This is a genomic window from Rhodococcus sp. IEGM 1406 (assembly GCF_030056745.1).
GTDB lineage: Bacteria > Actinomycetota > Actinomycetes > Mycobacteriales > Mycobacteriaceae > Rhodococcus_F > Rhodococcus_F erythropolis.
The window spans coordinates 1,008,244-1,339,429 of the sequence record NZ_JASHKO010000002.1 but is presented as its reverse complement, the minus strand read 5'-3'; the positions used below and the strand labels follow the sequence as shown (position 1 = coordinate 1,339,429).

Genomic DNA, 331,186 nt, shown 5'->3' with positions numbered 1-331,186 from the left:
CGGGTGGGGTTGGATGATGATTTCTTCGAGTTGGGTGGCAACTCCCTCATCGCGATGAAATTGACCGCCAACTTGAGCAGCACACTCGATTTCGATGTTCCTGTCCGCATGCTCTTCGGTGCATCGACACCCGAATTACTCGCTGCCAGGATCGAAGAGGCTCGGGAATCAGGTTCGGCGACACCGGACGATCATGCGATCGGCGTGCTCTTTCCCGTTCGCATCGAGGGACAGCGGCCACCGCTCTTCTATATCCATGCAATGAGTGGTCTGGCGTGGAAGGCCTCGGGCTTCGCTCCGTATCTAGAGGCAGATACACCGATCTACGGCCTGCAAACTCCCGTAATGACGGAGGCGTGGGCATTACCGACCTCTGTCGACGAGCTAGCACACCGTTACGTGCGTGAGATGATCGATGTGAATCCGACTGGGCCGTTTAACATAATCGGCCACTCAGTTGGAGGGTTCATCGGCCATGCATGTGCTGTTCTTCTACGCGAGCAAGGTTTCGAGGTCTCTCTGTTCATGGTGGATCCACGTCATCCGAGGGAGGTCGACGATGATGTAGCGCTCGAGAACACCCGTGACATGGCAGCTAGTTGGGGAGTGGAACTCGGTGAAGGTGCCGACGTCAATTCTCTTGATCGCAGCCAGATCATCGCCATCGGTAAAACGCTGGACTCGGTGTCGTTCATGACTGAGACACAGATTGGCGCACTTTACGACTTCGCTTCGGCGAGTGGTGAATTGATCTCCGGGTATGAGCCGCGCAAATATGATGGCGACGTGGTGATGTTCCGGGCAGCTGCGGGCATGGACATGGACTTCACAGTGACAGACGAATGGAGATCGGTGATCGGTGGACAGATCACTGACATCGATATCGACAGCAATCACACGTCGATGATGCATCCGGACAAGCTCGAGTTGATCGGGCCGATCGTCGCCGAGTACCTACGTACGCAGGAGAAGCGCTCGTCATGACTGATGAAACCCCGGCTCGGTCGGCCGAACCTCGCACTGTCGTGCATTTTGTACGTCACGGAGAGGTGTTCAATCCGTCGAAAGTAATTTACGGCCGGCTACCCGGATACTCGCTTTCCGAATTGGGCAATCGCCAAGCGAAGGCAGTCGCCGAGATTCTCGGTGATCGTCCAATCTCTTCGATCTTCTCCAGCCCGCTCGAACGCGCGATTGAAACTGCCACTCCGCTAGCCGATTTGTTGAATCTACCCATCGAGAAGAACGAAGATCTTGTGGAGTGGGAGGGAAGGTTCGACGGGATCGCAGCGGGAGACCCGAGACTGAAGCCGTCGGTCGGGTTGCTGCTCAAAACGTGGAATCCAGTGACGCCTTCGTGGGGGGAGAGCTACAAATCGATGGTCAGACGTATGTCTGCTGCCCTGGATTCGGCTCGGCGTCGGAGCGCGGGCAAGGAGGGCGTGTGCTTCAGCCACGAGCTGCCCATCTGTACCTTGCGGCGTTCGTTGAGGAGCGAATCATTGTGGCGTCGGCAGCATGAACGCGATGTGGCTCACACTTCGATCACTTCAGTCACTTTTTCTGGCGAAGCCCTCGTTGATGTCAGCTATTCCGCAAGCCATGTACCTACGGACTGAGGTATAGAGGAAAGCCAGCCTGTTCTTCTCGCATTTGATCGAGAAGAACAGGCTGGCTGGTTGAGAATGTTCCTGCGGTTGTCTCAGATTCCGAGCGAACCGGCGATGAACGGCCATGATTTGTGTAGCTGATCCTGCCAGTAGCCCCACGAGTGGGTCCCGACCGGCTGGAAGTCGACAACGGCCGGAATATTCAATTCATACAGGCGCTTGGCCATGTTCGAAGTGCAAAGGTTGGTCGCTGCTTCGATCGGGCCGCCGATGATGATCTGGTTCTCCGTATATGCGCGACCATCACTCAGACGTGGGTTGAGGAATGTGTCGTTCGGAATTCCAGGAAGCCCGTTTCCGGTGCTCATGTAGATGGGCGTCCCACGCAGCTTCTCTGCGTTGACGAGCGGATCGTGTTCGACCCATCCCGGTCCGTCCAATGGTCCCCACATATTCGTGATGTCGTCGACGCCGCCGATCCATTCCGTGGTCGTCCGGACGAATGCTTGTCCGAGGGGATCGCTGGTCTGTGCGCAGCCACTGTAAGCGGCAACAGAACTGTAGAAACCGGGGTACTCGATCGCCAAGTTCAGTACCGACGTACCGGACATCGAGATGGCCGAGATGGCTTGCTTACCGTTGCTCCCGAGCTCTTCGTTCAACAACGGGGGCAATTCTTTGCCCAGGAAGGTCGACCACTTGTTGCGTCCGGCCTTGGGGTCGTCCTTCTCCCAGTCGGTGTAGTAGGAGAGACGCCCACCGACAGGCGTGGCGACGTTCACGTTCTTGTCAGCGAAAAAATCGACTACATCAGTTTGTAGTTCCCATGTCGCGGCATCTTCTCCGCCGCCGGCACCGTTCAGCAGATAGACGATCGGGCGAGGTTCGGAGTTGTCGGCCGGGGTGATCACCTGAATCGGAACGTCCTTGTCCATCGACGCCGCATAGACGTTGACGACGAGCTGACGGTCATTGACCTTCTCGACGGATTTGATGTAGGAGCCCGTCGACGCTGTTTCGGATGAGTCGCCACCGACGCGCGCGGGGGTGGCCTGCGCGAGACCGGCTGTGAGCAGTGAGCCGGCAACGGCCAATGCACCGATCTGTACGGTGCGTCGCCAGGTCGTGGAATTTCGCGTCAAGACCTCATACCTTTCGGTTGATTCATTGTCGATTGCGACCTTGTCGCATTCAGAGAATTGAGTCGGTTATTGTTTGTGGACTGTTACCGTATTTAGATATTTAAATTCTGGTATAAGGCCACACTCGCTGGATGCGTCTGTCATGAAGTCTCCGCAGCCCGGCGGTAACCCCGAATCGCAGGATATAGAAAAACAGCGATCATTCCCGCTGACCAGGCAAGCATTTTCAGAACTGGCACCAGGACCGGGCCTCCGAGCGAAAGTCCGCGCATAGCGTCGACTGCGACGGACATCGGTTGTGCGGCAATTACGGGTTGAAGCCAGACCGGATATGCCATTGTCGGGACAAAACCACTGTTGAAGAACATCAACAGGGTGCACCCAATGGAAACCAATTCGACGAGCGGGACATTTTCCGACATCGTGGCGAGAGCCGTGACCATCACCGCGAACCCAATGCCGAATGCGATGGGTAGAAGTATCATTGCCACTGCCGCAAGCGGGCCCTGAGTGAACCGGAAGCCGACGGCATAACCAACGCCGATGATGACGATCGTTGTCAGTAGAACTCGAACGGCTTCAGCGATCATCCGGCCCACCAGGCCCGATGCTCGGTGTGCGGGCAGCGTCCAGAATCGACCGAGCAGACCGCTCTTCCGCTCGCCCCGCAAGCCAACTGCGCTGGCGATCGAACCGAACATCGCCCCCACGAGAATGATGAGCGGGACAGTCCCATAGATACTCGGCTGCCCGGTGGCAGCTGTGATGGAATTTCCCAGAACAACGCGAAACATGATCAAGGTCAACGCGGGATAAACGAGCGCCTGAACAGTCGTTGAAGGATCGCGCGCCCAGTTGATCAGAAGCCGCTTCGCCTGAATAAGGCTGTGGGTCCAGAGCGCGCTGGCCGAGTTCTCGGGTAGTGCCGCGTTGGGAAGAGGGAACGCGAGCGCCCTCCCACTGCGTATCTCCTCACGCTTCTCGAGAGAACTCATCACGCTCGCCTCGTACTTGCCCAGTATGCGAGTGGCCCGCATACCGCTATCAAACCGATCGACCAAGCCGCAACTGGCACCAACGTATTCGGGGTGAGGGTGCCGGCAGCCAGGTCCCGCATGGCGTAGGAGAACTGAGATACGGGCTGATTGCGTACGAACGGCCGGATCCATTCCGGGAATCCGCTCTCCGGAACAAATCCACACGAGAGCATTCCGAGGATCAATTGGGGAAGTGTCAATGCCTGACTGGTTGCTTGTGGGCTCTTCGACAGCGAGCCGATTGCATCACCGCCGAGCGACAAACACGTACTGAAAGTCAACGCGATCACGCAGAAGAGCATGGCCTGTGACAGACCACCGACGAAGCGAAATCCGATCGCGTATCCGTAGATCACTGCTGCCGTCAGTGAGACGACGGATCGGAGGAATCCACTACTCATCCGCGAAAACAGTGGAACCGGGCCGAAAACCGGCATGGTTTGCATCCGACTGCTGAAGCCAGTGATGCGTTCGGTCGCCGACATCTGCGCCGCTGAGATCGAAGTGAAGGCCATCGCCTGCAAGACGATGATCGGCATCAAAAACTGCGCGTAATTGATGCCCTGCAGCTGCATTACGAACTTGAGGGGCAGATAAAAGCCGACCGTGAAGATCAATGGCGCGACGATTGCGACTAGCAATTCGTGCCGGCGGATCATTGCGCGAACGGTACGGCCGGTGAGTGTCCACCACTGTGTTACAGCGGACGGTTGCGGACGACGATGGCGTCCGATCCGAGCTGCATTTGGCACCGTGATGGACCGTTGACCTACCTGTTTCAAGGCAAGATCTTGAGTTGCGTATTTCGTCGTCGTGGTCACGTCGCATCGCTTGTTTCGCTCGGACGCGACTGCCCCGTCAACGACAGGAACACGTCGTCAAGTGAAGGCCTGCGCAGGGCGATGTCCGCGAGTGGTATCCGTGCGTGATCGAGACGCCGCAGAGCTTCTGCAAGGGTCGCAGAACCACGGGGTGCGGGAATTGCAATTCGGCCGTTCTCGACTGCCAGATCGAAGCGGAAGTCCGGCGGAACCAAATTACCCAACGCGTTGGCTGCTGGCCCCAGCAAGCTTGCCTCGGCGGGAACGATTTCGCAGAAGCTGGCGCCGGTTCGTGCCTTCAATTCGTTGGCCGTCCCTTCCGCGATGACAGATCCTTTGTCGATGACAATGATGTTGTCGCTGAGGAGGTCAGCTTCCTCGAGGTACTGAGTGGTCAGCAGAACCGTGATGCCTTGCTCCTTCAAAGTCTGCACGAGGTTCCACACGCTCTGGCGGCTGCGGGGGTCCAGTCCAGTCGTCGGCTCGTCGAGAAATACGACTTCTGGCCTCACTACCAATCCACACGCAATGTCGATGCGTCGTCGCATGCCGCCGGAGTAGCCTGCAACGGCTCGCCCCCCAGCTTCCACGAGATCGAATTCCTCGAGAAGGTCCACGGCTCGTTGCCTGGCGGATGCGCGATCGAGGCCCATCAGGCGAGCGAACAGTTCGATGTTCTCGCGTCCGGTGAGTGCGTCGTCGAGTGCGGCGAACTGGCCAGTCATCATGATCGAACGGCGAACGTCGGCTGGGTTGCGAGCGACGTCGTATCCGGCAACCATTGCGACGCCGCGGTCAGGCCGAATCAACGTGGACAGAACCTTGACGGTGGTGGTCTTACCTGCGCCGTTGGGTCCAAGGATGCCGAGCACTGTGCCCTTGGGAGCTTGGAAGTTGATGCCACGCAATGCGTGCACATCCTTGAAGGACTTGTGAACGTCCTCCACGACTACCGCCGCGTCCGTCGATAAGGGCATCAATTCTCCGCTGTCTACATGGGTGTTCGGGCCGAGCTGTGCTTGGACACGGCTTCTCGGCCGTGTCCTTTCTCGAGCAAGTCGTAGCCCGAGCCGGAGTCACTGGTAAGGACCCCAGTGGTTGCGGGAACCTTGTACGTCTATCTCCGGATGCACAGTGGATGTTACCGGAGGGACAACCTCGTTCCGGCCTTCGCGCGGTGGGGATCGATGCAAATGTGCAGCTTGGAGATAAGCCGCGGTCAGGCCGACCGACTGGACTGTGCGATATCGCACAGTGTCCGATACCGGGCGTGATTTCGGGTCGCCGACAGGTGTGAACCGTGTTCGCGCGTGCTGAGTGCTCGTCGAGTACTACGAGTTCGTACTCGATCGACGGGCACCCCTGACTCGATCATCAAGTCGACTCCCTCTGGCGAGGTAACCTACTGCTCATGGATATCGGCACGTTGTCAGTGGTGGTTCCCGTGTACAACGAGGAGGACTACATCGCCGGGTGTTTGGAGTCCCTCGCTCGTCAAGGGGACGAAATCCTCGAGATAATTGTTGTCGACAACAATTCCACCGACCGCACCCCTGAAATCGCGCGTTCTTTCGAGCAGCGGGATTCTCGAATTCGATATCTTGTAGAACCGCGTCAAGGCGTTGTTCATGCACGTAATGCCGGGTTCGACATCGCAGTGGGTGAATTCATCGGCAGAGTCGATGCGGATTCGCGTGTCGCACCAGGGTGGGCGCGAGCGGTTCGAAGTTCCTTCGCTTCTCATGATCTTGATGCCGTTACCGGTTTCTCGTTGTTTTACGAGTCACCGTTTTCAGGTCTTCAGCGAGCAGCGGTGAAGAAAGCCGAGGCCCGTGGCGATTTCCACGGAATCAAACCGGCGCACGCACTGACTGGTTCGAATATGGCGATTCGGGCGACGTCGTGGCGCTCGATCCGCGACAAGGTCAGTGATCGCACCGACATTCACGAAGACGTGGATCTGTCGCTGTGCCTGGTGAAGGCAGGGATGCAGTTCGGCACTGACCTGGACATGCGGAGCGAAATCTCCGGTCGAAGGGGAGAGACTGGACCCATCGAGTTTCTGTCATACAACAAGGCTTCGGTGACAACGCTCGAGTATCACCAGGCTATGACTACACGACTTCGTTTGATGATTCTCAAGACGTCAATTCTGCATGCTCTGTTGTGGCCGGCGTACCGAATGTACGACCGGCAAACCGATCGGTTGTCATGGCGGAAACTGCTGTCAGGTTCCGGAGCCCGCACTATGCCCGTGGATTCGTGAGAGTCGGCTATATCCTGTCCAGATTCAAGGTCTTGTACAACCTCTCGATACCGCTGTAGTCCTGGACGAACAGGTTGTTGCGCCGTCCCGATTCGATGTCGTCGAGCATCTTCTGTCCGCCGGTTACGGCTTCGATCTCCATGATTGCTCGCCAAGCGCCGAAGTCGGTTCCGCTGAAAGCGCGCATGGCGCCCTCGAAGCCTTCCAATAGATAGCTGCGATCTCCACGATCCAGGGAATCCCAGACCGACACGGCCAGTTCCCCGGCAATCGAGGCATGGCAGTACTCGTCGCGAGCGTGCAACCGGATTGTCGCGCGGTTGATCGACTGCACGCCCGGATCGTCCGAGATCAGGTCGAGGTATGCGGTGATCGACACCTCGGCGACGGTCATGAACGCCAACTGTGTCAGGGCAATCTTGCGAGACCCCTCGGCTGCGTCGAGGGCTTGCGCCCGCGTGTGGACCGTCAGGACGTCTGGCAGTGCCTTGGCCGGAAGCGCCCAGCCCCTGCCTCGACGGGTCGCTGAACTGGCATTGAAGTGCATGAGCGTGTGATATTGCTCGTCGACCATCGCCTGATTGACGGCCACTGCAGCCCAATCTCCGAGTCCGACGCCGAGTCGGTCTTCGGCGAGAACGTCGAAGCCGGGATTGACGACGTACTTCTCGATGTCCATGACGTTCTTGTTGAACGCGATCCATGCCCAGGCTTGCAGGCGTTGCTTCTGCTCGGGACTCAATGCCAGGTAGGTCGGATGCTCCGCGAACGGGAGAAGTGCTTCGGGGTAGTCGGACAACGACGAATCGAAGAGATCGTCCAGTTCCGGCGCCGCCTTCTTCACGGTTGCCCGGCGCGCCCAATTGCTCGCAAGGCGGCTGACGATTGCACTCTCGACTGGATCCGAGGCGTCGTACTCCGGGAGGCTGGGCGGACTCACTCCAGGTCTCATCGTGCCCTACTCTCTGTGCCCTTCGGCAATGCGATCGAACAAGCTCTGGCACTCCGCGTTCAATTCGCCGGAGCGATCGTCGAGCGCTGCCTGGGCGGTTTTCATCAGCGCTGTGAAGTCGCCGAGGGCTTCGGCCGCCGTGTTCACCTGTGCGGTGGCATCGAACAGTGCTTTTCGTGTCGCACCTGCATGCGGATTGCCCGCTTGTACGTCCCAGTACACCTCCGGTTCGCCGCCGGCTATCCGCGCCAGGAGCGCGAGCAAGGTCCGATGCGGGGGAGGGGCGACCGCGAGGAGTTCGTCCGCAGAAACTCCGAGTTCGGCCAGGGCAACGCCGAAAGCCAGCACCGACGCGTGTGTCAGAACCTGGGTAGCCGCGGCCAACCGGTCGTGACGATCGGCGTCCATCACCGCGACCGACGCTCCCCACGAGCGCACGACGTCGAGGAATCCGGCGGACTGCGGACCGTCGACGTACGGCACTGCGATGACGGCCCGACCGCGCGGTCCGAGCGACGGACGGAACATGGGGTTGAGTCCGAGGAACTCCCCTTCTCGGCCGGCGTCGGCGATTGCTGCCTCCATCCGCGATTTGACCGACAGCGTGTCCACAACGAGAGCGCCGGATGCTCGAAGGCTCGGTAGTGCGGCTAGAGCGACCTGTTCGGGAACGGCGAGCACGATGACGCTCGAGGACTCCACGTGTGCGAGGACCCGGTCACTGGGTTTCGTGATGTCTCCGACGACTACATCTCCGTCAGGATCGCTGCCTGCTGGGTCGACGACGGTGACCGTCGACCCCCCGCCGCGAAGCAATTCGACGAACATGGATCCGACGGCACCCAGCCCGCCGACAACCGTCGCTGTGCCTGATGCCGCCGTCATGGCTGGATCTACCCGCCGTACTCGAGGACCCGCGAGGACACCGCATCGAGTGCACGGAGCAGAGTGGACGCCTTGACCGTGGTCTCGTCGAATTCTTCTTCCGGGTCGGACAACGCTGTAATGGCACCACCGATTCCGAAGGTCACGCCGCTCTCGGTGCAGACCAGCGACCGGATCACGATCGAGAGGTCTGCGGCGCCACCGAGGGCGAAGTACCCGATCGATCCCGAGTAGACCCCACGTGGGCCGGATTCGAGGCGGTCGATGATCTCCATCGTCCGTACCTTCGGAGCACCTGTCATCGATCCGCCGGGGAACGCGGCGCGGACACAGTCCACCGCCGACGACCCCGGGCTCAGATGTCCACGCACCGTCGACACCATTTGGTGAACGGACGAGTACGACTCGATCGCGAACAGCCTCGGAACGTGGACACTTCCCGGAACGCAGACCTTGGTGAGGTCGTTGCGAGTGAGGTCCACGATCATCAGGTTCTCGGCGCGGTCCTTCTCGCTGTCGAGCAGGTCCTGCCGTAGCGCAGCATCACGCGCTCGGGTGACGCCGCGCGGACGGGTCCCTTTGATCGGCTTGGACTCGACGTTGCCGTCCGAGTCGACACGAAGGAACCGCTCAGGCGAGGCCGAGACCACCGAGATGCCGGTGAAGTCGAGAAGTGCGCTGTACGGCGTCGGATTGATCGAGCGCAGATACTCGAACGCCTGCTGTGCATCGATCGTCTCGTCGACGCTCGCCATGTTGGTCAGACACACCTCGTAGGACTCACCCGCCCGGATCTCCGAGAGGGCCGTTCCGATCAACGACAGGTACTGATCGCGATCATGCCGAAGGCGAGCCTGCGTCCAGACGGTGTCGCTGATCAGCGGAACCGGGGTGCGTTCCGGAAGGTCCGCGCCGATCCGCGCCAAGGTGTCGACGGTCGATTCGAGCCAATCGTCATAGCCGGCGTCGCGGACTTTCTCGCGCAACCTCAAAACGTGAGTGCGGCCCGCGGTGTGATCGATGACGACGGCGCGGTCGGCAAACACCAGAGCAGCATCAGGAGTGGGTGCCGGATGGACTGCCCTTCCTCCGGTCTGTGCTTTCAGTTCGTAGCCGAGGTAGCCCACGTAGCCGAGGTTGAAGTCGAGTTCCGGATGGGAGGGCACGAAGCGCGTCGCGAGTTGTGCGTCCAAGTAATCGAAGAACGGAACTCGAATGTGCTCGTCGGACAAGCCTTTTCGGCTGACAGTCAGTACCTCGGCTTGCACGTCGTACGTGATGAACTCAGCCAGCGGCCCCGACGAATCGCCGAGAATTGAAAAGCGCGCACTCGGCTCTGCGGTTGCCGCGCGGTCCAGCCAGAACGCGTTCGTGCCGTCGGCGAACAGTGCTGCATAGGCCGCCGACGGGTCCACTGCAAAATCGAGAATCACGTCGTCGACGTCGTAGTTGATCGCCGGCCGCAGGTCGGGTGTTTGCGGAGCAGGTTCGGGTCGGATCACCGAATCCAGAGTGCGTCCGACGGACAGATCGCGGAAGTTCGCGAGCAAATCTATGCCGAACTCGGTACTGATGGACTCCGGATGGAACTGAACGCCCCACATCGGCTTGGTCCGGTGCCGGACACCCATGAGCAGTCCGTCGGACGTCCACGCGGTACGAACGAAGGCGTTCGGCAGATTCTCGACGGTCAACGAGTGGTAGCGAACAGCTCGGAACGGCGACGGAAGTCCGGCAAAGATGCCCGAGCCGTCGTGATCGATCAGCGAAATTCGGCCGTGCATCGGTACGGGCGCAACCACCACGCCCGCGCCGAACAACTCGCACAGGCCCTGGTGGCCGAGACAGACACCGAGAAGTGGGAGAGGCGCTTCTTCGATGAAACGGCGGCTGATTCCGAAATCACGGTCGCGATCCGGTCGGCCGGGACCTGGGGAGATGACCACGTTGTCGTATGACGCGAGATCGATGGAATCCCAATCCGCGTCGTTGCGGACCACGGTCGGCACAACCCCGTTGACCTCGGTCAACAGGGTGAACAGGTTGTAGGTGAACGAGTCGTAATTGTCCACCAGAAGGGTGCGGGAACTCATGTCGATGATCCTGATCTCGGTCCGACGGATTCCCGAACAGTGTCCTCCTCCTCAACAGGTGCGTTGATCACCAGGTCTTCGAGTCGACAGGTCTCGGCAATCATCAGCTCGTACAGGGCGTTGAAGAAGTCGGGGGAGAGGTCGTGTCTACGGGCGAATTCACGCGCCCGCTCCTGCACGAGGCGGACGCGGCCGGGTTGCATCATCGGAACCTCGCGGGAGCGCTTCCACTCGCCGATGCGTAGGCAGAGTTCCAGCCGCTGCCGCACCGTCTCGAGAAGTAGAGCGTCGATGGCGTCGAGGTCGCGCCGGAAGCTGTCCAATCCCTCGGCCTCGTCCGGATACGACGAGGTCTGCGTGCCTGCTTCGGAACTCGTTGTGGTCAAGAACTCTTCCACGAGGCCTCCCGGTGCTCGGCGTGACGCGAGGTCGACAATGTGGTGCCCGGAACGCAACCACCTCCGGACACCGGCACCCCGACCGACCATCGCCGTTCGGGGAGGTGTTCCACGATCGTCATTCGCCGAAACCTGCGGTGGTGCCTAATTCTGCGAAACCTGTTTGGCGGGCGAATCAGGTTGCGATGCAGGCGGGTTCGTGAGTGCCTACTTGGGGGAGACCCAGGTGGTGATTTCGGCGTGGACTACTTCCTTGCCGCCCCGGTCGAAGATCGAGATGGGAACGAGAAGTTCCGTGCCACTCTCGATCGCCGCGAAGTCCGGCAAAGTCTCGAGTCGGGCGACCGCCCGCAGGCCGGTCTCGGCCTTGGCGAGGTAGTCGACCTTCATGGACTTGGGGATCCAGCGGTGCGAGTTCGGAACCGTCGCTTCGCTCAGCATGCCCATTGCGACCTCCGCGAGATTGCATGCTGCGATCGCGTGAAAAGTGCCGAGATGGTTGTGGACGCCCCACCATTTGGGGGAGCGGACCTCGCACAGGCCCGGTTCCAACTTGGTCACCCGGGGGAGAACGGAGGCGAAGTAGGGCACGCGAATGGACATCGCCGCCGAGAAAACTGCATGTCCGAGGGCGTTGTCCGGCAATTTCTGCCATCCGCGATAGGTGGGGCTGGAAGTAGTCATCGGACTATCTTACTTCTGAGTAAGGTTGTTGTCGCGCAGCTCACTCGGAAAGGCTGGTTCGGGGGAGTTGAGGAATCGGGCCAGGTACGGCATACTGGTCGGGTTGCCTTGTCCGGGACGCGGTCGTTTGCGGCCGTGATCGGGTAAGGGTAAGACGTCACAGACGATCGATCGCAGATCCCGTCAGGGTAATCGGGTCAACGACTGTGACCATGCAAGACATGCAAGACGAGAAGTAATGCAGGACGGAAGCAGTACCTACTTTGTGTTCGACATCGAACACGTCCGGTACGCATCACGCGCCAGATGATCGAAAGATTGTCCGGCGCAGGATGAGTGAGAAGGCGACACGCCCGACCGCGTGTACCGGAGAACAATGACAAACGAACAGCGGCAGCAGATCCTGATCTGATCCGATGCTCGGTTTACCGCTAACACGGTCTTCCGAACTTTCGGACTTGGTCCCGATCGCTTCAGTGTTCGTCGTGTCATCGTCCAGGCAAGGACTGTGCAGACGAGGTAGCTCGAGCCTGACCAGGCGGGCTACGAAACGCGGCAAGAAAAGGACACTAAGCGTGGCGGGACAAAAGATCCGCATCAGGCTCAAGGCCTACGACCACGAGGCGATCGACGCGTCAGCGCGCAAGATCGTCGAGACGGTAACCCGTACGGGTGCCCGCGTCGTTGGACCTGTGCCGTTGCCGACCGAGAAGAACGTATATTGCGTCATCCGCTCGCCGCACAAGTACAAGGACTCGCGCGAGCACTTCGAGATGCGTACTCACAAGCGGCTGATCGACATTCTCGACCCGACGCCGAAGACGGTTGACGCGCTCATGCGCATCGACCTTCCGGCCAGTGTCGACGTGAACATTCAGTGACGGCGGAGACAAAAACAATGACTGATACCAAGATCAAGGGAATCCTGGGCACCAAGCTCGGCATGACCCAGGTCTTCGACGAGAACAACCGGGTTGTCCCGGTCACCGTCGTGAAGGCTGGGCCGAACGTCGTAACCCAGATCCGTACCGAAGAGCGTGACGGCTACAGCGCCGTTCAGCTCGCGTTCGGCGCCATCGACCCGCGCAAGGTGAACAAGCCGACTTCCGGCCAGTTCACCAAGGCCGGTGTGACCCCGCGTCGCCACGTAGTGGAGCTCCGCGTTGCGGACACCTCCGACTACGAGGTCGGCCAGGAGCTCACCGCCGAGGTCTTCGAGGACGGCGCATACGTCGACGTCACCGGAACCAGCAAGGGCAAGGGCTTCGCCGGAACCATGAAGCGTCACGGCTTCAAGGGACAGGGCGCGTCGCACGGTACCCAGGCTGTTCACCGCCGCCCGGGCTCCATCGGTGGCTGTGCAACTCCCGGCCGCGTGTTCAAGGGCATGCGCATGTCCGGACGCATGGGTAGCGACCGCATCACGACGCAGAACCTCTCGGTCCACAAGGTGGATGCCGAGAACGGCCTGCTGCTGATCAAGGGTGCGATCCCCGGCCGCAAGGGCGGCCTCGTGATCGTCAAGAGTGCAGTGAAGGGTGGTGCACGGGCATGACCAGCACCGAGACCAAGTTGACCCTGGACGTCAAGGTCGCCGGCGGCAAGACCAACGGCACCGTCGATCTCCCCGCTGAGATCTTCGACGCTCCGGCCAACATCGCGCTTCTCCATCAGGTTGTCGTCGCGCAGCTCGCAGCTGCTCGTCAGGGAACCCACTCCACCAAGACCCGCGGCGACGTCCGCGGCGGTGGCAAGAAGCCGTACCGCCAGAAGGGCACCGGCCGCGCACGCCAGGGCTCGACTCGCGCACCGCAGTTCGTCGGCGGCGGAACCGTTCACGGCCCGCAGCCGCGTGACTACAGCCAGCGCACCCCCAAGAAGATGAAGGCAGCCGCTCTTCGCGGAGCCCTCTCTGACCGCGCACGCAACGAGCGCATCCACGTCATCACCGAACTGGTTGCAGGGCAGACGCCTTCGACCAAGGGCGCAATCGCGTTCCTCGGCGAGATTTCGGATCGCAAGAAGCTGCTGCTCGTCGTGGGTCGCCAGGATGTAGCCGCTTGGAAGAGCGTGCAGAACCTGGAAGGCGTGCATCCCATTGCACCCGACCAGCTCAACACCTACGACGTGCTCAATGCAGACGATGTCGTGTTCAGCGTCGAGGCACTCAACGCGTTCATCCACGGGCCCGCAGAGAGCGCTCAGAACAAGGAGGACGCCAAGTGAGCACCATCGCTGACCCCCGCGACATCCTGCTCGCTCCGGTCATCTCCGAGAAGTCCTACGGACTGATCGAGGAAGGCACCTACACCTTCCTGGTGCACCCGGACTCGAACAAGACGCAGATCAAGATTGCCGTCGAGAAGGTCTTCGGCGTCAAGGTGACCAGCGTCAACACCGCCAACCGTCAGGGCAAGCGTAAGCGGACCCGATTCGGTTACGGCAAGCGCAAGGACACCAAGCGCGCGCTCGTGACCCTGTCCGCTGACAGCAAGCCCATCGAGATCTTCGGAGGACCGGTCGCGTAAGCGCCGGGACTTGACGAGACATAGAGGACGAGAAGACTCATGGCAATCCGTAAGTACAAGCCGACAACACCGGGCCGTCGTGGCTCGAGCGTCTCGGACTTCGCCGAGATCACTCGGTCAACCCCCGAGAAGTCGCTGGTTCGCCCGCTGCACGGTCGCGGTGGACGTAACGCACACGGTCGTATCACCACCCGTCACAAGGGTGGCGGACACAAGCGTGCATACCGACTGATCGATTTCCGTCGCAACGACAAGGACGGCATCCCGGCAAAGGTCGCTCACATCGAGTACGACCCCAACCGCACAGCAAACATCGCACTCCTGCATTACGCAGACGGTGAGAAGCGCTACATCATCGCCCCCAAGGGCCTGGTGCAGGGTTCACCGGTCGAGTCCGGTGCAGGCGCCGACATCAAGCCGGGCAACAACCTGCCGCTGCGCAACATCCCGACTGGTACCACCATCCACGGTGTGGAACTGCGTCCCGGCGGCGGAGCCAAGATGGCTCGTTCCGCAGGCGCCAGCATCCAGCTCCTCGGTAAGGAAGGCAGCTACGCCACGCTGCGTATGCCTTCCGGTGAAATCCGTCGCGTCGACGTGCGCTGCCGCGCATCCGTCGGCGAGGTCGGCAACGCCGAGCAGTCGAACATCAACTGGGGCAAGGCCGGCCGTATGCGTTGGAAGGGCAAGCGCCCGACCGTTCGTGGTGTCGTGATGAACCCGGTCGACCACCCGCACGGTGGCGGCGAGGGCAAGACCTCAGGTGGACGCCACCCGGTCAGCCCGTGGGGTAAGCCTGAAGGCCGTACCCGCAAGAACAAGGCAAGCGACAAGATGATCGTCCGTCGCCGCCGCACCGGCAAGAACAAGCGCTAGGAGGGAGTGAAGGATGCCACGCAGCCTTAAGAAGGGCCCGTTCGTCGATGACCACCTCCTCGCGAAGGTGGATGTACAGAACGAAAAGGGAACCAAGCAGGTCATCAAGACCTGGTCCCGTCGTTCGACAATCATCCCGGACTTCATCGGCCACACGTTTGCAGTTCACGACGGCCGCAAGCACGTCCCCGTGTTCGTTTCCGACTCCATGGTCGGACACAAGCTCGGAGAGTTTGCACCGACCCGCACGTTCAAGGGTCACATCAAGGATGATCGGAAGGCGAAGAGGCGATGAGCAACACCGAAACCGCCAACCCGACTGCCAAGGCTGTAGCGAAGCACGTTCGCGTTACGCCGATGAAGGCACGTCGAGTTGTGGACCTGGTCCGCGGGCGCTCGGTTGAAGACGCCCTGAACATCCTGAAGTTCGCGCCGCAGGCAGCGAGCGAGCCGGTCGCCAAGGTGATCGCCTCCGCAGCAGCCAACGCCGAGAACAACCTCGACCTCGACCCCAGCACGCTTGTCGTTGCTACGGCGTTCGTGGACGAGGGCGCGACCCTCAAGCGGTTCCAGCCGCGTGCACAGGGACGTGCGTTCCGTATTCGCAAGCGCACCAGTCACATCACCGTGATCGTGGAGAGCCTGCCGAAGACCGGAACATCGACCCGTAATCGCCGGAAGGGAAGTGCTCAGTAGTGGGCCAGAAAATCAACCCGCACGGCTTCCGTCTCGGCATCACCACCGACTGGAAGTCTCGCTGGTACGCAGACAAGCAGTACGCGGAGTACGTCAAGGAAGACGTCGCGATCCGTAAGCTCCTCGCCACCGGCATGGAGCGCGCAGGAATCGCGAAGGTCGAAATCGAGCGCACCCGTGACCGTGTTCGCGTGGACATCCACACTGCACGTCCGGGCATCGTCATCGGCCGCCGCGGCGCCGAAGCCGATCGCATCCGCTCCGAGCTCGAGAAGCTGACCGGCAAGCAGGTTCAGCTGAACATCCTCGAGGTCAAGAACGCAGAAGCTGAAGCACAGCTCGTCGCACAGGGTGTGGCCGAGCAGCTCTCGAACCGCGTTGCCTTCCGTCGTGCAATGCGCAAGGCCATCCAGTCGGCCATGCGTCAGCCCAACGTCAAGGGAATCCGCGTTCAGTGCTCCGGTCGTCTCGGCGGCGCCGAGATGTCCCGGTCGGAGTTCTACCGCGAAGGCCGTGTGCCGCTGCACACGCTTCGTGCGGACATCGACTACGGCCTCTACGAGGCCAAGACCACCTTCGGTCGCATCGGCGTCAAGGTCTGGATCTACAAGGGCGACATCGTCGGTGGCAAGCGTGAGCTCGCCGCCAACACGGCCGCACCGGCCGGGGATCGCCCGCGTCGTGAGCGTCCGAGCCGTCCGCGTCGTTCCGGTGCCACCGGTACCACTGCGACCAGCACCGAGGCCGGCCGCGCAGCGACCGCAACCGCCGATGCTCCCGCAACTGAACAGAATCAGGAGGGCTGACGCATGTTGATCCCACGGCGGGTCAAGCACCGCAAGCAGCACCACCCGAGCCGTTCGGGTGCCGCCAAGGGCGGTACCCAGGTGACCTTCGGTGACTACGGCATCCAGGCTCTCGAGCCTGCCTACATCACCAACCGGCAGATCGAGTCCGCTCGTATCGCCATGACTCGGCACATCAAGCGTGGCGGCAAGATCTGGATCAACATCTTCCCGGATCGCCCCCTCACGAAGAAGCCGGCCGAAACCCGAATGGGTTCCGGTAAGGGTTCGCCCGAGTGGTGGATTGCCAACGTCAAGCCCGGACGCGTTCTGTTCGAGATGACATACCCCAACGAGGAGATTGCTCGTGAGGCCCTGCGCCGCGCGATGCACAAGCTCCCGTGCAAGTGCCGGATCGTGACCAGAGAGGAGCAGTTCTGATGGCTACTGGAACCCCAGCAGCAGAGCTCCGCGAGCTCAGTGAAGACGAGCTGGTCACCCGGCTCCGTGAGTCGAAGGAAGAGCTTTTCAACCTTCGTTTCCAGATGGCTACCGGCCAGATGGACAACAACCGACGACTGCGCACCGTTCGTCACGAGATCGCGCGCATCTACACCGTCCTGCGTGAGCGTGAGCTCGGACTCGCTGTGGGTCCGGATGCAGGTGACGCGGCATGAGTGAGGAAAAAGCAGTGAGCACAGAAGAGCGCGCGAGCCGTAAGGTCCGTGTCGGATACGTCGTGTCCGACAAGATGGAAAAGACGATCGTGGTCGAGCTCGAAGACCGCGTCAAGCACAAGCTCTACGGCAAGATCATCCGCCGTACGACCAAGGTGAAGGCGCACGACGAGAACGGCGTTGCCGGCGTCGGCGACCGCGTTCAGCTGATGGAAACCCGTCCGCTGTCCGCGACGAAGCACTGGCGTCTGGTCGAGGTCCTCGAAAAGGCCAAGTAAGCCTGATCGAATCCTCGAGCTGATCGAGTATCACCGAATGGCCCGCTTCCCCTTGGGGGAGTGGGCCATTCGGCTTTCCGGGGGCTTTCCAGGGGCTTTCGGGGCTTTCCGGGCGAAGGGTTCGAGTTGCGTCGAGTACGGCTGATTTGGTATTTGGTGAACCCTTCCCTACAATAGAACGGTTGCCTGTGGCAGAGGTGTGTCTTCACGTGCGCAGCTCGAACGGTGCTTGCAGTGATCGTCTCCCGACGTCAGTCGGTGGGACTGCAGCTCAGACACGACGCAGGTGGCAACAATGACCGCGCGCACCGGGTCGGTAATCCGTTGCGCACGAAATTCCAGGTCTAGGGAGATCAAGTGATTCAGCAGGAGTCGCGAGTTCGCGTCGCTGATAACACGGGTGCCAAGGAAATCCTTTGCATCCGCGTTCTCGGCGGTTCGTCACGTCGCTACGCCGGGATCGGTGACGTCATCGTCGCCACCGTCAAGGACGCAATCCCCGGTGGAAACATCAAGAAGGGTGAGGTCGTCAAGGCCGTCATCGTTCGCACGACCAAGGAGCGCCGTCGTCCGGACGGTTCCTACATCAAGTTCGACGAGAACGCTGCAGTGCTCATCAAGGCTGACAGTGATCCCCGTGGAACCCGCATCTTCGGACCCGTCGGCCGTGAGCTGCGCGAGAAGAAGTTCATGAAGATCGTTTCGCTTGCCCCGGAGGTGCTGTGATGAAGGTGCACAAGGGTGACACCGTTCTGGTCATCGCCGGCAAGGACAAGGGCGCGAAGGGCAAGGTCATTCAGGCCTACCCCGCGACCGACAAGGTCCTCGTCGAAGGCGTGAACCGAATCAAGAAGCACACCGCGGTTTCCGCGAACGAGCGCGGAGCATCCTCCGGCGGCATCGTCACGCAGGAAGCCCCGATCCACGTTTCCAACGTTGCAGTCGTCGACTCGGACGGAAACCCCACCCGCGTGGGCTACCGCACCGACGAAGAGTCCGGCAAGCGCGTTCGGATTTCCCGGAAGAACGGGAAGGACATCTGACATGACCTCCACCGAAAACAAGGTCCAGCCGCGCCTCAAGGCACGCTACCGCGCTGAGATCAAGGACGCGCTCAACAGCGAGTTCGACTACTCGAACGTCATGCAGATCCCCGGCGTCGTCAAGGTTGTCGTCAACATGGGCGTCGGCGACGCTGCCCGTGACGCCAAGCTGATCAACGGCGCTGTCCATGACCTGTCGCTGATCACGGGCCAGAAGCCCGAGATCCGCAAGGCACGTAAGTCCATCGCGCAGTTCAAGCTCCGCGAAGGTATGCCCATCGGCGCACGCGTCACCCTCCGTGGTGACCGCATGTGGGAGTTCCTGGACCGCCTCGTGTCTGTCGCTCTGCCCCGTATCCGCGACTTCCGCGGTCTCTCGGGCAACCAGTTCGACGGCAACGGCAACTACACGTTCGGCCTCAACGAGCAGTCGATGTTCCACGAGATCGACGTGGACAAGATCGATCGCCCCCGCGGTATGGACATCACCGTCGTGACCACCGCAACCAACAACGAAGAAGGCCGTGCACTGCTCAAGCACCTCGGCTTCCCGTTCAAGGAGAACTGAGCGCATGGCTAAGAAGGCATTGGTCAACAAGGCCAACAAGAAGCCCAAGTTCGCGGTTCGCGCCTACACCCGCTGCCAGCGGTGCGGTCGCCCGCACTCGGTGTTCCGCAAGTTCGGCTTGTGCCGTATCTGCGTTCGCGAGATGGCTCACGCCGGCGAGCTTCCCGGAGTTCGCAAGAGCTCTTGGTGATCTGAGGCCCTCGGGCTTCGTCACACCACGCATGTGAATGGACGTGGGTTCCTTTGGAACCCACGTCCATTCGTGGTTTCCATCGAGTTGTGTACCGCGCCGATCCTGAAAAGAACTGTCCCGCTGCGACTCTGGTTGAAAGCAGTCATCGTTCGTCGATGTCGTTCTTCGGTCCCGAACGAACAGTTCAGATTTCGGGGTGCGTCGATACCTTCCCGATCAGCGACCTTCGGGTGGCGGTGGGGGAGCCGACGTGGCATCCCGGTGGACACTTGCGCCAAAGTTCCCTACACTAGAGCGGTTGCCGTGGCTGACGCATGCGTTCAGCTCGGTGCGGTAACTTACGCCGTCTGACACAAGTCGGACGGCCCAGCCGAATTGCTGGAGGCCCACGATCGGATTCGTCCGGTGTTGCATGGGAACCACAGCGAGAAAGGTGTCGAGGTCGACCTATGACCATGACTGACCCCATCGCAGACTTCTTGACGCGTCTGCGCAACGCCAACACGGCGTACCACGATGAGGTGAAGCTTCCCCACTCGAAGATCAAGGCGAACATCGCCGAGATCCTCAAGCGCGAGGGCTACATCTCCGATTTCCGTACCGAAGACGCAGAGGTCGGCAAGACCCTCATCGTCGATCTGAAGTACGGTCCCAGCCGCGAGCGTAGCCTCGCCGGCGTGCGTCGCGTTTCCAAGCCCGGTCTCCGGGTTTACGCGAAGTCCACCAACCTGCCCAAGGTCCTCGGAGGCCTCGGCGTGGCCATCATCTCCACGTCGTCCGGTCTGCTCACCGATCGCCAGGCGGCCAATCAAGGAGTAGGCGGGGAAGTCCTCGCCTACGTCTGGTAAGGGAGGCCACCACAATGTCGCGTATTGGAAAGATTCCGGTCACCGTCCCCGCGGGCGTTGACGTCACGATCAGCGGCCAGGATGTCACCGTCAAGGGTCCCAAGGGCACCCTCGCGCTGACCATCTCCGAGCCCATCGCAATCGAAAAGGCAGAGGACGGCTCGCTGAGCGTCACGCGCCCCGACGACGAGCGTCGTAGCCGCGCGCTGCACGGTCTGTCGCGGACCCTGGTTGCGAACATCATCACCGGTGTCACCGAGGGTTACACGAAGAAGATGGAGATCCACGGTGTTGGTTACCGTGTGGCACTGAAGGGCAAGGACCTCGAGTTCGCGCTCGGCTTCAGCCACCCGGTGCCGATCGAGGCTCCTGAAGGCATCACCTTCGTCGTCGAGTCGCCCACCCGGTTCTCGGTGTCCGGCATCGACAAGCAGAAGGTCGGGCAGATCTCGGCCAACATCCGTCGTCTCCGTCGTCCGGACCCGTACAAGGGTAAGGGCGTGCGTTACGAGGGTGAGCAGATCCGCCGCAAGGTCGGAAAGACGGGTAAGTGATATGAGCCAGACTGCAAACCAGAAAGCCAAGCGGATTCCGCTGGGCAAGGATGCGTCCACCAAGCGTCGTCTCTCGAAGACGCGTCGTCACTTCCGTCTCCGCAAGAAGGTCTCCGGCACGCCCGAGCGTCCCCGCTTGGTCGTCAACCGGTCCTCGCGCCACATCCACGTCCAGCTCGTGGACGACCTGGCCGGCCACACCCTGGCCTCCGCGTCGACCATCGAAGCAGACGTGCGCGTGGCAGAAGGCGACAAGAAGGCTGCGAGCGCGAAGGTCGGTCAGCTGATCGCCGAGCGCGCCAAGGCTGCCGGCGTGGAAGCAGTTGTCTTCGACCACGGCGGACACGGCTACCACGGTCGCATCGCGGCCCTGGCAGACGCGGCTCGCGAAGGCGGGTTGAAGTTCTGATGACCAACATTTTCAACGGAAGGACAGCCTGATGCCGGGACGTCAAAGGCGTGACGGCGGAAGCGGACCCGCCGGACAGAATGGCCCCAACAGCGGTGACAACAGCAACGCTCGTGGGGACAACCGTGGTGGCGGCCGTGACCGTCGCGACGGTGGCCGTGGCGGAAACGCTGCGGAGAAGTCACAGTTCATCGAGCGCGTTGTCACGATCAACCGCGTTTCCAAGGTCGTCAAGGGTGGTCGTCGCTTCAGCTTCACCGCTCTGGTGATCGTCGGAGACGGCAACGGACTGGTCGGCGTCGGCTACGGAAAGGCCAAGGAAGTTCCCGCGGCCATCCAGAAGGGTGTCGAGGAGGCTCGCAAGAGCTTCTTCCGCGTCCCGATGATCGCCAACACCATCACTCACCCCGTTCAGGGTGAGGCTGCTGCCGGCATCGTCATGCTTCGCCCGGCAAGCCCCGGTACCGGTGTTATCGCCGGTGGCGCTGTGCGCGCCGTGCTGGAGTGCGCTGGTATCGCGGACATCCTGTCGAAGTCGCTCGGTAGCGACAACGCCATCAACGTCGTGCATGCGACCGTTGCTGCGCTCAAGGGTCTGCAGCGTCCCGAGGAAGTTGCGGCTCGCCGCGGCCTCACCCTCGAAGAGGTTGCACCCGCCGGCATGCTTCGCGCTCGCGCACAGGCTGCTGGGAGTGTGAAGTAATGGCAGATCTCAAGGTCACTCAGATCAAGAGCATCATCGGGACCAAGCAGAACCAGAAGGATTCTCTGCGCACGCTCGGTCTCAAGGGCATCCGTCAGACCGTTGTTCGTGAGGACAACGCACAGAACCGCGGTCTGATCAACGTGGTGCGCCACCTCGTAACAGTTGAGGAGGTCTAACCATGACCATCAAACTGCACCACCTGCGCCCCGCTCCGGGATCCAAGTCCAACAAGATTCGTGTTGGACGCGGTGAGGGCGGCAAGCGTGGTAAGACCGCAGGTCGCGGTACCAAGGGCACCAAGGCACGTAACACCGTGCGCGTGGGCTTCGAGGGTGGACAGATGCCGCTTCACATGCGTCTGCCCAAGCTCAAGGGCTTCACGAACCCGTTCCGCACCGAGTACCAGGTCGTCAATGTCGGCGACATCGCCCGTCTGTTCCCCGAAGGTGGAGCAATCACGGTCGAGGATCTCGTTGCCAAGGGCGCAGTCCGCAAGAACCAGCTCGTCAAGGTTCTGGGCGACGGCGAACTGACAGTTGCCGTTCAGGTGACCGTCGACAAGTTCACCGGTTCCGCCAAGGAAAAGATTGCTGCTGCCGGTGGTTCCGCCACCGAGCTGTGAGTAATCAGGCGTAGCTAGTCCGATGGCCGCAGCGCAGCGTTTGCTGCGCTGCGGCCATCGGCGTCTACCAGGTCTTGTCACAGATTGGTCGTGCATGCCTCGGATGGGCCAGTATTCTGGTCACCGAGTGGCAAATGTATCTTCGGCTTACCCGGTTTTCGTGGTCTGCCCGCTTAGTTCCCAAATGCTCACTGTTAGAGTTCAAAAGTTCGACAGGTCAAACGATCTGTCTCCCTACCGTCGTGCCAGGAGGATCTTTGCTTTCCGCCTTCGTCTCGGCCCTCAGGACCCCAGACCTGAGGCGGAAGATCCTCTTCACCCTCGGCTTGGTGGCTCTGTATCGGGTCGGCGCTCTCATTCCGTCCCCAGGTGTCGACTACGGCCGCGTGCGTCAGTGCATCGATATCGCCAACTCCGGTGACTCAGCAGGTATCTACTCGCTGATCAACCTGTTCTCCGGTGGCGCTCTGCTGCAGATGTCGATCTTTGCGATCGGCATCATGCCGTACATCACGGCAAGCATCATCGTGCAGCTGCTGACCGTGGTGATCCCGAAGTTCGAGGAACTTCGAAAAGAAGGCCAGTCCGGTCAGGCCAAGATGACGCAGTACACGCGTTACCTGTCCATCGCTCTGGCAATCCTGCAGTCGACCGGCATCGTCGCTCTTGCGGCACGCGGACAGTTGCTCCAGGGCTGTGACGACATCATCGCCGACAAGTCGATCTTCGGTCTTGCCATCATCGTGCTGGTCATGACTGCCGGTGCTGCCATGGTCATGTGGTTCGGCGAGGTCATCACCGAACGTGGCGTGGGTAACGGTATGTCGCTCCTCATCTTCGCCGGTATCGCATCGCGTATCCCGAGCGAGGGCAAGTCGATTCTCGACAGCCGCGGTCCACTGGTCTTCGCCTTCGTCTGCCTCGCAGCGCTGTTGATCATCGCCGGTGTCGTCTTCGTCGAGCAGGGTCAGCGCCGGATCCCGGTTCAGTACGCAAAGCGGATGGTCGGACGCAAGATGTACGGCGGATCCTCGACGTACCTGCCTCTGAAGGTGAACCAGGCCGGCGTCATCCCGGTGATCTTCGCGTCTTCACTGCTGTACCTCCCGAACTTGATCGCACAGCTGACTTCGGCCAGTACAGCGGTCGACCCCAGTTGGTGGCAACGCCTCATCAACACCTACCTGGTGAACCCGGCCAACCCGGTGTACATCGCGATCTACTTCGGCCTGATCGTCTTCTTCACATACTTCTACGTCGCCATCACCTTCAATCCCGAAGAGCGCGCCGACGAGATGAAGAAGTTCGGCGGCTTCATCCCCGGTATCCGACCAGGTCAGCCGACCGCGGACTACCTCAACTACGTGCTGAGTCGCATCACCCTTCCGGGTGCGATTTACCTCGGCACCATTGCTGTTCTGCCCAACCTGTTCCTCGACATCGGGAATGGCGGCGGCGCGCAGAACCTGCCGTTCGGTGGCACCGCGGTGCTGATCATGGTCAGCGTCGGCCTGGACACCGTGAAGCAGATCGAGAGTCAGCTAATGCAGCGTAACTATGAAGGGTTCCTCAAGTGAGACTTGTCCTCCTTGGTCCTCCCGGTGCCGGCAAGGGCACCCAGGCCGCTATCTTGTCCGAGAAGTTCGGCGTTCCCCATATCTCCACGGGTGATCTCTTCCGCGCGAACATCGGTCAGGCCACCGCTCTCGGTGTGGAAGCAAAGAAGTACATCGACGCCGGCGAACTCGTACCGAGTTCGATCACCAACGACATGGTGAAGGCTCGCGTCGCAGAACCGGACGCAGCAAACGGTTTCCTTCTCGACGGATTTCCGCGCTCGGTCGAACAGGCTCAGGCACTCGAGGGAATCTTGAAGGATCTCGACACCAAGCTCGACGGTGTCCTCTCTTTTGTTGTCGACGAGGACATCGTGGTCGAGCGCATGCTCGCCCGCGGTCGTGCAGACGACACCGAGGACGTCATTCGCAACCGACTCCGGGTCTACCGCGACGAGACGTCACCGCTGTTCGATTACTACAAGGACAGCATCGTCTCCGTCGACGCGATCGGCGAGGTCGAAGAGGTCAACGCACGCGCACTGGCAGCGTTGGGTAAGTAATGGTCTTCGGGCGTAAACGCAAGGTTGTTCCGTTCCGCTCCGCGGGCGAACTCGACGCGATGGCTGCCGCCGGTGCGATCGTGGGTTCGGCCCTGGTGGCGGTGCGCGCTGCGGCAAAGCCCGGTGTCAGCACTTTGGAATTGAACGCGGTCGCAGAATCGGTCATTCGTGACGCCGGCGCCGTGCCCTCGTTCCTCGGGTACCACGGCTTCACCGGTTCGATCTGCTCTTCGGTCAACGATCGCGTCGTTCACGGGATCCCCTCAGCTCAGGACATCCTGGCTGAAGGCGACCTCGTTTCCATCGACTGTGGCGCGATCCTCGACGGTTGGCACGGTGACTCTGCCTGGACGTTCGGAGTCGGTGAGATCAGCGTCGCCGATCAGGAACTCAGCGAAGCTACTCGGCTTTCGATGGAAGCCGGGATCGCGGCGATGATCGCCGGTAACCGTCTGACGGATGTTTCGCACGCGATCGAGGTCGGTACTCATGCCGCCGAGAAGTTGCACCGTCGTTCCTACGGCATCGTCGACGGATACGGTGGACACGGAATCGGTCGGGAAATGCACATGGATCCGTTCCTCGCCAATGAAGGTGCCCCGGGTAAGGGTCCTGAACTGGTTGTCGGATCGTGCCTCGCGATCGAGCCGATGCTGACGCTCGGCACCACCGACACGGTGATTCTCGACGATGACTGGACCGTTGTGACGACCGACGGGTCCCGTGCGGCGCACTGGGAACACACTGTCGCTGTGACCGAGGACGGTCCGCGGATTCTGACACTCCGGCCGGAGTAGTTGACGCCGTTGCTGACAAGTGTTGGCAGCGAGCATGATTCACGTTCGAGAAGTCCCAGCCTCATGTCGAGGCTGGGACTTTTTCGATGGGGGAGCGGTGTGCGTCGTCACCCTGACCGGAGGCGCATTTGGCCTGGTCGTTTACATCGCGTAACATGGCTAGGCGGTGCGCTATGCGCGTCGATAGTTCGTGTGCCTACGCCCGGATCGCTCCGGGATCGGGCCCCCGAGGTGCCGACGATCTTTCCATTGCGTGCCAATGTAACGGAAGCCGATGCACGAAGCATGCCAAACCAAACGGATCGCGGAGGATATGGCTAAGAAAGACGGGGCCATCGAGGTCGAAGGACGAGTAGTCGAGCCGCTGCCCAATGCGATGTTCCGCATTGAGCTCGAGAATGGCCACAAGGTCCTCGCCCACATCAGCGGAAAGATGCGTCAGCACTACATTCGCATCCTCCCGGAAGATCGCGTTGTCGTGGAGCTATCGCCCTACGATTTGTCGCGCGGACGCATCGTTTACCGCTACAAGTAACGAACTTCCCGGACCTGACCTGGGTCAGGGAGAAGTATGTCTGCCGCGGTTCATCGCGGCGGGCTGCGACAAAACAGGAGATCAGAAGACGTGAAGGTTCAGCCGAGCGTCAAGAAGATCTGCGAGAAGTGCAAAGTGATTCGCCGTAACGGTCGAGTCATGGTGATCTGCGAGAACCTGCGTCACAAGCAGCGTCAGGGCTAGATCTAGCTTTTCGAAGATCTGCTTGGCAACAAGCAAAGAAGACCTCCCAGTACCAGCCATTGTTGACGAGACCCCACGCGATCGTTCACCGATCGCCAAGGTCGGACAATGGTTCACCCCCGGCACGGAGGCCGGGGCCCCACTGAGTTAGTTGATGAGATCATCTGCGCCTTCGGGCGTCGGTACTCGGCAAGAGGCACAGGGGAAGGGCTGGGAGCAGACCTCCGCACACCGATAAGGAAATGCCACCATGGCACGTCTCTCTGGTGTTGATCTTCCTCGCGAAAAGCGTATGGAGATCGCACTGACATACATCTACGGCATCGGCCGTACCCGCTCCAAGGAAATCCTTGACGCCACCGGCGTCAGCCCGGATCTCCGGAGCAAGGACCTCTCGGACGAGGACCTGGCAAAGCTCCGCGAGTACATCGAGGAGTCGCTCAAGGTCGAGGGTGACCTTCGCCGCGAGGTTCAGGCCGACATCCGTCGCAAGATCGAGATCGGCTGCTACCAGGGCCTGCGCCACCGTCGTGGTCTGCCCGTGCGTGGTCAGCGCACCAAGACCAACGCCCGTACCCGTAAGGGTCCGAAGCGCACCATTGCCGGCAAGAAGAAGGCGAAGTAATGCCCCCGAAGTCACGTAGCACCGGTCCGAAGAAGACCCAGAAGACGCGTCGCAGGGATAAGAAGAACATCCCGCACGGCGCCGCTCACATCAAGAGCACCTTCAACAACACCATCGTGTCCATCACGGACCCCGCCGGAAATGTCATTTCCTGGGCGTCTTCGGGACACGTCGGCTTCAAGGGTTCGCGTAAGTCGACTCCCTTCGCCGCTCAGCTTGCTGCTGAGAGCGCTGCCCGTAAGGCGCAGGAGCACGGTGTCAAGAAGGTTGACGTCTTCGTCAAGGGACCGGGATCCGGTCGCGAGACCGCAATCCGTTCCCTCCAGGCTGCTGGCCTCGAGGTCGGCACCATTTCCGATGTAACCCCCCAGCCGCACAACGGCTGCCGTCCGCCCAAGCGGCGTCGGGTATAGCGGGAAGGATAGGTAGAAGAAAATGGCACGTTATACCGGACCCATCACCCGCAAGTCGCGTCGTCTGCGCGTCGACCTCGTTGGAGGCGACCAGGCATTCGAGCGTCGCCCGTACCCGCCCGGACAGCACGGCCGCGCGCGTATCAAGGAGAGCGAGTACCTGCTCCAGCTGCAGGAGAAGCAGAAGGCTCGCTTCACCTACGGCGTCATGGAGAAGCAGTTCCGCCTGTACTACAAGGAGGCGAACAACCGCCCCGGCAAGACCGGCGAGAACCTGCTTCGCATCCTCGAGTCGCGTCTCGACAACGTCGTGTACCGCGCAGGCCTCGCTCGCACGCGCCGTCAGGCACGTCAGCTGGTCACGCACGGTCACCTTCTCGTGAACAACAAGAAGGTCGACATCCCGAGCTACCGCGTCTCGCAGTACGACATCATCGATGTCAAGGAGAAGTCGCTCTCCACGCTTCCGTTCCAGGTTGCGCGTGAGACCGTCGGCGATCGCCCGGTTCCCGGGTGGCTGCAGGTTGTCGGCTCGCGTCTGCGGATCCTGGTTCACCAGCTTCCCGAGCGCGCGCAGATCGACATCGCTCTGCAGGAACAGCTCATCGTCGAGTACTACTCGAAGTAAGGCGCTTCGCACCCCGTGAGTGGTTGAGGAGTCTCCGGACTCCTCAACCACTCACAGGGCCGCAGGCCCTTTCCCATCGTGGGCGTCAAATAGTGGACGTCCGTACAGGAGGAAATACCAATGCTCATTTCTCAGCGACCCACGCTGACCGAAGAGGTCATCGCTGATAACCGCTCGAAGTTCGTCATCGAGCCCCTGGAGCCAGGTTTCGGGTACACGCTCGGCAATTCGCTGCGCCGCACGCTGCTCTCGTCGATCCCCGGCGCTGCTGTCACCAGCATCCGTATCGACGGCGTTCTCCACGAGTTCACCACCGTCCCGGGAGTGAAGGAAGATGTCACCGACATCATCCTGAACCTCAAGGGCCTCGTCGTGAACTCCGAAGAGGACGAGCCGGTCACCATGTACGTCCGCAAGCAGGGCCCCGGCGCTGTTACTGCAGGCGACATCGTGCCCCCGGCAGGCGTCACCGTGAACAACCCTGACCTGCACATCGCCACCCTGAACGACAAGGGAAAGCTGGAGATCGAGCTCGTTGTCGAGCGCGGTCGTGGTTACGTCCCCGCCGTCCAGAACAAGGCGTCCGGCGCAGAGATCGGCCGTATCCCGGTCGACTCGATCTACTCGCCGGTGCTCAAGGTCACCTACAAGGTGGAGGCCACTCGCGTCGAACAGCGCACCGACTTCGATCGGCTCGTTCTCGACGTGGAAACGAAGAACTCCATCACCGCACGGGACGCGCTCGCTTCGGCGGGCAAGACCCTGGTTGAGCTCTTCGGCCTGGCCCGTGAGCTGAACGTCGAAGCAGAAGGAATCGAGATCGGACCCTCGCCCGCCGAGGCCGATCACATCGCTTCCTTCGGACTCCCCATCGAGGATCTGGACCTCACGGTCCGCTCCTACAACTGCCTCAAGCGCGAAGGTGTTCACACCGTCGGTGAGCTTGTCGGCCGTACCGAGTCCGATCTGCTCGACATCCGCAACTTCGGACAGAAGTCCATCGACGAGGTCAAGGTCAAGCTGCATTCGCTCGGCCTGTCCCTCAAGGACAGCCCCGCATCCTTCGATCCCACCACCGTTGCCGGCTACGACGCCGCCACCGGAACGTGGAGTGACACTGATGCCGGTTCCTTCGGCGATGCCGAAGGTACCGAGGACTACGCCGAGACCGAACAGCTGTAGCAGCTCAGGTCCTTTACTAGGAGATCATCATGCCCAAGCCCAAGAAGGGTGCCCGCTTCGGCGGGTCGGCTTCCCACCAGAAGGCGATTTTCGCCAATCTGGCTACCGCGCTCTTCGAGCACGGTCGCATCACCACCACCGAGTCCAAGGCCAAGGCACTGCGCCCCTACGCCGAGAAGCTCGTCACGCACGCAAAGGCCGGCACGCTGGCTCACCGTCGTGAGGTGCTGAAGGTCATCCGCAACAAGGATGTCGTTCACACCCTGTTCGCCGAGATCGGCCCGTTCTACGCGGACCGTAACGGTGGATACACCCGCATCATCAAGACGATCCCCCGCAAGGGCGACAACGCTCCGATGGCAATCATCGAGCTCGTCAAGGAAAAGACCGTCACCTCCGAGGCTGACCGCGCTCGTCGCGTCAAGTCCTCGCAGGAAGCTCCCGCCGCAGAGAACGTCGTCGAGGCTGTAGAGGCCGACGCGACCGAGGCTGAGGTCGAGAACGCTGACGCAGTCGTCGAGGCCATCGAGGACGAGACCGCAACTGCGGCCGACGCTCCCGAGGCCGAAGAGGCCAAGAAGGACTAGTCCCCCTTGGTTTCGGCACACGCTGAATCGAACGAGCCCGCCGCCCCCATCGGGGACGGCGGGCTCGTTCGATTGCGGCTGGACATCTCCTACGACGGCACCGACTTCTCGGGCTGGGCCCGTCAAACCGATCTGCGCACCGTGTGCGGTGAGATCGAAGACAAGTTGGGAACGGTACTACGGCAACCGGTTCAGCTGACTGTTGCCGGTCGCACGGACGCCGGCGTTCACGCCACGGGGCAGGTAGCGCACGTCGACGTCCAGGGCGAGTTGCTCCCCGACGATCCGTCGCGACTCGTGCGCAGACTTGCACGCTTCCTGCCCAAGGACGTTCGGGTCAAACAGATCTCGGTGGTTCCGGGTGACTTCGATGCGCGCTTCTCGGCGATGCGACGCTACTACGAGTACCGGGTGACCAACGCGGCATTCGGAGTGGAACCCCTACGCGCGCGCGATACGGTGTCGTACCCCAAACCACTCGATCTCACAGCGATGCAAGAAGCGTCGAATCGGCTTCTGGGCCTGCACAACTTCGCGGCATTCTGCAAGCGTCGAGAAGGCGCTACGACGGTGCGGGAGCTGCAACGCTTCGACTGGGCGCAGGAGGGCACGGTGTTCACGGCGTACGTGAATGCCGATGCGTTCTGCTGGTCGATGGTCCGGAGTCTTGTCGGGGCAGTCCTCTCGGTCGGTGAGGGACGCCGCACCGCCGACTGGTTGGCAGGTTTGCTCGACGAAACGTCGCGGTCGAGTTCGATCCTCGTTGCGCCGGCGCACGGACTTTCGTTGGTTCGCGTGGACTACCCCGACTACTCGGAACTGGCTGCCCGCAACGCGATTACCCGTGAAACTCGCGAGATTCCGTCTTCGGGCGGGTGCTGCGGCGACTGACCGCCTTGATAGAAAATGCCCTCCCACTCTGCGTGGGAGGGCATTTCACGTAGACGACTATCCCGCCAATTGGCGCGCGATGACCAGACGCTGAATCTGATTGGTGCCCTCGAAGATCTGCGTGATCTTGGCCTCGCGCATGTAGCGCTCGACGGGGAAGTCCTGGGTGTAGCCATACCCACCGAATACTTGAACGGCGTCGGTGGTGACCTTCATTGCTGCGTCGGTGGCAACGAGCTTGGCGACGCTGGCGTTGCGCGAATACGGAACTCCGGCGTCGCGGCGGCGGGCTGCATCGAGGTAAGTGGCTCGCGCGGAGTCAACTGCGGCCGCCATGTCCGCGAGGACGAATCCGAGGCCCTGGTGATCGATGATCCGCTTGCCGAATGCCTTGCGCTCCTTCGCGTAAGCGACCGCGTCGTCGAGTGCGCCCTGAGCGATTCCGACGGCAACAGCAGCGATTCCGAGCCGGCCGGAGTCGAGCGCGCTGAAGGCGATCGGCAATCCCTGGCCGCGCTGACCGATCAACCGCTCGTCAGGGACGAAGGCGTCGTCGTAATTCGCGGATGCAGTGGGGACCGCGCGCAGTCCCATCTTCTCCTCGGGCTTGCCGAAGCTGAGGCCTTCGGTGTCCTTGTCCACCAGGAGGCAGGAGATGCCGCGAGAGCCGTCGTCACTGGTGCGGGCGAAGAGGTTGTAGAAGTCTGCCTTGCCGCCGTTGGTGATCCAGGCCTTCGAGCCGTTGATGCGATAGCCACCGTCGGTGGCCGTCGCCTTGCACGACAATGCGGCGGCGTCGGATCCGGCCTGCGCTTCGGAAAGGCTGTATGCGCCGATGGTGTTGCCGCCCAGCATGTCCGGCAGCCAGCGGGCCTTCTGTTCGTCGGTGCCGAAGGTGAACAGTGGGAAGCATGAGAGGCTGTGCACGCTCACCGCCACTGCAACCGCTGCCCAGCGCGAGGCGATCTCTTCGAGGACTTGGAGGTACACCTCGTACGGCTGATCGCCGCCACCGAATTCCTCGGGATACGGAAGGCTCAGCAGGCCTGCCTGTCCGAGTGCGGGGAACACGCCTTCGGGATACTTCTCGGCCTTCTCGTATTCGTTGACCTTGGGCGCGAGTACCTTGTCCGCGACATCACGCGTCAGTTCGATGAGATCGCGAGCTTCTTGGCTGGGCATCAGGCGTTCGACGGGCACGGTCGGCTCCTAGCTAGGTAGTAGTACTGAGAACGATACTGCAGTACTGTCTTGCGTATGGCAAGGCTGGTTCACAAGACGACTGCGCGCAGGGCAGAGTTGTTCGATCAATTGGTCGAACTGTTCTTGAGCGAGGGTTTCGCCCACCTCACGCTCGACGAGATCTCAGCTCGTCTGCACTGCTCCAAGAGCACCTTGTACACCGTGGCGGCCGGCAAAGAGGATCTGGTGCGGGCTGTGACGGTGCACTTCTTCCGTGCGGCGACCGATGCGGTGGAGAGTGCCGTCGCTGCCGAAGCGGCACCGACTCGTCGAGTCGCGGTGTATCTCGAAGCAGTCGGTGATCAACTGACCGCGGCGTCCCGTCAATTCATGGAAGACCTGGCTGAATCGGTGTCGGCGAGTCAGGTTTACGAGAAGAACACGTCGATCGCCGCGGATCGTGTGCGAGCGCTCATCGTCGAGGGAGTGGATTCGGGCGCATTCCGGCGGGTACACGCGTCATTTGTCGCTGATGCGGCCGCAGCGACAATGGTTCGGATCCAGCAACGCGCGGTCTATCGGGCAACTGGTTTGGACGATGCCAGCGCGTATCGGGAACTGGCCGCACTCATCACGGACGGGATCACTGCGTGACGAGTCGCTAGCATCGACGTTCATGGCACCTTTGAAGGTCGAAGTCATCGTAGGTTCGGTCCGCGAGGGGCGAATAGGACGAGCAGTGGCGGATTGGTTTGTCGAGCGCGCAACCGCGAACCCGTCGTGGAACGTATCGGTGATCGACCTCAGAGAGCTGTCGTTGCCCCAGGATTTCTCGGATTCACCTGCCACGGAGGTTTTCCGCCAGCGAATCGGACGAGCCGACGCTGTTGTTGCCGTGACCTCCGAATACAACCACGGGTACCCGGCTGCCCTCAAGACCGCATTCGATTCCGTGAAACACGAGTGGCGTGCCAAGCCGATCGGATTCGTGTCCTACGGCGGGATTTCAGGTGGTGTTCGGGCCGTCGAACAACTGAGGCAAGTAGTGGCGGAGCTGCACATGGTCTCGGTGCGTCAAAGCGTGACCATTCACCGGGTACGCAAGCAGTTCGGACACGAGCCGTACAGCGTCGATTCGATCGCGATCGATGCCAGCGAGAAGATGATTCGTGAATTGCATTGGTGGGGGAGTGGATTGCGGATGCAGCGTGCGAGTGATCCCTATCCTGGCTGATCTTGGACATACGCGATCACGCCATCTGGTGAGCGTCGCCGGCTCGAGGACGGCCGATGAACGAGGTCTCGGAAGCAATGGTTACCAGAGTCAGTTCGACGCGCGTGCGGCCGGTTTCGACTGTGATCTTGTCACCGAGTGCGAATGGCTGGACTATCGAGATTTCAGGGTCGATCCGAGGCCATTGGCGTGGATGTCCGTACACGTAGATCGCGGTCACGCCGGCACGCGGCGGTAACCCCTCGACTCCGTCGAACACGACAGTGTTGAAAGCGCCCTCGAGCCCACCGCCCTGCCCGGACACGCGGAGTCGGTCAGGCACTCCCATGGAGTCGGTGAGCGCGGTCCATGCTTCCGGTCGATCGGTGTGGATGAGTACCAGTGCGCCGGTCGCGATGGCTCGAAAGATCAATTGCTGAGCCAGATAGAGTTCGCCGGCGACAAAAACGGTGTTGACGCCTGGCCCCGAAATTCTGGCCGCGACACCGTGCCCGTTTCGGTCCGAGCCGATGAGCTGGCCGCACCCGGCAAGAGGTAGAGCGAGTGAGTCGAGTGTGCCCCCGTCCATGCGAATGTGCGGCGTGATGCGGTCCAGCGCGGCCAATGCGGTTGGCAGGTTGGTCAGCAATCCGTCGCGCTGGCGCCCACGAAGCGAGACCAAACCGGCCAGCGGTGCGTTCTCAGGTGGATTGCGCGTGGTGAAGCGACATGTCGCACTGACCTTCGCCTCTCCGCGTTCGCCCGTGGGGCGCAACCGAATTGTCACGGACGTCCCGACCGTTGCCACTGCCCATACTTGGGTCAGGGTCGAGGTGGTGATGAAACGGGGTTCGATTCCGTATCCGACGTTGGACACACCAGGCAAGGGGGTACTTCGCCACGTTTCGGTGACCTCGTGGCTGGCGACTCCTCTTGCGACCTGGGCAGTGGACGACGCGATCTCCGGTGCGGTCAGGATCCGCGCCTTGCATCCCGCTGAATCGAGCACCCGGATGACACGATTGGCGGCAACAGCGATCGCGCGGCCCGCGCCCTGTTCGCCCCCGCCTCGGCGTTCGACTGCTGCACGACCCTCCAAAGCGTCGAAACGTAGTGCAAGCCAAACGCTTCTGGTGGCGGTGGCTGGTAGTGGCCCGATGAGACGTTCGTAGACTTCGGTGGCCGGCGTTCCTGATGCGGCGCGGTATCCATGACTGACAATGTCGATGCCGGTGAGTGAGATGTCGTGCTGATACAGACAATTGACCAGGGCTGCCGTGGGCAGAAGGTGGGAAGCGTCGAATGAATGGCGCCCGATCCTGGTCAGGTAGTCGCGTGGGGGAGCGATCTCGACGACAGCGACGAGTGAAGATCCGTCCACTCGGAGCCCGATCGACTGTTCGGAGGGAGTGTGAAAACTGACGATCGTGCTGCCGTCGGCGTCCTTGCGGCGCAAATAGCGAAAGTACTTGACAATCCAGGACATTACCGACCAACCGCCCACATGGAGGAGCATTGATCCGGCAACCACACAACCGATTGCCAGCGCCCAGAGCCAATCCAGCCCACTGGCCATCGCGATTCCGCCTGCACTGATTCCGAGAATCTGTGCCGACACGAATTCGTGCGTCGAAATCCTGTGTGACGACGGCCAATGCTTCAACCGCGATCGGTCCACGGTTCCTCCCCGATACCTGACCTGCGAACTACCCGAAAATTTCCGCCCCAGCCAAACTGTACTGTGTCTTCGCAAGGGGATGTAAGGCACGGGGGGAACGATGGCTGCAACACCTACCACGCGCTGGCAGGTCAATGGGTACCGATTCTTGGTCAGGCGGATGGAACATGCGCTGGTCAGACGAGACGTGCGGATGCTTCACGATCCGATGCGGTCACAGTCCCGCGCCTTCACCGTCGGAATAGTCCTCGCTGCACTGGGATTGGCGGGTTGCGCGGTACTTGCTCTGTTTCGGCCACAGGACAAGATCGGCGATGCAGAAATCGTTGTTGCAAAGGAATCTGGCGCAATGTTCGTCGCCATGGAGGGTACTTTTCGCCCTGTGCTGAACTTGGCCTCCGCCCGACTGATTCTGGGTTCGCCAGTAAAACCGGCAATAGTCAAGGCGTCTGAGGTCGAGGCGAAACCGAGGGGCGCGCTCGTCGGCATTCCCGGCGCACCGTCCGCGCTGCCGGAATCAGCCGACCCGAGCAACGCCTTGTGGACGGTATGCGATTCCGTCGGATCCGACGGGAGAAAATCGTTGACGACTTCGGTCCTGGTCGGCTCGTCCAATGTCGGTGAAAACACGACATATCTGACGAGGGACCGTGCATTCCTGGTGAAGTCGGGTTCCGATCACTTTCTCGTATACGACGGGAAGCGAGCGGAAATCGATGTGGACAATCCGGCGATCATGCGGGCTTTGGGGCTGGAAGGAGCACAGGCGCGACCGATCAGTGCCGGATTTCTCAATTCGATCCCCGAAGTTCCGCGCATCGAGGCTCCGCGAATCCGCGAACTGGGATCAGCGCCCCGGTTCCCGCTACAGAACAAGACTGTCGGCTCCGTCGTTCAGGTTTCGGTGGGCGCGGACCTGCAGTACTACGTGGTGCTCGAGAACGGTATCCAGAAGGTCGGTGCGGCGCTCGCCCAACTGATCTACTTCTCGGATTCGCAGGGCGCCACCGGGATCGCGAGCGTCACCCCTGATGCCATCAGTCGTATTCCCTCGGTGAGGGAACTGGCCGTCGACTCGTTGCCGCAGGTGGTTCCGGAGATCGTCGATGATCATGGCGCACCTGTCGGCTGTCTGGAATGGGCTCCCTCACCTGCAGTCGACGGCGGCGAAAGTAGTTCTGCAACATTGAAACTCGTCGCTGGATTGCAGGTTCCGATCCCGGAGGGTGGCAAGTTGGTGTCCTTGGCGCAGGCGGACGGATCGGGCGACAATCTCGACAGCGTCCACGTCGAACAGGGCTTCGGTGGGTTTGTTCAAGCGACCGGAATCGAGACGAACAGCACCAGGCACGACGGAGTGTTCTACGTAGCGGATACCGGTGTGAAATACGGAGTACCGGACGAAACCTCCGCTCGCGCGCTCGGATTGACGCGAACGCCTGATCGCGCGCCTTGGCAGATACTCGATCTACTTGCATCAGGTCCGGCGCTCGAGAAGAGCAATGCACTGATAGCTCACGACGGAGTCGCCCCCGATTCAACGCCGGCCGCTCCAGTGAACTGAACACCGTTGACGGTTCAGAGATCGACGTCCCGTCGTTCGGGAAGTCTCCGACGAATTACTCGACGAATGGGCATCGACGCCAACAGCGTCAGTAGGGCTAGGGTGCCGACCGTTCCGGCTCCGACGAGTGCCGCGTCGCGAGATCGGTTGTCGGGGGTCGGCGGCGTGGGTAGGGGATCGATCGTTACCGACTGATGATTGACCTTGAGGCGTTCCCCCGGTGCCAATTCGCCCGTTACCGCGGCGAGTGGATCGATGACGCCGTGACCGACGTAGGGATTCCAACCCTGCGCCGGAGCGTGGGCGGTGGCTTCGATACGTTGCATGACCTGAAGTGCAGTCAGTTCCGGGTGAACCGACCGGACCAGCGCGGCGGTTGCCGCGACATAGGGCGCAGCGAAACTGGTCCCGTTGAACGACTGTACGGCGCCGTCGGAGCCGTAGACTCCGTTGGTCAGACCAGGCGACGTCGGGTGAAGTGAGATGATTCCGGTGCCGGGCGCCGCAACGTCGACCCATGGACCGCCGAGGCTGAAGGAGCTGGCGGTGCCATTGGGGTCGACCGACCCGACGGTGAGGACATAGTCGTCGTACCAGGCAGGACTGGCAATCGTCGTAACCGAGTTCCATGGATCGGCTTGTGGATCGAGGGGATCCGGCGGTGGATTCTGGTTCTTGCAACCTCCGGATCCGACGTTCCCTGCAGCAGCGACGACTACGGCGTTCTTCGCGATCGTGGCGTATTCGATTGCAGCGCCCAGTCGTTGGTCGTTGATCCCGTCCCCGGCAGGCTTGCAAGCGACCTCGGAGATGTTGATAACGCTTGCACCCAAGTCAGCAGCGTGACGTACGGCCAGTGCCATGGTGTCGACGTTTCCGTAGCCAGACGAATTCTCGGCTACGGCAGGGTCTTCGCGTTGGCCGGCCACCGAGAAAGCGGCACTGGACTGCCTGATCGAGATGATCTGTGCGTCCGGCGCAGCTCCGGAAAATCCGGAACCGTCGACCTGCTCGGCGGCGATGAGACCGGCGACGACTGTTCCGTGTGAGTCACAATCGTCGGTGCCGTCGGAGGTCCTGACATAGTCACCGCCGCCTTCGAGGGCCGGTAGCCGCGGATGTCTGCTGACGCCGGTGTCGATGACAGCAATTCGCTGCCCCGCCCCTCGGGTGATCGACCACACCGAATCGAATCCGAGATCCTGTTGAGAACGTGGAATATCCGCGCCGTCACCACCCGCTACGGCGGGGACGCACAGGGTTCGTTGTTCGGTGGGTTGGGGAGGCGCGGGTGGACCGTCCTCCGGCAGCATTGCAGGATCGATGGGGGAAGGAACCGCACTCGATGCGCCACCCGCCCCGGCGAGGACTGTTAAGACAACGATCACGAGTGCGGCACAGATGTTCGTCGCGCGTCGAATCACCATCGAGATCCGATCGCTCAGAGACCGCGCATGAGCGCGAAGAGCCCACTGACCCAGCAGATCAGCGGAACGATTGCTGCAATCGCAGCGAGGTCCAACAGTTCGGCCGCGCGTCGCATCACGGGGCTGAATGTGTTCTGGGGGGCGAGGATTCCCAGAATCAGTGACAGGAGGAGAACAGTCATCGTGATGGCGAAGACGACCAATGCATGGTCGCGATGGGTCCATGCCATGCCGCCCAGGAGAGCGAGAACCACCGAGATGCCTGCCGAGATGAGTGGGACCGCCTGATGTGCGCCCGCGTAGGTGCGCCCGCGAAACATCAGCACGACGGCCGTCGCGAATGCGAGAGCAAGGTTCGGGCAGACGATTCCCTGACGGGGCCAGGACCACGCGAGCGCGACTGCGGCAGTGAGCGCGACCACTGACGTGGCCACGATCAGTCCGGTCAGGTAGCTACGAGCCCGCCCTGCCCTTTCAGTCAACTCGGTCAGCCCGGGCAGTTCGGGCTCGGGCAGTCCGTCGCGATCGTCGTCGAGGGGATTACTCGGCGTCGGAACCGGGGGAAGCGGTAATCGCGCGAACAGCATCGACAGTCGAGCGGTGAACGTGAGAACGATCAATGCTGCGGCAATCACCGCGCTGTTGACGGTTGCGGTGCGCGCCTCGGGAAGCGTCGTCGCGACGGCGAAGGTGCCCACCGCAGCAAGGAGGACGACGAGAAGTGCGGTGAAGACGGCTAATCCGGCACCGCACAAGCGGAGGCAGATCAGAGTCACCGCGGCTGCGAATGCCGAACCGAGAAGGAGATGAGCAGAAAGAACAGTGCCGGGTACGCAGAGGGCGCCGGAGACGAACGCCAGTGGCACCGCTGTGCATCCGAGCGTGATGGAGCTTGCAGTGTCTCCGTACACCCGCGCTGCCACGACGGCGGCGACGGTGAGCACCAAAGACGTCACTCCACCGCAGACAGCGCCGATCAGACCTGTATCGCCGAGGACCAGGGCGAGGGCCGCGACGAGCGCAGCGACGAGGGCAGCGGACGAGCCGACAATGCGCGCGGTGATCGGAGTCCAGCGTCGGTAGATGTCTGCATCCGTCGCCGCGACGGTGTACATGATGTCGTCGAAGAGTGGGGGCGGGGAAGCGGTGTCCGCGGCCGCGAGTACGAGCAATTCCCCATCGCGGATTCCATGCTCGTGCAGCGACAGCGTCGGTGCCAGCGGTACCCTGCCGACTTTCGACAGAGTCCAGTCGACGGGCTCGAATTGTTCGGCGCTGTGGTCGAACTCGTTGAAATTGCTGTGGTTGACAATTGTGTCCACAATGCCCGGAATGACCACCGCGAGTGGAACACGAAGCGGCACCGCAAGATCCACCTGTGAATGGGCTGAAAGTACCGTCAACCTGCACAGTTCGGCAGAATGGGTCGCGCGTCGTCCGTTTGCGGTGTGCGCAGCGCTGGTTTCAGTGGTGCTGGTCAAGATCTGTCCCCTCCCATGACGCGATTCCCCTGTCACGTCACCCCAGTTCACCCGAACAATACGACATGAACTGTGCGCCTGTGTCGGCGACAGCGCAGACAACAGGTGGCACCGACCCGAGTGTCGGTGTTGTGATCTACTCTCTTGCAATTGCGTGACTACGCCTTGGGGGGCGGGCCGGCGGTAGTCGGACGAGGCGCGTGGCGGCAACAGCTGCAGCACCGATGGGGGTGGGTGAATTGAGCACTGTCAGATTTGCGCGTCGAGCGCGCCGTGAATCGCCGCGTACACCGGGCGGCGAGGTGACGCTTCAGGCCCCACCGGAGATTCCTCGCGTCACGCCGGGAAACCTACTGACCAAACTACTTCCGGTGATCATGGTGGTTGCCATGATCGGCATGGTGGCGCTGATGTTCTCTTCCGGCATGGCGCGCAATCCGATGTCTCTGCTGTTTCCGGTCATGATGATGGTGTCGATGCTCGGGATGCTCGCCGGGGGCGGTCGTAGCGGTGGGGCACGAGCGTCGGAAGCGAACGAGGACCGCAAGGACTACCTGCGGTACCTGGATCAGATGCGCAGCGATGTTGCTGCAACGTCTGGTGCGCAGCGTGCTGCTCTCGAGTGGAGCAATCCCGAGCCGTCGCAGCTTTGGACACTGGCCGGGACTGTGCGGATGTGGGAACGTCAGATCACCGACTCGGACTACTGCCACGTTCGGGTCGGTCTGGGTACACAGCGATTGGCCACCAGGCTTGTATCTCCGGAGACGGGGCCGGTCGAGGATCTCGAACCCGTCGCTGCTGTCTCACTTCGGCGATTCGTCCGTGCGCATTCGGTTGTAAAAGACCTGCCGACCGCCGTCTCGCTTCGCGGATTTGCTGCGATGTCCATTGAGGGGCAGAGGGATTCCGCTCGAGCGCTCGTCCGCTCGATGTTGATGCAGCTGTGCACTTTTCACGGTCCGGACATCGTCCAAGTTGCAGTGGTGTGCGGTCCCGATACCGAAGCCGAGTGGGAGTGGGTCAAGTGGCTCCCACACGTACAACACCCGGAGTCTCAGGACGGCGCCGGCACTTCACGCATGGTGTTCGGTTCGTATCTCGAGTTCGAAAGTTCCCTCGGGGAAACGCTTTCGATGCGTGCTCGATTTGCTCGCAACACTCCAGCGAGTGCGGGCGTTCCGCATCTCGTGTTGGTCGTGGACGGTGGCTTGCTCGAAGGTGACACCGGCCTGTTGTCCGAATCCGGGCTCGACTCGGTGACCGTCCTCGACCTGTGCGGGTTCTGCCCGCGGCTGGCGGCGGCGCGTGGTTTGCGACTGGTCGTCGGTAGCGATCAGATCGGCGCGGTGAGCAGCGCAGGAGTCGAGAATTTTGCGACGCCTGACGCCGCGACGACGAGCCTGGCGCAGTCGTTCGGACGTCGCATCGCACCGTTCCGTGCGGCATCGCAGAACGCCGTGGACGCGACTGACGACGACCGATCCCTTCGGACCTGGAGCCAGATGTTGGGGATAGGAAATGTTGCGAGGTTCAATCCTGAGCATGGCTGGCTGCCACGTCAGGGGCGCGACCGACTCCGCGTGCCGATCGGTGTCGGACAAGATGGAAACCCTGTCGAACTGGATCTGAAGGAGTCGGCCGAGAACGGTATGGGTCCGCACGGGCTGTGTATCGGAGCCACCGGTTCTGGTAAGTCGGAGTTCCTGCGAACCTTGGTGCTCGGCCTGATCGCGACGCACTCACCCAACGCACTGAATCTCGTCCTGATCGACTTCAAAGGTGGTGCAACCTTTCTCGGCCTGGAGGAGGCGCCGCACGTTGCTGCGATCATCACCAACCTTGCCGAGGAATTGGCGATGGTCGATCGTATGAAGGACGCACTCGCCGGCGAAATGAATCGTCGACAGGAACTGCTGCGTGCGGCAGGAAACTTCGCAAACGTGTCTGACTACGAGAAGGCGAGGCTGGCCGGCGCTGCACTCGATCCGTTGCCTGCACTCTTCGTGGTTGTCGACGAGTTTTCCGAACTGCTCAGTCAACAGCCGGAATTTGCCGAATTGTTCGTGGCCATCGGGCGATTGGGCAGGTCACTTCATATTCACCTGCTGCTGGCCAGTCAGCGGCTCGACGAAGGAAAGCTTCGGGGTCTCGACAGCCATCTTTCGTATCGTGTCGGTTTGAAAACGTTCTCGGCGAACGAGTCTCGTTCCGTTCTCGGCGTTCCCGATGCTTATCACCTGCCGGGCACACCCGGTGCGGGATACCTGAAGTCCGATTCTGCTGAGATCGTTCGCTTCCAAGGTGCATACGTGTCAGGCCCGTACGAGGGTGAGCGGATAGTGCCCACTCGATTCTCGGTAGATTCCCCCGTCGAACTCGCGCCGCTGCCGTTTACCGCGACGCCCGTGGTCGGGCCAGAGGCTGTTGTCGTTCCCGTCGAGCCCGATGTCATCGACATGGGTGAAATCGGTGACGATGCACGTACTCTCATGGGAGTCCTCGTCGACCGAATGCGCTCTCACGGCCCACGCGCGCACGAGGTGTGGCTACCGCCGCTCGAGGCATCCCCGACGCTTGACCAGTTGTTGCCGCGGTGGGCGGCCGGTGATCAACCTCGCGGAAATCTGAGCGCACCCTTCGGCGTAGTCGACAGGCCGTTCGATCAGCGCCGCGATCTTCTCGTCGCCGATCTGAACGGATCAACGGGCAACCTCGCGATCGTCGGCGGCCCGCAGTCGGGAAAGTCGACGGCCTTGCGCACGTTGATCTTGTCTCTGAGCATGACGCACACGCCGGAACAGATTCAGTTCTACTGCCTCGACTTCGGCGGTGGAACGCTCCTCGGATTGAAAGATCTGCCGCACGTCGGATCGGTGGCAAACCGCTTGGATTCCGACCGCGTCCGCCGCACGGTTGCCGAGGTACTCGGTGTGGTCGCGAAACGAGAGCGACTGTTTCGTGACCTCGGCATCGACTCCATGGCTGATTTCCGAGGATTGCGAACAGCTGATCCTGCCGGGGAAGGTGTGGCGGCGGGACTCCGAGATGACCCGTACGGTGACGTCTTCCTCGTCGTCGATGGTTGGCCCAGCGTTCGTTCGGATTTCGAATCACTCGAGCCTCAGATCAACATGCTCGCCGGTCAAGGTTTGTCCTTCGGTGTGCACGTGATCGTCACGACGTCGAGGTGGGCCGAGATCCGGCCGGCACTCAAGGATCAACTGGGTACTCGCATCGAACTTCGATTGGGTGATCCGGGAGATTCGGATGCGGGTCGCCAGAAAGCCAGCCTGGTGCCGGAAGGTCGACCGGGTCGTGGCATCACGCGCGACGGGCTTCACCTTCTCACCGGACTACCTCGAATCGGCGGTTCGCCCGGTAGTGAGAATTCCGGTGGGTCTGTGGCGTCGACGGTCGAACATATTGCAGCCATGTCGAATTCGCGCCCGGCGCCCACCGTGCGGATGCTTCCGGATTCGTACTCGCGGGCAGAACTTCTCGAAGCTGTCGGAACCCGGTGGCCCTCACCGAGTGCGGCCGACGGTCGGTGCCTCACCGTGCCGATCGGGCTCGGTGAGACCGACCTCGCCCCGGTGTACATGGACTTCCGGGAACACCCACACTTCTTGATATTCGGCGACACCGCGTGTGGCAAGACATCTCTTTTGCGCGGAATAGCGGAAGGGATCATCGCGTCGAACACACCGGCGCAGGCCAAGCTGATTATCGGTGACTATCGGCATTCCCTGCTGGGAGTGGTCGAAGGGAATCACCTCGGCGGTTACTCGGCGTCGTCGACGACCTTCGGTGAGTTGATGGTCGACTTGGCTCGGATCGTCGCCGCCAGAATGCCGAACGCCGAAACAACACAGCAGCAATTGCGGGAAAGGTCGTGGTGGAGTGGGCCGGAGATTTATGTACTGATCGACGACTACGACCTTGTGGCCACACCGAGTGGTAATCCGGTGGCGCCGTTGCTCGAGTACATTCCGCATTCCAAGGACATCGGTTTGCACCTGGTGATTGCCCGCCGTTCCGGTGGCGCGGCCAGAGCACTCTACGAGCCGGTCATTGCGAGAATTCGCGACATGGCACCGGCCGGATTGATCATGAGCGGAAGTCGCGACGAGGGAAATCTCGTCGGCACCGTCCGCGCGTCGGCATTGCCGGAAGGTCGTGGGGTCTACGTTTCTCGGTCGCAAACCCAACTTGTCCAAGTTCCGTGGATGCCACCGCTGTGACCGTTCCGTCCTTGGTGTCGGTCTCGCTACATTGGGGTGCATCCAATATCTGGGTCGTCTCGGGTCAACGCGAATTCTGTTGCAGTGCAGACCTCAGACGCGAACCGGCGTCGGGTCCCGGTACGACCGGAGAAAATGCGATCGATTACGTCGACGACGATTATGTCGACGTAGATGGTCGGATTGTCCCCACCGTCCTGGAGCTGGCCAGGCTGATCTCCAGTGCGATGGACGGGTGCGGAATCGTCGATGCAGACATCCTCTATCTCAGTCATCCCTCGGACTGGGGTGCCCCACGCAGGCGGCGATTGCTCGATGCCGCACGGCGAGTGGCGCACGACGTCGTCCTCGTTCCGACGTCGGTCGCGGCGGCGAGGTCGGCTCGTACAGCCTGGCGATCACGGTGTGTCGTCCTCGAACTGCGTGGCGGAATGGTGGTCGCTTCTGTTGTCGTTGAGGTCGACGGTGAACTCCGAATCGACGGGGCACAAAGCTCGGCGATCGCAGACGTTGCGGGGTTGTTTTCCGGAATCGGGGACTTGTCGGTTCGGGACGCTGTGGTGTTGGTCGGGCCGCGCTCCCATGCCGTTGCGGCTTCGCTCGAACGTGGGTCGACGAATGTCCACGGCCATGCGAGCATTCGAATTCTGGACGAGAGTCGGGTGGCGTCGTCTCTGGTGGATCCTCGGACGCTCGTTCGCCAGACAACTGCGCGGGACAGTTCCGGTCGAATCGTCGACAATTCAGCTTTTGGCGCCGGGTGGGTAGGCGATCCGGATGGCGCGATGTCGATTCCTTCCGTGGACTCGACTGCCACCTCGCCCCGTCGAGTCGGCGGGTGGCACGGAGGCCGTCGACGGTTCGCGGCGGCGCTTGCGGTGCTCGCCGTCGTCGCTGCTGTCGCGGCAACGGTCGTGGTGTCGACTCGCGACCGAGGCGATTCTCGGTTGGCGGACTCGGTCGCAGCTGCGGCGGAAGACAAAGTCGAGATCGTGGAGGCGTCGAAAGAGCAGGAAAAGCCTGCGCCGAAGACTTCGATTCCGTCGATCGAGTCCGGTGTCACGCCGGAACTCACGCGTGTGGAGGTGGGGAGCGTTGCAGCAGAGCTGCCTTCCGATTGGAAGCTTCTGTCACGAGGGACCTCGAGCGGGCGCACCGATTTGATACCCAGTTCCGGCGCTGATCGCAAGATCGTGGTCATCGAGAAACGTCTTGCGGAAGGTGCTGGATTCGATTCCGTCGAAGCCGCTTTGCGTCAGCAGTTTTCGGCGTTCGAGGACCCATTGCGGTTCGGAGAGTTTTCTGTGATCGACGATGCCGCAGGAAAACAGGCAGTGGTGTACGTCGAGTTTCCGGACGATTTCTCCGAGGTGCGTTGGCGCGTGTACGTCGACAACGGTCGGCAAGTGAGTATCGGCTGCCAGTATCTGGTCGGTGAGTGGGACAGTCTCGAAGCGGACTGCCTGCGGATGTGGCAGTCACTCGAATTCACGCCCTGACCGGATCGGTCGGTTCTGCAAACATTCTTCGATCGGGCCGGAACCGTTGGCACGGAGGTCGCGTCAAAGTATGTGTAGCGCACATCAGGGAGTTCCGCTCGACCCCGGTGCACATCTGACGGACAAGCCGTCGTGGGTGGTCGCCGATACCGAACGGTACTCACCGAATCCAGGGGGACGACATGGGCTTTACCGCAACTACCGCTGAATTGATCGATTCGGCGGGGACCATCGACGGACATCTCGGTGACATCAGGGGACTGGTCAACGCTGTTCGGTCGGAGGCCGACGCTTCGCACAATTCGTGGAACGGTGCGGCGCAGGTCGAATACGCAGGAATCATGGAGCGATACAACAGCGCGGCCCTGAAGCTGGACACTGCTCTGACCGACATCTGCGAGCAGATCAAACAGGCTGCGGGAACCTTCGACTCGACCGAAGACGACAACGTCAGCTCGCTTCGCGGCGCGACGGTGAACATGTCCTGACCGTCAGCTCTTCGCCGTTCGATCAAGCAGTCCTCAGCCAGTAGTTCTCACAAAGTTCTCTCCAGTCACACCGAACCGGGAGCAGTTATGTCCGACAGGATCAAGTACGACTTCGGCGGCCTCGCAATGCTGTCCGATCAGATGAAACAGCAGGCCAAAGCGATCAACGACAAGCAGGGCGACATCAAGGTTGTCGTAGACAAGCTGCAAGCAGGCTGGGAAGGGGCAGGTTCCGAAGCCTGGAACGACGCACAGCGCCGCTGGGCCCAGGCGTCCGAAGAACTGAACATGGTTCTCGCGCAGATCGCCGGAGCGACGGCGAGCGGCTCGGAGAAGATGCAGGAAGCTGACCGGATCGCCGCAAACGGGTTCGGTCGCTGACAACATTCATGTCGTGACGACACCCCGACTGCCCCGGTACCGTCAGGTTGCCGGGGCAGTCGCATGTCGATCGCTTACCTGCTGGTTCCGGACGAGGGCATTGTCGGCGGAGATGGCTGCGCTTTGACCTGGCAGCGGGTAGACCGGTATCGTCTATCGGTGGCGTGCCGTAGGGCTCCGGCAGAAATGCGTGGAGACCGGCGGTTCTCGGGTCTCAACTGGCCGCCGAGGATCGTTTACGCGATACGCACATGGTCAGCAGTGGAATGAATTAAGACGAGGAAGATCTGTGTCTACGTACACCCCGAAGGCCGGAGATGTGACCCACTCGTGGCACGTCATCGACGCCACTGACGTGGTGCTCGGCCGTCTTGCCGTTCAGGCAGCGAACTTGCTGCGTGGCAAGCACAAGCCCACCTACGCGCCGCACATCGACGGTGGTGACTTCGTTGTCATCATCAACGCTGAGAAGGTTGCCATCAGCGGCAACAAGCTGCAGGGCAAGAACGTTTACCACCACTCCGGATTCCCGGGTGGCCTGAAGTCCCGCACTGTCGGTGAGGTCCTCGACAGGACTCCCGATCGTCTCGTCGAGAAGGCCATTGTCGGCATGCTCCCCAAGACGAAGCTCGGCCGCGCAATGAGCAGCAAGCTCAAGGTCTACGCGGGCCCGAATCACCCCCACACCGCGCAGCAGCCGGTGCCGTTCGAGATCAAGCAGGTCGCACAGTGACATCGCCGGAAGAGCAGAACGTGTCCGAAGAGAACATCGAAGCAGTGGAAGAGCTTGTCGCCGCTGACGCAGTCGAGGTCGTCGAAGAGGTTGCTGCAGCTACGCTCGCACCGATCGTCCTCGATCGCCCGGTCCAGACCGTCGGTCGCCGCAAGGAGGCTGTCGTTCGCGTCCGGATGACTCCCGGTACCGGTCAGTTCAAGCTCAACGGCCGTACGTTGGAGGATTACTTCCCCAACAAGGTTCACCAGCAGCTGATCAAGGCTCCGCTGGTGCTCGTCGAGCGTCCCGAGTCTTTCGACATCATTGCACTGCTGCACGGTGGCGGCCCGTCCGGTCAGGCAGGCGCACTGCGTCTGGCTATCGCGCGCGCACTCATCGAGGTAACCCCTGATGATCGTCCGGCCCTCAAGCGTGCAGGCTTCCTGACGCGTGACGCCCGCGCGGTCGAGCGTAAGAAGTACGGCCTGAAGAAGGCCCGTAAGGCATCGCAGTACTCCAAGCGCTGATGCTTTGCCGAGGTTGACCCGACGGGTCTGCTTCGGCACCTGTTCACCACAAGAGCGGGCGTCCATCGTTACCGGACGCTCGCTCTTGTGTTTCTCGGAGAAATTCCATTCTCGAGTTTCATTCTCGAGGTTCACAGGATTCAGGAGTCGTTCTATGGGTCGGTTGTTCGGTACTGACGGTGTTCGTGGACTTGCCAATTCGGATCTGACTGCAGATCTTGCATTGAGATTGGCAGTTGCCGCGGCGAGCGTACTGACAGCCGGCACTTCGGATGCCCGTCCGACCGCCGTGATCGGCCGCGATCCTCGCGCCAGCGGTGAGATGCTTCAAGCCGCGGTGACGGCCGGGTTGAGTTCCGCAGGCGTCGACGTGCTCGACGTGGGTATCCTTCCGACTCCGGCAGTTGCATACTTGACGGCAAAGCTCGAAGCCAGTCTCGGTGTCATGATTTCTGCATCGCATAATCCCATGCCGGACAACGGAATCAAGATTTTCGCGGCCGGTGGGCACAAGTTGGATGACGCTGTCGAGGTGGCGATCGAGGACGCACTCGACGGCACTGCGCCGCCGGTCCTTCCGACAGGTGCCGGGATAGGCCGAGTCCGTGCGGTCGACGACGCCGCGCAGCTGTACCTTGGACATCTGGCGAGCGCGGCGAGCGAGCCGCTCGCTGGGCTTACCGTTGTCGTCGACTGCGCCAACGGCGCTGCTTCCGCGCTCGCACCGGTTGCCTACGCAGCAGCGGGCGCTCGCGTCATCGCGATCAGCGCAGATCCCGACGGCCTCAACATCAACGACGGCTGCGGATCGACGCACCTGGAGAATCTTCAGAAAGCCGTAGTCGATCACGGGGCGGACCTAGGCCTCGCGCACGACGGCGACGCCGACCGTTGCTTGGCCGTCGACGAGACCGGCGCGGTGGTCGACGGTGACGCGATCATGGCTGTTCTGGCGATCGCGATGAACGAGGCCGGGGAGTTGGTCGAGAACACTCTCGTCGCGACTGTCATGAGCAATCTCGGTTTGCACATCGCGATGCGCGAGGCAGGCATCAACATCGTGACTGCTGCGGTAGGCGACCGCTACGTCTTGGAGGAATTGCGCGCGGGCGGGTACAGCCTCGGTGGCGAGCAGTCAGGCCATGTTGTGTTGCCGGCGTTCGGCACCACGGGCGACGGAATTCTCACCGGTCTCAGGCTGCTCGGACGCATGGCTCGTACGCGTAAGTCGGCATCCGTACTGGCTGCAACGATGACCACCCTCCCGCAAGTGCTGATCAACGTGAAGGTCGGGGACAAGGCGGCAGTCGCAGCGTCGCCGTCGGTACTTGCAGCAGTCGCGGACGCCGAGCGCGTTCTCGGTGACGGTGGTCGAGTGCTCCTGCGCCCGTCCGGGACAGAGCAACTGGTCCGCGTCATGGTCGAGGCCACTGAACTTCCGCTCGCGCAGAAGCTGGCTGACGAGTTGGCCGAGATCGTCGGTTCGGTGTAGCCCCCTCATTACGCGTTCGCGTTTAGAGGGAACGCAATTGCGCCCCGCTGCGTCCAAGGAGTCAAAGGCCGCTCGACGTGCGAGTGGTTCCGTTGAAACTTGGGGGCGCTCGTGGATGTCGACCGCGCTGGAACAGATGAATTGGCACGTCATGCGGTGTCGGTGGCCCAGGGTCTGCGCGATTCTGCCGAGCCGATCAAGCGTTTGCGATGGGGCGGTGCCGCTTCGGGCCGTGACTACGCCGAGCACGGAGCCGCGTTGGCGTCGGCATTGGCGGTCCTGAATTCTCGCTTGACTGGCCGTGCGGATCTTCTCGATACGTTGGCGCGCCGGCTTTCCTCTTCGGCTGAGGCAATCACTGAGGCGGATCGCGAGGGTGCGCGGCGGGTGCGGGACTCCGGCGGGTCGGCCTCGTGATACCGAACAGCCTTACAGCCCAGGCAGTACCGAACGGCCCGTGTTCTTTCGAAGATATTCTTGCACTGCGTGATTCACATGCTCATCCCGACGAAATTCTGGAAGCGGGCGCTAGCGGACTGCAGTTCTTCGGCCGATTTCACGACCTGGCCACTCGGTTGGGTTTCGAAGAACGGATGCTTACCTCCTATGAGGATGCATATCGCGCAGAGGCGGGCATCGATATCGCGGCACTGACGCGAGACATGTCGGACATGGCTGCGGCGGTGGACGGTTCGGTCGCGGAGATCGCGATGCTGACGGTCCTGGCCGAGAATCTTCCCGCAGTGTGGAATGTTTCCGGCGTGGATGCGGTCGTCGATCAGGTCTTCGCCGCGCGGCGCGAAGCTCGGTCCGATGCGGATTCGGCGCCACTGTTGATCACGCTAGCCGACGAACTTGCGCGGACTGTTCGAACGGCTTTGGCAGACAAAGCTTTCAAGGTGGCCAGCCTCGACCGGGCGACCATCGGCGGTCTGGGTGCGGGGGAGATCGATCAGCTGGCTCACGTCGCTTCCAGCGGTCGTGGCGCGGCGCCATGGCTGGACACCGTTTTTCGCTCGGCGTATCTGGATGCCCGCGACGAATTCGACAGGGCGTGCGCGCAGTGTGCGAGCGCGGTAGGCGATGCTTTTGATGCCGCGACTCAGTGGGTGACAGACGCCTTCCCGTCGACCTTGCCGGTCGCCGAGACGATCGAATCCGGTGCCGCGGCTGCGCCGATCTCTTTCTCGATCGGCGGCAACACATGGGGCTTCTCGATTGCGCCCGACGGTCGTGGGGTGAGTCTCGATGTCGCCGGTGCTGACGGGAACTCTGTGTCGGTCGCCGTGGAGTTGGACGAAAACGGTTGGCCGAGAATAGTTTTTGATGCCGGTCAGGAGGCGGTCATGCAGGAGACATACCCGCAAGAAGCGTCCCAGCCCGCGACACTTCAACCCGAAATTCCCCAACCCGAAATTCCCCAGCCCGATATTCCCCAGCCCGAGATACCGGTTGAAACCACCGCCGAAGTCTCGCCCGCGCCGGACCCGGAGCCGCCTGTCACAGTCCCGGACGAGTCGATCGCCGGCCCCGACGGAGAGACGGGCGCTGAGCTGGCCGGAGCTGGTCCGCTGTGAAGTCCGTTCACGCGCCCTTCGAAGAGATCCGTCGAACTCTCGATTCTCAACTCGACGACTTCCGTGAGCGCAGAGCGGCAGTGGCGAGCGAGGAATCGCGCCAGGAGCCGCCGTCCGAAACGACGTCTGCCGATAACGACACGGAAGGGTCGGTCAGATCCGGCCCGTATCTGCGATCCGCGTCAGAGCCGACGACGACGCCGACGAAGCCGTGCTCGCCGCCGGAGTCGGGGGCGGGCACGGACTCCTACTTACGCAACAGCTGGCTGGCCCGCGCGTCGGAGTGAGGTTCAACCGGGAGCAACGGCGCCGTGTGTGGAATCTCGACATCAGGATCAGCAAAGTCCTGGTACTTCTTGTCGCCGGTCAGATGGAACAACAGGAAGCCCGTGAGCAGGCACCGTGTGGCGGACTGTGTCTTGCGCTCGGATCCACCGAGGCCCAGGGCTCCGAGGAGTCGGCGGCCTTCGATCAGTCCGGCGTCTTGGCCGTCGTTCACGGTGCGTGCGACGACGGGACCGCCCCACTCCACGCTCAGCGGGCGCGCATTGCTGGTCAAGGAATCGACGTCGTCTTCGCCGGCAAGGATCAATCCGGGCGCTGTGATCTTCGACGCGTAGTTCTCCGCCTTGGGTGCTGTCGGGGCCGGGAACAGCGCGGCTACCGCAGCGACATCCCCGCGCTGCGCTGCGGCCAGTACCGCCGCGCCCGCGCCCATGCCGTGACCGGCAAAGGCGACTCGATCGGGGTGGACGCTGATCTGGCCGGGGCCGAGTCGTACGCCGACGCAGATGTCGAGCGTCGCTCGAAGATCTGCAGCCAAGCCGAGATGGGACGGGACCGGACCGCGTTCGCTGTCGGGCGCCGCTGCGACAATTCCCCAGGAAGCGAGGTGCTGGAGTGTCTGCTCGTACTTGTGGGACCCGACCATCCACCCGTGCGCGAAGGCGACGGCGGGGAGATTGAAACCGGTTTCCGGCGTGTACACGACACCCGGCTGTCCGGCCAGGGCGAGGTTGCCGCGGAGAACTCGGTGCGGGCCGCGCTTGGACAGCTCACGGGTCAGTGTCTTCAGTTTCGGTGCCACGGTTGAAGACGTTATCCGATGAGCCGTCTCGTGTATGCGGAGCCGACGCTGCAACCGGCTGGGGGATGTCTGTGGAACCGCAAAATGCGCCCACCGCCGATGTCCAAGTACCCTGAGTCACCATGTGCGGAATCGTGGGATACGTCGGCCACCGCCCAGCTCTGGGCGTTGTGGTGGAGGCTTTACGGCGAATGGAGTATCGCGGGTACGACTCGTCGGGAATCGCGATTCTCGACGGAACCGGTGGGGTCGAGATCGAGCGTAAGGCCGGTAAGTTGGCCAACCTCGAGGCGGAGCTCGGCGAGTACGGCGCGGATCACTTTGTCGGTACGTCGGGTATGGGTCATACCCGGTGGGCGACGCATGGGCGACCGACCGACCGTAATGCGCATCCGCATCGTGATGCGTCGGGCAAGCTGGCTGTCGTTCACAACGGAATCATCGAGAATTTCGCCCCGCTGCGTGCGGAGCTCGAGGCTGCAGGCGTCGAGCTTCAGAGCGACACGGATTCCGAGGTGGCAGTTCACCTGGTAGCCCGGGCGTACTCCCACGGGCCGACGGCAGGTGATTTCATCGAGAGTGCGCTGTCGGTGGTTCGTCGGTTGGAAGGTGCGTTCACGCTCGTCTTCACGCACGCCGACCACGCGGACACGATTGTCGCCGCCCGCCGCTCGACGCCGCTCGTCGTCGGTGTCGGTGAGGGCGAGATGTTCCTCGGCTCCGACGTCGCTGCGTTCATCGAGCACACACGCGATGCGGTTGAACTCGGACAGGATCAGGCAGTGGTGATCACTGCCGACAGCTATCGGATCTCCGACTTCGCGGGCAACGAGGCAGAGGGGCGCCCGTTCCGCATCGACTGGGACCTCGCGGCCGCCGAAAAGGGTGGTCACGACTACTTCATGCTCAAGGAGATCGAAGAGCAGCCGACCGCTGTCGCCGACACGCTCCTCGGCCACTTCGAGAACGGGAAGATCGTCCTCGACGAGCAGCGGTTGTCCGATCAGGAACTGCGCGACGTCGACAAGGTGTTTGTCGTCGCCTGCGGTAGTGCCTACCACTCCGGACTGTTGGCGAAGTACGCGATCGAGCATTGGACGCGTCTACCTGTCGAGGTCGAACTCGCCAGCGAATTCCGTTACCGCGACCCGGTTCTGGATCGCTCGACGCTTGTTGTCGCGATCTCGCAGTCGGGGGAGACGGCGGACACACTCGAAGCGGTCAAGCACGCCAAGGACCAGAAGGCACGCGTCCTGGCGATCTGCAACACCAACGGTGCACAGATCCCGCGCGAAGCCGACGCCGTTCTCTACACGCGGGCAGGACCGGAAATCGCGGTTGCGTCGACCAAGGCCTTCCTGGCGCAGGTGACCGCGAACTACCTCGTCGGTTTGGCTTTGGCGCAGGCTCGCGGCACCAAGTATCCGGACGAGGTTGCGCGCGAGTACGCCGACCTCGAAGCTATGCCCGCATTGGTCAGCAAGGTGCTCGAGACGGCAGAACCGGTGCGCGCGTTGGCACGCCAGTTCGCGCACGCGTCGACCGTGCTGTTCCTGGGGCGCCACGTCGGCTACCCGGTGGCGCTCGAGGGTGCGCTCAAGCTCAAGGAGCTTGCGTACATGCACGCCGAGGGCTTTGCCGCCGGTGAGCTCAAGCACGGCCCGATCGCGCTGATCGAGGAGGACCTTCCGGTCATCATCGTCATGCCGTCGCCGCAGGGTCGCGCTGTCCTGCACTCGAAGTTGGTGTCCAACATTCAGGAGATCAAGGCGCGCGGGGCAACGACTATCGTCATCGCGGAGGAAGGCGACACCGTCGCCGCGGCGCACGCGGATCACCTGATCGAGATTCCGGCGTCACCGACTCTGCTGCAGCCGTTGCTGTCCACGGTTCCGTTGCAGATCTTTGCGGCCGAGGTTGCCGCGGCGCGCGGATACGACGTCGACAAGCCGCGTAACCTGGCGAAATCGGTTACGGTCGAATAGTTTTCGTAGGGAAATTCGGGCCCCGCAGTCGAAAGACTGTGGGGCCCGAGTGCGTTACGGCGTCTCGACGACGACGGTTCCGCGCATCTCGGGATGCGGTGTACAGGTGTAGTCGTAGGTTCCGGGTTCGGTGAACGTGTAGGTGTAAGTTCCCGATTTCTTGAGTGGGCTGCGGAGTTTGCCCTTGGCGTCTCCGAGGCCGTTGACGTCGTGGGCCATTCCGTTGTCGTCGAATACCCACGTGACGGTGTCGCCGACGTTCACGGTGATGGAAGCGGGGGAGTACGCCATCCCGGAGATGGTCACCACGGGTCCGCTCGCCGTCGTTTCGGCCGCAGATGGTGTGGAGTCGGTGCCGGAACTGCACCCGACCAGGCCGAGAGCGAGGACGAGTCCCGCGATTGCCGGGCGAAGACGTGATTTCATGGTTTCGAGGGTAGCGACGGCAACTGAAGGGTTCCGACATGCGTGGGTACTACACAGCCGATCAGGTGCGAGCAGCGGAGGCGCCGCTGCTCGACAAGCTGCCCGACGGAGCGCTGATGCGTCGAGCGGCGTACGGTCTCGCGCGAGTCGTCGCGGACGAATTACGTTCCCGTACAGGATCGGTCGCGCATCGGTCGGTGACGCTTCTGGTCGGTACCGGCGACAACGGCGGTGATGCCCTGTGGGCGGGTGCGTTGCTCCGCAAACGAGGTGTGAGTGTTCGGGCCGTGTTGCTCGATCCGGCGCGCGCTCATCGGTCGGGCCTCGACGCTCTCCTGAAGGCCGGTGGCCGAGTCGCTGCCGAAGTCGGGTCGCCGGATCTGGTGATCGACGGCATCGTCGGGATTTCCGGGCACGGCGGTCTGAGGCCTGACGCAGCCGAGCTCGTCGGCCAGGTGGAGGCACCGATCGTGGCGGTCGATCTTCCGAGCGGCGTCGACGCGAACACCGGCGCATTGGACGGCCCGTCGGTGACCGCTGATGTGACGGTCACATTCGGTGCGCTCAAGCCGGTGCACGTACTCGCGGCTCCGCTGTGTGGTCGTGTCGAACTCGTGGATATCGGATTGAGCGTCGGCGAACCGGCGTTCGGTTCGCTCGATCCGGCCGAGGTCGGTGCGCTGTGGCCGGTGCCAGGCGCGGAGGACGACAAGTACTCGCAGGGTGTGGTGGGCATCGTTGCGGGAAGTGAGCAGTATCCCGGCGCGGGAGTGCTCTGCACCGGCGCCGCGGTGACCGCGACCTCCGGACTGGTTCGCTACGCCGGGCACGGCGCCGCCGAGGTGCTCGCCCGGTTCCCGGAGGTGATTGCGAGTGAGACGTTCCAAGCCGCCGGGCGGGTTCAGGCCTGGGTGGTCGGACCCGGTATGGGTACCGACGACGACGCCGCGCGGCTTCTGGCGTCGGTACTGGCTACCGATGTACCCGTTGTCGTCGATGCGGACGGACTTACCCTCCTCGCTCAACGTCCCGAACTTGTCGCAGCCCGGACCGCGCCGACTCTTCTGACGCCCCACGCCGGCGAGTTCGCACGATTCACACCACTCGGCGACGACAGAATCGCGGCCACGCGTGCTCTCGCCGAACGCCTCGGAGTCACGATTCTGCTGAAAGGCCATACGACGGTGATCTCGGATCCCGGCGGTGAGGTCCTGGTCAACGACGCCGGCGGCTCCTGGGCGTCGACCGCAGGCTCGGGTGACATCCTCTCCGGTGTGATCGGCGCGTTGCTGGCGGCGGGTCTGAGCCCTCTCGAAGCCGGGGCCGTCGGGGCGCGGGCTCACGCGTTGGCTGCGAACATCGCCGCTGCCGGCGGTCAGAGCGATGTCGCCGGAGCACCGATTTCGGCTTCGCCGCTGCTGGGAGGTCTGCGCGAGTCGGTGCGTGTGCTTCGCTCTTTTGCCCTTGATTGAGGGTGTTCAAACCCGAACACGTGTCCGATTCTGCGCGGGTGGCAGGATTGTCGCCATGACGCTTGCCCAGGGAAGAGCACCGAAGGAGCCTGCGGAGGGGAAGGCGAGCCGACTCGACGACGCAGTAGGGCCGCAGACGGAGGCAGTCGTCGATCTGGACGCGATCGCGCACAACGTGCGTGTCCTGCGTGAATTTGCCGGTGATGCAGCGTTGATGGCGGTCATCAAGGCGGACGGATACAACCACGGCGCAGTTGCGGTTGCGCGGACGGCACTGTCGGCCGGAGCCCGGGAACTCGGCGTCACCACCATCGCGGAGGCACTGGTCCTTCGCGAGGCAGGCATCACCGCTCCCGTCCTGGCCTGGCTGCACGGCCTCGACGCCGATTTCTCCTCGGCGATCCGATCCGACGTCGAGATCGGCGTGTCCTCCCCGCGACACCTGGCTGCTGTCGTCGACGCGGCACGGGTTCTGGGACAACAGGCGGCCGTGACGCTCAAGGTGGACACCGGTCTCAATCGCAACGGCGTCTCGAGAACCGAGTGGCCGCAGATGCTCGACGACCTCGCCACTGCCCGGGACGAGGGCACGATCAGGCTGCGCGGAGTGTTCTCCCATCTTGCGCACTCGGACGAACCGCATCATGACGTCATCGACATGCAGAAGCAGCGTTTGATCGAAGCGGTTGCCGACGTCCGCGCTCGCGGATTCGAACCCGAAGTTGTTCATCTTTCCAACTCCGCCGCTACAGTCACCCGTCCTGACCTGCAATTTGACATGGTTCGACCCGGAATCGCGATATATGGATTGTCTCCGGTGCCCGAACTCGGAGATTTCGGTTTACGACCGGCGATGACGCTGCGAGCGAAGGTGATTCTGGTGAAGAAGGTGGCCGCCGGAGAGGGCGTCTCCTACGGGCATCAGTGGGTCGCACCGCACGACACCACTCTTGCGCTGCTTCCCGTCGGCTACGCCGACGGTCTGACTCGTTCACTGAGCGGCAAGTTCGAAGTGCAGTTGGGCGGCAAGCGTCGCCAGGCCGTCGGGCGGATCTGCATGGACCAGGTGTTGGTGGACCTGGGGCCGGACGGCGACGGAGTTCGCGAAGGCGACACCGCGATCTTCTTCGGCAACGGCGATCACGGCGAACCCAACGCGCAGGCCTGGGCCGACGTACTCGACACCATTCACTACGAGGTCGTGACCGGAATACGTGGACGCACTGTGCGTACGTACATCGGGGGAGAGACGTCATGAAGACTGCAGGAAAGATGAGCATTCTCGGTGGCCTGCTCAGTGCTGTGGCGCTCGGCTCGATGGCCGGCGTGAATGCATTCAAGACCGCGACGCGTCCGGGCCGGGAAATCTACGCGGACGAGGACTTCGACCTCATGACGCGCGACCGCAAGAGCACGGTGCGCACCGAGGACGGCGTCGAGCTGGCAGTTCGCGAAGTGGGACCGGATGACGCTCCGCTGACAGTCGTTTTCGTGCACGGGTACTGCCTGAGTGCGCTGTCCTGGCATTTCCAGCGCCGCCAGCTCGAAGAGCGATGGGGCAACAAGGTTCGCATGGTGTTCTACGACCAGCGCGGACACGGAGATTCAGGTATGCCGCGTTCGAAGAGTTGCACGGTCTCGCAGCTGGGCCGCGACCTCGCGACTGTCGTCGAGGCCAAAGTGCCCAAGGGACCGATAGTTCTCGTCGGCCACTCGATGGGCGGCATGACGGTGCTCGCGCTTGCCGGTCAGCGACCCGAATGGTTCGATGGCCGAGTCATCGGCGTCGGGCTGGTCGCGACGACGGCGGCAGGGCTGGCCGAGACCGGTCTGACCCGCAATCTGCAGAATCCGATCATCGACGGGTTCCGGTTGGCAGTGCGCACCTCGCCAGGAGTGGTTCAGCACGCCCGGGGCGCTGCGCGAGTACTGATCACGCCGATCCTGCGTGCAGCGTCGTACGGCACCGATGTCAGCCCACGACTGCATGAGCTGTCGGACGGCATGCTCGACCGGACCTCGGTCGTGACCATCGTCAATTTCTTGCGGACGTTGGAACTGCACGACGAGTCCGCGTCCCTCGAGGTGCTCGCGCACACACCGGCAGTCGTGATCTGCGGCGATCAAGACATGATGATTCCGTTCATCAGCTCCAAGCGTCTCGCTGCCGATCTCCCCGAGTCGGAACTCGTGAGAGTTCACGGGGCCGGCCATCTGGTGCAGCTCGAGTTCCCGGCGATCGTGACGGACGCAATCGACAAGCTGGTGCAGCGTGCACAGGTAGAAGAGCGGTCCGATGTCGGCTGAGAACGCCACCGGAATCCCCGAATCCGGCCAGATCACGTTGGAAACGGCCGAGGACACCGAGGCTTTCGGCCGACGCTTGGCGGCGGGACTTGTTGCCGGCGACCTGGTGGTGCTGGACGGGCCACTCGGGGCGGGCAAGACCGCGTTGACGCGCGGAATCGGCGCCGGGCTCGGAGTGCAGGGCCGGGTGACGTCCCCGACGTTTGTCATCGCTCGTGAGCATCGTCCGGGCACCCGCCCCGGCGGCGGAGTTCCCGTCGGCATGATCCACGTCGACGCATACCGGCTGGGAGACAGCGGACCGCATGCGCTCGACGAACTCGATGCCCTCGACCTCGACACCGACCTCACCGATGCAGTGGTGGTGGTCGAATGGGGTGGTGACGTCGTGGAAAGGCTCGTCGAACGACACTTGCGCGTGCAGCTTCATCGGGAACCTGAATCGGATGTGCGGACTGCGAGTTGGTCCTGGACGTCGTGAAACGGCGTTTCGTGTCGCAGACGTCGTGAAACGGCGTTTTGTGTCGCAGACGTCGTGAAACGGCGTTTGGTGTTATGGACGTAGTCACCCTCCCAGGCCGGAAGTAGTTCTTCACGTGCGGGTACCCTGAGAAATCGTGCTTGTTCTCGCAATTGACACCTCCACTCCGGCAGTCACTGCCGGAGTCGTCTCCCTGTCTGCTCCGTCACCGGACGCAGAGTCACCGGGCACCGAGTCGCCGGGCACAGTGGAGACGCTTGCCGTGCGTGTCACGGTCAATCCTCGTGCGCACGCCGAGGTCTTGACCCCTCACGTCCTCGAATGCCTCGCCGAGGCCGGGCTCACGCCGGCAGAGTTGAACGCCGTCGTCGTGGGTGTCGGGCCGGGGCCGTACACCGGACTGCGTGTCGGCATGGCGACAGGCGCTGCCTTCGGTGATGCACTCGGTGTTCCCGTGTACGGCGTGTGCAGCCTCGACGCCATCGCGGCTGCGGTACCGACCACACAGAGCCTGCTCGTCGTGACTGACGCGAGGCGTCGCGAGATCTACTGGGCGCGCTACGACGGCGGAGTGCGCGTTGAAGGGCCGGCTGTGAATTCCGCCGGCGACGTCGATCCTTCGCCTTCGACGCTGATTGCCGGATCTGCTTCGCACGTGGACTTCTTCGATCTGCCCGTCGACCCGGCGGAGACACCTTCACCGGCCGGCTTGGTCACAGTCGCTGCTCGCGAGATTCTGGCCGGATCGGTTCCGGCCCCGCTCGAGCCGCTGTACCTCCGACGCCCGGATGCGAAGACCCTCGCAGAACGTGGCAAGTGAGACCGAGCAGATGAAGTACAGCATCGAGCCGATGAACGTCGATGACGCCGAACGGTGCGGGGAGTTGGAGCGCGCGTTGTTCGCGGGCGACGGACCCTGGAGCGCGCAAGCGTTTGTCTCGGAACTTGCGGGCGCACATAATCATTACTTCGTTGCCAGGGAACCCGACGGTCACATCCTCGGCTACGCCGGAGTCGCGTTGTTGGGCGCGTCGCCGAACATGGAGGCCGAGGTTCACACCATCGGTACCGATCCCTCGGCTCAGCGACTGGGAATCGGCGGCGCGTTGCTCGATGCGCTTCTGACCCTGGCGGATTCACGGCAGTGTCCGGTGTTCCTGGAAGTGCGCACCGACAACGACCCTGCCATCGCGCTGTACCGGCGCGAAGGATTCGAGATCGTCGGAACACGAAAGAAGTACTACCAGCCCAGTGGGGCAGATGCGTACACGATGAGACGGCCCGCCGTGCTCGGTGTCCGCGAAATTGAGGAGCAGCAAGCATGATCGTCATGGGTGTCGAAAGCTCTTGCGACGAAACAGGTGTCGGTATCGTTCGCTGGAACGGTGACGGAACCTGCGACCTGTTGGCCGACGAGGTGGCATCGAGCGTGGATCAGCACGCCAGGTACGGGGGAGTGGTTCCCGAAGTAGCCTCGCGGGCTCACCTCGAGGCGATAGTGCCGACGATGCGCCGTGCCCTTGCTGCCGCCGGTATCGAGAAGCCCGACGCACTTGCCGTCACCATCGGACCCGGCCTGGCCGGTGCGCTACTGGTCGGTGTCGCCGCCGCGAAAGCCTATGCCGCAGCCTGGAACATACCGTTCTATGCGGTCAATCATCTCGGCGGTCACGTCTCGGTTGACACTCTCGAGCACGGTCCGTTGCCCTCGTGCGTCGCATTGCTGGTCTCCGGTGGTCACACGCACCTGCTTCACGTCGAAGATCTGGGCAAGCCCATTGTCGAACTGGGCACGACTGTCGACGACGCCGCCGGTGAGGCCTTCGACAAGGTGGCCAGACTGCTCGGGCTCGGCTTTCCCGGCGGACCGGCACTCGATGCTGCTGCGCAAGAGGGAGATCGGAACGCAATCGCCTTCCCCCGCGGCATGACCGGCCCGCGCGATTCGCGGCACGACTTCTCGTTCTCGGGACTCAAGACGTCCGTCGCCCGCTATGTCGAATCGAAAGAGCGCGCAGGCGAGGCCTTTTCGATCCCGGACATCGCTGCCTCGTTCCAGGAAGCGGTTGCCGACGTCCTGACGATGAAGGCAGTGCGTGCAGCCAAGGACGTCGGGGTCGACACGTTGGTTCTCGGCGGCGGCGCCACGGCCAATTCACGTATCCGTTCACTCGCCGAGCAGCGCTGCGCCGAAGCCGGCATCACGTTGCGCATTCCGAAACCTCGACTGTGCACGGACAACGGCGTGATGATCGCTTCGTTGGCTGCCCACCTGATCGGAAACGGTGCGGGCCCTTCGGAATTGAGTGTTGCCACGGACCCGGGGCTGTCGGTCTCGGTCAGCCAGTTGATGCGCTGAGAATCAACCGACTGGGACCGGTTCCCGATCCGGTGTGGTCGCGGGGCCGGGTTCGGGCGTCGAGGTATTCGGTTCACCGGGTTTTGTCGTCGGATCACCACCGGGGGTGGTGAGTTCGGTTTCGGTGGAACCGGATCCAGGATTTTCCGGCGTCGTCGGGTTTTCGCCGCCGCTCTCACCCGGGCCGAGACCGCCGCCGGGGTTTGCCTCGGTCGGATCGACCGGGGGAGTCGCCTCGGTGTCCGGCAGCGTCGGCCACCACGCCGGTGGATCGGGCAGCGTGATTCCGGGGATGGTCGGCCAGTTCGGAGTGGTCGTTGTCGTCGTCGGCGGTGTGGTTGTCGTCGACGTGTCCGGTATCGGCGCCGGCGGAAGCGTGTACTGATGCGTTGTGTACGAGTGCGTGTCGAACGGCTGTGAGTCGAACGGCGTTGTGGGATAGCCGTACTGCGGGAAAGTGCTGCCCACTACCGAAGGCAGAGGATCGTGCGAGGGGATGATCGTCGATCCGGTGCTCGGCGTCGCTTCGGGGCTCACCGTCGTCGTGGTCGAACCGGTTCCGACAGGCGAGACCGCGGTGTCGTCGGTCGGCACCAATTCCTTTGCGCCGTAGCCGAGTACCAGTCCGCCGACCACGAGCGCACCGATCAAAGCTCCCGAGACCTTGGCGGTGGATCCCGAGCGCTGGTCACTTCCGGAGCCCAGCAAGGGGAAACGAATTGCGGTGATCGAATCTGCCAGGAGTGCAGCACCTTTGGTTGCCGCAGTCTCGGGCTCGACGATCTCGACCAAGGGGAGGTCGACGGCAGCGGCGACGGCGGACCGCACGGCCGGAATGTGTGCGCCACCGCCGATGAGCACAACGGCACCGACCGGCCGCGGTGAGCCGTTCACGACTTCACGGATGAAGGTGACGGCGCGCTCGATATCCGGGGCGATGATGGCTTCGAACTCGTCGCGCGTGATCGCCATTGCGTCGACGGGAAGGTCGATGGTCACCTTGGCGGCGGTGGACAGTTGCTCTTTCGCGACGTGGCACCGGGCAGCAAGAAGCTCCGCGTCGGTGTACCGGCGCAGGTGCCCTGGCGCCTTCTCCGTCACGAAGTCGACCAATGCCCGGTCGATTCCGGCCCCTGCGAGGGCGTCGATACGGTCGGAATGCAGAACCTCACCGGTGTGGTCGACGACGGACACCGTCAGACCCTGATCGCCGACGTCCACCTGAGCTGTCGTGTCGTACCGCTCGGTTTTCCCGGTCTCGGCGAGATACGCGTGTACTGCGGCAGGTTCGGGGATGGCACGGACCTGCTTCGGCGAGCGCGAGAGAGATGACCTGATGCTCGCGAGCTGGTCGTCCGTGCGATAGCTGACACCGATCGAGCGCGGCGCTTCAGATCCGTCCGTTACCTGCGTCGTCATCAGCTTGATGGACGCCCGGACGAGGTCACCGACGTTGGAATTGGCCTGATCCGCCGAGACGAAGCGAGTCTCGGCAGGTACCGCTCCTGGCGCGTTTGTGCTGGTATCGGTGTCGACGAGTGCTGAATAGACACCGGAAGATCCAGTGGAAATTCCCAGTGAACAACTCATCGCGCACCTCCTCACAGTCAATACCGGTCAATGTTCAATCGACCGCCGTTATATGAACGTTACAGAAGGTTCGTGAGGATTGCTCAGTGCTTTTTGTCTCCATGACACCCTTTTCGGACCGAAAGGGTGGTTTTACCTGCGAAATTGTCGATCATTGATTCATGCGGAAAAAAGGCGATTCTCCCCACATCGACCGGGATCGACGACGCGCGCTGATCCGGGGTGCGGTGCTTCGACCCACGCTGACGATGATCGCCTTCGGATGTGCGTACTTCTTCCTGCCGTGGATCGATGTCCACACAGTGGGTGCGATTTTCCTCTTGATCGGTGGAGGGGCAGCGGTGCTTGCCGTGACGACCTGGCAGGTGCGTCGAATTCTGCGTTCCGATGTGCCTTCTCTACAGGCGGTCGAAGCAGTGGCGGTCGTGATGCCGACCTACTTGCTGTTGGTGTCCATCACCTATTTTTCGGTCGAGCATGCGAGTGCCGGCAGTTTCACCGAACCGCTGTCGCGTATGGCGGCCCTGTACTTTTCGCTGTCGGTGTTCTCGACCGTCGGCTTCGGCGACATCGCTGCACAGACGGACCTTGCCAGGGGACTCGTGAGCCTTCAGATCGTCTGCAATCTGGTGTTGATCGGATTCGGCGTTCGATTCGTGGTTGCCGCAGTGTCGTGGGCGAAAGCGCACCGCTCGCCTTCGAGCGGACCTGAAATCACCTAGGACACTGCGGCAATCGGAGTCATCGTCCGGTGTGGACCAACAATTCGACGTTCTGGTCGACGCCGGTACCCGTCAACTTCGGGTCGCGGTGGATGTCGTTGAACGACAGTTCGCGGTACAGCGAGGCGAGCCCGGCTGCCGACTTGTCGCTGTACTCGACTGAATTGGGACTTTCCGCTTCGAAGAGCGTCGCAAGCAACGACACCGTTCCGTCGTGATTGTCCGCGATCTCGATGATGCGCCCGAGCTGTGGGTAGTCGATGTGAGAGGCGGTGTTGATCTCCCAGAAGCCCTGCTCGGGGGTCGCGCCGGGCCACGGGGTGATCTTGTTCTCGTGGGTGTGTCCGTTCACCCAGGCAAGTACGTTCGGGAAACGATGCAGCAAGTCCAGAAGCTGTGAACCGCGCAGGCGCGGCTCGAGGACGTTCTCGGGGTCGGGAATGAGATTGTCCATCGTGTCGCTCGTGTGGTGACTGAACAGCACGAAATAGGTGTCACTGCGCGACTCGGTGACGCGAGAGCCCGCGGCGTCGTAGTAGGTGCTGCTGCCGGCGCGCAGGGTGTTCTCGATCCACTGGAACTGAGCGGCGCCCAGCGAACCGTCGACAAGGCCTGCGCGGTTGGTGGAGTCCATGCTGATGCCGACGACGCCCGGTGCGATCTGGAACGAGTAGTAGCCGATACCGGTTTCGCCGGCGTCGGGGGCGAAACCGTGCCCGACAGGGCCGGGGCCGGTGTGCGCGGGATCAAGGTGTGCGGCGATGAACTGCCGGGGTGTGAACGGTGCGCGCGACGGGTCGGGGGTGACCTGGCGCGGCGGCGTAGTGAAGGCGGACAGGATTCCGGGAATCGCACTGGGATCGAACTTGGTGGCGATGTCGATCTGCTTGGCCTGCTCCGGTGAACCGGGCACCTCGAATTTGAGAGATCCCGTGTACATCGCTTCGAGCGGTGGGATGCCGCTGGGCACCGTGCCCGACACCGAATCGTCGTGGTTGCCGAACACGCAGTACCAAGGGGTGTTCAGGCCGGGGCTCGACACGGGAGTGAAAGCGGCACCGAAGAAGTCCGGAATCTCCGGGAAGCCGGCCTTCTTGTACATGTCGAGCATCGGCGATTCAGGGTTCCAGTACAGATCGGCACCCGAGTTCTGCACACCCTCGTAGCGGTCCTTGGCGCCGGTGTTGGCGACGACGGTTCCGCCGTTGAGTGAGGTGAGGAACCAGTCGAGTTCGGCGAATTCCTTGTTGTCCGTGTTGTCGCCGGTGGTGACCACGGCATCGAAGGGGCGCGAGGTGTGCGGGCCGCTCCCGATCGAATTGACGCGTCGGACAAGCGAAATCAACCCGTGCGCCGTCAAGGTCTCCTGGGGGCGGAACGCCGAGCCGGTGATCTGATGGACGTATTCGAAGCGCATGGGGGACTGGGCGTCGACGATGTGGACGTCGGTCAACTGCACGAGTGAGGCGAGCGCGGTGCGTCGGTCCTCGCGTCCTGACTTCGGCTCGGCCAACTCGCTGCGCACGATGTTCGCCCACCCGGGACCGGCAGTGAGCCTGGTGTAGCCGCTGCTGCTGACGGGCGTGGACACGGACTCGAGAGTGGTGCCGGGACCTGACGTCGGAATGGTCGACGCGCCTGCGTATTGCAGGCCCCACGGCTTGCCAAGGCTGACCGCGCCGACGGCGCCGAGTCCGGCGAAGGTCAGAAAACTACGGCGATTGATGTTCGTCACGAAGTGAACAATAGGTGAACGTGGTGGACGGCTGTCCTGTTTCGCTCTGGACGAAGAGAAAAATGCGCCCAGTCCTTGAGGGTTGGCACTCTCACGTATAGAGTGCCAATTGGCGCTGATCGAGTTCCGGCACCCGCGACGACGGGACTGCAGTGACGCGCCGTAAACGGCATACCCAAACAGCTGTCCGAGGATCGCCTCGGACGCACATACCCCAAAGTGGAGGGCTCATCGTGGCGAGCGTCAACATCAAGCCGCTCGAGGACAAGATCCTCGTCCAGGCCAACGAGGCTGAAACGACGACGGCTTCCGGCCTGGTCATTCCTGACACAGCCAAGGAAAAGCCCCAGGAGGGCACCGTCGTTGCAGTCGGCGAAGGCCGCGTCAACGAGCAGGGCAACCGCATCCCGGTCGACGTCAAGGAGGGTGACACGGTCATCTACTCCAAGTACGGCGGAACCGAGATCAAGTACGCCGGCCAGGAATACCTGATCCTGTCGGCACGCGACGTGCTGGCTGTCGTCTCCAAGTAAGACACACGTGATCCGCCCCGGAGTCCACACAGGATCCCGGGGCGGAATGCGTTCACGCCCCGAAGATTCAGGAGCTGACAGAACAGATGTCCAAGCAAATTGCGTTCAACGAGACCGCACGCCGCGCTCTCGAAGCCGGAGTCGACAAGCTTGCCGACGCCGTCAAGGTGACCTTGGGCCCGCGTGGACGCCACGTCGTGCTCGCCAAGGCATTCGGCGGCCCCACCGTCACCAACGACGGTGTGAGCATCGCCCGTGAGATCGAGCTCGAAGATCCCTTCGAGAACCTCGGCGCGCAGCTCGTCAAGAGCGTCGCCACCAAGACCAACGATGTTGCCGGCGACGGCACCACGACCGCGACCGTTCTGGCCCAGGCCATCGTCCGCGGCGGACTCAAGAACATCGCAGCGGGCGCGAACCCGATGGCGCTCGGCGTCGGCATCAACGCCGCAGCCGACAAGGTCGTCGAGGAACTGCTCGCCGCGGCCACCCCGGTCGAGGGCGAGAAGTCGATCGCCCAGGTCGCCACCGTCTCCTCGCGTGACGAAGAGATCGGCAAGCTCGTCGGCGAGGCACTCACCCGTGTCGGAACCGACGGCGTCGTGACGGTCGAGGAATCCTCCACCGTTGCAACCGAACTCGTTGTCACCGAAGGCGTTCAGTTCGACAAGGGCTACCTCTCGCCCTACTTCGTCACCGACATCGATGCGCAGAAGGCCGTCTACGAAGACGCGTTGATCCTGCTCTTCCGCGAGAAGATCAGCTCACTTCCCGACTTCCTGCCGCTGCTCGAGAAGGTTGCCGAATCCGGCAAGCCGCTCTTGATCATCGCCGAGGACGTCGAGGGTGAAGTTCTCTCCACCCTGGTGGTCAACTCCATCCGCAAGACCATCAAGGCCGTCGCCGTCAAGGCGCCGTTCTTCGGTGATCGTCGCAAGGCATTCCTCGACGACCTCGCAGTCGTCACGGCAGGCACCGTCATCAACACCGACGTCGGCCTCTCCCTGAAGGAAGCCGGCCTCGACCTGCTCGGCAGCGCTCGCCGCGTTGTCGTCACCAAGGACGAGACGGTCATCGTCGACGGTGCCGGCACCGCTGACGACATCGCGACCCGCGTCGCGCAGTTGCGTCGCGAGATCGAGAACACCGATTCGGATTGGGACCGCGAGAAGCTCGAAGAGCGTCTGGCGAAGCTGTCCGGCGGCGTGGCCGTCATCAAGGTCGGCGCAGCCACCGAAACCGATCTCAAGGAACGCAAGTTCCGCGTCGAGGATGCGGTCAACGCAGCCAAGGCAGCAGTTGCCGAGGGCATCGTCCCCGGTGGCGGATCGGCTCTCGTTCAGGCCGGTACGGCTCTGATCGGGAACCTCGGCCTGTCGGGTGACGAGGCCACCGGCGTTGCCGTGGTCCGTGAAGCCCTCAACGCTCCGTTGTTCTGGATCTCCAGCAACGCAGGCATCGACGGATCCGTCGTTGTCAGCAAGGTCGCCGAGATGACCAAGGGCGAAGGCTTCAACGCTGCCACCCTCACCTACGGCAACCTGCTTGCCGACGGCGTCGTCGACCCGGTCAAGGTCACTCGCTCGGCAGTGGTCAACGCCGCTTCCGTCGCGCGCATGATCCTCACGACCGAGAGCGCTGTCGTCGAGAAGCCGACCGAGGCAGTTGCCGACACCGGACACGGTCACAGCCACTAGCTCGCTGCTCGTAGTTTCGACAAAGAAGAGATCCCCCACCGGATTCCGGTGGGGGATCTCTTCTTTCGTCTGGCGATCAGATGAGCGGGATCGTTGCGAACGGCTCGCTGGTGGGCTGCTGCGATCCGCCGGGCGGTTCGACCGTGAACGCCAACTTCGTGTTCGGGCCGATGCCGTCGAGCACCACCTGGGTAGTGGGTTTGACGTCGCTCGGAGCCATCGTCCCCATCGGGATCATCGTGGTGTCGTCGGTGTCGCCCGGCACCAGCCACATCTGGTAGACGGTATCCGGACTCGGGGGAGTCACATCGTTCATCACGAGGACTGCGGCGTCTTCGGAGGGCGAGAACAGCGTCGTGGCACTACCGCCGCCCGGAATGTCACGCGTCGTGGCATGAACGTCGGGTGCTGCCATGATTTCGGATGCGGGGTTCTGCGGCGGCGTGTTGTCGGACAGCGTGCGTCCGATTCCGATGCCGCCGACCAGGATTGCGACTGCGGCGGCCGCCGCAAGTGCCATGGTCCACGGGCGTCGACGGTTACGACGCTCGGCCAGCGAAACCGGGGCGTTGGGAGCCGCGGTCTGTTCTGCGATCGAGGCGAGGACGCTGCTGCGCAGCGACGGCGGGGGCTCGACGGCGTCGACGACGGTCATCGCGGCCATGGTTTCGGAGGTGAGTCGGACCTGGGCGTCGAATTCGGCGCGGGTCGCGGAGTCCGAAGCGGCAAGTCGTCTGTCGACCTCACGGCGCTCGTCGAGGTCCAACGCATCGATCGCGTAGGCGTACGCGTAGTCGATCAGCTCTTCGTCCATCTCACATCACCCCCAAACATCCACGTAGGCGCAGTAGTCCGTCGCGAATTCGCGACTTGATCGTGGGAATCGCCACGCCGAGATCTTCGGCCACCTCGCGGTACGTTCGGCCGCCGTAATAGGCGAGAGTCACCGATTGGCGCTGAGTGTCCGTCAGCGTTTCGAGGCAGTCGGTGACAGCACGATGCTCGTCTCTTCGTGTCACTTCGTCGCTGACGACGTCGAACTCGGGAGTGGCATTGGTGGTGTCGTAGAGAGCCTGTCGATCCGAACTCGACTGTTCGGAGCGCACGCGATCCACCGCGCGGCGGTGGGCAAGCGTCAGAAGCCAGGAGAGTGCGGACCCCTTGGCAGGATCGAAGCTGTCGGCCGATTTCCAGGCTTGGAGGTAGACCTCTTGGACCGCTTCCTCGGAGAAGCCTGGATCACGGAGTACACGGAGAACCATGCCGTAGACACGGGAGCTGGTTCGGTCGTAGAACTCGGCAAAGGCGCTCTGGTCGCCACCGGCCACGTTCGCGAGGATCACTGCCAGCTCGCGTGATTCCACGATTCGCGCGGTGCGGGCCGCAGAATTGTCCGTCGGGCATGCGTCGGCCGCATCCGACGCATGGTCTGGCTCGCTCACGAAGAGTTGTCTCGCTTCATCGCGTACAACCGTAGCGTGCATGTCCGGTTCTTTTCTCTCGGCCCGCCGTTGGCCGCTGTGCGCCTTTATTAACCGCGGGGGGTTAATAAAGGCGCACAGCAGGTGGGGACTACTGCGGCATCAGCACCGAATCGATGAGGTAGACGGTGGCGTTTGCGGTCTTGACTCCACCGCAGACGACAGTTGCGTCGTTGACCTTGATGTTGTCACCGGATCCGGTGACGGTGACCGTTCCGCCCTCTGCGGTGGGGTGCGTTCCGTCGATCGCGTCAGGAGCGATCTGGCCGGGAACCACGTGGTAGGTGAGGATCTTGGTCAGCGTGGCGCTGTCCGTCTTGAGGCTGTCGATCGTCGCGGGGTCGATCTTGGCGAATGCCGAGTCGATCGGTGCGAAGACGGTGAACTCGCCGCCGTTGAGAGTGTCGACCAGGTTGACGTCCGGGTTGAGCTGTCCGGAGACTGCCGCGGTCAAGGTGGTGAGCAACGGATTGTTGGATGCCGCTGTGGCAACCGGATCCTGGGCCATTCCGCTGACCGATCCGGCGCCGCTCGGCACTGCGGCTGCATAGTCGGCACAACCGGCACCGACCAGATCAGAAGCAGGCTCCGCCATCGCGCTGCTGGGAGACATGCTCGATCCCATGGCAGAAGACGTCATGGCGGCGCTGGACGTGTCGGTCGACGAATCGTTGTCGTCGGAGGAGCAACCGACGACGCCGAAGACGGCGAAAGAGGCTGCTGCGGTGACTGCCAGAACTCGAGTAGAGGTGTTCATGGGTCTGCCTTCCTGAAGGGATGTGCTGAGGTGCACTGTCAGAAGGCATTCGGAGTCGGTTGTCGACAGGATGGGTCGGAGTCGGAAATTCTTTTCAGGAGCTGGCGTACACAAGCAAAAGCCCCCGAAAACTCTCGGGGGCCTTGTGCACTCGACCTACGTGTATCAGGAAGCTATGCGGGTGGTGCGACGGTGGCGCGCATGTAGTTCACGTTCGGTTTCCGACATTCCTCCCCAGATGCCGTACGGCTCGGCGACGGTCAGCGCGTGGCTGCGGCACTGCATCAGTACCGGGCACTGACGGCACATCTCTTTTGCGCGGGTTTCGCGCTGGGCACGTGCTCTACCGCGTTCGCCATCGGGATGGAAGAACATGGAGGAGTCGACTCCGCGGCACAGACCGTGCATCTGCCAGTCCCAGATGTCTGCGTTGGGGCCTGGAAGGTGATTCGGTGCAGGCATGTTGACTCCTTACTGCAAGCTCGCGTTGATCAACGAGCGGACCAAGTTGCCCGGAGGTTATCCGGGCCTTCTGAATCGTTCACGCTTGCTAACCGTAAGGGTGCTGAGTAAATCGCGTCAATAGGCTCGTTCAGTGGCGATCGGCATATATCGAAATGCGAGAGTTAACGAAGTATATATTTACATTTCGGGTCTCTCATGCGTTGTGCTGCGCCGATGTTGAAATCGGGTCGATCGAGGTGGTGGCAGGCAAGCCTGGCTGCTCGAGATGCGAAACCCACAGATCAAAGATATGTTTGCTGCTGATCGCCCGGCGAAAACACTCAGCCCGCCGGCTCGGTTTGCGCCATTTGTCCGATATTGCGCGGGCAGGGCCGTACTCCATTTCGGGACTTAGTGCCCAAGTTTCAACTAGGACATCTGTCCAATAAGTAATGCGCAGTTAACGTCACGGATATATGCCCGTTAAATATCATTACGAGTACATTCGGCAAATCTCAGTTGAATATCTGATTAACTCCGACAAACTTGCCTTTTCGTCTTCCCGTGCGGCAAACGGCATCGGTCAGGCGCTTGTCTGTTGGCGCTGCTGCGATGATCTACCTGTGTCGACACCTGAGCCCCCTGAATCGCCTTCGTTCACTGAGTCACCTGGCCGTCCCGGGACTCTCGAATCCGCCGCATTCGGTGCGGATCCGGACCTTGACCGTCTCCCGGCGCCTAGCTCTACCCGGGATTGGTGGACAACGGCAGTAATTCTGGGTGGTCAGGGGCACTACGCCAGGGCGCGGGCAGCATTGGATGTCCTCGATCGGCTCACGACGGGGTCCTCGACGCACTCGGATCGAATTCTTGCCTCTCTCTCTGCCAGCACGAGGGCGTCGTTTCTTCGCCAGAGTGGACGTCACGCACTCGCGTCGACGTGGGACGGGCGCGCACTGGCGATCGTCGGCGGTCTGCCAGTCGATCCAGAGGCTGCCTGTGACGCTCTGACCGGTCTGGCCGCGGACGCCCTCGGTTGTGGCCGGCTCCCGCTCGGCTGGCGCCTGCTGGGGGAGTGTCGGACCCGTCTGGGCGGCGAGGGCGGGCTGTGGCGGCAGGAAATTCGGATCGAATGGGTCTCGGCGGAACTGGCGCTGGCGGGAGGTGACTTCGCGCGCGCCCGCAGACACGCAGAACGCGCCGTCGAATTGTCGGGGAAATCGGAGTCCGTCCGGCACCGCGTGAAGTCGGATCTACTGCGCAGCGCCGCGCTGACCGGAACAGACCCAAGCGCTGCCGTGGAGTCGGCAGCGGAAGTGCTTGCGCGGTGTCAGCAATACGGCCTGCTGCCCCTGGCCTGGGCGTCGTCGCTGCTGATCGAGGGCGTGAGCGGCGGGAGGACCTCGCCGAGTGCCCGTGAGATCGGCGATCTGATTGCGATGCGCGGTGGATCACTCCTACCTTTGTCGTAATCGATCCACCCGAAGTCTCTCGCGAACGATTCCCACAGGGCCGTTTTGATATCGCGACTGCTGGGCGGGCATGCGGAGACCAGCCGGTCCGGATGGTTACTCTTAGAGGGTTCCGCTGAGAGCGGGAGCACACCCGCTCGGGAGGTGCCACTGTAACGCCAGGATTTTCGCTGACGATGACAAATACGAGCGATGAGTTGGACACCGCGGTCGCCGCTGCTGCGCAGGGCGACCGTACAGCTCTAGCTTTGGTTCTGGAGAACATCCGACCGATGGTGGTGCGCTACTGCCGCGGTCGAGTGGGTGCGGCCGAGCGGGGACACCTGTCCGCTGACGACGTCGCGCAGGAAGTGTGTCTGGCCGTGATGACCGCGCTGCCGCGTTATCAAGACCAGGGACGCCCGTTCATGGCCTTTGTGTACGGAATTGCCGCGCACAAGGTTGCGGACGCGCATAGAAGTTCCGCCCGTAACAAGTCGGAGCCCGTTTCCGAAGTACCGGATGTAATAGCACTGGATGATGGTCCCGAACAGCGAGCACTCGATTCGGAGTCCAGCAGACAGATGCATGAACTTCTCGGCACACTTCCGGAGAAGCATCGAGAAATCTTGATACTTCGCCTGGTGGTCGGGATGTCGGCCGAGGAAACGGCCGTCGCCGTCGGTAGTACCGCCGGAGCTGTACGAGTCGCTCAGCACAGGGCGATCGCGAAACTGAAAAAAGAAGTAACGAAAGCAGGTGAGAGCTTTGGCTAGAGACGAGGGGCGTGACGCTTCGAATCTCGGTGATCTCGCCGACGACGGTACGCCAGTGGACTTGGCTGCGGTTCGGCGTGACGATGCGCTGATCGAGTCCATTTCGAGTGGCGGGCCGGTAGCAACCGATAGCACCGAACAGTACGAACTTGCGTTGATTCTCTTGCAATGGCGTGACGATGTCGTTGCGACTCCGATGCCCGAGGGTCCGTTGTTGGACGATGTCATCGCTGCAATCACAGCGACGCCGTCCGGCTTCTCCGATCGTCAGCGTTCCCGTTCCCGTTCCCGATTGCGTGTGGTCCGCCCGATCGCCGCCGCAGCAGCTGTTGCAGCAGTGGTCTTCGGTGGTGCCACAGCGATGGCGTACGACGCCCAGCCCGGCGATGCCCTCTGGGGCGTCAAGCAGGTCGTCTTCGCCGACGAGGCCAACTCGACGGTCGCGAAGATCGACACGACATCCGAGCTGGAAAAGGCCGAGCGTCTGTTGGCCGCCGGGGACATTCCCGCGGCAAAGATGGTGCTGGACAACGCAGCTCACCGTGCCGATGCGGTCAAGGACTCGCAGGACAAGACGGATCTCGTCGAGCGTTGGGGCAAGTTGATGACGCAGGTCCAGGAGACCACGTCACCCGCAGTACCGCCGTTGACGTCCGATCAGCAATCCTCGCTTGCCACCTCTCCCACGGCGATTCCGGGGACTTCAGTCAATCCGGCCAACCCTCAGTTGTCTGGCGGCGTGACCACAACGACAACGCCCGACCCTGGAATCATGCAAGCGCCTGGTCCAAGCGCGGCGTCGTCTACACCGTCATCGTCGCCCACGACGACTACCACGACCACGACGACCACCACGACAACGACGTCACTGGCCCCGGCCTCGTCGCCGTCGGGTGATTCTTCTTCACCCCCACCCTGAGGTTCCCGCTCTGATCGCATCGTTGCGGTCCAAGTTCATACGAAAGTGGCCGACAAGCAATTGCTTGTCGGCCACTTTCGTTTGAACCTGGTGGGGTTTCGCTCAGCTGTCGAAACCGTCGCCGTGCATCGCCTCGTTCATCGACGCGTCGGCGTATCCACGGCAGTAGTCCCACGTGACATATGCCTCAGGCATCGGGTCGTAGGCAGGCTCGTGGGGGCGGACGGTTCCGTCCACGAGGAGCTGCAGCAGGTTTGCGCGCAGCATGTCCCAGTCGTGGTAGTGATCTTGTTGGCAGTCTTCGCAGCACACTACGAGACCGCGGATGCCGCGGTGAGCGAGGAGCGCCTCGTAGACGGCGAGGTCAGCGAGATCCTCCTCGACCGCTTGGCGTTCGTGGGGGTCGAGTGGTTGGCCCGGCTCGATGGCATCGAGAGCCGCGGAGGGGTCAGCTGGGTCGCCGGCGAAGGGATCTGGCGGCAGACCGGGGGGCAGTTGATCACGCACAGCACCACGGTACGCAGGTCAGGGGGGTCAGCGCCACTTGTTACGCGTACCCGCAGCGTGGGTGGGATGGTTCGGACCTTTGAGTGAGCCGATACCATGGTGTGCAACGCCGGGAAAAGGTGCCAGGAATTTCTTTCCGTGCAGGCGCCTTCTATCCGATATCCAGCTTTCGTAATCCGTTTCGAGGCGGCTGCTACAGCGGTCGCCCTGGGCGAATCTAGGTCCATGGAGGGTCCTGACCGCATGAGTAGTTCTGCAGGACATGTACACACCGGAGGAGACGACCCCAACAAGGTCGCGATGCTGGGACTGACTTACGACGACGTGCTGCTGTTGCCTGCTGCGTCCGACGTCATCCCGAGCCAGGTCGACACGTCCAGTCAACTGACCCGCGACATCCGTCTGCGGATTCCGTTGGTCAGTTCTGCGATGGACACCGTCACCGAGTCGCGCATGGCAATTGCGATGGCACGCGCCGGCGGCATGGGTGTTCTGCACCGCAACTCGTCCGTCGAGGTTCAGGCAGGACAGGTCGAGACCGTCAAGCGCTCCGAGGCCGGCATGGTGACCGATCCCGTCACGTGTAAGCCGACCGACACGATGGGTGAGGTCGACGCGAAGTGCGCTCGCTTCCGCATCTCGGGTCTGCCGGTCACCGACGACGCCGGCCAGCTGGTCGGCATCGTCACGAACCGTGACATGCGTTTCGAGGTCGACCAGAATCGTCCGGTCGTCGAGATCATGACCAAGATGCCGCTGATCACCGCTCAGGAAGGCGTCACCGCAGACGTGGCACTGGGCCTTCTTCGTCGGCACAAGATCGAGAAGCTGCCGATCGTCGACGGCAACGGCAAGCTCACCGGTCTGATCACGGTCAAGGACTTCGTCAAGACCGAGCAGCATCCGGACGCTACCAAGGACCGTGACGGTCGACTGCTCGTCGGCGCTGCGGTCGGTGCAGGCGACGACGCCTTCCAGCGTGCGATGGCGCTCACCGATGCCGGTGTGGACGTACTCGTGGTTGACAGTGCGCACGGTCATTCGTCCAACGTTCTCGACATGATCGCCAAGCTCAAGCGTGAACTGGGTGAGCGGGTTCAGATCATCGGTGGCAACGTCGCTACGCGTGCAGGTGCTCTGGCACTGGTCGAATCCGGCGTCGATGCCGTCAAGGTCGGAGTCGGCCCTGGTTCCATCTGCACCACCCGCGTCATCGCCGGTGTCGGTGCCCCTCAGGTCACGGCCATCCTGGAAGCGGTTGCCGCGTGCAAGCCACTCGGTGTGCCCGTCATCGCTGACGGTGGACTCCAGTTCTCCGGTGACATCGCGAAGGCTCTTGCCGCGGGTGCGTCGACGGCCATGCTGGGTTCGCTCCTGGCCGGTACCGCTGAATCGCCCGGCGAACTGATCCTGGTCGGCGGCAAGCAGTTCAAGAGCTACCGCGGAATGGGTTCGCTCGGCGCGATGCAGTCGCGCGGCGAGGCCAAGTCGTACTCCAAGGACCGGTACTTCCAGGACGACGTACTTTCCGAGGACAAGTTGGTTCCGGAAGGCATCGAAGGCCGTGTTCCGTTCCGTGGCCCGCTTTCCCAGGTGACGCACCAGCTCACCGGTGGTCTGCGCGCTGCCATGGGTTACACGGGGTCGGCGACGATCGAGCACCTGCAGAACGCTCAGTTCGTCCAGATCACGGCGGCCGGTTTGAAGGAAAGCCATCCGCACGACATCACGATGACTGTCGAAGCACCCAACTACACCGCTCGTTAGCAACCAGTACACGAGAAAGGGGCGCGCGTGCGCGACCTCGTTGAGATCGGCATGGGTCGAACGGCCCGACGTACCTACGAGTTGGACGATGTGAACATCGTTCCCTCCCGGCGAACCCGTTCGTCGAAGGAGGTGTCGACTGCTTGGCAGCTCGACGCTTACAGGTTCGACATCCCAGTCCTCGCACATCCCACCGACGCGTTGGTCTCGCCGACCTTCGCGATCGAGCTGGGTAGGCGCGGCGGCCTCGGTGTCATCAACGGTGAAGGCCTGTGGGGCCGTCACCCCGATGTCGAGGAGAAGCTCCGGCGTCTCGTCGAGATCGCCGAGAAGGACGGTGGCGTCGACGCAGCCATCCGCTACTTGCAGGAGCTGCACGCGGCACCGCTGCAGGCGGGTCTTCTGGCTGCTGCGGTGGCGCAGGTCCGTGATTCGGGGGTCACCACTGCCGTTCGGGTCAGTCCGCAGAATGCGCGCGCACTGACGCCCGAGCTGATCAAGGCCGGAATCGACCTGCTGGTCGTCCACGGCACCATCATCTCGGCCGAGCACGTCGTGCACACCGAGCAGGAACCGCTGAACCTCAAGACGTTCATCTCGGAACTCGACGTTCCGGTTGTCGCTGGTGGGGTCAGTGACCACCGCACCGCGCTGCACCTGATGCGTACCGGCGCTGCCGGTGTCATCGTCGGGTACGGCTCCACCGAGGGTGCAACCACCACCGGTGAGGTCCTGGGTATCGGCGTTCCGATGGCCACGGCGATTGCCGATGCTGCAGCAGCCAGGCGCGACTACCTCGACGAGACGGGTGGACGCTACGTCCACGTCATCGCCGACGGTGACATCGCAACTTCGGGTGATCTGGCGAAGGCCATCGCCTGCGGTGCCGACGCTGCCGTTCTGGGCACGCCGCTGGCCGTGTCCGCCGAGGCGCCGGGTGGCGGCTGGTACTGGCCGTCCGCTGCGGCTCATCCTTCGGTTCCGCGTGGAGCGCTTCTTCCGGTTTCCTACGGCGAGCGTCCGAGCCTGGATCAGGTCCTGAGCGGTCCTTCGGATGATCCGTACGGTTCTCTGAACTTCGTCGGCGGTCTTCGTCGGTCGATGGCCAAGGCCGGGTACTCCGACCTCAAGGAGTTCCAGAAGGTCGGACTGACGGTCCGCGCGTAGTTTGTACCTTTCTGTGGCCCCGGTTCTTCGTGAACCGGGGCCACAGTTCGTTGTGCAGGACTTTCTTCCGTTCCTGATACTTGCGGTTACGCTTATGGGGCCCCTTGTGGTGGTAGTCACAAGGGATAGGTGCATACTGGCGGGTAACTACGGTTCACGGTGGAGGTGTCCTGATGGGCAAGCAACGGGCAACGGACTACGACGTACTGATCGTCGGATCCGGGTTCGGCGGAAGCGTGAGCGCGCTTCGTCTCGTGGAGAAGGGCTACAAGGTCGGCGTCATCGAAGCCGGCCGACGGTATGCCGACGAAGATTTCGCGAAGACCAGCTGGGATCTCAAGAAGTTCCTCTGGGCTCCGAAGCTGGGTTGCTTCGGCATTCAGCGCGTGCATCTGCTGCGCGACTGCCTCATCCTCGCGGGCGCAGGCGTCGGCGGCGGGTCGTTGAACTACGCCAATACGCTGTACCAGCCACCGGAGCCGTTCTTCCAAGACAAGCAGTGGGCGCACATCACCGACTGGCGAAGTGAGCTCACCCCGTACTACGAGCAGGCTCAGAAGATGCTCGGCGTCGTGCAGAATCCGCACATGACGCCCGCTGACGAGATCATGAAGTCGGTCGCCGACGACATGGGCGTCGGCGACACGTTCATCCAGACGCCCGTCGGCGTCTACTTCGGTGAGCCGGGCAAGAAGGCGAAGGACCCGTACTTCGGCGGCGTCGGACCCGAGCGCACCGGTTGCATCGAGTGCGGCGAGTGCATGACGGGCTGCCGTCACGGCGCGAAGAACACTCTCCTCAAGAACTACCTGGGCCTTGCCGAGACAGCCGGCGCCGAGATCATTCCGATGACCACCGTGTCCGGACTTCGTGAGGCTCGCGACGGTTCGTGGGACGTGTTCACCGAGCGAACCGGTGCATTCGGACGCAAGAACCGCCGCACCTACACGGCTGCGAACGTGATTCTCGCGGCCGGAACGTGGGGCACTCAGCATCTGCTCTTCGACATGAAGGACACCGGAGCGCTGCCCAAGCTCTCCGACAAGCTCGGCGAGCTGACTCGAACAAACTCCGAATCCATCGTCGGCGCAGGCAAGTACAAGGTCGATCCCGCACTCGACCTGACCCGCGGAGTGGCGATCACGTCGTCGTTCCACCCGAGCAGCGACACCCACATCGAGCCGGTCCGCTACGGCAAGGGTTCCAACGCGATGGGACTGCTGCAGACCTTGATGACGGATGGCGGTGGCTCGACACCGCGGTGGATCAAGTTCCTCGGTGTGGTCGCGAAGAACCCGTACCAGATGCTGCGCATGCTGACTGTCAAGGACTGGAGCGAGCGCACGATCATCGCGTTGGTCATGCAGAACCTCGACAACTCGATCACCACATACACGAAGAAGGGCCTGTTCGGTCGACGCAAGGTCACCAGCAAGCAGGGCCACGGTCAGCCGAATCCGACGTGGATTCCCGAGGGCAACGAGGCGACGCGTCGAGTTGCCGCGAAGATCGACGGCGTCGCAGGCGGCACGTGGGGCGAGATCTTCAACGTTCCTTTGACCGCGCACTTCCTGGGCGGTTGCGCTATCGCGTCGGATTCCGATCACGGCGTCATCGATCCGTACCACCGCGTGTACGGCTACCCGACGCTCAGCGTCGTCGACGGTGCAGCGGTCTCGGCCAATCTCGGCGTGAATCCGTCGCTGACCATCGCCGCTCAGGCCGAGCGCTCGGCCTCGCTGTGGCCGAACAAGGGGGAGACGGACCTGCGTCCCGCCCAGGGCAGCGGCTACGAGCGTTTGGCTCCGATTGCACCCAAGTCGCCCGTGGTGCCGGCGTCGGCTCCGGCAGCGCTGGTTCTGCCGATCGTGAAGATCACCGGCGGCAAGACGGCTACGGCTGTTCCGGCGGAGCCTGCTGCCGGATAGTTCACCGCGAACCGAAAAGGGGCGTGTCGTCGAGGATTCGACGGCACGCCCCTTTTGCAGTTTCAGATCGTCAGCCCACCTTGTCAGCCGCCCAGCGACCCGAAGAGGGTGCCGAGGTCGAGGCTGCCGGTTCCGCCACCGGGTCCGCCGTCGGTATCACCGGGGACGGTCAGGGTCTGCGGCGCGGAGGCCGAGGACGTGTAGCCCGAACCACCCACGAATTCGGCGGTGACACTGTAGGTCCCGGAGTTGTAGAAGGTGGCCGGTACCGTTGCGACACCGTTGACCACGTCGACCGGTCCACCGATGAGGGTGTCACCGACCTTGAACTGGACCTTGCCCGTGGCACCGGCCGGATCGACCGTTGCCTTGAGTGTCACCGGGGTGTTCTTCTGAACAGTTCCGACGGCGTCGAGAACCGTGGACGTCTCGACGTCAGCGGGAGCCGGAGTCGTGACACTGACCGGGAATGCCGGGGCAGCGGACGGCGCGAATCCTGGTGAACCCGTGAACTTCGCGACAACCTTGTGCGTTCCAGTCGAGGTGAAGGTGTACGGAGCGATGGCAACCCCGTCTGTTCCGACCGTGGCAGTCAGCGTTTCGGTGCCGTCGACGATGAAGTCGACGGTGCCGCCGGTGCCCTGCGGATCGACCTTGGCGGTGAGGTTGACGTCCTGACCGACCTTCGCGGTAGACGGCGAAACCGTTGCGGTAGTGGTCACGGCGTCAGGCGGCGCATCGGTCGTGACGGTCACGATCTTGGCCGACGCCGACGTCGACGCCAGGAATCCGGGTGCACCGCTGTAGCTCGCGGTGATGGAGTGCGGTCCGTCCTCGGTGAAGGTCGGGGAGATGCTTGCCGACCCTCCGGTGACCGGCACCGCGTCCCCGAGGGGGTTGTCGCCGTCGAAGAACTGGACGGTTCCACCGTTTGCGCCGCCGCTCACGTTGGTCGACAGAGTGACAGGAGTTCCGTTCTTGGCGTTGGCCGGTCCGACGACAGTGGTGGTGGTTGCCTTGTCCGCTTCGATGATCCGTGTCGTGGCGAGGGGGCCTGCGCCGCTGTTGAGAGGACCGTTCTCAGCGTCACGAGGGGTGCACCGCGTAGGCGCCCAGGCGGTGATGACCAGGGTGGCCTTGGGGAGGAATGTGAGGAAGTTGCGATCGTTGTTCCATGCTCCTGCGCTACCGCCGGTGCGTACCTTCATCGCGACGTCCCCTGAATCGCCGGCCTTGAGAATGGCCTTGACCTGGGGGAGTTGGAACTGGGTGTAGCCGTCGGCATTGTTGGAGCCGTCGACGTTCTTGCCGGTCGCCTTGACGACTATCCCGCCCTCGGAGTTGATGCTCGAGCTGGGGCTGTTTCCGATGACCTGGTTGTTTCCGGAGAGACGCAGAATCGTTCCGTTGGGATCGACGTTGCCGTTCTCGTTGACACGCAGGATGCTCGGCGCGACACCGCTGAGCCCTGCCGAAGTTCCGGGAACGATGGTGGCTTCCACCAGGGTGGCGTTCGCGGGAACGTCGACGTCGACCTTGATGCGGGAGACGTTCTGGACGGTCGCCCCCGAAGCCGATCCGGGGAAGGCGATGGGACCGGGTTGGATGGTGACCTCGAAGGTCTCACCCGCTCCGACGCTCTCCGGTGCGTCGACGATGACCGAACCGGACTGGGACTGCGTGGTCGGACCGGCGACGGCGGACGGGGTTGCGAGGCAACTCGTTCCGAAAGTTGTTGTCGCCGGGGCCGCTGATGCGGGGATTCCCGCGAGGATGACGCCACTGGCGAGTGCCGTGGCGGCGATCGGCGCCGCGATGCGACGTCTGGAGTACACGAACATGGATTCTCCTGAGCTGGGTACGGGAGTGGTGTCCAAAGCTGATGTGGGGGACTAGCTTCCGAAGAGCGGGATGAGGCCGCTGAGTGAACCGGTGTCCACGCTTCCGGTGCCGCCGCCGTCGGTCGGCGCGGTGCCGACCTGCACGACCGTCGGGCCGGAGACGGAGTTCTTCCAGCCGGCGTCGCCGACGAAGTTGGCAGTGAGGCCGAACGTTCCCTCGTCGTCGAAGGTGTGCGTGAGCGTCGCGACGCCGTTGACGACGGCAACGGGTGCGCCGATGGGCGTCGTGCCGGACTTGAACTGGATCATTCCGTTTGCTGTTCCGGGTGCAACAGTGGCCTTGAGTTGCAATGCCTTTCCGACCTGAGCGGAGCCGCTGACAGTCAGGACTGTCGTGGTGTCCGCGCGGGCGGGCTCGGGATCGGTGACGTTCACCGTGAACGATGTGGACGTGGAGCCGATGAATCCGGTTCCGCCGGAGAACTCGGCAACCACGGCTGCGGCACCGGCTGATGCGAAGGTGTGCGGGAGGATCGCGACGCCGTCACCCGTGCCGACGGGTGCGGTACCGACCTCGGCGCCGTCGACCTTGAACGTCACGGTTCCGCTGCTCGGGATGGGGGAGACGGTGGCCGAGAGGTTGGTCGGTTCACCGACGACTGCTGTGAGCGGTTCGACAACGGTGGTGGTGGTTCCCCAGTCGGGATCGCTGACGTCGAGTTGGGTTGCGGTGGACACTGAATCGCCGTAGCCGGCCTCGCCGGTGAACACTGCGGTGAAGCTGTGCGTGCCGGAGGCGTCGTAGCTACGGGTCAGGGAAGCCGTTCCGTCGACCACGGCCACCGGTGCGCCGAGGTTGGTGTCGCCGTCCTTGAACTGCACCGTGCCCACGGCGTTCGCCGGTGTGACGACGGCGCTCACGGTGATGCTGTCACCGACCAATGCGGCGTTCGGAGCCGAGATCGTGGTGGTGGTGTCCGCGGAGACGTCGACGGTCTGGACTCCGGAGGTCGAACTGTGGAATCCCGGACCGGCGTTGTACGCGGCGGTGATGTCGTGGGCGCCGACGCTGTCGAAGGTGTGGGAGAGGGTGGCGCTACCGCCCGAGACCGGGACGGGTGAGCCGATGTCGTTGCCGCCGTCCTTGAACTGGACGGTGCCGCTCGCGTCGGACGGCGCAACCGTCGCGGTCAGGTCGACCGGCGTGCCGACCTTCGCCGTTGCCGGTGCAACCAGAGTGGTACCGGTGGCGACAGACGGGTCGACGACCTGGACGTTGACGTTGATCGGGTTGAGGCCCTGCTGCGTGCTGAAGGCGTTGACGTCGAAGAGCATGCCGCTGTCGTACGTCCCGAACGCTGTGCCGACAGGGACCGTGTAGGTCGCTTCGAGCGTGACGGGTTGGTTCTTCTTGACGACGAATCCACCGACGAGGAAGGTGCAGCCGCTCGAGCACTTCGCTGAGACTCCGCCATCTGATTCGTTGCTGATCGTCGCCCGGTTGGTCACACCCAGGTAGGTGGCCTTGGCGCTGCCCGGCACGAGGACGAATCCTGCGGGCGGGATGTCACGGATCTTTGCGATCGACCGTTCGATGCCGCTTTCGTTGTGCTTGATCTCGGTCTTGTACGTGACGGTGTCACCCGGGTGAACTGCCGCGTTCCCGATGACACTCTTCGTGAAGATCAGATTGTCGGTCGTGCCGGTGAAGGTGGTCGGCGGGGCTTCGTCAGCAGTGGCCGGCGTGCCGAGGACTAGAAGTCCGGCGGCAGCCGTCACAGCCGCGACAGGTATGGCGAGTCGTCGTATGAATCGACGCACAGGTCCTCCTCGAGGTGAGCGCCGTTCGGCGGCGCCGGCCGTTTGCGATCGTGATCCTGATCACTTGACGGGCGAGATTACCTTTACTGGACGTTTGGTTCAGGCGAATCGGTCAAACGTCCAGAAAATTCACCCTCCGTCCATTTCGGGCTCTGGCCTGCGATGATGTCGCCGTTTTGATTGCCGAAGCTAAGGTGCTGGCGATTGGGGCATCGTTGATCTGGACGGTGGTCTAGTTCGCCCCGAGGTCGCCGCGCAGTCCGGAGGGTCGGCCTTTGTAGTGACGTACCTCGCGCTCACTCGGCCGAGGAGCGGGCTGAGTCCATGCATGCGCAGAAGCGCTGGCTGCGGCGATTAGACTGCACCTGTGGCAGATATCGAGCAGCAGAGACCAGTTCTTGTCGTCGACTTCGGAGCGCAGTACGCGCAGTTGATCGCACGGCGAGTTCGCGAAGCCAAGGTCTACTCGGAGGTGATTCCGCACACCACGACCGTCGAGGAGATCGTGGCCAAGAACCCCTTGGCTGTTGTGCTCTCGGGTGGGCCCTCGAGTGTCTACGCAGACGGTGCTCCCAAGCTCGATCCCGCACTTTTTGATCACGACATCCCGGTTTTCGGAATCTGCTACGGATTCCAGGCAATGGCAGGCGCCCTCGGCGGCACCGTTGCCGAGACCGGTACCCGCGAATACGGCCGTACCGACATCGCGGTATCCGGTGGGTTGCTGCACGACGGACTTCCCGCGACGCAGCCGGTGTGGATGAGCCACGGTGACGCCGTCACCGAAGCGCCGTCCGGCTTCGAGGTGACTGCGACCAGCGATGGCGCTCCCGTCGCAGCGTTCGAGGACCGCGCTCGCAAGCTCGCCGGCGTGCAGTACCACCCCGAGGTTCTGCATTCCCCGCACGGTCAGCAGGTCCTGAGCCGCTTCCTGCACGAGATCGCCGGTATTCCGGCAGCGTGGACGGCGTCCAACATCGCCGATGCGCTGATCGAGCAGGTTCGCGAGCAGGTCGGCGACGGACACGCCATCTGCGGTCTGTCCGGTGGTGTCGACTCGGCTGTCGCTGCGGCTTTGGTTCAGCGGGCAATCGGCGACCGGTTGACGTGTGTCTTCGTCGATCACGGTTTGATGCGAGCCGGTGAGCGCACGCAGGTCGAGCAGGACTTCGTCGCGGCAACCGGTGCGCGTCTGATCACCGTGGATGCTGCGGACACCTTCATCGGTGAGCTGGCTGGGGTCACCGATCCCGAGACCAAGCGCAAGATCATCGGCCGCGAGTTCATCCGCAGCTTCGAAGGCGCAGTCAGTGATGTTCTGGGCGAGAACGCATCTCACGGTGCGACCGTCGACTTCCTCGTCCAGGGCACCCTGTACCCGGATGTCGTGGAGTCCGGCGGCGGCACGGGAACTGCAAACATCAAGAGCCATCACAATGTCGGCGGGCTGCCGGAAGACCTGCAGTTCAAGTTGGTCGAACCGCTGCGTCTGCTGTTCAAGGACGAGGTCCGTGCAGTGGGCCGCGAACTCGGCCTGCCGGAAGAGATCGTCGGTCGCCAGCCGTTCCCCGGTCCCGGACTCGGTATCCGCATCATCGGTGAGGTCACCCGTGATCGCCTCGAGATCCTGCGTCATGCAGATTCCATTGCGCGCGAAGAGCTTACGTCTGCAGGTTTGGACGGAACGATTTGGCAGTGCCCGGTGGTTCTCCTCGCCGACGTCCGCAGCGTGGGCGTACAGGGTGACGGCCGGACGTACGGTCATCCGATCGTGCTGCGTCCGGTCTCGAGTGAAGACGCGATGACCGCGGACTGGACGCGTCTGCCGTACGAGACCCTCGAGCGCATCTCGACTCGAATCACCAACGAGGTTGCGGACGTGAACCGCGTAGTCCTCGACGTGACGAGCAAGCCGCCGGGAACTATTGAGTGGGAGTAAAAACAACTGTGCGCCTTTATTAACCCCCCGCGGTTAATAAAGGCGCACAGCAGTTTTACTTGCGGTTGCGCCGATTCGGCAGAATCACCAGCAGTAGTCCCGCCACGACGGCGGCACCGACGAACAGCCAACGGAATTGAATGTTCGCTGCCGGCGCCAGGGAGAACGGCCCGACCAACGCCCACACGCTGACCAGTAGTGCGGCCAGTCCGGCGATCAGCAGAAGTGCCGAGGGGCGCTTGGATTCTCGGGTCTCGTCCTGGTCTGTCGTCTCGTCGTACTCGCTCATGATTGCGTCACCTTCAGGCTGCCGAACGTAGCTTTGGCGTTGATGGTCAGGGTGGGCGAATCCGGTGTCGCATCGCGGCCCGGGTGTATTCCGCCGTCGAGGCAACCGGATCCGTCACCCATGACGACGGTGCAGCTGTTCTTGACGTTGACGGTTGGTGGCACCATGACGGTGAACTCGCCGAACGACGCCGCGACGTCGATGGTCTCGTCCTCGGTGAACTTGACCCCGTTGAGGTCGAGAGTGAAGCTTCCGAAGGCTCCCGAATACGACGGCTCCAACTCGGAAGCTGTTGCCGGAGTCCATCTTTGCTCACCCGAGGCGTCGAACTCGATCGGGTAGACCAACGAGGCGAGAAGCACGAAACCCACGAGTGGTCCGGTGACGACCAGCAGGCCGTACCCCTTGCGGAAGAATGCCCCGAGGATCAGGCCGAGTGCGATGACGGCGAGTCCGACAGCACCGACTCGGCCGGGAGTGAACCACTCGTTGCCGGTTGCGGCGCCCGCTGCCCCGGTGACTGCGGCGACGATGATTGCGAGTCCGAGGACCGTCAGCGTCCAACGCGAGCGACGCTTACGTGGCGGCAACGGGAGCAGCGGTGTGGCCTTGGCTGCCGGATCCGGAAGATCCCAGGCGAACGGAGCGACACCGAGCGGATCCCAGGACGGCGGCGTGATGGCGGCCTCACCGATCACCTCGGTCGGATTGGTGCTGACCGAAGCGCTCGGGTCCTTCGACAGGTTGATCGTCGGATGAGCGGCCTGAGATTGTGGTGACTGCTGCGGCTGGTCGGCCGGTCGTTCCTCGGGCACATAGCTGTCGGGGAGTTTGGTGTACGGCGTGTACACGGGAGGCTGATTGGGCGCGAAGTATCCGGGGGTGAACGGCCCAGGCGTGAATCCGGTGCCTGGATACGCGGTACCTGCGCCGACATAAGGCGACGTGTTCTGCGGCAGTGCGGGCGGGATGGGCGCTCGTTGGTAGAGCAGCCACAGGCCACCGACCATCAGGATCAGCCCGATCAGTCCGGAACCACCCAGACCGACGCCGACGGGGCCGACAGTCGTAGCCGCGATGGCGAGGGCCACCAGCAAGACGATGGTCTTGGTACTGGAATCGGAACTGTGTCCGCGGCCCATCAACGACTGCGCGGGGGACGATCCGTCACCGGCACGGGCAAGTACCAACCAGCCGGCGAGGTAGAGAAGGACGCCTGAGCCACCGAAAATGGTGGACGCGACAAACGCCACGCGTACGAGAACGGGGTCGATGCCGTACCGGTATCCGATTCCGGCGCATACCCCAGCCACGTGACCTTGTGCCGGCAGACGCACGGGGCGGGTCCGCCACAGATCCTGGATCTGTTCTTGGAAAGTCGGATTGTTCATGAATCAATCCTGGCTTCCGAGGCAGCCTCCGCGCATCAGGGCCAACCCTGATCTTTGTGGTGATCGCGGGTGAGGGTGGCGGCCTGATTCAGGGTTGGACCCTGATGTGTGTCCGCGTGGTTCGTGCCAGTATCGACTATGTGCAATATCTGTCAGATCCGCCGTTCGTGAGCGGTCCCGCTCCCGGGTTTGCGGGAGGCCCGCCCGTCAACGGGGTACCGGTGCATCCCGTACCCATGAAGAAGGGCGTGCCCATTCCGGGTGCCGTGCCACTGCGAAAGCTGGAGCGGCGCTCCGGCGGTCGCATCGTCGCCGGAGTTGCGGGCGGGATCGCCGATCATCTCGGTATCGACGTCCTGAAAGTGCGCGTCGCCTTCACGATTCTTGCGGCGATGGCCGGATCCGGCATCGTCATTTACGGCGCCTTGTGGATCTTCACCTCCGCCGGCACGGACACGCAGAAGCCGTCCGCGGCCGAGCGGCAGCGGGCGTACGGCTTGATCGCACTCGGATTGGGCGGCGCAGCCGCGTTGTCCTGGTTGTTCAGCGGCACGGCGGGTTCGGTGCTCGCGCCGTTCTTCGTCGTCGCGATCGGTGCAGCCTTGGTGTGGCGCGAGTTCGACTCCGACGGTCCCCGTACTGTCATCGGCTTGCCGCAGCGGCCTACCGTTCTGACGTGGGCGCGGGTGGTCGGGGGAGCCACCTTGATCATCTTGGGTCTTGGCGTTGTCGTCCTTGCTCAGGTCGACCTCGAAGCACTGCGCTCGTCTCTCTTGGCGGTGGTCGTGACGCTGATCGGTGTCGGTTTGTTGACGGTGCCGCTGTGGCTGCGGATGTGGCGTGCTCTCGGCGCCGAGCGTGCGGCCCGAATTCGCAACGACGAACGTGAAGAGATTGCGTCGCATCTACACGACTCCGTCCTTCAGACGTTGGCTCTGATTCAGAAGCAGTCCGACAACCCACAAGAGGTGGCGCGCCTGGCCCGCGGTCAGGAACGCGAGCTGCGCAAGTGGTTGTTCAGCGGCGGCGACATCGACCACACGAGCCTGACGGAAGGCCTGAAGATCATCGCCGGTGAAGTGGAAGACCAGCACGGTGTCACGGTCCGTCCCGTCACTGTCGGCGATGTACAACTTGAAGGCGAAGGCGTCGAGAACGGCCTGCCCAAGGAAGCGTTCACCGCGCTCCTCGGTGCGACGCGTGAAGCTCTCGTGAACTCGGCAAAGCACTCGGGGGAGAAGGAAATCAATCTGTTCGCCGAGGTCGAGGGTGATCAGGTCAGTGTGTTCGTTCGTGATCGCGGCGTCGGATTCGACGTCGACGCGGTGCCGGAAGATCGCCAGGGGCTGGCCAAGTCGATTCGTGGTCGAATCGAGCGGCGCGGTGGCCGCGTCGTGGTTCGATCCGACATCGGAAAGGGCACCGAAATCCGCGTGCACATGCCGCTCGGTGACTCTGCTCTAAAGTGGGACCAGACTGCTGACCGTGTCGACAACCCCGAGGAACAGCCCCAGTGACTTCGCTTGCGCCGCCCCCGTACCGCGTATTTCTTGTCGACGATCATGCAGTGTTCCGCTCCGGGGTGAGGGCCGAGCTCTCGCGCGAGACGGATATGGATGTCGTCGGTGAGGCCGGCGGCGTCGCGGAGGCAATCGCCGGTATCAACTCGACGAAGCCGCATGTCGTTCTGCTCGATGTCCACATGCCCGACGGTGGTGGAGTGGCAGTTCTGCGTGGAATCGATTCCGGCCCGGTGTGCCTGGCGCTCAGCGTTTCCGATGCCGCCGAAGACGTGATCGCGGTGATCCGCGGCGGTGCGCGCGGGTATGTGACCAAGACGATCTCGGGATCCGAACTTGCCGAGGGCGTACGACGCGTTGCCGGTGGTGACGCGGTGTTCGGGCCGCGGCTGGCAGGTTTCGTGTTGGACTCCTTCACCGGACGCTCCAATGCACCCGAGCCACAACTCGATCCGGAACTCGATTCTCTTACTCCGCGGGAACTCGAAGTGCTCAGATTGCTGGCACGTGGGTACACCTACCGTGAAATTGCCGAGGACCTGGTGATTTCCGTGAAGACGGTCGAGACTCACGCATCGAACGTTCTGCGAAAGACTCAGCAGTCCAATCGCAATGCGCTGACACGTTGGGCACATCGCCGACAGATCGACTGAATTTCCGCGCACCCTTTCGCGATTGCGAGTGAAGGCGCACCATGGACCGATGACGGAACCACTGGCGCTCGCGTCGAGACGTGGGCGTTGGGTTGTCGCCGCCACCGTTCTCGGCTCGAGCATGGCTCTCCTCGACGGCACCGTCGTCAACATTGCTCTGCCGCACATCGGCGAGGACTTGAATTCCGGTGTCGCCGGGCTGCAGTGGACTCTCAGCGGATACACCTTGGCATTGGCGTCGCTGATACTGCTCGGCGGAGCCCTCGGCGATCGTTGGGGTCGGCGGCGGGTATTCGTGTGGGGGACGGTCTGGTTCGCGGTCGCGTCGTTGCTGTGCGGAATTGCACCTGACATCACATTTCTGGTGATTGCGCGGATCCTGCAGGGAGTGGGAGCTGCGCTCTTGACGCCTGGCAGCCTTGCCATCATTTCCGCGTCACTTCGCGAGGAGGACCGCGGTGCGGCGATCGGCTTGTGGTCGGGCTTGGGTGGTGTCGCCGGCGCTATCGGTCCGCTGTTCGGTGGTTGGCTGGTGGAAGTGGCGGGATGGCGATCGGTGTTCCTGCTCAACATTCCGTTGGCGATCGTCGTGGTGTGGGCAGCGGTGCGCCACGTGCCCGAGAGCCGCGATCCGCATCCGCCCGAGCACCTGGACGTGGTCGGATCTGCCTGCGCAGTAGTCGGTCTCGGGGCGCTGACGTACGGGCTGATCGAAGTCAACCCGATAGTCGGGCTGGTCGGGGTGCTCGCGCTGTGCCTGTTCGTTGTGGTGGAACGTCGATCGCCGAGTGCGTTGGTGCCGCCGTCCCTGTTTCGTTCGCGGATGTTCGTCGCGGCCAATCTGGTGACTCTCGCGGTCTATGCGGCTCTTGGCGGTGTGTTCTTCCTGCTCGTGCTGCAATTGCAGTTGGTCGCGGGGTACTCACCGGTGGCTGCCGGCGTCGCAACGGTACCGATCACCTTGGCATTGTTGCTGTTGTCTTCGCGCGCGGGCAGTTACGCGCAGACGCACGGACCGCGATTGCCGATGACGGTCGGGCCCGCCGTGGCCGCGGTGGGGTTGGTGTTGATGACGCGGATCGGCCCGGATGCGTCGTACCTGACCGTCGTGCTGCCGGGAGTTCTGGTCTTCGGGCTCGGCCTGGCGGTGATGGTGGCGCCGTTGACCGCCGCGGTGCTCGGCTCGGTGCCGGTGGAGCAGTCCGGGATCGCGTCCGGAGTGAACAATGCCGTTGCTCGCACGAGCCAGCTTCTTGCGGTTGCGGCCTTGCCTGCCCTGGTGGGTATCGATGCCGAGAGCCTGGTCGATCCGTCGAGTTTCTCCGACGGTTTCCGGTATGCGATGTACATCTGTGTGGCGCTGCTGTTGATCGGTGCGGCGATCGCCGCGACGCTGATTCGTACTCCGGCAGTCGAGCCTGTTCAGGAAGCGGATTCGGTTGCGTGCAAGCCGCATTGTGATCTGACGGGACCTGCAGTGCAACCGAATCCGATGAGGGACTAGACGCTGATGTCGCGATCTCGGCTGGGCACCAAGGGGATTGCCGCGGCTGGAAATGCCGCGACTATCGCGAAAGCGAGCGGGTAGCCGACCGCGCCGATCAGCGCACCGACCACCGGGCCCACTGCTGACGCGGCAATGAACTGGCCGGTGTTCTGTGCGCCCAACGCTTTTCCTTGCCATTTCGGCCCGGCCGCTTCGGCGACGGATGTGAACGCCAAACCGTTGTCGGCGACGCTGACGGTGGTTGCCAGCAGCAGGATCAGGGCCGGAACGCCCCAAGGCGCTGCGCCGGCTGCTGCCATTGCCAACATGACCGCGGATGCGGAGACGGCAACCAACCTCAGCGGGCCTACTCTGCTTCCGGCGCGATCACTCCAGATGCCGACGACGATGCGACCGAGCGCACCCACGAACTGGGAGATCCCGATCAGGAGTCCAGCGGGCGCCGCGTCCCAGCCTTGCTCGCTGATCAGCCAGACCATACCGAACGTCGAGAGGGTGAACTGCGGAAACACCAACAGTGCCGAGACGACGTGAATGCGCCAGAGGAACCAGTTCGAGCGATAAGGGTTGATCGTCTCGACCGGGATATCTGTGGACCGCGCCGCCGGGCGCGGGGGATTGACCAATGCGACGGCACAGATCAGGGCGAGGACGCCGTTGAGCGCCACCGACAGTCCGACGGCCGAACCGATTCCTACGTTCGCGGCGAGAGTCGGGATGGTCAACGACGCAATGGTCACGCCCAGTGGCTGTGACATCTGCCTGATGCCCATCGCAAGGCCGCGCCGATCCTTGGGAAACCAGCCGACCACAACACGCCCACTGGCGGCGTTGGTGCTCGCCGCAGCCATTCCACCCAGTAGAAATGCGATCCCGAGGAGGGCGTAGTTGTCGGTGGTGGTCGCGGCGAGCGCGGCGATCGCCGTCAGCGCGAGCCCGATGGAGATGACCCATTTCTCACCGAATCTGTCGGCCATCGCTCCCCACGCCACCAAGGTGAGAACCATGCCGAAAGTGGGTGCAGCGGCCAGGGTTCCGGCTTGTGTCAACGAGAGACCGTGCTCGGAATGCAGCAGGGGGATCAAAAAGGCGGGGGTGCTGACGAAGACGGTGCCTGCGGCCTGGGCTGCGACGCCGATTCCGAGCATCGTCCACGCCTTCGGGGAGACGGCCGTCTTTTCCAACCGCGACGCCTGCGTCATGGTGCCCTCCGATTTCTACGCTGTTCGACGATGCCGACGCTACTCGCGTAGTTTCACATGTTGAAACCAGAATCCCATTATTTGGTCAAACTTGGGCGGCCCAGGGTGCGAAGTGCCCACCCCTTTTCGAGCGAACGGTACGACGATCGCCTTGGGTGCGCCGAAAGGTACGTTCGCTCGGGAAGGGGTCAGCGATGGGGCAGGCGAACCGTGAAGATCGTGCGCCCGTCCACCTGGTCGACGCTGATGGTGCCGCCGTGCAAGTGCACGTTTTCGACGGCGAGGGAGAGCCCGAGTCCGCTGCCTTCGCTGCGTCCGCGCGCGGTGTCGACCTTGTAGAACCGCCGAAAAATCGCCTGCCGGTCTTCGGGTGAGATGCCGGGGCCGTGGTCGACGACGGTGATGACGGAGAAACCGGGTTCTGCGCTCAACTCGACGCGAACCGGAGGCGCTCCGTGGCGCAGTGCGTTGCCGACGAGGTTGGCGACGACTATGTCGATTCGACGCGAATCCACTCTGGTGCTGACGTTTTCGGGTGCACGGAGTTCGACGGTTTCTGTCCAACCTCGGCTCTCGAGTGTGCGCTCGGTCAATTCGACGAGGTCGACGTCGTCGAGGACGAGACGCGCCTGTTGTGAGTCGTGGCGCGACATTTCGATCAGATCTTCGACAAGTCGAGTGAGCTTGCCGATCTCACTGCTCACGATGCGCGCTGCAGCGGCGGCGTCCGGCGGAAGATTGGGGATCTCTTCGCGGAGGATTTCGCTGACCGGAACCAATGCCGCCAGCGGCGTTCGAAGCTCGTGGGAGACGTCGGCGACAAATCTTCTCGACTGCTCTTCCGATTCTTCCAGACCTCGGATGACCGCTTCGTTGCGAGCGACCATGTTGTTGAAAGTTGTTGTGACCTGGGCAAGTTCGGCTACTCCGTCTTCGGGGAGCCGGACGCTCAGGTCGCCGTCGGCGGCGCGGGCGGCGGCCTCGTCCAGGCGTTTGAGCGGACGGACCAGCGTCGACGCGATCCAGAGTCCGAGCAGACCGCTCACCAGCACACCCGCCGCGAGGGTGAGACCGACAGCTCGAAGCAGGTCGTCGAACTTGTCCTGCACCCCTACCAGCGGCCGGATGGTGACGGCTTTGACCAGTGTCTCGTTGTCGTAGCCGTCGTCTGCAGTCATGTCCACGACATTGACCGACATTCCCAACATGATGCGCTGGGAGTCGAGTCTCTCGAAGCGGATCAGTTTGGGACTGTCCAAACCCTCTTCGAAGCTGGGTGGGATCGTTGCCGCATCCACTGATCCTTGACGGATGACTTCGCCGTCGACGATCAGAGTCATGTCGGACTGGAAGATCTGGTCGAGGGTGTCAGGTGTCAACCCGTCTACCGGCGGTCCGTTGCTGTACTGCAGTTCGTCGCGAAATTGTGCCGTTGCCACGTCCTGAGCGTTGGAATAGATCCATGACCGCGCCATGAACGAGACGACGCCTGCGGTTGCCCCGGCGATGATCACGACGATTGCGATGAACACGAGCACGAGCCTGGTCCGAAGACCGTCGACCCGAAGCCAGGTCGGTCTCATCGGGCCGGGCTGGTGTTGAAGCGATACCCGAACCCGCGCACCGTTTCGATCACGGTCGGTGCGGCTGGGTCGTCCTCGATCTTTCCGCGCAGTCGCTGCACTGCTGCATCGACGATTCGTGAGTCGCCCAGGTATTCCTGGTCCCAGGCTGCGGACAACAACTGCCTGCGGCTGAGAACCTGTCCGGGGTTTTCGGTCAGCGCCAGTATCAGTCGGAGTTCGGTCGGAGTCAGGGTCAGCAGCGTCCCGGCTTTGCGTACCTGCAATGACGACCGATCCAATTCCAGGTCGCCGAACTTCTCTGCGCCCGGCGCCACATCTGAACGCGTCGTTGCGGGCGCCGAGCGCCGCACGACGGCTTTGATCCGAGCATCGAGGACACGCGGACTGGCCGGTTTGACGACGTAGTCGTCGGCACCGGCCTCGAGGCCCGCAACAGTGTCGATGTCGTCGGATCTGGCGGTCAAGATGATGATCGGGATCGAACTGCGCGTACGGATGCGTCGACAGATCTCGTAACCGTCGGCTCCCGGCAGTCCGAGGTCGAGTAGGACGAGGTCGGTGGAGCCGAGGACGTCGTCGAAATCGCCGTTACCGTCGGGGCGATGGCTGACGTTGTGCCCGAGTCGGTTCAGTCCCAACGTGATTGCCTCGGCTACCGCTGGATCGTCTTCTATGAAAAGAATGCTCACCATGCGCTCACCTTGGACTCGCCATGATCAGGGGCCTTCTGCGGTCGGAGGAATCTCGGTCAGCCAAGGGTACAGGGGTCACACTTTCGAGAGCCGTTCGTTGCCTGAGTCCGCCAGTACTGCGTGCCGTGCGACGCTGGTGTTCAACGGAAATGCCGACACGGCGAGGGTGTAGCAGCCGACGAGCAGTAGCGCACCGATCACGTCACTCGGCCGGTGCCATTGCAACACGACTACCGAGATCGCGGTCCCGATGGTGATCAGCGCGCCGTTGACTGCAACGACTGCCCGCCACCTCGAGGGTGTGACGAGCACGATCGCGCAGACCAGAGCAGCGATGGCCGTCAGCGTGCCGCTGGGGAAGGAATTGTGCATCACCAGGCCGTTCAGGTCCGGTCGATCCAACGATTGTTTGAGAACCCAGGCCGTCGTGATGGGACCGAGGGTCACGACGACGACGCGTAGGGCCAGCGCAATCGGGTTGTTGCGCAATGTGATCATGAGTGCCACGAGCACTCCTCCCACTATCAGTATCGGAGTGACGAGGCCGATGAACTCGGTGGAGAACACACTGAGTCCTTCGGAAGTGGCCGCGCCCACCATGAGTTGTTGGTCGACGATCTGACCACCAGTCGTGTTGACTGCCAGTTCGAATTCGACGACTCCGAGGATCAGGAGTGCCAGTGCGGCAATCAGTCTCGCGGGTTTGACTTGAGTCATGATCAGCCTTCCGCTCTCTCGTCCGAAGGGTTGCTCAGTTGGGGCGGGCATTCCCCGCCGGGAGTGGTTGCCAATTCGAAATGCCACATCTCGTTGGCATAGGTCTGACAGAGGCCGTAATCATTGCCGTGCTGGATGAGCCAGTCGTCGGCATCGGTCGGTCCGATGTCGACGGCTTGTCCGCTGACATGCTTCGACAGACTCGGGGAGTGCACCCATTTGGACGCTTCGTTCATGCTGCCGTACTTGACGACGGCTTCGTCGAACAGTCGCTGTTGGTATGCGGCGGACCGCCAACCCGAGGTGACGTGCATGTTCACTCCGGAGGCCTGTGCGTCGGCCGCTGCCGACTGCAGCGCCGCGAGAAGGGCGGAATCGAGACGGGCCAGTGCAGGTACATGGGTATCCTGCACGCTGATGCCGTCCTCGATCTCGCCGCCTGCGGGTCCTGAATCAGGCTGAGTGGCAAGGTAATTACCACTCTTGGGCTTTGCTTCTTCTGTGTACGAGCATGCGCTGAGCGTGAGCGCACCGAGTACGACTGCACCGAGTGCGGCGAGGCGGATTATTCCGCGGTGGCTGGGCATACAACAGAGACTGCTCGGTCAGTGTCACCGTCAGGTGGTCGCCGTTCGTCGACGGTGTCACGGTCTGAAACAGCTCTGTAACAGGACGGAACGGGGCTGGTGAGCGCGCTTTACACGGGGCGCGGGATCGATGCGAAAGTCGACAGTTCGAACCACGAAGGCAAGCTACGACGCAACGCCGTAGGCCCCGAAATGGTGACGTCACCTGACCGTATGGCGTCCGACCAGGTCAGGTTACCGCGCCAGATCTCGGTCATCGGTCGCAAGCCCGCAGAGACCGACACCGCAACGTCGAAACCCGGATCGATATCGCACATGTCCACCTCCCCGGAATTGATGACGAGCCACCAGTTTCGCGAATGTTCACGCACTCCGGAGAAAACGAAGTGCACCACGGTCTTTCCGTCGGGAACCACGGAGTGATCCACGCGTCGATGCATGTCCCACAGCAGCAGTTTCGGATCCAGGTCTTCATCGCCCAGCTCGCCGATCCACCTGGTACCCCAGATTCCGAGAGCTTCGACCACAGGGCGCAGTTCTCGGCCCGCGTCGGTCAATCGGTAACTGACGACGCAGTCGGTTTCTTCTCGCTCCACGATGCCTGCGATCGCGAGTTGGTGCAGCCGCGTGGAGAGCAGAGTCGGTGACATTCGCGGAAGTCCGCGTCGGAGATCGTTGAAATGGTCGCTTCCCATCATCAGTTCGCGCAGGAGAAGCAGCGTCCACCGCTCGTCGAGTAGCTCCATCGCCTTGGCGACGGGGCAGAACTGGTGGTACGAGGACCCCATCACTCGATCGTAGGCCTCTGGAGTGCTCCGGTACAGATTTCGTACTGGAGCGGAGTGAACCGTCGTCGTAGCGTCGAAGTAACGGCATGAATGTTGTCGGGCTCCGAGGTTGTTGGGCTCCGAGTACCAAAAATATTGAAGGAGAACGGTAATGAGTGAATCGACGGAAACGCTCGGGCTGGATCGTGAGCTGAAGGCCAAGCATCGGGCCATGTGGGGTCTCGGTAACTATCCGGCGGTGGCCACGCAGGTCATTGCGGAACTCGGGCCGGTACTGGTCGGCGAGTGCGGTGTGCAGAAGGGTGACCGCGTGCTGGACGTCGCGGCGGGGTCCGGCAATGCCGCCATTCCGGCGGCCGCGCTGGGTGCGCAGGTGATTGCCACTGACCTGGCTCCCGAATTGTTCGTAGCGGGTAAGGAGGCCGCTTCCCTCGCCGGAGTCGAATTGGACTGGCAGGAGGCCGATGCCGAGGCTCTTCCTTTCAGTGACAACGAGTTCGACGTGGTGCTTTCGTGCGTCGGTGTGATGTTCGCACCGCATCATCAGCGCGCCGCGGACGAACTTGTGCGAGTGTGCCGACCCGGCGGAAAGATCGGAGTGCTGAGTTGGACTCCGACGGGATTCATCGGCGAGATGTTCAAAACGATGAAGCCGTACGCACCGCCGCCGCCTCCTGGTTCGCAGCCGGCGCCTTTGTGGGGCGATGAGAACCATGTTCGTGATCTGCTCGGCGATGTGGCCACGAGGAAAGACGTACTTCGTGTGGACACATTCAGCGGGCCGGAAGAGTTCCGTGATTTTTTCAAGAAGAATTACGGGCCGACCATCGCGGTGTACCGGAACATCGCCGGCGATCCTGACCGAACGCAGGCGCTGGACCGTGATCTGCTCGAATTGGCGGAAAGGTACGGCAGCGGAAGCGAACCGTTCACGATGGAGTGGGAGTACCTGCTGGTCACCGTGACGCCCGGTGGGGGAGGTGCGTGATGACGACGGTCGAGTTCGCGCCACTGAAATCGGCGATCACAGGTTCTGTGTTCGGCCCCCGAGATCCGGAGTACGACGACGCCAGATCGATCTGGAACGGGCAGATCGATCATCGTCCGGCGGTGATCGCCAGGTGCCGGTCGGCGTCGGATGTGGCTGTGGCACTTGCATTTGCCAGAGCCCATTCGTTGGAGGTTTCGGTCAGAGGTGGCGGGCATTCCTACCGAGGCACATCGGTGTGTGAAGGCGGCGTGATGATCGATCTCAGTGCGATCAACGTAGTCAGCGTCGCCCCGTCAGCGAAGCGAGCCAGGGTCGGTGGTGGTGCGACGATCGCCGACCTCGACAAGGCGACGCAGGAACACGGGTTGGCGGTGACCGGCGGAGTGATCAGTGATACCGGCGTCGGTGGCCTGACACTCGGTGGTGGCATGGGGTGGTTGACCCGCACGCTCGGCCTGGCGATCGACAATCTGGTGTCGGCAGAGGTGGTGCTCGCCGACGGTTCGATCGTTCGAGCCTCCGAGAACGATCACAGCGACTTGTTCTGGGCACTGCGCGGTGGCGGCGGAAATTTCGGAGTGGTCACCGAGTTCGAGTACCGTCTGAGCGAGATCGGTCCGGAAGTGCATCTGGGACTGTTCTTCTGGGGGATGGAGGACGGACCCGCAGCGCTTCGTCTGTGCCGCGAGGTAGTGCCTGCCCTGCCGAGAAATGCGGGTGCGATGGTTGCCGTCAGTTTGTCCGCGCCGCCGGCGCCGTTTGTCCCGGATCAATTTCACCTACTGCCCGGATACGCGTTGCTGGTAGCCGGTTTCGGATCGGAAGTAGAACACTCGAACGCGATTGCGCCGATTCGAGAGGGCTTGCCGACGCTTTTCGAGTTCGTCACTCCGATCCCGTACGTCGGCTTGCAGTCGATGCTCGACGAATCGGAACCGTGGGGTGCGTACGCCTATGAGAAGGCTTTGGACCTGGTGGATTTCTCCGACGACGTGATCGATGTTCTGACCGAACAAGCGGGCAAGAAATCGTCGCCGATGTCCTTCATGCCGATCTTTCCGCTGCAGGGAGCTTTCACTTCCGTCGGCGAGGACGACACAGCGTTCGGTGGTTCTCGCACACCGCATTACGTGTGCAATATGACGGCGACGGCCACCGATGCCGGGACGCTGGAATTGGATCGATCGTGGGTGCGTGAGACCTGGGAAGCCTTGCGTCCGTTCTCGTCCAACCAAGGCGGGTACGTCAACTTCATGACCGACGTCGACGAGGACCGAGTGCGAGCTTCCTACGGCGCGGGGAAGTACGCGCGGTTGTCCGCAGTCAAGGCGAAGTACGACCCGGACAACGTGTTTCACCTCAATGCAAATATTCTGCCTGCGTGAAGCTTGTGCTCAGACCGTGAACACCAGTCAGGCCGTGAACACCAGGATGACGACGATCAGTGCGGCCAAGACAATGACGGCGACCATGCCGGTCATGGCGAGGGGAGCCCACGCGACTACCTTGTCGCGGGTGCTGGCATCGGTGGGTCCGGTCGGTATCCGCGGCGGCCAGGAGAACATGTCCATCGGACTGGGAACGTTTCGCAGTGGCGTGTTCTGTTGCACTGCAGGAAGTCCGGTGACCGTGGAGCCGGTCAGGCGATTGCGGCGGTGTGGGTCGGCGAGTTGTGTGGTGCGGTGAGCCCAGGCCGGCACGGCGCCCTCGGACGAGTAGACGGGAGCGTCGATCAACTGATCGATCGTGCCGCCGCCGGTCGCGGCTGCGGCGAGCGCGTCGCGTGCCTGAGCCATCGTCGGCCGACGGGTCGGGTCCGGCTCGAGGAGCTGAAGGAGAACATCGGTGAGCGGTCCAGACTTGGTGGGTCGGTAGATCTCGGCCTTGGCGACACGATGCAGTAGGGCGATGGCGTCCGAGTCGATGCCGAAGGGCGGTTGGCCCTCGATCACCGTGTAGAGCGTCGACCCGAGTGAGAAGACGTCGCTGGCCTCGGTGGGGTCGTCGCCGCGGGCAACTTCGGGTGCGAAGTACGCGGGAGTGCCGGTGATGACCTCGTCCTGGGTGTCGGACACGTCGCTCTTTGCGCGGGCGATGCCGAAGTCGCTGATCTTGACGGTGCCGAGGGACTTGCCTCGGTCGGCGATCAGGATGTTGCCGGGTTTGATGTCGCGGTGGACGATGCCGGCGGCGTGCGCTTCGGTGAGTGCCGCAGCGATCTGCGCGCCGATCTGCGCGACTTCGAGTGGTGGCAACGTGTCCGCCAGGTTCATGGCCTGGGCGAGGCTGCGAGCCGGGAAGTACTCCATGACCAGCCAGGGTTCGCCGGACTCGATCGCGACGTCGTACATGGCGATGGAGTGGGGATGGGTGAGCTTTGCGGCGTTCCTGCCCTCGCGCAATGTACGTTCGCGGACCTCTTCGGCCGTTTCGGTGTCGAGGCCTTCCATACTTGTGACCTGTTTCACCGCGACGTCGCGGCTGAGGAGGGTGTCGCGGGCCAGCCAGACGGCGCCCATCCCTCCGTCGCCGATCTTGGAGCGGAGTCGGTACCGCCCCGCCAGCAGGTATTCGGGCCCGATGCCCCTCCCGGTCTGCTCTTGAGCTGTCACATCTCAAGGTTAATGGATTGATGCCACTGTGACGCTCGAGGCTCCTGTGAACTGGGTTTTTGGCTCTGCTTGACGTGTCGGGGGTGACACGGTTTACTGAAAACAGTTCGAAAATATGTTCGAAATTGCTGTTCGTTGGATGCATGTCAGACCCGACTTCCCCGCGGTTTGCCGGCTGGTTATGGATTGCTGCCGAGTGAGTTTTTCCGGTGTTCCGGAGGATGGGGATGACCGAGGTGACCGAGTTGGTAGAGCTGTCGGCAGATGCGGCGGGGTTGTCCCGTCAGGATCGGCTGGCACAGCTCCGCCGACAGATCGCGTCCATTCCCTCGCGAGGCGATACGTCGTTTTCGGGACCGAGTGTTTCCGGGCCCGGTGTTTCTGTGGCCGGTGTTCCTGTGGCTGGTGTTTCCGGGACAAGTGCAGCGGCCTCCGAGAGTGTTGCCGACCGGGACAGGCCGGTCGTGGACCGTGCGCACAAAGCCGGTGTCCTCCCGGTGCCGGAGGGTATCGCCGCATTGTTACCGCAGGGCGGTTTGGTGCGGGGAACCGTGGTGTCCGTCGAGGGTGCAGCGTCCTTGCTTTTGGGATTGGTCGCGTCGGTGACGGCGTCCGGAGGGCATGTTGCAGTCATCGGGCAGCCTCGACTGGGATTGCTGGCGGCGTACGAGATGGGTGCGCAACTGGAACGTCTGGCACTCATTCCGGCGCCTGGGCCGGATCCGGTCGAGATCGCCGCCGTGCTGCTCGACGGTATGGATCTGGTGATTCTGGGATTGGCGGGTGCGTCGGTATCCCCGTCGCGTGCTCGGGCGGTGGTCGCACGTGCTCGGAGCAAGGGCTCGACTCTTGTTGTCACCGAAGGTCACTGGGACGGAGCCGAGGTTCGGTTGGACGCTCGGGTTCATGGCTATGGTGGGTTCGGTCAGGGTCGGGAGTTGGGGCGTGGACGGCTCAGTTCCCTGAGCCTCGCGGTTCGTGCTCGGGGGCGCTCGTTCCAGCCCCGGACCACGCGTCTGGACATCTGCAGTGCAGCCGGGCGGGTCGAGTGGGTACCTTCTCGGCCGGTCGAGGATGTGTCGTCGCAGGTGGTGTCGGAGCAGGTGGTGTCACTGTGAGCAGAGTTCTGGCGTTGTGGTGCCCGGACTGGCCGGCGGTGGCAGCGGCAGCGCTTGCCGATCTTCCGGCCACACATCCCGTCGCGGTCACCTCGGGTAATCGGGTGATCGCATGTTCGGCGACGGCTCGTGCGGAGGGAGTGCGACGAGGCCTGCGCCGACGCGAGTCGCAGGCTCGCTGCCCGGAACTGTATGTGGCGATGGCAGATCCGGAACGCGATGCAAGATTGTTCGAGCCGGTGGCCGCGGCCATCGACGCGGTGGCACCGGGCGTCGAGGTACTCCGTCCTGGTTTGTTGGTGCTCAGCGCGCGTGGTGTCAGTCGGTACTTCGGTTCTGAGGAAGCTGCGGCGGAACGATTGGTGGATCAGGCATCTGCTGCGGGTGTCGAGAGTCAGGTGGGGGTGGCAGATCAGCTGTCCACGGCGGTCATTGCCGCGCGCCGGGCAGCGCTGGTGCCGCCGGGGGAGGGGGCACAGTTTCTGGCGCCGCTACCCATGCCGGAGTTGGCTGCCGAGCCCAGCCTGTCTGCACCGCATCGCGGGGAGTTGGTGGATCTGCTGCGCAGGCTCGGGATCAGAACCATCGGTGCTTTTGCGGATCTGCCGGCAGTGGACGTCGCTTCGCGTTTCGGTGCCGATGCGGTGCTCGCGCATCGTGCGGCGCGCGGTGAACCCGAACGGCCACCGTCGGCGCGGACACTTCCGCCGGACCTGGAGGTGGAGCAGCATTACGATCCGTCGATCGAGCGGGTGGATGCCGCAGCGTTTGCCGGGCGCGCCTTGGCGAGTCTCCTGCACGACAAGTTGTCTGCTGCCGCGGTGGCGTGCACCCGTCTGTCGATTTCGGCCAGTACGGGTAACGGTGAAAATCTTTCTCGGACTTGGCGTTGCGCCGAACCTCTGACGCCGGAGGGGACGGCCGATCGAGTGCGATGGCAACTGGATGGCTGGCTCACCGGGCGCAGTGAGACCCGGCCAACCGCAGGCATAGCCGTGTTGCGTCTGGAACCGGTGGAGGTGGTCAGTGCCGGCGCTTTGCAGTTGGGGCTGTGGGGCGGTGTCGGCGACGAGGAGGAGCGAGCCAGGCGAGCATTGGTGCGCGTGCAGGGGCTTCTGGGTGGCGAATCGGTTCAGGTCGGTGTCCTGAGCGGAGGTCGAGGGCCCTTGGAGCGAATTACCTTGTTGCCCTTGGGTGACGAGCGGGTAGCTACCCATGATCCGACAGCCCCGTGGCCGGGCCGTCTGCCACAACCGTCTCCGGGGTCGATCTTCGTCGACAATCCCAAGGTGTGGCTGGGGGATGTGGCCGGTAACGCCGTGTACGTCACTGAGCGCGGTGTCTTCAGTTCGCAGCCGGGAAGGCTGAAGTGGGGGAGCAAGGAATGGGCAGTGCAGGGGTGGGCCGGGCCCTGGCCGGTTGACGAGCGATGGTGGGACGCTGCCTCGGCACGCACGGCGGCGCGGGCTCAGGTTCTGTTGGAGGAATCGCGTGCGCTGCTGATGATCTGTGAAGGCGGTGGGTGGTCGGTGGAGGGTGTGTACGAATGAGCTCGCAGGTATAGCCAGCTGTACCCGCCTGGTCGAGTCGACTGTACGAACAGTAGGGGCGTTGGCACCATCGTCATGCCGTCGCTCGGCTCCTAGCGTTGATGACATTCAAAAAGTAACCGTTGCAATGATTCTCACCGTTGCAACTCTTTACGAGGAGTGTCATGGCAACGGCGGGTCGACCTGAAGTTTCCGGAACCGATCGACTTCACTACGAGCAGACGGAGCTGCACGACGCACAACTTCTGGCGTACGACGAGTCTGGCGAAGGCCGGATCGTGGAGGTGTTCGGCGATGTCGCCACAGCCGAGCACATCGTCATCTTCGTGCCGGGCAACGACAACGGATTGGGAAACTACTTCGACGAGAACCGTCCGACAGGACCACGAGCGAGCGGATGGACACTGGGAAGAATGCTCCGAACGCTCGGACCGAACGATCACGTCGCGGTGATCGTGTGGGTCGGTTATCGGACGCCGTGGGGATTTCTCGAGTCGTTCTCGCGGACACTCGCAGAACGCGGTGCGATCGATCTGGCGCGATTGACACGCATCCTGCCGCATTCGGCGCATGTGACGCTCGTCGGACACAGCTACGGGGCCGTGGTGTGCGGACTCGCCCTCCCGTCGGCGCGAGTAGACGATTGTGTGGTGCTCGGTAGCCCGGGGATGGGGACCAGTTCTCGCGAAGACCTGTGCTTTGCCGGAAATCTCTGGGCCGCGCTGGGGCCGTCGGACTGGATTCGGTATTTCCCACGCGTGAAGATCGGTCGCCTCGGGCACGGCCCGTCTCCAGTTCGGGCGCAGCACGGAGCTGTTGTTTTCGACACCGGTGCCATTCGAGGGCATTGTGGATACTTCGCCGATGCAAGCGAGTCGCTGCGCAACATCGCGAGGATCGGGCTCGGTCGCTACGACGAGGTCACGCGGCCAGGGCAGTTGCCGCCTCGGCTGACAGCTTCAGCAATCCACGAGGACAGGTCTATCCTGGGAACTCGTGAGTGTCGCTAACGTACGAAGTGCCGGCGGGGTCCAGATCAGCTACCGCGATTCCGGCTCGCATCCCAGTGTTGCCGATCTGCCTCCGGTAGTCCTCGTGCACGGGATGGGTGGCGACAGCGGTACCTGGGACAAGTTCGCGCGGACCTTGCGATCACGCAACCGGCGAGTTGTCTCGGTCGATCTTCGCGGCCACGGCCGGAGCGCTCGGGCGTCGTCGTATCTGTTCGACGAGTTCGCCGACGACGTCATGGATGTGTGTGATCATCTCGAACTCGATCAGGTGGATCTCGTCGGCCATTCGCTCGGCGGGCACGCGGCGTCGTTGATCGCGCAGAAACGACCCACCGTGGTGCGGAAGTTGGTCATCGAGGAAGCGCCGTTGCCGCTACGCGCAGGTGACGCAGAACAGGTATTCGCGAGGAAATTGCCGAGTGTGCCAGAACTGTGGCATGCAACAACAAGTCTGGTGCGGCATCCGCGAGCTGCGCTGACGTTCGATCGCTCGATGACGCGGTCCGCGCTCGAGCAGTTCCGCCGACCGGATCCGCAGTGGTGGGATCGGTTGCCGCTCATCGAGGCTGACATGTTGTTCCTGCGTGGAGGTCTGGGCGGGATGGTGGATCCCGATCGCCTCGACGCTGTTGCCGCCACCGTCGCGCGCTGCGAATTGGTCTCGTTCCGTACCGGCCACAGTGTCCATCGCGACGGCCATCGCCAATTCGAATCCGTTGTGTTGCCGTTCATTTCCTGAAAGCGCAATACTCGATCAGTTCCGGCAGGAACCCATCCGCTACGCGTGCGGCACCGAATGTACTTCCATGCATACCAACGGCAACGACTGGTCCGCACACGAATACGTCGACGCGGTAGCACGATCCGTTCACGGTGAGACCGTCCGATGGCCGCAGGGACCGAGTATGGATGCGGTGATCGTTCTGCCAGTTCATGCCCGAAACCATCCGGGGAAGAATGCGGTTCTGCTCTGGAATCACGACTTCGGTTGGTCGTGGGGTGTCGAGGAGGCTGACGTGCGAAGGACGATTTCGATTGTCGACCCTCTCGGTATCGGCCGGACACCGGATCCGCTGCGCTGCGCGGATCGAGTCATCGAACTGATCAGCGCCGAGGCAGTTTGCTCGCGCATGTGTAGCGAACACTGATTCGGTCAACTCTGGGGCCACAACGCCTCCGAGAGGACGACGCCCGTGAACCCAGAGAACGTTCCTGCCTCGCACTGTCATTCATTGCCGCGCCGGACGTTCCTCGGTGGCGTCGGTGCTCTTGTCCTCGCCGGAGTGGCAGACGTGGCAACCGGCGCGGCGAGCGCGGCGCCGGCGAAAGCATCGCCCGCCGATCGGTTTCCGCAGAAACCCAACATCGTTGTCATCATCACCGATCAGGAGCGCCGGCCGATGTATTGGCCGCAGGGCTGGGCTGATCAGAATCTGCCCAACCGCAAGAGGATTGCCGATCACGGGCTGACGTTCGACCAGGCAGTGTGCAATACCGCGATGTGCTCGCCCAGTCGTAGTACGTTCTTCACCGGCCTCTTTCCCGCGCAGCACGGGGTCACCAGAACCCTCACCGAAGGCGGCACTGTCTCACCCACCGAGCCACAGTTACAAGTCTCCGAGCAGAACATGGCAAAGCTGCTGGCGTCGGCCGGCTACAACGTTCAGTACCGGGGGAAGTGGCATCTGAGCAAAGGCGTCGAGGGTGGTGATCCGACAAGTGACGATGTAGCGGGATTCGGCTTCGAAGGGTGGATTCCCCCCGACGCGGGTCAGGACACCAATCCGGACCACTTCGGTGGCGGGTGCGCCGACCATGATCGCCGTGTTGCCGAGGAGGCAGTCGATTTCCTCTCCGGATCTGCGGTCGCATCCGGGCAGCCTTGGGCGCTCATCGTCTCGTTCGTGAACCCACACGACGTCCTCGCGTACCCCCAGACCTGGAATGCGATGAACGGAACGTGCGACAACTATGGATCGGACGCGCCAGGCGCCTTCGAGCAGGGGATCGACTTGCCGCCCACTTTCGACGAGATCCTGGCACTCAATCACAAACCGACAGCGCAGGTTCAGTCGGAATTGCTACTCGCAGCCGGGCTCGGGCCGCTGCTCGGGCCTGATCAGGCACGCAACTACATCAACTTCTACGCCTACATGCACAAGGTGGTCGACGAACACATCGGCAGCGTGCTCGACGCGATCGAAGCCACCCCGCAGATGCTCGACGACACCGTGATCGTACGGATGTCCGATCACGGAGAGATGGGGATGAGCCACGGAGGTTTGCGGCAGAAGGTGTTCAACGCCTACGAGGAAACGCTGCGCGTTCCACTGGTCATCAGCAACCCCTTGCTGTTTCCCGAACCCGTTCGCACAGACGCCTTGGCGTCGTTGATCGACGTGATGCCCACTCTCGCCACTCTCGCCCAAGCGCCAGCGCGTGAATCGTGGAACTTCTCGGGTACCGATCTGACACCGGTCATCGTCGACGCTGCCGCCTACCCCCACGGTCCCAGCGCGCAGGTTCAGGACACGATTCTGTTCACCTACGACGATCAGAATTGTGCGACGCCCGACGGTCAGAACATCGTCACCCAGCCCAATCACATCCGCTGCATCCGGGAGAACCGATGGAAGTACACGATGTACTTCGATCCTGCGGGAGTTGCTGCGCCGCAATACGAACTCTACGACTTACAAGCCGACCCCTTGGAACTGAACAATCTCGCCAATCCGCTCAATATCGGCTCGTATCGGCCGGATCTGGCGGCTCAGATGAACGCCAAGCTCTTCGCAGTGATGGAGACCAAGGGCGTTTCTCTGAAGGAATAGATCGAATTTCGCCAAAACTGATTCACGTTTCAGTTCTGCGGGCATGCTGATGGGGCATCTGTCTTCGGTTCGGGAAGAAGGAATGTCATGACTGTCACCTCGCCGGGGCGAGAAGGTTTCAGTACTCTTCGGTCGGGAGGGTTGAACTGGGATTCGTTCCCACTCCGATTGTTCACCAAGGGAAATGCCAAATTCTGGAACCCAACCGACCTCGATTTTTCCCAGGACGCTCGTGACTGGCAGGAGCTGACCAGCGAGCAGCAGCGCAGCGCCACCTTCCTGTGCGCGCAGTTCATTGCCGGTGAAGAAGCCGTCACCGAAGACATTCAACCGTTCATGAAAGCGATGTCGACCGAGGGGCGATTCGGCGACGAGATGTACTTGACGCAGTTCTGTTTCGAGGAAGCCAAGCACACCCAGGTCTTTCGGCTGTGGATGGACGAAGTGGGATTGACCAGCGATCTGCATTCCTACGTCGCTGACAATCCGTACTACCGGCAACTGTTCTACGAGGAGTTGCCTTCGTCGCTACGCATTCTCGAGACGGATCCGAGTCCGGTCAACCAGGTGCGTGCCAGCGTCACGTACAACCACGTCATCGAGGGCAGTCTGGCGTTGACGGGCTACTACGCCTGGCAGAAAGTCTGTGCGACGCGCGGAATCCTGCCTGGCATGCAGCAATTGGTGCGAAAGATCGGTGACGACGAGCGACGGCACATGGCTTGGGGGACGTTCACCTGCCGAAGGCACGTAGCTGCCGACGATCACAACTGGGACGTCGTCCAGCAGCGGATGGGTGAACTCATGCCCATGGCACTCGGAATGATCAACTGGGTCAACGATCAATTCGAGGTGCAGCCGTTCGGTTTGGACAATCAGGAGTTCCTCGAGTACGCCGCAGACCGTGCGCAGCGCCGACTTTCGGCGATCGAGTCCGCGCGCGGGCGCGACGTCGCCGAGATCGACCTCGACTATTCGCCGGAGACCCTCGAGGAAAAGTTCGGGGCGGAAGATGCCGCTGCGATGAGTGAGGCGGCCAAATGACAGCGAATTCTACTGGGGCCAAGCCGAGTTCTGGATGACCTCGACAAAATCGATGTGCCGAAATCCCGGCACAAAATGTTCGAGTACGTCAGCGTTGACCGTCCCGAATGTACTTTCGGGACGGTGCTTGAAGCCTTCGGTGAAAGCCTTCAAGATCTGATTCTTGAAATCCGGGCGCGGGTGAGCCGCGGTGACGGCGTCAATGTCGGCCTGGTCGAGTTCGCTGTATCCGATTCCGAGTACATCGGTCTCCACACCCGCTGTCACCAAGGCGATTTCGGGTTCCAATCGGGAGGGGATCTCGGGCGTCGTGTGCAGAGCGATGCCTTCCCACACTGTGCGGATGTCGGTTTCGTCGACTCCGTAGCCGGTGAGGAATCGCCGCGCTTCGTCGGCGCTGTCCAATTCGAAACGTGACGTACTGTCCCGGAATTTCTCGGTGAGCCCCAGGTCGTGGAACATGGCGCCGACGTAGAGCAATTCGGGGTCGGCCTGCAGACCCAGACGCGCTCCTTGAAGCGATCCGAAGAGGAAGACACGTCGCGAGTGGTGAAACAGTAACTCGGACGCCGTATCTCGTACCAGCTCGGTGGCGTCGGCAGCCATCTTCGAATCGGGGATTTTCACACCGGCAATGATCGTGGTCATCGGTACCTGCTTGCTCGTCGTTGCTGCGAATTTCTCGGTCTATCCCAGTGTCGGTCGAGCACGCCCGCGGGCGCACCCTGATCTCGGCCATACTGTCCACAGATCAGGACGAAGGAGAGCGCATCGTGACCGCAGTGCATCGAGTTGCCGTCCTGGTGTTCGACGGCGTCAAACTGCTCGACGTCGCAGGTCCGAGTGAGGTGTTCGCGGAAGCCAATCGCGGCGGGGCGAACTACGAGTTGGTGATCTGCTCGGTAGGTGGACACGATGTCGACTCCTCGACCGGGATGCGCATTCCGGTCGACCGTGACGTTGTAGATTCCGGTTCTTTCGACACGTTGCTGGTCATGGGTGGAGACGTGTTCCCGTCGACGCCGGTGAGTCCGGAACTGCGCGAGGCAGCAAGCGATCTGGCGGGGCGTTCGGGCCGGGTCGCCTCAATCTGTACCGGGACATTCATTCTTGCGGCGAGTGGATTGCTCGACGGACGCCGCGCAACGACACATTGGCAACACACGGCAACGCTGGCGCGCGCCTATCCACAGATCACGGTGGTTCCTGACGCCATCTTCATTCAGGATGGCGCGGTGTTCTCGTCTGCGGGTGTGACCGCGGGCATCGACCTCGCGCTCGCATTGCTCGAGCGTGATCATGGTGCAGAAATGGCTCGACGCGTCGCACAACTTCTGGTGGTATTTCTCCAGCGTCCAGGCGGACAGTCACAGTTTTCGCCCTCGCTCAGTGGGCCGCGGCCTCGGGTCCCTGCGCTCCGAGAAGTGGTCGACGCCGTCGCGGCCGATCCGGCGGGGGAGTATTCGGTCGAGCAACTGGCTGCCCTGGCGCACCTGAGCCCGCGTCATCTGACGAGGCTCTTTCGCGAAGAATTAGGGACGACGCCGGCCAAATACGTCGAGTTGATCCGTTTCGACGCTGCGAAGGCGCTCCTCGATGCCGGCCACGCGGTGACCGAAGCCGCGCAGTTGGCGGGATTCGGCAGTTCGGAATCCCTACGACGAGCATTTTCGACTCATCTCGGAATCTCGCCCCAGGTGTACCGTCGTCGGTTTCAAGCGTTCGGCTAGGACTGACTTTCGTGCTTGCCTTGTGGCGGGCTCATGCCCTGCTTGTCGAGCCAGGCAAGGCTGTAATCGGCGATCTCACGCCAACCGTGGTCGATGGTCAGCGAGTGACCTCGGTCGCCGAATACCTTGTATTCGTTGATCGTCGGGGCCTTGGCGTACTTCTTGAACGAGCTGTCCGAACTGGCCTTCGGTACTGTGCGATCCTTACCGCCGCCGATCATCAGGAGGGGGCCGCGGCGGGCGTTGAAATCCACTGCAGCGGGGCTGTGGGGCGCGAAGTTGGCGAGTGCTGCCTCGAACAACGGCCGTCCGGGGGCGGGAATTGCATACTGCTCGAACAGGGCGTCGGACTCGTCCTGGGACACGGCGCTGGCGAAGGACTTGTGGAACGATTTTCTGTTGTGTGAGTAGGCCTTCCGGTAGTTGCCAGGGTTGGACAGGACAGGGAACACGCTTCCAAGCTGAACGAGAGGAAGTTTCAACACACCTTTGGGCTGAGCGGGGTCGATGGCAATTGCCGCGGTCGCCAACTTCTGGCCCAGCAGTTTCTGCGCGATCAAACCTCCGAACGAATGCCCGACCACGATCGGTGGTTCGTCGAGATCAGCGATCACCTTGGCGTAGTGGTCCGTCACGTCGTCGATGCCGTGTCCCGCGATGTCCTCCGGGTGTTCGCGCGTCTCACCCACCGTGGACGCATCCCCTGGCCATCCGGGTGCCATCGTGGAGTACCCCTGCGCGTTGAAAACCTGCGCCCAGGGATCCCACGTGGTCGGGTGCATCCAGAGTCCGTGGATGAACAGAACAGTCGGGTTGGACTTGGGCGACATGCGCGCTCCCCGCTATCGGACCGATGATCGATACGGGATGCCCGCTTTTTACAACCTCACGCATATTTTGTGGAGCTTTTCCGTCGGGTCATCCCGTTCTGTTGTTCGAAGATGGCACGATCGTGGCATGGCACCAACCGGCTCCGCGAAGGCGATGGCACTGTGGACCACCGCTTTTGTTGTCTCACAAGCAAACATTGCGCGTTTACTCGGGCCGGTGGCTCCTAAGGTATTGGAAGTGCAGACGGCGTTTTCCGCTCGTCGGTACCTCGAGATCTTGGACTCCATGGATGCGGAGGCCACGGCGCGATTTCGTAGTCACTACTACCCGGACTTCGTACATCCCGCGATCTACGCGATGGCTTTGCGGTCCGCAGGCAAGCGGCTCGGAGAGCGGGTTCCCCTTTCGGCCGCAACTCGGCGTGCGCTTGCCGTAGCGCCGGTGCTGTCGGCGGCGGGCGATTATGTCGAGAACGTGGTCGGCCTCCATTTCCTCGATCATCGCGACAGCATCACCGACTCGAGGGTTCGCGCCGCCTCGACGGTCAGTATTGCCAAATGGGTACTCGCACTCGGAACTTTCGGATATTTGTCGCAGGGTTTTGTCAGAGTATGGGTATCGCGAAAATGAGGAGCACTGATGGCAGTCGAACTCGGTACCGAATACTTCGCTGACGGAGACGAGTTCCGTCGATGGCTGTGCGAGAACCACGAGGCGGTCCCCGGGCTTTGGCTGAGAATGGCCAAGAAGACCTCGTCACACAGTTCGATCGACTACGACCAAGCGTTGGACGTTGCCCTGTGCTTCGGCTGGATCGACAGCCTCTCCCGGCGAATCGACGACGATTTTTTCGTGCAGAAGTTTTCGCGTCGCACTGCGCGGAGTCCGTGGTCCAAACGCAACGTCGAGATAGTCGCCCGCCTTGACGCTGCGGGACTTCTCGAGCCATCCGGCATCGCTGAGATAGAGAAGGCCAAGGCCGACGGTCGCTGGGATCGCGCGTACGAGGGAGCAGCCAAGGCCGAGGTCCCGACGGACTTTCTCGATGCGCTTGCGGAAAACCCGCAGGCTCGCGAGTTCTACGCGACGCTCAATTCCACGAATCGATTCACCATCGCGTACCGACTGCAGGAGGCAAAGCGTCCGGAGACACGCGCCAGGCGGATCGAGAAGTTCGTGAACCAACTCGCGGAGGGCAAGAAGTTCTACTGAGCTGACTGGGATGGCTGATCGACTTTCAACGTGGCTGACACAATAGGGCTCGTGATCGAAGCCGAGACCTGTTCCGCGCTGTCTGCTGTTGACGAACCGTTGGCAGGCAGCGCTGCCGTCGTGCGGGGTTGGGTATGCCTCGAATTCAATGCCGCTTGGGGTCGTGACGTGCTGGACGGTACGGCCTTGGGGGAGGAGCTTGCCGCCGAGCTGAGTCGGCGAGCTGATGCTGCCGACGTACGAATCATGTTCATTCGGCGACCAGGCCGCACCGATCCGCTGACTGATGGGCACACGGTCTTGCTCGCGCGCTCCGATCCGAGCGACTCGTGGTGCGAACGGTTGCGCATCGATTCACCGGCTGATCTGCTCGACATCGATTTCGCGCTACTCGACGGCCCTCCACCAGGATTGGGCGACTCGGTGGACGAGCCAGTCGTCTTGGTTTGTGCGCACGGTAAGCGTGACCAATGCTGCGCTGTGTTCGGCAGGCCGATTGCCGCAGCGCTGATGTCGTCCTTCGGACCCCAGGTGTGGGAGTGTTCGCATACTGGCGGGCACCGATTTGCGCCGTCGATGATCCTGCTGCCGAGCGGCAATACGTACGGCCGTCTGTCCGCTGGTGAGAGTGTCACGGCCGTGGAGGTGGCTTCCCGAGATCAGGTCCATTTGCCAGGCCTGCGTGGACGGAGTTGCTGGTTTCCTGCGGGGCAGGCTTCGGAAGTTGCCGTACGACAACAAATCAGCTGCGGAATCGACGATTTGGCTGTCATCGAGCAGGCCAGTGACGGGACATGCGTCGTCGCACATGTGGACGGACGGCGGTGGATGGTCGAGACGGCGGTCTCCGAACTCGCGCCGCGTCCACCGAGTTGCGGCGCGGCACCCAAACCGGTCAGGCCAGTTGTCGTCACGTCGATTCGAGAACTGTGATTCCCTCGTCGGTTCCATACGATCAGTCTCGATGAATGCGATCACATGGGCCGGCAGGTGGCGCGGAGGATACGGACTCCATCAGATCCACAGTCTGCTGGCGTGACAAGCGGATTCGGGACTTAGGCAGCGGCGGTTTGGGGGAATAGCGGCACCGTTGCAGGTGCGAAGTAGCATCGCAGCTATGACTGTCGATCTGGTTGCACCTGACGAGGCCTTGTGGGCGTCTTGGTTGGAGTCGCGTGACGAGTGGGGCGGACCGCAGGTGGACCAGCCCGGTTCGGCATTGGGAGTTGCGCAACGTCTAGATCTCGATCTTGCCTCCCGGGATGGATTCGGGCAGTGGGTGCAGGAGTTGTTGGCGCAGCCAGAGGCAGTGCCGGGGCCCGACATTGTCCCGGCAACCAACTGGTGGATCGTTCGAGACGGCAGGTATCTCGGCGCTATCCAGTTGCGGCACAGCTTGAATGAGTTCTTGGCCGATGTCGGTGGTCACATCGGCTATGGGGTCAGGCCGTCGGAACGCCGGAAAGGTTTAGCGTCGGCTGCTCTGCGGGAGGTGCTCACGTATGCAGGCGACCCGGTGGGGCTCAGTCGCGTCCTGATTACCTGCGACGAAACGAACGCGGGTTCACGTAAGGCAATCGAAGGGTGTGGTGGTCTACTCGACAGCGTGCGCCCAGCTGATCAGTTGTCGCGCAACCTCGGTCATACGGGGGATACGCTTCGCTACTGGGCAGTCACGGGCCGGTCAAGCGTCAGTTGACCGATGTCTGACCGTCAACGGGAAGCCACGGTCGCAGGGTAGGCGACACGGGCAGCGATGCTTTCGCTGAGGTCTTGGATTTCTGCGGCGAGGGCATCGCGGCTCTTCGTGTCCGACTCGTGAACGAATGTTGTCGATCCCAGTGTGGCGCCGCAGTATTCGATGATGCCGCGCTCGATCTGTGTCCGGAAGGCCTCGTACACACCGTGGCGTTCGAAACTCTCCGCGTCGTCACCCGCGACCGGGATCAGGTGGACCGTGAGTCGGTCCAGTTTCTTCACGAATTCGCTTCCCGGGGTGAACTCGTACGCCCATCCGCTGACGAAGACTCGATCGATCCAACCTTTGAGTAGTGCGGGCATCGACCACCAGTACATCGGAAACACGAGAATCAGATCGTCTGCTCGATCGATTCGGTCCTGCTCTGCTACAACGTCGGCCGGGGGAGTCCCCTTGCCGCGGAACAGGTTCACATCGGCTTTGGAGAATCGGGGATCGAAATTCTCGGCATGTAGGTCCGCGATGTCGACATCGCCGCCCAGGTCGCGGATCGCGTCGGCGGTAGAACGGGCGACATGCTGGGTAAGTGACTGTGCATCGGAGTGGGAGACTACGACGAGTGTGGTCATGAGCGTTCCTTCGGTAGATGGTGCGCTTATGTACTAAGAGTAGGTTACTATTGGTATATAGCGCAAGGAGGTGTCCGATGGCACGAACGAGACTGTCGCGGGCCGACAGGTACGAACAACTCGTGGAGGTGTCGTGGGCACTGGTGCGAGAGGAGGGCGCGGATGCGCTGACCCTCGGCCGGTTGGCTGAACGTGCCGGCGTTGCAAAGCCGGTCGTCTACAGCCATTTCGCCTCCCGCGCTGCGCTGTTGGCGGCCCTCTTCAAGGAATTCGACGATCGTCAGACGGTGATGCTCGGGGAATACCTCGAAGCTGCGGAGGAGTCTGTGAACGGGCGGGCGAATGCCATCGCCGACTCCTATGTCGGGTGTTCACTGGCACAGGGGCGTGAACTGACGGGAGTGCTTGCAGCGCTGGAGGGCTCGCCCGAGCTGGAGCAGGTCAAGCGCGAGTCGGAACGCGCCTATTCAGAGCGTTGTCGCGAGGTGCTGGCTCCTTTCAGCGCCGACGGGCTTGGACAATCATCGATGACTGCGATATTCGGTGCTGCAGAGGCCCTCTCGCACGCGGCGGTAGTCGGAGTGCTCTCGCCCGAGGACGCCAAAGGTGAACTTGCCGCGCTGATCGTCGCGGTTGTGGCAGGCCATCGCTGACTGGGTAGTGCGGTGCAGCCGTGATCTCATCGCCTACAGGTGCCCATCCAGTTCGAACCGCTCACGCACGGAGTCGGATATCGCTGTCAGAGTTCTGACGAACGCGTCGATCGCGGGAGCAAGTGGAGGTTTCCCGTAGGTTGCGACGGAGACAGTGCGTCGCTCGCCGCGAATGCGGTGTGCGCGGATACCCGGGTTCTGATGTGCATGGAGAGCGAGGGCAGGAAGGGTGCTGACTCCGCTTCCGGAGGCGACCAGCGCTTGGACCGCGACGTAGTCGTCGGTCTCGAACTCGATCCGTGGAACGAACCCAGCTCGATTGCAGGCGGTGAGAAGGTGGGCGCGGCAGCTCGGACAGCCTGCAATCCAGGTCTCACCGGCGTAGTCCGTGATCTCGTTGGCGGCATCTGCATTCCGAGCAGAGGTGATCAGGTACAACGGATCGTCCAGCAACGTCGTTTGGGTGACGTGCTTGAGCCCCACATCCGGGGTATCCGCGTGTGCGAAAACGACAGCTACGTCGACGTCGTTGTTACGAAGCATTGCAAGTGCTTTGGGTGGTTCTGCATCAACGAGGCTGATGGACACGTCGGGGTACTGGGACGTGAACGCTGCCATCGCCTGCGGAATCAAACTCGCCAGGGCTGACGGGAATGCGGCAAGTCGTACCCGCCCCGCCCTCAGTCCCGCGTACGTTTCGACTTCGGCTACGGCAAAGTCGACGTGACCGAGAATTTCCGTGGCGCGCCGAACCAGTACCGCACCGGCATCCGTCAGACGTAGCCCACGACCGGCTCGCTGGAACAGCGGAACTCCGACTTCCGATTCGAGCTGTCGAAGGTGGTGGCTGATGGAGGGCTGCGCGTAACCGAGAGAATCGGCGGCGGCTGTCACCGATCCTTCCTGCGCGACAGCGACCAAGACCCTCAGCCTAATCAGATCGAGCATGCCGAAATCATAGAGGATTTCGATGCTTTCGACGAAAAGATGTATTGGACCTATGAATCGGTGTTTGACAGGGTGATCCACATGGCACAGGCACCTGATCTCGCGGCAACAACCGGGCTACAACCACCCACATGGGCGGACATTCAGCGTGCAAGTCAGGTTGTCCGACGCCACCTACCGGTCACGCCCCTGATATCGCACCCGACCTTGGGAGCGGGCTCGTGCAGCCAGTTGTTCGTCAAACATGAGAACGTGCAACCCACAGGTGCGTTCAAGGTTCGTGGTGGACTGAACTTGGTGGCTGGACTCGATGAGCCGACGCGGGCTCGAGGCATCATTGGCTACTCGACGGGAAATCATGCTCAGTCCCTGGCGTATGCCGCAGCGGATGCGGGGGTGCGGTGCGTAATTGTGATGCCGGCTGGGGCGAATCCGGTCAAGGCTCACGCTGTCCGCATGCTTGGGGCCGAGCTCATCGAGCACGGCGCAAACTTCGACGAGGCACGCGCTCACGCAGAGTTCATCAGCGAACGTGACGGCCTGCGTCTCGTCAGCGCCGCCAATGAGCCGGCAATCCTCGCCGGTGTTGCCACGGCGTACGTCGAACTCGTCGAGCAGCAGTCAGATCTGGACGCCGTGGTGGTCCCCGTCGGTGGTGGCAGTGGTGCGGCGGCCGCTTGCCTCGTCGCCAGTGCGCTTGCACCGCACCTGGAGGTCTTCGCGGTGCAGTCGGAGGCCGCACGAGCGGCGCACGACTCGTGGACTTCCGGCACTTGTGTCGAGCGCCCGAACGCCACTCGTGTCGAAGGGCTCGCGACCGGGGCCGGATTCTCATTGACTCAACGTGTCATGCGAGAACGGCTAGGTGGTTTCTTGCTCGTCACGGACGATGACATCACCCTCGCGCAGCGGGCTCTCCTTTTCGACGCACACACTTTGAGTGAGGGCGCCGGTGCGGCCGCACTTGCTGCGGTCCACGCACATCCGAACACCTTCGCGGGTAAGCGTGTTGCCGTCGTCTGCACGGGCGCCAATGCCTCCGAGAGCGAGATCCGCAGGGTCGTCAGCTAATTGAACTCGTATTCGGAACAATGTGCAGTGTCAGCGAACTGACGGAAAGCCGAAGTACTGTGTGCCAATGACTTCACCCCGAGAAAAGTCACGTACTCTCAATATTTGCGCACTCATGCTGGTCGTCGGTCTTCTTGGATTGATCGTGAGTTTCGGAGTGACCTCACGTTGGGGGTTCCCAGCGTCCGCATCGGAGCTTTGTAGATCAAGTTCGTATGGAATCGGATTACTCGAAGAAACACGATGGGCCTGGATCCCGTTTCCCGTAGCCTCTTGCAAGGCAGTGGATTTCGATTCTTCCGCAGTTTACTTCGCCCTCGGATGGGAAAACTCGATCACTGCCGCAGTATCGATCGCATTCATCGCCATGGCTCTGAAAGTCATTTGGGGTGCAGGAGTTCAGTGATGCTTATGTGCCCGGCCTTGGGTTCGTTCGGAAGGCTGACCGGCACAAGCCCCATACTTTCCCGACGCTCGTTGACCGAAAAGACATACTGGGCAAATTCAGGCTTGACGTGCACGTCCGGAAACTGTGCCCGAAGTTCGCCCACGATCTGATAGCCCTCGTCGTACCAGTCGAAAACGTTGATCCCTGGACGCCACCTCGGTCGCATCGCGAAGCCGTCGATCTCGGTCACAAAGAACTTTTGGAAGCGATCAGTCCACGCCAGTATTTTCTCTCCAAGTTCGTCGTCGATCCCCATTTGGCTCGGGAGAACAAAGGGCTGATGCGCCCGAATGATTACCAGTTCACTCGAAGGCCATAGCGAACTGGGATGACCATGGTCAGGATAGATTCTGATGACCAACACTGCAGATCCCTTGCGGTGGCCAACACGCTACGAGGCGAAGTCACACCACCGGTCACCAGTGCGTTCCGGGCACGAGTCGGGCGGCGCGTCGGCCGAGTTTGCGGATGCGCGAGCGTGAATGGCGCTGACGCGACGGTGTTGCCGAAACGTCTGACGGAGTTTCTTTGTCTACCTGCCCCTTTGCCGCCGGGGAGTCTGGGAAGGCCTGGTACATCTGGTTGAGAATCCGGTCCTTGGTGTGCGGTGCGAACAAGGTTCCCAGATCACCCAGAGTGCCCAGTGGCACGTCGATGCGCTTGGGGCGTTCGATCAGCGCGCGGATCACCATTGCCGCAGCCTTTTCCGGGCTGGTGATCGGGCCGTTGTTGTATTCGCCGGTCGGAGCGATCATCGGCGTTTCGACCAGCGGCATGTGGATGGTCGTGAAAGTGATTCCGTCCGCCAGGGTTTCGGAGGCAGCTACGTCGGAGAAGCCGTCGAGGGCGGCCTTGCTCGCCACGTAGGCTGAGAATCTAGGCGTTGCCGCCTGGACTCCCGCGCTGCTGATGTTCACGATGTGACCGAAGCGGCGAGAACGCATGGTGGGCAACAATGCGAGCACCAATCGCACAGCGCCGAAGTAGTTCACGGCCATTGTTCGTTCGTAGTCGTGGAAACGATCCGTGGAATGGTAAATGCCGCGCCGAATGGATCGGCCGGCGTTGTTGACCAACATGTCCACGTGATCATGTTCTGTCAGAATGCTTTTGATCGTGTGCTGGACCGACTCGTCGTCGGTGATGTCGCAGGGATAACCGAACGCTTTGCCTCCGCTTGATCGAATCTCCTGTACCGCGGCATCGAGTTCGTCGGTGCGGCGTGCGATCAGGAGAACTGTGGCGCCTTTCTGGGCGGCGGCGATGGCAGAGGCCTTGCCGATTCCGGACGAGCCACCGGTGATCAGGACTATCCGCCCGACAAGTGGTCCTTCGGGATGGTTGCGACGTGCGCGATTGGGATCGAGGTTTGCGCGCCAGTACTTCCACAAGACCGTCGAGTAGGAGCCGAACTCGGGGACCGTCAGGCCTGATCCGGCGAGGGCGGCAACGGTTCTCTCGGAGGTGAAGGTCGGCGCCATCGTCATGTTGTCGAGCAACGCTGCAGGCATGCCGATGTGATCGAGGAAGACTTTCCGTGCCGATTCTGCCGAGTCCATCGGCAATGGCGAGACAAAGGGTTTGGCGATCACGCCCGGCAGGCTGAGCGCGGGCCGCGGTGCTCCGGCGGCCTTGGCGAGGCCGGCATAGATTTCGCGTACCGGTTGAGGTTTCGGATTGACGAGATGGAATGCTTCGCCGTCACGGCCGGGCACATGCATCAACTCGACGAGGGCAGCGGCCACATAATCGACCGGCACCACGTTGGTTGCCCCGAGGTTGGGGATCGGGACAGGTAGTGCTGCAGGTAGTTTCGCGAGTAGCGCCAGACCTGGGAACAAGTAATACGGTCCGTCGATCTTGTCCATCTCTCCGGTGACGGAGTTGCCGACCACGGCAGACGGCCGATAAACACGCCAGGTGAGGCCTTCTCGTTCTCGGACGAGCTTCTCGGCTTCGAACTTGGTTCGGTGGTACGGCGTCGGAAAGCCTTGGCCGCAATCGAAATCGGTCTCGCTGAACGTGCCCGGATAGTCGCCTGCGACTGCGACCGATGACACGTGATGAAGGGTGGCTCCCAGTTTCGCAGCAAGTTCGACCACGGAGCGTGTGCCCTCGACATTCGTCGAAGCCTGCTCGTCTCCGGCCGTGATGTCGTAGATCGCGCCGAGGTGAAGGACATGGTCGGCCGGCGGGGGAGAGTCGATGCCCAGCTCGGGCTCGGTCAGATCGCCAACGAGCGGATGCACTCGATCGCCGCCGGGAATTGCCGACACCTGTCCTTCGAGTTTTGCGACAGAACCCGCTCTGACCAGCACGTGGATCTGAGCAGTTTCATCATGCTCGAGCAGGAGCGGTAGTACAGCTCGTCCGAGGAACCCGGTACCGCCAGTGACGATGTATGTGGCCATGGTCGGTAACTTACTCCAAAGTAAGATCGACGGCTAGAGGGAGCCGGACATCAGTGCGTCATGACGCCATCCTCGGTGTCGAAGTCGATGCCCGCGGCGATGATTCCGGAAAACAGGAACGCGACGGCAAGTGCAAGAGCGGGGATTGCAAGGATCCATTCGAAAATTGTCATGCTCCAAGTCTGACGAAATCAGCTTCGAAGAACATCGCCCTGCGGAGCGATTTAGGCGATCGGGCAGTCATCCTCGAGGACGACTGCCCGATCAGGGAAATCCACTAGTGCGTGATCAGCGGCCCGAAATCAGTGGCCGATGCCGACCTTCGCGTGAACTTTTTTCATCCAGGCCGGAGCCCACCAGTTCGCTTCGCCCATCAACTTCACCAGCGAGGGCACGAGCAACATGCGGATGATGGTCGCGTCGACGATCAGCGCGACGATCATGCCGACGCCCAGGAACTTCATCACCGACAACCCGGACATCGCGAATGCCCCCGTCACCACGATCAGGAGTAGGGCGGCGGCCGTCACGATTCGGCCGGTGCGTTCGGTTCCGAACTTGACTGCTTCCTCCGTCGTCGCTCCCGCGTTCTTGGCCTCGACCATCCGGGACATCAGGAAAACCTCGTAGTCCGTGGACAATCCGAACACCACCGCCAGGATGAGCACGACGAACGTCGCCTCCAGCGGAGTTTGACTGACCCCGAGGAGTTCGACGCCGTGACCGTCCTGGAAGACGAAGGTGAGGACACCGAAGGTGGTCGCGAGGCTCAGCGCGGCCATCAGTACCGCCTTGATGGGCAGGACCACCGAACCGAACGCGAGGAACAACAGGATCAAGGTCGATCCGACCATGATGAGGATCATCACCGGCAACCAGTGCAGGACGGCGTTGTTGCCGTCGTCGACCATGGCTTGACCGCCACCGACAAGCAGCACTGTTCCGTCAGGAGCGGAGATCGCACGCAGATCTGTCACTGCGGTGCTCTGTGATTGGGGTGTAGAGCCCTCGCTGTAGAGAGCCTGAACCGCGATGAGTTGATTGGTGCTCGCGACGACGGTCGCCTGACCGATGCCCTCGACCTGACCGGCGGACTCGGCGATCGCTGCACCTTCGGCCGGGGTGAGAGTGTTCCCGTCCTCGGCCTGAAGGATCATCGTCGCGCCGTTGCCGGTCTGCGGGAAGTCGTTGACCAACGTGTCCATTGCGACGCGAGCGGGGTCGTTGTCCGGGAGTGCGGTGTACGAGAGTTCTCCCAAACGGGCACCGAGCAGCGGCGAGGCCATCACGAGCAGCACGGCCACGATCGTCACCGAGACCGCGACCGGACGCTTCATCACCCACGTGACGACGCGGCCCCAGAACTTGCGCGAGCGTTCCTCGCCGCGTTGCGCCGCATCCTTGCGCCACGTCAGGGCGTTGATGCGATGCCCCAGAATGGCAAGCAGCGCAGGCACAGCGGTCAGCGACAGAACTGCCGCGCTCAGTACTGCTGCGATCGCACCGAAACCCAAAGACCGGATGACGGCCTGCGGGAAAACGAGCATGCCGCTGAACGCGCAGATCAGCAGCAGACCCGAGAACATGACGGTGCGACCCGCGGTCAGAACTGTCCGCTGCGCAGCCGCTCCCGGGTCCGAGCCCGAATTCAGTTCTTCACGGAACCGACCGACCACGAACAGTCCGTAGTCGATTGCAAGTCCCAACCCGAGAAGAGAAGCGACGTTGATCGAGAACGAGGACACATCGGTGATCAACGTGAGGATTCGCAGAACCGCCAAGGCGCTCAAGACACTGAGTACACCCACGAATACCGGAACCGCCGCAGCGACGATGCCGCCGAAGATGAAGACCAACAGCACCAGAGTGATCGGAATGGCGATGGCTTCGGCGACCACCAGGTCCTTCTCGAGCTTGGTGTTGAATGCGACGCCGACGACGGTGTTACCCGCGAATTGTGCCTCGGCACCTTCAACTTCGAGCTTCGGCAAGAGATCTGCGAAAGTGGCCGGTGTGACGCCCGAGTCCGGTGCCAACGTGATCGCAACGGCCGCCATGGATCCGTCGTTCGAGAGCAGGCTGGCCTTGGCCGCGGCGTCTGTTCCCCAATACGACTTCACCGACGCGGTCGGCACTTCCGTTTTGAACTGGTCGACGGCGGCCGTCACTGCCGGCCCGATGTCGTCGAGGGTCTTACCGTCTGTGGGTGAGTAGATCGCGATGATGTCCGGGGTCTGCGGTCCGAGATTGTCTTCGATGATGTCCGCAACCTTCGCGGAGTCGCTGCCCGGATCGATGAAGCCGCCCTGGCTGAGCTTGCCGAACACTCCGAGTCCCCACACCCCACTGATGAGAACTATCAGAACCGCGAGGCTCAGTACCCACCATTTCCGGGCGACGACGGTTTGGGCCCAGCGTGTCATGTATCAACTCCGGTGTGTGGGGGCGTCTGGCCAGATCGACTGTAGTGGGCGTTTGGTCTTGAATCGGAAACGTCATGCATACTGCTCGAAGCACTTGCAAGCCACGCGTGTGGGGGAAGCCGGTCCGAATCCGGCGCTGACCCGCAACGGTAGGTCGATTCTCGGTAGTCACCGAGCGTCGGCAAGCCCGATTACCCACCGCGCGGTGTGCGACATCCATTCGTCGTGGTCTACGAAAAGGAAGTCCAGCAGGAGCTCTGGCCGAGTATCAGTGTGCGGGCGGAGTTGTCTGTCGGATTCTCATTCGTGGCTCAGAGCCCTTACGAGGTCCCCGTGTCACTTCAGTTCTCCCCGTCCCGCGCCGCCGCCGTTCTCATCGCGGTCGCCTTGGTTTCGGCAGGTTGTTCCAAAGGCCAGGAATCAGAGTCCGCGTCTGCTGCGGAATCCTTCGCACAGCCTGTGTCCGTGACCAACTGCGATCGAGAGATGACCTTCGACTCGCCGCCGCAGCGCATCGTGTCCTTGAACGGGCATGTCACCGAGGCGCTCATCGAAATCGGTGCGGGTGACCGGATCGTCGGTCGGGCGTACAGCGACAACCCGCCAACTGCGGAGACCGCCGATCAATTCAACAAGATTCCCAGCCTCTCCGATACGTTCCCCAGCATGGAGCAGGTCCTCGACGTCGATCCGGACTTCGTGGTCGGAGGAATGACCAGTGCCTTCAACGAGAAGCAAGGCCGTTCCCGAGACGCTTTCGGCGAGCGCGGAATCAACACCTTCTTGTTCTCCGAATACTGTGGCACCGGTTTCCCTGACATCGGATTGCTCGAGAACGACTACACGCAACTCGGTCGAGTCCTGGGCGTTGAAGATTCCGCCCGCGAGGTCGCAGAGGAGATCAGCGATGGTCTCGATTCCGTCCGCGCTTCGGTCGGGGACGCGGCGCCGGTACCGACCTTCTTCTACGACAGTGGTGACCAGGTTCCGACGACTATCGGCGGAGTCGGCGTCGGTCAATTGGTCGCGGAATACTCCGGCGTGTCGAACATCTTCGCCGAAGGGACAAAGCCCTACATCGACGCATCGTGGGAAGCTGTTGCCGAGCGTGCACCCCAGGCGATCGTGGTCATCGACTACGGCGACAAGACGGCCGAGCAGAAGATCGACTTCCTCCGTGCCCAGCCGTTGATGGCGACCACCCCTGCTGTGCAGCAGAACCGGTTCGTCGTGGTTCCTCTCGCAGACCTGTTCGAGAGTTCACGGTTGGTGCGTTCGGCACAGACCATCGCAACAGCCTTCCATCCGGGCGCTGACGCGGCAAAGTGACCCGCACGCGTTACGGGTACGGCGCCCTGCTTGTCGCCTTGTTGGTCGCCTTGGCGATCGTACTGGGGTTGGCTGTCTCCTTCGGATCGGTTCGCATCCCTGTCGGTGACGTCTGGGCGATAGTCGGAGCCCGTTTGGCACCAGGGACTTTCGAGACGTGGTGGACCGCGGCGCGGGAGTCGATCGTGATCGATTCTCGCCTACCGCGCGCCCTGACGGCTGCGGTGGTGGGTGCGTCCTTGGCGATGTCGGGTGCTGTTGCTCAGGCTGTCACACGGAATCCTCTTGCCGACCCGTATCTGCTCGGAGTTTCGTCGGGTGCGGGATTCATGGTCGTGCTCGTGTCGGTGCTGGGTTTCGGCGCCGGCCTCCTCGGGGTTTTCACGATTCCGGTCGCAGCATTCGTCGGGGCGATGATCCCGTTGTTTCTCGCACTGCTGATCGGCGGCCGGTATCCGCAGCCGACCGCGATCATTTTGGTGGGTGTCGCGCTCGCCCAGATATTCTCGGCACTCATCACCTTTTGCATCCTGGTGTTGGCCGATGATCGGCACGTGACGTCGGTGATGCACTGGATTGCCGGCGGATTCGGTGATGCGCGATGGTCGACGCTGATCTTCCCGTCGATCACGCTGGTCGTCGTCGGTACCGCCCTTCTGTTCAGTTCGCGGTGGATGGACGTCTTGCAGACCGGTGACGACGGGGCTGCTGCCCTCGGTATGAACGTCCGACGGTTCCGAGTGTTGTCCTTGCTTGCGGTCTCCGTACTGGCGGGCGCGGCAGTCAGCGTTGCCGGTGGAATCGGATTCATCGGCCTCCTGATCCCACATCTGGCCGGTTTCATCGTCGGCACCAGAGCAATTCGACTGCTCCCTGCTGCAGCCCTTCTGGGCGCCGTCGCGATGGTTGCCGCGGATACCGCTGCGCGCTCGGTGGCACAATCCACCGAAGTTCCGGTCGGAGTGATCACCGCCCTCGTGGGTGCACCGATCTTCGTCTGGATGCTCTACCGGCAGTATCGGAGGCTCGAACAGTGACGCAGACCAGAACAGTGACACAGGCCAGAACAGAGACACTCCCGAAGGACGCCGAAGCTGCGCCTCTGCTCGAACTCGTCGAGACCCGGGCGCGGCTTGGCAACCGCGAAGTCCTGCGCGGCATCACTTTCGCGGTGACGTCCGGTGAAATATTGGGCTTGGTCGGACCCAACGGCAGTGGCAAGACGACGGCGCTGCGCTGCTGCTACAACGCTTTGACTCCGACAGGTGGCGCAGTTCTGATCGATCAAGCCGACTCGACGACGCTCTCGCGTAAGGACATCGCCAAAACCATCTCGGCGAGCGTCCAGGAACCTACTGTCTCGGCAGGACTTTCGGTTCGTGAATCGATCGCGCTCGGACGAACTCCGCACCGTAGCTGGTTGGACCGAAGCACTGAGCGAGATACCGCCATCGTGGACCGGTGCATCGAGCAGGTTGGTTTGGTCGAGCTTGCCGGACGCGACGTGTCCACCCTGTCGGGTGGTGAGCGGCAACGTGTCTCGATAGCGCGCGCGTTGGCTCAGGAGCCCAAGGTTCTGTTGTTGGACGAGCCGACCAATCATCTCGATCTTCGTCACCAGTTGATCGTGATGGAATTGCTCGCCGAACTTGCGTCGGCGGGGCTCGCGGTTGTGGTCACGATGCACGATCTACGGTTGGCAGTCGAGTACTGCGACAACCTTGCCGTGCTCACCGAAGGTGAACTCCGCGCGTGTGGGTCTACGGTCGAGGTGTTGGACGAGCCGTTGTTGGCCGAGGTTTTCGGCATCAAGGCGCGAGTCGAACGCGGAGTACGTCCGCGGATGGAGATATTGGGGCTGGCATGACGGAATCGGTAGCCGGGATCTACGCCCGTATGGCATTAGCGGTGCCGTTCTTCGACAACCTGAGCGCGTATCCGGATACGGTGCCCGCGGTGTTGATGACCGACCCCCAGTGGTTGGCAGCACGTGTCGCTGATACGGCCGAGCGATGGGGGAGTGCGGACAGCCGAGTGAACGGCACATTGTGGTGGTACTCGGCCAGTTCCACGCTGACTGGCATTCCGATCGGAACCGGAATGGTCACCGGGTTCGCGGCCGATCCATCGTTGAACGGTGGGCGGATCTTCTTGCGTGACAACGGCTATCTGGGCGGGTTTGCTGCCGGATCGGTCATTCCGATCTCGCGGAGTGTGGCGGAGTTGGGCCACGCGATGCTCCGCTCACTCAGTCCCGTGATCGAGGTACTCGCCGAGGTGTCCGGCGTTCGGCAGCAGGCGCTGTGGGCGATCGCGACGGACTCCATCGCCAATCGCAGCCTCGACGCCGCCGGTAGCGCGAGGGAGCGCGGAAGTGCATTTGCTGCCGGTCTGATCGATGTTCTCCGCGGTGAGAACCCGGGCATTCCCGTCCCGCGTTTCGTCGATGTCGGCCGCAATGAAAGTGTTGTGCGCGTTTCTAATCCGTTGACACCGGTGGCATCAGGGCGACGCAGATTCACGCAGCGGGCATCGTGCTGCCTGATCTACGAGGTGCCAGGTGAAGGCAAGTGCACCAGTTGCCCGAAGCGCGCACCCGAAGATCGGGTGCGCGCCTTGGCTGCTCTGGTGTGACTGGACCCAGGCTTTTACCGGGTCGGGTTTGGTCAGGTCAGTGAGCTGCGACCTTGGAACGGTCGAGTCCCAGCGCGTCGGTCATCGTGAAGAACAGATCGGTCTGGTCAGTGAGGCCGCTGACATTGGCCGCGTGCGGGCCGAAAGCTGCTACGCGCAACTGAGTTCCGGTATGCCCTTCGGATTCGACGGCCGGATCTTCGGACGTTCCGTAGCTGATCGTCATCTCCGAGCCGTCCTTCGTGGTCAGCTTGCGGGTCAGACCGGGGTAGACGATTTCCTGGGCGCGCTCGACCGGGATGTTCTGGTCCTTGGCGATGGTGGCGATGTCGTCTGCGCTGACGTTGGTGACGATCTGGCTGGTGTGAGCGTGGTCGGCTGTGACGATGACCAGGGTTTCTCCGTCGGTCTTCGCAAATTCGAGTGCCTTCTGCACAGCTTCGTCGAGGTCGACGGTTTCACCGATCTGACCGCACGCGTTGGCTGCGTGATCTTGCTTGTCGATCGAGGCACCTTCGACTTGGAGGAAGAATCCGTTGTCGTTGACCTTCAGTAGGTCGATTGCCTTCTGCGTCATGTCCGCGAGCTTCGGTACGTCGGAGGTTCGCTTGGGGTTGTCGATGCAGGTCTCGGCGGGCTGCAGGTAACCGTCGCGGGTGGCGACAGAGCCTTCCCAGCGGACGGGCATGTTGCCGTCGGCGAACAGCCCGAGCACGGGTGCGTCCTGATCGGCCTTGCCGACCTCGTTCATCTCGGCGGCATTCTTCACCAGCTGGTAGCCACGAGCGGCAGCTTGCTCGTTGAGGGTCTTGCCCTGCCAGTCACCGGCTTTCGCGGTTTCAGCGAAGGACTTGGCGCCGCCGGCAAAGGTGACGTCGGCGCGGGTGTCGAGGAGCTGTTCGCTGATCGACCCCTTGCCGCCGTTCTCGATGGCGTTCTCCGGGCAGGACTTGGACGTCGCCTCGGGTCCGTAGCACTTGCGGCCGCTGACGTGCGCGACCTGCACTGCGGGGGTGGCGTCCTGTACCTCGGCGGTGGAGACGTTGCCGGTGGCCTTGCCGTTCGCCTTGGCGATCTCGAGGACGGTCGACTGGGCCTGCCCCTTGATGTCGACGGAAATCGCGCCGTTGTAGGTCTTGGTGCCGGTGGACCATGCCGATCCACTGGCAGCGGAGTCGGTGACGTAGTCGGGCTTGCCGTCCTTGGTCAGTGCGTAGTGCGTGTACTGGCCGGTGATCGGCAGGGCGTCGAGGCCGGCGAAGCTGCCAGCAGCACCCTCGGCGTAGTTGCGCGCGGCGGTGATCTCCGAGTCGCCCATGCCGTCCCCGATCAGGAGGATGACGTTCTTCGCGCCGGACGCGTTGACGGCGTCACGCACTGCGGCCGACTGATCACCGTCGATGCGGCGAGCACCACCGTTCGAGGACAGTTCGCCGGTCGCGGCGCGATCGACGGTCGTGCCGTTCGAACCTGTTGCCTCGTCGGCACTGCTGCTGCAGCCGGCGGCGGCCAGAACGGCGACGGCGCCGGCGACGGCCGTCAACCTACGTGTGTTGCGCGAGAACGACATACGAGTAGTACTCCTGGAAACAGTATGGATGGAGATTATGAACGCCGCTAATGATCTGGGGCCAAAGTGAACGGAGTGCAGACATGCGTACATCTGAATGTGACGAGACGGTGAGGGTTGAGATTCGCTCTGTTGACTGCGGGTGAGTGACCTGTCAGACTGAATCTGCATCGAACATCAGTTCGATGCATGTGGTGCGTCTTCCCTTTCGGCATCCTCGAGCAGTCGGTCGTCCCGTGACGGCCGGCTCGATCAGGTGCGAGGTCAGTGTGGGTTGGGGAAATGGGCCGCCGACGTGGTCCGAGATGGAACGGGTGCTGTCCGGACGGCCAGGCCGCGTGGAACACGAGGATTTGTTCCCGGGCGACGGAAGTGACAGTCCCGCCTGGTCACGAAAGCGCGGCGAGTATCACGCAGGCGAACTCACTCGTGGCACCGGCGTGGTTCCTTACGCAGAACTGCACGCTCACTCGGCCTTCAGCTTCCTCGACGGCGCATCACCGCCGGAAGAACTGGTCGAGGAAGCTGTGCGTCTCGGGCTCGAGGCGATTGCCGTCACCGATCACGACGGGTTCTACGGCGTGGTGAGGTTTGCGGAGGCTGCGCGTGAATGGGGAATGCGGACCGTGTTCGGGGCCGAGTTGTCGCTCGATTCGGTACCCAGAACTGGGACGGCAGATCCCGGTGGAACGCATCTTCTGGTACTTGCCCGTGGGCAGGAAGGATATCGCCGTCTTTCGCGGGAGATAGCCGCCGCACATCTGGCGGGCGGTGAGAAGGGCAAACTGCAGTACAACTACGACGCGCTGACCGAAGCCGCCGGTGGGCACTGGCAGATCCTGACCGGGTGCCGCAAAGGTCATGTGCGGCAAGCCTTGACGTCGGGTGGTCGCGAAGCCGCGGCGGAGGCCTTGCAGGATCTGGTCGAGCGTTTCGGGGCGGAGCGAGTGTCGGTGGAGCTCACTCATCATGGGTTGGCGGAGGACGACGAGCGCAATGCCGTTCTTGCAGAACTGGCGAGAGAACGTGGACTACGTACGGTGGCGACCACCGCCGCACACTTCGCCGCTCCTCCGCGTCGACGCCTCGCCATGGCAATGGCAGCTGTGCGGGCGCGTCAAAGCTTGGATGAGGCAGCTGGATGGTTGGCTCCGACCGGCGGAGCACACCTGCGGTCCGGCGCGGAGATGGCAACGCTGTTCTCGCTCTATCCCGAGGCTGTCAGTGGTGCCGCCGATCTTGGTCGTGAGTGCGCTTTCGATCTCAAGCTCATCGCGCCCAAATTGCCACCGTTCGACGTTCCCGCCGGGCATACCGAGGCGTCCTGGTTGCGTGAGCTGACCATGGTGGGTGCGCTGGAACGCTACGGACCCCCGGAAGGTGCACCGAAGGCATACAAACAGCTCGAACATGAACTTGCCATCATCGAGGGATTGAACTTTCCCGGATACTTCCTGGTCGTGCATGACATCGTGTCGTTCTGCAAGAACAACGACATCCTCTGTCAGGGAAGGGGTTCCGCTGCGAACTCTGCGGTGTGTTACGCGATCGGCATCACCAACGTCGATCCGGTTCGCAACAAATTGCTGTTCGAGCGGTTTCTTGCGCCCGAGCGCGACGGCCCACCGGATATCGACGTGGACATCGAGTCGGATCGCCGGGAAGAGGCGATCCAGCACGTGTACGCGAAATACGGGCGTACGTATGCCGCGCAGGTAGCCAATGTCATCACCTATCGAGGAAAGTCGTCGGTGCGGGACATGGCTCGCGCGCTTGGCTTTTCGCAGGGCCAGCAAGATGCGTGGAGTAAGCAGGTCGGCCGGTGGGGTGGTATCGACAAGAATGCGGATACCGATATTCCGCGTCCGGTACTCGAACTGGCGGCGCAGATCGAAGGCTATCCACGGCACCTCGGTATCCACTCCGGCGGAATGGTCATCTGTGATCGTCCTATCGCCGACGTTTGCCCGGTGGAGTGGGCGCGGATGGCCAATCGCAGTGTCCTGCAGTGGGACAAGGACGATTGTGCTGCCGCTGGGCTGGTCAAGTTCGATCTACTCGGGCTCGGCATGCTCTCGGCTTTGCATTACATGATGGATCTGGTGGCCGAACACAAAGGCATCACAGTCGATTTGGCGCATCTCGATCTGTCGGAAACAGCGGTGTACGAGATGTTGCAGCGGGCAGATTCGGTAGGGGTGTTCCAAGTGGAATCACGTGCGCAGATGGCGACACTGCCGCGTCTGAAGCCTCGAAATTTCTACGACCTGGTGGTCGAAGTCGCACTCATCCGTCCCGGGCCGATTCAAGGCGGATCAGTCCATCCGTACATCCGCCGGCGCAACAAACTCGAACCTGTGTCCTATGACCATCCGTCGCTCGAGAAGGCACTCGAACGCACATTGGGGGTTCCGTTGTTTCAGGAACAGTTGATGCAGATGGCCGTCGACGTTGCGGGTTTCACGCCGTCCGAGGCCGATCAATTGCGTCGGGCAATGGGATCGAAACGTTCCACCGAGAAGATGGAGCAACTGCGAGCGAGGCTGTACCAGGGCATGCGAGACCTACATGGCATCGGCGACGAGGTTGCCGACCGAATCTACGAAAAGCTGTACGCATTCGCTAATTTCGGTTTTCCGGAAAGTCATTCACAGAGTTTTGCCGCACTGGTCTTCTACTCCTCGTGGTTCAAGCTTCATCACCCCGCCGCGTTCTGTGCCGGGCTTCTGCGAGCGCAGCCGATGGGTTTCTACTCACCACAGTCCCTGGTCGCCGATGCGCGCCGGCACGGAGTGCAGGTACACGGTGCAGACATCAATGTCAGCCTCGCGCATGCCACCGTCGAGGCAGGTGGATTCGAGGTTCGGCTGGGACTGGGGGAAGTGCGCAACATCGGCGATGCGCTCGCCGAGAAAATTGTCGAACAGCGCGACCTCGGTGGACCGTTCACGTCGTTTCTCGATCTGACCGGTCGGGTGGAACTGACTACCGCGCAAGCTGAATCGTTGGCGACTGCCGGCGCGCTTGCCAGCTTCGGCATCTCGCGTAGAGAAGCGCTGTGGGCTGCGGGCGCTGCGGCAGGGGAGCGTCCGGACCGCTTGCCCGGTATCGGTGCGTCGGTCACAGCTCCCACCCTTCCCGGCATGGGCGACGTCGAATTGGCGGCAGCGGATGTCTGGGCGACAGGAGTATCTCCCGACACGTATCCGACACAGTTTCTTCGCCCACAGCTCGACGCGCTCGGCGTGGTGCCGGCTTCGAGGCTGCTCGACATCCCGGACGGCGACCGTGTGCTGGTAGGGGGAGCGGTCACACACCGGCAGCGTCCGGCCACAGCTGCGGGCGTCACGTTCATCAACCTCGAAGACGAAACCGGCATGGTCAATGTCGTGTGTTCGGTGGGGTTGTGGGCAAAGTACCGAAAACTGGCAAATACGGCGCCGGCGTTGCTTATTCGAGGAAAGGTGCAAAATGCGGAAGGCGCTGTCACTGTCGTGGCAGACCGGATGCAGCTGATGGATCTGCGAGTCACAGCCAAGTCGCGAGACTTTCGCTAATGCCCGATTCTGCTCGGAGTTTTGTGCCGAGAGGACAAATGTGGAGCTCAACTCTGACCTCCGAGCATATGGCGCGGGTCACAATCCCTACCTAGGGTTGTCGCTTGAGCGGCCATCGAATCGCCTGGCACCGCCACGACCAGTGGCCTCGCTGGTGAATATTGTCGCCTTCCAAACATGCTGAATCCAAAGCACTTCGAGTTGAAGAGGAACTCCATGAGCACAGCGATTCTCGTCGCACACGTACACCCTGCCGATCCGTCTTCGGAGGACGCGTTCAACCGCTGGTACGACGACGTGCATATTCCGCAGGTCGTCGAACGAGTGCCTGGAGTTGTCTCCGCCTCCCGATTCTTCCTGGCGGATGTGCAGTTGCTGCCCGAGGATGCATTGCCCGCGCGCCGCTACCTGAGCATCTATCAACTCGACACGGAAGATCTCGCGGGCACGGCGCAGGCGTTGGGAAGTGCTTTGGGCGACGGGACTCTCGACATGTCCGAGGCCATCGCGACTACCGGCGACACCGGACCCGAATTGCTTTTCTACGTCCCGACCGAGAACTGAAGGGGAACGCTGACATGTCCGATCTTCTCGCGAACAAAGTTGCAATTGTCACCGGCGCAGGTGCCGGAATCGGCGCCGCCATTGCCCGGGCATTCGGGGCGGAGGGCGCGAGCGTCGTAGTCTCCGACATCAACGGTGACGCAGCACAGGCAGTGGCGGACTCGATCGACGGAGCTATCGCTGTCACCACTGATGTCACCGACGAACAGCAGGTCAAGGATCTCGTCGCCAGGGCGGTCGAAGAGTTCGGCGGACTGAACGTCGTAGTACCCAACGCCGGCATCGCCACCACGACTCCGCTGATCGAGACCTCGTTCGAGGACTGGCGGAAAGTCATGTCGGTCAACCTCGATGGAGTGTTCTTGACCGTCCGTCATTCGCTACCCGCGCTCGTCGCATCCGGAGGCGGTTCGATCGTGAACATCTCGTCGATCTCGTCGACCACCGGGTCGCCCTTGATCGGTAGCTATGCCGCCGCCAAAGCAGCAGTTCGCAATCTCACCGAAACCCTGTCAGCCGAACTTCGCTTCCACGGAATCCGAGCCAATGCCCTGCTACCCGGATTCATCGACACAGACCTGGTCAAGAGTCACCAACAGGATTTCGAGAACGCACTCGGCCTCGAGTCCGGCGGCTTCGACGACCTGATGGTCACGAAGCAAACCCGCTACGGCCGGACCGAGGAAGTCGCCGCCGCCGCAGTGTTCTTTGCGAGCGACCAGTCGTCGTGGTGCAACGGCAGCAGCCTGGTTCTCGACGGAGGGTTCACCGCTTCTCTCCTCTGAGCAGCAGAACCCTTTCCGAACGTCACCCGAAATCGTCAATCGTGCGAGGATCCACACCATGACCAACCGCGCTGTATACGTACTTCCGCCTGGAGGGTTGAACAACCTCGAATCGAGGACGATCGAGACGCCAGGGCCAGGTGCGGGTGAGGTGACGATCGCGATCCGCGCGAATTCGCTCAACCACCACGACTACCTCGTGGCGACCGGCGAGATACCGACCGACGGCCCTCGCATTCTGTTGTCCGACGCAGCGGGCGAGGTAGTTGCCGTCGGCGACGGCGTCACACAGTTCGGGGTCGGGGACCGTGTGATGAGCACCTATCTGCCGCATTGGCGCAGCGGTGCACCGGATTTCGACGGATTCGGAAATTCACCCGGTGACGGCGTCGACGGGTTCGCCCGTGACACCGTCACCGTGCCGGTATCGGCAGTGACGTCGATGCCGCGAAACTACACGTACGAAGAAGCCGCTACCTTGCCCACTGCGGGCTTGTCCGCGTGGCGTGCATTGTTTGCCGGCGTCCCGATCATCCCAGGTTCGTCGGTGTTGATTCCCGGGACCAGCACGGTAGCGCTGTTTGCCGTCCAGCTTGCCAAAGCTGCTGGAGCTCAGGTGATCGCAACCTCGTCGGCTCCCGACAAGATGGCTCGATTGACCGAGCTCGGTGCCGATCACGTGGTCAACTACCGTGAGCGCCCGGACTGGGGATCGGAAGCGATGCGGCTCAGCGGCGGGATCGACCTTGTGCTCGACGTGGGCGGGCCGTCCACCCTCGGTCAATCTCTGTCGGCAGTCCGACCAGGTGGCCGGATCTGCGCGCTGGGCATCATGAACGGCCCGTCGTCGTCGATCGACCTGACTTCGCTACTGACCAAACAGGTCACCATCGAAGGTGTTCTGGTGGGCAGTCGTGCACATCAGGAGGAGATGGTTGCAGGGCTGGAGAGCCTCGCGCTTCGTCCCGTCATCGATTCGTCGTACCGTCTGGACGATCTTGCCGAGGCGTTCGAGCAGCAGAAATCCGGGCAGGCCTACGGCAAGATCGTCATCACAAACCCTTGATCGCTTGCCGGTCCCAATGGGGATCGGTGAGGATTTCCGCCGAGTCGCCGACAAACGCACGTCCGGCAGTCTGGTCGCCGCTGAGGGCGAACCTCAGCCACGCGGTCAGGTAACCCCGGAATCCTTCGCCGTCGGCGGCCCAATTGTGGCCGACGCCAAGTAGTCTGCCCCGGACCGCCGGTGCTGCGGTTTTGTCGAAGTACTCAGCTTGTGGATCGGCGGTGGAGACCGGATCGTCGGCGCCGGTCATGAAGAACGTCGGCCCGGTCAACTTCGCCACGTCGACGACATCGACAGGTCGCGAAGCCCACCACGGGTCCGGCAGGTCGAGCACCGCAGTGGCGGTGATCAGATTCGCCGACTGCGTTGCAGCGTTGATCGCGCCACCTGCCCCCTGGGAGTGCCCGACCGAGGCGATGTTGTCGGTATCGATCCTCTGGTGAAAAATGCTCTCAGCGTTGGTGTTCTGATCGACGAGGTACTGAGCGGCACCCAAGATTTCAGTACCGTCGCCGGTCACACTGCTGTCGGCCACCACAACAACAAAACCCCACGACGCAAAGTGTCGGAGGAGGGCCTCGTACTCTTCGAACGTCGCGTAGCTGCCGTTGCCGAACGTGATGACGGGATGCCGCTTGCCATCAGCGGACAAGTCGGCTGGGTAGAACAATTGGTATCCGGGAACCGAATCGGCAGCCACCTCGTGCGCACCCTGGGCTGCGTACAGATCGCTGATCGACTCCGATGCGATGGATTCGGTAGTCGCGGCTTCGGGAGCGGCCGGAACCCCCGCACTGGCGTGTGTGACGGCACCCGATAGTGCCAGAACAAAAGATGCGGTCACGACGGCGATCGAATGTGTGGTCCGAGAAGGCATGGGTACAAGTATGTCTTGTACCCATGCGATCAGTCAGGCCGAGACGCGCGCGGGCTGCTCTTCGCCGACCCGGCCGCGGATGAAGAAGATGGCAACTACGCCGAAGGCGACCAGCACGACAGTGAGCAGTGTGGCGATCGTGGTGGCTCCGCTGGCACCCGTCGTCACCGAGGTGTCGAGCCCGCCGGTCGAGAGAATGGTGGTGGGGTCGGTGAGGCCGTGCAACACGATTGCGGCCCAGATCGTGCCCGTCACGCGCATGGTCAAGTACATGCACATTCCGAATCCGAAGGTGTAGACGACGGTGGCAAGGACTGTTGCCAGTTCCATTCCCGCGATGAAGTTCACCGTGTGCATGAGTGCGAACAGTAGGGACGACACAACAGCGACGAAGCGTTCTCGGTGGCCGGCATCACGAAGCATCTTCACTGCAATACCTCGGGTGACCAATTCCTCTGCGAGACCGACACATACACCGAGGGCGATCAACGAGACGATTTCGCCGGCCGACCACGCGCTCCAGTCGGTTCCGGCCAGGTGGGCAGCGATGGCGGCAACGACGATAATCGGCCCGATCCACATCCAGCCGCGTCCGCGGACCGGTTGAGGACCGAAGATACTGCTGAGCCAGCCGACCTTGACCGTGAAGATCAGCAACGCAACTGCACCGATCGCGATGGGCAACATGACGCCGAAGATGATGCTCGAGGCACTCGAGACCACGTTGTCCGTGTCGATCTGGTCGGCGAAAACACGCGAGATCACCTGCCCGGCGGCAAGGTAGAAGACCAAATAGGCAACGATGAGAAGGAGCAACTTCCACAAAGTGGGTCGACTCCAAAAACCCGACTTTTCGGGAACAGTATTGGTCATTGTCAGATCGTAAAGGCAACCACACGAAATCACGCGGTACCGTCTATTCGGACAGCAGCGAACACGAAGGCAGGACGCAGAAGACATGTTGGAAGTCGACTTGAATGCACTGGACACGGCATTGGCGGCAGGTGAGCCGCTGATCGACGTCCGTGAGCCCGACGAGTTCGCTCAGGTCCGAGTTCCCGGTGCGGCGCTCATTCCGCTCAGCGAATTCGTCTCTCGCGTCGGTGAAATTCCGGACGCGGAAACGGTGTACATCATCTGCGCCGTCGGTGGCCGTAGCCTGCAGGCCGCGGAGTATCTGCAGGCCCGTGGCATCAATGCCGTTTCGGTGGCCGGTGGAACAATGGCGTGGTACCAGTCGGGGCGCCAGGTCGAGACCGGAGCCTAAGACACAACTGATGGGGGCAGTTCCCGTTTCGGGAGCCGCCCCCACCGGTCACTTTCGCCAGAACAGGTGATGCGTCACGCCGCTCGGGCTCGGCACGATTTCGAGGTTGAAGCGGTCGCGCAACTCATCAGGTGTCTCCCACAGGCGTAGACCGGATCCGAATTCGATCGGGCAGACAGCGATGTGCATCGTGTCGACCAGATCGGCGTCGAGGAATTCACGGATAGTGCTGACCCCGCCGCCGAGTCGAACGTCCTTGCCCTGCGCTGCCTCACGTGCCTGCTCGAGGGCCGTCGCCGGGTCAGCGTCGACGAAGTGGAATGTCGTGTCCGATAGCGTGAACGACGGCCGCACGTGGTGGGTCAAGACAAAAACCGGGGTGTGGAACGGCGGCTCGTCGCCCCACCACCCCTGCCACTCGAGATTCTCCCAAGGGCCGCGGTATGGTGCGAATTTGTTGCGGCCCATGATTTCGGCACCGATGTTGTTGGAGAAGTCCCGCGTGAAATAGTCGTCGATGCCTCGGCTGCCGCCGGGATCGGTGCGATTGGGCCAGCTCGCTGTAGCTCCCGCCCACGCAAACATTTCACCGTGGTCCAGGCCGAACGGGCTCTCGAAGCTTTGGTCCGGACCGCAGGCTATTCCGTCACTGGAAACGCTGAAATTCTGTACTCGTAATAACTGACTCACCGTGTACTCCCGCTCTCGACAATGGTCTACGTGAGTACAGACCGTACGGCGAGGCAAAACTCATCGGTGCGAATTCATGCAGCCGCGGGGAGAGCTCCACTGCGGATCGATCGGACGGTCCGCACCGCGACGGTTGCCCAGATGGGGATCAGCACGGTCAGCAGGGCAAGTGCGATTCCCAGAATCAGCGTCGAACCGGTAGCGACTCCGAAGGCATTCGCTCCGACTGCACATGCTCCGATGGGGAAGGTAAAGCTCCACCAACCGAGCGAGAAGTCCAAGCCGCGGCGCAGTGCGTGGATGGTCACGGTGGTGACGGTGACAAATGCGATGACGCCGATGATTCCGACGACGGTTCCGTATGCGATTCCGAATTCGTGCAGGGTGTCGGCGTGCTCGGTACTGAGTGCATGCCGTGAGGCGGCGGCCAACAGGTTGGATGCTGCGATCGACTGTCCGATCACGCCCAACGGAATCCACAGCGAGGGAATGGCATTGAACGGGATCACGTCGATGCCGGCCGAGCGGTTGCGTGCGAACTGCCTTGCGACGGCTATCAGAATGCCGATAGCGGCGGTCAGTGCCAGAGCGAACAGGATGTAGCAGAAGATCAGTACCGCGATGCGCGGAGCGCCTTCGGGCATGTGGGTGCTGACCGCTGCGCCGGTGGTGGCCGAGACCATCGGAGGTACGACGGGCATGAGCCAGAAGGGCATTGCCGTCGCCATCCCAGCATCTCGAACGAGACGAATCATCATCACGACGTAGGTGACCAGGCCGAGTGCCGTGCCGAGTATCCACAGAGTCAGCGAGACGGTGATCGCCACGTCGTGGCCGAGGAAGTCCGGCCCGGTGATGCCGGTTGCCGATCCCACGGTCAGCAGGGCCATGGCGACGGCTCCGTAGAACGGGAACATCGCGGGGCTGTGCAGGTAGGCGAGGGCCTGACATCGATGTTGTGACCAATGGGTGGCAAATGCGCCGATCAAGGCGCACAGTACGAGAACTGCCAGAACCCAGAAGATTTCCGAGACCAGCTTCAAGCCTTCGATCTCCGGTTCGAGCGAAGCGGCGGCCACCGAGACGATTCCCGTTCCCATCGCTGCCGCGAACCAGTTCGGGGTGATGTGGGCGAAGGTGGGACTCGTTGTGGTGGTCATGTATTTCACTGTCGTCTCATCCGGTTCGTACCGGTAGACCGGTTGTCCTTGAATGCCCACAAACTCGCCTTGTGGGTCTAATCTTGGTCTATGTCGTTGTCTCCTCGGGTGCCGGAACTCAGTGCCCTCGACGTCCTGCTTTCCGTAGGGCGTCTAGGCAGCATGGGTGCTGCCGGCCGGGAGCACGGACTCAGTCAGCAAGCGGTCAGCGCCCGGGTGCGTTCGGTCGAACGGCAGCTCGGAATCAAGGTTTTCGATCGAGCGGCGACCGGTGTTCGTCCCACCGCCGAGGGCGGTCTGATTCTCGAGTGGGCAAGTCACATCCTCGTCAGTGCCGAGGAAATGGCATCGGGAGTTGCCGCACTTCGCGGTGAACGCGACGCTGCCGTCACAGTTGCCGCCAGCATGACCATCGCCGAGTATCTGGTTCCCGGATGGACGGTCGCGATGCGGCACAAGTTCCCCAACGTCGTGGCGTCGGTGAGCTTGCACAATTCCTCGGATGTCTCTGCTCAAGTGCAGGCAGGCCAGGCCGATATCGGATTCGTCGAAGGTCCGGATGTGCCGTCGGCGCTCGCGTCGTGCGAGGTAGCGCGTGATCACCTCGTCGTGGTTGTGCCGCCGGGACACGGCTGGGCCAATGGTGTGCCTGTTCCGGTTGCGGACCTCGCACGCACGCCGCTGATTCAGCGCGAGTCAGGGTCAGGGACGCGTCTGACGCTCGAGAATGCTGTTCCCGATTGTGTGCCGCCGTTGCTCGAGCTCACCTCGTGCACCGCAGTCAAGGCTGCGGTGGTGGCAGGCAACGCGCCCGCCGTTCTGTCGTCGTTGGCCGTTGCTGCCGACCTGACGGACGGCCGACTGGTCGCGGTCAACGTCGACGGCTTGCGGATGCCGAGGCGACTCCAAGCCGTCTGGGATCCCGATCGCGGATTGCGCGGTGCGGCAAGAGATTTCCTCGACATAGCGCTCGGCTCGAATACTGCTGTTCATTCGCGTTGACGGCTGCGGCTGACGGGAACGGCTGCTATCGGACGGTGTCGATCCCCGCGAGGATGAGATCGATGCCTGCCAGAAACTGTTCTCGGTCGTCGTGGTCGCGCAATTGCGCCGTCACCTGATTGAGGAACGGGTACTTCGCGGAATCGAGTTCTTCCCACCGCTGCGCGACGGTGGCGAGGAAGGCGGACCGATCTGTCTCGCGGGGGAGGAGGCGGGCACCCGCGGCATACTGTCCGGCGAGGCCGAGCACGTAGTTCAGGAGTGCGGACGCACAATCGAACTGTGCCGGTTGGGGAACGCCGAGTGCTTGGAGTTGCCCTCCCAGACTTTCGAAGATCTGCATCACCGCTGATTGCCACGGCTCGCGAGAGAGTTGGGTGCCGACCCACGGGTGCGCGTCGATCGCATCGAACACACCGAGAGTGATGATCCGGATCGCCTCACGTGGGGTTGCGCTTTCGGTTCCTTCGGTGGTCACGCGGGCGATGACGTCGTCGGTCGCCGCGGCGAGCAGTTCGCTCTTGTTGGCGACGTGCCAGTAAATCGCCCCGCTTCCTGTTGCCAGGCGTGCGGAGAGTGCGCGAAATGTCAGCGCAGTTTCGCCCTCGTCGTCGAGGATCTCGATCGCAGCCTCGACGATTCGCTCCTTCGAGAGCGCGTCCGTACGTCGTTCGGTCCGCTGATTCCTGGTCGCCATGCGCACCATCTTGACATATCTGGAACGCCGTTCCAAGATGGTCACTGGAACGACGTTCCAATAGAAGCCTGAAAGGAAACAACCATGAGCAACTCGATAACGATCATCGGGGCGGGCCTCGGCGGTCTGACCCTCGCGCGCGTCCTCCACGTTCACGGAATTCCGTCGAAGATCTACGAGGCGGAACCGTCGGCAGAAGCTCGCACGCAGGGCGGCCAACTCGACATCCATGAACACAACGGTCAGGCGGCGCTCGACGCTGCCGGCCTCATCGACGAGTTCCGCGCGATCATCCACGAGGGCGGTGCCGCGTCGCGCGTACTCGATCAATACGCCGCTGTACTCCTCGACGAACCCGATGACGGCACGGGAGTCCGTCCTGAAGTGCTGCGCGGAGACCTCCGACGGATCCTGCTCGAATCCCTTCCGGACGGCACGATCGAATGGGGGCGCAAGGTCGACAGTGTCCGCTCGCTCGGCTCACGGAACACAGCCGACGAGCGCGCCGACGGCCGACACGAACTGACCTTTGCCGACGGTTCGACGGTGACTACCGACCTCCTCGTCGGCGCCGATGGTGCCTGGTCGAAGATCCGCCCGTTGCTCTCCGATGCGAAGCCCGAATACGTCGGCACGACGTTCGTCGAGACGTATCTGTACGACGTCGACGAGAAGCATTCGGCTGCAGCCGAGGCAGTCGGTGACGGGGCGATGTACGCGCCCGCACCAGGAAAAGCGATCGCCGCGCATCGAGAGGCGGGGGACATCGTGCACACCTACGTCCAGCTGAACCGTACGGCGGAGTGGTTTGCCGGTATCGATTTCACCGACGTCGCTGCTGCGACAGCGCGGGTCGCGGCCGAGTTCGACGGTTGGGCAACGGAACTCACTGCGCTGATCACAGACGGCGAAACCGCTCCGATTCCGCGCGCGATCCATGCACTTCCCGACGAGCACCGATGGGATCGCGTGCCTGGGGTCACGCTCCTCGGTGACGCGGCACATCTGATGGCTCCGTCCGGTGAGGGTGCGAACTTGGCCATGTTCGACGGCGCCGAACTGGGAAGGGCGATCGCCGCGCACCCGGACGACATCGAAGCGGCACTGAGCGGCTACGAGGAAGCGATGTTCGTGCGCAGTGCATCCGAGGCCGCTGACTCGCACGTGATCCTTGATCTCTGCCTCGGTGAAGGCGCACCGTATTCACTGGTCGACTTCTTCACCGGCGCTGCTTCCGTATCCGGATAATGGGCAGTGCTGTGGCACGACGGTTACGCGGTCGATGTCGAAGAGATAGCCGAACATCCCGAATACCGGGGAGCGACCGTCGTCGACCTTGCCCGAGAAATTGCCCGCGGCAGGCGACTGACGCCTGCCGTACTGGGGCTCGCACGGAGCGCGTCCTTCGATCCGCAGGACGTCAAAAAGGTCTGGCACTACATTGCTCGATTCGGCGGCAGGGCGTAGAACTGGGCATTCGCGTATCGCTGCCCGTCGACGACCGCCGGTTCCGGGACCGCACATCGGTCCGAAGGGCGCGGTGAGGAAAGAGTGATTGATACGCAACATCGAGCATGAACTCCCGAAACAACTGCATTCGAAGATAGAAGTCGACCTTGATCCTCGGTCGAAGGGATGTATGAATCGATGGGCGCTCAACTCACCACCACCAGTGTCGACACACTCTGCGCGTACTGCGGGGTCGGCTGTGGTCTTGTCCTCGACATCATCACCGATCCGGAGACGGGACGCCGGAAGGCTGCGAAGTCTTCCGGTCTGAAGACACATCCCACCAACTTCGGGCGTCTGTGCACCAAAGGGACCACGACCGCAGACATGCTCGCAGGTCCGGGGCGAATGGACTCTGCATATCGCCGTCCGCGCCGAGGGGATGCGATCGAAGCCGCGGACATGGACGCCGTCATCACGGACACCGCCCAGCGTCTACGGGCAATCATCGACGAGCACGGCCCCGACGCATTTGCGTTGTACGTGTCCGGGCAGATGTCTCTCGAAGCCCAGTACTTGTCGAACAAGCTGGCCAAGGGATTCATCGGGACCAATCAGATCGAATCGAACTCCCGGTTGTGCATGGCGAGTGCCGGCACCGGCTACAAACAGTCTCTCGGGGCCGACGGACCGCCCGGTTCCTATCAGGACTTCGAACACGCCGACGTGTTCTTCGTGACCGGCGCGAACATGGCTGACTGCCATCCGATCCTCTTTCTGCGGATGCAGGAGCGGATCAAGGCAGGCGCGAAGTTGATCGTCGTCGACCCTCGACGCAGTGCCACCGCCGACAAGGCGAACTTGTTCCTGCAGATCGCTCCCGGCACCGATCTCGCGCTACTCAACGGACTACTCCACCTGCTCGTCGTGAACGGCCACACCGACCCTGACTTCATCGCCGACTTCACCGAAGGCTGGGAGGTGATGCCCAGTTTCCTCGCGGAGTACACCCCGGAGAAGATCAGTGAGATCACCGGTATCCCCGAAGCCGACATCCGCACTGCAGCGCAGTGGATCGGTGAGGCTGCAAACTGGATGAGCTGTTGGACAATGGGTTTGAACCAGAGCACCCACGGCACGTGGAACACCAACGCCATCTGCAACCTTCACCTTGCGACCGGTGCGATCTGCAAGCCCGGCAGCGGTCCGTTCTCGCTGACCGGGCAGCCGAACGCCATGGGTGGGCGTGAAATGGGCTACATGGGTCCAGGTTTGCCCGGCCAGCGCGCCGTGATGGTCGACGCCGATCGCGAATTCGTCGAGGAGAGGTGGGGGATCCCGCAAGGCTCGCTGCGCACCGACATCGGCGGTGGCACCATCGACATGTTCTCCCGCATGGCGGCGGGTGACATCAAGGCATGCTGGATCATCTGCACCAATCCCGTTGCAACGGTAGCCAACCGAAAGACCGTCATCGACGGCTTGGAGAAGGCTGACCTCGTCATCACCCAGGATGCGTTCCTGGGCACCGAGACCAACGAATACGCCGATGTTCTGCTGCCCGCGTCACTGTGGACAGAGTCCGACGGAGTGATGATAAATTCCGAACGCAACCTGACGCTCTTCCAGCAGGCGTTGGATCCGGTCGGGCAGGCGCTGCCTGATTGGCAGATCATCGCCCGGATCGCCTGCGAGATGGGGTATGTCGAGGCGTTCACCTACACCTGTGCCGAAGAGGTGTTCGAAGAGATCAAGCAGTTCTGGAATCCGAAGACCGGCTACGACTTACGCGGCGTCACCTACGAGCGCCTCCGCAAGACATCAATCCAGTGGCCGTGCCCGCCAGACAGTGATCAGGACCGTCATCCCATCCGATACGTCAATGACGGTGTCAGTCAAAGGCTCCTGATCCGCGAGGACGGCAGCACTCCGCGGCTCGCATTTCCCACCGCCACTGGCCGTGCGATGTTCTTCGCACGGCCGCACATGCTTCCCGCCGAAATGCCTGACGACGACTATCCATTCCTGCTCAACACCGGTCGTCTCGCGCACCAGTGGCACACCATGACCAAGACGGGCAAGGTCGCCAAGCTGAACAAACTCAACCCAGGTCCCTTCGTCGAGATCCATCCCGACGACGCCGCCAGGCTCGGCGTCGTCGACCAGGATGCGATCGAGGTTGCCTCACGCCGCGGTCGCGCTGTGCTTCCCGCCGTCATCACCGACCGAGTGCGTCCGGGGAACTGCTTTGCCCCATTTCACTGGAACGACGCCTTCGGCGAATATCTGTCCATCAACGCTGTCACCAACGACGCCATCGATCCAGCCTCGCAGCAACCGGAGTTCAAAGCCTGTGCTGTCACTATGACGAAGGTCGCCGTGAACACACCTGAAACAGTGCTCGCCGAGGCGCCGCTGGTGGCTTCCGCGCCAGCTGATCGGGCTTTGTCGCGAACCGATGTCCTCGCGGATGTCATCGGTCAAACAGGAACACCTGCAGTGGTATTCGATGCGCTCCAGCAGAGCTACCTGGCCGGTCTTCTCGCCGCGTTGCGTGCGGACGCTGATCGCACTGCCGGGGTACCGACGTTGCCGTCGACGGCGCCGTTCGATGCCGAAAAGCGGATGTGGGTCGACGGGGTATTGGCCGGCCTGTACTCGCGAACCTCGCTCCCTGACACCGACGGGCCCGCGTTGTCCTCGGCTCCGAGCATTGCGACAGAACGCGCGCCGATCGTGGTGCTCTGGGCATCGCAGACCGGAAACGCGGAAGAATTTGCCGCCGCCTGCGCTGCTCGCCTTGGGGAAGTTGGCTTGCCCGTGGTGATGCATGCAATGGACGAGTTCCCGGCCGCCGACCTGGCGGCCACCCGAGAGGTCCTGTTGATCACCAGTACCTCCGGTGACGGCGAATCCCCGGACAACGGCAGCGGTTTCTGGGATGCGTTGGCTGCTGACACGGCGCCCCGCATGGCCGAGACACGGTATGCAGTCATCGCTTTCGGTGACTCGAACTATGACGACTTCTGTGGGCATGGACGAAAGCTTGACGCCCGCCTTGGTGAACTGGGGGCCAGTCGTATCGTCGATCGCGCCGACTGCGAGCCCGATTTCGAGGACACCGCTGCTGGTTGGCTGGACTCTGTCACGGCTGAACTTCAGCGCTCGGCGGCTGGTGAGACGGCCGACGTCGTCGTTGCAAAGAAGAATTCTGGGACAACCGTTGCGGCCACGCCGATTTCACCGGCGATGTCGGCGCCGCTGCAGTACAACAAGAAGGCGCCGCTGACCACAGCCTTGACGCGCAATGTCGTGCTCAACCGGCCAGGCTCTTCCAAAGACGTGCGGCAGTTGGGCTTTCACCTTCCAGGCGACACGGTCAGTTACGAAGCTGGCGACGCTCTCGGAGTCTGGCCCCGAAACAGCTCTCCGTTTGTCGACGAGTGGCTCACCCTCACCGGCCTCGACGGTGAGGAGGTCGTCGAACTGGGGCAGTACGGCGATATGACCCTGCGTGCCGCGCTCACCGAACGCCTGGAGATCACTCGAATCTCGAGCGAGATGATTCGGTTCGTGCATCAACGAACTCGCGACGCGGACCTCGCCGAGTTGATGAAGCCGGAGAACATCTCCACGCTCAAAGACTGGTCGTGGGGACGACAGTCCGTCGACGTACTTGCGCAGTCACCCGTTCGTGCCTCGACGGACGAATGGCTCTCCCTCCTCAAACCGCTTCAGCCGCGGCTGTATTCGATATCTTCCAGTCCGAAGGAGAACCCACGCGAAGTGCAGCTGACGGTGTCCGCGGTGCGCTACAACGTCGCGGGTGTCCCACGGCGTGGGGTGTGCTCGACCTACCTCGCAGACCACGCCCACGATGATGACATCGGCATCTTCGTGCAGAAGTCGACCCATTTCCGGCCACCGTCCGATCCCGAAACCCCGATGATCATGGTCGGTCCGGGAACCGGCATCGCGCCGTTCCGTGCTTTCCTGCATGAGCGTCGGGCATTGGGGCACACGGGCCCGAACTGGCTGTTCTTCGGGGAACAGCACGCCGCGACCGACTTCTACTACCGCGAAGAAATCGAAGAATTGCGGAAAGACGGATTCCTCACCGAACTCGACCTCGCATTTTCCCGGGATCAAGCCGACAAGGTCTACGTGCAGGACCGGATGCGTGAGCGCGGTGCGCTGCTGTGGGAGTGGTTGCAGAAGGGCGCCCACTTCTACGTCTGCGGCGATGCCAACCGGATGGCCAAGGACGTCGACAGTGCCCTCAACGGGGTGGTCGCTCAACACGGAAAACTGGCACCTCGTAGTGCGGAGGCGTACGTGAAGGCACTCTCGGCCGAGAAGCGGTACGTCCGAGACGTCTACTGACGTCGATCAGACGGCGCCCTTGAACCCGTGCTGACGCCACGCCTCGTACGTCACGAGGGCGGCAGCGTTGGACAGGTTGAGGGACCGGCGTCCGGGAAGCATCGGGATACGCAGGCGCTCGGTGATGTGTTCGTCCGCCAATACCTCTTCGGACAGTCCGGTGGGCTCGGGCCCGAACAGCAGGACGTCGCCGGGTTGGTAGGCGATATCGGCATAGGACGTGGTCGCGTGCGCGGTGAAGGCGAACACGCGCGCGGGCGTGACGGCTTCCCACGCCGCAGCAAGGTTCTCGTGGACCGTGACAGTCGCCAGATCGTGGTAATCCAAGCCTGCGCGCTTGAGTTTCGGCTCCGACAAGTCGAACCCGAGAGGCCCGACCAGGTGGAGTTCGCAACCGGTGCCCGCGACCATGCGGATCGCGTTTCCGGTGTTGGGTGGGATGCGGGGCTCGTGGAACATCACTCGGAACACTCGAGGAACTGTACCGGGCGTCGTATCGGTGCCCGCGTCCGTGAGAAGACCGGTCGGGAAGTGTGGGCGAATTGGTAACAAACCGGCCAGTCCGTGCGAATCTATTTCCGGCACTCTTCGCAGAACGGACATTTTGATGAACCCTCCCGCCGGTTGGAACCCCGACCCCTTCGACCCCACGATCGACCGTTACTGGGACGGTCAGCAGTGGACTGCACAGACACGGCCCAAGGGCGTCGACGCACCCACTCAAGCCTTCGGCACTCCCACCCAGGTCTTCGGTGCTCCCGGATCGCCGGTGCCGGACGCAAACGCCGAGGAAGGCAAGACGCGGCGTAAGTGGCCGTGGATCGCCGGCGCAGCAGTCGTGGGGCTGGTTGCCATCGCCGCGGCGACGGGCGCAGGCAAGTCGGAAGAATCAACGACGCCTGCTGTGACCTCTTCCACGACAGCGGCGGCGACGACAACCAAAAGCACGGTCCCGTCGACGACGAAGACCACGACTTCGTCCCTCTTGCCGACGACGACAACGATCGTGCCGCCACCAACGACGACAACCGTGGCAATCGTGCCGCTGGTTCCGCAGGTTCCGGTAACCACGACTACGCCGTACGTTCCGCCCGCCCCGGCGTACACCCCGCCGAAGACAACGGAACCCGCGTACGTTCCGCCGCCGGCAAAGGTGCCTGATGCAGGGGTGTATTACGCCAACTGCTCAGCGGTGCGAGCGGCTGGTGCTGCCCCGATCTACCGCGGCGATCCCGGCTATTCGTCCAAGCTTGATCGTGACGGTGACGGCGTGGCCTGCGAGACCTAGGCGATCGAAGCGGTGTCGGTGCCGCGGGGCAGTATGGACGGCATGCTCCCCGAAGAATCCGACGACGTCGTCGGCGAAGACTATTCAGACGCGCGGCTGGCCGGGCAGAAGTGGCGTCAGCGCACTTTCACCAATTGCAATTTTCGAGACGCCGACCTCACCGGACTCACGACGGAGTCGGTGGTGTTCACGGATTGTGACTTCACCGGCACCGATCTGGGGGAGTCCGTGCACACGGGAACGGCGTTTCGCTCCTGCAATTTTGCTCGGACCAGCCTGTGGCACAGCACGTTCCGAAACTGCAGTCTGCTCGGGTCGACGTTCGACGGTTGCCGTATCCGGCCGTTGACGCTCGACGAAGTCGACTTCTCGTTGACCTCACTCGGTGGGGCGGACCTGAGGAAGATCGACTTCACCTCATGCCGATTCCGTGAAGCGAACCTGGTTCGGGCCGACATGCGGGGCGCGGTCCTGGCGTCGGCGGATCTGTCCGGTGCTCGTACGGGTGGACTCAAACTCGAAGGTGCAGATCTGCGCGGCGCGCGGATCGATCCGAGCCTGTGGACGTCCGCATCCGTCGGAAACGCGCAGATCGAGTTGATGCAGGCGGTGGCTTATGCGTCGGCGCACGGTCTTGTCGTAGACATGAAGTAGAGGCGCCTAGCTCTCCACGCGCTCCTCGAGGCGCACTGTCACCATCTCGCCGGTCTCCTTGCCGATGGCTTTGCGAAGATCGGCTTTGACCGGCAGCTTGTGGTTGCCGTCTCCCAGCGCCATGAACGAACTCTGGAACGGATGTCCGTCGATCGTCCCGCGTACCTTGACCAGGCCGCGGGTGCCGAAGAACTCGGCGGACTCCGGCCAGATCACGTAGGTCCACCCACCCTTGGCGTCACTCTTCTGCAAGGTGGCCGTGAATTCCTTGTCCAGCAACATGATGACTGTCCCTTCGGGTCGTACCTTGTGATCAGCGGATGAATTCCCGTGCGAGCAGATCCATCAGCAGTCCGTCCTTCCACACACCATGGCGATCTCGCGAGTACTCGCGCATCACCCCGACGTCTTTGAACCCCACCGATCGGTAGCAAGCGATGGCGACGGAGTTGTCGACTTCCGGGTCGATGACCAGACGGTGGAATGCGAGGTCGTCGATCAGGTGGGCACACAGCACCCGAATCGATTCGCGACCGAACCCTTGGCTGTGAAAGTCGGGATCGAGGAACAAGTCGAGCCCGGCGTGGCGGAAGTCGGGATTGTCCTCCGCCTCATACCACTGGATGAAGCCGATCAGGTGGTCGCCGTAGAAGATGCTGTAGCGCGTGGTGCCGGCCTCCGGCGCTGCAGGCCAGTCGTCGTCGGGATTTTGCCACCATTGCACGACGTCCGGGTGCAGGTGAATTGCCCGCAGACGGGCGTGATGATCGGGCGCGACGGGGGAGAGGAGCACCCTCGGGCCGCGTAGTTCCGGAGCCGTTGTCACTCATCGACCCTAACCTGGAACAATGGTCGCCGTGACTGCAACGATCCTCGACGGCAAAGCTACCCGCGACGAAATCTTCGAAGACCTGAAGGTGCGGGTGAGCGCTCTGAAGGCAGAGGGCATCACACCCGGCTTGGGCACCATCCTGGTGGGCGACGACCCGGGATCCGCGGCTTACGTGCGCGGCAAGCACAACGACTGCGCCAAGGTCGGTATCAATTCTTTGCGACGCGACCTGCCTGCCGACATCACGCAGGAACAGCTCAACGCGACGATCGACGAGCTCAATGCCAATCCCGAGTGCACCGGCTACATCGTGCAGTTGCCGCTCCCCAAGCACCTCGACGAGAACGCGGCCCTCGAGCGTATCGACCCCGACAAGGATGCCGACGGCTTGCATCCGGTCAACCTCGGTCGACTGGTGTTGGGCAAGGAAGCCCCGCTGCCGTGCACCCCACGTGGAATCCTCCACCTTCTGCGTCGCTACGAGGTCCCGATTGCCGGTGCACACGTGGTGGTTGTCGGACGCGGCGTCACGGTCGGTCGTCCGATCGGATTGCTGCTGACGCGTCGTAGCGAGAACGCGACGGTCACGCTCTGCCACACCGGTACCCGCGATCTCGCGGCCGAGGTTCGCCGCGCCGACATCATCGTCGCTGCCGCCGGCGTTCCCGGCCTCATCACCGCAGACATGGTCAAGCCCGGAGCAGCGGTCCTCGACGTCGGCGTCAGTCGCACCGACGACGGCCTGCGCGGCGACGTGGCAGCCGACGTGAACGAGGTCGCCGGCTTCGTCTCACCCAATCCCGGTGGTGTCGGACCGCTGACCCGCGCGTTCCTGATCACCAACGTGGTCGAGCGCGCCGAGCGGGTTCTGGCCGGAGTCTGAGTCCGATGTCCTCACTGGTCGGCCTCGCGAAGAAGAATCTGCCCATGCTCGCGGTCCTCGCCGTGATCGCGGCGGCCGTGGTTCTCGTGCTGGCCGACCGGTGGCGTCGCGGCGCCCTCGTCTTCGGTGTTGCCGTCATCATCGGAGCTGCCGCTCGGTGGTTCGTTCCCGAGAATCGTGTGGGGTTGCTCGCCGTGCGCGGAAGGGTCTTCGACACTGCGGCGATGGGTGTGATGGGTGTGTTGATCGCGACGCTCGCCCTGACCATCGATCCGCTCGGCACCGACTGAGAAGATCAGTCCCCGTAGAACGAGCGAATGTCGATGTCACTCAAGGGGATCCACTCCGGTGAATCTGTGGATGTCGACTTCTTTCCAGCCTTGACCGGTGCACTTCGCAGCGTCACCGCAAGTGCAGGTTCCTCGTCGATTCGCCCGGCCAGGGCGTAGATCGCGGCGAGATGGTGAACGCACGGCGAGCGTCGACCTGAGCAGTCGCAGCTGGCAGTGCACTCCGAAAGATCAACGGCTACTGCAATATTTCGAGCCTGAAGTTCGGTGACGATGCTGTCCGGCAGTTCGCCGGTGGAGACGGATCTGTTGGCCTTTCCAGCCGAACGGAGAAGGCTCTTCACTGCGGCGATTTCGGATTTGGTCCAGAGCGGGACACAAATTGTCACCGACGAGGTTTTTGCTTTGGTGCTCACCTCCGCGACGACGGTCCCCGATGAGACCACGGTGAACTCCACGGAACCGTTGCGTGCGAGGGTACGAGCCGTCGGCAGGGACGGGTTCGGACCGGATGCCGCGGTCCGCTCCACTGTGCGCAGCCATGCTCGACCCCAAGCGGTGACACCGAATTCGTTGGCCATCAGATGATCACCGCGCCGTCGAGTTCGAGGAGTTCACGCAGTTCGGTGTCGGGTAGATCGGCCAGGGCGGCCTCGACGTTCCCGGAAACAGCATCGGCCACAGCTCGTTTGGACTCGTGCATCGCTGCGATGTGATCCTCGACGGTACCGCCCGTCACCAAAGTGTGGACGTTGACGGTGCGCTTCTGGCCGATGCGGTGTGCCCGGTCGGTTGCTTGGTCCTCGACGGCTGGGTTCCACCACCGGTCGTAGTGCACGACGTGACTTGCGCGCGTGAGGTTGAGGCCGAAGCCGGCGGCGCGCAAGCTCAGAATCAGAACCGGTGGTGAATCCGTGTCGTTCTGGAACGCGTCGACCATCGCGTCGCGCTTGTCGGTGTTCAGGCCGCCGTGAAGGAAGGGGATTGCGCCGATTCCCAACTCGGAGCCCAGGTGCCGTGAGAGCATCTCGCCCATCGTCCGGTATTGCGTGAATATCAGCGCGCGATCGCCGTCGTCGACGATCTCGGCAATCATTTCCGTTGCGCGGTCGAGCTTTCCGGATCTTCCGTAGAGGTCGTCCGTATCGCCGGTGACCTGCGCCGGATGATTGCATACCTGCTTGAGGGTGGTCAGCAGCGCAAGGATGTTGCCGCGCCGGGCAATTCCCGTACCCAAACCGGTGTCGAAAGCATCTGCAACTGCCGACCGATAGATGCGCGCCTGTTCCGACGTCAGAGTGCACGAGACGGTGGAAAATTGCTTGGGCGGAAGATCCTTGGCCACTGTGTCTTTGGTTCTGCGCAGAATGAACGGATCGATGACCGCGGCAAGCCTGGTCGCCGCGGTGGCCGATCGACCGGATTCGATCGGTACGGCAAAGCGTTGGCGAAACCGTGCGCGAGTTCCGAGGACTTCAGGATTTGCGACGCGAAAGAGCGACCACAATTCTTCGAGGCGGTTCTCCACCGGCGTGCCGGTCATCGCTACCTTGACGTCGGCCGACAACTGCATTGCGGCCTTCGCTGCCAGGGATGAGGGGTTCTTGATCTGCTGTGCCTCGTCGAAGACCACTGAACTCCAATGGATCGGGGCCAATTGGTCTGCGTCGGAACGCAAGACGCTGTAGCTGGTCAGCACCGTGGTGCCGGCAGGAACACGAGTGGGAAGTGCGCGAGCGGTCCCGTGATGAACGTGCAGTGGCAGATGCGGAGCGAATCGCTCGATCTCGCGGCGCCAGTTTCCTATCACCGAGGTGGGACACACAACCAGATGTGGACCGTCGTCGGCGCGGATCGCGATCATCGAAATCGCTTGCAGTGTCTTGCCCAAACCCATCTCGTCGGCGAGGATTCCACCGCCCGAACCCGACAGTGCAGTCAGCCAGGCAACTCCGTGCACTTGATACGGGCGCAATGTCGCCTGAATCTTTGCTCGGCGAAGACTCTCCACGGCTGCGCGCGCATCCGTGAACAACCGCACCGTGGACCGGGCGCTTCTGATTCTCGTGTCGTCGCGCTCGATCGCGGCATGCGCTGCAGTCGGAATGTCATGTGCGCCGGTGTCGATGACGCGCTTCCATGCGAGCAACGACGGTCCGAGGTCGTCGCGACGTGCATCGAGGGTGTGCAAGGCGTCGATCGCGGTGGCGAGGTCGAGCAGTTGCGCTGCGACGTCGGTCGCTGTGATCGACTCGTCGACCGGGATCGCCAGCCGGCAGGTGCCAGGCGACCCGGTCGGCATCCCCAGCACCGACAGTCGCGCTGCCGGGTCTGTATCACCCCAGAACGCAAAGGACATGTGCTCGGGAATGTACGTAGCCTGCAGGCGCGTCGAGCATGGCTGATTCACGTTCGCCGATGCTAGCCGCGCCGGCTCAGGGACGCCAATGAAAATGTCGAGAAAACCTGCAGATCAGCTGTGGTTTTCCCGACATTGACGGATCCTGAAATTGTGCCTCTGTGCCGGATCAGCGGGCCGTGCGTGCGAACTCCATCGTTCGGCGAAGCAGTCCGGCGACAGCGTCCGCCTCCGTCAGGAAGCCGTCATGGCCGTCTCTGGACTTGAGAATCTCGAGGCCCGTGCACGTCGAAATGCCGTCCGCGATCTCCTCCTGCAAACGAAGGGGGTACAGCCGATCCGAGTCCACGCCGCCCACGACGACCGGCGCCGTGATCGATGCCAACGCCGCTGCAACGCCGCCGCGTCCACGACCGATGTCGTGCCGGTTCATGGCCTCGGTCAGGAGGACGTACGTGCTCGGGTCGAAGCGGTCGACCAGCTTGTCTGCCTGATGTTCCAGGTAACTCTGGACGGCGTATCGTCCACCGTTCCAAGGATTTTCGTCGTTCTGGGCGGAGTTCTCGAAGCGCGCATCGAGTTCGGACTCGGTGCGGTACGTCAGGTGTGCGATGCGACGGGCGATGCCGAGTCCGGCGCGAGGTACCCGCCCCGTTCCGTGGTAGTCACCGCCCTGCCAATCCGGATCGGAGACGATGGCAGCGATCTGCGTCGTCTGGGTGCCGATCTGATCTGCAGTGGCTCGTGAACCGGTTGCGAGAACCAACGCGGAGCGAATGCTGTCCGGGTAGGTAACCGCCCATTCGAGGGTGCGCATGCCGCCCATGGATCCGCCGACTACCGAGGCCAACTGGTCTATCCCGAGGAGATCGACGAGCTTCTTCTCCGCCGCGATCTGATCCCGGATGGAGATCTCGGGGAACCTGCTGCCCCACGGCTTGCCGTCGTCGGCCAGTGAACTGGGACCGGTCGTGCCGCGACAACCGCCGAGGACATTGGTTGCGATGACGCACCATTCGCCGGTGTCGATCGGTTCGCCGGCGCCGACCATCCCGTTCCACCAACCGGGAGAGGGCTGATTTGCGGAGATCGGTCCGGTGACGTGTGAGTCTCCGGTCAGTGCGTGCTCGACGAGTACGACGTTGTCGCGGTTCGGGGACAGCTCACCCCACCGCTGAACGGCGAGCGAAACCGAGGGGAGTACCGCGCCGCTCTCGAGTTCCAGGGCGCCGATGTCGACGAACCCCACCTGGCCGTCGGGCGGGGGAAGGAGGTCGATCCTGGGCTCCAATTCGTTCACGGTCACGAGTTTGCCACCGCAGCCAGGCCGACGGTGATATCGGCGAGGATGTCGTCGATTCCTTCGATACCGACCGCGAGGCGAACGAGTCCGGGTGTGACACCGGAGGCGAGCTGCTCTTCGGGGGTGAGCTGCGAGTGTGTCGTCGAGGCGGGGTGGATGACGAGTGAGCGAACGTCGCCGATGTTGGCGACGTGGCTGTGCAGCGTCAGGGCGTTGACGAACGTCTTGCCCGCATCGATACCGCCGGGCAGCTCGAAGGTGACGATGGCGCCGGTTCCCTTGGGCGTCAGCTGCTTTCCGCGTTCGAACCATGGCGAGGAGGGGAGTCCCGCGTAGGAAACGGAGGCCACCTCGCCGTGGCCGTCGAGGAATTCGGCGACCTTCTGTGCATTGGACACGTGACGCTCGATGCGCAGGCTCAAGGTTTCGATGCCCTGCGCGATGAGGAACGCGTTGAACGGCGCCACGGCGGAGCCGAGATCGCGCAGCAGTTGGACGCGCGCCTTGAGTGCAAACGCCGGCGCGCCGAGGTCTGCGAAGGTGACGCCGTGGTAGCTGGGATCAGGCGTCGTGAAGTTCGTGTGGCGACCCTGCGTCCAGTCGAAGGTGCCGCCGTCGACGATCACGCCGGCGATCGCGGTGCCGTGTCCGCCAAGGTATTTGGTGGCCGAGTGAACGACGATGTCGGCGCCGTGTTCGAGTGGGCGGAGCAGGTACGGCGTCGCGACTGTGTTGTCCACGATCAACGGAAGACCGTTCTCGTGGGCCAGCGACGAGATGCCGGGGAGGTCGAGGATGTGGTTCTTGGGATTAGCGATCGTCTCGCCGTAGAACGCCTTCGTGTTCGGGCGAATGGCTTCGCGCCACTGATCGAGATCGTCGGGATCTTCGACGAAGGTGACTTCGATGCCCAGCTTGCGAAGGGTGTAATGCAAGAGGTTGTACGTGCCGCCGTACAGGTACGGGCTCGAGACGATGTGGTCGCCGGCTTCGGCGATGTTGAGGATCGCGATGGTTTCGGCAGCCTGACCTGAGGAGAGGAGGAGTGCGGCGACTCCGCCTTCGAGGGCGGCGATGCGCTGCTCGACGGCGTCCTGTGTGGGATTCATGATCCGCGTGTAGATGTTGCCAGGCTCGGCGAGGCCGAACAGTGCCGCAGCGTGATCGGTGCTGTCGAAAACGTAGCTGGTGGTCTGGTAGATCGGCAGAGCGCGCGCATTGGTGGCGGTGTCCGCTGTCTGCCCGGCGTGCACCTGCTTGGTCTCGAACGACCAGTTCGCGGTCGGATCAGAAGTTGCTGCGCCGTCGGCTGTGTTGTCGGTCATGATTTGTTCACTCCAGTGGTCTGACGGATAGATGTCGGACGGGGGCGAAGGATCGCCGCCCCGTGCTGGGGTCTATCTACAAGTGCGACACATACTGAGTTACCTCCGTGGGGCTCGGCCCGGTCTGGGGTCCGTCCCTGTCGGACCCGCGCTTGTCACCCGAATTGCGGTGGAACTGCGTGAGCAGATCCACGTCGGGAAACCTGGTCATCACCCGGGGCACCCCACCGCGGTTGGAGGGTTGCCGTCCAGCGAGCCGGGGCTTGACGCTGGCACTCATGACCAAGTCGGATTCTACCGGGAAGTGAGCGCAGTCCTGACGCGGGGCGAATTGTGAGCCGCAACCGCACGCGAGACAGAGCGACGCAGCCCACTAGCAGGCAAAAGTTACTCGCGAGTAGAGACCGATGGGTGGACCTGCCGGTTGCGGCCTCACGGGTTAGCAGTACGCTTGTCTTGTTTGGGACTCATCTCCCGAGATCAGTCCACACCGTCTAGGTTTGATAATCGAACCGTTCGCGGACCCACTCACAAAGTGTGACCGCAACCGTGTAACCAGGGAAACTTCCTAGGAGGACGCGAAGCACCCATGTCCAAAATCAAGGTTGAGGGCACCGTCGTCGAACTCGACGGCGATGAGATGACGCGCATTATCTGGCAGTTCATCAAAGACAAGTTGATCCATCCGTATCTCGATGTGAACCTCGAGTACTACGACCTCGGTATCGAGTACCGCGACGAGACCGACGACCAGGTCACCATCGACGCAGCGCACGCGATCCAGAAGCACGGCGTCGGCGTCAAATGCGCCACGATCACGCCGGACGAGGCACGTGTCGAGGAATTCGGTCTCAAGAAGATGTGGCGTTCCCCGAACGGAACGATCCGCAACATTCTCGGCGGCACGATCTTCCGCGCACCGATCATCATCTCCAACGTTCCGCGACTCGTTCCGGGCTGGACCAAGCCGATCATCATCGGCCGTCACGCATTCGGCGACCAGTACCGCGCCACAGACTTCAAGGTCCCCGGCCCCGGCAAGGTGATGATCACCTACACGCCTGAGGACGGCAGCGCACCGATCGAGCACGAACTGGTCAACTTCCCCGAAGAGGGCGGCGTCGTCCAGGGGCAGTACAACTTCACCACGTCCATCCGTGACTTCGCTCGCGCGTCGCTCACCTACGGACTGCAGCAGAACTACCCGGTGTACCTGTCCACCAAGAACACCATCCTCAAGGCGTACGACGGTGCCTTCAAGGACATCTTCCAGCACGTCTACGAGACCGAGTTCAAGGCTGAGTTCGATGCCGCAGGTCTGACCTACGAGCACCGCCTCATCGACGACATGGTCGCTTCCGCACTCAAGTGGGAGGGTGGATACGTCTGGGCATGCAAGAACTACGACGGCGACGTCCAGTCCGACACCGTGGCCCAGGGCTTCGGCTCGCTCGGCCTCATGACGTCGGTTCTGCTGACACCGGACGGAAGGACCTGTGAGGCAGAGGCTGCTCACGGCACCGTGACGCGTCACTACCGTCAGCACCAGCAGGGCAAGCCCACCTCGACCAACCCGATCGCGTCCATCTTCGCGTGGACCCGCGGACTCGAGCATCGTGGCAAGCTCGACAGCACCCCTGAGGTCATCGGCTTCGCGCAGGCGCTCGAAGACGTTGTCATCAAGACCGTCGAAAGCGGCCAGATGACCAAGGACCTCTCGATGCTGGTCGGCGGCGATCAGGGCTACCTGACCACCGAGGAGTTCCTCGGCGCACTCGACGTGAACCTGCAGAAGGCCATGGCCGCGAAGTAGATTCACTGTTTCACCTTCTGATGGGACGTCCGGGAAACCGGGCGTCCCATTTGTGTTCGCGGTCTCACGTGAGTGAACTCACCCGCTCTCACTTGGAAGTTCAACCAGGTGTGAGACCACAATTGATCAGTGACTTCGTCTACCCTCTCCCGTTCTGACACCTCGACACCCGGGGTTCGTTCCGCCAGAGGTCCAGCGATGCTCGCTCTTGCCCTCGGCGGTTTCGGTATCGGCACAACCGAGTTCGTCGCCATGGGATTGCTCCCGGAAATGGCATCCGGGCTCGGCGTCTCGGAACCCATCGCGGGTCACGTGATCTCGGCGTACGCGCTCGGGGTTGTCGTCGGTGCTCCGCTGATCGCTGCTCTCACCGCACGGGTACCGCGCCGCACCCTGTTGATCGCACTCATGGTCGCATTCACCGTCGGCAATGCCGCTTCGGTCTTTGCGCCCTCGTACACGACGCTGATGATGGCTCGATTCGTCGCCGGATTGCCGCACGGCGCGTACTTCGGAGTCGCCGCACTGGTCGCCGCTCATTTGGCCGAACCAGGTAAACGCGCGAAGGCCGTGGCGATGGTGATGATGGGTCTGTCCGTGGCCAATGTGATAGGGGTGCCGGTCGCGGCCTGGATCGGCCAGGCACTCGGCTGGCGCAGCGCCTTCGCCTTGGTGGCCGTGATCGGGGTGGCAACGGTTGCTTCGCTGTTCGTCTGGATTCCGCGGTTGGACGGTATGCCGGTGACGAATCCGATCACCGAACTCGGGGCACTGGGCCGCGTTCAGGTGTGGATGACCCTGATCGTGGGAATGGTCGGATTCGGCGGGATGTTTGCCGTCTACACCTACATCAGTACGACGCTCACCGACGTGTCCGGTCTCGGTGCTTCGTTCATTCCTCTGGCGCTCATGCTGTACGGACTTGGCATGGTGGCCGGCAACTTCGTCGGTGGATACCTCGCGGATCGCGCACTGATGAAGGGTTTGTTCCTGTCGATGGGATCCCTCGTGGTGATCCTCGCGGTCTTCGTGATCGCCGTGCGCAATCCGTACACGGCGCTTGTCTTCGTCTTCCTCATCGGGCTTGCCGGGTCCTCGATGGTTCCTGGCCTTCAGACACGGTTGATGGATGTCGCCGAGGACGCTCAGACCTTGGCGGCGTCTCTCAATCACGCCGCGCTGAACATCGCCAATGCCTTCGGAGCGTGGATCGGCGGCGTCGTCATCGCGGCCGGTTACGGGTACACCGCACCGGCAGCGGTTGGGTCGTTGCTGGCCGTCGCGGGTCTCGTCGTGCTGGCGGTTGCGGTGATTCTGCAGCGTAGGGCCGTGCGCTGACCTGGGCGCCCATCCGCGTCGGTGGAATCGGCTACGGTGCTTGCCGTGCCACAAACTGCTGACTCCCACATTCTTGCGCCCCACACCATCACGTCCGTGAACGTCAACGGCGTTCGAGCAGCTGCCCGCAAGGGCATGCTCGATTGGCTGGAGAAGACGTCGGCGGATTTCATCTGCCTTCAGGAAACGCGTGCGTCGGACGATCAGCTTCGCGAGACTCTCGAACCAGCGCTCGGCAACGGATGGTTCCTCGTCTCCGCCGAGCCGTCCGCGAAGGGACGCAACGGAGTCGCTGTGCTTTCACGCACGGAACCTGACGCGGTGCGGATCGGTCACGGCGACGACGAGTTTCTCGACGCCGGTCGATACATCGAAGCCGACTTCGCGGATCTGACCGTCGCGAGCCTGTACCTGCCCTCCGGTGAGGCGCTCACGCCGAAGCAGGAGGAGAAGGAGCGGTTCATGGCGTCCTTCGCAGTTCACCTCGCCTCCACCGCTGCGGCGGCCGTGGCTGCCGATCGTCACGTGGTGGTCAGCGGCGATTGGAACATCGCGCACACCGAACTCGACCTCAAGAACTGGAAGACCAACAAGAAGTCTTCGGGATTCCTCCCCGAGGAGCGCGCCTGGATGGATCTGCTGTTCGCCGAAGATTCCGCGTGGGTCGATGTCTTCCGCACCCTCCATCCGGGTGTCGACGGTCCGTACTCGTGGTGGTCGTACCGCGGCAAGGCATTCGACAACGATTCGGGTTGGCGTATCGACTACCAGGTTGCCACCCGCGGATACGCCGAGCGGGCCAAGGTTGCGCTCGTGGAACGCGCTGAGTCCTACGACCTCCGTTGGTCGGATCACGCACCTGTCACTGTCTCGTACCGGTAGGGACGCGCATGTCTGAAGGTCTGAAAATGCCGAGCGCAAAGACGCGCAACGCCATCATCACCGTCGTGGTGGCGGTGGTGGCGCTCGTACTGGCGGTAACCCTTTCTTCACGTGACTCCGACAGTTCGGCGTCGTCGGTTGCGAAGTCCTCGAGTGCCCAGTCCTCGACTGTTCAAGCCAAGCCGGGTGCTACCACCAAGGCCGCGCCGTCGAGTTCCGTGCCCTCGAGCTCCGCGCCCTCCAGCTCCGCTGTCAAGACAACGCAGCAGACGAACAGCGATGCGCCGGCGCGGGTTCTCGCCACGCTGGTGGAGATCGACGCCGGGCGGTGGCCCGATTCCGCCAATGCGCCGGGCACCAAGGGCGGCATCACCTTCCGCAACAGCGAAGGGCGTCTGCCCGCTGTCGGTGCCGGTGGCGGACGTGTCGTCTATCAGGAATGGGACGTCAACGCGAAGAAAAACGGCCAAGGTCGTGATGCCGAGCGAATCGTCACCGGTAACGACGGTTCGGCGTGGTACACCCTCGATCACTACGACACGTTTGTGAGGATTCGCTGATGTCGGACTCGTCTACGGTCAGCGTGGCGCAGTGGCTGGATCCGTCTTCGGATGTGGCTTCGGTGGCCCTGCAGAGCGACCCGGCCGTTGCGGATGATCTTGCACGTGAACTTCGTGGCGAGAATTTTGTCGTTCGGGTGGTTCGCGGCGAGAACATGCGAACAACGGCGCAGGTCTTCGACGAGTTCGCGGCAGCCTTCCAGTTTCCGTCCCACTTCGGGCGCAACAAAGACGCTTTCGACGATGTCATGCGCGATCTCGACGACGTACTCGGACTTGGCGCCGGATATGTAGTTGTGATCCGAGGTGCGGGTTCTCTACTGTCCGAGCAACAGGATCAGTTGGAGTGGTTCCGCGAAACGATGGACTTCTACACCGAAGAATGGGAACCCGTCGTTTTCCGGACCGTCTACCAGTTCGGTGCGGAGGACCTCACCGCCCACGGTGAAGACCTCGTCGAACTCGACTACCCGGGCACCACGCCACTGCACTGATTTCCACTCGTGAAAAGATCGGAACCATGTCGACCCCTGCAGAACAGAAGCCCACCGCAAAGCCTCGCGTGCTTTCCGGAATCCAGCCGACGTCGGATTCTTTCCACCTCGGCAACTACCTGGGTGCGCTGCAGCAGTGGGTTCCGTTGCAGGACGATTTCGACGCTTTCTACTTCATTCCGGATCTTCACGCCATCACGGTGACGCAGGACCCGAAGGAATTGCGTCGTCGCACCAAGGTTGCGGTGGCTCAGCTCCTTGCGGTGGGTATCGATCCGGATCGGGCGACGCTGTTCGTACAGAGTCAGGTTCCCGAGCACGCACAGTTGGCGTGGGTCCTGAACTGCATCACCGGTTTCGGTGAAGCCAGCCGTATGACGCAGTTCAAGGACAAGTCCGCCAAGCAAGGCAGCGACAACGCCAGTGTCGGTTTGTTCACGTATCCGGTTCTGATGGCCGCGGACATCCTTCTGTACCGCCCGCAGCGAGTTCCGGTGGGTGAGGATCAGCGTCAGCACCTCGAACTCGCACGCGATCTGGCCGGCCGGTTCAACACCCGCTACGGCAAGGCGTTCGTTGTTCCCGAGCCGCAGATCATCAAGGGCACGGCAAAGATCTACGACCTGCAGGATCCGACCGCCAAGATGAGCAAGTCCGCCGCCAGTGCGGCCGGACTGATCAATCTGCTCGACGATCCGAAGGTGTCGGCGAAGAAGATCAAGTCGGCCGTCACCGACAACGAGCGCGAGATTCGTTTCGACCCGCAGGCCAAGCCGGGCGTCAGCAACCTGCTCACCATTCAGTCGGCTCTCTCGGGAGTACCGATCGAGACTCTGGTGGCCGGTTACGAGGGCAAGGGGTACGGCGACCTCAAGACCGATACCGCTGATGTGCTGACCGAGTTCGTCACCCCACTCAAGGCGAAGGTCGACGGTTACCTTGCCGACGAGGCAGAGCTGGATCGCATCATCGCGGCTGGAGCGCACCGCGCCCGTGAGGTGTCTTCACGCACTCTCGCCGCTGTCTATGACAAGGTCGGATTCCTGGCACCGAAGGGCTGACTTACGCGAATTCGGACTCACGACGCCTGACCGAACATGAGGGGGACGGCAATGGCTGACACGGACGACGACGCACCGAGCTTTCTCGAGAAGCAACGAGCAGCGCGACCCTGGCTCGATCATCTGGTTCGCGCCGCAGGACGTTTCCAAGAGCAAAAGGGCGATTACTACGCTGCGGGAATCACGTACTTCAGTGTTCTCGCATTGATTCCGATCATGATGGTCGCGTTTGCAGTGGCCGGTTTCGTATTGGCCGGGCATCCCGAGTACCTCGAGTCGATTCAGGAGCAGATCACCAAGAGCATTCCGGGCAGCTTGGGTGACACCATCAACACGCTGATCGATTCGGCTATCGACTCGCGCGCGAGCGTCGGAATCTTCGGTCTCCTGGGTGCCGCGTACGCGGGTCTCGGTTGGATGGCAAATGTTCGCGACGCGCTGACGGCGATGTGGGAGAGCAAGCGCGAGCCGAAGGGTTTCGTTCGTACCAAACTCGGTGACGCAGGGGCCCTCATCGGTCTGGCTCTCGCCATGGTCGTCTCACTGGGAATGTCGGCGCTGAGCAGCGGGCCGGTTGCGACTCAGATCGTGAAATGGCTCAACCTCGAGAACATCACCGGTGTCGGCGTGGGGCTCAGAGTCGTTTCACTGTTGCTTTCACTCCTGGCGACGTGGGCGGTGTTCCTGTGGGTGATTGCCCGGCTGCCGCGCGAGCCTGTCACGCTGCGGAGCGCCGCGCAGGCAGCGCTTATCGCCGCGGTCGTATTCGAGATCTTCAAGCAGGTAGGTGCGATCTACCTCGCGGCCGTCACCAGTGGCCCGGCGGGCGTGGCATTCGGCCCGATCATCGGTTTGCTCGTGTTCGTGTTCACTGCGTCGAGGATGCTGCTGTTCTGCACGGCGTGGGCGGCGACGACAAAGGAAAGTATGGCTCTCGCCTTCGTTCCGCCGCCGGATCCGGCCGTGATTTCGCCGCGAATCGTTGTCAGTGACGGAGCTTCACCGTCTCGCGTGGCTGCGTTGATCGCCACGGGTGCGGTTGCCGGCCTGGGTCTTTCGGGCTTCATGCGCCGTCGGCCGCGCTAGCGCCTTCGACGGTTCAGGGCAACGGCTCCCGCCACCAGCGCGATCACCACAACTCCGCCGACAGCACCGATGAGGATGCGGTCAGTGGTGTCCGACTCGGTGTCGGTAGCGGTGGGTGCTGCCGAAATCGAGCCTGGTGCAGCGGCAGACGGTGTGCGAGTGACATCGGGCGTGGCATCGTCGGTCGATCGGTCCGTCAACGAGCCGACGGTTGTGCTCGCGGGGAGTGCATATCCATAGTCGAGTAGACGGGCAGCCTGCTCCCACGGACGGATCGGCTTGGCTTCGCCGCCCATCAATGTCACCAGTAGTTTCCGGCCGTTGCGCTCCGCAGCACCGACGTACGTGTGGCGGGCGTCGTCGGTGAAGCCGGTCTTGCCGCCCAATGCGCCGTCGTAGTTGTAGAGCAACTGATTGTCGTTCGCGAGAGTGAATCCGGGGCGGTCCTGATCGTCAGGAATCGTCGGATCTTTGGGGAAGCCGGGAAACTCGACGGTTTCGGTATGGATCAGTCCGGCAAACGTCGGATTCTGGAGGGCTGTATGGAAGATTACGGCCAGGTCGTACGGTGAGCTGCTCATCCCCGGGCCGTCGAGTCCGGATGGAGTTGCCGTGCGGGTGTCGAGGGCGCCGAGTTCGGCCGCGAGCGCGTTCATTTTCGACACGGCTGCAGCGTCACCGCCGAGTTGGCGGGCAAGAGCGTGCGCGGCATCGTTTCCCGACGCCATGACCAGACCCTGCATCAGTTGCCGGTTGGTGTACTTGCCGCCCTTGCCGATGCCGACAGCGCTACCTTCAGCGTCCGCGTCTTCGGCAGTTGCGGTGATTTCGGTGTCGAGATCGAGTTCGTCGAGAGCGACGAGAGCCAACAGCATCTTGATGGTGCTGGCCGGTCGGTAGCGACCGTGCGGATCTTTCGCGGCGAGGACCTCACCGGTTTCGGCGTCCGCGAGTACCCATCCGGATGCCGCGATGTCGGCCGGGAGCGGGGGAGCGCCGTCAGGAAGTACGACGCCACACTCGCCGAGCTTGTCTCCACCGACGGGGCTTTCCGGAATCGGGACAGCAGTCGGGGCCGTGGATCCGGGCGCAGGTGCTTCGGAGAGATCGATCGCCGGCGCCGGGCTACTCGTGAACGGGCAGCTGTCGGTGTTGGGTGTTGTGAACGGTGCCTCGGTGGTGGTGGGCGGCGGCGGGGCCGGTTGGGCGCCGGCCACTCCCGAGGTCCCTACGACACCGGTAAACGCAATGCTCCCTGAGAGCACTGTTCCGGCCACTGCCACTGCACACTTTCGACGCCACATCATCGATATACGAGGGTATGCGAACGTGAGGGAACGTCCGAATCGCCACGCAAGCAGAGGGATCGAAAACAGGCGATTCGGTTTGTACATCGGTCATAGTGGACGATCGCCGCTGATGAGTTCCACCACCACGCAGAGTCTGTAACAGTGGTGTAGTCGACTACTCGAATGGCGCACACGCACTGACGACAGGGGATCGGTATGGGCAAGATTGTGGTGACAGAATTCGTGTCTTTGGACATGGTCATGGAAGCGCCCGGTGGCGAACCGGGCTATGCGCACACTGGATGGGTCTTTCCGTACCAGGAGGGCGATCAGATGAAGTTCAAACTCGACGAAACCCTCGCTGCGGACGTGCTTCTACTCGGTCGACGGACCTACGAGAGCTTCGCCGGTGCCTGGCCTGAGCGCGAGGACGACCAAGGCTTTGCGGACAAGATGAACGAGATGCCCAAGTACGTCGTCACGAGTTCGACGGAGCCGCTCGAATGGAACAACTCGACGGCGCTCGACGGTCCCATCGAGGAATCCGTTCCGAAGCTGAAGGAACAGATCGACGGCGAAATCCTGGTCGCGGGAAGTCGGACGCTCGTCCACGCGTTGTTGCTGGCCGGTCTGGTCGACGAGCTGCGACTGATGGTCTTCCCGGTCATTCTCGGGTCCGGCGGGAGAGTGTTCCCCGAATCGGCCGACAAGATCGACCTCGAGTTGAAGGACGATCGTCGGTACGAATCCGGAGTTCAGGTGCTGACGTACCACCCCACGGTCGCGTAGACCTCTCGAAAACATCTGTGGCCGAGCCTCTTCGAGAGTCTCGGCCACAGATGTTTTGCCGGCTAACTGTTCTCGGGGAAGCCGAGGTTGATGCCGCCGTGGCTGGGGTCGAGCCAGCGACTGGTGACGGCTTTACCTCGCGTGAAGAAATGAACACCTTCTGTCCCGTGAGCGTGGGTGTCACCGAAGAGGCTGTTCTTCCAGCCGCCGAAGCTGTAGTAGGCCATGGGAACCGCGATGGGGACGTTGATGCCGATCATGCCGATCTCCACCTCGTTCTGGAAGCGTCGGGCAGCGCCGCCGTCGTTGGTGAAGATGGCGGTGCCGTTTCCGTACGGGTTGTTGTTGATCAGTTCGAGGGCTTGGTCGTAGGTATCGACGCGCACGACGGAGAGAACAGGCCCGAAGATTTCGTCGGTGTAGATCGACATGTCGGTGGTGACGTGGTCGATGAGGGTGGGTCCAAGCCAGAAGCCGTCCGGTCCACCATCGGCCTGGACTGTACGTCCGTCGACCACGATGGTGGCGCCGTCCTTCTCGCCTGCATCGACGTATGAGGCGACCTTGTCGCGGTGGGCCTTGGTGACGAGCGGACCCATGTCGGAGTTCTTGGTGCCGTCACCGGTGACGAGGGGAGTGGTGCGCTCGACGATCTTGGCGACCAGTTCGTCGGCGATGTCGCCGACTGCGACCAGGGCGGAGATCGCCATGCATCGTTCGCCCGCGGAGCCGAATCCCGCGTTGACCATTGCGTCGGCGGCGAGGTCGAGGTCGGCGTCCGGCAGAACGATGGCGTGGTTCTTGGCGCCGCCGAGTGCTTGCACGCGTTTGCCGTTGGCGGTGCCGGTGGCATAGACGTACTGGGCGATGGGGGTGGATCCGACAAACGAAATCGCTTTGACTGCTTTGTTTTCCAAAAGTTCGTCGACGGCGAGCTTGTCACCTTGGAGGACGTTGAAGACGCCGGGGGGCAGACCGGCTTCGGCCCAGAGTTCGGCGAGCCAGATCGCCGCGGTGGGGTCCTTCTCCGAGGGTTTGAGAATCACGGTGTTCCCGGCGGCGATGGCAACCGGGAAGAACCACATCGGGACCATCGCGGGAAAGTTGAAGGGGGAGATGATGCCTACGGGGCCGAGGGGTTGGCGGATGGAGTAGACGTCGACCTTGGTCGATGCATTCTCGGTGTATCCGCCCTTGAGGAGATGCGCTATTCCGCAGGCGAATTCGACTACTTCTTGTCCGCGGCTGATTTCGCCGAGGGCGTCGGAGAGAACCTTGCCGTGCTCGGCTGTGATGATCTCGGCGAGTTCACCTTTGCGAGCGTTGAGGAGTTCGCGGAAGCTGAACAGTATCTGTGTGCGCCGGGCCAGGGAGGTGTCACGCCAGGCGGGGAAGGCCGCCGCAGCAGCGTCGATGACGGTGCGAGCGTCCTCGAGGTTCGCCAGGGCGAGTCGGCCGGTGATCTGTCCGGTGGCGGGGTTGGTGACGGGGGCGGTGTTCTCGGATGTTCCGGCGAACGACTTGCCGTCCAACCAGTGCGCGATGACTCGAGTATCAGTGCTGGTCATGGTATTTCCTAGTGGTCTGGTGGCTCAGGAGTTCGGGGAGGTGTACTTGGCGACATAGTCGTTCATCGTCTCGCGCTGGTACCGGGAAACCTCGTGTGCGTTTTCGTTCTCGGCGAAGACGCTCGACACCATCACGGTGTTGTCACGATCGTAGAAGCCGAGTTTGCCGAGGCCGCCGAAGAATTCGTCCCAGTTGACGTCTCCGTCCCCGATTTTGAGGTGTTGATGCACTCGAACGGCATTGCCTGGCGGATTGGTGATGTAGCGAAGTCCGTGGGAACGGTGATGATCCATGGTGTCTGCCACATGTACGAGACGGACCATGTCGCCGGCGGCCTCCATGATGGCGGGAAGGTCCCCACCCATGTGGAATTGGTGGCACGCCACGATCACCATGCCGAGGTTCTTGGAGTTCACGCCACGGATCGTGCGGATCGCGGCAAGTCCGTCTTCGACAAAATCGTCCGGGTGCGGGTCGATCAGGACGTCGATCCCCTCGCGTTCGATGATCGGAAGCAGTTCCTCCATCGAACGATAGAACGCACGCTCGGACTCTTCGGCTTTCTCGGGGCGGCCGGAGAATTCGGTGTTCATGACGTTGACACCGAGATCGACCGTGATCTGGATGGCCCGCTTCCAGCAACGCACTGCTGCTTCGCGAGCGTCCTCGTCCGGGCCGGACCACCGAAGGACCGGGAGCACCGACGCGATGCCGACTCCCGCACTCGCGCAGGCCTTCCGGAACTCGGCGACGAGCGCGTCGTCGGCTTTCGGGTGATTGAAGAACGGGATCATGTCGACGTGCGGTGTGAGCTGCAGGTACTCGTACCCGAGATCGGCAACAACTCGGGGAAGCTCCAGCAGCGAGTAATCGTGATGGAACGGTGTGGGATCGAGAGCGACCTTCATCGCTACGCTCCGGCCACAGAGTCGCGCGCAACCATGTCCACGACGACGCGTTGACCCGTCTCCAGAGACTTCACGCCAGCGGCGCAGACAGCGGCCGCGGCGTACCCGTCCCAGGCACCAGGTCCGTCGATGTAGTTGCCGGTGCCGGCGCCCGTCTTCACCGCCTTGATCCACCGGGCGAACTCGGTGTCGTATGCCTGCCCGAAGCGTTCGCGGAATCCTGGGGTGATCTGCCCACCCCAGTTGCCGGGCTTGGTCTTTCGGATCAGTCCCACGTCGAGTCCGATCATCGCGCTTCCGAGTTCGCCGACAACTTCGGTGCGCACCTCGTAGGCAACTCCGGTGGTGACAAACACCTCGGCGTCGACGTGTCTACCGGACTCGGTCTCGAATATAGCGATCTGTGGGTCTTGAATGCCCTCGGGAGCAAGCGAATTCGCAGACGGCCGAATTATCTGCACCGAGGTGATCTCTTCGTCGAGCAGGAATCGCGTCACGTCGACCTCGTGGACGAGTGAGTCCTTGACGATCATCGCGCTGTCGAAGCCGTTCGGAACCGCAGGATTGCGGTGCGCGCAGTGCACAACGAGAGGGCGACCGAGATCGCCGCTGTCGATCAAATCCTTGAGCTGGGTGTATTCGTGGTCGAACCGGCGCATGAAACCAACCTGGATCAGTTTCTTTCCCAGCGCTGCTTCGGCTTTGACGATCGCCAGCGAACTGTCCGCGTCGGTGGTCAGCGGCTTCTCGCAGAGAACCGGCTTGCCTGCTTCGAGGCAGGCAAGTACCTGCTTCTCATGGGTCGGGCCCGGGGTTGCGAGCACAACGGCGTCGACGTCCTCGGCTGTGATGGCATCGAACGGATCGACGACGACGCGTGACCCCGGCGTCAATGCTGCGATTTCCTCGGCGCGGGCAAGAGAGTAGTCGTTGACGACAGTGACTCGGGCACCGCCGATTTTGTTGGTGATGCGGTCGACGTGATCGGCCCCCATGATGCCGACGCCGAGCACTGCGATCCGGAGATCCTGGTTGTCAGACATGCGGTGGTACTCCTCGATTGTGTTGCTCAGCTGAAACGGACGGCGGGAACGCCACAGGTGGACAGGTATTTCTGAGTGCGCGCTGCGATGGGCAGCGGTGTGTCGGGATGGCAGGGATACATGTCCTGCTCGACGATCGCGAACACGTCGATGCCGAGGTTCTCGATGGCCTCCAGAAGCGGTGGCATGTCCGGGATTCCGCGCGGTGGTTCGATCATCGCGCCGAGTTTGACCGCTTCGCCGAACGGCAGGTCCTCCGCCTCCACCTTGGCGACGATCGCCGGATCCACCTGCTTGAGGTGCAGGTACCCGATGCGCTCCGGATGCTTGTTGATGATGGCCAGGTTGTCGCCGCCGCAGTAGCTGATGTGGCCGGTATCGAGGCACAGGTTCACGAAACGCTCGTCTGTACCTTCGAGGAACTTGTAGACGTTGTCCTCGATGTCGACATGGCTGTCGGCATGAGGGTGGTACTGCGCCATGACGCCGTACTCCTCGAGCATCGCCTTGCCGAGAGCGTTCATGCCGTCGGTTTTCTTGCGCCACTGCTCGGGAGTCAGATTTCGATCTTCGAGTACTTCTCCGGTGGAAGGATCGCGCCACATCTCGGGGATGACGACTACGTGCTTGCCACCGACGGCTGCGGTCAACTTGGCGACGTCCTTGATCTGATTCCAGACGGCATCCCAGGAATCGTCCTGGTGCAGGTGTTCGAAAACGGTACCGGCCGAAAGCTTGAGGCCGCGTGCTCCGAGTTCGTCAGTCAGCTTGGCTGGATCGGTCGGAAGGTATCCGAACGGACCGAGTTCGATCCATTCGTATCCCGACGCGGACACCTCGTCGAGGAATCGCGTGTATGGGGTCTGCTGAGGGTCGTCCGGAAACCACACACCCCAGGAGTCGGGGGCTGATCCGACGCGAATCGCGCTCATGTCTAGATTCCTTTCGCGGGCAGGCTTTTTGGGGTGTGGCTGTGCGGAATTTTCATTCGGATGGACGTAGATACGGTCGCTGGATCTTCTTCCAGGACTCGTAGGTTGTCCGGGCGTTCTTGGTCGATTCCAGTTCGGAAGTAGCTGATACCGGTACGTCCCACCATGATTCGCTGTCCGGGGCGCCGATCAGCGGATCGGTTTCGACGTGGATGACCGTGCTGGTGTCGCTTGCTTTGGCGACTTTGATCGCGTCGGCGAACTCGGCGGCGGTGTTGGCGCGGATGACGTCGACACCGAGGCTGGCGGCGTTCGCGGCCAGATCGACCGGGAGAACACCTCCGTCGAGACGTCCGTCATTCGAGCGGTAGCGGTACTGCGTGCCGAAGCGCTGGGAACCCAACGACTCGGATAGCGAACCGATGGAGGCAAATCCGTGATTCTGCACCAGGACGACGATGACCTTGAGGCGTTCCTGTACGGCGGTGACCAATTCGGTGGCCATCATCAGATAGGAACCGTCGCCGACCATCACGAACACGTCGCGATCGGGGCATGCCATGCGGACGCCTAGACCGCCGGCAACTTCGTATCCCATGCACGAGTACCCGTATTCGACGTGATACCCCTTGGGATCACGGGTTCGCCACAGCTTGTGGAGGTCACCCGGCATGGACCCGGCAGCGCACACCACGACGTCACGTGCATCGGACAACGTGTTGACCAGGCCGATGACCTGATTCTGATTCAGTGAGCCGTCAGCCGCGGGTTCGGCTGGGTTGTAGACGGATTCGACGATCGCATCCCAATCACGAGCGAGGTCACCAATCCTGGAGGCGTATTCGTCGTCTACCCGGTAGTCGTTCAGTGCAAGTGCCAGCGCGTCGAGTGCCTCACGTGCGTCGGCGACCACGCTGACTCCGCCCTGCTTCACGGAGTCCAGTGAAGCGACGTTGATATTGATGAAGCGAACGTCGGGATTGGTGAATGCGGTGCGGGACGCGCTCGTGAAATCGCTGTACCGCGTGCCGATACCGATGACGACGTCCGCCTCGGTAGCCAGTGCGTTTGCAGCCGTAGTGCCGGTGGACCCCACCGCCCCGACGGATTGTGGATGGTCGTAGACCAATGAACCCTTGCCGGCCTGGCTCTGCCCCACGGGGATTCCGGTCTGCGCGCAGAACGCTGCCAGAGAGTCGGTGGCCTGGCTGTAGATCACTCCGCCGCCGGCGACGATCAGTGGCTTGCGAGCCGAGCGGATGATCGCGGCGGCGCGTTCGATCACCGATCGCTCGGGGAGCGGGCGGGCCACGTGCCAGACTCGCTCGGCGAATAAGGACTCGGGCCAGTCGAAAGCCTCGGCCTGCACGTCCTGCGGTATGGCGATGGTCACTGCGCCGGTCTCGACGGGATCAGTGAGAACGCGCATCCCGGCGAGCAGAGCGCTCGGCAACTGCTCCGGGCGCCATACCCGATCGAAGTATCGTGAGACCGGTTTGAAAGCGTCGTTGACTGTGACGTCGCCGCTCGACGGGAGTTCAAGTTCCTGCAAGACGGGGGCACTGGCGCGGGTCGCGAAAGTGTCTGCGGGAAGGAGTAATACAGGTAGACGGTTGATGGTTGCCAGTGCCGCGCCGGTGATCATATTGGTGGCACCGGGGCCGACGCTGGACGAGACTGCCCACGTCTGCAGGCGGTCCTTCATGCGGGCGTGCGCGACAGCCGAGTGCACCATCGCCTGTTCATTGCGGCCGAGCACGTAGGGGAGTGTCGGCTCACGGCCGGCGTCGAGATCCTGGATCTCGGCCTGCAAGAGTGCCTGCCCCAGTCCGGCGACGTTGCCGTGCCCGAAGATTCCGAAGCAGCCGGCAAACAGCTTGGTGCGCTGGCCGTCGCGTTCGGTGTACTGGTTGGCGAGGAAGCGGACGACAGCTTGAGAAACGGTGAGGTATACGGTCGGCTCGTCGCGAGGTAGACGATTGCCGGTTGCGTTGTTGGTGGGTGCCACAGCTTTCACTTCCGTCAGTTGTGGGACTGCAACGGCAGTCGAGGGTCGATGTCCTGGTGATCCCAGCTTCCACGCAGCCAGGTGTGTTGCGGATCGTCACAGATGTTCCACGCCCGGATCTCGCCCGAACCTGCCATGACGTTGAGGTAGTACATGTGGTGGCCCGGCGCTGCGATGGACGGGCCGTGATAGCCGTGCGGCACGAGGACGACGTCGCCCGAGCGGACTTCCTCGAGCACCTCGATAGGTCTCTCGGCGGTTCCGTACACGCGGTGGTAGCCGAACCCTTCGGTCCCGGTGGGGCTTCGGTCGATCTCGAAGTAGTAGATCTCTTCCAGGGCCGATTCGACGTCGCTGTTCTCGTCGTGCTTGTGGCTGGGATACGACGACCAGTTCCCGCCGGGGGTGATGACCTCACACGCGATGATGGAGTCTGCCTCGAAAGTGTCGGCGGTGGCGAAGTTGTGAACCTGTCGGCTGCAGTTACCGGCACCGCGGAGTTCGACGGCAACTCCTGATGCGGGACCGTAGCGATGGGGGAGCTTTGCGCCGGCGCGCGCTCCGCACAGGGCGAAGCGGCCTCCACCTGCGCTGGCCACTGTGTAGTCGGAATCGCGTCCTATGTAGGCGAAGTCGCTCGGTCCGTCGAAGACCGACGCGCGGCCGGTCAGGGCGATCTCCGTCCCCTCGGCAACTATCACGGCCGAACCCGACAGTGGAACGACGACTATCTCGTTCTCGCCGGACTGCAAGCGGACGCTCGCGCCAGGGGCGAGTTCGAGTGTCCACAAGCTGGATTCGGTCCAACCCGCGGACTCCGGCGTGACCACTGTCGTGAAATCACCGTCGGCGGACGATCCGGCGGGGACGTAGTACTTGCTGAACATCTTGCTCCTGCCAGGTCGGTTCTAGTGGACGAGCTTGACTGCGGTGTCGACGGCCGCGGTCACGTCGCCGTCGGGTGGGTATAGCAGCGCGCGCCCGACTATCAATCCGCGCACGGACGGCAACTGAAGTGCAGCGCCCCACTTCGCGTACGTTTCTTCCGGCGCGATCTGCGGATCGCCCCCCAGGAGGAGCGTCGGGAGGGTGGTCGCATCCATGACGCGTTCCATCTCGTCGACGACCGGCAGTTTCATCCACGTGTACGCCGAGGTGGAGCCGAGCCCTTGGGAGATGTGGATGGACTTGATGACGGCGTCGGGGCTGAGATCGTTGACGACCTTGCCGTTGACGCGGCTGGAGAGAAACGGCTCGAGCATCGCGATCAGTCCGGCCGCGGCCAGTTCGTCAACGGCTTCGGCACATGCCGTCATGGTGGGCAGGGTGCCCGCGTCGTCGAGGGCGATGCGCAGCAGCATCTTTCCGCCGTTCATTCCGAACTTCGCGGTGCCCGCCGCGGTGTATCCCGTCATGCGGTCGTCGAGTTCGAAGCTCGCGCCCGCCAGGCCGCCGCGGTTCATCGACGAGAAGACGACCTTGTCCTCGAGGGCCCCGAGGAGGAGCAGATCGTCGAGAATGTCCGCGGTACCGAGAACGCCGTCGACTCCGGGATTGTCGAGCGCCGTGCGTAATCTGTCGAGCAGATCGGTACGACTGTTCATCGCTGTCGGCTTGCCGCCGACAGAGAGTGCCCCACGCGCTGGATGATCGGCAGCGACGATCATCAGTCGTCCGTTGCCTCGAACGGTGGCACGAGGAGTTCTAGCTGCCCAGGACTTTTCGATGATCTGTGGATCGCTCGCACGCAGTTCCGTCACGTCGGCGTAGGTGGTGGCGAGGGGGCGGGCGGCGAGCTTGTCAGACATTGACTGCCTCCGTGGCTGTGGCTTCGGCGAGATCGTGGACTTCTTCAGCGGTTGGCATCGCAGTGGAGCATTCGAGCCGAGATGCGACTATCGCACCGGCCGCGTTGGCATAGCGCAGTACCTTCTCCAGTGGCCACCCGGCCAACAATCCGTGGCACAGTGATCCGCCGAAGCTGTCGCCGGCACCCAGCCCGTTGACCACGTCGACGGCATTGGGCGGCACGGTGATCGATTGCTTTCGTGTTTTGCCGAGAACACCCTTCGGGCCCTGCTTCACGATCGCCAGTTCGACGCCGAGGTCGAGAAGCGCGTCAGCGGCCTTGTTCGGGTTGGTCTCACCGACCGCGATCTCGCACTCTTCGCGGTTTCCGACGGCTACCGTCACGTGCGCGAGAGCGCGCTGCACCTGAGTGGTCGCTTCTTGGGGTGTCGACCAGAACATCGGGCGGTAGTCCAGATCGAGGACCGTCAGCGGGCGTCGTTCGCGGGCTTCCCAAGCAGCGAAGTGTGCACTGCGACTCGGTTCTTCGGACAGCCCCGTCACAGTCGACCAGTAGAGGGATGCTCCTCGAACGGCGTCGAGGTCGATATCTTCCGGGGTGATCCGAAGATCGGGCGCATGCGGCTTGCGGTAGAAGTACAGCGGGAAGTCGTCAGGGGGGAAGATCTCGCAGAACGTCACCGGTGTCGGGTACTCGGAATTGGTGACGACAAACCTGTTGTCGACGCCCAGACGTGCCAACTCGCGTGTGACGAACTTTCCGAAGGGATCGCTGCCTACGCCGGAGATCAGTGCTGCTCGCCGGCCGAGGCGTGCAGCCGCCACCGAGACGTTTGCCGCGCTGCCGCCGAGAAACTTGCCGAAGGTCTCGACGTCTTCGAGTCCGACACCGGTTTGAAGTGGGTAGATGTCCACCCCCGATCGGCCGATGGCAAGCACGTCGAATGGTGCGTCAGGGATGTGTGACCCGCTCTGGTGAGTGTTGATGCTTGTCAAGACTGACTCCCGAGAGTTCGTGGTGGGCTGCCCGCGCAGGGCACCGTTGTATGACTGAAACTGTGCGCCGCGACACAGCGATTGTCAATAGTTTGTCTGGACATTATGACTTGCGGTCAAGTGAATGTTAGTGTTCGCATACACTGCCGAGAGAAGTAGCGTCGATACGGCGCCTTCCCAAGACAGATCGGAGTTGACCGTGGTCGCAGCACTCGCCGTCGAGTTGGACCGCTCGAGCCCGGTGCCGCTGTATTTTCAGCTGGCCCAGGCAATCGAGGGCGCTATTCTCGGTGGCGAACTTGCCCCAGGTGATCGCTTCGAGAACGAACTGGCGTTGGCCAAACGGCTCAATCTCTCACGTCCGACCACTCGACGTGCGATCCAGGAACTGGTGGACAAGGGCCTACTTGTTCGTAAGCGGGGAGTCGGAACTCAGGTGGTGCAAAGTCCGGTGCACCGCCCGGTCGAGCTCACCAGCCTGTTCGACGACCTTGCGAGGGCCGGCCAGGCGCCGACGACCAAGCTGCTCGAGTTCACGGTGGGAGTTCCCGCCGAGGACGTTGCCGCGGAACTCAACCTCGAACCTGACGCCGAAGTGGCCACCATCAGGCGTCTGCGAAGCACCAACGGCGAACCGCTGGCAGTGATGACCAACTACATTCCGGTGGACATCGCACCCGATCCCGAGGAGTTGGAGACGCAAGGGCTGTACCAAACCTTGCGAACTCGCGGAGTTCACATCCGTGTGGCGCGGCAGCGAATCGGCGCTCGGGCGGCGACTCGCGAAGAAGCAGGATTGCTCGACGAGAAAGTGGGTGCTGCCCTCTTGACCATGAGCCGCACTGCATTTGACGATTCAGGTAGTGCCGTCGAGTACGGCAGCCACTGCTACCGAGCGTCGCGTTACTACTTCGACACCACCGTGGTCGACCGCTAGATCTCGATCCCGGTGACACGAGTACCCGCCTGACCGAGTCAGTGGGGGTGATTTGTGATCCCAGCATTTCTGCGATCCTTCGATCATTTGACCCGAACGGAGCCTCATGACAGGCATTTCAGTAGCAGTTGCCGGATTCGGATGGATGGGCCGCGTACACACGCAGGCGTATCTGCGTCTGCGGCAACACTATCCCCAGCTTCCCGTGATCCGCCTGGCCGCCGTCGCCGACGAGGTGCCTGGCAGAGGGGAGGAAGCAGCGGACCAATTCGGTTTCGAAGCTTTCACCCAGGACTGGCGCGATATCGCAGCCGATCCGGCCATCGACGCGGTGAGCATCACGGCCCCGAACTTCTTGCACCGTGAAATCGGCGTCGCAATGGCAGAAGCCGGCAAACACATCTGGATCGAGAAGCCCGTCGGGTTGTCCACGGAAGACGCCAAAGCTGTTGCCGCAGCGGTCTCGAAGGCCGGTGTGCAGTCGACCGTCGGCTTCAACTACCGAAACGCGCCGGCTGTAGCCCTGGCAAAAAGCCTGATCGACTCAGGGGAGTTGGGCACGATCACGCACTCGCGATTTCGTTTCCTCAGCGACTATGCGGCCCACCCTGAAGGCGCTTTGAGTTGGCGATACGAGCGTGAGCGCGGCGGCGCCGGCGTCCTGGGCGACTTGGCTTCGCACGGCATCGATCTGATTCGTCATCTTCTCGGTGACGTCGACGCTCTCGTTGCTGATACTGCGATCTTCATCCCGGAGCGTGCGCGTCCGTCCGCCGCTACCAGTGGACATGCCCGAGCCAGCGGCGGGGAGATGGGAGCTGTCGAGAACGAAGACTTCGTCAGCGCACTGCTGCGGCTCGGCTCGGGCGGCCGCTGCACACTCGAAGCGTGCCGCGTCGCCGTGGGAGAGCAGAACAACTACGGATTCGAGATTCACGGTACGAAGGGTGCCGTGTTCTGGGATTACCGCCGGATGGGTGAACTGGGCACCAGCCTCGGCTCGAAGTATCAGGACCAATCCGTCACGACGGTTTTGGTCGGCCCCGAGTCGGGAGAGTTCGGCCGCTTCCAACCAGGCGCGGCCAACGCCATGGGTTATGACGACCTGAAGGTCATCGAGGCTCGCAATTTCGTCTCCTCGATCGTGGACGGAGCGCCGCAGGGCGCGACCATCGCTGATGCTGTCGCGTCGGCGCAGGCTCTGGACGCGATGGTTGCCTCGGTCTCCTCCGGTGGCTGGATTTCTCTCGGCTGATCGAGAATCGCTCCGAAAGGCTCTGGTGCAGTGACATTTCCCCGCGGACTGGCGTTGCTCGTGGCAGCAGCACTGTTCATGGAGATGCTCGACGCGACGATTCTCGCAACCGCACTGCCGTCGATCGCCCAATCCTTCGGAGTTGACGCCGTCGACGTCAATGTCGCCGTTTCTTCGTACCTCCTGGTGTTGGCCGTCCTGATCCCGGCGAGCGGATGGATGGCCGACAGGTTCGGAACGCGACGTGTCTTCATCTCTGCCATAGCCGTTTTCACGGCGGCGTCGGTGGGATGTGCACTGAGCACCTCCCTCCCGATGCTGGTGGGGATGCGCGCACTACAAGGGGTAGGCGGCGCCATGATGGTGCCGGTAGGGCGGCTCGCAGTATTGCGGGTGACGTCGAAGGCGGAACTCGTACGGGCTATCGCTTACTTGACGTGGCCGGCGCTCACAGCGCCGGTTCTTGCGCCCGCTGTGGGTGGAGCCATCGTGTCGATCGCTTCGTGGCGCTGGATCTTTCTGATCAACGTTCCGATCGGGATCGTCGGGTTTCTGCTGGCATTGCGCATGGTGCCCGACATTCGGCAAACACAGAAACGGAGCCTCGACTGGCTGGGATTGGTGGTGATCGGAGCAGGCGTCGCAGTCCTTGTCGTGGCGCTCGACAGCGTGCACAGTGCCGGAACCGACTGGCTACGAGTGGGCCTCGGGATCATTGCGGCTCTGATCTTGTTGAGCTTGGCCGTCATTCACCTCATCCGGTCGGATCACCCGCTCATCGCGCTCCGCGTCCTCCGACTTCGATCGTTTCGGCTCGTCGCGTCGAGCGGCTCGCTGTACCGGCTCGTGATCATGGGCGTGCCGTTTGTGCTGCCGTTGTTGTTCCAAGTGGGATTCGGGATGTCGGCGTTCAAGGCCGGTCTGCTGGTGATGGCTCTGTTCGCGGGGAATATCGCGATCAAACCGCTCACCACTCCGCTCATGCGTAGATTCGGGATCAGACGAGTTCTGGTGGGAAACGGAGTTCTGTCGGTGGTGTGCTTCGGTGCGCTGGTACTGATCTCGTCGACGACACCGGACGTCGTTATCGCTGTTGCACTGTTTGTCAGTGGCGCGTTGCGATCCATCGGGTTCACCGCGTACAACAGCTTGGCGTTCGCCGACGTCGACTCGGGTGAGCTGACCGATGCAAATACTCTGCATGCAACGCTGCAAGAGTTGGCATCCGGTCTGGGTATTGCACTGTCCGCGTTGGTGATCACGCTCTGCACACCGTTGGCGGAGTCGGAGGATCTGAGCGGCGGAGTGCCGTTTTCTCTGACGCTGGGTGTTCTCGGGGCCATGCTGGTGCCGACGGTGATCGAGAGTTGGCGGCTCCCACGCGATACAGGTGCTGTGGTGTTGGTGCGCCGATAATGAAGCGTCTTCCGCCACCTTCATCATAACGCGGGACCCGGGGCTTGCGGCAAGGCCCCGGTGATGGTGCACACTCGTCTGCTGCGAGCAAGCAAAAGCCTTGCTCGAAGGAGGGGATCGCATGAGTGACGTCATCATTGTCGGTGCTGGACCAACTGGATTGATGCTGGCAGGTGAGCTCCGGCTACAGGGCGTCGATGTCGTCGTCGTGGACAAGGACGAGGAGCCGACTCAGTTCGTCCGTGCCCTCGGCATCCATGTGCGCAGCATCGAAATCATGGAGCAGCGCGGGTTGCTGGACAAGTTCCTCGCGCACGGCCGCAAGTATCCGCTCGGTGGATTCTTCGCGGGGATCAGCAAGCCGGCACCCGCGCACCTTGATACTGCGCACGGGTACGTACTGGGAATACCTCAGCCCGAGATCGACAGGATTCTTGCCGAACATGCCACCGAAGTCGGCGCGGAAATTCAGCGAGGGAAGCGTGTCGCCGCAATCCGTCAAGACGCCGACAAGGTCACAGCGGAATTATCCGACGGCACAACACTTCACGCGCGTTACCTCGTGGGCTGCGACGGCGGCCGCAGCACTGTTCGGAAGCTGATCGACGTCGGGTTTCCCGGCGAGCCGTCGAGCGCCGACACGTTGATCGGCGAAATGGACGTGACCATGCCGGCTGATGAACTGGCCGCCGTTGTCGCCGAAATCCGGGAAACGCACAAACGATTCGGAGTCGGTCCCGCCGGCAATGGTGCTTTTCGTGTCGTGGTCCCTGCAGCCGAAGTTGCCGACGGTCGCGCAACACCGACCACCCTCGACGACATCAAACAACAGCTACTGGCCATTGCCGGTACCGACTTCGGTGTGCACTCGCCGCGGTGGCTCTCGCGCTTCGGCGACGCCACCCGTCTGGCGGAGCACTACCGGCGCGACCGGGTGTTTCTCGCCGGCGACGCCGCACACATCCACCCACCGATGGGCGGTCAAGGTCTCAATCTCGGTGTGCAGGACGCCTTCAACCTCGGCTGGAAGCTCGCCGCCGAGATCAACGGCTGGGCACCGGAGGGCCTGCTCGACACGTACGAATCGGAACGGCGTCCGGTGGCTGCCGACGTGCTGGACAACACGCGCGCCCAGGCCGAGTTGATCTCCACCGCTGCCGGACCACAAGCGGTGCGGCGCTTGATCTCCGAGCTGATGGAATTCGAAGACGTCAAGCGCTACTTGACCGAGAAGATCACTGCGATCTCGATTCGCTACGATTTCGGCGAAGGCGACGACCTACTCGGTCGGAGGCTGCGGAACATCGCGTTGACCCGCGGCAACCTGTACGACCTGACGCGATCCGGCCGCGGACTTCTTCTCGACCAGTGTGGCCAACTGTCCGTCGATGGTTGGAGCGATCGCGCCGACCACATCGTCGACACAAGCACTGAATTGGAAGCTCCGGCTGTCCTGCTTCGGCCGGACGGTCATGTGGCATGGGTCGGGGATACGCAGGCGGAGTTGGATACTCAGATGTCCGCGTGGTTCGGCCGGCCGGCGAGGGACCGCGCGTGACCCTTCGATTTCGGTAACCGAGCACCGTGACACCTCGGGTGCACTACCGTTGCCGTTTATGGGACAAGGATTGGGGCAGATCGCGCCCGCGGCCTTGATCGCCGTCGGAGTGCTGATACTCACGGGCTGCACGACCAATGTCGATGTGCCGAAGACATTTGCTGCCACATTGACGGTGACCGGTCAGGCAGAGCAAGTCGAGGCCGGCTCTGGAGAGTGCGTGATCGACTCGATCCGTGTCGCTCCGAACGACCAGATTCAAATTTTCGGGGGCAGTGGCGCTGCGTCCGTCAGGTCGACACTCGAGGTCGAGGCAATCGATCAACTTCCTGACGGAATGAGCACGTGCTCCTACACCGCACATTTTGATGCCGTCCCCGCAAACCAGAAAAACTACGAGGTGAGCTTGGGCCGCTTTTCCCCGAAGTCGTTCAGCTCGGACGAGTTGGAAAACGGTGTCACCTATCAACTGCGCCGGCCCTGACCGAACCAGTTCTCCCTCACCCGAAATCTCGAACAGTAGCGATCCCTGTACTGCACGTCGAAAAAACCCGTACAGCATGTTGTATCCGGCGCGACTTTCAGTCAGCGTGCTTGGCGGTCCCTTCGCCTCCACGCTGTCGAGCCCTACCTGGATTGATGTGGAGCCGAACACCCTCATAGGTGACTGTGTACGGCACATCGTCATCGTTGTCCGGGTCGCCGGAGTCCGCAGGATCCGGCAGTTCCGCGATCTGTTCGATGACCGTCTGTGCTCGCGCCGCACCAGGATCGAACATTTCCTGAAACGGCCCGATGAAGGAGCCGCCGAGTCCGCGGCGCTTCGCCCGAACAGCCGCCCACCCGAACACTGCCAACGGGCCGATCATGGCGAACAGCACTAACAAGTCCCACCCCATGCTTCGAGCGTACCGACCGATCGGCATTAAGCGGCACAAGTCTCTTCAGTGTTGCCGTCCCTCAGCTCATTCGTCTCTCGGACTGTGCCTTCAGTAGATCGGCCAGTCGACCAGGTGAGATCCGCTCGCGAACCGCCTCCGTCACGAGTTCGGCCTGCGTCTGAGGCGCGAGGCCGTCGATCGGTTGGTCTCGGTCCAGATTGGTCGGGAAGGCGTAGCCCTCGGCCGAGGCGGCGACGGCGCACCGAACTGCCTCGTCGGACCCCGACTCGCTGAGAGCGAGCAGTGCCGGATAGATCGCGTTGACGAGTGCCTCCCGGTCGATGGTTCCGAGGGCTCGACCGAAGGCCGACGACACCTGGAGAAGATTTGCCATGCGCAGGACGTCGGCGGACTTGTTGTGGCCTGCCGCGTGGAACAGCGCTGGGTTGAAGAAGACGGCATCTCCCTTCTTCAAAGGTAATTGGACGTAGTTGGCTTCGAAGAACTCCTTGAACTCGGGACGCTCGAACGCGAGGTATCCGGATTCGAATTGCTGCGAGTACGGCAGATACTTCGTCGGCCCCGTCTCGGCCGGCATATCCACGTGGGCGACTGCACCTTGCAAGGTGAGGGCAGGGGTCAAGCGGTGCACATGCGCCCGAAACTTCGCGGCTACGTCGCTCGACATGAAACCGAGGTGGTAGTCGCGATGTGGATTCTGTGCGGCGCCACCGGGATTGACGACGTTGACGTCCGACGTCACCTGATACATGGGGCCGAGCCACGCTTCCGAAGCCAACGCGACAATGCTGTTTGCGTAGTAGTCGACGTAAGCTTTGGAATCTTCGAGCGCCAACTTCAGTTGTGCGCCCCAGATTCGATCATTGGCACCAGGTTTGGCGAAGTGATCTCCTGACGCTGCGCCGGATTCGTGTTGGCGCGCAATGAGTTCACGGAAGACCGCGCTGGCGCGATCCAGTATCTCCGCGTCGAATGCGCCTTGAAAGACTGTGATGCCGGGGCCGGTGAGTAACGCCCGGGCGATCTCGTCTTGGATCTCGGCCCGGGTTTCAGGATTCGACGATTGCTCTACCAATGCTTCGGAGCGGTACAGAAGAACCCCGTCGGCCACTGAATGGGCGTACGGGTAATCGGCAAGGGCGGTGTCGTGCGCGACCAAAGCGGCGAAGTCGTCGATGTTGCAGTCTTCTCGGTGCAACCTACCTGCGGACGGCACGGTGTGGTCGGTCAGTGATGGAGTCATTCGGGGCCTTTCCTGCGGTGTTCAAGATGCGCTGTACCTCAAAGACTGCCAAGGAGAACCCATCGAAACTACCCCTGAAATCCATCAAAAAGACATCAGAAGCTTTCCCCCACGGGCTCGACCGAGACAGTTGCCCCCGCGGAGTGCATCGACTTGATCACGGCAGCTGCCACGAGATTTGCCCGCAGGCCGTCCGCGGCTGTGGCCAACGTCGACGGTCTTCCGGTGCTCAATGCGTCGATCCACTCTTGAAGTTGGCGGCGATACGACTCGGCAAAACGCGGAATCCAATCCGCCGCATAGCCGTACGAGTGGGATCGATCCGCGTCGGTGTGGATGACCACCGGTTCGGCGAGACGAGCGGCGCCGATTTCGCCCACGACCTCGCACCGAGTGTCGTAGCCGTACCGCGCGTTGAGAAAGACCTCGACCGTGGTGAGAACGCCGTCGGCGGTGCGCAGCATGATTATCTGCGGATCCTGGCGATCGGTCACCAGCGAACTCGAGCGCCCGCAGTGCCAGCTGGCTGCGACGACGGGAGAGTTCAAGATCCACGGCACGATGTCGAGTTCGTGAATCGCGGAGTTGGTCACCGTGGATTCCGAGCTGCCACCCGGGTAGGCGCTGACAGTGCGACTCGAGCAGTGCACGATCAGTGGGTCACCGATACGACCGGAATGTGTTTCGGCCTTCAGCGCCACGTATCCCGGATCGAAGCGGCGCATGAATCCGACGCTCACAAGGGGGCTTTCGGGGTTCTCGGCCGCAGCGACGCGTCGGCAGTCCTCTGCTGTCACTGCGAGGGGCTTTTCACACAGAACCGGTTTTCCGGCTTCGACAGCAGCAAGCGTGAGGTCGGCATGCGTTGAATCATGGGAAGCGATGACTACGGCGTCCACACCGGCGTCGTTGATCAGTTTCAACGGAGCGGTCACCCACCGTGCGCCGACTGCGGACGCTACGGACTTTGCTCGCTCTTGATCGAGGTCTGCAACCACAGAGACCGTTGCCCCGGAGACCGTGGAGTGGAGATTGCGGACGTGGTCGGCGCCCATGACGCCGGTTCCGATCACACCGACCCGAATCGACATGAGGTTCCTACTTCCAGAGGATTGAAACGGACAACCTAATGTCCTTACATATTTCGAGATTCGACTCTACAGTTCGAGGCATGACTTCTTCTACAGTTCTGGAACTCCCTCGCACCAGGGTCCCCGATCCGGTCGACGCTCCGACTTTGCGCTGGGGGATCCTCGGGCCTGGCTGGATTGCACAACGCTTCGTGGAGTCACTCCAGAGAAATACAGCGCAGGAAGTCACGGCCGTCGCTTCGCGCGGACTCACCCGCGCTCAGGCCTTCGCGGACAATTGGGGGATCCGACGCGCTCACGGTAGCTACGACGCTTTGCTCGCCTCCGAGGATGTGGACGTCGTCTATGTCGCAACACCGCACACTGCTCATTTCGATTGCGCGATGGCGGCATTGGATCACGGCAAGCATGTCGTGATCGAAAAGCCGCTGGCTTTGAACGGAGCGCAGGGACGGGCGATTCAGGAGCGGGCGGCTGCGCTCGGATTGTTTTGCATGGAGGCGATGTGGACGTCGTTTCTGCCCAAGTTCGACGTGATCGACCAGATCCTCGAGGCGGGGCTGCTGGAAACCATACGTACGGTTCTGGCCGATCACGGCGAACGGTTCGAGACCGATCATCGTATCTACGATCCAGCGCTTGCGGGTGGTCCACTTCTCGACCTCGGGACCTATCCGGTCAGTCTCGCGTATCGGGTATTGGGTGTTCCTACTGCGGTTGCTGCCCTGGGCGAGCCGGCGAATGACATGGTGAACGGCCAGATCTCAGCGGTTCTGTCCTGGGCAGGCATTGCTCAGGCCAGTCTGAACACCACGATCCTTGCTGACACGCCCAACACGGCCTCGATCTGCGGCGACAAGGGGATGATCGTTCTGGACTCGACGTTCTACCGGCCCGGGGCCTTCACTGTCCGGCTAGGTGACGGAAGATCTGCGCGCTACGACGATCCGGTCGACGGATACGTCGGAGGTCTCGCATTCGAGGCGGCCGAGGCGGCGCGGCGGATCACCGCCGGGGATATCGAGTCGCCGGTCCATCCGCTCGACGCGGCCATTGCGACGCTCGACATCCTCGACGAGATCCGCCGTCACGTGGGGATCACGTTCCCGGGTGAGGGCTAGAGCGTAAAGGCCTTCCGGAAAGCAGTGAGTGCGGTGTCACTGTCTCCGGATGCCCAGCCCTCCAAACCGATCGTGCCGGTGTAACCCTGGTCGGCGAGCACGCGTGCGATGGCGGGGTAGTTGATCTCGCCGGTTCCGGGTTCGCATCGGCCGGGTACGTCGGCCACCTGAATCTCGCCGATGTTGTCACCACAACGCCGCACGAGTTCGATGAGGTTTCCTTCGCCGATCTGTGCGTGGTAGAGGTCGAGCATCATCTTGAGGTTGGGGTGTGAGACGGATTCCACCAGTGCCAGAGTGTCTTTGGCGCGGGCCATCGGTACGCCGGGGTGATCGACGATCGTATTGAGATTCTCGAGGCAGAAGACGACTCCGGCTTCTTCGCCCAGTCTCGCGATCTTCTCGAGCGCGCGTTGGGCGGTCAGCCACATCGCTCCCGTAGTTCGATACTGCGGGCGCGCAGCCTGTCCGTCGATCAGCTCGCCGGTATGGAAGTTCAGCCGGGGAACGCCGAGTTTCGCTGCCGGAGCGAGGCATAGCGCCGCTGTGCGTACCAGTTCGGCGCTGCCGGCTTCGTCGAACAAATCGCCGTGGAGATAGCCGGTCATCGAGGAGAACCGAGCTCCGGTGGCGACCAGAGCTTCGAGGTCTTTGTCTTGCCAACTCCAGATCTCAGCTGCGAACCCCGCCTCCGAGATCCGCCGAACACGCTCGACGACAGGGAGTTCGGTGAACGTCATCTCGGCAGAGACCGCCAAGTCGAAGGGGCTCACTGCGGCACCGCCAGCAACGAGACGGGCAGTCCGGTTTCCACGGATTCCTTTGCGGCCAGTGCGATTTCCAGGGCGTTGCGAGCATCGAGACCGTCGACCGACGGCGCACTGCCGGAGAGGATGCAGTCTGCGAAGTGCACCAGCTGGGCAACATAGGCGTCGTGAAACAGTTCGATGTTCACCCGAGGTGTGTCGGCCAGAACGCCCGGTGAGCTGTAATGACGCATCGCGGTCCGCGTGACCTCGCCTGCACTCACCATTCCACCGGAACCGAAAACTTCGCCGCGCACGTCGTAACCGTAGGTGGCTTGGAAGTTGGCCTCGGCCGACGCGAGGGCGCCGTTGTCGAAGCGCAACTGAACCATCGACGTGTCGAGGTACCCCTGCTCCTTGTACTGCGGATGGATGAGAGCATCGGCCTGCGCGAACACCTCGACGACGCGTGCCCCGGGGTTGAGCCAGAGCAGAGCGTCGAAGTCATGAATCAGCGTCTCGTTGAAGATGGTCCACGGCTTGACTCGGGAGGCGACGTCGGCGGTGATTCCTGGGTCGCGGGTCAGAGAACGAAGTAGCTGTGGGGTTCCGATCCCGCCGGCGGTGATCACGTCGTGGGCCGCGGTGAAGTCGGCGGCGAAGCGCCGGTTGAAACCGACTTGCAGCGCAACGTTGTTCGCGGCACATGCGCCGATCGCGCGATCGGCGTCCTCGAGTGTCAAGGCCATCGGCTTTTCGCAGAAGACATGTTTGCCGGCTTCCGCGGCGGCCACCACGAGATCGGTGTGAGTTGATGCGGGCGTACTGATGAGCACCGCTTCGACGGTCGGATCGGCAATCAGCTCAAGGGCGTCGGTGTACGCGCGGGCGTCGGGACTGACACGTTCGATCAACGACGCCGCAGCGCCGGGCGCAGGATCGGCGACGGCGACGAGACGGGTGCCGGGGATACGCAGCGCGACGGACTCGCCGTGGAAGCGGCCGATCCATCCGGCGCCGATGAGACCGACTGCAACAGAGGCAGACATGGGGGCTCCGTTCGGAGTGAGAATGAGAAACTAGATCGTTCTAGTCGATGCCAGTAAAGCGCCGGATGCGGCGCGCGTCAATGCTTCGGTGCTTATTCGCTGGAACGATCTAGTCTGTGGAGGTGAACAGTCGACGCCCCACCTTGCAAGACGTAGCAGACCTGGCCGGTGTGTCACGCGCTCTGGTGTCCATCGTCATTCGTGATGTCCCAGGTGCCAGCGATGCGACGCGGGTACGGGTCAAGGCGGCCGCGGACGAACTCGGCTATCGACCCGACAACGCGGCGCGACTGCTGCGCCAACATCGCAGCCGCCTGATCGGTGTCAGTTACGTTGCGGCGCAAACATTTCACGCGGAGCTGCTCGACGAAATCTATGTGGCCGCCGAACGGTCGCGCTACGACGTCGTCCTCAGTGCGGTCTCGGAGCGACGGCCGGATTCTCGTGCAACGCGGACCCTGCTCGACGACCGGTGTGAGGCGATCTTGCTGTTGGGTTCACAGGCGCCGGAAGCAGAGATCGTCGACCTGGCCGACAAGGTTCCCGTTGTCGTAATCGCGCGGAAGATGTCGTCAGTGCACGTGGATGTTGTCCGAACAGATGACGAGGCGGGCGCGGTGATAGCCGTGAATCACCTTGTCGAACTCGGGCACCGCTCGATCGCCCACGTCGACGGCGGGCGAGGCCCGGGCGCCCAGGAACGGCGTCAGGGCTACCGCAAGGCCATGCGAGCGGCCGGTCTGGAGCCGAGAATTCTTCCCGGCGGTCTCACGGAGGAGTTCGGCGCAGCTGCCGCCAGGTCGATGGTCGAGGGTGGGTTACCCGGGGCGGTCTTCGCTTTCAACGATCGCTGCGCGCTCGGAGTTCTCGACGTCTTCCTGCGTGCCGGGATCTCGGTGCCTGGCGACGTTTCCGTGATCGGATTCGACAACAGTGCATTGGCAGGCTTGGCGCACATCGATCTGACCAGTGTCGGGCAGGACACGGCGTTTCTGGGCGGCGCCGCGGTGGAGCGGATCTCCGAACGCCTCGACGGCGGAAGTGGGCCCTTGGGCAAGGACATTGTCGCGCAGCCACAACTGGTGGTTCGAGGTTCAACTGGACCCGCAGGGCATTGACCTGCAGTTTCGACTTCAATCAGTTTGTCTGGTCTTTGATAAGCAGTCCTAATGTCAGAACAAACTATTGACATTCGACTGTGACGGGTATTACATCTTTCACATACAACCGAGCACCATCCGTTCGCGGGCCGTTGGTTGATGTCGAGAGGGAGTTCACATGTCGTTTCTCACGGGACGCAAGAGCGTTGCCGTACTGGCCGGAGCCTCAGTCGTGGTCTTGGGTCTGGCCGCCTGTTCAAGCACCGGCGGAAAGCCGGATTCTTCCGGATCCGGAATGGGCGCGGGTACGGCGGACACGCCCCGCGCCACCATTGCGATGATCACTCACGAAGTTCCCGGTGACACGTTCTGGGATCTGGTGCGCAAGGGAGCCGAAACCGCAGCGGCCAAGGACAACATCGAACTTCGGTACTCCGCCGATCCCGAGGCGCCGAATCAGGCCAACTTGGTTCAGAGTGCGATCGACAGCAAGGTCGACGGGATTGCCGTGACCCTCGCGAAGCCCGACGCCATGGTTGCCGCGGTCCAAAGTGCCACCGCCGCGGGCATTCCGGTGGTCGCCCTCAACTCGGGCCTCGAAACCTGGAAGGACATGGGCGTCAAGGAGTACTTCGGTCAGGACGAGTCGATTGCCGGTGAAGCTGCCGGCGAGCGACTCAACACCGAAGGTGCCACCAAGGTGTTGTGCGTCATTCAGGAGCAGGGCAACGTGAGCCTCGAATCACGTTGTGCCGGAGTGAAGAAGTCGTTCAAGGGAACGACGGAGATTCTCAACGTCAACGGCAAGGACATGCCGTCGGTGGAATCGACCATCACCGCGAAACTTCAACAGGACCCGGCAATCGATCGAGTTCTCGCACTCGGTGCTCCATTTGCTTTGACGTCCGTGACGTCGGTCGGCAATGCGGGCAGCAAGGCGAAGGTCGTCACTTTCGACACCAACGCGGCGCTCGTCGACGCCATCAAATCCGGTGACGTGCAGTGGGCAGTGGACCAGCAACCCTTCCTGCAGGGCTACCTCGCCATCGATTCGCTGTGGCTTTACCTCAACAACGGCAACGTGATCGGTGGCGGCTTGCCGACCCTGACCGGACCCGCGTTCATCGACAACACCAACATCGACTCGGTCGCCGAGTACGCCAAGAACGGAACTCGCTGATCCGGGCGCACGGAGGGCTGAGAGTCCGCCCTCCGTGCGCCTGTCCAGCACGGAAGGGAAATCATGTCCACTCAGGCAGATCTCGACCTTGCCGCCCACAAAGTCGTGACCGATGAACGGGTGAAGGAGCAAAAGCGCATTCAGCGCCTACTGCTCCGCCCGGAGATGGGTTCACTTGTCGGCGCCATCGCCATCTTCATCTTCTTCTGTATCGTCGCGGCACCGTTCCGTACGCCGGAAGCGCTTGCGACAGTGCTCTACTCCAGCTCCACGATCGGCATCATGGCTTGTGCGGTCGCCCTGCTCATGATCGGCGGCGAATTCGACCTTTCCGCCGGCGTCGCAGTCACCACGTCCTCGCTCGCCGCGTCGATGATCGCCTACAACCTGCACCTCAATCTGTGGGTGGGTGCGATTCTGGCGCTGGTCGTTTCGCTCGCGGTCGGATTCTTCAACGGCTACCTCGTCATGAAGACGAAGATTCCCAGCTTCCTCATCACCCTGAGCTCGTTCCTGATGTTGACCGGAATCAACCTGGCCGTCACCAAGCTCGTGAGTGGTCAGGTTGCCACACCCAGCGTCTCCGACATGGCCGGATTCGATTCCGCGAAAAAGGTATTCGCGTCGTCGTTCTCGGTCTTCGGGGTGTCCGTCAAGATCACGGTCGTGTGGTGGCTGCTGTTCACCGCGATTGCAACATTTGTTTTGTTCAAGACCAAGATCGGCAACTGGATCTTCGCGGTCGGCGGCAATCAGGACAGTGCCCGCGCGATCGGTGTGCCGGTGACCGCAGTCAAGATCGGTTTGTTCATGACCGTCGGCTTTGCTGCCTGGTTCGTGGGCATGCATCTGCTGTTCTCGTTCAATACCGTTCAGTCCGGTCAGGGTGTCGGTAACGAGTTCCTGTACATCATCGCCGCAGTCATCGGCGGTTGCCTGCTCACCGGTGGCTACGGAACCGCGATCGGTGCTGCGATCGGCGCATTCATCTTCGGTATGACCAACCAGGGCATCGTCTACGCAGGCTGGAACCCGGACTGGTTCAAGTTCTTCCTCGGCGCCATGCTGCTGTTCGCGGTCATCGCCAACAACGCATTCCGCAACTACGCTGCGAAAAGGTGACACATGAGTACCACAGCTGAAGTTCCCGCTCTCTCGAACTCAGGCGGCAACGTGCCACTGATCGAGCTCAAGGACGTCGGTAAGCAATACGGAAACATCATCGCGCTCAAGGGAATCAACCTGCGCGTCGGTGCGGGTGAAGTGACCGGTGTGCTCGGTGACAACGGCGCAGGCAAGTCCACGCTGATCAAGATCATCGCCGGTCTGCACCAGCAGAGCGAAGGTGAACTACTCGTCGACGGCGAACCGACAACGTTCCACTCGCCGAAAGAGGCGCTTGGCAAAGGCATTGCCACGGTCTATCAGGACCTCGCCGTTGTTGCGTTGATGCCGGTGTGGCGCAACTTCTTCCTTGGGCAGGAACTGCGCAAGGGTGGTCTGATCAAGTCGCTCGACGCCAACGCCATGCGCGCGACGACTCTTTCGGAACTGTCGAAGATGGGCATCGAACTGCCTGACGTCGACGCACCGATCGGTAGTCTCTCCGGCGGTCAGCGTCAGTGCGTTGCCATCGCCCGCGCCATCTTCTTCGGTGCCCGCGTGCTGATTCTCGACGAGCCGACAGCAGCGCTCGGCGTCAAGCAGTCGGGAATGGTGTTGCGCTACATCACCGCTGCCAAGGAACAGGGATTCGGCGTCATCTTCATCACGCACAATCCGCACCACGCGTACATGGTCGGCGATCACTTCGTGCTCCTCAACCGAGGCAGGCAGAAGCTCGACGCCAAGTACGACGACATCTCACTCGAAGAACTGACCAAGGAGATGGCGGGCGGTGACGAGCTCGAGACACTGACCCACGAGCTTCGCCGCTAGATCAAAACCCCGCGACTACAGCCTCGGTTCGAATCGAACCGAGGCTGTAGTCGTTTCGTCAGAGGATGGTCGTCGGCCGAACCCCGAGGCCGGAATGCATGTACGCCTCGTCGATCATCGTCATGTTGGCTACCGCGTCGCCCGGTCCGATCGGCAGCGCCGAGACCCCGGACAGATGATCGGCGAACGCTTCGAGTTGCCAGGTGTACGACGACTTCGTGCCCAGCTGCTCGATACTCGTGCGCCCATGGACAGTGACGGAGACACGGTCGTCGACGTCCGGCTGGAGGAAGTTGTGCACCAGGACGTCTCCGTTGGATCCGAAGACCCGGAAGGTGAAGTGGTACTGCTCGTCCAACATCGTTGTCACAACGGATGCCCGCGCTCCGCCGGGATACTCGAGTTCGATGTCGAACCACGAATCGACCCCCGGAGCGTATTCCTCGTGGCGGGTCCCGGTCACCACTGGCGCACCACCACAGACGTCACTCAGCATCCGGGAAGCATGTAACCCGTAGCAGCCCAGGTCCATCAGTGACCCGCCTGACAAGGCGAGCTCCCACCGCGGGTCGTTCTCGGATGGTGTGGGCATCCGCAGTACGGTTTCCACCCGAGTGACCGCGCCGACTGTGCCGCTCCGAACCACATCCAGCAGGCGCCGGTTCACCGGATGAAAGAGGTAGTGGAACCCCTCGAGCAGCGTCACTCCGCTCACGCGCGCTGCCTCGGCTACAGCACGCGCTTCCACCGCGTTGCTCGAAAACGGTTTCTCCGTCAGCACGTGCTTGCCGGCCTGAACGGCGGCGAGATTCCACGGTCCGTGCAGGCTGTTGGGCAGCGCATTGTAGACGACGTCCACCTCCGGATCCGAGATCAGCTCGGCGTACGAACCGACCACCCGTTCGATCCCATGCCGGGCCGCATAGGCTCTGGCCCGCTCGGGGCTGCGTGCGGCAACGGCCACCAGGCGGTGCCCGGTGGCCGTTGCAGGTTTGATCATCGCGTTCTCGGCGATGCGTGAGGCTCCCAGAATGCCTATCCGCAGCGGGGTAGGTGTCACAGAACCGACCGCAGATACTCGACGCTCGCTCGCACATCGCGCACCGGTCCCTCGTCGGACGGAGCCTCGGTCAGAATGGTGTCCTGCTCGAGCACGTACCATCCGTCGAAACCGTGGCGCTGCAATATGGCTGTGACACCGGCGATGTCGACGTCGCCGCCACCGAGCGGACGGTACATTCCCGCCTTCACGCCGTCGGTGTAGGTGAGCTCACCACTGCGAACGCGTGATGCGAGAGCATCGTCGACGTCCTTGAGATGCACGTGGGTGATGCGCTCGGGAGCTTGACGCGCCAGGTCGACCGGATCGGTGCCGCCGATCAACAGGTGGCCGGTGTCCAGACACAGTGGGATGGCCGAGCCGTCGAGCACTCGCAGGACCTCGTCGCGCTGCTCGATCATCGTTCCGACGTGAGGGTGGACAACTGCCCTGATTCCACGCTCGGCCGCGGCGTCGTTGAGGCGATCGAGATTGTGCAGCAGGGTTTTCCAACTCTGCTCGTCCAGTTCTGGGCGTGAATCGTAGCCGTCGGAACCCGTCGCGGCGGCCAGAACCAAAACCTCGGCACCCGAGGCGACAAAACAGTCGAGGATGGGGGAGATGCCGGGCACCGGATCATGATCGTCATCGTGCAGCAGTACTGGTGCAAACCCGCCGACTGCGCTCAGATCATGATCCGCGAGCACCTTGGCCATTTCGGCGGGTGCTGTCGGCAGAAAGCCCTCCGGTCCGATTTCCGTTGCCGCCAGACCGACTTCGCGCATTTCCCGGAGGACTTGCGCAGGGTCGAGTTGGTAGCCCCAGCCCGGGACTTCGCACACGCCCCAGGAGATCGGTGCGCCGGCGATGCGAGGAGTGCTCATGTGTGTGCCTCATTCTTGTCGTGAAGGAACAGATCTTTGACTTCGGTGATCGTGACGGGCCGACCCTCGCGCAGAGAGTGCGTTGCAGCTTCGGAGATCCACGCCGACTCGACCGCATCTGTGGGCGTGCACGGTGATTCCCGACGCCCGGCGACAACGCCGAGGAATGCTTCGAGTTCCGCACGGTAGGCGGACGTGAAGCGGTCCATGAAGAACGTGTACGGCTCCTTCGAGGGGAACGATGTTCCGGGGTCGAGAGAGCGGAGTGGCAAGCGGTCGTCCAGCCCGGCAACGACGGAGTCCGCCGAGCCGAGTACCTCGAGTCGGCAGTCGTAGCCGCGGCCGTTGTAGCGGGTATTTGACACGACCGCGATGGTTCCGCCTTCGAAAGTGAGAACCGTTGCGGCGGTGTCGACGTCACCGGCATCGGCGATCCCGCGATCACCCTGATTCGAGCCGGTGGCAAAAACCGTGGTGACTTCGCGGCCGCTGACCCACCTGACGATGTCGAAATCGTGGATCGAGCAGTCGCGGAAGATGCCGCCGGAGTGTTCGATGTACGAGATCGGCGGGGGAGCGGGGTCGAGGGTGGTCGATCGGAGAGTGTGGATCCAACCGAGTTCTCCGGATCGAACTGCGTCGTACGCCGCCACAAATGACGGGTCGAATCGGCGCTGAAATCCGATCTGGACTGGTACCGACGTCTGCTCGGCAGTCGCGAGTACACGAACCGAGGATTCGATCGAGTCGGCTACCGGCTTTTCGCAGAACGTCGGGATGTCTCGGCGGACAGCGGCTTCGATCAGGTCGGCGTGCGAACTCGACGACGCGGCGATCAGAACGCCGTCGATGCCTGACGCTAAAAGCGCGTCGGGATCGGCAGCGGACTCCACGTCGAGTTCGCTTGCCACGTCCGAGGTTCGACGTGCGTCGACGTCGGTGACAACCAGTGCGTCGACGCCGTCCGTCGTCAGCAGGTTTCGGGCGTGGTAGCTGCCGATTCGTCCGAGGCCGATGACTCCGATACGAGCGCCCATCAGTCCAGCCCTCCGAAGACGTTCTGGTCCCAGTCGATGATCGAACCTGTCACGACTCCGCTGCGATCGGAGAGCAGGAAGACGACGAAGTCGGCGATTTCGTCGACCTGTCCGAGCTTGCCCATGGGGAGGGTGCTGCCCGCACGTTCCTGCCAATCGTCACCAGCGTCGTGAAAAGCTCTCTGCGTGAGGTCTTCTCCCTCGGTCTGTGTCCACCCGATGTCGAGACCGTTGATCCGGATACGATCCCAGCGATGCGCATGGGCGGCGTTGCGGGTCAGCCCCGCCAGCCCGGCCTTCGCTGCCACGTACGGCGCGAGATACGGTTGCCCGCCGAGTTCGGACGTGGAGATGATGTTGACGATGGACCCGGGGACCGCACGCTCGCGCATGTCCTTGACGGCTGCCTGCATCGTGAAGAACGGACCGCGGAGGTTCACCGCGATGTGCTGGTCGAAGAGTTCCTCGGTGGTGTCGAGCAGCGTGCCGCGCGAGGTGAGTCCGGCGGAATTGACGAGGGCATCCACGCGGCCGAAATGTGAGATCGTCTCGGCCACGCTGGCGAGCGCGGAATCGGTCTGCGCCACATCGGCTTCGATGAAGTGTGTTCCCGGAAGTTCTGCCTCGAGAGCTTTTCCGACGTCCGGGCGTCGGCCGGTGAAAGCCACCTGAGCGCCCTCACGGACTGCGGCGCGTACGACGCCGGCGCCGACGCCTTGCGAGCCGCCACTGACCAGTACGACGGTGTCGGCGAGGAGTGCGGGCCTGGTTACACCCGGCGGAGAAGTCATGGGTTTAGTCTGGCTGTGACGAAGACCTCGAACAACAGCGAAAAACCATCAAATATCCATCATCGTGAGGTAGTTGTGGCGCATCGATTCAAAGTACGGGAGATCGCTCAGCAGTCGGGCCTGAGTGAGGCCACCGTCGACCGGGTGCTCAACGACCGTCCTGGAGTTCGTGAAGGCACACGATCGGAGGTTCGCCAGGCGATCACGGACCTGGAACGTCAACGCTCGCAACTGAAACTGGTCGGGCGCACGTTCATCGTCGACGTCGTGTTGCAAACTCCCGCAAGGTTTTCCGACGCCGTCCGTGATGCGCTCGAGGCCGAACTGCCGACCCTTGCGCCCGCTGTCGTTCGTTCCAGGTTCCACTTTCGTGAAACCGGTTCGGTCGAAGCGATGACGTCGACGCTCGACAAGATTCGCCGACGCGGATCCCACGGAGTCATCGTCAAGGCTCCCGACACTCCGGAAGTCGTGGCGGCGATCGACCGGTTGGTGGCGGCCAAGATTCCGGTCGTCACGTTGGTGACCGATGTTCCCGGTAGCAGGCGAGCCGCCTACATCGGCATCGACAACCGAGCCGCCGGAGCCACCGCCGCGTACTTGATCGATCAGTGGCTGGGGAATCGGGACGGCAACGTGCTGGTCAGCATGAGTAGCGGCTTCTTCCGTGGGGAGGAAGAACGGGAGATGGGATTTCGATCCGCCATGCGGGTCTCGGCTCCGCATCGACGGTTGATCGACATTCCGAACAGTGACGGTCTGGATCAGACGAGTAGGAAACTGGTGCGAGCGGCACTCGAATCCGATCCGCAGATCCGTGCCGTGTACTCGATCGGTGGTGGCAACCTGGCCACGGTCGATACGTTCGAAGAACTGAACCGGGAGTGCAATGTCTTCATCGCCCACGATCTCGACGGTGACAATCGAAAGTTGCTGGGGGAGAGGCGAATATCAGCGGTGCTCCACCACGATCTGCGTGCGGATGTTCGCACTGCCTGTCAGGTGGTCATGAAGGAACACGGCGCCATGGGCGCTCACTTCGGCTTCACGACGTCACCGGTCCAAGTCGTGACACCGCTCAACATGCCCCCGACATAGCTGTGCGCGGTTAAGGAGTCCGGAGACTCCCTAACCGCGCACAGGGCCGAAGGCCTGACTATCGAGCGAAGAGCAGAGCTCGCTTGACTTCCTGAATAGCCTTTGTCACCTGGATGCCGCGGGGGCATGCGTCGGTGCAGTTGAACGTGGTGCGGCAACGCCACACGCCGTCCTTGTCGTTCAGGATGTCGAGACGCTCGGAAGCGGCCTCGTCACGGCTGTCGAAGATGAACCGGTGTGCGTTGACGATGGCAGCGGGACCGAAGTAGCTGCCGTCGCTCCAGTACACGGGGCACGACGTGGTGCAGCATGCGCACAGGATGCACTTGGTGGTGTCGTCGAAACGAGCACGGTCGTGCTGGCTCTGGATGCGCTCACGAGTGGGCTCGTTGCCACTGGTGATGAGGAACGGCTTCACGGCGCGGAATGCGTCGAAGAAGGGTTCCATGTCGACAACCAGGTCCTTCTCGACGGGCAGGCCCTTGATGGGCTCGACCGTGATGGTGACCGGCTTGCCGTCCTTGGGCAGCATGTCCTTCATCAGCAGCTTGCAGGCCAGACGGTTCACACCGTTGATCCGCATGGCGTCCGATCCACAGACACCGTGTGCGCAGCTGCGACGGAACGTGAGGGTGCCGTCGAGGTAACCCTTTACGTACAGCAGCAGGTTGAGCAGACGGTCGGTGGGCAGTGCCGGGACCTGGAAACTGTCCCAGTGCTGGCCCTCGCCCGATTCGGGGTTCATCCGCGCGATCTTGAGAGTGACCATGACGGCCCCCTCGGGAACAGCGGGGAGTTTGGGTGCATCTACAGCAGGCGCAGACATCAGTACTTACGCTCCATCGGCTCGTAGCGGGTCTGGATCACCGGCTTGTAGTCCAGACGGATGTCGGAGAGCAGGCCGTCACCCTCCTTGTACGCCATCGTGTGCTTCATGTACTCGGCGTCGTTGCGATCCGGGAAGTCCTCACGAGCGTGGCCGCCGCGCGATTCCTTGCGGTTGAGGGCGCCGACGACGGTGACCTCTGCCATTTCGAGGAGGAAGCCCAGCTCGATGGCCTCGAGCAGGTCGCTGTTGTAGCGCTTGCCCTTGTCCTGGACCGTGATGTGGTTGTAGCGCTCCTTGAGAGCACGCACATCCTTGAGTGCCTGGGTGAGGCGCTCTTCGGTGCGGAAGACGGAGGCGTTGTTGTCCATCGACTGCTGCAGCTCGGTGCGGATGTCCGCAACGCGCTCGTGGCCGTGATCGGACAGGATGACGCCGACCCAGTCTTCGACCATCGCAGCCGGGGTTTCCGGCAGGTCGACGAACTCGGTGGAGTTCGCGTACTCGGCGGCAGCGATGCCGGCGCGGCGGCCGAACACGTTGATGTCGAGGAGCGAGTTGGTGCCGAGGCGGTTTGCACCGTGCACGGAAACGCAGGCACATTCGCCGGCGGCGTACAGGCCCTTGACGACCTCGTCGTTGTTGCGCAGAACCTCACCGTTGATCTTGGTGGGGATACCGCCCATGACGTAGTGGCACGTCGGGTAGACGGGCACGGGCTCCTTGACGGGGTCCACGCCAAGGTAGGTGCGCGAGAACTCCATGATGTCGGGGAGCTTCTCGTCGAGAACTTCCTCGGGGATGTGCGTCACGTCGATGTAGACGTAGTCCTTGTTCGGGCCGGCGCCGCGGCCTTCCAGAACCTCGAGGACCATCGAACGGGCCACGATGTCACGCGGAGCGAGGTCCTTGATGGTGGGGGCGTAGCGCTCCATGAAGCGCTCGCCGTCGGCATTACGGAGAATGCCACCTTCACCACGGACGGCTTCCGAGATCAGGATGCCGAGACCGGCGAGTCCTGTCGGGTGGAACTGGTGGAACTCCATGTCCTCGAGGGGCAGGCCCTTGCGGAAGATGATGCCCATGCCGTCACCGGTGAGGGTGTGCGCGTTGGACGTCGTCTTGTACATACGTCCCGAGCCGCCGGTCGCGAAGATGATCGACTTGGCGTGGAAGATGTGCAGCTCGCCGGTCGAGAGCTCGTAGCAGATGACACCGGTGGCAACCGGGCCGTCCTCGGTCTCGGTGATGGCGATGTCGAGCGCGTAGAACTCGTTGAAGAACTCGACGTCGTGCTTGACGCAGTTCTGGTACAGCGTCTGCAGGATCATGTGACCGGTGCGGTCGGCTGCGTAACACGCACGGCGGACGGGTGCCTTGCCGTGGTCACGTGTGTGGCCACCGAATCGACGCTGGTCGATCTTGCCTTCGGGCGTGCGGTTGAACGGCAGACCCATCTTCTCGAGGTCGAGCACCGCGTCGATGGCCTCTTTGGCCATGATCTCGACGGCGTCCTGGTCGGCGAGGTAGTCGCCGCCCTTGACGGTGTCGAAGGTGTGCCACTCCCAGTTGTCTTCCTCCACGTTCGCCAGTGCGGCACACATGCCGCCCTGGGCCGCGCCGGTGTGGCTGCGGGTGGGGTAGAGCTTGGTCAGTACGGCCGTGCGGGCACGGGGGCCAGCTTCGATTGCCGCACGCATGCCTGCGCCGCCGGCGCCGACGATGACCACGTCATAACGATGTTCCTGCATGAAGTCTGTGCTCCCCTAGCTCGCCGAGATATTGGGGTCGAAGGTGAAGATGACGTACGTGCCCAGGCCCATGATCAGGATCATCGAGAGAACGAGGATCGTGGTCAGCCAGAAGCGCGTGGAGTCCTTGCGGGAGTAGTCCGCGATGACCGTGCGCAGGCCGTTACCGCCGTGCAGCTGTGCCAGCCACAACATCGTCAGATCCCAGAACTGCCAGAACGGGCTGGACCAGCGACCTGCGACGAATGCGAAGTTCAGACGGTGAACGCCACCGTCGAGCATCAGCATGATGAACATGTGGCCCAGGACCAGAACGATCAGGGCGACGCCGGAGAAGCGCATGAACAGCCATGCGTACAACTCGAAGTTGTTCCGAGCCTTCGCGCGCGGGGACCGCGGGTTGTCCAGGCTTGCGGGACGGTCGTATGAGGTGCCCAGGCTCTTGGCTTCGGGTCCGTGAGTAGTCGCCATGTCAGTGCTCCGCAAACATGTTGATGAGGATGCGTCCGGCGCCTGGGATCATCACCAGGAACCAGATCGTCAGAATGGTCCAGAGCATGACGCGCTGGTACTTCGGGCCCTTCGACCAGAAGTCCACCAACATCACGCGCACGCCGTTGAGGGCGTGGTAGAGGACTACGCCGACGAGGCCGATCTCCATGAGGCCGACGAGGGGGTTCTTGTACGTGTCGATGACGGCGTCGTACGTATCGGGATTGACCCGAACGAGTGCCGTATCGAGAACGTGTACGAATAGGAAGAAGAAAGTAGCGACGCCTGTGATCCGGTGTAGAACCCAGGACCACATTCCGGGGTCGCCCCGGTAAAGCGACCTCGTGCGCTCCTTCTGAGGAGCGGCTTCAGTCGTAGTACTCATCGAGTGCTGTGCCTCCAACGTCATTGGTGGACGCGTCGAGCCTGCAGAGAGCTTCGATGTACCTCAGCCCGGGCTCGACGGGATCCTGAACCGACTTGACTCAGACTCTAAACCTATGTGAAACCGGGAACTAATCAGATGCGGGATTCGTACGCGTACCAAACTCTTTGTAAGGTTTGCCTTTCCAATCTCGCCGAGATGGTTTCGGCGTGGTTTCTGCATCCATTCAGTCGGCGTGATTGGATAACGAACCATGGGTGACATCGACTGGAAGTTGTTGCGGCACAACGCGCAAGTGGTCATGCGGCATGCCTATGCGCCGTACTCGGGGTACGCGGTGGGTGCAGCGGCCCTGGTAGACGATGGTCGGATCGTCTCAGGATGCAATGTGGAAAATGTCTCATACGGTTTGAGCCTGTGTGCCGAATGTGGACTCGTCGGTAACTTGGCCGCCACCGGGGGTGGCCGGCTGCTTGCCTTCACGTGCTGTGACGCGAAGGGCTCGATTCTGATGCCGTGCGGCCGGTGCAGACAGCTTCTCCTCGAGCACGGCGGGGGTGAGATGCTTGTCGACACGAGCAGTGGGTTCAAGCCGCTGAGCGAGCTGTTGCCTGATGCTTTCGGGCCGGAACAAGCAGAGGGGCTCCGCCATGTTTGACGCAGTTTCCATCATCGGCGCCAAGCGTGACGGCCGCGAGCTGTCGGGAACCGAGATCGACTGGATAGTTCAGGCGTTCACACAGGGGATCGTCGGCGACGAGCAGATGTCGGCGCTCGCGATGGCGATCTACTTCCGCGGAATGTCGCGAGCAGAGACCGGTCGATGGACCGAGGCGATGATCGAATCCGGCGGGAGGATGGACTTTTCGGACTTGCCGCTGCCCACCGTCGACAAGCATTCGACCGGTGGAGTGGGGGACAAGATCACCCTTCCGCTCGCACCCCTCGTCGCTGCCTGTGGTCTTGCAGTCCCGCAGTTGTCGGGCCGCGGACTCGGCCACACCGGTGGAACTCTCGACAAGCTCGAGGCCATTCCAGGTTGGCGAGCCGAGCTCACGGCGACGGAGATGGTCGACATTCTCTCGGACCCGAAAATCGGCGCGGTGATCTGCGCTGCCGGAGCGAACCTGGCCCCCGCCGACAAGAAGCTCTACGCGCTGCGCGACGTGACCGGAACGGTGGAATCCATTCCGCTGATCGCAAGTTCGATCATGAGCAAGAAGATTGCCGAGGGAACCGGCGCCCTGGTGCTCGACGTCAAGGTCGGTTCCGGAGCGTTCATGAAGGACCTCGGCGACGCGCGAGAGTTGGCACGCACGATGGTCGAGCTTGGCAACGACGCCGGCGTGCGTACAAGCGCTCTCATCACCGGGATGGACACCCCGCTCGGATTGACGGCAGGCAACGCCCTCGAGGTACGTGAATCCGTCGAGGTGCTGGCAGGCGGCGGGCCGTCGGACGTCGTCGAGCTGACCCTGGTCCTGGCTCGGGAGATGCTGTCAGCGGCTGGGATCGACGGTATCGACCCCGCCGACAAACTGGCCGACGGCACGGCAATGGACCGGTGGCGCGCGATGATCGCCGCACAAGGTGGGGACCCACACGCGACGCTGCCGGTGGCCCGGCACAGCGACGTCGTCACCGCGGACCGAGACGGCGTACTGACCCGACTCGACGCCATGGCGGTGGGCATCGCGGCCTGGAAACTGGGAGCCGGACGCGAACGGCAGGGCGAAGCCGTTCAGGCCGGTGCCGGCATCGAGATGCATGCAAAGCCTGGCGACGTGGTCCGTGCCGGGCAGACGCTGATGACATTGCACACCGACACTCCCGAGAGATTTGATGCAGCGCGACGAAGCCTCGGCGGTGGATGGTCGATCGGGGCCGATTCCGACACCGTTTCGCGACCGTTGCTCATCGAGCGAATTGTGGGTGATTCGCGTTAGCGTTGGCGAATGAACGCACCGGAGTTGACCACGATCCGCAGCGCACCCAAAGTTCTTCTCCACGATCATCTCGACGGAGGACTCCGACCCGAGACCGTTCTCGAACTGGCCGAGCAATGTGGCTACGACGAGCTGCCGGCGAATACGGCATCCGAACTGGCGCAATGGTTCCGAACTGCCGCTGACAGTGGATCGCTCGAGCTCTACCTCGAAACGTTCGCGCACACAGTCGCCGTGATGCAGACCCCCGAAGGGCTTGCACGGGTGGCACGTGAGTGTGCCGAGGATCTGGCCGACGACAACGTCGTCTATGCCGAGGTCCGTTTTGCGCCCGAGCAGCACCTGGAACAAGGCCTGAGTTTGGACGAGGTCGTCGAGCACGTTCTCGAAGGTTTCCGGGCCGGCGAATCCGCTGCCAGGGTCGCGGGACGGGAGATCCGCATCGGCTGTCTCCTGACGGCGATGAGGCATGCCGCCCGGTCGCGGGAGATCGCCGAACTCGCGGTGCGATTCCGGGACCGCGGAGTGGTCGGGTTCGACATCGCCGGCGCCGAGGCCGGAAACCCACCGAGCCGGCACCTCGACGCGTTCGAGTACATGCGTGACGCGAACGCCCACTTCACGATTCACGCGGGTGAGGCTTTCGGGTTGCCGTCGATCCACGAAGCCATCGCCTTCTGCGGAGCGGATCGGTTGGGCCACGGCGTGCGGATTGTGGACGACATCGACGTAGGCGTGCAAGGTGGGGCAGAGTTGGGTCGGCTCGCGAACTACGTCCGTGACATGCGCATTCCCCTGGAACTGTGCCCGAGTTCGAACGTGCAGACCGGAGCCGTAGCCGCCCTGGCGGACCATCCGTTCGGACTCTTGGCGGACTTGCGCTTCCGAGTGACCGTCAACACCGACAACAGGCTGATGAGCGACACCACCATGAGCCGGGAAATGGCCGCGTTGGTCGAGACCTTCGGTTACGGATGGACCGATCTCGAACGCTTCACCATCAACGCGATGAAGTCGGCCTTCATCCCGTTCGACGAGCGCCTCGCGTTGATCGACGACGTCATCAAGCCGGGCTACGCCGTGCTCATCGGCTAGATGACGTGCGCCCGACTACTCAGATCGAAGCCGGGCCTCGAACTCGCGCTCGAGTTCGCGCCAGGCCTCGGATTCCTTGGTGAACGGCGCACTCGGAGCCATCCGCGACGGATCGGGGTTGAGGAGGTACGAGACGTACCAACCCAGCTCGTTCGACGCGGACAGAGCCTCCTCGGTGGAGTCGTCGTCGGCGAAATCTGCTGCATCGGTGAACAATTCGACTGCGAGTTCCAGCTGCTCGGCATCTACGACGTCCGGGCCCTGGGCGAGGTCGTCGGCGATGCCGGGCAGAACGTAGACGTTCTCGTCCGTGACCTCGATTTCGAGTGAACCGTCGACGGCCGCATTCTGAATTTCGCCGTACGTACTGACCTGCGAGAGATCGTGTTCGTGGTTGTCGGCGAGGTAGCGAGCGAGTGCGCGCTCGCTACGGAAGACGGTGATCAGTCCGTCCTTGCCGAGGAAGATCGCCTGATCTCCCATGTAGCAGCGCAGAGTGTAGAACGTCTCGGCCGAGGTGATGATGCGGATCGGGTCGACACCGACCTCACCCCAGAAGGTCTCGACTTCGTCTTCGTCCTCTTCGAGGTCGTCTTCGTCGAATTCCTCGTCCTCGCCCTCCTCGGCGACATCGTCGGCGTCGACGGTGTTCTCGGCGGCAGCGAGCAGTTCAGCTTCGGCGACCGCCACAGCAGCTGCATCGACCTTCGGGGAGGTGACCACCTTGTCGATGGCGTCGAGAACGGCGTCCCAGTCCTTGACGATCGCAGCGCCGACCTGGTCCCACAGCTCCAGGCCTTCGCGGCCTTCGAAGGTGCCGGCGCCGGTGGCAAGCGCGCCGAGTACCGGATGGCCGCTGAAGAAGCGGATGACCGCGTCGAGTTCGCACACCTCACCGATGTTGCGAGCCATGTTCAGGGTGTCTTCGAGTTCCGAGACCACCAGTGCCTCAGGGTCACCTGCGGCCAGTTCCGGCACGCCGACGAAGTCGAACGTGAAGTTCTCTTCCGGTTCCAACTCGGCTGCCGACAGTCCGGAGACGACGGCCCACGCCGGATGCTCGACCAGGTCGTTGTCGGAGTCCGTTCGGATGAAGGCCGCGAGTTCCGCGACGGAGGAGAACCCGTAGAGGTCTTCCTCATGGCCGAGAAACGCTTCCCACTCGTCGTCGCCCTCGCGCCAGCGGGGTGCCCACAAAGTGACGAGGTCTCCGTCGGTGAGTCCGATTTCGATAGGGACGATGTCTCCAGCCATGGGCGGAAGCCTATCCACCGCAGAGCGAAAGGCATAGCGGGGGTTCGTCACGTTTGTTTCAGTGCCACTCGGAGCTCACTGACCAGTCGCTCTCGTTCGTCGTTGGACTGTTGAACTGCCTGGTGAATTGTTGCCACCGTCAATGCGGCCACCGTGCGAGAATTCATCGCGGTGATTGCGTCGGTAATCCGTAGGTCGACCAGAGCGCCCAGCCCGTCGACAGTCGCCGTGACTATCCCGCCCTCGCTCGAGACGACTGCCCGCAGAGCGCCGACCCCGTCGACGGCTTCCTGCAAGAGTCCGGTCCGGTGTTTCGCCAGCTCCATGATTCGATCAATCTCGCTCATATCGAACGCATCCAGCTCGACGGAAGGTTCTGGCCCTCGGCGGCGTCGACATCGGCCAGTTCGTCTCGGGTCGGTAGACCGAGCCGATCGAGGATCGCTGCCGGGACTCCGGTCTCCTCGAGCTCCACACGATGGCGGGCGCCGGCTTCGATTGCTGCATTTGAGCACAGCGTGAGTATCTGCTGCGCTAACCGCTGCCCGCCGTACCGCAGTTCGTCCTGGCTGATCCTCAGGTCCACGGGCACGGCGTGCTCCGTGGCGCGGACCGCGATGGTTCCGTTGCGGTTGACGGCTACGGCTGTGGTGATCGGCGGTGATTCGCGCTTGTTCTCGGGCATGATTCCCTGTCATTCCGTCGGACGGTAGAAGCCGTGAAAGCCCATGCCGCTGTTCGTGGTTCGGATGGCGCTGATTTCGACTGGGTCGCCGGCTTCGATCATCTGGCCGCCGCCGATCACCATCGCGACGTGGCCGTCCCAGACCGCGAGGTCGCCCGGCATCAGATTGTTCTGATCGACCTGGTTCCCGATTCCCTGTTCCTGAGCCAACCTCGGAATGTCGACTCCGGCCTGGCCGTACGCCCATTGAGTCAGCCCGCTGCAGTCCAGACCGACTCCCGGCGTAGTGCCTCCCCAGGCGTACGGGACACCCTGTTGAGTGAGCGCGTTGCGTACGGCAGCAGCGGCCTCGGCGTTCGGTGCGGTGGCAATCGAGCCGTCGGGAAGTTCGACCTCAACGCCACCTGAACTGCTGGCGCCGGTTGCTCCGGAGCGCGGTATCGCGAGGAGTGAATCGACAGAATCGCCGGAACCACCCGCCGAACCGGAGACTCCAGGTGCGGGATCGGGTATCGGGACGGACGGGACGAGTGCGGACATCTTGTCGGTCGACCCGGCCAACTCACCGCGTACCCGCTCGATAACCGATACCGCGCTTCCGAGGTGCTCCAACGCGGCCGACAACAACATCAATTGGCCCGTCGGTGTCATCAGCGTCGGCCCGGCCTTGATCGCGAGTGTCAGAAAGGACTGGAGAATCTCACCGAGTTCGGTCATTCCCGCGTACACGGACGTTGTCGCTTCGTCCACGACGCCGGCGATGTCGGTCCCACGATCGGCGAGGTTTCGCGTCGACGTCTGCGTCTGCTCGGTTTTGGTCACCGCAGCGGTGAGTGCCGTGGACGAGCTCTGAGAGGACGCCAGTTCGCTCAGAGCAGCGCTTCCCAATTGGTATGCGATCTCGAGGGCGTCCGTAGCGATTCGGATGCCGACGTCGGGTCCACTTGCGCTGGGGGCACCAGTCCCGACAGTGTCGACCAGATCGATGATCGGTCGTGCGAGTGCGTCGACGTCGATCATGAGCGTGCGGCTTCAGCGAGAGTCGTTCGTACCGATTCCTCGGAGTCGAGATAGACGGCGTGAGCGTCGCGGGTGGCTGACTGGACGCTGGAGATCACAGCGGACAGTCGATCGATGTCGTCGATGTGCGCTTGCTGTGCTCGGCTCGCCACATCGACGAAGTCGCCGCCGATCAGCCCCAGCACAGTGGACAGAGCCAAGTGATCGCCACCCGCCGCGTCCTGTCGCGCTTGCGCGACGTTGTCGGCAACAGTGCCCAACCGCGTGGCGAACTCCGCGATGCTTTCAGTGTCCAGATCCAGATTTGTCAACTTGTCTTCCCCCCGTTGCGCTTACTCCTTCTTGGACGCCGCGCGGGGTGCTCCGGTTCCCGAGGAACTATTCTGATGGTCATGCAAACGCACGTAGTCGACCATCCGCTCGCGGCGGCCCTCTTGACGACAATGCGTGATGCACGCAGTGAGAACGCAACTTTTCGTTCCGCACTTCGCAGGCTCACGCACATGCTGGTCTACGAGGCCATGCGTGACGCGGAGGTCGAGGAGTTTCCGGTCGACACCCCGGTAGCAGCGACGACGGGCATCCGGCTCGCGAAGCCGCCGTTGTTGGTACCCGTGCTGCGGGCCGGTCTGGGCATGGTCGAACAGGCGAGTGCGCTGATTCCGTCGGCCGGCGTCGGCTTTGTCGGAATGGCACGTGACGAAGAGACTCATCAGCCGGTTCCGTACCTCGAATCCCTGCCTGCGGATCTGTCCGGTATCCCGGTGTTCGTGCTCGATCCGATGCTCGCCACCGGTGGCTCGATGGTGCACACCATCGACTTGCTGGTTGCGCGTGGCGCGACGGATGTCACGGCAGTGTGCGTCGTGGCCGCTCCGGCCGGCGTCGACGCGCTGGCAGCGTCCGGCCACCCGGTTCGTCTGGTCATCGCGAGCATCGATGACGGACTCGACGAGAACGCTTTCATCGTCCCCGGTCTCGGTGACGCCGGCGATCGGCAGTTCGGACCCCGCTAGAGCGAAAGGGCGAAGGTTCGGAGTTCGGCCAGCCGGGCCTTCGCCTGCTCTAGTGCGTTCGCGAGGTCGTCGCGGTTCGCCACCGGGACGACAACTTCGAGATAACACTTGAGCTTGGGCTCGGTTCCGGACGGTCGAACTACCACGCGGATCGACGGCCCGTCGAATATCACTGCGTCGGTGCGCATACCACCGCGAACCAGGGACAAGTCCTCGGTCGTGACCGGCTCACCCGCGAGTTGGCCAGGAGGATCGGCGCGTAGTCGTTTCATCATTTCGGCGATGTCGCTCAAATCCTCGACGCGGCGGGATACTTGGTCCCCGCGATGCAGTCCGAATTCGACGGCATAGTCGCCTAGAACGTCCAACAGGGTTCTGTTGCTGCCCGCGAGGGTGGCAGCCAAGTCGGCCACAAGGACGGCAGCTGAGATTCCGTCCTTGTCCCGCACCACATCCGGATCGACGCAGTGCCCGATCGCTTCCTCGTAGGCGTAGACGAGTCCGTCGCCGGCGCGCGTGAGCCACTTGAATCCGGTGAGTGTCTGCGCAAACCTGGCTCCGCGAGCTTTCGCCAACTTCGAGAGCAGAGTCGAGGAGACGATCGTCGTCGCCACCAACGAATCTTCGGGCGCCGAGTGCAGTACGTGGTCGGCCAAAAGCACCCCGGTTTCGTCGCCGCGCAACATGCGCCACTGATCACCGTCGCGAACTCCGACGGCGCAGCGGTCGGCATCCGGGTCGAGTGCGATCGCCAGATCCGCGTCGACACTTCGGGCAAGGGCGAGCAGGCGGTCTGCGGCGCCAGGCTCTTCGGGATTGGGGAACTCGACGGTCGGAAACGTGGGGTCGGGATCGAACTGCTCCGCCACGACGTGCACGTCCTCGAATCCTGCTGCTCGCAGAGCCGCGGTCGCAGTCTCCCCGCCGACGCCGTGCATTGCCGTGAGCGCAATCCGGATCGAGCGGGCGTCGCCGTGCGGGAGGGTCGCGATGCGGGCGATGTACTCCGCGACCAGAGAATCGTCGGCCGGAATCACCGATGCTCGCGCGACGTCGGCGGCACTACCGATGCGGGCGATCTCGCTCTCGATTTCACGATCGGCGGGGGAGACGAGTTGCGCTCCGCCCGAGAGATACACCTTGTAACCGTTGTCGGCGGCAGGATTGTGGGAGGCGGTGATCTGGATACCTGCCGCTGCCCCGAGCCTGCGCACCGCGAACGCCACCAGCGGTGTCGGCAGTGGGCGGGGGAGCAGGGTCACCTCGAACCCGGCCGCTGCCATGACCTCGGCGGCGGCGAGAGCAAATGCCTCTGAACCGAGCCGGGCGTCGCGGCCGACCACAACGCGGGACCCGCCCTGGCAGCGAGCTGTCAGCCAGGCCGCCAGACCGGCCGTGGTCCGGATGACGACCGCGAGGTTCATGCCGTTGGGTCCGCCGCGCACCGGCCCGCGAAGCCCAGCAGTGCCGAACGTCAGTGGTGCGGAAAAGCGTTCGGCCAGTTCATGTTCGGAAAGGGCGGCTAATTCTGTGCGGGTAACTGGGTCCGGATCGGCGTCGATCCACTCGGTGACGTTCAGTGGTGTCACAGCTGCTCGACCAGTTGACGCAGCAGCACTCCCATCCGGGCGGCCGATGCTTTGCCTGCCGCCAGCACTTCCTGATGGTCGAGCGGGGCGCCCGTGATTCCGGCGGCCAGATTGGTGACCATGGAGATGCCGAGAACGCGGGCGCCGAGCGCGCGGGCCGCGATGGTCTCGTGAACCGTCGACATGCCGACCAGATCGGCGCCGAGTGTACGAAGCATTCGAATCTCGGCCGGAGTCTCGTAGTGAGGACCGGGAAGCCCGGCGTAAACACCCTCGGCAAGGTCCGGGTCGATCGAGCGAGCCAGCGCACGCAGTTCCGGCGAGTAGGCGTCGACCAGGTCGACGAACTCTGCGCCGACGAGGGGAGAGCGGGCCGTCAGGTTCAGGTGGTCACTGATCAGCACCGGTTGCCCCACTGCGTAGTCCTCGCGGATACCGCCGGCCGCATTGGTGAGGATGACCGTGTCGGCGCCGGCAGCAATGGCTGTCCGGACCGGGTGGACGACGGTACCGAGATCGTGGCCCTCGTATGCGTGCGCGCGCCCGAGCAGCAGCAGAACTTCGGTGTTTCCGACGCGCACCGAACGAATGGTGCCCGCATGGCCGAGAGCGGACGGTGGGGCGAAGCCAGGAAGATCCGCCATCGAGACTTCGGCTGTCACGTCCGCACCGGCGTCGCCGAACACGTCTGCGGCATCGGTCCACCCCGACCCGAGCACGATGGCGACTGACGGTGACGAAGAGCCAGTCATGGCGGACAGAGCAGCGGCGGCGGCCTCGGCGATCGTTCCCATGTGAGCAACCCTACTGAGGAGTCGGGTCGGTTCGCCGGGTGAGTTGGCGGGCGTTACTCTCCCATCCATGCCTTATCTCGAACGCGACGGCGACGTATTCATCCTGTACCTCGGCAACGAGGGCGAAACGGACAACGAGAACCGCTTCGGCCCTGAGTGGATCGACGCTGTTCACAGCAAGTTGGACGAAGTCGAAGCGCACGAGGGACCCGCAGCCCTGGTGACGACGGCGACGGGCAAGTTCTACACGAACGGCCTGGACACGACGTGGATCTTCGGCAATCTCGACGGTCTGCCCGGCTACCTGGACAAGGTCCACACCATCTACAGCCGTTTGTTGACCTTCCCGATGGCCACGGTCGCGGCGGTGCAGGGGCACGCGTTCGGCGCCGGCGCCATGCTCGCGTCCTCGCACGACTTCCAGATCATGCGCGCGGACCGCGGCTTCTACTGCCTCCCCGAGGTCGGACTGAACATGCCGTTCACTGTCGGCATGTCAGCACTGTTGAACAGTCGTCTGCCCAAGCAGACGGCAGTCGACGCGATGACGACGGGGCGTCGATTCGGCGGCGCCGACGCGCTTGCTGCCGGCATCGTGCAGGAAACGGTCGACGGCGACGGAGTACTCGCCGCAGCAGTGACCAAGGCGTCGGCACTGACGTCGACTCACGGCAAGAACTTGGCGGGAATCAAGGCAGGCATCCACCGCGATGCTCTTGCGGACCTCGCTCAGGTGACTGACAAGAGCAACTTCTCCTTCGGGTGAGACAATGATCGCGTGAACCAGAATGTCGACAGCGCAGTCAGGTCCGTAGAGGCGGATCTGATTGCGCTGTCGCATTCGATTCACAGCGATCCGGAACTTGCCTTCGAGGAGTTCCGCAGCGCTGCCAAAGTGTCGGACCTGCTGGCGCAGCACGGTTTCGCGGTCACTCACGGGATCGTCGATCTGCCGACGGCATTCGATGCCACCTACGGCAGCGGAGAGTTGGTCATCGCGATCTGCGCCGAGTACGACGCGCTGCCCGAGATCGGTCATGCCTGTGGGCACAACATCATTGCCGCCGCCGCGGTCGGGGCCGGCATCGCGTTGGCTACCGTGGCCGACGAACTGGGGATCACCGTCCGAGTGATCGGTACTCCCGCGGAGGAAACCGGTGGCGGCAAAGTTCTGATGCTCGAGCGTGGTGCATTCGACGGCGTCGGCGCGGCCATGATGGTTCATCCAGGACCGATCGACATCATCGGTGCCACCTCGCTGGCCCTGGCGGACATCGCCGTCAGCTATCACGGTCGCGAAGCGCACGCCTCTGCTGCGCCGGAATTCGGTCGTAATGCCGCCGATGCCGCGACGCTCGCGCAGGTGGCGGTCGGACTGTTGCGCCAGCACCTCCAGCCAGGGCAACAGATTCACGGAATCGTCAGTGATGGCGGCACTGCTCCCAACATCGTTCCGGCTCGGTCCGAACTGCTGTACTACCTGCGTGCCGAGACGGCCGCGTCGTTGGCCAATCTGTCCGAGCGTGCCGACGCCTGCTTCGCCTCGGGCGCACTCGGCACCGGATGCACCCACGAAATCCGCACGGTATCGCCCACTTACACCGAGTTGACCCCCGATCCGTGGCTGGCGGCGGCGTACCGTGAACAGATCGTCGACCTCGGGCGGGTGCCACTGGCAGCGGAATGGGAGCGCTCCCGTCCACTGGGTAGTACGGATATGGGTAATGTGACCAATGTGATTCCGGGAATTCACCCGGTCATAGGCTTGGATTCATCGGGGGCAGTGACACATCAGCCGGAGTTCGCGGCCGCGTGTATCACCACCTCCGCAGATCGAGCGGTAGTCGACGGTGCAATTGCGTTGGCCCGCACTGCTGTCCGGGTAGCGTCCGATCCAGAACAACGCACCCGTCTGTTGGAAGGGGTAGATCGCCGGTGAACGCGGCAATCGACACGTGGATTCACGCGCACACCGACGACCTCGTCGCGTGGCGTCGACACATCCATGCCAACCCGGAGTTGGCTCGCCGCGAATACGCGACCACCGAATTCGTCGCGACCCGCCTCACCGCCGCTGGGCTGTCGCCGAAGATCCTTCCCGGTGGCACCGGGCTCACGTGCGACATCGGACCTGAGGGGCCGCGAATCGCACTTCGCGCCGACATGGACGCTTTGCCGATGCAGGAGGCGACCGGGGCGACGTACTCGTCCACGGTCCCCGGTGTGTCTCATGCATGCGGGCACGACGCCCACACCACCATCCTGCTCGGCGCCGGATTGGCTCTGGCCACGCTGCCCGAACTTCCCGTCGGGGTTCGGCTGATCTTCCAGCCCGCCGAGGAAGTCATGCCTGGTGGTGCACTCGACGTCATCGCTGCCGGCGCGCTCGACGGCGTGTCCAGAATCTTTGCTCTGCACTGCGATCCGCGACTCGAGGCAGGCCAGGTCGGAATGCGTCTGGGCGCGATCACCTCTGCTGCAGACACGATCGAGGTCGTTCTCGACTCTCCGGGTGGGCACACGTCGAGGCCGCACCTGACCACGGACCTCATCTACGCACTCGGCACAGTCGTGACCGGGCTGCCGGGAATGCTCAGCCGTCGTATCGATCCGCGTACCGGCACCGTGATGGTGTGGGGTGCGGTCAGTGCAGGTCAGGCGCCCAACGCGATTCCGCAGACCGGCATGATGACGGGCACGGTACGTACCGGCGATCACGACACGTGGGAGTTGCTCGAACCGCTCGTGGAAGAAATCGTCCACGGACTGCTCGCGCCCACCGGAGTTCGCTACCAACTCAACTATCGTCGCGGAGTGCCACCGGTCGTCAACGACGAGGTGTCCACTCGGATGTTCGAGGACGCCATCGCGACCGTCGGACAAGATGCTTTGGCGGACACCCCGCAATCCGGTGGTGGCGAAGACTTTTCGTGGTACCTCGAAACCGTGCCGGGTGCGATGGCGCGGCTCGGCGTGTGGTCGGGTGAAGGCGATCAGCTCGACATCCACCAACCCACTTTCGATCTCGACGAGCGTGCACTCGGCGTCGGTGTGAAGGTTCTGACGAGCCTGGTTCTGGGATAGTTCCGGTTCCCGTCGGGGGTACCGTTTTTCGTGTCGTTCGAGTGAAGGTACGGGCATGTCCATAGGTGTGGGAGTGCGAATCGGCACATTGGTGTCGACGGCTGTAGTTGCGTCCAACGATCCGGGTTCGGCCGATCCGGTGGTGTTGGTCAGGGACACGATTCTCAATCAACGCAAGGACGGAACGACCGTGCTCGGCGGTACCGAGCAATTGGGTGCCGGCCGTGAATTCTCGGAATCATGGTCAGGTTTTGTCGGCCGTGTGGGGGACCCGAGTGGCGTCTCCGGAACGGCCGATACCCGTTACCGCGCCGAGGATTTGGTGGCGACGTCGATTCGCTGCCTATTGCAGGAATGCGAGCCGCTGCCCGATCGTGGTGGTCGAAGTGGGGGAGCGCCCGACATCGTCGCGACCTACCCGTCGCGCTGGGACTCGTCCACAGCGGCCCTCATGCAGGATTCACTGGTCTATGCAGGCCTCGAGCGGGTCACTCTCGTCTCGGACGCCGAGGCGGTCTCGGCGTGGTTCGAGTCGGAAATCGCGGCACTCGCCGGCACGCTCATCGGCATCTATCACGTCGACGACACCGGGGCCGCGGTCACGCTGGTGCGTTCGGGCGTCGCCGCCGGCCGCGCATTCGGCTTCGCCGGCGACGGGAGTTCACCGAGTTCACGCCTCGCGACGGCACTGGGTGCGTTCGGTTGGATGCCGGAGAACCTGGACGCCGTAGTCGTCACCGGTGACGGAGAACCGGCGACAGACAAAGCAGCAATGATGTCCATAGCGGCCGGAATCGCCGAAAAGCTCGGTGTCAGATGTGAACTCGGGCCCGGACCGGAGCAGTCGGCCGCGCTGGGAGCCGCAATTCTGGCTGCCGGATTCACCTCGACGTCGCACACGATCGTGCCGATCGGTTTGCCGCCTTCACACGACGTGACGGAGGTGTTCGACACTCTCGGACGTGAGAAGGTGGCGGCTGAAACTGCAACCGGGGTGGCAACAGTCGAGCCGGAAACTGCAGTTGTCGCAGGCGAATCGGAGTCACGCGGTTCCAAGCGTGTGCTCATCGGCCTGACGATTGTGGTGGTACTCGCAGCACTGGCAGTGCTCGCGTATTTCTTGCTGCTTTGAGCAGGACAGCTATCTAATCGGTAACACCGTTACCGGGACCCACGTTGCGGCTGTTTCTCGTCCGCAACTCTCGCACGTACTCGGCCGGCGCTCCGGCAATCTCGGCGGCGTCGGCCATCACGCCGATGTAGCGGGCCGACGGCAGTCCGCCTTCGTACGCATCCATGACGTAGAGCCAAGCGAGCACCGCATCGCCTGCGGTGTCGACCCGCACGCGGATCTTGCGGTGCAGACCGAGTTCGGCACCTTCCCAGCGGTCCAGACTCACTTCGTCCTCTTCCGGGACGTCGTAGAGGACCACGAAAACACTGGAATCGGGGTCTTCGACCACGGTGGCGAGAGCCCCCTCCCAGCCGAGGTCCTCGCCGCTGAAGGTCAGGCGCCAGCCTCGCAGCCACCCTGTCCCGGACATGGGCGAGTGTGGGCAGCGCAACAACATCTGCTCGGGATGCATGTTGGAACCGTAGGCGGCATAAATCGACACGGGCGCAAGCCTAAACCGTGGTCCGAGGGTGTGGCGAAGCGGACCACCGGACGCAAGTAATCTGGTACAAGCACTGCGCGACACGTGGTGCTCGAATAGCGTGACACTGGTCGACGGGAGACCCCTGCCGGCCACGCGAGGACTTGGAGGACACATGACCCGGATCGTGATCATCGGTGGCGGACCCGCCGGCTACGAGGCGGCACTGGTAGCCGCGCAGCACGGGGCCACGGTCACCCTGGTCGATTCGGACGGCGTCGGCGGCGCGTGTGTGCTGTTCGACTGTGTCCCGTCGAAGACGTTCATCGCGTCCACCGGAATCCGCACCGACATGCGTCGTGCATCCGACCTCGGCATCACTCTGGATCCGGAGCAGGCTTCGGTGTCACTGCCGAAGATCCACTCCCGAGTCAAGAGTCTCGCGTTGTCCCAGTCCTCGGACATTCGCGCACGGTTGCAGACGGTTGGCGTCGAGGTTCTCTCCGGCACCGCCGAACTGACCGATCCGCTCCTCGGTATGGCAGCACACCAGGTTCGCGCGACGCTCGGAAGCGGCGAGCAGAAGACCATCGACGCAGACGTCGTGTTGATCGCCACCGGCGCCAGCCCCCGCATCATCCCGGGAGCCGAGCCCGACGGTGAGCGAATCATGACGTGGCGTCAGCTCTACGACTTGGACGAGCTGCCCGAGCACCTGGTCGTGGTCGGTTCCGGTGTCACCGGTGCCGAGTTCGTCTCCGCCTACACCGAGATGGGCGTCAAGGTCACACTCGTGTCCAGTCGTGACCGTGTTCTGCCCGGCGAGGATGCCGATGCGGCGCTCGTGCTCGAGGACGCCCTCGCCGAGCGCGGTGTCACCCTCGTCAAGCACGCCCGCGCAGACGCCGTCGAGCGCACCGAGAAGGGCATCATCGTCAAGCTCTCCGACGGCCGCACGGTCGAAGGAAGCCACGCTTTGATGACCGTCGGTTCCGTCCCCAACACCAACGGTCTCGGCCTGGAGCGGGTCGGCATCGAGTTGGACAAGGGTGGATACCTGCGTGTCGACCGGGTCTCGCGCACCACGGTTTCCGGTATCTACGCCGCCGGTGACTGCACCGGACTGCTCCCGCTCGCGTCGGTGGCTGCGATGCAGGGACGTATCGCGATGTACCACGCACTCGGTGAAGGCGTCAGCCCGATCAAGTTGAAGACCGTCGCATCGGCCGTCTTCACGCGCCCCGAAATTGCAACGGTGGGTGTTTCGCAGGCCGCGATCGACAACGGAGAGGTGCCTGCTCGCACCGTCATGTTGCCGCTCAACACCAACCCGCGCGCCAAGATGTCCGGTTTGCGCCGCGGCTTCGTGAAAATCTTCTGCCGCCCGGCTACCGGCGTGGTCATCGGCGGTGTTGTGGTCGCGCCCACCGCTTCGGAACTCATCCTGCCGATTGCGATCGCCGTGCAGAACAACCTGACGGTCAACGACCTGGCTCAGACGTTCTCGGTGTACCCGTCGCTGACCGGATCGATCACCGAGGCAGCTCGTCAGCTCATGCGTCACGACGACCTGGACTGAGAACGGACCAGAGTCTTCTTACAATGTGAGAAGTCTGTTTCACATACTGAAGTATTGGTGAGATAGTCGAGATACCGACCGAATCAAGGGTCGGTATCTCGGCGCTCTCCCGCCCCGTTGACCCAGGACGGCTCAGGGTGTTTTCCTCTGACCTTCATTCTGCGTGCCTGGGAGCTTCACATGACACACGCCGCGCTGTCCGCTCGTATGGACGGACTCCGTAGTTCTGCAATTCGCGATCTGCTCACCTTGACTGCCCGACCCGACGTCATCAGCTTGGCCGGCGGACTACCCGATCCTGATTTCATTCCGCGGGAACGAATCTCGAAGGCAGCCCACGACGCACTCGGTGACCCCTCGTCCGTTCAATACGGCGAGACGTCAGGCCTGCGGCGCCTCCGTGAGGTGATTGCCGAGCGCGAATCCTCCAAGATCGGGCGGGCACTCGACGTGTCCGAAGTTGTGATCACACACGGTTCTCAGCAAGGTTTGAGCCTGCTCGCGCAGGTCCTCCTCGACGCCGGTGACGTTGTGGTCGTGGAGGAACCGGCATATACCGGTGCGCTGCAGGTCTTTCGGACGGCGCAGGCTCGTCTCGTTCCCGTCCAGTTGGACGAGGACGGAATGGACACCGACGCGCTCGAGGCGAAACTCGCCGCCGGTCTTCGGCCCAAAGTTGTGCACACCGTGAGCAATTTCCACAACCCGCGGGGCGCGGTGCTCTCGGCGCAGCGGCGAGCGCACTTGGCGGCGCTGGCGGACCGATACGGGTTCTGGGTTCTCGAGGACGACCCGTACGGCGAACTGTACTTCGGCGAGAAACCGCCCGCACCGCTGGCGGCGTTGTCGGACAGGGTGATTCGGCTGTCCAGTGCTTCCAAAGTGTTGGCACCGGCGCTGCGCGTCGGCTGGCTGCACGGCGACCGAAAGGTCTGCGAGGCGGTCGAACTGATCAAGCAAGGCGCTGACCTGTGCGGGTCTTCGCTCACCCAGCAGATCGCCGCAGACCTCTTCTCCGACGTCGAATGGTTCGAAACGCACCTCGACAAGCTCCGGGAAGGTTACGGCGCCAGAGCGAAGGCGTTGGTCACGGCCGCCGAGACGGAATTGAGTGGGCGTGCACGCTTTTCCGAGGTCCGCGGCGGGATGTTCTGTTGGATGGATTTCGTCGACGACGTCGACACCACCGAACTCCTGGGTGCCGCGCTCGAGCACGGCGTGGCATTTGTCCCAGGTTCGGCCTTCGCGGTCGAAGCTGACCTCGGTCGAAGCGCTCGACTTTGTTTCGCGACGTATCCCGAAGCCGTGCTGGTCGATGCCGTCGGCAGGCTCCGGAAGAGTGTTACCGCAGGTACAGCCTGACCTTGTCGATAGTGTTGCGGAGCAGATCGATCTCCGTGCTCGATGGTGGGGTGGTGATGGTGACGTGCTCGGCGACGGCGAGGTCCCATCCCGTCGACTCTCGGACTTGATCGACCGAGATTCCCTCGTGGACGCTGGTCAACTCCAATTCGCCGCCGGGGCCCTGGCGTGTCAGGACGCCGAGGTTGGTGAATACCTTGGTCACTCCTGCACCTGCCGGCATGATGCCCTTACCGCTGGCGTGGGCGCGGGCGGGGCTGGGTGAGGTGCAGAAGTCGAGCTCGGCCGGAAAGGAACTGAGATCGTGGCGACGCATCACGACGAAGATCTCGGCGGCGTTCGCGATGATCTCGACGGCCCCGCCCGCTCCGGGCAGTCTGACCGTCGGGTTCTTCCAGTCACCGATGAAACTTGTGTTCAGACTGCCCGTTCGATCGATTTGAGCGGCCCCGAGAAATCCGACGTCGACGTTGCCACCTTGCAGGACGTAACCGAAGAGCGCGGCCATGCTCAGCACGGATTCGGCACCGGAGACAACCACGGAGTCCGCGATACCCTCGGCCATTGCCGACGGATGTGCACCGCACACTCCGGATTCGTAGATCAGCTCGACGTCCGGATTCGACGTGTGCCGCGCGAGATCGACTGCGAGCGTGGGTAGCCCAACTCCGGCGAAGACCCGGCGCTTACCCGCCAATTCGCGTGCCGCGACGGCGACGATCGTTTCGGTGGATGTGGTGTTACCGGTCCCGATCGTGGTGGTCATAGTCTGCTCCCGTAGTCGACTGGTGTGGAGAGTTTTGGTCCGACCTCGAGATCCGACCAGTAGTCGGCTCCGAGTTTGGCGAGATACTCGCCGTGACTGTCGAGTGCGTACACCCATTCGTCGAGCCAATTTCTCAGCCGTGAAGGGTCTTTGGAGATTTCGGTCCAGCGTCGGTAGAAGCCGCAATCGCGGTCGTAGTATCCCTGCGCGTACGACGGGTGTGCGCCGCGCGGGCAGACGACAACCGCGTCGACTGCATGCGAGGGAATCAGAGTTCGGCTCGGGTCTGACCTGATGACCTCGTCGTCGACCAGTTCTTCGACAACGACGATTGCCTTCTTCGCGGCGTACACGGCCTCTTGCTGCACCCCGGCGATGCCCCAGATCTGCGCGTTCCCGGACGTGTCCGCTCGCTGTGCGCCGATGATCGTGACATCCGGATTCAATGGCGGCACAACGTAGACGCTCCCGCCGCCGTACGGGTCCTCGACGAGTCTCAGTTGTGGGTTGAGTGCGGGTAGATCACTACCGGCGTACGACCGTAGCGGGAAGAAGGGAAGCCTGGCGGCTCCCGCCTGATACCGGCACACCATGCCGTAATGGCTGTATTCCTCGACTTCGAGGGGGAGCGGGTCCTGGTTCTCGATGCGTCTGCGTAACTCGTACAGAGAACCTGCGGAGCCGCTGGCGAAGAACGAAGCGACCAGCTTTCGGACGCAGCCGGCGGCGACGAGTTGATCGGAAACGATGTCCGGCGTCATCCGGCACAGCGTGAGGTCCTTCCTGCCCTGCCGGATGATCTCGTGTGCCGCGGCAAATGGAATGAGATGCGAAAAGCCCTCCAACGCAACAGTCATTCCGTCGCCGACGTATCGACCGATAGCCTCTTTCATCGAGAGCGTCTTGTCCACGTGTGTACCTCTTCTTACGTTCTCGCGCACTTGGTCGGTTTCGGAAACTTGACATGGTCGGCCGGTGTGGCGCAACAATGTCGGGTGGAAATTCATCAGATCAACGCATTTCTCGCGGTGGCTGAGGAGCTACATTTCGGCCGTGCGGCTCAGCGGCTTCGGATTGCGCAACCGCCGCTGAGTCGAACCATCCGGCAATTCGAGAAACAGCTCGGTTCGCCGTTGTTCGATCGAAGTACTCGAACTGTGCGGTTGACTGCTGCCGGTGAAGCACTGCTGCTTCCGGCGCGCGAAATTCTGGACGCGTGCCGGATGGCCGAGATCGCGGTATCCGCGGCAGGCCAGGGAACGACAGGTCGCGTTCGCCTGGGCTTCGCGGGAACCTCGTCGCACCTACTCGTCGGGCGGTGGGCGAAATTGGTGAGAAAGACGAATCCCGGTATCGAATTTGTGCTCGACAGTTCCGCTTTCGCGAACGAGGCGTTGTTGATGTTGCTCGATCGACGCCTCGACATCGGGATGGTCCGGTGGACCGTCCCGCCGCTCGGGATCACGTCGAGATTGATCGCCGAGGAGAACTTTCTGGTTGCCATGTCGAAAGACCATCCGATGGCGTCGAGGGAATCGGTTCGGTTGATCGAATTGGAGTCCGAGAATTGGGTGACGCTTCCGGCGGAGCCGGGTTCGATTCTGCGGGAGTCTCTGCTCTCTGCGTCGAAGAACGCAGGATTCCTGGCTCGAATCGTGCAGACGGCACCGGATTCGATGTCGTTGATCGCGCTGGTGTCCGCGGAAATCGGATGCTCGTTGACTATTTCGTCGGTGGCCCAAAGCATCGTGAACCCTGATGTTGTCTTTGTTCCCGTCATGGATCCACCTCCTCCCCTTCAACTGCGTATCGCCTGGCGAGATGGAGACGACAGACCTGCGCTTCTCGAAGTGTTGAAATTGTCCGAGCAGGCGCTGCCGTCCCTGGCTTAGACGGTTGCCCGACCGGTAGGAATTTCACCCGCTTCGGACTTCGGCGAGTTTGCAGTATCGGCAAGAGCGTTCTCGAGTTCGAGCTCGTCGTAATCCGCTTGCTCGGCCGTCGAGAGTTCGCTTGCGTTGTAGCCGGTACGTCGGAGCAGGAGAAGGGTGCAGATCAGCGAGACAAGTGCGTACAGTCCGGACACGATCGCGACCCCGACGATGTTGCCTGACGTGTTGAGCATCCACTGCGCCAGTACCGGAGTTCCGCCGCCGACGACAAGGGAACACAGTTGATACGCCGTCGACAGACCCGTGTAACGGATGTTCGCAGGGAAGGCGCGAGCGAGAACGCCGGCGATGGCGCCGTAGAACATCGAGTGCGGGATCGTGGCGAGACACATCGCAACGACTGCGATGGTGAAGTTCCCGGTTCTGATGGCAAAGAACATCGCGGGCATGAGAACGAACTCCGGTATCACCATCAGGCACATGGCCTTCCGCATGTCTATCTTGGAAACCAGAACGGCCCCGAACGGTTGGACGATGAACTGCACGACAAGTGCGATCGCGATAGCGGCGAGGAATGTGCCGCGGTCGTATCCGAGTTCTTTTGTAGCCCAGGACAATGCGAAGGTGTTCTTGAAATAGGTGACCTGGGCGAGGGGGAGTGCGCCGGCGCCGAGGAGAACCAGCACCCAGTGCTTGCGCAATACTTCGGCGAGCGGAAGTTTGACGACCTTCTTGCGGGCGAGAACGGCCTTCATCTCGTCGGACTCTTCGAGTTTCAGGCGAATGATCATGCCGAGGATGACCAGGCCTGCCGAAACGAGAAAAGGGATTCGCCAGCCGTAGAGAAGGAATGACGGCGTCGGCATCGAGGACAGCAGGAAGAATGCGATGGTAGCCAACAGATTTCCCGCGGGCGAGCCCTGCTGAGCGAACGCGGAGTAGAGGATGCTCTTGCCCTTCGGTGCGTTCTCGCTGGCGATGAGTACCGCGCCACCCCACTCACCACCGACCGCAATTCCTTGGATCACGCGAAGGGTGACCAGACCGATCGGGGCCCACATGCCGACCTGCGCGTAGGTGGGGAGGAGTCCGATCCCGACAGTGGCGACGCCCATCATCATCAAGGTGATGACCAGGGTGTTCTTGCGCCCGATCCGGTCGCCGAGATGGCCGAAGATGATCCCGCCGATCGGCCTGGCGAGGAAGCCTGCCCACAGGGTGATGAAGGCGAGGAGCGTGCCCACTCCGTTCGGCAGTGTGTCGGAGAAGAAGATCTCGCCGAATACCAGGGCAGCCGCGGTGCCGTAGATATAGAAGTCGTACCACTCGATGGTGGTTCCGATGAATGAAGCGATACCGGCTCTTCGTGCCTTGGCGTTGATCTCCTCGGAACTGCGAGTGGGTGAACTCATGCGTGGCGACCTTTCTCTGCAACATTCGCGGCGCCGAAACGTGGCGCGCCTGAATGAGATTCGCAGAGTGGTGTAGGTCACGTCCAATACCAACTTGGTCGCCTATTGATACCTCAGGAGTATCAATAGGCGACCATGATCAGCTCTTCCGGTATGGAAGGATCGGGGTGATTACTCGGACCAGTTGTACGTCCGCTCGACGGCCTTGTTCCACTCCGCGTACAGCCGTGACCTTTCGGACTCGTCCATCGCCGGTTCCCAGGTTTGGCCGACGGCCCAGTTGTTGCGGATGTCTTCGGTGTCGGCCCAGTAACCGATGGCGAGGCCCGCTGCATACGCAGCGCCGAGTGCTGTCGTTTCGTTGACCACCGGGCGGATGACGGGAACTCCGAGGATGTCCGACTGGAACTGCATCAGGGTTTCGTTGACCACCATGCCGCCGTCGACCTTCAGCGCGGACAGTTCGACTCCCGAATCCGCACGCATGGCGTCGATGACCTCACGGGTTTGGTATGCCGTCGCCTCGAGCGCCGCGCGAGCCAGGTGTCCCTTGTTGACGAACCGCGTCAGGCCGACGATGACACCCCGTGCATCCGGTCGCCACCGGGGTGCGAACAGTCCGGAGAACGCGGGTACGAAGTAGGCGCCGCCGTTGTCGTCGACACTTGCGGCGAGTGGCTCGATGTCCTTGGCGTTCTGAATGATTCCGAGATTGTCCCGAAGCCACTGGACCAAGGAGCCGGTCACCGCGACGGAACCTTCGAGTGCGTAGACGGCGGGGGCTTCGCCGAGTTTGTAGCAGACGGTCGTCAGCAGTCCGTGCTTGCTGTGCACCGGCTTCGTTCCGGTGTTGAGAAGCATGAAATTGCCGGTGCCGTAGGTGTTCTTGGCTTCACCCTCGGAGAGGCAGGCCTGGCCGAATGTGGCTGCCTGCTGGTCACCGAGGATTCCCGCGACCGGCACACCGGCGAGATTGCCGCGAGGACGGCCGGTGCCGTAGACCTCGGACGAACTACGGATTTCCGGGAGCATCGACATCGGGATTCCGAAGTCCGCGCAGATCGATTCGTCCCACTGAAGGGTCTCGAGATCCATCAGCATCGTGCGTGACGCATTGGTGACATCTGTCACGTGAACACCGTCGGTCAGGTTCCATACGATCCACGTGTCGACGGTGCCGAAGCACAATTCTCCGGCCTCCGCTTTGGCTCTCGCGCCGTCCACGTTGTCGAGAATCCACCGGATCTTCGGCCCGGCGAAGTAGGTCGAGAGCGGCAGCCCGGTCTTGTCTCGGTACTTGTCCGGACCCTCGTCGCCGCCCAGTTCGACACACAGTTGATCCGTGCGCGTGTCCTGCCACACGATCGCGTTGTAGATCGGCTTGCCCGTCGAACGCTCCCAAACGACGGTCGTCTCACGCTGATTCGTGATTCCGACGGCCGCGATGTCGGCCCGCGTGAGGTCGACCTTCGCGAGAGCGCCGGCCACCACCTCCCGGGTGTTGATCCACAGCGCAACCGGGTCGTGCTCGACCCAACCGGCACGCGGGAAAATCTGCTCGTGTTCTTTCTGCGCAACGCTCACCACGGCGCCGTCGTGATCGAAGATCATGCAGCGGCTCGACGTCGTGCCTTGGTCGATGGCGGCGATGTATTGATTCACTGTGCTCCTATGTTCGGGCGCGTTCGCAGTTATCCGTGCGCTGTCGCAGTATGTGGATCAAGCTACTAGCCTGTAAACGGATTCGTCGTCGACTTACAGGAGACCGGGTTGAGTAAGCAGCAAGGTGCGCAGTTTCTCGGCCCGCAGCAGCGTGAAGCTGCTTGGGAACAGCTTCAGACCGAGCAATTCGACGTCGTCGTTGTCGGCGGCGGTGTTGTCGGTGTCGGAGCTGCGCTCGATGCGGCCACCCGCGGACTCAAGGTTGCGTTGGTCGAGGCCCGTGACTACGCATCCGGCACGTCCAGTCGCTCGTCGAAGATGTTCCACGGCGGTCTCCGCTATCTAGAGCAACTCGAATTCGGCCTCGTTCGTGAAGCATTGCGTGAGCGCGAACTCTCGCTGACCACGCTCGCTCCGCACCTGGTCAAGCCGCTGAAGTTCCTGTTCCCTCTGGCTCACCGAGTGTGGGAGCGCCCGTACATGGCGGCGGGAATCTTCCTCTACGACCGAATGGGCGGCGCAAAGTCGGTCCCCTCCCAGAAGCACTTGACGCGGGCGGGCGCGCTACGCATGTCGCCGAGCCTCAAGCGCAGTTCGCTGACCGGTGGCATCCAGTACTACGACACCGTCGTCGACGACGCTCGGCACACCATGACCGTCGCACGGACCGCTGCACACTACGGCGCGGTCGTCCGAACGTCGACGCAGGTCGTCGGCTTTCTGCGGGAAGCGGATCGGGTCTCGGGAGTTCGTGTTCGGGACTGCGAAGACGGCCGTACCGCCGAGGTCAAGGGTCACGTCGTCATCAATGCGACCGGTGTCTGGACGGACGAGATCCAAGCGCTCTCACGTCAGCGCGGACGGTTCCGGGTGCGAGCGTCGAAGGGCGTACACATCGTCGTCCCGCGCGATCGCATCGTCAGTGAAGCCGCCATCATCCTGCGTACCGAGAAGTCGGTGCTGTTCGTCATTCCGTGGGGCAGTCACTGGATCATCGGCACCACTGATACCGACTGGAACCTGGATCTCGCACATCCGGCGGCAACCAAAGCAGATATCGACTACATCCTCGGCCACGTGAACTCCGTCCTGGTCACGCCGTTGACGCACGCCGACATCGACGGTGTGTACGCCGGCCTGCGCCCGCTGCTTGCCGGTGAAAGCGACGAGACGTCGAAGCTCTCGCGCGAGCACGCCGTTGCCCGTGTGGCTCCAGGTCTGGTCGCCATCGCCGGCGGAAAGTACACGACGTATCGGGTCATGGCGGAAGACGCCGTCGACGTCGCAGCAGAAGACATTCCGGCGCGGGTTGCGTCGTCGATCACGGAGAAGGTACCGCTCGTCGGCGCCGACGGATACTTCGCGTTGATCAACCAGACCGTGCAACTGGGCGAGCAGTACGGCTTGCATCCGTATCGCGTCAAGCACCTGCTCGACCGCTACGGTTCGCTCATCACCGAGGTCCTCGAACTCGGCCGGCAGACACCGGAGTTGTTGCAGCCCATCACGGACGCGCCCGATTACCTTCAGGTCGAAGCTGTGTACGCCGCCGCGGCCGAGGGGGCACTGCACCTCGACGACATTCTGGCCCGCCGTACGCGTATCGCAATCGAATATCCGCATCGTGGTGTCAACTGCGCACAGCAGGTCGCCGGATTGGTTGCCCCGATTCTCGGTTGGGATGCCGCCACCGTCGAACGCGAAGTCGACACGTACCGAGCGCGTGTCGAAGCCGAAATCGAGTCTCAGACCCAGCCGGACGACGAGTCGGCGGACGCATTGCGCGCCGCAGCGCCGGAGTCGCGGGCCGAGATCCTCGAGCCCGTCGTCGTGGTGCCGGATCGGGTCTGAGTCGCCTGTCGTTTGTTCTCGGTCTGTCGCGGGTAGGCGGATGGCGAATCACCACCCGTGTCAGCACAGACCGGTCGAGCGTCACCCAGGAGGATCTCAATGTTCGGTAATCGGTCGCGATCTGCTGAGGAACACATAGCTACCGGCTATCTGGTCACTCACCTGTGCGGGGCGATGGTGGGGCTGCAACTCTCGCGGTCACTCGCGGACTCGTACGGTGCCTGGGCCGACGGTGAGCTGGACTCGTTGCCGGGTGAGCTCGAGTACGAGATCGAGCAGCTGCTGCAACTGATCGAGGACACCCAGGGCATATCTCTGCCGCGGTACTCCAAGATCGACGCGACGGTCAATCGGATCAGACGCCTCGTTCACGTCGACGCAATCTGGCGCAACCGTCTCGTGAAGTTGGCAACTCTCGAGATCATGCGGACCGCTCTGTGCGGCAAGAGTGCGATGTGGGAGGTCCTGCGAGACATTCCGGCCGGGGAGACCGAGGAGCAGTACCGCGAACTCAACGACCTGGTGTCCAAGCAGATCACCACGGTCACGGCGCTGCATCACCGCGCAGCTACGGAGGCTTTCCAGGGGACGGACGGGCGGGAATCGGCGAGCGGCGGCGACCCCATCAGGTCGAGTAAGTAAGGTTTGTACCGTTCGATGAAGAATTCGATGAACGGTAGACCCCGAGGTGTATGGAGATGGCTGAGCGCGACCAAGCACTGACAGAACCCAAGGCAGTGTTCGCGGCGTTGGCGGAGATCCTCTACTCCGCGGCAGACAGCGCCGAGGTGTACTCCGCGATCTGTTCGGCGGCTGTCGAGTTGATTCCCGGTTGCGACCACGCAAGTCTGATGCTGCGACGTGGAAACACCAACGTCACCGTAGCGGCGAGCGACGAGATCGCCGATTATGCAGACGATCTCGAGCGTGCCACCGGTGAGGGGCCGTGCATCGACGCCCTCGATACGGAGGCGCCGCAACTCGAGTCGGACCTTCGCACCCCGAATCAGTGGCCCGAGTTCGCTCGGAAAGTAGTGGCAGAGACACCCATTCGCGGATCGATGGGGTTCCGGCTGATGGTCGATCGTCAGAAGTTCGGTGCCCTCAACCTCTTCTCGGACACTCCGGGGGCTTTCACCGAAACCGTTGCCGACCACGCGATCATGTTGGCGTCATTTGCATCCGTGGCCGTCACTGCGCTGACGCGAGGCGAGGATGCCGACTCGCTGCGACGTGGTCTGGCAAGCAGCCGCGAAATCGGTCAGGCCGTCGGTCTGCTGATGGCACTGCATCGTGTGTCCGACGACGAGGCCTTCGACATTCTGGTGCGAACCTCACAAAACATGAACGTCAAGATCGCCGAATTGGCGCGCAAGGTCATCGTCCAGCATCGTTCGACTCTGGACTGAGCGCTTCGTTCGTTCCGGGAGAACCGAGGAGTTGAGATCGCTTGCGATCCACCGTCTCTCGAAGAGCTGTCACCACCGCTGCGACCTCCGGGCGTCGCAAGGATTCCGAACGGGCCACCAACCAATAGGAAAGTCTCACCTCGATGTGAGCCGGTAGAACGCGAATCAAATCGTCGTGCTGCTCGGCCATGAAACAGGGGAGAAGGCCGATGCCGGCACCCGCGCGCGTTGCCTCGATGTGTACGAACACGTTGGTGGACGTGACGGCCTCGCGCATGGAAACCGTGAGCTTGCGAGCCAGATCGAGTTCGTCGACCTGCAGCATCGAGTCGATGAAGTACACGAGCGAGTGATCGGCCAGATCTGCGGCACTCTCGGGAACAGCATTCTGACGTAGATAGTCTCGGGACGCGTACAAACCCAGCGCGTAGTCGGCCAGATGGACTGCTTCGGCGCGGTGAACGTGAGGCTTGCCGACCACAACCTCGATGTCGAGACCCGAGCGTATCTGCGACGCCTTTCTGGTTGCGACAACAATCTCGACGCTGACGCGGGGATGGCGTCTGCGAACCGCGGCGCCGGCGGGCGCCGCGATGTATGCGCTGAATCCGTCGGTCGCCGAGACTCGCACGACGCCGTCGAGTTGCTGCTGACCGGTGGAGTCGAGCGCCAGTTCGTTCACCGCGGCCTCGATGCGCTCGGCCGCGCTGAGGGCTTGTCTGCCCAGGTCGGTCAGCTCCCAGCCGCCGGACGAGCGGACCAGGACACGGCCGCCGAGACACTTCTCGAGCGAGGAAATGCGGCGCGAGATGGTGGTGTGATTGAGGCCGAGGTCGTCGGCGGCGGTGTTGAAGCGACCGGTGCGACCGACCGCGAGAAGCACCAGTAGGTCGTCCGGGCTCAGTCCGAGAGTCATATCTGCATTTTTGCACCTATATGGTGCGAGATTTGTCATTGTCGTGCCATCAATCTGCACTGATACTCATCGAGTCACAAAAAATGTGCGAGCGGTCACATTCCTGATCGTGAAGAGCAGGCGAATCGCGAACTGAAGACGAGGGAGTCCACGATGAGCGTCGACAACATGCCGAAACCCGAGAGCCAAGCCCCACCATCGGGGCTGAAGAAGGTGGTCGGCGCCTCGATGGCGGGCACCGTGGTCGAGTGGTACGAGTTCTTTCTGTACGGCACGGCGGCCACGCTGGTCTTCAGCAAGGTCTTCTTCCCCGGCGGCGGCAACGAGCTGGATGCGATCATCGCGGCTTTCATCACCTACGCCGTCGGATTCGCCGCCCGGCCACTCGGCGGAATCGTCTTCGGATACTTCGGAGACAAATTCGGCCGAAAGCAGTTGCTGCAGTTCAGTTTGCTGTTGGTCGGCGCCGCAACGTTCTTGATGGGCTGCCTGCCTACCTACGGTCAGATCGGCTACTGGGCGCCGGCAATGCTGGTCACGCTGCGCTTCATCCAAGGATTCGCGGTCGGCGGCGAATGGGGTGGGGCGGTACTCCTGGTCGCCGAGCACAGCCCGAATCGATCGCGCGGATTCTGGTCGTCGTGGCCTCAGGCGGGCGTGCCGATGGGCAACCTGGTGGCGACGGTCGTGCTGTTGATCCTGACGTCGACGCTCTCGGACGAATCCTTCATGAGTTGGGGCTGGCGCGTTGCCTTCTGGCTCTCCGCGGTGATCGTTCTGGTCGGGTACTACGTTCGGACCAAGGTCACCGATGCTCCCATTTTCATTGCGGCGCAGAAGGAAGCAGAACTGGTCAAGGCAACCTCGTACAGCGTTTTCGAGGTCGTCAAGCGTTACCCGCGCGGAGTGTTGACCGCGATGGGGCTGCGTTTCGCCGAAAACGTCATGTACTACCTCGTGGTGACCTTCTCGATCACTTACCTCAAGGTCGTCGTTCATGCGGACACGGCGCACATCCTCTGGTGGATGCTGATGGCACATGCCGTGCACTTCGCAGTGATTCCGTTGGTAGGCAAACTGTCCGACACGATCGGTCGACGCCCGGTGTACATGATCGGCGCCGTCACCGCCGGAACGTGGGGATTCTTCGCCTTCCCGATGATGAACAGCGGGCACAATGCAGTCATCTTGTCGGCAATCATCATCGGGCTCGTGTTCCACGCGTTCATGTACGCAGGCCAACCCGCGATCATGGCCGAGATGTTCCCGACTCGGATGCGCTACTCCGGTGTCTCCCTGGGTTATCAGGTCACGTCCATCGTGGCGGGTTCACTGGCTCCGATCATCGCGACCGGATTGCTGAGCAAGTTCGACTCCTCGGTCCCCATCGCGATCTATCTCCTGCTGGCATCCCTGGTCACCATCGTTGCAGTCATTTTCGCGCGGGAGACCAAGGGAATCTCGCTCGAGTCCGTCGACGCCGCTGACGCCCGTGTTCTCGCCGACGAGCGGGCCGGTGTGTCTGTATGACGCTGACCGGAAAGTCTGCTCTGGTCACCGGTGGTGCCAGCGGGATCGGCGAAGCGTGTGCTCGACTCCTCGCCGCCCGCGGCGCGCACGTGACCGTCGCCGATCTCGACGACGTCGCCGCGAAGTCGCTGGCCGAGGAGATCGACGGCACGGCGTGGGCCGTCGATCTCCTCGACACCGACCAACTCGTGGATCTGTCACTCGAGACGGACATACTCGTCAACAACGCCGGCATACAACGGGTCAGTCCTATCGAGGATTTCGACGTCGAGGACTTCCGGAAGATTCAGCGCCTCATGGTCGAAGCGCCATTCCTCCTCGCTCGGGCCGCCCTGCCGTACATGTACCGCAACAGTTTCGGTCGCATCGTGAACATTTCCTCGGTCCACGGGCTCCGCGCTTCGGCATTCAAGAGTGCATACGTCACGGCTAAGCACGGACTCGAAGGACTGTCGAAAGTTGTTGCGCTCGAAGGCGCCCCACACGGTGTCACCAGCAACTGCGTCAATCCGGGCTACGTCCTGACGCCACTAGTGCGATCCCAGATCTCCGACCAGGCAAAGGTTCACGGAATCAGTGAATCCGAGGTTGTCGAAAAGGTGATGCTCACCGAGAGCGCAATCAAACGGATGGTCGAGCCTGCGGAGGTGGCATCGCTGGTGGGCTGGTTGGCATCGACCGAGGCGTCGATGGTAACGGGGGCGTCGTACACCATCGACGGAGGGTGGAGCGCCAGCTAGACCACCCGAGCTGCTGGGTTTTTCACGCTTCGGGGATCTCGATTCCGAACTTCTCGCGAGTGATGACCTCGGGTTCGGGACCACCGCGAACTCCGGTGTCGAGTGCGTCGATTGCGGAGAGTTCTTCGGCGGTGAGTTCGAAGTCGAACACGTCGAAGTTCTCCGCGATGCGCGAGGGAGTCACCGACTTGGGGATCACCTGGCGGCCCTGCTGGAGGTGCCAGCGGAGCATCACCTGTGCGGGAGACTTGCCGTGAGAGGAAGCGATAGCGCCGATGGTGGCGTCCTCGAGGGTTGAGCCGTGAGAGCCGTCGCGATAGAACGTGATTCCGCCGATCGGTGACCATGCCTGAGACAGAATGCCGTGATCGGCGTCGGCCTCGAGCAAGGTCGACTGCCTGAAGTATGGATGGACCTCGATCTGGTTGACCGCCGGCACTACGGACGTTGCGTCCAATAGTCGGGTGAGGTGATCCGGCATGAAGTTACTGACTCCGATGGCACGAACCTTGGCGTCTGCGAGAAGTGTTTCCAGCGCCTTGTACGCGTCGATGGTGCGCTCGAACTCGCTCGGCAACGCCTGGTGAAGGATGAGGAGGTCAAGTTGCTCGACTCCGAGTTTGCCTGCGCTCTTGTCGAAGGCGTGCAAGGTCTCGTCGTATCCGTAGTCGGTGATCCAGACTTTCGTTTCGACGAAGATCTCACCGCGATCGAGACCGGATCGCCGGATCGCCTCGCCGACGCCCTTCTCGTTGCCGTAGGCCGCAGCCGTATCGATATGGCGATAACCCACCGAAAGCGCGGACTCGACTGCGGCGAGAGTTTCGTCCGGCGGGGTCTGGTAGACGCCGAAGCCCAGCGCGGGGATGTCGACGCCGTTGTTCAGTTTCAGGCTCGGGATGCTCATGTCGTCCACGGTAGCGGCGGCCACTGGTTCGGTGGGAGTGACTGCTCAGCCGGGTAACGGCAGTACCCCTTCAGGCCTGGCAATTTGCAGTTGTGGCTCGTCAATGAGTGAGCACTATCTTCAAGCCGACTATGAGGGTGGCGACGGCAGCGAGGCCGAAGGCTGCCAGATGTGTGTTCGTGCTGACTTTCTCGCCGTGAAGACGGCTGATCACGTAACTGGTGGATCCGATGCGCAGGATCAAGACGATTTCCGCGATCAACTGCGCCGTCCGTGGTTCCAGGAAGTTGAACCACGCCGTCGCGAGAATGGCGACAGGAACAACCGCGGAGGTGAGGATCGGGACAGAATCGCGCAGCGAGTCGATTCTCTCCGCGGTGGTGAGACGGCGGTCGTTGCGAATGCTCTCGCCGACGCTCTCGGCAAATGTGTGGGCGATGTACGTCGACAATGCCGTGCCGACCACAATCGCGGCGCCCAGTGATTCCTGAGATTTTGTCACCGGGACGAGTGCGGCGAGGACAAGAATGTTGCCGTAGATGTACGCGGTGGTTCTCGCCGCCACACGTTCTTGTCCCAGCGGCGCACCGTGAGACGTGATCGGCCGGTTCAGCAGTGTTCGCAGGTCCCACTCCATGTTCAGAGCATGGCAGATCAGACCCTCGGGCTGTAGTGCATCGGATTATCTCGCTGCTCGAGCGGCGGTAGATTGCGCGCCGGTGTGTGGACCAGTGGTGCCCCGGCGGGAATTCTGCCGCTGGCTCGGTCCCATCCCGCGCGAGCGCGCGGTTGATACCGGTATCGCCACGGCACCAGGCGGAAGACGGCGTTGACGGTGCGGCCGACAGCGTTGTGAATTTTCTGATCGCGACTGGTCCACGAGTAGCCGAGAAGGTCGCGAACCGGTTGGTCGTACATGCCCACTGTCAGCCACACGAATCCGCGGGCGAGGGGAATCCGCGTGAGCCGCCACAACGGATCGGGTAGCCACGTCATGTACGGGGGCTTTCCCAGCCCCGACAAATCCAAGACGTCGCGGGTCGCTTTGTTGTCTTCGAGTACGTTGCGGCACATGTGGTCCCAATACTCCTGAAATGCCTCCCAGGTTTCGGGAACCGGGCGCATGCTCATCCCGTACAGGCGGTACCACTGAATGTGCTCGGTGAAGAGTTGTCGTTTCTGGGCCTCGGTCAGGCCACCGGAGAAGTTCTCGGCGGTGACGATGGTGCCCATGAAGAATGTCGCGTGCGCCCAGTAGAAGGTGTCGGGATCAAGTGCGTGGTACCGGCGTCCCAGCTTGTCGATGCCCTTGATCCGTGTGTGATAGCCACGGACTTCTTCGGCTGTCTGCTGCGCGCGATCGCCGTCGAAGACGACGCCGGCAATGGGATACAGCGAGCGGTACAGCCGTTCCCAGCGCTCGTCGAAGAACTGCGAGTGCTCCTCGACCCCGGCGCCGAGACCAGGGTGCATGTTTTGCATCGAACCTGCCCAGACACCTTGGAGCATCCCGCGCCAGTCGCCGAAATACTTCCAGGTCAGGGAATCCGGACCGAGGGGAACCGGGGTGCTGCTGTCGCCAAGTTGACTACGCATGTTGTCAGATTAGGATCGACAACAGCGGTAGTCAAGGATCGAATACCGGGTGCATTGAAGAACAAGTGTCGGCGAAGTGGGGAAGTTGTGAGCATCGAAGAACGCAGGGCCACTCGAAAGGCGACGTTGTTCGACGTCGGAGTGACACTGCTCGGTGCGGTCGACGGTCCGGCCGTCAACGTGCGAGCGGTCTGCAAGGCCGCTGGTCTGACCGAGCGGTACTTCTACGAGAGCTTCACCGATCGCGATCAGTACGTTGTCGCGGTCCACACGTTTGTCGCCGAGCGCGCGCAGTCGGCGCTCGCCACGGCAGTGGAGTCCGAGACGACATCCGAGGCAGTCGCCACCGCTGCGGTCGACGCTTTCGTCAAGCTGATGGTCGACGACCCGGCAATGGGGCGAGTGCTTCTGATCGCTCCGCTCTCGGAGCCGGTGCTGAGCGGACGCGGTATCGAATCGATGCCGGCGTTCGTGGACCTGGTGTACGACCAGTTGTCCGAGATTGCTGATCCGGTGGACAAGCAGCTGGTGGCAGTCGGGCTGGTCGGGGCGTTGTTCACACTGTTCATCGGTTATCTGGACGGCTCGATCGTCGTCGAGCGCGAGCGATTTGTGCGCCATTGCGTCCGGCTGCTGATCAACGCTAACCAGGCGTGAACGGCTGGCACGCGGGGCAGAAGAAGATATTTCGCTCGGTGAGCTGATCCGGTCCGAGGGTGCCTTCTCTGATGCGGGTTCCACATCGGCGGCAAGGTTTTCCGCGTCTGCCGTACACCCACGTTTGCCTACCTGGGCGGGTGTCGCCGGTGGTGACCCGGATGCGACGCGACTTGTTGACGTTGATGGTGCGGAATGACAGATCCACAATCGCGTCGAGGTTCCCGGCGCGGTGTGTCGGCGTCTTCGGGTGAATGCCTCGTAGGAAGCAGATCTCGTTGCGGTACACGTTGCCCAGTCCGGCCATCACGCGCTGATCCAGAAGCGCGACTCCGATCGGTACGGAGTCTGCAGCGCGAAGATTCTCGACGGCCACGGAACTGTCCCAATCGGTCCCGAGCAGGTCCGGTCCGAGGTGCCCGACGGCCTCCTGTTCCTGCCCCAGTTCGAGGATCTCGGTGACTCCCAGTGAAAAGCCCACTGCTACAGAGTCTTCGGCGGCCAAGATTATGCGCGCTTGATGGGCGGGTCTGCGCCAGCGCTCGCCGGGGCGATAAATCTGCCACTGACCCTCCATCTTCAGATGCGTGTGAATGGACGCTTCGCCCACGCGGATCAGCAGATGCTTTCCGCGGCTGGCGACGGAATCCACACGATGTCCCGATAAATCGACGGTGGCATAGCGAGGAACGCGGACATCGCAGGTGGTGAGTACCTTCTCGGCCAGGGCAGCGCGCAGATCGTTGGCGGCCCGCCACACGGTATCGCCCTCAGGCATGGTCGCCGCTCCAGCACTTCACGATCGCAACCATCATGACCTCAATCCTCATGACCTCAACCGGAATCCGCGAGGGGTGGCCGCGAAGCCGGCTTCGACCAGGACGGGAGCAAAATCGTTGCCGTGGATGGTCTCTCCGTCGACCTTCTCCACTACCAATTTGTCGACAGCGCGAGAAGTCACCTTCTGGGCAAGCGACAGTGCTGCCAGGCGCAAAGTTCCGCCGTCGTCGGTGAATGTCAGGATGGTGCGACCGCCTCGCTCGACGAACAGAACCAACTCGCCCTCCACCAGAACCACCAGTGCTCCCGCCTTACGCCCGGGCCGGTGTCCGGGTGACTCTTCGCCCCCCGACGCCGGCCACGGCAGTGCTGCGCCGTATGGATTGGCCGGGTCGCACGCCGCGAGAGTGACTGCAGCCCAGGAGGTGTGGCGCCCCTCGATGGAATCACCGAACGTGCGCAAGCGGTCGACCACGGGAGGCGTCGAGAATTGAGCGCCGCCCAGGGTGTCCACGAAGTATCCGCGTCGAGCGCGTCCGTTGTCCTCGAACGTGCTCAGTACCTTGTAGATCAACGCGAAACCGCCCGGCACGTTCTCGCTCATCACCGATCCGCGGGTGACTACGCCGTACCGTTCGAGCAACAGATCGGCCGTGGCGTGCGCCCGGATGGTCGGGTCCGGTTCGATGGCCGGCAGTTGGAACCACCGACCAGAAGCGGTTGCCGGTCCCGTGCGAGCCGGGGTGGAAGCGCGCGCCATTCCGCGGTACGGACGGGCACGAGGAACACGTCGAGGCGATCGGTGACTTGTGGTGGTTCTGGTGGTGTCCGAGAGAAGTGCGCGCAGCGGTGCGACGGTGTCGTTACCGATGTGTCCGAGCCACACCAACTCCCACAGTGCCGTCGTCACCGCACTGTCGACCGTGTCTGCAGCCGACTCCGTAGTTTGCAACGCGTCGACCAACTGGCGGAAGAAGTAGGCACCGCCGCCGGACAGCAGGTCGAGGATGCGCTTCTGCAACTCCGAGACGTCGGTGTCGGCGGGCGAATTGAGCGTGATCGGTGCCAGGTCGGCGGGGTGCAGCACTACCCACCCGTCTTTGCCGGAGATTGCTCCGGATCCGGACCACAGGACTTCACCCGTCGAGGTGAGTTCGTCCAACATCGCGGGGGAGTAGTCGGCGACTCGGCTCGGCAGGATCAACGACTCGAGAGCGGACGCCGGAATCGGAACGCCGGCAAGTTGATCGACTACCGTTGCAACACCGTCGATTCCGCGCAGCGTGCCGCCCACATGCTGCCAACCGGGAAGGAAACGTCCGAGCGTTGCGGTACTGACCGGCTCGACCTCCTGCCGTGCCGCGGCGAGCGAGCGACGCCGCAAGCGGCGCAGGACTTCGGCGTCGCACCATTCGCTCCCAGTTGCAGACGGTCGGAATTCTCCTTCGAGAACACGCTTTTCGAGCGCGAGCCGACCGAGAACGTCACGCGCGACGGATACTCCGATACCGAAGCGTGCAGCCGCATCCGTGAGAGTGAATGGTCCGTGGGTGCGTGCGTATCGGCTCAGGAGGTCGTCGAGTGGCTGATCGACCGGCTCGATGAACGCGGCCGGAACCCCGATGGGTAGGGGAACGCCGAGTCCATCGCGAAGGCGCGCTGCATCTTCGACGACGGTCCACCAACTCTCGCCCGCATAGGAGACGTGGAGGGCACGTTTGTCTGCGACCAACTTGTCGAGCCACGAGACCGGATCCTCGAGACAGCGTTCCGTGACTTCTTCGGTGGTCAGCGGGCCGAGCATACGGAGGAGGTCGGCGACGCCCTCGAGGTCCTTGGCCTTGCGGTCCGGAGCGAGACGTTGCAGTTCACGTTCTGCCTGCTCGATCACTCCGGCGTCGAGCAGCTCGCGCAGTTCGACGCGGCCGAGGAGTTCGGCCAACAGCGTGGAGTCCAACGACAGTGCGGCGGCGCGTCGCTCGGCCAGGGGGCTGTCGCCCTCGTACATGAACGCGCCGACGTAGTTGAACAGGAGCGCACTCGCGAATGGTGAAGGCGAGGGCGTCTCCACTTCGACTATTCGAATCTGGCGCCGTTCGATCTTGCCGAACAATTCCTTCAGTGCCGGCAGGTCGTAGACGTCCTGCAAGCACTCACGCACGGTCTCGAGCAGGATCGGGAATGTCGGGAACTTGCGGGCGACGTCCAGCAGTTGCGCCGACCGCTGACGTTGCTGCCACAGTGGGGCACGCTTGCCGGGATTGCGGCGTGGGAGAAGCAGTGCGCGGGCGGCACATTCGCGGAATCGGGAGGCGAACAATGCCGAGCCACCCACCTCCTGGGTGACCAGATCTTCGATGTCCTCGACGTCGAAGGTGAACAGTTCGGCGCCGGGAGGTTCGTTCTCGGTGTCGGGGAGACGGATGATGATGCCGTCGTCGGAGGCCGTCGGACTGGAATCGACGCCGTATCGTTCCTGCAAGCGGGCCCCGATGGCGAGGGCCCACGGTGCGTGTACCCGTTGGCCGTACGGGGAATGCAGCACCAGACGCCAATCGCCGAGTTCGTCGCGGAAGCGCTCGACAACCAGCGTTCGATCCGACGGGACCTGCCCGGTGGCATTCTTCTGCTCACCGACGAGTTGGATCAGATTGGTTGTGGCGTTGTGATCGAGCCCGCCCACGCGACAACGCTCGACGACGTCGGCTTCGTTACCCAGCGCGGTCTCTCGAACGAATTGTCCCAACGCCTGTCCGAGTTCGGCGGGGCGACCGAGTCCGTCGCCGTGCCAGAAGGGCAAACGACCGGGCATGCCGTAGGCGGGGCTGACCAGAACCCGATCGAAGGTGATCTCCTCGATCCGCCAACTGGTGGCGCCGAGCGCAAAGACGTCGCCGACCCGGGATTCGTAGACCATTTCTTCGTCGAGTTCGCCGACTCTTGATGCTTTCTCACCGACCATGTAGACCGTGAAGAGGCCGCGGTCGGGGATGGCGCCGCCGGAAGTGACTGCCAAGCGCTGCGAACCCGGGCGGCCCGTCAGAGTGTTGGACTCGCGATCCCAGACCAGGCGCGGACGTAATTCGGCGAACTCGTCCGAGGGGTACCGCCCGGCGAGCAGATCCAGAGTCGACTCGTAGGCCGAACGGGGAAGCGTTGCAAAGGAACCGCTTCGGCGCACCGTCTCGAACCAGTCGTCGACGTCGATCGGTTCCAGAGCGGTGGCCGCAACAGTTTGCTGGGCAAGGATGTCGAGGGGATTGGCGGGAACGGCCATCGCCTCGATCTTGCCTTCGACCATGCGCTCGACGGTCACCGCGCAGTGAATCAGGTCGGTGCGATGTTTGGGGAAGACGACGCCTCGTGAGATCTCGCCGACCTGGTGGCCCGCGCGACCGACACGTTGCAGGCCGCTGGCAACCGAAGGCGGCGCCTCCACCTGGATGACCAAGTCGACGGCGCCCATGTCGATTCCGAGTTCGAGACTGCTGGTGGCGACGACGCATCGCAATCGACCCGATTTGAGGTCGTCTTCGATGAGGGCTCGCTGGTCTTTGCTGACCGATCCGTGGTGGGCGCGAGCAAGGAGGGGTTCTGCGCCGTAGTTGACCTCGGTGGGAGCTCCGATCTGCGCGGGCGGGCGAGGTGTTTTCTCGACGGCCAGACCGATGCGTTCTGCATGAATCTCGTTGAGCCTGGCTGTCAATCGTTCGGCGAGGCGCCGAGAGTTGGCGAACACGATGGACGATCGGTGATCGAGCACGAGGTCGACGATCTGTTCCTCGACGTGGGGCCAGATCGAACCGGCTTGCGGGGTGGGGGATTCGGAACCGTCGGCGGGCGTTGCGATACCCAATTCGGTCATGTCCTCGACGGGGACACGGACCGTGAGGTCGAAGGTCTTGGCGGCAGGCGGTGCCACGATTCGGATCGGTGCCGAACCGGCGAGGAACCGCCCGATCTCCTCGTGAGGACGGACAGTGGCCGACAATCCGATGCGTTGCGCCGGACGCTCGAGCAAGCCGTCCAGACGTTCCAGAGAGAGCGCAAGGTGCGAGCCGCGCTTGGTACCCGCCACCGCGTGAACCTCGTCGACGATCACGGTGTCGACGCCGACCAGTGTTTCCCGGGCAGCGGAGGTGAGCATGAGGAACAACGACTCCGGCGTCGTGATCAGGATGTCCGGAGGACGCTTGATCAACGAGCGCCGGTCGGCCTGGGACGTATCGCCGGAACGGACACCGACGGTGATCTCGGGCGGGGTGAGGCCCAGACGTTTCGCGGTTTGTGTGATGCCGACCAGCGGCGCGCGAAGGTTCCGTTCGACGTCCACGCCCAGCGCTTTGAGTGGCGAAATGTAGAGGACTTTGGTGGCGCGTTCGCCTTCGTCCTTGGCGGCGAGTTGATCGAGGGCCCACAGGAACGCCGACAATGTCTTGCCGGAGCCGGTGGGTGCGACGACAAGTGTGTGAGAGCCACTTGCGATGGATTCCCAGGCACCGAGCTGCGCAGCAGTCGGAGCGCTGAAAGCGCCGCCGAACCACTCGCGTGTGGCGGGCGAGAACCTACCGAGGACGTTGGTCACGACCACCATATTGCCCCTTCCCACCGACAGCGTGTTCGTGCCCGCAGCCGAAGTGCTGAGCATACTATTTGCCCTGTTATAGCGATTCTCTTGTTATCGAGAAGGCGAGTGCCTGATGGAAGCAGTCAAGATTGTCCTCGAGCTGGCGGTAGTGCTCGGGGCGATTGTCATGGGTACCAGATCGAGCGGTGTCGCTCTCGGTCTGTGGGGCGGCGCAGGTGTTGCCGTCCTCGTGTTCGTCTTCGGAGAGGACGTCGGCAGTCCGCCGGTCGACGCTCTCCTCATCGTCCTGTCCGTTGTCCTCGCGTCGTCGATGATGCAGGCGGCCGGTGGTATCGACTGGATGGTCACCATCGCGGCCAAGTTGATCGAATCTCGCCCGAAACAGATCACGCTGATCGCGCCGTTGGTGTCATTCCTGTTCTCGGTCGGTGCCGGTACGTCCAACATCCTCTACCCGCTGCTCCCTGTCATCTACGACGTCTCGTACAAGAACGGTGTGCGGCCGTCACGGCCGCTGTCGCTGTCGGTTGTCTCGACCGGTGTGGCGCTGGCGTGTAGTCCGGTGTCCGCGGCGATGGCGGCGATGGTCACGCTGACCGACGTGCCGCCTTACGATTTCGAACTCATCGACATCATCAAGATCACCTTCCCGGCCGCTGTTGTCGGCATCGTCCTCTCCTCCATCGCGGTCAACAGGCTCGGTAAGGATCTCGACGACGACCCGGACATACAGGCGAAGATGAAGTCGGGCGAATTGGCCGGACCTGGTGCAGCGTCCAAGACCGAACTCGTCTCGACGAAGACCGGACGAAACGCGGCACTGATCTTCCTGGCCGGCGTTCTGGCCATCGTGATCTTCGGCCTGTTCAAGGGAATTCGCCCCGAAGCCGCCGACGGTACCCCGATGGGGATGACACCGATCATCGAAATGCTGATGTTCGTCGTGGGTACGTTGATCCTGCTGGTGTGCCGCCCGAACGTTGCCGACGTGCCCTCGTCGACGGTGTTCCGTGCCGGCATGGTCTCGGCCATCGCGCTGTTCGGTCTGGCATGGCTGACGGACACGTTCATCAGCGCACATTCGGAGCTGATCACGAGCACCGTCGGCGACTGGGTCAACGCCGCGCCATGGATCTTCGCGCTCGGTGTCTTCCTGGTCTGTGTCCTGACGACCAGCCAGTCGACCGCGACGAGGACCATCGTGCCGATCGGTCTCGCTGCCGGGATTGCACCCGGCCTGGTGAGCGGCATGTGGGCCGGAGCCTTTGCCGGTGTCTATCTGTTGCCGACAAACGGTTCACAGATCGCAGCTGCGAACTTCGACCTCTCGGGCAGCACGAAGCTCGGCTCCAAGCTCGTCGACCACTCGTTCTTCCTGCCGACCATCATCTTGGCCGTCACGACGATTGCGGCCGGCGCGGTGTTCGGAGTGGTACTCGGTTGAGTGAAACCGCTGAGTCAGCCTGAGTGATATCGCTGAGTCAGCTGTTGCGGTAGTGGTCCCAGCTCGCCTTGCACGCGTGGGCGAGCTGGTCCACCCGTTCGGCGTCGGGTGTAGGCCAATCGAGGCCGGGTTCCATGATGTATGCGGCCAGTTCGTCTCCCAGTAGGAATTCTCGTTTGAATTCGGCCTGAACCGCACTCAACGTGATCCCGGCTTCGGCGGCGCGGGCGCTCAATTCGGCGAATCTGGCTCCGGCTCGGATGATTTCGAAACTGCCGAGGTACGGCTGATTGAGAGCGACGGCATCTGGATCGTCGACCTGAAATCCCTTGCGATGTGAGACCGCAAGTGTGCGAATGAGCTCCGGATCCATCGTCACGGGATTGTCGCCGCGTCGATTGCCGTGGTGGTCGCCACGATTGGAGAGTGCGACGACGTCGGGGAGTCGATCTGCTTCCGGCCGTTCGACATTGACGGCGCCGTCCCGCCGGGTGGTGTGGTTCATCGTGTCGTGGAACGACAACGTCGTGAACGATCGACCGAGTTCGAAGCTCTTCTCCACCATGGCTTCGATCAGTGCGTCGCGAGTTCTTTCGTAGACACTCAAACCGTGTTCGGCTGTCTCGGTGAAGGTCTCGGCGAGGTTCTTCCAGCCCGCGTCGTCGGTCGGCTCGAGCAACAGGGGGTAGAACGAGAAGGTGACAGGGCGAACTGCGTCGACGCCGGTGAGGTCTGCTTTGTTGCCTGCACCGACCTTGTGGACGCGGGCGAAGGCTTCGCGCAGTGACGCTTCCAGGTTTTCGGGCTTCGCACGGTTGGGATCGCGAATCATGCGAGGGTGCGGATTCTCCACGTACACGATGCGCGAATCTATTTCGGACCAACGGCGCACGATGGGACTGGTGGACATGTCGGTGAAGTCGAATTGCAGCCGCTGTGTGAACTCGGGTGCGAGAAAACGTGAGAGTTCTGCTGGAATCGCGGAACCCGAGTGTGGGCAACTGACAAGAAGGTCGGCTTCGGCGATGGCGTCGTCGAGACTGCGGGAGTCGCGATCGGCATAGAACGTCAGGTCCTCCGGCGTGAACACGGTTCCGGCCGGGATGAGTACTGGTTCTCCACTGGTCATGAGCCCCAGCGTAATCGAGTGCAACCGTGCGGACTCAGTATCCGCTGAGTCGTTCCACGAGAGCTGTCTTGATCTCCGGTCGACCAGCCGCGACAAGAGTGAAGGTGGCTTCTCGCATGAGCCGCTCGGGGGTGTTGCTGCCGACGAGGGCGCGGCTTCCGGTCGCAGTGACGAGCGCGGCCGATGCTCGTATCGCAAGTTCCGATGCGCGGGCGCGTGCGGCCGACATGTCGCCGCCGCCGCGCAGTGCTGCATCGAGATCGGCGCGCGCCCGGGCGGCTTGTTCTTCGAACGCGTCGGCGTCGACTCCCAGATCCGCGAGTTCGGTCACGGCGCGGCGGGTTATGCCCATGGCCATCGCGCCATTGAGCCACAAGCCGGGGAGTTGGGTGCTCTGGAACTGTTCGTCGCTGACGACAGCACAGACGTCGGTATCGGGAATTTCGAAAGCGTCGAACACGATTCGGACGGTGTTGCTCCCGCGCGCCGCGATCAGTGGAAGCTCCTCGATCGTCAGACCCGGGGTCTCGCCCACCGGTACGACGGAATGAACGATGGAATTGTCGAACTCGTCGCGCGCCGACACCAAGAGAACATCGACGATGCCCCAACCGGTGACGAAGGGTGCGATCCCGTCGAGGACGTAGCCGTCGTTCACCCGCTTGGCCCACAGGAGCGGTGGGCGGGGGATGGCGCCGGCATAGGCAACCCCACCGCGAATCGTGCCGGAAACCAGACCGTCCCAGTATTGTTCGCGCAGAGACGTATTGGTACTCGCTGCCAGGGCCCCGACGACGCCGTGATGCTGCATCCAGGTGAACGTCGTCGCGAGGCAACCGCCGCACAAGGTTTCGAGGACCTCGACCAGTTCTTCGCTGCTAGGGCCACCGTCACCGAGGGCGGCGATGCCGTAGAAGCCGTCGGCGGCGAGCGCGTCGAAATGGCTGCTGGGGATTTCTCCGTCGGCGTCGACGCTGTCGGCGACGGGAAACAGAACGGTATCGGCGATCTCACGCGCAAGTTCCGGCCACTTGGTCACGCTGTCAGGGTAAGCCGCGAGCCGGGGTTGTGGTGTGGAACTGCAGCGGTGGCGTATCTAGAAGGACGGCGGTGAACTCACGATGAGGAATCTCGCAACTGCAGCGGTGCGATTGAACCACCGATGCGGGATGGTCGAGGTGTAGAGGAGGGTATCGCCGACATGAAGAACGTGATGCTCGTCCAGCCCGACCTCGACCTCGACAGATCCTTCGAGAACATGAATGAATTCTTCGCCGGCATGCTCGGTGTGCTCACCTGCCTCGGAGTGAGGTGCTGCCGTGATCTCGTTGGGTTCCATGGTCCGTGAACCGGTCGAGCAGAATCGGATCACCGAATCGTGTGCCAGTTCGAAGGTTCGCCCCTCGCCGGCGCGGACGAGGCTGGACGGAGTTCGCTCGCCCTGTGCCAAGAGTGAGTGCGCCGTGGTGCCGAGCGATTGCGCGAGGCGGTGAAGGTTCATGACGCTGGGTACTGCGTGCCCGTTTTCGGTTTGGCTCAGGAATGGCTGCGACAACCCTGACTTCACGGCAACCTCACGCAACGTCAAACCGGCTTCTTTTCTCGCTGTCCGCACGGCTGCCCCGATTGCGGTCGCTATCGCTCTCTGGTCGTCGTCCATGTGCCGAAGATAGCAGTGCTCTGGTGAAAGTTTTGATTACACAGACGAAACAAATTCGACCACGGTAAGAAATTATCGACGTGCTGAATAGTCACGTACACGAAACACTTCCAGCTTCGGACGGAGATCGGCGCATGGCCATCCATCCAGTCGACCAGCGGCTCCCCATTGCCCGCCAGTCTGCTTTTGCTCTTCAGCACGTCCTCATCATGTACACCGGTTGCATCACGGTTCCGCTGGTTTTCGGTGCCGCAGTCGGGCTGGACCGCAGCACGGTCGCGATGCTGATCAGTGCGGACTTGCTCGTTGCAGGCATCATCACGATCATTCAGAGCCTGGGCGTCGGCAAGGTTGCCGGTGTCCGCCTGCCGATCGTCTGCGGTGCGACGTTCGCCGGGCTGACGCCGATGATTCTGATCGCCAAGGAGTACGGCCTGCAGGCCGTGTACGGGTCCATGCTGGTCGGTGGCGTGGTCGGCATAGCGTTGGCCGTTCCGTTCGCCAAAATCGTCCGATACTTCCCACCCCTGGTCACCGGCGTCGTCCTCACAGTCATCGGCATCTCGTTGATCGGTGTCGCGGGAGGACTGATCGTCGGAAACGACCCGACCTCCCCGTCGTTCGCCGATCCGAAGAATCTGGCGCTGGCTGCCGCAGTCGTTGTGGTCGCGGTGGCGTTCATCTGCCTCGGTCGCGGGATGTGGACGCAACTCGGTGTACTGATGGCACTGGTGATCGGTACCGTGATCGCCATCCCGATGGGTCTGATCGATCTGAGTGGCGTCGGCGGCTCGGCCTGGGTGGGCTTCCCGATGCCGTTCCACTTCGGCGCTCCGGAGTTTCCCGTCACCGCCGTGGTGGCGATGAGTATCGTCATGGCAGTCGTCTTCGCAGAATCGACGGCGAGCATGCTGGCGGTCAGCGAGATCACCGGAAAGCCTTTGAAAAAAGCAGATCTCGCACGCGGGCTGGTGGCCGACGGCATGTCGGGAGTTCTGGGCGGAATCTTCAATGCCTTTGTCGACACCGTTTTCTCGCAGAATGTCGGCGCCGTTGCCACGACCCGGGTGTACAGCCGGTACGTGACCGCTACCAGCGGTGCCATTCTGATCGTCCTCGGCCTCATCCCGCGAATGGGTGAAGTAGTTGCAGCCCTGCCTGATCCAGTGGTCGGCGGCGTCGGAATCATCTTGTTCTCCACTGTCGCCGTGGTCGGAATCAACACACTGCGCAAGGTCGATCTCAGCGACCCGATCAACACCACGATCGCCGCCGTATCGGTGGGGATCGGTATTCTGCCGGAATTTGCGGAGGGGATGTTCGAGCGATTCCCCTCCTCGGCTCAGATCCTCCTCGGTAGCGGCATCACCTTGGCTGCGGCCTCTGCCTTTTCACTCAATCTGCTGTTCAATCACACCCGACTCGGTGAACTCGCGAGGCGATCGCGAGAGAGCCTCCACCCCACTGCACAAACTGAACCCGCTACCAGCTCTGCAGGAGACGCCAGTGTCACAGTCCCAGTCTGATCCCTTCGAAGTTCCCGTCATCGACATCTCGCCCTACGTACTCGGTGGTGCCGACCAGGACAAGGCGCGAGTGGCCGCCGAAGTCGACCATGCCTGTCGGACTGTCGGTTTCATCCAGATTCGGGGCCACGGTGTTCCGACCGATGTTTCTTCCGGCCTCGCCGAAGCCATGGACGACTTCTTCGGGCTGCCGATGGAGACGAAAACGGGCTACCGAATCGAGGGCGCGAATCGTGGATACAGCCCGCCCAAGAGCGAGTCGCTGAGCTTGAGCCTCGGCGTCGAATCCGCGACTCGGATGAATGACTTCTTCGAGGCCTTCAACGTCGGAACCGAAGCCAGATCATTCACCGAACTCGAACTGTCGGAGGAGGATTACGGAATCAATCTGTGGCCCGCAGTGCCAGGTTTCACGGAACGAGTGGAGAATTACTACGCCCATGGCGAGCGGGTGGCACGCACACTGACCACTATTTTCGAAGATGCGCTCGGTCTGACCCCAGGATTCTTCGAGTCGATCACCGACCATTCCATCGACGTACTGCGGATGAACAACTACGCATTACCCGAAGGGACGGTGACATTGGACGGTGAGTTGAAGGGTATGGGCGAACATACCGATTTCGGGCTGGTCACCGTGCTGTGGGCGGATCAGGTCGAAGGTTTGCAAGTACTCGGGAGCGACCGACGCTGGCACGATGTCTGGCCGGTCGACGGCGCGCTACTGGTCAATCTCGGGGATCTCACCGCGCGACTGACCAACGACAGGTGGATGTCCACGCTGCACCGAGTTGCGCCTCCGGTGGTGAACGGCACCATCAAGCGTCGGCGATCGGCGGCCTTCTTCCACGACGGAAACGTCGACGCGGTGATTGCGACTCTGCCGAGTTTTCAGGACGACTCCGGCTTGGAGTACGAATCCATTACCGTTCGCGATCACATCAAGGCCAAATTGGCCGGGTCGAGGCAGGGAAAGTCCAACGCCGCCGCAGGTCGTGAGGCGGCTCGGGTACTTTCGGCTGCAGAGCTCGAGATCAAGCAGTGAGTGCACGGAACATCGTCCTCATCCACGGAGCGTGGGCCGGCGGTTGGGTCTGGGATCGTGTGTGTGGCCCCCTGAAATCGGCCGGCTTCAATCCCGTTGTGGTGGAGCTTCCAGGCTCGGGAAGTTGGAACCCCGACGACGTGATCGATCTCGACGCAGTTGCCGAACATGTTGTGGCAGTAGTCGAGTCCCTGGACGGGCAGTGCACCCTCGTCGGTCACTCCGGCGGAGGCATCGTGGCCTCACAGGTGGCTGAGTTACTGCCGTCGCGGGTAGCGGGTCTTGTGTACGTCGCGGGGATGATGCTTCCATCGCAGATGGACTTCGGGATGCTCTGCATCGAAGTCGGTCTGGCAAGTCCGGTCGGGATCTCACGTTGGTTGGTCCCCGTGGACGACGGGAATGCGACGGTGGTTCCGCCCGAAGCCGGTGCCGCTGTGTTCTTCCACGAAGCGCCAGTGGCTGATGCGATCTTCGCCGCGCGCATGCTCGTTCCACAACTGGAGTCGGCCCGCCTGATGGCACCCGTCTGGACGGAAGAACGATTCGGAACCGTCCCGCGTTTGTATGTCGAATGCACGCTCGATCGAACCGTGCCGATCGAAGCTCAGCGTGCCATGCAAAAACTTGTTCCCGGTGCCCAGGTGGTCAGCCTGGACACCGACCACGCCCCGCAGTTGTCGAGGCTCCCGGAGTTGATCGAAGCGATCGCCGATTTTGCCCAGAACGCGTTCAGCCGAACTCGACGCCTTGAGCCAGCGGCAACTGGTCCGAGTAGTTGACGGTATTGGTGGCTCGGCGCATGTAGGCCTTCCATGAATCCGAACCCGATTCGCGTCCGCCGCCCGTCTCCTTCTCGCCGCCGAATGCGCCGCCGATCTCCGCACCGGACGTTCCGATGTTCACGTTCGCGATGCCGCAATCGGAGCCGTCGGCGGCGAGGAAGCGCTCTGCTTCTCGCTGATCGAGTGTGAAGATCGAGGATGAAAGTCCTTGAGGTACACCGTTGTGCAGTGCAATAGCGTCGTCGAAGTCGGTGTAGGTCAAGATATAGAGGATGGGTGCAAATGTTTCCGCCCGTACCACCTCGGTCTGTGCGGGCATACGAACGAGAGCAGGTGTCACGTAGAACCCGGATTCGCCGACGCGATCACCGCCACACACCACGGTTCCGCCGTCGCCGCGCGCGGCCGAGAGGGACTTCTGCATTGCCTCGTACGCGGCTTCGTTGATCAGCGGTCCGACCAGAACACCGGAATCGAAGGGACTACCGACCTGGAGTTGCGCGTACGCGGACGCAATGCGGTCGACGACCTTGTCGGCGATCGACTCGTGAACGATGAGTCGGCGCAGTGAGGTGCAGCGCTGCCCGGCAGTTCCCGCGGCGGAGAAGACAATTCCGCGCACGGCAAGCTCGAGATCCGCCGACGGCGTGACGACCGCGGCGTTGTTCCCACCCAACTCCAGAAGACTTCGTCCGAAGCGCGCGGCGACCCGCGGAGCCACGGCGCGGCCCATCCGCACGGAACCCGTGGCGCTGACCAAGGCCACGAGTGGGTTGTCCACCAGCGCCTCACCGACGTCACGTCCGCCGACGACCAACTGGTGCACGTCGATCGGTGCTTCACAATCCGCGAGCGCACGCCGCAGGAGCGCATGACATGCCAGAGCGGTCAACGGAGTGGTTTCCGAAGGCTTCCAGACGACGGAGTCGCCGCAGACCAGAGCAATGGCGGTATTCCACGACCACACCGCTACCGGAAAGTTGAACGCAGAGATGACCCCGACAACGCCGAGCGGGTGCCACGTTTCCGACAACCGGTGGCCGGGACGTTCGGACGGCATGGTGCGCCCGTAGAGCTGCCTGGAGAGACCGACCGCGAACTCACAGATGTCGATCATCTCCTGTACCTCGCCTAGAGCTTCCGAGGTGACCTTGCCTGCCTCCAGCGTCACGATCTCCGCGAGATCCTCCTTGTGCTCGGTAAGTAGGCTGCCCAGCCGCCGCACCACCGCGCCGCGCGCCGGAGCGGGGACGGTGCGCCAGGTGAGGAACGCTCGATGAGCCGCCTCGACGGCGTCGTCGACCTCTCGGCCGGAGTGCTGCCGGACCGTACGCAGCTCTGTGCCGGTGATCGGCGTGTGCGCGCTCAGATCACCGGCGGGCCACTCGACACCGCAGGCAGCGAGGGCTCTCTCGGCGCGATCGGCGAGGCTCGAAGGATCAGGCAGGTTCACGGGGAGTCCTCTGTGTTTGAAGGCGGAAGTGTTTGTAGGCGGGAGTGGTTGTTGGCGGGAGAAAGCAGGGCACGTGATGCCTCTTGTTGTGCGCGGTACAGCTCGAACGGATCTTCGATGGTGCGGTCGATGGCGCCCTCCAATCGATCCTGCCCGTATTCGGCGCCGGGCGCATCGGAAACGAATCCGGTCACGGAATCGAGATTGGACGCGAAGATCCCGGCCGCGGATGCCGGTAGGAAGTCCTCATAGACGATCGGGTCGCGGACGACAACAGTTCCTTCGTTTCGGTACGTGAAGTACGCCAACCCCGCGTCGTCGAGTCCGTCCTCGGTGTGCGGAAATTCGCTGCCCCATTCGGCATTCTCGGGCCGTGCGATCAGTCGGTCGTAGATCGCACGCCCGCTGGGGGTCAACGCGATTCCGCGTGCCTCCACCTCGCCGAATCTGACGCGGACAGGTTCTGTGGTGACCGATCCGTCCGGCCGCCGAAAACGTCTGTCTTCGGCCAGTGCGCGAAACGACGTCTGCCGCAGAAGCAGTGGCGGTCCATTCCATCTCGGTGGGCCTTGGATGCGGTCGATCATGATGATGCCGCGCTCGGTCATTCGGCGGTACAACTCGTCGATGTCGAGCACTCGCGGGGTGAGGTGGTTGACATGTGTCGAGCCCTGGCCGGCGATGTCTGCGGCGACAGGTGAGATCGCGGCAAGTTCGCGATACCAACCGGCGTCGATGGGATCGGTGCCGAGCCGAAACGCCGAGGTCGCCGCTTCGACGAATTGTGTCGCCTCGGGCTCCGGTAGGCCGAACTCGCGGTTCGCTTGCCGTGCCCACTGCAGAAGTTCTGGAGAGAACAGGGTGCGGCGACGCAGGAACCCGGTGATCCGACGCTCGAGGTCGGTGTCGAAGAACCTGGAATCGGAGCCGGTCAGTACCGAAGTGAAAACACGAAACGGGTTCCGGGCGAGTTCGGCAGGGTCGGTGGGGCGAAACGCCGTCGAGACAACGGGAATGGGGGAGTCGGTGAGCCGGAGGTCGTAGTAGCCGACCGGAAACATACCGAATCCGCCGAAGACGGTGGCTACGTCACGTAGTTCGTCGAGAGTCCCCAGTCTGATGGCGCCGTGACGCTCGGCGCTGACTCTCGCCAGGCTGCCCAGGCGCTCCGCCGAATCCGGATGCTCGGCGGCAAAATCACGGTTCACCTGCATCGTTACATCTACCAAGGTGTTGTAAGCGGGGACCTCGTCGCCATACATCTTGGCGAGGGCCGCTGCGAACCGTGCACGTAGCTCCCAGGTTTCAACCATACGAATGTCCGATTGCGTTAGCCTGCGCAGGTGCGAGAAACAGAAACCAGTGACGCTGCCGGGGTTCCGGTCGACGAAACCGATCGACTTTTGATGCGTGAATTGGTCTTGGACGGCCGTGCCACTCTCGCGAGTCTTGCTGAGAAGGCCGGACTCTCGATCTCTGCAGTCCAGTCGAGAGTGCGTCGATTGGAGTCTCGCAAGGTGATCCGTGGCTACTCGGCGAAGATCGATCCGGAGGCACTCGGTCATAATCTGTCCGCATTTGTCGCCATCACTCCTCTCGATCCTTCGCAGCCCGACGATGCGCCTGCTCGCTTGCGTCATCTACCGGCCGTCGTCTCGTGTCACTCCGTGGCCGGGAGCGAAAGCTACGTCCTCCTGGTCCGGGTGGCGTCACCTCGCGCGTTGGAACGATTGCTGCAGGAGATCCGTACGGCAGCCAACGTCAACACGCGAAGCACCATCATCCTACAAACTTTTTACGACGAATGACGGGTGTTCCGTAACTTTTACGGCCTCCTATCGACACTTTCGTAAAATTGACATAATCTTCGCAGTATGAGTACTGCGATGCGAGACTTCGGTGACAGTGCGCTCTTTCCGGTCTACGACGTGCTGAAGGCCAGCATTCTCGTCGACGGATTCGATCTGATTCTCGATGTGCAAAGGTCGCAAGGTTCGTATCTCCGCGACCTGCGAGACGGCACCGAGTTTCTGGACATGTTCGGTTTCTTCGGCTCTTCCGCCCTGGGGATGAATCACCCTGCGATCGCCGACGACGAGGAATTCCAGCAGGAATTGGCCGTTGTCGCCTCCAACAAGCCGAGTAATTCCGACATCTACACCGAGCCTATGGCGCGCTTCGTTGCGGCTTTCGCTCGGGTCCTGGGGGATTCGGAGCTCCCACACTTGTTCTTCGTGGACGGCGGGGCACTTGCGGTGGAAAATGCGCTCAAGGTTGCCTTCGACTGGAAGAGTCGGTTGAACGAAAGCCGTGGATTGTCAAGCGATCTGGGGGCGAAGGTCCTGCATTTGACCGAGGCCTTCCACGGTCGTAGCGGATACACGATGTCGCTCACCAATACCGAACCGGGCAAGGTCGCGAGATTCCCCAAGTTCGACTGGCCCCGGATCGACTCGCCGTATCTCGCAGACGGTCGCGATGTCGAAGCTGCGGAGAGGCGAGCTCTCGAGCAAGCGCGCCGAGCGTTTTCCGACAACCCCGACGATATAGCCTGTTTCATCGCCGAGCCGATCCAAGGCGAAGGCGGTGACCATCACCTCAGGCCGGAATTCCTGCAGGCGATGCAAGAGCTGTGTCGTGAGAATGACGCCCTCTTCATTCTCGACGAGGTGCAAACGGGATGCGGAATCACCGGAACCGCTTGGGCCTATCAGCAATTGGGATTGCATCCGGATGTGGTGGCCTTCGGTAAGAAAACGCAGGTGTGCGGCATCATGGCCGGCGGTCGAGTGGATGAAGTGCACGACAATGTGTTTCACGTCAGTTCCCGGATCAATTCGACGTGGGGTGGCAACCTCACCGACATGGTGCGCGCCCGGCGGATACTCGAAGTCATCGAGCAGGACCGACTGATCGACCGCGCGCGATTCACGGGTGCGCATCTCCTTGCCCGGTTGACCGAAGTCTGCGGGCGCTACGCGGCGGCGACCGAGCCGCGCGGTCGTGGTCTGATGTGCGCGATTACGTTGGCGGACAGTGACCTTCGTGATCGCGTCGTCCAGCGACTGCGAGAAGACGAGCATGTGATGATACTGCCAACCGGGAAGAGAGGAATCAGATTCCGTCCCGCGCTGACGGTGACCACCGGTGAGTTGGACGACGCGGTCGACGCAGTCGAGCGAGTGCTCGAGCGCGAAGTCTAGGCTCTGGCCTGGAGTTCGCTCCACACTCGATCCGGTGTCATCGGTGTGGAGTACATACGCACTCCACACGCGTTGGCTATCGCGTTTGCCAACGCCGGTGCTACCGGATTGAAGGGGGCCTCACTCATCGATTTTGCGCCGAAAGGCCCGAGTTTGTCGTACGTGTCGGCAAACAGTACTTCGGTGATCGGCAAATCTCCGATCTGTGGAACGTGGTAATTGCGTAGCTGAGGATTGATCACTCGGCCTTCTTCGATGACGATTTCCTCCGACAGTGCAGCGCCGAGGGCCTGTCCCACACCGCCTTCCACCTGCCCTCGCAGTTGTGCCGGGTTCATGACGGTGCCGGCATCGGCGGCCTGAACCGACTGCAGGATCTTCACCCGGCCGGTATCCGTGTCGACGGCAACGCGAAAACCGTGAACGTTGAACGAGACCGAGCGCGGTGTTCCGTCGTGGCGACCGTCAGCGGCGAGCGGGCCACCTTCGAGTAGCGTCGCGAAATCGAGGCAACCGTGGGACGTTTCGACCCCGTCCGGCGAAAGATCGTCGATCTGCGCGCCGCGGCCACTCAATCGCACCGCACGGGTCAGTATTCGCTCGCGAAGGCGCTCGCAGGCGATCAGGAGCGCCTTGCCGGCGACCACCGTTCCCGTCGACCCGAATGCTCCGGTGTCGTATCCGCCTGCATCGGTGTCGGATTGAACAATCGTGATGCGATCGACTGTCGTCCGCAATTCGGTGGCCGCGATCTGTTGGTGAATCGTGGTGGTTCCGTTGCCGAACTCAGCGGTGCCGATGTTCACCACGTACCGACCGTCGGCCTCGAGTGCGACAGTGGTGTCGGAGAAGTGACCACGCGGCGGGATCGTCGCGATCATGGCAATTGCCATGCCCCGGCCGATCTGCCAACGCGACCCTGCCGGTGCAGCCTCCCCGCGTCCGCTCGACAGTGCACTGTCGACGAGGTCGATGCACTGGTCCAGTCCGTAGCTGCCGAATTCGAGATCACCGTCCTCGACGTGCCAGTCGACAAAATCGTCTCCGGGTACGACGACGTTTCGCCGCCGAAACTCGAAGGGGTCCATGCCGAGACGATCAGCGAGCTGATCCATGGCCGACTCGACGGCGAAGATGATCTGGCCGAGCCCGTAACCACGGAAGGCGCCGGACGGAACGTTGTTCGTGTAGACCGCTTCGGCGTCGACGCGTTTGGTTGCAGCGCGATAGACCGCCATGGATTCGGCGCAACCGTGGAACATGACTCCGATCGAATGGTTCCCGTACGCCCCGGCGTCGGAAAGGACGTCGATGGCCAGTGCAGTGAGAGTTCCGTCGGCATCGGCGCCGGCGCGAACCGAAACTCGCATCGGGTGCCGTGACGGTGCGATGGTGAACTGATCGCTGCGGCTGAACTCGTAAGCAACGGGCCTACCCGTTCGCAGGACGGCGAGTGCGACCAGATCTTCGGTGAGTAGTTCCTGCTTCCCGCCGAAGCCTCCACCGACCCGCTTGGCGAACACCCGGATTCGGCTGCGATCGAGATCGAAGATGTGCGCCAATTCGTCCCGAACCAGAAACGGCACCTGTGTGCTGCTTCTGATGACGAGACGGCCGTCGTCGTCGAGCCACCCCACTGCGCCGTGAGTTTCCAAGGCCACGTGCTGGACTCGCGCAGTTTTCCACGTACCTTCGACGACTGCAGTGGCATCCGCGAGCGCACGGTCCAGATCGCCGACACCATCGTGAAGCGCGGCAACCACGTTGCGAGGGACTTCTGCGATCCGCGAGCTCTCGTCTTTGTCGCCGTGCAGAAGCGGAGCGCCGGGGGAACGCGCCAGATCTGGTTCGAATACCGCGTCGAGTACCTCGTAGTCGACTTCGATCAGCGAGAGTGCACGTTCCGCCTGCGTCGGGGTTTCGGCGATGACCGCGGCGACGCGCTGGCCGCGGAAACGGACGGTCCTGTCGAACACCCGCGTGTCGTCCGGATCGTCGTTGCGGTCCTCGTGCCGGGCGGTCGAGAACAGCACGTCCGGACTGTCCTGAAAGGTGAGGACCGCGGCGACGCCCGGCGCCGCTTCCGCTGCTGCCGTGTCTATCCGGGTTATGTGTGCGTGTGCGTGCGGACTGCCGAGTACTGCGACGTGAAGCAGGCCGATCGGCTTCTCACCCGGGGAGAAGTCCATGGTGTACTGCTCGGTCCCCGTGACGATGCGTGCGGACGCCGGGGCTGCGATGGAACGCCCTTGTGCCCCGCCTGTTTTGGCGGTCTCGGTATTGGATGTACCCGCGAGGGCGTCACGAATGGACCGATAACCGGTGCAACGGCACAGGTTACCTTTCATCGAGCACGCGAGATCGGATTTTTGTTCGACCGACAGCGCTGATGCGGTGACTACCATTCCCGCTGTACAGAAACCACATTGGAATCCACCGGCGTCCACGAATGCCTGTTGAATGGGGTGAAGTTTCTCCGGTGTTCCGAGGCCGGCGGCGGTGACGACGTCGCGGCCGCCGAGGCGGTGGGCGGGAAATATGCACGAATGGGTGGGGTGTCCGTCGACCAGAACCGAGCAGGCGCCGCAGTCTCCGGCATCGCACCCCTTCTTGACGGAGTTCGCTCCGTGCTCGCGGAGGAAGGTTCGCAGGCACTGTCCGGGGCGGGGCTGGTCGTCGCGGGGAACTCCGTCCACCGAGTACTTCATTCCAGTTCACCTCGGATTTCTTCGGCGAGAAGGTCAGTCATCGCCTTCCGCCACGGCGCAGTTCCATGGACATCGGTGAAGTAAGCGTCTTCCGGAATCCTGCTGTGCAACGCATCCGCAAGTGCAGCGGCGTCGGGGAGTTCGTCGAATTTCAGAGCGTACGGACGGCGGGTCGCGGCGGTGATCGCCAGTGTGAAACCGTCGGCACCGCAGCGTCCGGCAACGGCTACGGCCGATCGCCCGAGTGACGTCTGTGCCAGTTTTCGCATCGCGGTACGTGCGGTCAGTGCATGCACGGGAATCCGGATACTGCGGATGATCTCGCCGGGGCCGAGCACGTTGCGAGAATCGTCGATGACGAAATCGACTACGGGGACTGAGTATTCGGTACCGTCCGGACGCCAGATCGTCAGTTCGGCATCGAGAGCGGTGCACAGAGTCGTCATCGCTCCGGCCGGGAAGGAGAGCGCGATGTTGCCGCCGACGGTCGCGTATCGCAACACCTTCCATGATGCGAGCAGTGCGTCAGCGCAGTGTTGGAACAGCGCTGCGGCGGACCATGTGGTGGGAAGATCGGCGCGGCACAGTTCCTCGATGGTGCAGGTGGCCGCGATTTCGAGACCGAGATCGCCGACCGCGACAGCTTTCCAGTCGAAGCCCGCAAGGTCGACAAGAGTGGTCAGGTGCGGCTGCGGTTCCGAGTACAGCCAGGTGCCGCCGCCGATGAACCCGATACCGGGTGAGGCACAGGGGAGCTCGGCGCGGGTCCGCGGCACCAGAACTTCGTCGACGCTGTGCAGATCCATCGCTGCCTCAAGCCTTTCCGAGTAGGTCGCGGTGTGCGCGTGCGACATCCGAGGCCACGACGTCCTCGTCGACGGTGGTGACTCGTCCGTCGGCAACTACGATTCGCCCGTTGACGAGTAGTAACTTCAGCGGGGGCGTCGAGCCGAGTACGAGCGCCGCCACCGGATCGGTGATGCCGGCATGCGCGACGGTGTCGAGTTTCCACACCGCCAGGTCGGCAAGTTTTCCGACCTCGATCGATCCGATTTCGCCCTCGCGGCCCAGAACTCGTGCGCCGCCGATCGTTCCCAATTCCAAGGCTTTTCGCACCGTCATCGTCTGCGGTCCGCCCTTGGCGCGAGCAAACAGAAGCGCATGACGAGACTCCTCGATCAGACTGCATGCTTCGTTGCTCGCCGCGCCGTCCACGCCGAGCCCCACGGTGACCCCGCCCTTCACCAGATCGGCGGCACGGGCGATACCGGCCCCCAGCCGCGCATTGGAGGTCGGACAGTGCGCCGCGGCAGTTCCGGTTCGCGCCATCGTCTCGATACCGGCGTCGTCGAGATGGACTGCGTGTGCGTACCAGACGTCCGGGCCCACCCAGCCGACGCGTTCCATGTATTCGACCGGCGTGCAACCGAAAAGCTCTCGGCAGAAGCTTTCCTCGTCCAGGGTCTCGGCGAGATGCGTGTGCATTCGCACGCCGTTTTCGCGGGCCAGCGTCGCGGACTCTCGGAGCAGTGACTCCGTCACCGAGAAGGGTGAGCAGGGAGCTACCGCGATCTGCAGCATCGACCCCGCATTCGGATCGTGCCAGCGGTCGATCACCGACTGCGTGCCGGTCAGGATGTCGTCGAGTCTTTCCACGACGTGATCCGGTGGCAGTCCGCCGGAACTCTGACCGAGGTCCATCGACCCACGACACGGGTGGAATCGAAGGCCAACCTGCGCAGCGGCGGTGATCTCGGCTTCGAAAACGTCGCCGGCGTCACGGGGAACGACGTAGTGGTGGTCGGTGGTGGTCGTACATCCGGTTTTTGCCAACCAGGTGAGTCCGCCGGTGGCCGCCACGTGGACGGCGTCGGCGTCGATACCCGCCCAGACGGGGTACAGCGTGGTCAGCCACTCGAAGAGCGTCGAGTCTGCTGCCAGGCCACGGGTGATCCATTGGTAGAGATGATGATGTGTGTTCACCAGACCGGGCGTGATCAGGCAACCGTTGCCGTCGATCACGTGCGCATTGGGGTACACGGGAGCCTTTCCGGCCCCCACGTCGACAATCTTGTTGCCCGAGATCACGACGTAGCCGTCGGGATGCTCGGAACGCTCGCTGTCCATCGTGACCACATGGGCATTGGCGACGACGAGAGTGGTCCCGAGGGCCGGGTCGGTCACGACAACCAGCCTGAATAGGGTGTCCACGACGGCCCCGCGTCTGGTGCGTCGGATCGGCTGACCGCAGCTTGGATCAACCCGTACGGACGATCGGCGGCGTGGAACACCTCGTTGTCGTTCTCGACTCCGAAGCGGCCGAGTGCATATTCGAAATGATGCTTGTTGGGTGCCGACAGTCGAACCTCGGCAATGATCGGAAACTCTTCGAGAATTGCCTTGCCGATGTGGAAGAGCGTCTGCTGCAAGGCAAGTGAATGCACCTGCGCGAACTGTTTGACGATTTGTGCCTTGATACCCACGTAGACCGATTCCCAGTCGACGTCGGTGGTGACGAATCGCCACTGGGCGACCAACGTCGTCGCCATGACGCGGTCGTCTGTCGGCTCGAGGATCGTGTACGGATCTTCGAGGAAACCCGAGAACTCACTACCGGTCGATTTGAGGATCACCAGGTCCTTCAAACCGCCGATCACCCACGTCCCGGCATCGGCTGTCCCAGTATCGGAGATTGTGATCGACGCCGTCCGAACTTCCTGACCCTTCCGAATCCAGGTGTAGTCGTGTTCGCTGCCGTCGACAAGCGCACGCTCCCAGGCGTATTCCTCGATCTCGATCCGCGCGCCACTGACCGGTTCGATGTCGTCGACGAAATGACGGGCGAGTTCGAGTCCGTACGTCTCGATCGAGATCAGACCCTTTTCCTTGGCGTAGGAGTAGGCCGTTTGTTTCTGCGTGTCGGTCGGCAGAACCTTCGATTGATCACCGGTGAGGTATGCGTCGGCGAAATCTCCACGCAGGCAGGTGGAGACGTTGATGTCGTGAATTTCGTGACGGGGGGTGTCTCGATAGATTCGGACTACTCGATTTTCCGCTTTGCCGTACTGGTGACCCGATAGTTCGATCGATCCGCTCAACCGTTCGGTGTTCGTACTGCCGGTTGTGATGTTGCCGGTCGTGATGTTTTCGGTAGTCACGTGTTCAGCTCCCGCGATAGGTGGAATAAGCAAAGGGCGACAGCAACAGTGGGACGTGATAGCCCCGTGCCGTGTCGTCCACCCGGAAGGTCACTGTCACTTCCGGGTAGAAGTTTTCTTGTCCGTTGGTCTCGAAATACGTTCCGGTGTCGAAAGTCAGGGTGTAGTGACCGGCGGTCAGGCCACCGGGAGCAAGTTCGGGGATGCGGCCGTCGGAGTCGGTCTCCGCAGTGGTGACGGAGGCGCCGTCTCGATCACGAAGTTCGACGCGAATCCCCGCCGCGGGGTTGCCAGTCGTCGCGTCGAGAACGTGCGTGCTGAGGGTCTTGCTCATGCTGTGCCTCCGGCGAGTGCATCGATCAGACGGGCGAGTCTGATCCGATTGATGGCGGCCAATTCGGTTCGAAGCACGGAACGCTCGGTCGCCGGGTCGTTTCGGAGACGACCTCGAAGGATGTCGAGGAGCTCCGTTCCAGATTTCCCCGACGCGCAGACCAGGTAAACATGGCCGAATGTCTCTTCGTACTCGGCGTTCTTCCGTCGAAGTTCCGCGAGTACGTCTTCTGTCGCCGACGAGACTCCCGACTGTTCACGGGTAGAGGCCGCGCTCTCGCTTCGCTCACCGATTCGTGGGTGGCCGGAGAGAGCGTCGTCGATCTCGGACTCGGGAAGCTCGGCCAGCACCGCATCTGCTTTGCCGAACAGAGCTTCCAGATCGGCGAACGGGCGAGACGAGGCGATTTCCTGTGCCCACACGGCGGAATGGCAACACTCGAGCAGCGCCGCGACTGCCTGGTGGTCACCGAGCGCATCGAAGGCTCCGAGACCACTGGAATTCGTTGTAGGCATGTCCACAGGATTACTTGAGCATGTTACGGATCTGTAGCGCAGCAATTACGGGAGATGATGTGTCTCGATCTTATTTCTCCGGCCGCCCTATTCCGGTGACAGATACATTCTTAGGTATGACCGATACTCCGAAGCTGTCTTCCGTCGTACCGTCCCTGGCGAACCTCCGAGACATCGGTGGCCCCGAATCGAGCTTCGGTGGCACCGTCCGCACCGGGAGTGTGTTTCGTTCCACCGATCTGGCATCGCTCAGTGCGGAGGGCGCACAGACCCTCGCCGATCTGGGCATCGTCACGATCTACGATCTGCGCACCGAGTCCGAACGCGAGACGGCGCCGGATCTGACGCCGGACGGAATCCGAGAACTCGGCCTGGACGTATTGGCGGACAAGCAGTATCGCGCCATTCCGGCTCAGATGCAGCAGATGATCGCCGACCCGGCGTTTGCTGCCGAAGCGTTGGGTAGCGGCCAGGCGCTCGAGTACTTTCAGGGAAGTTACCGCGATTTCGTGACCTTGCCGAGTGCGGTCGCGTCGTACCGGCAACTGTTCGTCGACTTGGCGCAGCCGCCCAGCTCGCCGGCACTCATTCACTGCACCACGGGCAAGGACCGCACGGGCTGGGCCGCAGCCGCGCTACTGCTGTTCCTGGGTGCCTCCGAGGACGCGGTCTTCGCGGACTACCTCGAAACCAACAAGGTTCTGTTGCCGATGTTCGCGCCGCTCCTCGAGCGATTCGAGGCCAAGGGTATCGATCCGACCCTGCTCGAAGGTGTCCTCGGTGTCAGGCGCGAGTACCTGCAGGCGTCGATGGCAGAGCTTGCGCAGGTCCACGGATCGATCGAGGCCTACTTCACCGACGGCCTGAAGATCGACGCGTCGACCCAGGAACAATTGCGGAGCAACCTGCTCAGCTGATCAGGACCTGCTCGGCTCGTCGTCGCGGGCCGTTCGACGACGCATCACGAGGCTGACGATACCGATCCCGATGGCGATGCCGAGCAGGTCGGCGGTGCCGTCCCAGATCGAACCGGAACGCGAAATGGGCAGCGCTGCTTGAAGAACCTCGGACGTCGCAGCAAAAATCACGAGCCACACCGCGGTGATCCACGCCGGGATCCGGGCGTGCAACGAGGTGATCGCCAGCACCGCGAACATCAACGTGTGAGTGATCTTGTCGGTGTTCTCCGGGCTCGACGGGACGGTGGAGCCCGGGGAGAAGAGCATGATCAGGGCAATGACCACGGCGATCGCCAGCGGCCAGTATCGGTTGTTCTTCAATTCGTCTGCCCCTCGACGACGACGAGTCCGAGTGCACCTTCGGCGAATCTGGTGACGGCGTCGGCGGCTGTCGTGAGCGCCTCGGTGTGCCCGTCGCGGGCCCAGCCGGTCAGCAGGGCGGTGGAGTCGAGAGGCGTCAGAACGACCTCGGCGAGAAGCTCACCGGTGTTGGGCTGGCACACGGCCCAGGAGTAGACGGTGTTTTCGTGCCACTGAGCGCTCCGCTGACTCACGTAATCGGGGTCGGTGATACCGCCGTCGGCAAGGGCAGGGCGGTCGTCCACACGCTCGTCTGCGCGCAGTGCTCGCAGATACCATCCGCCTGCGTTGATCTCGATCGGCTCCATCAGTCGGAGCCCCGCTCGCGGCGACGCTTGGCTTTGCGTTCCCTGTCGGTACCGAACAGCAGTGCACCGGCGAGGGGAATCGCGAGGAACCACAACCAGGTGCCGGTGACGAAGAACAGGATCACCGCGAGAATCGGGATGACGGCCATGACGCGTCCGGACCAGTCGGGGTTGAATCGTCGCTCCGCCGGTGCGGCGGGAGGTGTCACCATCGACAGGGGAGCGGTGCCTGGAGCTTGATAGTTGCCCGGTAGATCGGCGAACACCGGAACGAGTTCACTGCGAGTTGTTGCGGCACTGACGATTCCGCTTCTCTCGTCGAACTCCGTGACGGTGAGGCGGCCTGCGGCGAAGTGCTCGCTCAGGAGATCGAGTGCCTGCTCGCGTTCTGCAGTGCCGATGCGAATGTCGGGGACGTCAGCCATCGTTACAGCCTACTCAAACGACTGTGCGCCTTTCCGGTAGTGGGGACTACCGGAAAGGCGCACGGGGCCGGAGGCCTTACTTCAGTTCTGCGAGAACCGTTCCCTGCGTGATTGCTGCACCCGGCTCGACGGACAGTCCGGTGACGACACCGGCCTTGTGCGCGTTGACGGGGTTTTCCATCTTCATGGCTTCGAGAACCGCGATCAGGTCGCCTTCGGCAACTTCCTGGCCTTCGGTCACTGCGACCTTGACGACGGTGCCCTGCATCGGAGCGGTGACGGCGTCACCGGATGCTGCGCCGCCGCCGGCGCCGCCGCGCTTGCGTGCCTTCGGCTTCTTGCGGATGGCACCGGATGCTGCGCCGCCGCCGTTGCCGAGCGAGAACTGGCCCGGGAGGGAAACCTCGACGCGACGTCCACCGACCTCGACGACGACGTTCTGACGCGGCAGAGCCTCGTCCTCGTCGTCGACCGGTGCACCGGAACCGGCGTACGGCTCGATGGTGTTTTCCCAGTCGGTTTCGATCCACTTGGTGTAGATGTCGAACTTCTCGCCGTCACCGACGAACGCCGGGTTCTCGACGATGTGGCGGTGGAACGGGAGGACGGTCGCGAGGCCGTCGATCTCGAACTCGGCCAGAGCGCGCGATGCCCGCTGGAGGGCTTCTTCGCGGGTGGCGCCGGTGACGATGAGCTTGGCGAGCATGGAGTCGAACTGTCCGCCGATGACGTCGCCGGCGACGACACCGGAATCGACGCGGACGCCGGGGCCTGTGGGCTCACGGTAGACGGAAACGGGGCCGGGGGCGGGCATGAAGCCGCGGCCGGCGTCTTCACCGTTGATGCGGAACTCGAAGGAGTGTCCACGCGGGGTGGGATCTTCCTTGATGGAGAGTTCTTCGCCGTTGGCGATGAGGAACTGCTGACGCACCAGGTCGATGCCCGCGGTCTCTTCCGTGACGGGGTGCTCGACCTGCAGGCGGGTGTTGACCTCGAGGAAGGAGATGGTGTCGCCCTGAACCAGGTACTCGACCGTTCCGGCGCCGTAGTAGCCGGCTTCCTTGCAGATGGCCTTCGCGGACGCGTGGATGCGTGCGCGCTGGTCGTCCGTCAGGAACGGAGCCGGAGCCTCTTCGACGAGCTTCTGGAAGCGACGCTGCAGTGAGCAGTCGCGGGTACCGGCGACGACGACGTTGCCGTGCTGGTCGGCGATGACCTGAGCCTCGACGTGGCGGGCCTTGTCCAGGTACTGCTCGACGAAGCACTCGCCGCGACCGAAGGCTGCGATGGCCTCACGGGTGGCCGACTCGAACAGCTCGGGGATTTCCTCGATGGTCTGGGCGACCTTCATGCCGCGTCCACCGCCGCCGAAGGCAGCCTTGATCGCAACCGGTACGCCGTATTCCTTGGCGAATGCGACGACCTCGTCTGCGCCCTTGACGGGGTCCTTGGTGCCGGCAGCCATCGGAGCCTTCGCGCGTTCTGCGATGTGGCGTGCCGTGACCTTGTCGCCGAGGTCGCGGATGGACTGCGGTGACGGACCGATCCAGATGAGGTTCGCGTCGATGACGGCCTGGGCGAAGTCGGCGTTCTCGGAGAGGAAGCCGTAGCCGGGGTGGATGGCGTCGGCGCCGGACTTCTTGGCGGCATCGAGGATCTTGTCGAACACGAGGTAGGACTCGGCGGACGTCTGTCCGCCGAGGGCAAATGCCTCGTCTGCGAGCTTCACGAACTGCGCTTCTGCGTCGGGCTCGGCGTAAACGGCAACGCTGCCGTAGCCGGCATCCTTGGCCGCCCGGATGACCCGTACCGCGATTTCACCGCGGTTCGCGACAAGCACCTTCGTAATGTGCGCGCTGGCATGACTGGGCACTGAGCCTCCTGTGGTTCGCATAGTCTGTCTCCGCGGTGTATTCCTCTGGGATTTCACCATCGGGGGATTGGCATCACTTCGGAGTGTATGCATCGCTTCGGCGCTGGCTGTAACCGGATCGCTAAAGCCCACTCCGGCTTAGGAAACGGTTTCGAAAACTACCGATGAGTAGCTGCCGGAGGTGCCGGTGTCCGGTTCGGCGACGATTTCTTCGACGGTCCGGCGCAGTGCGGCCACGTAGGCGTGAACCGCGGCGTTCGCCGTCTCGTTGCCTGGATACCTGACTGCGAGATTGAGGCCTTGGGGTGTGCGGTTGATCCAGATGTATACGTCGTGCGTGTATGCCTTGCTTCGAAGTGCTCTGGCGTTCCATTCGGGCCACTGTGCGGCCTCGGGTACAAAGCGAACGTCCATGTAGGACACCACGAATCGCGGTCGAATCGGGGTTTCGAGGTGCTCACCGATCCGATCGAACGGGACCGCGGCGGCAGGCTTGACCGAAGCGATCGATTCGGCGGCGCGTGTCGCGAGGTCGCCGAACGAACAGTCCGATCCAACGGCGAACTCGACCGGGCACAGTCCGACGAACCAGCCGAGCGCACCCGCCCACTCCTGAGCGCTGCGGGTGTGAACCGGCGTCACGACCTCGAATTGATCGGACCCCGCGACTTCGCGACCTACGGCCGCAAGTCCGCCGAGTAGTCCGGCGAAATAACCCACGCCGGCTGCTGCACACGTCGAACTGAAGGCCTTGGACTGCTCGGCGTCGAGTAACCAGGTCGACAGGCCGTTCTGAGAATCGGTTCCGCGTTCACCGATCGGTAGCGGGAACTGGGGTAACCCGTCCGTTCCGAGAGCCTTACGCCAGATCTCCACCGCAGCCTTCTCGGCTTCCATGTCGGCCATCTGCTCGCGTTCGACGGCACCGAAATCGACGTAGCTGCCCACCGGGAACAGATTTGCAGCGCTGCCGGTCGAGGCCTCGCGGTACAGCGCTGCAATCTCGTGAGCGACCAGCACGATCGAGAAACCGTCGATGATCGAGTGGTCCGCCGCGAAGAACACGGTGAACGGACCGTCGCCACCGCGGGGCGTCAACGTCGCGAAGACGTACGACGGCCAACTGTGCGGGGACGCGTAATCGTCGAACAGGCGGTGAAGGTGGTCGAAGTTGTCCTGGCTGGACGCGTCGTAGCCGTGGCTGACGACCCCGATGTCGATTCCGCCGATCGGGACGGTGTGCCGGGTGATCTCGCCACTCGAGGGCTCGAGGACGGTATGCGAGCGCAGAACTTCATGACGGTCGATCCAGCGGCCGAGGGCGACTCGGAACGCATCGACATCGAGCGGGCCGGAAATCTCGAAAGCTGTTCCCAGCCAAGACTTGTCGCCCGCGCCTGCGGCGGAACGGTTGAGATGTGCCTCGTGAATGTAGGAGACGGGCCGCGGATCCGGAACCCAAGGCCCGGTTGCGCACGGCAACCATTCGACGAGTGCGCCGGCCGGAATCGCATAGTCGGCCAGTTCGGTGAACTCCATGTTTTCAGCCCCGCAAGTGCCGCTTGATGCGCGCGAGCATGGCCGACATTCCGCGCAGACGGAGCGGGCTCACAGCTTCTGCGAGACCGAGCGCCGAATAGAAGTCGTCGGGTACACCGAGGATCTCGTCCGCGCTGTGACCGTCGAGCCCCTGCGCGAGGATCGATGCGAAACCACGCGTCGTGGGAGCCTCGGGGGGCGCGCTGAAGTACAGACGGACGTTGTCGCGATCCGAATCGTCGACCGAGAGGAACAGCGGCGACTGACATTCGGGGACCGGCTCCATCGCGCTCTGCTCGAGCTCCGCCGGCAACGGCGGTAGCTCTCGGCTGAACTCGAGAAGAAGAGTGAGCTTGTCCGAGGCGCCGACGGCTGCGAAGTCGTCGACGATCTCGGCCAGAGCCGAAGGAAGAGTGCTCATGACGCCGATACGGAGGAAGGAACTGCGCCGGGCTCTTCGCCCTGGACGATCGGGACGCGCACTGCATTGCCCCACTCTGTCCAGGAACCGTCGTAGTTACGAACGTTCGGGTAGCCGAGAAGATGGGTCAACACGAACCAGGTGTGGCTGGAACGCTCACCGATGCGGCAGTACGCGACGATGTTGTCGTCGGCCGACAGACCGCCGTAGATCTCGCCGAGTTCGGTGCGGGTGCGGAAGCGGCTGTCCGGTGCCGCTGCCTTCGCCCACGGGATGCTGAGAGCGCTGGGAATGTGTCCACCGCGCAACGCACCCTCTTCGGGGTAGTCGGGCATGTGGGTGCGCTCGCCGGTGTACTCCTGCGGAGATCGCACGTCGATGAGCGGCCCGTCGCCCAAGTGCGCAAGTACGTCGTCCTTGAATGCGCGGATGGGAGCGTCGTTGCGCTTGACGACCGGGTAATCCGTTGACGTGATGTCGGGAACGTCGAATGCGGTGTCACGGTTCTCGGCGATCCACGCATCGCGGCCACCGTCGAGAAGCCGGACGTCCTCGTGGCCGAACAGAGTGAAGACCCAGAGTGCGTAGGCGGCCCACCAGTTGCTCTTGTCGCCGTAGATGACGACGGTGTCGTCGCGGCTGATGCCCTTGCGGTTCATCAACTCTGCGAACTTCGCACCGTCGATGTAATCGCGGGTGACCGGATCGTTGAGGTCGAGATGCCAGTCGATCTTCACTGCGCCGGGAATGTGGCCGACGTCGTACAACAACACGTCTTCATCGGATTCGACGACCTTGAGGCCCGGCGTGCCGAGATTCGCCGAGAGCCATTCCGTCGAGACCAACCGGTCGGGATGCGCGAACTCGGCAAACGCGGTTGAGGGATCGGGGGCAACGGGCACGGGCGTACTCCTGAAGACGAATCGTTCGGTTCGAACACGGACTTGATCGATTCTATGCGCTGCGCGCAAGGGGAGACGCCCGGAAGCAGGTTCTGCCTGCTCGTACCCGTTGCCGACACTAAATCCTCGGTGTTCCTGCCCCGACGCTCGAATCTCTCAATTGTTCGGTGACACTTCCGATCGGCGTCACGCCCCGGGCGCAGACTTCCCTCAGAATCCGGTCGAGATCGGTGAGGAAATTCACCATGGTTTCGTTTGCCGTGTCGGTGTCCGGGAAGCGCGAACGCAGCGAGAGACCACGGTTCGTTCGCGAAATCCAGAACTGGGCATCGTCGGCGACAGTCACATTGCTGATGTGATGAGCGTTGAGGAGATCATGATCGTCGGTGCCGGGTAGTTTGCGGTAATCGATGTACGACACCATGAAGACGTCAGTGCGCGTGCGTCGAATCTTGTCGCCCAAAGCATCTCGAACCTGGGCCATGGTGACGCCCTCGAGCGTCAACGCAACTCGGAATGACGCGTGCGTATGTGCAAGGGATGCACCGAAATCCGCGTCGGGAGTGATCTGGACCGTGATCGGCGCGCTCGTGGTGAGCCAGCCGATGGCGTCGGCCCAGCGTGGATCTTTGCGGATGTGCAGCGGGAATTGCAGTGGAAGCGTCGCCTGTCCGGTGAACGAGTGGACGGAAAGTCCCATCGCAGTGAGGATTCCGGTGAACACGCTACCGCCGGCGGATAGGCAGATCTCGTCGAACTTCGCGGTCAGTTCCTCGTCGAGCAGCACGCGCACATCGGCGCCCTGAGGCGCGGGCTTTCCTGCCTCGACGCCGAGATCCAAGGGGAAACTCGGCGATGTGCCACCACAAATCTCGTAGAACCTTGCCCACTCTCGGATTCGAGGGTCGTTGTCGACGGGAAGCAGAGCGTCGGCCTCCAGTTCGCAGTACCGCACGAAACTTCCCGGGTCACCCAGTCGGCTCATCACTGCGTCGACGGCCTCGTGGTCGGTCAGCTCGGGTATGGCGATCAGTCCCTCGTAGATCTGTCGCAGTTCCCCGAGAGCGATGACCAACGAGTAGCCGTCGACGAGGGTGTGATCGAAGGCGCTCAGGACCGTGTAGTGCTCTTCGCGTTCGACCGTGGCAAACGTGTAGGCGGGGAAGGTCAGCGGATCGCATACCGTCGTGAATCGCTTCTTGAGGTGCGCTCGGAGGTCTTCGGTCGAATCGAACTTCACAGGTTCCGAAGTCTCGATGTGTGTGCCGTCGGGATCGAGTCCCATTCGGGTGGTGGTGAACTCGCCCACCTCGAATCCTGTGTGCAGAGTGTCATGGCGACTGATGAACAGGCGCAGCGCGAGATCGAGTGCGGGCCGATTCAGTTCTCCGGGAAGGTCGAATGCGGCTGCCATCCACACACTCCGGCCCATGCCGTGTGTTCGCGCAGTCTCGAGATGGAAATGCTGGTTGTACGACGGTGGTACTTCCGACTCGGTGACGGCGCCGTCCGCGGGCTGGAGCGACCATTCGGTGACGATTCCGGGCTCGAGTCCGTATCGATCGATCGAGGTGACATGCATCAGGACGCTCCCTCTGGTGCCGAGAACGAGTAGTCGCCCTGAGCTGCAACAGTTTTGATGATCTTGGAGACGTGCTCGGCGAAGCGGGTGGCCGATTCGTGGGCAATGGGGGTGTCAGGGTGGGACACGGCGATCCAGGTACCGGTGTGCATCCGGTTGATCCACATCGACGCGATCTGCGTCTCTTTGCCGCCGACGATTCCCGTTGCCTTCGTCTCGGCGTAACTGTATGGATCCGGCATGCGGCGGCCGTCGATGTACGAGACGATCGGCGGTGGGGTGAGCGTCTTCGACAATCCGCCGGGTGCGGAATCCGACTCGGCCAAGCTCGACAAAACCAGATCGATGACTTGCTGCACAGAGACATCGAGGAGTGCCTTGCCGTCGTGGTACCCCTGCTGCCCGAGCTTTGCCAACTCGGTGAAGCGTCGCTTGTCGTCGACGTCGATGCCGACCGGGATCAGGTTGATGTACCAGCCCTGTGCAAACGAGTCGGCCTCGGTTCGTGTGCTGACCGGCGAGAGGGCGATGTACTTGTCGCGTCCGGCCAGTTCGAATTCCGCAATCGCGAGGGCGGTGAATATTCCACCGATGAAGTTGGCGCCGTTGGCTTTACAGACCGCACCGAACTTCTCGCACTCGACGTCGTCGGCCAAATCGAAGCGTGAACCGATTGCCGGTTTGGGGGCGTCCTCGGCGCCCAGCGGGAGGGGAAATCCGGGGAACGAGCCGCCGCTGCGCATGAGGTAACCGAGCCACTTGTGAACTTCGGGTGACTGCATCGTCAGCTCGGTTGTCCGCTCGCGCTCGATGCGGCCGAACTGCGCGTAACTTCCCGCCGGGCCCAGTTCGGGATGTGACCCGGTCGTTTCCGCTGCGTAGAGCTGACGTAATTCCGCGTACATCAGCACCATCGAGTTCATGTCTGAATGAGCGTGGTCGACGGCGTGGAACAGGGTGAAACCAGGCGCGGTTTCCGTGTCGGTGTGATCGTGCTCGACGGCACCGAACACGAAGGCCGGCCACTGAAGGGCACTGGTTTCCGTTGCGAACTTGGTTGCGACGAGTGCGCGGATCGCCTCGGATTCGGAGACGTCGTCGCCGACGCGGTACTCGAGTTCGATGCTCTCGACCGGCACCACGTGTCGACGGACCTCGAACGCGGTGTCCGCAGCGTCGGTGGTTGCTTCGTCGAAGGAGAACCAACTGTGCAGCGTGTCGTGGCGACGGACGTAGCGCTGCAGGGCTCGCGTCATGGCGTCGCGGTCGAGTGTTCCTGCGAAATCGAAGGCGATACCGATCCACGGAGACTGCGGATCGCCCTTCTCTGCGGTGACGCGGGCGCGCCGCAGGTGGCGATCCTGCATCGTGGTCGGGGGTAGTTCTCGGTCGATCTCGGCTTCGGCGGCTCGTTGAGCGGAAGCATGCGTGACGCCCCATTCGATTACCCGTCCAGGAAGCGGGTGCCAATGGGTGATCAAGTTCAGATCCATCGAGTAGAACTCCTGCGTGTGTCGTCGAGAAGCCTGCTCTGAAAATGGGCAGACGACGAACTATCCCATCTGGGGGACTGAATTGTCCGAAATACTACAATCTAAACAAGAACAGGTTCTAGAAGCGTCGTGTTCGATTAGGATCATTCGGTGCTTCCGGACCCTTTAGGTGACGCTGTCGGCGCCGACCACAAGGGCGGACGGCGAGCTGGTTCTCTGACGCCCTGGCTCGGGTTGGCGACGAGTCTGGCGGCGGCGTTCATGCAGTTGCTCGACGCGACGATCGTCAACGTCGCGCTTCCGAGTATCGCCGTCGATCTTCAAGCAGGCGTATCGGCGCAGTTGCTCATGGTCAGCGTGTACATCCTGGCTTTTGCGTGTTCGTTGATCACCGCGGCCAGGTTGGGGGACCTGTTCGGTCGTAGGGTTGTTTTTCTGACCGCCCTGTTCGTATTCGTCGCGGCCTCGTTGCTGTGCGGGCTCGCCCAGAGCGCGACGATGTTGATCGTCTTCCGGGGTTTGCAAGGGTTGGCGGCCGGTTCGATGTCCGCCCAGACGTTTGCCATCATCTCGGGTCTGTTTCCGAAGGCCAGGCATCCGCGAGTGTTCGGGATCTACGGTGCGACCATCGGGCTCGCAACGGTCAGTGGGCCTCTGATCGGCGGGCTGCTGATCGAGTGGAATCTCTTCGACTGGGGCTGGCGCCTGATCTTCTTCGTCAACATTCCGATCGGCATCGCTGCCTTGATTCTCGGGTATTTCCATCTCGTCGATGCTCGCGCTGAGCATGTGCGCTCACTGGACCTCATCGGCGCCGCACTGTCATCGCTGGCGCTGTTCCTGCTGATCCTTCCCCTGGCCGAGGGAAGGGCGCGTGGATGGCCCACAGGTCTTGTTGTCATGCTCGCGATGTCGGTGCCGGTGGCATTGGCGTTTGTGCTCTACGAATCGCGTCTGGGGAAACGAGGCGGCGATCCGGTCCTTCGTCTGGAGCTTTTCCGTGACCGAGCCTTCGCGATCGGCGCGGTTCTTGCGTTCGTATTCTTCGGAACCCTGACTTCGTTGATCTTCACCATCAGTCTCACGCTTCAGTTCGGGTTCGGGTTTTCCGCATTGCGAGCGGGCGTGATGACGCTCCCGTGGGCCGTCGGCATGGGCGTGGCTGCGGTTCTCTCATCCGCGGTGTACCGGATGCTTGGAAACCGCGTCCTGATCTTGGGGATGGTCGTCTTTGCCGGCTCGCTGATCGCGTTGTCGGTCATCCTCGAACACGAAGGAACTGATCCGCGCTGGCTCGCGCTCGCCGGTCCTCTCCTCCTCGGGGGCGCAGGGCTCGGACTGTTCGTGGCGCCACTGCAAACCGCGATCCTCGCGACGGTCGAACCCGCGCACGCGGGTTCGGTGTCGGGACTGCTACCGACCGTTCAGCAGGTTGGCAGCTCGATCGGACTGGCCTTGATCGGAGTGGTGTTCTTCTCGCTGGTCGCGGGGCAAGCTCCGCAAGCAGTGCAGGGGGAGCGGCCCGAGTACGTTGCGAATCTTGAAGCTGCCGGCGTGAATCCCGGCCTGGTCGACATCGCCGAAAAGGCATTTGTCGATTGCGCGACAAGTCAATTGGCATCCGGAACGCCGATGGAGGTGGCGCCGGAATGTCGCCGCGAAGGAACTGCCGGCGCCGGGGGCCAATCCGTTCAAGTGGCAGTTGATGCCGCGTACGCATCTACTCGCGCGGCGGCCGGCGAAGCGTTTCTCGAAGCCCAACGCCGCGTGCTCGCGATCATCGCAGCAATTGCGCTCGGCATCGGATTGGCCTCGACTGCCCTGCCGCGGGTCAATTCCCCAGTCTGAAAAAATACCCTTGACTCGAACGGGTGTTCGAGTATTCTCCTGAGTAGGGGATCGGGGTATTCAATGAGCGTGCTGTTGTCGGATGTGGTGTCCGGTTCTGCAGTGGGGTTGCGCGGACGACTGTGGCGGTTGACGGCTTCTGAGTTGCGTGCTGCTGCGGTGTCGGCGAGTGTGGAGATTCTTCGTCTCGAGGCTGTGCGGGTGGCGGTGGTGGACGAGTTGTCGTTGCGGCCGGATGATCAGGTGATCGCGAGCCGCGGGGTGGGTTGCTGGTTGGCGGCAAACACGATGCTGCAGGTCCGGGACGGGAAGAAGATCGCCGCCCTGGGTGCTGCGCTACGACCGTTTCCGGCGGTGACTGCCCGGTTCGATGGCGGGGACTGCTCCTTCGATCATGCCGTGTTGATCGTGGCGTTCTGCGAGTCACCGCCGAAGGGCATGCCGGAGGAGGCGCTCCCTCGCTGTATCGATTTGTTGTTGGCTGCCGCGTCGGGGGTGGAGGCCACGACCACGAAGGTGCGGAACGTGATCGCGACCTTGGAGCGAGTGTTCGAGTCCGATGAGGTTCCGCCCGCCGAGGATGTGGATCGGAATGAGTTGCGGATCGCGTCGACGTTGAATGGTCGGGTGGTGGTGCGCGGCGATTTCGATGCTCTCACCGGGGAAATGTTGTTGTCGGCGTTGTCGAATCTGACGATGCCCACCCCGGCACCCGATGGAACGCCGGATTCGCGGTCGGCGGCGAAGCGGACTGCGGACGGGTTCACCGAACTGATCCGCCGGTATTTGGACTGCGCCAAGACCGGTACGGATGGTGGTCAGCGGCCGCATGTGAACGTGCACATCAACGCCCGTGATTTGGCTGAGCATCGGGGTTGTGCCGCACAGTCTTCGGATTCGGGTGATGACGGCTCACTGGAGCCGGCCGATCTTGATGTCGGGCACATGCCCTGGCTCGGACCACTGTCCGTCTCGCAGACCAGACTCCTCGGATGTGACTGCTTCCTCTCGACCGTTCTGCTCGACGGTCACGGGGCTCCGCTCGATGCGAAACCCGGGAAACGGTTGGTCTCTGCGGAGCAGCGCGTGGCGTTGATCGCGAGAGACAAGGGCTGCGCCTTCCCGGGGTGTGCGTGTGTACCGGCCTGGACCGACGCGCACCACATCCGGCACTGGGCCAACGGCGGGCCGACGGTGATGAACAAGCTTGTCCTGCTGTGCCGTTCGCATCACCGGTTGATGCACCGAAAAGCCGGGTTCGTCGGGAAATGGGTGATCCGGATCGGAGTCGACAACAAACCGTGGTTCATCCCGCCGCCCTCGATCGATCCGCGGCAGCACCCGCGACCGGCGAACACCACATTCAAACCTGAGGGGTCAAACCTCTTCGGCGACAACAAAAACGACCAGCTTCGCATCGGCATGAACCCGATGCGAGGCTGGTCAGTGGTGCTTGAAAAAAACTTGCTTGGAGAAACCGTGCGTGGAGAAATCGTGTCAGAAGATGCTCTGCGTGCGCCAGAGATCCGAGACGGAAACCCCGACACGCTCGAGAAGTGTTCGTACCAAAGGTAATCCGATACCGATGACGCTCGATGGATCACCCTCGATTCTCTCCACGAACCAGCCGCCGAGACTGTCGAGCGTGAATGCTCCGGCGACTTGGAGCGGTTCGCCCGTTGCCAGGTACGCCTCGAGATCTTCGGTGGACGGTTGCGCGAAATGAACCACTGTTGCGCTGTGATCCGAGGCCATGCGAACGATGCGGCCGTCGGCGACGCGTAGGACACAGTGCCCGGTCAAGAGAGTGGCGCTGCGTCCGGCCATTGCGGCCCATCGCTTTCGGGCGATGTCTACGCTGCCCGGCTTGCCTTGAAGTTGCCCGTCGATCAGGAGCATCGAATCGCACCCGACAACGACTACGTCGGTGAGATTGTCGGCGGCGAGGCCGGGGACGATTTCGGCGGCCTTGGCTTCCGCCAGCACCGTCACGACTTTTTCGGGAGCGGCGTCGGGGCCGAGGTTGTCGGCAATCTTGTCCTCGTCGACGCCGGAGACACGCACAAGCGGCGAAACCCCGGCCGCCCGCAGAACTGCGAGGCGAGCCGGGGACGCTGAAGCTAGAACCAGTTGAGTCACGTCAGCAAGTGATCGTCAGCTGCGACGGATCGCGGGGTTCAGGTACGCGTACGGCGAGAACGGCGCACGCGTGCGGTGGAACTGAGTCGGATCGCCCCAGGTCTCCGCGGGAACATTCGACTCGGGAGCCTGACCGCTGCCTGCAGCCGCGGCAAGCACGCTGACCAGTGCGGCGATCTCGACGTCGGTGGGCGAACCCTTGACGATCTTGATGACCGACGCGTCGGAGGTCGACGTCTCGGTCAGCTCCGTGAGCGAAGCGTCCGTCGCGCTTCCCTCGACGACCGTACCGTTGGTCGGTGCAGTCTCCGCCAGTGCGACATCTTCGCTGAGAATGTCCTCGGTGGTTGCGGTCATAGGGGAATGTTCCCATGCTTCTTGGGCGGAAGGGAAACGGCCTTGCGCTCGAGCAGTCGCAATGCGGAAACGATTTGTCCGCGGGTGTGCGACGGAGGAATGACAGCGTCGACGTATCCGCGCTCAGCGGCGACGTACGGGTTGACGAGGGTGTCCTCGTACTCGTTCTGCAGCTTGAGGCGCAATGCATCGACGTCTTCGCCGTTCTTCGCGGCTTCGAGAAGCTGCTTGCGGTAGACGAATCCGACAGCTCCGGATGCACCCATGACGGCGATCTGAGCGGTCGGCCATGCCAGGTTCACGTCGGCGCCCATGTGCTTGGAGCCCATCACGTCGTACGCTCCGCCGTAAGCCTTGCGGGTGATGACCGTGATCTTGCCGACCGTTGCTTCGCCGTACGCGTAGAGGAGCTTCGCGCCGCGACGGATGATGCCGTTGTATTCCTGCTCGGTTCCGGGGAGGAAACCGGGAACGTCGACGAGGGTGATGATCGGGACGTTGAACGCGTCGCAGGTACGCACGAAGCGAGCGGCCTTCTCCGAGGCGTCGATGTCGAGGCAGCCCGCGAACTGGGTGGGCTGGTTGGCGACGATGCCGACCGAGCGGCCGTCGACGCGACCGAAACCGACGATGATGTTCATCGCGCGCTCGGCCTGGACCTCGAGGAACTCGTCGTCGTCGAGGATGCGACGGATGACCTCGTGCATGTCGTACGGCTGGTTGGCCGAATCCGGGATGAGGGTGTCGAGTTCGATGTCCTCAGCGGTCAGGCTGTCTTCGATCGAACCGACGATCGGGTCGGTGATCTCACCGCGGGGAGCTGCTGCCTGGTTGTTGGACGGCAGGTAGCTGAGCAGGTCCTTGACGTAGTCGAGGGCATCCTGCTCGCCGGAAGCGACGTAGTGGGCGACTCCGGACTTGACCATGTGGGTGCGAGCACCACCGAGGTCTTCCATCGTGACGTCTTCGCCGGTGACTGTCTTGATGACGTCGGGGCCGGTGACGAACATCTGGGAAGTCTCGTCGACCATCACGACGAAGTCGGTCAGTGCGGGGGAGTAGACGTGGCCGCCGGCGGCGGGTCCCATGATCAGTGAGATCTGGGGGATGACACCCGAGGCCTGGACGTTGCGGTGGAAGATCTCGCCGTAGAGGCCGAGCGAGACGACGCCTTCCTGAATGCGCGCGCCTGCACCTTCGTTGATGCCGACGAGGGGGCGACCGGTGCGGATCGCGAGGTCCATGACCTTGACGATCTTCTCACCGTAGATTTCGCCGAGCGATCCGCCGAAAACGGTGGCGTCCTGTGAGAAGACACAGACGTCGCGGCCGTCGATGGTGCCGTAACCGGTGACGACGCCGTCGCCGACCGGGCGGTTGTCAGCGAGACCGAAGTTCACACTTCGGTGCCGTGCCAGTGCGTCGAGTTCGACGAAGGAGCCCTCGTCGAGGAGGGCGGTGATGCGCTCGCGGGCGGTCAGCTTGCCTTTGGCGTGCACCTTGTCGATGGCGGCTTCGCCGCTCGGTGCCTGCGCCTGGGCTTGGCGATTCCGCAGGTCCGCGAGCTTTCCCGCGGTCGTGTGGATATCGGGTGCGGCCGCCGCCTCCGGCGCGTTCGGCTCTTGGACAGTGGTCATGGACGTGAGCTTAACGAGAGTGCGTGGGGGGCTTCGAAGGCAGGTCCGATTGTCGCTGTCTTGCAGGCTCAAGCTACTGACCAGTACATTCTCGCTGTCGTCATAGGCTGGGGCTATGTGGACCGACTTGAACCGCCCGCCCCTCGACGGCAATGCCCTACGACGCGCACTCGTGCGCAGTGACAACGACGACGCGCGCGTTTTCTGGAACCGCCTCGACGTTGTCGAGGAGACCGGTTCGACGAACGCGGATCTCCTTGCGCGAGCGGCAGATCCGGATGCCGACCGTCACGTTCTGATCGCCGAGTATCAGGCGAGTGCCCGCGGCCGTCATTCGCGCACTTGGGTGAGTCCGCCGCAAGCGCAGATCTCGATGTCGGTTCTGCTGTCGATGCCTGGAATGAATCTCACGGACATGGGTTGGCTCCCGCTACTGTCGGGAATCGCGGTCGTCGACGCGCTGCGGAACGTGGCCGAAGTGCCCGCAGAACTCAAGTGGCCGAACGACGTTCTCATCGGTGACAAGAAGGTCGCCGGAATTCTGGCCGAGGTGGCAAGGACAGCGCCCGATCCCGCGGTGGTGGTGGGCATCGGGTTGAACGTGAGCCTGGGTGTCGAGGAGCTGCCCGTCCTGACCGCTACATCACTCCTCATCGAAGAAGCATCGACTGTCGACCGCGACACCCTCGTTCGAGCAATTGCCCGTGAGTTGGCGACGCAATTCCGTGCTTGGGAATCGTCGAAATGGGATACATCTGTGTTGGCTGCCGAATACCGGCAGCGCTGCGGGACGCTGGGCAAACGAGTCCGCGCGGTTTTGCCGGGCGACAAGGAGGTGTTCGGTATCGCGACCGACGTCGACACTTCCGGACGCGTCGTCATCGAAATCGAGGGAACAGATGGGGAGACCTTTGCGGTCGCAGCAGGTGATATCACGCACCTTCGCGCCGCCCCGGTCACCGAATCGTGAACGTTGCCGGATTTTCTGGCACCAAAGTGCTAATTTTTGGCCCGGACCGGTTTTCGAACCAACCGTCCGTCCTTCATTTCACTCAACTGCGGGATTTACCGAGCTGCCTAGGGGCGTCATGACCACACCGATCGTTGTTCCGACCGAAGCCGAGACGGCCGAGAGCGCTCGCCGCGTACTCACCGGCGTGACGGTGCTGCTCGGTGTCCTCACATTGGGCCTGGGTATCGCGGTACTCGCGTGGCCGGATGCCACCCTGTTCGTGGTCGCGGTTGTCATTGCGATCCAGCTGTTCGGATTCGGAATCGTTCAGATCATCCGTTCGTTCGCGGACGTGACAGCTTCGGGTGGAACTCGCACGCTCGTCGCGATCTCCGGCGCGTTGGCAGTGCTCCTCGGATTCTTGGTTCTCCGTAGCCCTTTGCAGACGGTGGTTCTGATCGCGTTGGTGATCGGTGCCTGGTGGGTATTCCGTGGCGTTCTCGATCTGGTCGACGCGGCGTCCGGGCACACCGTCGATCGCGGTCTGTCGATCGTGCTCGGAGTCATCAGCATCGTCGCGGGTGCAATCGTCCTTCTGCAGCCCGAACTCTCGCTCGACGTCTTCCGCATCGTGGTCGGCGTGTGGATGGTGCTGTACGGCATCATCATCGTCGTGACCCCGTTGGTGCTGCGAAAGATCGCTCAGCCCTGAGCGTTGCCCTGAACGTGGGTGTGCCTGAAAGTGGGTGTGCCTGAAAGTCGGTGCGGGATGGCAGACTTCCCGTCATGGGATATCCCGAAGACGCCCTCGCTCAGGACGAGGAACTGATACTGCATCGCCATCCTCATTGGAAGATGTTGGTGCTTCCGGCGCTGACGTTCGTGCTTGCGACGGCCGTCGCCGGGTTCTTGTTGGGCCTCGCACAGACGAGATTGGACGGCACGGCTCGCACCGTGTCGTCCATCGCCATCGGAATCATCTGGCTCGGTGTCGTGGCCTGGCGATCGGTTGCGCCGTTCACGGTCTGGAAGTTCACGCATTTCATCGTCACCGATCGGCGAGTGCTCATCCGCCACGGAGTGCTCACGCATACCGGTATCGACATCCCCATGGGGCGGATCAGCAATGTTCAGTTCCGCCACGGCTTGATCGATCGAATGCTCAAGACCGGAACTCTGGTCATCGCCTCTGCCAGTGACGATCCGCTCGAGTTCGACGACATTCCTGACGTCGAGCACGTTCACGCCCTGCTGTATCACCAGGTTTTCGATTCCATGCAGCAGCCACCATCGCAGCCACCGCAGCGGCCGGCGGGTGAAAACGACGACCCGAACGATCGAAATGGCTGGTAATCAACGTGCAAAGGCGTGTTGTCCGTAGTCTGTTCGTGTGACTGCCGTATTGCTAGCCGAAGACGACGAGGCCATTGCCGCACCCCTCTCCCGCGCACTGGGGCGTGAAGGGTATTCGGTGACGGTCGAACCGACCGGACCCGCTGCGTTGCAGCAGGCGCTCGAAGGTGATTTCGATCTGTTGATTCTCGATCTCGGCCTTCCGGGTATGGACGGCCTCGAGGTCTGTCGACAGATTCGTGCGCATCGCACCTCGCTCGCCGTGCTGATGTTGACCGCCAGGACCGACGAAGTCGACTTCGTGGTCGGGTTGGACGCCGGCGCCGACGACTACGTCAGCAAGCCGTTTCGCCTCGCCGAGTTGATGGCACGTGTGCGAGCACTCCTGCGTCGCCACGGTGGCCGCGAGGACACGATCGTCGAGGTCGGTGGCATCAGGCTCGAGCCCGCGGCACGACGCGTACTCGTCAACGGCTCCGAAATCGCCTTGGCCAACAAGGAATACGAACTTCTGCGGGTCCTCCTCGAACATGCCGGGGAAGTAGTATCGCGCGATACGATCCTTCGTGAGGTGTGGGGCGACGTCGAGCTTCGTGGATCGAAGACGCTCGACATGCACATGTCGTGGCTGCGCCGCAAGATCGGTGACGAGGGCCCTGCCGTGGAACGCAGAATTGCCACCGTCCGCGGTGTCGGTTTCCGAATCAACACCGACTAACTTCTCGAGAATCAGGAACTGCCGGCATGCGGCGTCGCATATTGCAGTCGATTCTCGCTGTCGTGATCATGACGGCGTTGCTGCTGGGAGTTCCGCTGATCTACACGGCGTGGCTCTGGGTGGAGGACGTGACGCGAAGTGATCTCCGGGTGCGCCTCGACCGGATGGCCGCTGAGGTCATCGCGCAAGAGGGGACGAACGGGCTCGTCGAAGGTGCGTTGAACACCGATTCGCTCAAGGTTCTCACCCCGAACGACGGGCGCCTCGTCGTCGTGTATCCGACCGTCGTCGACGGCGCTGCACGCGTCGACGTCGGTGAGGCGACGGTCAAGAACGCACTCGTCGAATCGCTCGCGATGGGAACGTCCGGCTCGTTGCGTCTCGAGGTGCCGTCGGAGAACTTGCGCACCCAGCAGAAGCAAGCGGTGATGGCCGTCGGTGTGCTCGTGCTTCTGTCCATCACGGCAGGCACCGTGGTCGCTGTGGTCACTGCACGTCGGCTTGCCGATCCGCTGCAGGATGTGGCCGACCGGGCGGCGCGCCTCGCCGAAGGTGACTTCCGGCCGGATCCTCGTCGGCACGACATCCCCGAACTCGACCGCGTGTCCGACGTCCTCGATGCGGCAACTGTGGAGATTTCGGTGCGGCTGCAACGAGAGCGCGCGCTGGTTGCGGACGTCTCGCATCAACTGCGCAGTCGACTGACTGCAGTGCGGCTGCGCCTGGACGAGTTGTCCGTTCACGAAGATCCTGACGTCGTGAACGAGGCCGAGGAAGCCATGGCGCAAGTGGACAGGCTCACCGACGGAATCGACGACCTGATTCGCTCGTCGCGCACCAGTGGGTCATCGGCGAGTCTGGTGTCGGTAGTCGGCGAGCTGGAACAGGTGACCCGCGACTGGCAGGCTCAATTCGACGGAGAGGGACGCAGGCTCCGCCTACGCGGCGATCGCGCGGTGATGGCCGCGACCACAGGTTCGCGTCTGCGTGAAGCTGTTTCCGTTCTGGTCGACAATTCGTTCGAACACGGTGAAGGCACGTGCACGGTGTCTGTGCGATTGATCGACGGTACCGGTCGCAGTTCGTCTCGCCGTGACTCGATGGTGTGCGTCGAGGTCACCGACGAAGGCTCCGGCGTGGAGAACGATCTTGCACCGCACATCTTCGACAGAGGATTTTCGGGGGCCGGGTCCACCGGCGTCGGGTTGGCACTCGCACGTGCACTGATCGAAGCCGACGGGGGCCGACTGGAACTGCAGAGGCGTAAGCCTGCCTTGTTCGCGGTCTTCCTGCCGGTGGCCAACACTGCGCCGACCGCGGACGTCGTTCCGCACCGCGAACCGCGCTGACCGAAAGGCTCGCGCAGACGGAAAACTCAGGAGTGCCCGAGCTCCTCTTCGGCATCAGGAATGACCGGGTCAGGCGCCGTGGTTTCGGATAACGCTGTGGTTTCGGACAATCCTGTGGTGTCGGACAGTTCGAGCGGTTCCGGATTCTCGTCGGGAAACACGAACTTGCGGAAGGCCCAGAATCGGAACGCCATCTGCAGCAGGTTGCCGATGACGTATGCACTGATGAAGTCGGCAATGTTCTCCGTCGCCAAGCTGACTTCGGGTACGCGCAGGTTGAAGACGTAACTGGAGATGTAGAGCGGGATGAAGCTGATGACGACGCCGATGGCGCTGATGATGAAGAACAGAGCAGCTTCGTGCGCTGGCTCACGGCCACCACGGTTCTTGAACGACCACTCGCGGTTGAGAATGTACGACGCGATCACCGCGACGACGCCGGCGATGATCTTGGCCGTGATCGGCTTGGATTCGAGGATCGACAGCTTGAGTGTGTAGAAGATGCCCGAGTCGATCAGGAAGGTAGTTCCGCCGACGATCGCGAATTTGATCAGCTCGCTGTGACGCAGAGCGATGTCACGAAACGGTTGGGGTATGCGGGCAATGACCCCGTCGACAAATGGCACAACAGATGAGTTTACGAAACGAAACCGCGTTACCACCAATTTGCCGCGGATTCATCAGCAGAATCACAGATTGGGAACGCTGAATGAACGGGCGAACACGGCACATGACAACATAGAGAGCCGTGACCGGCAACAACGATCCCGCGCAGATCCCCGCCCGCCCGACCACCCCTCGACCGGCAAAAGCATCCATGCCCGTCGTCACCATGATCGGTGGCGGACAGTTGGCCAGGATGACTCACCAGGCGGCGGTGGCCCTGGGCCAGACGCTCCGAGTGCTCTCCGGGACTGCGGACGAGCCGGCAGCTCAGGTCAGCCCCGATGTCGTGCTCGGTAGCCACACCGACCTCGACGCTCTTCGCCGCGCAGCGGTCGGTTCCAACGCGTTGACGTTCGACCACGAGCACGTGCCGACCGAACATCTCGAGGTTCTTGTTGCCGAAGGCGTGAACGTTCAGCCTCCGCCGCAGGCTCTGATCTTCGCTCAGGACAAACTGCTGATGCGTCGCAAACTTGCCGAACTGGGCGCACCTGTACCCGCGTACGCCGAAGTGACGTGGGCGGAAGACGTCGTGCGTTTCGGTGCCGAACACGGTTGGCCGCTTGTCATCAAGGCAACACGCGGAGGCTACGACGGCCGAGGTGTCTGGATCACCGATGATCAGGACGAAGCAGAAGCCATTGTCACCGAGCAGTTGGACAAGGGTGTTCCGCTGATCGTCGAGGAAATGGTCTCGATGCGTCGGGAACTGTCTGCCATGGTTGCGCGGTCGCCGTTCGGACAGGGCGCTACGTGGCCGGTCGTAGAGACCGTTCAGCGCAACGGCCAGTGCGCCGTCGTGATCGCACCTGCCCCCGCCCTTTCGAGTGCCGTTGCCGAGGAAGCCGAACAATTGGCGCTACGCATCGCTTCCGAGTTGGGTGTCGTCGGCTCGATGGCCGTCGAACTCTTCGAGACGACTGACGGCACTCTCGTGGTCAACGAGCTGGCAATGCGCCCGCACAACTCCGGTCACTGGACGATGGACGGCGCACGCACCTCTCAGTTCGAACAGCATCTGCGTGCCGTTCTCGACTACCCGCTCGGCGACACCTCGCCGATCGCGCCGGTCACGGTGATGGCAAACGTTCTGGGTGCACCGGAAGCGCCCGAGATGACGATGGACGAGCGTGTCCATCACCTCTTCGCGCGGATGCCCGATGCGAAGATCCACCTGTACGGCAAGGGCGAGCGCAAGGATCGCAAGATCGGCCACGTCAACATCGTCGGCGGCGCCGGATCCATCGACGATCCGAATTACGTTGCCGCAGTTCGGGAACGCGCCGAGCGCGCAGCACATTGGCTTTCGTATGCAGTTTGGACCGACGGATGGGATGTACACGGTGAGTGAGAGCGCGCAGGTCGGCCTGATCATGGGCAGCGATTCGGATTGGCCGACCATGGAAGCTGCAGCCGAAGCTCTGGCCGAGTTCGGTATCCGCTTCGAGGTCGGTGTCGTCTCGGCGCACCGCACGCCTCAGCGGATGCTCGACTACGCCAAGGAAGCCGCCGGCCGCGGAATCAAGGTCATCATCGCCGGTGCCGGTGGCGCCGCGCATCTCCCGGGCATGGTTGCCTCGGCTACGCCGTTGCCGGTCATCGGTGTTCCGGTGCCGCTCAAGTACCTCGACGGTATGGATTCACTCCTCTCGATCGTGCAGATGCCGGCCGGCGTCCCGGTGGCGACGGTCTCGATCGGCGGCGCTCGCAACGCCGGTCTGTTGGCTGCTCGGATCCTCGGCGCTTCGGATCCCGCACTGCAGCAGCGGATGGTGGCTTTCCAGGAGAGCCTCGAGGCGATGGTGCTCGACAAGGACAAGGCGCTTCGCGAGAAGCTGCTGGGCTGATCTTCTCGTGTGTGCACGGCGTGGGCTGCCGCTGATCCGAGCGAGTCGGGGCAGCGCGCAGTCCGCATTCGTCACCCGCGTCGCCCTGTTCTACGCCGGGATTCTCGGCGCGGACATCCGCTTCGACGACGAGTCCGGGATCTTTGTCGCTTCCGGGCTGCGCGGCGGGTTCGCCAGAGGCGGAACAACTCTCGGCGGTGTGTACCTCACCCGGCGAAACACGACTCGATCCGTCCTTCGCCACGAGGCAGTTCACGCGGACCAATGGGCCAGGTACGGAATCGTATTCGGGCTGCTGTACCTGCGTGAGGAGTTGCGTCATCGCGGTCCGCGGAACCGATTCGAAATCGAGGCCGGTCTCGAAGACGGCGGTTACCGCACCTGAGTGAAAGCTCGTCAGTAAAAGCTACTCTTGGCGGCATGGCTCGTTTTCCGACTAGTGAACGCTTCGTCCGCTGGAGCGCGGAACATGCTCGCGGTGTGGACATCTGCATTGCGACGGTTGCCGCACTGTTCAGCGTTGTCGTTGCGGTCGAGGCGAGTCCGCTGGCGGTGTTCGTCTCGCTGGGTATGACCGTTCCGTTGGCATGGCGACGCTCGCGCCCCGAACTCTCCGGCATGGTGATCGCAGGGTTCGCAGTTCTACACGTGATCTTCATCGGCAACACACTGCTCGCATCGGCCGTTGTCGTGCCCATTTCCCTGTACGCGCTGGCCGCCTATGGCGCTCGGTGGAGTTCGCTCACCGGCCTGGTGCTCGCGTTGCTCGGCTCGATTGCCGGAACTGTTCGATACTTCGGCTACGACGGAATCCCGGTGTCTTCGCAGGTCATGCAGTCCGTGGCCGTCATGATCTTCATGCTCGCGGTCTGGGCGTTCGGTGATTTGCGTCGAGTTCGCACCAAACAATTGGAAGGTCTGACCGAGCGCGCACGGTTGCTCGAACTCGAGCGTGCGCAGGAAGCGGAAATCGCGACGATCAGCGAACGCTCGAGGATTGCGCGCGAGATGCACGACATCGTCGCGCATTCGTTGACCGTTGTCATCGCTCAGGCCGACGGCGGACGCTACAGCGCGGCCAAGGATCCTCAGGCTGCAATCCAGGCGCTCGAAACCATTGCCTCCACCGGTCGCCAAGCGTTGACCGACATGCGATCGCTTCTGTCCGTCCTGCGTGAGGACACGCCCCGGGATTTCTCGGTGATCCCGGGCGCCGGTGATATCGACAGTCTCTTCCACGAGTTACGCAGCAGCGGACTCGACATCGCCGTCAGTGTGACCGGTGAACCACGCGAACTCTCTGCGGGTGCGGGGTTGACGGCGTATCGCATCGTCCAGGAATCGCTGACGAACGTTCTCAAACATGCGGGGCCAGGAGCACAGGCGAGCGTCGAGATGACGTGGGCTGAAACCGAACTCGTTCTCGGCATCACCGACGACGGACGAGGCGGCAGCGCCGCGCTGGTCGAATCGTCACCAGGCGGGCAGGGCCTGATCGGAATGGCCGAGCGAGCCAAGCTGCACGGAGGCAAAGTAACCGCCGGGCCGAAATCAGGCGGCGGATACAGTGTCCGGGCCGTCCTGCCGTATGAACGAACGTCTGGGTAGGTCTTGAAACGTCTGAAGGTCTTAAGGTGAGTGGCATGGACGAACACGTGGCTCCGATCGCAGTGGCACTGATCGACGATCAGCAGCTGGTCCGCGCAGGTTTTCGAATGGTCATCGACTCGCAGCCGGATTTGTCCGTGGTGGTCGAGGCTTCGGACGGTCAGCAGGCATTGACCGAGTTGGCGGCCCGTCATGTCGACGTCGTCCTGATGGATGTCCAGATGCCGAAGATGGACGGCATCGAGGCCACCCGTCGGCTCCTGGCCGACCCCGATGCGCCGAAGGTCGTGGTGCTCACCACCTTCGACAACGACGAGTACGTGATGTCGGCAATCAGGGCGGGCGCCAGCGGTTTCCTGCTCAAGGACGTGCCACCGGAACAGTTGCTCGACGCCATCCGCACCGTGCATCGCGGGGACGCGGTGATCGAAGCTCGGGCCACTCGGCGACTGCTTCAGCACGTCGGACCTCTCCTGGAAGGTTCGGCGCCCGAATCGCAGTTGCCCGAAGAGTTGACACCGCGCGAGGTCGAGGTGCTCGAGGCCATGGCGTACGGGCTGTCGAATTCGGAGATCGCCGCAAAATTCCACGTCTCCGAAACGACAGTGAAAACCCATGTCGGACGGGTTCTTTCGAAGACCCATTCACGTGATCGTGTGCAGGCCGTCGTCTTTGCCTTCCAGATCGGACTTGTCCGGCGCGCAGATCTCCTCGGCACCGAGGGCTGACGCGCAGCCCTGTTCAGTCCTACCCCGGGATGACACCGGGCTCTCCAAGATCGCCCCGCGCTCCGACGCGGAGACCACTTGCGCTGCAATAACGTCGATTCCGTCATAGCGAGAAGCTTTACGGAGGGCAAAAAATGCATGCGCACACCACGACGGAACCAGCCGCAGTGCCGGCGATCACTGCCCGCGGTGTCACCAAGGTGTACGGCACGGGTGAGACCACGGTTCACGCGCTCGGCGGAGTCGACGTGGACTTCGGTCGCGAGCGGTTCACCGCGATCATGGGCCCGTCCGGCTCCGGAAAGTCGACGCTCATGCACTGCCTGGCCGGACTCGACACGGTCTCGGGTGGGCAGGTTTTCCTGGGCGACACCGAAGTCACGAAACTCGGCGACACGGAGCTCACCGAACTGCGACGCGAGCGGATCGGATTCGTCTTCCAAGCGTTCAACCTGCTACCGGTGCTCACTGCTCGGGAGAACATGCTGCTGCCGATGAAGCTGGCAGGTAGTGAACCCTCGCCCGAGTGGATGGACGAGGTGATCGGCAAGCTGGGCCTGTCGCAGCGCCTCGACCACCTGCCGCACGAATTGTCCGGCGGTCAGCAGCAACGCGTAGCCGTCGCCCGCGCACTACTGCCGCAGCCCGACGTGATCTTTGCCGACGAGCCTACCGGCAACCTGGATTCCCGTTCCGGGACAGAGGTTCTGGGACTCTTGCGCACCAGTGTCCGGGAGACCGGTCAGACGGTCGTGATGGTGACACACGATCCGGTGGCGGCGTCGTACGCGGATCGAGTCGTGTTGATCGCGGACGGGCGTATAGCCGGAGAGATCGACCATCCCACCGTCGACTCGGTGATCGGTGCCATGCGAGCTCTCGGTGCCGACGACCTGGCCGATGTTCCTGCAGTTTCGGGTGCACTGCGATGAGAGGTCTGGCTTTTGCGCAGGCGCGGGCACATGCCGGGCGCTATGTGGCGTCGATACTCGCGGTGGTGATCGCCGTCGGATACATCGTCGCGACTTTGACCTTGAGCTCGACGGTCGACGCGAGTGTGAGCAAATCACTTGCGACGCAATACGAAACCACAGATGTCGTCGCGTCCGGTCCAGGCGTGACAGAAGCACTGCTGAGCGCGGTGCCGGGCGTCTCGGCGGTGGCCGACGACGTGTCGACCTATGTTCGTGTCGACTCCGAGGCAAAGGGCGCGTCCTACGGGGATGCGCTCTCGATTGCCGACAATCCCGAATTGCGTTGGGAGAAGGTGTCGGAGGGATCGATTCCGGCTGGTCTGGGGCAGGTGTTGGTGAGCGCGGACTCCGGGATACCGATCGGTGCCCGAATCACAGTCACGGCACGGGATTCGACGGTCGGTGCCGCCGCACCCACCGCGGAGGTAGTCGGACTGGTCGACCTCTCCGGTTCGGCGCAACGACTGGGCGGGATCAAGATATTCACCACCGCCGAGCAGGTGAGCGCGTGGGCCGGTGACAGTGCCGAACGTGAGTTCCGTGTCGCCGGTGACGGTTCACGCTCTCAGCAAGAACTCGTGGATTCGATCTCGAGCGCGTTGCCCGCGGACTCCACCGTGCTGACCGGCGAAGAAGCCACAGACAACGCCGCAGCCGAATACATGGGCGGCACCAAGATCCTCAGCACGGTGTTGCTCGCCTTCGGCGCCATCGCCGTTGTTGTTGCCGCGCTGGTGATCGCCAATACATTTGCCGTGCTGCTCGCGGCGCGCACTCAGGAACTTGCGTTGCTGCGATGCGTCGGCGCCACGGCCAAACAGGTTCGCCGGAGCATTCGCAGTGAAGCCGCGGCGGTCGGCGTGATCGCCTCGGTGATCGGCGTCGGACTCGGTGTCGGACTTGCCTGGGCAATCGGTCGCGTAGCAACGGCCGCAGATGTGCCGGTTCCTCTTTCGTCACTGAGCGTCACCCCGGTGACCGTGCTCGTCGGTCTTGCCGTCGGCATCGTGATGACGATGCTCGCTGCATCTGCGCCCGGGAGGGCGGCAACGAGGCTCTCCCCGCTGGCAGCACTGCAGCCGATGGAGTCCAAGCCCGAGAGCGTTCAGGTATCGGTGGTGCGCCGGGTTCTCGGCGTCGTGATCCTGCTCGCGGGCATCGCGATGACCGTCCTGGGAGTGACGAATCAGCAGGTGCCGGCCGCAACCGCCGGTGGACTGTTCTCGTTCCTGGGGATCGCGGCACTGTCCGGTCGAATCGTGCCTGCACTGATCAATGCGGCCGGCGGAGTGTTGGCGAGACTGATCGGTCCGGTGGGAAGCCTGGCAGCAGGCAACGCCGGTCGGAACCCACGCCGCACCTCGGCGACGGCCACCGCATTGTTGATCGGTGTTGCCTTGACGAGCACGCTCGTCGTGGGAATCGCGACGGTCAAGGAAGCCGCACCCGCGGCGATGGACAGTCAATTCCCCGTCGACGTCATGGTGAGCAGTTCAGGTTCGGCACCGCTTCCCGCAGGGTTGGGCACAGACATCGCCGCGGTCAACGGTGTCGGCGCGGTGAGCGGTCTGGACAAGGCCGAACTGACGATCGACGGGCGCGGTTCGTTGGCCGGATTCGGCGTCGACGCTGCGCGGGTGAAAGATGTTCTGCGTACCGAGATCTCGGTACCCGCGGCCGGTCAGTTGGTGCTCTCGCCCGCTGACCTGACCGAATACAAGCTCTCGGCGGGCGATACGGCGACGGTGCGTGGGGATCGCGGCGTCGTGAACGTCAGCGTGGTCGAGGGCGTGAAAGGTCAACCAGCACTACTGGATCGAGGCGATCTCGGTGCAGCGGCCACCGCGCCGACCACCGATTCGTACTGGGTAAGGCTGGGGACGGATACTGACGAACAGGCTTTGGCCGCCACCGACCGCATCACGGAACTGGCACGCCAGGAAGCGCCGGGCAGCGATGTTCAGGGCATGACCGAGATGCGTTCAGCTCTCGATTCGATCCTCGACACCATGCTCATGGTGGTTGCCGGATTGCTGTCGGTAGCGGTGTTGATCGCTTTGATCGGCGTCGGAAACACCATGGCACTGTCCGTTCTCGAACGGCGCCGCGAATCCGGACTGCTTCGCGCACTCGGACTGACCAAGAAGGGAATTCGAGCCATGTTGATCTGGGAAGCGCTGCTCGTGGCAGGAGTCGCATCGGTGATCGGAGTGCTGTTCGGGATGGTGTTCGGTGTAGCCGGTACCGCATCGGTTTTCGGGATCGAGGACGTCGCCCTCAGCGCAGTGCCGTGGGTGCAGTTGGTAGCCATCGTGTTGATCGGCGGAATCTGCGGTGTGATCGCGTCACTGCTCCCCGCTAGGCGGGCGGGGCTGGTGTCACCGGTGACAGCTCTCGCGAGCTAGCGTTCAGAACTGTTTCGTGACCTTCTCGGTGCCCACTCGGCGCGCGGTAGCTTCCGCGTCCGGGTGGGCCACCTGCACGAGTGAGGCACCCGCGGCGAGAACTGCCAGAAGCCCGTCGATCAATTCGTCTGCCGTGTCCCACGTGCGACTGGAGAGGACACGATCCGTCGACACCAATTCGACGTTCTTCGCCGATGCCCGTGCCGCGTCGATCGTGTCCGCTACGGACCGGCCTTCGAGCGCCGAACCGGCTCCGGCGCTACGGAACTGGTCGCCGTGCACACGGATGGAGGTTGCGTAGTCGGCGACGCCGAGCGGAAGATCGCTCAAACCTTTGCCGAACGCGTCGAGTGAGAGTGCGGCTACTTCCGGTACGTCCGCAACATCGTCCAGACGGTCGGCAGTGACAAAAGCCAGTTCGGCGTCGGCGTCGGGGGAGAGGACGACCTCACCGCCTGCCCACCACACACCCAGCAAGACGGCGACGCTCTGCCAGTGCGCGGGAAGCAGCACGGCAACTTTGCCGCCGGGCTCGAGGGCGAACTCGTCCCGAACCATGTTCGCTGTCTTTGCCGCCCAGTTGGCCAGAGTGCTCGCAGACAATTCGATGCGCTCGCCGGTGGCGTCGTCGTAGTAGGTCACGCGAGGGCCGGCCGGGTCGGCAGCCAGGATCGGTCCGAGGAGGGCGTCGGTCAGGTTGTCTACAGGCGAAGGCACGTAATCAGCTTACGCAGCCGTCCAGTTCACACCGCTTTCAGTTCACACAGTTTTCAGTTGACACAGTTTTCAGTTGACACAGCGCGGGCCGTTGGAGGCTGCGTCGATCGGCGGACCGGGAGGGGCAGGGGTGGGACTGGTCTCGGTGGTGCTCGCCGATTCAGTCGTGCTTGTCGCGCCTTCGGACGGGGATACCGCGTCCGCGGACTGCGGTCCGCTGTAGTCCTCGGCAATGACAACCCGAACCTTGCCCGAGGACAATGACGAATCCGCCTTGACCGTCAGACCGCCGAGTGCCTCGGCCACCGCGAGTGCAGCGTCGTCGTCCGCGGACTTTGCGAACACCGTCGATTCGGAGACGTCGGAGCCGGTGTTGTTGCCGACCTGTCCCTGCTTGTACCCGAGGGCACTCAATGCCTCGGAAACCCCGCTGGCCAACCCCGCGATGTCGCTGGCGTTAGCGACGTCGACCGTGATCGAGGACGCATTCACGGTGGTCGGTGCCTCGGAGGTCTCCTCCGAGTCCTCGCTGTCGGCGCCGACCAATCCGGCGATGTACTTCTTGACGGCCTTGGGATCGACCTTGACGATGGACTCGCCGTAATCGGTCATGCCGTTGATGTCGAGAACGGGAATGGTCTCGAATTGCACCTTTCCGCCGGCCAGATTCTGCAACTGCTTGGCGAATTCGATGATGTCCCAGTCGTCGTCGATGACGACGGAGCGCTGAACGGCCGAGGTCAGCTGGCTGAGTTTGCCGGGGTCACTGAGAGTTTTTGCGCTGAGTACCTTACTGACGAGGGACGCCATGAACACCTGCTGGCGAACGATCCGGTCCAGGTCGCCGCGAGGAAGGTCGTGTCGTTGTCGCACGAAGCTCAGCGCGTCGGCGCCGTCGAGTGTCTGTTTCCCGGCTGCGAAGTTGGCTCCGGACATCGGTTCGTCGACTGGCGCGTTGAGACAGACGTCGACTCCGCCCACTGCGTTGGTCAGCAGGACGAATCCGAGTAGACCGACTTCGGCGTAGTGATCGACGGTGATGCCGGTCAGATTTCCTACCGCTCCGATGAGCGCGGTCCGGCCGGCTTCCGTCGACTTCTTGTCTGCGTCGCTGTCGGACGACCCGTTGTTGACCAACTTCAGTCGCTCGGTTTCCTTGGTGGCACCGAACGCGGCGTTGATCTTCGACATACCGATACCGGGGACGTTGACGTACGCGTCTCGGGGAATCGAGATCGCGGTTGCCGAACTTCCGTCGTTGGGGACGCGGATCAAGATGATGGTGTCGGTGTTGGACGCAACTTCCTCACCAGCGCGCAACGAGTCGAGCTCGCTTTGTGAAAGCGGGTTGCCGTGTGCGTCGGTGCGACTGTCGGTTCCCACCATCAGAATGTCGATGGCTCCGTCCTTGCCCCCACCGAGGCCGAGTCCGCTTGCAGTGGCAAGGCTGTTTCTCAACGAGTCCACACCTCGCCATGCGAACCCGGTGACCAGCAGTACGAGCACGGAGAGCACCGCGACCGCTATGCGAGCCGGGCTCGTCTTGGTCCGAATCGGCGCAGGTCGTGGACGCGCGCGGCGCTGCGGTTGCTGGTGGGACACCCCTTCAGGTTACTGGTCCGATGCTCGGCCGCGGGTACCTCGACGCGGCGTGCCAGACTCAACCATGTGACGAATATCCTGCTCACCGGCGCCCGAGGGCAGCTCGGAACACGTATCGATGCTCTCGCAACGTCGGCGGGTCACACTGTGACGGCCGTCGGTTCCCGCGAGCTCGACATCACAGACAGCCGCGCGGTCGACGACTTCGTCTCGCCCGATTCGGTGCTGATCAACTGCGCTGCGTACACGGCGGTCGACGCCGCCGAGACCGACCAGGAGGCAGCGAGGGCGGTCAACGAGATCGGACCGCTGAATCTCGCGCGAGCGTGTGCGCGGGCCGGTTCGCGGTTGATCCACGTTTCGACGGACTACGTCTTTCCGGGTGACGCGAGCACTCCATACGACGTCGATGCACCGACCGGTCCCGCGACGGTCTACGGCCGAACCAAGCTGGACGGCGAGATCGCAGTACGAGAGTCGGGCGCCGACGTGGCCGTTGTCCGTACCGCGTGGGTGTATTCGGGTGTCGGTACGGATTTTGTCGCCACGATGCGCAGGCTCGAAGCCGAACGAGAATTCGTGAACGTCGTGGACGACCAGATCGGGTCACCCACGTACAGCGTCGATCTGGCCGGCGGCATCGTCGAACTCGCGCTGCGGGACTTCACGGGTGCGTCGACGTTCCACCTGACCAACGGCGGGCAAGCCAGTTGGTACGAGTTGGCGCGAGCGGTGTTCGAGGAGATCGGAGCAGACCCGGCGCGGGTGCGCCCGTGCAGCAGCGCGGACTTCGTGCGCCCTGCGCCCCGCCCGGCATATTCGGTTTTGTCCGAGCGCGCGTGGGTTACCGCGGGAATGACGCCGCTGCGTCCGTGGCGAGAGGCTCTGCACGCCGCTCTGGCGTGAGCATTGTTCGGGGCAGTGCCCGTGGGCGGCTAGGCTGACCGGCGTGAGTCCCAAGCTGGCCGTGGTAACGGTGACGTACTCCCCAGGCGAGCATCTCGAGAATTTCTTGAGCACGCTCGCCGCGGCGACGACAGAAAAACCCCAGGTCATCATGGCCGACAACGGGTCGACCGATGGTGCGCCGGAGGCGGCGGATGCCAAGTACGAGCATGTTCGTCTGCTTCGTACAGGGGGAAACATCGGCTACGGCGGAGCGATAAATCGGGCTGTGGCGGAGATCGATTCGTCGATCGAATTTGTCGTGATTTCCAATCCTGACGTCCAATGGGCACCCGGTTCACTCGACGAATTGGTCGCTGCGGCAAATCGGTGGCCAAGGGCCGGTGCACTGGGGCCGAAGGTCCTCGAACCGGACGGCAGCGTCTATCCGTCGGCACGAACGGTGCCCGACATCACCTCGGGCGTCGGGCACGCGTTGCTCGGCACCGTGTGGCCGAAGAACCCGTGGACTGCCCGTTACCGTCAGGAGAACGAGGCCGTCACCGAGCGCTCCGTCGGTTGGCTTTCCGGGTCGTGCCTGTTGGTCCGACGTGATGCCTTCGACGCCATCTCCGGGTTCGACTCGCGATACTTCATGTACATGGAGGACGTCGATTTCGGTGATCGCCTCGGAAAAGCCGGGTGGCTCAATGTCTTTGTTCCCTCCGCTGTCGTGACCCATGCCAAAGGCCATGCGGCAGGCCGGCATCCGGAACTGATGCTGCCCGCTCATCATCGCAGCGCATACCAGTTCCAGGCTGATCGTCATCCGCACTGGTGGCAGGCTCCGCTGCGACTTGCCTTGCGCGGTGGCCTGGCCGTGCGGTCCAAGATCGCCGTAGCTTCTGCTGTTCGCGAGCGCGCTCGCACCGACGACTCGACCGACAACCCATCAGTTTCGAACCACGGGGGAAAATGATGTCCGATCCGAATCCGACCGACGCCGTAATCCTGGTAGGCGGCAAGGGCACTCGGCTGCGTCCGTTGACGCTGTCGGCGCCCAAGCCGATGCTTCCGACCGCCGGCCTTCCGTTCCTGACGCATCTGCTTGCCAGGATCGAGGCTGCCGGTATCAAGCACGTGGTGCTCGGAACATCTTTCAAGGCAGAGGTATTCGAGGACTACTTCGGCGACGGCTCCAAGATGGGGCTCGAGATCGACTACGTCTTCGAGACCGAGCCGCTGGGCACCGGTGGCGGAATCCGCAACGTACTCCCGAAGTTGCGCGGCGACAACGTCATGGTGTTCAACGGTGACGTGCTCGGTGGCACCGACCTGAACGCCATTCTCGAGACCCACGAGAAGACGGACGCCGACGTGACCCTTCACCTGGTTCGTGTGGGAGACCCGCGTGCATTCGGTTGTGTTCCGACCGACGAGGACGGACGAGTCTCGGCATTCCTGGAGAAGACCCAGGATCCGCCGACGGATCAGATCAACGCCGGCTGCTACGTCTTCAAGCGCGAGATCATCGAGCAGATCCCGGAGGGACGACCGGTATCGGTCGAGCGCGAGGTGTTCCCGAATCTCCTGGCCGAGGGCAAGCGGGTGTTCGGCCACGTCGACTCGTCGTACTGGCGTGACATGGGAACCCCCGAGGACTTCGTTCGTGGTTCCGCCGACCTGGTGCGGGGCATCGCGCCTTCGCCCGCTCTCGAAGGTCCGCGCGGCGAGTCGCTCGTTCACCCCGGGGCGGGAATTGCACCTGGCGCCGTCCTGATCGGCGGCACGGTTGTCGGCCGTGGCGCAGAAGTCGGCGCAGGTGCGCGCCTTGACGGTGCGATTCTCTTCGACGGCGCCGTTGTGGAAGCCGGTGCGGTAGTCGAACGATCGATCCTCGGATTCGGCGTCCGTATCGGACCACGAGCACTGGTCCGCGACGCCGTCATCGGAGACGGCGCGGACATCGGTGCGCGGTGCGAATTGTTGCGCGGCGCACGTGTGTGGCCGGGAGTGACGCTGCCGGACGGTGGCGTGCGCTTCAGCACAGATGTGTGATCGTTAGCTGACCTACTGGAATACTGGCGGGTATGACTTCTCTTCCGAGCCGTTACGTTGCCCTCGGTGACTCGTTCACCGAGGGCGTCGGCGACGCCGACGAACGATTCCCCAACGGTCTGCGCGGGTGGGCAGACCGAGTGGCCGAGCAGCTGGCGGTGAACAACCCCGAGTTCCGCTACGCCAACCTGGCGATTCGTGGTCGCCTACTCGGACCGATCATCGACGAGCAGGTGGAACCCGCTCTGGCGTTGAAGCCCGATCTGGTGACCATCTACGCCGGCGGAAACGACATGATGCGTCCGAAGCTCGACATCGACGCGATGGTCGCCCGCTACGATTCGGCAATCGGCCAGCTCACTGCTTCCGGTGCGCAGGTTCTCATGTTCACCGCATACGACACCGGATGGTCCGCCTTCTTCGGCAAGCTCCGCGGACGCCTGGCGATTTACAACGAGCTTGTTCGCGAGGTAGCGGACCGCCACGGCGCGACCCTCGTCGACTTCTGGCGATTCTCCGAATATCAGGACCTACGGATGTGGGACTGGGATCGCCTCCACATGTCGCCCGCCGGGCACGAGAACATGGCGACGCGGGTGCTCGACGTACTGGGCGTCGAACACGGATTGATCGCGCCCGACCTCGGACCTGCGCCGGTTCTCACGAAAGCGGAAACTCGTCGCGAGGATCGTCAATGGGCGCGAGAGTTCTTGGTGCCGTGGGTAGCTCGGCGCGTGAAGGGAACATCTTCGGGCGACGGCGTGAGCGCCAAGCAACCCGAGCTGTCTCCGATTCAGTCCTGATTCTTGCGCTGATGGGCGAGCGCTACCAGGTGGTCGATGGTCTCGCGTTCGGCAGTCGGCGGTAGCGCGTCCACCGGCCACCACCGGAGGTCGGTGGACTCCGCGCTGCGGACGATATGTGAATTGTCCGGCGCCACAACAAGAAACCGTAGATCGAGATGTCTGGTCGGGACCCCGAGCGAGCACGTGATCGGATGTGTGTGGGCGGAGAGTAGGTCCGCGTCTATCCGAACGTCGTGAATTCCGGACTCCTCACGAGCCTCCCGCAATGCCGCATCGACTACCGTCTCGTCGTCGGGCTCGCAGTGACCTCCGAGCTGAATCCACCTGCCCACCTTGGGATGCAGGGTCAGTAAGACGTGGCAGCCACTCTCGTCGAGAACCAGAGACGACGCGGTGATGTGTCCCGGGGCATGGCGACGAAGGCAGCCGTCCGGAGCCGAATCGAGGAACGCGAGCATCGTGTGCCGCAGTGACTCGTCCGCCTCGGAGGACGTCGACCAGCCCTCCAGGACGCCCTTGGCGGAGGCGTGCAGCGATTCGGCTGACATGACCCTACAGCTCCACCAACGCGTCCCCGGGGGCGGAGACCGTGCGCGGAGTCAGTGGTTCGAGGGGGTACCCGATTGCGACTGCGCCGAGTGGCTGCCAATCGGCCGGGAGATCGAGTTGTTCGCGTACGAGGTCGGCGGCGAAGATCGTCGATCCGATCCAGCAGCTTCCCACGCCGCGTGTGGCCAGCGAGACCAGCAGTCCCTGCACTGCCGCGCCGGCAGCGACGGTGAACATCGTGGACTCCGCCGCGGTACGTCGGGCATCCGGATAACTGTGTGCGCCGTCGGGCACGCAGAAGGGAATGACGACCTCGGGGGCATCGAACAGGATGTTTCCGCGGGCAACCCGCGCGTCGACGGATTCGTCGCTACGACCGTCCGCACGCAGATCGGCGGCCCACTTCTCACGCATCTGCTCGAGGAGCGACGTGCGGACCGACGCGGTCCGCAGCCACACGAATCGAACAGGCCTCGTGTGGTGGGGTGCTGGAGCGGTGAGTGCCTCGGCGATCGAGCTGCGAATGATCTCCGCGTCGACGGGATCACCTGCGAACTGCCGAACCGACCGACGCAACAGCAGCGCCTGGCCGCGGCCCATCGCCGTAGCCTCCTCGGTTCCCAGCCAGAACAGATCGTCCGGGCCGCGACGGATCAGATCCTGGCCACTCGAACCGTCGTCCTCGAATCGGAGTCCTCGCACGACGGCGACGGGAACGCCGCCGAGCTTGCCCTTGACCAGATCGCCCGCAGCGGCGATCTCGTCCGCGATCGCGATCTCGGTGACGATCAGATCGTTGCCCTGGCTGTCCTGTGCCCCGAGGTAGCCGTGCAGGACCGGAATGCCGGAGGAACCGATCGCGGCATCGGTCTGCCCGTTGCGCCACGCACGACCCATCGTGTCGGTCACGACGACGGCGACGGACTTGCCCGTGCTCTCGAGGATTCGGGCACGCAGCCCCGCTGCGCTCGCATCGGGATCCACGGGGAGCAGGGCGAGTTCGGCACCGTCGACGTTGGAGCCGTCGATGCCCGATGCGGCCTGCACGATGCCGAGTTTGTTCTCGGTGATCAGAGTGCGGCCCTTGCGGGCCACGACGCGGACGGCTTCCTGATCCACCAGGAGGCGTCGTGCTGCGTCGCGCTCTTCCGGATCGGTCGGCGAGGAAACGATGCGACCCTCGACTTTTGAGAACACCTTGCTCGTGACGACAACGACGTCGCCGTTCTCGAGCCACGGTGTCGCGTCGACGACAGCGGCGGCCAAGTCGTCTCCGGGCCGGAACTCGGGAAGGCCGAGCACGGGAATGACTTCGATTGCGGCGCCGGGGGAGTGATCGCCGGGAGAGTGATTTCTGTCGCGGCTTGCTTCGGTTCCGGGCTCGGTCACAGTTCGACTCCGGCGATCTCGAAAGCCGTTCGAACCATTTTTGCGGTCTCTTCGGGGGACGTCATCAAAAGTGGGATGCTTCGCACGTCCACCCCGTCGATGTCGGCCGTGTCACCTTCGTCGACGAGCCAGCCGTCGAGAATGCCGTTGATCGAGCGAGCTCCGTAGTGGCGACCGATCGCCTCGGAAGTCGTCTCGACCCCGATCACTTCGAGGCACTCGTCAGCCATGCCGCGCAACGGTTTTCCACCGATGACGGGGGAGAGGCCGACAACCTTGGCCGCGGTGGTCCGCAGGGCTCCGCGAATGCCGGGCACCGCGAGGATCGCGCCGACGCTCACGACGGGATTGGACGGTGCGATCAGCACGATGTCGGCACCGTCGATCGCCTCGACCACCCCCGGCGCGGGCTTGGCCTGCTCGGCGCCGACGTGAGCGAAGCTGTGAGTTTCCACCTGTGCTCGATGGCGTACCCACCACTCCTGGAAATGAATCGCCTTCTGTTCACTGTCTTCCGGATCGGTGATCACAACGTGTGTTTCGCTGCGGTCGTCGCTCACGGGAAGCAGTGCGACACCCGGATTCCAGCGATTGCACAATGCTTCGGTGATCGCGGACAACGGATATCCCGTGCGGAGCATCTGGCTGCGAATCAAATGCGTTGCGATATCGCGATCTCCGAGGCCGAACCAGTCCGGCTTCGCTCCGTATGCCGCGAGTTCTTCTTTCGCATTCCAGGTTTCGCCGGCGTGCCCCCACCCGCGTTCGGTGTCGATACCGCCGCCGAGTGTGTACATACAAGTGTCCAGATCGGGGCAGATCCGCAGACCGTGCATCCAGACGTCGTCTCCGACGTTGACGACGGCCGTGATGCGATGTGGGCCTTCGTATTTCTCGAGGGATTCACCACCGGCGATTCCGAGCGCATTTTGCACACCTTGAAGGAAACGGGCCCCGCCGACGCCGCCAACCAATACAGTCACGTTCACGACAACAGAGCCTAGGCGGTCGGCGCGTCGTCGTGTCTGGCGGGCAGAAGGTCCCGTCAATTGGGGGCCGGAATACTAATGGATTCATCTCGTTTAGCTTGACCGCGACACGCTGGACGTGTGTAATCTCAAATGTGTCATTCCAACCGCTACTTGTGAGTTCACTTGCAGCGGGGCCGGTTTCGAACACAGTTTCGAACGGTCGACGGGGTGGGGTTGAAGATGGAGTGAAAATTCTGCGCTATTACAGGTGAGGAGGCGGAACGATGCCCAATGAAAATGTCGAGATCAGTTCTCTCGCAATGACAGTAAGCGACGAACCGCAGACCGATTCCCGAGCAGGCGCAGCAGAAGGTGCCTGCAGCAGTGAGTTCGACGGTATGAGTACTCGGCCAGTGCTGAGTCTCGTCACCGGCTTCGAAGAATTGTTCGACACCATCGAGGATCAGTGGCAGGAGCGTGCTCTCTGCGCGCAGACCGATCCCGAAGCGTTCTTCCCTGAAAAGGGTGGATCGACGAGGGAAGCAAAACGGATCTGCCTCGGTTGTGAAGTTCGTGACGAGTGCCTCGAGTACGCGCTCGCGAACGACGAACGGTTCGGAATCTGGGGAGGGTTGTCCGAGCGCGAGCGTCGGCGACTCAAGCGGGGGATCATCTGATCTGCTGCTGAATCGGTTCTGTCAGCGTCGGGGCTGACGGGCGGTCTTCGAAAGTCTGACCTGCAACGGGGAATTGCAGGTCAAGCAACGACTGTTTTGTTCTTCGTGTGGATTTACTTCTTCGTGTGACATCAGTTTTTTCGTCTGACGGTGCGTCAGTCCTCGTCGGGCAGTATCAGTGCTCGTCCGGCAGTATCAGTCCTCGTCGGGCAGTGTGGGGTCGATGACCTGTGGGTCGACGCCCAGATACGTGCCGACTTGATGGACCAACACGTCGTGCACCAGATCCGTGAGTTCTTCCGGATCCTTCGCGCGCTGCTCCAACGGGCGGCGAAACAGCACAATTCTTGCGCGAGTCGTATTTCCGTGACGGTCGATTCCGGCGGGTATCAGTCGTGACAGTGGAACCGGGCCGTCTGCGATGACCTCCGGCGGCCATGTGACGGACTCCGGATCGTGCGCGTGAATCTTCGGAACTTCGTCCACCGCGATGTCGAGTTTCGTCAACCGGTCGTGCCACGCGAGATCGACGGGCGAGAAGGCGTCGAGCACCAGGAGATCGAACTTCTCGGCCCGGGTACGCCTGGCGGGCACCTCCGGGGGAAGTAGTGGTCCGCGCAGGCCACGGCCGTGTCGCTCGATGGAACGAGTGGTGACCGAGCGTCGGCGGCGAGCTTGTGGCATGGCGCCCAGATTACGACAGAAGAAACTGCTCGGTGTGTCCGAGTAGGTTCCGGACGTGGGGAGGGCTAGGCTCCGTACCTGTGAGATCTCTGCGTCGCTGCTGCCGCCCCGGGTGCAAGAACCCCGCCGTCGCGACGCTTACGTATGTCTACTCGGACTCCACTGCGGTTGTCGGGCCGCTGGCAACCGTCGCCGAGCCCCATTCATGGGATTTGTGTGACACTCACGGCTCTCGAATCACCGCCCCCAAGGGCTGGGAACTCGTCCGCCACGAAGGCGGATTCGCGTCGAGCACTCCCGACGAAGACGATCTGACCGCTTTGGCCGAAGCTGTACGTGAAGCCGGTCTCGGAGATCGCAACAAGTCCAACGTCGACGCAGATGAGGACATACGTCCCGCGGCTCCGAGTACTGCCCGTACAGGGCGTCGTGGACACCTCCGCGTACTGCCCGACCCATCCAACTGACGCGAGATTCGTCGCCGCAGACGCTAGGCTCGACCGAGTACTTCCACACCCGAGTACTGCGAATCTCCGGACGCCATGCGCCCGGACGTTCCCGTCTGTGAGGGTGCATGCACAAGGAGAGTTTTCAGTGGGGCGAACAGCCGAGTCGGTTGCTGCAATCATCAAGGCGTACGACGTGCGCGGCGTGGTCGGTGAGCAGATCGACGAAGATTTTGTCCGCGACGTGGGAGCGTCGTTCGCCCGTCTGGTCCGTGACGAGGCCGGCGCAGCCACGACGGTTGTGATCGGCTACGACATGCGTGCATCGTCGCCCACACTGTCTTCTGCTTTCGGTGACGGCGTGCTCGCTCAAGGACTCGACGTCGTCTACATCGGATTGGCGTCGACCGACGAGCTCTACTTTGCATCCGGTTTGCTGAACTGCCCGGGCGCGATGTTCACGGCGAGCCACAATCCGGCCAAGTACAACGGCATCAAGATGTGCCGGGCCGGCGCCAAGCCCGTCGGTCAGGACACCGGCCTGGCAGTCATCTCCGCCGAGGTCGTCTCGGGTGTTCCCGCGTACGACGGACCGGCAGGTACCGCCAGCACGAAGGACGTCCTCGAGGAATACGCGAGCTACCTCCGCGGATTGGTCGACCTGGCTGCGTTGCGCCCGATGAAGGTCGCAGTCGATGCAGGAAACGGCATGGGCGGCCATACCGCGCCGGCCGTATTCGGGCCGATGCCTCTCGAAGTCCTCCCGCTCTACTTCGAGCTCGACGGCACGTTCCCCAACCACGAAGCCAATCCGCTCGATCCGGCCAACCTCGTCGACCTGCAGGCCTACGTGCGTGAGACCGGAGCAGACATCGGCCTGGCTTTCGACGGTGACGCGGACCGTTGCTTCGTCGTCGACGAGAAGGGCGACCCCGTCTCTCCGTCCGCGGTGACGGCACTTGTCGCCAAGCGCGAACTCGCGAAGGAACCGGGCGCGTCGATCATCCACAATCTGATCACGTCGCGGGCAGTGCCCGAACTGGTCGAAGAACTCGGCGGCGTCGCGATCCGTACCCGAGTCGGCCACTCGTTCATCAAGCAGGAGATGGCCGAGACCGGTGCCGTCTTCGGCGGCGAGCACTCAGCTCACTACTACTTCCGCGATTTCTGGGGCGCCGACTCCGGCATGCTCGCGGCGTTGCACGTACTCGCCGCACTGGGCGAGCAGGACCGTCCGCTCTCCGAGTTGATGGCGGAGTACACCCGCTACGCGGCCTCGGGTGAGATCAACTCCACGGTGGCTGACGCGGCCGATCGCACTGCCGCTGTGCTGGCAGCATTCGCGGACCGCACCGAGTCGGTGGATCGCCTCGACGGTGTCACAGTCAGTCTCGAGGGAAATGCCTGGTTCAACTTGCGCGCGTCCAACACCGAGCCTTTGCTGCGACTCAACGTCGAAGCACCCACGTCCGCCGATGTCGACGCATTGGTGAACGAAATTCTGGCGATCGTCCGGGCTTGAATCCGAGTCTGATCGGTTTGTCGGTGAGCCGAAGCCCTGGGATAGTTGGGGGACTATCTCGGGAACGACTGCCACGGGAACGAGGGCTTTGCCACCACGGACCGCGTAGAGCTGGAATGCTGGATGGTGCGGGAACTGCTAACGGAGAAGGGGGTGCGGTGAGATGACAGCGCCGATGCCGCTTCTCGACCTCGACGACAGCGAGGGTTTGTCGGCTGCCGATTCGGAAGGGTTACTGCGGTCTGTGGCCATGGGGGGCGCACAGATTCGGGCCACCGCATCGGCTGTCGGCGAGGGTGTGATCTCTCGGCTGGCCGGCCTGCGCCCGCGCAGCGTCGTGCTGATTGCCGGTGCCGGTGGCGCTCGGCACGGAGCCAGGATCGCGCTTGCTCTCGTCGGAGATTCGATCGGTTGTCCGCTCCTCGTACTCGACCGGACGCCGTCGTGGGCCGGACCGTTGGACGTGATCGTCGTTGCCGGTGACGATGCCGGTGATCCGCGCCTGGTCGAATCCGTCGACAGTGCAGTTCGCCGTGGCGCCGAAGTTGTTGTCGCCGTTCCGGACGAGGGGCCCATGCGGGCTGTGGCGGCCGGGCGCACCATGTCGTTGCCGCCGCGGCTCTACGCCTCGCCGAGGCACACGATGACGCGATTCCTCGCCGTCTTCCTCGCGGTTGCCGCCGAAATCGAGGGCAAGGGATCGATCGAGGACCGTTCGGCGGTGCTCGGTCGAATCGCCGACGCCGTTGATGCGGAGGCGCTGCGGGACGGGCCGGCCAACGAGGTATTCCACAACCCGGCCAAGTCGTTGGCCACCAGAATGAGCGGCCGGCGGGTCGTTCTGTGTGGGAGTGGTTCCGTGACAACAGCACTCGCAGAGTTCTCGAGCGTTTCGCTGATGAGTTCGGGCCTGAATGCCGCTGCCGCCGAGATGTCGGAGGTGATTCGTTCGGCGCGGGCGCTGTTCGCGCCGGACGCAGCTTCGCGTGATTCAGTGTTCCACGACCCGTTCTTTCACGATCCGCAACTCGACGGCGCATTGCCGACCCCGCCGGCGCGGGCGTTCGTCTTCGCGACCGAATCCACGCGCGGGGAGGCGAGACGCCGGATGGACGCACTGGCCGACGCCGATCTGGTGGTGGCGGCAGACGAAGACCAGACCAACGTGGTGATATCGGAGATGGAGCAGGTATTCGTGTTGGCGTCTCGAGTAGACATGGCCGCGGCGTACGTGCAGTTGACGGGCGGTGCGGAGTAAGTGCGTGAACTCGAAGGTGCACTTCGTTCTTACGCGTGGGGCTCGCGAACGGCAATTGCCGAACTACGCGGTCTGGCGACCCCGTCGAATCATCCCGAAGCGGAGTTGTGGTTGGGCGCGCACCCGGGCGACCCGGCGCGCGTGATCACCGAATCCGGAAGCGAGTCGTTGCTCGAGGTCCTGCACCGCGAACCCGAGCGTGAACTCGGCCGTGAGAACCTCGATGCATTCGGTGAGCGACTCCCATTCCTGCTCAAGTTGCTTGCGGCGGAAGAGCCGCTGTCGCTTCAGGCGCATCCCAGCGCCGTTCAAGCCGACGAGGGTTTTCGTCGTGAGAACGCACTCGGCGTTCCCATGGAATCGCCGATTCGCAACTACAAGGACGGCAGCCACAAGCCCGAACTTGTTGTCGCGCTGAGCAGATTCGAAGCGCTTGCCGGATTCCGTGAGCCGACGCGGACTGTCAAACTGCTGCGCGCTCTGGCCGTCGACGAGTTGGAGCCGTACATCGGTCTGCTCGAAGGCCAACCCGATTCCGACGGACTCCGGGCGTTGTTCACGACATGGATCACGCTGCCGTCCACGGTGCTCGGGACGTTGCTCCCTGCCGTGCTTGCGGGGTGCATCACCTACGTCGCGCACCACGACGCCGAATTCGTGACCGAGATCCGCACCGCGCTGGAATTGAGCGAGGCGTACCCCGGCGACGCCGGCGTTCTGGCGGCACTACTGCTCAACCGCGTCACACTCGAGCCCGGCCAAGGACTGTTTCTCGCTGCGGGAAATCTCCACGCGTATCTCCATGGACTCGCGGTCGAGATCATGGCCAACTCCGACAACGTGCTGCGCGGCGGGCTGACGCCCAAACACGTCGACGTGCCCGAACTGTTGAGGGTTCTGGACTTCGTCGGGGCCGATATCGAAGTGCTCGATCCGGCCCCGTCGCCAGGATCAGGTCAGTCAGGATCAGGTCAGTCAGGGTCAGGCAGATACGAGTACGTCACGCCTGCGCCCGAATTTCGTTTGACGCGTCTGGAGTTCGACTCGAATGCCACCGACCTCGTTGTCGAAGCCGGCGGCCCGCGGATCCTGATCTGCACCGACGGCGCGGTCACTGCGACGTGCGGTGCCGACACTCTCGACCTCGATCGGGGCCGAGCCGCGTGGATTGCTGCCGACGAGCCCGTAGTACACCTGACCACACGAACCCCGACTGCGCAGGTTTTCAGTGCAGTGGTCGGTCGATAGGAATCTCGGTCGATAGCGAGGAGACATTGTGTCGGCTCATGGTGGCAAGAAGGCGATTCTGGCGGCCCTCGGAGCCAATGCCGGAATTGCCGTAGCCAAGTTCGCCGGATTCTTGATCACTGGATCGTCGTCGATGCTCGCCGAATCGGTGCACTCGGTGGCCGACACGTCCAATCAGGGTTTGCTGCTCTTGGGGCAGAAGAAGGCAGAACGTGAGGCAGATCAACTGCACCCGTTCGGTTACGGGCGCAACCGATACTTCTATTCGTTCGTCGTTGCACTGGTGCTCTTCACCCTCGGTTCGCTGTTCGCGATCTACGAAGGTATTCACAAGATTCAGCATCCGGAAGAACTCAATTCGGCTTTCGTGGCAATCGCGATCCTGTTCATCGCGATCTGCCTGGAGGGCTACAGCTTCCGGACCGCAGCGAAGGAATCACGACCGCTCAAGGGAAATGCGTCGTGGTGGAACTTCATCCGAACCTCTCGTAGCCCGGAACTCCCGGTTGTGCTGCTCGAGGACACCGGCGCATTGATCGGTCTCGTCCTTGCACTCGGCGGCGTCGGCCTCACGATGGTGACCGGAAATCCGGTCTTCGACGGCATCGGAACTCTGTGCATCGGTGTCCTGCTCGGCATCATCGCGGTCATTCTGATCATCGAAATGCAGTCGCTGCTGATCGGTGAGGGCGCAACGGCGGTGGAGACCGAACTGATCCTCAACGCACTGGTCGACGGAACTCGTATCGAACGCGTCATTCATTGCAAGACGCAGTACCTCGGTCCCGAGGAGATCCTTGTTGCTGCCAAGGTTGCGGTGCCGGTCGGATCGACGATCTCGGATGTGGCGACGGCGATCGACGAGGCCGAGTCTCGCGTGCGCGCTGCAGTGCCTGCGGCGCGGGTAATCTACCTCGAGCCGGACCTGGATCGTCTCAGCGCAGGAGATCGCCCTGAAACAGATCTACAGGCTCCCGACAAACCCTGAACAAAGCCACGCCTGCGGGCTTAGGCTGATGCCATCTCTCTACTTGCCCATGGTGGGACCTGCTGGTCCCCAGCAAGGAGGCGGCAATGGCTGTCAAGGACGAGCAGGCCGGATCTGGACGGTCGAAGCTGTTTCGAACCAAATCGATCGAGCAGTCCATCAAGGACACCGACGAGCCGGAAACCAAACTCCGGAAAGAGCTGAACTCCTGGGATCTCACGGTGTTCGGTGTCGCAGTGGTCATCGGTGCGGGCATCTTCACACTCACGGCTCGGACGGCGGGAAACGTCGCCGGGCCGTCGGTTTCCCTGGCTTTTGTCATCGCGGCAATCGCCTGCGGACTGGCAGCGCTGTGTTACGCCGAGTTCGCGTCGACGGTCCCGGTCGCCGGTAGCGCGTACACGTTCTCGTACGCGACGTTCGGTGAATTCGTCGCCTGGATCATCGGCTGGGATCTCATCCTCGAATTCGCTTTGGCGTCTTCGGTGGTGGCAAAAGGCTGGTCGCTGTACCTCGGCGAAGTGATGGGTTCACGCAGCCCGATCGTCGAGTTGGGGCCGATCTCGTTCGACTGGGGTGCGGTGCTGGTGATCGCCGTCATCACGATCCTGCTCGCGACCGGCACAAAACTCTCTTCGCGGGTGTCACTGGTGATCACGGCGATCAAGGTCGCGGTGGTGTTGCTGGTGATCATCGTCGGTCTGTTCTACATCGACACCGACAACTACTCGCCGTACATTCCGCCGTCGGAGCCGGGCTCGACGGGAGAGGGCATCCACCAGTCGTTGTTCTCGTACGTGACCGGGGCCGGTGGCAGCACATTCGGGTGGTACGGATTGCTCGCGGCAGCCAGTCTGGTGTTCTTCGCGTTCATCGGCTTCGACGTCGTCGCCACGACTGCGGAGGAGGCGAAGGAGCCGCAGAAGGCGTTGCCACGCGGCATCCTGGGCTCGCTCTTGATCGTCACGGTTCTGTACGTGGCAGTGACACTCGTGTTGACCGGGATGGTGAAGTACACCGAACTCGAGGGCGATACTTCCAACCTGGCAACGGCATTCGCCTTCCACGACATCACGTGGGCGAAAAACGTCATCTCGTTCGGCGCGTTGGCCGGTCTCACGACCGTGGTGATGGTGCTGATGCTCGGGCAGACCAGGGTGCTCTTCGCGATGGCACGCGACGGTCTGATGCCGCGACGCCTGGCGCCGACCGGCAAGCACGGAACTCCCGTGCGGATCACGATCTTGGTCGGCGTTGTGGTCGCGGTGCTCGCCGGAGTGTTCCCGATCGGCACCCTCGAGGAAATGGTCAATATCGGCACGTTGTTCGCGTTTGTTCTCGTGTCGTTGGGGGTTCTCGTGCTTCGTCGGACGCGGCCGGACCTACCCCGCGGGTTCAGGGTGCCACTGGTCCCGCTGATCCCGATCCTGGCTGTCCTCGCGTGTCTCTGGTTGATGTTCAACCTGTCGGTGGAGACCTGGATGAGGTTCGTGGTCTGGATGGCCCTCGGTGTTGTCATCTACTTCGCCTACAGCAGGCAGCATTCGTTGATCGGGAAGCGTGAACGCGGCGAAATCGAGTAAATGTACAAAGATTATGATTTGTCTATCACTTGTACAAATAGCGTAGTACTGTCTATCTCAGGGTGAACTGACTCACAGTTGTCGAGTCGGTTCGAATCGAGGAGGTAGACCGTGTCGACGCACGTGAACTCGCAGTCCGGGCAGACACTCCCGCCCGAGCAATGGCGTGACAAGAAGAGATATCTTTGGCTGCTCGGCCTGGTGCCGCCGACGGCGGTCTTCATTGCCGTCGGATTGGTCGCGTTGTTCAACAGTCTCGGGTGGAACGCGGTCTCGCCGGTGTGGTGGTGGATCGGGCCGTTGCTCGTCTACATCCTGCTCCCGATCCTCGACATCTTCTTCGGTCCGGACGGCGAGAATCCGCCGGACGAGGTGATGGAGCGCCTCGAGAACGACAAGTATTACCGGTACTGCACCTACATCTACATACCGTTCCAATTGGCCAGCCTGGTCCTGGCCTGCTATCTCTGGTCGGCGACCGACCTGTCCTGGCTCGGAATCGACGGGGGACTGGGGCTGATCTCCAAGATCGGTCTGGCGATCAGTATCGGTTGCGTCGCAGGAATCGGGATCAACACCGCACACGAACTAGGTCACAAGAAGGACGATCTCGAGCGCTGGTTGTCGAAGATCACTCTGGCGCAGTCGTTTTACGGCCACTTCTACATCGAGCACAATCGTGGACACCACGTGCGGGTCGCCACGCCCGAGGACCCGGCGTCGTCTCGCTTCGGCGAGAGCTTCTGGACCTTCCTGCCGCGCAGTGTGTGGGGATCTCTGCGCTCGTCGTGGTCCCTGGAAAAAGCCAGGCTCGATCGACTGGGTAAGAAGCCGTGGACAATTCGCAACGACGTCCTGCATTCGTGGTTGATGTCCGTCGTACTCTTCGGTGTCCTCGTCGCCGTCTTCGGGCTCTCGGTGCTGCCGTTCCTGGTGCTGCAGGCCGTCTTCGGATTCTGCCTGCTCGAAACCGTCAACTACCTCGAACATTACGGACTGAAGCGTCGCCGTCTGGACAGTGGGCGGTACGAGCGCGCCGCACCGGAGCACAGTTGGAACAGCGATCACATCTGCACCAACATCTTCCTGTATCACCTCCAGCGTCACAGTGACCATCATGCGAACCCGACACGTCGTTATCAGACGCTTCGAAGCATGGACGGTGCACCCAACCTGCCCAGTGGGTACGCGAGCATGATCATGCTCGCCTACGTTCCGCCGCTGTGGCGAAAAGTAATGGATCCCAAGGTCCTTGCCCATTACGGCGGCGACATCACCCGCGTCAACGTTCAGCCGTCCAAGCGTGATCGCATCCTTGCTCGGTACGGAGCAGCGTGATGAGCAGCTACCGATGCCCGGTGTGTGAATACGTCTACGACGAGTCGAAGGGTGCACCACGAGAAGGGTTTCCGGCAGGAACGCCGTGGGATGCCGTGCCGGACGACTGGTGCTGCCCTGACTGCGGCGTCCGGGAGAAGCTCGACTTCGAACCGATGCCGGCGACGGAGGGGAGTGAATCATGAACGACTACAAGCTGTATCAGTGCGCGCAATGCGGATTCGAGTACGACGAGGCAGTCGGCTGGCCGGAGGACGGTATCGAACCGGGCACTCGCTGGGGCGACATTCCCGAAGACTGGAGTTGCCCGGACTGCGGCGCGGCGAAGAGCGACTTCTTCATGGTGGAGGTCGAGCGGCGGTGAGTTGCGTCGGCGTCGAACGGACCTGAGCGCGGCGGTAGTGTCGTCACCATGACTTCGACGCCAACTCGTCTGCCGCAGAAAGAAGCGTCGCGCCTGCTGCTGCGTACGTCGGTGCTCGATTCGATGCGTGAGTTGTTGACCGAGCGTGACTGGTCCGAGGTGACGCTGACAGTTCTGGCCAAGCATGCCGGTGTGAGTCGTCAGACGCTCTACAACGAGTTCGGTTCGAGGCAAGGGCTTGCCGAGGCATACGCGCTTCGCCTTGCCGACGGATTCGTCGATGCGGTGGACGAGGCCATGGTGGCGAACGACGGACGTGCAGTCGAGGCATTGACGGCGGGCTTCGGATCGTTTTTCGCCTCCAGCGCAACCGACCCGTTGGTGATCTCTCTGCTCACCGGTGAGGCCAAGCCGGACCTTCTTCGCCTGATCACCACTGACAGCGCGGTCATCATCGAACGCGCCTCGTCGCGGCTTGCGGAGAGCTTCCAGCGAGGGTGGATTCAGGCGTCACCCACCGATGCCGGGATTCTGGCCAGGGCGATTGCGCGTCTCGGGCTCAGCTACATTTCGATGCCGCCGGAGTCCGAGGTTTCGGTGGCGGAGGATCTGGGCACATTGCTCGGGCCATTCATCGACGTGGCGCGAGAGGGGCGCGCAGTAGAGGGGCGGGCGGGAGAGGGCGTCTAACCGATAGCCTGGTACACCGATAGGCTTGTGCATAGTTTGCACGTCAACCAGGAGAGGCAGATGACGACCTCAGTTTCAACAACGCCCGTGGCCGAGAGCCGTAACGGCATCGACTTCAAAGTTGCAGATCTTTCGCTCGCGGAGTTCGGTCGCAAGGAAATCCGTCTGGCAGAGCACGAGATGCCCGGCCTCATGGCGCTTCGTCGCGAATACGCAGAGGTGTTGCCGCTCAAGGGCGCTCGCGTTTCCGGCTCGCTGCACATGACCATTCAGACCGCGGTTCTGATCGAGACGCTGACGGCGCTCGGCGCCGAGGTCCGCTGGGCTTCGTGCAACATCTTCTCCACGCAGGATCATGCTGCCGCCGCCATCGTCGTCGGTCCGCACGGCACCCCGGAAGAGCCCAAGGGCGTTCCGGTTTTCGCCTGGAAGGGTGAAACCCTCGAAGAGTACTGGTGGGCAGCGGAGCAGATGCTGACCTGGCCGGGCGAGCCCGCCAACATGATTCTCGACGATGGCGGCGACGCCACCATGCTGGTGCTCAAGGGCGCACAGTTCGAGAAGGCCGGCGTCGTGCCGCCGACGGACGACGACCAGGATTCCGACGAGTACAAGGTCTTCCTTGCGCTTCTGCGTCAGTCGCTCGCCGCTGACAAGGGCAAGTGGACTGCGATCGCCGAGTCCGTCCAGGGCGTCACCGAGGAGACCACCACGGGCGTTCTGCGTCTGTACCAGGTTGCCGCTGCCGGCGAACTCACGTTCCCCGCGATCAACGTCAACGACTCGGTCACCAAGAGCAAGTTCGACAACAAGTACGGCACACGCCACTCGCTGCTCGACGGCATCAACCGCGGCACCGACGTTCTGATCGGCGGCAAGGCTGCGCTGGTCTGTGGTTACGGAGACGTCGGCAAGGGTTGTGCCGAGGCACTTCGTGGCCAGGGCGCTCGCGTCGCGGTCACCGAAGTCGACCCCATCAACGCCCTTCAGGCGCTCATGGACGGCTTCGAGGTCAAGACAGTCGAGCAGGCCATCGGCTGGGCCGACATCGTGATCACGTCCACCGGTAACAAGGACATCATCACGTTCGAGCACATGAAGGCCATGAAGCACCAGGCCATCCTGGGCAACATCGGTCACTTCGACAACGAGATCGACATGGCAGGCCTCGAGAAGTCCGGCGACGTCACGCGGATCAACATCAAGCCGCAGGTCGACGAGTTCACCTTCGCCGACGGCCACTCGATCATCGTGCTGTCCGAAGGCCGCCTGCTCAACCTCGGCAACGCGACGGGCCACCCGTCGTTCGTGATGAGCAACAGCTTCTCCAACCAGGTCATCGCACAGATCGAACTGTGGACGAAGCCGGACGAGTACGACAACGAGGTCTACCGCCTCCCGAAGCACCTCGACGAGAAGGTCGCCAAGATCCACGTCGAGGCACTCGGTGGCACGCTGACCAAGCTCACCAAGGATCAGGCCGAGTACATCGGCGTCGACGTCGAAGGCCCGTACAAGCCGGAGCACTACCGCTACTGACCCGGCGATTCGTCGCTGAGAATGTAGTGCCCGCCGTCCCCCGGTCTGCGCAAGCAGGCCGGGGGATAGGCTTGTCCGCCGTGGGAACACTGGTGGCATTGGAAGGCCTCGACGGAGCTGGAAAGCGAACGTTGATCGGCAAAGTGGAGACCGAACTCCGCCGCGGCGGCACGTCGATCGCGACTCTGGATTTTCCGCGGTACGGAAAGTCGATCCACGCGGATCTTGCTGCCGAGGCGCTCAAAGGATCACACGGAGACCTGGCCGAATCCGTGAACGCGATGGCAGTCCTGTTCGCCTTGGACCGCGCCGGTGCTGCGGATCGGATCTCGGAACTGTTGTCCGCCAACGACATTGTTCTCCTCGACCGCTACGTTGCCTCCAACGCTGCCTACAACGCGGCGCGCGTGCATCAGGGCGTGGACGGCGAGATGGTCGCCTGGATCCGTGAATTGGAGTTGGGTCGACTCGCTCTCCCCGCTCCCGATCTGCAGCTGTACCTCGACGTGCCGGTAGCTCTGGCCGAGCAGCGCGCCCGCGCCCGTGAGGCCCAGGACGCGTCGCGTCAGCTCGACGCCTACGAGCGCGACGGCGGTCTGCAGGCCAGAACCGGTGAGCTCTACAAGCAGTTGGCAGCGACGAACTGGGCCTCACCCTGGTGGATCGTGGGGCCGGAGACGGACCCGGCCGATCTGGCACGCAGGCTCGCGGATTTCGCGTGATCGGTCACCCTGGCAGCCGGGATTCGAACTTTCCGGCACAGTAGAGGGAAAGACGCGGCACGCCGCACGGCCTCGTAACGGTCTGATTCATCGCTCCGAGATGCAACGATAGGGATATGAAACCAAGGATTCTGGTTGTCGACGACGACACGGCACTCGCCGAGATGCTCACGATCGTGCTGCGTGGTGAGGGTTTTGATCCCTACGTGGTAGGCGACGGAACCCTGGCGCTCGCGGCAGTGCGTGAGACGCGCCCCGATCTCGTCCTGCTCGATCTCATGCTTCCCGGAATGAACGGGATCGACGTATGCCGGGTTCTGCGTGCGGATTCCGGTGTGCCCATCGTGATGTTGACGGCCAAGACCGACACCGTCGACGTCGTGCTCGGCCTCGAATCCGGTGCGGACGACTACATCATGAAGCCGTTCAAGCCGAAGGAATTGGTGGCGCGAGTTCGCGCTCGCCTGCGCCGCACCGAAGAGGAACCGGCCGAGCTGCTGAGCATCGCCGACATCGTGATCGACGTTCCGGCGCACAAGGTCAGCCGCGGCAGCGAGCAGATCTCGCTCACACCACTCGAATTCGACCTGCTGGTCGCATTGGCGCGCAAGCCGCGCCAGGTGTTCACCCGTGAAGTCCTTCTCGAGCAGGTGTGGGGATACCGCCACGCCGCCGACACCCGTCTGGTGAACGTGCACGTTCAGCGTTTGCGCGCCAAGGTCGAAACTGATCCCGAGAATCCCGAAGTGGTTCTGACGGTCAGGGGGGTCGGCTACAAGGCCGGACCGCCGTGAGCGGAGTTTCCAGGTGGCGTCGTCGTCTCAATCGACGGCTGACGCCATTTCTGCGGTGGTGTCACTCGATGAGCAACACCCTCGCGCACACGTGGCGACGCTCGCTCCAGTTGCGAGTGGTCGTCTCGACTTTGACGTTGTCCTTGATCGTCATCGTCATTCTCGGTGTCGTGCTGACCAGCCAGATCACCGATCGACTGTTGGAAACGAAGATCACCGCGGCAACCGAGGAAATGGACCGTGCCCGCGGCATCGTCGAAGACCAACTCGCGGGCGTCGACGATTCGACGGCGCTCAACGTTCAATTGGAAAGCGCTGCATCCGGACTGACGAGCCGTCGAAACCAGACCTCCGGCCAGGCCTCCGGGTCGGCCGGCACCTTCGACCCGGTGCTCATCGTGCCCGGGGACGGGCCGCGCCAGCCGACGAGTTCGGGACCGGTCGATCAAATCCCCGACAACCTGCGCGAGTTCGTCAAACGCGGCCAGATCAGCTACCAATTCGCGACGGTGTCCAACCCGAACGGTTACTCCGGTCCCGCGCTGATCATCGGTAGCCCCACCGCGTCGTCGATATCGGGACTCGAGCTGTACCTGATCTTCCCGCTCGCAAGCGAAGACCGGAGTCTGTCGCTTGTTCGAAGCACCCTGCTGATCGGTGGAGCCGTGTTGCTGGTGCTCCTCGCTGCGATTTCGCTGTTGGTTGCCAGGCAGGTCGTGCTTCCCATCCGATCAGCCTCACGAATCGCGGTGCGTTTCGCAGACGGCCGACTCAAGGAACGAATGCCGGTCCGCGGCGAGGACGACATGGCGCGCTTGGCCATGTCCTTCAACGAGATGGCCGAGAGTCTGTCCAAACAGATCACCCAGTTGGAGGAGTTCGGCAGTCTCCAGAAACGCTTCACCTCCGATGTCAGCCATGAACTCCGCACACCTCTGACCACGGTCCGCATGGCCGCCGACCTGATCTACGACGGCAGCGAGAACCTCGACCCGATGCTGCGTCGGTCGTCGGAACTGCTTGTCGCCGAGCTGGACAGGTTCGAGGGGCTTCTGGCGGACCTCCTCGAAATCTCCCGCCACGACGCCGGTGTCGCGGAACTCGCATCCGAACAACTCGACGTGCGTATGTGTGCGCGAGCGGCCGTTTCCACAGTTCGCCATCTCGCCCGCGAATCCGGCACCGAACTGATCGTGGACATGCCCGACGAGCCCGTCATGGCAGATGTCGATCCGCGCCGCGTCGAACGCATCCTGCGAAATCTCCTGGCCAATGCCATCGACCACGGTGAGGGGAAGCCGATTCTGCTTCGCCTTCGCGCCGACGACAATGCCCTCGCCTTCATCGTCCGCGACAGTGGCGTCGGGTTGCGTCCGGGCGAGGAGAAGTTGGTCTTCAACCGGTTCTGGCGATCGGACCCGTCCCGCGTGCGCCGCAGTGGCGGCACCGGACTCGGCCTCGCGATCAGCGTCGAGGACGCGAATCTGCACGACGGCAAGCTCGAGGCCTGGGGCGAACCGGGAGTCGGCGCCTGCTTCCGGCTGACGCTCTCGCGCACCCGTGGCAAGAAAGTCGTGTCGAGCCCACTGCCTCTCAAACCGACGACCACAAAGTTCGTCCGCACGCCGAGCGAAGCCGACATCGTCGCCGATACCGTCGGCGAGGTCACGTCGTCCCTGCCGACTCCGCGCGAATCGGACTCGCGGAACGAGTCCAACGGTGGGGATCGATCATGATCGAAACCCGCCGCCGTCTGGCACTTCTCGCAACAACGCTCAGCGTGCTGTTGCTGACCGGCGCGTGCGCGAGTCTGCCGGAATCCTCCTCGCCGCAGGCAATCGGAACTCTGGCAACAGCCGTGCCCGGAACCTCCGTCGAATCACCGGCATCGGGGCGAGAGCCGGACTTGCTGGTACGTGACTTCGTCAAAGCGAGTACCGATCCGTCCAACCGGCATGCTGCAGCCCGTCAGTACCTCACCAAAGACGCCTCGGCGCGCTGGGACGACGCGGCCAGTGCCGTCATCGTCGACAAGATCGACACCCTGTCGGCGTCGCGAACCAGTTCCGAAGCGGTGTACACGATTCGTGTGAACAAGGTCGGTCGCCTCGACCCCGGCGGGCTGTACGTCCCCGAAGAGGGCAGCTTCGAAGCGAAGATGACGCTGACGTTGACCGATGGCGAATGGCGTATCAGCGATCTGCCACCCGGTGTGATCATGGAGCGCCCGCAGTTCCTCGGCGCATATCAGCGGAAGTCGTTGTTCTTCCTCGACCCGACCAGCCAGACAGTCGTCCCCGACCTTCGCTGGATCTCCGGCGGACAGGACCAGGTGGCAGCTCAGCTGATCGGCCTGATGATCGACGGACCGAAGGCAGCGCTGGCGCCGGCTGTACGAAACGAACTCGGCAATGGCGTGTCGGTGATCGGTCCGATCACCAAGGCCGACGGCAAGCCGGGACAGGTTGGAGTCGGTCTCGGCGGTGTGCGCATCAACTTCCGTCTGGACAACCCGATGGATGCTGCGACGCGCGGTTTGTTTGCAGCGCAAGTCATCTGGACGCTCGCCAATGCCGATGTCGCGGGGCCGTACGTTCTGGAGATCGACGGCGAACCGCTGGACGCGGCTCATGCGGAAGGCTGGACCACCGCCGACGTCGCGTCCACCAACCCGCTGGCCACCACGAGTGCGACCGTCGGACTGCACGCACTGCGCAACGGTTCACTGGTGAGCGTCAGCGAGCAGGAGGCGACTCCGGTGCCCGGTTTCGCGGGCAATGCGGGCAACCTCACGGCGGCTGCTCTCTCGCGGGACGGCAAGTTGGTCGCAGCCGTCGCAGACACCGCTCGGCCGGATCCAGCCACCCGGTTCGACTTGTCGCTCGGTACATACGGCGATGGTTCCGCTCCGGTGCTCGAAGGCAGCGCCATCACCCGACCTTCGTGGGAGCTGGACAACAATGCTGTCTGGGCGGCGGTGAACGGCAATACCGTCGTTCGGGTCGTCCGCGAACCAGGAACCGGTCGGGTGTCGGTCACCAACGTCGATGTCGGGGCGTTGACGTCGGTCGGCTCCACGATCTCGGAATTGCGTCTCTCTCGCGACGGCGTGCGAGCCGCGATGATCATCGACGGCAAGGTCTACCTGGCCGTGGTCGTGCGCACACCCAGCGGGGTCTACGCCCTGACGAGTCCGCGTGCGGTGGCGTCCGGCTTGGGCAGTACCGCGCTCTCACTCGACTGGAGCAACAGCGACACCATCGTGATCGCGCGCAGTGGAGCCGACATACCGGTCGTCCAGGTCGCCATAGACGGTTCACGAATGGACGCGCTGCCGAGTGGAAACCTGACCGCTCCCGTCACCTCCGTGGATGCGTCGCCGACCACCGAGTACGTCGCCGACGCGCGTGCGGTGTTCCAACTGAACAACAACGACCCCGCCGGGGATCGACGCTGGCGTGAAGTGACTGTGCTGACCGGACAGAAGGCGATTCCGGTTCTACCTGGCTGACGTCTCGGTGTTCTGGTGCATGTCGGTGCTCTGGTGCATGTCGGTGCTCTGATTCATGATTCGGCCATGGGGGACAAGAAATTCGGTGCCGGATTGCTCGATCTGCTGTTGCCACGCGAGTGTGGTGGGTGTGGCCGCACGGGGACACTGTGGTGCGGTGAGTGCGCGGAACTGCTGCGTGACCATCCGGTTCAACTGAGTCCGCGCGTAGACCCGGGTGTGCCGGTCTGGGCACTCGGCCGCTACGACGGCCCCAGGCGGCGCAGTGTGATCGAGATGAAGGAACGGGGTCGTCGGGACCTCGCGATGCCTCTGGGGATCGCTGTGGCCGGCGCATTGGCCACTCTGGACCGGTGGGGCGAGGTCGGCGTCGTGAGTCGTAATCCGATCGTGCTGGTGCCGGCTCCCACACGCGCCCGAGCGGCGCGTTCTCGCGGGGGTGATCCGGTTCGCCGGATAGCCGAGAGTGTGCGCGAAAAGCGGGAAGTTGGTTCTGTCGAGGGGCGTCCGGTACGTGTCTGTCCGATTCTCCGGATGACGCGAGGCGTACGTGACTCGGTCGGACTGTCCGCGGCCGACCGGGTGACCAATGTGAACGGTCATGTGTCTCTCGACACCACTGCAGTCTCTTCGATTGTCGGGGACGGCGACATCGTCCTGCTCGACGACGTCCTGACCACGGGAGCGACTGCGGCAGAGTCGGTTCGGGCTCTCACGCTCAGTGGGATTCGGACAACTCTCGTGCTTGTTCTTGCAGGGGCTTAGATGAATTTCGTTGGAACAGTGGCACTCGCGCGCGTTACGTACTAGCGTCGGCGGCACACCCGAAAATACTGGTAGGAGGTGGTACTTCGATACTGGTGCCGGGCGGATCCCCTCTCGGTACTTGCAGAATTTGCCGCCGCCCACCGTGGGGCGGGGCCGTAATTGGGAGGTACGAGTGACGACCCCTTCGCAAGCCTCGTTTTTCATCGAGGACGCCACCATCGAGCGTTCCGAGAATGCCGCAGCTCCGAGATCCGACGTCGTAGTCAAGGGACGAAATGTCGAGATCCCCGATCACTTCCGAATCTACGTTTCGGAAAAGCTGGCGCGACTCGAACACTTCGACCCCTCCATATTCCACTTCGACGTGGAACTTCAACATGAACGCAACCGACGACAGGCCAAGAGTTGCCAGCGCGTCGAGATCACCGCTCGAGGTAAAGGCCCGGTGGCCCGAGCCGAAGCGTCCGCAGACAGCTTCTACGCCGCCTTCGAATCGGTGATCGACAAGCTCGAAAGCCGCCTCCGTCGAACCAAGGACCGCAAGAAGGTCCATTACGGCGACAAGCGACCGGTGTCCGTCGCGGAGGCAACCGCCTCCCTCGTCGACGCAGACTCACTCGGAGTCACACCGGACATTTCGCTGAACGGCCAAGAGCCGGACGAGTACGACGGCCCGGGACGCGTGGTCCGCACGAAGGATCACCCGGCCGAGCCGATGACCATCGACGACGCTCTGTACGAGATGGAACTGGTCGGACACGACTTCTTTCTCTTCCATGACAAGGAGTCGGACAAGCCGTCCGTCGTCTACCGTCGTCACGCTTTCGACTACGGATTGATCCGCCTGACATGACCCAATCGGTGGTGGGTTTGCTCGCTCGCCGCCGGTAGCGCCTACCATGGAATCCGGCCGGAGTTTTCGGACCCCGGCCGGATTTTCAGTGTGTGACCCCTGTCGCCGAAGATTGAGGACGAAGAAGACTGTGCCGTCGCTGTCGCTATCGAAGCTGCTCCGTGTTGGTGAAGGTCGCATGGTCAAGCGGCTCAAGCACATCGCCGAGCATGTGGAATCTCTGTCGCCCGATGTCGAAGGCCTGACAGACGAGCAACTCAAAGCCAAGACCACCGAGTTCCGTGAGCGCTATGCCGCCGGGGAAACTCTCGACGAGTTGCTGCCCGAGGCATTCTCCGTGGCCCGTGAGACGTCGTGGCGCGTGATCAACCAGAAGCACTTCCACGTGCAGATCATGGGTGGCGCGGCCCTGCACTTCGGCAACGTCGCCGAGATGAAGACCGGTGAGGGCAAGACTCTGACGTCGGTTCTTCCGGCTTATCTCAACGCGATCGCCGGTGACGGCGTCCATGTGGTCACGACCAACGACTACCTCGCCAAGCGTGACTCCGAGTGGATGGGTCGCGTTCACCGCGCCCTCGGCCTCGAGACCAGTGTGATCCTGTCGGGCATGACGCCGGCCGAGCGCCGCGTCGCCTACGCAGCCGACATCACGTACGGCACCAACAACGAGTTCGGCTTCGACTACCTGCGCGACAACATGACGCATTCGCTGGACGACCTGGTCCAGCGTGGCCACGCGTTTGCCATCGTGGACGAGGTCGACTCGATCCTCATCGACGAAGCCCGAACCCCGCTCATCATCTCGGGCCCGGCCGACGGCTCCAGCAAGTGGTACAGCGAGTTCGCTCGCATCGCGCCGCTGCTGAAGAAGGACGTCCACTACGAGGTCGACATCCGCAAGCGCACCATCGGTGTGCACGAGGCGGGCGTCGAACTGGTCGAGGACCAGCTCGGTATCGACAACCTGTACGAAGCCGCGAATTCTCCGTTGGTGAGCTACTTGAACAACGCGATCAAGGCCAAGGAGCTCTACACCAAGGACAAGGACTACATCGTCCGCGACGGTGAGGTCATCATCGTCGACGAGTTCACCGGCCGCGTGCTGGTCGGCCGCCGCTACAACGAGGGCATGCACCAGGCGATCGAGGCCAAGGAGAAGGTGGAGATCAAGGCGGAGAATCAGACTCTCGCCACCATCACCCTGCAGAACTACTTCCGTCTGTACGACAAGTTGTCCGGCATGACGGGTACCGCCGAGACGGAAGCTGCCGAGCTTCACCAGACTTACACCCTCGGTGTGATCCCGATCCCGACCAACCGTCCGATGGTCCGAGTCGACAACGGCGACCTCATCTACAAGACAGAGGAAGCCAAGTTCGACGCGGTGGTCGACGACGTCGTCGAGCGCCACGAGAACGGCCAGCCCGTCCTGATCGGTACCACCAGCGTCGAGCGCTCGGAGTACCTGTCCAAGCAGTTCACCAAGCGCGGCGTTGCACACAACGTCCTCAATGCGAAGTTCCACGAGAAGGAAGCGACCATCATCGCCGAGGCCGGTCGCTCCGGTGCGGTCACCGTCGCGACCAACATGGCCGGCCGTGGTACCGACGTCGTTCTCGGTGGTAACCCGGACATCATCGCGGACATCGCGCTGCGCAAGAAGGGCCTCGATCCGGTCACGACGCCGGACGAGTACGAAGCAGCCTGGGACGCAGTCCTGGACGAGGTCAAGGCTGAGGTCAAGGCAGACGCGGAGAAGGTCCGCGACGCCGGCGGCCTGTACGTTCTGGGCACCGAGCGTCACGAATCGCGTCGTATCGACAACCAGTTGCGCGGTCGTTCCGGACGTCAGGGTGATCCCGGCGAATCGCGGTTCTACCTTTCGCTCGGTGACGAGCTCATGCGTCGCTTCAACGGTTCGGCCCTCGAGTCGATCATGACGCGCCTCAACCTTCCCGACGACGTCCCGATCGAAGCCAAGATGGTCTCGAAGGCCATCAAGAGCGCTCAGACTCAGGTCGAGCAGCAGAACTTCGAAATTCGCAAGAATGTCCTCAAGTACGACGAGGTCATGAACCAGCAGCGAACGGTCATCTACAAGGAGCGCCGCCAGATCCTCGAGGGTGAGGACATGGAGGGCCAGGTCGAGCAGATGATCACTGACGTGGTCACCGCCTACGTCGACGGTGCGACCGCCGAGGGATACGTCGAGGACTGGGATCTCGAGCAGCTGTGGACCGCGCTCAAGACGCTCTACCCGGTCGGCATCGATCACAAGACGTTGGCAGGGGAGGACGGCGCAGGCATCAACAGTGACCTGAGCCGTGACGACCTGCGAACCGCTTTGCTCGAAGACGCCCACGCGGCGTACAAGAAGCGCGAAGCCGAGATCGATGCGATCGCCGGCGAAAACGGTATGCGTGAACTCGAGCGTCGTGTCTTCCTCTCGGTCCTGGACCGCAAGTGGCGAGAGCATCTCTACGAGATGGATTACCTCAAGGAGGGAATCGGTCTGCGTGCGATGGCCCAGCGCGATCCGCTGGTCGAGTACCAGCGCGAGGGTTACGACATGTTCATCGGCATGCTCGACGGATTGAAGGAAGAGTCCGTCGGATTCCTCTTCAACCTGCAGGTCGAGGCAGCTCCGGCGCAGCCCGCGAGCGGAATCTCCGTCACGGCCGGCTCGGCCGCTGCGGCGTCCGCCACGGCGCCCAAGCCGCTCCCGACGCAGGAAGCCGCAGCCAGGACAACCGGAACTGCTGCCCCGACGGCGTTGCGCGCCAAGGGACTTGACGACGAAGGTCCGTCGCGATTGACGTACACCGGCCCGGACGAGGACGGCAAGGCGAAGGCAACGCGTGACTCGGCCGCCGACTCCGGTGACGGGGCCGCCTCGCGCCGCGAACGTCGTGAAGCAGCACGGACGCAGTCGAAGAGCAATCGAGCTCCGAAGTCCAAGCGCAAGCGCTGAGGTTCAGTACAGCTGAGCTACCAGCGCAGTTAGTACTCAGCAGGCTGGACGGTCACACCACGTGTAGTGCGGTGACCGTCCAGCCTGTTCCGTCTGTATGGTCGATCCGACCCGCGACGGCAAATGTCTGCGTGCCTCGTGTGTACGTCGCACAGACTTCGGCGGTACTCTTCGACACTGCTTGAACGTGGGTGCGGTGAACGGCCGCGCCGCCCAGCTTCCGGGCAGAAAATTCCGAAGTATAAAGTCGCGCAACAACTTCCAGGACGGACGGCGTCAATACGCCCTTGAGTTGCCGCGGATTTCGTCGCCGGTCGACGGTTTCGAGAACCAGGCGAAGCGATCGGTTCCAGAAGATGTCGGCACCCGCCAACTGCGGTTCCAGCACGTGAGTGAAACCGGCACTGGGCGACGTCCCGTTGTGTGGCGACTTTCGTGGGCGACGCAGCATTCGGTCTGTTCGGCACTGCGCTCGGTCGGGTCGGCACTGCGGCCGCGTAAGCGCGACGGTATGCGCGTGAGGCTCGAATTGTGGTGCCGGCTCGAGAATGATTGTGCAGTCCTGCTCCATGACATCCCCCCGGATGATCGTGCGTCCGAGATGGTCGTCTCGGACTTCGCTCCCCCGAGCGATGGTGAGAAGCATGACACGAAACGCTCGAGATGTCGCCGTGATCACCATCGCGACTTAGGGTGATGGCGTGCGGGGACTTCTGTTGGATGTCGGTGGCGTGCTGTTCGGTCCGGGATCGGATCTCGACGGCTTGAGCGCGGTCGTGCGCGCGGTGAAGGCCCGCGGAATCGTGACGGGAATCGTCAGCAACGATCCCGGCGGTGCCAATGCTCAGTGGTTGCGGGATCTCGGAGACGGGGTCTTGGTCGACGACGTGATCTTGTCCGGTGATGTCGAGATGGCGAAGCCCGACGCCGAGATCTATCTGTTGGCGGCGAGTCGTTTGGGCGTCGAGCCGGAGGACTTCGTTTTCGTGGATGATCTCGAAATCAACGTCCGGGCGGCGGTGGCAGTCGGGATGGTCGGGGTCCACCACGTCGGCTCGGAATCGACCATCGAGGAGTTGTCGATTCTGTTCGATCTCGGCGACGGAGGGGACACGAAGCCATGGTGAACAGACTGACGACTCAGGATGCTGCTTTCTACTTCCTCGAAGCCGGGACGACGCCGATGCATGTCGGCTCGTTGGGGATCTTCCGGCAACTGCGAAACGGGATCGATCACGAGGAATTGCTTCGTCTGGTCGAAGAGCGGCTCGGATCGGTTCCGCGTTACCGCCAGCGAGTGCGTGAGGTGGCGTTCGGCCTGGCCCGCCCCGTCTGGGTGGACGACTCGGATTTCGACATCACCTATCACGTACGCCGATCGGCTCTGCCCAAACCAGGTTCCGACGAACAGCTGATGGATCTGATCGCGCGGCTGACGTCGAGACCCCTCGACAGCACGAGGCCGTTGTGGGAGATGTACCTGGTCGAGGGGCTGAGCAGAAACAGATTTGCCATCTTCACGAAGTCTCATTCGTCGTTGGTGGACGGCGAGGCGGCTCCAGAGATCAGTCAGGTGATCTTCGATCCGGAGAAGAATCGAGCTCCAGGCCCCGAAGAATTGTGGATGCCCGCCAGGCCACCGAGCGATACCAGCTTGTTGGTCAGTGCAATGGCAGATCTCGTGACGAGCCCGGGGGAGGGGATCGCGCGGGCGCGTGCAGCGTTCAACGACGTGACCACATCCGTCACCGAGGCTGTGAGTGCACTCGGGAAACTCGCGGAAGTGGTTCGAACGGCGACCCAGGTGGCCCCGTCGAGCCCGCTCAACGCCACCATCTCGCGCAATCGACGCCTTGCGGTGGCCAAGACGTCTCTCGAGGACTATCGACGTATTCGCGCGCGGTACGGGTGCGAGATCAATGACGTGATTCTCACCGTCATCGCAGGTGCGATGCGGAACTGGCTGCTCTCGCGTGGTGAGCCGGTGACCGAGGCGACCATCGTGCGGGCGATGGTGCCCATGTCGGTGTACACGGACGGCCCCGAGAGTCCCGACGTCGACGATCCGCAGGCGCCGGGGCATGTTTCGTCGTTCCTCATCGACCTGCCTGTCGGTGAACCCAACGCGGTTGTTCGGCTCTCTCACGTGGCGCATGCGACGGAGGCATTCGCGCGTCAGGGTCGGCGGGTCACCGCGCAGACGATGGTGCGAATGTCCGGGTTTGCGCCGGCGACGCTGCATGCGATGAGCTCCCGTGCGGCCAGTAGTCTGTCGCAGCGAATGTTCAACTTGATGATCACCAATGCGCCAGGGCCACAGTTCCCGCTCTACCTCGGTGGGGCTCGGATGCTGGAGATGTATCCGGTGTCGCCACTGCTCAAGAATCAGACACTCAGCATCGCCCTGACGTCGTACGACGGAAATGTCTACTACGGTTTGAATGCCGACCGTGACGCGATGTCGGACGTCGACGTCGTTCGTTCGCTGATCTTCGAGTCACTCGAGGAATTGACGGATGCGAGTCGGTGACGAACGAGCATGAAGGTGGTCTCATGAGGGTGTACGTACCGGCGACGGTCGAGATTTTGCAGAAGTTGGTCGCAGATCAGGAGTTCGACCCGATGAGCCGGACGGCTTTTGCGGTCACCCCGACTCTGCGTGAGTCGTACGCGGCGGGCGATGACGACGAGTTGGCCGAGGTCGCCATGGGGGAGGCTGCGCGTGCGTCGCTGCGGCTGATCGCCGGAACCGAGGGTGATGTCACCTTCCGGCGTGCTGTCGTTGCCGCCGACGTCGACGATGCCGATGTGAAGTTGCGGCCCGATCTCGACGATTCTGTAGTTCGATTGGCGGGTCCTGTGACGATGGCTCAGGTTGCATCTGTGCATGTCGACCTCGAACAGGCAGAATCGGACATCGAGCGCGCTGCTGGCATAGTCGACGCGGCGGATCTCGGTGACGCCGATGCCGAGTTCACGCTCGGCGACGCGGAGGACCACGAGTTGGCGTGGTACGCCGCGCAAGAGTTGCCGTTCTTGCTCGACCTGCTGTGAATGTGCTTACCGTGAAGTAACCTACGGTACCGTAACCTGATAACCTACGGTACCGTAGGCAGTGGGTTCGGAAGGTGAGAGGTGGAGGTCTGATGGGTCTGAAGGACTGGATCGAGGCACCGGCAGCGTCGGTAGTTCCGGCAGCGCGGTCGAAGCTCAATCTGCTTCGTGGTGCGGCGGCTCGGCTGACCACACCATTGCTTCCCGACGACTACCTGCACCTCGCAAATCCGTTGTGGTCCGCCCGCGAGCTGCGTGGTCAGATCGTCGAAGTCCGGCCTGAGACCACGGATTCGGCGACCATCGTCATCAAGCCGGGGTGGGGATTCGACTTCAATTACCAGCCGGGGCAGTACATCGGCATCGGTCTGCATATCGACGGACGCTGGCATTGGCGGTCGTACTCACTTACTTCGCCTCCCAACTGGGAGAACAAGCGCATTTCCATCGCGGTCAAGGCCATGCCAGAGGGCTTTCTCTCGAGCCACCTCGTCAGCGGGGCCGTGCCGTCGGGAACCATCGTTCGACTGGCCACGCCTTCGGGTAACTTCGCGTTGCCGGATCCGCCGCCGGAGAAGATCCTGTTCATCACCGCCGGCAGTGGCATCACTCCGGTCATGGGCATGCTGCGGACGATGAACCGGCGCGGTCAATTGCCCGACGTCATGCACATCCACTCGGCTCCGACGGAATCCGACGTGATGTTCGCCGACGAACTCACGGCACTGCACGCCGAGCACGAGGACTTCGTGAGTCACGTTCAGCTCACGCGCCGCGACGGAAAATTCAAACTCAGTTCCCTCGACACGGTCTGCCCCGACTGGCGTGAGCGCCACACCTGGGCGTGCGGACCCCTTCCGTTGCTCGACGAGCTCGAAGACGTCTGGAAGGCGGAAGGCATCGAGGATCGACTCCACATGGAGCGATTCGCGGTTTCGCGCATCGACGCCTCGGCGGACGGCGGCACGGTCACGTTCGAGAAGTCGGGTAAGACGATCACCGTCGACGGCGCGACGACGCTTCTGGAAGCCGGCGAGCAGTCCGGCGCCTTGATGCCCTTCGGTTGCCGCATGGGCATCTGCCAGACGTGTGTCGTGCCTCTCGTCGCCGGCCACGCAATCGACCTACGCTCGGGAAAACAGCACGCGGAGGGCGAGCGCATTCAGACGTGCATCTCCGCTGCCGCCGGCGACTGTACGCTGGACGCATAGCTTCTAGGCACACGGAGGACCACGGTGGCCATCACCGATATCAAAGAGTTTTCGCACCTCACCGAGGCCGATGTCGAAGCTCTCGGACGTGAACTCGATCAGATTCGACTCGACATCGAAGACTCTCGTGGAATCCGGGACGCCCGCTACATTCGTCGCGTCATTCGCGTCCAGCGGGCGTTGGAACTCGGTGGGCGTATCGCGCTGTTCGGCAGTCGGTACCGACCGGCATGGCTGGTCGGTACGACCCTGCTGAGCCTGTCGAAGATCATCGAGAACATGGAGCTCGGGCATAACGTCATGCACGGGCAATGGGACTGGATGAACGATCCCGAGATTCACTCCGTTTCGTGGGAGTGGGATCAGACCGGTCCTTCCGAGCACTGGAAGCGTGCCCACAACTACCAGCACCACACGTACACCAACGTCGTCGGGATGGACGAGGACCTCGGTTTCGGGATCCTGCGTATGACGCGTGACGAGCCGTGGAAGCCGATCAACCTCTTCCAGCCGATCGCCAACGTGATCTTGGCGGCCACGTTCGAGTGGGGCATCGCGCTGCACGACCTCACGGCGGCAGCCGAGTTGGAGGGCGCGGAAAAGGGGCAACTGAACTCGCAGGCGAACAAAGACTTCGCGCGCAAGATCTTTCGTCAGGTGGGCAAGGACTTCATCTTGTTCCCCGCGCTGACGGGGCCGGCGTGGAAGTCGACCATGACGGCCAATGCCACCGCGAATCTCGTGCGCAACCTGTGGGCGTACGTCGTCATCTTCTGTGGTCACTTCCCGGACGGCGCCGAGAAGTTCACCGTTGCCGAATTCGAGCAGGAGACTCGTCACGAGTGGTACCTGCGCCAAATGCTCGGTAGCGCGAACTTCAATTCGGGCAAGCTCATGGGACTCATGAGTGGCAACTTGAGCTACCAGATCGAGCACCACGTCTTCCCTGATCTGCCGAGCAACCGCTACCCCGAAATTGCCGTGAAGATGCGTGCATTGTGCGAGAAGTTCGATCTCCCGTACACCACCGGTTCCCTCTTCAAGCAGTATCTCCTGGCGCTGCGCACGATCCACAAGCTGGCCTTGCCGGACAAGTGGCTGACTGCGACCTCGGACAATGCTCCGGAAACGTCCTCGGAACTACGGTTCCGCGACTCAGGGTTCCGGGACGCAGCCATGGCGATGGTCGAGGACCTGCGTACCGATCCGGTCACCGGCAAGCGCCTCGGATTGTTGACCGCACTCAAGTCGCAGGCGCGTTCTCGCATGCCGAAGCGCCGGAAGTGATATAGGTTACATCGGGAAAAACCTAACCTACGGTGCCGTAAGTTACGCTACAGTAGGTGCAGTTGATCTGAACGATTCGAAGTCATGATCGTTCTGCACTTACTACTTTGCGCCTAACTCACTGCTAGGAGGCTTTCCATGGCGATTGCAGATGTCAAGGAATATGCACATCTCACGGACGCCGACATCGAGGCGCTCGGCCGCGAACTCGACGCGATTCGTCGCGACATCGAGGAGTCGCGCGGCGAAAAGGACGCGCGCTACGTGCGCAACGTCATTCGCCTGCAGCGTTCACTCGAAATCGGCGGCCGCGCAGTGCTTTTCGCCAGCCGTCGCCGTCCGGCGTGGCTCGCCGGAGTTGGCCTGCTGACGCTCTCGAAGATCATCGAGAACATGGAACTCGGGCACAACGTGATGCACGGGCAGTGGGACTGGATGAACGACCCGGAGATCCACTCCACCTCGTGGGAGTGGGACGTCACCGGCCCGTCTGCGCACTGGAAGCAGACCCACAACTACCTGCATCACAAGTACACCAACGTCCTCGGAATGGACGACGACGTCGGATACGGACTCCTGCGCGTCACCCGCGATCAGCGATGGAAGCCCTTCAACGCCGGCAATCTGGTCTACAACACGCTGCTCGCGCTGTTCTTCGAGTACGGCATCGCCGCACAGCACCTCGAGCTCGGCAAGGTGGCCAAGGGCCGCGCCGACAAGGAAGAGACCCAGCGCAAGCTCCGCGAGGTCGGCGAGAAGATCGGCAAGCAGGTCCTGCGCGACTACGTCATCTACCCGGCCATCACCGGCCCGGCGTGGAAGAGCACGTTGTCGGCCAACTTCACCGCCAACACCCTGCGGAACGTGTGGACCAACGCGGTCATCTTCTGCGGTCACTTCCCGGACGGTGCCGAGAAGTTCACCAAGGAAGACATCGACAAGGAAACGCAGGCTCAGTGGTACCTGCGTCAGATGCTCGGTAGCGCCAACATCGAGGGCAGCGCGCTCATGGACTTCATGACGGGCAACCTGAGCTACCAGATCGAGCATCACCTGTTCCCCGATCTGCCCAGCAACCGCTACAAGGACATCGCGGTCACGGTGCGTCAGCTCGCGGACAAGTACGACCTGCCGTACACGACGGGCCCACTTGCCGTGCAGTACGCCAAGTCCTGGCGCACCATCGCCAAGCTGTCGCTGCCCAACAAGTACCTCAAGGACACCGTCGACAATGCGCCCGAGACGGCGTCGGAGCGGATGTTCGACGGCGAACTGACGTCGACTGTCGATCCCGTGACCGGCCGTCGTAACGGTCTCAAGAGCGCCATCGCACGTAAGCGCAAGAGTGGAAAGCTGCGCAGCCTCCTCGGCCTGCGCTGATTTCCCGCCTGCGCTGACCAGACGCAACAAGCGGCCCGGCACCATTCGACATGGTGCCGGGCCGCTTTGCTGTTCTCGCGCTGGGGCGTCGTGCAGGGGTGTCGCTCAGTACTGATCGTTGGACTTGATCGCTTCCAGCAGTTGTCGCACAGCGACGACGCGTCGAGCGGATTTGCCCTCCAGCAGGTCGAGCTTGCATTCGGGGTCTGCCGGCGGCCCGAGGTGCGTGCATCCGCGCGGGCAATCCTCGATCGCCGCAGCGAGATCCGAGAATGCAGCCACCACGTTCTCGGGCGAGATGTGCGCCAGACCGAACGAACGGATGCCCGGGGTGTCGATCACCCAGCCGCCACCGGCGAGGGGGAGTGCCACCGATTGCGTCGATGTGTGCCGGCCCTTGCCGACGCCGGATACGATGCCGACCGCTCGATTGGCATCGGGGACAAGGCGATTGACCAATGTCGATTTTCCGACGCCGGAATGTCCGATCAGGGCGGTCAACTTGTGCTCGAGGATCTGCGTCAGTTCGTCCAGGGGATCGTCGCGACCGGCGACGACCACTTGGATGTCGAGGTCGGCGAAAGTGCTCGCGAATTCCTCGGGTGGTTCGAGGTCGCTCTTGGTCAGGCAGACGATTGGTGTCAGGCCACCCACGTAGGCGGCGACCAGTGCGCGCTCGACAAAACCGGTGCGCGGTGGGGGATCGGCGAGTGCTACGACGATGAGCAACTGCTCCGCGTTCGCGACGACGATGCGTTCGAAGGGATCAGTGTCGTCGGCCGTCCGTCGCAGAACCGTAGAACGCTCGGAGACCCGGACAATGCGGGCCAGGGTATCGGTTTTGCCGGACAGATCGCCGACGATGTCCACCTGATCGCCGACGACGATGGGGGTTCGGCCAAGTTCGCGGGCTCGCATCGTGACGATCAGCCGGTCGGGATCGCCGCCGAGGACGCAACCCCAACGGCCACGATCCTTCGACACCACCATCCCTGATTCGGCCGAGAGATGTTCGGGCCGAGTCTTCGTACGGGGGCGGGATCCGCGGCCGGGACGTACCCGGACGTCGGACTCGTCGTACTGCCGCGGACTCAGAAGCTTGCCTTCGGTGTCGCCGGCGAACTCTCGAGCATGTCGATCCACATGTTCTCGAAGCCGGGCAGTGTCTTGGCTGTGGTTCCGACATCGTCGACGTCGACGCCGTCGACGACCAGGCCGATGATGGCGCCGGCTGTTGCCATGCGGTGGTCGGCATACGAGAGCCATTGTCCGCCATGGAGTTCCGCGGGAACGATCGTCAGGCCGTCGTCGGTTTCGGTGACCGAGCCGCCGAGCTTGTTGATCTCGTCGGCGAGGGCGGCCAGACGGTCGGTCTCGTGCCCGCGCAGGTGTGCAATACCTCGTAGATGCGAGGTGCCCTCGGCGAGAGCGGCCAGGGCCGCGACGGTGGGGGTCAGCTCTCCCACGTCGTGGAGGTCGATGTCGATGCCGCGCAGTTTCTCCGGGCCGCGAACGGTCAGCACGCCGTCGGCAAGAGTGACGTCGGCGCCCATCGAGGCGAGGATCCCGCGGATCGCGTCGCCGGGCTGCGTCGTCGACGACGGCCACATCGGGACGCTGACGGTTCCGCCGGTAACAGCGGCTGCGGCCAGGAACGGTGTGGCGTTGGAGAGATCGGGTTCGATCGCCCAGTCCACGGCGCGCACCGGCCCCGGTGCCACCCGCCACGTGTCTGCGTCTCCGCCCGTGGCCGGTGTCGTCACGGAAACTCCGGATTGGCGGAGCATCTCGACGGTCATGTCGATGTGTGGCATGGACGGGACGGGCTTGCCGTCGTGGTGAACGGTGACACCCTCTTCGAAGGCAGCAGCCGAGAGCAGGAGACCGGAGACGAACTGCGACGAGCCGGATGCGTCGATGGTGACCGTTCCTCCGCGTAGGGATCCGGTTCCGGTGACGGTGAACGGGAGTGCGTCACCCTCGATCCGAGCGCCGAGACCGCGCAGTGCCTCCAAGATGGTGCCGAGGGGGCGTGTGCGTGCTTGCTCGTCGCCGTCGAAGCGGACGATGCCGTCGGCCATCGCGGCGAGTGGCGGCAGGAAGCGCATCACGGTGCCGGCCAGGCCGCAGTCGACCTCGCCGCCGCGCAGGGGCCCAGGGGTGATGCGAAGCGTGGTCGGATCGCCGGCTTCCTCGACTCCGATGCCGAGGTCACGCAGAGCTGCGATCATCAGGTCGGCGTCACGGCTGCGAAGTGCACCGGTGATCGTGGACGGGCCATCCGCAAGTGCGGCAAGAATCAGAGCTCGATTGGTGATGGACTTGGATCCGGGCAGCGTCACCACTGCATCGACGGGTGCTTGGGCCCTCGGGGCGCTCCACAGACTCAGACTCACATGGTCCATCTTCTCTCATCGGTGGGGGAATGGTCGAAACCGTGCCACCCTGGGTGTCATGTGCGGAAGGTATGCGACCACAGCGGACCCGGCCACCCTGGCGGTGGAACTCGATGCGCTCGACGAGACGGACCACTCGGCGCCCGTCGAAGCCGACTACAACGTGGCCCCCACGACCGAGGTGTTGACCGTCGTCGAACGCCGCGATCGGGAGAACCCCGACAGCGATCCGACCAAGAGGATTCGGCGGATGCGGTGGGGATTGGTGCCGTCGTGGACCAAGGAGCTGGGCAAAGGCCCTGTCCTGTTCAACGCCCGCGCCGACTCGCTGGCGGAGAAGCCGGCGTTTCGGACCGCCTTCAAGTTCAAGCGTTGCCTGGTCCCCATGGACGGGTGGTACGAGTGGCAGACCGAGGCCACCGGCGGGAAAAAGGCAGCGAAGATTCCTTACTACATGCACCCCGACGACGGATCACGGCTGTTCATGGCGGGCGTGTGGTCTGCCTGGCGGGACCCGAGGGTCGAGAACGCGGGCCCCGTCCTGAGCTGCTCGATCGTCACAGTCGACTCTCTCGGTCACCTCGAGCAGGTTCACGACCGCATGCCCCTCGCCCTGCCTCGTGACCGCTGGGAGGCATGGCTCGATCCCGACAACACCGTCGATTCGGCTCTGCTCGAACCGGTACCGGACCTCTTCGAGCGGATCGACGTCGATCGAGTCCGGCCGCTGGTCAACAGTGTCAAGAACAACGGGCACGAGTTGATCGAGCCGGACGTCGACCGTGCCGGCGAGCAGATCAGCCTGCTCTAGTGGTCAGCCGAGAGCCCAGGTAACGGTCACCTCGAACGAGACCTGCTGGGTTCCCGGGGCGAGAACCATGTCGGACATCGAGGCGTCGGGAGCGCGCATGGTCTGACCGCCGCTCGTGTCGTGTGCCTCGGTGATGGTCACGACGTTCTCGAGCGACGTACCGGACAGATCCGCGTACTGCTCGGCACGGTTCTTGGCGTCTTCGAAGGCCCGGGTGCGAGCGTCGGCCAGAAGCTGAGAGTCGTCGTCGATGGCGAAGGCGACGTTGCCGAGCCGTGCCGCGTTTCCGCCCGCCGCGATGCCGGCGTCCAGGACAGAAGAGGCCTTGTCGAGATCGCGTACGACGATTCGTACCGAGTTGGTTGCCCGGTAGCCGGTCACGTTGCCGCCGACAAACGGTCCGCCGCTGGCGTCGTACTGCGGCTGGACGGACAGATCGCTTGTCTGCACGTCCTCGGGGGCCACACCGGCGGCGACTATCGCGTCGATCATCTGACGGGCCTTGTCATTCGACTCCGAGACCGCTCCCGATACATCCGGGGCAACCACCTCGATGCCGATGTCGGCATTGAGGATGTCCGGAGCCCCGCGGACCTGCCCTGATCCGACTACCGTGACTTCCTTGGCGGCATTGTCCGAACTCCCGCAGGCCGTCAGAGAGACGGTGAGAGCTGCCGCTGCAGCGGTCAGTGCAAGAGTTTTCAGGTGTGGTCGCATGGTGAGACCGTAGCGACCGGATACTCAGCCCGCCGTGATTTGCGCCGTGACCGCGCCACTCAGCTGCACGAGGTGCGTCGGAGCCAGCTCGATCTCGAGCCCGCGTCGACCGGCGCTGCAGAGAATGCGGTCCCAGTCGAGCGCCGACGCATCGATCACGGTCGGCAGTTTCTTGCGTTGGCCGAGCGGTGAGATACCGCCGAAGACGTAGCCGCTCGAGCGCTCGGCTTCGGCGCGATCGGCCATGACGGCTTTGCTCGCACCGAGGGCAGCGGCTGCGGCTTTGAGCGAGAGCTTGTTCGGGACCGGCAGGACCGCGACGGCGAGCTTGCCGGTGTCGAGTTTGACGACCAAGGTCTTGAAGATCTGTGCGGCCTCGACTCCTGCCAACTCGGCCAGTGCAGTGACCGCCTCGTCGCCGAACGATTCGGCGCGAGGATCGTGGTCGTAGCTGTGAACGCGGTGCGGTGTCTTCGACTTGTCGAGAAGTACGGTCGCAGGGGTCGCTGTTCCGGCCATGAGGAACACCCTATGTGGATCGCCGACAGGTACATCCGACCAGGCCGGGAACAGAGTCGCAGACTCCCGTGTTGGTACCAGTTGATGAAACTTGTCCCGAGAAGCGAAGGAGCGACCGTGCTGGCTGTGTGTGAGCCACCACCGGCCCGTGGGTCGGATCTTCAGTTGGCGGTAACCTTGATCCCTACGGCTAGTGAAGGGATCAGAGTGCTGGAACACGACCGGCCCAAGGACGAACCGTCAGGGGTAACTGAACCTATCGACGGCGCTGTGTCCGAAACGCCCGAAACTGCGGATGAGTTGATTGCCCGGTTCGAGCGCGACGCGCTCCCGCTGCTCGACCAGTTGTACGGCGCTGCCCTGCGCATGACGCGGAATCCGGCTGATGCCGAGGATCTCGTGCAGGAGACGTACGTCAAGGCGTACACCGCTTTCCGTTCGTTCCGTGCCGGTACCAACCTGAAAGCCTGGCTGTACCGGATTCTCACGAACACCTACATCAACTCGTACCGAAAGAAGCAGCGCCAACCCGCGCAGTATCCGACGGACGAGATCACCGACTGGCAGTTGGCCGCCACCGCCGAGCACACCTCGACGGGGCTGCGATCGGCCGAGGTGGAGGCGCTCGACGCGTTGCCTGACGACGACATCAAGGCGGCGCTGCAGTCGCTTCCCGAGGAATTCCGTATGGCCGTGTACTACGCCGATGTCGAAGGATTCCCGTACAAGGAGATCGCGGAGATCATGGGCACACCCATCGGAACGGTGATGTCGCGACTGCACCGTGGTCGCAAGCAATTGCGTGGTCTCTTGGCCGATGTCGCAAAAGACCGGGGATTCAATCGGGACGGCGCGGTCGACACAGCCACAGTCGCAGCCACCGAGACGGAAGGTGTCACACGATGAGTGAGCAGGACGAATTCGAAAGGCTCGACTGCTCGGCAGTCATCGCCGACGTCTGGTTGATGCTCGACGGAGAATGCGACGATTCAAGTCGTGCTCGCCTGCAGCGTCATATCGACGATTGTGGATCGTGCCTCGAGGCCTACGGGATCGAGGAGAAGGTCAAGAGCCTGATCAACCGTAAGTGCGGTGGAGACCACGCGCCGGAAAGCCTGCGTCAGCGGCTCACCGTCGAGTTGCGTCGGACCATCGTCATAACGACTACCGAAACCGACAGCTAGCCCGTCAGCGAAGATCTGAGCGGCAGCAGTCGGAAGGCAGTAACGCCGAGGGGCGGGGAAGCAATGCTTCCCCGCCCCTCGGACGTTTTGTTGCGCTACATGTCAGGCGTTTGGACGCTTGCCATGGTTAGCGGCGTTGCCCTTACGGCTGCGCTTCTTACGACCACGCTTACCCATGATTGGTCTCCCTTCTGTTTCTTTCGCGTCATTGTTTCACGCCGATGCCGGTGTGGTTCCATTGGCAGGTCGATCGAGTGATCCGTCGACGTATTTTCGTGGTCAGAGTGCAGTTCCGACAGAAGTGAGGTTCACGATGGCAGAAGACGTGCGCGCCGAGATGGTTTCGACGGTCTACCAGGTCGTCGTGAGCGAGGGAGACGTCGTTGCGGACGGCGACACCCTGGTCATCCTCGAATCCATGAAGATGGAGATTCCCGTCCTGGCCGAAGTTCCGGGAACGGTGACGACGGTGGGCGTCAAGGTCGGCGACGTGATTCAGCAAGGCGATCTGATCGCCGTGATCTCCTAAGCCGGACGATGTCCACTCTCAGTGACCTCCTCGCCGAACACACCGATCTTCCCGGTGCGGCGGTCGACCATCTCCAGCGCGTCGTGGGGGAGTGGCAACTGCTCGCCGACCTCTCCTTTGCCGACGTTCTCCTGTGGGTGGGCACCGAATCGGAGAAGAACCGATCCGAGGGGACGGTCATCTGCGTCGCGCATTGCCGGCCGACAACGGCATCGACGGCTTTTCCGGAGGACGCAGTCGGAACGGTCGTTTCCGAGTCCGAGCACCCGCAGGTTCTTCGCGCTCTCGTCGAGGGCCGCGTCGTGCGCGGGGAAGACGAGACGTGGCGTGAAGGAATGCCGCCGCGTCGGGAAGCCGTTCCGGTGCGTCTGGACGGGCGAGTCATCGCGGTTCTGAGCCGCGACACCAACCTGTCGCACCAGCGAGCGCAGAGTCCGCTCGAGCTCGCGTATCTCGATTGCGCCGAAGACCTGTGTCAGATGATCAGCGACGGAACCTTCCCGATCCGAGAATCGCGCTCCGACACGAACTCGAGCCCACGTGCGGGCGACGGCTTCATCCGTCTCGATACCGAAGGCACCGTCGTCTATGCCAGCCCGAACGCGCTCTCGGCCTATCACCGGATGGGTCTGAGTTCGGATCTGGTGGGCCAAGACCTCGCGGCGTTGACCCGTTCGTTGGTCACCGACCCGTTCGAGTCTCAGGAAGCTGCGGGATACATCCGAGATACGTTGGCGGACAAGCCCGGTCGCCGTATGGAGATCGAGGCGCGCGGGGCGACCGTTCTGCTGCGAGCCCTGGTTCTCAAGCCGGGCGGCCGGCATGTCGGTGCGGCGGTCGTCGTCCGCGACGTCACCGAGGTCAAGCGTCGTGATCGCGCTCTCCTGAGCAAGGACGCAACCATCCGCGAGATTCACCATCGAGTGAAGAACAACCTGCAAACCGTCGCGGCGCTTCTGCGTCTACAGGCCAGGCGAACCGGCAACGACGAAGCGCGACAGGCGTTGACAGAGTCGGTGAGGCGCGTGACGTCCATCGCCCTCGTTCACGACACCTTGTCGATGTCGGTGGACGAAGAGGTGGATCTCGACGAGGTGATCGACCGGTTGGTTCCCATGCTCTCCGATGTCGCGGGAGTGGGTGTGCCGGTGGCGATTCGGCGTGAGGGCAGTTTCGGAGTGTTCTCCGCCGAGCGCGCCACCCCGCTGGTCATGGTGCTGACGGAGTTGGTGCAGAACGCGATCGAGCACGCTTTCGATCCGGGAGTGACCGGCACGGTCACACTCAGCGCCGAGCGTTCTGCGCGCTGGTTGGACGTGATCATCCACGACAACGGGCGCGGCCTGCCGGAGAACTTCGACCTCGAGAAGTCCGATCGGCTCGGACTCCAGATCGTGCGGACTTTGTTGGGCGCCGAACTCGGTGGCTCGCTCGGACTGCACCCGGGAAGCGGTGGCGGCACCGACGCGGTTCTGCGTGTGCCGCTCGGTAGACGCACTGCGCGTTACTGATTCGAGCAGCGTTAGCGATTCGAGCAGACAAAAAGCCCGACACCATGTGGTGTCGGGCTGTCGTCTTCGACTGTGCGGAGGGGCTGTTCTCCGCCGCGAGTCGAACGTCTCGGTTCTACCTAGACGGAAGTGCGTGCACGGGTACGTGCGTTACGACGCTTGAGTGCGCGGCGCTCGTCTTCGCTCATTCCGCCCCAGACGCCTGCATCCTGACCGGACTCGAGAGCCCAGGACAGGCACTCGGCGGTGACGGGGCAGCGGTTGCAGACAACCTTGGCATCAGCGATCTGAGCGAGGGCCGGTCCACTGTTTCCCACCGGGAAGAACAGTTCGGGATCCTCGTCGCGACAGATTGCGTTGTGGCGCCAGTCCATCTTTTTTCGCTCCTTAATTGGGTGTGTATTCACACCATTTGGTACCAATGAGTTTGTGTGTGCGTCATCAATGTTTCCGCACTGTTACTTGTGAATGCTTTCACGAACTCGCGGTATGTCAATAGGTTTGAACGGGTTCGTGGGCCAACTCACTAATTTGTGACACACCTGACGGCCACCTGGGCGTCACCGGCATTTTACCCGATTTCGACTATTCGGCACCAGAGTTTTTGCAGGTCAAACGTGTTGCCTGACTCACGTCGGAATCGGTGCGAACACTTCCAGTGCATCCGGGACCGAGGTGAATTCGACTTTTTCGCGAAGTCCGATGTAGTCGCCGTCCATCTGCAGTCCGATCGGTCGCGACGATTCGATGGTGATTGTCGGGACGTCGTCGGTGCGTAGAAGGACCTTCGATTTCGGTTCTGCGCCGCGTGCGAGGAGCTGTCGCACAACCCGCAGAGACGGTAGGACTTTGGTGCTCGTCATAGCGAAGATGCCGAGTCCACTGTCGAAGGTCGTTCCCGGATTGGTGTGTACGGGACGCTCTTCCAGATATGTCCACGGGCTCGAGTTCGACACGAACGCGTAGTGGACTCCGGAGACGGGATCCTGATCGGGGAGGTGGACTGTCAGGGCGGGCTCGGCTCGCTTGGCACGGAAGAACGCCGCGATTGCGGTTCGGACGTACCGGGCGGGTGTGGCGGCGTCACCGTTCTTACGGCTGGCGTCGACGGCTTCGCATACATCGGCGTCGAGGCCCATTCCGGCGTTGAACGTGAACCAACGGTTGTCGCAGTGTGCGAGCCCGATTCGGCGTCTCGTTCGTTCCGAGAGTAGATCGACGAGTTGGTTTGTGGCGTCGATCGGGTCGGCGGCAATACCGAGTGAGCGCGCGAAAACGTTTGCCGAGCCTCCCGGGACGACAGCGATCGTCGGGATCGGACCGACCGGAACCGATTTCATCGACGCGGGATGCGGTGACCCGAGCAGTCCGTTGACCACTTCGTTGACCGTTCCGTCGCCGCCGTGGACGATCACCGAGCCGAAGCCGTCTTCGTGGGCTTCGCGCGCCAGTTCGGCAGCGTGTCCCCGATGTGTGGTGTGCGCCACAGTAAGTCGCACCCGACTCTCGAGGGCGTGTGCCAACAGGTCACGACCGGCAGCGGTGGTGGAGGTGGCATTGGGGTTGACGATCAGCAGTGCGCGCACGGGGCATGAGCCTATCCGGTGTCGTGTTCTAGGCTGGCCTCGTGCCGAATACCGCCAGTCCGAACGCCCTGCCCAAGACAGTCACATGGGCAGGTGCCCTCGTGACGCTGCAAGGGCTGGTTGCCGCCGGGTTCGCGATCGTCGCAGTGATTCGCGGCGCGACCGGCCACGATCAGAGCGTCACCAACGGATACGGATTTGCCGCCTGGGTCGCGATCCTCGGCGGCGCGGTGTTGGCAGCCGGTATCGCTTTGCTGACGGGCCGCCGGTGGGGCCGGGCAATCGCCGTCGTCGCGCAGTTGCTGCTCCTACCGGTCGCCTGGTCGCTCCTGACCGATTCGCATCAGGTGCCGCTCGGCATCGTTCTGGGTGTCGTCGTTCTCGGCGCTCTGGGCTGCCTGTTCTCGGCTCCGACGTCTCGATGGATGGCAGCGGAGTACGGAGCGTACGCAGACGAGGTGTCGCCGGAAGAGGGACGCCCGGACGAGACCGAAGAGCCGCGGGACAAGTAGGACGGAACGCCTACCCTGCTTCAGTCCTACTCAGCTTCGGCGGCAAGAGCTCCGAGGTGGGTGCCGGTCAGGCGATACGTGGTCCACTCCGTCTTCGCGTCGGCACCGAGTGACTCGTAGAACTTGATCGAGGGCGTGTTCCAGTTGAGCACCGACCAGGACAGCCGGGTGTAGTCGTTGTCGGTGCACTCCTTGGCGAGCGCGGCCAGAAGAGCCTTTCCGTGGCCTGATCCGCGCTGGCTGGGCTTTACGTACAGGTCTTCGAGGTAGATGCCGTGGGCGCCGTCCCACGTGGAGAAATTGCGGAACCACAGCGCCATGCCGACGACGTCGTCAGCCGAATTCACAGCGACGTGCGCGAAGGCCGTCGCGGCCGGCCCGAACAATGCCTCGCCGATCTGTTCCGCCTTCACGGTGCACTCGTCGAGGGCCTTCTGGTAGTCCGCCAACTCGTAGATCATGTCGGTGATCGGCTGGACGTCTGCGGGCGTGGCGCGTCGGATCATGGGGAGAATCTTAAGCCTCAAGCCTCCACGAGCGGCGGCACGTTGTGATGGACGAGGTGGCTGGCGCCGTGCTCGTAACCGAGAACCGTGTAAGCGCCCGGGAACAACGCGAAACGCTTTCCTTCGGTGACCGGGAGCTCGAGCCAGCGGGCGATGAGCGCGCGGGAGAAGTGGCCGTGCCCGATCAGGATCACGTCCCGCTCGGGTAGCTGCGAACGCACCATCGACAGCACCATGTCGGTGCGGGCATGGATCTGATCGGTCTGCTCGCCGCCGGGGCACGGGTGTGTCCAGACGGTCCAATCGGGCACCGTTGCGCGGATCTCGGGCGTCGTGAGGCCTTCGTAGTCGCCGTAGTCCCATTCGGAAAGTGCATCCCAGGTTCGCTCTTCCGGCAGGCCGGCGAGATCACCCGTCAACTGTGCGCGCAGCCGCGGACTCGTCAGAATCATGGGGTTCCGGAGGTCGAGGGTTCGCAAGCGATTTCCGGTCGCGGTTGCCTGCATCTCGCCGAGCGGAGTCAGCGGAACCTCGGTCCGGCCCGTGTGTTTCCCGGTGCGTGCCCACTCGGTTTCACCGTGGCGCATGAGTACGACGCGAGCACCGAGGGGGATCGAAGAGGGGGCGGACTGGGAGGTCATGTCGACCATCATTGCAGGCTGCCTCGCGTGTGTAGCTCGCCTCCTGGCGCGAAGTGCGCAAGGATCTACGTGTGACGACGGTTCTCGCAGTGGCGAATCAAAAGGGCGGCGTGGCTAAAACCACTACCGTCGCTTCTCTCGGTGCGGCTTTGTCCGCGCTCGGACAACGAGTTCTGGTGGTGGATCTCGACCCGCAGGGCTGCCTGACGTTCTCGCTCGGACACAACCCGGATCGCCTCGAGCGTTCGGTCAACGAGGTCCTGGCGGGTGATCTCGACGCGGTCGACGCCGTGCTGAAAACGGACGACGGTATGGATCTCCTGCCGGCCACCATCGATCTCGCGGGCGCCGAAGCGCTGCTCCTGATGCGACCCGGTCGAGAGTTCGCGCTCAAGCGGGCGCTGTCTCCGCTCCTGGGTTCTTACGACGTCATCATCATCGACTGCCCACCGTCGTTGGGTGTGCTCACACTCAACGGATTGACTGCGGCGCAGTCGGTTCTGGTTCCACTGCAATGCGAAACCCTCGCACACCGCGGCGTCGGACAGCTGCTGCGTACGGTTCGTGAAGTCCAAGCCATCACCAACCCGGATCTTGTTCTGCTCGGCGCACTTCCGACTCTGTACGACGCTCGAACCACGCACAGTCGCGACGTACTCGCTGACGTCAGTGACCGCTACTCCCTCGCCGTTCTGGCGCCGCCGATTCCACGGACCGTCAAGTTCGCCGAGGCCTCTGCTTCCGGCGCGACGGTCCTTGCCGGGCGAAAGAACAAGGGCGCGGATGCCTATCGAGAACTCGCCGACAATCTCGTAAAGCATTGGGCTGGAAATGAAGTCGTGACTTTCGCGCCGGAACTGGCGCTCTGAGGAAGGCGAGAGCTTCTAGCGCAGCGCGAACAAGGTATCGCCGCGCTGTTCCAGAATCGTCTCGCCCGCACTGGCGAGCACGATCGGCGTCGTCGTCTCACCGCGGTCGACTGCGATCATGCGCTGCACCGCTCCGTCCGACGGGCTGACGGCTGCAATGCCGCCCGGAACGGGGATGAGCATCTGACCGGCGACCATGCTTCCGGGCCCGGACGTTCCGTTGACTATCCACGTCGGAGCCAGATCGCTCAGGCGGAGGTTGACGGTCTGCGAGCCGGTCCACCAGGTGATCGAAGCTTTGTCGGCGTGGGTGCGGGCCCCTTCGGTCACCGCTCCCTCGATCGGATAGTCGACGATCGGATTGCCGGTTCCGTCGAAAATGGTGATGCGAGAAGCGGTTCCGTTGGCGGCAGGGAGGTAGACGGCCGTCTTCTCGCCGGCCACGGCAAGCAGGCGGGCGCCTTCGGAGTCGAGGAGAATCGAGGATCCGTACTCTTCGGGTTCCTGGGCGTCCTTCGGTGCGGGGTTCATCACCGTCAACCTGTTGGAGGCTTCACCCGGGCAACGCTCGAGTACCGAGACTCGGTTGGCGCTCGACGCAGCGTCGAGCAGCGTGCATCCGGTGCGGGGTTGCTTGTTCGGATTGACCTTCGCGTCGACCCTGCCGTACTCGAGAGTTCGGACGAGGTCCGAGCGCCACAGTTCCATTCGCTCACTGCCGCGTGAGATCAGATAGGTGCCGTCCGCCGACAAGGTGACCGCGGAATCGGCGTCGCTGTTGCGCTGGTCCTTTCGGGCGCCGGTGTCGGCGACCAGTGACGTGACCTGAGAGCAACCGCGATTGTCCTGATAGACGCTGACGACGCGATCCCACGAACCGATCGCACCGCACAGGGGAATGTTGCGCGCGTATCGCCACACTTCTTCGCCTGTTGCCGGGTCGCGGCCGATCACGTCGGAACCGTCGGCGGTGACGACGGCATTTCCGACGGTGATGGGTGCCGTCGAGTCGGCACTGGGAGATTCCCACGTCTGCTTCAGGATGTCGGGTAACAACACCGACGTCGACAGAGGTGGGAGTGGAGATTCGGCGGTGACCGAGGTGGTTCCGCGCGCATCACTGCGCAACCACACCACGGTCACCGCCACGATTACGGCCAGCGCGATTGCCAGCGCACCGATCACATCTGAGCGAGTACGCCTTTCGGGAGCCAGCACATCGGCAGCTTACTCTGCGGCGCCTGCCGTCGCGGAAGCCGCGGGGCGACGACGCCGACGGCGACGCGGCTTGGCCGCTCCGTCTTCGTCCGAGTTCTCGGTAGCGGTTGCAGCCGGTGCCGAAGGGGGAGCTGTGGTGGCGCCGGCGGTGGTGGACGTCGCGGCGTCGGTCGAAGCACCGGCGCGGGTACGGCGGCGAGTCCGGTTGCGACGAGGCGCGGCCTTCTCTTCGTTGCCGTCGGCGTCGGCCGTCTTCGGCGCGTCTGCTTTGTCCGTTGCCGCCTTGTCGGTTGCAGCCTTCTCAGGGGCGGCCTTGGCCCTGCGAACAGTGCCCTTGGCGTCAGCCGGAATCGACAGCTCTTCGTAGAGGTGCGGCGAGCTCGAGTACGTCTCGACCGGATCGGGGATTCCGAGGCTCAGTGCCTTGTCGATGAGCTGCCAGCGAGGAATGTCGTCCCAGTCGACCAGCGTGACGGCGATACCGGTGCGTCCGGCGCGGCCGGTGCGACCGATGCGGTGGACGTAGGTCTTCTCGTCCTCGGGGCACTGGTAGTTGATGACGTGGGTGACATCGTCGATGTCGATGCCGCGTGCGGCGACGTCGGTGGCGACCAGCACGTCGACCTTGCCGTTGCGGAAGCCCTTCAGGGCCTTCTCGCGGGCAATCTGTCCGAGGTCACCGTGGACGGCACCGACGGAGAAACCGCGCTCGGCGAGATCGTCGGCGACTTTCTGGGCTGTGCGCTTGGTACGGGTGAAGATCATCGTCGCGCCGCGGCCTTCGGCCTGCAGAACACGGGCGACCATCTCGGCCTTGTCGAGAGCGTGCGCACGGTAGATGTGCTGGCTCGTGCGGTCGTGCACTGCGGAGGATTCGGCTTCCTCGGCGCGAATGTGCGTCGGCTGCGTCAGGAAGGTGCGAGCCAGGGTGATGATCGGGCCTGGCATCGTGGCGGAGAAGAGCATCGTCTGACGCTTGTCGGGGACCATGCCCATGAGGCGTTCGATGTCGGGGAGGAATCCGAGGTCGAGCATTTCGTCGGCCTCGTCGAGGACGAGAACGCCCACTTTGCCCAGGATCAGGTGCGACTGGTTGGCCAGGTCGAGCAGGCGACCCGGGGTGCCGACGACAACGTCGACGCCCTTCTGCAGTGCCGAGATCTGCGCCTCGTACGGCCGACCGCCGTAGATGGGCAGAACCTGGAGACCTCGGTCGCCGACTCGGAGGTACTTGCTGGCGTTCTCGAGGTCGCGAGCGACCTGGATGCACAGTTCGCGGGTGGGAACGATGATCAGAGCGCGAGGCGTGCCGTCGAGGACAGCCGTGCCGTTCTCGGCGGTGACGATGCGATG

330 protein-coding genes, 1 pseudogene and 2 riboswitches (1 of these 333 cut by a window edge) are annotated in these 331,186 nt (G+C 62.7%); of the genes and pseudogenes, 194 read left to right on the top strand and 137 right to left on the bottom strand.

Annotated elements, in window-relative coordinates; genetic code table 11:
• Both QM596_RS15710 and QM596_RS15705 read left to right on the top strand, forming a co-directional pair.
• The coding region (locus tag QM596_RS15710) for a thioesterase domain-containing protein (protein ID WP_283309288.1) at positions 1–984 on the top strand (984 nt) is incomplete at its 5' end.
• On the top strand, positions 981–1,619 hold the full coding sequence (locus QM596_RS15705; protein ID WP_054188110.1) for a histidine phosphatase family protein: 639 nt from the start codon (positions 981–983) through the stop codon (positions 1,617–1,619). The genes QM596_RS15710 and QM596_RS15705, both read left to right, overlap by 4 nt.
• A gap of 83 nt (positions 1,620–1,702) precedes the next feature.
• On the opposite strand, the gene QM596_RS15700 is transcribed toward QM596_RS15705, so the two are convergent.
• From QM596_RS15700 to QM596_RS15685, 4 genes are all read right to left on the bottom strand, one after another.
• Positions 1,703–2,752 carry an alpha/beta hydrolase gene (locus QM596_RS15700; protein ID WP_054188111.1) on the bottom strand — a complete coding sequence of 350 codons (1,050 nt, stop codon included), beginning with the start codon at positions 2,750–2,752 and terminating at the stop codon, positions 1,703–1,705.
• 140 nt (positions 2,753–2,892) lie between these two features.
• Complete coding sequence (locus QM596_RS15695; protein WP_054188169.1) at positions 2,893–3,747, bottom strand: ABC transporter permease; 855 nt, start codon at positions 3,745–3,747, stop codon at positions 2,893–2,895.
• The gene (locus tag QM596_RS15690) at positions 3,747–4,610 is read right to left on the bottom strand and encodes an ABC transporter permease (protein WP_054188112.1); all 864 of its coding nucleotides are present in this window, start codon (positions 4,608–4,610) and stop codon (positions 3,747–3,749) included. Before QM596_RS15690 ends, QM596_RS15695 begins: the two co-directional genes overlap by 1 nt.
• The gene (locus QM596_RS15685; protein ID WP_054188113.1) at positions 4,607–5,587 is read right to left on the bottom strand and encodes a daunorubicin/doxorubicin resistance ABC transporter ATP-binding protein DrrA; all 981 of its coding nucleotides are present in this window, start codon (positions 5,585–5,587) and stop codon (positions 4,607–4,609) included. The genes QM596_RS15690 and QM596_RS15685 overlap by 4 nt, the downstream gene beginning before the upstream one ends.
• Before the next feature lie 434 nt (positions 5,588–6,021).
• Between QM596_RS15685 and QM596_RS15680 the strand changes: the two genes are divergently transcribed.
• Positions 6,022–6,876 carry a glycosyltransferase family 2 protein gene (locus QM596_RS15680; protein WP_069145813.1) on the top strand — a complete coding sequence of 285 codons (855 nt, stop codon included), beginning with the start codon at positions 6,022–6,024 and terminating at the stop codon, positions 6,874–6,876.
• A gap of 7 nt (positions 6,877–6,883) precedes the next feature.
• Here the strand turns inward: QM596_RS15680 and QM596_RS15675 are convergent, their stop codons facing one another.
• The 5 genes from QM596_RS15675 to QM596_RS15655 form a co-directional block, all read right to left on the bottom strand.
• A complete protein-coding gene (locus QM596_RS15675; RefSeq protein WP_283309284.1) occupies positions 6,884–7,828 on the bottom strand; it encodes a diiron oxygenase in 945 nt (314 codons plus the stop codon).
• Positions 7,829–7,834: 6 nt separating this feature from the next.
• On the bottom strand, positions 7,835–8,713 hold the full coding sequence (locus QM596_RS15670; RefSeq protein WP_283309283.1) for a prephenate dehydrogenase dimerization domain-containing protein: 879 nt from the start codon (positions 8,711–8,713) through the stop codon (positions 7,835–7,837).
• An 8-nt stretch (positions 8,714–8,721) separates the two neighbouring features.
• The gene (pabB, locus tag QM596_RS15665; protein WP_283309282.1) at positions 8,722–10,806 is read right to left on the bottom strand and encodes an aminodeoxychorismate synthase component I; all 2,085 of its coding nucleotides are present in this window, start codon (positions 10,804–10,806) and stop codon (positions 8,722–8,724) included.
• Positions 10,803–11,192, bottom strand: coding sequence for a chorismate mutase family protein (locus QM596_RS15660; protein ID WP_042449852.1), 390 nt, complete (start codon positions 11,190–11,192; stop codon positions 10,803–10,805). The genes pabB and QM596_RS15660 overlap by 4 nt, the downstream gene beginning before the upstream one ends.
• Before the next feature lie 219 nt (positions 11,193–11,411).
• Positions 11,412–11,888 carry a hotdog fold domain-containing protein gene (locus QM596_RS15655; RefSeq protein ID WP_003940943.1) on the bottom strand — a complete coding sequence of 159 codons (477 nt, stop codon included), beginning with the start codon at positions 11,886–11,888 and terminating at the stop codon, positions 11,412–11,414.
• 575 nt (positions 11,889–12,463) lie between these two features.
• Here QM596_RS15655 and rpsJ point away from each other — a divergent pair.
• From rpsJ to truA, 32 genes are all read left to right on the top strand, one after another.
• Positions 12,464–12,769: a 30S ribosomal protein S10 gene (rpsJ, locus tag QM596_RS15650; RefSeq protein ID WP_003938093.1), complete on the top strand. Its 306-nt coding sequence runs from the start codon at positions 12,464–12,466 to the stop codon at positions 12,767–12,769.
• Positions 12,770–12,786: 17 nt separating this feature from the next.
• Positions 12,787–13,443, top strand: coding sequence for a 50S ribosomal protein L3 (gene rplC, locus QM596_RS15645; protein WP_003940826.1), 657 nt, complete (start codon positions 12,787–12,789; stop codon positions 13,441–13,443).
• Complete coding sequence (gene rplD / locus QM596_RS15640; protein WP_003940723.1) at positions 13,440–14,114, top strand: 50S ribosomal protein L4; 675 nt, start codon at positions 13,440–13,442, stop codon at positions 14,112–14,114. The genes rplC and rplD overlap by 4 nt, the downstream gene beginning before the upstream one ends.
• Positions 14,111–14,416: a 50S ribosomal protein L23 gene (rplW, locus tag QM596_RS15635; protein WP_003940990.1), complete on the top strand. Its 306-nt coding sequence runs from the start codon at positions 14,111–14,113 to the stop codon at positions 14,414–14,416. The genes rplD and rplW overlap by 4 nt, the downstream gene beginning before the upstream one ends.
• 39 nt (positions 14,417–14,455) lie before the next feature.
• Positions 14,456–15,292, top strand: coding sequence for a 50S ribosomal protein L2 (gene rplB, locus QM596_RS15630; protein WP_003940895.1), 837 nt, complete (start codon positions 14,456–14,458; stop codon positions 15,290–15,292).
• 13 nt (positions 15,293–15,305) lie between these two features.
• Positions 15,306–15,587 carry a 30S ribosomal protein S19 gene (gene rpsS, locus QM596_RS15625; protein WP_003940820.1) on the top strand — a complete coding sequence of 94 codons (282 nt, stop codon included), beginning with the start codon at positions 15,306–15,308 and terminating at the stop codon, positions 15,585–15,587.
• Positions 15,584–15,988, top strand: a complete 405-nt coding sequence (rplV, locus tag QM596_RS15620; RefSeq protein ID WP_003940717.1) for a 50S ribosomal protein L22 — start codon at positions 15,584–15,586, stop codon at positions 15,986–15,988. Before rpsS ends, rplV begins: the two co-directional genes overlap by 4 nt.
• Entirely contained in the window at positions 15,988–16,794 is an 807-nt protein-coding gene (gene rpsC / locus QM596_RS15615; protein WP_003941003.1) for a 30S ribosomal protein S3, read from the top strand. Before rplV ends, rpsC begins: the two co-directional genes overlap by 1 nt.
• 3 nt (positions 16,795–16,797) lie before the next feature.
• On the top strand, positions 16,798–17,214 hold the full coding sequence (gene rplP, locus QM596_RS15610; RefSeq protein WP_003940899.1) for a 50S ribosomal protein L16: 417 nt from the start codon (positions 16,798–16,800) through the stop codon (positions 17,212–17,214).
• Positions 17,214–17,450 (top strand): 50S ribosomal protein L29, encoded by a 237-nt coding sequence (rpmC, locus tag QM596_RS15605; RefSeq protein WP_003940734.1) that lies wholly within the window; start codon positions 17,214–17,216, stop codon positions 17,448–17,450. The genes rplP and rpmC overlap by 1 nt, the downstream gene beginning before the upstream one ends.
• Positions 17,447–17,728 carry a 30S ribosomal protein S17 gene (gene rpsQ / locus QM596_RS15600; RefSeq protein ID WP_003941020.1) on the top strand — a complete coding sequence of 94 codons (282 nt, stop codon included), beginning with the start codon at positions 17,447–17,449 and terminating at the stop codon, positions 17,726–17,728. Before rpmC ends, rpsQ begins: the two co-directional genes overlap by 4 nt.
• Before the next feature lie 357 nt (positions 17,729–18,085).
• Entirely contained in the window at positions 18,086–18,454 is a 369-nt protein-coding gene (gene rplN / locus QM596_RS15595; protein ID WP_003940951.1) for a 50S ribosomal protein L14, read from the top strand.
• Positions 18,454–18,771, top strand: coding sequence for a 50S ribosomal protein L24 (rplX, locus tag QM596_RS15590; protein ID WP_003941019.1), 318 nt, complete (start codon positions 18,454–18,456; stop codon positions 18,769–18,771). Before rplN ends, rplX begins: the two co-directional genes overlap by 1 nt.
• A gap of 1 nt (position 18,772) precedes the next feature.
• Entirely contained in the window at positions 18,773–19,339 is a 567-nt protein-coding gene (gene rplE, locus QM596_RS15585; RefSeq protein ID WP_003940924.1) for a 50S ribosomal protein L5, read from the top strand.
• A 4-nt stretch (positions 19,340–19,343) separates the two neighbouring features.
• Positions 19,344–19,529, top strand: a complete 186-nt coding sequence (locus QM596_RS15580) for a type Z 30S ribosomal protein S14 (protein WP_003940698.1) — start codon at positions 19,344–19,346, stop codon at positions 19,527–19,529.
• Positions 19,530–19,981: 452 nt separating this feature from the next.
• Positions 19,982–20,380: a 30S ribosomal protein S8 gene (rpsH, locus tag QM596_RS15575; protein ID WP_003940873.1), complete on the top strand. Its 399-nt coding sequence runs from the start codon at positions 19,982–19,984 to the stop codon at positions 20,378–20,380.
• Between the two features lie 14 nt (positions 20,381–20,394).
• Positions 20,395–20,934 carry a 50S ribosomal protein L6 gene (gene rplF / locus QM596_RS15570; protein WP_003940970.1) on the top strand — a complete coding sequence of 180 codons (540 nt, stop codon included), beginning with the start codon at positions 20,395–20,397 and terminating at the stop codon, positions 20,932–20,934.
• A 1-nt stretch (position 20,935) separates the two neighbouring features.
• Entirely contained in the window at positions 20,936–21,343 is a 408-nt protein-coding gene (rplR, locus tag QM596_RS15565; RefSeq protein ID WP_003940996.1) for a 50S ribosomal protein L18, read from the top strand.
• A gap of 31 nt (positions 21,344–21,374) precedes the next feature.
• Positions 21,375–22,046: a 30S ribosomal protein S5 gene (gene rpsE, locus QM596_RS15560; RefSeq protein ID WP_003940718.1), complete on the top strand. Its 672-nt coding sequence runs from the start codon at positions 21,375–21,377 to the stop codon at positions 22,044–22,046.
• A complete protein-coding gene (gene rpmD, locus QM596_RS15555) occupies positions 22,046–22,225 on the top strand; it encodes a 50S ribosomal protein L30 (RefSeq protein ID WP_003940751.1) in 180 nt (59 codons plus the stop codon). Before rpsE ends, rpmD begins: the two co-directional genes overlap by 1 nt.
• 2 nt (positions 22,226–22,227) lie before the next feature.
• Positions 22,228–22,671, top strand: a complete 444-nt coding sequence (gene rplO / locus QM596_RS15550) for a 50S ribosomal protein L15 (RefSeq protein WP_019747555.1) — start codon at positions 22,228–22,230, stop codon at positions 22,669–22,671.
• A 257-nt stretch (positions 22,672–22,928) separates the two neighbouring features.
• On the top strand, positions 22,929–24,248 hold the full coding sequence (gene secY / locus QM596_RS15545; RefSeq protein ID WP_020906895.1) for a preprotein translocase subunit SecY: 1,320 nt from the start codon (positions 22,929–22,931) through the stop codon (positions 24,246–24,248).
• Positions 24,245–24,790, top strand: a complete 546-nt coding sequence (locus tag QM596_RS15540; protein ID WP_003940868.1) for an adenylate kinase — start codon at positions 24,245–24,247, stop codon at positions 24,788–24,790. The genes secY and QM596_RS15540 overlap by 4 nt, the downstream gene beginning before the upstream one ends.
• Positions 24,790–25,587: a type I methionyl aminopeptidase gene (gene map / locus QM596_RS15535; RefSeq protein WP_283309277.1), complete on the top strand. Its 798-nt coding sequence runs from the start codon at positions 24,790–24,792 to the stop codon at positions 25,585–25,587. The genes QM596_RS15540 and map overlap by 1 nt, the downstream gene beginning before the upstream one ends.
• A 313-nt stretch (positions 25,588–25,900) precedes the next feature.
• Positions 25,901–26,122, top strand: a complete 222-nt coding sequence (gene infA, locus QM596_RS15530) for a translation initiation factor IF-1 (protein WP_003418601.1) — start codon at positions 25,901–25,903, stop codon at positions 26,120–26,122.
• A 90-nt stretch (positions 26,123–26,212) separates the two neighbouring features.
• Entirely contained in the window at positions 26,213–26,326 is a 114-nt protein-coding gene (rpmJ, locus tag QM596_RS15525; RefSeq protein WP_003938068.1) for a 50S ribosomal protein L36, read from the top strand.
• Between the two features lie 250 nt (positions 26,327–26,576).
• Entirely contained in the window at positions 26,577–26,951 is a 375-nt protein-coding gene (gene rpsM / locus QM596_RS15520; RefSeq protein WP_003940834.1) for a 30S ribosomal protein S13, read from the top strand.
• Positions 26,951–27,364: a 30S ribosomal protein S11 gene (rpsK, locus tag QM596_RS15515; RefSeq protein WP_003940683.1), complete on the top strand. Its 414-nt coding sequence runs from the start codon at positions 26,951–26,953 to the stop codon at positions 27,362–27,364. Before rpsM ends, rpsK begins: the two co-directional genes overlap by 1 nt.
• Before the next feature lie 22 nt (positions 27,365–27,386).
• A complete protein-coding gene (rpsD, locus tag QM596_RS15510) occupies positions 27,387–27,992 on the top strand; it encodes a 30S ribosomal protein S4 (protein WP_003940769.1) in 606 nt (201 codons plus the stop codon).
• Between the two features lie 120 nt (positions 27,993–28,112).
• Positions 28,113–29,174 (top strand): DNA-directed RNA polymerase subunit alpha, encoded by a 1,062-nt coding sequence (locus QM596_RS15505; protein ID WP_003941016.1) that lies wholly within the window; start codon positions 28,113–28,115, stop codon positions 29,172–29,174.
• 29 nt (positions 29,175–29,203) lie between these two features.
• Positions 29,204–29,761: a 50S ribosomal protein L17 gene (gene rplQ / locus QM596_RS15500; RefSeq protein WP_020906897.1), complete on the top strand. Its 558-nt coding sequence runs from the start codon at positions 29,204–29,206 to the stop codon at positions 29,759–29,761.
• A gap of 6 nt (positions 29,762–29,767) precedes the next feature.
• Positions 29,768–30,652 (top strand): tRNA pseudouridine(38-40) synthase TruA, encoded by an 885-nt coding sequence (truA, locus tag QM596_RS15495; protein ID WP_047888525.1) that lies wholly within the window; start codon positions 29,768–29,770, stop codon positions 30,650–30,652.
• A 57-nt stretch (positions 30,653–30,709) separates the two neighbouring features.
• Here the strand turns inward: truA and QM596_RS15490 are convergent, their stop codons facing one another.
• On the bottom strand, positions 30,710–31,852 hold the full coding sequence (locus tag QM596_RS15490) for an acyl-CoA dehydrogenase family protein (RefSeq protein ID WP_020906899.1): 1,143 nt from the start codon (positions 31,850–31,852) through the stop codon (positions 30,710–30,712).
• Positions 31,853–31,909: 57 nt separating this feature from the next.
• Here QM596_RS15490 and QM596_RS15485 point away from each other — a divergent pair, with 57 nt between their 5' ends.
• The gene (locus tag QM596_RS15485; RefSeq protein ID WP_021343562.1) at positions 31,910–32,488 is read left to right on the top strand and encodes a TetR/AcrR family transcriptional regulator; all 579 of its coding nucleotides are present in this window, start codon (positions 31,910–31,912) and stop codon (positions 32,486–32,488) included.
• A 22-nt stretch (positions 32,489–32,510) separates the two neighbouring features.
• Entirely contained in the window at positions 32,511–33,068 is a 558-nt protein-coding gene (locus QM596_RS15480) for an NADPH-dependent FMN reductase (protein WP_283309276.1), read from the top strand.
• Between the two features lie 16 nt (positions 33,069–33,084).
• Here QM596_RS15480 and eccE read toward each other — a convergent pair whose 3' ends face one another.
• The gene (gene eccE, locus QM596_RS15475) at positions 33,085–34,725 is read right to left on the bottom strand and encodes a type VII secretion protein EccE (protein ID WP_046378254.1); all 1,641 of its coding nucleotides are present in this window, start codon (positions 34,723–34,725) and stop codon (positions 33,085–33,087) included.
• A gap of 100 nt (positions 34,726–34,825) precedes the next feature.
• Between eccE and eccB the strand changes: the two genes are divergently transcribed.
• Complete coding sequence (gene eccB, locus QM596_RS15470; RefSeq protein ID WP_097387608.1) at positions 34,826–36,289, top strand: type VII secretion protein EccB; 1,464 nt, start codon at positions 34,826–34,828, stop codon at positions 36,287–36,289.
• A gap of 14 nt (positions 36,290–36,303) precedes the next feature.
• Here eccB and mycP read toward each other — a convergent pair whose 3' ends face one another.
• Both mycP and eccD read right to left on the bottom strand, forming a co-directional pair.
• A complete protein-coding gene (gene mycP, locus QM596_RS15465) occupies positions 36,304–37,716 on the bottom strand; it encodes a type VII secretion-associated serine protease mycosin (RefSeq protein WP_283309275.1) in 1,413 nt (470 codons plus the stop codon).
• Positions 37,717–37,730: 14 nt separating this feature from the next.
• A complete protein-coding gene (gene eccD / locus QM596_RS15460; protein WP_283309274.1) occupies positions 37,731–39,197 on the bottom strand; it encodes a type VII secretion integral membrane protein EccD in 1,467 nt (488 codons plus the stop codon).
• A 224-nt stretch (positions 39,198–39,421) separates the two neighbouring features.
• On the opposite strand from eccD, the gene eccCa reads away from it, so the two are divergent.
• The 9 genes from eccCa to QM596_RS15415 all read left to right on the top strand — a co-directional run bounded on the left by eccCa (position 39,422) and on the right by QM596_RS15415 (position 50,120).
• Complete coding sequence (gene eccCa / locus QM596_RS15455; protein WP_241840939.1) at positions 39,422–43,441, top strand: type VII secretion protein EccCa; 4,020 nt, start codon at positions 39,422–39,424, stop codon at positions 43,439–43,441.
• Positions 43,438–44,940, top strand: coding sequence for a type VII secretion-associated protein (locus tag QM596_RS15450; RefSeq protein ID WP_070796259.1), 1,503 nt, complete (start codon positions 43,438–43,440; stop codon positions 44,938–44,940). Before eccCa ends, QM596_RS15450 begins: the two co-directional genes overlap by 4 nt.
• 182 nt (positions 44,941–45,122) lie before the next feature.
• Positions 45,123–45,428: a WXG100 family type VII secretion target gene (locus tag QM596_RS15445; protein ID WP_003940986.1), complete on the top strand. Its 306-nt coding sequence runs from the start codon at positions 45,123–45,125 to the stop codon at positions 45,426–45,428.
• An 87-nt stretch (positions 45,429–45,515) separates the two neighbouring features.
• Positions 45,516–45,809, top strand: coding sequence for a WXG100 family type VII secretion target (locus QM596_RS15440; RefSeq protein ID WP_003940975.1), 294 nt, complete (start codon positions 45,516–45,518; stop codon positions 45,807–45,809).
• 289 nt (positions 45,810–46,098) lie between these two features.
• Complete coding sequence (rplM, locus tag QM596_RS15435; RefSeq protein WP_019747566.1) at positions 46,099–46,542, top strand: 50S ribosomal protein L13; 444 nt, start codon at positions 46,099–46,101, stop codon at positions 46,540–46,542.
• On the top strand, positions 46,539–47,051 hold the full coding sequence (rpsI, locus tag QM596_RS15430; RefSeq protein ID WP_019747567.1) for a 30S ribosomal protein S9: 513 nt from the start codon (positions 46,539–46,541) through the stop codon (positions 47,049–47,051). The genes rplM and rpsI overlap by 4 nt, the downstream gene beginning before the upstream one ends.
• A 154-nt stretch (positions 47,052–47,205) precedes the next feature.
• Positions 47,206–48,543, top strand: a complete 1,338-nt coding sequence (glmM, locus tag QM596_RS15425) for a phosphoglucosamine mutase (protein ID WP_113683083.1) — start codon at positions 47,206–47,208, stop codon at positions 48,541–48,543.
• A 111-nt stretch (positions 48,544–48,654) separates the two neighbouring features.
• Entirely contained in the window at positions 48,655–48,960 is a 306-nt protein-coding gene (locus QM596_RS15420) for a hypothetical protein (RefSeq protein WP_019747569.1), read from the top strand.
• Between the two features lie 176 nt (positions 48,961–49,136).
• Complete coding sequence (locus QM596_RS15415; protein ID WP_243617060.1) at positions 49,137–50,120, top strand: hypothetical protein; 984 nt, start codon at positions 49,137–49,139, stop codon at positions 50,118–50,120.
• Between the two features lie 46 nt (positions 50,121–50,166).
• On the opposite strand, the gene QM596_RS15410 is transcribed toward QM596_RS15415, so the two are convergent.
• Both QM596_RS15410 and QM596_RS15405 read right to left on the bottom strand, forming a co-directional pair.
• Entirely contained in the window at positions 50,167–50,361 is a 195-nt protein-coding gene (locus QM596_RS15410) for a hypothetical protein (RefSeq protein ID WP_154606640.1), read from the bottom strand.
• 6 nt (positions 50,362–50,367) lie between these two features.
• The gene (locus QM596_RS15405) at positions 50,368–51,207 is read right to left on the bottom strand and encodes a poly(ethylene terephthalate) hydrolase family protein (RefSeq protein WP_283309273.1); all 840 of its coding nucleotides are present in this window, start codon (positions 51,205–51,207) and stop codon (positions 50,368–50,370) included.
• Between the two features lie 122 nt (positions 51,208–51,329).
• Here QM596_RS15405 and glmS point away from each other — a divergent pair, with 122 nt between their 5' ends.
• A complete protein-coding gene (gene glmS, locus QM596_RS15400) occupies positions 51,330–53,192 on the top strand; it encodes a glutamine--fructose-6-phosphate transaminase (isomerizing) (RefSeq protein ID WP_020906923.1) in 1,863 nt (620 codons plus the stop codon).
• A 54-nt stretch (positions 53,193–53,246) separates the two neighbouring features.
• Here glmS and QM596_RS15395 read toward each other — a convergent pair whose 3' ends face one another.
• Positions 53,247–53,618 (bottom strand): cupredoxin domain-containing protein, encoded by a 372-nt coding sequence (locus tag QM596_RS15395; protein WP_019747573.1) that lies wholly within the window; start codon positions 53,616–53,618, stop codon positions 53,247–53,249.
• Positions 53,619–53,656: 38 nt separating this feature from the next.
• Between QM596_RS15395 and QM596_RS15390 the strand changes: the two genes are divergently transcribed.
• The 7 genes from QM596_RS15390 to tsaD all read left to right on the top strand — a co-directional run bounded on the left by QM596_RS15390 (position 53,657) and on the right by tsaD (position 60,237).
• Complete coding sequence (locus QM596_RS15390) at positions 53,657–55,090, top strand: NAD(P)H-hydrate dehydratase (protein ID WP_283309272.1); 1,434 nt, start codon at positions 53,657–53,659, stop codon at positions 55,088–55,090.
• Positions 55,091–55,145: 55 nt separating this feature from the next.
• The gene (alr, locus tag QM596_RS15385; RefSeq protein ID WP_133728669.1) at positions 55,146–56,348 is read left to right on the top strand and encodes an alanine racemase; all 1,203 of its coding nucleotides are present in this window, start codon (positions 55,146–55,148) and stop codon (positions 56,346–56,348) included.
• Positions 56,345–57,397, top strand: a complete 1,053-nt coding sequence (locus QM596_RS15380) for an alpha/beta fold hydrolase (protein ID WP_047888576.1) — start codon at positions 56,345–56,347, stop codon at positions 57,395–57,397. Before alr ends, QM596_RS15380 begins: the two co-directional genes overlap by 4 nt.
• Complete coding sequence (tsaE, locus tag QM596_RS15375) at positions 57,387–57,878, top strand: tRNA (adenosine(37)-N6)-threonylcarbamoyltransferase complex ATPase subunit type 1 TsaE (RefSeq protein WP_020969060.1); 492 nt, start codon at positions 57,387–57,389, stop codon at positions 57,876–57,878. The genes QM596_RS15380 and tsaE overlap by 11 nt, the downstream gene beginning before the upstream one ends.
• Positions 57,879–58,014: 136 nt before the next feature.
• Positions 58,015–58,698 carry a tRNA (adenosine(37)-N6)-threonylcarbamoyltransferase complex dimerization subunit type 1 TsaB gene (tsaB, locus tag QM596_RS15370; protein ID WP_069145823.1) on the top strand — a complete coding sequence of 228 codons (684 nt, stop codon included), beginning with the start codon at positions 58,015–58,017 and terminating at the stop codon, positions 58,696–58,698.
• 10 nt (positions 58,699–58,708) lie between these two features.
• Complete coding sequence (gene rimI / locus QM596_RS15365; RefSeq protein WP_060938861.1) at positions 58,709–59,203, top strand: ribosomal protein S18-alanine N-acetyltransferase; 495 nt, start codon at positions 58,709–58,711, stop codon at positions 59,201–59,203.
• A complete protein-coding gene (gene tsaD, locus QM596_RS15360) occupies positions 59,200–60,237 on the top strand; it encodes a tRNA (adenosine(37)-N6)-threonylcarbamoyltransferase complex transferase subunit TsaD (protein ID WP_029254929.1) in 1,038 nt (345 codons plus the stop codon). The genes rimI and tsaD overlap by 4 nt, the downstream gene beginning before the upstream one ends.
• 3 nt (positions 60,238–60,240) lie before the next feature.
• Here the strand turns inward: tsaD and QM596_RS15355 are convergent, their stop codons facing one another.
• Positions 60,241–61,827 (bottom strand): Hsp70 family protein, encoded by a 1,587-nt coding sequence (locus QM596_RS15355; protein ID WP_019747580.1) that lies wholly within the window; start codon positions 61,825–61,827, stop codon positions 60,241–60,243.
• A gap of 161 nt (positions 61,828–61,988) precedes the next feature.
• On the opposite strand from QM596_RS15355, the gene QM596_RS15350 reads away from it, so the two are divergent.
• Positions 61,989–62,549: a potassium channel family protein gene (locus QM596_RS15350; RefSeq protein WP_020906930.1), complete on the top strand. Its 561-nt coding sequence runs from the start codon at positions 61,989–61,991 to the stop codon at positions 62,547–62,549.
• A gap of 19 nt (positions 62,550–62,568) precedes the next feature.
• On the opposite strand, the gene QM596_RS15345 is transcribed toward QM596_RS15350, so the two are convergent.
• Positions 62,569–64,284, bottom strand: coding sequence for a TIGR03767 family metallophosphoesterase (locus tag QM596_RS15345; RefSeq protein WP_019747582.1), 1,716 nt, complete (start codon positions 64,282–64,284; stop codon positions 62,569–62,571).
• 233 nt (positions 64,285–64,517) lie between these two features.
• Between QM596_RS15345 and groES the strand changes: the two genes are divergently transcribed.
• Positions 64,518–64,817 (top strand): co-chaperone GroES, encoded by a 300-nt coding sequence (gene groES / locus QM596_RS15340; protein WP_003940763.1) that lies wholly within the window; start codon positions 64,518–64,520, stop codon positions 64,815–64,817.
• Positions 64,818–64,903: 86 nt separating this feature from the next.
• The gene (groL, locus tag QM596_RS15335; RefSeq protein WP_019747583.1) at positions 64,904–66,514 is read left to right on the top strand and encodes a chaperonin GroEL; all 1,611 of its coding nucleotides are present in this window, start codon (positions 64,904–64,906) and stop codon (positions 66,512–66,514) included.
• Positions 66,515–66,590: 76 nt separating this feature from the next.
• Here the strand turns inward: groL and QM596_RS15330 are convergent, their stop codons facing one another.
• From QM596_RS15330 to QM596_RS15315, 4 genes are all read right to left on the bottom strand, one after another.
• A complete protein-coding gene (locus tag QM596_RS15330) occupies positions 66,591–67,328 on the bottom strand; it encodes an anti-sigma factor (RefSeq protein ID WP_019747584.1) in 738 nt (245 codons plus the stop codon).
• 1 nt (position 67,329) lies between these two features.
• Positions 67,330–67,998, bottom strand: a complete 669-nt coding sequence (locus QM596_RS15325; protein WP_019747585.1) for a sigma-70 family RNA polymerase sigma factor — start codon at positions 67,996–67,998, stop codon at positions 67,330–67,332.
• A gap of 88 nt (positions 67,999–68,086) precedes the next feature.
• Positions 68,087–68,752, bottom strand: coding sequence for a fasciclin domain-containing protein (locus tag QM596_RS15320; protein WP_007728616.1), 666 nt, complete (start codon positions 68,750–68,752; stop codon positions 68,087–68,089).
• 165 nt (positions 68,753–68,917) lie between these two features.
• A complete protein-coding gene (locus QM596_RS15315) occupies positions 68,918–69,214 on the bottom strand; it encodes a WhiB family transcriptional regulator (RefSeq protein WP_003940939.1) in 297 nt (98 codons plus the stop codon).
• 755 nt (positions 69,215–69,969) lie between these two features.
• On the opposite strand from QM596_RS15315, the gene QM596_RS15310 reads away from it, so the two are divergent.
• The 3 genes from QM596_RS15310 (at position 69,970) to QM596_RS15300 (ending at position 72,342) form a co-directional block, all read left to right on the top strand.
• The gene (locus QM596_RS15310; RefSeq protein ID WP_037249344.1) at positions 69,970–70,668 is read left to right on the top strand and encodes a hypothetical protein; all 699 of its coding nucleotides are present in this window, start codon (positions 69,970–69,972) and stop codon (positions 70,666–70,668) included.
• Positions 70,669–70,844: 176 nt separating this feature from the next.
• Positions 70,845–71,423, top strand: coding sequence for a sigma-70 family RNA polymerase sigma factor (locus tag QM596_RS15305; protein WP_003940953.1), 579 nt, complete (start codon positions 70,845–70,847; stop codon positions 71,421–71,423).
• Positions 71,407–72,342 (top strand): anti-sigma-D factor RsdA, encoded by a 936-nt coding sequence (locus QM596_RS15300; RefSeq protein WP_502943383.1) that lies wholly within the window; start codon positions 71,407–71,409, stop codon positions 72,340–72,342. The genes QM596_RS15305 and QM596_RS15300 overlap by 17 nt, the downstream gene beginning before the upstream one ends.
• 102 nt (positions 72,343–72,444) lie before the next feature.
• Here QM596_RS15300 and QM596_RS15295 read toward each other — a convergent pair whose 3' ends face one another.
• Positions 72,445–72,849, bottom strand: coding sequence for a DUF5319 domain-containing protein (locus QM596_RS15295; RefSeq protein WP_003940777.1), 405 nt, complete (start codon positions 72,847–72,849; stop codon positions 72,445–72,447).
• A 243-nt stretch (positions 72,850–73,092) separates the two neighbouring features.
• Here QM596_RS15295 and guaB point away from each other — a divergent pair, with 243 nt between their 5' ends.
• From guaB to QM596_RS15280, 3 genes are all read left to right on the top strand, one after another.
• Complete coding sequence (gene guaB, locus QM596_RS15290; RefSeq protein ID WP_020969068.1) at positions 73,093–74,616, top strand: IMP dehydrogenase; 1,524 nt, start codon at positions 73,093–73,095, stop codon at positions 74,614–74,616.
• A 27-nt stretch (positions 74,617–74,643) separates the two neighbouring features.
• Positions 74,644–75,783, top strand: coding sequence for a GuaB3 family IMP dehydrogenase-related protein (locus tag QM596_RS15285; protein WP_020969069.1), 1,140 nt, complete (start codon positions 74,644–74,646; stop codon positions 75,781–75,783).
• Positions 75,784–75,956: 173 nt separating this feature from the next.
• Complete coding sequence (locus QM596_RS15280) at positions 75,957–77,711, top strand: GMC oxidoreductase (RefSeq protein WP_020906934.1); 1,755 nt, start codon at positions 75,957–75,959, stop codon at positions 77,709–77,711.
• 83 nt (positions 77,712–77,794) lie between these two features.
• On the opposite strand, the gene QM596_RS15275 is transcribed toward QM596_RS15280, so the two are convergent.
• Both QM596_RS15275 and QM596_RS15270 read right to left on the bottom strand, forming a co-directional pair.
• Complete coding sequence (locus tag QM596_RS15275) at positions 77,795–79,552, bottom strand: Ig-like domain-containing protein (RefSeq protein WP_283309270.1); 1,758 nt, start codon at positions 79,550–79,552, stop codon at positions 77,795–77,797.
• A gap of 51 nt (positions 79,553–79,603) precedes the next feature.
• Positions 79,604–81,373 (bottom strand): Ig-like domain-containing protein, encoded by a 1,770-nt coding sequence (locus tag QM596_RS15270; protein ID WP_047888583.1) that lies wholly within the window; start codon positions 81,371–81,373, stop codon positions 79,604–79,606.
• A 367-nt stretch (positions 81,374–81,740) separates the two neighbouring features.
• Here QM596_RS15270 and guaA point away from each other — a divergent pair, with 367 nt between their 5' ends.
• Positions 81,741–83,312, top strand: a complete 1,572-nt coding sequence (gene guaA / locus QM596_RS15265; protein ID WP_019747593.1) for a glutamine-hydrolyzing GMP synthase — start codon at positions 81,741–81,743, stop codon at positions 83,310–83,312.
• Between the two features lie 55 nt (positions 83,313–83,367).
• Here the strand turns inward: guaA and QM596_RS15260 are convergent, their stop codons facing one another.
• Entirely contained in the window at positions 83,368–83,601 is a 234-nt protein-coding gene (locus QM596_RS15260; RefSeq protein ID WP_020906937.1) for a hypothetical protein, read from the bottom strand.
• The gene (locus tag QM596_RS15255; protein WP_099697288.1) at positions 83,598–84,992 is read right to left on the bottom strand and encodes a PspC domain-containing protein; all 1,395 of its coding nucleotides are present in this window, start codon (positions 84,990–84,992) and stop codon (positions 83,598–83,600) included. The genes QM596_RS15260 and QM596_RS15255 overlap by 4 nt, the downstream gene beginning before the upstream one ends.
• A gap of 236 nt (positions 84,993–85,228) precedes the next feature.
• On the opposite strand from QM596_RS15255, the gene QM596_RS15250 reads away from it, so the two are divergent.
• From QM596_RS15250 to QM596_RS15240, 3 genes are read left to right on the top strand one after another with little or no spacing between them, the layout of a single operon-like run.
• Positions 85,229–86,509, top strand: coding sequence for an ATP-binding protein (locus tag QM596_RS15250; protein WP_037134353.1), 1,281 nt, complete (start codon positions 85,229–85,231; stop codon positions 86,507–86,509).
• The gene (locus tag QM596_RS15245; RefSeq protein WP_020969075.1) at positions 86,506–87,165 is read left to right on the top strand and encodes a response regulator; all 660 of its coding nucleotides are present in this window, start codon (positions 86,506–86,508) and stop codon (positions 87,163–87,165) included. The genes QM596_RS15250 and QM596_RS15245 overlap by 4 nt, the downstream gene beginning before the upstream one ends.
• 49 nt (positions 87,166–87,214) lie before the next feature.
• The gene (locus QM596_RS15240) at positions 87,215–88,669 is read left to right on the top strand and encodes an MFS transporter (protein ID WP_029254936.1); all 1,455 of its coding nucleotides are present in this window, start codon (positions 87,215–87,217) and stop codon (positions 88,667–88,669) included.
• On the opposite strand, the gene QM596_RS15235 is transcribed toward QM596_RS15240, so the two are convergent.
• From QM596_RS15235 to QM596_RS15210, 6 genes are all read right to left on the bottom strand, one after another.
• Positions 88,666–89,874: an MFS transporter gene (locus QM596_RS15235; protein ID WP_133728673.1), complete on the bottom strand. Its 1,209-nt coding sequence runs from the start codon at positions 89,872–89,874 to the stop codon at positions 88,666–88,668. The two genes, QM596_RS15240 and QM596_RS15235, sit on opposite strands and share 4 nt — an antisense overlap.
• A gap of 188 nt (positions 89,875–90,062) precedes the next feature.
• The gene (locus tag QM596_RS15230) at positions 90,063–91,457 is read right to left on the bottom strand and encodes a sensor histidine kinase (protein WP_021343597.1); all 1,395 of its coding nucleotides are present in this window, start codon (positions 91,455–91,457) and stop codon (positions 90,063–90,065) included.
• Positions 91,454–92,152 (bottom strand): response regulator transcription factor, encoded by a 699-nt coding sequence (locus QM596_RS15225; RefSeq protein ID WP_020906944.1) that lies wholly within the window; start codon positions 92,150–92,152, stop codon positions 91,454–91,456. The genes QM596_RS15230 and QM596_RS15225 overlap by 4 nt, the downstream gene beginning before the upstream one ends.
• A gap of 75 nt (positions 92,153–92,227) precedes the next feature.
• Positions 92,228–92,869, bottom strand: a complete 642-nt coding sequence (locus QM596_RS15220) for a phosphatase PAP2 family protein (protein WP_283309269.1) — start codon at positions 92,867–92,869, stop codon at positions 92,228–92,230.
• Positions 92,870–92,871: 2 nt separating this feature from the next.
• Positions 92,872–93,456 (bottom strand): M15 family metallopeptidase, encoded by a 585-nt coding sequence (locus QM596_RS15215; protein WP_019747603.1) that lies wholly within the window; start codon positions 93,454–93,456, stop codon positions 92,872–92,874.
• Between the two features lie 110 nt (positions 93,457–93,566).
• Positions 93,567–94,244 (bottom strand): winged helix-turn-helix transcriptional regulator, encoded by a 678-nt coding sequence (locus QM596_RS15210; RefSeq protein ID WP_029254940.1) that lies wholly within the window; start codon positions 94,242–94,244, stop codon positions 93,567–93,569.
• Positions 94,245–94,395: 151 nt separating this feature from the next.
• On the opposite strand from QM596_RS15210, the gene QM596_RS15205 reads away from it, so the two are divergent.
• Together QM596_RS15205 and QM596_RS15200 are read left to right on the top strand one after the other, a co-directional pair.
• Entirely contained in the window at positions 94,396–95,232 is an 837-nt protein-coding gene (locus tag QM596_RS15205; protein WP_021343600.1) for a class I SAM-dependent methyltransferase, read from the top strand.
• Positions 95,232–96,620 carry an FAD-binding oxidoreductase gene (locus QM596_RS15200; RefSeq protein ID WP_019747606.1) on the top strand — a complete coding sequence of 463 codons (1,389 nt, stop codon included), beginning with the start codon at positions 95,232–95,234 and terminating at the stop codon, positions 96,618–96,620. The genes QM596_RS15205 and QM596_RS15200 overlap by 1 nt, the downstream gene beginning before the upstream one ends.
• Before the next feature lie 27 nt (positions 96,621–96,647).
• Here QM596_RS15200 and QM596_RS15195 read toward each other — a convergent pair whose 3' ends face one another.
• Positions 96,648–97,847 carry a serine/threonine-protein kinase gene (locus QM596_RS15195; protein ID WP_133728674.1) on the bottom strand — a complete coding sequence of 400 codons (1,200 nt, stop codon included), beginning with the start codon at positions 97,845–97,847 and terminating at the stop codon, positions 96,648–96,650.
• 227 nt (positions 97,848–98,074) lie between these two features.
• On the opposite strand from QM596_RS15195, the gene imuA' reads away from it, so the two are divergent.
• The 7 genes from imuA' (at position 98,075) to QM596_RS15160 (ending at position 105,403) form a co-directional block, all read left to right on the top strand.
• Positions 98,075–98,965, top strand: a complete 891-nt coding sequence (gene imuA', locus QM596_RS15190; protein WP_020969082.1) for a DnaE2-dependent mutagenesis accessory factor ImuA' — start codon at positions 98,075–98,077, stop codon at positions 98,963–98,965.
• Positions 98,962–100,515 carry a DNA polymerase Y family protein gene (locus QM596_RS15185; protein WP_019747609.1) on the top strand — a complete coding sequence of 518 codons (1,554 nt, stop codon included), beginning with the start codon at positions 98,962–98,964 and terminating at the stop codon, positions 100,513–100,515. The genes imuA' and QM596_RS15185 overlap by 4 nt, the downstream gene beginning before the upstream one ends.
• A gap of 164 nt (positions 100,516–100,679) precedes the next feature.
• Positions 100,680–101,525 carry an alpha/beta hydrolase gene (locus QM596_RS15180; protein WP_070386830.1) on the top strand — a complete coding sequence of 282 codons (846 nt, stop codon included), beginning with the start codon at positions 100,680–100,682 and terminating at the stop codon, positions 101,523–101,525.
• Positions 101,512–102,267: an alpha/beta fold hydrolase gene (locus QM596_RS15175; protein ID WP_019747611.1), complete on the top strand. Its 756-nt coding sequence runs from the start codon at positions 101,512–101,514 to the stop codon at positions 102,265–102,267. Before QM596_RS15180 ends, QM596_RS15175 begins: the two co-directional genes overlap by 14 nt.
• A 67-nt stretch (positions 102,268–102,334) precedes the next feature.
• Entirely contained in the window at positions 102,335–102,676 is a 342-nt protein-coding gene (locus QM596_RS15170; RefSeq protein WP_020906953.1) for a DUF6292 family protein, read from the top strand.
• A 45-nt stretch (positions 102,677–102,721) separates the two neighbouring features.
• Positions 102,722–104,359 carry a sulfatase family protein gene (locus QM596_RS15165; protein ID WP_070386831.1) on the top strand — a complete coding sequence of 546 codons (1,638 nt, stop codon included), beginning with the start codon at positions 102,722–102,724 and terminating at the stop codon, positions 104,357–104,359.
• A gap of 87 nt (positions 104,360–104,446) precedes the next feature.
• The gene (locus tag QM596_RS15160; RefSeq protein WP_019747614.1) at positions 104,447–105,403 is read left to right on the top strand and encodes a R2-like ligand-binding oxidase; all 957 of its coding nucleotides are present in this window, start codon (positions 104,447–104,449) and stop codon (positions 105,401–105,403) included.
• A gap of 9 nt (positions 105,404–105,412) precedes the next feature.
• Here QM596_RS15160 and QM596_RS15155 read toward each other — a convergent pair whose 3' ends face one another.
• On the bottom strand, positions 105,413–106,051 hold the full coding sequence (locus QM596_RS15155; protein WP_020969087.1) for an HD domain-containing protein: 639 nt from the start codon (positions 106,049–106,051) through the stop codon (positions 105,413–105,415).
• A gap of 125 nt (positions 106,052–106,176) precedes the next feature.
• Here QM596_RS15155 and QM596_RS15150 point away from each other — a divergent pair, with 125 nt between their 5' ends.
• Positions 106,177–107,133, top strand: a complete 957-nt coding sequence (locus QM596_RS15150) for a GlxA family transcriptional regulator (protein WP_283309268.1) — start codon at positions 106,177–106,179, stop codon at positions 107,131–107,133.
• Here the strand turns inward: QM596_RS15150 and QM596_RS15145 are convergent.
• Positions 107,130–107,963, bottom strand: a complete 834-nt coding sequence (locus QM596_RS15145) for an alpha/beta hydrolase (protein WP_019747617.1) — start codon at positions 107,961–107,963, stop codon at positions 107,130–107,132. The two genes, QM596_RS15150 and QM596_RS15145, sit on opposite strands and share 4 nt — an antisense overlap.
• 127 nt (positions 107,964–108,090) lie before the next feature.
• Between QM596_RS15145 and QM596_RS15140 the strand changes: the two genes are divergently transcribed.
• From QM596_RS15140 to QM596_RS15125, 4 genes are all read left to right on the top strand, one after another.
• The gene (locus tag QM596_RS15140) at positions 108,091–108,594 is read left to right on the top strand and encodes a hypothetical protein (protein WP_019747618.1); all 504 of its coding nucleotides are present in this window, start codon (positions 108,091–108,093) and stop codon (positions 108,592–108,594) included.
• Between the two features lie 9 nt (positions 108,595–108,603).
• Positions 108,604–109,176 (top strand): YdeI/OmpD-associated family protein, encoded by a 573-nt coding sequence (locus tag QM596_RS15135; protein WP_019747619.1) that lies wholly within the window; start codon positions 108,604–108,606, stop codon positions 109,174–109,176.
• Between the two features lie 30 nt (positions 109,177–109,206).
• Complete coding sequence (locus QM596_RS15130) at positions 109,207–110,109, top strand: ferredoxin family protein (protein ID WP_411742475.1); 903 nt, start codon at positions 109,207–109,209, stop codon at positions 110,107–110,109.
• 184 nt (positions 110,110–110,293) lie between these two features.
• Positions 110,294–110,875: a GNAT family N-acetyltransferase gene (locus tag QM596_RS15125; protein WP_021332472.1), complete on the top strand. Its 582-nt coding sequence runs from the start codon at positions 110,294–110,296 to the stop codon at positions 110,873–110,875.
• Positions 110,876–110,889: 14 nt separating this feature from the next.
• Here QM596_RS15125 and QM596_RS15120 read toward each other — a convergent pair whose 3' ends face one another.
• Positions 110,890–111,504 carry an NAD(P)H-dependent oxidoreductase gene (locus QM596_RS15120; protein ID WP_283309267.1) on the bottom strand — a complete coding sequence of 205 codons (615 nt, stop codon included), beginning with the start codon at positions 111,502–111,504 and terminating at the stop codon, positions 110,890–110,892.
• Between the two features lie 77 nt (positions 111,505–111,581).
• Here QM596_RS15120 and QM596_RS15115 point away from each other — a divergent pair, with 77 nt between their 5' ends.
• Positions 111,582–112,157, top strand: a complete 576-nt coding sequence (locus QM596_RS15115; protein ID WP_283309266.1) for a TetR/AcrR family transcriptional regulator — start codon at positions 111,582–111,584, stop codon at positions 112,155–112,157.
• A 33-nt stretch (positions 112,158–112,190) separates the two neighbouring features.
• Here QM596_RS15115 and QM596_RS15110 read toward each other — a convergent pair whose 3' ends face one another.
• On the bottom strand, positions 112,191–113,105 hold the full coding sequence (locus QM596_RS15110; protein WP_283309265.1) for a LysR family transcriptional regulator: 915 nt from the start codon (positions 113,103–113,105) through the stop codon (positions 112,191–112,193).
• 81 nt (positions 113,106–113,186) lie between these two features.
• On the opposite strand from QM596_RS15110, the gene QM596_RS15105 reads away from it, so the two are divergent.
• Positions 113,187–114,176 carry a threonine ammonia-lyase gene (locus tag QM596_RS15105; protein ID WP_283309264.1) on the top strand — a complete coding sequence of 330 codons (990 nt, stop codon included), beginning with the start codon at positions 113,187–113,189 and terminating at the stop codon, positions 114,174–114,176.
• Positions 114,177–114,556: 380 nt separating this feature from the next.
• Here QM596_RS15105 and QM596_RS15100 read toward each other — a convergent pair whose 3' ends face one another.
• The 4 genes from QM596_RS15100 to QM596_RS15085 form a co-directional block, all read right to left on the bottom strand.
• On the bottom strand, positions 114,557–114,988 hold the full coding sequence (locus QM596_RS15100) for a hypothetical protein (protein WP_283309263.1): 432 nt from the start codon (positions 114,986–114,988) through the stop codon (positions 114,557–114,559).
• Positions 114,989–115,040: 52 nt separating this feature from the next.
• Positions 115,041–117,035: an SDR family oxidoreductase gene (locus QM596_RS15095; protein ID WP_283309262.1), complete on the bottom strand. Its 1,995-nt coding sequence runs from the start codon at positions 117,033–117,035 to the stop codon at positions 115,041–115,043.
• A gap of 50 nt (positions 117,036–117,085) precedes the next feature.
• Entirely contained in the window at positions 117,086–117,208 is a 123-nt protein-coding gene (locus QM596_RS15090; RefSeq protein WP_256063593.1) for a hypothetical protein, read from the bottom strand.
• A gap of 129 nt (positions 117,209–117,337) precedes the next feature.
• Positions 117,338–119,458: an MMPL family transporter gene (locus tag QM596_RS15085; RefSeq protein WP_020906965.1), complete on the bottom strand. Its 2,121-nt coding sequence runs from the start codon at positions 119,456–119,458 to the stop codon at positions 117,338–117,340.
• Positions 119,459–119,527: 69 nt separating this feature from the next.
• Positions 119,528–119,675, top strand: a riboswitch (cobalamin riboswitch).
• 116 nt (positions 119,676–119,791) lie between these two features.
• On the opposite strand from QM596_RS15085, the gene QM596_RS15080 reads away from it, so the two are divergent.
• From QM596_RS15080 to QM596_RS15065, 4 genes are read left to right on the top strand one after another with little or no spacing between them, the layout of a single operon-like run.
• Complete coding sequence (locus tag QM596_RS15080) at positions 119,792–120,787, top strand: ABC transporter substrate-binding protein (protein WP_283309343.1); 996 nt, start codon at positions 119,792–119,794, stop codon at positions 120,785–120,787.
• Positions 120,784–121,824 (top strand): FecCD family ABC transporter permease, encoded by a 1,041-nt coding sequence (locus QM596_RS15075; protein ID WP_113683062.1) that lies wholly within the window; start codon positions 120,784–120,786, stop codon positions 121,822–121,824. Before QM596_RS15080 ends, QM596_RS15075 begins: the two co-directional genes overlap by 4 nt.
• Positions 121,821–122,654 carry an ABC transporter ATP-binding protein gene (locus tag QM596_RS15070; protein ID WP_020969107.1) on the top strand — a complete coding sequence of 278 codons (834 nt, stop codon included), beginning with the start codon at positions 121,821–121,823 and terminating at the stop codon, positions 122,652–122,654. Before QM596_RS15075 ends, QM596_RS15070 begins: the two co-directional genes overlap by 4 nt.
• Positions 122,651–123,421 carry a (2Fe-2S)-binding protein gene (locus tag QM596_RS15065; protein ID WP_211917107.1) on the top strand — a complete coding sequence of 257 codons (771 nt, stop codon included), beginning with the start codon at positions 122,651–122,653 and terminating at the stop codon, positions 123,419–123,421. Before QM596_RS15070 ends, QM596_RS15065 begins: the two co-directional genes overlap by 4 nt.
• 37 nt (positions 123,422–123,458) lie before the next feature.
• On the opposite strand, the gene phoA is transcribed toward QM596_RS15065, so the two are convergent.
• On the bottom strand, positions 123,459–124,991 hold the full coding sequence (gene phoA / locus QM596_RS15060; RefSeq protein ID WP_021343627.1) for an alkaline phosphatase: 1,533 nt from the start codon (positions 124,989–124,991) through the stop codon (positions 123,459–123,461).
• A 269-nt stretch (positions 124,992–125,260) separates the two neighbouring features.
• Here phoA and QM596_RS15055 point away from each other — a divergent pair, with 269 nt between their 5' ends.
• The 4 genes from QM596_RS15055 to QM596_RS15040 all read left to right on the top strand — a co-directional run bounded on the left by QM596_RS15055 (position 125,261) and on the right by QM596_RS15040 (position 130,963).
• Positions 125,261–128,548 (top strand): error-prone DNA polymerase, encoded by a 3,288-nt coding sequence (locus QM596_RS15055; protein WP_283309261.1) that lies wholly within the window; start codon positions 125,261–125,263, stop codon positions 128,546–128,548.
• A 216-nt stretch (positions 128,549–128,764) separates the two neighbouring features.
• Entirely contained in the window at positions 128,765–129,112 is a 348-nt protein-coding gene (locus QM596_RS15050) for a hypothetical protein (RefSeq protein WP_007727425.1), read from the top strand.
• 14 nt (positions 129,113–129,126) lie between these two features.
• Positions 129,127–129,897 carry a glucose 1-dehydrogenase gene (locus tag QM596_RS15045; protein ID WP_020906972.1) on the top strand — a complete coding sequence of 257 codons (771 nt, stop codon included), beginning with the start codon at positions 129,127–129,129 and terminating at the stop codon, positions 129,895–129,897.
• A gap of 58 nt (positions 129,898–129,955) precedes the next feature.
• Positions 129,956–130,963 carry a zinc-dependent alcohol dehydrogenase family protein gene (locus QM596_RS15040; RefSeq protein WP_283309260.1) on the top strand — a complete coding sequence of 336 codons (1,008 nt, stop codon included), beginning with the start codon at positions 129,956–129,958 and terminating at the stop codon, positions 130,961–130,963.
• On the opposite strand, the gene QM596_RS15035 is transcribed toward QM596_RS15040, so the two are convergent.
• Complete coding sequence (locus QM596_RS15035; RefSeq protein WP_019747639.1) at positions 130,950–131,840, bottom strand: poly(ethylene terephthalate) hydrolase family protein; 891 nt, start codon at positions 131,838–131,840, stop codon at positions 130,950–130,952. The two genes, QM596_RS15040 and QM596_RS15035, sit on opposite strands and share 14 nt — an antisense overlap.
• 33 nt (positions 131,841–131,873) lie before the next feature.
• Positions 131,874–132,713 (bottom strand): CPBP family intramembrane glutamic endopeptidase, encoded by an 840-nt coding sequence (locus tag QM596_RS15030; RefSeq protein ID WP_019747640.1) that lies wholly within the window; start codon positions 132,711–132,713, stop codon positions 131,874–131,876.
• Between the two features lie 85 nt (positions 132,714–132,798).
• On the opposite strand from QM596_RS15030, the gene QM596_RS15025 reads away from it, so the two are divergent.
• Complete coding sequence (locus QM596_RS15025) at positions 132,799–133,107, top strand: rhodanese-like domain-containing protein (RefSeq protein WP_019747641.1); 309 nt, start codon at positions 132,799–132,801, stop codon at positions 133,105–133,107.
• 48 nt (positions 133,108–133,155) lie between these two features.
• Here the strand turns inward: QM596_RS15025 and QM596_RS15020 are convergent, their stop codons facing one another.
• A complete protein-coding gene (locus QM596_RS15020; protein ID WP_029537878.1) occupies positions 133,156–133,797 on the bottom strand; it encodes a dihydrofolate reductase family protein in 642 nt (213 codons plus the stop codon).
• A gap of 74 nt (positions 133,798–133,871) precedes the next feature.
• Complete coding sequence (locus QM596_RS15015) at positions 133,872–134,957, bottom strand: TDT family transporter (protein ID WP_153213034.1); 1,086 nt, start codon at positions 134,955–134,957, stop codon at positions 133,872–133,874.
• Between the two features lie 90 nt (positions 134,958–135,047).
• On the opposite strand from QM596_RS15015, the gene QM596_RS15010 reads away from it, so the two are divergent.
• Positions 135,048–135,959 carry a LysR family transcriptional regulator gene (locus QM596_RS15010; RefSeq protein ID WP_283309259.1) on the top strand — a complete coding sequence of 304 codons (912 nt, stop codon included), beginning with the start codon at positions 135,048–135,050 and terminating at the stop codon, positions 135,957–135,959.
• Positions 135,960–135,984: 25 nt separating this feature from the next.
• Here QM596_RS15010 and QM596_RS15005 read toward each other — a convergent pair whose 3' ends face one another.
• The gene (locus QM596_RS15005) at positions 135,985–136,665 is read right to left on the bottom strand and encodes a TetR/AcrR family transcriptional regulator (protein WP_031330947.1); all 681 of its coding nucleotides are present in this window, start codon (positions 136,663–136,665) and stop codon (positions 135,985–135,987) included.
• Positions 136,666–136,740: 75 nt separating this feature from the next.
• On the opposite strand from QM596_RS15005, the gene QM596_RS15000 reads away from it, so the two are divergent.
• The 3 genes from QM596_RS15000 to QM596_RS14990 all read left to right on the top strand — a co-directional run bounded on the left by QM596_RS15000 (position 136,741) and on the right by QM596_RS14990 (position 142,488).
• The gene (locus QM596_RS15000; RefSeq protein ID WP_283309258.1) at positions 136,741–137,904 is read left to right on the top strand and encodes an FAD-dependent oxidoreductase; all 1,164 of its coding nucleotides are present in this window, start codon (positions 136,741–136,743) and stop codon (positions 137,902–137,904) included.
• 6 nt (positions 137,905–137,910) lie between these two features.
• Complete coding sequence (locus tag QM596_RS14995; protein WP_080909699.1) at positions 137,911–138,123, top strand: hypothetical protein; 213 nt, start codon at positions 137,911–137,913, stop codon at positions 138,121–138,123.
• A gap of 180 nt (positions 138,124–138,303) precedes the next feature.
• On the top strand, positions 138,304–142,488 hold the full coding sequence (locus tag QM596_RS14990; protein WP_283309257.1) for a bifunctional nitrate reductase/sulfite reductase flavoprotein subunit alpha: 4,185 nt from the start codon (positions 138,304–138,306) through the stop codon (positions 142,486–142,488).
• A gap of 6 nt (positions 142,489–142,494) precedes the next feature.
• On the opposite strand, the gene QM596_RS14985 is transcribed toward QM596_RS14990, so the two are convergent.
• Positions 142,495–142,959, bottom strand: coding sequence for a tRNA (cytidine(34)-2'-O)-methyltransferase (locus tag QM596_RS14985; protein ID WP_019747649.1), 465 nt, complete (start codon positions 142,957–142,959; stop codon positions 142,495–142,497).
• A 136-nt stretch (positions 142,960–143,095) separates the two neighbouring features.
• On the opposite strand from QM596_RS14985, the gene QM596_RS14980 reads away from it, so the two are divergent.
• On the top strand, positions 143,096–143,776 hold the full coding sequence (locus QM596_RS14980; protein WP_020969120.1) for an excalibur calcium-binding domain-containing protein: 681 nt from the start codon (positions 143,096–143,098) through the stop codon (positions 143,774–143,776).
• A gap of 33 nt (positions 143,777–143,809) precedes the next feature.
• Positions 143,810–144,430: a pentapeptide repeat-containing protein gene (locus tag QM596_RS14975; protein ID WP_003940770.1), complete on the top strand. Its 621-nt coding sequence runs from the start codon at positions 143,810–143,812 to the stop codon at positions 144,428–144,430.
• A gap of 6 nt (positions 144,431–144,436) precedes the next feature.
• Here the strand turns inward: QM596_RS14975 and QM596_RS14970 are convergent, their stop codons facing one another.
• Both QM596_RS14970 and QM596_RS14965 read right to left on the bottom strand, forming a co-directional pair.
• Positions 144,437–144,712 (bottom strand): DUF1905 domain-containing protein, encoded by a 276-nt coding sequence (locus QM596_RS14970; protein ID WP_020969121.1) that lies wholly within the window; start codon positions 144,710–144,712, stop codon positions 144,437–144,439.
• A gap of 31 nt (positions 144,713–144,743) precedes the next feature.
• Positions 144,744–145,223: a GNAT family N-acetyltransferase gene (locus QM596_RS14965; RefSeq protein ID WP_019747653.1), complete on the bottom strand. Its 480-nt coding sequence runs from the start codon at positions 145,221–145,223 to the stop codon at positions 144,744–144,746.
• A gap of 64 nt (positions 145,224–145,287) precedes the next feature.
• Here QM596_RS14965 and QM596_RS14960 point away from each other — a divergent pair, with 64 nt between their 5' ends.
• A complete protein-coding gene (locus QM596_RS14960) occupies positions 145,288–146,145 on the top strand; it encodes a bifunctional methylenetetrahydrofolate dehydrogenase/methenyltetrahydrofolate cyclohydrolase (protein WP_007727401.1) in 858 nt (285 codons plus the stop codon).
• A gap of 5 nt (positions 146,146–146,150) precedes the next feature.
• Positions 146,151–146,435: a DUF3017 domain-containing protein gene (locus QM596_RS14955; RefSeq protein ID WP_003940740.1), complete on the top strand. Its 285-nt coding sequence runs from the start codon at positions 146,151–146,153 to the stop codon at positions 146,433–146,435.
• 5 nt (positions 146,436–146,440) lie between these two features.
• Here QM596_RS14955 and QM596_RS14950 read toward each other — a convergent pair whose 3' ends face one another.
• The 4 genes from QM596_RS14950 to QM596_RS14935 all read right to left on the bottom strand — a co-directional run bounded on the left by QM596_RS14950 (position 146,441) and on the right by QM596_RS14935 (position 151,422).
• Positions 146,441–147,016: a swim zn-finger gene (locus QM596_RS14950; RefSeq protein ID WP_019747655.1), complete on the bottom strand. Its 576-nt coding sequence runs from the start codon at positions 147,014–147,016 to the stop codon at positions 146,441–146,443.
• On the bottom strand, positions 147,016–148,794 hold the full coding sequence (locus QM596_RS14945; RefSeq protein WP_446837470.1) for a DEAD/DEAH box helicase: 1,779 nt from the start codon (positions 148,792–148,794) through the stop codon (positions 147,016–147,018). The genes QM596_RS14950 and QM596_RS14945 overlap by 1 nt, the downstream gene beginning before the upstream one ends.
• Positions 148,795–148,963: 169 nt before the next feature.
• On the bottom strand, positions 148,964–150,100 hold the full coding sequence (metX, locus tag QM596_RS14940) for a homoserine O-acetyltransferase MetX (RefSeq protein WP_020969125.1): 1,137 nt from the start codon (positions 150,098–150,100) through the stop codon (positions 148,964–148,966).
• Positions 150,097–151,422, bottom strand: a complete 1,326-nt coding sequence (locus QM596_RS14935) for a bifunctional o-acetylhomoserine/o-acetylserine sulfhydrylase (RefSeq protein WP_283309255.1) — start codon at positions 151,420–151,422, stop codon at positions 150,097–150,099. The genes metX and QM596_RS14935 overlap by 4 nt, the downstream gene beginning before the upstream one ends.
• A gap of 143 nt (positions 151,423–151,565) precedes the next feature.
• Positions 151,566–151,706, bottom strand: a riboswitch (SAM riboswitch).
• A 305-nt stretch (positions 151,707–152,011) separates the two neighbouring features.
• Between QM596_RS14935 and QM596_RS14930 the strand changes: the two genes are divergently transcribed.
• The 7 genes from QM596_RS14930 (at position 152,012) to yhjD (ending at position 158,656) form a co-directional block, all read left to right on the top strand.
• Positions 152,012–153,235: an NADP-dependent isocitrate dehydrogenase gene (locus QM596_RS14930; protein WP_019747659.1), complete on the top strand. Its 1,224-nt coding sequence runs from the start codon at positions 152,012–152,014 to the stop codon at positions 153,233–153,235.
• Positions 153,236–153,364: 129 nt separating this feature from the next.
• On the top strand, positions 153,365–154,573 hold the full coding sequence (locus tag QM596_RS14925; protein WP_021332495.1) for an MFS transporter: 1,209 nt from the start codon (positions 153,365–153,367) through the stop codon (positions 154,571–154,573).
• 36 nt (positions 154,574–154,609) lie between these two features.
• Positions 154,610–155,455 carry an exodeoxyribonuclease III gene (locus QM596_RS14920; protein WP_080656710.1) on the top strand — a complete coding sequence of 282 codons (846 nt, stop codon included), beginning with the start codon at positions 154,610–154,612 and terminating at the stop codon, positions 155,453–155,455.
• A gap of 26 nt (positions 155,456–155,481) precedes the next feature.
• Positions 155,482–156,015, top strand: a complete 534-nt coding sequence (locus QM596_RS14915; protein ID WP_256063577.1) for a guanyl-specific ribonuclease — start codon at positions 155,482–155,484, stop codon at positions 156,013–156,015.
• A complete protein-coding gene (locus tag QM596_RS14910) occupies positions 156,015–156,509 on the top strand; it encodes a barstar family protein (RefSeq protein WP_046378292.1) in 495 nt (164 codons plus the stop codon). The genes QM596_RS14915 and QM596_RS14910 overlap by 1 nt, the downstream gene beginning before the upstream one ends.
• Before the next feature lie 26 nt (positions 156,510–156,535).
• Positions 156,536–157,570: a tryptophan--tRNA ligase gene (gene trpS, locus QM596_RS14905; RefSeq protein ID WP_003941025.1), complete on the top strand. Its 1,035-nt coding sequence runs from the start codon at positions 156,536–156,538 to the stop codon at positions 157,568–157,570.
• A gap of 51 nt (positions 157,571–157,621) precedes the next feature.
• Complete coding sequence (gene yhjD / locus QM596_RS14900) at positions 157,622–158,656, top strand: inner membrane protein YhjD (RefSeq protein WP_020969131.1); 1,035 nt, start codon at positions 157,622–157,624, stop codon at positions 158,654–158,656.
• Here yhjD and QM596_RS14895 read toward each other — a convergent pair.
• Entirely contained in the window at positions 158,653–159,963 is a 1,311-nt protein-coding gene (locus QM596_RS14895; protein WP_225989366.1) for a D-alanyl-D-alanine carboxypeptidase family protein, read from the bottom strand. The two genes, yhjD and QM596_RS14895, sit on opposite strands and share 4 nt — an antisense overlap.
• Before the next feature lie 198 nt (positions 159,964–160,161).
• Here QM596_RS14895 and QM596_RS14890 point away from each other — a divergent pair, with 198 nt between their 5' ends.
• A complete protein-coding gene (locus QM596_RS14890) occupies positions 160,162–160,734 on the top strand; it encodes a dihydrofolate reductase family protein (RefSeq protein ID WP_019747666.1) in 573 nt (190 codons plus the stop codon).
• Positions 160,735–160,796: 62 nt separating this feature from the next.
• On the opposite strand, the gene QM596_RS14885 is transcribed toward QM596_RS14890, so the two are convergent.
• From QM596_RS14885 to iolC, 8 genes are read right to left on the bottom strand one after another with little or no spacing between them, the layout of a single operon-like run.
• Positions 160,797–162,302, bottom strand: coding sequence for a CoA-acylating methylmalonate-semialdehyde dehydrogenase (locus tag QM596_RS14885; RefSeq protein ID WP_283309254.1), 1,506 nt, complete (start codon positions 162,300–162,302; stop codon positions 160,797–160,799).
• A gap of 24 nt (positions 162,303–162,326) precedes the next feature.
• Positions 162,327–163,211: a sugar phosphate isomerase/epimerase family protein gene (locus tag QM596_RS14880; RefSeq protein ID WP_283309253.1), complete on the bottom strand. Its 885-nt coding sequence runs from the start codon at positions 163,209–163,211 to the stop codon at positions 162,327–162,329.
• A 2-nt stretch (positions 163,212–163,213) separates the two neighbouring features.
• Positions 163,214–164,254 carry a Gfo/Idh/MocA family protein gene (locus QM596_RS14875; RefSeq protein ID WP_283309252.1) on the bottom strand — a complete coding sequence of 347 codons (1,041 nt, stop codon included), beginning with the start codon at positions 164,252–164,254 and terminating at the stop codon, positions 163,214–163,216.
• A 26-nt stretch (positions 164,255–164,280) separates the two neighbouring features.
• Entirely contained in the window at positions 164,281–165,186 is a 906-nt protein-coding gene (locus tag QM596_RS14870; RefSeq protein WP_283309251.1) for a sugar phosphate isomerase/epimerase family protein, read from the bottom strand.
• Between the two features lie 52 nt (positions 165,187–165,238).
• The gene (gene iolD / locus QM596_RS14865; protein WP_283309250.1) at positions 165,239–167,194 is read right to left on the bottom strand and encodes a 3D-(3,5/4)-trihydroxycyclohexane-1,2-dione acylhydrolase (decyclizing); all 1,956 of its coding nucleotides are present in this window, start codon (positions 167,192–167,194) and stop codon (positions 165,239–165,241) included.
• A gap of 14 nt (positions 167,195–167,208) precedes the next feature.
• The gene (gene iolB / locus QM596_RS14860) at positions 167,209–168,081 is read right to left on the bottom strand and encodes a 5-deoxy-glucuronate isomerase (RefSeq protein ID WP_020969138.1); all 873 of its coding nucleotides are present in this window, start codon (positions 168,079–168,081) and stop codon (positions 167,209–167,211) included.
• A gap of 21 nt (positions 168,082–168,102) precedes the next feature.
• Positions 168,103–169,002 (bottom strand): Cgl0159 family (beta/alpha)8-fold protein, encoded by a 900-nt coding sequence (locus tag QM596_RS14855; protein ID WP_133728409.1) that lies wholly within the window; start codon positions 169,000–169,002, stop codon positions 168,103–168,105.
• Positions 168,995–169,999, bottom strand: coding sequence for a 5-dehydro-2-deoxygluconokinase (iolC, locus tag QM596_RS14850; protein ID WP_020969140.1), 1,005 nt, complete (start codon positions 169,997–169,999; stop codon positions 168,995–168,997). Before iolC ends, QM596_RS14855 begins: the two co-directional genes overlap by 8 nt.
• A gap of 199 nt (positions 170,000–170,198) precedes the next feature.
• On the opposite strand from iolC, the gene QM596_RS14845 reads away from it, so the two are divergent.
• The 5 genes from QM596_RS14845 to QM596_RS14825 all read left to right on the top strand — a co-directional run bounded on the left by QM596_RS14845 (position 170,199) and on the right by QM596_RS14825 (position 175,649).
• The gene (locus QM596_RS14845; protein ID WP_003941006.1) at positions 170,199–170,936 is read left to right on the top strand and encodes a GntR family transcriptional regulator; all 738 of its coding nucleotides are present in this window, start codon (positions 170,199–170,201) and stop codon (positions 170,934–170,936) included.
• Between the two features lie 106 nt (positions 170,937–171,042).
• Positions 171,043–172,191 (top strand): Gfo/Idh/MocA family protein, encoded by a 1,149-nt coding sequence (locus tag QM596_RS14840; RefSeq protein WP_046378299.1) that lies wholly within the window; start codon positions 171,043–171,045, stop codon positions 172,189–172,191.
• 30 nt (positions 172,192–172,221) lie between these two features.
• Entirely contained in the window at positions 172,222–173,607 is a 1,386-nt protein-coding gene (locus QM596_RS14835; protein WP_134998747.1) for an MFS transporter, read from the top strand.
• Between the two features lie 121 nt (positions 173,608–173,728).
• A complete protein-coding gene (iri, locus tag QM596_RS14830; protein WP_283309249.1) occupies positions 173,729–175,165 on the top strand; it encodes a rifampin monooxygenase Iri in 1,437 nt (478 codons plus the stop codon).
• A 58-nt stretch (positions 175,166–175,223) separates the two neighbouring features.
• Entirely contained in the window at positions 175,224–175,649 is a 426-nt protein-coding gene (locus QM596_RS14825; RefSeq protein ID WP_029254990.1) for a hypothetical protein, read from the top strand.
• A gap of 97 nt (positions 175,650–175,746) precedes the next feature.
• Here the strand turns inward: QM596_RS14825 and QM596_RS14820 are convergent, their stop codons facing one another.
• The 3 genes from QM596_RS14820 to QM596_RS14810 form a co-directional block, all read right to left on the bottom strand.
• The gene (locus QM596_RS14820) at positions 175,747–176,064 is read right to left on the bottom strand and encodes a hypothetical protein (RefSeq protein WP_283309248.1); all 318 of its coding nucleotides are present in this window, start codon (positions 176,062–176,064) and stop codon (positions 175,747–175,749) included.
• Positions 176,065–176,125: 61 nt separating this feature from the next.
• Positions 176,126–177,310, bottom strand: coding sequence for a phytanoyl-CoA dioxygenase family protein (locus QM596_RS14815; protein WP_283309247.1), 1,185 nt, complete (start codon positions 177,308–177,310; stop codon positions 176,126–176,128).
• A gap of 95 nt (positions 177,311–177,405) precedes the next feature.
• On the bottom strand, positions 177,406–178,401 hold the full coding sequence (locus QM596_RS14810; protein WP_283309246.1) for a Gfo/Idh/MocA family oxidoreductase: 996 nt from the start codon (positions 178,399–178,401) through the stop codon (positions 177,406–177,408).
• An 80-nt stretch (positions 178,402–178,481) separates the two neighbouring features.
• Here QM596_RS14810 and QM596_RS14805 point away from each other — a divergent pair, with 80 nt between their 5' ends.
• Positions 178,482–179,522 carry a Gfo/Idh/MocA family protein gene (locus QM596_RS14805; RefSeq protein ID WP_283309245.1) on the top strand — a complete coding sequence of 347 codons (1,041 nt, stop codon included), beginning with the start codon at positions 178,482–178,484 and terminating at the stop codon, positions 179,520–179,522.
• On the opposite strand, the gene QM596_RS14800 is transcribed toward QM596_RS14805, so the two are convergent.
• The gene (locus tag QM596_RS14800; RefSeq protein WP_020907010.1) at positions 179,519–180,295 is read right to left on the bottom strand and encodes a TIM barrel protein; all 777 of its coding nucleotides are present in this window, start codon (positions 180,293–180,295) and stop codon (positions 179,519–179,521) included. The two genes, QM596_RS14805 and QM596_RS14800, sit on opposite strands and share 4 nt — an antisense overlap.
• On the bottom strand, positions 180,292–181,317 hold the full coding sequence (locus tag QM596_RS14795; RefSeq protein ID WP_283309244.1) for a Gfo/Idh/MocA family oxidoreductase: 1,026 nt from the start codon (positions 181,315–181,317) through the stop codon (positions 180,292–180,294). Before QM596_RS14795 ends, QM596_RS14800 begins: the two co-directional genes overlap by 4 nt.
• Before the next feature lie 116 nt (positions 181,318–181,433).
• Between QM596_RS14795 and QM596_RS14790 the strand changes: the two genes are divergently transcribed.
• The 4 genes from QM596_RS14790 (at position 181,434) to QM596_RS14775 (ending at position 185,535) form a co-directional block, all read left to right on the top strand.
• Positions 181,434–182,435, top strand: coding sequence for a LacI family DNA-binding transcriptional regulator (locus tag QM596_RS14790; RefSeq protein ID WP_197942089.1), 1,002 nt, complete (start codon positions 181,434–181,436; stop codon positions 182,433–182,435).
• Positions 182,436–182,595: 160 nt separating this feature from the next.
• Positions 182,596–183,597, top strand: coding sequence for a substrate-binding domain-containing protein (locus QM596_RS14785; protein WP_007727338.1), 1,002 nt, complete (start codon positions 182,596–182,598; stop codon positions 183,595–183,597).
• A gap of 63 nt (positions 183,598–183,660) precedes the next feature.
• A complete protein-coding gene (locus QM596_RS14780; protein WP_003940759.1) occupies positions 183,661–184,719 on the top strand; it encodes an ABC transporter permease in 1,059 nt (352 codons plus the stop codon).
• A gap of 3 nt (positions 184,720–184,722) precedes the next feature.
• A complete protein-coding gene (locus tag QM596_RS14775) occupies positions 184,723–185,535 on the top strand; it encodes an ATP-binding cassette domain-containing protein (protein WP_007727336.1) in 813 nt (270 codons plus the stop codon).
• Positions 185,536–185,593: 58 nt separating this feature from the next.
• On the opposite strand, the gene QM596_RS14770 is transcribed toward QM596_RS14775, so the two are convergent.
• The 4 genes from QM596_RS14770 to QM596_RS14755 are packed head-to-tail and all read right to left on the bottom strand — an operon-like array spanning position 185,594 to position 189,286.
• The gene (locus tag QM596_RS14770; protein ID WP_283309243.1) at positions 185,594–186,595 is read right to left on the bottom strand and encodes a Gfo/Idh/MocA family protein; all 1,002 of its coding nucleotides are present in this window, start codon (positions 186,593–186,595) and stop codon (positions 185,594–185,596) included.
• Entirely contained in the window at positions 186,592–187,458 is an 867-nt protein-coding gene (locus QM596_RS14765) for a TIM barrel protein (protein WP_283309242.1), read from the bottom strand. The genes QM596_RS14770 and QM596_RS14765 overlap by 4 nt, the downstream gene beginning before the upstream one ends.
• Complete coding sequence (locus QM596_RS14760; protein ID WP_021332519.1) at positions 187,455–188,495, bottom strand: Gfo/Idh/MocA family protein; 1,041 nt, start codon at positions 188,493–188,495, stop codon at positions 187,455–187,457. Before QM596_RS14760 ends, QM596_RS14765 begins: the two co-directional genes overlap by 4 nt.
• On the bottom strand, positions 188,495–189,286 hold the full coding sequence (locus QM596_RS14755) for an SDR family oxidoreductase (RefSeq protein WP_047890271.1): 792 nt from the start codon (positions 189,284–189,286) through the stop codon (positions 188,495–188,497). Before QM596_RS14755 ends, QM596_RS14760 begins: the two co-directional genes overlap by 1 nt.
• A gap of 75 nt (positions 189,287–189,361) precedes the next feature.
• Here QM596_RS14755 and QM596_RS14750 point away from each other — a divergent pair, with 75 nt between their 5' ends.
• On the top strand, positions 189,362–190,384 hold the full coding sequence (locus QM596_RS14750) for a LacI family DNA-binding transcriptional regulator (RefSeq protein ID WP_133728501.1): 1,023 nt from the start codon (positions 189,362–189,364) through the stop codon (positions 190,382–190,384).
• A gap of 58 nt (positions 190,385–190,442) precedes the next feature.
• Here the strand turns inward: QM596_RS14750 and QM596_RS14745 are convergent, their stop codons facing one another.
• The 4 genes from QM596_RS14745 to sdhC are packed head-to-tail and all read right to left on the bottom strand — an operon-like array spanning position 190,443 to position 193,838.
• Complete coding sequence (locus QM596_RS14745; protein WP_003940925.1) at positions 190,443–191,210, bottom strand: succinate dehydrogenase iron-sulfur subunit; 768 nt, start codon at positions 191,208–191,210, stop codon at positions 190,443–190,445.
• Positions 191,210–192,961: a succinate dehydrogenase flavoprotein subunit gene (sdhA, locus tag QM596_RS14740; RefSeq protein ID WP_019747692.1), complete on the bottom strand. Its 1,752-nt coding sequence runs from the start codon at positions 192,959–192,961 to the stop codon at positions 191,210–191,212. The genes QM596_RS14745 and sdhA overlap by 1 nt, the downstream gene beginning before the upstream one ends.
• A gap of 15 nt (positions 192,962–192,976) precedes the next feature.
• Positions 192,977–193,432 (bottom strand): succinate dehydrogenase hydrophobic membrane anchor subunit, encoded by a 456-nt coding sequence (locus QM596_RS14735; protein ID WP_003940699.1) that lies wholly within the window; start codon positions 193,430–193,432, stop codon positions 192,977–192,979.
• A 1-nt stretch (position 193,433) separates the two neighbouring features.
• A complete protein-coding gene (sdhC, locus tag QM596_RS14730; protein ID WP_020969155.1) occupies positions 193,434–193,838 on the bottom strand; it encodes a succinate dehydrogenase, cytochrome b556 subunit in 405 nt (134 codons plus the stop codon).
• A 253-nt stretch (positions 193,839–194,091) separates the two neighbouring features.
• Between sdhC and QM596_RS14725 the strand changes: the two genes are divergently transcribed.
• Genes QM596_RS14725 through QM596_RS14715 form a run of 3 tightly spaced genes read left to right on the top strand, consistent with a single transcriptional unit; the run spans position 194,092 to position 196,879 of the window.
• Positions 194,092–194,496 (top strand): cytidine deaminase, encoded by a 405-nt coding sequence (locus tag QM596_RS14725; RefSeq protein ID WP_042923516.1) that lies wholly within the window; start codon positions 194,092–194,094, stop codon positions 194,494–194,496.
• Positions 194,489–195,784 carry a thymidine phosphorylase gene (locus QM596_RS14720; protein WP_283309241.1) on the top strand — a complete coding sequence of 432 codons (1,296 nt, stop codon included), beginning with the start codon at positions 194,489–194,491 and terminating at the stop codon, positions 195,782–195,784. Before QM596_RS14725 ends, QM596_RS14720 begins: the two co-directional genes overlap by 8 nt.
• A gap of 9 nt (positions 195,785–195,793) precedes the next feature.
• Positions 195,794–196,879, top strand: a complete 1,086-nt coding sequence (locus QM596_RS14715; RefSeq protein WP_050654872.1) for an adenosine deaminase — start codon at positions 195,794–195,796, stop codon at positions 196,877–196,879.
• A 15-nt stretch (positions 196,880–196,894) separates the two neighbouring features.
• Here QM596_RS14715 and QM596_RS14710 read toward each other — a convergent pair whose 3' ends face one another.
• From QM596_RS14710 to QM596_RS14690, 5 genes are read right to left on the bottom strand one after another with little or no spacing between them, the layout of a single operon-like run.
• Positions 196,895–198,133, bottom strand: coding sequence for a SatS C-terminal domain-containing protein (locus tag QM596_RS14710; RefSeq protein WP_003940713.1), 1,239 nt, complete (start codon positions 198,131–198,133; stop codon positions 196,895–196,897).
• A 47-nt stretch (positions 198,134–198,180) separates the two neighbouring features.
• Positions 198,181–198,480 carry a YbaB/EbfC family nucleoid-associated protein gene (locus QM596_RS14705; RefSeq protein WP_037129075.1) on the bottom strand — a complete coding sequence of 100 codons (300 nt, stop codon included), beginning with the start codon at positions 198,478–198,480 and terminating at the stop codon, positions 198,181–198,183.
• Entirely contained in the window at positions 198,477–198,818 is a 342-nt protein-coding gene (locus QM596_RS14700) for a hypothetical protein (protein WP_007727323.1), read from the bottom strand. The genes QM596_RS14705 and QM596_RS14700 overlap by 4 nt, the downstream gene beginning before the upstream one ends.
• Before the next feature lie 9 nt (positions 198,819–198,827).
• Positions 198,828–199,838: a C40 family peptidase gene (locus tag QM596_RS14695; RefSeq protein ID WP_064688921.1), complete on the bottom strand. Its 1,011-nt coding sequence runs from the start codon at positions 199,836–199,838 to the stop codon at positions 198,828–198,830.
• Positions 199,835–200,149 carry a type VII secretion target gene (locus QM596_RS14690; protein WP_020969162.1) on the bottom strand — a complete coding sequence of 105 codons (315 nt, stop codon included), beginning with the start codon at positions 200,147–200,149 and terminating at the stop codon, positions 199,835–199,837. Before QM596_RS14690 ends, QM596_RS14695 begins: the two co-directional genes overlap by 4 nt.
• Before the next feature lie 81 nt (positions 200,150–200,230).
• Between QM596_RS14690 and upp the strand changes: the two genes are divergently transcribed.
• Positions 200,231–200,854: a uracil phosphoribosyltransferase gene (upp, locus tag QM596_RS14685; protein WP_007727319.1), complete on the top strand. Its 624-nt coding sequence runs from the start codon at positions 200,231–200,233 to the stop codon at positions 200,852–200,854.
• On the opposite strand, the gene QM596_RS14680 is transcribed toward upp, so the two are convergent.
• Positions 200,851–202,443: a phospho-sugar mutase gene (locus tag QM596_RS14680; protein WP_283309240.1), complete on the bottom strand. Its 1,593-nt coding sequence runs from the start codon at positions 202,441–202,443 to the stop codon at positions 200,851–200,853. The genes upp and QM596_RS14680 overlap by 4 nt on opposite strands.
• Positions 202,440–203,237: a purine-nucleoside phosphorylase gene (locus QM596_RS14675; RefSeq protein WP_007727315.1), complete on the bottom strand. Its 798-nt coding sequence runs from the start codon at positions 203,235–203,237 to the stop codon at positions 202,440–202,442. The genes QM596_RS14680 and QM596_RS14675 overlap by 4 nt, the downstream gene beginning before the upstream one ends.
• A 67-nt stretch (positions 203,238–203,304) precedes the next feature.
• Here QM596_RS14675 and QM596_RS14670 point away from each other — a divergent pair, with 67 nt between their 5' ends.
• From QM596_RS14670 to QM596_RS14655, 4 genes are read left to right on the top strand one after another with little or no spacing between them, the layout of a single operon-like run.
• A complete protein-coding gene (locus QM596_RS14670) occupies positions 203,305–204,003 on the top strand; it encodes an enoyl-CoA hydratase-related protein (protein WP_019747702.1) in 699 nt (232 codons plus the stop codon).
• Positions 204,004–204,015: 12 nt separating this feature from the next.
• The gene (locus QM596_RS14665; protein WP_020969164.1) at positions 204,016–205,176 is read left to right on the top strand and encodes a M20 family metallopeptidase; all 1,161 of its coding nucleotides are present in this window, start codon (positions 204,016–204,018) and stop codon (positions 205,174–205,176) included.
• Positions 205,173–206,321, top strand: a complete 1,149-nt coding sequence (locus tag QM596_RS14660) for a M20 family metallopeptidase (RefSeq protein WP_003940741.1) — start codon at positions 205,173–205,175, stop codon at positions 206,319–206,321. The genes QM596_RS14665 and QM596_RS14660 overlap by 4 nt, the downstream gene beginning before the upstream one ends.
• Positions 206,322–206,376: 55 nt before the next feature.
• Positions 206,377–207,453: a hypothetical protein gene (locus QM596_RS14655; protein ID WP_019747704.1), complete on the top strand. Its 1,077-nt coding sequence runs from the start codon at positions 206,377–206,379 to the stop codon at positions 207,451–207,453.
• A 13-nt stretch (positions 207,454–207,466) separates the two neighbouring features.
• Here QM596_RS14655 and QM596_RS14650 read toward each other — a convergent pair whose 3' ends face one another.
• On the bottom strand, positions 207,467–207,937 hold the full coding sequence (locus QM596_RS14650) for a gamma-glutamylcyclotransferase family protein (RefSeq protein WP_003940753.1): 471 nt from the start codon (positions 207,935–207,937) through the stop codon (positions 207,467–207,469).
• Positions 207,938–208,091: 154 nt separating this feature from the next.
• Here QM596_RS14650 and QM596_RS14645 point away from each other — a divergent pair, with 154 nt between their 5' ends.
• Positions 208,092–209,495: an NAD(P)H-quinone dehydrogenase gene (locus tag QM596_RS14645; protein ID WP_020969166.1), complete on the top strand. Its 1,404-nt coding sequence runs from the start codon at positions 208,092–208,094 to the stop codon at positions 209,493–209,495.
• 180 nt (positions 209,496–209,675) lie between these two features.
• Positions 209,676–210,857, top strand: coding sequence for an aminotransferase-like domain-containing protein (locus tag QM596_RS14640; RefSeq protein WP_019747706.1), 1,182 nt, complete (start codon positions 209,676–209,678; stop codon positions 210,855–210,857).
• On the opposite strand, the gene QM596_RS14635 is transcribed toward QM596_RS14640, so the two are convergent.
• Positions 210,838–211,623 (bottom strand): CoA-transferase subunit beta, encoded by a 786-nt coding sequence (locus tag QM596_RS14635; protein ID WP_113683029.1) that lies wholly within the window; start codon positions 211,621–211,623, stop codon positions 210,838–210,840. The genes QM596_RS14640 and QM596_RS14635 overlap by 20 nt on opposite strands.
• On the bottom strand, positions 211,620–212,534 hold the full coding sequence (locus QM596_RS14630; protein ID WP_020907046.1) for a CoA transferase subunit A: 915 nt from the start codon (positions 212,532–212,534) through the stop codon (positions 211,620–211,622). The genes QM596_RS14635 and QM596_RS14630 overlap by 4 nt, the downstream gene beginning before the upstream one ends.
• An 84-nt stretch (positions 212,535–212,618) precedes the next feature.
• Here QM596_RS14630 and QM596_RS14625 point away from each other — a divergent pair, with 84 nt between their 5' ends.
• On the top strand, positions 212,619–213,515 hold the full coding sequence (locus QM596_RS14625; protein WP_047890289.1) for a LysR substrate-binding domain-containing protein: 897 nt from the start codon (positions 212,619–212,621) through the stop codon (positions 213,513–213,515).
• Here the strand turns inward: QM596_RS14625 and QM596_RS14620 are convergent.
• Both QM596_RS14620 and glpK read right to left on the bottom strand, forming a co-directional pair.
• Positions 213,512–214,927 (bottom strand): MFS transporter, encoded by a 1,416-nt coding sequence (locus QM596_RS14620; protein ID WP_019747710.1) that lies wholly within the window; start codon positions 214,925–214,927, stop codon positions 213,512–213,514. The two genes, QM596_RS14625 and QM596_RS14620, sit on opposite strands and share 4 nt — an antisense overlap.
• A gap of 171 nt (positions 214,928–215,098) precedes the next feature.
• Complete coding sequence (gene glpK, locus QM596_RS14615; RefSeq protein ID WP_019747711.1) at positions 215,099–216,589, bottom strand: glycerol kinase GlpK; 1,491 nt, start codon at positions 216,587–216,589, stop codon at positions 215,099–215,101.
• A 108-nt stretch (positions 216,590–216,697) separates the two neighbouring features.
• On the opposite strand from glpK, the gene QM596_RS14610 reads away from it, so the two are divergent.
• From QM596_RS14610 to QM596_RS14600, 3 genes are all read left to right on the top strand, one after another.
• A complete protein-coding gene (locus QM596_RS14610; protein WP_047890264.1) occupies positions 216,698–218,440 on the top strand; it encodes a glycerol-3-phosphate dehydrogenase/oxidase in 1,743 nt (580 codons plus the stop codon).
• A 99-nt stretch (positions 218,441–218,539) separates the two neighbouring features.
• Positions 218,540–219,082 (top strand): hypothetical protein, encoded by a 543-nt coding sequence (locus QM596_RS14605; RefSeq protein WP_021332531.1) that lies wholly within the window; start codon positions 218,540–218,542, stop codon positions 219,080–219,082.
• A gap of 50 nt (positions 219,083–219,132) precedes the next feature.
• A complete protein-coding gene (locus QM596_RS14600) occupies positions 219,133–219,849 on the top strand; it encodes a GAF and ANTAR domain-containing protein (protein ID WP_019747714.1) in 717 nt (238 codons plus the stop codon).
• Here QM596_RS14600 and QM596_RS14595 read toward each other — a convergent pair.
• A complete protein-coding gene (locus tag QM596_RS14595; RefSeq protein ID WP_021332532.1) occupies positions 219,818–220,765 on the bottom strand; it encodes a LysR family transcriptional regulator in 948 nt (315 codons plus the stop codon). The two genes, QM596_RS14600 and QM596_RS14595, sit on opposite strands and share 32 nt — an antisense overlap.
• Before the next feature lie 153 nt (positions 220,766–220,918).
• On the opposite strand from QM596_RS14595, the gene QM596_RS14590 reads away from it, so the two are divergent.
• Positions 220,919–222,295: an MFS transporter gene (locus tag QM596_RS14590; RefSeq protein WP_020969173.1), complete on the top strand. Its 1,377-nt coding sequence runs from the start codon at positions 220,919–220,921 to the stop codon at positions 222,293–222,295.
• Positions 222,292–223,035 (top strand): 3-hydroxybutyrate dehydrogenase, encoded by a 744-nt coding sequence (locus QM596_RS14585; protein WP_020907052.1) that lies wholly within the window; start codon positions 222,292–222,294, stop codon positions 223,033–223,035. Before QM596_RS14590 ends, QM596_RS14585 begins: the two co-directional genes overlap by 4 nt.
• 22 nt (positions 223,036–223,057) lie before the next feature.
• Here the strand turns inward: QM596_RS14585 and QM596_RS14580 are convergent, their stop codons facing one another.
• From QM596_RS14580 to QM596_RS14570, 3 genes are all read right to left on the bottom strand, one after another.
• Positions 223,058–223,942, bottom strand: coding sequence for an aldo/keto reductase (locus QM596_RS14580; RefSeq protein WP_283309239.1), 885 nt, complete (start codon positions 223,940–223,942; stop codon positions 223,058–223,060).
• 100 nt (positions 223,943–224,042) lie between these two features.
• Entirely contained in the window at positions 224,043–224,579 is a 537-nt protein-coding gene (locus tag QM596_RS14575; protein ID WP_019747719.1) for a hypothetical protein, read from the bottom strand.
• Positions 224,580–224,596: 17 nt separating this feature from the next.
• Positions 224,597–225,538 carry an oxygenase MpaB family protein gene (locus tag QM596_RS14570; RefSeq protein WP_019747720.1) on the bottom strand — a complete coding sequence of 314 codons (942 nt, stop codon included), beginning with the start codon at positions 225,536–225,538 and terminating at the stop codon, positions 224,597–224,599.
• An 87-nt stretch (positions 225,539–225,625) separates the two neighbouring features.
• Here QM596_RS14570 and QM596_RS14565 point away from each other — a divergent pair, with 87 nt between their 5' ends.
• Positions 225,626–226,195: a TetR/AcrR family transcriptional regulator gene (locus tag QM596_RS14565; protein WP_019747721.1), complete on the top strand. Its 570-nt coding sequence runs from the start codon at positions 225,626–225,628 to the stop codon at positions 226,193–226,195.
• On the opposite strand, the gene QM596_RS14560 is transcribed toward QM596_RS14565, so the two are convergent.
• Both QM596_RS14560 and QM596_RS14555 read right to left on the bottom strand, forming a co-directional pair.
• A complete protein-coding gene (locus tag QM596_RS14560; protein ID WP_283309238.1) occupies positions 226,182–226,973 on the bottom strand; it encodes a DNA-formamidopyrimidine glycosylase family protein in 792 nt (263 codons plus the stop codon). The two genes, QM596_RS14565 and QM596_RS14560, sit on opposite strands and share 14 nt — an antisense overlap.
• Before the next feature lie 48 nt (positions 226,974–227,021).
• Positions 227,022–231,569 (bottom strand): ATP-dependent helicase, encoded by a 4,548-nt coding sequence (locus tag QM596_RS14555; protein WP_283309237.1) that lies wholly within the window; start codon positions 231,567–231,569, stop codon positions 227,022–227,024.
• A gap of 106 nt (positions 231,570–231,675) precedes the next feature.
• Here QM596_RS14555 and QM596_RS14550 point away from each other — a divergent pair, with 106 nt between their 5' ends.
• Positions 231,676–233,007: an anaerobic C4-dicarboxylate transporter family protein gene (locus QM596_RS14550; RefSeq protein ID WP_019747724.1), complete on the top strand. Its 1,332-nt coding sequence runs from the start codon at positions 231,676–231,678 to the stop codon at positions 233,005–233,007.
• 37 nt (positions 233,008–233,044) lie between these two features.
• Here the strand turns inward: QM596_RS14550 and QM596_RS14545 are convergent, their stop codons facing one another.
• From QM596_RS14545 to QM596_RS14535, 3 genes are read right to left on the bottom strand one after another with little or no spacing between them, the layout of a single operon-like run.
• Entirely contained in the window at positions 233,045–234,136 is a 1,092-nt protein-coding gene (locus tag QM596_RS14545; RefSeq protein WP_283309236.1) for an N-formylglutamate amidohydrolase, read from the bottom strand.
• 34 nt (positions 234,137–234,170) lie between these two features.
• Positions 234,171–235,175, bottom strand: coding sequence for an acyl-CoA dehydrogenase family protein (locus QM596_RS14540; RefSeq protein WP_283309235.1), 1,005 nt, complete (start codon positions 235,173–235,175; stop codon positions 234,171–234,173).
• Positions 235,176–235,232: 57 nt separating this feature from the next.
• Positions 235,233–235,796 (bottom strand): helix-turn-helix domain-containing protein, encoded by a 564-nt coding sequence (locus QM596_RS14535; RefSeq protein ID WP_003940980.1) that lies wholly within the window; start codon positions 235,794–235,796, stop codon positions 235,233–235,235.
• A 134-nt stretch (positions 235,797–235,930) separates the two neighbouring features.
• Between QM596_RS14535 and QM596_RS14530 the strand changes: the two genes are divergently transcribed.
• Genes QM596_RS14530 through QM596_RS14520 form a run of 3 tightly spaced genes read left to right on the top strand, consistent with a single transcriptional unit; the run spans position 235,931 to position 239,149 of the window.
• Entirely contained in the window at positions 235,931–237,322 is a 1,392-nt protein-coding gene (locus QM596_RS14530) for a uracil-xanthine permease family protein (RefSeq protein WP_092763725.1), read from the top strand.
• Positions 237,303–238,367: an isopenicillin N synthase family dioxygenase gene (locus QM596_RS14525; RefSeq protein WP_283309234.1), complete on the top strand. Its 1,065-nt coding sequence runs from the start codon at positions 237,303–237,305 to the stop codon at positions 238,365–238,367. Before QM596_RS14530 ends, QM596_RS14525 begins: the two co-directional genes overlap by 20 nt.
• A complete protein-coding gene (locus QM596_RS14520) occupies positions 238,364–239,149 on the top strand; it encodes an alpha/beta fold hydrolase (protein ID WP_019747729.1) in 786 nt (261 codons plus the stop codon). The genes QM596_RS14525 and QM596_RS14520 overlap by 4 nt, the downstream gene beginning before the upstream one ends.
• On the opposite strand, the gene amaB is transcribed toward QM596_RS14520, so the two are convergent.
• Together amaB and hglS are read right to left on the bottom strand one after the other, a co-directional pair.
• Entirely contained in the window at positions 239,100–240,605 is a 1,506-nt protein-coding gene (amaB, locus tag QM596_RS14515; protein ID WP_283309233.1) for an L-piperidine-6-carboxylate dehydrogenase, read from the bottom strand. The two genes, QM596_RS14520 and amaB, sit on opposite strands and share 50 nt — an antisense overlap.
• Positions 240,602–241,918: a 2-oxoadipate dioxygenase/decarboxylase gene (hglS, locus tag QM596_RS14510; protein ID WP_020907064.1), complete on the bottom strand. Its 1,317-nt coding sequence runs from the start codon at positions 241,916–241,918 to the stop codon at positions 240,602–240,604. The genes amaB and hglS overlap by 4 nt, the downstream gene beginning before the upstream one ends.
• Positions 241,919–241,948: 30 nt before the next feature.
• On the opposite strand from hglS, the gene QM596_RS14505 reads away from it, so the two are divergent.
• Together QM596_RS14505 and lat are read left to right on the top strand one after the other, a co-directional pair.
• Positions 241,949–242,413 carry an Lrp/AsnC family transcriptional regulator gene (locus QM596_RS14505; protein ID WP_019747732.1) on the top strand — a complete coding sequence of 155 codons (465 nt, stop codon included), beginning with the start codon at positions 241,949–241,951 and terminating at the stop codon, positions 242,411–242,413.
• Positions 242,414–242,479: 66 nt separating this feature from the next.
• Positions 242,480–243,808: an L-lysine 6-transaminase gene (gene lat / locus QM596_RS14500; RefSeq protein WP_021332541.1), complete on the top strand. Its 1,329-nt coding sequence runs from the start codon at positions 242,480–242,482 to the stop codon at positions 243,806–243,808.
• On the opposite strand, the gene QM596_RS14495 is transcribed toward lat, so the two are convergent.
• From QM596_RS14495 to uraD, 6 genes are all read right to left on the bottom strand, one after another.
• On the bottom strand, positions 243,805–246,516 hold the full coding sequence (locus QM596_RS14495; protein WP_283309232.1) for a molybdopterin-dependent oxidoreductase: 2,712 nt from the start codon (positions 246,514–246,516) through the stop codon (positions 243,805–243,807). The two genes, lat and QM596_RS14495, sit on opposite strands and share 4 nt — an antisense overlap.
• Positions 246,513–247,322, bottom strand: a complete 810-nt coding sequence (locus QM596_RS14490) for an FAD binding domain-containing protein (RefSeq protein ID WP_141487468.1) — start codon at positions 247,320–247,322, stop codon at positions 246,513–246,515. Before QM596_RS14490 ends, QM596_RS14495 begins: the two co-directional genes overlap by 4 nt.
• Positions 247,323–247,329: 7 nt before the next feature.
• Entirely contained in the window at positions 247,330–248,643 is a 1,314-nt protein-coding gene (locus QM596_RS14485) for an 8-oxoguanine deaminase (protein WP_243617268.1), read from the bottom strand.
• A 53-nt stretch (positions 248,644–248,696) separates the two neighbouring features.
• Entirely contained in the window at positions 248,697–249,614 is a 918-nt protein-coding gene (gene pucL, locus QM596_RS14480) for a factor-independent urate hydroxylase (RefSeq protein WP_283309338.1), read from the bottom strand.
• Positions 249,615–249,678: 64 nt separating this feature from the next.
• Complete coding sequence (uraH, locus tag QM596_RS14475) at positions 249,679–250,008, bottom strand: hydroxyisourate hydrolase (RefSeq protein WP_007727227.1); 330 nt, start codon at positions 250,006–250,008, stop codon at positions 249,679–249,681.
• Complete coding sequence (gene uraD, locus QM596_RS14470; protein ID WP_283309231.1) at positions 250,005–250,523, bottom strand: 2-oxo-4-hydroxy-4-carboxy-5-ureidoimidazoline decarboxylase; 519 nt, start codon at positions 250,521–250,523, stop codon at positions 250,005–250,007. The genes uraH and uraD overlap by 4 nt, the downstream gene beginning before the upstream one ends.
• A gap of 116 nt (positions 250,524–250,639) precedes the next feature.
• Between uraD and QM596_RS14465 the strand changes: the two genes are divergently transcribed.
• Positions 250,640–251,440 (top strand): tyrosine-protein phosphatase, encoded by an 801-nt coding sequence (locus QM596_RS14465; RefSeq protein ID WP_047890256.1) that lies wholly within the window; start codon positions 250,640–250,642, stop codon positions 251,438–251,440.
• Here the strand turns inward: QM596_RS14465 and QM596_RS14460 are convergent, their stop codons facing one another.
• From QM596_RS14460 to QM596_RS14420, 9 genes are all read right to left on the bottom strand, one after another.
• Positions 251,441–251,803 (bottom strand): VanZ family protein, encoded by a 363-nt coding sequence (locus QM596_RS14460; RefSeq protein ID WP_019747741.1) that lies wholly within the window; start codon positions 251,801–251,803, stop codon positions 251,441–251,443.
• Positions 251,800–252,150: a hypothetical protein gene (locus QM596_RS14455; RefSeq protein ID WP_133728436.1), complete on the bottom strand. Its 351-nt coding sequence runs from the start codon at positions 252,148–252,150 to the stop codon at positions 251,800–251,802. Before QM596_RS14455 ends, QM596_RS14460 begins: the two co-directional genes overlap by 4 nt.
• Positions 252,150–252,575: a DUF1707 SHOCT-like domain-containing protein gene (locus QM596_RS14450; RefSeq protein ID WP_029255031.1), complete on the bottom strand. Its 426-nt coding sequence runs from the start codon at positions 252,573–252,575 to the stop codon at positions 252,150–252,152. Before QM596_RS14450 ends, QM596_RS14455 begins: the two co-directional genes overlap by 1 nt.
• A 76-nt stretch (positions 252,576–252,651) precedes the next feature.
• Entirely contained in the window at positions 252,652–254,448 is a 1,797-nt protein-coding gene (locus tag QM596_RS14445; RefSeq protein WP_019747743.1) for an acetyl/propionyl/methylcrotonyl-CoA carboxylase subunit alpha, read from the bottom strand.
• A 138-nt stretch (positions 254,449–254,586) separates the two neighbouring features.
• A complete protein-coding gene (locus tag QM596_RS14440) occupies positions 254,587–255,987 on the bottom strand; it encodes a condensation domain-containing protein (RefSeq protein ID WP_020969197.1) in 1,401 nt (466 codons plus the stop codon).
• A gap of 4 nt (positions 255,988–255,991) precedes the next feature.
• Positions 255,992–256,408 carry a SufE family protein gene (locus QM596_RS14435; RefSeq protein WP_019747745.1) on the bottom strand — a complete coding sequence of 139 codons (417 nt, stop codon included), beginning with the start codon at positions 256,406–256,408 and terminating at the stop codon, positions 255,992–255,994.
• Positions 256,405–257,310, bottom strand: coding sequence for a sulfurtransferase (locus tag QM596_RS14430; protein WP_019747746.1), 906 nt, complete (start codon positions 257,308–257,310; stop codon positions 256,405–256,407). The genes QM596_RS14435 and QM596_RS14430 overlap by 4 nt, the downstream gene beginning before the upstream one ends.
• A 118-nt stretch (positions 257,311–257,428) precedes the next feature.
• Positions 257,429–258,892 (bottom strand): condensation domain-containing protein, encoded by a 1,464-nt coding sequence (locus tag QM596_RS14425; protein WP_020969198.1) that lies wholly within the window; start codon positions 258,890–258,892, stop codon positions 257,429–257,431.
• On the bottom strand, positions 258,892–260,385 hold the full coding sequence (locus QM596_RS14420) for a condensation domain-containing protein (RefSeq protein ID WP_283309230.1): 1,494 nt from the start codon (positions 260,383–260,385) through the stop codon (positions 258,892–258,894). The genes QM596_RS14425 and QM596_RS14420 overlap by 1 nt, the downstream gene beginning before the upstream one ends.
• Positions 260,386–260,535: 150 nt before the next feature.
• Here QM596_RS14420 and QM596_RS14415 point away from each other — a divergent pair, with 150 nt between their 5' ends.
• Both QM596_RS14415 and QM596_RS14410 read left to right on the top strand, forming a co-directional pair.
• Positions 260,536–262,233, top strand: coding sequence for an MFS transporter (locus tag QM596_RS14415; protein WP_283309229.1), 1,698 nt, complete (start codon positions 260,536–260,538; stop codon positions 262,231–262,233).
• A 63-nt stretch (positions 262,234–262,296) separates the two neighbouring features.
• Positions 262,297–263,601: pseudogene (locus QM596_RS14410) on the top strand (HNH endonuclease signature motif containing protein); the annotation flags it as partial.
• Between the two features lie 129 nt (positions 263,602–263,730).
• Here QM596_RS14410 and QM596_RS14405 read toward each other — a convergent pair.
• Genes QM596_RS14405 through QM596_RS14395 form a run of 3 tightly spaced genes read right to left on the bottom strand, consistent with a single transcriptional unit; the run spans position 263,731 to position 266,366 of the window.
• Positions 263,731–264,372, bottom strand: coding sequence for a Maf family protein (locus QM596_RS14405; protein WP_007731146.1), 642 nt, complete (start codon positions 264,370–264,372; stop codon positions 263,731–263,733).
• Between the two features lie 15 nt (positions 264,373–264,387).
• Positions 264,388–264,729 carry an acyl-CoA carboxylase subunit epsilon gene (locus QM596_RS14400; protein ID WP_283309228.1) on the bottom strand — a complete coding sequence of 114 codons (342 nt, stop codon included), beginning with the start codon at positions 264,727–264,729 and terminating at the stop codon, positions 264,388–264,390.
• Positions 264,726–266,366, bottom strand: a complete 1,641-nt coding sequence (locus tag QM596_RS14395) for an acyl-CoA carboxylase subunit beta (RefSeq protein ID WP_003940853.1) — start codon at positions 266,364–266,366, stop codon at positions 264,726–264,728. The genes QM596_RS14400 and QM596_RS14395 overlap by 4 nt, the downstream gene beginning before the upstream one ends.
• 115 nt (positions 266,367–266,481) lie before the next feature.
• Between QM596_RS14395 and QM596_RS14390 the strand changes: the two genes are divergently transcribed.
• The 5 genes from QM596_RS14390 to QM596_RS14370 all read left to right on the top strand — a co-directional run bounded on the left by QM596_RS14390 (position 266,482) and on the right by QM596_RS14370 (position 270,738).
• On the top strand, positions 266,482–267,336 hold the full coding sequence (locus QM596_RS14390) for a biotin--[acetyl-CoA-carboxylase] ligase (protein ID WP_283309227.1): 855 nt from the start codon (positions 266,482–266,484) through the stop codon (positions 267,334–267,336).
• A gap of 118 nt (positions 267,337–267,454) precedes the next feature.
• Positions 267,455–268,030, top strand: a complete 576-nt coding sequence (locus tag QM596_RS14385) for an HdeD family acid-resistance protein (protein WP_003941007.1) — start codon at positions 267,455–267,457, stop codon at positions 268,028–268,030.
• A gap of 74 nt (positions 268,031–268,104) precedes the next feature.
• Complete coding sequence (locus tag QM596_RS14380) at positions 268,105–268,671, top strand: PH domain-containing protein (RefSeq protein WP_021343702.1); 567 nt, start codon at positions 268,105–268,107, stop codon at positions 268,669–268,671.
• A gap of 37 nt (positions 268,672–268,708) precedes the next feature.
• The gene (locus tag QM596_RS14375; RefSeq protein WP_003940916.1) at positions 268,709–269,389 is read left to right on the top strand and encodes a response regulator transcription factor; all 681 of its coding nucleotides are present in this window, start codon (positions 268,709–268,711) and stop codon (positions 269,387–269,389) included.
• A gap of 26 nt (positions 269,390–269,415) precedes the next feature.
• Complete coding sequence (locus tag QM596_RS14370) at positions 269,416–270,738, top strand: sensor histidine kinase (RefSeq protein ID WP_019747754.1); 1,323 nt, start codon at positions 269,416–269,418, stop codon at positions 270,736–270,738.
• Between the two features lie 26 nt (positions 270,739–270,764).
• Here the strand turns inward: QM596_RS14370 and QM596_RS14365 are convergent, their stop codons facing one another.
• The gene (locus QM596_RS14365) at positions 270,765–271,364 is read right to left on the bottom strand and encodes a GtrA family protein (protein ID WP_007731156.1); all 600 of its coding nucleotides are present in this window, start codon (positions 271,362–271,364) and stop codon (positions 270,765–270,767) included.
• Positions 271,365–271,555: 191 nt separating this feature from the next.
• Here QM596_RS14365 and QM596_RS14360 point away from each other — a divergent pair, with 191 nt between their 5' ends.
• The 7 genes from QM596_RS14360 to QM596_RS14330 all read left to right on the top strand — a co-directional run bounded on the left by QM596_RS14360 (position 271,556) and on the right by QM596_RS14330 (position 278,966).
• On the top strand, positions 271,556–272,755 hold the full coding sequence (locus QM596_RS14360) for a 5-(carboxyamino)imidazole ribonucleotide synthase (protein ID WP_020907084.1): 1,200 nt from the start codon (positions 271,556–271,558) through the stop codon (positions 272,753–272,755).
• Positions 272,739–273,251, top strand: a complete 513-nt coding sequence (purE, locus tag QM596_RS14355) for a 5-(carboxyamino)imidazole ribonucleotide mutase (protein WP_019747756.1) — start codon at positions 272,739–272,741, stop codon at positions 273,249–273,251. The genes QM596_RS14360 and purE overlap by 17 nt, the downstream gene beginning before the upstream one ends.
• 7 nt (positions 273,252–273,258) lie before the next feature.
• Positions 273,259–273,636, top strand: coding sequence for a hypothetical protein (locus QM596_RS14350; RefSeq protein WP_020907086.1), 378 nt, complete (start codon positions 273,259–273,261; stop codon positions 273,634–273,636).
• A gap of 35 nt (positions 273,637–273,671) precedes the next feature.
• Positions 273,672–274,859: a sensor histidine kinase gene (locus tag QM596_RS14345; protein WP_019747758.1), complete on the top strand. Its 1,188-nt coding sequence runs from the start codon at positions 273,672–273,674 to the stop codon at positions 274,857–274,859.
• 35 nt (positions 274,860–274,894) lie between these two features.
• Complete coding sequence (locus QM596_RS14340; protein ID WP_019747759.1) at positions 274,895–275,587, top strand: response regulator; 693 nt, start codon at positions 274,895–274,897, stop codon at positions 275,585–275,587.
• Positions 275,588–275,721: 134 nt separating this feature from the next.
• The gene (locus QM596_RS14335) at positions 275,722–276,519 is read left to right on the top strand and encodes an ABC transporter ATP-binding protein (protein ID WP_042450120.1); all 798 of its coding nucleotides are present in this window, start codon (positions 275,722–275,724) and stop codon (positions 276,517–276,519) included.
• Positions 276,516–278,966, top strand: a complete 2,451-nt coding sequence (locus QM596_RS14330) for an ABC transporter permease (RefSeq protein ID WP_039973206.1) — start codon at positions 276,516–276,518, stop codon at positions 278,964–278,966. The genes QM596_RS14335 and QM596_RS14330 overlap by 4 nt, the downstream gene beginning before the upstream one ends.
• Before the next feature lie 3 nt (positions 278,967–278,969).
• On the opposite strand, the gene QM596_RS14325 is transcribed toward QM596_RS14330, so the two are convergent.
• On the bottom strand, positions 278,970–279,683 hold the full coding sequence (locus tag QM596_RS14325) for a TIGR03089 family protein (RefSeq protein ID WP_003940786.1): 714 nt from the start codon (positions 279,681–279,683) through the stop codon (positions 278,970–278,972).
• A 69-nt stretch (positions 279,684–279,752) separates the two neighbouring features.
• A complete protein-coding gene (locus QM596_RS14320; RefSeq protein WP_269577725.1) occupies positions 279,753–281,285 on the bottom strand; it encodes an LCP family protein in 1,533 nt (510 codons plus the stop codon).
• A gap of 66 nt (positions 281,286–281,351) precedes the next feature.
• Here QM596_RS14320 and rfbD point away from each other — a divergent pair, with 66 nt between their 5' ends.
• Genes rfbD through QM596_RS14300 form a run of 4 tightly spaced genes read left to right on the top strand, consistent with a single transcriptional unit; the run spans position 281,352 to position 285,031 of the window.
• Positions 281,352–282,191, top strand: a complete 840-nt coding sequence (gene rfbD / locus QM596_RS14315) for a dTDP-4-dehydrorhamnose reductase (RefSeq protein ID WP_020907092.1) — start codon at positions 281,352–281,354, stop codon at positions 282,189–282,191.
• A 43-nt stretch (positions 282,192–282,234) separates the two neighbouring features.
• Entirely contained in the window at positions 282,235–283,149 is a 915-nt protein-coding gene (locus tag QM596_RS14310) for a glycosyltransferase family 2 protein (RefSeq protein ID WP_019747765.1), read from the top strand.
• Positions 283,146–284,228: a mannose-1-phosphate guanylyltransferase gene (manB, locus tag QM596_RS14305; protein WP_019747766.1), complete on the top strand. Its 1,083-nt coding sequence runs from the start codon at positions 283,146–283,148 to the stop codon at positions 284,226–284,228. The genes QM596_RS14310 and manB overlap by 4 nt, the downstream gene beginning before the upstream one ends.
• Positions 284,229–284,260: 32 nt before the next feature.
• Positions 284,261–285,031, top strand: a complete 771-nt coding sequence (locus QM596_RS14300; protein WP_133728444.1) for an SGNH/GDSL hydrolase family protein — start codon at positions 284,261–284,263, stop codon at positions 285,029–285,031.
• Here QM596_RS14300 and QM596_RS14295 read toward each other — a convergent pair.
• Genes QM596_RS14295 through cofD form a run of 3 tightly spaced genes read right to left on the bottom strand, consistent with a single transcriptional unit; the run spans position 285,022 to position 287,961 of the window.
• Positions 285,022–285,582, bottom strand: a complete 561-nt coding sequence (locus QM596_RS14295) for an NUDIX hydrolase (protein WP_019747768.1) — start codon at positions 285,580–285,582, stop codon at positions 285,022–285,024. The genes QM596_RS14300 and QM596_RS14295 overlap by 10 nt on opposite strands.
• Before the next feature lie 4 nt (positions 285,583–285,586).
• Positions 285,587–286,972 carry a coenzyme F420-0:L-glutamate ligase gene (locus QM596_RS14290; protein WP_070386883.1) on the bottom strand — a complete coding sequence of 462 codons (1,386 nt, stop codon included), beginning with the start codon at positions 286,970–286,972 and terminating at the stop codon, positions 285,587–285,589.
• A complete protein-coding gene (cofD, locus tag QM596_RS14285; protein ID WP_069145889.1) occupies positions 286,969–287,961 on the bottom strand; it encodes a 2-phospho-L-lactate transferase in 993 nt (330 codons plus the stop codon). Before cofD ends, QM596_RS14290 begins: the two co-directional genes overlap by 4 nt.
• Before the next feature lie 380 nt (positions 287,962–288,341).
• Between cofD and QM596_RS14280 the strand changes: the two genes are divergently transcribed.
• Positions 288,342–288,620, top strand: a complete 279-nt coding sequence (locus tag QM596_RS14280; RefSeq protein ID WP_020907098.1) for a WhiB family transcriptional regulator — start codon at positions 288,342–288,344, stop codon at positions 288,618–288,620.
• A 195-nt stretch (positions 288,621–288,815) separates the two neighbouring features.
• On the opposite strand, the gene QM596_RS14275 is transcribed toward QM596_RS14280, so the two are convergent.
• Complete coding sequence (locus QM596_RS14275; protein ID WP_003940797.1) at positions 288,816–289,304, bottom strand: metallopeptidase family protein; 489 nt, start codon at positions 289,302–289,304, stop codon at positions 288,816–288,818.
• A gap of 80 nt (positions 289,305–289,384) precedes the next feature.
• On the opposite strand from QM596_RS14275, the gene QM596_RS14270 reads away from it, so the two are divergent.
• The 18 genes from QM596_RS14270 (at position 289,385) to secA (ending at position 309,902) form a co-directional block, all read left to right on the top strand.
• Entirely contained in the window at positions 289,385–289,771 is a 387-nt protein-coding gene (locus QM596_RS14270; protein ID WP_020969213.1) for a DUF3499 domain-containing protein, read from the top strand.
• Positions 289,772–289,898: 127 nt separating this feature from the next.
• The gene (locus tag QM596_RS14265) at positions 289,899–291,272 is read left to right on the top strand and encodes a phosphomannomutase/phosphoglucomutase (protein WP_019747772.1); all 1,374 of its coding nucleotides are present in this window, start codon (positions 289,899–289,901) and stop codon (positions 291,270–291,272) included.
• A gap of 163 nt (positions 291,273–291,435) precedes the next feature.
• The gene (locus QM596_RS14260; protein WP_283309226.1) at positions 291,436–292,530 is read left to right on the top strand and encodes a tobH protein; all 1,095 of its coding nucleotides are present in this window, start codon (positions 291,436–291,438) and stop codon (positions 292,528–292,530) included.
• Positions 292,531–293,778, top strand: a complete 1,248-nt coding sequence (gene manA, locus QM596_RS14255; protein ID WP_019747774.1) for a mannose-6-phosphate isomerase, class I — start codon at positions 292,531–292,533, stop codon at positions 293,776–293,778. It begins immediately after the preceding gene.
• Between the two features lie 28 nt (positions 293,779–293,806).
• Positions 293,807–294,766: a cation diffusion facilitator family transporter gene (locus QM596_RS14250; protein ID WP_019747775.1), complete on the top strand. Its 960-nt coding sequence runs from the start codon at positions 293,807–293,809 to the stop codon at positions 294,764–294,766.
• Between the two features lie 86 nt (positions 294,767–294,852).
• A complete protein-coding gene (locus QM596_RS14245; protein ID WP_019747776.1) occupies positions 294,853–296,349 on the top strand; it encodes an amino acid permease in 1,497 nt (498 codons plus the stop codon).
• Between the two features lie 111 nt (positions 296,350–296,460).
• The gene (locus tag QM596_RS14240) at positions 296,461–297,687 is read left to right on the top strand and encodes an alkane 1-monooxygenase (RefSeq protein WP_020907102.1); all 1,227 of its coding nucleotides are present in this window, start codon (positions 296,461–296,463) and stop codon (positions 297,685–297,687) included.
• Positions 297,687–297,872, top strand: coding sequence for a rubredoxin (locus QM596_RS14235; protein WP_283309225.1), 186 nt, complete (start codon positions 297,687–297,689; stop codon positions 297,870–297,872). Before QM596_RS14240 ends, QM596_RS14235 begins: the two co-directional genes overlap by 1 nt.
• Complete coding sequence (locus QM596_RS14230) at positions 297,869–298,051, top strand: rubredoxin (protein ID WP_084326458.1); 183 nt, start codon at positions 297,869–297,871, stop codon at positions 298,049–298,051. Before QM596_RS14235 ends, QM596_RS14230 begins: the two co-directional genes overlap by 4 nt.
• 48 nt (positions 298,052–298,099) lie before the next feature.
• Complete coding sequence (locus QM596_RS14225; RefSeq protein ID WP_020907103.1) at positions 298,100–298,741, top strand: TetR/AcrR family transcriptional regulator; 642 nt, start codon at positions 298,100–298,102, stop codon at positions 298,739–298,741.
• A gap of 60 nt (positions 298,742–298,801) precedes the next feature.
• On the top strand, positions 298,802–300,280 hold the full coding sequence (gene ahcY / locus QM596_RS14220; protein WP_021332564.1) for an adenosylhomocysteinase: 1,479 nt from the start codon (positions 298,802–298,804) through the stop codon (positions 300,278–300,280).
• An 80-nt stretch (positions 300,281–300,360) separates the two neighbouring features.
• On the top strand, positions 300,361–301,002 hold the full coding sequence (locus QM596_RS14215; protein ID WP_283309224.1) for a dTMP kinase: 642 nt from the start codon (positions 300,361–300,363) through the stop codon (positions 301,000–301,002).
• Positions 301,003–301,118: 116 nt separating this feature from the next.
• Complete coding sequence (mtrA, locus tag QM596_RS14210) at positions 301,119–301,796, top strand: MtrAB system response regulator MtrA (protein WP_003941013.1); 678 nt, start codon at positions 301,119–301,121, stop codon at positions 301,794–301,796.
• Entirely contained in the window at positions 301,793–303,532 is a 1,740-nt protein-coding gene (gene mtrB / locus QM596_RS14205) for an MtrAB system histidine kinase MtrB (RefSeq protein ID WP_019747781.1), read from the top strand. Before mtrA ends, mtrB begins: the two co-directional genes overlap by 4 nt.
• On the top strand, positions 303,529–305,307 hold the full coding sequence (gene lpqB, locus QM596_RS14200; protein ID WP_019747782.1) for an MtrAB system accessory lipoprotein LpqB: 1,779 nt from the start codon (positions 303,529–303,531) through the stop codon (positions 305,305–305,307). The genes mtrB and lpqB overlap by 4 nt, the downstream gene beginning before the upstream one ends.
• 66 nt (positions 305,308–305,373) lie before the next feature.
• The gene (locus QM596_RS14195; protein WP_283309223.1) at positions 305,374–306,072 is read left to right on the top strand and encodes a ComF family protein; all 699 of its coding nucleotides are present in this window, start codon (positions 305,374–305,376) and stop codon (positions 306,070–306,072) included.
• A 175-nt stretch (positions 306,073–306,247) separates the two neighbouring features.
• Positions 306,248–306,928 (top strand): ribosome hibernation-promoting factor, HPF/YfiA family, encoded by a 681-nt coding sequence (gene hpf, locus QM596_RS14190; protein ID WP_003940893.1) that lies wholly within the window; start codon positions 306,248–306,250, stop codon positions 306,926–306,928.
• Between the two features lie 130 nt (positions 306,929–307,058).
• A complete protein-coding gene (gene secA, locus QM596_RS14185) occupies positions 307,059–309,902 on the top strand; it encodes a preprotein translocase subunit SecA (protein WP_046378336.1) in 2,844 nt (947 codons plus the stop codon).
• Between the two features lie 52 nt (positions 309,903–309,954).
• On the opposite strand, the gene QM596_RS14180 is transcribed toward secA, so the two are convergent.
• Positions 309,955–310,548, bottom strand: a complete 594-nt coding sequence (locus QM596_RS14180; protein WP_020969220.1) for an Rv3235 family protein — start codon at positions 310,546–310,548, stop codon at positions 309,955–309,957.
• 55 nt (positions 310,549–310,603) lie between these two features.
• Here QM596_RS14180 and QM596_RS14175 point away from each other — a divergent pair, with 55 nt between their 5' ends.
• The 6 genes from QM596_RS14175 (at position 310,604) to QM596_RS14150 (ending at position 316,834) form a co-directional block, all read left to right on the top strand.
• Entirely contained in the window at positions 310,604–311,029 is a 426-nt protein-coding gene (locus tag QM596_RS14175; protein ID WP_021343720.1) for an HAD-IA family hydrolase, read from the top strand.
• Positions 311,023–312,432 carry a WS/DGAT/MGAT family O-acyltransferase gene (locus QM596_RS14170; protein ID WP_020969222.1) on the top strand — a complete coding sequence of 470 codons (1,410 nt, stop codon included), beginning with the start codon at positions 311,023–311,025 and terminating at the stop codon, positions 312,430–312,432. The genes QM596_RS14175 and QM596_RS14170 overlap by 7 nt, the downstream gene beginning before the upstream one ends.
• A gap of 23 nt (positions 312,433–312,455) precedes the next feature.
• Entirely contained in the window at positions 312,456–312,956 is a 501-nt protein-coding gene (locus tag QM596_RS14165) for a DUF6912 family protein (RefSeq protein ID WP_020969223.1), read from the top strand.
• Positions 312,957–313,048: 92 nt separating this feature from the next.
• The gene (locus QM596_RS14160) at positions 313,049–314,167 is read left to right on the top strand and encodes a ferredoxin reductase (RefSeq protein WP_003940928.1); all 1,119 of its coding nucleotides are present in this window, start codon (positions 313,049–313,051) and stop codon (positions 314,165–314,167) included.
• 24 nt (positions 314,168–314,191) lie between these two features.
• Positions 314,192–315,454 carry a fatty acid desaturase family protein gene (locus tag QM596_RS14155; RefSeq protein ID WP_020907111.1) on the top strand — a complete coding sequence of 421 codons (1,263 nt, stop codon included), beginning with the start codon at positions 314,192–314,194 and terminating at the stop codon, positions 315,452–315,454.
• 138 nt (positions 315,455–315,592) lie between these two features.
• Entirely contained in the window at positions 315,593–316,834 is a 1,242-nt protein-coding gene (locus QM596_RS14150) for a fatty acid desaturase family protein (RefSeq protein ID WP_019747790.1), read from the top strand.
• A 105-nt stretch (positions 316,835–316,939) separates the two neighbouring features.
• Here QM596_RS14150 and rsgA read toward each other — a convergent pair whose 3' ends face one another.
• Together rsgA and aroA are read right to left on the bottom strand one after the other, a co-directional pair.
• Complete coding sequence (gene rsgA, locus QM596_RS14145) at positions 316,940–317,977, bottom strand: ribosome small subunit-dependent GTPase A (RefSeq protein ID WP_007731200.1); 1,038 nt, start codon at positions 317,975–317,977, stop codon at positions 316,940–316,942.
• A complete protein-coding gene (gene aroA, locus QM596_RS14140) occupies positions 317,926–319,239 on the bottom strand; it encodes a 3-phosphoshikimate 1-carboxyvinyltransferase (protein WP_019747791.1) in 1,314 nt (437 codons plus the stop codon). Before aroA ends, rsgA begins: the two co-directional genes overlap by 52 nt.
• A gap of 49 nt (positions 319,240–319,288) precedes the next feature.
• Between aroA and QM596_RS14135 the strand changes: the two genes are divergently transcribed.
• Positions 319,289–320,041, top strand: a complete 753-nt coding sequence (locus QM596_RS14135) for an SOS response-associated peptidase (protein WP_283309222.1) — start codon at positions 319,289–319,291, stop codon at positions 320,039–320,041.
• A gap of 3 nt (positions 320,042–320,044) precedes the next feature.
• Here QM596_RS14135 and QM596_RS14130 read toward each other — a convergent pair whose 3' ends face one another.
• Both QM596_RS14130 and ybaK read right to left on the bottom strand, forming a co-directional pair.
• A complete protein-coding gene (locus QM596_RS14130; RefSeq protein WP_019747793.1) occupies positions 320,045–320,758 on the bottom strand; it encodes an SIMPL domain-containing protein in 714 nt (237 codons plus the stop codon).
• A 24-nt stretch (positions 320,759–320,782) separates the two neighbouring features.
• Positions 320,783–321,277 carry a Cys-tRNA(Pro) deacylase gene (gene ybaK / locus QM596_RS14125; protein ID WP_070796272.1) on the bottom strand — a complete coding sequence of 165 codons (495 nt, stop codon included), beginning with the start codon at positions 321,275–321,277 and terminating at the stop codon, positions 320,783–320,785.
• 207 nt (positions 321,278–321,484) lie between these two features.
• Between ybaK and QM596_RS14120 the strand changes: the two genes are divergently transcribed.
• Entirely contained in the window at positions 321,485–322,183 is a 699-nt protein-coding gene (locus QM596_RS14120; protein WP_019747795.1) for a sigma-70 family RNA polymerase sigma factor, read from the top strand.
• Positions 322,180–322,461: a mycothiol system anti-sigma-R factor gene (gene rsrA, locus QM596_RS14115; protein WP_003940722.1), complete on the top strand. Its 282-nt coding sequence runs from the start codon at positions 322,180–322,182 to the stop codon at positions 322,459–322,461. Before QM596_RS14120 ends, rsrA begins: the two co-directional genes overlap by 4 nt.
• 102 nt (positions 322,462–322,563) lie before the next feature.
• Here the strand turns inward: rsrA and QM596_RS29795 are convergent, their stop codons facing one another.
• Positions 322,564–322,638 carry a 50S ribosomal protein bL37 gene (locus QM596_RS29795; RefSeq protein WP_022597109.1) on the bottom strand — a complete coding sequence of 25 codons (75 nt, stop codon included), beginning with the start codon at positions 322,636–322,638 and terminating at the stop codon, positions 322,564–322,566.
• Positions 322,639–322,774: 136 nt separating this feature from the next.
• On the opposite strand from QM596_RS29795, the gene QM596_RS14110 reads away from it, so the two are divergent.
• Both QM596_RS14110 and QM596_RS14105 read left to right on the top strand, forming a co-directional pair.
• Positions 322,775–322,990 (top strand): biotin/lipoyl-binding carrier protein, encoded by a 216-nt coding sequence (locus QM596_RS14110; RefSeq protein ID WP_007731208.1) that lies wholly within the window; start codon positions 322,775–322,777, stop codon positions 322,988–322,990.
• 8 nt (positions 322,991–322,998) lie between these two features.
• Positions 322,999–324,501 carry a sensor histidine kinase gene (locus tag QM596_RS14105; RefSeq protein WP_019747797.1) on the top strand — a complete coding sequence of 501 codons (1,503 nt, stop codon included), beginning with the start codon at positions 322,999–323,001 and terminating at the stop codon, positions 324,499–324,501.
• A gap of 119 nt (positions 324,502–324,620) precedes the next feature.
• On the opposite strand, the gene QM596_RS14100 is transcribed toward QM596_RS14105, so the two are convergent.
• Both QM596_RS14100 and QM596_RS14095 read right to left on the bottom strand, forming a co-directional pair.
• A complete protein-coding gene (locus tag QM596_RS14100; protein WP_003940950.1) occupies positions 324,621–324,875 on the bottom strand; it encodes a WhiB family transcriptional regulator in 255 nt (84 codons plus the stop codon).
• Between the two features lie 255 nt (positions 324,876–325,130).
• Positions 325,131–326,087 (bottom strand): diacylglycerol/lipid kinase family protein, encoded by a 957-nt coding sequence (locus QM596_RS14095; RefSeq protein WP_019747798.1) that lies wholly within the window; start codon positions 326,085–326,087, stop codon positions 325,131–325,133.
• Positions 326,088–326,128: 41 nt separating this feature from the next.
• Between QM596_RS14095 and QM596_RS14090 the strand changes: the two genes are divergently transcribed.
• A complete protein-coding gene (locus QM596_RS14090; RefSeq protein WP_019747799.1) occupies positions 326,129–326,599 on the top strand; it encodes a membrane protein in 471 nt (156 codons plus the stop codon).
• A gap of 26 nt (positions 326,600–326,625) precedes the next feature.
• Here QM596_RS14090 and QM596_RS14085 read toward each other — a convergent pair whose 3' ends face one another.
• On the bottom strand, positions 326,626–327,105 hold the full coding sequence (locus tag QM596_RS14085; RefSeq protein WP_003940724.1) for a GNAT family N-acetyltransferase: 480 nt from the start codon (positions 327,103–327,105) through the stop codon (positions 326,626–326,628).
• Positions 327,106–327,122: 17 nt separating this feature from the next.
• Entirely contained in the window at positions 327,123–327,746 is a 624-nt protein-coding gene (locus QM596_RS14080; protein WP_019747801.1) for an acid phosphatase, read from the bottom strand.
• A gap of 71 nt (positions 327,747–327,817) precedes the next feature.
• On the opposite strand from QM596_RS14080, the gene QM596_RS14075 reads away from it, so the two are divergent.
• On the top strand, positions 327,818–328,615 hold the full coding sequence (locus QM596_RS14075; protein ID WP_003940948.1) for a ParA family protein: 798 nt from the start codon (positions 327,818–327,820) through the stop codon (positions 328,613–328,615).
• Positions 328,616–328,630: 15 nt separating this feature from the next.
• Here QM596_RS14075 and QM596_RS14070 read toward each other — a convergent pair whose 3' ends face one another.
• Together QM596_RS14070 and QM596_RS14065 are read right to left on the bottom strand one after the other, a co-directional pair.
• Entirely contained in the window at positions 328,631–329,833 is a 1,203-nt protein-coding gene (locus QM596_RS14070) for an Rv3212 family protein (protein WP_042951421.1), read from the bottom strand.
• A gap of 9 nt (positions 329,834–329,842) precedes the next feature.
• Positions 329,843–331,186 carry the 3' portion of a DEAD/DEAH box helicase gene (locus QM596_RS14065; RefSeq protein WP_030244557.1) on the bottom strand. Its footprint extends 261 nt past the window's final position, so the window shows 1,344 of its 1,605 coding nt (coding positions 262–1,605); its start codon lies off the right edge, out of view; the stop codon is at positions 329,843–329,845.

Coding starts and splice junctions, on each gene's coding strand:
- QM596_RS15705 (WP_054188110.1), top strand. CDS start 981: ATGACTGATGAAACCCCGGCTCGGTCGGCCGAACCTCGCACTGTCGTG.
- QM596_RS15695 (WP_054188169.1), bottom strand. CDS start 3,747: ATGAGTTCTCTCGAGAAGCGTGAGGAGATACGCAGTGGGAGGGCGCTC.
- QM596_RS15685 (WP_054188113.1), bottom strand. CDS start 5,587: ATGCCCTTATCGACGGACGCGGCGGTAGTCGTGGAGGACGTTCACAAG.
- QM596_RS15680 (WP_069145813.1), top strand. CDS start 6,022: ATGGATATCGGCACGTTGTCAGTGGTGGTTCCCGTGTACAACGAGGAG.
- QM596_RS15675 (WP_283309284.1), bottom strand. CDS start 7,828: ATGAGACCTGGAGTGAGTCCGCCCAGCCTCCCGGAGTACGACGCCTCG.
- QM596_RS15670 (WP_283309283.1), bottom strand. CDS start 8,713: ATGACGGCGGCATCAGGCACAGCGACGGTTGTCGGCGGGCTGGGTGCC.
- pabB (WP_283309282.1), bottom strand. CDS start 10,806: ATGAGTTCCCGCACCCTTCTGGTGGACAATTACGACTCGTTCACCTAC.
- QM596_RS15655 (WP_003940943.1), bottom strand. CDS start 11,888: ATGACTACTTCCAGCCCCACCTATCGCGGATGGCAGAAATTGCCGGAC.
- rplC (WP_003940826.1), top strand. CDS start 12,787: ATGACTGATACCAAGATCAAGGGAATCCTGGGCACCAAGCTCGGCATG.
- rplD (WP_003940723.1), top strand. CDS start 13,440: ATGACCAGCACCGAGACCAAGTTGACCCTGGACGTCAAGGTCGCCGGC.
- rplB (WP_003940895.1), top strand. CDS start 14,456: ATGGCAATCCGTAAGTACAAGCCGACAACACCGGGCCGTCGTGGCTCG.
- rpsS (WP_003940820.1), top strand. CDS start 15,306: ATGCCACGCAGCCTTAAGAAGGGCCCGTTCGTCGATGACCACCTCCTC.
- rplV (WP_003940717.1), top strand. CDS start 15,584: ATGAGCAACACCGAAACCGCCAACCCGACTGCCAAGGCTGTAGCGAAG.
- rplP (WP_003940899.1), top strand. CDS start 16,798: ATGTTGATCCCACGGCGGGTCAAGCACCGCAAGCAGCACCACCCGAGC.
- rpmC (WP_003940734.1), top strand. CDS start 17,214: ATGGCTACTGGAACCCCAGCAGCAGAGCTCCGCGAGCTCAGTGAAGAC.
- rpsQ (WP_003941020.1), top strand. CDS start 17,447: ATGAGTGAGGAAAAAGCAGTGAGCACAGAAGAGCGCGCGAGCCGTAAG.
- rplX (WP_003941019.1), top strand. CDS start 18,454: ATGAAGGTGCACAAGGGTGACACCGTTCTGGTCATCGCCGGCAAGGAC.
- rplE (WP_003940924.1), top strand. CDS start 18,773: ATGACCTCCACCGAAAACAAGGTCCAGCCGCGCCTCAAGGCACGCTAC.
- QM596_RS15580 (WP_003940698.1), top strand. CDS start 19,344: ATGGCTAAGAAGGCATTGGTCAACAAGGCCAACAAGAAGCCCAAGTTC.
- rpsH (WP_003940873.1), top strand. CDS start 19,982: ATGACCATGACTGACCCCATCGCAGACTTCTTGACGCGTCTGCGCAAC.
- rplF (WP_003940970.1), top strand. CDS start 20,395: ATGTCGCGTATTGGAAAGATTCCGGTCACCGTCCCCGCGGGCGTTGAC.
- rplR (WP_003940996.1), top strand. CDS start 20,936: ATGAGCCAGACTGCAAACCAGAAAGCCAAGCGGATTCCGCTGGGCAAG.
- rpsE (WP_003940718.1), top strand. CDS start 21,375: ATGCCGGGACGTCAAAGGCGTGACGGCGGAAGCGGACCCGCCGGACAG.
- rpmD (WP_003940751.1), top strand. CDS start 22,046: ATGGCAGATCTCAAGGTCACTCAGATCAAGAGCATCATCGGGACCAAG.
- rplO (WP_019747555.1), top strand. CDS start 22,228: ATGACCATCAAACTGCACCACCTGCGCCCCGCTCCGGGATCCAAGTCC.
- map (WP_283309277.1), top strand. CDS start 24,790: ATGGTCTTCGGGCGTAAACGCAAGGTTGTTCCGTTCCGCTCCGCGGGC.
- infA (WP_003418601.1), top strand. CDS start 25,901: ATGGCTAAGAAAGACGGGGCCATCGAGGTCGAAGGACGAGTAGTCGAG.
- rpsM (WP_003940834.1), top strand. CDS start 26,577: ATGGCACGTCTCTCTGGTGTTGATCTTCCTCGCGAAAAGCGTATGGAG.
- rpsK (WP_003940683.1), top strand. CDS start 26,951: ATGCCCCCGAAGTCACGTAGCACCGGTCCGAAGAAGACCCAGAAGACG.
- rpsD (WP_003940769.1), top strand. CDS start 27,387: ATGGCACGTTATACCGGACCCATCACCCGCAAGTCGCGTCGTCTGCGC.
- QM596_RS15505 (WP_003941016.1), top strand. CDS start 28,113: ATGCTCATTTCTCAGCGACCCACGCTGACCGAAGAGGTCATCGCTGAT.
- rplQ (WP_020906897.1), top strand. CDS start 29,204: ATGCCCAAGCCCAAGAAGGGTGCCCGCTTCGGCGGGTCGGCTTCCCAC.
- QM596_RS15485 (WP_021343562.1), top strand. CDS start 31,910: ATGGCAAGGCTGGTTCACAAGACGACTGCGCGCAGGGCAGAGTTGTTC.
- QM596_RS15480 (WP_283309276.1), top strand. CDS start 32,511: ATGGCACCTTTGAAGGTCGAAGTCATCGTAGGTTCGGTCCGCGAGGGG.
- eccB (WP_097387608.1), top strand. CDS start 34,826: ATGGCTGCAACACCTACCACGCGCTGGCAGGTCAATGGGTACCGATTC.
- mycP (WP_283309275.1), bottom strand. CDS start 37,716: ATGGTGATTCGACGCGCGACGAACATCTGTGCCGCACTCGTGATCGTT.
- eccCa (WP_241840939.1), top strand. CDS start 39,422: ATGGGGGTGGGTGAATTGAGCACTGTCAGATTTGCGCGTCGAGCGCGC.
- QM596_RS15445 (WP_003940986.1), top strand. CDS start 45,123: ATGGGCTTTACCGCAACTACCGCTGAATTGATCGATTCGGCGGGGACC.
- QM596_RS15440 (WP_003940975.1), top strand. CDS start 45,516: ATGTCCGACAGGATCAAGTACGACTTCGGCGGCCTCGCAATGCTGTCC.
- glmM (WP_113683083.1), top strand. CDS start 47,206: ATGGGTCGGTTGTTCGGTACTGACGGTGTTCGTGGACTTGCCAATTCG.
- QM596_RS15415 (WP_243617060.1), top strand. CDS start 49,137: ATGCTTACCTCCTATGAGGATGCATATCGCGCAGAGGCGGGCATCGAT.
- glmS (WP_020906923.1), top strand. CDS start 51,330: ATGTGCGGAATCGTGGGATACGTCGGCCACCGCCCAGCTCTGGGCGTT.
- QM596_RS15395 (WP_019747573.1), bottom strand. CDS start 53,618: ATGAAATCACGTCTTCGCCCGGCAATCGCGGGACTCGTCCTCGCTCTC.
- QM596_RS15390 (WP_283309272.1), top strand. CDS start 53,657: ATGCGTGGGTACTACACAGCCGATCAGGTGCGAGCAGCGGAGGCGCCG.
- alr (WP_133728669.1), top strand. CDS start 55,146: ATGACGCTTGCCCAGGGAAGAGCACCGAAGGAGCCTGCGGAGGGGAAG.
- QM596_RS15380 (WP_047888576.1), top strand. CDS start 56,345: ATGAAGACTGCAGGAAAGATGAGCATTCTCGGTGGCCTGCTCAGTGCT.
- tsaE (WP_020969060.1), top strand. CDS start 57,387: ATGTCGGCTGAGAACGCCACCGGAATCCCCGAATCCGGCCAGATCACG.
- rimI (WP_060938861.1), top strand. CDS start 58,709: ATGAAGTACAGCATCGAGCCGATGAACGTCGATGACGCCGAACGGTGC.
- tsaD (WP_029254929.1), top strand. CDS start 59,200: ATGATCGTCATGGGTGTCGAAAGCTCTTGCGACGAAACAGGTGTCGGT.
- QM596_RS15355 (WP_019747580.1), bottom strand. CDS start 61,827: ATGAGTTGTTCACTGGGAATTTCCACTGGATCTTCCGGTGTCTATTCA.
- QM596_RS15350 (WP_020906930.1), top strand. CDS start 61,989: ATGCGGAAAAAAGGCGATTCTCCCCACATCGACCGGGATCGACGACGC.
- groL (WP_019747583.1), top strand. CDS start 64,904: ATGTCCAAGCAAATTGCGTTCAACGAGACCGCACGCCGCGCTCTCGAA.
- QM596_RS15330 (WP_019747584.1), bottom strand. CDS start 67,328: ATGGACGAAGAGCTGATCGACTACGCGTACGCCTACGCGATCGATGCG.
- QM596_RS15325 (WP_019747585.1), bottom strand. CDS start 67,998: ATGCACGCTACGGTTGTACGCGATGAAGCGAGACAACTCTTCGTGAGC.
- QM596_RS15320 (WP_007728616.1), bottom strand. CDS start 68,752: ATGAACACCTCTACTCGAGTTCTGGCAGTCACCGCAGCAGCCTCTTTC.
- QM596_RS15315 (WP_003940939.1), bottom strand. CDS start 69,214: ATGCCTGCACCGAATCACCTTCCAGGCCCCAACGCAGACATCTGGGAC.
- QM596_RS15305 (WP_003940953.1), top strand. CDS start 70,845: ATGACAAATACGAGCGATGAGTTGGACACCGCGGTCGCCGCTGCTGCG.
- guaB (WP_020969068.1), top strand. CDS start 73,093: ATGAGTAGTTCTGCAGGACATGTACACACCGGAGGAGACGACCCCAAC.
- QM596_RS15280 (WP_020906934.1), top strand. CDS start 75,957: ATGGGCAAGCAACGGGCAACGGACTACGACGTACTGATCGTCGGATCC.
- QM596_RS15275 (WP_283309270.1), bottom strand. CDS start 79,552: ATGTTCGTGTACTCCAGACGTCGCATCGCGGCGCCGATCGCCGCCACG.
- QM596_RS15260 (WP_020906937.1), bottom strand. CDS start 83,601: ATGAGCGAGTACGACGAGACGACAGACCAGGACGAGACCCGAGAATCC.
- QM596_RS15255 (WP_099697288.1), bottom strand. CDS start 84,992: ATGAACAATCCGACTTTCCAAGAACAGATCCAGGATCTGTGGCGGACC.
- QM596_RS15250 (WP_037134353.1), top strand. CDS start 85,229: ATGAAGAAGGGCGTGCCCATTCCGGGTGCCGTGCCACTGCGAAAGCTG.
- QM596_RS15240 (WP_029254936.1), top strand. CDS start 87,215: ATGACGGAACCACTGGCGCTCGCGTCGAGACGTGGGCGTTGGGTTGTC.
- QM596_RS15235 (WP_133728673.1), bottom strand. CDS start 89,874: ATGACGCAGGCGTCGCGGTTGGAAAAGACGGCCGTCTCCCCGAAGGCG.
- QM596_RS15230 (WP_021343597.1), bottom strand. CDS start 91,457: ATGAGACCGACCTGGCTTCGGGTCGACGGTCTTCGGACCAGGCTCGTG.
- QM596_RS15225 (WP_020906944.1), bottom strand. CDS start 92,152: ATGGTGAGCATTCTTTTCATAGAAGACGATCCAGCGGTAGCCGAGGCA.
- QM596_RS15220 (WP_283309269.1), bottom strand. CDS start 92,869: ATGACTCAAGTCAAACCCGCGAGACTGATTGCCGCACTGGCACTCCTG.
- QM596_RS15215 (WP_019747603.1), bottom strand. CDS start 93,456: ATGCCCAGCCACCGCGGAATAATCCGCCTCGCCGCACTCGGTGCAGTC.
- QM596_RS15210 (WP_029254940.1), bottom strand. CDS start 94,244: ATGGGGTCCTCGTACCACCAGTTCTGCCCCGTCGCCAAGGCGATGGAG.
- QM596_RS15205 (WP_021343600.1), top strand. CDS start 94,396: ATGAGTGAATCGACGGAAACGCTCGGGCTGGATCGTGAGCTGAAGGCC.
- QM596_RS15200 (WP_019747606.1), top strand. CDS start 95,232: ATGACGACGGTCGAGTTCGCGCCACTGAAATCGGCGATCACAGGTTCT.
- imuA' (WP_020969082.1), top strand. CDS start 98,075: ATGACCGAGGTGACCGAGTTGGTAGAGCTGTCGGCAGATGCGGCGGGG.
- QM596_RS15180 (WP_070386830.1), top strand. CDS start 100,680: ATGGCAACGGCGGGTCGACCTGAAGTTTCCGGAACCGATCGACTTCAC.
- QM596_RS15170 (WP_020906953.1), top strand. CDS start 102,335: ATGCATACCAACGGCAACGACTGGTCCGCACACGAATACGTCGACGCG.
- QM596_RS15160 (WP_019747614.1), top strand. CDS start 104,447: ATGACTGTCACCTCGCCGGGGCGAGAAGGTTTCAGTACTCTTCGGTCG.
- QM596_RS15155 (WP_020969087.1), bottom strand. CDS start 106,051: ATGACCACGATCATTGCCGGTGTGAAAATCCCCGATTCGAAGATGGCT.
- QM596_RS15145 (WP_019747617.1), bottom strand. CDS start 107,963: ATGTCGCCCAAGTCCAACCCGACTGTTCTGTTCATCCACGGACTCTGG.
- QM596_RS15140 (WP_019747618.1), top strand. CDS start 108,091: ATGGCACCAACCGGCTCCGCGAAGGCGATGGCACTGTGGACCACCGCT.
- QM596_RS15135 (WP_019747619.1), top strand. CDS start 108,604: ATGGCAGTCGAACTCGGTACCGAATACTTCGCTGACGGAGACGAGTTC.
- QM596_RS15125 (WP_021332472.1), top strand. CDS start 110,294: ATGACTGTCGATCTGGTTGCACCTGACGAGGCCTTGTGGGCGTCTTGG.
- QM596_RS15120 (WP_283309267.1), bottom strand. CDS start 111,504: ATGACCACACTCGTCGTAGTCTCCCACTCCGATGCACAGTCACTTACC.
- QM596_RS15115 (WP_283309266.1), top strand. CDS start 111,582: ATGGCACGAACGAGACTGTCGCGGGCCGACAGGTACGAACAACTCGTG.
- QM596_RS15110 (WP_283309265.1), bottom strand. CDS start 113,105: ATGCTCGATCTGATTAGGCTGAGGGTCTTGGTCGCTGTCGCGCAGGAA.
- QM596_RS15105 (WP_283309264.1), top strand. CDS start 113,187: ATGGCACAGGCACCTGATCTCGCGGCAACAACCGGGCTACAACCACCC.
- QM596_RS15095 (WP_283309262.1), bottom strand. CDS start 117,035: ATGGCCACATACATCGTCACTGGCGGTACCGGGTTCCTCGGACGAGCT.
- QM596_RS15090 (WP_256063593.1), bottom strand. CDS start 117,208: ATGACAATTTTCGAATGGATCCTTGCAATCCCCGCTCTTGCACTTGCC.
- QM596_RS15085 (WP_020906965.1), bottom strand. CDS start 119,458: ATGACACGCTGGGCCCAAACCGTCGTCGCCCGGAAATGGTGGGTACTG.
- QM596_RS15065 (WP_211917107.1), top strand. CDS start 122,651: ATGACGGAATCGGTAGCCGGGATCTACGCCCGTATGGCATTAGCGGTG.
- phoA (WP_021343627.1), bottom strand. CDS start 124,991: ATGTCGTTCTCGCGCAACACACGTAGGTTGACGGCCGTCGCCGGCGCC.
- QM596_RS15050 (WP_007727425.1), top strand. CDS start 128,765: ATGAGCACAGCGATTCTCGTCGCACACGTACACCCTGCCGATCCGTCT.
- QM596_RS15045 (WP_020906972.1), top strand. CDS start 129,127: ATGTCCGATCTTCTCGCGAACAAAGTTGCAATTGTCACCGGCGCAGGT.
- QM596_RS15040 (WP_283309260.1), top strand. CDS start 129,956: ATGACCAACCGCGCTGTATACGTACTTCCGCCTGGAGGGTTGAACAAC.
- QM596_RS15035 (WP_019747639.1), bottom strand. CDS start 131,840: ATGCCTTCTCGGACCACACATTCGATCGCCGTCGTGACCGCATCTTTT.
- QM596_RS15030 (WP_019747640.1), bottom strand. CDS start 132,713: ATGACCAATACTGTTCCCGAAAAGTCGGGTTTTTGGAGTCGACCCACT.
- QM596_RS15025 (WP_019747641.1), top strand. CDS start 132,799: ATGTTGGAAGTCGACTTGAATGCACTGGACACGGCATTGGCGGCAGGT.
- QM596_RS15015 (WP_153213034.1), bottom strand. CDS start 134,957: ATGACCACCACAACGAGTCCCACCTTCGCCCACATCACCCCGAACTGG.
- QM596_RS15010 (WP_283309259.1), top strand. CDS start 135,048: ATGTCGTTGTCTCCTCGGGTGCCGGAACTCAGTGCCCTCGACGTCCTG.
- QM596_RS15005 (WP_031330947.1), bottom strand. CDS start 136,665: ATGGTGCGCATGGCGACCAGGAATCAGCGGACCGAACGACGTACGGAC.
- QM596_RS15000 (WP_283309258.1), top strand. CDS start 136,741: ATGAGCAACTCGATAACGATCATCGGGGCGGGCCTCGGCGGTCTGACC.
- QM596_RS14990 (WP_283309257.1), top strand. CDS start 138,304: ATGGGCGCTCAACTCACCACCACCAGTGTCGACACACTCTGCGCGTAC.
- QM596_RS14980 (WP_020969120.1), top strand. CDS start 143,096: ATGAACCCTCCCGCCGGTTGGAACCCCGACCCCTTCGACCCCACGATC.
- QM596_RS14975 (WP_003940770.1), top strand. CDS start 143,810: ATGGACGGCATGCTCCCCGAAGAATCCGACGACGTCGTCGGCGAAGAC.
- QM596_RS14970 (WP_020969121.1), bottom strand. CDS start 144,712: ATGTTGCTGGACAAGGAATTCACGGCCACCTTGCAGAAGAGTGACGCC.
- QM596_RS14955 (WP_003940740.1), top strand. CDS start 146,151: ATGTCCTCACTGGTCGGCCTCGCGAAGAAGAATCTGCCCATGCTCGCG.
- QM596_RS14950 (WP_019747655.1), bottom strand. CDS start 147,016: ATGGCCAACGAATTCGGTGTCACCGCTTGGGGTCGAGCATGGCTGCGC.
- QM596_RS14945 (WP_446837470.1), bottom strand. CDS start 148,794: ATGTCCTTTGCGTTCTGGGGTGATACAGACCCGGCAGCGCGACTGTCG.
- QM596_RS14935 (WP_283309255.1), bottom strand. CDS start 151,422: ATGACCGACAACACAGCCGACGGCGCAGCAACTTCTGATCCGACCGCG.
- QM596_RS14930 (WP_019747659.1), top strand. CDS start 152,012: ATGTCCAAAATCAAGGTTGAGGGCACCGTCGTCGAACTCGACGGCGAT.
- QM596_RS14915 (WP_256063577.1), top strand. CDS start 155,482: ATGCCGAGCGCAAAGACGCGCAACGCCATCATCACCGTCGTGGTGGCG.
- QM596_RS14910 (WP_046378292.1), top strand. CDS start 156,015: ATGTCGGACTCGTCTACGGTCAGCGTGGCGCAGTGGCTGGATCCGTCT.
- trpS (WP_003941025.1), top strand. CDS start 156,536: ATGTCGACCCCTGCAGAACAGAAGCCCACCGCAAAGCCTCGCGTGCTT.
- yhjD (WP_020969131.1), top strand. CDS start 157,622: ATGGCTGACACGGACGACGACGCACCGAGCTTTCTCGAGAAGCAACGA.
- QM596_RS14895 (WP_225989366.1), bottom strand. CDS start 159,963: ATGATGTGGCGTCGAAAGTGTGCAGTGGCAGTGGCCGGAACAGTGCTC.
- QM596_RS14890 (WP_019747666.1), top strand. CDS start 160,162: ATGGGCAAGATTGTGGTGACAGAATTCGTGTCTTTGGACATGGTCATG.
- QM596_RS14885 (WP_283309254.1), bottom strand. CDS start 162,302: ATGACCAGCACTGATACTCGAGTCATCGCGCACTGGTTGGACGGCAAG.
- QM596_RS14880 (WP_283309253.1), bottom strand. CDS start 163,211: ATGAAGGTCGCTCTCGATCCCACACCGTTCCATCACGATTACTCGCTG.
- QM596_RS14875 (WP_283309252.1), bottom strand. CDS start 164,254: ATGTCTGACAACCAGGATCTCCGGATCGCAGTGCTCGGCGTCGGCATC.
- QM596_RS14870 (WP_283309251.1), bottom strand. CDS start 165,186: ATGAGCGCGATTCGCGTCGGATCAGCCCCCGACTCCTGGGGTGTGTGG.
- iolB (WP_020969138.1), bottom strand. CDS start 168,081: ATGTTCAGCAAGTACTACGTCCCCGCCGGATCGTCCGCCGACGGTGAT.
- QM596_RS14855 (WP_133728409.1), bottom strand. CDS start 169,002: ATGTCTGACAAGCTCGCCGCCCGCCCCCTCGCCACCACCTACGCCGAC.
- QM596_RS14840 (WP_046378299.1), top strand. CDS start 171,043: ATGACAGGCATTTCAGTAGCAGTTGCCGGATTCGGATGGATGGGCCGC.
- iri (WP_283309249.1), top strand. CDS start 173,729: ATGAGTGACGTCATCATTGTCGGTGCTGGACCAACTGGATTGATGCTG.
- QM596_RS14825 (WP_029254990.1), top strand. CDS start 175,224: ATGGGACAAGGATTGGGGCAGATCGCGCCCGCGGCCTTGATCGCCGTC.
- QM596_RS14820 (WP_283309248.1), bottom strand. CDS start 176,064: ATGGGGTGGGACTTGTTAGTGCTGTTCGCCATGATCGGCCCGTTGGCA.
- QM596_RS14815 (WP_283309247.1), bottom strand. CDS start 177,310: ATGACTCCATCACTGACCGACCACACCGTGCCGTCCGCAGGTAGGTTG.
- QM596_RS14810 (WP_283309246.1), bottom strand. CDS start 178,401: ATGTCGATTCGGGTCGGTGTGATCGGAACCGGCGTCATGGGCGCCGAC.
- QM596_RS14805 (WP_283309245.1), top strand. CDS start 178,482: ATGACTTCTTCTACAGTTCTGGAACTCCCTCGCACCAGGGTCCCCGAT.
- QM596_RS14795 (WP_283309244.1), bottom strand. CDS start 181,317: ATGTCTGCCTCTGTTGCAGTCGGTCTCATCGGCGCCGGATGGATCGGC.
- QM596_RS14785 (WP_007727338.1), top strand. CDS start 182,596: ATGTCGTTTCTCACGGGACGCAAGAGCGTTGCCGTACTGGCCGGAGCC.
- QM596_RS14780 (WP_003940759.1), top strand. CDS start 183,661: ATGTCCACTCAGGCAGATCTCGACCTTGCCGCCCACAAAGTCGTGACC.
- QM596_RS14775 (WP_007727336.1), top strand. CDS start 184,723: ATGAGTACCACAGCTGAAGTTCCCGCTCTCTCGAACTCAGGCGGCAAC.
- QM596_RS14765 (WP_283309242.1), bottom strand. CDS start 187,458: ATGAGCACTCCTCGCATCGCCGGCGCACCGATCTCCTGGGGCGTGTGC.
- QM596_RS14760 (WP_021332519.1), bottom strand. CDS start 188,495: ATGGGCGCTCGTATCGGAGTCATCGGCCTCGGACGAATCGGCAGCTAC.
- QM596_RS14755 (WP_047890271.1), bottom strand. CDS start 189,286: ATGACTTCTCCGCCGGGTGTAACCAGGCCCGCACTCCTCGCCGACACC.
- QM596_RS14745 (WP_003940925.1), bottom strand. CDS start 191,210: ATGTCTGCGCCTGCTGTAGATGCACCCAAACTCCCCGCTGTTCCCGAG.
- sdhA (WP_019747692.1), bottom strand. CDS start 192,961: ATGCAGGAACATCGTTATGACGTGGTCATCGTCGGCGCCGGCGGCGCA.
- QM596_RS14735 (WP_003940699.1), bottom strand. CDS start 193,432: ATGGCGACTACTCACGGACCCGAAGCCAAGAGCCTGGGCACCTCATAC.
- sdhC (WP_020969155.1), bottom strand. CDS start 193,838: ATGAGTACTACGACTGAAGCCGCTCCTCAGAAGGAGCGCACGAGGTCG.
- QM596_RS14725 (WP_042923516.1), top strand. CDS start 194,092: ATGGGTGACATCGACTGGAAGTTGTTGCGGCACAACGCGCAAGTGGTC.
- QM596_RS14720 (WP_283309241.1), top strand. CDS start 194,489: ATGTTTGACGCAGTTTCCATCATCGGCGCCAAGCGTGACGGCCGCGAG.
- QM596_RS14715 (WP_050654872.1), top strand. CDS start 195,794: ATGAACGCACCGGAGTTGACCACGATCCGCAGCGCACCCAAAGTTCTT.
- QM596_RS14710 (WP_003940713.1), bottom strand. CDS start 198,133: ATGGCTGGAGACATCGTCCCTATCGAAATCGGACTCACCGACGGAGAC.
- QM596_RS14705 (WP_037129075.1), bottom strand. CDS start 198,480: ATGAGCGAGATTGATCGAATCATGGAGCTGGCGAAACACCGGACCGGA.
- QM596_RS14700 (WP_007727323.1), bottom strand. CDS start 198,818: ATGCCCGAGAACAAGCGCGAATCACCGCCGATCACCACAGCCGTAGCC.
- QM596_RS14695 (WP_064688921.1), bottom strand. CDS start 199,838: ATGATCGACGTCGACGCACTCGCACGACCGATCATCGATCTGGTCGAC.
- upp (WP_007727319.1), top strand. CDS start 200,231: ATGCAAACGCACGTAGTCGACCATCCGCTCGCGGCGGCCCTCTTGACG.
- QM596_RS14675 (WP_007727315.1), bottom strand. CDS start 203,237: ATGGGAACGATCGCCGAGGCCGCCGCCGCTGCTCTGTCCGCCATGACT.
- QM596_RS14670 (WP_019747702.1), top strand. CDS start 203,305: ATGCCTTATCTCGAACGCGACGGCGACGTATTCATCCTGTACCTCGGC.
- QM596_RS14655 (WP_019747704.1), top strand. CDS start 206,377: ATGTCCATAGGTGTGGGAGTGCGAATCGGCACATTGGTGTCGACGGCT.
- QM596_RS14645 (WP_020969166.1), top strand. CDS start 208,092: ATGACCCGGATCGTGATCATCGGTGGCGGACCCGCCGGCTACGAGGCG.
- QM596_RS14640 (WP_019747706.1), top strand. CDS start 209,676: ATGACACACGCCGCGCTGTCCGCTCGTATGGACGGACTCCGTAGTTCT.
- QM596_RS14635 (WP_113683029.1), bottom strand. CDS start 211,623: ATGACCACCACGATCGGGACCGGTAACACCACATCCACCGAAACGATC.
- QM596_RS14620 (WP_019747710.1), bottom strand. CDS start 214,927: ATGAGTTCACCCACTCGCAGTTCCGAGGAGATCAACGCCAAGGCACGA.
- QM596_RS14605 (WP_021332531.1), top strand. CDS start 218,540: ATGTTCGGTAATCGGTCGCGATCTGCTGAGGAACACATAGCTACCGGC.
- QM596_RS14600 (WP_019747714.1), top strand. CDS start 219,133: ATGGAGATGGCTGAGCGCGACCAAGCACTGACAGAACCCAAGGCAGTG.
- QM596_RS14595 (WP_021332532.1), bottom strand. CDS start 220,765: ATGACTCTCGGACTGAGCCCGGACGACCTACTGGTGCTTCTCGCGGTC.
- QM596_RS14590 (WP_020969173.1), top strand. CDS start 220,919: ATGAGCGTCGACAACATGCCGAAACCCGAGAGCCAAGCCCCACCATCG.
- QM596_RS14585 (WP_020907052.1), top strand. CDS start 222,292: ATGACGCTGACCGGAAAGTCTGCTCTGGTCACCGGTGGTGCCAGCGGG.
- QM596_RS14580 (WP_283309239.1), bottom strand. CDS start 223,942: ATGAGCATCCCGAGCCTGAAACTGAACAACGGCGTCGACATCCCCGCG.
- QM596_RS14575 (WP_019747719.1), bottom strand. CDS start 224,579: ATGGAGTGGGACCTGCGAACACTGCTGAACCGGCCGATCACGTCTCAC.
- QM596_RS14570 (WP_019747720.1), bottom strand. CDS start 225,538: ATGCGTAGTCAACTTGGCGACAGCAGCACCCCGGTTCCCCTCGGTCCG.
- QM596_RS14560 (WP_283309238.1), bottom strand. CDS start 226,973: ATGCCTGAGGGCGATACCGTGTGGCGGGCCGCCAACGATCTGCGCGCT.
- QM596_RS14555 (WP_283309237.1), bottom strand. CDS start 231,569: ATGGTGGTCGTGACCAACGTCCTCGGTAGGTTCTCGCCCGCCACACGC.
- QM596_RS14550 (WP_019747724.1), top strand. CDS start 231,676: ATGGAAGCAGTCAAGATTGTCCTCGAGCTGGCGGTAGTGCTCGGGGCG.
- QM596_RS14545 (WP_283309236.1), bottom strand. CDS start 234,136: ATGACCAGTGGAGAACCAGTACTCATCCCGGCCGGAACCGTGTTCACG.
- QM596_RS14535 (WP_003940980.1), bottom strand. CDS start 235,796: ATGGACGACGACCAGAGAGCGATAGCGACCGCAATCGGGGCAGCCGTG.
- QM596_RS14530 (WP_092763725.1), top strand. CDS start 235,931: ATGGCCATCCATCCAGTCGACCAGCGGCTCCCCATTGCCCGCCAGTCT.
- hglS (WP_020907064.1), bottom strand. CDS start 241,918: ATGGTTGAAACCTGGGAGCTACGTGCACGGTTCGCAGCGGCCCTCGCC.
- lat (WP_021332541.1), top strand. CDS start 242,480: ATGAGTACTGCGATGCGAGACTTCGGTGACAGTGCGCTCTTTCCGGTC.
- QM596_RS14495 (WP_283309232.1), bottom strand. CDS start 246,516: ATGAAGTACTCGGTGGACGGAGTTCCCCGCGACGACCAGCCCCGCCCC.
- QM596_RS14490 (WP_141487468.1), bottom strand. CDS start 247,322: ATGGATCTGCACAGCGTCGACGAAGTTCTGGTGCCGCGGACCCGCGCC.
- QM596_RS14485 (WP_243617268.1), bottom strand. CDS start 248,643: ATGGACAGCGAGCGTTCCGAGCATCCCGACGGCTACGTCGTGATCTCG.
- uraH (WP_007727227.1), bottom strand. CDS start 250,008: ATGAGCAAGACCCTCAGCACGCACGTTCTCGACGCGACGACTGGCAAC.
- uraD (WP_283309231.1), bottom strand. CDS start 250,523: ATGCCTACAACGAATTCCAGTGGTCTCGGAGCCTTCGATGCGCTCGGT.
- QM596_RS14465 (WP_047890256.1), top strand. CDS start 250,640: ATGACCGATACTCCGAAGCTGTCTTCCGTCGTACCGTCCCTGGCGAAC.
- QM596_RS14455 (WP_133728436.1), bottom strand. CDS start 252,150: ATGGAGCCGATCGAGATCAACGCAGGCGGATGGTATCTGCGAGCACTG.
- QM596_RS14450 (WP_029255031.1), bottom strand. CDS start 252,575: ATGGCTGACGTCCCCGACATTCGCATCGGCACTGCAGAACGCGAGCAG.
- QM596_RS14440 (WP_020969197.1), bottom strand. CDS start 255,987: ATGGAGTTCACCGAACTGGCCGACTATGCGATTCCGGCCGGCGCACTC.
- QM596_RS14435 (WP_019747745.1), bottom strand. CDS start 256,408: ATGAGCACTCTTCCTTCGGCTCTGGCCGAGATCGTCGACGACTTCGCA.
- QM596_RS14425 (WP_020969198.1), bottom strand. CDS start 258,892: ATGCATGTCACCTCGATCGATCGATACGGACTCGAGCCCGGAATCGTC.
- QM596_RS14420 (WP_283309230.1), bottom strand. CDS start 260,385: ATGGATCTGAACTTGATCACCCATTGGCACCCGCTTCCTGGACGGGTA.
- QM596_RS14400 (WP_283309228.1), bottom strand. CDS start 264,729: ATGACCGCAACCACCGAGGACATTCTCAGCGAAGATGTCGCACTGGCG.
- QM596_RS14395 (WP_003940853.1), bottom strand. CDS start 266,366: ATGACCACTGTCCAAGAGCCGAACGCGCCGGAGGCGGCGGCCGCACCC.
- QM596_RS14390 (WP_283309227.1), top strand. CDS start 266,482: ATGTGGACCGACTTGAACCGCCCGCCCCTCGACGGCAATGCCCTACGA.
- QM596_RS14385 (WP_003941007.1), top strand. CDS start 267,455: ATGACCACACCGATCGTTGTTCCGACCGAAGCCGAGACGGCCGAGAGC.
- QM596_RS14380 (WP_021343702.1), top strand. CDS start 268,105: ATGGGATATCCCGAAGACGCCCTCGCTCAGGACGAGGAACTGATACTG.
- QM596_RS14370 (WP_019747754.1), top strand. CDS start 269,416: ATGCGGCGTCGCATATTGCAGTCGATTCTCGCTGTCGTGATCATGACG.
- QM596_RS14360 (WP_020907084.1), top strand. CDS start 271,556: ATGCCCGTCGTCACCATGATCGGTGGCGGACAGTTGGCCAGGATGACT.
- purE (WP_019747756.1), top strand. CDS start 272,739: ATGTACACGGTGAGTGAGAGCGCGCAGGTCGGCCTGATCATGGGCAGC.
- QM596_RS14345 (WP_019747758.1), top strand. CDS start 273,672: ATGGCTCGTTTTCCGACTAGTGAACGCTTCGTCCGCTGGAGCGCGGAA.
- QM596_RS14340 (WP_019747759.1), top strand. CDS start 274,895: ATGGACGAACACGTGGCTCCGATCGCAGTGGCACTGATCGACGATCAG.
- QM596_RS14335 (WP_042450120.1), top strand. CDS start 275,722: ATGCATGCGCACACCACGACGGAACCAGCCGCAGTGCCGGCGATCACT.
- QM596_RS14330 (WP_039973206.1), top strand. CDS start 276,516: ATGAGAGGTCTGGCTTTTGCGCAGGCGCGGGCACATGCCGGGCGCTAT.
- manB (WP_019747766.1), top strand. CDS start 283,146: ATGATGTCCGATCCGAATCCGACCGACGCCGTAATCCTGGTAGGCGGC.
- QM596_RS14300 (WP_133728444.1), top strand. CDS start 284,261: ATGACTTCTCTTCCGAGCCGTTACGTTGCCCTCGGTGACTCGTTCACC.
- QM596_RS14295 (WP_019747768.1), bottom strand. CDS start 285,582: ATGTCAGCCGAATCGCTGCACGCCTCCGCCAAGGGCGTCCTGGAGGGC.
- QM596_RS14280 (WP_020907098.1), top strand. CDS start 288,342: ATGAGTACTCGGCCAGTGCTGAGTCTCGTCACCGGCTTCGAAGAATTG.
- QM596_RS14275 (WP_003940797.1), bottom strand. CDS start 289,304: ATGCCACAAGCTCGCCGCCGACGCTCGGTCACCACTCGTTCCATCGAG.
- QM596_RS14260 (WP_283309226.1), top strand. CDS start 291,436: ATGACAGCGCCGATGCCGCTTCTCGACCTCGACGACAGCGAGGGTTTG.
- QM596_RS14245 (WP_019747776.1), top strand. CDS start 294,853: ATGGCTGTCAAGGACGAGCAGGCCGGATCTGGACGGTCGAAGCTGTTT.
- QM596_RS14235 (WP_283309225.1), top strand. CDS start 297,687: ATGAGCAGCTACCGATGCCCGGTGTGTGAATACGTCTACGACGAGTCG.
- QM596_RS14230 (WP_084326458.1), top strand. CDS start 297,869: ATGAACGACTACAAGCTGTATCAGTGCGCGCAATGCGGATTCGAGTAC.
- QM596_RS14225 (WP_020907103.1), top strand. CDS start 298,100: ATGACTTCGACGCCAACTCGTCTGCCGCAGAAAGAAGCGTCGCGCCTG.
- ahcY (WP_021332564.1), top strand. CDS start 298,802: ATGACGACCTCAGTTTCAACAACGCCCGTGGCCGAGAGCCGTAACGGC.
- mtrA (WP_003941013.1), top strand. CDS start 301,119: ATGAAACCAAGGATTCTGGTTGTCGACGACGACACGGCACTCGCCGAG.
- lpqB (WP_019747782.1), top strand. CDS start 303,529: ATGATCGAAACCCGCCGCCGTCTGGCACTTCTCGCAACAACGCTCAGC.
- QM596_RS14195 (WP_283309223.1), top strand. CDS start 305,374: ATGGGGGACAAGAAATTCGGTGCCGGATTGCTCGATCTGCTGTTGCCA.
- QM596_RS14180 (WP_020969220.1), bottom strand. CDS start 310,548: ATGCTTCTCACCATCGCTCGGGGGAGCGAAGTCCGAGACGACCATCTC.
- QM596_RS14170 (WP_020969222.1), top strand. CDS start 311,023: ATGGTGAACAGACTGACGACTCAGGATGCTGCTTTCTACTTCCTCGAA.
- QM596_RS14165 (WP_020969223.1), top strand. CDS start 312,456: ATGAGGGTGTACGTACCGGCGACGGTCGAGATTTTGCAGAAGTTGGTC.
- QM596_RS14160 (WP_003940928.1), top strand. CDS start 313,049: ATGGGTCTGAAGGACTGGATCGAGGCACCGGCAGCGTCGGTAGTTCCG.
- QM596_RS14150 (WP_019747790.1), top strand. CDS start 315,593: ATGGCGATTGCAGATGTCAAGGAATATGCACATCTCACGGACGCCGAC.
- aroA (WP_019747791.1), bottom strand. CDS start 319,239: ATGGACCATGTGAGTCTGAGTCTGTGGAGCGCCCCGAGGGCCCAAGCA.
- QM596_RS14135 (WP_283309222.1), top strand. CDS start 319,289: ATGTGCGGAAGGTATGCGACCACAGCGGACCCGGCCACCCTGGCGGTG.
- QM596_RS14130 (WP_019747793.1), bottom strand. CDS start 320,758: ATGCGACCACACCTGAAAACTCTTGCACTGACCGCTGCAGCGGCAGCT.
- ybaK (WP_070796272.1), bottom strand. CDS start 321,277: ATGGCCGGAACAGCGACCCCTGCGACCGTACTTCTCGACAAGTCGAAG.
- rsrA (WP_003940722.1), top strand. CDS start 322,180: ATGAGTGAGCAGGACGAATTCGAAAGGCTCGACTGCTCGGCAGTCATC.
- QM596_RS14110 (WP_007731208.1), top strand. CDS start 322,775: ATGGCAGAAGACGTGCGCGCCGAGATGGTTTCGACGGTCTACCAGGTC.
- QM596_RS14105 (WP_019747797.1), top strand. CDS start 322,999: ATGTCCACTCTCAGTGACCTCCTCGCCGAACACACCGATCTTCCCGGT.
- QM596_RS14100 (WP_003940950.1), bottom strand. CDS start 324,875: ATGGACTGGCGCCACAACGCAATCTGTCGCGACGAGGATCCCGAACTG.
- QM596_RS14085 (WP_003940724.1), bottom strand. CDS start 327,105: ATGATCCGACGCGCCACGCCCGCAGACGTCCAGCCGATCACCGACATG.
- QM596_RS14080 (WP_019747801.1), bottom strand. CDS start 327,746: ATGACCTCCCAGTCCGCCCCCTCTTCGATCCCCCTCGGTGCTCGCGTC.